The sequence below is a fragment of the Arthrobacter sp. 01T428 genome, from assembly GCF_056398685.1.
The window spans coordinates 1-457,833 of record NZ_JBFTPW010000001.1 but is presented as its reverse complement, the minus strand read 5'-3'; the positions used below and the strand labels follow the sequence as shown (position 1 = coordinate 457,833).

General features: G+C 63.9%; 428 protein-coding genes, 7 tRNA genes, 1 pseudogene and 1 riboswitch (1 of these 437 only partly in view). Of the genes and pseudogenes, 143 read left to right on the top strand and 293 right to left on the bottom strand.

The window, feature by feature from the left end:
* Positions 1-1,017 carry the 3' portion of an NAD(P)/FAD-dependent oxidoreductase gene (locus AC1DJB_RS02180; protein WP_441437156.1) on the top strand. Its footprint begins 222 nt before the window's first position, so 1,017 of the gene's 1,239 nt are visible here — the last part of the coding sequence; its start codon lies off the left edge, out of view; the stop codon is at positions 1,015-1,017.
* Here the strand turns inward: AC1DJB_RS02180 and AC1DJB_RS02175 are convergent.
* Positions 996-2,261: a cysteine desulfurase family protein gene (locus AC1DJB_RS02175; RefSeq protein ID WP_306961073.1), complete on the bottom strand. Its 1,266-nt coding sequence runs from the start codon at positions 2,259-2,261 to the stop codon at positions 996-998. The two genes, AC1DJB_RS02180 and AC1DJB_RS02175, sit on opposite strands and share 22 nt — an antisense overlap.
* 95 nt (positions 2,262-2,356) lie before the next feature.
* Complete coding sequence (locus AC1DJB_RS02170) at positions 2,357-3,022, bottom strand: helix-turn-helix transcriptional regulator (RefSeq protein ID WP_441437157.1); 666 nt, start codon at positions 3,020-3,022, stop codon at positions 2,357-2,359.
* Positions 3,023-3,112: 90 nt separating this feature from the next.
* On the opposite strand from AC1DJB_RS02170, the gene AC1DJB_RS02165 reads away from it, so the two are divergent.
* A complete protein-coding gene (locus AC1DJB_RS02165) occupies positions 3,113-3,544 on the top strand; it encodes a hypothetical protein (RefSeq protein WP_059387530.1) in 432 nt (143 codons plus the stop codon).
* Here AC1DJB_RS02165 and AC1DJB_RS02160 read toward each other — a convergent pair.
* Positions 3,541-4,419: a diacylglycerol/lipid kinase family protein gene (locus AC1DJB_RS02160; protein WP_307053552.1), complete on the bottom strand. Its 879-nt coding sequence runs from the start codon at positions 4,417-4,419 to the stop codon at positions 3,541-3,543. The genes AC1DJB_RS02165 and AC1DJB_RS02160 overlap by 4 nt on opposite strands.
* A gap of 234 nt (positions 4,420-4,653) precedes the next feature.
* On the opposite strand from AC1DJB_RS02160, the gene AC1DJB_RS02155 reads away from it, so the two are divergent.
* The 5 genes from AC1DJB_RS02155 to AC1DJB_RS02135 all read left to right on the top strand — a co-directional run bounded on the left by AC1DJB_RS02155 (position 4,654) and on the right by AC1DJB_RS02135 (position 8,662).
* Positions 4,654-5,607: a J domain-containing protein gene (locus AC1DJB_RS02155; RefSeq protein WP_284991540.1), complete on the top strand. Its 954-nt coding sequence runs from the start codon at positions 4,654-4,656 to the stop codon at positions 5,605-5,607.
* 44 nt (positions 5,608-5,651) lie between these two features.
* Positions 5,652-6,119: a tRNA (cytidine(34)-2'-O)-methyltransferase gene (locus tag AC1DJB_RS02150; RefSeq protein ID WP_059387528.1), complete on the top strand. Its 468-nt coding sequence runs from the start codon at positions 5,652-5,654 to the stop codon at positions 6,117-6,119.
* Between the two features lie 227 nt (positions 6,120-6,346).
* Complete coding sequence (gene sigK, locus AC1DJB_RS02145) at positions 6,347-6,943, top strand: ECF RNA polymerase sigma factor SigK (RefSeq protein WP_059387527.1); 597 nt, start codon at positions 6,347-6,349, stop codon at positions 6,941-6,943.
* Position 6,944: 1 nt separating this feature from the next.
* Positions 6,945-7,823, top strand: a complete 879-nt coding sequence (locus tag AC1DJB_RS02140) for an anti-sigma factor (protein ID WP_441437158.1) — start codon at positions 6,945-6,947, stop codon at positions 7,821-7,823.
* A 77-nt stretch (positions 7,824-7,900) separates the two neighbouring features.
* Positions 7,901-8,662, top strand: a complete 762-nt coding sequence (locus tag AC1DJB_RS02135) for a MerR family transcriptional regulator (RefSeq protein ID WP_284991537.1) — start codon at positions 7,901-7,903, stop codon at positions 8,660-8,662.
* 90 nt (positions 8,663-8,752) lie between these two features.
* Here the strand turns inward: AC1DJB_RS02135 and AC1DJB_RS02130 are convergent, their stop codons facing one another.
* The 6 genes from AC1DJB_RS02130 to AC1DJB_RS02105 all read right to left on the bottom strand — a co-directional run bounded on the left by AC1DJB_RS02130 (position 8,753) and on the right by AC1DJB_RS02105 (position 15,226).
* Positions 8,753-10,126 (bottom strand): GntT/GntP/DsdX family permease, encoded by a 1,374-nt coding sequence (locus tag AC1DJB_RS02130; RefSeq protein ID WP_059387525.1) that lies wholly within the window; start codon positions 10,124-10,126, stop codon positions 8,753-8,755.
* Positions 10,123-10,668, bottom strand: a complete 546-nt coding sequence (locus AC1DJB_RS02125) for a gluconokinase (protein WP_059387524.1) — start codon at positions 10,666-10,668, stop codon at positions 10,123-10,125. Before AC1DJB_RS02125 ends, AC1DJB_RS02130 begins: the two co-directional genes overlap by 4 nt.
* A gap of 74 nt (positions 10,669-10,742) precedes the next feature.
* The gene (locus AC1DJB_RS02120) at positions 10,743-11,522 is read right to left on the bottom strand and encodes a PIG-L deacetylase family protein (protein WP_284991534.1); all 780 of its coding nucleotides are present in this window, start codon (positions 11,520-11,522) and stop codon (positions 10,743-10,745) included.
* Between the two features lie 5 nt (positions 11,523-11,527).
* Complete coding sequence (locus AC1DJB_RS02115) at positions 11,528-12,481, bottom strand: electron transfer flavoprotein subunit alpha/FixB family protein (RefSeq protein ID WP_284991532.1); 954 nt, start codon at positions 12,479-12,481, stop codon at positions 11,528-11,530.
* A gap of 14 nt (positions 12,482-12,495) precedes the next feature.
* A complete protein-coding gene (locus AC1DJB_RS02110; RefSeq protein ID WP_284991530.1) occupies positions 12,496-13,296 on the bottom strand; it encodes an electron transfer flavoprotein subunit beta/FixA family protein in 801 nt (266 codons plus the stop codon).
* A 274-nt stretch (positions 13,297-13,570) separates the two neighbouring features.
* Positions 13,571-15,226 carry a S1C family serine protease gene (locus AC1DJB_RS02105; RefSeq protein ID WP_441432496.1) on the bottom strand — a complete coding sequence of 552 codons (1,656 nt, stop codon included), beginning with the start codon at positions 15,224-15,226 and terminating at the stop codon, positions 13,571-13,573.
* 331 nt (positions 15,227-15,557) lie between these two features.
* Here AC1DJB_RS02105 and AC1DJB_RS02100 point away from each other — a divergent pair, with 331 nt between their 5' ends.
* Together AC1DJB_RS02100 and AC1DJB_RS02095 are read left to right on the top strand one after the other, a co-directional pair.
* Positions 15,558-17,621, top strand: a complete 2,064-nt coding sequence (locus AC1DJB_RS02100; RefSeq protein WP_476909853.1) for a TPM domain-containing protein — start codon at positions 15,558-15,560, stop codon at positions 17,619-17,621.
* A 101-nt stretch (positions 17,622-17,722) separates the two neighbouring features.
* Positions 17,723-18,511 carry a PspA/IM30 family protein gene (locus tag AC1DJB_RS02095; protein ID WP_306961095.1) on the top strand — a complete coding sequence of 263 codons (789 nt, stop codon included), beginning with the start codon at positions 17,723-17,725 and terminating at the stop codon, positions 18,509-18,511.
* Between the two features lie 59 nt (positions 18,512-18,570).
* Here the strand turns inward: AC1DJB_RS02095 and AC1DJB_RS02090 are convergent, their stop codons facing one another.
* From AC1DJB_RS02090 to AC1DJB_RS02045, 10 genes are all read right to left on the bottom strand, one after another.
* Complete coding sequence (locus tag AC1DJB_RS02090; protein ID WP_284983762.1) at positions 18,571-19,707, bottom strand: acyl-CoA dehydrogenase family protein; 1,137 nt, start codon at positions 19,705-19,707, stop codon at positions 18,571-18,573.
* A 77-nt stretch (positions 19,708-19,784) separates the two neighbouring features.
* The gene (locus tag AC1DJB_RS02085) at positions 19,785-20,717 is read right to left on the bottom strand and encodes a cytochrome b/b6 domain-containing protein (protein ID WP_476909952.1); all 933 of its coding nucleotides are present in this window, start codon (positions 20,715-20,717) and stop codon (positions 19,785-19,787) included.
* Positions 20,718-20,807: 90 nt separating this feature from the next.
* The gene (locus AC1DJB_RS02080) at positions 20,808-21,779 is read right to left on the bottom strand and encodes an electron transfer flavoprotein subunit alpha/FixB family protein (protein WP_441432499.1); all 972 of its coding nucleotides are present in this window, start codon (positions 21,777-21,779) and stop codon (positions 20,808-20,810) included.
* Between the two features lie 13 nt (positions 21,780-21,792).
* Positions 21,793-22,560 carry an electron transfer flavoprotein subunit beta/FixA family protein gene (locus tag AC1DJB_RS02075; protein ID WP_441432500.1) on the bottom strand — a complete coding sequence of 256 codons (768 nt, stop codon included), beginning with the start codon at positions 22,558-22,560 and terminating at the stop codon, positions 21,793-21,795.
* 184 nt (positions 22,561-22,744) lie between these two features.
* A complete protein-coding gene (locus AC1DJB_RS02070; protein WP_476909852.1) occupies positions 22,745-23,116 on the bottom strand; it encodes a VOC family protein in 372 nt (123 codons plus the stop codon).
* Between the two features lie 81 nt (positions 23,117-23,197).
* Positions 23,198-23,485 (bottom strand): hypothetical protein, encoded by a 288-nt coding sequence (locus AC1DJB_RS02065; protein ID WP_441432501.1) that lies wholly within the window; start codon positions 23,483-23,485, stop codon positions 23,198-23,200.
* A gap of 364 nt (positions 23,486-23,849) precedes the next feature.
* Positions 23,850-23,926: transfer RNA gene (locus AC1DJB_RS02060), tRNA-Met, on the bottom strand.
* Positions 23,927-24,272: 346 nt separating this feature from the next.
* Positions 24,273-24,346 (bottom strand) — tRNA-Met (locus tag AC1DJB_RS02055).
* Positions 24,347-24,539: 193 nt separating this feature from the next.
* Complete coding sequence (locus AC1DJB_RS02050) at positions 24,540-27,542, bottom strand: UPF0182 family membrane protein (RefSeq protein WP_441432502.1); 3,003 nt, start codon at positions 27,540-27,542, stop codon at positions 24,540-24,542.
* A 133-nt stretch (positions 27,543-27,675) separates the two neighbouring features.
* Positions 27,676-28,884 (bottom strand): YlbL family protein, encoded by a 1,209-nt coding sequence (locus AC1DJB_RS02045; protein ID WP_370872753.1) that lies wholly within the window; start codon positions 28,882-28,884, stop codon positions 27,676-27,678.
* Positions 28,885-29,109: 225 nt separating this feature from the next.
* Between AC1DJB_RS02045 and AC1DJB_RS02040 the strand changes: the two genes are divergently transcribed.
* Positions 29,110-30,555 carry a zinc-dependent metalloprotease gene (locus AC1DJB_RS02040; RefSeq protein WP_441432503.1) on the top strand — a complete coding sequence of 482 codons (1,446 nt, stop codon included), beginning with the start codon at positions 29,110-29,112 and terminating at the stop codon, positions 30,553-30,555.
* 15 nt (positions 30,556-30,570) lie between these two features.
* Here the strand turns inward: AC1DJB_RS02040 and AC1DJB_RS02035 are convergent, their stop codons facing one another.
* From AC1DJB_RS02035 to nudC, 3 genes are read right to left on the bottom strand one after another with little or no spacing between them, the layout of a single operon-like run.
* The gene (locus AC1DJB_RS02035) at positions 30,571-31,200 is read right to left on the bottom strand and encodes a M48 metallopeptidase family protein (RefSeq protein ID WP_441437165.1); all 630 of its coding nucleotides are present in this window, start codon (positions 31,198-31,200) and stop codon (positions 30,571-30,573) included.
* Positions 31,200-33,332: an ATP-dependent DNA helicase UvrD2 gene (locus AC1DJB_RS02030; protein WP_441432505.1), complete on the bottom strand. Its 2,133-nt coding sequence runs from the start codon at positions 33,330-33,332 to the stop codon at positions 31,200-31,202. Before AC1DJB_RS02030 ends, AC1DJB_RS02035 begins: the two co-directional genes overlap by 1 nt.
* Complete coding sequence (gene nudC / locus AC1DJB_RS02025) at positions 33,329-34,315, bottom strand: NAD(+) diphosphatase (protein WP_441432506.1); 987 nt, start codon at positions 34,313-34,315, stop codon at positions 33,329-33,331. Before nudC ends, AC1DJB_RS02030 begins: the two co-directional genes overlap by 4 nt.
* A gap of 143 nt (positions 34,316-34,458) precedes the next feature.
* Here nudC and AC1DJB_RS02020 point away from each other — a divergent pair, with 143 nt between their 5' ends.
* Positions 34,459-35,754 (top strand): macrolide 2'-phosphotransferase, encoded by a 1,296-nt coding sequence (locus AC1DJB_RS02020; RefSeq protein WP_441432507.1) that lies wholly within the window; start codon positions 34,459-34,461, stop codon positions 35,752-35,754.
* Positions 35,755-35,788: 34 nt separating this feature from the next.
* On the opposite strand, the gene AC1DJB_RS02015 is transcribed toward AC1DJB_RS02020, so the two are convergent.
* The 3 genes from AC1DJB_RS02015 to AC1DJB_RS02005 all read right to left on the bottom strand — a co-directional run bounded on the left by AC1DJB_RS02015 (position 35,789) and on the right by AC1DJB_RS02005 (position 43,094).
* Entirely contained in the window at positions 35,789-39,319 is a 3,531-nt protein-coding gene (locus tag AC1DJB_RS02015) for an ATP-dependent helicase (RefSeq protein WP_441432508.1), read from the bottom strand.
* Positions 39,316-42,579, bottom strand: a complete 3,264-nt coding sequence (locus AC1DJB_RS02010) for an ATP-dependent helicase (protein WP_441432662.1) — start codon at positions 42,577-42,579, stop codon at positions 39,316-39,318. The genes AC1DJB_RS02015 and AC1DJB_RS02010 overlap by 4 nt, the downstream gene beginning before the upstream one ends.
* 98 nt (positions 42,580-42,677) lie before the next feature.
* Positions 42,678-43,094, bottom strand: coding sequence for an MGMT family protein (locus AC1DJB_RS02005; RefSeq protein WP_306964314.1), 417 nt, complete (start codon positions 43,092-43,094; stop codon positions 42,678-42,680).
* Positions 43,095-43,182: 88 nt separating this feature from the next.
* Here AC1DJB_RS02005 and AC1DJB_RS02000 point away from each other — a divergent pair, with 88 nt between their 5' ends.
* The 4 genes from AC1DJB_RS02000 to AC1DJB_RS01985 all read left to right on the top strand — a co-directional run bounded on the left by AC1DJB_RS02000 (position 43,183) and on the right by AC1DJB_RS01985 (position 46,723).
* On the top strand, positions 43,183-43,893 hold the full coding sequence (locus tag AC1DJB_RS02000; protein WP_059387510.1) for a 3'-5' exonuclease: 711 nt from the start codon (positions 43,183-43,185) through the stop codon (positions 43,891-43,893).
* A 356-nt stretch (positions 43,894-44,249) separates the two neighbouring features.
* On the top strand, positions 44,250-45,203 hold the full coding sequence (locus AC1DJB_RS01995; RefSeq protein WP_284751584.1) for an ABC transporter substrate-binding protein: 954 nt from the start codon (positions 44,250-44,252) through the stop codon (positions 45,201-45,203).
* Between the two features lie 12 nt (positions 45,204-45,215).
* A complete protein-coding gene (locus tag AC1DJB_RS01990) occupies positions 45,216-45,989 on the top strand; it encodes an amino acid ABC transporter permease (protein WP_059387509.1) in 774 nt (257 codons plus the stop codon).
* Positions 45,986-46,723 carry an amino acid ABC transporter ATP-binding protein gene (locus tag AC1DJB_RS01985; protein WP_306964309.1) on the top strand — a complete coding sequence of 246 codons (738 nt, stop codon included), beginning with the start codon at positions 45,986-45,988 and terminating at the stop codon, positions 46,721-46,723. Before AC1DJB_RS01990 ends, AC1DJB_RS01985 begins: the two co-directional genes overlap by 4 nt.
* Positions 46,724-46,810: 87 nt before the next feature.
* Here the strand turns inward: AC1DJB_RS01985 and AC1DJB_RS01980 are convergent, their stop codons facing one another.
* The 10 genes from AC1DJB_RS01980 to hemE all read right to left on the bottom strand — a co-directional run bounded on the left by AC1DJB_RS01980 (position 46,811) and on the right by hemE (position 58,168).
* Positions 46,811-48,121: a glycoside hydrolase family 3 N-terminal domain-containing protein gene (locus tag AC1DJB_RS01980; protein ID WP_441432510.1), complete on the bottom strand. Its 1,311-nt coding sequence runs from the start codon at positions 48,119-48,121 to the stop codon at positions 46,811-46,813.
* 66 nt (positions 48,122-48,187) lie between these two features.
* Positions 48,188-49,507, bottom strand: coding sequence for a glutamate-1-semialdehyde 2,1-aminomutase (hemL, locus tag AC1DJB_RS01975; protein WP_307055315.1), 1,320 nt, complete (start codon positions 49,505-49,507; stop codon positions 48,188-48,190).
* 52 nt (positions 49,508-49,559) lie between these two features.
* Entirely contained in the window at positions 49,560-50,636 is a 1,077-nt protein-coding gene (locus AC1DJB_RS01970) for an LLM class flavin-dependent oxidoreductase (protein ID WP_441432511.1), read from the bottom strand.
* Entirely contained in the window at positions 50,636-51,616 is a 981-nt protein-coding gene (hemB, locus tag AC1DJB_RS01965) for a porphobilinogen synthase (RefSeq protein ID WP_306964303.1), read from the bottom strand. Before hemB ends, AC1DJB_RS01970 begins: the two co-directional genes overlap by 1 nt.
* Entirely contained in the window at positions 51,613-52,503 is an 891-nt protein-coding gene (locus AC1DJB_RS01960; protein WP_284991491.1) for a uroporphyrinogen-III synthase, read from the bottom strand. The genes hemB and AC1DJB_RS01960 overlap by 4 nt, the downstream gene beginning before the upstream one ends.
* Positions 52,504-52,522: 19 nt before the next feature.
* A complete protein-coding gene (gene hemC / locus AC1DJB_RS01955) occupies positions 52,523-53,509 on the bottom strand; it encodes a hydroxymethylbilane synthase (RefSeq protein WP_441432512.1) in 987 nt (328 codons plus the stop codon).
* Positions 53,506-54,681 (bottom strand): ferrochelatase, encoded by a 1,176-nt coding sequence (locus tag AC1DJB_RS01950; protein WP_284991564.1) that lies wholly within the window; start codon positions 54,679-54,681, stop codon positions 53,506-53,508. Before AC1DJB_RS01950 ends, hemC begins: the two co-directional genes overlap by 4 nt.
* 65 nt (positions 54,682-54,746) lie before the next feature.
* Positions 54,747-55,448, bottom strand: coding sequence for a hydrogen peroxide-dependent heme synthase (gene hemQ / locus AC1DJB_RS01945; protein ID WP_059387506.1), 702 nt, complete (start codon positions 55,446-55,448; stop codon positions 54,747-54,749).
* Positions 55,449-55,520: 72 nt separating this feature from the next.
* On the bottom strand, positions 55,521-57,035 hold the full coding sequence (hemG, locus tag AC1DJB_RS01940) for a protoporphyrinogen oxidase (RefSeq protein WP_441432513.1): 1,515 nt from the start codon (positions 57,033-57,035) through the stop codon (positions 55,521-55,523).
* Positions 57,036-57,040: 5 nt separating this feature from the next.
* Positions 57,041-58,168, bottom strand: coding sequence for a uroporphyrinogen decarboxylase (gene hemE / locus AC1DJB_RS01935; protein WP_476909851.1), 1,128 nt, complete (start codon positions 58,166-58,168; stop codon positions 57,041-57,043).
* A gap of 148 nt (positions 58,169-58,316) precedes the next feature.
* Between hemE and AC1DJB_RS01930 the strand changes: the two genes are divergently transcribed.
* Entirely contained in the window at positions 58,317-59,642 is a 1,326-nt protein-coding gene (locus AC1DJB_RS01930) for a glutamyl-tRNA reductase (protein ID WP_441432515.1), read from the top strand.
* 16 nt (positions 59,643-59,658) lie between these two features.
* Here the strand turns inward: AC1DJB_RS01930 and AC1DJB_RS01925 are convergent, their stop codons facing one another.
* Both AC1DJB_RS01925 and moeB read right to left on the bottom strand, forming a co-directional pair.
* Positions 59,659-60,645, bottom strand: a complete 987-nt coding sequence (locus AC1DJB_RS01925) for an SDR family NAD(P)-dependent oxidoreductase (protein ID WP_441432516.1) — start codon at positions 60,643-60,645, stop codon at positions 59,659-59,661.
* Between the two features lie 34 nt (positions 60,646-60,679).
* Complete coding sequence (moeB, locus tag AC1DJB_RS01920) at positions 60,680-61,879, bottom strand: molybdopterin-synthase adenylyltransferase MoeB (RefSeq protein WP_059387504.1); 1,200 nt, start codon at positions 61,877-61,879, stop codon at positions 60,680-60,682.
* Positions 61,880-62,082: 203 nt separating this feature from the next.
* On the opposite strand from moeB, the gene AC1DJB_RS01915 reads away from it, so the two are divergent.
* From AC1DJB_RS01915 to AC1DJB_RS01905, 3 genes are read left to right on the top strand one after another with little or no spacing between them, the layout of a single operon-like run.
* Positions 62,083-62,622, top strand: coding sequence for a TetR/AcrR family transcriptional regulator (locus AC1DJB_RS01915; RefSeq protein ID WP_441432517.1), 540 nt, complete (start codon positions 62,083-62,085; stop codon positions 62,620-62,622).
* A 50-nt stretch (positions 62,623-62,672) separates the two neighbouring features.
* Entirely contained in the window at positions 62,673-62,897 is a 225-nt protein-coding gene (locus tag AC1DJB_RS01910; protein ID WP_059387503.1) for a DUF3107 domain-containing protein, read from the top strand.
* A 36-nt stretch (positions 62,898-62,933) separates the two neighbouring features.
* Positions 62,934-63,236, top strand: a complete 303-nt coding sequence (locus AC1DJB_RS01905) for a hypothetical protein (RefSeq protein WP_284991475.1) — start codon at positions 62,934-62,936, stop codon at positions 63,234-63,236.
* Between the two features lie 31 nt (positions 63,237-63,267).
* Here the strand turns inward: AC1DJB_RS01905 and AC1DJB_RS01900 are convergent, their stop codons facing one another.
* The 4 genes from AC1DJB_RS01900 to thiO form a co-directional block, all read right to left on the bottom strand.
* A complete protein-coding gene (locus AC1DJB_RS01900) occupies positions 63,268-63,600 on the bottom strand; it encodes a 4a-hydroxytetrahydrobiopterin dehydratase (protein ID WP_441432518.1) in 333 nt (110 codons plus the stop codon).
* Positions 63,601-63,662: 62 nt separating this feature from the next.
* Positions 63,663-64,469 (bottom strand): thiazole synthase, encoded by an 807-nt coding sequence (locus AC1DJB_RS01895; RefSeq protein WP_284991470.1) that lies wholly within the window; start codon positions 64,467-64,469, stop codon positions 63,663-63,665.
* A 3-nt stretch (positions 64,470-64,472) separates the two neighbouring features.
* Positions 64,473-64,709, bottom strand: coding sequence for a sulfur carrier protein ThiS (gene thiS, locus AC1DJB_RS01890; RefSeq protein ID WP_441432519.1), 237 nt, complete (start codon positions 64,707-64,709; stop codon positions 64,473-64,475).
* Complete coding sequence (gene thiO, locus AC1DJB_RS01885; RefSeq protein ID WP_476909850.1) at positions 64,706-66,010, bottom strand: glycine oxidase ThiO; 1,305 nt, start codon at positions 66,008-66,010, stop codon at positions 64,706-64,708. The genes thiS and thiO overlap by 4 nt, the downstream gene beginning before the upstream one ends.
* Positions 66,002-66,121, bottom strand: a riboswitch (TPP riboswitch). (Overlaps the previous gene by 9 nt.)
* A gap of 26 nt (positions 66,122-66,147) precedes the next feature.
* Here thiO and thiE point away from each other — a divergent pair.
* The 4 genes from thiE (at position 66,148) to AC1DJB_RS01865 (ending at position 71,250) form a co-directional block, all read left to right on the top strand.
* Positions 66,148-66,837, top strand: coding sequence for a thiamine phosphate synthase (gene thiE / locus AC1DJB_RS01880; RefSeq protein WP_441432521.1), 690 nt, complete (start codon positions 66,148-66,150; stop codon positions 66,835-66,837).
* Positions 66,838-66,874: 37 nt separating this feature from the next.
* On the top strand, positions 66,875-68,395 hold the full coding sequence (locus AC1DJB_RS01875; RefSeq protein WP_441437177.1) for an RNB domain-containing ribonuclease: 1,521 nt from the start codon (positions 66,875-66,877) through the stop codon (positions 68,393-68,395).
* Between the two features lie 288 nt (positions 68,396-68,683).
* The gene (locus tag AC1DJB_RS01870; protein ID WP_441432523.1) at positions 68,684-70,378 is read left to right on the top strand and encodes a DEAD/DEAH box helicase; all 1,695 of its coding nucleotides are present in this window, start codon (positions 68,684-68,686) and stop codon (positions 70,376-70,378) included.
* A gap of 8 nt (positions 70,379-70,386) precedes the next feature.
* Entirely contained in the window at positions 70,387-71,250 is an 864-nt protein-coding gene (locus AC1DJB_RS01865) for a DNA-methyltransferase (RefSeq protein WP_441432524.1), read from the top strand.
* On the opposite strand, the gene AC1DJB_RS01860 is transcribed toward AC1DJB_RS01865, so the two are convergent.
* Positions 71,247-72,092: a PHP domain-containing protein gene (locus AC1DJB_RS01860; protein WP_476909849.1), complete on the bottom strand. Its 846-nt coding sequence runs from the start codon at positions 72,090-72,092 to the stop codon at positions 71,247-71,249. The genes AC1DJB_RS01865 and AC1DJB_RS01860 overlap by 4 nt on opposite strands.
* A gap of 80 nt (positions 72,093-72,172) precedes the next feature.
* Between AC1DJB_RS01860 and AC1DJB_RS01855 the strand changes: the two genes are divergently transcribed.
* The 5 genes from AC1DJB_RS01855 to AC1DJB_RS01835 all read left to right on the top strand — a co-directional run bounded on the left by AC1DJB_RS01855 (position 72,173) and on the right by AC1DJB_RS01835 (position 79,486).
* Positions 72,173-73,756 carry an aminopeptidase P family protein gene (locus AC1DJB_RS01855; RefSeq protein WP_441432525.1) on the top strand — a complete coding sequence of 528 codons (1,584 nt, stop codon included), beginning with the start codon at positions 72,173-72,175 and terminating at the stop codon, positions 73,754-73,756.
* A gap of 466 nt (positions 73,757-74,222) precedes the next feature.
* Positions 74,223-75,161, top strand: a complete 939-nt coding sequence (locus tag AC1DJB_RS01850; RefSeq protein ID WP_441432526.1) for a lysophospholipid acyltransferase family protein — start codon at positions 74,223-74,225, stop codon at positions 75,159-75,161.
* Entirely contained in the window at positions 75,158-75,940 is a 783-nt protein-coding gene (locus tag AC1DJB_RS01845) for an ABC transporter ATP-binding protein (protein ID WP_306964273.1), read from the top strand. Before AC1DJB_RS01850 ends, AC1DJB_RS01845 begins: the two co-directional genes overlap by 4 nt.
* A gap of 31 nt (positions 75,941-75,971) precedes the next feature.
* Positions 75,972-78,380, top strand: coding sequence for an FtsX-like permease family protein (locus AC1DJB_RS01840; RefSeq protein ID WP_476909848.1), 2,409 nt, complete (start codon positions 75,972-75,974; stop codon positions 78,378-78,380).
* Positions 78,381-78,481: 101 nt separating this feature from the next.
* Entirely contained in the window at positions 78,482-79,486 is a 1,005-nt protein-coding gene (locus AC1DJB_RS01835) for a HesA/MoeB/ThiF family protein (protein WP_172465471.1), read from the top strand.
* Here AC1DJB_RS01835 and AC1DJB_RS01830 read toward each other — a convergent pair whose 3' ends face one another.
* Positions 79,487-80,314 (bottom strand): YflT domain-containing protein, encoded by an 828-nt coding sequence (locus tag AC1DJB_RS01830; protein ID WP_441432528.1) that lies wholly within the window; start codon positions 80,312-80,314, stop codon positions 79,487-79,489.
* Between the two features lie 76 nt (positions 80,315-80,390).
* On the opposite strand from AC1DJB_RS01830, the gene AC1DJB_RS01825 reads away from it, so the two are divergent.
* From AC1DJB_RS01825 to AC1DJB_RS01815, 3 genes are read left to right on the top strand one after another with little or no spacing between them, the layout of a single operon-like run.
* Positions 80,391-81,674, top strand: a complete 1,284-nt coding sequence (locus tag AC1DJB_RS01825; protein ID WP_236812034.1) for a magnesium transporter MgtE N-terminal domain-containing protein — start codon at positions 80,391-80,393, stop codon at positions 81,672-81,674.
* Positions 81,675-81,723: 49 nt separating this feature from the next.
* Positions 81,724-82,368, top strand: a complete 645-nt coding sequence (locus AC1DJB_RS01820; RefSeq protein ID WP_307055270.1) for a DUF1003 domain-containing protein — start codon at positions 81,724-81,726, stop codon at positions 82,366-82,368.
* A gap of 11 nt (positions 82,369-82,379) precedes the next feature.
* Positions 82,380-83,507, top strand: a complete 1,128-nt coding sequence (locus AC1DJB_RS01815) for an Mrp/NBP35 family ATP-binding protein (protein ID WP_284991441.1) — start codon at positions 82,380-82,382, stop codon at positions 83,505-83,507.
* 5 nt (positions 83,508-83,512) lie between these two features.
* On the opposite strand, the gene AC1DJB_RS01810 is transcribed toward AC1DJB_RS01815, so the two are convergent.
* From AC1DJB_RS01810 to sigE, 3 genes are read right to left on the bottom strand one after another with little or no spacing between them, the layout of a single operon-like run.
* Positions 83,513-83,896, bottom strand: coding sequence for a twin-arginine translocase TatA/TatE family subunit (locus AC1DJB_RS01810; protein ID WP_059387493.1), 384 nt, complete (start codon positions 83,894-83,896; stop codon positions 83,513-83,515).
* Positions 83,897-83,927: 31 nt separating this feature from the next.
* A complete protein-coding gene (locus AC1DJB_RS01805) occupies positions 83,928-84,809 on the bottom strand; it encodes a hypothetical protein (protein ID WP_441432529.1) in 882 nt (293 codons plus the stop codon).
* 36 nt (positions 84,810-84,845) lie between these two features.
* The gene (gene sigE, locus AC1DJB_RS01800; RefSeq protein WP_059387491.1) at positions 84,846-85,490 is read right to left on the bottom strand and encodes an RNA polymerase sigma factor SigE; all 645 of its coding nucleotides are present in this window, start codon (positions 85,488-85,490) and stop codon (positions 84,846-84,848) included.
* Positions 85,491-85,748: 258 nt separating this feature from the next.
* On the opposite strand from sigE, the gene AC1DJB_RS01795 reads away from it, so the two are divergent.
* Positions 85,749-86,381 carry an O-methyltransferase gene (locus AC1DJB_RS01795; RefSeq protein WP_059387489.1) on the top strand — a complete coding sequence of 211 codons (633 nt, stop codon included), beginning with the start codon at positions 85,749-85,751 and terminating at the stop codon, positions 86,379-86,381.
* A 76-nt stretch (positions 86,382-86,457) separates the two neighbouring features.
* Here AC1DJB_RS01795 and AC1DJB_RS01790 read toward each other — a convergent pair whose 3' ends face one another.
* From AC1DJB_RS01790 to AC1DJB_RS01775, 4 genes are all read right to left on the bottom strand, one after another.
* Entirely contained in the window at positions 86,458-86,625 is a 168-nt protein-coding gene (locus tag AC1DJB_RS01790; protein ID WP_009357720.1) for a DUF3117 domain-containing protein, read from the bottom strand.
* Positions 86,626-86,856: 231 nt separating this feature from the next.
* Positions 86,857-88,140 carry a hypothetical protein gene (locus AC1DJB_RS01785; RefSeq protein WP_370872279.1) on the bottom strand — a complete coding sequence of 428 codons (1,284 nt, stop codon included), beginning with the start codon at positions 88,138-88,140 and terminating at the stop codon, positions 86,857-86,859.
* Positions 88,137-88,472 (bottom strand): DivIVA domain-containing protein, encoded by a 336-nt coding sequence (locus AC1DJB_RS01780; RefSeq protein WP_059387488.1) that lies wholly within the window; start codon positions 88,470-88,472, stop codon positions 88,137-88,139. Before AC1DJB_RS01780 ends, AC1DJB_RS01785 begins: the two co-directional genes overlap by 4 nt.
* 37 nt (positions 88,473-88,509) lie before the next feature.
* Complete coding sequence (locus AC1DJB_RS01775) at positions 88,510-89,310, bottom strand: LOG family protein (RefSeq protein ID WP_059387487.1); 801 nt, start codon at positions 89,308-89,310, stop codon at positions 88,510-88,512.
* Between the two features lie 234 nt (positions 89,311-89,544).
* Between AC1DJB_RS01775 and AC1DJB_RS01770 the strand changes: the two genes are divergently transcribed.
* From AC1DJB_RS01770 to AC1DJB_RS01755, 4 genes are all read left to right on the top strand, one after another.
* Positions 89,545-90,300, top strand: a complete 756-nt coding sequence (locus AC1DJB_RS01770) for an amino acid ABC transporter ATP-binding protein (protein ID WP_059387486.1) — start codon at positions 89,545-89,547, stop codon at positions 90,298-90,300.
* A gap of 50 nt (positions 90,301-90,350) precedes the next feature.
* Positions 90,351-91,250: a glutamate ABC transporter substrate-binding protein gene (locus AC1DJB_RS01765; protein WP_059387485.1), complete on the top strand. Its 900-nt coding sequence runs from the start codon at positions 90,351-90,353 to the stop codon at positions 91,248-91,250.
* A gap of 62 nt (positions 91,251-91,312) precedes the next feature.
* The gene (locus AC1DJB_RS01760; RefSeq protein WP_059387484.1) at positions 91,313-91,960 is read left to right on the top strand and encodes an amino acid ABC transporter permease; all 648 of its coding nucleotides are present in this window, start codon (positions 91,313-91,315) and stop codon (positions 91,958-91,960) included.
* Positions 91,957-92,856 (top strand): amino acid ABC transporter permease, encoded by a 900-nt coding sequence (locus AC1DJB_RS01755; RefSeq protein WP_476909847.1) that lies wholly within the window; start codon positions 91,957-91,959, stop codon positions 92,854-92,856. Before AC1DJB_RS01760 ends, AC1DJB_RS01755 begins: the two co-directional genes overlap by 4 nt.
* A gap of 11 nt (positions 92,857-92,867) precedes the next feature.
* On the opposite strand, the gene dapE is transcribed toward AC1DJB_RS01755, so the two are convergent.
* Positions 92,868-93,992 carry a succinyl-diaminopimelate desuccinylase gene (gene dapE / locus AC1DJB_RS01750; RefSeq protein WP_476909846.1) on the bottom strand — a complete coding sequence of 375 codons (1,125 nt, stop codon included), beginning with the start codon at positions 93,990-93,992 and terminating at the stop codon, positions 92,868-92,870.
* Between the two features lie 85 nt (positions 93,993-94,077).
* On the opposite strand from dapE, the gene dapD reads away from it, so the two are divergent.
* Both dapD and AC1DJB_RS01740 read left to right on the top strand, forming a co-directional pair.
* Positions 94,078-95,103: a 2,3,4,5-tetrahydropyridine-2,6-dicarboxylate N-succinyltransferase gene (gene dapD, locus AC1DJB_RS01745; RefSeq protein WP_306958658.1), complete on the top strand. Its 1,026-nt coding sequence runs from the start codon at positions 94,078-94,080 to the stop codon at positions 95,101-95,103.
* Positions 95,104-95,114: 11 nt separating this feature from the next.
* Positions 95,115-95,957, top strand: a complete 843-nt coding sequence (locus tag AC1DJB_RS01740; RefSeq protein WP_441432530.1) for a transglycosylase SLT domain-containing protein — start codon at positions 95,115-95,117, stop codon at positions 95,955-95,957.
* Positions 95,958-95,987: 30 nt separating this feature from the next.
* Here the strand turns inward: AC1DJB_RS01740 and AC1DJB_RS01735 are convergent, their stop codons facing one another.
* Positions 95,988-96,599 carry a hypothetical protein gene (locus AC1DJB_RS01735; protein WP_332601976.1) on the bottom strand — a complete coding sequence of 204 codons (612 nt, stop codon included), beginning with the start codon at positions 96,597-96,599 and terminating at the stop codon, positions 95,988-95,990.
* A 63-nt stretch (positions 96,600-96,662) separates the two neighbouring features.
* Positions 96,663-97,289, bottom strand: a complete 627-nt coding sequence (locus AC1DJB_RS01730; RefSeq protein WP_441432531.1) for a TetR/AcrR family transcriptional regulator — start codon at positions 97,287-97,289, stop codon at positions 96,663-96,665.
* Between the two features lie 114 nt (positions 97,290-97,403).
* Between AC1DJB_RS01730 and galE the strand changes: the two genes are divergently transcribed.
* Positions 97,404-98,417 (top strand): UDP-glucose 4-epimerase GalE, encoded by a 1,014-nt coding sequence (gene galE, locus AC1DJB_RS01725; protein WP_284991428.1) that lies wholly within the window; start codon positions 97,404-97,406, stop codon positions 98,415-98,417.
* A gap of 87 nt (positions 98,418-98,504) precedes the next feature.
* Here the strand turns inward: galE and AC1DJB_RS01720 are convergent, their stop codons facing one another.
* The 3 genes from AC1DJB_RS01720 to fdxA all read right to left on the bottom strand — a co-directional run bounded on the left by AC1DJB_RS01720 (position 98,505) and on the right by fdxA (position 101,509).
* The gene (locus tag AC1DJB_RS01720) at positions 98,505-99,788 is read right to left on the bottom strand and encodes a citrate synthase (RefSeq protein ID WP_059387479.1); all 1,284 of its coding nucleotides are present in this window, start codon (positions 99,786-99,788) and stop codon (positions 98,505-98,507) included.
* Between the two features lie 230 nt (positions 99,789-100,018).
* Complete coding sequence (dapC, locus tag AC1DJB_RS01715) at positions 100,019-101,167, bottom strand: succinyldiaminopimelate transaminase (RefSeq protein WP_284991427.1); 1,149 nt, start codon at positions 101,165-101,167, stop codon at positions 100,019-100,021.
* Between the two features lie 15 nt (positions 101,168-101,182).
* The gene (gene fdxA, locus AC1DJB_RS01710) at positions 101,183-101,509 is read right to left on the bottom strand and encodes a ferredoxin (RefSeq protein ID WP_018776555.1); all 327 of its coding nucleotides are present in this window, start codon (positions 101,507-101,509) and stop codon (positions 101,183-101,185) included.
* A gap of 134 nt (positions 101,510-101,643) precedes the next feature.
* Between fdxA and AC1DJB_RS01705 the strand changes: the two genes are divergently transcribed.
* The gene (locus AC1DJB_RS01705; RefSeq protein WP_059387478.1) at positions 101,644-101,886 is read left to right on the top strand and encodes a putative acetyltransferase; all 243 of its coding nucleotides are present in this window, start codon (positions 101,644-101,646) and stop codon (positions 101,884-101,886) included.
* Between the two features lie 22 nt (positions 101,887-101,908).
* Here AC1DJB_RS01705 and AC1DJB_RS01700 read toward each other — a convergent pair whose 3' ends face one another.
* Positions 101,909-103,207 carry an MFS transporter gene (locus AC1DJB_RS01700; RefSeq protein WP_441432532.1) on the bottom strand — a complete coding sequence of 433 codons (1,299 nt, stop codon included), beginning with the start codon at positions 103,205-103,207 and terminating at the stop codon, positions 101,909-101,911.
* A 63-nt stretch (positions 103,208-103,270) separates the two neighbouring features.
* Here AC1DJB_RS01700 and AC1DJB_RS01695 point away from each other — a divergent pair, with 63 nt between their 5' ends.
* Positions 103,271-103,777: a helix-turn-helix domain-containing protein gene (locus tag AC1DJB_RS01695; RefSeq protein WP_284991423.1), complete on the top strand. Its 507-nt coding sequence runs from the start codon at positions 103,271-103,273 to the stop codon at positions 103,775-103,777.
* Here the strand turns inward: AC1DJB_RS01695 and AC1DJB_RS01690 are convergent, their stop codons facing one another.
* The 7 genes from AC1DJB_RS01690 to AC1DJB_RS01660 form a co-directional block, all read right to left on the bottom strand.
* Complete coding sequence (locus tag AC1DJB_RS01690; RefSeq protein ID WP_306958661.1) at positions 103,778-104,158, bottom strand: hypothetical protein; 381 nt, start codon at positions 104,156-104,158, stop codon at positions 103,778-103,780.
* A 46-nt stretch (positions 104,159-104,204) separates the two neighbouring features.
* Complete coding sequence (gene typA, locus AC1DJB_RS01685; RefSeq protein WP_284991419.1) at positions 104,205-106,133, bottom strand: translational GTPase TypA; 1,929 nt, start codon at positions 106,131-106,133, stop codon at positions 104,205-104,207.
* 295 nt (positions 106,134-106,428) lie between these two features.
* Positions 106,429-108,141, bottom strand: a complete 1,713-nt coding sequence (locus AC1DJB_RS01680) for a dipeptide ABC transporter ATP-binding protein (protein ID WP_306958662.1) — start codon at positions 108,139-108,141, stop codon at positions 106,429-106,431.
* Between the two features lie 11 nt (positions 108,142-108,152).
* Positions 108,153-109,103 carry an ABC transporter permease gene (locus AC1DJB_RS01675; protein WP_059387473.1) on the bottom strand — a complete coding sequence of 317 codons (951 nt, stop codon included), beginning with the start codon at positions 109,101-109,103 and terminating at the stop codon, positions 108,153-108,155.
* Between the two features lie 7 nt (positions 109,104-109,110).
* Positions 109,111-110,040: an ABC transporter permease gene (locus AC1DJB_RS01670; RefSeq protein ID WP_284980705.1), complete on the bottom strand. Its 930-nt coding sequence runs from the start codon at positions 110,038-110,040 to the stop codon at positions 109,111-109,113.
* 133 nt (positions 110,041-110,173) lie between these two features.
* Positions 110,174-111,856, bottom strand: a complete 1,683-nt coding sequence (locus AC1DJB_RS01665; protein WP_284991415.1) for a peptide ABC transporter substrate-binding protein — start codon at positions 111,854-111,856, stop codon at positions 110,174-110,176.
* A 423-nt stretch (positions 111,857-112,279) separates the two neighbouring features.
* Positions 112,280-114,052 carry a dipeptide ABC transporter ATP-binding protein gene (locus AC1DJB_RS01660; RefSeq protein ID WP_441432663.1) on the bottom strand — a complete coding sequence of 591 codons (1,773 nt, stop codon included), beginning with the start codon at positions 114,050-114,052 and terminating at the stop codon, positions 112,280-112,282.
* Positions 114,053-114,206: 154 nt separating this feature from the next.
* On the opposite strand from AC1DJB_RS01660, the gene AC1DJB_RS01655 reads away from it, so the two are divergent.
* Positions 114,207-114,833 (top strand): PH domain-containing protein, encoded by a 627-nt coding sequence (locus tag AC1DJB_RS01655; protein ID WP_284991411.1) that lies wholly within the window; start codon positions 114,207-114,209, stop codon positions 114,831-114,833.
* Between the two features lie 24 nt (positions 114,834-114,857).
* Here AC1DJB_RS01655 and AC1DJB_RS01650 read toward each other — a convergent pair whose 3' ends face one another.
* From AC1DJB_RS01650 to AC1DJB_RS01635, 4 genes are all read right to left on the bottom strand, one after another.
* Positions 114,858-115,952, bottom strand: coding sequence for an ABC transporter permease (locus AC1DJB_RS01650; protein WP_306958666.1), 1,095 nt, complete (start codon positions 115,950-115,952; stop codon positions 114,858-114,860).
* On the bottom strand, positions 115,949-117,490 hold the full coding sequence (locus AC1DJB_RS01645; RefSeq protein ID WP_284991408.1) for an ABC transporter permease: 1,542 nt from the start codon (positions 117,488-117,490) through the stop codon (positions 115,949-115,951). Before AC1DJB_RS01645 ends, AC1DJB_RS01650 begins: the two co-directional genes overlap by 4 nt.
* 180 nt (positions 117,491-117,670) lie before the next feature.
* Positions 117,671-119,446 carry an ABC transporter family substrate-binding protein gene (locus AC1DJB_RS01640; protein WP_059387469.1) on the bottom strand — a complete coding sequence of 592 codons (1,776 nt, stop codon included), beginning with the start codon at positions 119,444-119,446 and terminating at the stop codon, positions 117,671-117,673.
* Between the two features lie 439 nt (positions 119,447-119,885).
* Positions 119,886-121,652, bottom strand: coding sequence for a GNAT family N-acetyltransferase (locus AC1DJB_RS01635; RefSeq protein WP_441432533.1), 1,767 nt, complete (start codon positions 121,650-121,652; stop codon positions 119,886-119,888).
* A gap of 84 nt (positions 121,653-121,736) precedes the next feature.
* On the opposite strand from AC1DJB_RS01635, the gene AC1DJB_RS01630 reads away from it, so the two are divergent.
* Positions 121,737-122,516 carry an alpha/beta fold hydrolase gene (locus AC1DJB_RS01630; protein WP_441432534.1) on the top strand — a complete coding sequence of 260 codons (780 nt, stop codon included), beginning with the start codon at positions 121,737-121,739 and terminating at the stop codon, positions 122,514-122,516.
* A 13-nt stretch (positions 122,517-122,529) separates the two neighbouring features.
* Here AC1DJB_RS01630 and AC1DJB_RS01625 read toward each other — a convergent pair whose 3' ends face one another.
* Positions 122,530-123,042 (bottom strand): DUF1877 family protein, encoded by a 513-nt coding sequence (locus AC1DJB_RS01625; protein WP_284991403.1) that lies wholly within the window; start codon positions 123,040-123,042, stop codon positions 122,530-122,532.
* A gap of 342 nt (positions 123,043-123,384) precedes the next feature.
* On the opposite strand from AC1DJB_RS01625, the gene AC1DJB_RS01620 reads away from it, so the two are divergent.
* From AC1DJB_RS01620 to AC1DJB_RS01610, 3 genes are read left to right on the top strand one after another with little or no spacing between them, the layout of a single operon-like run.
* Positions 123,385-124,077, top strand: a complete 693-nt coding sequence (locus tag AC1DJB_RS01620; protein ID WP_441432535.1) for a histidine phosphatase family protein — start codon at positions 123,385-123,387, stop codon at positions 124,075-124,077.
* A gap of 24 nt (positions 124,078-124,101) precedes the next feature.
* Positions 124,102-124,656 carry a DUF3090 domain-containing protein gene (locus AC1DJB_RS01615; protein ID WP_307052557.1) on the top strand — a complete coding sequence of 185 codons (555 nt, stop codon included), beginning with the start codon at positions 124,102-124,104 and terminating at the stop codon, positions 124,654-124,656.
* Positions 124,656-125,423, top strand: a complete 768-nt coding sequence (locus tag AC1DJB_RS01610) for an SCO1664 family protein (RefSeq protein WP_441432536.1) — start codon at positions 124,656-124,658, stop codon at positions 125,421-125,423. The genes AC1DJB_RS01615 and AC1DJB_RS01610 overlap by 1 nt, the downstream gene beginning before the upstream one ends.
* 21 nt (positions 125,424-125,444) lie before the next feature.
* On the opposite strand, the gene ychF is transcribed toward AC1DJB_RS01610, so the two are convergent.
* Complete coding sequence (ychF, locus tag AC1DJB_RS01605) at positions 125,445-126,530, bottom strand: redox-regulated ATPase YchF (protein WP_441432537.1); 1,086 nt, start codon at positions 126,528-126,530, stop codon at positions 125,445-125,447.
* A 123-nt stretch (positions 126,531-126,653) separates the two neighbouring features.
* On the opposite strand from ychF, the gene AC1DJB_RS01600 reads away from it, so the two are divergent.
* Positions 126,654-127,868: a DNA recombination protein RmuC gene (locus tag AC1DJB_RS01600; protein WP_059387464.1), complete on the top strand. Its 1,215-nt coding sequence runs from the start codon at positions 126,654-126,656 to the stop codon at positions 127,866-127,868.
* A gap of 80 nt (positions 127,869-127,948) precedes the next feature.
* Here AC1DJB_RS01600 and AC1DJB_RS01595 read toward each other — a convergent pair whose 3' ends face one another.
* Positions 127,949-129,034 (bottom strand): 4-hydroxy-3-methylbut-2-enyl diphosphate reductase, encoded by a 1,086-nt coding sequence (locus AC1DJB_RS01595; RefSeq protein WP_284991398.1) that lies wholly within the window; start codon positions 129,032-129,034, stop codon positions 127,949-127,951.
* Entirely contained in the window at positions 129,031-129,921 is an 891-nt protein-coding gene (locus AC1DJB_RS01590) for a hypothetical protein (protein WP_476909845.1), read from the bottom strand. Before AC1DJB_RS01590 ends, AC1DJB_RS01595 begins: the two co-directional genes overlap by 4 nt.
* Before the next feature lie 246 nt (positions 129,922-130,167).
* On the opposite strand from AC1DJB_RS01590, the gene xseA reads away from it, so the two are divergent.
* Together xseA and AC1DJB_RS01580 are read left to right on the top strand one after the other, a co-directional pair.
* Complete coding sequence (gene xseA, locus AC1DJB_RS01585; RefSeq protein WP_441432664.1) at positions 130,168-131,523, top strand: exodeoxyribonuclease VII large subunit; 1,356 nt, start codon at positions 130,168-130,170, stop codon at positions 131,521-131,523.
* Positions 131,524-131,526: 3 nt separating this feature from the next.
* Positions 131,527-131,784 (top strand): exodeoxyribonuclease VII small subunit, encoded by a 258-nt coding sequence (locus AC1DJB_RS01580; RefSeq protein ID WP_059387462.1) that lies wholly within the window; start codon positions 131,527-131,529, stop codon positions 131,782-131,784.
* On the opposite strand, the gene AC1DJB_RS01575 is transcribed toward AC1DJB_RS01580, so the two are convergent.
* The 7 genes from AC1DJB_RS01575 to AC1DJB_RS01545 all read right to left on the bottom strand — a co-directional run bounded on the left by AC1DJB_RS01575 (position 131,781) and on the right by AC1DJB_RS01545 (position 138,136).
* Entirely contained in the window at positions 131,781-132,635 is an 855-nt protein-coding gene (locus AC1DJB_RS01575) for a polyphosphate kinase 2 family protein (RefSeq protein WP_059387461.1), read from the bottom strand. The genes AC1DJB_RS01580 and AC1DJB_RS01575 overlap by 4 nt on opposite strands.
* A 50-nt stretch (positions 132,636-132,685) precedes the next feature.
* Positions 132,686-133,906, bottom strand: coding sequence for a pyridoxal phosphate-dependent aminotransferase (locus AC1DJB_RS01570; RefSeq protein ID WP_059387460.1), 1,221 nt, complete (start codon positions 133,904-133,906; stop codon positions 132,686-132,688).
* A gap of 142 nt (positions 133,907-134,048) precedes the next feature.
* Positions 134,049-134,993: an ABC transporter substrate-binding protein gene (locus AC1DJB_RS01565; RefSeq protein WP_284991392.1), complete on the bottom strand. Its 945-nt coding sequence runs from the start codon at positions 134,991-134,993 to the stop codon at positions 134,049-134,051.
* Positions 134,990-135,736, bottom strand: a complete 747-nt coding sequence (locus AC1DJB_RS01560; RefSeq protein WP_284991390.1) for an ABC transporter permease — start codon at positions 135,734-135,736, stop codon at positions 134,990-134,992. Before AC1DJB_RS01560 ends, AC1DJB_RS01565 begins: the two co-directional genes overlap by 4 nt.
* On the bottom strand, positions 135,733-136,455 hold the full coding sequence (locus AC1DJB_RS01555; RefSeq protein ID WP_284991389.1) for an ABC transporter permease: 723 nt from the start codon (positions 136,453-136,455) through the stop codon (positions 135,733-135,735). Before AC1DJB_RS01555 ends, AC1DJB_RS01560 begins: the two co-directional genes overlap by 4 nt.
* The gene (locus tag AC1DJB_RS01550; RefSeq protein ID WP_332601989.1) at positions 136,455-137,540 is read right to left on the bottom strand and encodes an ABC transporter ATP-binding protein; all 1,086 of its coding nucleotides are present in this window, start codon (positions 137,538-137,540) and stop codon (positions 136,455-136,457) included. The genes AC1DJB_RS01555 and AC1DJB_RS01550 overlap by 1 nt, the downstream gene beginning before the upstream one ends.
* 137 nt (positions 137,541-137,677) lie before the next feature.
* Positions 137,678-138,136: an NUDIX hydrolase gene (locus AC1DJB_RS01545; protein WP_059387458.1), complete on the bottom strand. Its 459-nt coding sequence runs from the start codon at positions 138,134-138,136 to the stop codon at positions 137,678-137,680.
* A gap of 56 nt (positions 138,137-138,192) precedes the next feature.
* Here AC1DJB_RS01545 and AC1DJB_RS01540 point away from each other — a divergent pair, with 56 nt between their 5' ends.
* The gene (locus AC1DJB_RS01540) at positions 138,193-139,236 is read left to right on the top strand and encodes a pirin family protein (RefSeq protein ID WP_441432539.1); all 1,044 of its coding nucleotides are present in this window, start codon (positions 138,193-138,195) and stop codon (positions 139,234-139,236) included.
* A 9-nt stretch (positions 139,237-139,245) separates the two neighbouring features.
* On the opposite strand, the gene AC1DJB_RS01535 is transcribed toward AC1DJB_RS01540, so the two are convergent.
* Complete coding sequence (locus tag AC1DJB_RS01535) at positions 139,246-140,160, bottom strand: N-acetylglucosamine kinase (protein WP_441432540.1); 915 nt, start codon at positions 140,158-140,160, stop codon at positions 139,246-139,248.
* A gap of 34 nt (positions 140,161-140,194) precedes the next feature.
* On the bottom strand, positions 140,195-141,169 hold the full coding sequence (locus tag AC1DJB_RS01530) for a LysR substrate-binding domain-containing protein (RefSeq protein ID WP_332601992.1): 975 nt from the start codon (positions 141,167-141,169) through the stop codon (positions 140,195-140,197).
* Between the two features lie 107 nt (positions 141,170-141,276).
* On the opposite strand from AC1DJB_RS01530, the gene AC1DJB_RS01525 reads away from it, so the two are divergent.
* A complete protein-coding gene (locus AC1DJB_RS01525; RefSeq protein WP_284991380.1) occupies positions 141,277-142,551 on the top strand; it encodes an MFS transporter in 1,275 nt (424 codons plus the stop codon).
* Positions 142,552-142,557: 6 nt separating this feature from the next.
* Here the strand turns inward: AC1DJB_RS01525 and AC1DJB_RS01520 are convergent, their stop codons facing one another.
* Entirely contained in the window at positions 142,558-143,721 is a 1,164-nt protein-coding gene (locus AC1DJB_RS01520) for a trans-sulfuration enzyme family protein (protein WP_284991379.1), read from the bottom strand.
* Positions 143,722-143,852: 131 nt separating this feature from the next.
* Between AC1DJB_RS01520 and AC1DJB_RS01515 the strand changes: the two genes are divergently transcribed.
* A complete protein-coding gene (locus AC1DJB_RS01515) occupies positions 143,853-144,356 on the top strand; it encodes an Lrp/AsnC family transcriptional regulator (protein ID WP_059387454.1) in 504 nt (167 codons plus the stop codon).
* A 34-nt stretch (positions 144,357-144,390) separates the two neighbouring features.
* On the opposite strand, the gene AC1DJB_RS01510 is transcribed toward AC1DJB_RS01515, so the two are convergent.
* The 3 genes from AC1DJB_RS01510 to AC1DJB_RS01500 all read right to left on the bottom strand — a co-directional run bounded on the left by AC1DJB_RS01510 (position 144,391) and on the right by AC1DJB_RS01500 (position 146,609).
* Positions 144,391-144,618 (bottom strand): 2-nitropropane dioxygenase, encoded by a 228-nt coding sequence (locus AC1DJB_RS01510; protein WP_306958920.1) that lies wholly within the window; start codon positions 144,616-144,618, stop codon positions 144,391-144,393.
* Entirely contained in the window at positions 144,615-145,280 is a 666-nt protein-coding gene (locus tag AC1DJB_RS01505) for an ArsR/SmtB family transcription factor (RefSeq protein WP_059387452.1), read from the bottom strand. The genes AC1DJB_RS01510 and AC1DJB_RS01505 overlap by 4 nt, the downstream gene beginning before the upstream one ends.
* Positions 145,281-145,370: 90 nt before the next feature.
* Positions 145,371-146,609, bottom strand: coding sequence for an MFS transporter (locus AC1DJB_RS01500; RefSeq protein WP_332601995.1), 1,239 nt, complete (start codon positions 146,607-146,609; stop codon positions 145,371-145,373).
* A gap of 169 nt (positions 146,610-146,778) precedes the next feature.
* Between AC1DJB_RS01500 and AC1DJB_RS01495 the strand changes: the two genes are divergently transcribed.
* The 4 genes from AC1DJB_RS01495 to zapE are packed head-to-tail and all read left to right on the top strand — an operon-like array spanning position 146,779 to position 149,305.
* Positions 146,779-147,339 carry an Lrp/AsnC family transcriptional regulator gene (locus AC1DJB_RS01495; protein WP_059387451.1) on the top strand — a complete coding sequence of 187 codons (561 nt, stop codon included), beginning with the start codon at positions 146,779-146,781 and terminating at the stop codon, positions 147,337-147,339.
* Between the two features lie 9 nt (positions 147,340-147,348).
* On the top strand, positions 147,349-147,774 hold the full coding sequence (locus tag AC1DJB_RS01490) for a DUF1761 domain-containing protein (RefSeq protein ID WP_059387450.1): 426 nt from the start codon (positions 147,349-147,351) through the stop codon (positions 147,772-147,774).
* Positions 147,775-147,791: 17 nt separating this feature from the next.
* A complete protein-coding gene (gene corA, locus AC1DJB_RS01485; protein ID WP_059387449.1) occupies positions 147,792-148,787 on the top strand; it encodes a magnesium/cobalt transporter CorA in 996 nt (331 codons plus the stop codon).
* Entirely contained in the window at positions 148,787-149,305 is a 519-nt protein-coding gene (gene zapE, locus AC1DJB_RS01480) for an AFG1/ZapE family ATPase (protein WP_284991373.1), read from the top strand. Before corA ends, zapE begins: the two co-directional genes overlap by 1 nt.
* A gap of 78 nt (positions 149,306-149,383) precedes the next feature.
* On the opposite strand, the gene AC1DJB_RS01475 is transcribed toward zapE, so the two are convergent.
* From AC1DJB_RS01475 to AC1DJB_RS01450, 6 genes are all read right to left on the bottom strand, one after another.
* On the bottom strand, positions 149,384-149,530 hold the full coding sequence (locus AC1DJB_RS01475; RefSeq protein ID WP_113990531.1) for a lmo0937 family membrane protein: 147 nt from the start codon (positions 149,528-149,530) through the stop codon (positions 149,384-149,386).
* A 187-nt stretch (positions 149,531-149,717) separates the two neighbouring features.
* Complete coding sequence (locus AC1DJB_RS01470) at positions 149,718-150,224, bottom strand: hypothetical protein (protein ID WP_476909844.1); 507 nt, start codon at positions 150,222-150,224, stop codon at positions 149,718-149,720.
* A 33-nt stretch (positions 150,225-150,257) separates the two neighbouring features.
* On the bottom strand, positions 150,258-150,821 hold the full coding sequence (locus AC1DJB_RS01465) for a GNAT family N-acetyltransferase (protein ID WP_307052542.1): 564 nt from the start codon (positions 150,819-150,821) through the stop codon (positions 150,258-150,260).
* Positions 150,822-150,885: 64 nt separating this feature from the next.
* Positions 150,886-151,254, bottom strand: a complete 369-nt coding sequence (gene crcB / locus AC1DJB_RS01460; RefSeq protein WP_441432543.1) for a fluoride efflux transporter CrcB — start codon at positions 151,252-151,254, stop codon at positions 150,886-150,888.
* The gene (locus AC1DJB_RS01455; protein ID WP_084784312.1) at positions 151,251-151,751 is read right to left on the bottom strand and encodes a fluoride efflux transporter FluC; all 501 of its coding nucleotides are present in this window, start codon (positions 151,749-151,751) and stop codon (positions 151,251-151,253) included. Before AC1DJB_RS01455 ends, crcB begins: the two co-directional genes overlap by 4 nt.
* Entirely contained in the window at positions 151,748-152,284 is a 537-nt protein-coding gene (locus AC1DJB_RS01450; protein ID WP_307052540.1) for a universal stress protein, read from the bottom strand. Before AC1DJB_RS01450 ends, AC1DJB_RS01455 begins: the two co-directional genes overlap by 4 nt.
* 104 nt (positions 152,285-152,388) lie before the next feature.
* Here AC1DJB_RS01450 and AC1DJB_RS01445 point away from each other — a divergent pair, with 104 nt between their 5' ends.
* On the top strand, positions 152,389-153,123 hold the full coding sequence (locus AC1DJB_RS01445) for an SOS response-associated peptidase (RefSeq protein ID WP_441432544.1): 735 nt from the start codon (positions 152,389-152,391) through the stop codon (positions 153,121-153,123).
* A gap of 17 nt (positions 153,124-153,140) precedes the next feature.
* Here AC1DJB_RS01445 and AC1DJB_RS01440 read toward each other — a convergent pair whose 3' ends face one another.
* From AC1DJB_RS01440 to AC1DJB_RS01390, 11 genes are all read right to left on the bottom strand, one after another.
* Complete coding sequence (locus AC1DJB_RS01440) at positions 153,141-153,410, bottom strand: hypothetical protein (protein ID WP_148667388.1); 270 nt, start codon at positions 153,408-153,410, stop codon at positions 153,141-153,143.
* A 105-nt stretch (positions 153,411-153,515) separates the two neighbouring features.
* A complete protein-coding gene (locus AC1DJB_RS01435) occupies positions 153,516-155,861 on the bottom strand; it encodes a gluconokinase, GntK/IdnK-type (RefSeq protein WP_306958926.1) in 2,346 nt (781 codons plus the stop codon).
* Positions 155,851-157,080: a D-mannonate dehydratase ManD gene (gene manD / locus AC1DJB_RS01430; RefSeq protein WP_307052539.1), complete on the bottom strand. Its 1,230-nt coding sequence runs from the start codon at positions 157,078-157,080 to the stop codon at positions 155,851-155,853. The genes AC1DJB_RS01435 and manD overlap by 11 nt, the downstream gene beginning before the upstream one ends.
* Before the next feature lie 118 nt (positions 157,081-157,198).
* On the bottom strand, positions 157,199-158,668 hold the full coding sequence (gene uidB, locus AC1DJB_RS01425; protein WP_059387442.1) for a glucuronide transporter: 1,470 nt from the start codon (positions 158,666-158,668) through the stop codon (positions 157,199-157,201).
* Positions 158,669-159,057: 389 nt separating this feature from the next.
* Positions 159,058-160,380 (bottom strand): mannitol dehydrogenase family protein, encoded by a 1,323-nt coding sequence (locus tag AC1DJB_RS01420; protein ID WP_441432665.1) that lies wholly within the window; start codon positions 160,378-160,380, stop codon positions 159,058-159,060.
* Positions 160,381-160,466: 86 nt separating this feature from the next.
* Positions 160,467-161,873 (bottom strand): glucuronate isomerase, encoded by a 1,407-nt coding sequence (gene uxaC, locus AC1DJB_RS01415; protein ID WP_441432545.1) that lies wholly within the window; start codon positions 161,871-161,873, stop codon positions 160,467-160,469.
* Positions 161,874-161,962: 89 nt separating this feature from the next.
* Positions 161,963-163,009: a LacI family DNA-binding transcriptional regulator gene (locus AC1DJB_RS01410; RefSeq protein ID WP_059387438.1), complete on the bottom strand. Its 1,047-nt coding sequence runs from the start codon at positions 163,007-163,009 to the stop codon at positions 161,963-161,965.
* Between the two features lie 101 nt (positions 163,010-163,110).
* Positions 163,111-164,277, bottom strand: a complete 1,167-nt coding sequence (locus AC1DJB_RS01405) for a Gfo/Idh/MocA family protein (protein ID WP_059387437.1) — start codon at positions 164,275-164,277, stop codon at positions 163,111-163,113.
* Between the two features lie 24 nt (positions 164,278-164,301).
* Complete coding sequence (locus AC1DJB_RS01400) at positions 164,302-165,162, bottom strand: sugar phosphate isomerase/epimerase family protein (RefSeq protein WP_307052535.1); 861 nt, start codon at positions 165,160-165,162, stop codon at positions 164,302-164,304.
* Positions 165,163-165,203: 41 nt separating this feature from the next.
* Positions 165,204-166,211, bottom strand: coding sequence for a Gfo/Idh/MocA family protein (locus tag AC1DJB_RS01395; protein ID WP_307052534.1), 1,008 nt, complete (start codon positions 166,209-166,211; stop codon positions 165,204-165,206).
* A gap of 42 nt (positions 166,212-166,253) precedes the next feature.
* Complete coding sequence (locus AC1DJB_RS01390; protein WP_476909843.1) at positions 166,254-167,099, bottom strand: sugar phosphate isomerase/epimerase family protein; 846 nt, start codon at positions 167,097-167,099, stop codon at positions 166,254-166,256.
* A gap of 385 nt (positions 167,100-167,484) precedes the next feature.
* Between AC1DJB_RS01390 and AC1DJB_RS01385 the strand changes: the two genes are divergently transcribed.
* Together AC1DJB_RS01385 and AC1DJB_RS01380 are read left to right on the top strand one after the other, a co-directional pair.
* The gene (locus tag AC1DJB_RS01385) at positions 167,485-168,033 is read left to right on the top strand and encodes a gluconokinase (protein WP_332602006.1); all 549 of its coding nucleotides are present in this window, start codon (positions 167,485-167,487) and stop codon (positions 168,031-168,033) included.
* Positions 168,030-169,541: a GntT/GntP/DsdX family permease gene (locus AC1DJB_RS01380; RefSeq protein WP_441432546.1), complete on the top strand. Its 1,512-nt coding sequence runs from the start codon at positions 168,030-168,032 to the stop codon at positions 169,539-169,541. Before AC1DJB_RS01385 ends, AC1DJB_RS01380 begins: the two co-directional genes overlap by 4 nt.
* Before the next feature lie 85 nt (positions 169,542-169,626).
* Here AC1DJB_RS01380 and AC1DJB_RS01375 read toward each other — a convergent pair whose 3' ends face one another.
* On the bottom strand, positions 169,627-170,373 hold the full coding sequence (locus AC1DJB_RS01375) for an NADPH-dependent F420 reductase (RefSeq protein ID WP_476909842.1): 747 nt from the start codon (positions 170,371-170,373) through the stop codon (positions 169,627-169,629).
* Positions 170,374-170,422: 49 nt separating this feature from the next.
* Positions 170,423-171,559 (bottom strand): App1 family protein, encoded by a 1,137-nt coding sequence (locus AC1DJB_RS01370; RefSeq protein ID WP_441437639.1) that lies wholly within the window; start codon positions 171,557-171,559, stop codon positions 170,423-170,425.
* Positions 171,560-171,774: 215 nt separating this feature from the next.
* Here AC1DJB_RS01370 and AC1DJB_RS01365 point away from each other — a divergent pair, with 215 nt between their 5' ends.
* Positions 171,775-172,215: a VOC family protein gene (locus AC1DJB_RS01365; protein WP_059387432.1), complete on the top strand. Its 441-nt coding sequence runs from the start codon at positions 171,775-171,777 to the stop codon at positions 172,213-172,215.
* A gap of 328 nt (positions 172,216-172,543) precedes the next feature.
* Positions 172,544-173,644, top strand: coding sequence for an ATP-binding protein (locus AC1DJB_RS01360; RefSeq protein ID WP_307052570.1), 1,101 nt, complete (start codon positions 172,544-172,546; stop codon positions 173,642-173,644).
* Positions 173,645-173,881: 237 nt separating this feature from the next.
* On the opposite strand, the gene AC1DJB_RS01355 is transcribed toward AC1DJB_RS01360, so the two are convergent.
* The 5 genes from AC1DJB_RS01355 to galU form a co-directional block, all read right to left on the bottom strand.
* Positions 173,882-173,954, bottom strand: a tRNA-Ala gene (locus AC1DJB_RS01355).
* Between the two features lie 31 nt (positions 173,955-173,985).
* Positions 173,986-174,786, bottom strand: a complete 801-nt coding sequence (locus AC1DJB_RS01350; RefSeq protein WP_441437640.1) for an SDR family oxidoreductase — start codon at positions 174,784-174,786, stop codon at positions 173,986-173,988.
* A gap of 6 nt (positions 174,787-174,792) precedes the next feature.
* The gene (locus AC1DJB_RS01345; protein ID WP_476909841.1) at positions 174,793-175,614 is read right to left on the bottom strand and encodes a hypothetical protein; all 822 of its coding nucleotides are present in this window, start codon (positions 175,612-175,614) and stop codon (positions 174,793-174,795) included.
* 213 nt (positions 175,615-175,827) lie between these two features.
* Positions 175,828-176,448 carry a GNAT family N-acetyltransferase gene (locus AC1DJB_RS01340; RefSeq protein WP_284991345.1) on the bottom strand — a complete coding sequence of 207 codons (621 nt, stop codon included), beginning with the start codon at positions 176,446-176,448 and terminating at the stop codon, positions 175,828-175,830.
* A 6-nt stretch (positions 176,449-176,454) separates the two neighbouring features.
* A complete protein-coding gene (gene galU / locus AC1DJB_RS01335; RefSeq protein WP_441437642.1) occupies positions 176,455-177,360 on the bottom strand; it encodes a UTP--glucose-1-phosphate uridylyltransferase GalU in 906 nt (301 codons plus the stop codon).
* Between the two features lie 117 nt (positions 177,361-177,477).
* Between galU and AC1DJB_RS01330 the strand changes: the two genes are divergently transcribed.
* From AC1DJB_RS01330 to cpaB (AC1DJB_RS01320), 3 genes are all read left to right on the top strand, one after another.
* Positions 177,478-178,083, top strand: a complete 606-nt coding sequence (locus tag AC1DJB_RS01330) for a 5-formyltetrahydrofolate cyclo-ligase (RefSeq protein ID WP_441437643.1) — start codon at positions 177,478-177,480, stop codon at positions 178,081-178,083.
* A 154-nt stretch (positions 178,084-178,237) separates the two neighbouring features.
* Positions 178,238-178,501 carry an FmdB family zinc ribbon protein gene (locus AC1DJB_RS01325; protein ID WP_059387425.1) on the top strand — a complete coding sequence of 88 codons (264 nt, stop codon included), beginning with the start codon at positions 178,238-178,240 and terminating at the stop codon, positions 178,499-178,501.
* A 201-nt stretch (positions 178,502-178,702) separates the two neighbouring features.
* A complete protein-coding gene (gene cpaB, locus AC1DJB_RS01320; protein WP_172465467.1) occupies positions 178,703-179,458 on the top strand; it encodes a Flp pilus assembly protein CpaB in 756 nt (251 codons plus the stop codon).
* Positions 179,459-179,477: 19 nt separating this feature from the next.
* On the opposite strand, the gene AC1DJB_RS01315 is transcribed toward cpaB (AC1DJB_RS01320), so the two are convergent.
* From AC1DJB_RS01315 to AC1DJB_RS01255, 13 genes are all read right to left on the bottom strand, one after another.
* A complete protein-coding gene (locus AC1DJB_RS01315) occupies positions 179,478-179,723 on the bottom strand; it encodes a hypothetical protein (protein WP_445286177.1) in 246 nt (81 codons plus the stop codon).
* A 9-nt stretch (positions 179,724-179,732) separates the two neighbouring features.
* The gene (locus AC1DJB_RS01310) at positions 179,733-183,665 is read right to left on the bottom strand and encodes an AAA family ATPase (protein ID WP_476909840.1); all 3,933 of its coding nucleotides are present in this window, start codon (positions 183,663-183,665) and stop codon (positions 179,733-179,735) included.
* A gap of 128 nt (positions 183,666-183,793) precedes the next feature.
* A complete protein-coding gene (gene guaA, locus AC1DJB_RS01305; protein ID WP_284991339.1) occupies positions 183,794-185,398 on the bottom strand; it encodes a glutamine-hydrolyzing GMP synthase in 1,605 nt (534 codons plus the stop codon).
* Between the two features lie 121 nt (positions 185,399-185,519).
* On the bottom strand, positions 185,520-186,038 hold the full coding sequence (locus AC1DJB_RS01300) for a DUF3817 domain-containing protein (protein ID WP_059387423.1): 519 nt from the start codon (positions 186,036-186,038) through the stop codon (positions 185,520-185,522).
* Complete coding sequence (locus AC1DJB_RS01295; protein ID WP_306958936.1) at positions 186,035-186,877, bottom strand: SURF1 family protein; 843 nt, start codon at positions 186,875-186,877, stop codon at positions 186,035-186,037. The genes AC1DJB_RS01300 and AC1DJB_RS01295 overlap by 4 nt, the downstream gene beginning before the upstream one ends.
* A gap of 71 nt (positions 186,878-186,948) precedes the next feature.
* Positions 186,949-187,437, bottom strand: coding sequence for a PTS sugar transporter subunit IIA (locus tag AC1DJB_RS01290; RefSeq protein ID WP_059387422.1), 489 nt, complete (start codon positions 187,435-187,437; stop codon positions 186,949-186,951).
* Between the two features lie 39 nt (positions 187,438-187,476).
* Positions 187,477-189,237, bottom strand: a complete 1,761-nt coding sequence (locus tag AC1DJB_RS01285) for a glycerol-3-phosphate dehydrogenase/oxidase (RefSeq protein WP_059387421.1) — start codon at positions 189,235-189,237, stop codon at positions 187,477-187,479.
* A 100-nt stretch (positions 189,238-189,337) separates the two neighbouring features.
* The gene (locus tag AC1DJB_RS01280) at positions 189,338-190,474 is read right to left on the bottom strand and encodes a GuaB3 family IMP dehydrogenase-related protein (RefSeq protein WP_306958937.1); all 1,137 of its coding nucleotides are present in this window, start codon (positions 190,472-190,474) and stop codon (positions 189,338-189,340) included.
* A 148-nt stretch (positions 190,475-190,622) separates the two neighbouring features.
* Positions 190,623-192,134 (bottom strand): IMP dehydrogenase, encoded by a 1,512-nt coding sequence (gene guaB / locus AC1DJB_RS01275; RefSeq protein ID WP_284991334.1) that lies wholly within the window; start codon positions 192,132-192,134, stop codon positions 190,623-190,625.
* A 207-nt stretch (positions 192,135-192,341) separates the two neighbouring features.
* Entirely contained in the window at positions 192,342-194,396 is a 2,055-nt protein-coding gene (locus tag AC1DJB_RS01270) for an acyltransferase family protein (protein ID WP_476909839.1), read from the bottom strand.
* A 343-nt stretch (positions 194,397-194,739) separates the two neighbouring features.
* A complete protein-coding gene (gene groL / locus AC1DJB_RS01265; RefSeq protein ID WP_284991332.1) occupies positions 194,740-196,350 on the bottom strand; it encodes a chaperonin GroEL in 1,611 nt (536 codons plus the stop codon).
* Between the two features lie 86 nt (positions 196,351-196,436).
* Positions 196,437-196,733 carry a co-chaperone GroES gene (groES, locus tag AC1DJB_RS01260; protein WP_028265041.1) on the bottom strand — a complete coding sequence of 99 codons (297 nt, stop codon included), beginning with the start codon at positions 196,731-196,733 and terminating at the stop codon, positions 196,437-196,439.
* A gap of 224 nt (positions 196,734-196,957) precedes the next feature.
* Positions 196,958-197,368, bottom strand: a complete 411-nt coding sequence (locus AC1DJB_RS01255) for a hypothetical protein (protein ID WP_284991330.1) — start codon at positions 197,366-197,368, stop codon at positions 196,958-196,960.
* Between the two features lie 77 nt (positions 197,369-197,445).
* Between AC1DJB_RS01255 and AC1DJB_RS01250 the strand changes: the two genes are divergently transcribed.
* Positions 197,446-198,684 carry a THUMP-like domain-containing protein gene (locus AC1DJB_RS01250; protein WP_284991328.1) on the top strand — a complete coding sequence of 413 codons (1,239 nt, stop codon included), beginning with the start codon at positions 197,446-197,448 and terminating at the stop codon, positions 198,682-198,684.
* 23 nt (positions 198,685-198,707) lie between these two features.
* Here the strand turns inward: AC1DJB_RS01250 and AC1DJB_RS01245 are convergent, their stop codons facing one another.
* The 3 genes from AC1DJB_RS01245 to AC1DJB_RS01235 form a co-directional block, all read right to left on the bottom strand.
* Positions 198,708-199,526, bottom strand: a complete 819-nt coding sequence (locus tag AC1DJB_RS01245; RefSeq protein ID WP_441432552.1) for a shikimate 5-dehydrogenase — start codon at positions 199,524-199,526, stop codon at positions 198,708-198,710.
* A 50-nt stretch (positions 199,527-199,576) separates the two neighbouring features.
* Positions 199,577-199,699, bottom strand: a complete 123-nt coding sequence (gene ykgO, locus AC1DJB_RS01240; protein ID WP_059387417.1) for a type B 50S ribosomal protein L36 — start codon at positions 199,697-199,699, stop codon at positions 199,577-199,579.
* 66 nt (positions 199,700-199,765) lie between these two features.
* On the bottom strand, positions 199,766-200,926 hold the full coding sequence (locus AC1DJB_RS01235; protein ID WP_476909838.1) for a GTP-binding protein: 1,161 nt from the start codon (positions 200,924-200,926) through the stop codon (positions 199,766-199,768).
* Between the two features lie 177 nt (positions 200,927-201,103).
* Between AC1DJB_RS01235 and AC1DJB_RS01230 the strand changes: the two genes are divergently transcribed.
* Positions 201,104-202,255: a glutamate--cysteine ligase gene (locus AC1DJB_RS01230; RefSeq protein WP_284991323.1), complete on the top strand. Its 1,152-nt coding sequence runs from the start codon at positions 201,104-201,106 to the stop codon at positions 202,253-202,255.
* Between the two features lie 34 nt (positions 202,256-202,289).
* Here AC1DJB_RS01230 and tsaD read toward each other — a convergent pair whose 3' ends face one another.
* From tsaD to AC1DJB_RS01195, 7 genes are read right to left on the bottom strand one after another with little or no spacing between them, the layout of a single operon-like run.
* Positions 202,290-203,399 (bottom strand): tRNA (adenosine(37)-N6)-threonylcarbamoyltransferase complex transferase subunit TsaD, encoded by a 1,110-nt coding sequence (gene tsaD / locus AC1DJB_RS01225; RefSeq protein ID WP_284991322.1) that lies wholly within the window; start codon positions 203,397-203,399, stop codon positions 202,290-202,292.
* Complete coding sequence (gene rimI, locus AC1DJB_RS01220; protein ID WP_059387414.1) at positions 203,396-203,836, bottom strand: ribosomal protein S18-alanine N-acetyltransferase; 441 nt, start codon at positions 203,834-203,836, stop codon at positions 203,396-203,398. The genes tsaD and rimI overlap by 4 nt, the downstream gene beginning before the upstream one ends.
* Positions 203,837-203,880: 44 nt before the next feature.
* The gene (gene tsaB, locus AC1DJB_RS01215; RefSeq protein ID WP_059387412.1) at positions 203,881-204,552 is read right to left on the bottom strand and encodes a tRNA (adenosine(37)-N6)-threonylcarbamoyltransferase complex dimerization subunit type 1 TsaB; all 672 of its coding nucleotides are present in this window, start codon (positions 204,550-204,552) and stop codon (positions 203,881-203,883) included.
* On the bottom strand, positions 204,552-205,127 hold the full coding sequence (gene tsaE / locus AC1DJB_RS01210) for a tRNA (adenosine(37)-N6)-threonylcarbamoyltransferase complex ATPase subunit type 1 TsaE (RefSeq protein WP_306959319.1): 576 nt from the start codon (positions 205,125-205,127) through the stop codon (positions 204,552-204,554). Before tsaE ends, tsaB begins: the two co-directional genes overlap by 1 nt.
* Positions 205,128-205,153: 26 nt before the next feature.
* Positions 205,154-206,359 (bottom strand): alanine racemase, encoded by a 1,206-nt coding sequence (gene alr / locus AC1DJB_RS01205; RefSeq protein WP_284991319.1) that lies wholly within the window; start codon positions 206,357-206,359, stop codon positions 205,154-205,156.
* 57 nt (positions 206,360-206,416) lie between these two features.
* Complete coding sequence (locus AC1DJB_RS01200; RefSeq protein WP_284991317.1) at positions 206,417-207,523, bottom strand: carbohydrate kinase family protein; 1,107 nt, start codon at positions 207,521-207,523, stop codon at positions 206,417-206,419.
* A 40-nt stretch (positions 207,524-207,563) separates the two neighbouring features.
* Entirely contained in the window at positions 207,564-208,094 is a 531-nt protein-coding gene (locus tag AC1DJB_RS01195) for a GNAT family N-acetyltransferase (protein WP_284991314.1), read from the bottom strand.
* 147 nt (positions 208,095-208,241) lie between these two features.
* Between AC1DJB_RS01195 and mshA the strand changes: the two genes are divergently transcribed.
* The 3 genes from mshA to AC1DJB_RS01180 all read left to right on the top strand — a co-directional run bounded on the left by mshA (position 208,242) and on the right by AC1DJB_RS01180 (position 212,542).
* Entirely contained in the window at positions 208,242-209,486 is a 1,245-nt protein-coding gene (gene mshA, locus AC1DJB_RS01190; protein ID WP_284991313.1) for a D-inositol-3-phosphate glycosyltransferase, read from the top strand.
* A 233-nt stretch (positions 209,487-209,719) separates the two neighbouring features.
* Positions 209,720-211,414 (top strand): formate--tetrahydrofolate ligase, encoded by a 1,695-nt coding sequence (locus tag AC1DJB_RS01185; RefSeq protein WP_307052520.1) that lies wholly within the window; start codon positions 209,720-209,722, stop codon positions 211,412-211,414.
* 168 nt (positions 211,415-211,582) lie between these two features.
* Entirely contained in the window at positions 211,583-212,542 is a 960-nt protein-coding gene (locus AC1DJB_RS01180; RefSeq protein ID WP_332602021.1) for a DUF559 domain-containing protein, read from the top strand.
* A gap of 115 nt (positions 212,543-212,657) precedes the next feature.
* On the opposite strand, the gene AC1DJB_RS01175 is transcribed toward AC1DJB_RS01180, so the two are convergent.
* From AC1DJB_RS01175 to glmS, 8 genes are all read right to left on the bottom strand, one after another.
* Positions 212,658-213,743, bottom strand: coding sequence for an inositol-3-phosphate synthase (locus tag AC1DJB_RS01175; RefSeq protein ID WP_059387408.1), 1,086 nt, complete (start codon positions 213,741-213,743; stop codon positions 212,658-212,660).
* A 166-nt stretch (positions 213,744-213,909) separates the two neighbouring features.
* Positions 213,910-214,947 carry an L-glyceraldehyde 3-phosphate reductase gene (gene mgrA, locus AC1DJB_RS01170; protein WP_059387407.1) on the bottom strand — a complete coding sequence of 346 codons (1,038 nt, stop codon included), beginning with the start codon at positions 214,945-214,947 and terminating at the stop codon, positions 213,910-213,912.
* A 76-nt stretch (positions 214,948-215,023) separates the two neighbouring features.
* Positions 215,024-216,781, bottom strand: coding sequence for a malto-oligosyltrehalose trehalohydrolase (gene treZ / locus AC1DJB_RS01165; protein WP_441432554.1), 1,758 nt, complete (start codon positions 216,779-216,781; stop codon positions 215,024-215,026).
* Positions 216,782-216,839: 58 nt separating this feature from the next.
* Entirely contained in the window at positions 216,840-219,173 is a 2,334-nt protein-coding gene (treY, locus tag AC1DJB_RS01160) for a malto-oligosyltrehalose synthase (protein ID WP_441432555.1), read from the bottom strand.
* Complete coding sequence (gene glgX / locus AC1DJB_RS01155; RefSeq protein WP_306958953.1) at positions 219,170-221,530, bottom strand: glycogen debranching protein GlgX; 2,361 nt, start codon at positions 221,528-221,530, stop codon at positions 219,170-219,172. Before glgX ends, treY begins: the two co-directional genes overlap by 4 nt.
* 74 nt (positions 221,531-221,604) lie before the next feature.
* Positions 221,605-223,149, bottom strand: coding sequence for an NAD(P)H-hydrate epimerase (locus AC1DJB_RS01150; protein ID WP_476909837.1), 1,545 nt, complete (start codon positions 223,147-223,149; stop codon positions 221,605-221,607).
* A 14-nt stretch (positions 223,150-223,163) separates the two neighbouring features.
* Entirely contained in the window at positions 223,164-223,511 is a 348-nt protein-coding gene (locus AC1DJB_RS01145; RefSeq protein WP_059387406.1) for a holo-ACP synthase, read from the bottom strand.
* 4 nt (positions 223,512-223,515) lie between these two features.
* Complete coding sequence (gene glmS / locus AC1DJB_RS01140; protein WP_306958955.1) at positions 223,516-225,408, bottom strand: glutamine--fructose-6-phosphate transaminase (isomerizing); 1,893 nt, start codon at positions 225,406-225,408, stop codon at positions 223,516-223,518.
* Between the two features lie 176 nt (positions 225,409-225,584).
* On the opposite strand from glmS, the gene coaA reads away from it, so the two are divergent.
* A complete protein-coding gene (gene coaA / locus AC1DJB_RS01135) occupies positions 225,585-226,553 on the top strand; it encodes a type I pantothenate kinase (RefSeq protein ID WP_059387404.1) in 969 nt (322 codons plus the stop codon).
* Positions 226,554-226,563: 10 nt separating this feature from the next.
* Here the strand turns inward: coaA and AC1DJB_RS01130 are convergent, their stop codons facing one another.
* The gene (locus AC1DJB_RS01130) at positions 226,564-226,848 is read right to left on the bottom strand and encodes a hypothetical protein (protein ID WP_441432557.1); all 285 of its coding nucleotides are present in this window, start codon (positions 226,846-226,848) and stop codon (positions 226,564-226,566) included.
* 64 nt (positions 226,849-226,912) lie between these two features.
* On the opposite strand from AC1DJB_RS01130, the gene AC1DJB_RS01125 reads away from it, so the two are divergent.
* Positions 226,913-227,413 carry a M15 family metallopeptidase gene (locus tag AC1DJB_RS01125; RefSeq protein ID WP_441432558.1) on the top strand — a complete coding sequence of 167 codons (501 nt, stop codon included), beginning with the start codon at positions 226,913-226,915 and terminating at the stop codon, positions 227,411-227,413.
* Positions 227,414-227,501: 88 nt separating this feature from the next.
* Entirely contained in the window at positions 227,502-227,891 is a 390-nt protein-coding gene (gene mscL, locus AC1DJB_RS01120; RefSeq protein WP_059387399.1) for a large conductance mechanosensitive channel protein MscL, read from the top strand.
* An 82-nt stretch (positions 227,892-227,973) separates the two neighbouring features.
* Here the strand turns inward: mscL and glmM are convergent, their stop codons facing one another.
* Positions 227,974-229,338 (bottom strand): phosphoglucosamine mutase, encoded by a 1,365-nt coding sequence (glmM, locus tag AC1DJB_RS01115; RefSeq protein WP_306958957.1) that lies wholly within the window; start codon positions 229,336-229,338, stop codon positions 227,974-227,976.
* A gap of 160 nt (positions 229,339-229,498) precedes the next feature.
* Here glmM and AC1DJB_RS01110 point away from each other — a divergent pair, with 160 nt between their 5' ends.
* Together AC1DJB_RS01110 and AC1DJB_RS01105 are read left to right on the top strand one after the other, a co-directional pair.
* Positions 229,499-230,728: a bifunctional glycosyltransferase family 2/GtrA family protein gene (locus AC1DJB_RS01110; RefSeq protein ID WP_441432559.1), complete on the top strand. Its 1,230-nt coding sequence runs from the start codon at positions 229,499-229,501 to the stop codon at positions 230,726-230,728.
* Between the two features lie 212 nt (positions 230,729-230,940).
* Positions 230,941-232,644 (top strand): ArnT family glycosyltransferase, encoded by a 1,704-nt coding sequence (locus AC1DJB_RS01105; protein WP_441432560.1) that lies wholly within the window; start codon positions 230,941-230,943, stop codon positions 232,642-232,644.
* Positions 232,645-232,760: 116 nt separating this feature from the next.
* Here AC1DJB_RS01105 and rpsI read toward each other — a convergent pair whose 3' ends face one another.
* Together rpsI and rplM are read right to left on the bottom strand one after the other, a co-directional pair.
* Positions 232,761-233,270 (bottom strand): 30S ribosomal protein S9, encoded by a 510-nt coding sequence (gene rpsI, locus AC1DJB_RS01100; RefSeq protein WP_059387396.1) that lies wholly within the window; start codon positions 233,268-233,270, stop codon positions 232,761-232,763.
* A gap of 36 nt (positions 233,271-233,306) precedes the next feature.
* Complete coding sequence (gene rplM / locus AC1DJB_RS01095) at positions 233,307-233,750, bottom strand: 50S ribosomal protein L13 (protein WP_024817563.1); 444 nt, start codon at positions 233,748-233,750, stop codon at positions 233,307-233,309.
* Between the two features lie 295 nt (positions 233,751-234,045).
* Here rplM and AC1DJB_RS01090 point away from each other — a divergent pair, with 295 nt between their 5' ends.
* From AC1DJB_RS01090 to AC1DJB_RS01040, 11 genes are all read left to right on the top strand, one after another.
* Positions 234,046-234,699, top strand: coding sequence for a prepilin peptidase (locus AC1DJB_RS01090; RefSeq protein ID WP_441432561.1), 654 nt, complete (start codon positions 234,046-234,048; stop codon positions 234,697-234,699).
* Between the two features lie 268 nt (positions 234,700-234,967).
* Positions 234,968-235,159, top strand: coding sequence for a Flp family type IVb pilin (locus tag AC1DJB_RS01085; protein WP_441432562.1), 192 nt, complete (start codon positions 234,968-234,970; stop codon positions 235,157-235,159).
* 23 nt (positions 235,160-235,182) lie between these two features.
* On the top strand, positions 235,183-235,359 hold the full coding sequence (locus AC1DJB_RS01080; protein WP_441432563.1) for a Flp family type IVb pilin: 177 nt from the start codon (positions 235,183-235,185) through the stop codon (positions 235,357-235,359).
* A gap of 119 nt (positions 235,360-235,478) precedes the next feature.
* The gene (locus AC1DJB_RS01075; RefSeq protein WP_441432564.1) at positions 235,479-235,682 is read left to right on the top strand and encodes a Flp family type IVb pilin; all 204 of its coding nucleotides are present in this window, start codon (positions 235,479-235,481) and stop codon (positions 235,680-235,682) included.
* A gap of 56 nt (positions 235,683-235,738) precedes the next feature.
* Positions 235,739-236,125, top strand: coding sequence for a TadE/TadG family type IV pilus assembly protein (locus tag AC1DJB_RS01070; protein ID WP_441432565.1), 387 nt, complete (start codon positions 235,739-235,741; stop codon positions 236,123-236,125).
* Complete coding sequence (locus AC1DJB_RS01065; RefSeq protein ID WP_441432566.1) at positions 236,113-237,123, top strand: pilus assembly protein TadG-related protein; 1,011 nt, start codon at positions 236,113-236,115, stop codon at positions 237,121-237,123. Before AC1DJB_RS01070 ends, AC1DJB_RS01065 begins: the two co-directional genes overlap by 13 nt.
* Before the next feature lie 21 nt (positions 237,124-237,144).
* Positions 237,145-237,897, top strand: coding sequence for a Flp pilus assembly protein CpaB (gene cpaB / locus AC1DJB_RS01060; RefSeq protein ID WP_441432567.1), 753 nt, complete (start codon positions 237,145-237,147; stop codon positions 237,895-237,897).
* A complete protein-coding gene (locus AC1DJB_RS01055) occupies positions 237,894-239,090 on the top strand; it encodes an AAA family ATPase (RefSeq protein WP_476909836.1) in 1,197 nt (398 codons plus the stop codon). Before cpaB (AC1DJB_RS01060) ends, AC1DJB_RS01055 begins: the two co-directional genes overlap by 4 nt.
* Positions 239,091-239,209: 119 nt before the next feature.
* A complete protein-coding gene (locus tag AC1DJB_RS01050; RefSeq protein ID WP_441432667.1) occupies positions 239,210-240,550 on the top strand; it encodes a TadA family conjugal transfer-associated ATPase in 1,341 nt (446 codons plus the stop codon).
* The gene (locus tag AC1DJB_RS01045) at positions 240,547-241,494 is read left to right on the top strand and encodes a type II secretion system F family protein (protein ID WP_441432569.1); all 948 of its coding nucleotides are present in this window, start codon (positions 240,547-240,549) and stop codon (positions 241,492-241,494) included. Before AC1DJB_RS01050 ends, AC1DJB_RS01045 begins: the two co-directional genes overlap by 4 nt.
* Before the next feature lie 9 nt (positions 241,495-241,503).
* Entirely contained in the window at positions 241,504-242,412 is a 909-nt protein-coding gene (locus AC1DJB_RS01040; protein WP_441432570.1) for a type II secretion system F family protein, read from the top strand.
* A 105-nt stretch (positions 242,413-242,517) separates the two neighbouring features.
* On the opposite strand, the gene AC1DJB_RS01035 is transcribed toward AC1DJB_RS01040, so the two are convergent.
* The 15 genes from AC1DJB_RS01035 to AC1DJB_RS00965 form a co-directional block, all read right to left on the bottom strand.
* Positions 242,518-243,408, bottom strand: a complete 891-nt coding sequence (locus tag AC1DJB_RS01035) for a tRNA pseudouridine synthase A (protein ID WP_306958961.1) — start codon at positions 243,406-243,408, stop codon at positions 242,518-242,520.
* Between the two features lie 32 nt (positions 243,409-243,440).
* Positions 243,441-244,001, bottom strand: a complete 561-nt coding sequence (gene rplQ / locus AC1DJB_RS01030) for a 50S ribosomal protein L17 (RefSeq protein WP_284991839.1) — start codon at positions 243,999-244,001, stop codon at positions 243,441-243,443.
* Between the two features lie 66 nt (positions 244,002-244,067).
* Positions 244,068-245,078: a DNA-directed RNA polymerase subunit alpha gene (locus AC1DJB_RS01025; RefSeq protein WP_011692778.1), complete on the bottom strand. Its 1,011-nt coding sequence runs from the start codon at positions 245,076-245,078 to the stop codon at positions 244,068-244,070.
* Between the two features lie 142 nt (positions 245,079-245,220).
* Positions 245,221-245,622, bottom strand: a complete 402-nt coding sequence (gene rpsK / locus AC1DJB_RS01020) for a 30S ribosomal protein S11 (protein ID WP_028265083.1) — start codon at positions 245,620-245,622, stop codon at positions 245,221-245,223.
* 44 nt (positions 245,623-245,666) lie between these two features.
* Positions 245,667-246,044: a 30S ribosomal protein S13 gene (gene rpsM, locus AC1DJB_RS01015; RefSeq protein WP_011775569.1), complete on the bottom strand. Its 378-nt coding sequence runs from the start codon at positions 246,042-246,044 to the stop codon at positions 245,667-245,669.
* A gap of 192 nt (positions 246,045-246,236) precedes the next feature.
* Complete coding sequence (gene rpmJ, locus AC1DJB_RS01010; protein WP_011775570.1) at positions 246,237-246,350, bottom strand: 50S ribosomal protein L36; 114 nt, start codon at positions 246,348-246,350, stop codon at positions 246,237-246,239.
* A gap of 75 nt (positions 246,351-246,425) precedes the next feature.
* Positions 246,426-246,647, bottom strand: a complete 222-nt coding sequence (infA, locus tag AC1DJB_RS01005; RefSeq protein ID WP_009358723.1) for a translation initiation factor IF-1 — start codon at positions 246,645-246,647, stop codon at positions 246,426-246,428.
* Between the two features lie 257 nt (positions 246,648-246,904).
* The gene (locus AC1DJB_RS01000) at positions 246,905-247,852 is read right to left on the bottom strand and encodes a P1 family peptidase (protein WP_441432571.1); all 948 of its coding nucleotides are present in this window, start codon (positions 247,850-247,852) and stop codon (positions 246,905-246,907) included.
* A 107-nt stretch (positions 247,853-247,959) separates the two neighbouring features.
* Positions 247,960-249,000: a sugar phosphate isomerase/epimerase family protein gene (locus AC1DJB_RS00995; RefSeq protein ID WP_441432572.1), complete on the bottom strand. Its 1,041-nt coding sequence runs from the start codon at positions 248,998-249,000 to the stop codon at positions 247,960-247,962.
* Between the two features lie 85 nt (positions 249,001-249,085).
* Positions 249,086-250,705: an ABC transporter substrate-binding protein gene (locus AC1DJB_RS00990; RefSeq protein ID WP_441432573.1), complete on the bottom strand. Its 1,620-nt coding sequence runs from the start codon at positions 250,703-250,705 to the stop codon at positions 249,086-249,088.
* A 1-nt stretch (position 250,706) separates the two neighbouring features.
* Complete coding sequence (locus AC1DJB_RS00985; protein WP_306958966.1) at positions 250,707-251,552, bottom strand: ATP-binding cassette domain-containing protein; 846 nt, start codon at positions 251,550-251,552, stop codon at positions 250,707-250,709.
* The gene (locus AC1DJB_RS00980; RefSeq protein WP_441432574.1) at positions 251,549-252,604 is read right to left on the bottom strand and encodes an ABC transporter ATP-binding protein; all 1,056 of its coding nucleotides are present in this window, start codon (positions 252,602-252,604) and stop codon (positions 251,549-251,551) included. Before AC1DJB_RS00980 ends, AC1DJB_RS00985 begins: the two co-directional genes overlap by 4 nt.
* The gene (locus tag AC1DJB_RS00975) at positions 252,604-253,620 is read right to left on the bottom strand and encodes an ABC transporter permease (RefSeq protein ID WP_441432575.1); all 1,017 of its coding nucleotides are present in this window, start codon (positions 253,618-253,620) and stop codon (positions 252,604-252,606) included. Before AC1DJB_RS00975 ends, AC1DJB_RS00980 begins: the two co-directional genes overlap by 1 nt.
* A gap of 10 nt (positions 253,621-253,630) precedes the next feature.
* Positions 253,631-254,518: an ABC transporter permease gene (locus AC1DJB_RS00970; protein WP_084784298.1), complete on the bottom strand. Its 888-nt coding sequence runs from the start codon at positions 254,516-254,518 to the stop codon at positions 253,631-253,633.
* Positions 254,515-255,624, bottom strand: coding sequence for a sugar phosphate isomerase/epimerase family protein (locus AC1DJB_RS00965; RefSeq protein WP_441432576.1), 1,110 nt, complete (start codon positions 255,622-255,624; stop codon positions 254,515-254,517). The genes AC1DJB_RS00970 and AC1DJB_RS00965 overlap by 4 nt, the downstream gene beginning before the upstream one ends.
* A gap of 114 nt (positions 255,625-255,738) precedes the next feature.
* On the opposite strand from AC1DJB_RS00965, the gene AC1DJB_RS00960 reads away from it, so the two are divergent.
* From AC1DJB_RS00960 to AC1DJB_RS00940, 5 genes are all read left to right on the top strand, one after another.
* Positions 255,739-256,437 (top strand): FadR/GntR family transcriptional regulator, encoded by a 699-nt coding sequence (locus AC1DJB_RS00960; protein ID WP_306958969.1) that lies wholly within the window; start codon positions 255,739-255,741, stop codon positions 256,435-256,437.
* A gap of 36 nt (positions 256,438-256,473) precedes the next feature.
* Positions 256,474-257,934, top strand: a complete 1,461-nt coding sequence (locus AC1DJB_RS00955) for a chlorohydrolase family protein (protein WP_332602046.1) — start codon at positions 256,474-256,476, stop codon at positions 257,932-257,934.
* A gap of 250 nt (positions 257,935-258,184) precedes the next feature.
* A complete protein-coding gene (locus AC1DJB_RS00950) occupies positions 258,185-259,135 on the top strand; it encodes a carbohydrate ABC transporter permease (RefSeq protein ID WP_306958971.1) in 951 nt (316 codons plus the stop codon).
* Positions 259,132-260,070, top strand: coding sequence for a carbohydrate ABC transporter permease (locus AC1DJB_RS00945; protein WP_307052495.1), 939 nt, complete (start codon positions 259,132-259,134; stop codon positions 260,068-260,070). Before AC1DJB_RS00950 ends, AC1DJB_RS00945 begins: the two co-directional genes overlap by 4 nt.
* A gap of 58 nt (positions 260,071-260,128) precedes the next feature.
* On the top strand, positions 260,129-261,475 hold the full coding sequence (locus AC1DJB_RS00940; RefSeq protein WP_306958973.1) for an ABC transporter substrate-binding protein: 1,347 nt from the start codon (positions 260,129-260,131) through the stop codon (positions 261,473-261,475).
* Positions 261,476-261,582: 107 nt separating this feature from the next.
* On the opposite strand, the gene map is transcribed toward AC1DJB_RS00940, so the two are convergent.
* From map to rpsJ, 23 genes are all read right to left on the bottom strand, one after another.
* Positions 261,583-262,410 (bottom strand): type I methionyl aminopeptidase, encoded by an 828-nt coding sequence (map, locus tag AC1DJB_RS00935; protein WP_307052493.1) that lies wholly within the window; start codon positions 262,408-262,410, stop codon positions 261,583-261,585.
* Positions 262,411-262,632: 222 nt separating this feature from the next.
* The gene (locus AC1DJB_RS00930; RefSeq protein WP_306959321.1) at positions 262,633-263,202 is read right to left on the bottom strand and encodes an adenylate kinase; all 570 of its coding nucleotides are present in this window, start codon (positions 263,200-263,202) and stop codon (positions 262,633-262,635) included.
* 5 nt (positions 263,203-263,207) lie between these two features.
* On the bottom strand, positions 263,208-264,518 hold the full coding sequence (secY, locus tag AC1DJB_RS00925) for a preprotein translocase subunit SecY (RefSeq protein WP_059387373.1): 1,311 nt from the start codon (positions 264,516-264,518) through the stop codon (positions 263,208-263,210).
* Positions 264,519-264,705: 187 nt separating this feature from the next.
* A complete protein-coding gene (gene rplO, locus AC1DJB_RS00920) occupies positions 264,706-265,200 on the bottom strand; it encodes a 50S ribosomal protein L15 (protein WP_284991834.1) in 495 nt (164 codons plus the stop codon).
* The gene (rpmD, locus tag AC1DJB_RS00915; RefSeq protein WP_059387371.1) at positions 265,200-265,406 is read right to left on the bottom strand and encodes a 50S ribosomal protein L30; all 207 of its coding nucleotides are present in this window, start codon (positions 265,404-265,406) and stop codon (positions 265,200-265,202) included. Before rpmD ends, rplO begins: the two co-directional genes overlap by 1 nt.
* A 2-nt stretch (positions 265,407-265,408) precedes the next feature.
* On the bottom strand, positions 265,409-266,080 hold the full coding sequence (gene rpsE / locus AC1DJB_RS00910) for a 30S ribosomal protein S5 (RefSeq protein ID WP_171983517.1): 672 nt from the start codon (positions 266,078-266,080) through the stop codon (positions 265,409-265,411).
* Between the two features lie 29 nt (positions 266,081-266,109).
* Positions 266,110-266,493: a 50S ribosomal protein L18 gene (gene rplR, locus AC1DJB_RS00905; RefSeq protein WP_059387369.1), complete on the bottom strand. Its 384-nt coding sequence runs from the start codon at positions 266,491-266,493 to the stop codon at positions 266,110-266,112.
* Between the two features lie 3 nt (positions 266,494-266,496).
* Positions 266,497-267,033, bottom strand: a complete 537-nt coding sequence (gene rplF, locus AC1DJB_RS00900; protein ID WP_059387368.1) for a 50S ribosomal protein L6 — start codon at positions 267,031-267,033, stop codon at positions 266,497-266,499.
* An 18-nt stretch (positions 267,034-267,051) separates the two neighbouring features.
* Positions 267,052-267,450: a 30S ribosomal protein S8 gene (gene rpsH, locus AC1DJB_RS00895; protein ID WP_028265096.1), complete on the bottom strand. Its 399-nt coding sequence runs from the start codon at positions 267,448-267,450 to the stop codon at positions 267,052-267,054.
* Between the two features lie 77 nt (positions 267,451-267,527).
* On the bottom strand, positions 267,528-268,106 hold the full coding sequence (gene rplE / locus AC1DJB_RS00890) for a 50S ribosomal protein L5 (RefSeq protein ID WP_059387367.1): 579 nt from the start codon (positions 268,104-268,106) through the stop codon (positions 267,528-267,530).
* Positions 268,106-268,468, bottom strand: coding sequence for a 50S ribosomal protein L24 (gene rplX / locus AC1DJB_RS00885; RefSeq protein WP_059387366.1), 363 nt, complete (start codon positions 268,466-268,468; stop codon positions 268,106-268,108). Before rplX ends, rplE begins: the two co-directional genes overlap by 1 nt.
* A gap of 3 nt (positions 268,469-268,471) precedes the next feature.
* Complete coding sequence (rplN, locus tag AC1DJB_RS00880) at positions 268,472-268,840, bottom strand: 50S ribosomal protein L14 (protein WP_003803789.1); 369 nt, start codon at positions 268,838-268,840, stop codon at positions 268,472-268,474.
* Between the two features lie 347 nt (positions 268,841-269,187).
* On the bottom strand, positions 269,188-269,487 hold the full coding sequence (rpsQ, locus tag AC1DJB_RS00875) for a 30S ribosomal protein S17 (protein ID WP_059387365.1): 300 nt from the start codon (positions 269,485-269,487) through the stop codon (positions 269,188-269,190).
* Positions 269,484-269,807, bottom strand: a complete 324-nt coding sequence (gene rpmC / locus AC1DJB_RS00870) for a 50S ribosomal protein L29 (protein WP_059387364.1) — start codon at positions 269,805-269,807, stop codon at positions 269,484-269,486. The genes rpsQ and rpmC overlap by 4 nt, the downstream gene beginning before the upstream one ends.
* A 2-nt stretch (positions 269,808-269,809) precedes the next feature.
* Complete coding sequence (rplP, locus tag AC1DJB_RS00865; RefSeq protein WP_028265101.1) at positions 269,810-270,226, bottom strand: 50S ribosomal protein L16; 417 nt, start codon at positions 270,224-270,226, stop codon at positions 269,810-269,812.
* On the bottom strand, positions 270,227-271,063 hold the full coding sequence (rpsC, locus tag AC1DJB_RS00860) for a 30S ribosomal protein S3 (protein ID WP_028265102.1): 837 nt from the start codon (positions 271,061-271,063) through the stop codon (positions 270,227-270,229).
* Positions 271,064-271,429: a 50S ribosomal protein L22 gene (gene rplV / locus AC1DJB_RS00855; protein WP_028265103.1), complete on the bottom strand. Its 366-nt coding sequence runs from the start codon at positions 271,427-271,429 to the stop codon at positions 271,064-271,066.
* Between the two features lie 38 nt (positions 271,430-271,467).
* Positions 271,468-271,749, bottom strand: coding sequence for a 30S ribosomal protein S19 (gene rpsS / locus AC1DJB_RS00850; protein WP_018773666.1), 282 nt, complete (start codon positions 271,747-271,749; stop codon positions 271,468-271,470).
* 12 nt (positions 271,750-271,761) lie between these two features.
* Positions 271,762-272,601 (bottom strand): 50S ribosomal protein L2, encoded by an 840-nt coding sequence (gene rplB / locus AC1DJB_RS00845; protein ID WP_028265104.1) that lies wholly within the window; start codon positions 272,599-272,601, stop codon positions 271,762-271,764.
* Positions 272,602-272,630: 29 nt separating this feature from the next.
* On the bottom strand, positions 272,631-272,936 hold the full coding sequence (gene rplW / locus AC1DJB_RS00840) for a 50S ribosomal protein L23 (RefSeq protein WP_059387362.1): 306 nt from the start codon (positions 272,934-272,936) through the stop codon (positions 272,631-272,633).
* Entirely contained in the window at positions 272,933-273,550 is a 618-nt protein-coding gene (gene rplD, locus AC1DJB_RS00835) for a 50S ribosomal protein L4 (RefSeq protein ID WP_059387361.1), read from the bottom strand. Before rplD ends, rplW begins: the two co-directional genes overlap by 4 nt.
* Before the next feature lie 4 nt (positions 273,551-273,554).
* On the bottom strand, positions 273,555-274,205 hold the full coding sequence (gene rplC / locus AC1DJB_RS00830) for a 50S ribosomal protein L3 (protein ID WP_059387360.1): 651 nt from the start codon (positions 274,203-274,205) through the stop codon (positions 273,555-273,557).
* Between the two features lie 18 nt (positions 274,206-274,223).
* Positions 274,224-274,532, bottom strand: coding sequence for a 30S ribosomal protein S10 (gene rpsJ / locus AC1DJB_RS00825; RefSeq protein WP_003803825.1), 309 nt, complete (start codon positions 274,530-274,532; stop codon positions 274,224-274,226).
* Positions 274,533-274,920: 388 nt separating this feature from the next.
* Between rpsJ and AC1DJB_RS00820 the strand changes: the two genes are divergently transcribed.
* A complete protein-coding gene (locus AC1DJB_RS00820) occupies positions 274,921-276,348 on the top strand; it encodes a GH1 family beta-glucosidase (protein WP_307052492.1) in 1,428 nt (475 codons plus the stop codon).
* A 33-nt stretch (positions 276,349-276,381) separates the two neighbouring features.
* Here the strand turns inward: AC1DJB_RS00820 and AC1DJB_RS00815 are convergent, their stop codons facing one another.
* From AC1DJB_RS00815 to rpoB, 8 genes are all read right to left on the bottom strand, one after another.
* Positions 276,382-276,507 (bottom strand): hypothetical protein, encoded by a 126-nt coding sequence (locus AC1DJB_RS00815; RefSeq protein WP_284991831.1) that lies wholly within the window; start codon positions 276,505-276,507, stop codon positions 276,382-276,384.
* A gap of 28 nt (positions 276,508-276,535) precedes the next feature.
* The gene (locus AC1DJB_RS00810) at positions 276,536-280,696 is read right to left on the bottom strand and encodes a hypothetical protein (protein ID WP_441432577.1); all 4,161 of its coding nucleotides are present in this window, start codon (positions 280,694-280,696) and stop codon (positions 276,536-276,538) included.
* A 196-nt stretch (positions 280,697-280,892) separates the two neighbouring features.
* A complete protein-coding gene (gene tuf / locus AC1DJB_RS00805; RefSeq protein ID WP_059387357.1) occupies positions 280,893-282,083 on the bottom strand; it encodes an elongation factor Tu in 1,191 nt (396 codons plus the stop codon).
* 235 nt (positions 282,084-282,318) lie between these two features.
* Positions 282,319-284,433, bottom strand: coding sequence for an elongation factor G (gene fusA / locus AC1DJB_RS00800; RefSeq protein ID WP_476909835.1), 2,115 nt, complete (start codon positions 284,431-284,433; stop codon positions 282,319-282,321).
* Between the two features lie 68 nt (positions 284,434-284,501).
* Positions 284,502-284,972, bottom strand: a complete 471-nt coding sequence (gene rpsG, locus AC1DJB_RS00795) for a 30S ribosomal protein S7 (protein ID WP_059387355.1) — start codon at positions 284,970-284,972, stop codon at positions 284,502-284,504.
* 1 nt (position 284,973) lies between these two features.
* Positions 284,974-285,348, bottom strand: a complete 375-nt coding sequence (gene rpsL / locus AC1DJB_RS00790; RefSeq protein ID WP_009358312.1) for a 30S ribosomal protein S12 — start codon at positions 285,346-285,348, stop codon at positions 284,974-284,976.
* A 379-nt stretch (positions 285,349-285,727) separates the two neighbouring features.
* A complete protein-coding gene (locus AC1DJB_RS00785; protein ID WP_284755100.1) occupies positions 285,728-289,627 on the bottom strand; it encodes a DNA-directed RNA polymerase subunit beta' in 3,900 nt (1,299 codons plus the stop codon).
* A 103-nt stretch (positions 289,628-289,730) separates the two neighbouring features.
* Positions 289,731-293,237 (bottom strand): DNA-directed RNA polymerase subunit beta, encoded by a 3,507-nt coding sequence (gene rpoB / locus AC1DJB_RS00780; RefSeq protein ID WP_441432578.1) that lies wholly within the window; start codon positions 293,235-293,237, stop codon positions 289,731-289,733.
* Positions 293,238-293,647: 410 nt separating this feature from the next.
* On the opposite strand from rpoB, the gene AC1DJB_RS00775 reads away from it, so the two are divergent.
* Both AC1DJB_RS00775 and AC1DJB_RS00770 read left to right on the top strand, forming a co-directional pair.
* The gene (locus tag AC1DJB_RS00775; RefSeq protein ID WP_306958978.1) at positions 293,648-294,859 is read left to right on the top strand and encodes an acetyl-CoA C-acetyltransferase; all 1,212 of its coding nucleotides are present in this window, start codon (positions 293,648-293,650) and stop codon (positions 294,857-294,859) included.
* Positions 294,860-294,910: 51 nt separating this feature from the next.
* Positions 294,911-295,378, top strand: coding sequence for an aminoacyl-tRNA deacylase (locus AC1DJB_RS00770; protein WP_441432579.1), 468 nt, complete (start codon positions 294,911-294,913; stop codon positions 295,376-295,378).
* 131 nt (positions 295,379-295,509) lie between these two features.
* Here the strand turns inward: AC1DJB_RS00770 and rplL are convergent, their stop codons facing one another.
* From rplL to AC1DJB_RS00725, 9 genes are all read right to left on the bottom strand, one after another.
* On the bottom strand, positions 295,510-295,887 hold the full coding sequence (gene rplL / locus AC1DJB_RS00765; protein WP_059387353.1) for a 50S ribosomal protein L7/L12: 378 nt from the start codon (positions 295,885-295,887) through the stop codon (positions 295,510-295,512).
* A gap of 75 nt (positions 295,888-295,962) precedes the next feature.
* Positions 295,963-296,556, bottom strand: coding sequence for a 50S ribosomal protein L10 (gene rplJ / locus AC1DJB_RS00760; RefSeq protein WP_441432580.1), 594 nt, complete (start codon positions 296,554-296,556; stop codon positions 295,963-295,965).
* 301 nt (positions 296,557-296,857) lie between these two features.
* On the bottom strand, positions 296,858-298,009 hold the full coding sequence (locus tag AC1DJB_RS00755) for a GNAT family N-acetyltransferase (RefSeq protein WP_370872614.1): 1,152 nt from the start codon (positions 298,007-298,009) through the stop codon (positions 296,858-296,860).
* Entirely contained in the window at positions 297,988-299,064 is a 1,077-nt protein-coding gene (locus AC1DJB_RS00750; protein ID WP_476909834.1) for a GNAT family N-acetyltransferase, read from the bottom strand. The genes AC1DJB_RS00755 and AC1DJB_RS00750 overlap by 22 nt, the downstream gene beginning before the upstream one ends.
* A 112-nt stretch (positions 299,065-299,176) precedes the next feature.
* Complete coding sequence (gene rplA, locus AC1DJB_RS00745) at positions 299,177-299,884, bottom strand: 50S ribosomal protein L1 (protein WP_028265118.1); 708 nt, start codon at positions 299,882-299,884, stop codon at positions 299,177-299,179.
* Positions 299,885-300,058: 174 nt separating this feature from the next.
* Positions 300,059-300,490, bottom strand: a complete 432-nt coding sequence (gene rplK, locus AC1DJB_RS00740) for a 50S ribosomal protein L11 (protein ID WP_018773647.1) — start codon at positions 300,488-300,490, stop codon at positions 300,059-300,061.
* 129 nt (positions 300,491-300,619) lie between these two features.
* Positions 300,620-301,462: a transcription termination/antitermination protein NusG gene (gene nusG / locus AC1DJB_RS00735; protein ID WP_441432582.1), complete on the bottom strand. Its 843-nt coding sequence runs from the start codon at positions 301,460-301,462 to the stop codon at positions 300,620-300,622.
* Between the two features lie 114 nt (positions 301,463-301,576).
* Entirely contained in the window at positions 301,577-301,858 is a 282-nt protein-coding gene (gene secE, locus AC1DJB_RS00730) for a preprotein translocase subunit SecE (RefSeq protein ID WP_059387348.1), read from the bottom strand.
* 81 nt (positions 301,859-301,939) lie between these two features.
* Positions 301,940-302,012 (bottom strand) — tRNA-Trp (locus AC1DJB_RS00725).
* A 336-nt stretch (positions 302,013-302,348) separates the two neighbouring features.
* On the opposite strand from AC1DJB_RS00725, the gene AC1DJB_RS00720 reads away from it, so the two are divergent.
* The gene (locus tag AC1DJB_RS00720) at positions 302,349-303,578 is read left to right on the top strand and encodes a pyridoxal phosphate-dependent aminotransferase (RefSeq protein ID WP_307052486.1); all 1,230 of its coding nucleotides are present in this window, start codon (positions 302,349-302,351) and stop codon (positions 303,576-303,578) included.
* A gap of 147 nt (positions 303,579-303,725) precedes the next feature.
* Here AC1DJB_RS00720 and AC1DJB_RS00715 read toward each other — a convergent pair whose 3' ends face one another.
* Positions 303,726-304,397 (bottom strand): LuxR C-terminal-related transcriptional regulator, encoded by a 672-nt coding sequence (locus tag AC1DJB_RS00715; RefSeq protein ID WP_059387347.1) that lies wholly within the window; start codon positions 304,395-304,397, stop codon positions 303,726-303,728.
* Complete coding sequence (locus AC1DJB_RS00710; protein ID WP_306958984.1) at positions 304,394-305,749, bottom strand: ATP-binding protein; 1,356 nt, start codon at positions 305,747-305,749, stop codon at positions 304,394-304,396. The genes AC1DJB_RS00715 and AC1DJB_RS00710 overlap by 4 nt, the downstream gene beginning before the upstream one ends.
* A gap of 124 nt (positions 305,750-305,873) precedes the next feature.
* On the opposite strand from AC1DJB_RS00710, the gene AC1DJB_RS00705 reads away from it, so the two are divergent.
* The 5 genes from AC1DJB_RS00705 to AC1DJB_RS00685 all read left to right on the top strand — a co-directional run bounded on the left by AC1DJB_RS00705 (position 305,874) and on the right by AC1DJB_RS00685 (position 309,963).
* Positions 305,874-307,355 (top strand): PspC domain-containing protein, encoded by a 1,482-nt coding sequence (locus AC1DJB_RS00705; protein ID WP_441432583.1) that lies wholly within the window; start codon positions 305,874-305,876, stop codon positions 307,353-307,355.
* A 1-nt stretch (position 307,356) separates the two neighbouring features.
* Positions 307,357-307,647, top strand: coding sequence for a hypothetical protein (locus AC1DJB_RS00700; protein ID WP_306958986.1), 291 nt, complete (start codon positions 307,357-307,359; stop codon positions 307,645-307,647).
* A 45-nt stretch (positions 307,648-307,692) separates the two neighbouring features.
* Positions 307,693-307,950: a PspC domain-containing protein gene (locus AC1DJB_RS00695; protein WP_059387344.1), complete on the top strand. Its 258-nt coding sequence runs from the start codon at positions 307,693-307,695 to the stop codon at positions 307,948-307,950.
* A gap of 156 nt (positions 307,951-308,106) precedes the next feature.
* On the top strand, positions 308,107-309,132 hold the full coding sequence (locus tag AC1DJB_RS00690; RefSeq protein ID WP_078108065.1) for an ATP-dependent 6-phosphofructokinase: 1,026 nt from the start codon (positions 308,107-308,109) through the stop codon (positions 309,130-309,132).
* Positions 309,133-309,231: 99 nt separating this feature from the next.
* Positions 309,232-309,963 (top strand): GNAT family N-acetyltransferase, encoded by a 732-nt coding sequence (locus AC1DJB_RS00685; protein ID WP_284991820.1) that lies wholly within the window; start codon positions 309,232-309,234, stop codon positions 309,961-309,963.
* Between the two features lie 66 nt (positions 309,964-310,029).
* Here AC1DJB_RS00685 and AC1DJB_RS00680 read toward each other — a convergent pair whose 3' ends face one another.
* The 7 genes from AC1DJB_RS00680 to AC1DJB_RS00650 form a co-directional block, all read right to left on the bottom strand.
* On the bottom strand, positions 310,030-311,559 hold the full coding sequence (locus AC1DJB_RS00680) for a DHA2 family efflux MFS transporter permease subunit (protein WP_441432585.1): 1,530 nt from the start codon (positions 311,557-311,559) through the stop codon (positions 310,030-310,032).
* A 54-nt stretch (positions 311,560-311,613) separates the two neighbouring features.
* The gene (locus AC1DJB_RS00675; protein WP_059387343.1) at positions 311,614-312,174 is read right to left on the bottom strand and encodes a PadR family transcriptional regulator; all 561 of its coding nucleotides are present in this window, start codon (positions 312,172-312,174) and stop codon (positions 311,614-311,616) included.
* 119 nt (positions 312,175-312,293) lie between these two features.
* On the bottom strand, positions 312,294-312,707 hold the full coding sequence (locus tag AC1DJB_RS00670; RefSeq protein WP_441432586.1) for an ankyrin repeat domain-containing protein: 414 nt from the start codon (positions 312,705-312,707) through the stop codon (positions 312,294-312,296).
* Positions 312,704-313,789 carry a CAF17-like 4Fe-4S cluster assembly/insertion protein YgfZ gene (ygfZ, locus tag AC1DJB_RS00665; RefSeq protein ID WP_441432587.1) on the bottom strand — a complete coding sequence of 362 codons (1,086 nt, stop codon included), beginning with the start codon at positions 313,787-313,789 and terminating at the stop codon, positions 312,704-312,706. Before ygfZ ends, AC1DJB_RS00670 begins: the two co-directional genes overlap by 4 nt.
* A 22-nt stretch (positions 313,790-313,811) precedes the next feature.
* Positions 313,812-314,534 carry a flavodoxin family protein gene (locus AC1DJB_RS00660; RefSeq protein ID WP_441432588.1) on the bottom strand — a complete coding sequence of 241 codons (723 nt, stop codon included), beginning with the start codon at positions 314,532-314,534 and terminating at the stop codon, positions 313,812-313,814.
* A gap of 86 nt (positions 314,535-314,620) precedes the next feature.
* Entirely contained in the window at positions 314,621-315,220 is a 600-nt protein-coding gene (locus AC1DJB_RS00655) for a nitrobindin family protein (RefSeq protein WP_059387340.1), read from the bottom strand.
* A gap of 184 nt (positions 315,221-315,404) precedes the next feature.
* Complete coding sequence (locus AC1DJB_RS00650; RefSeq protein ID WP_059387342.1) at positions 315,405-316,139, bottom strand: hypothetical protein; 735 nt, start codon at positions 316,137-316,139, stop codon at positions 315,405-315,407.
* A gap of 311 nt (positions 316,140-316,450) precedes the next feature.
* Between AC1DJB_RS00650 and AC1DJB_RS00645 the strand changes: the two genes are divergently transcribed.
* The 8 genes from AC1DJB_RS00645 to asd all read left to right on the top strand — a co-directional run bounded on the left by AC1DJB_RS00645 (position 316,451) and on the right by asd (position 324,569).
* A complete protein-coding gene (locus AC1DJB_RS00645) occupies positions 316,451-317,149 on the top strand; it encodes a winged helix-turn-helix transcriptional regulator (protein WP_059387339.1) in 699 nt (232 codons plus the stop codon).
* 231 nt (positions 317,150-317,380) lie between these two features.
* Positions 317,381-318,352, top strand: a complete 972-nt coding sequence (gene mshD, locus AC1DJB_RS00640) for a mycothiol synthase (protein ID WP_441432589.1) — start codon at positions 317,381-317,383, stop codon at positions 318,350-318,352.
* Positions 318,353-318,455: 103 nt separating this feature from the next.
* The gene (locus AC1DJB_RS00635; RefSeq protein ID WP_441432590.1) at positions 318,456-320,705 is read left to right on the top strand and encodes an RNA degradosome polyphosphate kinase; all 2,250 of its coding nucleotides are present in this window, start codon (positions 318,456-318,458) and stop codon (positions 320,703-320,705) included.
* Between the two features lie 11 nt (positions 320,706-320,716).
* Complete coding sequence (locus AC1DJB_RS00630) at positions 320,717-321,685, top strand: NUDIX hydrolase (RefSeq protein WP_059387338.1); 969 nt, start codon at positions 320,717-320,719, stop codon at positions 321,683-321,685.
* Between the two features lie 18 nt (positions 321,686-321,703).
* Positions 321,704-322,507: a thymidylate synthase gene (locus tag AC1DJB_RS00625; protein WP_059387337.1), complete on the top strand. Its 804-nt coding sequence runs from the start codon at positions 321,704-321,706 to the stop codon at positions 322,505-322,507.
* On the top strand, positions 322,504-323,091 hold the full coding sequence (locus AC1DJB_RS00620; protein ID WP_441432591.1) for a dihydrofolate reductase: 588 nt from the start codon (positions 322,504-322,506) through the stop codon (positions 323,089-323,091). The genes AC1DJB_RS00625 and AC1DJB_RS00620 overlap by 4 nt, the downstream gene beginning before the upstream one ends.
* A gap of 2 nt (positions 323,092-323,093) precedes the next feature.
* On the top strand, positions 323,094-323,318 hold the full coding sequence (locus AC1DJB_RS00615; protein ID WP_236812320.1) for an NF038396 family protein: 225 nt from the start codon (positions 323,094-323,096) through the stop codon (positions 323,316-323,318).
* 108 nt (positions 323,319-323,426) lie between these two features.
* Positions 323,427-324,569 carry an aspartate-semialdehyde dehydrogenase gene (asd, locus tag AC1DJB_RS00610; RefSeq protein WP_441432592.1) on the top strand — a complete coding sequence of 381 codons (1,143 nt, stop codon included), beginning with the start codon at positions 323,427-323,429 and terminating at the stop codon, positions 324,567-324,569.
* An 83-nt stretch (positions 324,570-324,652) separates the two neighbouring features.
* On the opposite strand, the gene AC1DJB_RS00605 is transcribed toward asd, so the two are convergent.
* The gene (locus AC1DJB_RS00605; protein ID WP_441432593.1) at positions 324,653-325,771 is read right to left on the bottom strand and encodes a winged helix DNA-binding domain-containing protein; all 1,119 of its coding nucleotides are present in this window, start codon (positions 325,769-325,771) and stop codon (positions 324,653-324,655) included.
* A 109-nt stretch (positions 325,772-325,880) separates the two neighbouring features.
* Between AC1DJB_RS00605 and AC1DJB_RS00600 the strand changes: the two genes are divergently transcribed.
* Positions 325,881-326,351 carry a hypothetical protein gene (locus AC1DJB_RS00600; protein WP_306958995.1) on the top strand — a complete coding sequence of 157 codons (471 nt, stop codon included), beginning with the start codon at positions 325,881-325,883 and terminating at the stop codon, positions 326,349-326,351.
* 20 nt (positions 326,352-326,371) lie between these two features.
* Here AC1DJB_RS00600 and AC1DJB_RS00595 read toward each other — a convergent pair whose 3' ends face one another.
* From AC1DJB_RS00595 to AC1DJB_RS00565, 7 genes are all read right to left on the bottom strand, one after another.
* Positions 326,372-327,439 carry a UDP-N-acetylmuramate dehydrogenase gene (locus AC1DJB_RS00595; RefSeq protein WP_441432594.1) on the bottom strand — a complete coding sequence of 356 codons (1,068 nt, stop codon included), beginning with the start codon at positions 327,437-327,439 and terminating at the stop codon, positions 326,372-326,374.
* Between the two features lie 115 nt (positions 327,440-327,554).
* Positions 327,555-328,877 (bottom strand): MFS transporter, encoded by a 1,323-nt coding sequence (locus tag AC1DJB_RS00590; protein ID WP_441432595.1) that lies wholly within the window; start codon positions 328,875-328,877, stop codon positions 327,555-327,557.
* Positions 328,874-329,311 (bottom strand): MaoC family dehydratase, encoded by a 438-nt coding sequence (locus AC1DJB_RS00585; RefSeq protein ID WP_306958998.1) that lies wholly within the window; start codon positions 329,309-329,311, stop codon positions 328,874-328,876. Before AC1DJB_RS00585 ends, AC1DJB_RS00590 begins: the two co-directional genes overlap by 4 nt.
* 2 nt (positions 329,312-329,313) lie before the next feature.
* The gene (locus tag AC1DJB_RS00580) at positions 329,314-329,763 is read right to left on the bottom strand and encodes an FAS1-like dehydratase domain-containing protein (RefSeq protein ID WP_306958999.1); all 450 of its coding nucleotides are present in this window, start codon (positions 329,761-329,763) and stop codon (positions 329,314-329,316) included.
* A gap of 45 nt (positions 329,764-329,808) precedes the next feature.
* Positions 329,809-331,314 carry an FAD-dependent monooxygenase gene (locus AC1DJB_RS00575; RefSeq protein ID WP_476909833.1) on the bottom strand — a complete coding sequence of 502 codons (1,506 nt, stop codon included), beginning with the start codon at positions 331,312-331,314 and terminating at the stop codon, positions 329,809-329,811.
* Between the two features lie 11 nt (positions 331,315-331,325).
* Positions 331,326-331,550, bottom strand: a complete 225-nt coding sequence (locus tag AC1DJB_RS00570) for a DUF3188 domain-containing protein (protein ID WP_059387331.1) — start codon at positions 331,548-331,550, stop codon at positions 331,326-331,328.
* 306 nt (positions 331,551-331,856) lie between these two features.
* Positions 331,857-332,720: an HpcH/HpaI aldolase/citrate lyase family protein gene (locus tag AC1DJB_RS00565; protein ID WP_078108043.1), complete on the bottom strand. Its 864-nt coding sequence runs from the start codon at positions 332,718-332,720 to the stop codon at positions 331,857-331,859.
* 434 nt (positions 332,721-333,154) lie between these two features.
* Here AC1DJB_RS00565 and AC1DJB_RS00560 point away from each other — a divergent pair, with 434 nt between their 5' ends.
* From AC1DJB_RS00560 to AC1DJB_RS00545, 4 genes are read left to right on the top strand one after another with little or no spacing between them, the layout of a single operon-like run.
* The gene (locus tag AC1DJB_RS00560) at positions 333,155-334,201 is read left to right on the top strand and encodes an ABC transporter substrate-binding protein (RefSeq protein WP_284991056.1); all 1,047 of its coding nucleotides are present in this window, start codon (positions 333,155-333,157) and stop codon (positions 334,199-334,201) included.
* A 2-nt stretch (positions 334,202-334,203) separates the two neighbouring features.
* Positions 334,204-335,127, top strand: a complete 924-nt coding sequence (locus tag AC1DJB_RS00555; protein WP_441432597.1) for an ABC transporter ATP-binding protein — start codon at positions 334,204-334,206, stop codon at positions 335,125-335,127.
* Positions 335,127-336,035: an ABC transporter permease gene (locus AC1DJB_RS00550; protein ID WP_441432598.1), complete on the top strand. Its 909-nt coding sequence runs from the start codon at positions 335,127-335,129 to the stop codon at positions 336,033-336,035. Before AC1DJB_RS00555 ends, AC1DJB_RS00550 begins: the two co-directional genes overlap by 1 nt.
* A gap of 53 nt (positions 336,036-336,088) precedes the next feature.
* Entirely contained in the window at positions 336,089-337,009 is a 921-nt protein-coding gene (locus AC1DJB_RS00545) for a TauD/TfdA dioxygenase family protein (RefSeq protein WP_441432599.1), read from the top strand.
* 108 nt (positions 337,010-337,117) lie between these two features.
* Here AC1DJB_RS00545 and AC1DJB_RS00540 read toward each other — a convergent pair whose 3' ends face one another.
* Together AC1DJB_RS00540 and AC1DJB_RS00535 are read right to left on the bottom strand one after the other, a co-directional pair.
* Positions 337,118-338,083 (bottom strand): aldo/keto reductase, encoded by a 966-nt coding sequence (locus AC1DJB_RS00540; protein ID WP_441432600.1) that lies wholly within the window; start codon positions 338,081-338,083, stop codon positions 337,118-337,120.
* A gap of 105 nt (positions 338,084-338,188) precedes the next feature.
* Positions 338,189-339,883, bottom strand: a complete 1,695-nt coding sequence (locus AC1DJB_RS00535) for a glycoside hydrolase family 13 protein (protein WP_306959003.1) — start codon at positions 339,881-339,883, stop codon at positions 338,189-338,191.
* 108 nt (positions 339,884-339,991) lie between these two features.
* Between AC1DJB_RS00535 and AC1DJB_RS00530 the strand changes: the two genes are divergently transcribed.
* The gene (locus AC1DJB_RS00530; protein WP_306959004.1) at positions 339,992-341,197 is read left to right on the top strand and encodes an ROK family transcriptional regulator; all 1,206 of its coding nucleotides are present in this window, start codon (positions 339,992-339,994) and stop codon (positions 341,195-341,197) included.
* Positions 341,198-341,260: 63 nt separating this feature from the next.
* Here AC1DJB_RS00530 and AC1DJB_RS00525 read toward each other — a convergent pair whose 3' ends face one another.
* Together AC1DJB_RS00525 and AC1DJB_RS00520 are read right to left on the bottom strand one after the other, a co-directional pair.
* A complete protein-coding gene (locus AC1DJB_RS00525; RefSeq protein WP_441432601.1) occupies positions 341,261-342,832 on the bottom strand; it encodes a Na+/H+ antiporter in 1,572 nt (523 codons plus the stop codon).
* Positions 342,833-342,920: 88 nt separating this feature from the next.
* A complete protein-coding gene (locus tag AC1DJB_RS00520) occupies positions 342,921-343,577 on the bottom strand; it encodes an NAD(P)H-binding protein (protein WP_441432602.1) in 657 nt (218 codons plus the stop codon).
* Positions 343,578-344,131: 554 nt separating this feature from the next.
* Between AC1DJB_RS00520 and AC1DJB_RS00515 the strand changes: the two genes are divergently transcribed.
* Positions 344,132-345,073 carry a LysM peptidoglycan-binding domain-containing protein gene (locus AC1DJB_RS00515; protein WP_476909832.1) on the top strand — a complete coding sequence of 314 codons (942 nt, stop codon included), beginning with the start codon at positions 344,132-344,134 and terminating at the stop codon, positions 345,071-345,073.
* Positions 345,074-346,257: 1,184 nt separating this feature from the next.
* Here the strand turns inward: AC1DJB_RS00515 and AC1DJB_RS00510 are convergent.
* The 8 genes from AC1DJB_RS00510 to AC1DJB_RS00475 all read right to left on the bottom strand — a co-directional run bounded on the left by AC1DJB_RS00510 (position 346,258) and on the right by AC1DJB_RS00475 (position 353,492).
* Positions 346,258-346,731 (bottom strand): DUF805 domain-containing protein, encoded by a 474-nt coding sequence (locus AC1DJB_RS00510; protein ID WP_441432604.1) that lies wholly within the window; start codon positions 346,729-346,731, stop codon positions 346,258-346,260.
* A 473-nt stretch (positions 346,732-347,204) separates the two neighbouring features.
* Positions 347,205-347,281 (bottom strand) — tRNA-Met (locus AC1DJB_RS00505).
* 62 nt (positions 347,282-347,343) lie between these two features.
* A tRNA-Thr gene (locus AC1DJB_RS00500) sits at positions 347,344-347,415 on the bottom strand.
* A gap of 118 nt (positions 347,416-347,533) precedes the next feature.
* Positions 347,534-347,896 (bottom strand): LysM peptidoglycan-binding domain-containing protein, encoded by a 363-nt coding sequence (locus AC1DJB_RS00495; RefSeq protein ID WP_441437829.1) that lies wholly within the window; start codon positions 347,894-347,896, stop codon positions 347,534-347,536.
* Between the two features lie 126 nt (positions 347,897-348,022).
* Positions 348,023-350,212, bottom strand: coding sequence for a DEAD/DEAH box helicase (locus tag AC1DJB_RS00490; RefSeq protein ID WP_441437830.1), 2,190 nt, complete (start codon positions 350,210-350,212; stop codon positions 348,023-348,025).
* Between the two features lie 440 nt (positions 350,213-350,652).
* A complete protein-coding gene (locus tag AC1DJB_RS00485; RefSeq protein WP_441432607.1) occupies positions 350,653-351,315 on the bottom strand; it encodes an MOSC domain-containing protein in 663 nt (220 codons plus the stop codon).
* Between the two features lie 21 nt (positions 351,316-351,336).
* On the bottom strand, positions 351,337-352,011 hold the full coding sequence (locus tag AC1DJB_RS00480; RefSeq protein ID WP_059387283.1) for a response regulator: 675 nt from the start codon (positions 352,009-352,011) through the stop codon (positions 351,337-351,339).
* Positions 352,008-353,492: a sensor histidine kinase gene (locus AC1DJB_RS00475; protein WP_441432608.1), complete on the bottom strand. Its 1,485-nt coding sequence runs from the start codon at positions 353,490-353,492 to the stop codon at positions 352,008-352,010. The genes AC1DJB_RS00480 and AC1DJB_RS00475 overlap by 4 nt, the downstream gene beginning before the upstream one ends.
* Before the next feature lie 91 nt (positions 353,493-353,583).
* Here AC1DJB_RS00475 and AC1DJB_RS00470 point away from each other — a divergent pair, with 91 nt between their 5' ends.
* Entirely contained in the window at positions 353,584-354,768 is a 1,185-nt protein-coding gene (locus AC1DJB_RS00470; protein ID WP_441432609.1) for an acyl-CoA dehydrogenase family protein, read from the top strand.
* Between the two features lie 30 nt (positions 354,769-354,798).
* On the opposite strand, the gene AC1DJB_RS00465 is transcribed toward AC1DJB_RS00470, so the two are convergent.
* The 4 genes from AC1DJB_RS00465 to AC1DJB_RS00450 are packed head-to-tail and all read right to left on the bottom strand — an operon-like array spanning position 354,799 to position 359,301.
* Positions 354,799-356,160 carry an MFS transporter gene (locus AC1DJB_RS00465; RefSeq protein ID WP_441432610.1) on the bottom strand — a complete coding sequence of 454 codons (1,362 nt, stop codon included), beginning with the start codon at positions 356,158-356,160 and terminating at the stop codon, positions 354,799-354,801.
* Positions 356,157-356,684, bottom strand: coding sequence for a winged helix-turn-helix transcriptional regulator (locus tag AC1DJB_RS00460; RefSeq protein ID WP_441432611.1), 528 nt, complete (start codon positions 356,682-356,684; stop codon positions 356,157-356,159). The genes AC1DJB_RS00465 and AC1DJB_RS00460 overlap by 4 nt, the downstream gene beginning before the upstream one ends.
* Before the next feature lie 53 nt (positions 356,685-356,737).
* Positions 356,738-357,901, bottom strand: coding sequence for a cystathionine gamma-synthase (locus tag AC1DJB_RS00455; protein WP_284990999.1), 1,164 nt, complete (start codon positions 357,899-357,901; stop codon positions 356,738-356,740).
* A 14-nt stretch (positions 357,902-357,915) separates the two neighbouring features.
* Positions 357,916-359,301: a cystathionine beta-synthase gene (locus AC1DJB_RS00450; RefSeq protein WP_476909831.1), complete on the bottom strand. Its 1,386-nt coding sequence runs from the start codon at positions 359,299-359,301 to the stop codon at positions 357,916-357,918.
* Between the two features lie 56 nt (positions 359,302-359,357).
* Between AC1DJB_RS00450 and AC1DJB_RS00445 the strand changes: the two genes are divergently transcribed.
* Positions 359,358-359,666, top strand: a complete 309-nt coding sequence (locus AC1DJB_RS00445) for a VOC family protein (RefSeq protein ID WP_441432612.1) — start codon at positions 359,358-359,360, stop codon at positions 359,664-359,666.
* A 52-nt stretch (positions 359,667-359,718) separates the two neighbouring features.
* Here the strand turns inward: AC1DJB_RS00445 and AC1DJB_RS00440 are convergent, their stop codons facing one another.
* Positions 359,719-360,126, bottom strand: a complete 408-nt coding sequence (locus AC1DJB_RS00440; RefSeq protein ID WP_059387279.1) for a VOC family protein — start codon at positions 360,124-360,126, stop codon at positions 359,719-359,721.
* A 138-nt stretch (positions 360,127-360,264) separates the two neighbouring features.
* On the opposite strand from AC1DJB_RS00440, the gene AC1DJB_RS00435 reads away from it, so the two are divergent.
* Positions 360,265-361,254 (top strand): DNA-3-methyladenine glycosylase family protein, encoded by a 990-nt coding sequence (locus AC1DJB_RS00435; RefSeq protein WP_306959018.1) that lies wholly within the window; start codon positions 360,265-360,267, stop codon positions 361,252-361,254.
* Positions 361,255-361,280: 26 nt separating this feature from the next.
* On the opposite strand, the gene AC1DJB_RS00430 is transcribed toward AC1DJB_RS00435, so the two are convergent.
* Positions 361,281-362,243, bottom strand: coding sequence for a hypothetical protein (locus tag AC1DJB_RS00430; protein ID WP_441432613.1), 963 nt, complete (start codon positions 362,241-362,243; stop codon positions 361,281-361,283).
* A 132-nt stretch (positions 362,244-362,375) separates the two neighbouring features.
* Positions 362,376-364,049, bottom strand: a complete 1,674-nt coding sequence (locus tag AC1DJB_RS00425) for an AMP-binding protein (RefSeq protein WP_441432614.1) — start codon at positions 364,047-364,049, stop codon at positions 362,376-362,378.
* Positions 364,050-364,151: 102 nt separating this feature from the next.
* Here AC1DJB_RS00425 and AC1DJB_RS00420 point away from each other — a divergent pair, with 102 nt between their 5' ends.
* Complete coding sequence (locus tag AC1DJB_RS00420; protein ID WP_059387275.1) at positions 364,152-364,430, top strand: putative quinol monooxygenase; 279 nt, start codon at positions 364,152-364,154, stop codon at positions 364,428-364,430.
* 51 nt (positions 364,431-364,481) lie between these two features.
* Here AC1DJB_RS00420 and AC1DJB_RS00415 read toward each other — a convergent pair whose 3' ends face one another.
* Together AC1DJB_RS00415 and AC1DJB_RS00410 are read right to left on the bottom strand one after the other, a co-directional pair.
* Positions 364,482-364,853, bottom strand: a complete 372-nt coding sequence (locus AC1DJB_RS00415) for a thioredoxin family protein (RefSeq protein WP_441432615.1) — start codon at positions 364,851-364,853, stop codon at positions 364,482-364,484.
* 111 nt (positions 364,854-364,964) lie between these two features.
* Positions 364,965-365,510, bottom strand: a complete 546-nt coding sequence (locus AC1DJB_RS00410) for an acyl-CoA thioesterase (RefSeq protein WP_476909830.1) — start codon at positions 365,508-365,510, stop codon at positions 364,965-364,967.
* A 139-nt stretch (positions 365,511-365,649) separates the two neighbouring features.
* Between AC1DJB_RS00410 and AC1DJB_RS00405 the strand changes: the two genes are divergently transcribed.
* Positions 365,650-365,874 carry a hypothetical protein gene (locus tag AC1DJB_RS00405; protein ID WP_059387272.1) on the top strand — a complete coding sequence of 75 codons (225 nt, stop codon included), beginning with the start codon at positions 365,650-365,652 and terminating at the stop codon, positions 365,872-365,874.
* Positions 365,875-366,057: 183 nt separating this feature from the next.
* Here AC1DJB_RS00405 and AC1DJB_RS00400 read toward each other — a convergent pair.
* Together AC1DJB_RS00400 and AC1DJB_RS00395 are read right to left on the bottom strand one after the other, a co-directional pair.
* Positions 366,058-366,139: transfer RNA gene (locus tag AC1DJB_RS00400), tRNA-Tyr, on the bottom strand.
* Between the two features lie 133 nt (positions 366,140-366,272).
* Entirely contained in the window at positions 366,273-366,533 is a 261-nt protein-coding gene (locus AC1DJB_RS00395) for a hypothetical protein (RefSeq protein WP_306959021.1), read from the bottom strand.
* Between the two features lie 186 nt (positions 366,534-366,719).
* On the opposite strand from AC1DJB_RS00395, the gene AC1DJB_RS00390 reads away from it, so the two are divergent.
* The 4 genes from AC1DJB_RS00390 to efeB all read left to right on the top strand — a co-directional run bounded on the left by AC1DJB_RS00390 (position 366,720) and on the right by efeB (position 371,004).
* Complete coding sequence (locus tag AC1DJB_RS00390) at positions 366,720-367,211, top strand: YajQ family cyclic di-GMP-binding protein (RefSeq protein ID WP_059387254.1); 492 nt, start codon at positions 366,720-366,722, stop codon at positions 367,209-367,211.
* Positions 367,212-367,514: 303 nt separating this feature from the next.
* Positions 367,515-368,369 carry an iron uptake transporter permease EfeU gene (efeU, locus tag AC1DJB_RS00385; RefSeq protein ID WP_332602774.1) on the top strand — a complete coding sequence of 285 codons (855 nt, stop codon included), beginning with the start codon at positions 367,515-367,517 and terminating at the stop codon, positions 368,367-368,369.
* Positions 368,370-368,404: 35 nt separating this feature from the next.
* Positions 368,405-369,616, top strand: coding sequence for an iron uptake system protein EfeO (efeO, locus tag AC1DJB_RS00380; protein ID WP_441432617.1), 1,212 nt, complete (start codon positions 368,405-368,407; stop codon positions 369,614-369,616).
* Positions 369,613-371,004 (top strand): iron uptake transporter deferrochelatase/peroxidase subunit, encoded by a 1,392-nt coding sequence (efeB, locus tag AC1DJB_RS00375; RefSeq protein WP_441432618.1) that lies wholly within the window; start codon positions 369,613-369,615, stop codon positions 371,002-371,004. The genes efeO and efeB overlap by 4 nt, the downstream gene beginning before the upstream one ends.
* 50 nt (positions 371,005-371,054) lie before the next feature.
* Here the strand turns inward: efeB and htpX are convergent, their stop codons facing one another.
* Positions 371,055-371,924 (bottom strand): zinc metalloprotease HtpX, encoded by an 870-nt coding sequence (gene htpX / locus AC1DJB_RS00370; RefSeq protein WP_284990988.1) that lies wholly within the window; start codon positions 371,922-371,924, stop codon positions 371,055-371,057.
* A gap of 154 nt (positions 371,925-372,078) precedes the next feature.
* Positions 372,079-373,350 carry an MFS transporter gene (locus tag AC1DJB_RS00365; RefSeq protein WP_441432619.1) on the bottom strand — a complete coding sequence of 424 codons (1,272 nt, stop codon included), beginning with the start codon at positions 373,348-373,350 and terminating at the stop codon, positions 372,079-372,081.
* A gap of 206 nt (positions 373,351-373,556) precedes the next feature.
* Here AC1DJB_RS00365 and AC1DJB_RS00360 point away from each other — a divergent pair, with 206 nt between their 5' ends.
* The 3 genes from AC1DJB_RS00360 (at position 373,557) to AC1DJB_RS00350 (ending at position 376,323) form a co-directional block, all read left to right on the top strand.
* Positions 373,557-374,036 (top strand): Fur family transcriptional regulator, encoded by a 480-nt coding sequence (locus AC1DJB_RS00360; RefSeq protein ID WP_059387252.1) that lies wholly within the window; start codon positions 373,557-373,559, stop codon positions 374,034-374,036.
* Positions 374,037-374,043: 7 nt separating this feature from the next.
* On the top strand, positions 374,044-375,528 hold the full coding sequence (locus AC1DJB_RS00355) for a catalase (protein WP_441432620.1): 1,485 nt from the start codon (positions 374,044-374,046) through the stop codon (positions 375,526-375,528).
* Positions 375,529-375,687: 159 nt separating this feature from the next.
* Positions 375,688-376,323, top strand: a complete 636-nt coding sequence (locus AC1DJB_RS00350; protein WP_441432621.1) for a DUF2461 domain-containing protein — start codon at positions 375,688-375,690, stop codon at positions 376,321-376,323.
* Between the two features lie 45 nt (positions 376,324-376,368).
* Here AC1DJB_RS00350 and AC1DJB_RS00345 read toward each other — a convergent pair whose 3' ends face one another.
* The 9 genes from AC1DJB_RS00345 to AC1DJB_RS00305 all read right to left on the bottom strand — a co-directional run bounded on the left by AC1DJB_RS00345 (position 376,369) and on the right by AC1DJB_RS00305 (position 386,710).
* Entirely contained in the window at positions 376,369-377,940 is a 1,572-nt protein-coding gene (locus tag AC1DJB_RS00345; protein WP_306959028.1) for an amino acid permease, read from the bottom strand.
* A 112-nt stretch (positions 377,941-378,052) separates the two neighbouring features.
* Complete coding sequence (locus AC1DJB_RS00340; RefSeq protein ID WP_059387249.1) at positions 378,053-378,469, bottom strand: DUF779 domain-containing protein; 417 nt, start codon at positions 378,467-378,469, stop codon at positions 378,053-378,055.
* On the bottom strand, positions 378,469-379,491 hold the full coding sequence (adhP, locus tag AC1DJB_RS00335; protein WP_284990979.1) for an alcohol dehydrogenase AdhP: 1,023 nt from the start codon (positions 379,489-379,491) through the stop codon (positions 378,469-378,471). Before adhP ends, AC1DJB_RS00340 begins: the two co-directional genes overlap by 1 nt.
* A gap of 124 nt (positions 379,492-379,615) precedes the next feature.
* Positions 379,616-381,139, bottom strand: a complete 1,524-nt coding sequence (gene exaC, locus AC1DJB_RS00330) for an acetaldehyde dehydrogenase ExaC (protein WP_441432622.1) — start codon at positions 381,137-381,139, stop codon at positions 379,616-379,618.
* Between the two features lie 131 nt (positions 381,140-381,270).
* Positions 381,271-381,897, bottom strand: a complete 627-nt coding sequence (locus AC1DJB_RS00325) for a hypothetical protein (protein WP_306959030.1) — start codon at positions 381,895-381,897, stop codon at positions 381,271-381,273.
* A gap of 82 nt (positions 381,898-381,979) precedes the next feature.
* On the bottom strand, positions 381,980-383,344 hold the full coding sequence (locus AC1DJB_RS00320; protein WP_476909829.1) for a GAF domain-containing protein: 1,365 nt from the start codon (positions 383,342-383,344) through the stop codon (positions 381,980-381,982).
* Between the two features lie 70 nt (positions 383,345-383,414).
* Complete coding sequence (locus tag AC1DJB_RS00315; RefSeq protein ID WP_332602763.1) at positions 383,415-383,687, bottom strand: hypothetical protein; 273 nt, start codon at positions 383,685-383,687, stop codon at positions 383,415-383,417.
* 26 nt (positions 383,688-383,713) lie between these two features.
* Positions 383,714-385,159, bottom strand: coding sequence for an amidase (locus AC1DJB_RS00310; protein ID WP_332602762.1), 1,446 nt, complete (start codon positions 385,157-385,159; stop codon positions 383,714-383,716).
* 117 nt (positions 385,160-385,276) lie between these two features.
* Positions 385,277-386,710: an FAD-dependent oxidoreductase gene (locus AC1DJB_RS00305; RefSeq protein WP_441432625.1), complete on the bottom strand. Its 1,434-nt coding sequence runs from the start codon at positions 386,708-386,710 to the stop codon at positions 385,277-385,279.
* Between the two features lie 186 nt (positions 386,711-386,896).
* On the opposite strand from AC1DJB_RS00305, the gene rarD reads away from it, so the two are divergent.
* Positions 386,897-387,904 carry an EamA family transporter RarD gene (rarD, locus tag AC1DJB_RS00300; RefSeq protein WP_441438161.1) on the top strand — a complete coding sequence of 336 codons (1,008 nt, stop codon included), beginning with the start codon at positions 386,897-386,899 and terminating at the stop codon, positions 387,902-387,904.
* A gap of 122 nt (positions 387,905-388,026) precedes the next feature.
* Here rarD and gabT read toward each other — a convergent pair whose 3' ends face one another.
* Together gabT and AC1DJB_RS00290 are read right to left on the bottom strand one after the other, a co-directional pair.
* Positions 388,027-389,391: a 4-aminobutyrate--2-oxoglutarate transaminase gene (gene gabT / locus AC1DJB_RS00295; protein ID WP_441432627.1), complete on the bottom strand. Its 1,365-nt coding sequence runs from the start codon at positions 389,389-389,391 to the stop codon at positions 388,027-388,029.
* A gap of 69 nt (positions 389,392-389,460) precedes the next feature.
* The gene (locus AC1DJB_RS00290; protein WP_059387244.1) at positions 389,461-390,891 is read right to left on the bottom strand and encodes a gamma-aminobutyraldehyde dehydrogenase; all 1,431 of its coding nucleotides are present in this window, start codon (positions 390,889-390,891) and stop codon (positions 389,461-389,463) included.
* Between the two features lie 144 nt (positions 390,892-391,035).
* Between AC1DJB_RS00290 and AC1DJB_RS00285 the strand changes: the two genes are divergently transcribed.
* The 3 genes from AC1DJB_RS00285 to AC1DJB_RS00275 all read left to right on the top strand — a co-directional run bounded on the left by AC1DJB_RS00285 (position 391,036) and on the right by AC1DJB_RS00275 (position 394,595).
* Positions 391,036-392,478, top strand: a complete 1,443-nt coding sequence (locus tag AC1DJB_RS00285) for a PucR family transcriptional regulator (RefSeq protein WP_441432628.1) — start codon at positions 391,036-391,038, stop codon at positions 392,476-392,478.
* Between the two features lie 174 nt (positions 392,479-392,652).
* Positions 392,653-393,918 carry an MFS transporter gene (locus tag AC1DJB_RS00280; protein WP_306959038.1) on the top strand — a complete coding sequence of 422 codons (1,266 nt, stop codon included), beginning with the start codon at positions 392,653-392,655 and terminating at the stop codon, positions 393,916-393,918.
* Positions 393,915-394,595, top strand: coding sequence for a FadR/GntR family transcriptional regulator (locus tag AC1DJB_RS00275; protein WP_307052450.1), 681 nt, complete (start codon positions 393,915-393,917; stop codon positions 394,593-394,595). The genes AC1DJB_RS00280 and AC1DJB_RS00275 overlap by 4 nt, the downstream gene beginning before the upstream one ends.
* Before the next feature lie 174 nt (positions 394,596-394,769).
* Here the strand turns inward: AC1DJB_RS00275 and AC1DJB_RS00270 are convergent, their stop codons facing one another.
* From AC1DJB_RS00270 to AC1DJB_RS00215, 12 genes are all read right to left on the bottom strand, one after another.
* A complete protein-coding gene (locus tag AC1DJB_RS00270; protein WP_441432629.1) occupies positions 394,770-396,149 on the bottom strand; it encodes an MBL fold metallo-hydrolase in 1,380 nt (459 codons plus the stop codon).
* Positions 396,150-396,258: 109 nt separating this feature from the next.
* Complete coding sequence (locus tag AC1DJB_RS00265; RefSeq protein WP_332602756.1) at positions 396,259-397,725, bottom strand: FAD-dependent oxidoreductase; 1,467 nt, start codon at positions 397,723-397,725, stop codon at positions 396,259-396,261.
* Between the two features lie 30 nt (positions 397,726-397,755).
* The gene (gene cobA / locus AC1DJB_RS00260; protein WP_441432630.1) at positions 397,756-399,012 is read right to left on the bottom strand and encodes a uroporphyrinogen-III C-methyltransferase; all 1,257 of its coding nucleotides are present in this window, start codon (positions 399,010-399,012) and stop codon (positions 397,756-397,758) included.
* Positions 399,013-399,091: 79 nt separating this feature from the next.
* Positions 399,092-400,132: an LLM class flavin-dependent oxidoreductase gene (locus tag AC1DJB_RS00255; RefSeq protein WP_476909828.1), complete on the bottom strand. Its 1,041-nt coding sequence runs from the start codon at positions 400,130-400,132 to the stop codon at positions 399,092-399,094.
* A 66-nt stretch (positions 400,133-400,198) separates the two neighbouring features.
* The gene (locus tag AC1DJB_RS00250) at positions 400,199-401,149 is read right to left on the bottom strand and encodes an ABC transporter permease (protein WP_084784265.1); all 951 of its coding nucleotides are present in this window, start codon (positions 401,147-401,149) and stop codon (positions 400,199-400,201) included.
* Positions 401,139-401,876 (bottom strand): ABC transporter ATP-binding protein, encoded by a 738-nt coding sequence (locus tag AC1DJB_RS00245; RefSeq protein WP_307053605.1) that lies wholly within the window; start codon positions 401,874-401,876, stop codon positions 401,139-401,141. Before AC1DJB_RS00245 ends, AC1DJB_RS00250 begins: the two co-directional genes overlap by 11 nt.
* A gap of 106 nt (positions 401,877-401,982) precedes the next feature.
* A complete protein-coding gene (locus AC1DJB_RS00240; RefSeq protein WP_307053606.1) occupies positions 401,983-403,137 on the bottom strand; it encodes an ABC transporter substrate-binding protein in 1,155 nt (384 codons plus the stop codon).
* A 279-nt stretch (positions 403,138-403,416) separates the two neighbouring features.
* Positions 403,417-404,829, bottom strand: coding sequence for a sulfate adenylyltransferase subunit 1 (locus AC1DJB_RS00235; RefSeq protein WP_284990959.1), 1,413 nt, complete (start codon positions 404,827-404,829; stop codon positions 403,417-403,419).
* The gene (cysD, locus tag AC1DJB_RS00230; RefSeq protein WP_441432632.1) at positions 404,829-405,899 is read right to left on the bottom strand and encodes a sulfate adenylyltransferase subunit CysD; all 1,071 of its coding nucleotides are present in this window, start codon (positions 405,897-405,899) and stop codon (positions 404,829-404,831) included. The genes AC1DJB_RS00235 and cysD overlap by 1 nt, the downstream gene beginning before the upstream one ends.
* The gene (locus tag AC1DJB_RS00225) at positions 405,896-406,663 is read right to left on the bottom strand and encodes a phosphoadenylyl-sulfate reductase (protein ID WP_307053607.1); all 768 of its coding nucleotides are present in this window, start codon (positions 406,661-406,663) and stop codon (positions 405,896-405,898) included. Before AC1DJB_RS00225 ends, cysD begins: the two co-directional genes overlap by 4 nt.
* Complete coding sequence (locus AC1DJB_RS00220; protein ID WP_284990956.1) at positions 406,660-408,405, bottom strand: nitrite/sulfite reductase; 1,746 nt, start codon at positions 408,403-408,405, stop codon at positions 406,660-406,662. Before AC1DJB_RS00220 ends, AC1DJB_RS00225 begins: the two co-directional genes overlap by 4 nt.
* Before the next feature lie 133 nt (positions 408,406-408,538).
* Positions 408,539-409,267: a sirohydrochlorin chelatase gene (locus AC1DJB_RS00215; RefSeq protein ID WP_441432633.1), complete on the bottom strand. Its 729-nt coding sequence runs from the start codon at positions 409,265-409,267 to the stop codon at positions 408,539-408,541.
* A gap of 63 nt (positions 409,268-409,330) precedes the next feature.
* On the opposite strand from AC1DJB_RS00215, the gene AC1DJB_RS00210 reads away from it, so the two are divergent.
* Positions 409,331-410,002: a trimeric intracellular cation channel family protein gene (locus AC1DJB_RS00210; protein ID WP_441432634.1), complete on the top strand. Its 672-nt coding sequence runs from the start codon at positions 409,331-409,333 to the stop codon at positions 410,000-410,002.
* A 13-nt stretch (positions 410,003-410,015) separates the two neighbouring features.
* Positions 410,016-410,438, top strand: a complete 423-nt coding sequence (locus tag AC1DJB_RS00205; protein WP_059387238.1) for a hypothetical protein — start codon at positions 410,016-410,018, stop codon at positions 410,436-410,438.
* A 112-nt stretch (positions 410,439-410,550) separates the two neighbouring features.
* Here the strand turns inward: AC1DJB_RS00205 and AC1DJB_RS00200 are convergent, their stop codons facing one another.
* The 4 genes from AC1DJB_RS00200 to AC1DJB_RS00185 form a co-directional block, all read right to left on the bottom strand.
* Positions 410,551-411,531, bottom strand: coding sequence for a hypothetical protein (locus AC1DJB_RS00200; RefSeq protein WP_441432635.1), 981 nt, complete (start codon positions 411,529-411,531; stop codon positions 410,551-410,553).
* Positions 411,532-412,037: 506 nt separating this feature from the next.
* Entirely contained in the window at positions 412,038-413,141 is a 1,104-nt protein-coding gene (locus tag AC1DJB_RS00195) for a polyprenyl synthetase family protein (RefSeq protein WP_059387239.1), read from the bottom strand.
* Between the two features lie 9 nt (positions 413,142-413,150).
* The gene (locus AC1DJB_RS00190) at positions 413,151-414,548 is read right to left on the bottom strand and encodes a geranylgeranyl reductase family protein (protein WP_476909827.1); all 1,398 of its coding nucleotides are present in this window, start codon (positions 414,546-414,548) and stop codon (positions 413,151-413,153) included.
* Between the two features lie 22 nt (positions 414,549-414,570).
* A complete protein-coding gene (locus AC1DJB_RS00185) occupies positions 414,571-415,347 on the bottom strand; it encodes a demethylmenaquinone methyltransferase (protein ID WP_084784263.1) in 777 nt (258 codons plus the stop codon).
* Between the two features lie 128 nt (positions 415,348-415,475).
* Here AC1DJB_RS00185 and AC1DJB_RS00180 point away from each other — a divergent pair, with 128 nt between their 5' ends.
* The 4 genes from AC1DJB_RS00180 (at position 415,476) to AC1DJB_RS00165 (ending at position 419,825) form a co-directional block, all read left to right on the top strand.
* Positions 415,476-416,888, top strand: coding sequence for an isochorismate synthase (locus AC1DJB_RS00180; protein ID WP_441432637.1), 1,413 nt, complete (start codon positions 415,476-415,478; stop codon positions 416,886-416,888).
* 200 nt (positions 416,889-417,088) lie between these two features.
* Entirely contained in the window at positions 417,089-418,042 is a 954-nt protein-coding gene (locus AC1DJB_RS00175) for an ABC transporter substrate-binding protein (RefSeq protein ID WP_059387235.1), read from the top strand.
* 35 nt (positions 418,043-418,077) lie between these two features.
* The gene (locus AC1DJB_RS00170; RefSeq protein WP_059387234.1) at positions 418,078-419,052 is read left to right on the top strand and encodes an amino acid ABC transporter permease; all 975 of its coding nucleotides are present in this window, start codon (positions 418,078-418,080) and stop codon (positions 419,050-419,052) included.
* Positions 419,049-419,825 carry an amino acid ABC transporter ATP-binding protein gene (locus AC1DJB_RS00165; protein ID WP_059387233.1) on the top strand — a complete coding sequence of 259 codons (777 nt, stop codon included), beginning with the start codon at positions 419,049-419,051 and terminating at the stop codon, positions 419,823-419,825. Before AC1DJB_RS00170 ends, AC1DJB_RS00165 begins: the two co-directional genes overlap by 4 nt.
* Before the next feature lie 109 nt (positions 419,826-419,934).
* Here the strand turns inward: AC1DJB_RS00165 and menD are convergent, their stop codons facing one another.
* The 3 genes from menD to AC1DJB_RS00150 all read right to left on the bottom strand — a co-directional run bounded on the left by menD (position 419,935) and on the right by AC1DJB_RS00150 (position 425,035).
* Positions 419,935-421,644: a 2-succinyl-5-enolpyruvyl-6-hydroxy-3-cyclohexene-1-carboxylic-acid synthase gene (gene menD / locus AC1DJB_RS00160; protein ID WP_441432638.1), complete on the bottom strand. Its 1,710-nt coding sequence runs from the start codon at positions 421,642-421,644 to the stop codon at positions 419,935-419,937.
* 207 nt (positions 421,645-421,851) lie between these two features.
* A complete protein-coding gene (locus tag AC1DJB_RS00155; RefSeq protein ID WP_476909826.1) occupies positions 421,852-423,936 on the bottom strand; it encodes a PhoX family protein in 2,085 nt (694 codons plus the stop codon).
* A 109-nt stretch (positions 423,937-424,045) separates the two neighbouring features.
* Positions 424,046-425,035 (bottom strand): o-succinylbenzoate synthase, encoded by a 990-nt coding sequence (locus tag AC1DJB_RS00150; protein ID WP_476909825.1) that lies wholly within the window; start codon positions 425,033-425,035, stop codon positions 424,046-424,048.
* A 336-nt stretch (positions 425,036-425,371) separates the two neighbouring features.
* On the opposite strand from AC1DJB_RS00150, the gene AC1DJB_RS00145 reads away from it, so the two are divergent.
* A complete protein-coding gene (locus AC1DJB_RS00145) occupies positions 425,372-426,442 on the top strand; it encodes a LacI family DNA-binding transcriptional regulator (RefSeq protein ID WP_441438176.1) in 1,071 nt (356 codons plus the stop codon).
* 115 nt (positions 426,443-426,557) lie between these two features.
* On the opposite strand, the gene AC1DJB_RS00140 is transcribed toward AC1DJB_RS00145, so the two are convergent.
* From AC1DJB_RS00140 to AC1DJB_RS00125, 4 genes are all read right to left on the bottom strand, one after another.
* Complete coding sequence (locus tag AC1DJB_RS00140) at positions 426,558-427,979, bottom strand: glycoside hydrolase family 32 protein (protein WP_441432642.1); 1,422 nt, start codon at positions 427,977-427,979, stop codon at positions 426,558-426,560.
* A 25-nt stretch (positions 427,980-428,004) separates the two neighbouring features.
* On the bottom strand, positions 428,005-428,808 hold the full coding sequence (locus AC1DJB_RS00135) for a carbohydrate ABC transporter permease (protein WP_253257148.1): 804 nt from the start codon (positions 428,806-428,808) through the stop codon (positions 428,005-428,007).
* A gap of 92 nt (positions 428,809-428,900) precedes the next feature.
* Complete coding sequence (locus AC1DJB_RS00130; protein WP_441432643.1) at positions 428,901-429,869, bottom strand: carbohydrate ABC transporter permease; 969 nt, start codon at positions 429,867-429,869, stop codon at positions 428,901-428,903.
* The gene (locus AC1DJB_RS00125) at positions 429,866-431,284 is read right to left on the bottom strand and encodes an extracellular solute-binding protein (RefSeq protein WP_332602741.1); all 1,419 of its coding nucleotides are present in this window, start codon (positions 431,282-431,284) and stop codon (positions 429,866-429,868) included. The genes AC1DJB_RS00130 and AC1DJB_RS00125 overlap by 4 nt, the downstream gene beginning before the upstream one ends.
* Positions 431,285-431,676: 392 nt before the next feature.
* On the opposite strand from AC1DJB_RS00125, the gene AC1DJB_RS00120 reads away from it, so the two are divergent.
* The 4 genes from AC1DJB_RS00120 to AC1DJB_RS00105 all read left to right on the top strand — a co-directional run bounded on the left by AC1DJB_RS00120 (position 431,677) and on the right by AC1DJB_RS00105 (position 436,640).
* Entirely contained in the window at positions 431,677-433,848 is a 2,172-nt protein-coding gene (locus AC1DJB_RS00120; protein ID WP_476909824.1) for an amylo-alpha-1,6-glucosidase, read from the top strand.
* 12 nt (positions 433,849-433,860) lie between these two features.
* Positions 433,861-434,871: a glycosyltransferase gene (locus AC1DJB_RS00115; protein WP_441432645.1), complete on the top strand. Its 1,011-nt coding sequence runs from the start codon at positions 433,861-433,863 to the stop codon at positions 434,869-434,871.
* 104 nt (positions 434,872-434,975) lie between these two features.
* Positions 434,976-435,821: a phosphatase PAP2 family protein gene (locus AC1DJB_RS00110; protein ID WP_307053692.1), complete on the top strand. Its 846-nt coding sequence runs from the start codon at positions 434,976-434,978 to the stop codon at positions 435,819-435,821.
* A 24-nt stretch (positions 435,822-435,845) separates the two neighbouring features.
* On the top strand, positions 435,846-436,640 hold the full coding sequence (locus AC1DJB_RS00105) for an alpha/beta fold hydrolase (RefSeq protein WP_441432646.1): 795 nt from the start codon (positions 435,846-435,848) through the stop codon (positions 436,638-436,640).
* A gap of 15 nt (positions 436,641-436,655) precedes the next feature.
* Here the strand turns inward: AC1DJB_RS00105 and AC1DJB_RS00100 are convergent, their stop codons facing one another.
* The 15 genes from AC1DJB_RS00100 to AC1DJB_RS00030 all read right to left on the bottom strand — a co-directional run bounded on the left by AC1DJB_RS00100 (position 436,656) and on the right by AC1DJB_RS00030 (position 450,696).
* Positions 436,656-437,933: an acyltransferase family protein gene (locus tag AC1DJB_RS00100; protein WP_441432647.1), complete on the bottom strand. Its 1,278-nt coding sequence runs from the start codon at positions 437,931-437,933 to the stop codon at positions 436,656-436,658.
* 243 nt (positions 437,934-438,176) lie between these two features.
* Positions 438,177-439,397, bottom strand: a complete 1,221-nt coding sequence (locus AC1DJB_RS00095; RefSeq protein WP_284990940.1) for an MFS transporter — start codon at positions 439,395-439,397, stop codon at positions 438,177-438,179.
* Between the two features lie 147 nt (positions 439,398-439,544).
* Positions 439,545-440,498, bottom strand: coding sequence for a hypothetical protein (locus AC1DJB_RS00090; protein WP_441432648.1), 954 nt, complete (start codon positions 440,496-440,498; stop codon positions 439,545-439,547).
* Between the two features lie 155 nt (positions 440,499-440,653).
* Positions 440,654-441,550 carry a glycoside hydrolase family 25 domain-containing protein gene (locus tag AC1DJB_RS00085; RefSeq protein WP_441432649.1) on the bottom strand — a complete coding sequence of 299 codons (897 nt, stop codon included), beginning with the start codon at positions 441,548-441,550 and terminating at the stop codon, positions 440,654-440,656.
* A 369-nt stretch (positions 441,551-441,919) separates the two neighbouring features.
* Positions 441,920-443,269 (bottom strand): MinD/ParA family ATP-binding protein, encoded by a 1,350-nt coding sequence (locus AC1DJB_RS00080; protein ID WP_370872700.1) that lies wholly within the window; start codon positions 443,267-443,269, stop codon positions 441,920-441,922.
* Positions 443,270-443,352: 83 nt separating this feature from the next.
* Positions 443,353-443,949: a P-loop nucleotide/nucleoside kinase family protein gene (locus AC1DJB_RS00075; RefSeq protein ID WP_476909823.1), complete on the bottom strand. Its 597-nt coding sequence runs from the start codon at positions 443,947-443,949 to the stop codon at positions 443,353-443,355.
* Positions 443,950-444,053: 104 nt separating this feature from the next.
* Positions 444,054-445,349 carry an MFS transporter gene (locus tag AC1DJB_RS00070; protein WP_441432651.1) on the bottom strand — a complete coding sequence of 432 codons (1,296 nt, stop codon included), beginning with the start codon at positions 445,347-445,349 and terminating at the stop codon, positions 444,054-444,056.
* Between the two features lie 97 nt (positions 445,350-445,446).
* A complete protein-coding gene (locus tag AC1DJB_RS00065; RefSeq protein ID WP_059387220.1) occupies positions 445,447-446,094 on the bottom strand; it encodes a bifunctional 4-hydroxy-2-oxoglutarate aldolase/2-dehydro-3-deoxy-phosphogluconate aldolase in 648 nt (215 codons plus the stop codon).
* A gap of 54 nt (positions 446,095-446,148) precedes the next feature.
* Positions 446,149-446,679: a DinB family protein gene (locus tag AC1DJB_RS00060; protein WP_441432652.1), complete on the bottom strand. Its 531-nt coding sequence runs from the start codon at positions 446,677-446,679 to the stop codon at positions 446,149-446,151.
* A gap of 146 nt (positions 446,680-446,825) precedes the next feature.
* Complete coding sequence (locus AC1DJB_RS00055) at positions 446,826-447,167, bottom strand: DUF5655 domain-containing protein (protein WP_307053625.1); 342 nt, start codon at positions 447,165-447,167, stop codon at positions 446,826-446,828.
* 177 nt (positions 447,168-447,344) lie between these two features.
* Positions 447,345-447,767, bottom strand: a complete 423-nt coding sequence (locus tag AC1DJB_RS00050) for an arsenate-mycothiol transferase ArsC (RefSeq protein WP_441432653.1) — start codon at positions 447,765-447,767, stop codon at positions 447,345-447,347.
* 38 nt (positions 447,768-447,805) lie between these two features.
* A complete protein-coding gene (locus AC1DJB_RS00045) occupies positions 447,806-449,182 on the bottom strand; it encodes an NAD(P)-binding domain-containing protein (RefSeq protein ID WP_441432654.1) in 1,377 nt (458 codons plus the stop codon).
* Positions 449,183-449,219: 37 nt separating this feature from the next.
* On the bottom strand, positions 449,220-449,639 hold the full coding sequence (locus AC1DJB_RS00040; protein ID WP_306959068.1) for an arsenate reductase ArsC: 420 nt from the start codon (positions 449,637-449,639) through the stop codon (positions 449,220-449,222).
* A complete protein-coding gene (locus AC1DJB_RS00035) occupies positions 449,636-450,349 on the bottom strand; it encodes an aquaporin (RefSeq protein WP_441432655.1) in 714 nt (237 codons plus the stop codon). The genes AC1DJB_RS00040 and AC1DJB_RS00035 overlap by 4 nt, the downstream gene beginning before the upstream one ends.
* Positions 450,346-450,696, bottom strand: coding sequence for a metalloregulator ArsR/SmtB family transcription factor (locus AC1DJB_RS00030; RefSeq protein WP_441432668.1), 351 nt, complete (start codon positions 450,694-450,696; stop codon positions 450,346-450,348). The genes AC1DJB_RS00035 and AC1DJB_RS00030 overlap by 4 nt, the downstream gene beginning before the upstream one ends.
* A gap of 158 nt (positions 450,697-450,854) precedes the next feature.
* Between AC1DJB_RS00030 and AC1DJB_RS00025 the strand changes: the two genes are divergently transcribed.
* Positions 450,855-451,667 (top strand): DeoR/GlpR family DNA-binding transcription regulator, encoded by an 813-nt coding sequence (locus AC1DJB_RS00025; RefSeq protein WP_059387214.1) that lies wholly within the window; start codon positions 450,855-450,857, stop codon positions 451,665-451,667.
* Here the strand turns inward: AC1DJB_RS00025 and AC1DJB_RS00020 are convergent.
* Complete coding sequence (locus AC1DJB_RS00020; RefSeq protein ID WP_441432656.1) at positions 451,664-453,154, bottom strand: SDR family oxidoreductase; 1,491 nt, start codon at positions 453,152-453,154, stop codon at positions 451,664-451,666. The genes AC1DJB_RS00025 and AC1DJB_RS00020 overlap by 4 nt on opposite strands.
* Positions 453,155-453,232: 78 nt before the next feature.
* Positions 453,233-455,569 carry a glycosyltransferase family 2 protein gene (locus AC1DJB_RS00015; protein ID WP_476909822.1) on the bottom strand — a complete coding sequence of 779 codons (2,337 nt, stop codon included), beginning with the start codon at positions 455,567-455,569 and terminating at the stop codon, positions 453,233-453,235.
* Positions 455,570-455,787: 218 nt separating this feature from the next.
* On the opposite strand from AC1DJB_RS00015, the gene AC1DJB_RS00010 reads away from it, so the two are divergent.
* The gene (locus AC1DJB_RS00010; RefSeq protein WP_441432658.1) at positions 455,788-457,353 is read left to right on the top strand and encodes a chitinase; all 1,566 of its coding nucleotides are present in this window, start codon (positions 455,788-455,790) and stop codon (positions 457,351-457,353) included.
* 141 nt (positions 457,354-457,494) lie between these two features.
* Here the strand turns inward: AC1DJB_RS00010 and AC1DJB_RS00005 are convergent.
* A pseudogene (locus AC1DJB_RS00005) lies at positions 457,495-457,833 on the bottom strand (TasA family protein); the annotation flags it as partial.

The following is a 457,833-nucleotide window of genomic DNA, read 5'->3' as shown; positions in this document are numbered from 1 at the left end:
GAACTCCTCCTTGGCGAGGCGGTCGCGGCTGCCGATCCTGCCGCCCACACGGTGCATCTGCGATCAGGATCCGAGCTTCCGTTCAGCAAGCTCCTGATCGCCACGGGGGCGCAGCCGCGCCGGATTCCGCTCCCCGGTTCGGATCTTGCCGGTGTCATGACGTTCCGCACCTTCAATGATTCCCGCAGGCTCAAGGAAGAACTGTCCGGAGGAGGCCGGAATGTGGTGATGATCGGCTCGGGTTGGATCGGCATGGAGCTTGCCGCGGCCGCGAGCAGCTACGGAAACGCCGTGACCTTGCTGGGACTGGAAGACGTCCCGCTCGGCGTCGCCATCGGACCCGAACTGGGAGGCTTCTTCCGCAGCCTGCACGAAAAGCACGGCGTGCAGTTCCGGCTCCCCGCGAGCGCCGCGGAAATCACCGCCGTCGGGGGCAAGGCGAGCGCCGTTGTCACGAACTCCGGCGAGGTCCTCCCTGCCGACCTCGTGGTGATGGCCGTCGGGGTCGTTCCGGATACGGCCCTGGCCGAAGCAGCCGGCTTGGAGATCCGCAACGGAATCGTGGTGGATGCTTCGCTCCGGACCAGCAGTCCGGACGTGTTCGCAGCCGGAGACGTTGCCAATGCATTGCATCCCTTCACGGGCGAGCACCACCGCAGCGAGCACTGGTCCAACGCCCTCAACGGCGGCAAGGTCGCCGCCAAAGCGATGCTGGGACAGGACGCGATGCTGGACGTGGTCCCGTATTTCTATACGGACCAGTTCGACGTCTCGATGGAGTACTGGGGATATCCCACGCTCGCGGCAGGTTCCGTGCCCGTCATCCGCGGCGTGTTGGAGGAAAACACCTTCCTCGCGTTCTGGCTACGGGATGGCGCCGTCGTGGCGGGCATGAGCGTCAACCAGCAACGGGTACAAAAGCCCGTCAAGGCACTCATTTCGGGGCGCATCCCGGTGGATGTGGACCGCCTGGCTGATCCTGCCGTTCCGCTGGATCAGTTGTTGCCGGCGAGCTGATTGCCGGCCTGACCGGCGGAGCCGCTACCGTGGCCGCGGGCCGCTGTGCCTGCGGTCTGGATGCTGGACTCGTGGCCGGCCATTCCGGCGAGCTTTGCCCGGGCATACGCGTCAGGCAGGGCCTTGAGCAGGGCGTCGACGTCGGCGTCGTTCGAAGAGTGCCCTAGGCTGAACCGCTGTGCCCCGCGGGCGGTGTCCTCGTCCAACCCCATGGCAAGCAGGACGTGCGAGGGCCTGGGGACTCCTGCCGTGCAGGCGGATCCGGTGGATGATTCGATGCCCGCGAGGTCCAGGAGGAACAGCAGGGAATCGCCTTCACAGCCGGGGAACGTGAAGTGGGCGTTGCCGGGCAGCCGGGCGTCGCCGGGCGCGCCGCGCAGCACTGCTTCGGGAATCGCGGCCCGGACCCCGTCGATGATCCGGTCCCGCAAGGCGCTGATCCGCTCGCGCTCTGCCACGAGGTTTTGGGCCGCCCACTCCGCTGCGGCGGCGAATGCCGCGATCGACGCCGTGTCCAACGTTCCCGAGCGGACGTCGCGCTCCTGCCCTCCCCCGTGCTGGACAGGGGTGACCTTGGTGGACCGCCCCAGGAACAGGGCACCCACGCCCACGGGGCCGCCGATTTTGTGGCTTGAGACCGACATCGCGGCGAGCCCGGATTCGCGGAAGCCCAGCGGAATCGAGCCGAAAGCCTGGACTGCGTCCGAGTGCACGGGGATGCCGTGGGCGGCAGCGATTTCCGCGATCTCCTTGACAGGCTGGATGCTGCCCACCTCGTTATTCGCCCACATGACGGTGACCAGGGCTACCGATCCCGGATCACGCTCGATCTCCGCCCGTACAGCGTCCAGCCGCACGACGCCCTGGGAATCGACAGGAAGCCACACTGCTTCGGCCCCTTCGTGCCGTTCCAGCCATTCGACGGTGTCCTGCACCGCGTGATGCTCGACGGCGGAGCAAAGGATCCGCTTGCGGCGGCCGTCTTCGTCGTGGCGGGACCAATACATCCCCTTGACGGCGAGATTGTCTGCCTCGGTGCCGCCGGACGTGAAGATGAGCTCGGAAGGATGCGCCCCGGCCGCAGCCGCAATAGCTTCCCGCGCCTCTTCGACGGATCGCCGGGCACGCCGTCCGGAAGCGTGCAACGATGAGGGGTTGCCGGTCCGTGCCAGCTCGCGGGTCATGGCGGTGAGGGCGACGGCGGCAAGGGGCGTGGTGGCGGCATGGTCCAGGTAAACAGGCACTACCCAAGTCTATCGAGACAGGCGGATCCGGGCTTCGGCGGCGGAAGACGCCTTTACGGGCCGCTTCTCCGATCGGGACTAGTCCGCCGGACTGATCAGGATGCCGGACGGATTTTGGCGCAGCAATGGCCTTCGCGGTTGTCGTCGGCGATCCGCTCCTCGGCAATTCCGCAGACGGCCGCCGCTCCGCTGAGGAAGGCGCCGTTCATGGCGCAGACGACGCCCGTGTGGCTTTCGGCCAGCCGGTGGAACGGGCAATTGACCAGGGAGTACCCGCCGTCGTCGTCAGGTTCCGGCCTGTAACCGTAGCTTGCCAGGACATCTTCGAAATGCGGCTCCGCACTGCCGGCCTCGCGGCCGCGGGCGTAGGCGGTTTCGAGGAGCACTTCGCGGGGGGAACCACCCTTCGCCATCAGGTTCTGGATGGCAGAAGCCATCACTTCACCGGCGAGGTCATAGTGGCGCTCCGGAACCGAGGCGCCGATCTCTTCAAGGACAGGTGAATACAGCTTCGCCGGGCGCCCGGAACCCGGACCGACCTTGCCGCCGAGCTTGCGGAACTCAACACTCAGGAGTCCGTCGCGGACCAGCCGGTCCAGATGGAAGGAGGCCGTGCTGCGGGGAAGCCCGAGGGCCATCGCGGCGTCGTCCCGGCTGACGGCGTCGCGTGCCCCGCAGACGTGCTCGTACAGGCGGCGGCGGTTGCCGTCGTCGAGGGATGCCAAAGCGGAGAGTCGACGCAGCCAGGGAAGTCCGGTCATGCATCAAGCTTAACTCTAAAATCAACACTCATTGCTTAATTCCTTTGGACTTTCTAAAATCAAAGTATCCAGTTTTAGAAAGAAGGCATCATGAACACTGCATCATCCCCGGCCCAGGCGAAAACCGGATCGCTCATGTCCATGGATCCCCAGCGGCAGGCATTCCTGCTCCTCCGGACCGTGTTCACCGTGGCGCCGATCATTTTCGGCCTGGACAAGTTCACCAACCTGCTCACCCACTGGACGATCTACCTGGCGCCCGTGGCCACCTCCGTCATTCCGGTCCCGGCCCAGACCTTCATGTACATCGTGGGAGTCGTGGAGATTGTGGCCGGCATTGCGGTGGCGGTCCGGCCACGCTTTGGCTCGCTCCTGGTGGCGGTCTGGCTTCTGGGCATCATCGTGAACCTGCTGGTGCTGGGCAACTTCTTCGACGTCGCCCTCCGCGACTTCGGCCTGCTTGTGGGCGCACTCGCGCTCAACCGCCTGGCCGTCGCCTCGCAAGCTGACGGCCAGGCTTAGGCCAATACCCGCAGGGCGCCCGGAACCACGTCGATGTCCAAGGGAAGATGGCCGATCCGCTCACCATCGGCGTAGGCCACCACATTCTCGGCGGCAAGCCGCACTGAACGCACCCGGCGGATTTCCACCGCCGGGTGCGAGGTATGCCGGCCGGAGAAGACCTTGGGGAAGACAGCGAGGAGGGCCAGCCGGGATAACGGCTTGACGATAAACAGATCCAGCAACCCGTCGTCGGGCGCGGCATCCGGAACGATCCGCATGCCGCCGCCGATCGATGGGGCGTTGGCCACCGAAATCAGCATGGCGCCTTCCTTCGTTTCCGCGCCGTCGGCAGTCACGGTGTAGTTGATGGCCCGGAACGATCCAAGCTCCCGGAGCATCGCCAGGGTGTAGCGGAGTGCACCGCGGGGCCACCTCCAGGAGTTTGCCCGTTCATTGACGGCAGCGTCGAATCCCGCCGATACAGCTCCCGCAAACCACATGGTTCGTCCGCCGATGGTGATGCGGCCAGCGTCGAGCACCCGGCCGCCGTCGGCGAGCGCCGAAATCACGCGGGCACAGGAGCCCTCGACATCCTGCAGAGGCAGCCCAAGCATCCGGGCTACGTCGTTTCCCGTACCCACGGGAACAATCCCGAGCGGCAACCCGGTCCCGCTCAGTGAGTTGACGCCCAGATGGACCATGCCGTCGCCGCCCACCACCACCAAGGCTTCGGCGCCTGTGCGAAGCGCTCCGTCCACCGCTTCCCGCAGGGCGTCCATGCTGTCGCGCCGAAGTACGACGACGTCGAGACCCGCCTCGCGGAGGCAGCGGGCGGCTTCGTCCCCGGCAAGGGCGTGCCGTCCAAACGCTGCGGTTGGATTGACCGCCAGCACGATCCTTCGGAGAGATCCGTTCAGCCCGTGGGGGCCGGTACTTGGCAGGTGAATGGGATGATCGGGGCCGGCCGGGGAGTTCACAGCATGAATCATGCCACCGGCACGGGCCTGATCCGGGGAACTAAAGCCCGGGCCGCCGTCGTTCTCATGGTGGGCTGGCTAGACTTGCCAAGATCGCCGCTCCGCACCGGGACGGCGGGAAACTTCAGAATCCCAGAGAAAGGCCCGTGGTTGGCTCAGGGCAGCAGTTCCCACTATCAGATCCTCCGGGTTCCCGTCACCGCGACGGACAAGGAGATCAAAGTGGCCTACAGGAAGGCCGCGAGGAACGCCCATCCGGACCATGGCGGGGATCCTGAGGTCTTTCGGCAGGTCACGCTCGCGTACGAGACCCTGATCGACCCCAAACGACGCGCAGAGTACGACCGGCGGTACGCCAGCGGCACTTCCGGCAGGGCGAACCCTTTCCCGGCGCAAAGGCCGGATTACGCCGGGACCGGCGCTCCAGGGCCGGAAACCCGCACCGGCGTCCACAGGCCGAACACCCCGCGCAACACGGCCGGCGACGCCCCCGTCTATGTCCCGCCCTTCGATGATCCCCACGAGGTGCCCCTGCTCTCCAAGGGCGAGGCCGCCTTGCAGATCCACGGGATTCCCCGGAAGCGTGGAATCTTCGGGGCCGAAGCCCGCATTCAGCGCGAAATGCGGACAGTCCAGCTCATCAGCCGCCAGATCCTGCCTGCCATCCCGTCGGCCCGGCTCGTCAACGGGCTCCGCTCCCCCTCGGACGACAGCCACATCGACCACGCCCTCCTCGCCGGCTACCGCCTGGCGCTCATCGGTTCCATGCTGCTGCCCAAGGGCGCCTATGCCTGGGACGGGGTGGCGCTCAAGCACGGCGGACGTTCGGTGCCACCGCCCCAGCTCGAGCTGATCGTTCGCCACATGCAGGAGATCTTCCCCGAACTGAATGTAACGGGTTGGGTAGTCGTCCACAGCCCGGACGGCAACCCCCACGAGCCGGTCATCGACCACTACCGGCGCCAGGACGGGGACTTCGGTTCGGTGCAAATCGTCAACGCCTCCGGTTTGGCCCGCGGCCTCAAGCAGTTCCTGAGTTCGGGCCCCGTGCCCAACACCGTGGTTGTCCCGGTTCTTGCCCGGTTGCTCCGGGGCATGCACTGAGCCCGCAGGAGCCACCCCGTATTTTCGCTGGCTAGGATTGATACGTGTTCCGCATCCTCTTCCACACCCCTGAAATCCCGGGCAACACGGGAAACGCCATCCGGCTCGCCGCCATCACCGGCGCAGAGCTCCACCTCGTGGAGCCGTTGGGCTTCGACTTCTCCGACGCGAAGCTGCGCCGAGCAGGACTCGACTACCACGACCTGGCGGTGGTCACGGTGCACAAGGACATCGAGGCCGCATGGGCGGCTTTGCAGCCCGAGCGCGTCTTCGCGTTCACGTCCGACGGCGAATCCTCCTATACGGACATCGCCTACGAAGAGGGCGATGTCCTGATGTTCGGACCCGAGTCCGTCGGGCTTCCGGACTGGCTGAAGCAGGACCCGCACGTCACGGCCCGCGTCCGGCTCCCCATGCTGCCGTCCCTGCGCTCGCTGAACCTTGCCAACGCTGCCTCTATCGCGGTGTATGAAGCCTGGCGCCAACACGGTTTTGCGGGCGCGAAGCTCTAGCGGGCCTGCTCGTCCGCCCGGACATCCACTAGGTCACCTCCGCGGGTCACCCATCCAAAGCTCCCCCTGCGCCGAATACCCTATGCAGGCCAACAGCCTGGGCAGGCAGCTGGCCTGCGAAGCAGGGCCGGTGGGCGACGGCCGCGGAAGGGGCACAGGTGACTACTCTCAAGACCCGCAGTGCTTCTGGTACTGCCAGGGTCACGAGCAACCTATGCTGGACGGTGATGGATACACCGAATGTGGGAGGCCCCGAGGCCCCCGGCCTGATTGCCGGCTCGAATGCGCAGCTTGCGGAGTTGCTGGGGTTGATGGCCGACGGCGACCGGGTCGCCTTCAGCGAGTTCTACCGCCTCACTGCGCGGCGGGTCTTCGGCATGGCCAAGCGAGTGCTGGTGGATGCCGGCCTGAGCGAAGATACCACCCAGGAAGTGTTCATCCAGGTCTGGCAGAACGCGGCCAAGTTCGATCCCGAGGCCGGCAGCCCGCTCGCGTGGCTCATGACCATCACCCACCGGCGCGCTATCGACCGCGTCCGCTCGGCCCAGTCCGCCACGGACCGGGAAGCGAAATACGGCGCCGCGAGCCAACTCCTTGACCACGATTCAGTGGAAGAAGAAGCCAGCAGCCGGCTTGAAGCCGAGGCCGTCACCCGTTGCCTCGGCACCCTGACGGAAACGCAATTGGAATCCGTACGGCTCGCCTACTATGGCGGGCTCACCTACCGGGAGGTCGCCGAACAACTCGGTGCGGCGATTCCGACCATCAAGTCCCGCATCCGCGATGGACTTCTCCGACTCAAGACTTGCCTGGGGGTGAGCTGACATGACCGAACACGATGACAACAAACGGAACTTCGGGAAGGAAGGCCTCCGCAGGATGTTTGCCACCGATATAGCCACTGACCTCGCCGAAGGCCGCGCCTTGGAGCTTGCCGAGATCTATGCCCTCGACGCCTTGAGCGACGCCGAGCGTGCTGAAATCGACAACTACATTGCCACGGCGCCTGAACGCTCGGCATTCCTCGAACGGGTCCGGCAGTCACGCGAAGCCCTCACCGCTTCCTTCGCCGACGAGGCCGAACCGCGGCCCGGGCTCTTGCAGGACATCCTGCGGCAGCTCCCGGAACAACCACGAACTGCACAAACCGGCACAGCGTCCGCGCCGTCGTCGGTTCCCGAAGTGTCGACTGGAACCGCAACGCACTTTGCCCCCGACGTCGTGGACCTCGCCGCCGAACGGAACCGACGGGATCGCCGACGCTTCGGAGGCGTCCGTGGTTGGGTGGCAGCCGCTGCGGCTGCCGCGGTGATTGCGCTTGGCGGCGTGGGCGTCGGCGTCTACGTAGCCGGTCAGAACGATCCTGTGAACCAAGTGCTGCAGGCCGGCGATGTCCGTCAAGCCACCGTCGACGTCAACGGTGGCGGTACCGCCACCGTGTCCATCTCCAGCTCGAAGAACGCCGTGGTAGTCCGCATGAACGGCGTTCCCGCTCCCCCGGCCGGCAAGGTCTATCAGATGTGGCTCATTCCCAAGGACGGCTCCGACCCTGTATCCCAGGGCCTTATGGATGCCCAGGCATTGAGCCATCCGGCGGTTGTCTCCGGCATTTCCAGCGCGGCGTCCATCGGCATCACGGTTGAACCCGTGGGTGGCTCCAAGAAACCGACCCTCCCCACGGTCGCTGCAGCACCTCTCACCTAGAGCGAGAGGCCCTGCCCGCCGTTGGCTCTTGCGGCAGGGCTTGACCTTGACGTTACGTCAACTTCTACGCTGGATACATGAAGCAGGACAAGGCAGGTACCTGGACCATTTCCGAGCTGGCCAAGGCCAGCAAGGTCTCCTCGCGGACTTTGCGCCACTATGGCCACCTCGGGCTGTTGGAGCCTGCCCACACAGGATCCAACGGCTACCGGTATTACGGTCAGCCTGAGCTGCTGCGACTGCAGCGGATCCTTCTGCTTCGTGAACTTGGCCTTGGGCTCGAGACCATCGGCGAAGTTCTGGATGGCCAGGCCGACCCTGTGGAGGCACTTGCCGTGCACAGGGATTGGCTGCTGGCCGAGCGCGACCGACTGGACCGGATGTCCCGGACGGTCGACGCCACTATCGCAGCACTACGTCAAGGAGAAACCATGACCGCGGAGAACATCTTCAAGGATTTCGACAACAACCCCTACGAGGCCGAGGCTCGCGAGCGCTGGGGCGATCCTGCCGTCGACGAGAGCAACGCCCGGCACTCGGCGATGACCACAGCCCAAAAGCAGGCGTTCATGGAAGAGTACGCGGCGCTGAACCAGGATCTTGCCCACTGCTTCGACGCCGCCCTTCCGGCGGACCACCCGGACGTCCAGGCCGCCGTCGGCCGGCATTACAAGTGGATCTGCGCGAGTTGGACGCCAAACGCCGAATCCTACGTAGGCCTGGGACAGATGTACGTGGACGACCCCCGGTTCACTGCAAATTACGACAAGGTCCGGGTAGGCCTGGCGCCCTACCTGCTCGAAGGCATCAAGGTCTACGCAGCGCAAAAGCTCAGTTAAGGCACTCTTGCCGAAAAGCGCGACGGCGGCCCGTCCCCATTGGAAACACAGGGGACGGGCCGCCGTCGTACCGGCTGCTAAGCAGCCCCGCTAAATGATCAGCGAGAGCACCATGATGAAGCCGAAGCCGACCACCGAGATGAGTGTCTCCATCACCGACCAGGTCTTGAACGTCTGCCCGACCGTCAGGCCGAAGAGTTCCTTCACGAGCCAGAACCCGGCGTCGTTGACGTGGGACAGGAAGAGCGAACCGGCACCGATGGCCAAGGCAAGGAGTGCCGCGTGGGTCGGGCTCAGGCTGCTTGCCAACGGAGCCACGATGCCCGCAGCCGTGACAGTGGCAACTGTCGCCGAGCCCGTGGCCAGGCGAAGCGCCACGGCCACCAGGAACCCCAGGACCAGCACGGACATGTTGGCGCCTTCGGCCCATTTCTTGACTGCGTCACCGACTCCGGCACCGATGAGGGTCTGCTTGAAACCGCCGCCCGCGCCCACGATCAGAAGGATCGCGGCGATCGGTCCGAGGCTGCTGCTGAGCTTGGAGGTGATCTTGCTACCGGTGAAACCGACCGCGTAGCCGAAGGTCACCATGGCGGCGAGCACGGCCAGGGTCATCGCAACGAGGGGCTGGCCAATGAAGTCCAGGACGGTGCGGATCATGGGTGCCGTCTTGGGATCGGCCCAGACGATGTCCGCGACGGCCTTCAACAGCATGAGCACCACCGGGAAAATGATGGTCAGCAGGGTGACCAGGAAGCTGGGCTGACGCTTCACTTCGCTGAGGTCGACGGCGTGCTTGGTGTCGACGCCGCCGGCCACCGCAGGAGCATCAACTGGAACCCAGCGCGCGGCCAAGCGGGAAAACAGCGGTCCACAAATGATCACGGTGGGAACGGCCACCAGGAGCCCAAGAGCCAGGGTGGTGCCCAGTTCAGCCTTCACCGCGCTGATGGCGATGAGTGGGCCCGGGTGCGGCGGGACCAGTCCGTGCAACACGGACAAACCCGCGAGGGCCGGAATGGCAATGCGCATGAGCTTCATCTGCGAGCGCTGGGTGACCAGGACGATCACCGGAAGCAGCAGGACGAGGCCGATCTCAAAGAACATCGGGAGGCCGATGATGACCGCAACCAAAGTGATCATCCAGACCACCTTGTTGCCGCTGGCTTTCTCCAACAAGGTGTCCACCACGCGGTTTGCGCCGCCGGAGTCCGCCAGGAGCTTGCCGAGCATGGCGCCGAGGGCAATCAGGAGGCCGACCTCTTTAAGGACGCCGCCCACGCCGTCTTCGAAGTTGCTGACCACTTTGTCGAGGCCGACTCCCGATGCCAGGCCGACGAAGGCCGAACCTAGCACGAGGGACAAGAACGGATGGACCTTGAATTTCGCGATCAGCAGGACGATCAGCGCGATGCCGATAGCCGCGACCACCAGGAGTTGGGTATCGTGCCCGGTCCAGTTCACGCTGCATCTCCGGTTGTGTGTGCCGGCTGTGCCTCAAGGCCGAGCCGTTCGATGATTTCGTCTGCCTCTTCGGCAGGAGAAGCGGAGACGCACAGCGAGATGTGGTTCTCGTCCTCGGTGGGCGCTTCCAGCGCATCGAATTGGGATTCCAGCAGCGAAGCAGGCATGAAGTGCCCGTGGCGCGAAGCCAGCCTGTCGGAAATCTTGTCCTTGCTCCCCTGGAGGAAGACGAACACAACGCCCTCGCCGCGCAAGACGTCCCGGTAGCGCTTCTTCAAGGCCGAGCACGTGATGATGCCCGGCTTTCCAGCTGCCGTACGCTCCTTGATCCAATCGGCAATGATGTCCAGCCACGGCCAACGGTCCTCATCACTGAGTGCGTGCCCCGCCTGCATCTTTGCCACGTTCGCTTCCGGGTGCAGGTCGTCGCCTTCGGCGAGGTCCCAGCCCAGGCGTCCGGCCAATACGCCGGCCACTGTCGATTTACCGGAACCGGAGACGCCCATGATCACCAATACCGGTTGTTGTGCAGTCTTCGCCATCAAAGTCTGCCTCTCTCAATTAAATATGATTTAAACGAGACTAAGCATATGACACAGGTTACACATCAGCAATTTCAGAAACCGGCGATGGTTTGGGACCCGTTGACTTCCACCACATGGAACGCTTCGGCGCTGCGCCCGCCGGGCATTCCGGCGCGCGAGGCATTGTGCCGGAGCATGCCCCGCACGGCCCGTTCCATGCCTTCCAGATCGGGGTGCTGGCTCGCGTGGATCCGGATGGCAGCCAGTTTCGCGTCCACGTGGTCGGTGACGTCCACGAAATAGTTCTCACGGGTTTCGGGACCGGCGAAGAGCCACAGCCATGGCAATTTGAAGGCCTCGAGGCCCGCTTCGGCCAGTTCCGGGTACGCGAAGGGATTCTCAAGCGCGGGGTACACGGCCCGCGTCACGATCTCCCCCACTGCGAGGTGGTCGGGGTGGCTCTTCTGGATCCGGTCCCAATTGCGTTCCGGGTGCATGGCAAGAACGATGTCCGGGCGGATCTCGCGGATGAGTTTCACCACTTGCTTGATGACCCCATGCGTCGGTTCCAGGTAACCATCGCGCTCATGGAGGTAGTGCACGTCCGTCACGCCGACGAGGGCAGCGGCCTGTCGCTGCTCCTCTGCGCGCATGGAGATGATCTCTTCGCGGTGTGCAGGATCAAAACCTCCGGCATCGCCGTCTGTCATGACGCAATAGCTGACCTCGACGCCGGCAGCGGTCCAGGCAGCGATGGTTCCGGCCGCGCCAAAGTCGACGTCGTCCGGGTGGGCGGTAAAACAAAGCACCCGCTCAACGCGCTCTGTGGAGGCGTTGAACGGGCTCTTTGCTGACGTAGCGTCAGAAGACAAAGGGATCAGCCTTTCCGCTTTTTGATCTCTTCGGTGGCCTGTGGAACAACCTTGAAGAGGTCACCGATGATGCCGAAGTCCGCGATCTCGAAGATCGGCGACTCAGCATCCTTATTGATCGCGACGATGACCTTGGAGGTCTGCATCCCGGCCTTTTGCTGGATCGCCCCGGAGATGCCCGCCGAGATGTAGAGCTGCGGAGACACCGTCTTGCCCGTCTGGCCAACCTGGTAGTCATGGCCGATCCAGCCCGCATCCGTGGCGGCACGGGAAGCCCCGAGCGCGCCGCCCAGTGCGTCGGCCAGTTCTTCCAACGGACCGAAGTCGCCGTCGACGCCGCGTCCACCGGCAACCACGATCCGGGCTTCGGTGAGCTCGGGACGGCCGCTGGCAGGCTTTTCCGCACGCCCGGTGACCCGTGCGGCATTCGCGGTGGCATCAGCCGGGACGTCGATGGTGACAGCCTCGGGCGTGCCTGACGCGGCCGGGGCCTCGACGTCGACGCTGTTCGGCTTGACGGTGAGCACGGCGACGGCGGTGCGCGCCTTGGCCGTGGTGGTGTACGAGCCGGCGAGGACCGATTTGTGGGCCGTGCCGTCGGCGTCGACCCCCACAACATCGGTGATGACGCCGGCGTTGAGCTTCACGCCAAGACGGGCTGCGATTTCCTTGCCGTCGGCGGTGTTCTCCAGCAGGACGGTCCCGGCTCCGGAGGCCTCTACGGCCGCGGCCAGATAGGCGGCTTTCGGCCCAACCAGGTAGTCGTCCAGGTCCGTTGCGGATGGGCGGTAAAGAACCGAGGCTCCGTGCGCACCCAAGGCGGCTGCGACGTCGTCGTGCAGTTCGCCGTTGACGGCGACCACAGCTTCCCCGAGCGAACGCGCGATCGTCAGGAGTTCCAGGCTGCTCTTCTTGAGCGCTGTGCCCGGGTTGTCAATGAATACAAGTGCTTTTGCCATGTGTCGGAATCCTCTTAGAGCAGCTTCTGGGCGGCCAGGAACTCAACCAGCTTGATGCCGGCGTCGCCTTCGTCGGTGATGATGGTGCCGGCAGTGCGCGGCGGCCGCGCCTCCGCGGTCTCGACGGCGGTCAGGGAACCCGCGGCGCCCACCTGCGCGGCATCGACGCCGATATCGGCCAGGGTGAGTGCCGTGATCTTCTTCTTCTTGGCTGCAAGGATGCCTTTGAAGTTGGGGTATCGCGGTTCGTTGATCTGGTCCGTCACGGAGACCAGCGCGGGCAAGGTTGCCTCCACGGTGTCCGCGTGGGCGTCACCGTCACGGCGCGCTACGATGCGTTCGCCGTTGACCTCCAGGGACGAAGCAAAAGTGACTTGCGGGAGTCCGAGCCGCTCGGCGAGCTGTGCCGGAACCAAGGACGTTTCGCCGTCGGTCGACGCCATGCCCGTCAGGACGAGGTCAACGGGCGAGTCTGCACCGAGATACCGGATCGCCGCGGCAAGGGCCAGCGAAGTGGCTGCGGCATCGGAGCCGGCCAAGGCGTCGTCGCTCAAATGCGCTCCCGAGGAGGCACCGATCTGCAGGGACTTCTTGACCGCGTTCACGGCACCGGCGGGACCCATGCTCAAGGCGATGACCTCGTTGCCGGCCTTGGCACCGCCGCGGGCTTCGCTGAGCTGCAGCGCGGCTTCGAGTGCATACTCGTCCAGTTCGGACAGGATGCTCTCGTCGCGGTCCGTGGTGTTGCCTGGGCCGGTGAGGTGTCGGTCGAACTGCGCGTCCGGGACGTGCTTGACCAGAACAACAATCTTCAATGTATCTCCCACTGTGTTCGAGGCAGCCTTCCATACTCGGGGATGGCCAGCAACTAGGCGCATGGCCAATAGTGCCCGGCATACGGGCTCGTCCTAGCTAAGCATATTGCGGGACAAGTCGGACAACGGCGCCGCGTTAACTCCTGTTTCGTGGATCGCCACCGCCACGGCGGCAAGAGCACACGACGACGGCGGGCCGCACCGGTGGTGCCGCCCGCCGTCGTCGACGTGCTAGTCAGTTCGCGTGCTGGAATCCGCTGCTACGGCGTAGCTGTTACGGAGCAGCGTCCAAGGTCACGTCGAGCTCCTGCGACTGGCCGCTACGCTGGACGGTCACCTTGACCGTTGCGCCTGCCGGCTGCTCCCGGACAGCCGCAGTGAGCTGCTCCGGGTCGGTGATGTCTATACCGGCGAACTTGGTCACGACGTCGCCCACCTTGAGCCCGGCCTTCTCAGCTGCGGAGCCCTTGGTCACGGCCGCGACCTGCGCGCCGATCGAGAACCCGGAGCTGCTGCCTGTTGCCGACTTAGGCTGAACGCTGACGCCGAACTGCCCGTGGGTTGCCTTGCCGTTCTTGATGAGTTCCTGCGCAATACGCTTCGCGTTGTTGATCGGGATGCTGAAGCCAACACCAATGTTGCCGCTGGACGAAGACGAAGAACTGCTGCTGCCGGCAGAAGCGATTGCCACGTTGACGCCGATGATCTCGCCCTTGGTGTTGACGAGCGCTCCACCGGAGTTACCCGGGTTGATCGGCGCGTCGGTCTGGATCACGTTGAGCGAAACGGTGCCCTGGCCCGCACTGCTCTGGCTCTGGCCACCGCCTGGAGGGGCGAATTGGAATCCGCCCTGGCCGCCGTTTTGCGAATTGTCCGAGCCGCCGTTGGGAACAGCCGAGGACGCCACGCTGATGGTGCGGTTGAGCGTGGACACGATGCCGTCGGTGACCGTGCCGGGCAGGCCAAGCGGAGCGCCGATGGCGATGGCGTTGTCTCCGACGTTGATCTTGCTGGAATCACCCAGGGTGGCCGGCACGAGGCCGGAAGCGTTGTCCACCTTGATGATGGCGAGATCCGACAGCGGGTCCGTACCCACTACCGTCGCCTTCAGCACGCGTCCGTCGCTCAACCGCACTTCAATGGCGGCGTTCGCGCTGGCACCGTCAAGGGTCACCACGTGGGTGTTCGTCAGGATGTGGCCTTGGTCGTCGAGGATGATGCCCGAACCGGTGCCGCCCTGGCTCCCGCTTGAAGCCATGATGGTCACGACGCTCGGAGTAGCCTTGGCCGCGGCTGCTGTGATGGCGTTGACGTTGTCCGTGTTGTTGACAATCACGGTTCCCGCCTGGCCGCTGCCGGCCGCCACCGGGGTCCGGCTGTTCAACAACTGATCGCTGGCGGCCACCACGCCTCCACCCACGAGACCGGCTGCCAGGATGCAGGCCACCAAGGTCCCGACGCCGAAGACCGGCTTGCGCTTCGGACTAGCCGCCGGACCTCCCGGGTGGGCGGGGAACTGCTGAGTGGGATAGTGCTGCGCAGGGTTCGGTCCGCCATAGAAAGGCTGGTGCTGCGGGTAGGCGTGCTGCTGTCCCGCGCTGTGCTGGGAAGCTCCGTGTTGGGGCGCTCCGTTCTGGGGAGCGCTGTGCTGAGCGTGGATCTGCTCGGTGGCGTTTTCGGCCGGGCCTTGGGCCCATGGTGCCGGGGCTACCGGGGTCTGTGCTGTATGCTCCGGCTGCGCTGTGTAATCGGGCTGCGCCGGGTAATCGGGCTTCGCAGTGAAATCCTGACCCGGCTGGTATGCCGGCAGCGGGGCCGTAGGCTGGGAATTGGCTTGCTTGTCCGCTTCCGCCTTGCCGGTGCTCTCAGGACCATGGTTCTCGGGGCCATTGTTCTCAGGCTCGGCGCCCTGTGCTGGGTTCTCCGTCATGGGACTTCCTTTCTTCCTCGTCCCCTTAACTATCGTCGCTCTTGCTGGATCAAGAGTCGACGTTCGCTGGGAGCTTGCTGAACGCCGTCATCGGATTGGCCCTATGCCGCCGAATGCCGCCGACTAGCCCCTCAACGTTGGAGAAGGAAGGATTTCTCCCCGTTTCGCTGGCGGCATATTTACCGCTGTGGACGCTCCAAAAGGTGCACCATAGTATCAAGTGGAATTGCCACAGCGACCTGCCGCTTGACAACCATGCGTGGGGGCGCTGATGCATTCTGTTTCGATTGCTCCGGCCCGGACCAGTCGCAGACGTGCTGAAGGGTTGCACATGCGGTCAATGTTGAAACGTGTACTCGCCGTCATCGGCCTGGCCGGATTGCTGGTCCTCCCGGCCACCGCAGCCTGGGCCGAGGGTCCGGTGACCATCCCCTCCGGCCAGAACATCGTGGACAACGCGAATGTCCTGGGCAACCGCAAGGGCGAGGTCCAGGATGCCATCCAGAAGCTCCTGAAGGACCACAAATACAACTTGTACGTGGTCACGGTGAATTCCTTCGACAACCCCTCATCGCCCGCAGACTGGGCCACGGCAGTGGCCACCAAGAAGAGTATGGGCAAGGCTGACGTCATTCTGGCCATCTCCACGGCCGGTCAGTATTATTTCGCACCCAACTCTGCAAGCGCGATCTATTCCAAGAGGTCAACCATTTCGTCCAATGCCATCGCGGCCAACCTGGGCGCAGGCAAGCGCGACTTTGCCCAGGCAGCCATCGACACTGCGGCCGCCGTCGGCGACGCCGCCAGCGGGGGCAGCGGCACGGTTCCTAGCGGCAACTCGGGTGCAGTCGTTTTGATCGGTGCCGGCGTTGTCGCGGCCGGCGGTGTGGGCACGTACTTGTACTTCCGTAACCGCCGCAAGAAGGGCCAGGCATCCGCAACGAGCTACGGCCCGCAGGGCGAACAGCTCGATCCCCTCGCCTCCTTGAGCATCCCGGACTTGCGGCGCAAAGCCGGGTCCCTGCTTATCGAAGCGGACGACACCATCAAATCCAGCGAGCAGGAACTCGGCTTCGCCCAAGCGCAATACGGCGATGCCGCCGTCGGGAACTTCACCAAGGCCTTGCTGGAAGCAAAGAACCATATGACCGAGTCCTTCAAGCTCCAGCAACAGCTCGATGACCACATCCCGGACACCGAAGAGCAGCAGCGCAGTTGGCTTGGCGAAATCATCCGGCGCTCGGACGCGGCCCTCGAGTCGCTGCGGGAGCAGAAGGCCGATTTCGACTCCCTGCGCGAGCTTGAGAAGAACGCGCCGCAGGCTTTGGCCACTGTTGCCGCCGGGGCGAACGAAGCCGAGGCAAAGATCAGCAGCGCGGAGCAATCGCTCAACGGACTGCGCGAGAAGTACGCAGACAGCGCACTTGGCCACGTGAGCGACAACATCACCCAGGCCAAGGACCGGCTTGCCTTCGTTCACAACGCAACAACGACGGCGCAGGAAAAGCTCGCCGCAGGTGAGAGCAGCCTCGCCGCTGTGGCCGTCCGCGCCGCGGAAGAGGGCCTGCACCAGACCAACGTCCTGATCGACGCGATCTCCAAGGTGGCGGGCAACCTCGACGAAGCCCGGAATTCGCTGGAGGGCGCCGTGGTGGAGACCAGCCAGGACCTGGCCCAGGCCAAAGCGATGATCCAGTCCGGCGAACACCCGGAGCTGGCCGGTCCGGTGGCGGGCGTCGAAGCCGCACTGGCGCAGGTCAAGGCCGAAATCCAGGGCGGAAAGATCGATCCCATTGCCACCCTGGACCGGGTGGAGAAGGCACACCAAGCCTTGGACCAGTCCCTCTCGGGAATCCGTGACCAGCAGGAACAGGCAAGGCGCGCGCAAGCCGCGCTCCAGCAGACCATCATGGCTGCCCAGTCCCAGATCAGCGCTACCTCGGACTACATCGCGGCGCGACGCGGCGGCGTTGGCCCCGAGGCCCGTACTCGTTTGGCCGAAGCCCAACGGAATCTCGACTACGCCCTGTCCATTTCCCGCAATGACCCCGTCACCGCACTGACGTACGCCCAGCAGGCCCAGTCGCTCGCTGCACAAGCCGCGCAACTGGCCCAGTCCGACGTCGATCAGTTCGGCGGCTTCGCCAACCAAGGCTACGGCCGCGGCGGCATGTTCGGTGGTGGAGGCAGTGGTGGCGGCCTCGGCGGAGCGATCCTCGGCGGCATCCTCATCAACTCCATCCTCCACGGCGGAGGGGGCGGCTGGGGCGGTGGAAACAACGACGGCGGAGGCGGAGGCTTCTTCGGTGGCGACGGCGGTGGGGGCGGAGGCTTCTTCGGCGGCGACGGTGGAGGTGGAGGCGACTTCGGCGGCGGCGACTCCGGTAGTTTCTAACTCCCAAAGACTAGGTGGGGGCCTGTTCCCCACGTAGAGCGGTACAAAAAACTGATCACTGGATTCAGTGGGCACCACTGAGCAGGACGAAAGGCAACACCATGGTTAAGCAGTCCATTTTCGGGCGGATCGCGCAGCTCGCCAAGGCGAACATCAATGCCTTGCTCGACCAGGCTGAGGACCCGCAGAAGATGCTGGACCAGATGGTCCGCGACTACTCGAACAACATCGCCGAAGCCGAGTCCGCCGTCGCGCAGACCATCGGGAACCTCCGCATGCTGCAGGCCGACTACAACGAGGACGTCAAAAACGCCCAGGACTGGGGCAACAAGGCCCTCGCAGCCTCCCGCAAGGCGGACGAGTACCGTGCGTCCGGCAACGCGGCCGACGCCGTCAAGTTCGACAACCTTGCCAAGGTGGCCATCCAGCGCCAGATGTCGGCCGAAAACGAGGCCAAGGCCGCCGAGCCGAACATCGCGTCCCAGTCGGAGGTCGTGGACAAGCTCAAGAGCGGCCTCGACCAGATGAAGGGCAAGCTCAACGAACTCACCAGCAAGCGCAATGAGCTGGTTGCCCGCTCCAAGACGGTTGCTGCCCAAACCCAGGTGCACGACGCCCTCAAGAGCATCGACATCATGGACCCCACCAGCGAGGTAGGCCGCTTCGAAGAGAAGATCCGCCGCGAAGAGGCGAAGGTCCTCGGCCAGCAGGAACTGGCAGCCTCCAGCCTGGACGCCCAGTTCAACCAGCTTGAGGACCTCGGAGAGCAGACTGAGATCGAGGCCCGCCTGGCGGCCCTGAAGTCGGGCGGTTCGAAGGCCGCTATCGGCGCCGGCGCCACCGCTCCGGCAGACGATACCGTGGACGAAGCCGACTTCGACAAGCTCTAGTTCAGCCAAGCGAATGGCCGGGCCTCCAATGAGGCCCGGCCATTCGCTTTCTGAGTGCTTTATGCCCCTACGGCGAGCCGTCCAACGATGAGCCTCATGATTTCGTTGCTGCCTTCCAGGATCTGGTGGACGCGCAGGTCCCTGGCAATCTTCTCGAGGCCGTATTCCGACAAGTAGCCGTAGCCGCCGTGCAGCTGGATGGCTTTGTTCGCCACGTTGAAACCGGCGTCCGTGGCGACGCGCTTCGCCATGGCGCACAACCTCACGGTGTCCGGGGCGCCACGGTCCAAAGCGTCCGCGGCCCGGAGGATCAGGGTCCTGGCAGTTTCCAGTTCCGTATCCATGTCGGCAATATCAAACAGCAGGGACTGCTGGTTGATGAGCGGGCCGCCAAAAGCCGAGCGTGACTTGAGATAGGCGATGGACTTCTCCAGTGCCGCCTGGCCACCTCCCAGCGAACAAGCGCCCATGTTGACCCGGCCCCCGTTGAGGCCCTTCATCGCGATGCCGAATCCGCTGCCTTCTTCGCCAAGCCGGTTCGCCACGGGGACGCGTACGTCCTCGAAGATGACCTGCCGGGTGGGTTGGGCATTCCATCCCATCTTCTTTTCATTCGGGCCGAAGGACAGCCCAGGCGCGTCCGCGGGCACAACGATTGCGGTGATGCCCTGACTGCCCGTGTCCGCGGTCCGCGCCATGACCACATAGACGCTGGAAACTCCGGCACCCGAAATGAACTGCTTGGTGCCGTTAAGAACGTAACTATCGCCGTCGAGCACTGCTTTGGTGCTCAGCGCGGCGGCATCCGAGCCGGCTCCCGGCTCCGTAAGGCAATAGCTGCCCAGCGCTTCCATGGACGCGAGCTGCGGCACCCACTGGGCCCGCTGCTCATCGTTGCCGAAAGCGTCGATCATCCACACCACCATGTTGTGGATCGAGATGTAGGCCGCGATGGTGGGGTCTGCCTTGGACAGCTCCTCGAAGATCAGCGCCGCATCCGTGCGGGAAAGGCCCGAGCCGCCGAATTCTTCCCGGACGTAGATGCCTCCCATGCCGAGGGTGCCCGCTTCACGCAGGACATCCACAGGGAAATGCTTGGTCTCGTCCCATTCTGCGGCGTGCGGCGCAATGGCCGTCGTGGCGAAATCGCGCACCATCTCCACCACCGCTTGCTGGTCCTCCGTGAGCTCAAACATTGGCACTCCTTTGCAGTTCTTCCCAGTTCTCCGGGTTGTCCGGTTTTACTGGCCTTTTTCTAGCTATCCGCTGGGGTTTACTTGCTGACTTTGCCCATCAGGGAAGCGACAGGGCGAAGGAACAGCGGCCTCGCGAGGAACCACGCGCCCACAATCACCAGGAGGGACACGGCGAAAATGCCGAAACCAACCCAGTTGATATCGTCGCTGCCGCCATACATGTGGTTCAGGTTGCGCAGCGCCCCGGTAGCGAGGACCAGGGTGACGTGCACGATCGTGAAGAGCACGAAGTACACCATCACAGGGAAATGCACCGCCCGGGCGAGTTCGATGGGATAGACCTTGTTCACCGTGCCGGCCTTCTTGGGCCAGGCAGAGGAGGTGCGCAAACCGGTGATGATGGCGAGCGGGGCGGCGATGAAGACCGTGACGAAGTACGTCAGCAACTGCAGGGCGTTGTAGTTCACCCAACCGTCCTCAGTGGGCCAGTTCAACGATGCGTACTGGAGGGCGGCGGAAATGGCGTTCGGGAAGACATCCCAGCTGGTGGGAATGATCCGCATCCATTGCCCGGTGGAAAAGATCACGATGATGAAGACAATGCCGTTCAACACCCACAGGGCGTCGAGGGTCAGGTGGAACCACAGGTCCAGGCTGATCTTGGTTGGCGCATTCTTGGTCCGGATGAATCCCTTGTTGTTGCGGGTCCATTGGGCCGGCGGCCGCTTAGCCGTGCGGACCTGCCAACCGGAACGAACGATGAGCACCATGAAGAAGACGTTCAGGAAGTGCTGCCAACCGAGCCACGCCGGGAAACCTACGGGAGCGTTCGCCGGGAGGCTGGATGCGCCTGGAAAGTCGTGCAAGAACGACTGCACACCCGACAGGCCCGTCAACCATTTGGCAAACAAGACGATGAGCAAAAGTACGAGCAGCACGCCTGGAACCACCCAGAGCGGTTGGGACCATTTACTCTTGGCTGCTGTCGACTTTTTGGCGGGGGTGGACATCTTCTCAGACACCTCTCGGAAGAACTTTGCAATCAGGGACGCATCAAGCTAACAGGCTTTGGACCGAAGCGGCCAAAGCCTGTTACGCCGTCAGTTGGAACGGGCCTTCACGGCCTCGATGAGTTTCGGAACCACTGTGAAGATATCGCCCACGATTCCGAAGTCGGCCACCTCGAAAATGGGCGCGTCCTCGTCTTTGTTGATCGCCACAATGGTCTTGGCAGTCTGCATGCCTGCGCGGTGCTGGATGGCTCCGGATATTCCCAATGCGATGTACAGCTGCGGGGACACGCTCACACCGGTCTGGCCCACCTGGGCCGTCTGGGCAATGTAGCCGGCGTCGACGGCGGCGCGTGACGCACCGATCGCCGCGCCCAGGGTGTCGGCGAGCTGTTCAACCAGCACAAAGTTCTCGGACGAGCCCAAACCCCGTCCGCCGGAAACCACCGTCGCTGCGGTCCGAAGCTCGGGCCGGGCCGAGACGGCAGCATCGTCATTGAACTGGTCTATGATGGCGGCGCCTTCTGCTCGAGCATCGAGGGACACCGTCTGCAGGTCTGCCGTGGCTGCGGGAGCCTGGCCTTCGATCGCCCCCTGCCGGATGGTGAGGATGGGCAGCCCGCCTTCCACCACGGACTCGACGGTATAGGCCCCGCCAAACACCGAATGCTGGGCAACAACGGTTCCGTTGTCGCTGCGCACCTGCACGACGTCGGCGAGCACGCTCCCGCTTGCCCGCACGGCAAGCCGGGCGGCAGCTTCGCGGCCGTCCACCGAATTCGCGGTGAGGACGGCAGTCGGCCCGTAGGCGTGGACGGCACCACTCAGGGCATCCACGGCGGGTGACACCAAAACGGTGCCGGCGGCAGCTGTCAGAGCCGAGTAGATCCGAACCGCGCCCAGCTCACCGAGGCGCGCGACGTCGTCGTCCGCCAGCGGTGCCGAGGACACGACGACGGCGACCGGTGAGCCCAGTGTGGCTGCGGCAGCCAGCAGCCCGCGGGCGGAAGCGGCAATCCCGCCGCGGTGGGAAATTTCAATGAGTGCCAAGACGTTCGACATTTCTTTTCCTCCGTCAGACCAGGCGGTTCGCAACGAGGAACTCGGCCAGCTCGTCGGCCGCGGTCCCGTCATCTATGAGTTTTCGTCCGGCCGCGCGCGGCGGCCGCTCAACGGTGGAGACCACTACGGTGTGGCTGGCGCCCGTCGGGACGCCAAGCTCGGCGGCGGACAACGTGGTGACGGGTTTGCGCTTGGCCGTCAGGATGCCCTTGAAGTTGGGAAACCGGGCCTCTGGGAAACGCTCGGTCACAGTGATGATGGCGGGCAGTCCGGCACGGACATTGAGGGTTCCACCCTCACTCTGGCGAACGCCGCTCACGCCGTCGTCGGCGATTTCCGCGGAGATCAATGAACCCAACAGTGGCAGTTGGAGATGTTCGGCAATCATGGCGGGCACGACGCCGGCGCGGCCATCCGTCGATTCGTTGCCGGCCATCACCACGTCGAACCCGGTAGACCTCAGTGCAGTCGCCAGCGTTGCGGCCGTTCGACCGGTGTCGGCGCCGGCCAGGGAATCATCCACAATGTGAACCCCTGAATCGGCTCCCATGGAGAGGGCCTTGCGCAAGGTCTGCGTGGCGTCGTCAGGACCCATGGTCATTGCCACAACCTCGGTGCCTTTGTTGGCATCCTTGATGCGCAGCGCGGCTTCGAGGGCGCGCTCGTTGATTTCATCGACCACGGAGTCGGCAGCCTCACGGTCGAGCCGGCCCGTTGCCAGGTCGAGCTTCCGTTCCTCGGCCGTATCCGGCACTTGTTTGACGAGCACGACGATCTTCATTCAACAGCTCCCTCGATGCAAATGGCTGACGCTTGGAATCGAGAATACTAGGAACTCCTAGTATTTACCATGGAGCGAAGGACGGAATGCTAGGAACTCCTATTGATTCTGCCGGGATTCTCCGCGCCGGGCATGGGGATTCGGGCCGGCGGCAGGTTGCAGGCCTTCTTTCGAAGCGATCGATCTAGCGCTGGCGAATGCCGAGGGTGTTCCCGTCGGGATCACGGAACCATGCGCCACGGGCGGGGCCGAGCTGAGCGATGTGCCCTGTTGTGGCAAGGGGACCCTCTGTGTAGTCGAGGAACTCCACGCCCTTGGCGGCCAAGTCGCCGACCACGGCCTCAATGTCGTCCACTTCGAAGTGGGCAAGGGTGTGCTCTGTAGCGGTAGGCGGACGCTTGAAGACTGAGATCTCGCTGACGGATCCGCAACGGTACCGCACGCCGACCGGAGTCTCCCAGAGGAAGGTCAACCCCAGGATGCCGCCATAGAATTCTTTCGCCCGCTCCAGATCGGTGACCGGAATCGTCGCCACTACCATCGTCGCACTGATCATCTCGGGCCTCCTCAGGGCGGCCCATTCCGTCAGGATGAACGGGCCATTCGGCCCAAGTGTCTTCCTCCAGGAGCTGGACTGTCAACGAGGACCGGGAGTTTGAGGGTTGGTGCGTTGCACGGCCATCACCACGCTGACAAGTACCGACAACGCTATGACCACGACCATTCCGGCGAAGTTCGGCTGGAATTCCAAGGCCAGCGCCCCGTTTTCGGCTCCCCGAGTCGCGGTGAAAAGTCCCGGCAGGGTCGCCCGGGAACCCGTCGAAATGGCGATCACGCTCACTGCCACGCACAGAATGAACGCCAGGGCCAATCCGCCGGCCACGCCGTCCAGCGCTGCGCCAACTATTTTCGACACCGTTTTCATTGGGGTCCCTCCTCGAGCCGGCCAACGCGGAGCGCCGCCTGTATTCCAGTGATGAAGCTTTGTCCCCGCCCAAGAAACTACTCCGACATTCTGCCTCTCGGGGGTCGAAGTGGTTAAGATCCGTACAGATTTGCCAAAAATCAGTGTGTTTTCCGGCAATCTCAGTGTGGATCTCGGCGCTTCTGCGTGTGAAAAAACGTTTCACCCGGATCAGCCCGCATGGCCGTCTAAGACCGCGTCCAAGACCTGCTTGGGGAAATTAGGAGCGGATGTCTCCACTGCGCGCCCACATCAGGGTCGGGAGGGCGGCGAAATGGGGTTAAACGAAAGAGTCCGCCCAGACGGGCGGACTCTTTCGTTTATTTGGTTGCGGGGACAGGATTTGAACCTGTGACCTCTGGGTTATGAGCCCAGCGAGCTACCGAACTGCTCCACCCCGCGTCGCAGAATCAACTCTACCGCACATTCGAGGGCGCCCCTGACCATTCAGATGTGCGCTGCAGCACGATGGGATCTGGAGGACCTTCGGGCAGGAGCAACAGCCCTTGAGGGTGGTTATCCTCCCGTGGACTTGGCGCCGTCCTGACCTTCTTTGATTTCGGAAAGCGCTTACGACACTGCGAGTCGCGTCATTCTGGCGCCCAGAAGGCTCAAAGAAGGTCAGGACGGAGCTGGCACAGCCGTACCCGGCACATGCCCCACCGATCCCGCACTCCCCCATCCACACATCAGTGGAAAACAAAAAGATCCGGCACAGTGTTTCCACTGTGCCGGATCTTTTCTCCAGTTGCGGGGACAGGATTTGAACCTGTGACCTCTGGGTTATGAGCCCAGCGAGCTACCGAACTGCTCCACCCCGCGTCGCAAGAACTACTTTACCTGCAGGTGAATGTCAGGCCAAATCGAAACGACGTGACCTCCGTCTCCCCCGCCGGGCGGCCACCATGCACGGGCCTCCATATCAAAAGGAAGACCGGGCCAGCCCTGGTGTGAGGGCTGGCCCGGTCTTGCAAAAACCTCCAGCTAAGCCGACATCAGCCAGCTGGAGAGTTGCCTACTTACTCGGCGAAGGCGAAGGCGACGGCGAGGCCGACGGGCTCGCCGAAGGGCTGGCAGTTGCCGACGGAGCCGGGGTGGCACCAAGCCTGGACTCGGCGTCGAGCGCTTTCTGTATCGCCGCCGACAGGAGGCTCTGCTGGGCGCCGTATCCGGCGAAGTCGCCCTTGGCCAGCGCGGCCTGGCCATCCTGGATGGCCTTGTTGGCCTGATCCAGCGCAGCCTTCAGCTGGGCCTGTGCATCCGCCGTCGCAGGTGGCGTAGTAGTCCCCGGCGGAGTTGTGGTCTGGCCGTTGTTGGCCGAGTCTCCCGCCGAGGCCCCTGAGTCGCCCCCGAAGAGGATCTTCAGCGCACCGTCAAGCGTGGGGGCAAAGCCGACCTTGTCGCCGAAGGCCACGAGCACGCGTTGAAGCGTCGGATAGGAGGTCTCACCAGTGGACTTCAGATAGACCGGTTGGACATAGAGCAGGCCACCGCCGACCGGCAATGTCAAAAGGTTGCCGTTGAGCACATCGGATGCTCCCTGCCTGAGCAGGTTGAGTTCCCGCGACACTTCAGGATCGGAGTTGAACTTGTTCTGGGCCTGTCCCGGGCCTGGAACCTGGGTATCCGTTGGCAATTGGAGTAATCGCAACTGGCCGTAGGTGTCTGCCTTCACCCCCTTCTGGCTACCGGCGTCGGAATCGGCTGCGAGGAAGCCATACAGGATGTTCCGGGCGGCGCCGTTGACCACCTGTGGAATGAAGGAAGACGTCAGCTGGAAGGCCGGCTTGGTCTGGTCGGGCATCTGCAGGGACATGTAGAACGGGGGCTGCCGGACGGGATCCGTGACCGTGGGGTCATTCGGAACGCTCCACGCGTCGTTGTTCTGGTAGAAGCTGTCCGCGTTGGTCACGTGGTAGCGCCCAAGCAGCTCACGCTGGACCTTGAACAGGTCCTCCGGGTAGCGGACGTGGCTCATCAGCTGTCCCGACATCTCCGAGTACGGCTTGACGGTGGTCGGGAAAATCTTCTCCCACGCTTTGAGGATGGGGTCCTGGTCATCCCAGGCGTACAGCGTGACCGAGCCGTCATAGGCGTCAACAGTGGCCTTGACCGAGTTCCTGATGTAGTTGACCGCGCTGTTCGGCAGGGCCGCCGTGCGCCCGGAGGTCGTCTGCGAATCGGCCGTAGCGTTTCCCAGTTGCTGCTGCTGGGAGTAGGGGAAGTACTGGCTGGTGGTGTAACCGTCCACGATCCACTTCACCCGGCCGTCGACAACTGCCGGATAGGCGCTTCCGTCAACCGTCAGGTAGGGCGCAACCTTTTGCACGCGCTCACGCGGAGTGCGGTCGTAAAGGATCTGGGACTTCTCGTTGACGCCGTCAGACAGCAACAGGTCCGAGGACTGGAACTTGATCGAGTAGAGGAGGCGGTTGAACCAGTTGCCCACGTTGGGGCCACCGTTGCCGGTAAAGGTGTACTGAGTTTCAGTAGAAGTGTCCTTGCCAGCCGGTCGGTCCTGTTCGCGGTGCGGAGCGCCATCGGGGGCGCCGACCACCGAGTAGTCCGGCGAATCTTCACCGAAGTAGATGCGGGGTTGGTAGCTCGCATCGCTGCCAAGGGTACCCATGGATGGAATTCCGGACAGCAGGAAGTCCGGCTTTCCATCAACCGTGAAGGTGTTGCCCTTGGCGGCCACGACGCCGTAACCGTGGGTGTAGACGATATGCCGGTTGACCCAGGTCTGCTGGCTGGCGTTCAGCCCGTCCTGATTCAACTCCCGGACGGCGATCACGGTGTCCTGGGTCTTGCCGTTCACGGTGTACCGGTCGACGTTCAGAGCCTTGGGGAACTGATAATACGGACGGTACTGCTCCAGTTGGGAGAACGCCGAGGAAACCAGGTTCGGGTCCAACAGCCGGATGTTGGCGGCTGTCTGGGCATCCTTGGCAAGCGCCCCGGTCTTGGCATCCGTGGTGGCGTTGTAGGGAGAAACCTTGATCTTGTCCAAACCGTAGGCGGACCGGGTCATGGCTATGTTGCGGTCAATGTACTTGTTTTCCAGCGTCTGCTCAGAAGGGCGGACCTGGAACTGCTGGATGACCCAGGGGTAGACACCACCGGCGAGGATGGATGTGATGATCAGCATGGCCGTGCCGATCACGGGCAAGCGCCAACGGCCGATCACGGCGGCCACAATGAAGAGGACGGCGACAAGACCCGCGGCAACGGCCAGGATGGTCTTGGTCGGGATCACGGCGTTGACGTCGGTGTAGAGGGCACCTGCCCAGTGGCCACCGTTGTTCTGGACGGTGCTGTAGACGTCAAGCCAGAAGTTGGCCCCGAGCAGCAGCAGGAAAACGGCCCCGGTCACGGCCAAGTGGATCTGGGCGGCACGGCTGGTGAAGATGCCGCGTTCCATGAGCCGGATGCTGCCATAGAGATAGTGGGTGAGGATTCCCGCGATTCCGGCAATCACCACAACGCTCATGAGGAAACCGGTGACAAAGCCAAGGAACGGCAAAGTCATGAGGTAGAAGCTGATGTCCAGGCCAAACTGGGGATCGGCCTGGCCGAAGGGTACCTGGTTGAAGAACAAGAGCACCGATTGCCACTGGCTCGCGGCCGCGCTGCCAGCGAAGAGGCCGAACAGCACGGGGATGCCGATCATTACCACGCGTCGCACGGGCTCCAGTTGGGCCTGGTACCGATTCAGGTTGTCCCTGACCTCGGAATCCGGAGCGTAGACCGGCCGTGCATGGTAGGCAGCGCGGATGGCATAGAAGACCGGCACGAACATCAGGACGAATCCCGCCAGGAAGATCAGGATCCGGGCAAGGTTCTCCTTGAAATAGACTTCGAAGAAGCCCAACTGCTGATACCAGAGGACGTCTGTCCACACATTGGCGAAGAAAATGAATCCCACCACGGCGACGGCGACGATGATCAAAGTTGGAGTGAGTGCACCCCGTCTCCGCTGCGGTCTTCCGGGCGGGCTGGTGCTGGCTGGACGGGACAAACTCGATACCTCATCGCTGGTCGTCAGTTAACGGTCATCAGTGCGTGTGTTCGTCGGCCCCGGTGCCGGGTAGTAATGGCGGAGGCCGTCATTAGTGCCACGAGTGGCGGTGGAGCTAAGTTCCATCATCAGTCTAGTTGTTGGAGCATGTCGGGAGGCGGGACACATCCTGGCCCGAGGCGAGTCGCTCCACAGCGGATTTCGCGTCCGCGAGGGTGTCCACTTTGACTACCTGCAGCCCGTCCGGAACGTGGCCCACGACCTCGTCGCAATTGGCGGCAGGCGCGAGGAAAAGCGTGGCGCCGCCGCTGCGGGCTCCGCGCATTTTCTGGGCGATTCCGCCGATGGGTCCCACGGTGCCGTCCGGCGAAATGGTGCCGGTGCCCGCCACATGCTTGCCCCCTGTGAGGTCCCCGGGGGTGATGCTGTCGATGATCCCCAGCGCGAACATCATGCCGGCGCTCGGTCCGCCCACCTGGTCCAGGGAGATCTTGACGTCGAACGGGAACGTGAACTTGTACTGAAGCAGTACGCCCAGGATGTACTTGCCGTTTGAGCCCTTGCCCGGAGTAATGCTCACCGTCACCGGTTTGCCGTTACGATCGACGACGACGGCGGCAGGCGCGCCCGCGCCGTCGGCCAATGCGGTTTGGACGACGTTCAGGGACGTGACGGCCTTGCCGTTGATCGACGTGAAGACGTCCCCGGCCTGGAGTTTGCCCGCCGAGGCCGAGCCATCGGACAATCCTGCGACCGCAAGCTTCTGCCCGTACGGGATGTTCTCTTCCTGAAGGGCCGAAGCTATTGCGTTCTCCTGGGACGTGGTCATGGCAAGCGCGCTTTCCTGTTCGGATTGCTGCTTGGTGGTGCCCTTGGGATAGAGAAGTTCTTCGGGGTACACGGCCTTGGAACCGTCCAACCAGGCTTGGAAGGCCTCGAAGATGTTGACTGGTCCGTTGGGGCCGCCGTTGATATAGACGGTAGTCAGGTCCAGATTTCCCTTGGCGGGATACGACGCGTGTCCGGTGATGCTAATGACAGGCTTGTTGTGGTCCATGCCCAAGGTGTTGAACGTCGGTCCGGGAGATTCCACGACGTAGGGAACAGGAAGGACAGCCGCGGCGATTCCCAACACAATGGTCAGGGCCCCGGCGACCAACATCGCGACGTACCGGCCGTCGCGGCGCCGTGCCGGTGGGGGCGCGTCGGGCGCTTCCTGTACCGGCTCCTGCGATGGTGCGGTGTCCCGCTCCGGGGAATGGCCGTCCGATGTCGGGACGTCCTGGGAGTTGGAGGGGCCGAGAGGCTTTCCGGGTTCCCCGGCAGCTCCGGGGCTCGGCAAACTAGTCAATGAAGGACCTCTCCGCGCCGGGAACCGTGTGTCCGACGCTACCGTTTCGACCCCCTCAGCGCGGAGGCCGGTAAACATACCAACGATCCACCCTACTTGCTGTGCCTGCCAGTCGTGCTTTGCCTAGAGCGAACGACGCGTTCTTGAGGCAGACAGCCCCCGGGCATCGCGGTACCTTGAAAGTGATCACCAGTCACACCGACGATCGGCGGCACCATGACCTCCAACCCCAATACCCCCTCCAATGGAGACGATTCACCCGTGGATCCCTTGGCGGAAATGCTGAAGAACCTGATGGGCGGGCAAGGCATGGGCAACATCGACCCCGCCGAATTGGCAAAAGCCGCAGGGCTGCCGAACGACCCGAATATGCTGCAGCAAATGTTCGCCCAAGTGCAGGCCATGATGAGCTCCACTTCCGAGGGCCCCGTCAATTGGCAGCTTGCCCACGAGAACGCCCGCCGTGTTGCCGCCGCCGGCACGGATCCGTCGGTGAATGCCCTGCAGGCCCGCGAAGTCGACGAAGCGCTCCGCCTCGCGGAACTTTGGTTGGATCCCGTCACCGATCTTCAGGCAACGGGCCTCATCGGCCGCGCCTGGTCCCGGGCTGAATGGGTGGAAGCCACCCTCGCCACGTGGAAACGGCTCACTGAGCCGGTGGCCAACAGCATCGCCAATGCCCTGTCGGACGCCCTCACCCAGCAGATGCCGGAAGAAATGAAGGCCATGATGGGCGGCACCTCGTCCATGTTGCAGAACATGGGCGGAGCCATCTTCGGCATGCAACTGGGCCAGGCCATCGGGGCCCTGTCCGCCGAAGTGGTCAGCTCTACCGACATCGGCGTTCCGCTCGCTGATCTCGAGATGGCATTGCTGCCGGCCAATGTGGCGAAGTTCGGCGAAGGCCTGAGCGTCCCGGTGAATGACGTGCGGTTGTTCCTTGCGGTCCGCGAAGCCGCGCATGCCCGGCTCTTCGTGCAGGTTCCATGGCTGCGCGGACATCTCCTCGGGGCCATCGAAGCCTACGCCCGAGGCATCCACATCGACTTGTCCCGCGTCGAGGACCTCGCCCGGGACCTCGATCCCGGCAACCCCGAGGGGATTCAAGAAGCCCTGTCCCAAGGTGTGTTCACGCCCGAGCGCACTCCCGAACAATCGGCTGCCCTGGAGAAACTCGAAACTGCCCTGGCGCTGGTTGAGGGCTGGGTGGACGAGCTCACGGCTGCTGCCACCGAGAATATGCTGCCATCCGCGGTCGCACTCCGCGAGACTGTGCGGAGGCGCCGCGCCACGGGAGGACCCGCCGAACACGCGTTCTCCTCGCTGGTGGGACTCGAGCTGCGACCGCGGCGCCTGCGCGAAGCCGCCGCGTTGTGGGCCGCGCTGAAGGACGAACGTGGAATCGCCGGCCGCGATGCCATCTGGCAGCACCCCGATTTGCTCCCCACGGCACACGACCTCGACGACCCGGCGGGCTTCACCGAACGGCGCCGCCTGGCTGAAGCCAGCGAGACCGAAGTGGACGACGCGCTGCAGAAGCTCCTCGAAGGTGGTTACGACGCTCCGAAGGATGAGGAGGACACAGCGGACAGTCCGGAGGCTCCGAAGCCTGAAGACGGAGATTCCCCTGACGACGCGGAGCCCGGAGAGCCCAAAGCCTAGCCGCTCCTGAATCGCCTAATCGGCGTCGGCGTCCCAGCCCGCGGCTGGGGCACCGGCGCCTTCTTCATCCGGGCCAAGCCCCCGCGACGTCGCAAAGGCGACGCCTTCCAGGAAGGCCTTTGCCCGCTGTGTTTCGGGGTACGCCTCCAGCAAACGCCAAAACGCGGCGTTGTGCCCGGCCACCAGCAGATGCGCGAGTTCGTGGAGCAGCACATAGTCGATGACCCACTGCGGCATGGGCTGGAGCTTGTCCGAAAGCCGGATGGTCCCGTCCGCCGGAGTTGCCGACCCCCACCGTGACTTCTGGTTGCTCACCCAGCGGACCGACGTCGGGATGGACCGTCCGCCCAGATACTTTGACGATAGTTCCGCGGCATGGGCGGCAAGCGCTGTGTCGCTTGCGGGTCTCCTCCTGCCGGCACCGTGGGCGCCCCGCTCCCCCTGGCGCTTGAGCTTGTCCAGCATCCGCCGGACCCATTCGCTCTCTTGTGCCTTCGTGAAATGGGCGGGAATCGCGACGACGGCGTTCCCGTCCTCCCAGAATGCTGCCACGGTACGGCGGCGGCGGGCTGAGCGACGAACGACGACGGGCGCCCCGTCGTCGGTGGTCAGCGGCAAAGCGGGCTGGCCCGCGGCCCGCGGCACTAGGCGGACCCGTTCTGGACGAGAACTGCCAGCACGGCTTCGCCGTATTTTTCCAGTTTGGAGGGCCCGACACCGGCGAGTTTCGCCAGGTCCTCAAGGGACTCCGGCCGGGCCTCGGCGATGGCAGTCAACGTCGCGTCCGTGAAGACCACATAGGCCGGAACCTCGTTGCTCAGGGCCTCTTCCTTCCGCCATTGACGCAAAGCCTCAAAGGTCTGGTCTTCGTACGTGGGCGGGCACTGGCTGCAGCGACCCACTTTGCGTTCGGCGCCGGTGGCGAGCATCGTGCCGCAGACCCTGCACGACGCCGGTGCCGCCGCCTTGCGCCGTGGCGTGGCGCGGCTGCGCGCGCTGGCTCCGAGCACCGAATCCGGGCGAAGCCCGTCGAGGAAGCGCGAGGGCTTGCGATTGGCACGGCCACCGGGCGTGCGGGCCGTGGACCAGGACAGGTTCAGGTGCTCGCGTGCCCGCGTGATCCCGACGTAGAGCAGGCGGCGTTCCTCGTCCACGCTCTCGGGAGTGTCCGCGAAGGAAATGGGCATAAGGCCCTCGCTCAAGCCCACCAGGAACACGGCATCCCATTCCAGGCCCTTCGCGGCGTGTAGCGATGCGAGCGTCACGCCCTGGACCGTTGGTGCGTGCTGCGCAACCGAACGTTCCTGGAGTTCGTTGACGAATTCCATCAACGTGAATTCCGGCCCGCGGCTGGCGGCGAGTTCGTCCGCAAGCGCCACGAGCGCTGCGAGCGATTCCCAGCGTTCGCGGAGGGCACCGCCGCTGTGCGGGGCGGCATCCGTGTAGCCGAGCGAAGCCACGATGTCGCGGACCAGTTGGCCGAGCGGCTCCTTCGCGGAATCCTCGGCTACGGCACGCGTGGCGGCGCGCAACTGCAGGATGGCGTCCCGGACCTCCTTGCGCGCGAAGAATCGCTCGCCGCCCCGTAGCTGGTAGCCGATGCCCGCCGAGGCAAGAGCTTGCTCGTACGCTTCCGATTGTCCGTTGGTGCGGAACAGCACGGCAATCTCGCTTGCCTTGGTGCCGGCGTCGATCAATTCCCGGATCCGGCCCGCGACCACCGCCGCCTCGGCCTCGTCATCGGGGCACTCCATGAACCGTGGCTCCGGTCCGGCCGGACGCTGGGCAAGCAACTGAAGAGGTTTGGCCCAAGCGGCGTCGGCAACCGTTCCACCACTGCGGCGGGACCCCAGGAGATCGTTGGCCAGCTTCACCACTTGGGGCGTGGAACGGTAGTCACGAACGAGTTTGACGACCGTCGCCGAGGGGTACTGGCCCTTGAATCCCAGGAGATGCTTGGGAGAGGCTCCCGTGAAGGAGTAGATGGTCTGGCTGGCGTCGCCCACGACGCAGAGTTCGTCGCGGCCGCCAAGCCACAGTTCCAGCAGCCGCTGTTGCAGCGGGGAAACGTCCTGGTACTCGTCCACCACGAAGTGCCGGTACTGCTCGCGGACCGTAGCTGCCACTTTCGGGTCTTCCTGGAGGATGCCCACCGTGATCAACAGGACGTCCTCGAAATCGATCACGTTGCGGTCCGTCTTCACGTCCTCGTAGGACTGGAAAACCCGGGCGACGGCTGTGAGGTCGAAACCCCCGGGAGTGCCGCGGCCATGTGCGTTCTCGAGGTAGTTGGCCGGCGTCAGCATGGAAACCTTCGCCCACTCGATCTCCGCCGCGAGGTCACGGATGGAAGCACGATCGGTACTCAGCCGAAGCCGTCGCGCGGCTTCGGCGATCATGTTCGCCTTGTGGTCCAGCAGGTTCGGCAGGACACCGCCGACCGCCTGCGGCCAGAAGAATTGCAGTTGCCTGAGCGCTGCGGCGTGAAAGGTGCGTGCTTGGACGTTTCCGACGCCTAGATCCCGCAGGCGGCTGCGCATCTCGGCGGCGGCCCGGGAGGTGAACGTGACGGCCAGGAGGCGCTGCGGGCTGTAGACACCGGAGTGCACACCATAGGCAATGCGGTGCGTAATCGCCCGGGTTTTTCCCGTCCCCGCTCCGGCGAGGACGCACATGGGCCCGTTGAGGTTGCTGGCGACTTCCCGTTGCTCGGCATCAAGGCCGCCGAGAATCCGGTCCTCGAGTGAAACGGTGTCGCTGAAAATGCCGTCTGTCACTGCTGGAGGTCCTCGATGACGCCGCCGTACCAGTGCTCGATCAAGGAACGCGCAATCGAAAGCCTCGTGGAGATCGTGATCTCGCCGCTGAGCACGGCTGCCTGGAGTTCCGCGCGGCTGAACCAGCGCGCCCGGGTGACCTCGACGCCGTCGGGCCGGGCCTCGACGTCGTCAGTTGTTGCGGTGAACCCGAGCATAAGCGAAGCCGGGAACGGCCACGACTGCGAGCCAAGGTACTGGCAAGCGGTGACCCGTACACCCACTTCTTCCCCGATTTCGCGAACCACGGCCTGTTCGAGCGATTCCCCTGGCTCAACGAAGCCGGCCAGTGTGGAGTAGTTCTTGGCGTCAAGCGGCCCACCTCCACCGAGGAGAAGCCTGCCGTCGGAACCGACCACTGTGACGATGATGGCCGGATCGGTCCTCGGATAGTGCTCCGATTTGTCCCGCGGGCACCGCCGGACCCAGCCGCCGGCTTCGATTTCCGTGGGAGTTCCACACTGCGGGCAGTGGGTATGGGTGGCATGCCAGTTGGAAATCGCGCTGGCCTCGACAAACAAGGCTGTGTCCAGCGCACCAAGGCGGGCGGCTACCTCCCGGAATCCCGCCCAGGAGCCGTCGGCCGGAAGGCCCGCGGCTCCAGGCGAAACCGGCTCAGCAGGCACAAAGAGGACAATTGGGGTTTGCTCCGGGACGGAGGAAGCAGCAAGGGTCCGGCCGAGATAAATGGCAGTGAGCGGTCCGCCGGCGGCCTGGAGGGATTCGAAGAGCGGCGCGGCGTCGCCCAGCCACAGCTTGTCGCCCAGTACGAGCGCTTGGCGCTGCGACACCACCATGGCCTTGGCCGAACCCGAGGAGATCACTTCGTCAAGCATGCCCGGTTTCAGGCGTTCGGCAGATCCGCGGTCAACCATGGCAGGGCGCACCGGAAGAACAGTGTCAATAAGGTGGTTTGCCGGCGCCTGGAACTCGGTGAAACTCATGTACCTACCGTACTGACTCGCACCGACAATTGACATTTGGATCTTTCAGCGACGCATGCCCCTGGATCCGGTTTTCCAGCGGATCTGAAGACTCGCCGCACTGCATCGCTGCCAGAGGCGCTTGTCAATCTACCGTGGAAGACGTGAGAAGAACACCGTTCGAACTGGCCGCTGTAGCTACTGCGGCGGTGCCCGGCCTGACGCCGATGGCTGCCGCCTCTGCCCCGGATGATGCTGCCGATTTCGATTCGGCGCTCCTGCTGGACTCCGAGGGCAAACGGTGGCGTGTCCGTTCGCCGCGCCATCCGGAAGCCAGCGCCCGGCTGGAAACCGAATTCATGATCCTGCGGGCTTTCGCGCCGGCGATCCGGGCCGAGCTGCCCTTTTTGATGCCCACAGTGGCCGGAACGGTGCGCCAGGGCGCGCTGAGCACCTTTGTTTACGCCCACTTGGCTGGGGCCACGCGCAGCATCGAAGAGTTGTCCACCTGCAGCGATGCCTTGGCCAAGGAGATCGGTGCGGCGTTGGCCGCCGTGCACGACCTCCCCCAATCCCTCGTCAATAACGCCGATCTTCCCAGCTACACGGCCAACGAATTCCGCCAGCGCAAGTTGAACGAGCTGGACCAGGCCGCCACAACGGGCAAGATTCCGTCCTCGCTGCTCCGTCGCTGGGAGCATGCGCTGGAGGACGTGGCGCTCTGGCGCTTCAACCCGTGCGTGGTCCACGGGGACCTCCATGAAGACAACCTGCTGGTCGACGGCGATAGCGTGACGGCCGTGACGGGGTGGACCGATCTGCGCATCGGCGATCCTGCCGATGACTTCGCCTGGCTCGTGGCGTCAAACGAACAGAAGTTTGTTGAGTCCGTCCTCCGGCACTACACGGAAGCCAGACGGGATACACCTGACAGCCACCTGCTGCGACGCTCGGCACTTCTTGCCGAATTCGCCTTGGCCCAGTATCTCGTCAAGGCCTTGGCGGCCGGTCACAGTGAGATGACGGCTGAAGCCGAGGCGATGCTTAAATCCCTCGCCGACGACATCGAGGAGCAAAACGCGTTGGCGGCCGAGGATTCCGAAGCCGCTGCGGAGCGTGCCGCTGCGGACGGGCTGGCGGCACCGGCAGTTGTCATTGCTTCCGAAGCCAAGGCCCCGGCGGGCGGCCCGGCGAAGCCCACGGTAAGTATCACAGCCATCCCGGAGCCTGCTCACGACGACGTTCCCGAGGTTCGCCCGGAGACGGCCGCGGCAACGCCGTCGGTCACGGTTGAACCGTTGGAGGCCGCCGCCTCAGACGAAGCCGCCGCTGAGCCTGCGGGAGAATCAGCGAACGGGACCGCCTCGACGACGGAGACGGCGTCCGAATCCGACGACACGTCGACGACGGCCCTCCAGGTAGTGGAGCCCGCGCCACTCCAGGACGCCAAGGACCGTTAGTCCATCGTGGTCTAGCTGCCGTGGTTTCGGTTGCCTATTTGTTTCGCTTGCCCAGCGCGGAAGCGATGATCTCCTCCAGTTCCTCCGCGGTGCCCAGGTCGTGGGGCCTCACGACAGAGTCGTCGGCAACGTAGTAAAACGCTGCACTGACCTGCTCCAACGGCACACCCTTGAGGCGCGCCCATGCCAGGCGGTAGACGGCCAGTTGCACGGCGCGGGTCTTGAGTTGCCTGCCGGCCGGGCGCTTGCCCGTCTTCCAGTCCACCAGTTCCCATGTGCCGTCCGCCCCGCGGAACACTGCGTCAATCCGCCCGCGCACCACGACGTCACCGATCCTTGTTTCCACGGGAACCTCGACGAAGGCCGGGGACCGGTGTGCCCATTCTGAATTGCTGAACGTCGCCACCATGTCATCGAGTCCATACGCTTCGTCGATGTGGGAATCGGAGCCGGGTGCTTCGTCGAGATCCAGCATGCCGGTGGTTCCGTAGTATTCCTCCACCCAGGAATGGAAGGCGGTGCCTTTGCGCGCCGAGATCCCGGGTTGCCGGGGCACCGGGCGCCGGAGCTGGGCCAGGACCGCAGCAGGATCGTCTCCGAGATCGACGAACATGGACGCCGAGATGTGTCCGGGCAAATGGACGTCTTGGACGGGTTTCCGCCGCAACTGCCTTTCCAGCAACAGTTCCGCTTCGGCAGCCCAGCCGGCGGCCGTCCCGCGGAGGGACGTCAGCGATGCATCCATGACAAGCGGCGAATCCGCCCGTAATCCTTCGACTGCGTCCCTGACCCGGATTGCCGCCGCCTCCATGGCAGCCCGCCGGCCCGGGACCAAGCGGAGCCGTTCCCCCGTGCGGGGGTCACTCGGGCCCTCAAGCGGATCGTAGGGGAAGACCGCCACCTCCGTTCCGACTGTCAAAGGGCTCTCCGTGGGCAGCGCGTCTTCGCTCAGGGACTGGGGATGAATGGCAGCGGCCGATGCCCGGCCGGTCTCGCCTCCTGCCCCACCGGCAAGGCCGGCCAGCTCGGCAAGGAAAGGTGACGTCTCCGCAATGCCTGCCCGGGAACCATTCCACGCGGCGCTCGATGCCCACAGGACGAACTTTGCACGGGTATAGGCAACGTAGGCGAGTCGCCGCTCTTCGGCCTCACCGTGGTGCTGGACTTCCGATTTGAAGTCCTTTTCGGCGTCCAGCCAGCCCTTTTGGTCCGGCTGGTCCAGATCCCATTGAGGGAGGTCCGCCCGGTCGCCACGCAGGGGCCATGGCAAGGCAGCGGTACCGCTGCTCCACCGGGAGTCCCTGTTGCTCGGGAAGGCCCCGGCGTTGAGGCCGGGGACAAAAACAACGTCCCATTCCAAGCCTTTGGACGCGTGGACTGTCAGCAACTGCACTGCCTCGTGGTTCACCTCTGCGTCGGCCATGTCCAGTCCGCCTTCTTCCGATGCGGCCGCTTCAAGCCACCCCAGGAAGGCCAGGAGATCAACCCGCTGCGAAGTCTGCAGGAAACCCGCCGCGGCATCATGGAATGCGTCCAGGTTCCGGCGGGCCTGGTGGATGCTCGTCCCGGGCTTGGCAGCGACCTCAATGTCCAGCAGCATGGCACGTTCCACCTCGCCGATCAGCGTGCTCAGATCGTCTCCGATGAACCCCCGCAGGTTCCGAAGCTCCGCAGACAGCCGGCCAAGACGGTCCAAGGCCGCCGGGCTGAGGGAGCGTCCGTGACCGGAAGTCCACCCTGGGCGGGGCAGGAAGTCCAGCGCCTCCACAAGGCTGGCCGCATCAGTAATGTCGCTCTCCACGACTGTCTCCATCGGGCTTTCGTCCGCGTTGGAGGCATCGTCTGCAGTGCCGCCGTCTCCCGAGCCGCCGTGTGATCGCCGCCTGGCAAGGAACTGGGACCAGTCGCGGAAGGCCATCAGATCAGCAGTTCCGATCCGCCACCGGGCGCCTGCCAGCAAACGCATCAGGGCATCGGAACGGCCGGGATCTGCGAGGACCCGGAGCGCAGCCACGAGATCGACTACTTCAGGGGTGTCGAGGAGCCCTCCGAGGCCGACTATTTCGTACGGGATACCCTGGACCTCGAATTCACGCCGCAAGCACTCCATCTGTGCCCGACGGCGGCAAAGCACTGCCATGGTGGGGGAAACCGGCGTACCGTCTGCCGCGGTTTCAAAGACTGTTCGGCGGTAGCGGCGGACGTCCCGGGCAATCGCTGCGGCTTCGTCTTCGTCGGTGGCAAATCGTCCGAGAACAACGCTGCCGTCCGCCGCTGCCGGGCTCGGCTGCAGTGGAGGTACCGCCACAGTACTCTCTTCGGCCCTCGAGCCGGGGGCTCCCTCACTCGCGGCCGCCTTGTTAAGAGGCGCGGCAATGACGTTGGCGGCGGCCAGGATGTTGCGCCCGTTCCGCCAGGCAGTGGTCAGATACGAGGTGGGTGCCGTGGCAAGGGATGCCGGTCCCAAGCCGTCTTCCACCCGGACGGGAAATTCCTGGACAAAGTGGAACAGCTGGCCGGCCGAAGCACCCCTGAAGCCATAGATGGATTGGTTGGGATCCCCTACCGCCGTCACGGCATGCCCTCCCCCGAACAGGCGGGAGAACAAGACAAGTTGCGCGTGTGAGGTGTCCTGGAATTCATCCAACAACACAACCTTGTAGCGGGCCCGCTCGGTGGCGGCCGCCAGGGGTATGTCCTGGGCAATCTTCGCAGCGAGCGCAACGAGGTCTCCGAAATCGAGGACGCCGCGGTTCCTCTTGGCCTCTTGGTAACGCCCCACCATGTCCGCGACGCTGGCCCTGGTCCGCAACATGGCGCCTAGATCGCCGGCAGCTTGGGTTGGGTTCTTTTTCGCGGAGGACATATAGGGCAATTGGGCGAATTCGGACACCCGGTCCATTAACCAGCCCTGAACTTCGGCGGGTTCGCGCAAGTGTTCGGCGCACTCGCCGGCCAACTGCATCACGGCATTGACCAACGTGGACTTGGCAGCGGTGAAGTGCTCATAGTCGCCGTCGTACGCTTCGACCACTTCGCTCGCAAGCTGCCACGCCTGGGCGCCGCCAAGCAGGACCACATCGCGCTCGATACCCAAGCGCAGGCCGTAGTCGGACACGATACCGCTGGCGTAGGAGTGGTAGGTAGACACTTTGGGTTCAAGCTCGTCGGAGCCTGCAACCCCCTCCGGGAAGCCGTACTCCCCGTTGTCCGAGGATGCGATGCGCTGCAGGGTGGCCAATTTCGCGCGGATGCGGCTGGCCAGCTCCCCTGCGGCTTTACGGGTGAAGGTGACGCCAAGGACCTCTTCGGGGCGAACCCATCCGTTCGCGACGAGCCACACGACACGGTCCGCCATGGTGGCGGTCTTGCCGGATCCAGCGCCGGCGATGACCAGCCGGGGGGTCAACGGTGACGCAATAATGGCGGATTGCTCTTCCGTGGGACGGTTCCGCTCGCCGAGGATATCGGCCAATTCGCCGGGCGAGAATCGAGGTTCCGGCAGTACGGCGGCTTCTTCGGAAGCCTCTCCGGCTTCGATTCCGGCGAGTGTCTGGACGGTCATTCGGTGACCTGCTTTCCCCTGGCGCACAATGGGCAAATATCGGGCAGTCGGCAGCCGTGGCCTCCGTGGCTGCCTTTTGAGGGATCGTGGCGTGCTTCGAAGCTTGCTCCGGCCATGAGCACGGCGGCCTCACTGACGAGGTCCTGCGCCCAGTTATCTCCCGGATCCAGGGGCTCTTGCGCTTGGACCACGGGCGTCTTCGTCTTGGTTCCCAACTGTGCCAGGACTGCACCGCCCGGAAGCCCCGGAACAGGGAGGTCCTGGAACGCCCCGTGCAACACGGCCGCCTGATACGCACCGAGCTGGGGGTGCGTGGCGAGTTCGGCTTTGCCAGGCTGGCGTTTGCCGGTCTTGAGGTCGACAATCACCAGCCTGCCCTCCGTATCTATTTCCAAACGATCCACTTGTCCCCGAAGCACGGCGTTCCGGCCAGCATCGGGATCCTCGGCACCGTGGCCCAGGCGCACTTCCGGCAGCGGAACCTCGAAGTCCGCTTCGACCGCCGCCAGGCTGCGGCCCTCGCTCCGCATGACAAGGACGTATTGGGCGAGTTTCCGGACCATCTGCTCTGCCCGTTGGAAGTCCAGCCTGCCTTCCCAGTTGTCCTTCATGCCCAGGGTGGGCCAGCGACGCACGAGCTCCGCGACATACTCGGCGCCGGAAGCTTCGGGCAGTTCCTGGGCAATCGCATGGACCAAGGTGCCCAGGCTACGGGCAAAGTCGGTAGCGGCTTCGCCACCTGCCGCTTGGACAAACCAGTCCAAAGGCGATTTGTGCACAGTTTCGACCTTCGAAGGAGAAACGTACACGGTGCCTTCCGCCGGCACTACCGGCGCGTCGCTGCTGAGCGGTGCCAATCCCCACCAGGAATCCGGATGCGCCCCCGGCACTGCAGGCGACGCGGTGGCGAGGTGTGCCAGCACGCGCGCGGCTTCGGCGGCGTCCTCGGCCACGCCCGGTCGGGCAAGCGCGGCGTCGTCCGGCTGAACCCGCTGCCTCAACTCGGCCACCAAGGCACGCAGGGTCATGGGCCGGCCAACCGGCGTGTACTCACGTTGGTACTGCCCCGGTTCCATAGGCGCCACATAGTCGAGAAAGGCAGACTGCTGCTCGTCTTCCGAAGAAACCGCGGTGCAGATGAGGACTTCCCTGGCACGCGAAACGGCTGTGGAGAAGCTCCGCAGTTCGTCGTAGCGGATATCCCTCAGCCTGCTGAGGGGCCCGCGCTGCAAGGCGTGTTCAACTCCATGCTCCACGGCATCGGCAAACAAAGTACTGCCGAGGAGCTCACCCCGGAGCCTCGTATTGGGCCAGACTCCCTCCTGCAGCCCCGCCACGATGACCACGGCCCACTCCCGCCCGGCCGCGCTGGCCGGCGTCATGAGCTCCACCGCTTCCTCCAACTGGGCCCTGGCGGCAAGGGTGTCCATGGGGAGTTCCTGGCTGAGGAGATATTCCAGGAACTGTTCGGGACCGGAGCCGGGAAGCTGGTCGACATAGCGCTCGGCGGTGTGGAACAAGGCCATCATGGCGTCGAGGTCCCGGTCCGCGCGGGCGCCGGCAGCGCCGCCGTCGAGCGCCATTTCCGTCCAGCGTGAAGCCAGCCCCGTGGCTTGCCACAACGCCCACAAAACCGTCTCCGCGTTGGCTCCGGGTTCGGCGGCTGCCGAACGTCCTGCCGCGATCATGCGGGCCAAACGCCGGGCCGAACTACCCTCGATGCCCAAAGACCCCAGCGCCCCCGGCTCCAGCAACGCTTCGACCAGCAACGCATCGCTGGACCGTCCACCACCGCCCAAGAGCTCCTCCCGGCGCAAGGATTGGCGCAGGCGGCGCAACTCGATAGCGGTAGCTCCGCCGATCCTCGACGTGAGAAGCGAGACGGCAGACTCAGGCGTCAGATTGGCGGCGTCCAAAACCACCCCGTACACCTCGAGCAGGGGACGGACAGCCACTTCGTCGCGGACAGCGGAATCCGCAACGGGGACACGGACGGGGATTCCCTGACCGCTCAGGTACCGCTGCAGTTGCGCCAATTGCCCGCCGTTGCGCACGATCACTGCGATGTCGCCGAACTCGTAGTTCCCGCGCAGCTGGGCTTCGAGGATGCGTTGTGCCACGTAGCGCAATTCATGGACTGTGGAGGGCAGGACATGTGCTTCGACCCGGCCCGCGGCTTGATTGGCTCCGGAACGTGCCACCTCCGCCGATGCGGGAAGTGGGTCCAGGCGCCGGGCCAGCTGCCCTCCCGCGCGCTGCGAAATACGCGCAGCCACGCCCGTCCACGCTTTTGCGACACCGGGCAGGTGCCGGTGGGTGTGCCATAGAGGAAGCTCCCGAACGACACCTTCAAGGCCGCCGAGAAGCCGCGGGAGTTCGGCGACGAGGTCCGGACGGGCACCGCGGAATCCCTGGACCACGGTGTCCGGGGAGGACGCCACCAAAACGTCCTTTCCTTCGGCGATGTCCGCGAGCAGTTCAAACACTGCGGGATTTGCCTCTTGGACGTCGTCCACGAGTATCAACTGCAGCCGCTCGCGCTCAGCCGCCAGGAATCCGGGCGAGTCCTGGAAGATCTGGCGCGCGGCGGTGATGATTCCGGCCGGGTCGAAGGCTTCCGGCATGCGCAGGTCCAGGACGTCGCGGTACTCCGAATAGAGGTCTGCGGCGGCTATCCAGTCCGGCCTGCCGCATTCGTAGGCGAGCGACGTAAGATCGTCCGCCGTGCGGCCGGATTCGATGATCCGGTCGAAGAGCTGCCGGATCTCCTGCCGGAAGCCACGCGTGGGCAGCGCGGCGGACAAGTCCTGCGGCCAAGGAAGTTCAAAACCCGGCCGGGCGTGCCCCTCCAGCAGTTCCTTGATGATGAGGTCCTGTTCCGGCCCCGAGAGCAACTTGGGCGGCCGCTGCAGCGGCAGCACGCCCTCGGCTTTGGCTCGCCGGATCAGGTCGAAAGCGTATGACGCCCAAGTGCGCGCCGGCGTCGTACTCAAGCTGCGGTCCAAGCGCCCCGTAAAGGTGTCCCGCAACGCCGACGCCGCATGCCGGCCGGGTGCGAGAATCAGGATCCGTTCCGGATCCACGCCGTCACGCTGAACCCGCCGGACGGCGGTTTCCACCAGCACAGTGGACTTCCCGGTGCCGGGCGCCCCTGGTATCAGGACCGGCCCGGATCCGTGCGGGAGCCCGACGACGGCGGCCTGGTCGGCGGACAACTCCGGCGCTGCGTAGTGGACCTCGCGCGGCGGAAGCAGGCGCAAGCGGGCAGGCGCTTGCCGCGATGGTGCTTGTCGCGATTGTGCCTGCCGTGGCGCCGTCGTTGCTTCCTGCGTTGTTGCTTGAGGTGTCGGTGTTGGACTCACACGGTCATTTCATCATCGGGTACCGACAATTTATGGAGCTGACGCTCGAGTTGCTCAGAGATCGCATCGATACTGTCGAAGTCACGGTCCGTCGGGGCCCACCGGGCGAGGGTCAGGTCAACGCGCCAGCGGCCTTCGCCGATCCGCAGATACTCCGCGTAGGCGCCGTGCAGCGGCGTTCCCTCGTCCAAGTAGTGGTGCAGCGCTTCCGACTCAAGGCCTGGGGGCGCCTCGCCACTGGCACGCAGTACGCGCCACCAAGCCACGGTGCTTCCGTGGTGGCTCATGACCGATCCGATCTGCCGGGGACCGCCCGAGCCCAGAAGCTCGGCAACATCCCCATAGGACACGGCAACGCCGGGCGGCATGAGATCCACGACGGCCAGCACCGCCGTCACAAACTCCATCCGCATGCCCCCAGCCTATCGGCATGGGCCGCCGGATCGGCGCAGAAGGAGTGTCGCTCCGGTTCTTGTCGGAGGGCGCCGGTAGCGTTGAAGCATGAGCTCCTGGAATACCCTCCCCCGCGCCGCGTTCGACCTTGAGACCACGGGACGGAACTCCCGTTCCGCGAGGATCGTCACCGCTTCGATCACCGTAGTGGACGACGACGGCGGCGTCATCAAGGAACTCGAATGGTTGGCGGATCCTGGTATCGAGATTCCCTTGGAGGCGAGCGAGATCCACGGCATCACCACGGAAAAGGCGAGGGCCGAGGGCCGACCGGCAGCAGAAGTGACGCGCGAAGTTGCCGCCGCACTCCAGGAACTGTTCGACGACGGCGTGCCGGTCATTGCGTTCAACGCGAGCTATGACTTCACGGTCTTGGCCGCCGAATCCGCCCGCTACGGCGTGCCGCAACTGAGCCGTTTCCCCGTGCTTGACCCCTACGTCATGAACAAGCAGGTCGACCGGTACCGCAAGGGCAAGCGGACCCTGACCGCTTTGTGCGAGGAATACGGGGTGAACCTCGATAACGCCCATACCTCCGCTGCGGACGCCCTCGCCACCTTGCGCGTCCTTGATGCCATGGCCGGCAAGTTCCCGAAGCTGCAAATGCCCGCCTCCAAGCTGCATCACCTCCAGGTTGATTGGGCAGCCGCACAGGCCGCCGATTTCCAGAGCTACCTGCGCAAGACCAAACCAACGGCAGTCATCGAAGGCAATTGGCCGGTTCTTCCCCCGGAAGATGCCAGCCGCGGAGACTTCTAAGGCTTCCGGATTTTCAAAACGCCCGTCCACGTACCGGACGCTTTTCCGGCGTCCGCATGATGGGACGCACGTCACATCGCTGTTGCTGCCTGAAAGCCAGCTGGACGTCAGTCACGAATTCCCCACGATACCCGAGTGACGCGGCACCTCAAGGGCACTTTCAACACTTCGCTGAATTTAATTCGGAGTTTCCGGGAATCGCACGCCTTATCGTCGTCAATTTATGGCTGAATGAGTGGATGACATAATTAAGTTTGGCGGGTCGAGTTCTGATATTGCGGCCCAAGCCTGCTTTGGCTGCGTTCCCCGCCCGTCTCGATACGAACGCGTGTTCCCCGATGAAAGTGATTTGCTTGATGAAAATCAAAGCCCTGAAGTGGTTCTCTGCTGTCCCTGTGGCTGCAGTTCTCGCCGTCTCCCTGGCCGCCTGCGGTGGCGGAGCGGGCAGCACCAGCAGCGCCTCGCCGACCGACGCCCTCCAAGGCAGCGACCAGAAGACGCTGGACAAGTACACCACCAAGGACGTCACTCCGGTGGACAAGATCGACAAGTCCAAGCTGGGCCTGATCACCGACGGCACCCTGCGCGTCGGCACGCTCTCGGACGCCCCGCCGAACATCTTCATCGATCCCTCAGGCAAGTTCACCGGCTATGACAACGAACTCCTGCGCGCCGTCGGCGCCAAGCTGGGCCTCAAGGTCGAGTTCGCCTCCACTGACTTCTCGGCGCTGCTCTCCCAGGTCAAGAACAAGCAGTTCGACGTCGGATCCTCCTCGATCTCCACCACGGACAAGCGCCGCGAGACCGTCGGCTTCACCAATGGTTACGACTTCGGCTACATGGCCGTCGTGACCAAGACCGACTCCAAGGTCAAGGGCTTCGCGGACCTCAAGTCCGACGTGCGCATCGGCGTCGTCCAGGGCACCGTCCAGGACGACTACGTCACCAACACGCTCAAGCTTGAGCCCGTCCGTTTCCCGGACTACAACACGGTTTACGCCAACGTAAAGAGCGGCCAGGTTGACGCTTGGGTCGCCCCGTCGCAGCAGGCAACCGGCCAGGTCAAGGACGGCGACAACACGAAGATCGCCGAAAAGGTCGTCAACACCCAGAACTTCACTGCCTGGGCCGTGAACAAGGACAACCAGCCCCTGATCGACGCCCTCAACTCCGGCCTTGACGCCGTGATCGCAGACGGTACCTGGACCAAGCTGACGGCCGAGTGGTACAAGGACCGCCCGACCCAGGCGGAGCAGACCCCTCAGGGCTGGAAGCCGGGCAGCAAGGCCGTCCAGATCCCGGCCAAGTAACCCAGGCGTTCCATGGATCTCCAGGAAATCCTCAAGCAACTCGGTGAGACCTTCCTCGATTGGAAGGCGATAGGCGAAGTCATCCCCAAGATGTTCGCCGTCGGCTTGCCGAATACCATTGTCTTGGCCGTCACCTCGGGCGTGATCGGAACTGTGCTCGGCATGGCGCTCGCCTTGATGGGGATCTCCCGGAACCCCGTGGCCCGGTGGATAGCCCGCATATACACCGACGTCCTTCGTGGGCTGCCGCCCGTCCTCACCATCCTCGTGATCGGCCTCGGCTTCGGCCCCATCATCCGTCAGCTGAGCGGCTCCACGAGCCCGTATCCGTTGGCCGTCGCGGCGCTGTCCCTGATGTCGGCGGCGTACATCGGCGAGATCTTCCGTTCCGGTATCCAGAGTGTTGACAAGGGTCAGCTAGAGGCAACACGCGCCCTGGGGTTCGGCTACGGCCCTGCCATGCGGCTTGTGGTGGTTCCCCAGGGCGTCCGGCGGGTCCTGCCGGCGCTGGTCAACCAATTCATTGCGTTGATCAAGGAGTCGTCGTTGGTCTTCCTCCTTGGCTTGCTCGCCTCAGAGCGCGAGATCTTCCAGATTGGCAAGGATGCGGCCTCCACGAGCGGAAATCTGTCGCCCTATGTAGCGGCAGCAATCTTCTACCTGGCGCTGACCATTCCATTGACGCACTTCGTGAACTGGATTGACCGCCGTCTCAGGACAGGACGGCCGGAAAAGAAGGAACCGGACGAGGCAGCCGCCGTCGTCGGGAAGGGAGCCCAGGCATGAGCGAATTCGCTTCAGGAACACTGACGGCCAAGAACATCCACTTGTCCTTCGGGTCGAACCATGTCCTGCGCGGCATCGACCTGCACGTCGAGAAGGGCACCACGGCTTCCGTGATCGGCCCTTCCGGCTCAGGGAAATCCACGCTCCTGCGCGTTATGAACCGGCTCATCGAACCCGAGCAGGGCGACATTTTGCTCGATGGCCGTTCGGTACTCAAGGACAACCCGGATGAACTGCGCCGGCGGATCGGCATGGTCTTCCAGCAGTTCAACCTGTTCCCGCACAAAACGGTGGCGGAGAACGTCTCCTTGGCCTTGCGGAAGCTCCGTGGCATGTCCAAGGAGCAGGCACGGGAAGACGCCTTGGCCCAACTGGACCTCGTAGGGCTCAAGCACAAAGCCGACGTCCGGCCAGCCAACCTCTCCGGCGGACAACAGCAGCGAGTGGCCATTGCCCGCGCGCTTGCCATGAAGCCCGAGGTGATGTTCTTCGACGAGGCAACATCGGCCCTGGACCCTGAACTGGTCAAAGGCGTGCTCGCGCTCATGACCGATCTGGCCAAGGGCGGCATGACCATGGTGGTGGTAACCCATGAGATGGGCTTCTCAAGGAACGTCTCCGACACCGTGACGTTCATGGACGCAGGCGTCGTCGTAGAGACGGGTTCGCCGGAACAACTCTTCACCGAGCCGCGGACCGAGCGCCTGAAGGGCTTCCTTTCGGACGTGCTCTAGGCCTTAGCAACGGGGAATCCCCGGCTTTCGGACGAAACACCCCTCGTGGTGAGCCGTCCGAAAGCCGGGGATTTTTCGTGGCCGGAGCTACTTCCCGGCCTTCACCTGAAGGACAGTCAAGGCCGCGGCATCCACTGAGTCGCGGAATCCAGGATCGGTCTGCGCCCGTTGCAGCACCTGGGCATACATCGCCGGAACTGAAGCAGTGTCCGCGCACAGAACCATGGTGCCGCCCGCCCCGATGAAATTCGTTGCCCTGTCCCCCATGCTCCAGGGCGACAGCTGCACGGCATTGCACAGATCATCGGACACGATGACGCCGGTGAATGCTGCGTCCGTCCGCAACATGGTGCGCATGATCACCGATGAAAACGGCGCCACATGGTCGGGATCGATCTTGTCGTAGTAGGCGTTCGAAATCATGACCCACCGGAGTCCCCGGTCGATCGCTGCCTTGAACGGCATCAGGTAGGGATCCGTCCGGGTGGTTTCGGTGTCGTGGACGTTCGCGCTGACGTCGGTGTTCAGGCTGACGCGCCCCATTCCCGGAAAATGCTTGACCACCGGCGCCACCCCTGCGTCCCGCAATCCGTCCGCCATCGCGTTCCCATGCTCGGACACCGCCGCCGGATTGAAGCCGTATTCGCGCTTGAACGCCCCAATGGGCTTATTCGAGGGTGCAAATTCGGGGCTTGGCACCGTATCCAGTACGGGTGCCAAATCAACATTCACTCCGGCCTGCAAAAGTTGGGACCCCCAGTTCCGGGCGTCGGCGCGAAGTTGTTCCGGGCTCGAATTCCCTTGGTCCAAGGCCGCGGGAATAGGCAGGAACCCGGGTCCCCGGAGCACTTGAACGGAGCCGCCCTCCTGGTCCGTCGCGACGGACAGCGGCAACCCACGGCTTGCAGCCGGCGAAATGGCCGCCCTCAGCTTTGCCACAACTGATGCCGTCGCCGCGACGCCAGCCTGGCTTCGTCCGGCCAGATAGATATTGCCCACGTGGTTGTTCAGGAGGTCAGCCACCGCGCTCGAATCGCTTCCGTCGGCCTTGGCCGCCACCATGAACAACTGCCCTACCCTTTGTTCCAGGGTCAGGCCCGCGAGCCGCTGTTCCGGCGTCGGGTGTGGAGGCGGCGGCAAGTCAGTGGGCCCGGCAGGAGTAGCAGAAGCAGGCGGCGATCCCGCGGGCGGCGAGCTGGAAAAACCAGGCGTCGGGACGGCCTGTGGGGCGGTTGGCGTGGCGGGCGGGTCCCCGGCCGCCACCAAACCGCCGTCAGCGGTATCGGCATGCGCAATTCCGGCGAATGCCCCGGCCATCAGGGCGAAAAAGATGAACAGTGGAATTCTGGACGGCTTGAGCAGATGAATCATCGCCTTGTCGATTCGATCGTTGCCCACAGCCTGCTCCCCGGCCGGCAGTGGGCGCAAGGAACAGGCTGCAAAGCATCGGAAAAGCGCCGTAGGTCAGGCAGCGGCCTCCGCGGCCGCCTTGGCCGCAGCGGGAAGGGCGTCGAAAATCCGGTTCATCGCGGCATCGTCGTGGGCAGCGGAAAGGAACCACGCCTCGAAGACCGACGGCGGCAGGTAGACACCGGAGTCCAGCATGGAGTGGAAGAACGGTGCGTAGCGGAAGACGTCCTGGGCCTGGGCGTCGGCATAGTTGTGGACTCCGTTGGCCGACGTACCGAAGGCCACCGAGAAAAGGTTCCCTGCGCGCTGGATCGAGTGGTCCACGCCTGCGGTGTCCAGCGCCGATGAGAGTGCCGCCGAGAGTTCCAGCGAGCGGGCATCCACGAAGCTGTAGACCTCCGGCGTCGCGAGCGTCAGGGTGGCGACGCCGGCGGCCATTGCCACAGGGTTCCCGGACAAGGTTCCTGCCTGGTACACCGGGCCAAGGGGCGCAAGGTAATCCATGACGTCGGCACGTCCGCCGAGCGCCGCCGTCGGCATCCCGCCGCCGATGACTTTGCCGAAGGTCAGCAGGTCCGGCGTCCAGCCTTCCTGGCGGCCTGTGAGGCCCCAGTAGCCCGCGTAGCCGGTGCGGAAGCCGGTGAGCACTTCGTCCAGGATCAACAGCGCGCCGTGTTCGCGGGTGATGCGGGACAGGCCTGCGTTGAAGCCGTCGTTCGGCGTGACCACGCCCATGTTGGCGGGAGCGGCTTCGGTGATGACGGCAGCGATGTTGTTGCCGTGCGCAGCAAAAGCGGCTTCCACCGCACCGAGGTCGTTGTACGGCAGGACGAGGGTTTCAGCGGCGGCAGCTTCGGTGACACCGGCTGAACCGGGCAGAGCCATGGTCGCAAGGCCCGAGCCAGCCGCGGCGAGCAGCCCATCGAGGTGACCGTGGTAGCAGCCGGCGAACTTGACGATCAGGTTGCGGCCAGTGAACCCACGGGCCAAGCGAACGGCGGTCATGGTGGCCTCGGTGCCCGTGGACACCATGCGGATGCGTTCGACGGCGGAGACGCGTTCCTTGACGATCGCGGCGAGGTTTGCCTCATCGGGCGTCGAGGCACCAAAGGACAAACCGCGGTCGACGGCGGCATGGACGGCGTCGAGGACTGCCGGATGTGCGTGACCCAGGAGCGCCGGACCCCATGAGCAGACGAGATCGACGTATTCGCGGCCATCTGCGTCGGTGAGGTAGGGACCCTTCGCCGAAACCATGAACTTCGGGGTGCCGCCGACGGAGCCGAAGGCGCGCACCGGAGAGTTGACGCCGCCGGGCATCAGGGATCGGGCGCGGTCGAACAGCTGGTCGGAGACAGGGGTGTTTGAAGTCATGGTGTCCATTCTTTCAGGGATTCGAGACGGTTCAGGCACCGAAAAAGTGGGCTCAGGCGTCGGCAAGCTGCTCGGCCACCAGTGGGGCCACCACAGTGCCGAAGAGTTCGATGCAACGCATCATGGATTCGTGGGGCAGGGTTCCGTTGCTGTATTTGAGGTCGAAACGGTCAACGCCGAGGTTCCGCTTCAGCAGGACGATCTTCCGGGCGACCGTTTCCGGGGAACCGACATACAGGGCTCCTTCGGGTCCGCACATGGCGTCGAACTCGCCCCGGCTTGCCGGTCCCCAGCCGCGTTCCGCGCCGATGCGGTTTCGCTGGGCCAGCCAATGCGGGAAGAGTTCCTCCCGGGCTTGCTCGTCGGTTGGGGCAACATAGCCAGGCGAGTGCGTGGCAATTTGCTGCATGGGGTGCCCGTATTTTTCCATTGCCTCGCGGTAGAGCTCCACGAGCGGGGCAAAGCGGCGCGGTTCCCCGCCGATGATGGCGAAAATGATGGGGTAGCCGTATTGCGCGCAGCGCAACACTGATTCTGGAGTACCGCCCACACCGATCCACGTTGGCAGCAAGTGGTGTTCCAGCGGCGGAAAGACGCTCATTCCGTTCACGTTCGGCCGGGTGCGGCCTTCCCAATGCACCGGCTTCTGCGCCCGGACCTTGTCGAAGAGTTCCAGCTTCTCCTCGAACAGGACTTCGTAGTCGGCCAGATCCAGGCCGAACAGCGGGAACGATTCCACGAACGAGCCGCGGCCCAGCATCACCTCCGCACGACCATTGGAGAGCGCGTCAACGGTGGAGAAGCGCTGGAAGACCCTGATGGGGTCGTCGGAGCTGAGCACGGTGACGGCCGAACCGAGCTTGATCTGCGATGTCCGGGCTGCCGCGGCCGCGAGGAAAACTTCGGGCGCCGAGACGGCGAAGTCGCGCCGGTGGTGCTCCCCCACCCCAAAGGCGTGAAGCCCGACGGCGTCTGCCAGCTCCGCTTCCGCCAGCAGCTCCCGCAAGACCTGGGCATGCTGTTTCGGGTTGCCGTCGGCGTCCACCCCGGCGTCACCGAAAGTATTCAGCCCGAGGAGGATCTCCGCGGCTCCGACAGGGGCCGTGGAAGTGGAAGCGGTATCGGTCATCAGGACTCCTTAAGCCAGCCGGCAAGTTCGGAGGCCCAGTACGTCAGCACCATGTCGGCGCCGGCCCGCTTGATGCCGAGCACGGATTCTGTGATGGCGCCGCGGCGATCGATCCAGCCGTTCGCGGCGGCCGCTTCGATCATGGCGTATTCACCGGAGATTTGGTAGGCCGCCACGGGTACCGGGCTCATGGCTGCGACGTCGGCGAGGATGTCCAGGTAGCTCATGGCCGGCTTGACCATCACCATGTCAGCGCCTTCTTCGAGGTCGAGTTCCACCTCGATGATGGCTTCCCGGCGGTTGGCGGCATCCATCTGGTAGGTCCGGCGGTCACCCTTGAGCTGTGAGTCCACGGCTTCGCGGAAGGGGCCATAGAAAGCGGAGGCGTACTTCGCCGCGTAGGCCAGGAGCGCGGTGTTCTGATGTCCGGCCTCTTCAAGGGCCTGGCGAATCACGGCGATCTGGCCATCCATCATCCCGGACGGCCCTAGGACGTGGGCACCGGCGTCGGCCTGCGCTACTGCCATTTGGGCGTAGATTTCGAGGGTGGCGTCGTTGTCCACGTAGCCGTTGGCGTCCAGGACACCGCAGTGGCCGTGATCGGTGAATTCGTCGAGGCATACATCGCCCATGACCACCAGGTCATCGCCGACTTCTGCGCGGACGTCGCGGATGGCCTTGTTCAGCACGCCGTCGGGATCCAGGGAAGCTGTGCCGCGGGCATCGCGGACTGCCGGAACACCGAACAGCATGATTCCGCTGACACCCAATTCCACGGCTTCGGCAGCGGCGCGTTTGAGCGAGCCCGTGGTGTGCTGCACGACGCCGGGCATGGAACTGATCGGAGCCGGTTCGCTGAGTCCTTCGCGAATGAAGGCGGGCAGGATGAGGTCGGCGGGAGCCAGCCGGTGTTCGGCGGTCATCCGGCGCATGGCGGGGGTGGTGCGGAGCCGGCGGGGCCGGTGGTTTGGAAAGCTCAACTTTCGTTCCCTTCGGTGTCGAATACGGTGCGTAGGGCGGCCACGATGCCGGCGGGTGTGGGTTCCTTGGCGGTTGCCGCGACCGGGATGCCGAGGGCGGCCGCCTCTGCCGCCGTCGAGCGCCCGATCGCAATGAAGCGGCAATCCCGCAGCGGCGCCAATGAGGCGTGGATGCGGCGGGCAGCGCTGGGTGAAGCGGCGACGACGGCGTGGAGCCGTCCGCCGGAAAGCTCGGCCTTCGCGGCTTCCGGGGTGAGCTCCGGCGCCCCGGCCCCGCCCGCGTGCCAGCCGTTCGCTGCTGCCAAGGCGGCAGTCAGCCGGCGTTCGGGGGCCGCAGGGTAGTCCACGGTGTGGTAGGCCGTCACTGCCTGGACCGAGGCCCCCTTGGCTTCGATACCGTCCAACAACATCGCGTCGGCAATGTCCGCTTGGGGCAACAGAACGTTGGCCGGGCCTGTCGGCCAGGCGGAGACGAGTCCTGCGGCCGACTGGACGTCCTCCGGCGCGAGGTCCACCGGAATGCCTTCCGCCTCGAGGACCCGCCTGCTCGACGGACCGATCGTCGCGATCCGGACGGACTCCGGAATCAGCTCCTTCAGCTCCAAGCGCCGCTCTGCTGCCTTTTCCTTCAGGGCGCGCACAGTGGTGATGCTGCTGACCACCAGCCAGCTGTACGCTCCCGCACGGAGGGCGTCCAAGGCGACCTCAAGGGAATGCTGGTCGCGGGCACGCTCGAAGTCGATCAACGGCAACAGGAGCGGCTCCGCGCCGGCTTCGCGCAGGGCGCTGACCAGCGGGGCGGCACGATCCGGGCTGCGCGTCACAAGAATCCGGGCGCCTTCAAGGACCCGGGCCTCTCCCGACTTCACCGCGCTGTGCCGTCCCATGGTCTCCTGTTGGCTCCGGTTATCGGGAAGCTGCAAGATCTGTGATGTCCGCGGCACCCGCGGCAAGCAGGAGCTCGGCGACTTCGATTCCCAGCAACGTGGCGCCCACCTCAGTGAGCCCGTCCGTGGCTTTTTTCTCACGCACCGACTTACTCCCGTCCACAGCGCAGACGACCGCTTCCAGGTAGAGCATGCTGCCCTTGCGGTAAGCGTAGGCGCCCACGGGCGCAGCACAGCCGGCTTCGAGGCGGGCCAGGACGGCCCGCTCCGCAGTGACGGCAAGCCGGGTGTCTTCGTCGTTGAGCGCGGCCAGGGCCTGGGCGAGTGCCCCCTGGGAACCTTCACCGGAGCCGGACTGCCCGGGTGCGTCGGCCGTGCGGCACTCGATCGCGAGTGAACCCTGTCCGGGGGCAGGAAGCATGATGTCGGTCTCAAAGAACTCCGTCACGACGTCGAGCCTGCTGATCCGTTCCAGTCCCGCGGAGGCGAGGACGACGGCGTCGAGGTCGCCGGGTGCGTCTTCTGCATTCCCGGCGAGCCCCGGAACACGGCCCAGCCGGGTGTCCACGTTGCCGCGGATGTCCACGACGTCGAGATCCGGGCGGGCGGCGCGCAACTGGGCAGCGCGGCGCGGCGATCCGGTGCCGACCCTTGCGCCTGCTGGAAGATCCACCAGTTTGAGCCCGTCACGGGCGCACAAGGCGTCCCTGACGTCGACGCGCTTGGGCGTTGCGGCGATGGTGAGTCCGAGTGCCGCACCCGTGGGGAGATCCTTCAAGGAGTGAACAGCAACGTCGCACGCGTTCTCCAACAGCGCGTCGCGAAGCGCGGCGACGAACACCCCGGTGCCGCCCATCTGGGACAGGGAACCCGTCCGGACATCGCCTTCGGTCTTGATGCGCACCAGTTCAACGGGAAAGCCACCGACGGCGGCCAGCTGGTCCGCGGCCTGCTGGCTCTGGGTGAGCGCGAGTTTGCTCGCGCGGGTACCGATCCGAACGGTCATTTCGCGCTTTCTCCTGCGGGGTAGGCATCGTGTCCGGTGCCGACTGTGGTGTCCGCACCCGCAATCGTGGGCTTCTCTCCGCGGAAGTTGGCGCAGCAGCCCGGACGGCAGATGTCGTACCACGGGCCCAGCCCGGTCATGGCGGGGCGATCGGCGATGTTGTTGGCCACCGTCCGCTCGCAAATGAGGTCCACCAGGCCGGAAACGAACTTGCGGTGGGTTCCAGGCGTGGGAACCCGTGTTGCGGCGAGCCCGAGGTTCTTGCACGTTTCCAGGGCCTCGGTGTCGAGGTCCCAGGCCACTTCCATGTGGTCGGAGACGAAGCCAAGGGGTACGATCACGACGCCCTTGATCCCTTGGCCAGCCAGTTCCTCGATGGCATCGTTGATGTCCGGCTCAAGCCACGGAACGTGCGGGGCGCCCGAGCGGGACTGGTACACCAAGGACCACGGCGCGGTGAGCCCGGATTCGGATTCAACCCGCCGGACAACTTCGGCGCCGGCAGCCAGGTGCTGTGCCACGTAGGCCGAGTCCTGCTCGAAGTCGCGGGGCTCGCCGTCCGAACGTCCGGCGGCCTCGGCGTCACGGGTCGGAATGGAGTGCGTCGCGAACAGGATGTGCACCGGCGCGCCCTGGAGGCCGTCCGCTGCCAGTTTCTCCTGGACCTCAGCAAGTCCTGCAGCCGTTCCTTCCACGAAGGGCTCGACGAAACCTGGGTGGTCGAAGTACTGGCGTACCTTGTCCACTTCGAGTTTGCCGTCGAGGCCGGTCTCGGTCAGCGCGATGCCGATGTCCTCGCGGTACTGGCGGCAGCTGGAGTAACAGGAGTAGGCGCTCGTGGTGACCATCAGCAGCTTGCGGTGGCCGGCGTCGTAGGCTTCCTGGAGCGTTTGCGGGATGTAGGGGTCCCAGTTGCGGTTGCCCCACAGCACGGGCAGGCTGATGCCGCGCGATGCCAACTCCGCTTCGAGGGCGGCCTTGAGGTTCCTGTTTTGCTGGTTGATGGGGCTGATGCCACCAAAAGCGCGGTAGTGGTGGGACACCTCTTCGAGGCGCTCATCCGGGATGCCGCGGCCACGGGTCACATTGCGAAGGAAGGGAATGACGTCGTCCTGGCCTTCCGGCCCGCCGAAGGAGGCGAGGAGGACGGCGTCGTACTCTTTGGGAGCCATGCGTCCGGCCTCGGTGACGTCATTGACCTCGGTGAGGCTGGCCGGGCCCGCGGAGTGGCGGCCGCTCACGCGAGGACCTCGGCGATCTCCGCGGCGGTGATGCGGCGGCCGGTGTAGAACGGGATTTCCTCGCGGACGTGGTTGCGGGCGTCGGTGGCCCTCAGGTGGCGCATGAGGTCCACCAGGTCAACGAGTTCGGGTGCTTCCAGGCCGAGGATCCACTCCCAGTCGCCCAAGGCGAAGGAGGACACGGTGTTGGAGATGACCTGGGGGAAGTCGCGGCCCAGCATGCCGTGATCGCGCAGCATCTTTCCACGCTCTTCGGCCGGCAGGATGTACCACTCGTAGGAGCGGACGAAGGGGTAGACGCACAGCCAGGTGCTGGGCTCGACGCCGCGGGCGTAGGCCGGAACGTGGTTCTTGGCGAATTCGGCTTCGCGGTGGACGCCCATGGCGGACCAGACGATCTCGGTGCCTGCGAAGAGCGCGCTGCGGCGGATGTCGCGGACGGCCTGCTGCAGGGCCTCAGGCTTGGCGCCGTGGAGCCACACCATGATGTCGGCGTCAGAGCGCATGGCGGAGACGTCGTAGCTTCCGCGGAGGACCACGCCGTCCTCGGCGAGCTTGGCAGCCAGCTGCTCGAAATCCTGCACAGCGTCGGCGCTGCGCAGGACATCGCCCGACCGCTTGAACACGGTCCACAGCGTAAAGAACTGCTCTTCGGATTCGGCAGTTTTAGTGACAGATTCGGCAGAAGTGTGGCTCATGGTACAAGTCTGCCCCGTCGATGCCGCTAAGTCGAAATGCATCACTTCTACAAGACGTAGAAGTGATGCATTTCACAAAACTGCGTCGATTTGCGCAGAGGTGTCCGCAACCACGGCGGCCAGGCCGTTTCCGGCGAGCCAGCCTCCCACCACGGTCAAGCCGTCGGCTTCGGAGCAGATGCGGCGCACTTCGGCAACGCGCTGTTTGTGACCGACGGCGGCAAACGGCAAGGCACCCGCCCAGCGGACGACGTCCCAATCGAGCACGTCTTCGCGGACAATCGGCACGGTCAGCAAGGTCGAGGCGTCGCGGAGCGCAGCGTCGAGCAGAGCATCGTCATTGAGTGAGGCGACGGATTGCGCGGCCGCCGATCTAGGGGCGTCCGCCCCTTCGGCGCGCCCATAGGACAGGCGCAGCACGTGCGTACCGGGTCCGGCTTCTTCCGCCAGCCAGTCCCATTTTGCCGTGGCATGCGTGAGCGCCTTCGCCTCGATCCCGGCGGTCTGCGGGGCGACGAGAATGCCGGTGCCGCGGGGACGACGGTCCAGTTCAGGCACGTCCACCACCAAGGTCACCAGGCTCACCAAGGGACCCGCGGCGTGGCGCAGCGCGGACAGCTCCGGAAGCGCCCCCTCCAGCAACCCGACGGCGGCCGGACCGTCGAGCGCCACCACCAGCCGCGCGGCGTCGTACGTTGTGCCCACAGCGCTGGCCTGCCAACCGCTTTCAGTGCGGCTGATCGCATCCACGCGGGCGCCGGAAACGAGGGCGACGCCCTGCGAACGCAGCTCCGCCACGAGGGCGGAGACCAAGGTGTTCATTCCGCCTTTCAAGCCGCCGACGGCGGATCCGGCCTTCGCCGGTCCGGTCCCGTTTTGCTTTGAAGCAGTTTGTCCTGAACCGGCTGCGCGCTGGCTGGCCACGGCCGCGGCCAACGATCCGTGCTTCCGCAATGCCGCGCGCAGGCCGGGGGCCACCATGTCGACATCGAGCAGTCCCGGATCGGCGGAGTGCACACCCCCGACGACGGGTGCGACGAGCCGTTCGAGCACCCGCTTGCCCATCCGCGCCCGCACCAAGGTTGCGACGCTGGTGACGTCGGCAGAGCTGCCCACCGATGTGGGCAAGTAGCGGTCAAGCGAGGCCCGCAAGGAGCCTGCGAAGCCCAAGGAGCGGCGGACCTCGGGGTCCCAGGGATTCGCGGGAATTCCGAGCACCCCGGTCTTGGGCAGTTCCTGCGGGCCATCCGGCAACTGCACCCAGGCACCCCCAGGATGCGGCGCCACGATGTTGCCACCGAGCCCAAGATCGCGGGCTAGATCGGCCACGGCCGTGGAGCGCATGGCGAATGACTCGGCTCCGCTGTCCAGCCCAAGGCCGCCAACAGTGTGGCTTCCCACGCAACCGCCCCACGCGTCGCTCGCTTCGAGCACGGTGACACCGAATCCGGCCTTGGCCAGTCCCCGGGCAGCGAGCAGGCCGGAAATGCCGCCGCCCACCACGACGGCGGCAAGGCCGGCTGCTGAATGCCCGGGAAGTGCGTGTTCGGACCGTGTTTGCTCGGACTGCGCGTGCCCGCGGCTCATGTTCGCTATCCTGCCGGGATCGAGTGGATGAGTTCCACTACCCGGGTCAGGACCGCGGGGTCCGTCTCCGGGGGCACGCCGTGGCCGAGGTTCAGGACGTGGCCCGGGGCCGCGGAACCTGCTGCGATCACCTCGCGGACATGGGCTTCCAGGACCTCCCACGGCGCGGAGAGCAGCGCGGGGTCGATGTTGCCCTGCAAGGGCACGGTGCCGCCCAGCCGTCGGTTTGCCTCGTCAAGGGGCAGCCGGTAGTCCACGCCGACGACGTCCACGCCGACATCGCGCATAGCGACAAGCAACTCGGACGTTCCCGTACCGAAATGGACCAGCGGCGCGTCGAGGTGGCGGACGTGGTCAAGGGCGCGGGTCGAGGCGGGAGCAACGTACTTGGCGTAGTCGGCCAGGCCAAGAGAGCCTGCCCAGGAGTCGAACAGTTGCCCTGCGGAGGCGCCGGCTTCCAGTTGCGCCCGCAAGAACATGCCGGAGGCGTCGGCTGCCCAATTGGCCAGGGCGGTCCAGGTTTCCGGATCGGCGTGCATCATGGTGCGCGGACCGAGGTGGTCGCGGGAAGGCTTGCCTTCCACCATGTACGCGGCGAGCGTGAACGGCGCGCCGGCAAAGCCGATCAGGGGCGTGGTGCCGAGCTCAGCGACCGTCAGGCGCACGGCCTCGCGGATCGGTTCGAGGGCTTCCCAGGTCAGCTGCGGCAGGGCTGCTACGTCAGCGGCGGTGCGGACCGGCTTGTCCAGGACGGGCCCGACCCCGGGGACGATGTCCACGCCCACGCCCGCCAGCTTGAGGGGGATGACGATGTCGGAGAAGAAGATTGCCGCGTCGACGTCGTGGCGGCGAACCGGCTGCAAAGTGATCTCGGAGGCGAGTTCGGGACGCAGGCAGGAGTCCAGCATCGCCACGCGTTCACGGACTTTGAGGTATTCCGGCAACGAGCGGCCTGCCTGTCGCATGAACCACACCGGACGGCGGGACGGCTTGCCTCCGCGGTACGCCTGGATCAGCGGGGAGTCTGCGGTGCGGCCATCCATCAGCGGGTGGCTTGCATCAAGGCTTGAGGCGGCGGTGCCGGAAGTGCCGTTGGCCGGCACAGAATGAGGCAGTGCGGAGCTGGAAGTCATGCCTTCGATTGTGCCGAAGATCGGGGCCAAAAGATAACGACAGCCTGTCCCCCACCATCCGTGGTGACGGGCATCACTCCCGGCAGTGCGGAGAACCACTGACCCGCGTTGTTCTACATGGCGCCGAAAAAGCTATGATTGCTTTGCTGTGGTTCTTTTCTCATTGGTGGCTACACACGCCGACATCGATCTTGAGACCGTCGCTCAGTTGAGCAACGGTTCATCCGAGGTTGCCTCGTCCGCCTTGGCCGATTCCCAACTTGTCTCCGGCGCCGTGGTCCTGGCCACCTGCAACCGCTACGAAATCTACGGCGAAACGCCGCACGCAGAGAACCTCGAAGCGGCCCGCTCGGCACTCGTCACGCAGATCAGTGGCCTGAGCGGACTCAACGAGCAACTCGTCTCACGGGCCTTCAGCACCCGCACCGGCCCTGAGGTCAGCAGGCACCTCTTCGCCGTCAGCGCCGGACTGGACTCCGCCGTCGTCGGCGAACGCGAAATCGCCGGCCAGGTGCGTCGCGCCCTCATCACTGCCCAGCACGAAGGAACCGCGAGTTCCGGGCTGGTCCGCTTGTTCCAGGCCGCTTCCAAGACGGCCAAGGACGTCGGAGCCCAGACCGCACTCGGTTCGCGGGGCCTGTCCATCGTTTCAGTTGCGCTGGACCTCGCCACCGACCTCTCCGAGAATGCCGACTGGAGCACCAAGAAGGTAGTTGTCTTCGGGACCGGGGCCTACGCCGGAGCCACGATGTCGCTGCTTCGCGATCGCGGCTGCACCGACGTCTCCGTCTACTCGTCTTCCGGCCGCGCCGAGGCTTTCGTAGCAACCCGCGGCGGAACCGCGCTCGACGCCGAAACCCTCCCTGCCGCCGTCGCTGCCGCCGATGTCATGATCGGTTGCAGCGGATCGGACACCCGCGTTGAGGCCGAAGAGCTCGCCAAGGTCCGCGCTGTGTCCACCCAGACCCTCATCGCGATCGACCTCGCCCTCACCCACGACTTCGACCCCGCAGTGGGCGAGCTCGACGGCGTCGAGCTCCTGACGCTCGAATCCGTGCGGCTCGCGGCGCCCCAGGAACAAGCGGAGTCGCTGGCACAAGCGAGCACCATTGTTTCCGGCGCGGCAGAAGCCTTCGAGCAGGAGCGCGAAGCCCGGTCCGTCGATTCGGCCATTGTGGCGCTGCGCCGACACACCATGAACGTGCTCGACGCCGAGATGGAGAAAGTCCGGGCCCGGCACGGCTGCACCGCCGCGGCCGAAGAGGTCGAGTTCGCGCTCCGCCGCATGGTCAAGCAATTGCTCCACATCCCCACGGTCCGCGCACGCGAACTCGCCGCAAACGGCCAGCAAGACGAGTACGTGGCCGCGCTCGAGGCCTTGTATGGCATCCAGGTGGAGCAGCCGGCTGCGTCACCCGCAGCAGAGTGCCCCGTGGACCACCGCCAAGCACCTCAGCAGGCTGAAAGCGCCTAGCTTCCGCGACCCCGCCCTAGGCGAACGCGTTGACGCCCGTCATTTCGGCAGACACGGCCCACAGCTTCGTTGCGGCTTCCGGGTCCACTGCGTGCGCATCCACTCCCTGGTACCGGGCGAGCGGCGAAGCCGGGTCCGTGGGCTTGGCAATGTCGCAGTCTTCGCAATACACCCCGCCCATGCCTGCCAGGGCCGGGGACGTGGCTGCCCAGGTGGACGTGGCGGCTCCCTGCTCCGGAGTCTTGAAACCCTCCCTGACGTTGCCCGCGTCGTCCATCCAGCCCGCCGCGACCATCTCTTCGCGGGGCAGGTAGCGCTGGAGCTCGGTCATGATGCCGCCGGGGTGGACCGCGAAGGCCCGCACCCCGGAGGAGCGCCCCAGACGGTCAAGCTCGACGGCGAACAGTGCGTTGGCCGTCTTCGCCTGGCCGTAAGCCTTCCATTTGTCGTAGCCGTTCTCGAAGTTGAGGTCCTCGAAACGGATGGGCGAGAGTTTGTGCCCCGTGGAGGACAAGGACACGACGCGGGCCGAGCCGGCAGCTGCCAACGCGGGCCACAACGTGTTGAGAAGCGTGAAATGGCCCAAGTGGTTGGTGGCGAATTGCGATTCCCAGCCCGGACCCACACGTTGTTCCGGGCTGGCCATGATCGCCGCGTTGTTGATCAGGATGTCCAGCGTTGGGTTCGATTCCAGGAAGCGTGCCGCAAAATCCTTCACTGCTTGCTGATCGGATAGATCCAGGCCCTCCACGGTCACTTTCGCCAGGCCGGCCGCGTCGAGGACCTCCTTGGCCTGTTCGGGACGCCGGGCGGGAACCGTGACCCGGGCGCCAGCGGAGGACAACGCCCTCACCGTCTCCAGGCCGAGCCCGGAATAGCCGCCCGTGACAATTGCCGTCTTACCGTGAAGGTCCAACCCCGCCACAACGTCAGATGCCGTGGAGCCATGGCCGAAGCCCGATCCGATGGGATATTGCGGTGTGGTCATGGATTCCTCGCTCATATCGGGACCTTTCGTGTTCACGGGCGTTGTGGGGTCAGTAAACCGGCTTGTTTGGCTCGACGTCGTGCACCCACGCCAGGATCCCGCCGTCGAGGTGGCTCACGCGTGTGTAGCCGGCACGCTGTGCAGCCGCGAGCACAGCCGCGGAACGGGTACCTCCCTTGCAGTGGAAGACGATCTCTTTGTCCTGCGGGAGTTCCGTCCAGGCCTCTCCCGCCAGGATGCGTCCCTGCGGGATGAGCACCGAACCGTCGATGCTCACAATCTCGTGTTCACCGATCTCGCGGACATCCACCAATTCGAAGTCGCGTTCCCCTGCTGCGCGGGCTTCGAGCATTCCGGAAAGTTCGGTGGGCGTGACGGTCGGAACCGAGTCGCTTGCGGGCGCAGGGGTGATGCCACAGAAAGCCTCATAATCGGTCAATTCTGTGATCGGCTCGGCCTCCGGGTCTTTCGAAACCTTGATTTCGCGCCAGCTGCCGCCGAGCGCGTCGAAGAGCGCCACGCGCCCTAGCATGGAGCGCCCGACGCCGGTGATCAGCTTGACTGCCTCGGTCACCATGAGCGAGCCGACAGCGGCGCACAGCATGCCGAACACGCCGCCTTCGCCGCAGGACGGGACCGAGCCGGCGGGAGGGGCCTCCGGGTAGAGATCGCGGTAGCTGGGTCCGTGCTTCTCCCAGAACACACTGACCTGGCCGTCGAAGCGGAAAATGGATCCCCAGACGTACGGTTTGCCGAGAATCGCGGCAGCATCGTTGACCAGGTACCGGGTGGCGAAGTTGTCCGCGCCGTCCAGGATGAGGTCGTAGCCCGAGAAAATCTCCAAAGCGTTGGAGGAGTCCAAGCGTACGTTGTGCAGCTGCACGCTGACGAGCGGGTTGAGTTCCTTGATGGCGTCACGCGCCGATTCGATTTTCGGCCGTCCCACATCGCCCACGCGGTGGATGATCTGACGTTGCAGGTTGCTGAGGTCGACGTCGTCGTCGTCCACGATTCCGAGCGTCCCCACCCCGGCGGCGGCGAGGTAGAGCAACGCCGGAGAGCCCAGTCCGCCGGCTCCGATCACGAGGACTTTGGCATTCTTGAGCCGACGCTGACCGGCCGCTCCGATTTCGGGAATAATGAGGTGGCGCGAGTAGCGTTCCACCTCTTCGGTGGTCAGTCCCGCGGCCGGTTCCACGAGTGGCGGCAGCGAAGACGGCAACGTTTGGGCAGCAAAAGTAGTGGCCATACTTCAAAGTATCCCCGCAGGTGCCGCCCGGTCATATTACTGCGCAGTATTGTGGTCATAACTGCAAGGGGAAAGGCGGCAGACAAGTGGCCGAGAGTGCACGTATCAAACAAGAGGCGCAGGTCAGGCAAGATCGGACCGGTTCGCCCCGTTCGGCCAGGTTGCCACGCGATGAGCGCCGGGCCCAGCTCTTGAATGCCGCCTTGGAAGTTTTCGTTGCCAACGGCTTCCATGGTGCGGCGATGGACGAAATCGCCGAGACCGCCCATGTCAGCAAGCCGGTGCTGTACCAACACTTCCCGTCGAAACGGGAGCTCTACATGGCCCTCCTCGACAGCCACCTGGCCACGCTCACGGACCAGATGCTCACGGCGCTGAATTCGACGTCGGACAACAAGGAGCGCGTCCAGGCCGTCATGCGCGCCTACTACCGTTTCATCGCGGGCGATGACCAAGCCCACCGGCTCGTCTTCGAATCCGATCTCATCAATGACCCGGACGTCAGCTCCCGGCTGGAGACTTTCAACCGCACCTTCGCCGACGCCGTCGCCAAGGTCATCGCCGAAGACACCAAGCTGCCCCCGCTGGAGGCCCAGCTGCTGGGCCGGGGCCTGGCGGGAATGGCGCAGGTCAGCGCGCGGTATTGGCTCGAAACCGACGGCGATTTGGACCTCGATGTCGCCAGCGACCTGATCTACCGTTTAGCTTGGCGCGGAATCAGTCGCTTCCCGAAAGAGTCCTAGACTACAAATAGAGGACTGAGTATTTTTTTGATTGGCTGGGAGGCCCCGCTGTGGAAGTAAAGATCGGCATTCAGAATGTTGGCCGTGAGATCGCGCTTGAGTCCGCTCTCGACGCCGAGGCTGTTGCCAAGATCGTGAGCGAGGCCATTGCCAACGGCACGGACCTGCGCCTGACCGACGAAAAGGGCCGCCAGGTCATCGTTCCCGGCAATGTCCTCGGATACGTGGAGATCGGCGCCGAGGAAGTACGCCGGGTCGGCTTCGGCGCCCTCTAAGCAACAGGCAAGAACACCAGCGAGCCAGGAGTCCGCATGCTCTCACTTGTCATCGTGGCGCTAGCCACCATCGCTTCAGGCTTCATTGTCTGGGGAACTGACAAACACCGTGGAACGTACGGAATCACCCTGCCCGCCGGCGTTTCGGTCGCCGTCGCCATGCTGAGTTGGGTGATCTTCATCCAACTTGGCTTTGGCTACCAGCCTGGCGTGACGTGGATCCCGTGGGTCCTGCCCATCATTCTGGGGACCGTGGCGGCCGCCGTGGCGTCCTACTTCCTGGGCCGCCATCGGAAGCGGCACGACACCGCCCAGCTGACCGCGGCGCTGAGGCTCTAACCAGCGCTGCGGCTCTATCTGCAGATCCGGCTCATGGCGTGGCTTCCGGTTTGGCAACTGCCCCGGCTTCCGCGGCCGCTTCGCTGACGCTCTTAGCCGCCCGGACGTCGCGCTGCGTTACCTCGCTCCCGGCATCGTGGGACGTGTAGAGGATGAACACCCGGTTGTAGCGCCAGTCCAGGTCCGGGTGGTGGTTCTGCTGTTCGGCAATGCGCCCGACGGCGGCAATCAACTCGAGTGCGGCAGCCGACGTCGGGCACTTGTAGGCGGTGACGAGGGCGCCCTGGCGATACCGCCAGTCCGGCAGCTCCGCCAGGGCGTCGTCAATAGTGGACCTGGAAAGAATGTCGTCCTTGCCGGCCATTCGGGGCTCCTTCACAGACGCGGAATCTTCGCAGGAATCCCCGGAGCGGCCAGCGTCGGCCGCTAGAGGAACTCGGCCCGGCCTTCCATGGCCGAGGAGGCCAGGGCGTGTTCCCTGCGCGGGATGCGGCCCGCCTGCTTCGCCAGCCTACCGGCGATGACCGCGTGTTTGAAGGCCTCGCCCATCTGCACCGGATTCTGCGCGCGGGTCACCGCGGTGGCCAGCAGCACGGCGTCGCAGCCGAGCTCCATGGCCAGTGCGGCGTCGGACGCGGTGCCGATGCCGGCGTCGAGCACTACCGGCACCGAAGCGCGGGACACAATCAGCTCGATGTTGTGGGGATTCAGGATGCCCAGGCCGGTGCCGATAGGCGCGCCCAACGGCATCACCGCAGTTGCCCCGAGGTTCTCCAGGCGAAGCGCAAGTACGGGGTCGTCGTTGGTGTAGGCGAAGACCTTGAAGCCGCGGTCCACCAGCTTCTCCGTCGCATCCACCAACTCCACGGCGTCAGGCAGCAGCGTCTGTTCGTCGGCGATGACCTCGAGCTTCACCCAATCCGTTTCCAATGCCTCCCGGGCTAGCTCGGCTGTCATGACGGCATCCTTGGCGGTAAAACAGCCGGCGGTGTTGGGCAGGACACGGATGCCGTGGTCTACGAGCAATTGGAACAGCGAACCGGTTTCCGTCGGTGAGTACCGCCGCATGGCGACGGTAGTGAGTTCGGTGCCGGAAGCCAGCAAGGCTGCCCCGAGGCCGTCTAGGCTCGGAGCTCCGCCGGTTCCCATGATAAGGCGCGAGCCGAACTCAACACCGTCGATCACCAGGGCATCGGTTCGGGTGCCTGCTTCGTGAGTGCTTGCTGTGGTCATGGTTCAGCCTCCCTGTACTGCGGTAACGATTTCGAGTTCGTCGCCGTCTGCGAGCGCGGTGGCAGCCCACTGGCTGCGCGGCACCACTTCGGAATTGCGTGCGACGGCGACGCCGATCTTGCGTCCGTCGGCCGCTTGGCCGCTGGAATCCACAACGCGTCCGGTGATGTGGCTGACGAGGGTGGTGACGGAAGCGTCGTCGCTCAGCGTGTGGTCTGCGCCGTTCAATTTGATGTTCATGCGTGGTCCTTCAGAAGGGGATTTAAGGTATCGGCCGATGGGCCGTCTGCGGAAGCCCTTGCTGTTGAGAGCGGGCGGGAGAAGCGGTCCGGGCGGAATTTGTTCCACCGGGGATCGGCGGTGCCATCCATGAGTCCAACGCAGATTTTTGCCGCTGCCGGAGTGAGGAGCACGCCATGGCGGAAGAAGCCGCTGGCCACGATGAGGCCGGGCACGGTTCCTTCCCGACCTTCGACGCGGCCCAGCAGCGGTGCGTTGTCCGGGGTGCCCGGACGGGCCCGGGCAGTTGCTTCAAGGAGTTCCAGCTCGGCAACGGCCGGAACCAATACCTGGGCGTCGCGGAGCAATTGGTAGACGCCGCCGGCTGACACCGGGTTGGCCGATCCCCCGGACGACGACAATCCGTCCTCACGTTGCGTCGCGCCGATCACCACGGTCCCGTCATCGCGGGGAACGATGTAGACGGGCACTCCGCGCACCATTCCCCGGACCGTGGCGGTGACCAGCGGTTGCAGGTGGTCCGGGACGCGCAGCCGCAGTATGTCGCCGTAGACGGGACGCAACGGGAGCGACAATCCATCCGGCAGTCCTTTCACGCGGGCGGCATCGAGTCCGTTGGCTACCACCGTTTCCGTGGCAAGCACTTCGATGCCTGAGCCGAGCACGGCCCCGACGGCGCGCCCGTCCTCCCACAGGAGGCCCGCCGCAGTGTCCCGGACCGCGAAACCGCCTTCGGCCCCCGGAATCCAGCTCGAATCGCCGGGCTGGTGCTCCGCCAGCGCGCCTAGAATCGCGGCCGAAAGCCGGCGAGGATCCACTTGGTGGTCGCCCGGGATGTCGAAGGCACAGGAAATCTGCGGGCTCAAGAGCGGCTCACGCTCCCGTGCTTCGCGCAACGGCACGGATTCCACCACCAGGCCATGGGCCAGCTGGACGTCCCGAAGATCGGCGAGCGCCCGGCGGTCCGCTGCGTCCGCACCGACGGCGAGGGTCGGCGTCGTCCGGTAACCCGTGCTGCGTCGGGTTCGTGAGCCGGTCACATTGTGTTCGAAGTCCGGCCACAACGCCGACGATTCGAGCATGAGCTCCAGGAGGTCCTCTTCCTGGTAGTGCAGTTCACTGACGGGTGCCAACATCCCCGCCGCCGCGAAAGTAGCGCCGATGGCCGGCGCGGGATCGATCAGGGCAACCGAGCGGCCCGACCTTCGGGCTTCCCACGCAATGCCCAGGCCAATGACGCCGCCCCCGATCACCGCCACGTCTGTGTGCAGGGGCCCGTGCTGGGTGTTTACTTCGTCCATGGAGTCCTTCCCTACGCCGGTACTAGCCGGATCAGGTCAAGCGGTCGGCGCTGAAGCCCTCTCAGCCGCGCGGCGATTGTGACTGCCGCCGCGGCTCCCGCGGTACCAGCCCAGTTTAGAGGAACTACTCTGTTTCCATGACCCAGCACGATGTCCACACCACCGCCCGCCTCTACCTCTGCACCGACGCCCGCAAGCAACAGGGTGATTTTGAGCAGTTTGTCGATGCCGCATTCGAGGGCGGCGTGGACATCATCCAGCTGCGCGACAAGACCATCGAAGCGGCAGAGGAACTGGAACTCCTGGAGATCCTGCAATCCGTGGCGCACCGTCACGGGCGCCTCTGGGCAGTCAACGACCGCGCCGACGTCGCTTCCCTGTCGGGCGCGCCGGTATTCCACATCGGCCAAAAGGACATTCCGCTGCGCTCGGCCCGGAAGCTGCTCCACGACCCCACCATCATCGGCCTCTCCACGCACACGCCGGAGCAGATTGACGCAGCCATCGCCGCGTCGCCTGGCCGCAGCGGCTTGGACTACTTCTGCGTCGGGCCTGTGTGGGCCACGCCCACCAAGCCTGGACGCTCCGCCGTCGGGCTCGATCTGGTGAAGTACGCTGCCAATGCGGTGAAGCAGGCAGACGAAGAGACGGTCGGCGGCGTAGTGCTTCCTTGGTTTGCGATCGGCGGCATCGATCTCAGCAACGTGGAAGACGTAGTGAGGGCCGGCGCCAGCCGCATTGTTGTGGTCCGCGCCATCACCGAGGCCGAGGATCCGACGGCGGCAGCCCAGGCACTCCTGGCCGCACTGGACGCAGCGGCGGCCTAGCGAGACGCCGGGAGATTTTGGAGTTACCCTGACTTTCGTGTCACATCAGCGCATAGCCCCGAACGTCTCTGAAACGTCGAACCAGCTCGCGGAAGCACTGGCGGCGCTTCGGACCGAACTCGAGCTGCCCGCTGGTTATCCCGCTGAAGCACTGCGCGACGCGGAGGCCGCGGTTTCAGGACACAGGTTGCCGGCACAGGACCTCACGGGCGTTCCGTTCATCACGATCGACCCGGCCTCTTCCACGGATCTCGACCAGGCCCTCTTCATTGAGCGGTCCGGGAATGGTTACAGGGTTCTCTACGCCATCTCCGATGTGCCCTCCTTTGTGCCACCGGGAGGAGCGCTCGACGCCGAGACCCGCCACCGGGGACAGACGTACTATGCGCCGGACGGCCGCATACCGCTGCACCCCGAGATCATCAGCGAGCACGCCGGAAGCCTGCTGGCGGGCCAGGACTGCGGAGCGTTCGTGTGGGACTTCGAACTCGATGCCGAAGCAGAGTTCCGCACCGTCTCAGTTCGCCGGGCAAGCGTACGCAGCCGCGCCAAGCTCAACTACAAGGGCGTCCAGTCCGCGATCGATTCCGGGACAGCTGATCCCGTCCTGCAGTTGCTCAAGGAGGTCGGGCTCAAACGGGTGGAACTCGAACGCCGCCGCGGCGGAGCGAGCCTGAACATGCCTGAACAAGAAATCGTCCAACTGCCCGACGGCGGGGGGTACAGGATCGTCGCAGCTCCCTCGCTGCCCGTCGAGGACTGGAACGCCCAGATTTCGCTCATGACCGGGATGGCGGCGGCCCAGCTGATGCTCGACGGCAAGGTTGGAATCCTGCGCACCATGCCCGCTCCCGATGAGCGCTCGCTGCTCCATTTCAAACGGCAGGCCGGGGCGCTCGGCAAGCCTTGGACCGAGGGGACCAGCTACGGCGAGTACCTACGGACCCTCGACGGCAAAGACCCCCGGCAATTGGCCATTCTCCATTCCGCGGGGCTGCTTTTCCGGGGCGCCGGCTACACGCCTTTCGACGGCGAAGTACCGGGCAGCGTCATGCAGTCAGCCATCGGCGCACCATATGCCCACACCACTGCGCCGTTGCGCCGGCTGGTCGATCGTTTTGTCCTGGTCATCTGCGAAGCACTGAGCAACGGAACGGAGATCCCTGCATGGGCCCGGGATGCTTTGCCGAGCCTGCCGGAGATCATGGCGTCATCCGACCAGCTTGCCGCCAAAATGGAGCGCCTCGCCTTGGACACGGTGGAGGCCGCACTCCTGGTGAACCACGTCGGACAGGAATTCGACGCCGTGGTGATTTCCGGATCGAAGCCTGCCAAGAACAACGGAAACGGGAACGGGAACAGCACCAACGGCCACAACGGGAATGGGAATGGGAATGGGAACGGCAACTCCCACGGCCCCTCCGGCATCGTCCAGATCGCCGAGCCGGCGGTCACCGCTCGTTGCGATGGCGAAATGGAGTCCGGTACGAAGGTCCGCGTGAAACTGCTTGACGCGGACATTGCCACCCGCCAAATCACCTTCGAACTGCTCCAGTAGCGCAATCAGTTCACAGGACCGCGGCCGCGATCCGGGGTTTATTGCGCCCAGACGCTAGACTGTGTGAGTAGTAATGGATGCCCGGTCGTTGATTCAGTTAATTTTTTGACATCAACAAGCCCGCCCCTACGCGATCTTGAGATACACCAGCTGGTCCCCAGTGCCAGTATTTAGATAGCCCGCGATCGGCTTCCACTGGATTTGCTTGCGCCCGTCCGTGCTCCGGAACGGCCCTGCCACAACCGTTGAGCACGCAGCGCAGCCCAAATGAATAAGGAAAACTCCACTGTGAGTGAATTGCACACCCATGAAGTTCTGACAGACGGAACCGAAACGATCGAACCCGAGGAAACCATTTCCTCGGACGAAACACCCCACGAGATCGCAGAAAAGTCCTTCGCCGACTACAACGTCCGCGCCGACATCGTCGAGTCCCTCGCCGACGCCGGAATCACCCATCCCTTCCCCATCCAGGCCATGACCCTCCCGGTGGCCTTGGGCGGTCACGACATCATCGGCCAGGCCAAGACCGGTACCGGAAAGACCCTCGGCTTCGGCATTCCTGCGCTGCAGCGCGTCGTCGGACCGGGCGACGCCGGTCACGACAAGCTCGCTGTCCCGGGTGCACCCCAGGCTCTCGTGATTGTTCCGACCCGCGAACTCGCGGTCCAGGTGGCCAATGACCTCCAGACGGCATCCCGGAAGCGCAACGCCCGTATCGCCACCATCTATGGCGGCCGTGCTTACGAGCCCCAGATCGAAGCCCTGCAGAAGGGCGTCGAGGTTGTCGTCGGCACGCCCGGCCGTTTGATCGACCTCTACAAGCAGAAGCACCTGAACCTCAAGAACGTTCGCATGGTCATCCTCGACGAAGCGGACGAGATGCTTGACCTCGGCTTCCTTCCGGACGTCGAGACTTTGATTGCCGGCACTCCCGCCGTCCGCCAGACGCTTCTCTTCTCGGCCACCATGCCCGGACCGGTCATTGCCATGGCCCGCCGCTACATGACGCAGCCCACGCACATCCGTGCCGCAGACCCGAATGACGAAGGCCTGACCAAGCGCGACATCCGCCAGCTCATCTACCGTGCCCACAGCATGGACAAGATCGAGGTTGTCGCCCGCATCCTGCAGTCCCGCGGCCGCGGCCGGACCATCATCTTCACCAAGACCAAGCGCACCGCCGCCAAGGTAGCCGAGGAACTCGTCGATCGCGGCTTCGCTGCCGCGGCCATCCACGGCGACCTCGGCCAGGGTGCCCGCGAGCAGGCCCTGCGCGCCTTCCGCAACAACAAGGTAGACGTCCTGGTGGCCACGGACGTCGCCGCCCGTGGCATCGACGTGGACGACGTCACACACGTCATCAACTACCAGTGTGTCGAAGACGAAAAGATCTACTTGCACCGCGTTGGCCGCACCGGCCGTGCCGGCAACAAGGGCACCGCGGTCACGTTCGTCGATTGGGACGACGTCCCCCGCTGGGCCCTCATCAACAAAGCCCTGGGCCTGAGCTCTCCCGAGCCCGTGGAGACATATTCTTCGTCCCCGCACCTGTTCGCCGACCTGGATATTCCGGAAGGCACCAAGGGCCGCCTGCCCCGCAACCAGCGCACACTTGCGGGCGTCGACGCCGAGGTCCTGGAGGACCTGGGCGAGACCGGCAAGAAGAACTCCCGTTCCGGCGGCGATTCCGGTCGTGGACGCTCCGGCCGTGACGGTGGCCGGGAGGGTGCACGCCGCGGTCCCAAGTCCGCTGAGACTCCGGCCCGCGACGGCGACGGTGAGGGCGGCCGCAACCGAACGCGCCGCCGTCGTACGTCTGAAGGCGAAGCAGCCCCCGCTCAGGCAACGGCCCAGTCTGCCGAGCCGCAGTCCGGCGAGGGCTCGGACAAGCCCGCCCGCGCACGCCGTTCCCGCACCCGCCGCCGCAACGGCGAAGTGGTCTCGGCTTCCGGTGCCTCCGGCGAGAGCACCGAGGCTTAACGGCCTCAATGACTGACACTGTTTGGGCGCCGGACGGCAGCAACTTGGTGGTTCACGCGGACAACGCGGATTTCCTCCCGACGCTGCCGGACGGCGCCTTCACACTGATTTACGTGGACCCGCCCTTCAATACGGGCCGGGTCCAGAGCCGCCAGGAAACGCGCATGGTCCGCAACGCCGACGGCGACGGCGACCGCGTCGGCTTCAAGGGACGCTCGTATGACACCATCAAGGGCGCCCTGCACCGCTACGACGACGCGTTCAGCGACTACTGGTCCTTCCTGGAACCCCGGCTTGTGGAGGCCTGGCGCCTACTCGCCGACGACGGCACTTTGTACCTGCATCTGGACTACCGCGAAGTCCACTATGCCAAGGTCATGCTGGACTCGATCTTCGGCCGGGAGTGCTTCCTGAACGAGATCATCTGGGCCTACGACTACGGCGCACGCGCCAAGAACCGCTGGCCCACCAAGCACGACAACATCCTCGTGTACGTCAAGAACCCCGCCAAGTACCACTTCGACAACGCCGAGGTCGACCGCGAGCCGTACATGGCGCCGGGCCTCGTGACTCCGGCCAAACGCGAACTGGGGAAGCTTCCCACGGACGTTTGGTGGCACACCATCGTTTCCCCGACCGGCAAGGAAAAAACCGGCTACCCGACGCAAAAGCCGGAAGGCCTGGTCCGGCGGATCGTCACGGCATCGAGCCGGCCAGGAGACTGGTGCCTCGACTTCTTCGCGGGTTCCGGCACGCTTGGTTCAGTCGCGGCGAAACTCGACCGCAGGTTCGTGTGCGTGGACCAGAACGGCCCGGCCATCGATGTGATGCGCAAGCGCCTGGACGGCAAGGCCACTTTCTACCCCGTCTAGCGGACTACCGAACTACCCGTGCCCAGCTCCTCGATGCGGGCCAGGACGTCGGGTGACGTCAGGTTCTCCCCGAGCAGGTTGGGTTTGCCGGTTCCGTGGTAGTCGGACGATCCGGTCATGAACAAACCGTGTTCGGCAGCCAGTCGCCGCAGGAACACGCGGCCTTCCTCGGGATTGTCGCGGTGCTCCACTTCCAGCCCCAAGAGGCCGGCGTCGATCATTTCCCGGTAGGTCCGTTCCCCGACCACCCGGCCGCGGGCCGAGGCCACCGGATGCGCGAAGACGGGGACACCGCCCGCCGCGCGGACGAGCTCGACGGCGAGCGCCGGGTCCGGTGCGTAGTGCTGCACGACATAGCGCGAGTGCGAGGTCAGGATGGCAGTGAACGCTTCGGAGCGGCTCGCCACCGCACCGGCGGCGACGAGGGCGTCGGCAATGTGGGGCCGGCCCACGGTGGCGCCCGGAGCCACATGATGGATGACATCGTCCCAGCTCAAGGGGTAGTCCTCTGCCAGGAGCGTGACCATGCGTTTGGCACGGGTGAGCCTCGCGTCCTTCGCCTTGGTGATCTCCTCAAGCAAGCCGGGGTGCGCGGGATCGTGGAGGTAGCTGAGCAGATGGACGCTGATCCCCTCCCGGGTGCGGCACGAGATCTCTATCCCCGGCACAAAGGCCACCCCGAATTCCAGTGCCGCGACGGAGGCCTGCTCCCATCCGTCGGTGGAGTCGTGGTCGGTCAGGGCCACCACGTCCAGACCCGCCGCGGACGCTGAAGCGATCACTCCCGCGGGAGCCTCGGTCCCGTCGGAAACATTGGAGTGCGCGTGCAGGTCGATCTTCACTTTCCAAGCGTATTTGATTGGGGACGGCTTGGACCGTTTCGGCGTTGGCCTAGTGTCGGCCTTGATGGGACGATGGGACGGTGAACGATGCAGAAAACACCCAAAACGGTGAACCCACAGCCTCCCAGCCACTGGAGGAGCGCGTCAACAACCGCTCCCAGCGGCCCACATCCGATGCCTTCAAGGCGTTCATGGCCAGCAATTGGGCGCCCGCGCCGCAGGTGACCCCTGCACGTGACGCTGTCGCAGACCACGCCGCCAGACGTCGTCGGGCCATCTCCGACAAGTTCGCGGGCTTGCGCCTCGTCCTACCGGCCGGCCCGCTCAAGGTCCGCTCGAACGATTGCGACTACCGCTTCCGCCCCCACTCCGGCTTCGCCCACCTCACGGGCTTGGGCCTGGACCACGAGCCCGATGCCGTGCTGGTCCTGGAACCTGTCGAGGAAGGAACCGGCGACGACGGCGGCAACCACCTCGCGACGCTCTACTTCCGTCCGCTGGCCGGCCGGGACACGGAACAGTTCTACGCCGACTCGCGCTCCGGTGAGTTCTGGATCGGCGCGCGTCCGACGCTCGAAGAATTCGAAGCGCGCCTCGGGCTCAGGACGGCGCACCTCGACGAACTCGAGATGGCCATCACCAAGAACGTCGGCGCCCCGGAAATCGGCGGCATCTCCATCCGCCTGGTCCGCAAAGTCGACGAGAACATTGATGCCCTCGTGGACACGGCCCGCTACAACACCGCCAAGGATCCGGAGAACCTGGACCTCGGCGAACTCGATGCACTGGACGAACTACTCAGCGAGGCGCTCTCGGAGCTGCGCTTGCTCAAGGACGACTGGGAAATCGCGCAGATGAAGATCGCCGTGGCCGCGACCGTGGAGGGTTTCGCCGATGTCGTCCGCGCCCTCCCCCGCGCCATGACCCACCACCGCGGCGAACGCGTCATCGAAGGCGCTTTCTTCGCGCGTGCCCGTGAGGAAGGGAACGAGCTCGGCTACGACACCATCGCGGCCGCCGGAAACAACGCCACGGTGCTGCACTGGACCCGGAACACGGGCAAGGTCAACGCCGGAGAACTCGTGCTGCTCGACGCCGGTGTGGAGGCAGATTCGCTCTACACCGCCGACGTCACGCGTACCATTCCGGCCAACGGAAAGTTCTCGGACGTCCAGCGCAAGGTCTATGAAGCCGTCCTCGACGCAGCCGACGCCGGATTCGCCGCGGCCCAGCCGGGCGTGAAGTTCCGCGACATCCACACGGCCGCCACGACGGTCCTCGCCGAGCGCCTTGCCGAGTGGGGCCTGCTGCCGGTCTCCGTGGAGGAAGCCATCAGCACCGATGGCCAGCAGCACCGCCGCTGGATGCCGCACGGTACCAGCCACCACCTTGGCCTGGACGTCCACGACTGTGCCCAGGCCAAGCGTGATCTCTACCTGGACGGTGTACTCACCGAGGGCATGGTGTTCACGATCGAACCCGGGCTCTACTTCAAGGCAGAGGACCTCGCGATTCCGGAGGAATACCGCGGAATCGGCGTCCGGATCGAGGACGACATCCTGATGACGGCAGACGGTCCCCTCAACCTCAGCGCCGCGCTCCCCCGCAAGGCCGACGACGTCGAGTCCTGGATGGCGGGCATCTACCAGGACGCCGAAGCTTAACCACCGAGGCAAAACGCACGAGGAGGGCTACCGGATATTGATCCGGTAGCCCTCCTCTTTCGTTAAAACACGTAGACGCCGGCTTCCGTCCACTTAATTTCGGGTTTTTTACACTGAGATTTGCCGTTTTGACCACTGAGATTGACGAAATCCACACGGAGACGCCCCGAGGCACTTGTACCCTCCTCCTAGGCGCAGCACCGATAGACGATCCCCCCGTTTGGTGCCGTTGCCATACCACAAAGTGGTATTTCTCTATCTTCGAATCGGGTCAATGCGAGGAGGTGAACACAATGGAGATGGTCTCAGAAGATGTGCTGGAGGCGGGAGCCACCCTGGCCTGTAGCAGCGGGTGCATGTGCACCTGATTTAGCGCTCGGTTCGTTGGTGGCGACGCTTGTGCTTCGCCACCAACGAGCCAAGTGAGATAGCAAGGATACGAACAACACTGAATTTGGGGGGCAGCGTGCGCTTGCCACTGTTCAATATTTTCGACTTTCCAAAGCACAAGAATTTCTATGAGGCTATTCATGCTGCGGGGCCAGTTGGCGCGTGGAACCTTATGAAGGTGCTCGACGCCCTCGATCAACCCATCTACCGGGCAAACCAACCAGACGTAGATAATTTCGACGTCTTGAAGGCCCGGGCCCTGGATTTCATGAATGCAGTCCCTGGGCTTGATGGCTTCGACAAGGAATTGCACGCCAGGAGCTTTGCTGGGTACGGACCGAAGCTGCAGTTTGAATCGACCTTCATCAATCTGTGGATGAAGGACACTGAGACGCTGTTTCGGGACGTTGTGGCTGTCGATGGGCGCCGCCACCTTCACGAGGCGGCGTCCAGTGGCCGAGGGGTAATCGCTCTCCCGCTCCATCTCGGACCCTCATATGCTGCCATTCCCATGCTCGCTTATGAAATGCCGACGACGACGCTCTACAACCGGATGAATTTTGACGAGATCCGCGCAGCGTCCTTTCCTGACTTAGACTTCCGCGGGATCCGGCTCGGGAGCACATCGGCGATGCGCTCTGGCCTGACCGCCCTGCGTGAGGGCAGGATCTTCTCCATGTTCCCTGAACTGGACCCTCGTGGAGTGGATGAGCACCATGCCCGAATTCCCTTCTTAGGGACAACCATCATGGTTCCCACCGGTCCGGTTGTCCTGAGCCATGTTTCCGGCGCCCCTATGGTCCCACTCACGCTCAGGGCCGTGGGCGACGGCCGCTTTCGACTCAAATACCACCCTGCGATACCACCGCCGGTATCTCCCGGTGAACGCCGCCGCTCCCTGCTGGCCGTTTGGGATGTCATTGAGTCAGAGCTTCTCGCCGGCGACGTCGGAGAATGGGAAATGTGGTTCGAATTTGACCGGATGCTCCCCCAGGTCTGGGCTATCGAGTCATGACCGTCGCCCCTCTTCCCGCCATTTCCCTTAAAGGCGTTCGTCGCCACTATGACGACGGTGCCGGAAACGAGAAAGCTGCACTAGACATTGATGAACTCGAGATCCAGCCGGGTGAACTTGTTGCCGTCATTGGCCCATCTGGATCCGGTAAGTCAACCCTGCTCCAATTGGTCGGTGGAATCGATTCGCCGACTGCAGGGTGTATAGACGTAGCAGGACTCCGGGTCTCCGAGATGGATGAAAAACAGAAGACAATCTTCCGGCGGGAGAATATTGGATTCATTTTCCAGGCATTTCATCTTGTTCCAAGCATGACGGTGGTGGAGAACGTCGGGTTGTCATCGATTGTTTCCGGTCAAAGAGGCTTTCGTTGGCGATCAGATGCTCTGGTGCTGCTCGATCAGCTCGGGTTGTTTGAATATGCCGAGAGGTTTCCCGATCAATTGTCAGGCGGGCAACGTCAGCGGGTCGCCGTAGCTCGAGCGCTATTCGGGGCTCCTAGCGTCGTCCTAGCCGATGAGCCGACAGGAAGCCTCGACTCCGGGAATAGGGATATTGTTCTCCGTCTGATTCGCGACGCGATCGGAGACGGTCGTCGCACGACCGGGCTGATGGTCACCCATGATCCATATGCTGCGAGTTACGCCGACCGGATCATCGCCCTGCGGGACGGGAAGATCGTTGATCAGCTTGACCTGACCCTTAATGAACCAGATCGGGAGGGGGATTCTCACCATGATGAGCGCGTTCGCTCGTGGTTTGCGGCAACTTCGCTTTGATTTTCCCCGATATGGAGTCGCAGCGGTTGCATTGGTCTTTGGCGTTGCGCTCATTTTCGGCACCCTGCTCACATCGAAGAGCATCAACGACCAGCTGTCGCAAGGAGCCAGCTCGCTGTCAGGCATAGGCGACGTCGCGGTCGTGCCTGCTATTCCCGGAACCACAGTCCCGGAGAGCGCAGTCAAGGCCGTGGCGGATCTCCCTGGCGTTGCGACGCCGATCCCGACTCTGGCACGGAATTCGAGCGTCCGGCCTGCGGGAACCGTTGGAACAGGCCGCCCGCTGACGGTTACGGGTTACCCCACGACGTTCAACACTGAGCTTCAACTCATGAGGCTTGACCTTCGGGGCGGGCTCCCTACCGTAAACAACCCTGAGGCACTGGTTCCGTCTGATGTGGCTTCGCGCTTAGGGGTGGACATAGGCGATTCCCTGGTGGTCGCGTCGAGCGACGCTACCACGCAGCTGCGCGTCGTAGGGGTGTTCAATGGCAAAGTTCTTGGTCCGTTGGCGTACGACAACATTTTTGTCGATTTGTCCTACGCCCAGACGATATTCAACCAGCAGGGCCAAGTATCAAGGGTTGACATCCAGCTGTCGGCCGGGAACTCCGCTGAACGCTGGCAGAGCGAGTATTCGTCCAGCCTGCCTCCTCAGTTCAAAGTACAAGACACTTCTGCCTTCAATTCGACCCTCGGTCCCCTCATCGCGGTTGTTTCACTCATCTTGATGATCGCCTCCGGCACCGTACTGGGCATCTCGATCCTCCTATCGGCGACGGCCTTCCAGTCAGTCGTGAATGCCCGCCGGCTGACTTATGGTGTCATGCGCGCTGTCGGCGCGCGCGGTTCCTGGCTGGCGGCCGCCGTCCTTTATGAGGCACTGATGCTCGCGTTCGCGTGCTCGATGGTCGGGCTTGGGCTCGGGTTTGGTGTCAGCTGGATCCTCAACCAAGGGCTATCGTCGATGGGGAACATACCTCCAGCCACCGTGGCGGTCGAACTTTGGCAAGTTCTGCTTGCCATCCTGAGCGGGGTCGCCGCGGGCTGCGCCGGGGCGGCCCGGGCCATCATGAACGTGCTGCGCCAGGCCCCTCTTACGGCTATCTCGCCTGAAGGCGCAGAGCGCAGGTCTTCAAACAGATTCCGCGTCGCCCTCAGCATCATGCTCCTCATATTCGGAGCAGGCAGCTACTGGTACGACTCGCTCGTCGTCAAGCTCGTTGGCTTCGTCCTATCGCTGGCCGCCGCGGGCTTCCTCGCTCCGTCAATTCTCATCGCATGCACCAGGCTACAGATCTTCGCAGGATGGACAGGGAAGGCTGCGGCTCAGCGCCTGCGCAGACACGCATCGCTCGACTCCACGACGGCCATCATGGGGATTGTCGTCTGCCTGGGTGCGGCCCTTGTCATCGGGGTCGGCTCCGTACGGAGCGCCATGATGGACCAGATTGGCCGTCAATTCGGGGCCGACATTCAAATATCGTCCACGACGCCCATCGTTGAGAAATTAGACGAACGTCTGGCATCAATTCAAATGATCAACCGGGTTTCGGACACAGTTTGGGATCACGCGGCATTGCAGTTCCAAGGCACCACGAGCCAGGTTGCAATCCTTGCTGTCGATCCAAAGAGCTACTTCGCCACTGCTCAGCTTCCATGGCGCCACGGAAGTGACGGATCTGCACCAGCCGCCCTGGAAAAGGGAGGCGCGGTCATCATTCCTGAAGCTCTCGCCGCCAGCCGCGATATTTCCTTGGGCGACTACGTCAGATTAAATCGGGCAGGCAAGACCCTCTCGCTTCGCATCGTCGGGACGTATGCGTCCTTGGCAACAGGGAATCAGGTGGTGATGAGTCGCGACGCGGCAGCCGAGCTCGGAATTACCGGATCCAACGGCTGGAATGTAGAAGCGAGGCCGGGTGTCGACGTCACAGCGCTCCGGGACACGATCGCTGATTCAGTTGCCGACATCCCTGGCGTCTCGGTGATCACGGCCGCAAAAATGAAAGAGCGCGCAGAATCAGAGCTCGGCTCCTACGCCGGAGCCGCCTTCGGCATCGTTGTGCTTGCGCTCAGTCTCGGCGCAGTCGGCGCGGCCGGCCTGTTCTCAGTCGGCGTCGCTCGTCGGGAGAAAGAGTTCGGGATGTTGCGCGCGATTGGTGCCACCCGGGGCGACATAACGAGGCTCGTTGCGGTTGACGCGATCTTGATCGGAATTGCGGCGCTTGCTTCGGGACTTCTCGTTGGTCAGTTGGCTGGGTGGGTACTAACCCGGCTTGTCGCCGGGGCACTCGGAGTGACGCTGAGCACGACTGTTTCCGTCCTGGCATTCAGTGGAATCGCAATTGTCACCTTGACTGCATTGTGCTTGGCGGCGATAGGACCGAGCCGCAGGGCGGCTCGAATAGAGCCCGCAGCGGCCCTGAGGGCCGAGTGATGGCCGATAGAGGAGGAGCGAAGATGGGCTGCCGCCCGTTGAGACTGCGGGACAGCGTGCTCGTATTCAACCGCGATTGTCGAATGCAGTTCATTTGCACCATGGAACTCAGGGTCCTTGAATTCGACGTATCCCCGTTTGTGATCGAGTTGATCCCCTTGCTTGACGGGTCGAATTCCATCGAAAGGATCGAATCGATCCTCGAGGGAAGTGCCGGGTTCAGTTGCAAATCGCTTGAAAACGTCCTGGCCATCATGGAAACTGAGCGCCTCTTTGATACGTACCCGCAGCCGGAGCACCCGAGCGCAAACAAGTTCGAACGTCAAGAGAGGCTGTTCCAGGAGTTCGCATCCACGTTTTCCCTTACTAACTCGCCAACTCAACTGCAGGAGAAACTCCGCACTTCAAAAGTGGTGGTCGTTGGAGTCGGCGGAACCGGGACCTGGCTACTGCAATCCCTCGTCGCGGCAGGCATCGGCAGAATTGAGATTTTCGATCCGGACATTGTAGAACTCACAAATTTGAACCGGCAGATCCTATTTCAGCCTGGCGACCTGGGCTTGGCTAAGGTGGACGTCGCCGCCGAACGGTTCACGTCGATCGACGAGAACCTTCAGGTCACGGCGAACCGTCGCCGAGTGGTTGCCGCAGCAGATCTCGAATCGGCGTTAAGGGATGCCAGCCTGGTGGTCGGATGCGCCGATGAGCCGGACGTCGTCGTCCTCTCAGATATCATCGCTGAAGCCGCGACGGAAGCGCGCGTTCCCCACATCGTTGGTGGGGCGTATGGCGGGAACCTGGGCGTGCCCGGCACCAGCATCATCCCCGGTCAGACAGTGTGCTGGCAGTGCATCCGTTCACAGACCATGAATGATCACAACCGCGCCGACTTCCTCCCGCTCAAAGGACGAACGAGGAGCGGGGGGAGCATCGCAGCTATTTCGGGCTTGGTGGCGAATCTGGCGGCGTGGGAGGCTATGAAGATCCTGCTCGGGTTGCCGCTTGCCTTGTCTGGGCAGGTACGGGAACTCGACCTATTCACCTTGGACTGGCGCGTCCGGAAGCTCGCACGCCTTCCAGATTGCAGCTGTGAGGCCCCGCAATAACTACTGCTTCGCCTGATCCTCACCGTTTCCGGTCTGCTCGCCGGTTCCGGGTTCGTTCACTCGCACACCGTACTGTGGCCGTCCGTCCGGAAGATCCGGGTAGCGGACACCGGCCGTCGGCCGCGCGGCCGCAGCCGGGGCCGCGGCGTCCGCAACAGGCTGGGCGGGCTCGCCGGCCGTTCCCTGTCCGGCTTCCGGTCCACGCTGGCCATAGGGGTCTTGCCAGGACGCTGGACGTTCCGGGGCCGGGCCCTGTGGTGCACCTGGATGGACCGGCGGGTTCCTGTAGTCCTGCGGCGTGTATGCCTGCGGCGGCCGGCCGAAAGCCGCTTCGGAGGGATTCATCGGCAACTGGTGAAGGAGACGGCGGGCTTCGTGGGATGCCTCCAAGGCGACAATGACGTCATAGTTCGTCGCCACTACCTGGCTGGTGGAGGTGAAGTCCCGCTTCCCGCGCTGTGCTGCGTAGGTGACGATCCCAAAGAGCATGAAGAATGCAGCACCCATGAGGACCGACGTCACAATCGAGAAGGGGCCACCGGCCGGGGTGAAGAACGAAAGCATGACGCCCACGAACAGGCCGAACCACATACCGCTCAGGGCTCCGGACAAGGCAACCCTGGGGTAACTGAGCCGTCCCGTAACCCGCTCCACCATTTTGAGGTCGTTTCCGACAATGGAGACATGCTGGACGGGGAACTGCTGGTCGGCAAGATAATCCACCGCCTTCTGGGCATCGAGATAGGAAGTGTAAGAGCCCACGGTGTCGCCTTTAGGGACGCTGCGGGATTCCTCCGTGGCCTTAGGGGCACCGAAAATGTTCGCCATACCCCCATTCTGTCCCATACACATGTGAACCGGCTGAAATTCAGCTAAAAGAGAGCAGACTCGGTAGCCTGTAAGGGTGAGCACAAATCCTTCACGCATCTTTGTTGCGCGCTTGCTCGGCCTCGACGTTTTCGACCCCCTCGGCGATCGCCTGGGCCGGCTACGCGACGTCGTGGTGCTCTCGCGCGGCTTGCGCGGGGCCCCGCACGCAGTGGGTATCGTCGTCGAAGTTCCGGGCAAGAAGCGCGTCTTCGTTCCCATGACCAGGCTGACGTCCATGGACCAGAGCCAGATCATCTGTACCGGACTGGTCAATCTGCGGCGCTTCCAGCAACGCGGTGCCGAGCAACTGGTGGTCGGCGAGCTCTTTGACCGCAAGGTGACCCTCAAGGACGGCAGCGGCGACGCCATCATCGAAGACATCGCCATGGACCAGCAGCGCAACGGTGACTGGCTCGTCTCCAAGCTTTTCATTCGACGCGGCACGTCTACGTCCAGGCTCCGGGGGTTGCGCCGCGGTCATACCCTTCTGGTGGACTGGGCGGACACGCTGCAGGGCTCCGAGAACGATCCCCAAGGTGCAAGCCACTTCGTCGCCACGCACGAGGACCTCAAGCCGGCCGACTTCGCCGACGCACTCCAGGAGATGTCGGACAAACGACGGATCGAAGTGGCCAGCGAGCTGCAGGACGAACGCCTCGCCGATGTGCTCCAGGAATTGCCGGAAGAAGACCAGGTCACGCTGTTGTCCGCTTTGGACAACGAGCGCGCAGCCGATGTCCTGGAAGAAATGGACCCGGACGACGCCGCAGACCTGTTGGCTGACCTGCCTTCCGCCAAGGCCGAGGAACTACTGCTCCTGATGGAGCCCGACGAGGCTGACGATGTCCGCAGGCTCCTGCAGTACGACGAGGACACCGCCGGCGGCCTCATGACCCCGGTTCCCGTCATCCTTCCACCGGAAGCCACGGTGGCCGAGGCACTTGCCCATGTGCGCAGCGAGGAGCTCTCCCCCGCCCTGGCCTCGGCCATCTTCATTTGCCGCCCTCCGTTGGAGACACCCACCGGACGATTCCTCGGCGTCGTGCATATCCAGCAATTGCTCCGCAGCGCCCCGCCCGAACAGCTCGGCAGCATCGTTGACAAGAACCTGGAGCCGGTTTCCGATCACGCCAGCGTCAGCGAGGTCAGCCACACCATGGCCTCCTACAACCTCAACTCCCTCCCGGTCGTGAATAGCGCCGGCCGCCTCGTAGGGGCGGTGACTGTTGATGACCTCCTAGACCATTTGCTCCCGGACGACTGGCGAACCCACGAAGACGGAGCCCCGATCAGGAAACTAGGAGGCCGAATTGGCTGAGAAGCCCACCAGCGGAGGATTGGACACCCCGCTCGAGCTGCGCTCCCGCATGCTGCCGAATTTCGGCAGCGATCCCGATGCCTTCGGCCGGTTTGCCGAACGCTTCGCCCGTTACATGGGTACGGCGAATTTCCTGTTCTACATGACGATCTTCGTGATCGTCTGGATCGCGTTCAACGTTATTGGCTTGTTCGGCTTCCAGTGGGATCCCTACCCGTTCATCCTCCTCAATCTCTTCTTCTCCACACAGGCCTCCTACGCCGCGCCCCTGATCCTGTTGGCCCAGAACCGCCAGGACGACAGAGACCGCGTGACAATCGAGCAGGACCGGGCCCGTGACGAGCGCAATCTGGCTGACACCGAATACTTGACCCGTGAGGTCGCAGCTCTCCGCATCGCCCTGCGCGAGGTCGCTACCAGGGATTACGTGCGCGCCGAACTCCGCTCGCTGCTGTCGGATCTGCTCGAAGCGCAGGAAGAGTTGGGGCCGAACAATTCCGGCGGCTCCAACAACGGCGAGAAAGCCAAGGACAAAATCAAGGACAAGCGCAACAAACAGCGCAATCCTCCCACCCAGCAGATCCCCAAGATTCATCCGGCGCATTCCAGCGCCAGCCAATCCGAACCCGACCTCTCGGCCGTCGGCACGTCGCCAACGCGGAACCCGGGTCCCCCCGCCCAGCCCGAAAGCTGAACACCCACCCCATGAGCACACCATCCGTCGAGGCCCTCAACGCTGCCTTGGCAACCGTCATCGATCCCGAACTCCGCCGGCCCATCACGGAATTGGGGATGCTGGATTCGGTAGAGGCCAGTCCGGACGGAACCGTCCGGGTTGCGGTGCTGCTGACCATCGCCGGCTGCCCGCTGCGGGAAACCATAACGGCCGACGCCACCGCCGCCCTGACGCGGGTTCCCGGCGTGACCGCCGTCGATGTCGAACTCAAGGTCATGACACAAGCGCAACGCGATGCCCTCAAGGAACAGTTGCGAGGCGCAGGCGGGCAACGCGGAATACCTTTCAACGAGCCGGGCTCCCTGACGAAGGTCTTCGCCGTGGCCAGCGGCAAGGGCGGTGTAGGCAAGTCCTCCGTGACGGTCAACCTTGCGTGCGCCCTTGCAGCGCAGGGGCTGCGCGTGGGAATCGTCGACGCCGATGTCCACGGCTTCTCCGTTCCGGCGCTCATGGGAATCACGCAGCAGCCCACCCGGGTGGACGACATGATCCTCCCGCCCGTGGCCTTCGGCGTGAAGGTGATCTCCATTGGCATGTTCGTTTCCGGGAACAAAGCGGTGGCCTGGCGGGGGCCCATGCTGCACCGCGCCCTGGAGCAATTCCTCACGGATGTCTATTTCGGCGATCTGGATGCCTTGTTCCTGGACCTTCCACCGGGCACGGGCGACATCGCGATCTCGGTGGCACAGTTGCTTCCCAACGCCGAAATCCTCGTGGTGACCACCCCGCAGGCCGCGGCAGCCGACGTTGCCGAGCGGGCCGGAACCATCGCAACGCAGACGGGCCAGAAGCTTGCCGGCGTCGTGGAGAACATGTCCTTCCTGGAGATGCCCGACGGCGGCAGGATGGAATTGTTCGGAAGCGGCGGCGGGCGGGTGCTGGCTGAGCGGCTGAGCGCCGCCGTCGGGACCGACGTTCCGCTTTTGGGACAGATCCCCTTGGACATCCGTCTGCGCGAAGGCGGCGACGCTGGCCGCCCCGTGGTGTTGACCGCTCCGGAGACGGCTGCTGCACAGGCACTTCAGGCCATCGCGGGAAAGCTCAATGCCAAGCCCCGCGGCCTGGCCGGAATGTCCCTCGGGATCCAGCCGAAATAGCCTTCTTAGGTGGCTTCAGCGTCGAAGGGCGCTTTTTCACCGACGGAAAGCCGTTCGACAACCCGTTCGGGAGCTTTCGTCGGAGTGTCCACGGCTGCCACAGCGACAGGCGCACCGTCGCTGACGGGCTTCGTGTCGTCGTCGAGCAGCGCTTCCTTGATGATCCGGCGCGGATCGTACTGGCGCGGGTCATACTTCTTCCAGTCGACTTCATCTATGTCGATGCCGACTTCTTCCTTGATCTGCTCACGCGCGCCGGACGCCATGCGCCGCAGCTCCTTGACCAGATTCGTCAGCTTCCGCGTGTATTCAGGCAAACGGCTGGGGCCGATCACGATGACGCCGATGATCAGCAGGATGAGAAACTCCGAGCCATTGATTCCAAACACGTATCGAAGATTACCCTGTCCGTTGGTCCGCTCAGAAACCTGCGAGGCTCGCCAGGGTATGGAGTCCCCGTTGCAGCCGATCGTTCCAGGTCCCTGTGCTGTTTTCGGCGGGCCGGGCAACCACCAGCGAGTCGCCCGCTTTCACGAGCTCCGGAACGGCTCCGGCGGCCTGGCTGGCAGGCATGTCGGAGGAATAACGCAGCACTGCCACCGGCGAGGAGTAGACGGCCTGCCACGGGGCCCCCTGGGTAATGGACAATTGGGTCCCCGAAGCGCCGCTGCCCTCCAAGTGCTGCTCCACCAGCGTGGCGTGGTGGTCACCGTCACTGAGGTGCAGCTCAACGGCGGGGTGCCCGTCCTGCATCAGGGCCCGGGCGGAAACCACGTGGTAACCCATGCTTGCCATTTCGGGACATGCCCAGCCGTCCCTCCGCAGCTCGGACAATTGCTGCTCGCTCAGGTTCACCGTCCCGGCAACGCCGACGGGCAGGCTCAACTGCGAACCCGTCACGGGGAGTTGCTCTACGGCGTTTCCGGGCACGGTGGAACTGACCAGGGTCCGGACTTCCTGTTCGCCACGGTCGGACGCCTGGGGCGCAACTTCGCCGCCAAGCGCGTAGGCCGCAACCGCCAGGATTCCGGCGCTGACGGCGAGCCCGCCGGCCGCGGCGCTGGCGAGCCGGATCCCGTGCCATACGCTTCGCTGGGGCGCCGGGCGCTCGTCGACATCGGATTGCGCCAACCGCTGGGTGTGCTCGATCAGCCTGTTGGTGAAGTCCTGGCTCGCCTCGGGAACGGCGGCACGGCGAAGCCGTTCGAGGTACTGGCGTTCCCGCAGGACAGCGGCGTGGCATTCAGAGCATTGCTGCAGGTGGCCGGGGGCTCGGCTGTGCCGGATATTTCCCCGAGTCAAACCACCGAGTCGTCCTTTCAGCAGACCCATCGGCGACTAAAGGAGGCCGGCGATGCGCGGCATCTTAAGGCGCGGCTTGCGGGCCTGGACCGGACGCGGATCCCGGTGCGCCAGTTTTTCGCGGAGCATTGTCCGGCCGCGGTGGATGCGGGACCTGACGGTTCCCAGCTTCACGCCGAGCGCCTCGGCAACTTCGTCGTAGGAGAGGCCTTCAAGATCGCAAAGCACGACGGCGGCGCGAAAGTCCGGGGGCAGTTCTTCCAGGGCGCGCTGGACGTCGAGATCGAGGTTGTTCAACTCGAAGCTCTGCTCGGGACCGGGTTCATGTCCAGGCAGCCGGGATTCGGCGTCTTCGGCCAGGGCATCGAATCGAATACGGCTTTTCCGACGGGCCTGGTCGAGGAAGAGATTGGTGGTGATCCGGTGCAGCCAGCCGTCGAGTGTGCCTGGCTTGAAGTTTTCGAGCGAACGGAAGACCCTGACGAAGACTTCCTGGGTGAGGTCCTCGGCGTCGAACTTGTTTCCGGTGAGCCGGTAGGCAAGGCGGAAGACCTTGGCGGAGTGGTTCTCCACCACTTCTTCCCAGCTTGGCCTGACCCATTCTTCGGCTGGCGGGGCCGTGTCGGTGGAACCCAGGACTGCTGCCGTTGCCTGGACTGGCGCAGCACTTGATGCCCGCATCGTCCGCTCCCCTCAAACTGTTTGTCATCCTGCCGGTCACTCAGGAGTTCGTTGCCGGCCCTCACTTGGATGGCTGGATATACATCATCCCAGTGTTGCCTGAGATTTTGCTGATCGCAGGCAGGCTTTTCCCGCAGAGCGAACATCATCCGGAGGAAGCCGGAGAGACACAGAATTGCGGGCCGCAGGCATCCGGGCTGGGCGGCCCGTAGCCAGTAGTCTGGAAGAAATACCCCTCTGCCTGGAAAGCGAACCCCCATGAGTGCCGACAAGTCAACCAGCTGGTCCTATGCAGAAGATCTGCCTGCCGAGGACGACGTGTTGCTTCGCGCCCGTGAACGCTCCTTCGAGCTGGGCGTTACTCCCGTCAGCCCCGGCGTTGGCGCCGTCCTGACAGTCCTGGCCGCGGCGTCGAAGGCACAGACGGTTGTGGAGGTCGGCTCCGGGGCAGGGGTCTCCGGCGTGTGCCTGCTGCGCGGCCTCAGCCCGCAGGCCGTCCTGACCACTATCGACGTCGACGTCGAGCACCTCAAGGCCGCCCGCGAGGCCTTCCTGGAATCCGGCAGTCCGGCGAACCGCACCCGGACGATCTCCGGCCGTGCGGCCGACGTTTTGCCGCGCCTCACCGACTCCGCATACGACCTCGTGTTCATCGACGCCGACAAACCGAACTTTCCCGGTTACGTTCAGCAAGCCATCCGATTGCTCAAGTCGGGCGGAACATTGGTCATCAATGACGCGCTGGACAAGGACAAAGTTTCCAACCCGGCTGCCAGGGACAGCACCACCGTGGTGTTGCGCCAGATCGGCAAGGCCATCCGCGACGACGAACGGCTCTCGTCAGCGATGCTTCCCACGGGAGACGGATTGCTGGTAGCGGTCAAGAAGTAGCTGGCCCTCGTTCGCCTCCAGGCATAAACATGAAAGCAGGGCGCCGGCTCTTCTGCCGGGGCCCTGCCCAGTGAATCTATTCGGTAACGCCTACGAGGCATTCCTTGAGGTTCGCCGCCTCTGCTGCGTTGAGCTCGACCACCAGCCGTCCTCCGCCTTCGAGCGGCACACGCATGATCAGGCTGCGGCCCTCTTTGGTTACTTCCATAGGGCCGTCGCCAGTACGTGGTTTCATAGCCGCCATTAGGAAAATCCCCTCCAGTTGTCCCAAATCCCGCCAACCCGGCCGGGTTGGCTCCGCGTGGAATATACGGCGTCGACAGTCATGGCAGTTCAGTCGTCGTCGCCGGGCACCCGAGGGTGCCTTTGTCCTTGCTTGTGTCCATTATCTCGTAATTACCCGCCCGTAGCTAATTGATGGACTTTTCCCGCCGGGCCGTGATCGCGCTTGAACTGGCGAAACGACGCGGAGGCATCACGGAGGATAGTCGCCRCCGCCCGGCAACTGCGCCCACGCCCACAGCCAGACGATCCATACGATCTGGAGGAGGAAGAACATGACCACCACGGTGCCGCGGTAAGCCTTCGAGCGGGACAACCAGGCCGTGCTGAGCGCCAAGGGGAACAAGGGCAAGAGCATCCGGAACGTGCTCGTCTGGGGGTGCAGGAAGACCAGAAGATACCCCACGTAGCACGTGCACCAAAGCCTCAGTTCGGTGCCGAGGGCCCGGACAGGTTTGCTCAACATCAGCAGGGCAAAGAGCGCGACGAAGACGAACGGCGCGAGAATGCCGAGTACCGGCCCGAAGAGCATTTGGCCGGTCTCGAACCATGGCTTGAACGGAACAAGGTCGTCCCCTCGCCAAACAGTTTCGGTCTTGGTGTAGGCCAGCGGATCCCCCGTGACCGCCCAGGCGATGGCCGGCCACGCGAGGGCCCCCGCCGCGCTGACCCCCACTAGCGCGGCCAGCGATCCAAGCTCCCGGAGCGTCGGGATCGACCCGGCGGCGGGCACGTCGGCGGGCACGTCGCCTGGCACTGACGGGCGGCGCCCGAACCTCTTCCACAAGTGGTGGACCAGGAGTAGGCCCACCATGGCCGCGAAGGGCACTCCAGTGGGCCGCGACAGGCACATGAGCAGGACCACGGGCATCGCCGCGAGGTACTTGCGACGCACCAGCAGCAGGAGCGAACCCGCCAGGAGCAGGGTATTGAGGGATTCCGCGTAGGGGACCTGCAGGATGGCCGAGACGGGGAACATCGAGAAGAAGGTCAGTGCCCACAGCGCCGTGGTCCGCCCGGCGAATTCCCGGAACAGTTTGTAGGCCACCAGGGCCGCCCCAAGCCCGGCCACCATCGCGACGACCGTCAGGGCGGGCAGCGTCGCCAGTCCGGTGAGTGCACCGAGCGCCTTGGCAAGGTACGGAAAGAGTGGATAGAACGCCCAGGAATTTTCCGCGACGCCGCCGTTCGCATTGACCGGCAAAACAGAGGGGTACCCGTTGTTCGCCGCTTCGGCGTACCAGCGCCCATCCCAGATGGTGATGAAGTTCCAGTAGTCAGGTGCCGGCGGAAACCACGGATTGACGCCTTGCTGCAACGCTGCGGCCATGAAGATGCAAGCGCTGACAAGCCTCGAGGCGATGTAGACGAGGGAGACCTGGACCCACCACGGCCAGCCCGCGGCGTGGGCTCCGGCGCGGCGCAATCTTCGGACCAGGAATCCCGTCGGGGACCGCGATTCGAGTGACGGGGTCACTCTTTTGGGTCTTCCTGGTTCCCGGCTGCCTCCAGGGCCAGTTTCAGCCGTTCGATTTCCCTCTCCTGCGAGGTCAGCTGATCCCGGAGCTCATCGAGGACCTCATCCACCTGGTCCATCCGGTAGCCCCGCAGCCCAAGGGCGAAGCGCACGCGGTCGACGTCGGATGCCTTGGCTCCTGCCGGCAACAGGACCGGCGGCAGGTTCGGGACGGGTTCATCCAAACCGGCGCCGGAGTCGCGGGAGGATCTCGCCATTCCGGCGCCGAGGAACAACACGGCACCGATAATGACAATCGCGAGAAAGACCAGAAAAAAGCTCACAGCAACCATCGTGCCAGACTCAGCTGAGAGTGCAGTGACGGCAAGGCTACTCCGGGCGCTGGTCCCCGTTGGTCGAGGGTGGCCGCGGGATTCCGTGCAGGACGCGGTGAACGGCGTCCGCAGGATCGTCCACAAGCTGGATGAGGTCCAGGTCCTTCGCGGAGACCATGCCTTCGGCCACAAGGGTCCCCTTGATCCATTCGATCATCGGGCTCCAGAAGTCGACCCCCAGAAGGACGATGGGGAACGATGTCACCTTGCGGGTCTGCACCAGGACCATGGCTTCGAACAGTTCGTCCAGGGTTCCCAGGCCGCCCGGCAGGACAATGAACCCTTGCGCGTACTTGACGAACATGGTCTTGCGGGCAAAGAAGTACCTGAAGTTGATGCCAAGGTCCACCCAGCGGTTGAGGCCTTGTTCGAACGGCAGCTCGATTCCCAGTCCCACGGAAACGCCGTTGCCTTCAACGGCGCCCCTGTTGGCGGCTTCCATGGATCCCGGGCCACCACCGGTGATGACGGCGACGCCGGCTTCCGCGAGGTGGCGGCCCACCTGCACGCCCATATCGTAATAGCCGGTGCCCGGCTTGGTGCGGGCGGAACCAAAGACACTGACGGCGGGGCCGAGCTCGGCGAGCGCACCGAATCCTTCAACGAATTCACTCTGGATCCGCAGGACCCGCCACGGGTCGGTGTGAATGAAGTGGTCGGCTCCCCTGGTGTCCAGGAGTCGCTGGTCCGACATCGGCATAGCGGCCTGTTTGCGCCGAAGCTCCAAGGGTCCTTTGTGCTTGGCTGGCGGCTCTGCGGCTACGGCCGGAGCTGACGCTGCCGATCCGTTGCTCATCGCCTTGCCATTGGCGTCTGGACTAGGAACTTGGGGCTGGCTGGTACTCATTGACCTAGGCTAGCGCGGATGGCGGCTGCAGCCGTTCCGGCGTGGCCTGTTGTTTGCGGTATTGGGTTTCCTACCCATCATTTGCTGTCAGATAGCTGCAAAGCAGGTATCTGTTGAATCACGATCCACGTAAGTTAGTGTGAGCTGGCTCAACTTGAATCATTTCTTCGCTAGATTCGTCACATGACTATTCAAGCCGCCAGCGATGCCCTCGTCTCCCTGAATGGCGTCAATAAGCACTTTGGTCAACTACATGTCCTGAAGGACATCAACCTCCAAGTGAAAAAGGGTGAGGTTGTGGTTGTCATCGGGCCTTCGGGCTCGGGCAAGTCCACGCTGTGCCGGGCCATCAACCGCTTGGAGACCATCGATACGGGCGAGATTTCGATCGATGGCAAGAAGCTGCCTGAGGAAGGCAAGGAACTTGCCCTTCTCAGGGCCGATGTCGGCATGGTCTTCCAATCGTTCAACCTGTTCGCCCACAAGACGATTCTCGAAAACGTCACGCTGGGACCGATCAAGGTGAAGAAACAGGACAAAGCAACCGCGGACAAGGACGCCATGGCGTTGTTGGAGCGGGTCGGCGTCGGGCAACAGGCACCCAAGATGCCTGCACAGCTCTCCGGTGGCCAACAGCAGCGTGTGGCAATTGCCCGGGCTCTCGCGATGAAGCCGAAGGTCATGCTTTTCGACGAGCCGACTTCGGCACTTGATCCGGAAATGATCAACGAGGTCCTGGATGTCATGGTCCAGTTGGCCAAGGAAGGCATGACCATGATCGTGGTCACCCACGAGATGGGCTTTGCGCGCAAAGCCGCCGACCGCGTTGTCTTCATGGCCGACGGCCAGATTGTTGAAGACGCCAAGCCGGAGGAATTCTTCACCAACCCCCAAAGCAACCGTGCCAAGGATTTCCTCTCCAAACTCCTGACTCACTGACACTCACCGCACCCAGGCCGCGGGGGTGGCCGCACAATGAAAGGAATATCATGAAGTCTTTTATCACCCGGAGGAAATCCCTCCTGGTCGCTGCAAGCGCGGCGCTCGCCCTTTCGCTGAGCGCATGCGGTGGCGGCGGCGGTTCCACCACCGCGCCAAGCAGCGAGTCCGCGCCGTTCACGGTGGCCCAGAACGTATCCATCACGGGCAGCCCCACGTTCGACAAGATCAAGTCGAACGGAAAGATCACGATCGGCGTCAAGCAGGATCAGCCTGGCCTGGGCTTCAAGGATGCCGCGACCGGCGAGTACAGCGGTTTTGACATCCAGGTTGCCCAGTGGATCGCCGCATCCCTCGGTTTCTCGAAGGACAAGATCGAGTACAAGCCCATTCCTTCGGCCAACCGCGAGTCCGCCATTACCAACGGCGACATTGACTACTACGTCGGGACCTACTCCATCACGGACAAGCGCAAGCAGTTGGTCGACTTCGCCGGACCCTACTTCGTGACGGGTCAAGGCTTGCTGGTCAAGAAGAGCAACACGACCATCAACAGCGAGAAGGACCTGAGCGGGAAGAACGTCTGTTCGGCCACGGGTTCAACCCCCATCCAGAACATCAAGGCAAACTTCCCCGGCACCAAGACCACTGAGTTCGACACGTATTCACAGTGTGTCGAGGCGCTCAAGAGCGGCCAGGTCGATGCTGTGACTACCGACCAGGCAATCCTGATCGGTTATGCCTCCCAGGACACCGACAACCTCAAGGTGGTCGGCCAGCCGTTCACCACTGAGAAGTACGGTGTTGGCTTGAAGAAGGGCGATACCGCCTTCCGCAAGTTCGTGAACAAGATGTTCACTGACGGCGGCTCTGTGTGGCAGAAGATCTACGACTCCACACTGGGCCAGTCCGGCACCAAGGTCACCCAACCCGCAGTGGACAACTACTAAACCCATGTTGAGGGGGCGGCCCTTGGCCGCCCCCTCGAATATCGGCTGAAAGCGACCATTCTGTGAATACGCTGCTGAATAATTCGGACCTGTTCATCACAGGGTTCCGGAACACCCTTGTACTTTTCGTCGTTGCCGGGATCTTCGCCCTGATCCTGGGCACCATCGTGGCGACCTTGAGGGTATCCCCCATCCCTGCGATGCGCGCCGCAGCCACTTTGTACATCAACGTTGTGCGCAACACCCCATTGACGTTGGTCCTGTTCTTTTTTGCCTTGGGCTATCCGAAGCTCGGTCTCGTGGAAATTGATTTCATGACCGCCGCAACCGTCGGCCTCAGCCTGTACACCGCTACTTATGTGGCGGAAGCCGTACGCTCCGGCATCAACACCGTGCCTGTCGGCCAGGCCGAAGCTGCCCGTGCCATCGGCCTTCCGTTCACCCAAACCCTGACCCTGGTGATCCTCCCCCAGGCATTCCGCGCCGTCATCCCGCCCATGTTCAGCGTGTTCATCGCATTGCTCAAGAACACAACGGTGGCAGCCGGCTTCTCGGTCGCCGAAGCGGGAGCCATCAGATCGAATCTTTCCGAGCGCGGCGAGCCTGCCATGGCCGGGCTGCTCTGGGTCGCACTGATCTTCGTTCTGCTCGTTTTCATCCTTTCCTTCGTCCAGCGGAAGCTTGAAAAGAAATGGAAGGTGGCCCGATGAGCTCGGTCCTTTTTGACGCTCCGGGCCCGAAGGCCCGCGCACGCTACCGGATTCTCGGCGTCGTGACCGCCCTGGTCATTCTCGCCATCGTCGGATTCATCGTCCTTCGTTTCGCCCAAAGCGGCCAGTTCGACGAGAAGAAGTGGCATTTGTTCACCTTCCCGCTGGTCCAGCAGACCATCATCCAATCAGTGGGCGCCACGCTTTCAGCGTTTGCCACGGCGGCCGTGCTCAGCTTGGTGCTGGGTGTCTTCCTGGCCTTCGGGAGGCTCTCCGACCGCAAGTGGATCAGCTTGCCTTGCTATGGGTTCACGGAGCTCTTCCGTGCCATTCCGTTGCTGATCCTCATGATGATCTTCTACTACGGGCTCCCTCCCCTCGGCGTCCAGGGGATCACGCCTTTCACGGCAGTCGTTGCGGGCCTGGTGCTCTACAACGGATCGGTGCTCGCGGAAGTCTTCCGGGCCGGCATCGAATCGCTCCCCCGTGGCCAGAGCGAGGCCGGCTACGCCATCGGCTTGCCGAAGAGCGCGGTCATGACAAACATCCTGCTGCCGCAGGCGGTCCGCTCGATGCTCCCGGTGATCATTTCCCAACTCGTGGTCATCCTCAAGGACACCGCATTGGGCTTCATTGTGACCTACAACGAGATCCTCTTCCAGGCCAAGTACTTCGGAAGCCAGGCCCAGTACGGTTCGCCCATCATTCCTTCCGCGATCATTGCCGGTGTGCTGTACGTCGGGATGTGCCTGATCCTGGCCGGAATCGCCAAGTGGCTTGAAGGCCGGATGCGCCGCAACGTCAAAGTGGTGAAGGTGGCCAAGTCGGAGATTGTGGCAGGGCTGGGTCCCGCACCCAACCCCACGGGCCACACCCGCATTCTCAAGCAAAAATAAGGTCACTCCACCTAGTCGGCCAGCCACGACCGCAACGCCCGGAGGCACTCACGGATGGCGTCGGCGTCGACGTGTTCGTTGTCTTTGTGCGCAAGAAGCGGATCGCCCGGTCCGAAGTTGACCGCGGGAACGCCGAGCTCGCTGAAGCGCGCGACGTCGGTCCAACCGTACTTGGGTTTGGGCTCGGCACCGACGGCGGCAACGAAGGACGCCGCAGCCGGGTGGTTGAGGCCCGGCCGCGCCCCGGCGGCAGCGTCGGTGCGGACGACGTCGAAGCCGTCCAAGAGTTCCCGGACGTGGGCTTCGGCCTGGTCCGGGGTCTTGTCCGGCGCGAAGCGATAGTTGATCTCCACGACACAGCGGTCCGGGATGACGTTGCCCGCAGTGCCGCCGTTAATCTTCACGGCATTGAGGCTTTCCCGGTAGTCCAGCCCGTCCACGTTGACGGTGCGAGGTTCGTACGAGGCCAAGCGGCTCAGGATGGGAGCGGCTGCGTGGATGGCGTTGCTGCCCATCCACGCACGGGCGGAGTGCGCCGCTTCCCCGACCGTGGTGGCTTCGAAGCGGCTGGTGCCGTTGCAACCGCCTTCCACCGTGCCGTCGGTGGGTTCGAGCAGGATCGCGAAGTCCCCCTCCAGGAGATGGCCATGGTTCCGTACCAAGCGGCCGAGGCCGCTCTTGACCGCTTCAACTTCCTCATGGTCATAGAAGACGAAGGTGACGTCTTTGCCCGGCTCGGCGCCGCCGTCGAACATTGTCGCGGCGAGCGCAAGCTGCACCGCGACCCCGCCCTTCATGTCGGTGGCTCCGCGTCCATACAAGGTTCCCGTCCCGGGGACGCCGGACTCCCACGTGGCGGGCACGGTGCCGAGCGAACCCTCCACGGTGGGCAACGGCACGGTATCGAGGTGGCCGGCCAAGATCACGCGCTCCGGGCGTCCCAGCTCGGTCCGGGCAATGATGGCGTCGCCGTCCCGCACAAGCTGCAGGCCGGGGATCGTACGAAGCGCGGATTCAACGGCGTCTGCAAGCGCGGCTTCGTTGCCGGACACGCTGTTGACGTCCATCAGCGCCGCGGTCAGCAGCGCAACGTCTTGCCTGATGTCAAGAAGGATCGGGGTAGTTTCAACGGTCACCTGTCCACTGTATCCCGAGCGAATTGCGACCCCTCGGTCCACACACGGTTTCAAGGGAAGCAGTGGCTCTCGATAGACTTGCGCCATGACTGAAACCGCTGCCTCTGCCGCTCTCGATAGCGCTTCTGACAACGATCGCTCCGCCTATGGCTTTGGCCTGGCCACCATCGCCACCTCCGACGCCGGAGAAGCGACAGTGCTGGACGTCTGGTTTCCGGCACCGGCATTGGGCGAAGCTGCCGCATCCCTGCGCGCCGTGGAGCACGCCGACGAGTCGCTGACTGCTCTCGCAGCTGAAAGCCACGACGCCGACCGCCGGACCGAACAGAAGGTGGTCTTTGCCCAGATCAACCTGGACGAGGCACCTGCCGACACCGTTGACGCCTACCTGCGCCTGCACTTGCTTTCGCACCGGCTCGTCAAGCCCAACAGCATCAACCTGGACGGGATCTTCGGCAAGCTCCCGAACGTTGTGTGGACGAACTTCGGCCCCGCAGCAGTGGACGGCTTCGAATTGACCCGCGCCCGCCTGCGTAAGCGCGGCGCCGTCACGGTCTACGGAGTGGACAAGTTCCCGCGCATGGTGGACTACGTCGTTCCCACCGGGGTCAGGATCGCCGACGCCGACCGGGTCCGCCTGGGCGCCTACCTCTCCGAAGGCACCACGGTCATGCACGAGGGCTTCGTGAACTTCAACGCCGGCACGCTCGGCACGTCCATGGTGGAAGGGCGCATCTCGGCAGGTGTTGTTGCCGGTGACGGCACCGACGTCGGTGGCGGCGCCTCCATCATGGGGACCCTCTCCGGTGGCGGCAAGGAAAAGATCGCCCTGGGTGAGCGCGTGCTCCTGGGTGCCAACTCCGGCGTGGGCATCAGCATCGGCGACGACTCCGTGGTCGAAGCAGGCCTCTACGTCACGGCTGGAACCCGCGTGCGCATCCCCGGCCCGAAGGACGCCAACGGGGAAGACACCAGCAGCATCATCAAGGCTGTTGAGCTCTCCGGCGTGCCGAACCTGCTGTTCCGCCGCAATTCCACAACTGGCGAAGTCGAGGTCCTTCCCCGCAAGGGCCAGACGGTGGAACTCAACGAAGCCCTCCACGCCAACTAGCTGATACCTGGATGCGCCGTCTCCGACGCACCATCATCTTGTTGCTGGCGCTTGCCTTGGTGGCCGGTGCCATCTACGCCGTGGTGACTGTACTGCAGCGTTCCGAAACCTTGGTCACGGAACGCTGCGTCGCCGTCGTGGGCTCGGACTCCTACGAGCTGGCGACGGACCAGGCCGCGAATGCCGCCCTCATCACCGCCATTGCCGTGCAGCGGGGGCTGCCTCCGCGCGCGGCCACAATCGCCGTGGCCACAGCCATGCAGGAATCCAAGCTTCGCAACATCGGACACGGTGACGAGGTTGGCCCCGATTCGCGGGGCCTGTTCCAGCAGCGCCCCTCCCAGGGCTGGGGCACCGAAGCCGAGGTCATGGATCCTGCCTACGCGACGAACGCTTTCTATGACCACCTTGTGAAAATACCCGGCTACGAAACGATGGCGATCACTGATGCGGCGCAAGCGGTCCAGCATTCCGCCTACCCCCAGGCCTACGCGCAGCAGGAACCCATGGGCCGGGCGTATGCGTCGGCGCTCACCGGACATTCCGAACGGGCCCTCGACTGCACGCTCGGGGCGGCGGACACCGCCGGCGACCCGAACGCCGTCGTGGCCGCCATGACCACGGAGTTCGGCGCCCTGCCGGCCGTGGCCCAGGGCCGCACGGTCCAGTTGAACATCAGCGGTGCGCAGGCGTGGGCTGTGGCCCAGTGGGCCGTGGCGAATGCCAAGGACCTTTCCGTGACGCAGGTTGACGTGGCTGGCGCCACCTGGAACCGGCAGGACCACAAGGGCTGGCAGGATTCAGCGGCAGCATCGGGGTCCGTGACCATCACGGTTTCGGCTCCGAAGACCTAGTTTTGGGCGGGGCCTCGGCGGTGCCTGGCTTCAGACCAGTAGTTCAACCACCGGCTGGACGTAGCTGCGGAAGATATCCGGCTCGGACAAGAGCCGGTGGCTCATGATCATCTTGTCCGGCTCAAGATACCAGGCCCTTGGCTCGTTGAGGGGCAGCTCGATGATCGTCAGCTGGAAGTCCCGGGAACTCCGTCCGACTTCCAGCAGCCGGTCCTCCACCATGTCCCCCAGAAGCAACGTGGCGCCGCTCGCTTCGCGTTCAGCCTCTAGTTTTTCGTACTCTTCAAGGCGCTCACGGGCCCAGGTCAGGGCGGCTCCGAAGTGTGCCTGCAATACTCTGCGCAGGGCAGGCGAATTGCCGAAGGCGTTGAATCCCGGGGGTGAAAGCTCCGGCGCGGCATCCGGATACGCCCTCAACAGCTGCTCCCACCAGGCCTCCCACTCTGTCTTGAGGGCCGGCACCCCGCCTACCTCGGCAGTGAGGTGCGTGTGGTCCGCGTGCCTGACTTTGGGTGTGGCGTGGGACAACGTTGGCGTACCGGCTCCGTCCAATCCAGCAACGTCTCTCAGATACAAGGCAATGAGCATCGGTCCGGAGGTGTCCATAGTGATTCGCCACCCCTGACCGCCTGTGTCATGCATCCGATTGCCTCCCTTGGCAGGTGCCCGCTCAGGGTTCCAGTCTATTCCCGATGAGCCTTGACGTTAACGGTTGGACGGGACCGCAACGAGAGTCTGCAAATGCGCGGTCAGCACGTCGCGGCAGACCTCGGCCGTCATCCACTCAGGCTGCAGCAGGGCATGCATGCACAGTCCGTCGAGGGTGGCCAGAAGGCGCTCGGCCTCGGTCACCAGGCGCTCCTGGCCGGATCCGCCGTCGGGCATCAGTCGCATCACCAAGCGGCCGACGACGGCGGCCACGGCCCGGTGGCTGCGTGCCGCTTCCTGTTCGAGTACTGGCCGGATTCGGGCCGCGTGCCGGAATGCCATCCAGACACAGGCGTCGACGGCCAGTTCCTCGTCGAGCGGAAGGAATTGGCCCGCCAGGGTTAACACGGCGGCGCCGTGTTCCGCCGAATCCGGATCCAACGATTCGACGACGGCGAACGCGTCCTCAAGCCGCGCGGCGATCCTGTCGATGACCACGGCAAAGGAGTGGACCAGCAGTTCATCGCTGCTGGCAAAGTAATGCCGGACCGAGCCGACGGCGAGCCCGGCTTCGTCGGCCACCTCCCGCAAGGAGGCACGTTCCAGGCCATCCGAGGCGATGATCCTGAAGACAGCTTCGACTACTTCCTGGCGCCGGGCTTCGGCATCAACAATCTTGGGCACAGATCTTTTTAGCACGAACGTGCTTGAACGGTACCGCCCGGCGCACCGGAACTGCGGGACTGTGGCGCACGCAACACTGAGCGAGCCTTGGCAAGTTCGGCTAGCGTTGCTTGCATGAGAATTCTTGTCACGGGTGGCACCGGCTACATCGGATCGCACACCGTCCTGTCCCTGCTGGAAACCGGACACGAAGTGGTCGTGCTGGACAACCTCGTGAACTCAAGCGAAGAGTCCCTGCGCCGCGTCGGTGAGCTGGCGGGAAAGACGGCGGCGTTCCATAAAGTGGATCTGGTGGACGAGGCCGCGGTTGAAGCCGTGTTCGATCAGCACAGCATCGACGCCGTCATCCACTTCGCCGGGCTCAAGGCAGTTGGCGAATCCGTGCAGGAACCCCTGAACTACTACTACAACAACATCGTCGGCACGCTGAACCTGCTCCGCGCCATGGACAAGCACGGGGTCCGGTCGATCGTTTTCAGTTCCTCCGCCACGGTATACGGCGAGCACAACCCCATCCCCTACATCGAGAAGATGGAGATCGGGGCGAACAACCCCTACGGCCGTACCAAGGAACAGATCGAGGACATCCTCACGGACCTCGGCGCCGCGGACGAACGCTGGCACATCGCCTTGTTGCGCTATTTCAACCCGGTGGGCGCACACCCCTCGGGCCGGATCGGCGAGGACCCCCAGGGTATCCCCAACAACCTGGTCCCCTACATCGCCCAGGTCGCCGTCGGCCGCCGCGAAAAGCTCATGGTCTTCGGCGGAGACTACGACACCCCGGACGGCACCTGCCTGCGGGACTACATCCACGTCGTCGACCTCGCCGGTGGCCACGTCGCCGCATTGGACTACGTTGCGGAGCGCCCCGGCGTTCACCGCTGGAACCTTGGCTCCGGGAAAGGCACGTCCGTACTGGAGATGCTCCACGCCTTCGAACAGGCCGTGGGCCACCCGCTGCCGTACGAGATCACGGGCCGCCGGGCGGGAGACCTGCCCGCGTTCTGGGCCGACGCCTCCTCCGCCCTGGCCGACCTGAGCTGGTCCACCACGAAGACCGTGGACCAGATGTGCGAAGACCACTGGCGCTGGCAGAAGAACAACCCTCTCGGCTACAGCTCTTAAAGTGCAACGCGGGGTCACTTACGGCCCATGATGTCCCTTGGGACGGGCTGTAAGTGACCCCGCGTGCTGGGCCCACACCGGCGGGGATTAGACCGCCGGGTAGTCGCGCTCCGGCTCTCCTGTGTAGAGCTGCCGCGGACGGCCGATCTTCGTCTGGGGATCGTTGATCATTTCGCGCCACTGGGCGATCCAGCCGGGGAGTCGGCCGATCGCGAACAGCACGGTGAACATCTTCTCGGGGAAGCCCATGGCCTTGTAGATCAGGCCGGTGTAGAAGTCGACGTTCGGGTAGAGCTTGCGCTGGATGAAGTAGTCGTCCGCAAGGGCCTTCTCTTCGAGGCGCATCGCGATGTCCAGGAGCTCATCGTTGCCGCCCAGCTTGCCCAGGATCTCGTGTGCCGTCGCCTTGATGATCTTGGCGCGGGGGTCGTAGTTCTTGTAGACCCGGTGTCCGAAGCCCATGAGGCGGACGCCGTCCTCCTTGTTCTTGACCTTCTCCATGTATTCCTCGGGCTTGATGCCGTCGGCCTGGATCTGGCGCAGCATCTTCAGCACGGCCTCGTTGGCGCCGCCGTGGGCGGGACCGAAGAGGGCGTTGATGCCTGCGGAAACAGAAGCAAACAGGTTCGCGTTCGAGGAGCCCACAAGGCGGACGGTCGACGTCGAGCAGTTCTGCTCGTGGTCGGCGTGCAGGATGAGCAGGAGGTCCAGCGCCTTGACGACGACGGGATCCAGCTCGTATTGCTCTGCCGGCAGGCCGAAGCTCAGGCGCAGGAAGTTCTCCACGAGGTTCATGGAGTTGTCCGGGTACAGCATGGGCTGGCCGATGGACTTCTTGTGGGCGTAGGCCGCGATGACCGGGAGCTTCGCCATGAGGCGGATAGTGGAAACTTCCACGTGCTCCGGGTTGAACGGGTCCAAGGAGTCCTGGTAGAACGTGGACAGCGCGGAGACAGCCGAGGAAAGCACCGGCATCGGGTGCGCGTCACGCGGGAAACCGCCGAAGAAGCCCTTGAGCTCCTCGTGGAGCAGCGTGTGGTGGCGGATCCGCTGGTCGAACGCGTCCAGCTCGGTGGGCGTGGGAAGGTTGCCGTAGATCAGCAGGTAGGAAACTTCCAGGAAGCTTGAGTGCTGGGCAAGCTGCTCGATCGGGTAGCCGCGGTACCGCAGGATACCGGCGTCGCCATCGATGTAGGTGATTGCCGACGTGGTGGCGGCGGTGTTCATGAAGCCGGGGTCATAGGCGACGGCGCCCGTCTGCTTCAGCAGCTTGGAAACGTCGTATCCTTCGTTCCCTTCTACAACCTTGATCCGCGGGAGCTCGAGCTCTCCGCCGGCATGGCGCAGGGTAGCGCTGGTGGTCTCAGTCATGGAGTCCCCTTCATGAGGCTCTTGGCCTCGGTCGAAAGCTTGATCCAACCAACATCTGGTGACTCCAGCCAGGAGTCTGCAGGTGCAGACACCATCGGCCGAACTGCCTTCGTGGAGAAAGCCACCATTGATAGTCAGTTAAAAGCTACCGCCAGTAAGCGGGACAAACTAATTCACAAGCTACGGTTACTGGCGGAATGACGCGCCCTGTGCGGGAAGTCACAGCATTGTTACCGGGCAGTGTCCAAGCGTTCGACTGCCGCGTCGATGCGTTCGTCCGTGCCGGTGAGCGCCACACGGATGAAACCATTGCCCGCGTCTCCATAGAACACCCCGGGCCCGACGACGATCCCCAGGTCAGCGAAACGGCGGACTGTGTCCCACGTCGCCTCCCCTGCGGTGGACCACAGGTACAGGCCAGCTTTGGACTCGTGGATCTCCAGGCCGAAGTTCTTCAGTGCCGGCAGGAGGCGTTCACGGCGCCCGCGGTAGAGATCCTTTTGGGCGAGCACGTGGCCGGCATCGCCGAGCGCGGTACGCATGGCTTCCTGGACCGGATACGGCACGATCATGCCGGCGTGCTTGCGGCTGTTGACCAGATTCGCCACGATCGACGAGTCACCAGCCACGAAGGCGGCACGGTAGCCGGCAAGGTTCGATTGTTTGCTGAGGGAGTAGACGCACAAGAGTCCGTCCGTGGATCCTCCCGTGACGCGTGGGTCAAGGACGCTAGGCACTGCCTCGCCGCCACGCTGGGCATCCCATTCGCCCCAGCCGAGTTCGGCATAGCATTCATCCGACGCCACGACTGCGCCGATCTCGCGCGCCTGGGCGACGATCTGCCTGAGGGATTCGACGTCACGGACGCTGCCCGTGGGATTGCCGGGGGAATTGATCCAGATCAGCCGGACCCTCGCGCGGGTGGCTGAGTCCAGTTCGTCCAGGCTGTCTGCCGCGACGGCAGTGGCGCCTGCGAGCATGGCGCCGATGTCGTAGGTCGGGTACGCCACAGTGGGACGGACCACGACGTCGCCTGCGCTCAGTCCCAGCAGGAACGGCAACCAGGCCACCAATTCCTTGGAGCCGACGGTCGGCAGGACGTCCCTCGGATCGATTCCCGGGACCCCGCGGCGGCTGGCGAACCAGTTGGATACGGCCTCGCGAAGAGCTTCCGTGCCGTGGACCGTCGGGTAACCATGGGCGTCAGCTGCCCGGGCAAGCGCCTCGCGGACCAGTTGCGGCGTCGGATCCACGGGGGTTCCGATGGAGAGATTGACTGCCCCGCCCGGGTGTTCTGAAGCCTTGGCCACGTACGGCGCCATCGCTTCCCAAGGATAGTCAGGCAGGTTGAGGCCGAAAGCGGGGGCCGCAGAAATCAAAGGAAGCAACCGTTCTTAGTGGTCTTGGTTCTGTGGGGGCAGCGCGGCGATGAAGGGGTGGTCCTTACCGGTGTTGCCGATCTTGGCGGCTCCGCCCGGGGAACCAAGGTCATCGAAGAACTCGACGTTGGCCTTGTAGTAGTCGGCCCATTCCTCCGGGGTGTCGTCCTCGTAGTAGATCGCTTCCACCGGGCACACGGGTTCGCAAGCTCCGCAGTCCACGCACTCATCCGGGTGGATATAGAGGGAACGTTCGCCTTCGTAGATGCAGTCAACAGGGCATTCTTCAATACATGCCTTGTCCTTGACGTCCACACACGGCTGCGCGATTACGTAGGTCACGTCCCTTGCCTCTCCACAGTTGTCCCGGAAATTCCGGGTAGTACCACCGGCCCTGTGGCCGGTACATCGAATTCTGAGCCTATTATCCCCCAGCGGGAACTCAGCAACCTAGCCGGGCGTCTTACTATGAACTGGTGAATCTGCCCCGGCCCCAGGATTTCCTGCTCAATACCGTATCCGGAACACGGGTAGTTGTCCGATACCGCCTGGACAACGGCTTCACCGATGCCCTCGGCTACCTGCTCTCGGTCGCCGACGGTGCGTGCACCATCCGTACCCGACAGTCCGACGTCGAGATCCCGCTGGCCCTTGTTGTGGCGGCAAAAGCAGTCCCTCCTCCGCCCCAGCGCCGGGATCCGCGCACAACCCGCGAGTAGTTCCGCCTCATGTCCCGGAGGGTCAGGCGCCATGCACCTCGTCGGGGAGCCTGCGCATTCCCCACAGCGGGGAGAACAGCACAGGCGCAACAAAAACAAGACTTCCGCCCAAGCCGATCCAGAGTGTCGGTACGAGGCCGATATTCTCGGCCAGGAGGCCCGAGGCTAGGGCAGCGATCGGCATGACCCCCCACACCACGAAGCGAATGGACGCATTCATGCGCCCCAGGAGCCGGGGCGGACACACGCGCTGCCTCATGCTCAACTGCATGATGTTGTACACCAGCACTCCGAAAGCGAACCCGAACTCGGAGACGATGAGCATCACGAGGGACATCCATCGCTCGGGGGCAAGCACGCACAACGGAACCAGGAGGAGGAAAAGCGAGCTGATCATCGACGCCACGGGAATAACCGTCCCCTCGCCGATCCAGGCCGCCAACCTGGGCGCGGCAACCGCCCCGATCAGTCCGCCCACGGCGCCGACCGCCATGATGAGGCCCATGCCCTCCGGACCGAGTTCCAGTTCACGAAGTACCAACACCGGCATCAAGGTGAAGGCAAGCGTGGTGAAGAAGTTGACCCCGCCCGTGCACGCCGCAATCCTGCTGATCAGGGGATGCCTGACCACGAAGACCAGGCCCTCCTTGATTTCGCTTGCCAGCGGCTGCCGATCCTTCGCGGCCACGGGCCGTTCCGCATCGCGCGTCCTGAGCAGGAAGATGGCCGACAGCAGATACCCGATCGCCTCCCCGACGAACAGCACCGGGGCGGACACGACCGTCAGCAAGCCACCGCCCGCGGCAGGACCCCCGATCCGTGCGATCTGGGAGGTGGCCTCGAGCTTGGAGTTCGCCTGCGGCACTTTCGCGGCATCCACGAGCACGGGCACATAGCTCTGGTAGGAAACGTCGAAGAAGACCGTCGCGGCCCCGACGACGGCGGCTACGGCGTAAAGATGCCAGATCTGCAGGATGCCGGCCCACCAGAGGATTGGTACGGTCGCCATTGCCCCGGTCCGGACCAGGTCCGCCACGATCATGGTGCGACGCTTGAGCCAGCGGTCAACCCACGCTCCTGCCGGCAAACCGATCAGCAGGAAGGCCGCAAGGCCGGCGGCATTGAGCGCGCCGACTTCGAACTCACTGGCGCCGAGCAAAGTCACCGCGAGGACGGGAAACGCCAATTGCCCCAGTTGCGCCCCAAGCTGGCTGACGGCCTGGCCCGACCAGAAGATGATGAAGTTCCGGTCCCGCCACAGCGAGGCAGTGTGCTGAGCTGTGTCAGTTTGCTGAGCATTGTCCGTGGTCCCGGCGTTCACCCGCCCAGTTTCCTGTAGTGATTGGTATATGTCAATCACTCAAGGCTGGCTACACTGGCCACCATGACGGAACACGAGCGGGAGGACAGCGACCTGGTGGCCAAGGGCCGCGCCTTGAGCTCCCCCCTGCGCTTGAGGATTCTCCGGCTCTGCCTGCACCACGCTCGCACCAACAAAGAGATTGCGGGGCTGTTGGACATCAATCCGGCGTCAAGCCTGCATCATGTCCGGACCTTGGTGCGCACCGGTTTTCTTGAACCTCAGGAAGGCCGGAAGGGAAAGAGGGGCGCCAAGGAGGTGCCGTACATCGCCACCCGCACCTCGTGGAGCACTCCCGTCGACGATATTGCCCCTGTCCTGATCGAAACATTCGTCCAGGAAACCCGCGGGCTCATGCCAGGGGACATCGATGTCTGGCGGCTTGGCGTGAAGTTCAATGCTGCACGGCAGCAGGAGATGATGGGCAAGCTGCGGGCGGTCGTCGAGGAATATATGCGTCTTCCGGCAGACGACGACGGCGAGGCCACCTCGCTCCTGATTGCCCACCACCGGGACCCAAGCGCCGACTAGCTAAGCGCGCGGAGGACGCCCGTAGCGCCGGCACCACAAGAGCATCACGAAAGTGATGCCCGCACTCCCGTAAACCCACACATTTCCGGGCACATCCGCGACGATCAGCTGCTTGCCCGTTCCGCCCGTGGAGAGCACGCCTACGGCGGCGTAACAAACAATGCCCACCACCGCCGTCGGGATCAAGGATCGCGACCACGCACCCAGCAGGAGCTGGAGCGATGCGAGCAGGAGCAGTGCCGCTGCGGTACCCCAAGAGACGTCGACGCCGGCAATAAGGAGCGCCTGCCGGTGCAGTGCGGTGCCTGCAAAGGCAGCAAAAAGAGCCACCGGAACAGCCACGGCAATGCCGCGTGCTGTTCCGGTGGCTCCCTTATTCAATGCGTCAGTCCGTTGGGCGCGTCAGTACTTGATCAGCCCAGCAGGATCAGACTTTGGCGCGTGCGCGGGTAGCCTTGGCGCGCTCGTTGGCGTCCAGGATGACCTTGCGGATGCGGATGGAGTCCGGGGTTACCTCAACGCACTCGTCTTCGCGGGCGAATTCGAGGGACTCTTCGAGGGTCAGGTCGCGCGGCGGCGTCAGGTTCTCAAAGGTGTCAGAGGAAGCGGCACGCATGTTGGTGAGCTTCTTTTCCTTCGTGATGTTGACGTCCATGTCGTCGGCGCGGGAGTTCTCGCCGACGATCATGCCTTCGTAGACCTCGGACGTGGGCTTCACGAAGAAGGAGCCGCGTTCCTGCAGGTTGATCATGGCGAAGGGGGTGACCACACCGGCGCGGTCGGCAACCATCGAACCGTTGGTGCGGTATTCGATAGGGCCGGCCCACGGCTCGTAGCCTTCGGAGATCGAGGAAGCGATGCCGGCGCCACGGGTGTCCGTAAGGAACTTGGTGCGGAAGCCGATGAGGCCACGTGCCGGAACGATGAATTCCATGCGGCACCAGCCGGTACCGTGGTTGGCCATGTTGGTCATGCGGCCCTTGCGGGCAGCCATCAGCTGCGTGACTGCACCGAGGTACTCTTCAGGCACGTCGATGGTCATGTGTTCCATCGGCTCGTGGATCTTGCCGTCGACGGTCCGGGTGACAACCTGCGGCTTGCCGACAGTGAGCTCGAAGCCTTCGCGTCGCATCTGCTCCACGAGGATGGCCAGCGCAAGCTCGCCACGTCCCTGGACTTCCCAAGCATCCGGACGCTCGGTGGGCAGGACCTTGATGGAGACGTTACCGATCAGTTCCTTGTCCAGGCGATCCTTCACCTGGCGCGCCGTGACCTTGGCGCCCTTGACCTTGCCGGCCAGCGGGGAGGTGTTGATACCGATGGTCATGGAGATCGCGGGGTCATCCACCGTGATGAGCGGCAGCGGCTGCGGGTTCTCTGCGTCAGTGAGGGTCTCACCAATGGTGATTTCCTCGATACCGGCAACAGCCACGATCTCGCCCGGGCCGGCGGACTCTGCCGGTACGCGGTCAAGGGCCTTGGTGGCCAGGAGCTCGGTGATCTTGACGTTCTTCAGCTCACCGTTGGCACGCGCCCAGGCGACGGTCTGGCCCTTGCGGAGGGTGCCGTTGTAGATGCGCAGGAGTGCAAGGCGGCCAAGGAACGGGGAAGCGTCCAGGTTGGTGACGTGCGCCTGAAGGACACCGTTCGGGTTGTAGGTCGGCGCCGGGATGTGCTCGATGATCGCCTTGAAGAGGGGTTCGAGATCTTCGTTTTCCGGGGCCGAGCCGTCAGCCGGCTGCTCGAGGGAGGCGCGGCCGACCTTGGCTGCGGCGTAGACCACGGGTACTTCCAGGATCTTGTCCAGGTCCAGGTCCGGAACTTCGTCCGCGAGGTCGGAGGCCAGGCCAAGGAGCAGGTCCATGGACTCGTGGACAACCTCTTCGATGCGGGCGTCGGGGCGGTCGGTCTTGTTGACCAGCAGGATGACGGGCAAGTGCGCGGCAAGGGCCTTGCGGAGGACGAAGCGGGTCTGCGGCAGCGGACCTTCGGAAGCGTCGACCAGGAGGACCACGCCGTCAACCATGGACAGGCCGCGCTCCACCTCGCCACCGAAGTCGGCGTGGCCGGGGGTGTCGATCACGTTGATGGTGATGGTCTCGCCATTGGACGACGGGCCGTTGTAGGCAACCGTGGTGTTCTTGGCGAGGATGGTGATGCCCTTTTCGCGCTCCAGGTCACCGGAGTCCATGACGCGGTCTTCCAGGTGGTTGTGCTCGGCGAAGGAGTTGGTCTGCTTGAGCATGGCGTCGACCAGCGTGGTCTTGCCGTGGTCAACGTGGGCCACAATCGCGACGTTGCGCAGATCACTGCGCGATGCAGTGGTCGCGGCGGTGTTGGTGGTGGTTTCAGACATGCGTAATGGCTCGATTCAGTGGTGAAGTCAGCTGTTGTATCGCGACATTTCCAACCGGAACGCACGACGGATTAGACCCTTTGACACAGGGCACCTTCATAGAGTCTAAACGCTGTGGTATTTATTGGCCTAAAAATCACCCTCCAGGTCATCGAATTGTGCCCTTCATCACAATCGGCAGCGAACTCGGGATGAGCCGGAAACAGCAAAAGAGCCGGTACCACTTCCCCCCACGGAAGTGGTACCGGCTCTTCTGCTCCCCCGGCTGGCACTCAGCGCACGGGCGCCAGCACCGTCAGGCCACCACGGGCGGAAGCATCAGGCTGGCACCCGGGATCGCGTTGAGCAGGGCCTTGGTGTAGTCCTGCTGCGGCGAATCGAAGACGTCGTCCGTGCTGCCCGTTTCCACGAGCTTGCCCTTCTGCATCACGCAGACATGGTCGGCGATCTGCCGCACGACGGCGAGGTCGTGCGTGATGAACAGGTACGTCAGGCCAAGATTGGACTGCAGCTCGGCCAGGAGGTTCAAGACCTGGGCCTGCACCAAGACGTCCAAAGCGGAGACCGCTTCGTCACAGATGATCACTTCGGGGTCGAGGGCGAGCGCGCGCGCGATCGCGACGCGCTGCCTTTGGCCGCCGGAGAGCTCGTTCGGGTACCGCTGCATGGTGGACTGAGGCAGCGCCACCTGGTCCAGGAGTTCCCGGACCTTCTTCTCGCGGCTGACCTTGTCACCGATCTTGTGGGTCCGGAGCGGTTCCTCGATGGTCCTGAAGATGTTGTACATCGGGTCGAGTGAACCGTACGGGTCCTGGAAAATCGGCTGGACGCGGCGCCGGAACTTGAAGATTTCCCGGCTGTTCAAGGTGGAGGTGTCCACACCGTCGAAAACGATCCGGCCCGACGTCGGCGCGAGCAGGTTGAGGACCATCTGGGCCACGGTGGACTTGCCGGAACCCGACTCACCCACGATCGCCGTCGTCGTCCCCCGTTTGACGTTGAACGAGACGTTGTCCACCGCAGTGAAGTCCGTTGCCTTGCCGACGCCGGAGCGCAGCTTGAAGACCTTGCTGAGGCTTTCGACCTTCAGGACGTCGTCGGCCAATGCCTTTTCGGCCACAGCTTCGGTGGGCGCCAGGAGTTCTTCCGTCTGGATTCCTTCGGCCTTGGCGGCCTGGATCCTACGCGAAGCGAGTGACGGCGCCGAGGCCACCAACCGCTGGGTGTAGGGGTGTTGCGGGTTGCGAAGCAATTCGAGGGAAGGACCGGCCTCCACCACGTTGCCGCGGTACATGACCACTACTTTGTCCGCGCGCTCGGCAGCGAGGCCGAGATCGTGGGTGATGAGCAGGACTGCCGTGCCGAGCTCCGCCGTCATGGTTTCGAGGTGGTCAAGGATCTGCCGCTGCACCGTGACGTCCAGGGCCGACGTCGGCTCATCGGCGATCAGGAGCCGCGGCTGGCAAGACAGGCCGATGGCGATCAGGGCCCGCTGGCGCATGCCGCCGGAGAATTCGTGCGGATACTGCTTGGCGCGGCGTGCGGAGTCCGGCAAGCCGGCCTCCCCCAGGACGCGGGCGACGTCGGCAGGACCGCTGGGCTTGCCGTTGGCGCGCAGCGTCTCGCGGACCTGGTATCCGATCTTCCAGACCGGGTTGAGGTTGGACATCGGATCCTGCGGAACCATGCCGATCGTGTTGCCGCGCAACTCGATCATGCGCCGTTCCGGGGCGTGGGAGATGTCCTCGCCGTCGAGCAGGATCTGCCCGCTGGAAACCCTGCCGTTCTCCGGCAGGAGGCCAATGGCGGCGAGCGCCGTCGTCGACTTCCCCGAACCGGACTCACCCACAATGGCGACAGTCTCGCCGGGCATGATGGTCAGGTGCGCATTCTTGACGGCCTGGAATTCGCCGCTCGCCGTCTGGAAGGAGATGGCGAGGTCCCGGATTTCAAGGAGCGGACGCTCTTCGGTTCCGGCTTCGTCGATGGTGACGTTGGATGTTGTCATGATTGCCTCCTTCATCGCTTGCGGCTCTTGGGGTCAAGGGCGTCACGCAGCGCGTCGCCAAGCATGATGAAGCTCAGGACCGTGATGGACAGTGCGGTTGCGGGGAACATCAGCACCTCGGGGTTGGTGCGCAACGTGTCCTTCGCCGCGGAAATGTCGTTACCCCAGGACATGATGCTGCCGGGCAGGCCAATGCCAAGGAAGGACAGCGTTGCTTCCGTCACGATGAAGACGCCAAGCTCCATGGTGGCCAGGACGATGATTGGCGCGAGCGCGTTCGGAACGACGTGCCGGACCAGCGTGCCGATCTTGGAGACACCGAGCGAGCGTGCGGCCGTGACGAAATCCGCGTTGCGGACCTCGATCACGGCACCGCGGGTGATGCGGGCCATTTGGGGCCAGCCGAGCATCACGATGACCATGACCACCGTGAACACGCTCTTGTTCTCGCGGAAGAAGGGGAGCTGGGTAACTACCAGCGCGCCAAGGACCAAAGGCAACGCGAAGAAGATGTCGCCGATGCGGGCAATGATGGTGTCAACCCAGCCGCCGAAGAAGCCAGCCAGTGCACCGAGGGTGACCCCGATGATCAGGACGAAAATGACGGAGACGACGCCGACAGTCAAGGATGCCTGGGTGCCGTGGATGACGCGGGAGTAGATGTCGCAGCCCTGGAAGGTGAATCCCAGGGGGTGGCCGGCCGAGGGGCCCGCGAGGGAGTCGCCCAGCTGGCAGTTGTCGTTCGGGGCAGTCTGCGTGAAGAGGCCCGGGAAGAACGCGACCACGAGGAGCAGCAGGATCATGAGCGCCGAGATGATGAAGAGCGGCCGACGGCGGAGCTTCCGCCAGGCATCCGCCCACAGGCTCAGGGGTGCTGCGTCGACCTTGAGGGTATCGGTCGCCAGCAGCGGTGTCTCGTCGATTGGGGCAACATAGTGCTCGATCTGACGGTTACTTTTCATAACGGATCTACTTTTCATAGCGAATCCTGGGGTCAAGCCAGGCGTAAAGGAGGTCCACCAACAGGTTGGCGGCAACGAAGACCAGTACCAGCACGCTCACAATGGCGACGACTGTGGGGCCTTCGCTGCGGATCACGGCTTGGTAGAGCTTCTGGCCGACGCCGGGCACGTTGAAAATGCCTTCGGTGACGATCGCGCCGCCCATCAAGCCACCCAGGTTCGCGCCCAGGTAGGTGACCACGGGAATCATGGAGTTTCGCAGGATGTGGGCCAGGACCACGCGGGGGCGGGACAGGCCTTTTGCGGTTGCCGTGCGGACGTAGTCGGCGTTCATGTTTTCAATGACCGAGGCGCGGGTCAGGCGCAGCACGTAGGCAAAGGACACGAGGCCAAGGACGGCGGCCGGAAGAATCAGGGTGCCCCAATCCGCGTTGGATCCAACGGTCGGCTTGGCCCAGCCAAGCTGTACCCCAACGACGAGCTGAAGCACGAAGCCCAGGACGAACGTCGGGACGGCAATGACCACGAGGGACGCGACAAGCACGGTGGAGTCGAAGATCTTTCCCTTGCGCAAGCCTGCAATCAAGCCGAAGGCCACACCGAAGACAGCCTGGATGGCAAGGGCCTCGACGGCGAGCATGGCGGTGACCGGGAAAACGCGGCCGAGGGTGGCGGCGATTGGCTGGCCGGTGAAGTCCACCCCGAGGTTGAACGTGAAGAGGTTCTTGAGGAACAGTCCGTACTGGACCCAGAACGGCTGGTCGAGGTTGTATTGCTGGCGCAGCGCGGCAATGACGGACTCGCTGGGCGGTCGGTCGCCGAACAGGGCGCGGATGGGGTCGCCCGGGAGGGCAAAGACCATGAAGTACACGAGCAGGGTGGTTCCCAGGAACACGGGAATGACCTGCAGCAAACGCCGGAGGATGTACTGGGTCACAGCAACGGTTCCTGGGCGCTCTTGAAAATGTGGGGATTCATTTGGGACAGCTTTCGTGCCGAATCAAGGCATGGGGGCCCGGTTTGTGGCCGGACCCCCATACGCTAACGAGCTTGGAACAAGTCCAGTAGGACTACTTTGCGGTGATGTTGTAGTACAGCAGGACGCCGTTCCAGCCGGAGTCAACGTTGCTGACGTTCTGGCTCCATACAGCCTGGCGTGCCTGGTACCACAGGGGCAGGTTCGGGAGGTCCTTGAAGAGGATTTCCTGAGCCTGGGTGAACTTCTTGTTGGCGTCGTCCGTGGACTTGGAAGCCAGGCCCTCGGTGAGCAGCTTGTCGAACTCAGGGTTGCTGTAACCCTCGTAGTTGGCGCTGGCTCCGGTCTTCAGCAGCGGGCCGAGGAAGTTGAACAGCGACGGGTAGTCTGCCTGCCATCCGGCGCGGGTGAAGCCCGGGAGGGTCTTAGCCGTGCGGAGGTTCAGGATCTCGGCGAACTTGGCGAACGGCTGGCCTTCCGCCTTGATGCCGAGGTTGTTCTTCAGGTTGTTGGCAACGGCGTCAATCCATTCCTTGTTGCCACCATCGGTGTTGTACGCGAGCTGCAGAACCTTGTCGGCGGGCCACGGGCTCATGGCGTTTGCCTTTGCCCAGAGGTCCTTGGCCTTCGCGGCGTCGAACTTCAGAACGTCGGAGCCTGTCACGTTCGCGTTGTAGCCATCGATAGACGGCGACGTGAAGTCCTTCGCAGGGATGCGGGTGCCGTTGAAGACGACCTTGGTGATCTCATCGCGGTTGATCGCCATGGAGATGGCCTGGCGGCGCAGCTGGCCGGCGGGTCCCTGGAACTCAGGCAGGTAGTTCGGGATGTTCAGGGTTGCGTTGCCCGCGTAAGCCTTGTTGAGGCTGTGGTCCGGGAAGTCCGTTGTGTAGGTCTTCAGGGCGTTCGTGGGCAGGACGTCGGTTACGTCAAGGTTGTTGGCCTGGACGTCGGTGTAAGCCGGAGCCGGGTCGGTGTAGAACTTGAAGGTCACGCCGCCGTTCTTGGCCATGCGCGTGCCCTGGTAGTCCGGGTTCTTGACGAGGGCGATCTGGCTGTCGTGCTGCCAGGCACCCTTGGCGGCCATCTTGTACGGGCCGTTGCCGATCGGGTTTTCGCCGAAGGCCTTCGGGTCCTTGAGGGCGTCGGCCGGAAGCGGCATGAAGGCGGAGTAGCCGAGGCGCTGCGGCCAGTCGGCCTCCGGTTGGGCCAGCTTGACAGTGATGGTCGAGTCGTCCTTCAGCACCAGGCCGGACATCGTCTGGGCGGTCGGTGCGGGAGTCGACGTTGACTTTCCGTCCGCGCCCTTGGTCTTCGTGACGGCGCTGACTGCGTCGTAGCCTTCGATGGATTCGAAGAAGCTGCTGCTGGACTGGGCGTTGGTGCTCAGTGCGGCGAAGTTCCAAGCATCAACGAAGCTCTTGGCGGTGACTGCCTCGCCGTTGGTGAACTTGGCGCCCTTCTTGACCTTGATGGTGTAGTTCTGGCCGTCGCTCGTGTCAATGGATTCCGCGAGTGCGTTCACGGACTTGCCATTGGCGTCGTAGCTGGTCAGGCCTTCGAACAGGAGGTCGACAACGCGGCCGCCGTACACCTCGTTGGTGTTGGAAGGGATGAGGGGGTGCTGGGGTTCATTGCTGTATGCGGTGATGATTTTGTTCGGATCGCCGGCAGCGGTCGGGCCACTGCTTCCGGAGCCAGCGCTGCCGCATCCGGTGAGGGCAAGCGCGGCGACTGCGAGCAAGCCAAGAGCTTTGGAAGTGCGCGAAAAACGCATTCCGCCTCCTATGGATTCAGGGGGATGGGTCGGGGCAACTCATAGCTGCCCCCGGGGCCAGGCACAGAATTATCCTGTGACGCGGCCTACATGGATGTGTAATCCTAACCACAGCTTGTCCGAAATATGGAATCCCATTGGCATGAACAACGAAGTGTGCACTTGACAGTTTTAGTAATGAAGCAGTCATTTCAAGTAAATGAAGCAGTCATTTCACGAAATGGGATTTTCCTTGCTACACTCGACATGCCTGACCCTTGGTTTCCCCCGGAAAACCAGGGTTTTTCGGGCATCCCGTACGGTGTGCAACCGGCCTGGCCAGCGCGTCAACAAGCACCAAAAAAGAGCCCCCGCCGCCCATGGCGACGGAGACTCTTTCGGTTGCGACCATCAGTTCGTGCCGCCGCGAGTGCCTTCGGGTTGCTACTCGATGCCGGCCGCCATGAGTTGGGCGCGCAGTTCGCGACGCTCACGCTGCTTCTCGGGGTCCGGCAGCGGCACCGCGGCCAGCAGCCTCTGCGTGTACGGCTCCTGCGGATTGCGAAGGATCTGCTCGCGGGTGCCCTGCTCCACGATCCTGCCCCGCTGCATCACGCAGATCCGGTCCGCGAGCACGTCAACCACGGCAAGGTCGTGCGTCACGAACAGGCACGCGAATCCCAGCTCCCTCTGCAGGTTCTGGAAAAGTTCCAGGACCTTCGCCTGCACCGAGACGTCCAGCGCCGATGTCGGCTCATCCGCGACCATCAGCTTGGGCTGCAGGGAGAGCGCCCGGGCAATGCCGACGCGCTGCTTCTGGCCGCCTGACAATTCATGTGGATAGCGGTTGCGGTACCCGCGCGGCAATTCCACCTGGTCCAGGAGGGTCTCAATCCGTTTCTGCAGATCGACGCCCTTCGCGACCCCGGCGAGGTACATCGGTTCGCCGATGCTTTCGCCGATGGGCAGCCGCGGATTCAACGACGACGACGGATCCTGGAACACCATGCCGATGTCGCGGCGCACTTCGTGCAGTTGCTTTCCATTCCGCTTTGCGGCGGAAATGTCCTGCCCCACCACGCGCATGCTGCCCGCGGCTACGGGCAACAGCCCGACGGCGGCGCGTCCAATGGTCGTCTTGCCCGATCCGGACTCCCCCACAAGGCCTACAACCTGGCCGGGGTAGATCACGAGGTTGGCTCCCTCGACAGCTCGGAACGCGGGGACCCGGCCCTGCTTGGGGTACTCGATGGCGACGTCGACCAGCTCAAGTACGGGCTCACCCTTGGGCTTGGCTGCTTCTTCGGCCGCCGCCTTCAAAGCGGCCTGGTTCTCAAGTTCCCGGCGGACCAGCTCATCGTGATCGACCGATTCCAGCTCGGAGTGGGTTGCGGCAGCCAACGCCGCGGTGACGTCAACGTCGGCGCTGTCAGCACCCTGTCCCAGGTGGGGAACAGCGGCTAGAAGAGCTTGTGTGTATCCGTGCTGCGGGTTGCTGAAGATCTGTTGGGCAGTGCCGCTCTCCACGATGACGCCCTGGCGCATCACGGCAATTCGATCGGCGAGGTCGGCCACAACACCCATGTCGTGCGTGATCAGGACGATGGCGCTGTCCAGCTTGTTGCGCAGGTTGCGCATCAGGTCCAGGATTTCAGCCTGGACCGTCACATCCAAGGCAGTGGTGGGTTCGTCTGCGATCAGGAGCTTGGGATCACAGGACAATGATTGCGCGATCATGGCTCGCTGCCGCTGGCCGCCGGAGAGCTGGTGCGGATACGACTTGAAGGCCTTCTCCGGGTCCGGCAGCTCCACCAGCTCGAGCATGCGCAAGGCCCGCTGCTTGGCTTCATCGGGCGAGATCGAGTTGTGCAGCCGGATCGTCTCCACTATTTGCGTACCCACGGTGTACACAGGGTTGAGCGCGGTCATGGGCTCCTGGAAGATGACCGCGACATCCTTGCCGCGGACTTCACGGATGTTGCCTGATTTCTCACCCAGCAGCTCCTTGCCCGAGAGCTTGACGCTCCCCCGGACACGGCTGTTGCTGGGCAGCAAGCCAAGCAGTGCCATGGAACTTGCACTCTTGCCGGACCCGGACTCACCGACGATCGCGAGGACCTCGCCGGCCCTGACCTCGTAGTTCAGTCCGATGGCGGCAGGGACCCATTTCTTATCCACGCCAAAGTCGACGCTGAGATCGCGTACTTCCAGGACCATGGCCCCGCGCGCGCTCTTATCCGACTCGGTCTCGAGGTGGGTGGCCTCCGGTTCGGGGCTGGCGTTGTCAGTCATGTTGGGTCTTCCCTTCCGACCGGGCCACCCTCCAAGGGGTGATTAGTGAAGTAGCCCGGAATCCTGAATTATTAGGGGCATGAGCAGAGCGCCGTATGCCGGAAATGTCGAAATCTTCAAGGCCCGCACCAGCAAGATTTTTGCTTGGATCTGCTGGGCAGTTGCCGTTTTCGGAGTGGTTGTTGCGCTCGTGGCAGCCGGACCGCGCTCCCTTCCCGGAACCACTCCCCTGCTCTTCGTAGCGTTTCTTGGCTGGTTGCTCTTCTGGCGCCCGGTTGTGGTGGTCCGGGATTCCGGCGTCGCGCTGGAGAATCCCTTCCGGACCATCGATGTTCCGTGGGATGCCCTGGTGCAGGTTGATACCCGCTACGCCCTCACGCTGGTGACGCCCCGCAAGAAGTATCCGGCGTGGGCTGCTCCCGCGCCGGGAATCTGGGGCGGGCGCAATGCCCGCCCTGAGCATCTCAAAGGACTCCCGGGCACCACCTACGGCCCCAGCAGCTCGGTTCGCCCCGGAGATCTCAAGAACACCGATTCCGGCGCCGCAGCGATCCTGGTGCGCACCCGCTGGCAGGACCTCGTCGAGGCCGGACGCGTGGAGCCCGGCCGGGCTGAAGACGCTTCGGTGACCGTTGCCATCGGATGGTTCCGGATAGCAGCCACGGTAGCCCTGGCCGCGGCCAGTTACTGGGCGGTCTTCCTGTAGGAGGTTTCCCTGGACGGGTAGCACTCAGCTGCCTTTCGAGGCGTCGGCAACGGGCGCCGTCGTGCTCGAGTGGCGCGTGGTTTCGATGGCGGTCTTGGCTTTGAACTTCTTCTGCCGGGGATCGAAGGCGTCCCGCAGGCCGTCTCCGATGAAGTTGATGCTGAGGCAGATGAGGATGATGAACAGGCCGGGGAACCAGAACAGCCACGGCCTCGTTGCGAAAGCTTCTTGGTTCTGGGCAACCAGCAGGCCGAGCGAGGTGTCGGGAGCCTTCACGCCGAGGCCCAGGTAGCTGAGTGCCGTCTCGAGCAGGATCGCCGCGGACATGGTCAGCGTCACGTTGACGATCAGCACACCCACGGCGTTGGGGAGGATGTGCTTGAAGATGATCCTTGCGTTGGACGCTCCGGAGATCCTGGCTGCGTCAACGAACTCCCGCTCGCGCAGGGTCAGGAACTCACCGCGGACCAGGCGGGCGAGGCCCACCCAGCTCACAAAGCCGAGGAAAATGCCAAGGATGACGACGCCGTTGTTGGCGGCAAATCCGGTCAGCCAGCTTCCCTCATCCCTGCGGTTGGCTATCTGGCCAACAACAGCCGCAAGGAGCAGCAACGGAATGATGATGATGACATCGGTCAGGCGCATGAGGATGGCTTCGACCCAGCCGCGGAAATAGCCGGCGAGTCCCCCGACGATTGCGCCGACCGCGCCCGCGATGGCGCCGATCAGGACCATGACCGTGATGGATTGTTGGGCACCGCGCATGGTCATGGCAAACAGATCGCGTCCAATACGGTCCTGGCCGAAGGGGTGCTCTCCCCAGGCGAGCGGCCAAAACGACGACGTGGGGGCACCGTCATTGACCAAGGGCGAAACGTCCACATGGTTGTACTTCCACCATCCGGGAATCCCGAATGCGCCCACCGAGGTGAAAGCAAGCAGGAAGATCACTGCAAAAACCGCGAGCCCGATCAGGGCGCCGGTGTGGCCGAAAAACCTCTTGCGGACAATCTGGCCCTGGCTCAGGCCGCTGGTGACTTCGCTGCTTGCATGGGTGGCTGCAGCTTCGGCAAGCGCCTGTTGCGCGAGGAGTTCTTCCTCTTGGGTTGGCTGGCTCATGCTTTGATCCTTACGCGTGGGTCGAGCGCGGAGTACGCGAGGTCCGCTATCAGGTTGAAGACCATGGCGGTGATTGCAACACAAAGGAACACGCCCATCACGGGGTTCGGGTCAGTGTGCAGCAGTCCGTCGATGAACAGGAAACCCATGCCCCGAACGGAGAAGACCGTTTCCGTGATGACGGCGCCACCGATCAACGCACCGATGTCGAAAGCAACGATCGTTGCAATAGGGATCAGGGCGTTCCGGAAGGCGTGGCCCATGATCACGGAACGTTCGCTCAGACCCTTTGCCCGCGCAGTCCGGATGTAGTCCATGTTCATGATTTCGAGCATCGACGAGCGTGTGAACCGGGTGTAGCTGGCCAACGACACAAGGATGAGGGCAATCGTCGGCAAGACGAGGTGGGTCAAGGTGTCTGTCGACATGATCCAGAAATCGCCTTGGATGTTCGGGGTTCCTGCCCCGATCGTGGCGATGGGGCGCCCGCGCACCCGGCTGTTGTTGAAATAGGACGGCCAAGCCTGCATGAATTTGTCCACAACCACAAGGAACCCGACCAGGAAGGCGGTCAGCCCAGCGGCGCGCATGGACTGGCCGCGGTCGTAGCCGCCCATGAAGTACCCCACTGCCACGCCAACCAAGATAGTGGCGATGGCCAGGAGGAAGATCATCAGCCCGGTCGCGTCATTGAGCAGCGGCTGCACAGCAAAGTAGGCAACCACGCCAATGCCCACCACGATCAGGCTTGATTGCAGGGCCTTGCGGTTCTTGAGTCCGGAAACCAAAATCGTGATTCCGAAGGCGATTCCCACCCCCATGATGGCGATGATGACCGGCCCCAGGCCCGGATTGCGGAACCATTGAGTCAGCGAGAAGTAGAAGAGAATAAGCGAAACAGCCGCAAAAACCGAGCCTCCGACGATCAGTCGGCGCCTCACCGCACCGCCGACGACGACGGCCCCGACGATGCCCAGGACGGCCCCGATTCCAAGGGCCACGACCGGCGGTATTTCGGGATTTCGGAGGAAGTCATTAAAGCCGATGGCACCGAATTCCTTGAGGAGAACGGCTACCCAGAAGATCGGCAGGGAGAAGAACAGGAACGCCATGAAGGTTACGCCGTAGTCCAACGCGCTGTACTGGCGCAGTGCCGTAACGATGCCGAGCGAAATGCCGATGAGAATCGCAAGGATTGTCGCACCGGTAACCAGCGTCAGGGTTTGGACCAGCGCGAAACCGAGCGCCTCCGTGATTGGCTGCCCCGCAATGTTCTTACCGAGATTGCAGGCATTGCCGAAGGGAACCAGACACTGGGCAGCGCCTCCCAACCACTTGAAATAGCGCAGCGGCGCCGGTGTGTCGAGGTCGAGCAGATTGATCCGCGCATCCATCAGTGCTTGCCGGTTCGGCGCGCTGCTGGTGCGGAGCTCTTCCAAAGGGTCCCCGGACAACGCCGTCAGGAGATACACCAGGAAAGAAGCTCCAAGGAGAATGAATGCGGCGGTTACGAGCCGCCGGACGATATAGGTCACCATGGTGAAGAACCTCGAAATCCAGGCCCGGGGTCTCCGGCGCCTATCGCAGAATCGTGCCCCTTCCCTGCTTGAGGTCGTTGGGGAAGCAGACAATGTGCCGGTTCGCCAACCCGAAGGCGCCGGGACCATGATACGTCGGTCCCGGCGCCTCGGCTGGCGATATTGCGCGCTAGTTGGGCCTTACTTCTGAGCCCACTCCCAGAAGTTCCACCAAACGCCAGTCTGGTTCGGCATGAGCTTCACACCGGTGATGCGGTCGCTGTAGGCGTCCACGTTCACGGACTGGAAGAGCGGCACGCCGTATGCGGAGTCCCAGATCTTCTTGTCGATCTGCTTCTGCAGATCATCCTGCTTGCTGCGGTCGGTGGTGACCACGAGCTCTTCCATCAACTTGTCAGCGTCAGTGTTGCTGAACTGGTTGAAGTTGTTGCCACCAGCGGTCTTGAAGATCTGCGGAACGCCGGAGACACCGACGCCCGGGTTGATCCAGCCGAAGATGGTGGCATCGTAGCCGCCCTTGCCCAAGGCCTTGCCCCAGTCGGACTTGCCCAGGCCGCCGTCGACGATCTTGAAGCCAGCCTTGGTGGCGGATTCGCGGATCAGCGAGAAGGCGTCAACGCGGTTGGGGTTGTCCTTGTTGTACATGATGCGGATTTCCGGAGTAGCGCCGTTCAGGAGCTTCTTGGCACCATCAATGTCCACGTCCTGGTAGGCCGAGGAGCCGTTGTTCTTGGCGGAGTCAGCGTAGGCAGCCTGCTGGGGAACGAAGATCTGCGAGTCCAGCGGCTTCGCGTTCGGGTCAAGCTTGCCAATGATCTTGCTGACGATGTCCTTGCGGGGCACCGTCTTCATGAAGGCGGTACGCACGTTTTGGTCGGCCAGCGGACCCGAGAAGTTCAGGTCCAAGTGGTCGAAGGCCAGTTGGTTGCCCTGGTCGACAGTGACGCCCTGGCTGGAGAGAGCCTTCAACTGGTCGAGGGTGTCCGCGGAAGCCTGCGGGGCAATGATGTCCGCCTCGCCGTTCTTGAGGGCCTGGACCTGTGCCGGCGCCGAACCGATGTACCGGACGGTAATTTCGTCAAGGTTTGGAGTCGGTCCCCAGTTGTAGTCCTTGTTGCGAACCATGGTGAGGGACTGGTCCTGGTTCATGCTCTTGACGATGTAAGGACCGTTTGAGAGGAACAGGGTCGGGTCAGCGGGAAGCGTCTTCGTGTCGAAGCCGGTGTTCCACATGTCCGACATTGCCTTCAGCTTCGGGTCGGCGGGCAGCGGTGCCTTGGAGTCTCCGCGCGGCTTGCTCTTGAAGAAGTCAATCAAAGCCTGGGTGTCCTTCAGGCCGGCCTTCTGCGCAAGGACGTGGGCAGGAACGTCAATGCCAGGACCACCAAGCACGATCTCCCAGTCAGCGAACGGCTTGGAGTACTTGAGGGTGAGGGTCTTGTTGTTGTTGCTGATCTCCGGGAAGTCCGTCAGACTCAGGCCCGTGTTGTCACCAGCGTACGAGAAATAGGACGTGCCCGTCTTTGCCTTGGCATCGGCGTCGTCGTAGTAGCCGGAGAACGCCGCCCACTGCAGGAGGAGGTCAGCTGCGGAGACCGGGGTGCCATCAGACCACTTCACACCATCGTTGATGGTGTACTTGACGGTCAGCGGGTTGTCCGAGACCTTCTCCATCTTGCCGAACTTGTCGTTGTGTACGACGTTCAGCTTGTTGTCGATGTAGTAGAAGCCCGAGTGCGTTGCGTAGCTGACCTTGGAGTTGATGTCAGTATTGCCATCGGCTGTGTTGGGGTTGAACGTGTTGAAAGCGTTGACCTCGACCACAGTGGCCGTGCCACCCGTCTTGGCTGCTCCAGTGGATGGGGTATTGCCACCGGAATTGCCGGCACAGGCGCTCAGTGCGATCGCGGCGATTGCCGCAATACCCACTGCTTTGGAAGTACGTCCGAAACGCATTCCGCCTCCTATTTTTTTGAGTGGAAAAAGCCGGCGCTGTTGACTCCGGCAGACTGCCACAACCCCCTCAGCAGGCTTGTGGCTCGTCTCACATGAGCAGTAGCCTAGCGCCCGGAACGGATCTTTGGGTCTAAAGTTTCCCGCCGGTAAAGTTTGTTATCGAGATGCAATCATTGAAGGACGTCCTAGGGGTTCCGTGATCCGCGCCAACATGACATAAGCCCCGATTCACGGCGAACCGGGGGCTTATGTCAGTTAATTCCCCATCACTGAACCCTCCTGGCGGGGAGTGCCTGGAACAGATCTCACGATCCGATGGCAGCGTGCAGCGGTATCCAGACCTCGTGTTGGGGTTTACGTTGAGGTGCATGGGCGAGAAATTCACTTATGTGGGCGGTCCCCGTGATAAAGAACGCAGCGAGGGCGAGGTATCGGACTTCTATATCCGGCGCTTCAGTCCTACGTGGGCCGTCCGGTATCCGAGTCGGGTGTAGAAGGCTCGAGCCTGCTCCCGTGCTTCGTCTGTGGTCACTTGCGCCAGTTGCGCCCCGCGCACACGCCCAAAATTGTGTGCCCACTCAAGCATCGCGGTGCCCAGGCCTTGTGAACGTTCCGCGGCAGCAACCCGCAGTCCCTCGATCTGCAAGCGGGAAGAACCACCCCGGGAAAGTCCTGGGATAACAGTCAATTGCATCGTGGCAACGATGCGATCGGCATCATTTCGGACAACCCCCAGATAGTTGGAGCGGTCCCGAACAACCAGGTTGTAGGCCGCCTCGTATCGTTCGAGCTCGACGCACTCACGATCGGGGCCGAACTGATCATCGGACAGCAGCGCGGCGATGGCCTCGACATCATCGCGGCTCGCCCGTTCCAGCCTGAAGGTCCGGCCCGCCACCCGCAGCAGTCCTCGAACCGAGGATCGCGCATCTGCCTGCAAACGAGCGACCAGCAGATCGAGCCATCCGCCGACGTTGGCTCGAGCCTCAACGGTGTCGGGATAACGGCACCTCAAATGCAGGCCGGACTCGTCCAGGATGAACCAAAGCATGACGCCGTCCGTGTCGATTGTCGCGCTCACGTACTGGGCGTCGAGTCCGACCGAGTCGATTCGTACCGGCAGCCTGCGTAGGTCCAGCCAGGAGATCGCGAACATCCCAGGAGCGACGGGCATGCCGCCCCATGGAGCCAGAACGTCCGCGAGCGGCCACGAGCCAAGCTGCACAGCCTCTTTTACCGCGGCCGCCGCGGCGAGCGGCTCGGGGACCGCAGATTCAAGCACCGAATTGGTAATGAACCAGCCGACTGAGTCATGCCATTTGTCGTCGAAGCGGCTGTGCACGGGAAACACAGCCCGCAGCGGGGTTCCCGCCAACTCGCGGGTCACCGCGGTCATCGCAACAACAGCGAGTGCGAGCGTCGAGACGCCGTCGTTGCGGGCTTGCGCCGCGAACGCCGCACCGTCGTCGAGATCGAACACATCCCGGACTTCCACACGCTCGCGCTGAGGATCGGGCGCACCCAGGGGCAACGGGAATTGCGGCATGACTCCGCCGCTGTCCCCGATGATTTGTTCCCACCGTTGACGCACGTGGTCCGGCGCCGCTTTCCGGTCTAGAAGTGCTTGCGTGTGCTCAACAAATGCCGGGGCTGGCTCGGGCAACAATTCGCGGCCGGCGCTCCCGGCGTCGAGGGCCGACAGCAGGTCGCGCGCGATCACCAGCATCGACCACATGTCGACGTGGGAGTGGTCGGCTGCAATCACAACCGTGAGTCCGGCAGCAGTCTCCAATACGCACAGGCGGTGTGAGGGTTGTTGGTATGGCGAGCACGCGGCGTCGAGAATGTCCCGCACTGCGTCATTGACGGCTTGGCCTGGAGACACCTGATGCTCCACCCAGGTTCCCGGACCAATATCAATTTCGTAAAGCTCCGGCTCACCGTCCTCACCGGGAACGAAAGCCGTTCGCAGCGTGCCGTGGCGGCCGACGACGGCCAGCCAGGCATCGGCAATCGACTCACGACGAGTTGGTGCAGGCAGCCGAAAAGACATTGCCATCCAGGAGCCGGGCCGGTCGCCGGCTCCTACATGGAGCCGCTGATCAAAGGACACCGGAAGACGCCGGCGGAGCGCAGACACGCTGACGTCATAGCCCCAAAGTCGTCCGAACGGTAGCCGCAGGTGCGTGACGTTGGTCAGGCGCATGGCAGTATCCTATCGCCCCAGATAGCCTGAACGTTCAACGCGGCCGCTCAAGGTGGCGCTGCCAGTCACGGAACGAGGAGCCTGATGCCCACTTTCGAGGTTCCCGGAGCCGAGCTTGCGGTTGCTTTGAGCGACGAAGGTGGACACCCGGTTGTCCAACTGCATGGCCTGACATCAAGCCGCGCGCGTGATCGGGTGCTCAACCTCGACCTCGGCCGAGGGCTGAGTGGAACTCGACTGCTGCGGTACGACGCACGCGGCCATGGCCGGTCGACAGGGCGCAAGGTCCCCGAGGACTATCAATGGCAAAACCTCGCCGATGACCTCCTGCGGCTGCTCGATCGCTGGTTCCCAGGCGAACGTGTCCACGGAGTCGGTCCCTCGATGGGTACCGGCACGCTCTTGCACGCCGCTTCCCGCGAGCCTGGCCGCTTTAGCGGGCTCACGCTGATGGTGCCACCCACCGCGTGGGAAACCCGAGCCGCCCAGGCTGCAAACTACCGGGCTGCCGCGGCGCTTATCGAGGCTGTTGGCGTCGAGGAATTCCTGGACACCACGCGCGGGGCAACACCGCCGCCGGCCACAATTGGGGCGCCAGAGACCGTGCCCGACGTCGCCGACGCCCTCTTGCCGTCGTTGTTTCGAGGCGCGGCACTCAGCGATCTGCCTGATCTTGAGGCCCTCGCGCGAATCGACGTACCGGCGACGATCCTGGCCTGGGTCGATGATCCGGGCCACCCGCTGTCAACCGCGGAAACCCTTACCGCGCTGCTCCCCCAAGCAACGCTGACAGTAGCCCGCACCCCGGAGGACGTCGAAACCTGGCCTAATATCCTGAGCCAGGATGTCGCCGGTTGGGGCTAAGCCAGGATGATCGTTACCCGATCAGGTAGACCATGCCGCGCCCCTCGTCGGCGAGATTGGTGGCGAAGACCCGGGCCCGTCGAAGATAGCCAACGGCATACTCGACGTCAAGGTCCCGATCGACATATGGCGAATCCGGCAACCGCTGCCTTACCTCCGCATCAGAGATATCGTCCAAGTCCTGAGCAATCGACAAAACCTCGGACGGAGTCAGGGCCCTTACCCACGGATCCCAACCTTCGCCATGCATGGTCACGTTGCCTTCAAACATACGAAAAGCGGGTCGCGCCGCCATGGCCGCCCCCAATGGGGCCGTGAGAACCTGCAGATGCCGCCATGCCTTGTCCAGATAGAGCATGTCGCGCTCAGATATCAATTGTTCGAAGGTGGTACCGCTGGTCCCGACACCAGGGTCAAGGCCCCAAGCATCAGCAAGTGGATCGACGGACACGAAGGTCATCGGGTCGGAAAGCACCTGTTCAGTGAGTTCGCCGTCGAATGCATATGCGTAATATCTGATTCCCATTCACCAAGTATTGCCAAAGCGCAAGCTGCGCAGGAGGGCTGAGTTGCGTTATGTGGATAACTCGCGAGATGAACTGTACCGGCATGTCGATGACCAGCCGCACCGATTTGTTCACGCACCCCTGAGAGGCGTGATGGCCGCGATCTGCCCGGCCGCACGATCTTCGGCAACGGCGGGGATCGGTCATCGGCGAAAGACCGGGCACCTGACCAGGATGTAAACGCCGTGATCGCCGTGGGCAGCAGGCATCCGGCCGGCGAAGTCGCCCTGGTCTACCCCGTGCCGGATAGGACGGCGTAAATATCCGAGCCACCGCAGCGAGCGGGTGGTTAGGCTGGGTGGATGGCGACAGTTATCCTCGTGCGGCACGGCCGCACCACAGCCAATGCCACCGGGCTGCTGGCCGGGCGGTCGGTCGGCATCAGCCTGGACCAGGTCGGGCGCGACCAGGCGGCTCTGGCTGGAGACCGGCTCGCCGCGGTGCCCTTGGTCGCGGTGGTGTCGAGCCCGCTTGAGCGTTGTCAGCAGACCGCCCAGCTCATCCTCGATCGCCAGGCTGGCACGCCGTACGCGCCGGTCGATCCCGATCTCACCGAGTGCGATTACGGTCAGTGGCAGGGCCGCATGCTCAGTGATCTCGCGACCGAGGATCTGTGGCCGGTTGTGCAGTCCCAACCGTCCGCCGTCGTCTTTCCCGGAGGTGAATCCATGGCCGCGATGCAGGCCCGGTCGGTGGCCGCGATTCGGCGCCACGATGCAGCCTTCGAAGCCGAGTACGGGCCAGGAGCTGTGTGGGTTGCGGTAAGTCACGGTGACATCATCAAGTCAATCCTCGCCGACGCGCTCGGCATGCACCTTGACCTGTTCCAGCGTATTACCGTGAACCCCGCTTCCGTATCGATCGTGCGCTACGGCGGTAACCAGCCGAGCGTCTACGCGACCAACACCGATGCGGGTGATCTGTCCTGGCTGTCGAACGGCATCCAGTCCGGCGATGCGCCGGTGGGCGGCGGTCCAGGGCGGAAGGCGCCATGAACCTCATGTGCCTAGAATACTGACATGCCTACACGTGTTCACGAGTTTGCCTGGCCTGATCGGGTCGTCGTCGGCACCATTGGCCTTCCGGGGGCGCGCACGTTCTACCTGCAGGTGCGCGCCGGGACGCAGATCGTGACTGTGGCCCTGGAGAAAGAGCAGTCGGCTCTGCTCGCGGAGAAGATCGACGAAATTCTCGACCAGCTCATCACCGTGGAGGGCAACCCCTTCAGCGTCCCCACGGGTACTCCCGTTGAACTTGTCGACAATGACCAGCTCGAGTCCGTTGAGGAGCAGTTCCGCACCGGCGCCATGAGCTTAGGGTGGGACCCAACCACGGCCCAGATCGTACTAGAGGCCTTCCCCATCACCGATGCCGACGCCGACGCCGACGACAACGACAACGATGAGGACAGCGCTAACGAGACCGAAATGCTGCTGGTCCGCATGCCGGTCGGCACGGCCCGCGCCTTCGCCAAGCGCACCCGTGAGATCGTGGGCGCCGGGCGTCCGACGTGCCCGCTCTGCGGGTACCCCATCGACGCCGACGGGCACATCTGCACCCTTCCCGAGGTCTGATGCCGACGCCGGAGCTCGGGACCGCCGAGTTGACGCTCACCGGCCGCATCACGACGGCTTCAAACGCTACATTTCTGGGCAGCATCGGCGACGTGGTGGTCGTCTATAAGCCGAAAGCCGGCGAAACTCCGCTGTGGGACTTTCCCCACGGCACCCTGGCCCACCGGGAGGTGGCCGCGTACCTGGTCTCGCAGGCATTCGGCTGGGACATCGTGCCGCACACCTGGCTGCGCGATGGTCCGATGGGCGAAGGAATGGTGCAGCTCTGGCAGGAGCAAGACCCCGCCCAAAACGCCGTGGACCTCGTGGCGACAGACCACGTGCCGGAGACGGGCTGGAAGCACGTTCTCGAGGGACGGGATGGGAACGGACGCATGGTCACCCTCGTTCACGAAGACTCGCCAGCGCTCAGGCGCATTGCGGTGTTCGACGCAGTCGTCAACAACGCCGACCGCAAGGGCGACCACATTCTTGCCATGCCGGACGGACACCGGCACGGCGTGGACCATGGGCTCACCTTTCACCGCGACCACAAGCTGCGCACGGTGCTGTGGGGATGGCTGGGAGACCCTCTGACCGCCGAGGAACGCGAGGGCATCGATCGTGTCAGCGAAGGACTGCACGGTGGGCTGGGCCGAAACCTGGCGGAATTGCTCAGCGCCGAAGAAATCGCATCGCTCGCCGCGCGCTGCGCCCGGTTGCGTTTGGCAGGGCGGTTTCCGGCTCCGAGCGGCGAGATGTCGGCGGTGCCTTGGCCGCTGTTCTAGGGAATTGCCCTCCCGCAGGGGCTAGACGTTGAAGCGGAACTCCACCACGTCGCCGTCGGCCATGACGTATTCCTTGCCTTCAATTCGGACCTTGCCGCGGGACTTTGCCTCGGCCATGGACCCGGCGGCGATGAGGTCATCGAAGGAGACAACTTCGGCCTTGATGAATCCGCGCTGGAAATCCGTGTGGATGACTCCAGCGGCCTGGGGCGCGGTGTCGCCACGGTGGATGGTCCAGGCGCGGGCTTCTTTGGGACCAGCAGTCAGGTAGGTCTGCAGTCCAAGCGTGTGGAAGCCGACGCGTGCCAGCTGGTCGAGGCCGGATTCGTCCTGGCCGTTCATCTCGAGCATCTCGCGGGCTTCTTCCTCGTCGAGTTCGACGAGATCCGATTCGAGCTTGGCGTCAAGGAAAATGCAGTCCGCCGGCGCCACCATGGCGCGCAGTTCCTCTTGCCTTTCCGGGTTGCCGAGGATTCCTTCGTCCGAGTTGAAGACGTAGATGAAGGGCTTGGCCGTGAGGAGGCTGAGCTCTTTGAGGTGCTCCATCTCGAGCTTGTCGCTCTTGACCGAGGAGAAGATCGTGTCGCCACGTTCCAAGACGGCCTGGGCAGCCAGGATCGCTGCGAGTTCCGCGGCTTCCCGCTTCTTGATCTTGACTTCCTTTTCGATCCTGGGAATGGCCTTTTCGATCGTCTGGAGATCGGCCAGGATCAGTTCGGTGTTGATCGTCTCAATGTCCGAGCGCGGATCGACTTTGCCGTCGACGTGAACAACGTCGGGGTCATCGAAGACGCGGATGACCTGGGCGATGGCTTCTGCTTCGCGGATGTTCGCGAGGAACTTGTTGCCCAGGCCTTCGCCCTCGGAGGCGCCCTTGACGATACCTGCGATGTCAACGAACGAGACGACCGCGGGCAGGAGGCGCTGCGATCCGAAGACCTCCGCCAACTTCTGCAGGCGCGGGTCCGGGAGGTTGACGACGCCGACGTTTGGCTCGATGGTGGCGAACGGGTAGTTCGCGGCCAGCACCTGGTTGCGGGTCAGTGCGTTGAAAAGAGTTGATTTGCCGACGTTGGGCAGTCCGACGATGCCAATAGTAAGAGCCACGAGCATTGATTCTACCCGTTGAGTGCCCCTCTCCGCTTTCGCGGGTGGAACCGTGGACCCCACGCCCGGGTGCCTTGATCCGGCTTCGCTATATTGTCCGACCCCTATGCCAAGGTTGGAGACATGGATGGTTTTGCAGTAATACTCGCTTTGTTCATGCTTCTTCTGGGAGCGGCCGCCGGGGTGGTGGCTGGTTTCCTGCTGTTCAGGCGCCGCACTGCCGCGCTTGAGGAAGATTTCGACGGCGTCTCCGCCCGGCTTGCCGCGGTGAACGCCCAGTTTGCCGCCGCCGACGCCGAACGGCGGCTTCTGCTGTCGCAGAACCGTGAACTGAACGAGTCCAGGAACCAGGATGGCAGTGTGTTGCGCGCGCTCGCCCCCGTTGCCGAGAAGCTGACGGCCGTCCAGCAACAGGTCTCGCTTCTGGAGCGTGATCGCTTGGAGCAGTACGGCCAGCTTGCCCAACAGCTCCAGGAAGCCCGGCTGTCCGATGAACAACTCCTGCGCTCCACGCACGCACTGGCCTCCGCCCTTCGGTCGAACAGTGCCAGGGGGCAGTGGGGTGAAGTCCAGCTGCGCCGGGTGGTGGAGGCCGCCGGCATGCTGCGTCACGTCGATTTCCATGAGCAAGTGCATTCCGCGTCCGCCGACAACGCCGTCCGGCCGGATCTTGTGGTCCAGTTGCCGGGTGGAAAGCAGTTGGTGGTGGACGCCAAGGTTCCGTTGGCGTCCTACCTCGCTGCCCAGGAACAGGGCAATTCCACCCAGCGGGTCAACGGCCTCCAATCTGTGGGCAACGGCGCGGATGCCCTGCTGCTCGCACATGCGAAGGCCCTCAAGTCCCACGTGGATGCCCTGGGGTCCAAGAAGTACTGGGACATCCCCGGCAACTCGCCAGAGCTGGTGATCTGCTTCCTGCCCGCGGAGTCCATCCTGGCCGCCGCCCTCGAAGCGGACCCTGCACTCTTGGATCACGCCCTATCCCGGAACGTGGTGCTCGCGTCCCCCGGCACCTTGTTGGCAGTTCTAAAGTCCGTCGCCTTCACCTGGCGCCAGGACGTCCTGACGGACAATGCCCGGGAGCTCTTCGAGCTCGCCCGGCAGCTCTACGAACGCATGGGGACGCTCGGTGACAACGTAGGCAAGCTGGGTTCGTCGCTGAAGACCTCGGTGGATCGCTACAACGCGCTGGTCGGAACGCTGGAAGCACGCGTCTTGCCCACCGCACGGAAGCTCAACTCCATGGACACCGACGGGCTGGTGTCGCCGTCGGCCGTGGAAGCCGTGCCGCGGACCCTTGCCGCACCCGAACTGATCGAAGACGAATCCGCGGCCTAGGACTGTCTGGTAGTCGTCCGGGCCCGCACCCTGTGCTGGGCCCGGACCCAGGACCCAGGACCCAGGACCCAGAACCCAGACTACGAAGTCGGTCGGTTCCCGCGCCCACCCAAGGCGCGAGTGACGTCCCCGGCCTCTTTGAGGGTGGCGCGCAGTTCCTTCGGCAGGGAGAACAGCAGGTCTTCCTCCGCCGTCACCACCTCTTCAACCGCACCGTAACCGTAGTCGGCCAGCAATCGGAGAACGTCCTGGACCAGGACCTCCGGAACGGAAGCGCCAGACGTCACGCCCACGGTGGCAACGCCTTCGAACCAGCTCTCGTCGACTTCGTTCGCGAAATCGACCCGGTAAGAGGCCTTGGCGCCATATTCAAGCGCCACTTCGACGAGCCGCACGGAGTTGGAAGAATTCGCAGATCCCACCACAATCACGAGGTCGGCCTGCGGGGCAATCTTCTTGATGGCCACTTGGCGGTTGGTAGTGGCATAGCAAATGTCGTCGCTGGGCGGATCCTGCAACGTGGGGAACCGCTCCTTGAGCATCCGGACGGTCTCCATGGTCTCGTCGACGCTCAGCGTGGTCTGCGAAAGCCAGATGGTCTTCTCCGGATTGCGCACAGTGACCTTGTCCACCTCATGCGGACCATTGATGATCTGGATGTGGTCCGGGGCTTCGCCCGCCGTTCCTTCCACTTCCTCGTGGCCGTCGTGGCCGATCAGGAGAATGTCGTAGTCTTCCTTGGCGAAGCGGACGGCTTCGCGGTGCACCTTCGTGACAAGCGGGCAGGTGGCATCGATGGTCCGAAGACCACGGTCTTCGGCCGATTGCACGACCGCCGGGGACACGCCATGGGCCGAGAAGATCACGAGGGCGCCTTCGGGTACCTCGTCCGTCTCTTCAACGAAGATGGCACCCTTCTCCTCCAGCGAGGTGACCACGTGGACGTTATGCACGATCTGCTTGCGCACGTAAACCGGCGGCCCATAGTGTTCCAGTGCCTTCTCCACCGCGATGACCGCACGGTCGACGCCTGCGCAATATCCGCGGGGGGCCGCGAGCAAGACGCGCTTGGGGCCGGCGACCGGAGCGGCGGCCAGCACCTCTTCCGGCGTCCGACGCCTACGCGGGACAGAGGGCATCGGAATGGAAACTGCTGAGCTGGTCATCCCTCCATGCTACCGGCAGCGTTCACCCGCACGCTCGGCCTGGCTTTGCGTGAGAAGATCACGCCGAGCAGGCCAAGAAGCGCGAGCACTCCAGCGGCAATCCAGGCGATGGTGATCCAGCCGGCGAAATTGTCGACCGCCGCTGCCAGCAGCTCACGCGCGAAGAGGCCACCCGTAGCGGTTCCGCCCAGGCCCGCATCGCCTGCGCCCTTCAGCACCGTCGTGGCCACTTGCCACAGCGCCGCGACTGCGGCCAAGCCCAGTCCGGCAAAGAGGAGAACCACACCCCGGCGCCTCGCGGCAAGCAGGCCCAGGGCAAACAGCAGGACGGCGCCGAGGCCGGGAATCCACCACATCGGCGCATATGCGGCGATGTCATCTACCTGCTGGCGCTGGGCGGGGCCGCCGATGTTGATCAGCGTGGAGTCCGGCGTCGCAATGGGGAGGCCCGTTGCCGCGTGCAGCCGGTCAGCGGCAAGCTTGACCAAGGGGCCGACGTCGAGCACCAAGGACGTTCCCGCGGTCGAGTTCCCGGGGCGGGCACTGCCTGCGAAAGTCAGTTGGTGGCTCCGGCGTACGGTTTCATTCCACGCTTGCGGGTATTCGGGCCACGTGGTCATCGCGGTGGCCGCGTCCTTGAGGAAGGAAGCGCCAAGTTGTTCCACCGGCGCCGGCAGGTTGACCTTGGATTCCAGGCTTGCGACGGCAGTAGCCGCCAGGCGCGCTTGGAACGCTTGATCCTTCCCGATCGAAGAGGTAAGCGCCACAAACCCGTCTTCCCGGACGATGTTGGTGTCCGTCCATGCCATCGGGACGGCGATTGCTGTGAGCAGAAGGGCAAAGATCACTGCGATTGCAGAGACGAACGAGCGCAATGGATTCCTCAAGTTTGGAGTGCAGCAGTTCCAGGCGGGGCGACGACGGGTAAATGTCGGCCATGCATGCTACAAGGTATGGATAGAGTTGGAAGCCTGCCGCCTGCTTTTCGGTAGCAAATTTTCAGTAGCTCTTATAGCAGGAATGCTTCCGGCACCCCTAGCAAAGTACCAGCGAGGACAGAACCATGCACCAGCCACCAACAGGAGGCTACCCGCGTGTCCTATGACGCCGTACCCGGCGGGGCGCCACGCGGGTTGCCGATTTCGGGATTCCCGAACCCTGGATCAGAGGACGAAGAGTCCCGCCAAGGAGAACCCACGAAGGCAGAGTCAACCCTTCCGGCGACGGCGTCGGAGACCAGTCCCGACAATCCTTGGCCGCTGCAGTTGCTGTCCCGCAAGCTCAAGACCCACATAGAACGGGCTCCGGCCGCTTGGATCGAAGGCCAGGTCATCGAGCTCAACCGTCGCGGCGGCAGCGCCTTCGTGACGCTGCGTGATACCGACGCAGAGATCTCCTTGCCCGCATCGTTGTGGTCCAATGTCCTGGACCGCCAGAAGATGCCGCTGGAGCGTGGCTCACGCGTCGTGGCCTTGGTGAAACCTGAATTCTGGCTCAAGACCGGCCGGCTCAACATGTCGATCAAGGACATCCGTCCCGTCGGCCTCGGCGATCTCCTCGCCAGAATCGAGCGCTTGCGCCAGGCCCTTGGCGCTGAAGGGCTTCTTTCAGACTCGAGGAAGAAACGGCTGCCCTTGCTCCCCCACCGGATCGGGCTCATCACCGGCCGCGATTCCGACGCCAAGAAAGACGTCCTGCGCAACGCAGCGCTTCGCTGGCCCGCCGTCGAATTCGCCGTCCGGGAAGTCGCAGTCCAGGGTGTCACGGCGGTCGGCCAGATCCTGGCTGCGCTCAAGGAGCTCGACGCCGATCCGCACGTGGACGTGATCGTGATCGCCCGTGGTGGCGGAGCCCTGGAAGATCTGCTTCCGTTCAGCAACGAAGAGCTCGTCCGGGCAGTATCCGCGGCGGCCACTCCGGTGGTCAGCGCAATTGGCCATGAAGCCGACCATCCCATCCTGGACGACGTCGCCGACCTTCGCGCATCCACGCCCACCGACGCCGCAAAGAGGATCGTCCCTGACGTCGCCGAGGAATTGGCGAGGGTACGCCAGGCCCGCGAGCAGCTACGCCGCGGCGTGGGACGCCTCGTGGACCGCGAAACGGATCGACTCCACGCGCTGAGATCACGCCCTGTGCTGGCGTCCCCCGAAGGAATGGTCACGGCGCGGGAGGACGACGTCGAACGGCTCCGGAAGCACGCCCACACTGCGGTGAGCTCCGCGGTTATCCGCGCACTTGACCAGGTGCACCACCTTCGCGCCCAGGTAAGGGCATTGTCCCCCCAAAAAACCTTGGACCGCGGGTACGCCGTCGTCCAGCTTGCGGGAGCGGACGGAGTGGGACACGACGTCGTCCGGAACCCGGACCAGGCCCCTGACGGCACGGAGCTGACGCTCCGTTTGGCGGAAGGCCGCCTTGGCGCTGTATCTTCCGGAACCATGGCACCTGCCGGACAACCCAGCCAGCACAAGCAAAATGAGGACTAAGAAATGACAGCAGAAAACACATCCCCTGCGGCCAAGGCTTCCGCTGAGGACCTGGACGCCCTCAGCTACGAGGAAGCCCGCGAGCAGCTCATGGCCATCGTTGGCCGCCTCGAAGCCGGCGGAGCAAGCCTTGAGGAATCACTCGCTCTCTGGGAACGCGGCGAGGCTTTGGCGAAGCGCTGCGAAGAGTGGCTGGAGGGTGCCCGCAGAAGGTTGGCCGCGGCCCGGAACAACGGCGAGGATGAAGCGACGGCCTCTTAGGATTGGACGGCCATCGCCCGTTCCGCCGACACGTCAAAGTCGGCTTTCGGCCAGCTCAGGTCCAGCTTCCCGAGGGCCTCAAGCAGAAGCTCCTGGACGGCGATCCTCGCGAACCATTTCTTGTTCGCCGGAACCACATACCAGGGCGCTACCTCCGTTGAGGTCTTCTCAAAGACCAGCTGATAGGCCTCCATATAGGAATCCCAAAACGCGCGTTCCTTGAGATCGCCTGTGCTGTACTTCCAGTGCTTGGACGGATCATCCAATCGCGCCAGCAGTCGCGTTTTTTGTTCATCGCGGCTGATGTTGAGCATGACTTTGACGATCGCCGTGCCCTGTTCGGCCAAGCCTGCCTCGAACTCGTTGATGGCCGCATAGCGTCGTTCCAGTTCATCTTCATTGGCCCAACCGTGCACCCGGTGGATCAGCACGTCCTCGTAGTGGGATCGGTCAAAAACCCCGACGAATCCCGCGGCCGGCAGTGCCCTCTCGATCCGCCACAGGAAATCGTGGGCCTTCTCCTCATCAGTCGGAGCCTTGAACGGAGCAACCTTGACACCCTGGGGATCCATCGATCCGACGACGTGCTCAACAATCCCGCCTTTGCCCGCCGTGTCCATGGCTTGGAGGATCAACAGCACTCGTTTGGAACTGCCGAATTTTCCCTCGGCAAAGAGCATCTCCTGCAGGACGTCCAAACGACCGTCCTGCGCTGCCAGCAAGGCGACGCCGTCAGACTTCTTTCCCTTGTAGCCGGGCGTCGATTCGGGGTCTGCTGCATCCAGCGAGAATCCAGGCCCGGCCTTCAAGATCGTGGATACCTGCTTGGTGAACTCCTTGGTCCCGGCCATATCGATGTCCCCTCTGGTCCGGCCGCATTCGTCGCGGCTTGCACAACAGGCTAGTTGCCTTGGTACCGCCCGAGGAAGTCCGCCATGCGTCCAATCGCTTCTTCAATGTCCTTGACGTTCGGCAAGGTCACCATGCGGAAGTGGTCAGGCCGCACCCAGTTGAAGGCGCGTCCGTGTGAGACGAGAATTTTTTGTTCTTTGAGCAGGTCGAGGACGAATTTCTCGTCGTCGCGGATGTGATAGACCTCGGGGTCCAACTTCGGGAACAGATAGAGGGCACCCCTGGCCTGTTGTGTGCTGACACCGGGGATGGCGTTGAGCAGATCGTAGGCCTTGTTCCGCTGTTCGAGGAGCCTGCCGCCGGGCAAGATGAGATCGTTGATGCTTTGGTGGCCACCGAGGGCGGTCTGGATGGCATGCTGGGCCGGCACGTTGGCGCAAAGGCGCATGTTGGCCAGCAGGTTGATGCCCTCGAGGTAGTCTGCGGCGTCTTTCTTGGGGCCGGAGATAGCCATCCAGCCGGCGCGGTAGCCACATACCCGGTAGGCCTTGGACAATCCGCTGAACGTCAGGCAGAGGACATCGTCGCCGGTGAGTCCGGCAAGATTCACGTGGACAGCGTCTTCGTAGAGGATCTTCTCGTAGATCTCGTCGGCGAACACAACGAGTCCATGCTTTTCAGCGAGGGCTACGATCTTCTTGAGGGTTTCCTCCGGGTACACGGCACCCGTGGGGTTGTTGGGGTTGATGACCACGATGCCCTTGGTTTGAGGCGTGATCTTCGATTCCATGTCCTCGAGGTCCGGCTGCCAGCCCGATTCCTCGTCGCACAGATAGTGGACCGGACGGCCGCCGGCAAGTGCCACCGAGGCGGTCCAGAGCGGGTAGTCGGGAGTGGGAATGAGGATCTCATCCCCCACCTCCAGCAAGGCCATGAGGGACATGGTGATGAGCTCGCTGACGCCGTTGCCAAGGTAGATGTCGTCAACGTGGATGTTTTGAATGCCGCGGGTCTGGTAGTACTGCGAGACGGCGGTACGGGCCGAGAAAATTCCGCGCGAATCGCTGTATCCCTGGGCATGCGGCAGGTGGCGGATCATGTCCACCAAGATCGCGTCCGGCGCTTCAAATCCGAACGGTGCCGGGTTTCCGATATTCAGTTTGAGGATGCGGTGACCCTCTGCCTCCATCTGCTGGGCGGCCTGAAGAATCGGTCCACGGATGTCGTAAAGGACATTATGAAGCTTGGTGGACTGCTTGAATTCTGCCATTCATCAAATATGCCACACCGGGGATGTACTTCCGTTGAGACATCACTCACATTGGGGACGACGGCGGCGAGGCCCACACCAGGGTTCCTCGCCGCCGTCGTCCTTAGCCGGGGCCTCCGCCGCCGGGCACTGCTTGGGAAAGCTACTTCACGATCCCTTTGTCCTTGAGCCAAGCGGCTGCAGCGTCCTTTGGATTCTGCTTTTGGTTGCCACTGACCGCGCGGTTCAGGTTGATGAGGTCGTCCGTGGTGAGGATCTTCGAAACGTTGTTGAGGGCTGCCTTCGCCTTGTCCGTCATCTTGGCCATGTTGTACAGCGGGAGGACCTGCTGGGCCTTGAAGTTGTTCTTGGGATCATCCAGGACCACCAGCGCGTTGTCCTGGATGGACGGCGTGGTGGTGTAGATGTCGGCAACCTGGACATCATTGGTCAGCAGGGCCTGCAGCGTGAGGTTCCCGCCGCCGTCGCTGAACGGCTTCAGGCCCTTGAGCACGCAGTTGTAGTTGGCTTTGAGGCCAGGGAACCCGTAGGCGCGGGTCTCAAAGGTTGCCGGTGCTGCCATCGTGAGGTCCCCACAGACCTTGGCGAGGTCCTCGATGGACTTGAGCTGGTACTTCTCCGCCGTGGCCTTCGTGACAACCATGGCGTCCTTGTCCTCAGCCTTGGCGGGATCGAGCACTCCCAAGCCCTGCGGAAGCTTCCCGGGCAGCGCCTTGTAGACATCATCGGCCGATACCTGCGTGGCGTTCGTGTCCAGGTAGGACAACAGGTTTCCGGAGTAGTCAGGGGCGAGATCGATCGAACCGTCCTGTACGGCCTTGAAGTAGATCTCGCGGGATCCGATATTGGGCTTTGTCGTAGCGGTAACGCCGGCGGCGTTCAGTGCTCCGGCGTAGATTTCGGCGATGACCTGGCTCTCGGGGAAATCTGCCGAGCCCACCGTGAGCGAGCCGCCGGCCCCGGAGGGGGCGTTGGTGGACGGGCTGGACAGCGGGCTGCCGCCACATGCGCTGAGTGCAAGGGCAATGCCGACTCCGGCCGCCAGGCCGCCGAGCCCGCGGCGGGTCAGGGTGACGGGTTGCTTCATGCGGTACCTCCTTGAACGGCAGCCCCCGCCGGTGCGGCGGCTGCGAGATCTCCGGCGGCCTTGTGGCCGCCGCTGGAATCGATGGAAAGTCCGGGCGGGAGGAGGATCCTCTGCGCCACGGCCAGAACGAGGTCGACGGCGATTGCCAACGCCGCGATGAGCAGTGACCCGCCGAGCATGCGGGGGAAGTCCTGAAGGACCAATCCGTCAAAAAGATAACGCCCCAGGCCGCCCAGCGGAAGGTATGCCACCACGGAAACCGTCGCGATGACCTGAAGGACCGCCGTGCGGATGCCGCCGAACATGACCTGGAGTCCGTTGGGCAGCTCTACCCGGAACAAGATCTGCAGTTCCGTCATGCCCATGGCCCGGGCCCCGTCAACCACCGTTGGATCCACGCTGGAAATCCCGGCGTAGGTCCCGGCCAAGAGCGGTGGCACTGTCAAGATGACGAGGGCCCAAACCGGGGGCATGAGTCCGCTTCCAGCCAACAGGGCAAAGAGGACAAGCAGGCCGAGGGTCGGAAGTGCCCGCAAGGCCCCGGCGAACGCGACGGCGACCACGCGTCCGTGTCCCGTGTGGCCGATGAAGAGGCCCACCGGCACGGCGATCGCCGCGGCAATTACGAGGACCAGCCCGGAGTACTGCAGGTGTTCCAAGAGCCTTGTGGCGATTCCGCCGCTTCCTGACCAGTGGACCGGATCCGTGAGCCAAGCGAGGGTGTCAACGAAGATGTTGCTCATCGGGCGGCCTCCCCGTGGATCTCGGCATCCGCGATGAACTGCGCCGCTTTACTGTCGGCTTTGCCATCCTGTCTGGTGGTTGCGGCGCTCGCCCGCGTCCAGGGGGTCAGCAGTTTCTCGAGCAGGACCAGGAACGTGTCCATGACGAGGGCAAGCAGGAGAATCGCGATGATGCCGATCACCACCTCAGTGACGAACGCCCGCTGCAGCCCGTCGGTGAACAGCATTCCCAGGTTCCCGACGCCTAGAAGCGCGGCGACGCTGACGAGGGAGATATTGCTGACGGACACCACGCGCAGGCCAGCAAAAAGCACAGGCAAGGAAAGCGGAAGGTCGATCTGGAGGAACCGTGCGGTCGGCTTGAATCCCATGGACACTGCCGCCATGCGGAGGTCGTCGTCCACGGAGTCGAAGGCGTCCATGGCAGCCCGCACGAGCAGGGCAACGGCGTACATGGTGAGGGCAACCACCACGTTGAGTGGATCCAGGATCCGGGTTCCGAGGATCGGCGGCAGGATGATGAAAAGCGCCAATGAGGGAATGGTGTACAGCAGGGAACTTGCTGTAGTGACCACGGTCCTGAGGGTACGGTTCCGGCGGGCCAGTTGCCCCAAGGGCACCGCAATGAGCAGACCCAGAACCATGGGAATCAAAGCCAGGACAAGGTGCTCGCCAGCCCGTTCGAAGACCATGCCGCTGTTCGCCAGGAACCATTCCATCAGGGGGCGTCCTCCCGGTTGTGCCGGGTCTGTTCGATGAGCGCCAGCACTTCATCGGCTTTGAGGACGCCCTCGAGCCGCCCGTCGTCGTCCACCACCACGCCAAGGCCGGAAGGCGAGGACAACGCGGCATCCAGCGCCCTGCGGAGCGTGTCTCCGCGCCGGAACAAGGACCCACCGGGAATCAGCCCGGCGCGGTCGCGTGGTGAAGCCCATCCCATAGGCCGGGAGTCGCCGTCGAGCACCAGCGCCCATTCGGTGCTGCCCGCGGCAACGTGCGGGGCTTCCACGGTCTTGACCGGATGCACCGGAACAGCATCGGCGCCGTTGAAGGAAAGGTGCCGGAATCCCCTGTCACGGCCAACGAACGAGGCCACGAAGTCATTGGCGGGTGCCCGGAGGATCTCTTCGGGTGCCGCGTATTGCGCCAGTTTGCCCCCGACGGCGAAAACGGCCACTTTGTCGCCGAGCACGGTGGCCTCATCGATGTCATGGGTGACGAAAACAATCGTCTTGGCCAGTTCGCGCTGGAGCCGGAGGAGTTCCTGCTGAAGTTCGTCGCGGACCACCGGGTCCACCGCGCTGAAGGGCTCGTCCATGAGCAGCACGGGCGGGTCGGCTGCGAGCGCTCGCGCCACGCCGACGCGCTGCTGCTGGCCGCCGGACAATTGGGACGGGTACCGCTTGCCGAGCACGGAAGCCAGCCCGACGACGTCGAGCAGTTCTTCCGCGCGTTTGCGGGCTGCCGCCCTGGAAACGCCGTTGAGCCGCGGAACGGTGGCAATGTTGTCCAGCACCGAGCGGTGCGGCATGAGTCCTGAGGACTGCATGACGTAACCCATGGAGCGGCGCAACTGGGCGGCAGGTTCGTTCGAGACATCCTTGCCGGCCACGGTGATGGTGCCCGAGGTGGGCTCTACCATGCGGTTGATCATCCGCAGGGACGTGGTCTTTCCGCAGCCCGAGGGTCCGACGAACACGGTGATGGCACCCTTGTCGATGGACATGCTCAATCCATCAACAGCGGGTTGTCCGCCCTGATACTGCTTGGTGACGCTCTGGAACTCAATCATGGCTTCAGCCATTCCGGGGCTTACCTAACTTTTTGGGCCGCAAATATCAACGATGGAACTCAATCAACAGCGAACTGATGTTCTACAGCCTAACCAGCACCACCGACGATGTCAGTGCAGGCGCGAAGACCGTAATGAATCGGCAATGCTCAGGGCGTCTGCAGTTTTCCGTTGAGGGGACGCTCACTGAGCAGGCGGAGGCCGATGTCCACCAGTGACACCCGGTTCAGTCCGGGAACCTTGCCCAGTGGCACCCAGGCGGCGTGGGTAGTGCTGCCGTCAATCTCGTGGGTCAATTCGCCGCCCGTGATGCTTGCCTCGTAGACCAGCCGGATTGCCTGGAAATCACGGCCTGATCCGTCCAGCCGCTCCTCACCCGGCCAGTGGCCGACGTCGATGCCGAGCATCGCTCCGATGTCGGCGTCGTATCCGGTTTCCTCCTGGATCTCGCGGCGGCAACCGTCGACTGGATGCTCCCCCAAATCCAGGCCTCCCCCGGGGAGGGTCCAGCCTTCCTTGCCGTCTTGCTTCCAATAGGCGAGAAGGATCGCTCCGTCGCGGATGACCACTCCGTACGCGGCCGGGCGGGTGTCGAACTGCATGCTCATGGAGCCAGCCTAGGCCTAAGCTGGAGGGAACACTGTTCAGCACATGGAGTTGTATTGTGACCAACTTGGAAACGGCCCCGTCCCAGGAAGTCTGCCCGGCCGGACATCCCGGGCAAGGACCTTTTGTACAGCTCTGGCCGGCCCGCGAGGTTCCCCTCGGCGGCGTCCGGGCCATGAACGTCTCGCGCACCCTCCCCCAACGCGGAATGCCGACGGTTGGAGCCTGGTGCTTCCTGGACAGCTTCGGCCCGGACCGCATCGCGATGAGCGTCCTTCCCCACCCGCACATGGGACTTCAGACGGTCACGTGGCCCCTCCAGGGCGAGGTGCGGCATCGCGACAGCGTCGGAAGCGACGTGCTGGTCCGTCCCGGGCAGTTGAACATCATGACGGCCGGTCGCGGCATTTCGCATTCCGAGTTCGGTGTCCCGCCGGCAGGACTCGACCCGGACGCGCCCGACGGCGGCGACCTCCTGCCGCTGTCCCGGGGCCTTCAGTTGTGGGTTGCTTTGCCCGACGCCGTGAGGCACCGTGCGCCGTCGTTCCAGCAGATCGTCGACCTGCCGGTGGTCGTGGCGGACGGTTTCAGGGCCACTGTTCTCGTGGGAGAGTTCGCCGGACAGCGCTCCCCCGCGGTCATGTTCAGCCCGATTGTCGGCGTGGAAGTCTCAGCCTCGGGCGCCGTCGAGTTGCCTCTGAATCCCGATTTCGAGCATGCGGTGCTGGTCCTGGACGGTTCCGCGATGATCGACGGCCAGGAAGTCGACCCCGGCCCCTTGGCATTCCTCGGCATGGGCCGGGAATCGCTCCGCCTCGACGCAGCCCCGGGAACCCGCTTCATGCTCCTGGGCGGTGAACCCTTCGAAGAGGACATCCTGATGTGGTGGAACTTCGTGGGCCGGACGCACGAGGAAGTGGCGCAGGCCCGCGAAGATTGGGAAGCCCAGGCGCTCCTGAGCGACGAGGACGCCCGTAATGCGCGCTTCGGTTGGATCCATGGCCACGGGCCCGACGCCGGAGCGGAAGCCGGGCGCATCCCCGCACCGCCTATGCCAGGGGTCCAGCTCAAGCCGAGGTCCCGGAACAGGGCTACTGACTAACGGTCCCGGCTAGGGCAGCTCTGCGACAATCCGCAGCACACCGAAAACCGGTTCCTGGTCTAGGACCCGGACATCGGTGATCCCGTGTGCGGCCAGTCCCGCCCGGAAAGCGGACTGTAAAGGCTCCACGTTCATGCCGAGCCCGCCGCCAAGAATCACCGGTCCGGGAAGGCCGAGTTGCCGGACGGCTTGCGCCGCGAGTTCCGCGAGATCCCGTCCTGCCTGGTCCAGGAGTTGGCGGCTGATCTCGAGGCCTTCCCGCGCGGTCTCGACTACGGCGCTTGCGCGCTGGGCCCAGTACCGCCGGTCGGTGTCCTCCGAGTGGAACAGCGCGATGAGTTTGTTGGGATCGTCCACCCCGCAGGATTCCAGGAGGGCCGCTGTGAGGCCATCCGGTTCCAGCCCTTTGTTCATGCGCCGGAGGCTGTGGCGCACCGCCTCCCTACCCAGCCAGTATCCGCTGCCTTCATCGCCCAGGAGAAAGCCCCAGCCCCCGGCACGGGCTTCTTCCCCCTCGGCATTCTTGCCCCAGGCCGCGGATCCGGTTCCGGCAATGACAGCCACTCCCGTGCTGGCCCGGCCTGCCGCCAGTAGCAGCCGGGAATCGTGGACCACCGTGACCTGCGCCCCTGGAACATGGGGTTCGATCAGCTCGGCGAGGGCGCGGGCATCGGCGTCGGTGTCGATTCCGCCTGCCCCGGCAAGGACCCGGTCCACGTCGCCGCCGCCGATCATGGCGAAGAGCTCTGCGAGATTCCTGGCCGCCGTCTCGCGGCTCACGTTCTGGACGTTCGAGCTGCCGGTGCTTTCGTCGCGGACCGGTTTGCCGTCTTCGAACCGGACACCGCGGGTCTTGGTGCCGCCGATGTCGAGCCCGATGACCGTTGCGTCGGGCCGGGGGGTTTTGTTCTCTGCAGTCTCCACGTCCAAAAGCCTAGCGCGGGGGCAACGGGTGGTCCTATTGGGTTCCGGATCGCGCTTTGACGAGGCCTGCGAGCAGCCCAGGCCCTTCGGAAAGCACGAGTTCGCGGAAGAGCCTGACGGGGTCCGGTTCCTTGCGCCGTTCGCGCCAGGCAATGCCTATCTCCCGGTATGCGAGCTCCGAGTCGAGCGATACCTCCACCCACCCCAGGTCCGTGGAATCAAGGACACCTTGTGGTCCAGGCCCGAGTCCTCCCGGCGGCAGGATGCTGTAGCCCAGCCCGGCCGACACGAGTCCTCGGATGGTATGCGAGTCCTGGCTCTCGAAAGCGATCCTCGGGCGGAAGCCCGCGTCCCGGAAGATCGCGTCGGTTAGCGAGCGCAGGCCGAAACCGGGTCCCATGGAAACGAACGGCTCATGCTTGAGCTCGGCGAGCCGCACGCTGGGCCGCCGGGCCAACTGATGGCGGTGATGGACCACTAGCCGCAACGGCTCGCGGTACAGAGAAGCCGAGCCGAGGTTCCTGCCCGGAGCCGCCACGGGTGCCGTCAAGGCGAAGTCGGCGTCACCGGCGATGAGCGATTCAAGGCAGGCGGCACGGGCTCCTTGGCTGAGCTCGAAAGCCGTGAAAGGGTGCCGGCTCCGGAATGCGCTCATGAGCAGCGGCAACGTGGCCTCGCCGAATGTGTGTTGGAAGCTCACCGCGATTCTGCCGCGGACAACATCGGATTCGTGCCGGACCACATCCAGCCCCGCCTGGAATTCCGCGAGCGCCGCTTCGATATAGGGAAGCAGCGTCTTAGCGGCCTGGGTCAGCCGGACTCCGCGGCCTTCACGGACAAGGAGCTCGGTCCCGACGACGGCGCTTGCCCGGGCCAGCGCCCGGCTCACCGTCGATTGGGGTACTCCGAGCAACTCGGCCGTCTCCGTGACATGTTCCGTCCGGCCAAGCTCAGCCAGCAGGGGGAGCAACGGCAGCAGTTGGACCAGTTGCTTGTGTTCGATGTCCATGCTTGTCCACCCTCAGATCGACCTCTTCAAAACCATCCATGTCCGCTATCAATATTAAGCGAATCATGCATTGGAGTCATCACTGATGCTCGCCCTACTGTGGAGGGGTGAGTACAAACGCAGCCGCCAAGAGCCCCGCAGAGACCGATTGGGAAGGCCATCTGAAGGGCTCCACCGCTTACCGGCGTATCCTCGCCGGCCTGGCCCTCGCCGGCGTGGCCACCTTCGCGCAGCTGTACTCCACCCAGGCCGTCTTGCCGCTCATGGCAAATGAGCTGCACATCACGGCGGCCGAGGCTGCGCTCACGATTTCCTTGGCCACGGTGGGCCTAGCGGCAACGGTATTGCCGTGGTCCTTCGTCGCCGACAAGATCGGCCGCGTGCGTGCCATGGCCATCGGAATCGCGGCGGCCACCGTCTTGGGCCTGCTCGTCCCCCTGGCCCCCACCTTTCCGCTTGTCCTCGCTTTGCGGGCGCTGGAGGGCATGGCCCTCGGCGGTATCCCGGCGATCGCCATCGCGTACTTGAATGAAGAAGTCAACAAAGTGCACGCTGCGCTCGCTGCCGGCAGCTACGTCGCCGGAACCACCCTCGGCGGTCTTGCCGGCCGCTTGCTCGCGGGACCCATCGGTGAATTGTGGGGTTGGCGGGCCGCCGCCTTCGCGGTCTCCATCCTGGCGACGGCGTCGGCCGCCCTCTTTCTGCTGCTGGTCCCGAAGCCACGCCGCTTCACCCCACGCTCGGCCGGAGGTTTCCGCGGCGCCATGAAGACGTTGGCGGACCATTCCGCTAATCCGCGGCTGCTGGCCCTATACATTCAAGCGTTCCTCTTGATGGGCGGCTTCGTGGCCGTCTACAACTACCTCGGCTTCCGCCTCCATGCCGCGCCCTTCGGACTGCCCGCCACCGTGGTCAGCCTGATTTTCCTGGCCTACTTGTCCGGAACCGTGAGCTCCCGCTGGGGAGCCGGACTGTCCATGAGATTCGGCCGCCGCACGGTCATGCTCGCCGGGATCGCGACAATGACGGCCGGACTGGGACTCACCCTGTGGGACAACCTCGCCGCGGTTCTGGCTGGCTTGGTGGTCTTTACCGGCGGCTTTTTCGCCGCGCACAGCATCGGAGCAGGCTGGACCGGGACCATCGCGACGAGCGGCCGCGCGCAAGCAGCGTCGTTGTATAACCTCTCCTACTACCTGGGGTCCAGCATTATTGGCTGGGCCGGCGGACTCGCCTTCCAGGCTTTCGGGTGGACCGCACTCGCCTGGACGGTCATCGCCTTGGGATGCACGACGGCGGTGATCACCGCCGTCGTGCACCGATCCCCGGCGCCGCAGCTCGCCGTCGTCGGCTCCTTGAACCCGGCCGGACGGGGAAAGTAGCGGGCCCTACCGGGTGGACTCGAGGGCCTGGACCAGGTCGTCGATGATGTCGGCGGGATCTTCCAAGCCGATGGAAAGCCTGAGCATGCGCGCCTGGGGCTTGGCCTCCGGGGCAACCGGGCGGTGGGTCAATCCGGCGGGGTGTTGGATCAGCGTGTCGATGCCGCCCAGCGATACCGCGTGGGTGATGAGGCGGACAGCGCCCGGAATGCGCTCCGCATGCTCGGCCGACTCGAGATCGAAGGAGATCAACGAGCCCGGACCACTCATCTGCGTGCCGACCAGGTGCAGTGGATCGCACTCGGGAAGCCCCGGGTAGTACACCTTGGCCACGAGTTCGTGACTCGCGAGCGCCGCCGCGATCTTGTGGGCGTGGTCCTGTTGGGCACGCACCCGGATGGGAAGTGTCGCCAGGCCGCGGTGCAACAGGTAGGCGGGCCAAGGAGTCAGGATGCCGCCCGTCACGGCACGGACCCGGCGCAGCCGCGTGGCCCACTCCGCACTGGTTGCCACCACGCCGCCCATGGCATCGCCGTGGCCGCCCAGGAATTTCGTGGCACTGTGGAGCACCATCGCGACGCCGTGCTTGAGCGGTTGCTGGAGGATCGGCGTCGCGAACGTGTTGTCCACGAGCACCGGAACGTCTGCGGCGTCGGCCACCAGGCGGTTCAGGTCCACAAGATCCAGGCTCGGGTTGGCCGGGGTTTCCACCACCACCAGGCCGGTGTCCGGACGAAGGGCATCCCGCACGCCGTCGGCCTTGACGAAGGTGACCTGGTTACCCAGCAGGCCGCTGGCCAGGACGTGGTCCGTGCCGCCATAGAGTGGCCGCACCGCAACCACGTGCGTCTTGCCTTCTGATTGGGCGGCGAGCAGCACGGCGCTGAACGCAGCCATCCCCGAGGCAAAACCGACAGCTTGCGCAGCGCCCTCGAGCGCCGCTACGCCGTCTTCGAACCTGGCTACCGTAGGATTCCAGAGACGTTGGTACACCGTGCTCTGACCGTCGAGGGGCACGCCGCCCGTGGCCATCTGCTCGTAGGCGAGGCCGCCGTCGTGGACAGAAGGCAAAGGCGCAGTGGTTGAAAGGTCGATGGGAACGGCATGCACGCCCTGCTCCGTGAGTCCCGTCCGGCCGGCGTGGACTGCGAGTGTATCGATGGCTGTCACTGCTCTCCTTGAATTATTCACCGTTGAATTCGGTCAGTATCTGGCAATAATTCGGAGATTGACAGTGCAAATGAATGGATTGAGTGGAAACTGGCACCTATGATGAATAGACAGCAATTTCAGGAGGATCCGTGACCATCACCCCGAAGAACGTTCGGCCCGTCGGCACCAGCGAGCCATTGGATGCGATCGATGAGCGCATCCTGGCGGCTTTGGTCGACGATGCCCGGATCTCCAACAAGCAGCTGGCCGAACTCGTCGGAATTGCTCCGTCGACGGCGCTCATGCGTACGAGGTCACTCTCCGAACGCGGCATTATCGAGGGTTTCGAAGCAGTCCTCAGCCTCCCGGCGATCGGCCGATCGGTGCAGGCCTTGATCGCCGTGCGCCTTCGCGCGCATGACCGCGACCAGATCGACCGCTTCACGGCCCGGGTCCCCGCCCTCCCTGCAGTGATCTCCACGTTCCACACCTCCGGCTCCGTGGACTACCTGCTGCATATCGCGGTCGCCAACACCGACGACCTCCGCGACTGGGTCCTGGACAACCTCGCCACCGACCCCGTGGTGGGCCACACCGAGACCACTTTGGTCTTCGCCCACATCCAGGGCAACCACGGGCCGCTGCCGGAATAACGGCTGACTTGGACGCGGCTTGGATTAGACCCGCTTAGCGGCGTGGCTCGAGTCCCGAGTGGGCCGCCGCGATAGCGTCCTGGCGCAAGTCGCCGAGTTCCTGCCGGCGCCTCAACGCCGCTTGCTGCACCGCCAGCTCGAGCGGAGGAATGTAGCGCCTGCGCTCGGCCCACGAGACAAGCCCGGATCCGATTCCGGCGGCTGCCGATTCCAACATGGAGGGCCGGCGGTAGGTGCCGCATGATGCGGTGGCTGTGCTCATGACTCTTTCCCTTCGGTGCCTGCTGCGTGCGACTTCGCATCGCGGGACTTCTTGTCTCCGGCCCACGCCGGGACTCCCAGGATCGGGAATGCGTTGAAATGGATCTGCACGGGGCGGGCGTCGTCCGCCTCGGGTTCGCTCCGGATTTCCTCCAGGAGATTGCGGGCGAAGGCTTCCATGGAGCGGGCGTAGCGGCCAAGCTGCTCCGCTGACATCCGGGCGTTGGCTGTGTTGACGATGGCCGCGTCGAGCCATTCTTCGTCCAACGAGTCCATGCCGTGTGCCATGAAGTCGGCGAGGACAGCCTGCCTGCTGCGTTCGAACTCGCGGGTTACCAGCCGCGATGCCTCCTGTGTTGCCGGCGAATGTGCCAACTCGGGCGAAGTGATCTGAATGGCTCCCCTGGGCCGCTCCCACCACCGCTCCCGCGCTGTCCCCTTGCCCTGGACTTCATGGACGAAGTCGAACTTGGCGAGTTGCCGCAAGTGGTAGCTCGTAGCGCCGCTGGATTCATCGAGGAGTTCGGCCAGGCTGCAGGCGGTCTGTGGCCCATACCGGGACAGCATCTCAAGGATCTGAACCCGCAACGGGTGCGCGAGCGCTTTGAGGGATGCCGTGTCGACCTTGCGAACGGGGAATTCCGGCTCTTGAACCTTGTCCATGCCGGAAACGCTACTCTTGCAAAGAAACCTTTGCAAGAGTTTCTTTGCAAATCAATCTTTGCGAACTTAGTTCGCAGTCAGAACCGCCGGTCAGCCCCTGCGGAGCACCCTGCGGAGGGATGCAGCAGCGAGCACCGTAGCTGCCAACCCGCACACCACAGTGAAATAGCTGGCGGCCGCGCCTAGTCCGATCACCGAGGCAGCCAAGCCCAAGCCGATGACCGGCACCGCGCTGCCAAGGTAGGTGATGACGTACACGGTGCTGATGATCTGGGCATGCCGGGACGCCTCGACTTTGCTGGCAACGTCGTTGAACACCAAGCGGAAGGCGATCCCCTGCCCCACCCCGGCGGACAGGCTCGCTGCCACCAGCAGAATCGGACTGGACAGCGATGCCGCCGCGCCGACCAGCACAATGGAAATTCCCAGGACCATCAGGCCAGCGGGCACGGCGAACCTGCCGCGGACCGTCAGCAGCTGGCTGAGCGCGGACGCTGCGAGCGTCAAGCCGGCGAGCAGCCCGGTCATGGGGCGGGAATCGGCGTGCACCACGACGGCGAAATAGCCGGGCGCGAGCGAAAGGCAGAATCCGAACACGGCAAAGCTGAGGAATCCCACGCTCGAGGCCAGCCAAAACGCTCCCCTAGCTTCCCGGGAAACCGAGGGCCGTCGCGGGGCGAGCGCCATGTACGGACGCGGGCCCTCCGCAGGCCGAATCGCCGGACGCGCCTTGAGAAGCCACAACGGGACGAGCAAGAGGAGCAGGACGGCCGCGTGAATGAAGAACGGCGTTGAGGTTGCACCCGGGAGAAGCGAAAGCAGTCCGCCGATGGCAGGACCGGCAGCCACCCCTCCGGAGGATGACAGCAAGGTGAAGCGGGAAGCCCACTCGGGCCGGGACGGAAGCAATTCACGCAAAGCGGCCGAGCTCGCTCCGGTGGCGAGGCCCACGGCAATACCCTGGAGCATGCGGCCCGCTGAGAGCATCAAGAGGTTGTCTGCGTTGGCGAAAACCAAGCCGCCCACCAAGCCCACGAGGACGGCAAGCACCAGCGCTGCACGCCTGCCGATATGGTCGGACCAGTGGCCGGCAAGCATCAGCACAGCCACGAGCGCCAGGACGTAGCTTGCAAAGGCAATCGTCACACCCAGCGACGTGATTCCCAGTTCCGACTGAAGCAGCGGATACAGGGGGCTCGCCAAGTTGGCACCGACCAGCAGTGTGAACATGACGGCGCCGGCCAGGACAAGCCGCGCCGTGGTGGAAGCATCCCAGCCCCAGCGCCCGGCGGTGGCCTGGCGCATGCGCAGTTCGCTAAAGACAGTCATTTCCGTGCCTTCGCCTCAGCGGCCATCGCGGTACCCGGCCTTGCGCGCCTGGACTGGACGGCCCAAAATATTTGATGGCAACAGGATGTCGCAAGCCTGCCAGATAGATCAGATGTCCATGAAAGAATTGATCAAAATCTTCAAAATTGATGTCCATAGATGACCACAAATGAGCCGGAGTGATGATTTGAACACCCTCGATCCGACGGACCTGAAAATCCTGCTGGAGCTGATCCGTGATCCCAGGGTTCAGATCGGTGAACTCAGCGAGTCCCTGGGGATTGCGCGCAACACCGCCCAATCGAGGATGCGCCGCCTTGTCCGCTCGGGCGTATTGAACGACGGCGGCCGCGAGGTCGACCTCGAAAAGGTGGGGTACGACGTCGTCGGCTTCGTGACGCTGGAGGTGACCCACAGGGAACTCGACGGCGTGATCGGAGCCCTGCGCCGCATCCCCCAGGTCCTCGAGGTGCACGAAATTTCCGGGCGGGGCGATCTCTTATGCCGGGTGGTGGCCACCGACACGCACAACCTGCAAACCGCGCTCCGCTCCATCCTCAGAACCAAGGGCGTCATCCGCACGGAAACGGTGCTTGCCCTGCACACCCATATCCCCTACCGGACAGAGCCGCTCATCGGCAGGCTCGTGGATGCCGCTGAGACGGCCGACGCCGCGAAACGGGTCAAAGCACAGGTTTCCACTGATTCGCCGGTCAGGGAAGCCGACTAGGATTCCAGAATGGATTGGCTCTCTTCTCTTCAGCACCTCAACTGGCTGGCGATACTCCTGGCCTTCGTTTCCAGCATGGTCATCGGATTTGTCTGGTACATGCCGGCGGTCTTCGGCAGACGGTGGATGCAGGCCATTGGCAAGACCGAGGAAGACCTCAAGAAGATCGACGGCGGCGCAGGAATCTGGATCCCCCTGATGGTGGCCGCAGCCCTCACGAGCATCGTGTTGGCCGTCCTGATCGGCAAGCTGGGCGTGCAAGGAAGCTTGCACGCTGGTTTCTTTGCGCTGGTGATTGCGGTGGTATTCCGAGTCGGCGGCCACGTCATCCACAACGGTTTCGCGGGCAGGCCGTCCGCCGTGACCCTCATCGACTCCGGCCATGACATCGTGGCCATGACTGCCGCCGGGGCAATCATCGGGGCGTTGCAGTAGAGGAGGAGAATAACCTCGTGACCATCATTGACAATGCCGTCTATGTGAACGGCATCCGGACCGCGACTCCGGGAAGCCTCGAGCAAAGCGTCGAAACACTGGCCGCGCACGGCGGAATGGTGTGGATTGGACTGTACCGGCCGGACGAGACGGAAATGGCGGCCGTGGCTGCCGAATTCGGCCTCCACCTGCTCGCCGTCGAGGACGCCGTCAACGCCCACCAGCGGCCCAAGCTGGAACGCTACGACAACAACCTCTTCACCGTCCTGCGGCCTGCGAGATACGTGGACGCTACCGAGACCGTGGAGTTCGGTGAACTTCACATCTTCACGGGGAGGAACTTCGTGGTCACGGTCCGGCATGCGGAAACACCCGGGGTGGCCAAAGTCCGTAGGGATCTGGAACAACAACCGGAGCTTCTGCGGCATGGCCCCGAAGCCGTCCTGTACGCACTGCTGGACCGAGTGGTGGACGACTACGGCCCCGTGATCTCGGGCCTGGAAAACGACATTGACGAGATCGAGGACCAGCTCTTCGGTGGCGATCCCCTGGTTTCGCGGCGCATCTATGAACTCGCCCGCGAAGTCATTCAGTTCCAGCGCGCAATCAACCCGCTCCCCGAAATGATGGCCTCCCTGAAGCGCGGGTTCGAGAAATACGGAGTAGACATCGAGCTACAGCGCAAACTCCGCGATGTGGAAGACCACGTCGAGCAGGTAATTTCGCGGGCAAACGGGTTCCGCGACCTGCTCCAAAACGCCCTGACCCTCGACGGGACCCTCACCGCGAACCGGCAAAACGAAGCGAGTGCGGCACAAAACGAACAAACCAAGAAGATCTCCTCCTGGGCCGCGATCTTCTTTGCACCGGCGTTCGTCACCGGGCTCTACGGAATGAACTTCGACGTTATGCCTGAACTCCATTGGCCGCTCGGCTATCCCATGGCACTCGGCATGATGGTTCTCGCGGGCTTTGTCATGTATGTCATCTTCAAGCGGAAGAACTGGCTCTAGTGGTTCCCGGACAGGAGGGCTTCAGCAGGGGCAAGATCATTACTCCCGGAACGCCCGCGCAACTGGGAGCCTTCGGTTTGTTCCATCCGGCGAAGTCACAGGAGCGGATCCTCACCCCCACGGCGCAACGGCTCACCGTCAAGGCGGCCGACGATGTGCTCTGGGCCAGTTTCGCGGAGTTGTGCGGCGGCCCCATGTCGACAGCGGACTACATGGCTTTGGCTAAGGACTACGGAACGTGGGTGATCGACGGCGTACCCTCGCCGACGGCCGGATCGGTAGCCGGGTCCGCCTCGGCCTGGCAACGCCTCAGCGATCTGGTTGATGTCCTGTACGAGCAGGACATCACTCTGTTCCTGGTGGGCCACGGCCCCTTGGACTGGGATGTGGCCGGCGGCTTGGCGCACCGGACGAGTGCCGGGCCCGTTGACGGGGCCAAGATCGCGAGCCGCCTGTCGCTCCTGGGCCGAGTGGAGGCCACGGAGCCTTTTGAAGAAGTAGAGGCCGGGGGCAGCTGAAGGCTGGCTCGCTGGGGGCGGCATCCGCCCCCCTCCCGAGCCTAAGCCCAGGAGGGGTGGCGGGGCCGGAGCTGGACCCTAGACGCGTGACCTGCCGCGGATGAAGTGGAAAATCAGGACGATCACAGCAACAACCAGAAGCAGGTGAATGAGCCCGCCGCCGATGTTGCCAATAAAGCCGAGAAGCCAGAGAACGGCGATAACGATGGCTATCCAAAGCAACATGAGAGTCTCCCTTGTTTGGTTGCGTGCCCTGGCCGGCGGCCGAGGCATTCATTGGTAAGTATACTTATCAATGGGGGTGAGTGGGTGGTTCAGTGCGGTTTTTCCATCTGGAAGCCACACCGGCACGCGGAAATATTGGAGCAAACTTGTCCGGTTGAGCGTTAGTGGATTGGGATCTCGGCAGAGGCTAGCTTGCACGGAGGCCGAGCGCATCGAGGGTGGCAACAGCCGTCGTCGGGCCTCCGCAGTCACGGCCGTCCGGATACGTAGGCGTGGGCTTGAGCCTCACATGGCTCATGCCGATCGACCAGCCGGAGGTGTTGGTGCCCGACGTCGTGAGATCGAGCGGGTGGTCGTTGATGCCGGCCTCGATACGAACGTCGATGCTTCCATCCGCCATGCGCAAGGACACCGATTGAGGCGCCCCGGGCGAGTTCGGCAGGGGAATGGGACCGGGTGTAAGCGGCGTCAAGGCATTGACGGAAAAGCTGTGGCACGCGCCGTCCTGGCACAGCTCTATGACGAGCGCGGCGAGATTCGCCGCGCGCTCCGCGGTGACGTGCAAGCTTACCAACGAGATGTAGCCGACGGCCGGGCACACGCTGGCCGATCCACATGACAGGAGCAGGGGCGCCCAGATGGCGAGTGCGCCAAGAACCGCACAGACGCGACCTGCTGGACCGAAGCGACGCATCGGGACCCCCTTACCGGAATCATGGTACGTCTGTCAGTGAGCGACACCAGGTCGCATGCTCATCCATTCGGCCCGAAGGATCGAAAATACCTCCTTGTCGTACCGCCTGCCGTCGTAGACCCAGCTACTGCGAAGGACACCGTCGGAACGCATCCCCAGCCGCTGCGCGACGGCTACGCTGCGGTCGTTGTCGGTGCGGCAGCGCCATTCGACGCGGGACATCCCCCGCTCTAGGAAGGCCCATTCCATGAGCAGTTCGACCGAGCGGGTGATGAGGCCCCCTCCGACAGCACCGGGTTCGAGCCAGCAGCCAATTTCGCAAATGCCCCAGGCGGAGTCGAACGTCACAAACATCACGCCTCCGACGATCCTGCCGTCGTTCCAGAGCCCATAGATGCGCGCCCCATCGTTCGCTGTGGCTGTGGCGTAACGCTGAAGCGTAGCGCGGGCACCCTCGACGGTCTCGGTGACAAAGGTCGGCCCGACCCACGGCCGGATATGGTCCCGTGCCCTGCTCATGTGCTCGGCAAAATCACGGGCGTGCCATGTCTCGAGAGGCTTCAAGACGACGCCGTCTCGCACTACTGTTTCGAACATAGTTTCTCCAGAGGGTTTTCCCAGGCTTTGCTTGCCACTGGGGGATTTCTCGGACGTGTGCGCCTCAGAACAATAAGACCAGCCCGACGCCGGCCGCCGCGGCTCCGACGCATGCCGCCATGGTGCCCACTCCGTTGAGGAGGGCCAATCCAGTCCGGCCGCTCTGGACAAGCCTGACGGTCTCCAAGCTTGCCGTGCTGAAGGTCGTGTATCCGCCGAGGAATCCGGTGCCGAGAATCAACTGAAGGGATTCAGGAGCCGGATGTGACATGACCAGCCCAGCCAGGATCCCCATGAGCAGCGATCCGGAGAAGTTGATGAAGATCGTGCCCAACGGCAGCGCAGTCCGGGCCCAGGAACGGACCACCCCATCCACCACGAAACGCGCGGCCGCCCCTGCGCCGCCCGCGAGCGCCATCAAAAGGAGGGTCATTTCAAGGCCTTCTGACCCTGTTGGGTGGACCGGTGCCGGAGCGCCCCAAGCCAAATACCCAGGGTTGTGGCCGCGACACCGCCCAACAGGCTGGCTGCCAGGTACCACATGGCGTCCATCCCGCGTCCTGCTCCGAAGAGATGCACCGAGTCCAGCGCCAAGGTGCTGTAGGTGGTGTAGGCCCCTAGGAAACCACTACCGATGCCCAAGCGGGCAATCCGGCGGAGGCCGGCGTCGGGCCCGCTCCGGGCGAGTGCTTCGAGGAGCCAGCCAAGCGCGAGCGCACCGGACAGATTGATAAGCAGGGTGGGAAGCGGCCACGCCCCTGGCGCCGGAAGGGCCATGCCGAAACCGTAGCGGCTCAAAGCCCCGAGGATTCCGCCGGCCGCGACGAGCAGAACGAACCGCCCGTGAAGATGGAGCGGGCGGTGCGGTTGCCGGTCCGGTTGCGCCGCCTGGGTTTTGGCTCCGTGCGGCGCGGTGCTGCTTTCCTTCATTGATCCCTGCTTGGGTCGTGACGGCCCAAGGGAACCATGAGCACTGGGCAGTTTTGGCGATGTGCCAGATGCAAGGCTACCGATCCGGTGACTAGTCCTTCAAACCTCGGACCGAGGCCATGTTCCTTGGTTCCCACGACGATCATGGAAGCGTTGATACTCGCTGCATAACGGCCTAGCGACCGGGCAGGCTCGCCGGCGAGCGTCACGAAGGTCCACTGCACACCCGTTCCGTCGAGTTGATCCGCGATGCGGGACCGGAGGGACTCGGTGATGGCCGCGGCGTCGTCGTCGATGCCGTCGGGGTCGATCGCTTGGGCTGTGAGATGCCCGTCCCGGTCCCCTGCCGCCGGAAAGCTCGTGACATCGGCGAAGGCCAGGACCAAGTGCAATCCGGCACTGAGCGCTACTTCGGCGGCTTTCTCAACTACCGCGACCGGCTGGTGCGGGAGCACGCCTGCCAGCACCGGCCCTGTCAAGCGGGCCGGGCTGCCCTTGTCCAGCGGCATATCCTCGCCACGCGGGTTGCTCATGGGCCCTCCAAATGTCCGGATGGTCAGGATGCGGGTTCCTCATCTTGCTCCAGTATGGACTTCTACGACTGGCGTTGTCCCAAGCGCTACGCGAGAATGTCGATATGTGCGGTCGGTTCAGTGTCGGTTTCGAAGCAGACTATCTCTCGAGGAAGCTCGGTGCCGTGCTGCGCGGTGATACCGACTATCCCTCGCCAACGCTCCAGATCAACCCGACTGACCCCGTGGTCTTTCTGCGGGGACGCGCCGGGGACGATTCGCTCGGACGCGAGCTCGCGGCCGGGCGCTGGGGCTTGGTTCCGACCTTCTCCAAGTCCTTCGATTCGAAGGTACCCACGTGGAATGCACGCTCGGAAACAGCTGGGTCAATCCCCGCGTTCAGGGCTTCCCTGCCGAAGTGGCGGGCGGTCGTCCCTGCCTCTGCCTACTACGAGTGGAAGAAGTCGGGCCCCGGCCGCAAGGATCCCAAGCAGCGCTACATCGTCGAGCCACAGGACGAGCTGATTACCTTCGCCGGATTGTTTGCGCCATGGCGCGACGAGAGCATCGAGGACAAGTCCGCACCCGGCGCGTGGCGTTTGTCCTGCTCGATCCTGACCATGGATTCCCCTCCCGAAGGCGTTCACGAAAGACTGCACAATCTGCATGACCGGATCCCGGTGCCGATCTCCGCGGACATGATCGACGATTGGATCGACCCCAAGGAAACCAGGGGCCAGGCCCTGTTGGACGCCGTGCTGGGCGAGGCGTATGGCTTGGCGTCGGCATGGACGATGAGGCCCGTGGAACTCATGGACGACAACACCAAGCTGGTGGACGTCGCAAACCCGGCTGCCTGACTCAACGCTCTCTGCGCTCAACGCTCGTAGCGCAGCTCGGCCCTCACGTCCGTGTCCTTTAGCCACGTCATTCTGGTGGCCGATCCGAAGGGATTCGGCCACCACTGCACCAGGACCTTGCCCTCCGACGTCCGGGTGACCATGGCCGGAACATATTGGAGGTACTTCGGCCAAACGAGCTTGGCGATCACGGGCACCCTTGAGACGGTTGACAGCGGTTCCGTTTGGCGCGGAGGCGGGGCGCCGACTGAATTCAACGGCGCGGGATATTCGGGCTGGTCAGGCATGCCCGAATACTACTGCGAGGCCTCGACAATATGGAGGTTGTTCCCGGCCGTGCGGCGGCCACTCCCCCTGCTTCGGGGAAGTGGCCGCCACTCGCTGGAACCGCGCTAAAGCCGGGTGTCGAACGAATCGCAGAACACGTTCTCATTGAACGTTCCCTGGAATTCGGACTTCCCCTGGATTTTCTGGATCGTAGCCCGGATGGCCTCGCGGGTCCCTGCATGGGCGTTGATGGCCGTCTTGACCATTGGCACATCGATCAAGTGGTTCGGCTGGTTCAGGGAGACGAACACCGTGGGAACTTCCGTGACGTACCAAGGGATTTCCGCCGCCATGGGACTGGACCACTTGATACGGATCGCAGCCTCTTGGGCAAAACCCTTGACATTGGCAAAGACGAACGCGGCATCGTACTTTTCCGCGTAGTCACCCGTGGCCTCGTCCGAGATGACGGTCATGAAGTTCACGCCCGACTCCCCCGCAGCTTCGCGTTGCTCCGCCGTCTTGAAGAGGTGGACCTCGAAACCGGCGATTTCAAGTTCTTCCTTGACCGTATCCAGGTAGGCCAACGGATCTGCCCGGGTGAAATCGGAACCGCCGGAGATCCCGTATAGGCGGATGCGCTTATGCGTTTCCGGTGTGATCGGCAGGTTGCCGGCAGTGTCCTTGATCAACGTGACGGTCTTGTCGGCGATTTCGGCGGCGACGGCGAGGTGCGCCTCGCTGCCGATCAGCCGCAGGGCCTCAGGCGACGGCGTCAGTTCTTCCGGCAGTTTCTTGTGCAGCCCCAGGCTGGCCTTCAACCCCAAAATCCGGCGCAGCGCGTCATGCAGGCGCTGATCGCTGACCACGCCTGATTTGTAGCCGTCCAACATGTACTGGAAGTCCTCCGCCGGGTTGCGGAAGAACAGGAACATGTCGCACCCGGCGGCGATGGTGGCCGGGACCAGGTCCTTGCGCTTCTTGGCCTGGGTGAGGCCGACCATTTGGGATGCATCGGTGAGGATCAGTCCGTTGAAGCCGAGTTCGCCACGGAGCAAGTCCTGGAGAAGCTCCGGAGCGAGGGTGGCGGGCAGGATGTCCCTGTCTTCCGTCCCCGGACGGAAATGCCGCGTGAGCTCTGGCGCCCCGATGTGTCCGACCATGATCGACTGGATCCCGTGGCCGATCATTTCCCGGTAAACGTGCCCGTAGCTGGAATTCCACTCCGCGTACCCGAGCGTGTTGTACGAAGTGACCACGTGCTGGTCGCGTTCGTCCACGCCGTCGCCCGGGAAATGCTTGATGGCACAGACAGTGGCCGATTCGCTGATGCCGTCGAAGTACTCCTTGGCGCGCTCCACGACGATGTCCGGAGTGTTGCCGAACGCCCGGGTTGAGATGACCGTATTGCGCCAGTTGTAGTGGATGTCCACGATCGGCGCGAAGGCCCAGTTGCAGCCCAAAGCCGCGGTTTCCACACCGGCCACCTGGCCCATTTTCCGCGCGATGGACTTGTCCGGGTGTGAACCGGCCTGAAGGTGGGTCGACACGAAAGTTCCGTCGTCGCAGCTTCCTGCTCCGCCCATTTCCGGGTTGGAGGCCACCAAAAGCGGGATGCGCGTTTTGGATTGGGCATAACGGATGTGCTGCTGGACAGCGGCGGACGGACCCGGCCTGTACCGCATTCCGCCAACGTGATAGTTCTCCAGCACACCGTCGAGGTACTCCGGGGAGTAATCGTTGTTGTGGTTGATGAAGAGCTGCCCGATTTTTTCCTCAAGGCTCATGCCACGGATGGTGGCATCCACCCACGCAACAGCCTCGTCGTCGAGGTTGAACGGCGCCGACTGGAGGTCGACGTCAAACTGCCGCGCCGGAGTGCCCGCGATACCGGCGCTGCCGGCCGCCGGAGCTTTGGAACCCGCGACGGCGGCAATCCCCGCCAACGCCTCCGAGACCACCTCGCTGACCGGTGCGGCGATGTCGACGACGAACCCGGCCTCGTCGGCGTCGAGCGGTTCCAGGGTGGCGAGCTGCGAATCAAGGAGGGCGGGCGGCATGAAGTGGCCGGAACGCCCTTCTGTCCGTTCCCTGAGAACCTCTTTGCTGCCGTGCAGGTGCAGGAAAACGGTGTCCGGGGCTTTCTCGCGGATGGCGTCCCGATAGCTGCGCCGGAGGGCGGAGCACGCGAGAACCAGCCCGCCGTTGCCGGCGTTGGCGAGTTCGGTGCCCACGGTCGCGAGCCAGGGCCAGCGGTCCTCATCAGTCAGGGGCGTGCCCGCAGCCATCTTGGCAACGTTTTCCACCGGGTGGAGCGAATCGCCGTCGAGAAACGGAACTCCCAGCGCCCGGGCGACGAGGTCTCCGATGGTGGTCTTGCCGCAACCGGAGACGCCCATCACCACGATGCGCCGCGGCTGTTCCGCGGCTGCGCCGGGGTCGCCAGCCACGGCGATGTTCCTACCAGTCATGGACGGTGCCGTCCACGAGGCGGTTGTAGGGCAGGTAGGCCTGCTGGTACGGGAAGGAGTTGGCGGCTTCTTCGTTGAATTCGACGCCGAGGCCCGGCTCGTCGCCGGGGTGCAGGTAGCCGTCGGTGAAGGTCATGGACTGCTCGAAGACCGTGTTGGTCTTGTCCGAGTGCTGCATGTATTCCTGGATGCCGTAGTTGTGGATGGCCAGGCCCACGTGAAGCTGTGCGGCGAAACCGACCGGCGAAATGTCAGTGGGGCCGTGGAAACCGGACTTGATCTGGTACTGCGCGGCGAAGTCCATGACCTTCTTCAGCGGCGAGATCCCGCCGAAGTGCGTTGACGCGGCCCGGACGTAGTCGATCAGCTGTTCCTTGATGAGGGTCTGGAAGTCAAAGACAGTGTTGAAGATTTCACCGATGGCCAGCGGCGTGGTGGTGTGCTGGCGGACCAGGCGCAGCCCTTCCTGGTTTTCGGCCGGGGTGCAGTCTTCGAGCCAGAACAGGTCGTACGGTTCCAGGGCCTTGCCGAGCTTGGCGGCCTGGATGGGGGTCATGCGGTGGTGGCCATCGTGCAGGAGCGGGATTTCCGGGCCGAATTCGTTGCGCACCGCTTCGAAGACGGTGGGCAGGTGGCGCAGGTAGGCGCGGGTGTCCCAGTCTTCTTCCTGCGGAAACGCACCGCGGCCGGCTGGCTCGTAGTCGTAGCGCTCGCCCGAGGCCTGAGCCTGCGCGGCCACACCGTAGACGGCTTTGATGCCCGGGATCGCGGTTTGGATACGGATCGACTTGTAACCGAGTTCCAGGTGCTCGCGGACCGAGTCGAACAAGGAAGGGATGTCCGCGCCCGAGGCGTGCCCGTACGCGCGAAGCCCATTGCGAGAGGCGCCGCCCAGGAGCTGGTACACCGGCAGTCCGGCCACCTTGCCCTTGATGTCCCACAGGGCCATGTCGACGGCGGCGATAGCGGCCATGGTAACCGGGCCGCGGCGCCAGTACGAAGAGCGGTACAGGAACTGCCAGGTGTCCTCGATACGGTGCGGGTCTTTGCCGATCAGCAGCTGCGCGACGTGTTCCTTCAAGTACGCGGCCACTGCGAGTTCACGGCCGTTCAGGGTCGCGTCGCCGATGCCGGTCACGCCGTCCTCGGTAGTGATCCGCAAGGTCACGAAGTTCCGGGTGGGGCTGGTCACGAAGACTTCAGCGGCAATGATTTTCACAGCTGGTCCTTTCAGGGTTGCTGATCGAGGGCTGGCCTGGCCCGGATGCGACGAGCACCACAGGGCGGGTAAAGACGATCTTAGGATGGATGACAATAATTGGCAACCGGTTGCAGTATTATTTCGTGGAGATTTTTTCTGGCCCGGCGGTTTCCCGAGCGGTTTCCCCGGCCGTCGACGAGGCAAGTTCCGAGGCTGCCCGCTCGACGGGAGTCGCGGACTCGGCCTCCGCGCCAAATGGCTCTGAGCCGGATGCTTCCAGGGCGCGACGGGCCTTGATTTCGCCCAGGATCTGGGCATGGAACGCGTCGGTCAACTTGTACTTGGCCATAACGACGATCGCGAGGACGGTCATGATGGCGGGCAGCGCACCTGCGGCAAACTGGATGGCTTGCAGGGACTCGGCGCTGTGCGTGGTCCCGGACTTATAACCGCCGGCAGCGAGAGCATATGCGGCAAGGGCGCCGCCGACGGCTTGGCCCGTCTTACGGGTGAAGGAGAACAGTGCGTAGGTGATGCCTTCAGTCCGGACACCGGTTTTCCATTCGCCGTACTCCACAGTGTCTGCTTCCAAGGCCCACACCACGATGTTGACGGCCATCACGCCAAGCATGCTCAGGAGCAGACCCGCGAATCCAACCCAGACGAGGGTGGCCGGAGCGAAGAAGACGATTGCGCCGCCGATGATAGCGAGGAAACCGGCAGCCACGTAGATGGTCTTCTTGCCGAAGTTTCGGACCAACCTCGGCATGAGCGGAGCGAGGGCAAAGGTCACCACAAGCTGGACGATGGAGAGGACAGCGTAAAGATCCAGCCTGCCGAGGACGTCGCGCAAGTAGTACAGCTGCACCGAAGACAGTGCCATGTAGCCGGTCAGGAAGAGGAAGGAGCTGAGGCACAGCATGAGCAGGGGACGGTTTGTCTTGAGCGTCGCCATGCTTTGCTTGAAGGAAACTTTGGGTACCGCACGGTGCACCCGCTCCTTGGCGGTCAGGAACGTGAAGAAGTACAGAGCCGCGCCGATCGCGACGAAGGCCAGAGTAATGATGGTGAACGTGGACTGCAGGTTGGCGCCGGGCTTGATCAGCGGAGCTACGAAGATGCCCAACGCGGAACTGACCAAAAGGGCGCCGACCATGCGGGCGGATCCGAGCTTGGCTCGCTCCCCCGGCTCCTGGGTCATCGCGCCCGCTAGCGAACCGTACGGGATGTTGACCAGCGAGTAGGCCAGGCCCAGCGCCGCATATGTCACGTAGGCATAGAGCAACATCCCTGTTTCGCCGACCTGTGGAATGGAGAAGGCCGCGACACTCAAAAGCAGCAATGGGATGGAGCCGAACATGATGAACGGGCGGAATTTTCCGAAGCGCTTGCTATAGGCGCGGTCAACCAATCGTCCGGCGAAGACATCGGCGAAAGCGTCGAAGATCCTGACCGTAAGCAACAGGGTGCCGGCGGCCGCCGCGGATATGCCAGCGACGTCGGTGTAGTAGACAAGCAGGAACATGGTGGCGGTAGTGAAGGCAAGGTTGTTGGCGGCGTCGCCAGCCCCATAGCCTAGGATGCTGAGTTTGCTGAGCTTATTCATTGCGGGCTCCTTTACCCTTGCCGGTACCCCATGCCCCGGCTTGCGATGATGGAAAAGCTTCGGCCGACTAGGCCAGAAATTGTTGAAGCTTGATGTAATTCTAATCACCCTGGCAATCATTCGGCAAGCGGTTGCCAAATGTTTCCATAGAAACTTCCAACTTCTGGGCACATTCAAGATGTGAGCGAGCGATGCCGAAAAGGCCGTCAAAGATGAGCGAGCGTCAGGGGAAAGTGCCACATATCCGAGCGAGCGTCAGTTCCGGCGAACGCCCGCTCACATATGACCCGTCTCCGGCGAACGCCCGCTCACATATACCGGGCCAACGACGACGGCGCCCGTCGCCTTCACGGGGAAGGCAACGGGCGCCGTCGAAAGTACCTGGCGGATTAGCTGAGGTTGCCGGCAGCCGCGAAGGACTCGGCCAAACCCTCAACGAGGTCCACGATCGCCCTGTCTTCAACCAAGTCCGGATCCACGAGGCCGAGCAAAGCCTCGAGCCGGGCACGGCCAGTGAGGAGGTTCGCGGCGGCGATCCCTGCCGCCTGCGGGTCCTGGAGACCTGTTGCCGTGGCAGTGTAGGCGGTCCAGGCCGCGATCATCCGCGCAGCGGCCTGGCCGCTGCGGCCGGCTGCGCGCTCGGCGCGGAGCACAGGCACTGCCCGCATGCGCAGCTTGGTGCTGCCGTCCATGGCGATCTGGGCCAGGTGGTGGGCGATCCGGGAGTTCCCGAAGCGTTCCAGCAGGGCGGCCCGGTACTCGGGGATTCGCAAGTCCTCACCAGGCAGGTTGGAGGCGGCCTCGTCCCAAAAGTCCTCCACGGCCCGTCGGCAGGAATCATCAGCGAGGGCTTCGGCCACTGTCTTGTGTCCACGCAGCTGCCCGGCATAGGCGAGCAGCGAGTGGGCGCCATTGAGGAGCCACAGCTTGCGGTTCTCGTACGGCTCGATCTCGTCCACGAAAACGGCACCCGCGTCCTCCCAGTGCGGTCGCCCAGCGGGAAAGTCCCCGCTCAGGACCCAGTTGAGGAACGGCTCGGCGACCACGGGCGATTCGTCGCGGTATCCGCAGGCGGAAGCGACGGCGTCGATGTCGGCGTCCGTGGTCCGCGGCGTGATGCGGTCAACGGAAGTACTGACGAAACTGACATTGGCGTCGATCCAGGCGGCGAGCCCGGCGTCGAAGGCCTTGGCCATCCCCATCACGGCGCTTCTGGCGACGGTCCCGTTGTTGGAGAGATTGTCGCAGCAGACGACGGCGAGTGGGCCGGCGTCGGCATCACGGCGCGCGGCGAGGCCCAGCACGAGCCGCCCCAGCGGCGTCGTCGGCTTGCCGGAAGCAGAAGCATCAGCGAGCACGGCGAGGTCCGCGACGACGTCGGGCGCCTGGTTGTCCAGCTTGCCGTCGGCCCCGAGCCGGTAGGCGGCTTCGGTGATGGTGAGCGTGATGAGCGAGGTCAGCGGCGCCGAGACAAGCTCGACAAAACGCTCGACGTCGGCACCGTCAACAGCTTCGACGATGCTGCCGATGACTTCGAAGGAATCACCGGCGTCTGAGCGTTCCACCACGGTGTACAAGCCGTCCTGTGCGGACAGGAGCTCCGCGGCATCCGGGCGGCGGCCCGTGAAGGAGGCAATGCCCCACTCGGCCGCGTCGCCTGCATGCTGGGTGTACCACGCCTGGTGGGAGCGGTGGAAGGCCCCCAGTCCCATGTGCACAATGCGTACCGGGGCCTTGGCGATGGGCCTGACGGAGCGGCTCAAGCGGGGAAGCTCCGCAGTTCGCTCGGGTTCGTTGCTCACAGCTTGAAGACCCTTCGGGGTGAGGAGTCGACGACGTCGACGATGATTTCGTGGGCTCGGTCCTCGCTGACACGATGTTCGGCGACGAGGCGCGCAAGGAAGGATGCTTCGATCCGGCGGGAAGCGTCGTGCCGGGCCGGGATCGAGCAGAACGCGCGGGTGTCGTCGATGAACCCCGATGACCGGGAGAAGCCGGTGGTCTCGGTGACGGCGGAGCGGAACCGCAGCATGGCGTCCGGTGCATCGAGGAACCACCAGGGAGCGCCGAGGTACACGGAGGGGTAGAACCCTGCCAGGGGCGCCAGCTCGCGGGAAAACACGGTCTCGTCGAGGGTGAACAGCACCAAGTGGAAGTCCTTGGCCGTGCCGAAGTCCTGGAGCAGGGGGCGGATGGCTTCGGTGTAGTTGGTGGCGAATGGTATGTCGTGTCCGGTGTCCGCGCCGTAGGCGTCGAAGGTGGGCTGGTGGTGGTTGCGGAAGGAACCCGGGTGGATGGTCATGACCAGGCCGTCTTCGACGGACATCCTTGCCATCTGGTACATCATGTGGGCTTCGAAGGTATTGCGGTCCTCGGCCGTGGCCTTGCCGGCACGCGCCAGTTCGAAGATCCGCTCGGCTTCGCTCCGGTCAAGCTTGAGCGTTGCCGGGGTGAGGACGCCGTGGTCCGCGGACACCGCGCCGTGGTCCACGAAATAACGACGGCGGTTTTCCAGGGCTTTGATGTAGCCGGTGTAGCCGCTAGCGCCGTCGGCGGCGGAATCGACAAGCCGCTCGACGTTGGCACCCCATGCCGGGTGCGCGATGTTCAGGTAGGCATCCGGACGGAAGGTCGGCAGCACGCCCCCGTTGAAGGAGGGGTCCTCGGCGATCGCCTTGTGGCTGGCGAGACTGTCCAGGGGATCGTCCGTGGTGGCCAGGACCTCGATGTTGAAGTCCTTGAAGAGCTGGCGGGGACGGAAATCGGGCTCCACGAGCTTGGCGGCAATGGCGTCATAGCTGGCATCTGCGGACATCTCGCCAAGGTCCGCGCCGAGCTTGAACACGCTGTCGAACTGCGTGCGCAGCCAGTACCCAGACGCCGTGCCTTCGAAGAGGGGCCACGCCTGGACGAACGTCCGCCAGATCTCCCGCGATTCGGACGCGTTGGCGCCTCCCGAGAGCAACTTGTCCATGGGGACTCCGCTGGCGTGGATCAGCCTGGTGACGTAATGGTCCGGGCTGACCAGGAGCGCAGCCGGATCGGGGAACGGCGTGTTGTGCTCGATGACGGCGGCGTCAACGTGGCCGTGCGGAGAGATGATGGGCAGGTCCTGGACGCGCTCCAGTAGGGAGCGCGCAATGCTGCGCGTCCCGGGATCCGCGGGCAGGAGCCGGTCAGGATTGGCTGCGATCGACTGTGACATAGGTCAATTTTCGGCCGGAAGAATCAATCTGTCAACCGGTTGCCAACTATTGCCACCGCGTTGCATCTTCCACCGAAGATCACTTGAAACTACGCGATCAGCCGCCCGCTGGAACCGCGCACCACGAGCTCCGTGTCCACCCGGACGGCTTCCGCGGGCCCTTCCTGGCCTAGCAACATGTCCAGCAGGAGGGCGGCAGCGCGGGAACCGCACTCCCCCAGCGGCGACCTCACGGTGGTAAGCGCCGGCGTCGTGAAGTCTGCCCCGAAGATGTCGTCGAAGCCTACGATGCTGATCTGGTCCGGAACGTGCATGCCGGCGGCCTGGAGCTCCTGCATGAGGCCTATGGCAAGGAGATCGTTGTAGGTGATTACCGCCGTCGCGCCGCTCGCCAGGACGTCGCGCGCTACTTGGCGGCCGCCGTCGACCGTTGGCTTGGACGATTCCAAGCGGACGGCTCCCAACTTGTACCAATCGCAGGCAGCTTGGACGCCTTCCCAGCGGCGGCGCGACATCCAGGACTGCGGCGGCCCCGCAACATAGGCGAGCTGCTGGTGGCCGTTGGCGGCTAGGCTCCGCACGGCCTGGCCAATCCCCTTGTTGACGTCCGGGACTACGCACGGCACGCCCTCTATTTCGCGATTGATCACGACTACCGGCTTGTCCGCAGCCAAAGCCCGGATCTTTTCGTCGTCCATGCGGGGGCTCGCCAGTATGAGGCCGTCCACCGTGCCCAACATCCTGCGGGCCGCAATCAGTTCGGTTTCAGGCGACTCCGCAGACTCGGCCAACACCAGGGTGTAGTCCCGGGCCGACCCGGTGGTTTCCGCACCGCGGATAATGTCGAAGAACGTCGGGTTGGTGATATCCGCGACGATCAGTCCGATCGTCTGGGTACGGCCGGTGGGAAGCGCCCGGGCGAAGGGGTTCACCTGGTAATTCAGCTGCTCGGCGGCATCCTCGATGATTTTCTGGGTCTTGGCACTGACCCTGCCCGGTTTGCTCAGCGCGCGCGAAACCGTGGAAGGGTTGACTCCCGCGAGCCTCGCGATGTCGTAGATGGTGGGCGAGGATTTCTCCCCGCGTCCGCGCTTGGCGGGGGAAGTTACTGCTCCGGAGTTCGTCGCTTCAGTCACGGCTCAATCGTAATCTGGCTTGGCAACAAAAGCAGGACGGTTGCCAAACCACTCGGCCGGCGACCGCCCTGCTTAAGTGCCCTACTCACGCGCCCTGCGAGCTAGGAGCGCTCGGCGAACTTGCCTTCTTCGCTGATGCGCTTGTTGAGCTCGCGCATGTACTCCTCCTCGTCGAAGTCCAGGGAGACTTCCTTGCCGGTCCAGCTCGACAGGTGGATGGCGTTGGCCAGGCGGACGCCTTTGATGCCGTCCGAGCCGGGTGCCAACAACGGAGTGCCGTCGAGGATGTTGGCCGCGAAGTTCTCCAGGACGCCGGCGTGTTGGCCGCCCCAGGCCGACTCGAACTCGATCACCTCGGTGGTGTAGTAGTCCTCGGCTTTCAATTCGCCCATGAAGAGCTTGCGGACATCGTCCATGTCCATGCCGTCGCTGAGTTCGCGCTCGGGTTTGACCAGGCGGGTGACCGTGGCTGTCTTGCTGTTTTCCACCACGATCTTGCCCTGGTCACCCAGGATCTCGAAGCGGTCCGTGCCCACAAGGTCGTGCGTGGCCGTGACGAAAACTCCGGTGGCACCGTTGCCGTAATCCACGACGGCGGTGACCTCGTCTTCCACGGCGATGTCCCGGCGGAACCCGTACGCCACCTTAGAGTAGACGGACTTCGGCACGCCGCAGATCCACTGCCACAGGTCGAGCTGGTGGGGTGCCTGGTTGACCAGGACGCCGCCGCCTTCGCCGCCCCACGTGGCGCGCCATTCGCTGGAGTTGTAGTAGCCCTGCGGGCGCCACCAGTTGGTGATGATCCAGTTGGTGCGCCGGATGGCCCCGATCTCGCCGTTGTCTACGATCTCCTTGAGCTTCTTGTACAGGGGGTTGTTGCGCTGGTTGAACATGATCCCGAATGAAAGCTCGGGCTTGGAAGCCGCGAACTCATTGAGCCGCTTGACTTGCTTGGTGTAGACACCAGCGGGCTTCTCGACGAGGGCGTGGATGTTGCGCTTGAGCGATTCGATGCCCATTTCCGGGTGCAGGTAGTGGGGCACGCACGTGACGATCGCATCGACGTCGCCGCTTTCCAGCATCGCGATGTAGTCGTCGTAGAACGGCGCACCTGGGTACAGGGAGGCCGCCAGCTCCTTCTTTGCAGGATCGGTGTCGCAGATAGCGCCGATCACCATGTTCGGAACCAATCCGTCAGTGATGAACTTGGCGTACGTGCCGCCCTGCTGGCCTAGGCCGATGATGCCAAGGCGTACTTTCTTGCTCATGAGTAGATCTCCGTTGTAGTGGGATTAGAAGAGGTCGGCGTGACCCATGGCCACCAGGTTGTCGTATGAAGTCTGCAGGGCTTCCCACACCGTTCGGCCATAGAGCTCGTCCTGCTCCACGAGCAAGTACTCCGCGCCGGCAGCCTGGGCCGCGTGAATGATGGACGGGAAGTCAAGGTTGCCTTCGCCCACTTCGGCAAACTGGACCACGTTCTTGAACTCGGCCATGAAGCCCGCGAGGTCCCCCGTTTCCAGGAGCCCGAAGGCCGATTCCGGCAACTCCCCTATCCGGTAGTCCTTCAGGTGCACCATGGCCGTGCGTCCGGCGTATTTGGCCAGGGTCCGGACGGGATCCAGGCCGCCGCGCTGCACCCAGTGCACGTCGATCTCCATGCCCATGGCCGGGGAGTTTTCGGCGATGATGTCCAGCATGTATGTGCCGTCGAACTTCGCGAACTCGATGTGATGGTTGTGGTAGTACAAGCCGATGCCGTGTTCACGGAGGCTTTCGGCGTATTCGTCGGCTTGCTTCGCGAAGTCCACCACGGCGTCGATCGACTTCATCGCCGGGAAGGGCATCATGCCAATCCGCAGGAGGTGGGTGTTGAGCCGCTTTGCGTCGTCAACGATCTTGTCGAAGTGGTCCTTGAGCGAGTCGCCGGGCATGCCCTTGGGCGTCTCCATGGCGACCGAAAGCGCCGCGATGTCCATGCCGAGTTCGCTCCGGGAGCGGTCCAGTTCGGCAACGTTTTCCGGCGTCATCGGGATCTGCGAAATCTCGACGGCGTTGTACCCTATCGCACTGACCTTGCGGAGCGTTTCAAACGCCCCGTCTTCGGCAAAACTGCCCTTCAGCATCATTGCCTGTACGCCGATTTTTGCCACTTTTGTCCTCCGTTGGTTCCGGGCCTTTATGGGCCGCGTGGTTAGCCCACTTGCCCGGAAATGTCCGGGTAGCTTTGGGCGTAGATGTCTTTGACGATCCTGAGTGATTTTTCGGCTTCCGCGGGGCTGATCCAGAAGGGAGCAGGATCCCCGAGCTTGGCATAGAAATCCTTGATCAGGAGTTCGTGGGATACGCCCCAATACGCGCGCCCACCCGATTCCAAGGCACGTTCCGCGATGGTTTCCACGGTGCCGTCGGCATAGCTGACAACAAGGTCGCCCCGGAGGCTGAGCGTGGCCTTTTCGGTCACGATGTCCAGCGTCACCGGTGCGTTGGTGGCATTGGCCAAGGTGGCGTAGAAGACGCTGGTGGCACCGTTTGCGTGCCCGGCGATGAATTCCGCCGTATCCTCCACCTCGATCACGCCGCCAAGCGAGCGCGTGGAGGCGTGGCCCTCCACCTTGGTCACGTCGCCTACCAGCCACTGGAGCAGGTCCACCGTGTGGATGGCCTGGTTCATCATGAGGCCGCCGCCTCCTTCGGCCCAGGTACCGCGCCACGGCCTGTCACGGTAGTACTCGGCCGTCCGGTGCCACATCACGGTTGCCGAGGCGCCGAGAACCTGGCCCAGCCCGCCGTCGTCGAGCAGTCTCCGCATGGCCTGGGACGTCGCGTTGTAGCGGTTCTGGAAACATACGGCGATCTTTGCGGTGCTCCGTTCAGCCGCCTCGACCAGCCGTCGCCCCTCTTCAAGGGTGTGGGCGAGCGGCTTCTCGACGATCACGCTGACTCCGCGCTCAAGGCACTCCGCGGCCAGCGAAGCATGCAGGTGGTGCGGAGTGCAGATATGCACGACGTCGGGCCTCACCGATTCGAGCATCTCCAGGTAGTCCTCGTAACCCGGCACACCGTAGGCGGCCGTTGCCGCCTGGAGGCGACCGGCGTCGGTGTCGCAGACCGCCACGAGTTCAACGTCGTCCATTTTGGCGATTGCTCCGAGGTGCACACTCGATACATCGCCGCAACCGATGACTGCTGCTGTAGGCATTCTTCTCCCTCGAAAGATGTTTTCCTTTGAACCTACAGGCCCTCAGGCGAGGGCAACACCGTTCTTGGCTGCGAGTGCCGCAAAGGCGCGCGCTGCGGCGCCGAAGGCGATGGGTCCGGAGAATCCGCCCAATTCGTGTGTGCTTGCAAGGTGGGGTTCGAGCGAAACGAAGCCGGCAAAGCCATCGGCCTTGAGCGCGGCAATAGTGGCGTCCAGTTCGCCGTCGCCTTCGCCTGCAGGCACCACTTCACCTGTCCCGCTGATTGCATCCTTGATCTGGAAGTACTCCAAGTAGGGGCGCAGCACCGCATAAGCCTCGGTGTACGGCTTGACGCCCACCTGGACAAAGTTGGCGCTGTCCCAGGCAACGCGCAGCGCGGGTGAATCGACAGTCTCCATGATGTCCAGGACGCGCTCGGGCGTGTCGCCGTAGATGCCCTTTTCGTTTTCGTGCAGGAGGACGACGCCGGACGCTGCCGCCTCGTTGCTAAGTGCGGTCAGGCGCTCCATGACTGAGTCGCGGATGTCCTCCGGGCTCTGCCCTTCGGCCCGGTAGAAGGAGAAGATGCGGATGTATTTGGTGTCGAGCACCTTGGCCACCGAAATGATCTGGCGCAGCCGGGCGAGCTCATGTTCCACCGGAACACCGACGTCAACCTTGCCGATGGGGCTCGCGACCGCGGAAACCTTCAGGCCCTTCGCGTCCAGGATCGCCTTGAGCCGCCCGACCTCTTCCGGTTCGAGCTCCGAAACGTTGGTGCCCCACGCGCTGCGCACTTCGATATGGCCGGCACCGAGCGCCAGCAGGACTGCGGCCTGGACGGCGGGATCGGGATCCACTTCGTCGCCGAAACCGGACAGGCTCCACACGGCATTGGTTTCAGTCACGGAATTCTCCTTTGGATCCGTTCGCCCGCATGGCGACAAATGGCACCAAATCGTAGTTCACGGGCATGCGTTCGCCTCGAGTCTAGCCACCTTGGTGTCGGATTGACAACCGATTGCCAAATATTGGCAACTTGTGGATGCGCATCGGCCGGACTAAAAACGGGACGCCTGGTTTTTTCCCGGAAGCGGTGTCCGTATCCCCTCGAGCTTTCCTGGTGTCGGGCTTGACCGGGCCTTGCCGCTTCTGTCCGAGATCGTACAACGCCCCGAATGAGGCGTCGTCAGGCCTGCGCCCCCGGGGCCCGGCCGCCAGGAGATCCACTGCGATTCCCTATGGCACTGAGGCCCACGTGCTGCCAAGATGGGCTCCATGGACCCTCTGGACATGGCGACGACCCCTCTGTCCGAACCCGTTGTGCTGGTTGTCATGGGTGTTTCCGGCTCAGGGAAATCCACGGTTGCCGCACTCCTGGCGGGGCGGCTTGGCTGGGCCTTCGAGGAAGGGGATGCCTTGCATCCCCAAACAAACATCGACAAGATGGCAGCGGGGCATCCGCTGACGGATGAGGACAGATATCCCTGGCTGGAGAAGGTCGCCGAGTGGGTCGACCAGAGGCTGGATCACGGGGAAAACGGCGTCATCACGTGTTCGGCGCTCAAACGGTCCTATCGAAGCATTATTAATCGCCGAGGTTCAGGCGTCGTCTTCGTTTTTCTGTCCGGGACGCCCGAGACTATCAGCGCACGGCTGGCCGAACGCCACGGCCATTTCATGCCCGCCAGTATGTTGGGGAGTCAGTTCGCGGATCTTGAAGAGCTGTCTCCGGGTGAGCCCGGAATCCGGATCGACGTTGGCCCGGCTCCAGGAGTGATTGCCCAACAAATCATGGACAAGTTCGGCCTGCGGCCGAGCGGAACAGGACGAGAACCATGAACGGAATCTCCATCCTCAGCAGGCCCCTCGCCGGGGTAGCCACGGACGCCACTACGGATGCGATGCATCAACCTTGGACCGGCCACGACACCCAAGTACTTGTTGTGGCGGCAATCGGCATCGCGATAGTCGTCTTGCTGATCGTCTGGGCAAAGATGCATGCTTTCCTGGCATTGAGCATCGGCGCCCTCTTCGTCGGCATTGCTTCGGGCATTTCCTTGGACAAGGTGACAACCTCCTACGAAAATGGCGTCGGCGGCGTGCTGGGCTACGTGGGTGTGCTCATCGCCTTGGGAGCCATGCTGGGCAAGCTGCTGGCTGATTCCGGCGGCGCGGACAAGATCGTGGACACGCTCCTCCATGGCCGGCCTGCAACGCTGCCCTGGAAGATGGCGCTCATCGCCGGCATCATCGGCATACCCATGTTCTTCGAGATCGGGCTCGTGCTGCTCATTCCCGTGGTGATGCTCGCTGTGCACCGCTCCAAGGGCCCGGCAATGCGTCTTGGCATTCCGGCCTTGGCCGGTTTGTCGGTCCTCCACGGTTTCATCCCGCCGCACCCGGGCCCGTTGGCCGCGATCGGCATCCTGCACGCCAATGTCGGTGTGACCCTCGCGTTTGGACTACTCATAGCCATTCCGACCGTGATCATCGCTGGTCCCCTCTTTGGTCGTCTCGCCGCACGGATCGTGCCGATCGGAGCCGCAGGCGCTGGCCTCGCCGTTACCGTTGGAGCCGGCGAGAACGCCGAGACGGCCAGATCGCAAGGCCCCGGCGCGAAGGCCGCCAGTTCGCGCGGCGACGCGCCCGTCGGCAAGGCGCAGGATCCACAAGCAACGCGCAGCCCGTCCTTTGGCTGGACCTTGGTGACCCTGCTGTCACCGTTGGTGCTCATGCTGATCAAAGCCGGGGCAGACATTTGGATGGACAAGAACGCGCCGCTCCGGCCTCTGCTGGACTTCATCGGCGACCCGGTCTTTGCCCTGCTCGTGGCGGTGCTTTTGGCAATGGTGACTTTCGGTACGAGGGTCGGCTTCTCAGCCTCCATTCTGACGAAGAAGATCGGCGAGAGCCTGTTGCCGATCGTCGGGGTCATGCTTATCGTCGGCGCGGGCGGCGGCTTCAAACAAGTACTCGTCGACGGCGGCACCGGAACCGCGATCGCCAAGATCGCGGTCGCTGCCAGCCTGTCGGCACTGGTGCTGGGTTGGATCATCGCAGTTCTGATTCGTCTTGCCACCGGCTCGGCGACTGTTGCCACAGTGACGGCCGCAGGAATCATCGCACCGCTGGCAACCGGCTTGTCCCCGGCTCAGCTGGCGCTGGTTGTGCTCGCCATCGGTGCCGGATCGCTGTTCTTCTCCCATGTCAATGACGCCGGCTTCTGGCTGGTCAAGGAATACTTCGGACTGACGGTAGGCCAGACGATCAAGACCTGGTCAGTCATGGAAACGATAATTTCCGTCGTCGGATTCGGATTCACGCTGCTGCTATCCGTTTTCGTCTAGTCAGGACCGGCACAACGAAGGCTCTCCGAACCTGCGATTCCGCAGTTCGGAGGGCCTTCGCTTCGTCCCGCCGCCGCGATCTGCTCTAGAGGGAGGCACGCGCCTCATCGGCGTTCAAAAGCCTTCCACCAAGCCCGCCATTCTGGTGAAGATCGCCTCGCATCAACTCGAGCCTGCCGGCCGCCTCGATTCCGCCGGCTTTGACCGGGTCAAAGCCAGCGACACGAATGAGCCGCTCCACCGTTTCGGCCGCAGCGTCGTCGTCGGTTGCGTAAAACAGAACTGCCCGCCCGGATGGCCGGTTGGCTGCCGAACCCAGCGCGTCGGCACCCAATGTGCCGAAGGCCTTCACGAAATGCGCGCCATCAGGGAGAAGGTCTGCCACGATCGATGCTGCTGATTGGCCCTCCGGCAGCGTCGTGGTGTAGCCGCCGTGGCCATCAGGCCCGATCGGGTTGGTCGGGTCGATGACGACCTTGCCGACCAGGGCGTCTGACAGTTGGGAGATGAGTTCCTTCTCGGTGTCCAGCCACACGGCCATCACGACAGCTTCAGCCTGTGACACGGCATCGCCGACGCTCGCCGAACTCGCCAATGCACCGAGCTCAGCGGCCAACGATTCAGCATGGGATTGATCGCGGGCCGCCAAGACCACCGGCTCGCCGCCTTGAACAAGATGGCGGGCGACACTGGACCCGATGTTGCCGGTTCCAATAATTGCAGTTGTCACGTCAACCTCCAGATCATGGTTATCGAGAATTGCCCTGTTCTGATCGTACGCGCGGCGCAAATTGCCAACCATAGGCTGCTTGTCTGCGAGATGAGTCGGCACCGCCTGCTGTTCTCACCGGGCGGGGATCCGACGTCGGTCAGCTGCGGGCCTACGGCGTCTCCGGCACGTCTGCGGGCCGGACGCTGCGCCGGATGATGCCCAGCTGCTCGAGCTGGGCCGACATCCCTGCACCGTCCGGAGAGTAAATCCAGGGAATCCCCGGCGTGGGCTGAGCCGCGGACTTTGACCGCCCGCCCGCGAGCACCGCTTCCCCGACGGAAAGCTGGCGGATCGCGATTGCCCTGACGTTCTGCGGATGGCGTTGGGCGAACTCGGCATAGATCGCTTCGTCATGCTGTCCATCGTCGCCAACCAGCAGCCACTTGACGCCGGGGAACTCCGCCGCGAGACGTTCCAACGAACTCCTCTTGTGCTCCTGTCCGCTGCGGAACCAGTGGTCCGGGGTGGGACCCCAGTCGGTCAGGAGCTTGGGACCGGCGGGATATAAATTGCGGGACAGGAAGCGTGACAGTGTCGGAGCGACGTTCCACGCTCCGGTCGACAGGTACACCACGGGGGCCGACGGCGCCGTCCTCACGATCCGCTCGTACAGCACAGCCATGCCCGGCGTCGGGGTCCTCGCGTGTTCGTCGAGTACGAAGGTGTTCCAGGCGGCTAGGAATGGACGGGGCAGCGCCGTGACCATCACGGTATCGTCAATGTCGGAGACGACACCGAAGTCTGCGTCGTCCGCGACGATTTGCACGGGGGCTTCCACGATCCTGGATCCGCCGGATTGCACGGTGATCATATGCCAGCCGACGTCGAGGGCTGCCGGGATTTGGGCGTCGACGACACCTCCGCGGTCGGCTTCGACGTCGTGGTCGATGCCCGCAATCGTCACCCGCACGGTGGCATGTGCCACGGGCGCGCTCGTGAAATTGCGCCAACCGCGCATGCCATCTTTCAGCGGTTTGAGCTTACCTGCCTGGGTGCCGCTCCCGCCGTCCCGTGGTTCACTGCGGACAATGCGCGCCAAAACCCGGACCCATGAGGTGGTGCCGTAACCGGTGTAAGGGATGACGGTCTCCACCCGACCGCGCCGGATCGCGAGACGCGTCTGGAACCTGAGCCAGGCATCGTCGATCCTCAGGGCCAGGTGGCGGCCTGCGCCGCTCGACGACGTCGGGCCCACGCTCTCAACGCTGTTGGACAGAGCGCGCGGCTTCACAGGGAGGGGACACATGCGTCCAGTCTGACATGGCGCTCCCCAAGCCTACGCACGGGCCGTGCCGGCCAATCCGCTGGTTTGCGCACACGGAGCCGGGCCGCCGACCTGGATCCCTGCCCGTACACCGTGCCAGCCGCGCGCCGGACTCTTTCTCCCAACGTGAATCCGCCGTAAAGTCCCCGGTAGGCTCCGTCCTGGACCGTGCAAACGAACACTTGGAGGTTTTTCTCATGTCGCGCATCATGCGGTTCGACCACGTCGGCGTCACTGTTCAGGACCTCGACCACGTGGCGGCGTTCTTCGTGGGACTCGGGCTCGAGATCGAGGGCCGGACCTTTGTGGAGGGCGAGTTCATTGATACGGTCACAGCGATCCCGGACTCCCGCACCGAGATCGTCATGTTGCGGACACCAGGCGGAGGAACCGGGGTGGAGCTATCCAGCTTCGTCAGGCCAGATCCGCAGCCGGGATCGCCCGCCGCCATGGCCAACGAACTTGGGCTGCGCAGCTTGTCTTTCGAAGTCGACGATCTTCAAGCGAGGGTCGACCGGTTGGCTTCGGAGGGGTACGGGTTGGTCGGTGGCATCGGCCAGTACGAGGGAGCCTGGCGCATGGCGTACGTTCGAGGTCCAGAGGGGATCATTGTGTCCCTGGCTGAGCGGATGAGCTAAGGATCGGCACGAGCAAGGCCCTCCCACCCAACGTTTCCGCAGGTCAAAGGGCCTTCACTGTGGAGCTAAGGAGATTCGAACTCCTGACCTCTTCTTAGGGGAGGGCATATTTTATTGTCTTCCAAAGGTTGCCCTCTCCAAACGCGCGAATGCTGCATCTTCATCTTCGGCGCCGTCCTTCCGACGCAGATCGTCTACCCCCGATGGTCCCCTCAGTGGCTCGGATCCGAGGAACACGAGTATCATGGCAAAAAGTTCACCAAATTCACCCGGATACCCAAATTCACCAAATTCACCAAATTCACCTGAGGAACGTGGCGTGCTCAACATGGACAACCCGTTCCGGCCTACGGCCGGAGCCACCCCACCGGAAGTCATCGGCCGCTCCGGACTCCTGGATGAATTCGAATATGGCCTTCAGCTCGGTTCCGGAGCCCCTGGACTCCTGTCCATCTTCACCGGTGCCCGCGGCATCGGCAAGACGGTCATGCTGGGAGCTGCCCATGACCTTGCCCAGGAGCACGGATGGGCAGTGGTGGCCGAGACCGCGACCGGAACCTTCATGGGTCGGATCGGCGAAAAGATGCGCCGACTCATCCAGGAGCTTGACGACCAACCCGAATCCCGCCGTCGTATCACAGGGATTTCGATTGCCGGGTTCAGTGTCACGTCCCAACTTTCGCCCGAACGCCAGGTGGACTGGTGGGAACTGGGGGAAACACTCCTGAAGCTTCTCGACGAACGCGGGACCGGGCTCCTCATCACCGTCGACGAGATCCATGCCGCCGACCGAGCCGAACTGGCCCAGCTGGCGGCCAACGTCCAGCACTTCATCCAAGACCGGCTGCCCATCGCACTGATCTTTGCAGGCCTTCCCTCTGCCGTATCGGATCTCCTGAACGAGGGCGTGGCAACATTCCTTCGCAGAGCCGACAAGATCGATCTCCATGCCGCCGCGGTACGCGATGTCGAGACATCCTTCACGGAAACCTTCGCCGCCGCCGGGATCACCATCGACCCGGACCTGGTGCACAAGGCAGCGACAACCACCGGAGGCTACCCCTTCCTCATCCAACTGGTCGGCTACTTCCTCTGGCGCGAGGCCGAGAATAACAACGGCGGCCTCTCCTCCGCCGCCGTCGACCGGGCAATTGCCGCCGCCATCCGACGCAACGAACGCGTCGTCATTGAAGCCGCCCTCGCCGCGGCATCCGCCAAAGACCAGGAGATCCTGCACGCAATGGCCATCGACGATGGACCCTCCACGGCCGGGGACATCGTCCGGCGGACCGGTTCACGGCCCACTCTCGTGGCCAAATACCGGACCAGACTCCTCGCCGCAGGCCTCATCGAATCAACCGGCCACGGAAAAACCGACTTCGCCATCCCCGGACTGCGGGAATACCTCCGCAAAAATCAGCCACACTGACCGCTGCCGGTCGGCGACGGACCTCCTCCACCCACCCGGCAGAGACTTCCAGCAAGCGGGGCTCAGACCCGCTCGAGTTTGCGGAGGCGCTCTCCCGCAAACGGCATGACCGAGAGCGTTAAACAGGTTCTCGCTGTGGTGCCGGGGCCGGGAGGATATGGCCGTCGGGTTGGCCCCATTTTCGACGCAAAAAAGGCCCTCACCCCCACGTTTCCGCAGGTCAAAGGGCCTTCACTGTGGAGCTAAGGGGATTCGAACCCCTGACCTCTTCGATGCGAACGAAGCGCTCTACCAACTGAGCTATAGCCCCTGGTCAACTATGCATTGCCAGTGTCCCTAGGCTACAAACTATCTTCGCGCTTTGCCAACCACGACTCGAACGTGTCTGTCCCGGTCCGCTGGCTTGGCACCAAATTCAGTCCGTTCCGAAGATATTTGCCCATCGCTCCGGGCAACGGCACCTCTACGATCCGTCCAGAACGCCCGGTCGCCTTGAGCCAGATCTCAGCGAGTTCACGCATGGTCCGGATGTCCGGTCCGCCGATGGTTCGTGTCCGGTGTCGCTCAGCGGAAGGTTCCCCCATGGCCTCGGCAAGCAACTCCGACGCCACGTCCAAAGGCGAAATCGTTTGAAAGCGGGCACCCTTGAAGACCGGGATGAGGCGAATTTTCGCCGCGGCCTGAAAAACCGCCGTCAGGAGGCTGTGGAACTGGGTGGCCCGCACAACAACCGTCTCAAGCGCAGAATTCGCGTAGACCCGTTCTTTGTCTGCCTTGGAGACATAAAACGCCGCGTTGCTCTGGTCGCAGTTGATGATCGAGAGGACAACAGCCTTGCGGACACCGGCACCGGAGGCCGCGGCGAGCAGGCGCGCGCCGCCGTCGGCGAAATTCTTGAGGGCTTTCCCGAACTGCCCTTCCAAGCAATCGATCACGACGTCGGCCCCGTGCAGGGCTTCTGCCAGCCCGGCCCCTGTGGTGACGTCAGCCTGAAAGTAGCGGGCGCCGTCGTGATGGGCTGGCGACGTGCCCGACGGCGGCCGGCGGCTCAGCACCGTCACGTCGAGTCCGGCGTCGAGCGCCAAGCGGACGACTTCACGGCCCACCTGTCCCGTGCCACCTGCGACGCAGACAGTAGTCAAGGGAGGCTATGCCCGGCGGCGCTGCAAAACGTCGTCGAGGTTGCTGAGGGCACTCTGGGGCTTGCCGTGCTGTACCTGGACCGACGGACCCGCGGACGGCGCGCTGGCCGGCTTCAACGTCGGCTTGCCGAGCGGCTTGGGGGCCTCAGGCAAGTCGAGGGGTTCGGGCGCCGGTCGAGGCGCCTTGGCGGCGTCGACGTATGTTGGTTTGGGTACGTCCACCGGCCGCCATTCAGACTCTTTGGATTCCGCCGTAAACCGGACTGTGTTGTCGCCCGCGGCGACGGCAACGTTAAGGGCGGCCTGACGGAGCTCGACGGCGGTCAGTCGGGTGGCCTCACGGGCGTGGGCTTCGGCGTCGAAGATCTTGGTCGCAGGCCGGTCCGACGCCGGCGCACTTTCTCGGGGGCTCTCGACCGCGGGACCCATTGCATTACGGAAGGCCCTGTTCATCTTCGCCCGGCGGTCCCTGATGGCTAGCCGGCGAAGCAGGAAAACGGTCCCGACCACACCGACGATGGATGCCAGCGGCAGCCAACCCGAAACGAGGCCAAGAATGCGAAGAACGCCTGAAACGGCCGCCGTGAGCATCAGGAGGAGACCGCCGAGTGCAAGGGCGCAGCGCCCGTATCTGACTTTGAAGACCGCCGCATCCGATGCAGCATCACGCCGTTCGCCGGCGCCGGCCGATACCTCGGGCAATGCGGTTGCGGTGCTCTGCATGGTTTCCATTGCTTTCTCCTGCCGAGGGGTGATTGACAGAACCACCCCGGCTTGCAGTTCATGAGCGTCTTCGTCGATGACATCTGCCGGGATGTCACCGGCCATTTGGACGTGATTGTGACGATTCCGCAGTATGTATGGCGCAACCCAAACAATCCACAGCGCGACAGCAATGACCAATATCACCGAGCTGCTGAGAGGGAAGTCCACAATCAAAACCGTAGAAGGAAATACGCAGAGGCCGCCGCATTGCCCACGGTGTGTCGTCGGAGAGTCGGCAAATCAATGGATTTACCGGCTCTCATCCACCTGGGCCGACTAGTTGGCTCCGCGTCTCAGCCAAGCGGCCAGCAAACCGCCGGGGACCTCTTCCGAGGTCAACGCAAAGCTTCGGTGGTCAGCCCATTCCCCGTTGATGTGGAGGAAACGCTCACGGCGGCCTTCGTCGCGGAATCCCAGCTTCTCAACGACGCGTAGGCTCGGCCCGTTCTCGGGCCTGATGTTGATCTCCATCCGGTGCAGGCCCAGAGCCTCAAAGCAATGGTCGGTGGCCATGGCAACCGCGGTGGGAGCTATTCCGCGGCCGGCCCGCGCCTGGTCGACCCAATAACCAAGCGTGGCCGTCATCGCCGACCCCCACATTATCGAGGAGACCGTGAGCTGCCCGACGATCCTGGGCTCCGGGAACCCGGGAATGCGCTCCGTGATCACGAACGGAAGGGCACTCGCTTGCCGAGCCTGCGAGTTGAGGGAAGCCACCATCTGCCGATAATTCGGCAGGCGACCGCCAGGGGCCGGGTTGGAGGCCTCCCAAGGCGCCAGCCAATCACTGTTGCGTGAGCGGACCTCGGTCCATTCCTTCTTGTCCCGGTAGTGAATGGGACGCAAGATGAGGTCGCCGCTCTCCAACGTCACCGGCCAAATGGCCGACCCCCACACGACGAGCTACTTGCTGAGGCCGGCGGCGAAGCCGGGCAACCACTCACGCAGACCGGGACCGAGATCTTCGCTGTCGCACGCCAGCTGGACGCAGGCTTTGAGGTAGCTCAGCTTGTCCCCGGTGTCGTATCGACGGCCACGGAAGACCACTCCATACACGCCGCGGCCTTCGCCCTCCTCGGCGGCCAGGACCTGGAGGGCATCCGTCAGTTGGATTTCCCCGCCGCGTCCCGGCTCGGTGTGCTCAAGGACGTCAAATACGGCGGGGTGAAGCACGTAGCGGCCAATCACGGCCAGGTTTGATGGAGCTTCATCTGCGGCTGGCTTTTCCACAAGCTGCTTGATCCGGACGTAGCCGTCTTCGCCGATATCCTCGATGTCAGCGCAGCCATAGGAACTGATCTGGGAGGGCTCCACCTCAATGAGGGCTACGACGGATCCGCCGGTCTTCTGCTGGACCTCAATCATGTCGCTGAGGAGAGTGTCCCGGGCGTCGATCAGATCGTCACCGAGAAGAACCGCGAACGGTTCATAGCCGACGTGCTGCTTGGCACGCAGCACCGCATGGCCCAAGCCCTTCGGGTCGCCTTGGCGAACATAGTGGATGTCGCCCAGGCCGCTCGTGGCCTGTACAGCGTCCAACTTTGTGAGGTCTCCCTTGGCCTCAAGGGTCGCTTCAAGAGCCGGGACACGGTCAAAGTGGTCTTCCAATGCGCGTTTGTTGCGTCCCGTGATCATCAGGATGTCGTTGAGGCCGACGCCCACGGCTTCCTCAACCACGTATTGGATGGCCGGCTTATCGACCACCGGGAGCATTTCCTTGGGCATGGCCTTTGTAGCCGGCAGGAATCTGGTACCGAGCCCCGCAACGGGGATCACGGCCTTGCGGACGGCGCAGCTATTGGAAGTCACCGGACTAATCTAACGGAAGGAGCTGGACATTGGGCAAAAGAGTCCCGGGGCGCACAGCGGTGAAGCTCCCTTTCCTGCCCATCCCCGGGCCGCACAGCAGCAAGAACTGGAGCAAAGATGACTTTGAAGGACGATATCCGCCGGGACAACCGCAAGCGCAGGCTCACCTTGACCGCGCAACAGCGTGCTGACGCTGGAACGGGGATTGCCCGCCATGGCCTCCTGTGGGCGGATGCGGTTACCCAAGGGAATCCGTCGACTTTCGCGGCTTATGTCGGCGTGGCTGCCGAGCCGCCGACAATGCCCTTGCTCGCTGCGCTCCACGCCGCCGGGCACCGGGTCCTCCTTCCCGTCTGTGAACCGGAACGGCATCTGAGCTGGGTCTATTGGACACCGGAAACGTCTTTTGTCCGCTCGAACTACGCCCCGATTGACGAGCCCATTGGCGAACGATTCGACAGTGGCGTCATCAAGGATGCGGCTGGAATCTTCCTTCCGGCCACCGCGGTCGATGAAAGCGGAAACCGTATCGGGCAAGGGGGCGGTTACTACGACCGGCTCCTCGACAAGCTCGACGCCGACGGGCAGCGTCCGCCGACTGTCGCCGTCGTATATGACCACGAAGTGCTGCCCGCGGGGACGATCCCCGCACAATCATTCGACAAGCCGGTGGCCGAGGCACTTACCCCTTACCGGGTTGTACGCCTGGTTGCGGCGGCTTGACCGAGTTTGAGGTCTGTCTACTCCGCCACATTCCGTAGTAGCGGCCTCGACTCCGGATGATAGAATTGGCACTCAGGCCCTGCGACTGCTAATGGACGGAACAATCCGCCTTGGCAGCACAGGACCTGCAGTTCGTCCCGGAGGAGGATCACCAGTGCCCACATATGCCTATGCCTGCAAAGACTGCGGACATGCCTTTGACATCGTTCAGGCTTTCACGGACAGCTCGCTGTCCGACTGCCCTGAATGCCAAGGGTCGTTGCGTAAGAAGTTCAACAGCGTGGGCGTCGTCTTCAAGGGATCGGGCTTCTACCGCACCGACTCCCGGGATTCCAAGGGAAGCACCGTTTCGGCCGCTCCCGCCGCACCAGCTGCGTCTCCGGCTCCGGCGTCGGTTCCGGCGGCTGCCGCGAGCTGATAGCCGTTTCCGGCTGCCCCCGGTTTTCCACATAGCACGACGTTTCCACATAACTCAACGTTTCCACATAGCTCAATAGGGCCCTGCCACGGGACCTGCGTGCCCCGTTAGCGTGGCACCATGCCAAAAATCCCGAACGTATCCCCGGGCCCTGTGCCTGCCGGATCTTCGTCGCTTCCGCGCGATAGGATCCCGTCGCCGATGAGCATGGCCCGTACGCGTCGCCTTCAGGTTCTTCCTTTCAGGGCGGGCGGGCGCCTCGGCGCTCCCACGCGACAATCCGGGCATCGACGCTTCGCTGGCTGGCTAAACCACAACCGCCGCCTCGTGGTGGCCCTTCTGTTATGCGTGGCCGCCGGGATCGCGGTCCACCAGCTGACTCCCCCTTCGGAGCAGCGAGTCACGGTCCTGGCCGCCGCGCGGGATCTTCCCGCCGGGTCCACTTTGATGGATTCCGACCTCAAACCCCTCGAAGTCCTTCCAGATGGAGTTCCCGCGGGGGCGCTCTCCCCCAAAACCGGATACGGCGGGAAGCAGCTTGCCTCGCCCCTGCGAAAGGGGCAGATCCCCACGGACGCCCAACTCCTGGGACCGGGCCTGCTCACCGGCACCGCACCCGCGACGGCGGCCGTTCCACTTCGCATGGCCGATCCCGCTTCAATCCAGCTCATCTCGCCGGGCCAGGTGGTCGACGTTGTGCTCACCGCAGCAGATGGGCCTGAAGGGCCCGGCAAGAAATCCGAACTCCTGGCATCTGCGGTCCCGGTCTTGTGGACATCCGGGCAGGGAGGCAAGGCCACCCAATGGTTGGGCACGAATGAGGCGGACGGCCTTGTGGTTGTCGCCGCCAATCCGCAACAGGCCGAAATCCTCGCCGGAGCTTCCACGCGAGGGAAACTGTTCTTTGTCCTCGTCAATCCCTCTGACAACCGGCAATCCCGAGCCCCGGCCGGATAACCACGAGCAAATGGAGGGTTCAGCCCCAGTGCGGGGGCCTTTGCTCCTTCAGCCAGGCGTCGTGGTCATAGCCAGGCTCATCGCCCCAACGGCGTGGATCATCCTCGGAGGCTTTCTTGGGCAGAATACTCTCTCCTGCCGGCTTCCGCTCCGGTGCGGGCTTCACTTTTGTTTTCTCCTGCCCGTCCAACTCCGCGTCAGGGCCCAGCGCATCGGCACTGGTGTCCGCAGCGCGCTTGGATTGAGTGCTTTTGCTTTCCGCCATTGCGCTTCCTTAGGGGATCGCCGGTCCCGAGCCAGTGCCTTGCGTACCGCGGGGGCCTTGCATACCGCGGGGGCCTTGCCTACCATCAGGCCCGGCCGTGGCCGGGTCCGCCTGACTGTTCAGTTCCAATTGTTCAACATCAACATCCAGGAATCCATCCTGGACGGCACCATACGAGGGTGCCGTCGGCTTCTCCAGCCCCAGATAGGAACCGATGCGGTCGGCGCAGGACGAAGGATCCGTGAATACTTCAATGGTCCACAAGGACATGTAACGCCAACCCAGGCGTTCCAGAAGTTGGGGCCGGAGCCTGCTGCGCTCCCTGACGCTCATGCGGCGGTACCGTTCCGTGCCATCCGATTCAATGGCCACCGGGGTGGGCATTTCGGTGTCATCGCGACCTATGGTGTGCACGGGATCGGCTGCCGCGGCAATGTCCAAGGCTCCATCGTAGTGGTGCCACACCCGGGCTCCGCGTGCACGGAGCCGCTCGCCCAGATCCGCCACCAACGGATCCTCACCGAGCGCCTGCTCGCTGGCAGCAGCCCTGGTGGCGGGCGTCCCCAGGTCCGAATTCCCGGACAATTCACGGTCCAGGAGTTCATGGAAATCAACGGCGCCGTGAGCCAACCTGTCCAGGTCGAGGTCCTCCGGACGGAAGCAGCTCAGGACGTGCAACGACCTCCGGGATCGGGTCATTGCCAAGGCAAACTTGTTTCGCCCGCCTTCGACGGAGAGCGGCCCGAAACTGTGCAGAGCCCGGCCGTGCGGGGTGCGCCCAAAGCCCAGGGAGAAGATGATGTGGTCGCGGACCAGTCCTTGTGCGCGCTCCAAATCCACCACGCGGAAGGACTCCGCACCGGCGTTGAAGAAACCCGACAGCAGCGGATAGTTGGGGAGCTGGAGCCTGATGGCCTCGCCGATCCTTGCGGCATGCCGCAGGCTTGCGGTGACCACGGCGAGCGAGGTCCTTGGCCGCAGACTGGCGTGTTGAAACACCAGGTCAACCACACGGTTCACTTCCGCGGCGACCGATTCGACACCTTCGTGATCCGCCCCGGGAAGGCCAGTACCATCCGGGATGTACTCAACTACCACCGAGCGGTCCAACCCGGTTACGGACTGCCCGTCCGGCAGCCGGCGAAGGCCACCGTTGTAGTAGTTCTTGCTCAACTGCAGCACGAGATCTTCGTCGACCGCGCGATACACCCAGTTCAACTGCCAGGTGGGCAGGACCCGGGCCAGGGCATTGAATGCACTGTCCACGGTGTCTTGGCTTGCGGCTCCGGCCATGGGTGGCTCCACGGCGACGCTGAAAGTGCGGGCATTGGCGATCTTCGCGTCGCCAAAGGCAACCACTTGCTGGGCCCGGGCAATGGCCGGCAGGACGGCCTGCAACGATGTGCTCTCGGCATCGAGAATCACCACCGCGTCGAATTTTTGTTCTGCGGGCAAGAGGCTCGTCAGCAGGTACGGACTGATGGACCACACCGGAACCAAGCGGGACACAAGGGCGGGCGCCTGGGCACTGAGCGCGGACAGGGTAACGCGGCCGTCTTTGATCAGGTTCCGCAGGAGCTCCGATTGGCGGGGGTGTTCGGCGATTCCAGCCCGCCACATTTCGGCAAGTTTCCACCGCAGGCGCGCGGCCCCGCTGGCAATGTGCGCGTGGTCCGCCAGGCGGTACTCCGCTTCGAGACGGCGAAGGGAATCGCCGTCGGACATCGCGAGGTAGTCGTCACCGCTGATCATCGCTTCCAGGGCGGACTGCCACCAGGCGAGGTCCAGTTCCGCGGCAACAGATTCGGCAGGCACTTCGCGTTCAGCCAGGTCAGCAAGAAGCTCGGCGAGTCCGTGCTCGCGCATGTTCTCGACCAGAAGCGTGCGCTCCGGGAGTGTCTCCAAAGTGCCGGTGTCCGCCACAAGGCGCTCAAGCCGCTCCATGAGATCCTCGTAGCGCGTCGCGTGGAGGTCGCCGCCGGCCGCGGTGTGTTGGAGGCAATCGCCCAAGCGGCGGAGATCCCGGTCCAGTTCGCGGTAGCTCGCGCCGAGGTCGGCAAGTCCGGAGGGCACTGCCGGATGGCGCTGGGTGGTCGCGTACTGGGCCCACAGTGCCCGCTGTTCCTGAACGAGCGCCAAGGAGCTGTGCAGATCCGCAATGTGGACACCGGGGCGGACATATTCCTTTGCCACACGACGCAAGCGGGAGCGCTGCATCGAGGGCATCTCGACTCCCCGCTCACGGCGCCAAGCGGAGGTAGCGGTGGCCGAAATCAGGTCGTGGACCGGCCGGTCAAAAATATCCGGGGTGAACTTGTCCAGGCTCTCCCGGACCGCCATCAAGAGTTCAAGCTGCGCGCCCCATTCGGCGAAGTTCGCCCCAAGCCGGATTTCGGAGTGCTCCGCAACCTGGTTCATCCGTTCACGCAACCGGGGAAGTTGTTCGGCGGCACTCCTGGCCAGTTGCTGGGCTTCCTCGGTCTCCTTGCGCGTGACCAGGCGGGCCCCGTACCAAGGGCTCGACGTCGATTCACGGCTGAAGCTGCCAAGCTCCGCAGCGCGGCGCAGTCTCTCGGCCAGCTCGGCCCGGTCTTTGATATTGTCCAGCACGCTGCGCTTCAAGCGCACCGTCGTAGCGGGGGCAGGGTGGATCGAGGTGAGCTCCGCGAGCGACTGCATTGCCTGGTAGGGCGAGCACCCCCAGCGCTGGCGTACGTTGTGCAAAGACGCGACGTGGTCCATGAGTGCATGGCGGTGCTCGGTCAAGGTCTTGTGGAGATTCGCGAGTTGCGGCTCCAGCGACTTCTCGTTGCGGATAATCGCGCTGATCAGTTGACCCTTGAGCTGCTGGGGCGTGGCACCGTTGCCTGGCCTGAACAGCATCGATTCAAGGCCAAGGGCTTCAAAATGGCCGGCCAGGCCGTTGAGGCTCGCCCGCCGGTCGCCCACCACAAGCACCGACTTCCCCTCGTTGACGAGGGCACCGATGGCGTTGATCGCGGTTTGGGTCTGGCCGCTGCCTGGTGGGGTGCTCACCACGAGCGAGTCCCCTGCCCGGACGGCATCCACGACGTACTGCTGATCCGAGTCCGCGTCCAGGAGCAGCGATTCTTCGGCGGGGTCGCGCTCGTCGAGGTTCGGGAACCGTCCGGACTTGATGGGTTCGGGTTCCACATCGCCGCCGTTGGCGGCTTCAAACAGGGAGGCAACGACGCTGCTGTTCTCGTTGATCCAGGGGTCGTCCAAGTTCCCGGACAGATCCGCCAACGTCGTGATGAGGAGATTGGGGGTTACTTCGGCACCGTGGATCGGTTGTACCAGTGTGGCAAGACGGTCGAGGACCGGCAGCGGGTCAAGGCGCGCGGTGTTGTAGGCCATGCGGCTCACGGCGTTGACGTCAAAGACGATTCCATGGACGGTCTTCAAATGCCGGACCAACGCGGGGTTGATGCCCGCTTGCTCGGTCAGTTGCAGCTCGTAGTCGTCTTCGCCCGGCCGCGCCGTGAGTGAGATGGCTGCCAACATGACGGGGGCGGAGACTCGTTGGGGTTTCCCTCCCACCGCCGACGTCCACACGACCGTGCCGCAGGAGAGATAGCCGGCGTCGATTCCCCGGTCATTTCCCAGTTCGAAAATCTTTGAGCGAAGGTTCCTGGCTGCACGCGCGGCAACAAGATACTGCTGGCGATCCCGGATCAAGGTGGAAAGACGGGTCCGACGTCCGGCGAGGAGCTGTGCCAGGCCTGAGGGGTGGCCGTTGCTTAGGTCTATCGACCCTTCCGGCGTCTTGACGAAGCGCAGCATGGTGTCCGCGCCAGTCACGGGCTTGAGCCCCGACAGCCATTTCCGAAGCTCTATGGAGCTCTCTTCGTGGCTTTGACCTACTGACACCGCTGCCTTCTTTTCTGTTATAGCTCGAGACGACTCGGACCAAATCGGCATACTTTCGAGGGTAGCGGGAATCGACCGGCAGTCCGCACCGCAACACTGGTGGAAAGGCAAATTGGCGCTGATTTCAGGGGAAAAACAAAGTGACCGGCCCCTGGAACAGAGGCCGGTCACTCAGAATGCTATTCCCACTCGATGGTTCCCGGCGGCTTGCTGGTGACATCAAGTACCACGCGGTTGACGCCATCAACCTCGTTGGTGATCCTGTTGGAGATCCTGGCGAGGAGGTCATACGGAAGCCTCGACCAGTCGGCGGTCATGGCGTCCTCGGACGAAACCGGACGCAGCACGATCGGGTGTCCGTAGGTGCGGCCGTCGCCCTGCACGCCAACGCTGCGGACGTCGGCCAGCAGCACGACAGGCATCTGCCAGACGTCATTGTCGAGTCCGGCCGCCGTGAGTTCAGCCCGCGCAATCGCGTCCGCCTTGCGAAGGAGGTCGAGCCGTTCCTTGGTCACGTCGCCGACGATGCGGATACCGAGGCCAGGTCCGGGGAACGGCTGGCGTCCGACGATCTCCTGCGGCAAGCCGAGCTGCGCGCCCACGGCACGAACCTCGTCCTTGAACAGCGCGCGGAGCGGTTCAACGAGTTCGAACTGCAGGTCCTCGGGAAGGCCGCCCACGTTGTGGTGGCTCTTGATATTCGCGGCACCTTCGCCGCCGCCGGATTCGACGACGTCCGGGTACAGGGTGCCCTGGACGAGGAACTTGATGCTCTCGCCTTCGGACGCAGCCTCGGCAATGATGGCCCGCTCTGCTTCCTCAAACGCACGAATGAACTCGCGGCCGATGATCTTGCGCTTGGTTTCGGGATCGCTGACCCCGGCCAGGGCGGACAGGAAACGCTCCTGCTCGTTGGCGACGTAGAGTTTGACGCCGGTAGCGGCAACGAAGTCACGCTCGACCTGTTCGGCTTCGCCTTCGCGCAGCAAGCCATGGTCCACGAAGACGCAGGTCAGCTGATCGCCAACGGCGCGCTGCACGAGGGCTGCGGCAACGGCCGAGTCGACGCCGCCGGAGAGGCCGCAGATGACCTTGGAATCGCCGATCTGCCGGCGGATCCGGTCCACCTGCTCGTCCAGGATGTTGCCTGTGGTCCAGTTCGGCTTCAGGCCTGCCCCGTTGAACAGGAAGTTTTCCAGAACCTGCTGGCCGTGGACGGAGTGCTTTACTTCCGGGTGCCATTGCACGCCGTAGAGATGCTTCTCTTCGTTCGCGAAAGCAGCCACAGGTGCTCCGGCGGTGGTCGCCAGGACCTCGAAGCCTTCAGGAGCCTCGTGAACGGAGTCTCCGTGGCTCATCCAGGTGTTCTGGGAGTCCGGGACACCTGCAAGGATGGAGCGCGCCTCACCGACGGTGGTGGCCTCGGTGGCGCCGTACTCCCGCAGACCGGTCTGAGCGACCTTGCCGCCGAGCGCGTTCGCCATGGCCTGGAAGCCGTAGCAAATACCGAAGACCGGGACGCCGGCCTCGAAAAGGTCCGCGCCAACCCTCGGGGCACCCTCGGCATAAACGCTTGAAGGTCCGCCTGAGAGGATGATCGCTGCCGGGTTCTTGGCCAGAAGCTGCTCGGTGGTGAACGTGTGCGGAACAATTTCCGAGTACACATTCGCTTCACGGACGCGGCGGGCAATCAGCTGCGCGTACTGGGCACCGTAGTCAACAACCAGCACCGGCTTCTGGGAAGTCTGAGCTTCAGAACTGAAGGGTGCGGTGGGAGTAGTCACCGTAACAGCCTACTTTGCCGGGATGCCCCGGTGCACCTTGAAGCCGGTCGTGAAGCCCGGAAATCAGCCCCGGAACCAGTCCGACGTTAGCGATCTCACAGTGACCGCCGGACCACGCCCGTCAGTAGCGCTTGGAGGCCTGCGGATTCGCGGCGAGTTCCATCTCTACCTCAGAGTGGAACTTCTTCTCCACGATGAAGGACATGAGAGGGACGACGCCGCCCAAGGCGAGCAGGACGAGCTTGGTGAACGGCCAGCGCATGAGCGACCACAAGCGGAAATCCGAGATGAGGTACAGCACGTACATCCAACCGTGGACGATCAGGACCCCCACGGAAACGTTGACCCCGCCCAGGACCGCCTTGGACTCGGCGTCGGCGAATCCGAAACCGAAAGGCTGACCGGTGATCGCATTGGTACCGCCGGCGAAGAGATACACGCCGAACACATAGCGCGCGACGAGTTCGGCGCACAGAAGCAACAGCATGGTGCCGGTGAGGTAAGCCATGACTTTGTAGAACTTCAGGGCCGAGCGGATCTGCGCCGTCGTTCCGCCGAAGCGGCGCTTCTTGGCCGCCCTTGGCTTCGCGGCGGATTCTCCGGACTGTTCGGGCTGGATGGCCGGTTTGGGCTCAATCATGGCTTTACCTGTTCTGGCTTGGTAATTGCTGGCAAATCGTCTGACGGGTGTTCGTCGTCGGGCTCTTCCTCGTCGTCTTCAAGGGTGCGCCGGTAGTCATCGGCCACCATGCGCCACCAGATGTAGAGGGCGAATCCTGCAAAGACAACCCATTCCACGGAGTAGAAAAGGTTGAGCCAGTTGATCTGTTGGTTGGGTGGTTGGGCCGGGATATTCAAGGGCTTCAGCTGCGCTGGAAGTTCGAGGGTCTTGCCCGCGGATACTTCCGACGTCGCGGCGACGAAGCCGGGATAGCTCGAGACGTCCCACGTGTTGATGAGTTCCGCGACGGAGACCGCAGAGGCGCGTCCCGCTCCGGCGTCGACGTTTGGCACCGGCGCCTCGGACGGCAGGAGCCGTCCGGTCAGTTCAATGGTGCCCGACGGCGGCGGACCGGCTTGGGCGGGATCGGCGACCCAGCCGCGGGCCACGGGGATCCACGTCTTTCCGGTTGCGCCGACGCCGTGGAGGACAGGTGCTCCGTCGACCGCAAACGCGGTCACTACCCAGTACCCTTTTTGCCCTGCGAGCAGCCGGCCCTCCACGAGGACCTGCTTGGTGGGATCGTAACTACCCTTGGCACTGACCATTTGGTCCGACGCCGAACCCGGGAAGAACGTTCCAGGCTGCAATTCCCCGGTAAGCGGCTTGACCTGCTCCACAGCGGGGTCGTCAACCGGGGCGTCGCTCTGGGTGGATCTGCCGAACTGCCACTGGCTGAGCAGCACAAACACCCCGGAGAGCAGGAGCGCAAAGACAAGTCCTGCGATCCAGCGGGGCTTCAGAGCGGTTTTCAACACCCCTTAACCGTACTTCGTCAAGCTGTAGAACAGCTAAACGGGAGGGCCTTCTCTCCTAGAGTGGGGCAAGTTCAGTGGTCGAAGAAAACCAAGCTGGAGTTGATCAGTTCGGCGATGACTTCGGGATCGTGGGCGCGCCGGAGGGATTCCCTGAACGATTCCTTGGACAGCGAGCGGGCCAAGGTCGCGAGGACTTCCAGGTGGTCCGAGAATGAGCTGGCGGGCGTAGCGATGAGCAGGACCAACGTGGCCGGTCCGTCGCTGGCGCCGAAGTCCAACGAATGACCGAATTTCGTGACACCAACAGCGATGGAGACCCTGGAGACATACTCGCTGCGGGCATGCGGAAGGCCAATGCCGCCCGGCAGCCCGGTAGCAAGTTGGTGCTCGCGCGAGTTGACGACTTCGAGGAAGCCCTCAAGGTCCGTGATGCGCCCGGCTGCGTACAGCCGTTCCGCGAGCTGGCCCGCGGCATCTGTTTTGTCTACCGCTTCCATCTCAAGGATGACGGTCTCCGGCGTGGTTAGTTCGGCATCATACGGGTCCAGTGGTTCCGCCAAGTCGTTTTCCCTCCAGTGTGGCCAGCCAACCCGGGCCGCTCAGCGGAGGGGAACGATGTCATCGACGCCCATGCGCGCAGCATCGGCCGATTCATCGTCGGGCTGCTGTTGGCTGAGCCGTTCAGCTTCCACCCGGGCCAGGTAGTGCTTGATTTCGCTTTCCCGCTGCGCATCGCTCCAGCCAAGAATTTCTCCCATCAGCTTAGCGACAACAGGGACCGCGGAAACACCTCTGTCCCACGACTCGATCGAGATGCGGGTGCGCCGGGTCAGGACGTCATGGACATGCCGGGCACCCTCATGGGTCGCGGCATAGACGACCTCTGCCGCCAAATAGTCGTCTGCCCCCGGCAGCGGCTCCGCCATCGCCGGGTTGTCCTTGATGATGGCGAGGACTTCCGGGGTCATGGAGCCGTAGCGGTTGAGCAAATGTTCCACCCTGGCAACGTGGACCCCGGCCTCGTCGGCGGTTCTTCCCCGCCTGTTCCACGCGGCTTTGAATCCCTCGGCGCCCAGGAGGGGGATGGTATCGGTGCAGCTCGCCGGCACGCGCTCGTCCATGGCCCGGGTCGCTTCGTCCACCGCGTCCTTCGCCATGACCCGGTACGTGGTGAACTTTCCACCCGCAACCACCACCAAGCCTGGAACCGGGTGCGCCACCACGTGTTCGCGTGAAAGTTTGGCCGTGGAGTCGCTCTCCCCCGCCAGCAGCGGACGCAGTCCGGCGTAGACACCTTCGACATCCTCACGGGTCAAGGGCCGCTTCAAGACACGATTGACGTGTTCAAGAACATAGTCGATGTCCTTGGTAGACGCTGCAGGATGCGCCTTGTCAAGCTTCCAGTCGGTGTCCGTTGTGCCGATGATCCAGTGCCGCCCCCAAGGAATGACGAACAGCACGGACTTTTCAGTCCTCAGGATCAATCCGACCGTGGACTGGAAGCGGTCGCGCGGGACCACAAGGTGGATGCCTTTGGATGCACGGACCTTGAGCTGGCCGCGATCCGTCACCATGGCCTGGGTCTCGTCCGTCCAGACTCCGGTGGCATTGACCACTTGCTTGGCGCGGACTTCGATGATGCTGCCGTCTTCCTGGTTTTCCACCTTGGCGCCGACCACGCGTTCGCCCTCCCGCACGAACGACACCACGCGCATCCTGTTCACGGCGTGCGCTCCGTAATGTGCGGCCGTGCGGACGACATTGACCACCAGCCTGGCGTCGTCGACCTGTGCATCGTAGTAGCGGATGGAGCCGACGAAGGCATCGCTCTTGAGGCTGGGTGCTGCCCGCAGTGTTCCGCGCCGGAAGAGGTGTTTGTGCATGGGTACGCCGCGGCTGTGGCCGGAGGTGAGGCCAAGCGTGTCGTAGAGGAAGATGCCGGCACCAACGTAGGGCCGCTCCCAGAAACGCCGGGTCAGCGGATACAGGAACGGAACCGGGCGCACGAGGTGTGGGGCGATTTGCTGGATCAGCAAACCACGTTCCTGGAGGGCCTCCTGGACCAACGCAAAGTCGAGCATTTCCAGGTAACGCAAGCCGCCGTGAATCAGCTTCGAAGACCGTGACGACGTGCCGGAAGCCCAGTCCCGGGCCTCGACAATGCCCACCGACAAACCGCGGGTCACCGCGTCCAGCGCCGCACCGGCCCCCACTACGCCTCCCCCGACGATGAGGATGTCGAGTTCCTTGCCAGGCTCCGTGGTTCCCCTGAGGACTTCGATGGATCTTTCCCGCGCCTCCGGACTCAACGCACCGGTTGATGCATCAATCCTTTGCGAACCATCTGCAACACTGCTCATTGGACGCCTCCCATCGCACAAGCCCGTAGTTCCCCACACTACTTCTTGTCTAGCGGCTTGGGCAGGGTTTTCGCCTGCGCTAAAGCGGCCCGAGCGGGAGCTACTGGCCCGAGTATGGCGAGACGACGACGTCGACCCGCTGGAACTCCTTCAGGTCCGAATAGCCCGTGGTCGCCATGGAGCGGCGGAGCGCGCCGATCAGGTTTGACGTGCCGTTGGTGTGGTGGCCCGGCCCGAAGAGTACTTCTTCGAGGGGACCGACGGTGCCGACGTTGACCCTGTCGCCGCGGGGCAGCTCAAGGTGGTGGGCTTCCTGGCCCCAGTGCCAGCCCTTGCCCGGGGCCTCTTCGGCACGGGCCAAGGCGCTGCCGAGCATGACGGCGTCGGCGCCCATGGCGATGGCTTTGACGATGTCACCCGAAGTACCCATGCCGCCGTCGGCTATCACGTGCACGTAGCGTCCGCCGGATTCATCCATGTAGTCGCGGCGGGCGGCGGCGACGTCGGAAATGGCGGAAGCCATGGGCGAATGGATGCCGAGGGCGCGCCGCGTGGTAGTCGTTGCGCCGCCGCCGAAGCCCACCAGGACGCCGGCCGCTCCGGTACGCATGAGGTGCAAAGCCGGGGTGTAGCCGGCAGCCCCGCCGACGATCACGGGGACGTCGAGCTCATAGATGAACTGCTTGAGGTTCAGGGGCTCATGGTTCTTTGAGACGTGCTCGGCCGAGACCGTGGTGCCCCGGATGACAAAAATGTCGACGCCGGCGGCCACCACTGTCTTGTAGTGTTCCTGGGTGCGCTGCGGTGTCAGCGAGCCGGCCACTGTCACGCCCGATGCGCGGATTTCCGCGAGCCTGGTGGTGATCAGTTCGGGCTGGATGGGGGCCTTGTAGAGCTCCTGCATGCGCCGGGTGACCGTCGGGCTGGCCGTTTCATCCGCAAGGGCAGAGATCTCGTCCAGCACGGACTGGGGATCTTCGTACCGCGTCCACAGGCCCTCGAGGTCCAGAACGCCCAAGCCGCCCAGCCGCCCAAGCGCGATGGCCGTTTCAGGCGACATCGCGGAGTCCATGGGTGCGGCGATCACGGGCATCTCAAACTTGTAGGCATCAATCTGCCATGAGACCGAAACGTCCTTGGGGTCGCGCGTCCGGCGGTTGGGGACGATCGCGATGTCATCCAGGGAGTAGGCACGACGCCCACGCTTGCCACGGCCAATCTCAATCTCGTAAGTCACTGCTCTAGGTTATCCCAGTGCGGCGCGATGTTCCGGCAGGGTGACGCAGACCATGACGACAGGCAATGCCTGATAAATAAGTGAGCCCGCCGCCCCCATAGTGGAGGTGGCGGGCTCGCTTGGAACTGCCTGGGATAGGAATTTACGCCTAGCGGGAACCGTAGTTCGGAGCCTCGACGGTCATCTGGATGTCATGCGGGTGGGACTCCTTGAGTCCGGCCGCAGTGATGCGCACAAACTTACCGCGTGCCTTGAGTTCGGCGATGGTCGGGGCACCCGTGTAGAACATGGTCTGGCGCAGGCCGCCGACCAGCTGGTACGCCACCGAGGAGAGCGGGCCGCGATAGGCGACGCGACCTTCGATGCCTTCCGGGATGAGCTTGTCATCACCGGAAACGTCCGCCTGGAAATAGCGGTCCTTCGAGTAGGACGTGTTCTTGCCACGGGACTGCATGGCCCCCAGGGAACCCATGCCGCGGTAGCTCTTGAACTGCTTGCCGTTCACGAAGATCAGCTCACCCGGCGACTCGTCGCAACCAGCCAGCAATGAGCCGAGCATGACGGTGTCGGCACCGGCCACGAGGGCCTTGCCGATATCGCCCGAGTACTGCAGGCCGCCGTCGGCGATCAGCGGAACACCGGCGGGGATGGCCGCCTTCGAGGACTCGTAGATAGCCGTGATCTGGGGAACGCCCACACCGGCAACAACGCGCGTGGTGCAAATGGAGCCCGGGCCCACGCCCACCTTGATGCCGTCGGCACCGGCGTCGATCAGTGCCTGGGCGCCTTCGCGGGTGGCGGCCTGGCCGCCGATGATGTCAACGTGGGCAGCGACGGGATCCGACTTCAGGCGCGTGATCATGTCCAGGACACCTTGCGAGTGGCCGTTGGCGGTGTCCACGAAAAGTGCGTCGACACCGGCGTCGATCAGGGCCATGGCCCGTTCCCAACCGTCGCCGAAGAAACCGATGGCTGCGCCGACCCGGAGGCGGCCTTCCTCGTCCTTCGTCGCGAGCGGGTACTGCTCGGCCTTGGTGAAGTCCTTGGTGGTGATCAGGCCCTTGAGGCGACCCTGCTCGTCAACGAGGGGCAGCTTCTCGATCTTGTTGGTGGCCAGTTTGTGCGAAGCCTCTTCGCGGCTGATGCCCACGTGGCCCGTGATGAGCGGCATCTTGGTCATGACGTCGCTGACCAGCCTCAGCGGGAAGTCGGACTCCGGCACGAAGCGGGTGTCGCGGTTGGTGACGATACCGAGTAGACGGCCGTCCGTGTCGATCACGGGCAGGCCGGAAACCCGGTAACGCGAACACAGTTCGTCCAGTTCCTGAAGGGTGGCCTCCGGGTGGATGGTCAGGGGGTTGGTGATCATCCCGGACTCGGAGCGCTTGACGCGGTCGACGTGGTCGGCCTGGTCTTCGATGGACAAGTTGCGGTGGATGACGCCAAGGCCACCCTGGCGGGCCATGGCAATGGCCATCCGGGACTCGGTGACAGTGTCCATGGCGGCGGACAGCAGCGGGGTCTGGACCGAAATCCGCTTGGAGATCCGGGAGGAGGTGTCAGCTTCGGACGGAATGACGTTGGTGTGGCCCGGCAGCAGCAGGACGTCGTCATAGGTCAGGCCAACAAAGCCAAAGGGATCGTGTTCGGGCTGGGTCATGAGTGCGCCTCTTACCTTGGTTCTTGGGGGTTGCTCTGGTAGGGGTTGCAGCTGATGACCAGCCCGTCATTACGGGACTGGCCTGTGCAGAAAGGTTCTGAATAAATAGTAGAACCTCGCCGCCGATCCCCATATTCCGCGAGGGCAATGTGAGCAACAGCACCCGGCATCCGCCGCCGAGCCGCTGGACAACCCAACTCTGGCCGCCTAGCTCCACCCGGTCGCGGCCATGAACGCCTTCTCGAAGTATGGGGTCAGGGTCTTCATGTAGGTGGCGGTCACGTGGTTGTCGTCCTTGTAGACAATCACGTTGCCGATCACTGCAGGACAATTCGCATCAGGGCAGAAGTACTTCGAGAGGTCCAGGAATTTCGTGTCGGGCATTGCCGCGGCGACGGCCCCCGTCGGGGAGTCTTCCGAATAGATTTCGGCGCGTTGGGAACCACAGGCAACATACGCGCCGGGGTTCTTCTCAAGGCAAGCGGGAACTGGCTGCGCTGCCCGTGGTGTGTCTCGGAAGGCGACCACTTGGATTCCGGCGTCGTTGAGGGTCTTTACTTCCGTGACCCAGGAAGGATCGAGCCGCTCCGGGACGTTGCTCTGAGCATTGGTGCGCGTACTGGTCGTCACCACAACATCCGGCTTCATCTTCAGGACCTCTGCGAGCGTGGCCTTGTTGAAGTCAACGCATGCCTGCGTAATGTCTGCCGCGGTGTCCTCGCCAAGCGGGCAATATCCCTTCGTGATGGACGTCAGGCTCCAATTGTTCTTTGCAGCCATCGTAAGCAGCGGCGTGTTCAGCACGTGGGCGTGCGAACTGCCTATGACCACCACGGACTTCGTCCCGTTCTTGATCCCGTTGGTGCATCGGTTGACGAACTCCTGCGGGTCCGCGGTCCCTGTGCAGGCGGTCGGGAAAACCGGCCAGTCCCCATCAACGGCGGTCATGCTTGGAACCAAGGGCACTCCTGGATCGGGGGTGTACACGAAGTCCCCGCCCACGGCCGCCGCTCCGGGGTTGCGGGCATCCATGTTTGCAACCAAGGCACGGTTTGTCTGCTCGATCTGCAGGGGCCAACCCGCCAAGGGCAAAATAGCCACGGCCCCTACCGCAACCAGCGAAATCGCGCTTCTGCGCCGGTTGGCCTCGGGCCACTTCCACTCCCGCAACGGCTTCTCGATGAACCTGGTGGTCAGAACAGCCAGGAGGAAGGCACCAACAATGATCACTGTGCCGGACAACCAGCCGGCGTGGGTCTTGCCGGACCAAGCCAGATAGATGACCAACATGGGCCAGTGCCAGAGGTAGAGGGCGTACGAATTGTTTCCCATCCGCACGAGCGGCTTGGAACTGAGGATCCGGTCGATTCCGAACCGGCTCTGGGTCTGGCCTGCCGCGAGGATACAGGCTGCGGCCAGCGTTGGCCACAAGGCCAACCACCCGGGGAAGACCCCCTCGACGTCGAGGATGAGCCCGCAGCTGAGCATCGCCAGGATACCGAGCCAGCCTAGGACGATCCTGGCCGACCTGGGTATTTTGACCGAAGGCAGGAAAAGTGCCAGAAGAGTTCCCAGGGCAAACTCCCACAGCCTGGCCGCCGTCGAGAAGTAGGCCGCCGATTGGTCCGAAGCGGTGTAGAGGACCGAATACACCAGGGAAACCAGGAAGACTAATCCAAAGATGTAACGCAGAAGGGGAACGTACGCGAGCCTGAACCTCCTCGCCACCCAGCCAGCGCCCACGAAGATGATCGGCCAGACAATGAAGACCTGTCCTTGGATGGACAGCGACCAGAAATGCTGTAGCGGGCTGGCCAGGCTGTGGTCCGCGGCGTAGTAGTTGACTGCCTGCGACTGCAGCAGGAAGTTCTCAACGTAGAAGAGTGAAGCCCAGCCCTGCTTGATGGTATCGACCCAGCGGGTGGCCGGCATGAAGAGGAAAGTGGCGGCCAGCGTTCCAACGATCACCGTCACGGCTGCCGGCAAGAGCCTCCGGAAGTGATGAAGGTAGTGCTTGATCAGTTCCGTCTGCCTCCCACCGGCATACCGCCGTGTGAACTGCGCCGTCATGAGGAATGCAGAGACCAGAAGGAAAATATCCACCCCGCCGGAGACCCGGCCGAACCAGATGTGGTACGTGACAACCATGAGGACGGCAACAGATCGAAGCCCTTGGATCTCAGGACGGAACGTTGATTTGGGGGCCGATTTCTGCGTCTCGCCGCTAGTTCGCCGTAGCGCAATCGGGCGCGTGGTTGTCAAAGTCTTGCCTCCAGGGTGCTACTCAAACCGTCTACCCTACTGATTCGAAATGTTCGTCGTCAATTGAGACCGCGTTCAACCAACTTCCTATGATCCATTAGGACACAAGGGGCTGGGAGCTTCCGGAGCGTTGTCTGGGTCAATCCTCCATGCCGTTTTCCGGGCAACGCGGGGTCACTTACGGCCCATCCGGCAGCACCCAACGGGCCGTAAGTGACCCCGCGTTGCTTTAAAAAGAAAGGCCCGGCCCCCGCAAGGGGACCGGGCCTTCTTTCACACAGATGGGCCCACACCGCCCGGGTTCCCTGGCCGAAGCAAGGCGAGGCTAGGGAGGCGGTGGGGACTAGTGGCTGTGGCCTGCGTGCTCGTCTTCCTCGGCCGGCTTCTCGACAACCAAGGTCTCGGTGGTGAGAACCAGGGCTGCGATGGACGCAGCATTCTGGAGTGCGGAGCGGGTGACCTTGACGGGGTCGATCACGCCGGCGGCGATCAGGTCCTCGTACACGCCGGACTTCGCGTTGAAGCCGTGGTTGGCTTCCAGCTCGGCAACCTTGGCCACGACGACGTAACCGTCGAAGCCGGCGTTCTGGGCGATCCAGCGAAGGGGCTGGGTCAGGGCACGGCGAACGATGCCGACGGCGGCAGCCGCGTCGCCTTCCAGTGCCTTGACGGCAGAGTCCTCGTCCAGTGCCTTGAGGGCGTGGATGAGGGCGGATCCACCGCCGGAGACGATGCCTTCTTCAAGGGCAGCACGCGTGGAGGACACTGCGTCCTCGATGCGGTGCTTCTTTTCCTTGAGCTCGACCTCGGTGGCTGCGCCGACCTTGATGACGCCGATGCCTCCTGCCAGCTTCGCAAGCCTTTCCTGCAGCTTTTCGCGGTCCCAATCGGAGTCGGTGCGGGTCAGCTCTGCACGGATCTGGGCGACGCGCGCTGCGACGTCCTCAGGCGTACCGGCGCCGTCAACGATGGTGGTGTTGTCCTTGGTGACGGTGATCCGGCGGGCGCTGCCGAGGACCTCGAGGCCAACCTGGTCCAAGGACAGGCCGAGCTCCGGGGAAACAACCTGGGCGCCGGTCAGGGTGGCAATGTCCTGCAGCATGGCCTTGCGGCGGTCGCCGAAGCCCGGAGCCTTGACGGCAACGACGTTCAGGGTGCCACGGATACGGTTCACGATCAGCGTGGACAGTGCCTCGCCGTCGATGTCCTCAGCAATGATAAAGAGGGGCTTGGCAGCCTGCAGGGCCTTCTCGAGGAGCGGCAGGAATTCCTGCAGCGAGGAGATCTTGCCCTGGTTGATGAGGATGAGCGCGTCTTCCAGAACAGCTTCCTGGCGTTCCGCGTCAGTGACGAAGTACGGGGACAGGTAGCCCTTGTCGAACTGCATGCCCTCGGTCAGGACCAGTTCGGTCTGCGTGGTGGAGGACTCTTCGATGGTGATGACGCCATCCTTGCCGACCTTGCCGAAAGCCTCGGCGAGGAGCTCGCCGACCTCATCGCTCTGGGCAGAGATCGCGGCAACGCTGGCAACCTGGGTGCCTTCAACTTCGCGGGCGTTCTCCAGGAGGCGGGCAGCCACGGCCTGGACGGAAACCTCGATGCCGCGCTTGATTTCGCCAGGTGCGGCTCCGGCGGCAACGTTGCGCAGGCCTTCCTTGACGAGTGCCTGTGCCAGCACGGTGGCGGTGGTGGTGCCGTCACCTGCGACGTCGTTGGTCTTGGTGGCGACTTCCTTGGCCAGTTGCGCACCAAGGTTCTCATACGGGTCGTCGAGTTCGACTTCGCGGGCGATCGTCACGCCGTCGTTGGTGATGGTGGGAGCTCCCCACTTCTTGTCCAGAACGACGTTGCGGCCACGCGGGCCAAGGGTGACCTTGACCGTATTGGCGAGCTTGTCAATGCCTGCTTCGAGCGAGCGACGGGCAGCGTCGTTAAACGCAAGCTGCTTTGCCATGGTTGTGTCCTTTCAAGACGGAAAACCCGCACCGCTGATTCGACCGGAAGAAGTCCGACTCGATCTGCGATGCGGGATCCAGGGAATTACTTAACGACGATCGCCAGAACGTCGCGGGCGGACAGAACGAGGTATTCGTTGCCGCCGGTCTTGACTTCAGTTCCGCCGTACTTGGAGTAGATGACGACGTCGCCGACGGTTACGTCGACGGGGACGCGGTTGCCGTTGTCGTCGAAGCGGCCGGGGCCAACTGCGACAACTTCGCCTTCCTGCGGCTTTTCCTGTGCAGTGTCCGGGATGACCAGGCCGGAAGCCGTGGTCTGCTCTGCTTCGAGCGGGCGGACAACAATGCGATCCTCGAGAGGCTTAATGGAGACCGACACTCGGATCTCTCCTTTACGTGAGGTAGTACATGGACTATCAAACCAGGGGTGCCGTGGCGGGCTTACCGTCGTCGCGGTGCCGGTAAGTGCCTGGCGGCATGATTAGCACCCGCCTAGGGAGAGTGCTAATCAAGACTCTATGTAAGCATTAGCACTCGGTCAAGGCGAGTGCCAGAATTCCGTCATGGGTGAACGCCCGAAGCGCCACTTGCGGCTCGAGTAGCTCATTGACCGGCGAGGTCGTCGAAGTCGACGTCCTCGCCGTCGTCATAGTCTTCCTTCGGCGCGTTTCCGCGGTTCAGGTAGAGCACTACGCCGCTGGCGAGCGCGACGACGCCGAACACCACCAGCCCGACGATCGCTGCGATGCGGGCACCGGTGTAGGTGTCACGGATGTCCCGGGCCTCGTCGGTGGCGTCCTGGACGCTCTTTCCGGTCATGGAGTAGGTGGCCGCGTTGAAGGAGTCGAGGAAGAAAATAATGATCAAGAGCGCAATGCAGACAACGGCAATCAAAACACCGACGATGAGTGCGGGGCGGGCGTACTTGGAGAGATTTCCGGCGAAGGGACGTTTATCGGGGGCAAAGGGAGAACCATTGGCGTCGTCAGGCTGGCGTACTGGGTTGTCTTCCATGGCATCAACCCTATCCGCCCGGGTGGTCGCGGTTCCCCCTCGGCACTCTATGACGGGCGAGCATTAGGCTGGTTCCCATGGCTGACACACCCCAGGACCAGATTGCCCCCTTGCTGACAACGGAAGGTTGGGAACTCCTGGCATCCTTGGGACCATACCGCGACGGCGAAGCCTTCGCCCTCAACGCGCGCCTGCGCAAAGACGGCCACTCCCCCGCGCTCGTGGCCGCCGTCCTCACCCAATCCAGGCTCCGCACCCGGGCCGAGGCCAAGTTCGGAGAATTCGCCCGGCAGATGCTCTTCACCCAGGCCGGCCTGGAACAGGCCACCCGCCTCAATGTTGCAGCCAGGCACGCCGAGCGATTCGCCAAGGCAGGCACGCGGCACGTGGCGGACCTGGGCTGCGGGCTCGGAGCGGACTCCATGGCCATGGCCTCCATGGACATCGAGGTCACCGCCGTGGAGCTCGACGAGACCACCGCTGCCTGCGCCACCATCAACCTCATTCCGTTCCCGCACGCGACGGTAGTGCACTCCGACGCAACCTCGGTGCCCCTCGACGGGGTCGACGGCGTGTGGCTCGATCCGGCGCGACGCACGACGTCGTCGTCGGGAACCAAACGGATCTGGGATCCGGAGGCGTTCTCGCCGCCGTTGTCCTTCGTTGAATCATTGGCGGCGACCGGCAAGTCCGTCGGGGTCAAGATGGGCCCGGGCATGCCGCACGAATCGGTACCGGCCGGCTGCGAGGCACAGTGGGTTTCGGTGGGCGGGGACGTCACGGAAGTGACGCTGTGGTTCAACGACGTCGCCCGTCCCGGCATCCGCCGCGCTGCCCTGGTGCTCGGGCCGCAAGGCGCAGCCGAGATCACCAGCGCCGAAGATTTCGACGGCGGTCCGGTGCCCGACGTCGGGCCCGTGGAGGGATACCTGTACGAACCGGACGGGGCGGTGATCCGTGCGGGCCTGGTGGCCGACGTCGCACTCCGATTGGGCGGCCACCTGGTGGACCAGCACATCGCCTATATTTGCGCTCCGGAACTTGTGGAGACCCCGTTCGCCCGCGCCTACAAAGTCCTGGAAGTCATGCCGTTGAACGTCAAGGCCCTCAAAGCCTGGGTGAAGGCGAACGGCGTCGGCGTCCTCGACATCAAGAAACGCGGCACCTCCGTCACCCCGGAGGAGCTGCGGAAGCAGCTGCTCCCGGCAGGAAAAGGCTCGGCAAAAGGCCGCGGCAACAAAACAGCCACCTTGGTCCTCACCAGGATCGGCGAGGAAAAGGTGGCTGTTGTCGTGGAGCCCGTCGCGGCTGCCTGAGCTGGTCTCTGAGCTGTGGCGCCCTATTGGGCGCGCGTGAACTCCTCGGCCGCAGCGACTTGCTCCGGTGTGGGTGTGACGCCGGTGTAGAGCACGAACTGTTCAAGCGCTTGGATGGTGGCCACCTCGGCGCCGGTGATCACGATCTTTCCTGCCGCGCGGCCGGCTTTGATGAGCGGCGTCTCTGCGGGGAGGGCGACGACGTCGAACACTACCTTCGCGGCCGCCACCGCCGCTTCGGGGAAGGACAGGGAGCTGGACTCGGGTCCGCCGGCCATGCCGATCGGTGTCACGTTCACGAGGACGTCCGCCGTGGACTCCCCTACTTCGGCTTGCCAGCCGAAGCCATAGAGCCCCGCGAGGGCTTGCCCGGGTTTTTCATTCCGGGCAACCACGGTAACGCGGGAGAACCCCGCGTCCCGGAAGGCAGCGGCGGTGGCCTTTGCCATGCCGCCGGAACCGCGGAGCAGCACGGACGACGCCGGGTCGATCGCGTTGCGCTCGATCAGCTGCGCGATCGCGGTGTAGTCCGTGTTGTAGGCCGTCAGTACGCCGGCGTCGTTCACGATCGTGTTGACCGAATCGATTGCGGCCGCCGAAGCGTCCATCCGGTCGACGAGGGCGATGACGTCTTCCTTGTACGGCATCGAGACGGCACAGCCGCGGATGCCCAGGCCGCGCACGCCCGCGATCGCGTTCGGGAGGTCGGTGGGAGCGAAGGCCTTGTAGATCCAGTTCAGGCCAAGCTCCTGGTAAAGGAAGTTATGGAAACGCGTTCCGTTGTTGCTGGGCCGGGCAGAGAGAGAAATACAGAGCGTCATGTCTTTATTGAGGATCGGCATAACGGGGCTTCCTTCGCGTAGCGGGTTCTCTGCCCAGCCTAGACGGGGAGCTAGCCTTGGCGCGCCTTGAAGCGCGGATTCAGCTTGTTGATGACAAAGGTGCGGCCGCGCCGGCGGACCACTTGCGCCCCGGGGACCTTCTTGAGGGCACGCAACGAATTCCTGACTTTCATGGGGTTCTCCTTCTCGTGTTTTCGCTTGGTTGATGGGGGCTTTGTTCCGCCTGGGCTGGAGCTCGGCTACAGGGTGGATTCGAGTTCAAAAGGGTCCTCGAGCCCGGCGAAGCCGAGCCTCATCTCGGCTTCGCTCAGCGCGCATGCATCCAGCAGGGACCGGATTTCTGCTGCGTCAACGTCGTCTCCCCTTCCGGTCACGGCAAGCACCGTCCCCCGGTCGCCGAAGCGCGGATGCCAGTCGAGGGCGGCGTCGACGTCGTGGAGTCCGTTTCCGTGCTTCAGGTCTTTGCCGCTGGGGACGCGGCCGATGCCGGCGTCCGCCAGCCACTCGCCCGTACTCTCGAGCCAGACGCGCGGCCCGATTCCCTGCACCGCGATCCGGACTTTGGCGGCCGAGGCAATCCACAAGCGGCCCCGCATCCAGTGGCATCCCCCGGCCAAATTGGGCAGCGCCTCCTGGAAGCGCCTCGGATGAAGGGGTCGCTCCACTTTGTGGAGCACGGTCCGGAAATTCCCCGACTCCTCCTTGAGCGGTACCCTCACGGAACCACGACGGACCCTCGCGAGAGCCTCGGCGCCGTCGTAGCAGCCGGGCCGGAAGTCGTCGCCGCCCGCGGAAATGGCTGCGTGCGGCGCGAGCTGCCCAAGAAGTTCCACGCCGAGGGTCCACGCCTCGCTTGAATCCGGGCGCAATCCGGTGAGCCCTGCCCCAAGACCGGCGTGCACCATGACAGTATCCGCGTGGCCCAATTCCCCGATGAGGAATTCTCCGCTGGTGCGCTCATCCTCGGGCATGGCCGTAAACCCGGATTCATACAGCGTGTGTTTGTCCCAGATATGGTCTTCCAGCCCGGAGGGGTCAATCGCCAACACCGCGTTGTCGATGACGGCGGGCCGCTCCAGGCCGCGCTTGAGTTCGGCTACCGCCATCTCCACGGAGACACCCGGTGGCAGGCCCAGGACGATATGGTCGTGTCCCGACGCGGCGAGGCGTTCCGCCGTCGGGACAACATCGAGACGGACCGTGCAGCTAAGGCAGCCGTGTTCCAATGCGGTTTGAGCCTGCTCCACCAGTTGGCCGTTGCGGAAGATCCTTCGCAAGACAATGGACCCGTCCAGGAGGTCGTGCAGGACAACCACCGAATCTCGATGGGTCCGCCCAAGCCTGGCGGCGGCTGCTTCGCGGCATTGGCTGTCCAGTGAGCTGACAACAGAAAGATGCATGCCAATAATCTTAGATGCAAATCATTCTCATTAGCAAACGGCTTCGATTTCCTGTTTTACCTCGCGGTTCCCATCATGCGGTACCGTACCGCCCCTGCATTAGACTTGAGCCAACCGCTGACGGCCCCACGGCGGGCATTGCTCAGGGCGTTTTTGGCAAATACCGAGGGGACCCACGTGCAGATTGATTTCGCTTCATCCAGGCAGTCGACCCTGGGGGTGGAATGGGAGCTAGCGCTCGTCAACGCACGCACCGGCGAATTGGTCTCGGTGGCGAATGAGGTCCTGCGGGGCGTGGCTTCGCGGCATCCGGATTTGAACGAAGACGACGAGCACCCGCACATCAAGCGGGAACTGCTCCTGAATACCGTGGAACTCGTCACCGGCGTGTGCAACACCGTCAAGGAAGCCAAGGAAGACCTGGCCCGCTCGCTGCGGGCCGTCAGGGAAGTCACCGACCCCATGGGCGTGGAGCTCTTCTGCGCCGGAAGCCATCCATTCAGCCCGCCGCAACTCCAGCCGGTCTCGGACAAAGAACGCTATGCCAAACTGATCGACCGGACCCAATGGTGGGGACGGCAAATGGTCATTTATGGAGTCCACGTCCACGTCGGCCTGGACCGGAGGGACAAGGCGCTCCCCATCCTGGATGGCTTAGTCAACTACTTCCCCCATTTCCAGGCATTGTCTGCTTCGAGCCCGTTCTGGGGCGGCGAAGACACGGGCTATGCGTCACAGCGCGCCCTCATGTTCCAGCAGCTTCCCACGGCCGGATTGCCTTTCCAGTTCCCCAGCTGGGCCGAATACGAGTCCTACGTCCAGGACATGTTCACCACTGGAGTGATCGACACCCTGTCTGAAATCCGCTGGGACATCCGGCCCGTGCCGAACTTGGGCACCATCGAGATGCGCATTTGCGACGGCCTGGCAACCCTCGAGGAGGTCGGCGCCGTTGCAGCCCTGACCCAATGCCTGGTGGACGAGTTCTCCACGATCCTGGACAACGGCGGCAGCATTCCCACCATGCCGCCATGGCATATCCAGGAAAACAAGTGGCGCGCCGCCCGCTACGGCATGGAAGCGATCATCATCCTCGACGCCGAAGGCAACGAGCAGCTCGTCACCGAGCACCTCAAGGAAACGCTGCTGCGCCTGGCGCCTGTCGCGGAAAAGCTGGGTTGCTCGGCGGAACTGGCCGACGTCGAAAAGATCATCGCCCGCGGAGCCGGCTACCAGCGCCAGCGCCGCGTCGCGGCCCAGCACGACGGCGATCTTCACGCGGTTGTCCAGGATCTCGTAGAGCAAATGCGGTCCGTTCCGACCTCCTAGCGTTGCCGGCTAACCTCGAGACGGATTCCCGCGCCTACACCGAAACGGTAGTCACCGGCAGGGAGGAATCCGGAGCGAATGCGACGCCGCTGGGAGCGATTCCCGCCATGATGAGCTGCGAGCCCAAGGCCGCCACCATGGCGCCGTTGTCGGTGCACAGTGGCAGCGGCGGCACATGCAGCGTGATCCCGGCGGAGCTGCAGCGTTGCCCTGTCAGCTCACGGAGCCGGGAGTTGGCGGCGACGCCGCCGCCGAGCAGGAGATCCGTGATGCCGTTCTCCTTGCAGGCCAGCACAGCCTTGGACGTGATGACGTCCACCACCGCTTCCTGGAATGCAGCGGCGATGTCGGCGGTGGGAACCTCCTCACCGCGCGCTTCGAATTGTTCAACGCAGCGCGCGACGGCGGTCTTGAGCCCGCTGAAGGACCAATCGTAGCGATGCGGTCCAGGTTCCTCCGCGGTTCCCATGTACTTGGGTTGCGTCAGGCCGCGCGGGAAGCGGATGGCCTTGGCGTTGCCTTGCTTGGCGAGTTTGTCGATGGCCGGTCCGCCTGGGTAGCCAAGGCCCAGGAGCCTGGCCACTTTGTCATAGGCCTCGCCTGCGGCGTCGTCGATGGTGGAGCCGAGCATCTCGACGTCGTCGGTGATGCTGCGGATGCGCAGGATTTCCGTGTGCCCGCCGGAAACCAGCAACGCACCGAGGTTTTCGGGCAGCCGGCCGCCCGAGAGTCCCCCGGTGCCACCGCCGGCGGCCCCGTCAAGGAGCCCGACGCCGACATGCGCCACCAAGTGGTTGATCGCGTAGAGCGGCTTGCCCGTGGCAACAGAGAGGGCCTTGGCCGCGCAGACACCCACCATGAGCGCGCCGGCCAATCCGGGTCCGGACGTTACGGCGATGGCATCGATATCGTCCAGCGCTACCCCTGCCTCGTGCAAAGCTTCCTGCAGCGTGGGAACAAAAGCGTCCAGGTGGGCACGGGAAGCGATCTCCGGAATGACACCGCCAAAACGGACGTGCTCATCCATCGAAGAGGACACGGTGTTGGTCAGCAGCGTGGTTCCGCGGACAATCCCGACGCCGGTTTCGTCGCAGGAAGACTCGATCCCCAGCACGAGCGGCTGGATAGTGTGGGAGCGGTTCATTCCGGTGTTCCTTCAGTCAGTGTGAGCCTCATGATGAGGGCGTCCGTGCCGTCGCGGTAGTACCGCCGTCGGACGTGGATCTGCTCGAAGCCGAACCGCACGTACAGTGCCTGCGCTCGTGGATTGTCGGCACGGACCTCCAGGAGCACTTCCACAGCGCCACGCCGTCGGGCCTCTTCGATCAGTTCCGTGAGGATGGCCGAGCCGATTCCCCTGCCTTCGAATTCAGGAACGACGGCGATCGTCTGGACGTCCGCGATCGGCTCAATGCACATGAGCCCGGCGTAGGCCACAATCTGGCCGCCGGCTTCGGCCACTACGTAGCGGCGGGTATCAATCTGGGCGAGTTCGTCGAAGAACATCTGCATCGGCCACGCGTCCACCGGGAAGAGCCGGCGCTCCAGGACCTCGACCGCCGTGACGTCGTTGGCGGTCATGTCGCGCAAGGTCACGCCCTCGAGCTTGAACTGATATGAGTGGTTCACAGGGCACGCTTCCTAGGGCCCGGCACTTGGGCGTCGGATTCCCGCAAATACAAGGGCGTGGAATCGGGCAGTTCCGCGCCGGCCAACAGGAGTGCCATGGCGAACTGGCCAAGCGACGCGGCGTCGGGCTGGGTGGCGCTGAATTCCTCGTTCGCGTTGACGACGTCCGCGTAGATGCCGCCGCCGGCACCGAAGACCGGGAGATCGGGCAACTCCGAGGCGAAACCGACGTGCGGACCGTCCACGAGTTGCGGGAGCTGGCCATCGTTGAGCGTGTAGCGCGCCCAGTAGACCTCCTTGCGACGGGCGTCCGTGGCCACGAGGAACTCAGCCTGTGCTTCCGTTGATTCGGCCACTTCCAAAGCGATCGCGTCCAGGCTCATGAGTCCGAATAGCGGCTTGTTCCACGCAAATGCCAACGTGCGGGCGGTTGCAATCCCTGAACGAAGCCCGGTGAATGGTCCGGGGCCAACGCCGGTGACGATGAGGTCGATGTCCGCGCCACCTACTCCGGCGTCGGCCAGGAGTTTCTCAATGCCGGGCGCCAGGACCTCGGCATGGCTGCGGGTGTCCTCGGTGGCAAAGGACTCCACCACGCCTTCCATGGCATCGTCCGAGATGAGTGCCGCACTCGCCACGGCCGAAGTATCAATGGCCAAAATCAGCATCAGGCGTTCTCCTCCAGTATTTCCGGCACTGTGCTCCACCGAGGGCCAAAGCCGCGGAAAACGATGGTGCGCGGTTCGTCGTCGTCCTCCGGGTCGAAGTCCAGCACGACGTCCTGGCCGGCCTCCGGGCGGGTTGCAGCCCCTTCCGCGCCGCCCACCGTCCGGTGCATCTCGACGTCCAGGCGACTATCCGAAAGGTGTTCGACGCGCTCGCGCCCCCACTCGACCACTGTCACGGAGTTGTCCATGGTGTTTTCAAGGTCGATGTCGTCGATTTCCGCGGCGGAGGCAAGCCGGTAAGCATCAACGTGGACCAGATCGGGACCACCCGGCCGCGGCCCGTCCGGCAAGTTCGGGTGGATACGTACCAGGACAAACGTGGGCGAGATGACGCCGGCACGGACGCCCAGTCCTTCGCCGAGTCCCTGGGTGAAGGTAGTCTTGCCGGCACCAAGTTCGCCTGTCAGGACCAGCAGGTCACCGGGCTCAAGGACCCCGGCGAGCGCCGAGCCCAAAGCGTGTGTCTGCTCCGCCGTCGCGACCTTGACCGTGCGTTCCCACAAGGCCTCGCTCAACGGGGTCTTGTCAATCGAGGCCCCGCTCACCGGGCATCCGCCCCCGGGGTCTCATTGATATAGATGCGCGGCACGCGTGGGCTGACACGGGTGACAATCTCATAGTTGTTGGTTCCGGCGGCGGCGGCCCAGTCGTCCGCCGTCGGGCCGCCGTCGGCGCCGTCACCGAACATGACGGCTTCGGCACCCAACCAGCCGGCTTCGTCCGTCACCGCATTCCCAAGGTCGATGACCATCTGGTCCATGGCGATCCGGCCCACCACCGGGTAGTTGACGCCGTTGACCCGTACCGGTCCGCCGGTGGCGACGCGCGGCACGCCGTCGGCGTATCCGAGCGGGATCAGGCCCAAGGCGCTCTCGCTGGACGTCCGGTAGTTGAGTCCGTAGGACACCCCTTGGCCTTCGGGCACGCGCTTGCAGTTGGAAACGAGGGTGCGCACTGTCATGGCGGGGCGCAGGCCAAGTTCCGCGGAGTTTTGTCCTTCGAACGGGGACAGCCCGTAAAGCCCGAGCCCCACGCGGACGAGGTCGAAGTGGGCATCCGGGCGTGAAAGCGTGGCGGGAGTGTTGGCCAGGTGCCGGACTTCGGTGTCCACTCCGGCGTCCTCGGCCACGGCAATCGCCTCCCGGAATGCTGCCAACTGCTCATCGGTCTCGGGACGGTGGGGTTCGTCGGCCACGGCCAAGTGCGAGAAGATGCCCACCACGCGCAGGAGCCCCTCGTCCTGGTACTCCATGGCCTGGCCCACCACTTTGTCCCATTGGGCGATGGTGGAGCCGTTGCGGCCCAAGCCGGTATCAACCTTGAGGTGGATGCGTGCCGGCCGTTCCTGTTCGCGTGCCGCCGCGACCACCGCGTCCAGCTCCCAGCCCGAAATCCCGACGTCGACGCCGGCGGCAACTGCCGCCTGGAAGTTGCTTTGGGTGGTGTGCAACCAGGCCAGCATGGGGGCATCGATTCCAGCAGCGCGAAGCGCCAAAGCCTCCGAAATATGGGCAACGCCAAGCCATCGGGCGCCGGCTTCCAGGGCCGCCCGCGCCACCTGCACCGCGCCGTGCCCATAGGCGTCGGCCTTGACCACGGCCATAACGTTTGCGGGCGAGGCGATAGCCACGAATTGGCGTACGTTGTGCCGGATGGCATCCAAGTCAATGACGGCTGATCGTTCGAGGACCGTTGCCGAACCCGATGTCGTCGAGGGCTCGAAACTGGCAGCTGCTTCGTAAGTCACCCTCACGATTCTAGTGCCGCCATGGCCCGCGGGTTGTCCGGCTTGGTGGGGCCCCGCTCAGGCGTCGGAGTTGTGGGCGATCGTGGCCGTTGCACGACGTTGGGCCCCTGGCGGGACATCCGCCACAATGTCCTCGAGGAAAGCGAACCGTTTGAGCCATTGGCTGGACTGCCGCTCCCTCCGGGCGTTGGCTCGCTGCCACCAATCGGCGATGTCTCCCCAACCGGGCGCAGCCAGCGAGCCGCCCACTTCCTGAACCGCGAGCGACGCGCAAAGATTGGCAAAACGGAGCCGGTCCCCCAAAGGCCACCCGGCCAGGCAGCCCACGACAAACGCCGCACCGAAGCAGTCGCCCGCTCCTGTGGGGTCGTACGCCGTCACGGGAAGGGACGGCACCCATTCCTCCTCACCGGTTTCGGAATCCACGGCCATGGCTCCCTGCGCTCCCAAAGTCACCACAGCCACCGGAACGCGGTCGGCAAGTGTGTAGAGCGCAGACCATGGGTTGTCCTTGCCGGTGAAGGCCATTGCTTCGCGTTGGTTCGGCATGAAGGCGTGGAAATTGCTGAGCTGGTCCAGCCGCTTCGACGACCACGCTCCGGTCGGATCCCATCCGGCGTCGCCGAAGAGTTTGACGCCGGCTTTCCTCGCCGCCAGCATCCATGGCTCCGGCTCCTCGCCCAGATCCGCGACGGCGGCGAGCGCCTTGGGCGGATCGCCGATCAGTTCAGAGGCGCTCATGGGCGGGGGATGTCCGTGGGTGACCATGGAACGATCCTGATCCACGCACAAGGAGACCGTGACCGGGGAATGCCAGCCCTCGAACCGCCTGGACAGGGAAAGGTCCACATGCTCTTGGCTTTCCAGGATCCGCCAGTTGAAGTCCCCGTATCCGTCATCCCCGAAGGCCGCCGCGAGGCTGGTCCGCAGCCCAAGCCGGGCGGCCGCGATGGCTTGGTTGGCCACGCCGCCAGGGCAGGTCCCCATGCCTTGGCTCCACACTTCGGTCCCCGGTTCAGGGCTGCGGTCCAGTCCGGTAAAGATAATGTCCTGGAACACAGTCCCTGTCAGCAGGAGATCGCAGGCTGAATCGGCCGCGTCATCACGCGCTTCCCCCCGGATAGCGGCGAGGGGGTCGAATCCAATCCTGGGCGTTGCGTCCATGCACGGCAGACTACGCCGCGGCCACGATTGTGCAAAGCTCTTAGAGCTCCTGGTACATGACATGCAGCCCGACGTAGCCGAGGTTCGGGTGCTGGAAGGCATCGGGGATGGTCGCCAGGATACGGAAGCCCATGGACTGCCAGAGCCCTACCGCGCGCACGTTGCTCTCGACGACAGCGTTGAACTGCATCGCCTTGAACCCGGAGTCCCGGGCGGCAACCAAGGAATAGGCACAGAGCGCCCGGGCGATTCCCTGCCCGCCGTGATCGGCATGGACCATATAGCCGGCGTTGGCCACGTGGCTTCCGCCACCACCCTGGTTGGCGTGCAGTTCACCGGTACCCAGCACGTCGCCGTCGCGCACTGCCACGAAGGTCAGCCCGGGCGCTTCCTTGAACCACTTGCTCCGTGCGGCTTCTTCGGTGGTGTCGCGGTCCCAGGTGAAGGTCTCCCCCGCCCGGATCACGGGCTCCAGGACGGCCCAGATCCCGGGCCAGTCGCTTGCCCGGGCGGCCCGGATCTCGTAGCCGGCGGCCGCCGGCGTTCCTGCTTTGCTGTTTGAGTGGCTCACGTCCGTTACGGTACCAGCCGTCGCTACCGTGCCGGCCCGTTGGGCCGACTGCAATGCCAGGGAGCTCAGGAGTAGTGTTTTCGCTGGGACGCAGAGATTTTCACTTTGCGGGACTTGTTGAATTTGCATTGGATACAGGAGGTAGCGGTGTCGTTGATCCGTCGCGTGGCCTTCCTGTCACTCCACACGTCCCCCATGGAACAACCGGGTTCGGGCGACGCCGGCGGCATGAACGTGTACGTCCGTGCGCTGGCCATGGCGTTGGCAGATCTTGGTGTGGAGGTAGAGATCTTCACCCGTTCGACGTCCGCCAGCCAGCCCGCCGTCGAACATCCCGGTCCCGGCGTCTGCGTCCATAACGTCCTGGCGGGCCCGCCACGGAAACTGCCCAAGGAGGAACTTCCCGAACTCCTCCACGCCATGGTTGCCGAGGTCGAGCGGATCCGGCAACGGCAACCGCACGGCCGTTACGACGCCATCCATTCCCACTACTGGGTGTCCGGTGTGGCGGGCCTCGAACTCTCCGCATTGTGGAACGTGCCGCTGATCCACACGATGCACACGATGGCGAAGGTCAAGAACCTGGTGCTCGAATCCGGCGAGCGGCCCGAACCGCGCCTGCGTGAAGACGGCGAACAGCGGATTGTGGATGGAGCCACGCGCCTCGTGGCCAACACTCCCGCCGAAGCCCAGGAGCTCGTTTCGCACTACAGCGCCGATTTCGACCACATCGACATCGCTCCCCCCGGTGTTGACCTGACCGTGTTCACTCCCGCGTTCCGGGCCCGGTCCCGCGCCGAGCTTGGCGTGCGACCCGGCAGTTTCCACCTGCTCTTCGCCGGACGCATCCAGCGGCTCAAGGGCCCGCAAGTATTCGTCGAGGCTGCGGGCATCCTCCGCAAGAGGCGGCCGGACATCGACCTCGAACTGACCATCCTGGGCGCCTTGAGCGGCGCCAAGGACTTCAACCTGCAATCCTTCATCACCGCCTCGGGGCTCGACGACGTCGTCACGCACCGCGCGCCGGTCAAGGCGCCCAAGCTGGCGGGCTGGTTCCGATCTGCCGACGTCGTGCTGATGCCCTCCTTCAGCGAGTCGTTCGGGCTGGTAGCCCTTGAAGCACAGGCCTGCGGCACTCCGGTGGTGGCCACCAACGTGGGTGGGCTGACCCGCGCCGTTGCCGACGGCCGGACGGGTATTTTGGTTGACGGCCACGATCCCGCTCGCTGGGCCGACGTCATCGAGGCCCTGTACGACGATCCACGCACCCGCGAAGACATGGGCCGTGCCGCAGCCGTGCACGCGGAGGCCTTCGGCTGGCACCGGACGGCAGCCATCACGCTCGAGAGCTACCACGCAGCCATCGGCGCTGTCCTCGTCCGCCCAAGCTAGACCCCCGCTCACAAACAAGCCCCTCCCCGGCGACCCTCGCTCACCAATGAAGGCAATCCCGACGACGCTCGCTCACCAATGAAGGCAATCCCGACGACGCCCGCTCACCAATGAAGGCAATCCCGACGACGCCCGCTCACCAATGAAGGCAATCCCGACGACGCCCGCTCACGTATGCGGACACGACTGATAGATTGTCGCGCACAGTGTTCCGCACGGATTTGAGGACAAGGATGTCTGAAAACAAGATCTTGAGCGACCTTGAAATTGCCCAGAATGCGGCGATGCGTCCCATCGAGGAGATCGCGGAGCATGCCGGGATCAACGTCGACGCGTTGGAACTCTACGGCCGGTTCAAGGCGAAAATCGATCCGGCCAAGCTCCGTCTCCCGGATGCCAAACGAGCGGGCAAGGTAGTCCTCGTCTCCGCCATGTCCCCGACGCCGGCGGGTGAGGGAAAGTCCACAACCACGGTAGGCCTCGCCGATTCTTTGGCGCGGGCCGGTCATCGCGTGATGATCGCGCTACGCGAACCGTCCCTTGGACCGATCCTGGGCATGAAGGGAGGCGCGACCGGGGGCGGCTATTCCCAGGTTCTCCCCATGGACCAGATCAACCTGCATTTCACCGGCGACTTCCACGCGATCACCTCGGCAAATAATGCCCTGATGGCCCTCGTGGACAACCACATCTTCCAGGGCAACGAGCTCAACATTGATCCACGCCGCATGACCTTCAAACGGGTTCTCGATATGAACGACCGCTCGCTTCGCGAGATCATCATCGGCTTGGGCGGGCCCGCACAAGGAGTGCCGCGACAAGACGGATTCGACATAACCGTCGCCTCCGAAATCATGGCCGTCTTCTGCCTCGCGACGGACTTGGATGACCTCCGCCAGCGCCTCGGCCGGATCACTTTCGGATACAGCTATGACCGCCAGCCGGTCACGGTGGCCGATCTCGGCGTCCAGGGTGCCCTGACCATGCTGTTGAAGGACGCCATCAAACCGAATCTCGTGCAGACCATTGCGGGAACGCCGGCCCTGGTGCACGGTGGCCCGTTCGCCAACATCGCGCACGGCTGCAACTCGCTCATCGCCACACGAACGGCCCAACAACTCGCCGACATTGTCGTCACGGAAGCGGGATTCGGCGCCGACCTCGGTGCCGAAAAGTACATGGACATCAAGTCGCGCATCGCGGACGTGGCGCCGTCCGCCGTCGTCGTGGTCGCGACTATCAGGGCTCTCAAGATGCAGGGCGGCGTCCCGAAGGAGCTGCTCAAGGAGCCCAACGTCGAGGCGCTCGCTGCCGGCGTCGAGAACTTGAAACGGCACGTGCACAATGTCGAGAAGTTTGGCGTCACACCGGTTGTTGCAATCAACAAGTTCGCGACGGACACACGCGAAGAGCTCGAATGGCTGCTGGCTTGGTGCGCCCAGGAAGGAGTCCAGGCCGCGGTGGCGGATGTGTGGGGTCGCGGCGGAGGGGGCGACGGCGGTGACGAGCTCGCGGCGAAGGTCGCCGCGGCGGTGGCGGCAGCAACGCCGTCGGGCTTCCGGCACTTGTACCCCCTTGGCCTGTCCGTTGAGGACAAGATCCGCACGATCGTGCAGGAAATCTATGGTGCCGACGGTGTGGAGTTTTCCGTCCCTGCGCTCAGGCGCCTCGCGGACATCCGGAGAAACGGCTGGAGCGGAATGCCCGTTTGCATGGCAAAGACGCAGTATTCATTCACTGACGACGCGTCCCAGTTGGGCGCCCCCAAGGGTTTCACGGTGCACGTCCGCGAGCTGATTCCCAAGACCGGGGCGGGCTTCATTGTCGCGCTGACGGGTGCTGTCATGACGATGCCGGGTTTACCTAAGGAGCCCGCCGCGATGCGAATGGACGTCGACGAGCACGGCAATCCGGTGGGTCTCTTCTGACCCTCGCTCAGCTATGGCCCCCTTTCGGGAAACGCTCGCTCACCTATAGGGCACTTTCGCGGGACGCTCGCTCACCCGTGGCGCCGGAAGGCGGCCGTACCGTCGTCCGAATCCCAGGCCTGTGGATAACTTCTGCGGGCATCCGCCCCTTTACGGCACAATGCGGGTATGCAAAACGAGCTCGCCCTTCCCGCCGAACTGCTTTCAGGACCGTTCACGCTCACCCAGGCCCAAGCCCAAGGTGTCCCGCGCGGCCGTCTGCTTCGCGCCGACGTCGAACGCGTCAGCCGTAGCCTCTACCGTCCGATCGGCTGGGACTTCGAACTTGAGTCCGCCGCACGTGCGTTGTCGGCTGCTACCCCGGGGGCCTGGATCTCGCACGTGACGGCAGCGCGCCTTCGCTCTTCCTGCCTTCCGCCGTGGCTTGCCGATTCTACGGAGCTGCACCTCAGCAAGCCCCGATCGTTGCCTGGAACCCGCCGCAAAGGCGTAATCGGGCACAGGGTGATCGCGGCCGAGAACGAGGTCGAATCGGTTGATGGAATACGGATCAGCACGCGCCCACGCACTTGGCTGGACATGGCCCGGCTGCTGCCTTTGAACGACCTCGTCTGTATGGGCGACGAGCTGATTCGAGTGCCCCGCCAGGCCCTGGAAGGACGGGACACGCCGTTCGCGACCCTTGAAGGACTGCGTGTTCTGGTGGAGCGCCATCCGAATTTGCAAGGCGTCGTCCGTGCCCGGCAGGCGCTCGAACTGATGCGCGTGGGCGCGGACTCGGCGCCGGAGTCCCTGCTTCGTTTGGCCATGCTGGACGCTGGAATCCCCGAACCCGAACTCCAGCTCAGCTTGCGAAGTGACGATCCGTTCTCGCCGTCGGCGGATTTGGGGTTCCGCCGACGGCGGGTCGCCATTCAGTACGACGGCGGCCATCACCTCGCGGAGGCCCAGACCCTCAGTGATCGACGCCGGAACAAAGCCTTCGAGGCAGCCGGATGGACCGTCCTCGTGTTCCGCAAGGACGATTTGGCAGATGGATTCGAGTCTGCCACCAAGAAGATCAAGAAGGCGCTCCGATCAGCGTGGGTCGATCCCGCCGTCGCATCCGGCTTTGCAAGCGCCGTGTAGCGAACGGGCGTTAAACGACGAACGCTCGCTCACCCGAAGGTGAGCGAGCGTCCGTCAAAAACCCGGCATAAGTGAGCGAGCGTCCCGCCAAAACCCGATATAGGTGAGCGAGCGTTTAGCGCTCGACGTCGCCGCGGATGAAGGCCTCGACCTTTTCGCGGGCGATGTCATCGTTGAACTGCTCCGGCGGGGACTTCATGAAGTAGCTGGAAGCGGAGAGCAGCGGGCCGCCGATGCCGCGGTCCAGGCCGATCTTGGCGGCGCGGATGGCGTCAATGATCACGCCGGCGGAGTTCGGGGAGTCCCAGACCTCGAGCTTGTATTCCAGCGACACCGGGGCGTCGCCGAAGTTGCGGCCTTCGAGTCGGACGAACGCCCACTTGCGGTCATCGAGCCAGGCGACGTAGTCGGACGGACCGATGTGGACGTCGTCGGCGTGCAGGACGGCTTCGACGTTGGAAGTCACGGCCTGGGTCTTGGAGATCTTCTTGGATTCCAGGCGGTCGCGCTCCAGCATGTTCTTGAAGTCCATGTTGCCGCCGACGTTGAGCTGGTACGTGCGGTCCAGCGTGACGCCGCGGTCTTCGAAGAGCTTGGCCATGACGCGGTGCGTGATGGTGGCACCGATCTGGCTCTTGATGTCATCGCCGACGATCGGCACACCAGCGGCGGTGAACTTGTCGGCCCATTCCTTGGTGCCCGCGATGAAGACCGGCAAGGCGTTGACGAAGGCAACACCGGCGTCGATGGCGCACTGGGCGTAGAAGTGCGCAGCATCCTCGGAACCCACCGGCAGGTAGCAGACCATGACGTCGGCCTTGGCTTCGCGCAGTGCGGCGACGATGTCCACTGCCTCTTCCGGAGCCTCGACGATGGTCTCGCGGTAGTACTTGCCCAGGCCATCCAGGGTGTGGCCGCGCTGCACGGTCACGCCAGTGGAAGGGACATCGGCGATCTTGATGGTGTTGTTCTCGCTGGCGCCGATGGCGTCCGCGAGGTCGAGGCCGACCTTCTTGCTGTCGACGTCGAAGGCAGCGACGAACTGGACGTCGTTGACGTGGTACTTGCCGAACTCAACATGCATCAGACCCGGAATCGTGGCCTGGGGGTCGGCATCGCGATAGTAGTGGACACCTTGGACCAGCGAAGCGGCGCAGTTACCTACGCCGACAATGGCGACACGAATCGGATGTGAAGACACGGAACTCCTTTGAGAACTAACCTCAGGTGCCTAGCGCGTCAGTACCTGTATGTACGACGGCGTCTTAAAGGCACAGCGCCATTCGGCGCTCTTAGCATTGTAGCCAACCTGAACGGGGCCGGCTTTGTTCCCAGCCGGCCCCGCAAGTGTATTAAGTTTTTCGAATCTACTTCTGCGCCCACAGATTGATGTCGGACTCGACGGCGAACTCGTCAATCGCTGTCAGTTCCTCCGACGTGAAGTCGAGGTTGTTGATCGCAGACACGGTGTCCTCCAGCTGCGCCACACTTGACGCGCCCACCAGGGCAGAGGTCACCGGCGAACCCTTCGGCTGATCGCGCAGGATCCAAGCGATCGCCATTTGGGCGAGGGTCTGGCCGCGTCCTTCCGCGATGGCGTTCAAACCACGCACCCGGCTCAGCTTTTCCTCGGTCAGCGCCGATTCGGACAAGAACCGTTCCTTGGCGGCGCGGGAGTCCGCGGGGATTCCGTTCAGGTACCGGTTGGTGAGCATCCCCTGTGCCAGCGGGGAGAAGGCGATGGATCCCGCGCCAACCTGGTCAAGCGTTTCGTAAAGGTTGGGCGAACCGTTCTCGGTCCAGCGGTTCAGCATGGAATAGCTGGGCTGGTGGATGAGGAGCGGCGTGCCCATTTCCTTGAGAATCCGGGCTGCCTCCAGGGTCTGCTCCGGGGTGTAGGAGGAGATTCCGGCATAGAGCGCCTTGCCGGAGCGGACAGCGTGGTCCAGGGCGCCCATGGTTTCTTCCAGCGGGGTTTCCGGATCGGGACGGTGGCTGTAGAAGATGTCCACGTAGTCCAGTCCCATGCGCTGCAGCGACCGGTCAAGGCTGGAGAGCAGGTACTTGCGGGAGCCCCATTCTCCGTAGGGGCCGGGCCACATGTAGTAACCGGCTTTGGTCGAAATGACGAGTTCGTCGCGGTACGGCTTGAAGTCGTCCTTCAGGTGGCGGCCGAAGTTCGTTTCAGCCGATCCGTCCGGCGGACCGTAGTTGTTGGCAAGGTCGAAGTGGTTGACACCCAGATCGAAGGCCCGGCGCAGGATGGCGCGCTGCTCTTCGAAACGCTTGTCGTCGCCGAAGTTGTGCCACAGTCCCAGCGAGATCGCGGGAAGTTTGAGGCCGCTGCGTCCGACGCGGCGGTAGGGCATGGTTTCATAGCGGTTTTCCGCAGCCGAATAAGTCATACCTACCATCCTGCCACCGCCTTCGAGGCTCGAAGCGCGATGTCCGTCATGTGGGCACGCTCACTTAAGGGCACAGTCACTCAAGGCGCACGACGGCGGCGCTCTCCCCCGGGAGGGTCAGCTCTCCGTTCCCGACGGCGGCCGCGGAGTCCGTGGCGAGCAAGACTTCACCGCCCATCGCCTTCGTCAGGGTCCGGTTCCCGAAGTTGCAAGCAACCCTCACGGCTCCCCTGCTGAGAACGAGCCATTTGTCCTCTTCGCTGAAGTCGACGTGGGTGTCGGTGAATCCACCGCCCGCAAGCTCCGGCGTCGAGCGCCTGAGGTTCGCAAGCGCCCGGTAGAGTTCCAGCAATCGGGCGTGATCGCCGTCGTGCGCTTCCTCCCACTTGAGCTTGGAGCGTTCGAAGGTCTCGGGGTCTTGGGGGTTCGGCACCAACGCGGGGTCCCAGCCCATCCGTTCGAATTCCTTGAGCCGGCCCTTTGCCGTGGCCTCTGCGAGCCATTCCTCGGGATGCGACGTGAAAAACTGCCAGGGCGTGGTCGCGCCGAATTCTTCGCCCATGAAGAGCATCGGGGTGAATGGCGACGTCATGGTCAGCACGGCGGCCAACGCGAGCCTCCCGTACGACAGGCTGGAACTCAGGCGGTCACCGGCGGCGCGGTTGCCGATTTGATCGTGGTTCTGGTTGCAGACCACCAACGCGGCAGGATGAACCAGCCCCGGGCGGATGGGGCGGCCATGGTGCCTGCCGCGGAAACTTGAGTAGCTCCCGTCGTGGAAGAAACCGTGTTCAAGCACCTTTGCCAGTGCGCCCAAGGAATCGAAATCCGCGTAGTAGCCGGCAGTCTCGCCTGTGAGGTTGACGTGCACGGCGTGGTGGAAGTCGTCGCTCCACTGACCTTCCAGGCCGTAGCCATTGGTGTCCCGGCGGTAGATGAGGCGAGGGTTGTTCAGGTCCGATTCCGCGATCAAGGTCTTGGGGACGCCAGTTTCGGCTTCGATCCCGTCCGCGAGGCTGGCGAGGTCTTCCAGGATATGGACGGCCCGCTCATCGCGGAGGGCGTGTACGGCGTCGAGGCGTAGCCCGTCCACGTGGAAGTCCGTCAACCACATAGCGGCATTGTCCAGGATGTATTGACGGACTTCGTCGGAACCGGGGCCGTCCAGATTCACTGAGTCGCCCCATGTGTTGCCTTCGCCGGACTTCAGGTAGGGGCCGAACTTCGGCAGGTAGTTCCCGCTGGGTCCCAGATGGTTGTAGACCACATCCTGGATCACACCGAGTCCGGCAGCATGCGCGGCATCCACGAATCGCTGATAGGCCTCCGGTCCGCCGTAAGCCTCGTGGACGGCGAACCACAGCACGCCGTCGTAGCCCCAGTTGTGGGCGCCGTTGAACGCATTGACAGGCAGGAGCTCCACAAAGTCGATTCCAAGTTCAACGAGGTAATCCAGCTTTCCCACGGCCGCGTCCAGGGTGCCTTCCGGCGTGAAGGTTCCGAGGTGGAGCTCATAGATGACCGCGCCGCCGAGCCCGCGCCCCGCCCAATCCGTATCGTTCCAGGCATACGACGAGGCGTCGAAGGTGCGGGAAAGAGCGTGCACCCCGTCCGGCTGGCGCTGCGATCTGGGGTCGGGAAAGGGACCCTCGCCGTTCACCAAATAGCCGTAGTCGGTCCCGGGCTCTCTTGGTACGTCCGCCGTCCACCAGCCCGCGGCGCCGTCGTCGTGCAACCGCATATCGTGGCGCTGCTCCTTCGCGAGCAGAGTGACAGATTCCGCAAACGGGGCCCATACATCGAACCGTTTCCCGGCGCTGGACTTCTCGGCCATCGCTCCCCCTCAATCGTCTTGTCCGGGCTTCGTTTGCCCGCCGTTGTTGGTGCTCCGACTAGCCAATGGGTACGAGCAAGGCCACCGGGTATCTCTGCAGAAGCCTTGCGACGTGAACCTCGCCCGGAGGGTAGCTGTTGCCTGTCAGTTCATCCCGGACCGCGCTCCCAAGACGAATGAAGGTGTCCTGCCACCCTCCGTTCCGCTCAAGCTTCCGCGGGAGCCTCGTGGCCAAAGTGATGGCACCGCCCCCGGTGGCAAGGGCGCCACGGTCGAACGCGATCAGATGTTCGGCCGCATGACCCTGGGCATCGACAGCGCTGTAACCGCCGAAAAGCTCCGGCCGGTCCCGGCGCAAGCGCAGTGCCCTGGATGTCACCAACAACTTGGCCAGCTCGTCCCGCGCTTCAGTCTGGACACCGGCGTCGAGGGCTGCGAGGGCGGCCTTCCGCCGTTCGAAGTCGACCGCGCGCCGGTTGTCCGGGTCGGTGAGTGAACGATCCCAGAACTCGGTCCCTTGGTAGACGTCCGGTACGCCCGGCATGGTCAGCTGGACCATCTTCGCCGACAGTGAGTTGGACGTCCCGTACGGGTCCACCAGGGCAACGAACTCTTCCAGGGCTGCCGTCAGCTCGGGCATATCGAAGGCGGCGTCGACGGCGGAGGCGAGCGTCGCTTCGAACGCTTCGTTCGGCTCGGTCCAGCTGGTGGAGTTGCCGGCTTCGCGGGCAGCCTTGAGGACGTAACCCTGGAGGCGTTCACGGCTGGCCGGCCACGCACCTGCGATGGCTTGCCATACGAGGGCTGCGAGTGGTCCGTCGGGAATCTGGGCCAGTTCCTGCATGCGGTCCACGAACGCTTCCCATTCGGGGACTGCCTCGGAGATCGCGGAGATCCTGGCGCGGGTGTCTTCGCTGCGCTTGGTGTCGTGCGTGGTGAGGGTGGTCATGGACAGCGGCAGCAGCGCCTGGCGACGTACCATCCGTTCGTGGAATCCGGGCGCGGACAAGGCGAATTCCGTCGGATCCGCTCCCACCTCAGTCAGCGTGCCAAGGCGTGTGTAGCGGAAAAACGCGGTGTCTTCCACGCCCTTGGCCATGACCATGCCGGAGGTCTGCTGGAAGCGGCGGCCCAGTTCATGGCTGGCCTCGAGCAGCAGCGGAAGCAGTGCCTTGATGACGGGTTCCAACTCCGGCCTGGTGCGGGCAGCCCGTTCGACGGCCTCCACCAAGGTGTCTTTGCCATACGGGAGGTAGCTCCGGTAGACGTGAAACGAAGCGATGATTTCAGCCAGCGCGTCAACCACCTCCGGGCTGGCTACCCCTGAATTGGGCAGCTCCGGAGAGTCCGGGACGAGCCGTGCGAGCCGCAGGATTTCCGAATGCAGGATGCCGTCCGTGATGCGCCGCTTGGTCCCGAGGATCATGGCTTGGTAATCGGCGGGCGAGCCGGTGCCCCGGAGCCTGGCATCCAAGGCGTCAAGGTGCGCTTCGGCGTCGGGATCCACGAAAAGGCGGTCGACGTCAGCGAGGGCGTCGTACCCGGTGGTCCCCTCACAGTCGAAGTTCTCCGGAAGTTCCTCCCCTGGCTCCAGGATCTTCTCGACGATCAGATAGGAGCCGGCCGTGGTTTCCTTCAGGCGCTCCAAGTACCCGGCCGGGTCCGCGAGCCCGTCCGGATGATCGATCCTCAGCCCGTCAACAAGCCCGCCCTGGAACCATCGGGCGATCTCCGCGTGGGCTTCATCGAAGACCCAAGGGATTTCGACGCGGATCCCGGCGAGAGTGTTTACCGCGAAGAAGCGGCGGTAATTCAGTTCGTCGTCGGCCTTTCGCCAGCCGACCAGCTCGTAGTGCTGGCGCGCATGGACGTCGCTGGCGTTGTCACCTTCGGCGTAGCTTCCTTCGGCCAGCGGGAAGCGGTGATCGAAGTAGCGCAATTCGCCGTCGACCACTTCCAGCTTGTCGACGTCGTGATCGCTCCCTAGGACCGGAAGACGGAGCTTTCCGCCGCCGAAGTCCCAGTCGACGTCGAACGCTTCCGCGTAGCGGGAGTCCCTGCCCTCTTTGAGCAGGGACCACCACCAGGCATTTTGCGGGGGCGACGCAACTCCCATGTGATTGGGGACAATGTCTACCAACACCCCGAGGCCGGCTTCCCGAGCCGCCTTGGAGAGCGCCGCGAGCCCTTCGACGCCGCCGCGCGAAGCATCAACGGTGGAGGGGTCGGTGACGTCGTAACCGTGATCCGAGCCCTCCTCCGCCGTCAGGATGGGCGACAGGTAAACCCAATCCACCCCGAGCTCGCGCAGATAACCCGTGAGGGCAGCAGCGTCCTGGAGCGTGAACGACGGCCTGATCTGGAGCCTGTACGTGGAGACGGGTGTCCTCATGATCCCCCGTTCTTGTGGGCGCGTGGCTTCCTGGGCTTCTTCGGTGCAGCGCCGGGCTTGTTTTCGGGGTCAGCCTTCGGCTCCGAAGCATGGTGCTTTTTCGGTTCAGGGGTTGCTTCCGGTACAACCTGGAGCTTCCGGGTGGACGGCGACGGTGTAGCCGGCGAAGTCAAGGAAGCCGTTTCGGTGGTGGCCGTCTGCGACAGCGCGGCGAGGGACGCGGCCACGGAATGGTCCGGGTCCGTGTCCGGGACGCTGTGTGCCCTCAGCACCACGAGTGATTTGGCCCCAACACCCAGGACTGCTTCTGCCTGCACGGGTTCGGTGTCGGCTCCGCCGCCGGCGGTGTCGATGATGATGTCCCACGCGGGTGCGTATTCGTCCGAGGGCACCTTGAAACCGACTTCGTCGTCGTGGGCGTTGAAGTACAGCAGGAAGTTGACGTCCGTGATGCGCCGGCCTTGGTTGTCCCGGCCGCGGATCCCGTCACCGTTGAGGAACACGCCCACGGAGCGGCCGAAGCCGCTGTCCCAGTCCGACGGCGTCATGGTGGTTCCGTCGACGTCAAGCCATACGATGTCCGGAAGCCGTTCGCCTTCTCCTCGCAGTACCGGGCGTCCGTCGAAGAAGCGGCTGCGCCTGAAGGTGGGGTGCTTGGCGCGCAAGGCACTGACCGCTGCCGTGAACTCCACTAGCGGCTGGTCCACGCTGTCCCAGTTGATCCACGTCAGTTCGGAATCCTGGCAGTAGCCGTTGTTGTTGCCCCGCTGCGTCCGGCCAAGCTCGTCACCGTGCAGCAGCATCGGGACACCCTGGGACAAGAGCATGGAGGCGATGAAGTTCCGCTGCTGGCGGGCACGAAGGCCAAGGACCTTCGGGTCCTCCGTGGGTCCTTCGACGCCGCAGTTCCAGGAACGGTTGTGGGATTCTCCGTCGTTGTTCCCTTCGCCGTTCGCCTCGTTGTGCTTCTCGTTGTAGGACACCAAGTCAGCCAGAGTGAATCCGTCGTGGGCCGTGACGAAGTTGATGGACGCCACCGGGCGCCGGCCGGAGTGCTCGTAAAGGTCCGCCGATCCGGTCAACCGCGAGGCGAACTCGCCCAAAGTGGAGGGCTCGCCGCGCCAGAAGTCGCGGACCGTGTCCCGGTACTTGCCGTTCCATTCCGTCCACTGCGGCGGGAAATTGCCCACCTGGTAACCGCCGGGACCGACGTCCCACGGCTCGGCGATCAGCTTGACCTGCGAAACCACGGGATCCTGCTGGATGAGTTCGAAGAAGGTGGACAGCTTGTCCACATCGTAGAACTCGCGGGCCAGCGTGGATGCGAGGTCGAAGCGGAAACCGTCCACGTGCATTTCGGTGACCCAATAGCGCAGCGAATCCATGAGCAGCTGCAGCGAATGCGGACTGCGCACGTTCAGCGAATTGCCGGTGCCCGTGTAGTCCATGTAGTGCTTCTCGTCGCCCTCCATCAGACGGTAGTACGCGGAGTTGTCGATGCCCTTGAAAGACAGCGTCGGGCCGAGGTGGTTGCCTTCGGCTGTGTGGTTGTACACGACGTCGAGAATGACCTCGATGCCGGCCCGGTGGAGGGAACGGACCATGGCCTTGAAGTCCTGGACCTGCTGGCCGGTATCGCCCTTGGAACTGTAGCTGTTGTGCGGGGCAAAGAACCCGATCGTGTTGTAACCCCAGTAGTTGTTCAGTCCTTTGTCCTGCAGGATGCCATCGTTCGTGAACTGGTGCACCGGCATGAGCTCGATCGCCGTCACCCCGAGCTTTTGCAAGTGGGAAATCACCGCCGGATGGGCCACGCCGGCGTACGTGCCGCGCTGCTCCTCAGGAACCTCGGGGTGGAGCTGGGTCAGGCCCTTGACGTGCGCCTCGTAAATCACGGACCGGTGGTACGGGATTCGCGGGAGGTGGTCCCCGTCCCAGTCGAAGAACGGGTTGATGACTACGCCCATCATCATGTGGGGCGCGGAATCCTTGTCATTGCGGGAGTCCGGATCCCCCATGTTGTACGAGAAAAGCGCCGGGTCCCAGTCGATCTGCCGGTGGATGGCCTTGGCGTACGGGTCCAGGAGGAGCTTGTTGGGATTGAAGCGCTGGCCGCTAGCAGGGTCGTACGGACCGTGCACGCGGTAGCCATACTTCTGTCCGGGCTGGACGTGCGGAAGGTAGCAATGCCATACATAGCCGTCCACCTCGCTGACGGTGTAGGAAATCTCTTCCCCATCGTCGTCGAAGAGACACAACTCCACCTTTTCCGCCTTCTCGCTGAACAGCGCGAAGTTGGTTCCCGTGCCATCGAAGGTGGCCCCCAACGGGTATGCGGATCCTGGCCAAACGTCCATGTGTTCTCCTTCATGTGCCGGATAACTTTCTGCCAGCCTAGCGAGACTATGCGACTTTCACGGAACATCCGGGATCATCCGGCGCGATGTTCCCCGAGAAATCGGAAGACGTCGGGGACCGCCCGGGCGATGCCGGAAGCGGTCAACGGGCCGCCCCTGGAGGCCGCGCTACCAGCCATTCCGTGGATGCTCGCGCCGACGGCGGCTACCGCAGCCCAGCGCTCGTCAGGGGCGATTCCCAGTGCGGCGAAGGGTCCGTCGTCGTCGAGCCCGGATTCCGCGTACGCTGCAGCCAACGCGCCGACGATCCCGCCAAGGACGTCCCCGCTGCCTGCCGTTGACATCCACGGATTTCCGTCCGACTGGCTGAAGACCCTCCCGGAAGGCGAAGCAACCAATGTTGTGGCACCTTTGAGCAGCACGACGGCGCCCGTGTGTTCGGCCGCTAGCCGGGCGAAGTGCACGGTCCGCGATTCCACGTCTTCACGCGTGACACGCACTTCACCTCGGCCAAGAAGGGCCGCGAGCTCACCGGCGTGCGGGGTGAGAATCCAGTTCGGTGGGCAGCGTTCCGGCAGGAGCTCGAGGGCTCCGGCGTCGACGACGGCGGGTTGGCCGGCACCGGACGCCGACGCCAGTACGTCACGGGCCCGCTGGAGTTGTTCGACACCGTCCAGGCCAGGACCGAGCAGCCACGCCTGGACCCGCCCGGGCTCGGCGGGCTCCCAGATGGCTTCGGGGGTCCGCGCCAGGACCTGTCGCGCGACCACTTCCGGGCCGAGGTACCGCACCATGCCCGTCCCGGCCGCCGACGCGGCCTGGACACAGAGCGCCGCAGCCCCGGTGTAGCGCCCGGAACCTGCCACGACGCCCAGGACTCCCCTGGTGTACTTCTGGGCCCGGCGCCCCGGGTCCGGAAGCACGGCGGCCAGGTCAGGGGCGGAGAAACGGCTCAGGGCAGGTGCCGGAAGATTTTCCTCGATGCCTATGGGTACCAGGATCACGCGGCCGGCACAGCCCTCACCGGGATCGGCCATCAGCCCGGCTTTGATTCCCCCTAATGCCACTGTCAGCCGCGCCGTCAATACAGGCCAGTGGACCTCGCCTGTGTCGGCGTCCACGCCGCTGGGAGTATCGCAGGCCACCACCAGGCCGGGCCTGAGTTCTTCCAAGGCGGCAACCAATTCCGCGGCCGAACCGCGGAGGCCGCCGCGGGCACCAGTGCCCAGGATCGCGTCGATGACTACGTCGTCGCCGGCAATCAGCACGGCTAGTTCTTCGGCGTTGTCCTCATCCAAAACGTGAACGCGTCCACCGGCGGCGCGGAAGGCCGCGAGGGCGTCCGGATGGGCCGAACCGGCGGTGAGTACCGCCGTCGTGCGCATGCCGCGCCTCGCGAGCGTTGCCGCGGCGAAGAGGCCGTCCCCGCCGTTGTTCCCTTTGCCGGCCAGCACCGTGACGCTCGAGCCGTACAGGCGACGGCCTTCCGAACGTAGTTCCCGGACGACGGCGTTTGCCAGACCGTAGGCTGCGCGCTGCATGAGAACAGCGCCTTCGCCGGCATCAAGAAGCGGTTGTTCCGCTGCCCTGATCTGTGTTCCGGTGAAGGCGCTGATCATGGTTGCTTGCGCTGCTACGCTTCGGCGATGACCATGGCAGTGGCGATTCCGCCATCGTGGCTCATGGACACGTGCCAGCGCTTCACGCCTATGGAATCGGCGACTGCCAGGACGGTGCCCTTCACCTTGATGGTGGGACCGTTCTGGTCCAGGCCGATCCAGCAGTCCTGCCAGTTCATGCCCGCGGGAGCTCCCAAGACCTTGGCCACGGCTTCCTTGGCCGCGAAGCGCGCGGCCAAGGACCGCGTGTTGAGCTCGCGTTCCGCGGGAACAAACAAACGGTCACGGAGGCCCGGGGTCCGCTCGAGTTGGCGCCCGAAGCGCTCTATGTCTACGACGTCTACGCCTATGCCAACAATCATGCCGTTATTCTACGGTCACGCTCTTGGCGAGGTTGCGCGGCTGGTCCACGTCGTACCCCTTGGCCTTGGCGAGCTCTGCGGCAAAAATCTGCAGCGGAACAGTGGTGAGAAGCGGCATCAGCAGGGTAGGCGTCTGGGGGACGTAGAAAACGTGCTCGGCGTAAGCCCGCACGGCTTCGTCGCCTTCCTCGGCGATCACCAGCGTGCGCGCACCGCGGGCGCGGATTTCCTGGATGTTGCTAACAACCTTCGCGTGGAGGGAATCGCGGCCCCGCGGCGAGGGAACCACCACAAAGACGGGCTGCCCTTCGTCGATCAGGGCGATCGGACCGTGCTTGAGCTCACCGGCAGCGAACCCTTCAGCGTGGATATACGCGATTTCCTTGAGCTTCAGCGCGCCCTCGAGTGCTACCGGGAAGCCCACATGGCGGCCCAGGAAGAGGACCGACTTCTCGTCCTTCATGCTGCGGGCGAGCTCGCGGAGGGGACCCGCGTTGTCGAGGATCTTCTGGATGTGGGCGGGAATCTTGCCAAGGTCCGCCAGGACGTCCTTGATCTGGCCGGAGAAGATGTTTCCGCGCAACTGGGCGAGGTAGAGGCCCAGGAGGTAGGCGGCGGTGATCTGGGCCAGGAACGCCTTGGTGGAAGCGACGGCGATCTCCGGACCGGCGTGGGTGTAGAGAACGGCGTCTGATTCACGCGGGATGGTGGATCCGTTGGTGTTGCAGATGGAGATCGTCTTGGCGCCCTGTTCGCGGGCGTAACGGACCGCCATCAGGGTGTCCATGGTCTCGCCGGACTGGCTGATGGACACCACCAGCGTGTTGGCGTCAACGATCGGGTCGCGGTAGCGGAATTCGTGCGCAAGCTCCACCTCGGTGGGGATGCGGCACCAGTTCTCGATGGCGTACTTGGCGACCATCCCGGCGTATGCGGCCGTGCCACAGGCCAGGACGATGATCTTGTTGACCTGCTTGAGCAACTCGGGGTCGATCCGGAGCTCGCTCAAAGTCAGCTGGCCGTTGATGTCCGAGCGGCCGAGGAGGGTTTGGGTGACCGCGTCGGGCTGGTCGTGGATTTCCTTCTCCATGAAGGAGCTGAAGCCGCCCTTTTCCGCAGAAGCCGGGTCCCAGTCAACGTGGTATTCCTTGCCCTGGGCGGGGGCGCCGAAGAAGTCCGTGATCTCCACGGTGTCGGCGGTGATCGTGACGATCTGGTCCTGGCCAAGCTCGACGGCGCGGCGCGTGTGGTCGATGAAACCGGAAACGTCGGAGCCAAGGAAGTTCTCGCCTTCCCCCAGTCCTACGACAAGGGGGGAATTGCGACGCGCGGCGACGACGACGTCGGGCCGTTCCGCGTGCACGGCGAGGAGCGTGAACGCGCCTTCGAGCCGCTGGCACGCGAGCTGCATCGCCTTGGTGAGCCTGCCGTTGGAGGAGTCGCCATTGAGTTGGTTGCGGAAAATATCGCCCAGCAGTGCTGCCGCCACCTCGGTGTCCGTCTCCGATTCGAAAGTGACACCCTTGGCGATGAGCTCCTGCTTGAGCTCGGCGAAGTTTTCGATAATTCCGTTGTGGATCATCGCCAGGCGCCCGCCATCGGCCAGATGCGGGTGGGCGTTCTGGTCGGTGGGTCCGCCGTGGGTGGCCCAACGGGTGTGGCCGATGCCGGTCAGCGAGTCCGGGAGCGGATTTCCCTCGAGCTCGTTCAGTAGATTGCTCAGTTTCCCGGACTTCTTCCGGGCTGTGATGGTTCCATCAGCCACCACTGCTACTCCGGCTGAATCATAGCCCCGGTATTCAAGCCTCCGGAGTCCTTCAAGTACGACGTCGAGGGCCGAGTGCCCGGCATCTGCCCGGCGGGATGAATTGCCAACGTAACCTACGATTCCACACATGCCTACAAGAGTAGCGGTTGCCCCGCGAAATGGACGTAGGATATCCGCGCCCGCAATCAGCCCAGTCCGCGGAATATGCAGGTTCATGCACCTTTTCCGGGAGAGCATGCTCACACAAAATCTGCCCGCCGTTCATGCTGTATTTCCGGATCAGCCAACGGAGGGGCAGAATCTCTATGGTGACTTTGCAACGCAACGAAGCGAACGGCGACAGCTCCTCTCCGTTCGTGGAACTGGACAGGCAGACGTGGTCCCGGCTCGGTGCGCAGATGGAGCAGCCGCTTAACGAAGAGGACATCATCCGGCTTCGCGGCCTTGGCGATCCCCTGGACATGAAGGAAATCCGCGAGGTCTACCTCCCGCTCTCCCGCTTGTTGCACCTCTATGTCCAGGCGTCACAACAGCTTCATGCAGCCACAACCACCTTTCTTGGAGAGCAGACCCAGCGCACGCCCTTCGTGATCGGCGTCGCGGGTTCGGTGGCAGTCGGCAAGTCCACTATCGCCCGCGTGCTGCGCGAGATGCTCCGCCGCTGGCCCGGCACCCCGAACGTCGAACTCATCACCACCGACGGGTTCCTGTATCCCCTCGCCGAGTTGAAGCGCCGGCACTTGCTTGAACGCAAGGGCTTTCCGGAGTCCTACGACCGCCGGGCTTTGCTTCGATTCGTGAGTGCGATCAAGGGGGGCGCCGAAGAAGTCCGGGCTCCTTGGTATTCGCACGTCACCTACGACATCGTCCCGGACAAGGAAGTAGTGGTCCGGCGGCCCGACGTCCTGATCGTCGAGGGCCTCAACGTGTTGGCCCCTGCGCGTCCCCGGCAGGACGGCCGGCAAGGCTTGGCCCTGAGCGACTTCTTTGATTTCTCCATTTACGTTGACGCCAAGACCTCCTACATCGAAGACTGGTACGTGGACCGTTTCCGCAAGCTTCGAAGCACCGCGTTCGCCCAGCCGGAATCCTACTTCCACCGTTACGCGACGCTCTCCGATGCCGAGGCCGAAGCCACTGCACGCGGCATTTGGAAGCGGATCAACGAGCCCAACCTTGAGGAAAACGTGCTCCCCACCCGCGGCCGGGCGCAACTTGTCCTCACCAAGGATGCCGACCATTCCATCCGCCGCATGCTACTCCGAAAGGTCTAGCACGGATGTGCTACAACTGCGGCCCCAGCCGAAGGTCCTTCGCGACGCTTCTTGCCGCAGGGGCGGGAATGGCGGCCTTGGCGGCCTGCAGCCCGGATACCCGGGTCGCCTCGCCCACGTCGGCACCGTCCCCCTCGGGTCTCCAAACCGCGACGCCGACCGTTGCGACCACGACGGCGGTTCCCACCGCAGCGGCGAGCGAGCCGCCGTCGAGCGCACCGCCGTCGAAGGCTCCGCCGTCGGGGGTCCTGTCCCAGCAGTTTTCCTTGAGCGACCCGGCGAGCCAGTGGGTCATCGTCAACAAGCACCGGCCGCTGACCCCCTTGCAGTTCGTCCCTCCCGACCTGATACAGCCCCGCGTGCAACTCGCAGTCAGCGGAGAGGCGTCCCTCCTCAACAGCACCACCGCCGCAGCGGCCGAAAAGCTCTTCGCAGCAGCCGCCTCGGAAGGCGCCACCATGACCTTGGCGTCCGGTTACCGCTCCTTCCAGACCCAAACCGCCACATACAACGGCTACGTGAGCACGCGCGGCCAGGCCTCGGCGGACACGGCTTCCGCCCGTCCCGGCTTCTCGGAACACCAGACCGGTTGGGCCTTCGACATCGGCGACGGCGGCGGGGCGTGCAGCTTCGAACCCTGCTTCGCTGATCAGCCGGCGGCCGTCTGGGCCAAAGCGAATGCGTACAAGCACGGATTTGTTGTCAGGTACCCGTGGATGCTCAATGAGATCACGGGCTACTACTACGAGCCCTGGCATTTGCGATTCGTCGGGGTTGAGGCTGCGACGGATATGGCCAAGCGAGGCATCGGCACTCTCGAGGAGTACTTTGGACTCGAAGCGGCGCCGGGCTACCCCTAACGGTTGATTAACCAGGAAAGTTTCCGACACTCCCGGAAATTGAACGGCTGCTCACTTTGAATTTACAAGCATGCACTAGCTTGGTGCCATGTTGAGTGGATTTAAGAATTTCATTCTGAAGGGCAACGTCGTAGACCTTGCCGTAGCCGTCGTCATGGGTGCCGCCTTCGGTGCAGTTGTTGATGCACTCGTCAAGAACGTCCTCATGCCGCTGATCGCTGCCTTGGTTGGATCCCCCAACTTTGACAGTTTCGCGAAGGTGACCATCAACGGAAATGACCTTCAGTTCGGCGTTTTGCTGACCGCGATCGTCAACTTCGTCCTGGTAGCAGCCGCAATCTATTTCGTCGTGGTGGCTCCGATGAACCACCTCATCGAGCGCCGCAACGCCAAGTTGGGCATCACGGAAGACGAGCCGGCGGCGGACCCCGCGGTCACGCTCCTCACGGAGATCCGCGACAGCCTGGCTCAAAGGTAAGCACCGCCAAAGGTAAGCACTTGAACTAACTGTGGCCCGCCTCCTCATGGAGACGGGCCACAGTTGCTTGCTGGCTTCGGGGCTAAACTGCCAGTTCGCGTGGAATGGCGAGGCGGTCTTCGACGACGCCGGCGAGTTCGGTGCATATGCGGGTGGCCGTTTCCATGTCCGCGGCTTCCACCATCACGCGCACCAGTGCTTCGGTGCCTGACGGCCGGAGGAGCACGCGGCCGGTGTCACCAAGTTCGAGCTCAGCGGCGGCGACTGCGGCAGCGACGCCTTCGTCCGTGGCGGCGCGTGATTTGTCCACGCCCTTCACGTTGATCATGAGCTGCGGCAGCTTGGTCATGGCGCGGGCAAGGTCTTGGAGGGTCCGTCCGGTGCCGGCCACTTGGGCGGCGATCTGAAGTCCGGTCAGGACGCCGTCGCCGGTGGTGGCGTAATCGGAGAAGATCACGTGGCCCGACTGCTCTCCGCCAAGGCTGAAGCCGCCGTCGCGCATTGCCTCCAGGACGTACCGGTCCCCCACCGCGGTCTCGCGGATGGTGATTCCAGCTTCACGCAAGGCGATCTTGAGTCCGAGGTTGCTCATCACGGTGGCTACCAGGACGTCGTCCTTCAGTTTTCCGGACTTCTTCAGCGCGAGGGCCAGGATCGCCATGATCTGGTCACCGTCAACCTCGTTGCCTTCATGGTCCACGGCCAGGCAGCGGTCGGCGTCGCCGTCGTGGGCAATGCCGAAGTCCGCGCCGTGCTTGACGACTGCTTCCTTGAGCTGGCCCAGGTGGGTGGAACCGACGCCGTCGTTGATGTTCAGGCCGTCGGGTTCAGCGCCGATCACTACAACTTCGGCGCCGGCACTGGAGAAGACCTGCGGGGAACAGCCGCTGGCTGCACCGTGGGCGCAGTCCAGGACAACCTTGAGGCCCTCAAGACGGTGCGGCAGGGTGCCGAGCAGGTGGACGATGTAGCGGTCCTCGGCGTCCGAGAAGCGCTGGATCCGGCCGACGTCGCCGCCCACGGGGCGTGAGGGTTCCTTGCCGAGCTGGGCCTCGATCGCGTCCTCAACCTCGTCCGGGAGCTTCTGGCCGCCGCGGGCAAAGAACTTGATGCCGTTGTCCGGCGCGGGGTTGTGCGAGGCCGAGATCATGACGCCGAAATCGGCATCGAGATCGGCGATGAGGTAGGCCGCTGCGGGCGTGGGCAGCACACCGGCGTCGTACACGTCGATGCCGGAACTCGAAAGTCCGGCTTCCACCGCTGCGGCGATAAACTCCCCGCTGGCGCGCGGATCCCGGGCGACCACGGCGCGGGGCCGCGTTCCGTTGGCCGCACGCTCGTGGCCAAGGACCACTGCTGCAGCTTGGGCCAACTGAAGAGCAAGCTCCGCGGTGAGCAATCCATTGGCGAGACCACGCACGCCATCTGTTCCAAATAATCTAGCCATCGCGTCCCAGTCTAGACGACGGTTGCAGGGGCCGAGCGAAGGAGTGCCGGAAGGGCCGTGCATACTCCTTCAACCGCGCGATCGATAGAGTGGAACTACTTGACTTGCGCTTTTTGCTCCACTCTAGTAATGCCCCTTAACAAGTATCTACGATTACCGCATGACACCTAGCTCTGGGGGCTTGGCGCTCGAAATAATTGTCCCCGTATTCAACGAGTCCGCCATACTCGAACGAAGCATTTACCGGCTTGCCGACTATCTTTCCCGGGAATTGTTGTACAGCTGGAAAATCACGATTGCCGATAACGCGAGCACGGACGCGACCGGTTTAATTGCGCGGAAGCTCGCTGATGAGGTTCCCAATGTCAGTTATCGGCGCCTTGAGACAAAGGGGCGGGGTTTCGCGCTCCGCGACGCCTGGACCTCGTCTGAAGCGAAAGTTCTGGCATATGTCGATGTGGACCTCTCGACCGATTTGGCGGCGTTGCCGCCGCTTATCGCTCCCCTGCTTTCCGGACACTCGGATGTCAGCATCGGCACCCGCCTCGGCCGGACTTCGAGAGTAGTCCGAGGTCCCAAACGGGAATTCATCTCCCGGAGCTACAACCTGATTCTTAAACGGACCATGCAGGTCCAGTTTTCCGACGCCCAGTGCGGCTTTAAGGCCGTCAGGGCAGAAGTCGCGCATCGGCTGCTTCCTTATGTGAAGGACAACTGCTGGTTCTTCGACACCGAACTGCTGATCTTGGCAGAGCGGGCAGGGCTTCGAATCCACGAGATTCCCGTCGACTGGATCGACGATCCAGACAGCAGGGTGGATATCCGCCAAACGGCCATCGACGATATCAGGGGCCTCGTGCGCGTCGCGGGTTCCATGATGAAGGGAAATATCCCTTTGCAAGCGATATACGCGGAGCTGGGGCGAGGACCTATCGCCGCGCCAACGCGTCCAAGTTTCTTCGGCCAAGTGATACGTTTCGGAATCGTCGGCGCGTTCTCCACTCTTGCTTTTGCTTTGCTATATCTGCTGTTCCAGGGCCCGTTTGGTCCCCAGCAGGGAAACTTCCTGGCCCTGTTGCTCACGGCCATCGCGAACACGGCTGCCAACCGCCGCTTCACGTTCAGGATCCATGGACCCGAGCGGCAGTTCACCCAACAGTTTCAAGGCCTCGTGGTGTTCCTGGTCGCCTGGGGAATCACTTCCTCTTCCCTGCTACTACTACATGCCATCCATCCGGACGCATCGCCCAGCACCGAGCTTTTCGTCCTGACCTGCGCAAACATATTTGCAACCCTTGTCCGATTCGTCCTGCTCCGGATCTGGGTCTTCCGGGTTCGTCGGTCGGAGGAACGGCGTGGCGTGGCTCCCATTAAGCAGTTGGCAGTTTGAGCAACAAAACCAGCCGACTTCCCGGACAAGCAGTCCCGGGCACCGTCATCGGGGGCCCTTCGCAGGTCATCCGAAAGTGGTTTCGCGGGAATCCCGCGAATCCGGCGTGGGCGCGCCCGGCGCTTCTTGGCCTCCTCGTTCTCACGTCAGTCCTTTATGCGTGGGGACTCGACCAAAACGGTTGGGCAAACTCTTACTACTCGGCCGCCGCCATGGCCGGTTCGGAAGATTGGACGGCATTCTTCTACGGCTCCTCGGACCCGGGCAATGCGATAACAGTTGACAAGCCTCCCCTGTCATTGTGGATCATGTCCCTCTCCGTGCGGATTTTCGGGCTTAACTCATGGAGCATCCTCCTGCCGCAAGCCCTGATGGGTGTACTCAGCGTCTATTTGCTGTATCGGATGGTAACGAAGCGAACCGACCCCGCAACTGGCCTGCTTGCAGGGCTTTTCTTCGCGATTACCCCAGTGGCAACCGTCATGTTTCGGTACAACAACCCTGATGCGCTGCTGGCGCTCCTCATGATCGGGGCCGCCTACGGGACCCTTGAAGCGATCGACGCGGGTAAGCTGCGCTGGCTGCTCGTCGCGGGAGCCTGTGTTGGCGCCGGGTTCCTAGCCAAACAACTCCAGGTCCTGCTCCTTCTCCCGGCGCTCGCCGTGAGTTACCTCGCCTTTTCCCGTGCCGCGGTCGTCAGGCGGTTTATGCATCTAGGTGCGGCATTCTTCGTGGCGGCGCTCGTGGGTGGCTGGTGGTTTGTTCTTGTTCAGTTGGTAAACCCGTCCTTGCGGCCATTTATTGGAGGCACAAGGAACAACAGCGTCGTAGAACTCACTGTGGGGTACAACGGCCTCGATCGTCTGACCGGTGAGGCCGCCGTTCGAACTATGACTCCTGGAAATTCGGACGACCTCGAAGCCGGATTCCAGCGATTTCTGGAGCCGCAATTTACCGGTCAGTTCGGCTGGTTCCTGCCACTGGCCCTGGCCGGAATCTGCATCACGGCATGGTTTTTGTGGAAGCGTACCGACAGAACGTCCAAGCGCGCCGTGCTGCTTCTGTGCGGGATCTGGTTTGCTACTTCGGCCACTGTCCTTGCTTTCATGTCGGGGATTGTCCATCCCTACTACTCACTCGCGGCGGTGCCACCTTTGAGTTGCTTGGCCGCCTTTGGGTTCGTTCACCTCGTGCGGCATACGAGACGCTGGAAACCGCGCCTCGGCCTCGGAATAGCCTTGCTGGCTTGCATGATAATTGCTTATGTCTCAGCGGCACGTTCAACGAGCGATTTCCCTTGGTTTCCGCAGGCGCTCCTCATCCTGGGATCAGTATCCATCGCAGTTGTACTTATCCCCGCGTCGGGCCTTCGGATCCGATGGGTCTCCGTTGCGGTGCCCCTAGTGACCCTTTTGGCGGGGCCCGTGCTTTGGTCGGTCAATACCACCTTGAGCGCACACGTCGGCGCTGGAGTGATAGCTGGTCCGAGCATCCTGCACATCCGAACAGACAGCCCGGACAGGCTGCAGTTGCCGCCGAACATCCCGCCGACGCTCTTGATTCTTTCCTATGGGGACATCCCGGTGCCCGCCGTCATCGATCGGCTGCGCCAAGACCCCCAAAGTGTCACTTGGCCCGCTGCGATGGTTGGTTCTGAATCCGCGGCAAATTACCAGCTCACAAGCGGGCGGGCGGTGATGCCCGTGGGGGGCTTTGATGGAACCGACCCCTTTCCGACGCTTGAGCAATTCCAGGACCTTGTTCATGCTGGCCGCGTCGGATCCATGGTTATCCAGAAACTGCCACCAACCACCTTGGAAGGCCATGGCGAGGCCGCGCGGATAGTCGATTGGGTGAGTACCCATTACAAGGCAGAGACCATCGATGGAGCGCAGTACTACGCCCTTCGGCCCTAACTGTTCGATTGACGTTGCTTACCAACGACAGAGGCCCGCCCCACCAAAATGGCGGAACGGGCCTCTGACTGCCCCTGGTGATGTCGCGCCAGCGACAACACCAGGGGAAAGCGGTTTTAGCGCTTGGAGTACTGCTGTGCCTTGCGTGCCTTCTTGAGACCAGCCTTCTTACGCTCGATGACGCGGGCGTCACGACGCAGGAAGCCGGCCTTCTTCAGGGTGGCGCGGTTGTTCTCGGCGTCGATCTCGTTCAGCGAACGGGCGATGCCGAGACGCAGTGCACCGGCCTGGCCGGAAATGCCGCCACCGTGGATGCGTGCGAAGACGTCGTAGGCGCCGTCAAGATCAAGGATCTTGAAGGGCTCGTTGACGTCCTGCTGGTGCAGCTTGTTCGGGAAGTAGTTGGCCAGCTCGCGGCCGTTGATGATCCACTTGCCGGTGCCGGGCACGATGCGAACACGTGCAACAGCTTCTTTACGACGGCCAACTGCGGCGCCGGCAACGGTAAGTGCCGGGCGCTCCTTCTTCGGCGCTTCTGCTTCTGCAGGACCGCTCTCCGAGGTGTAGCTGGTCAGGTTTTCCTCAGCCACAACGGCCTCGGTGGTCAGTTCTTCGTTCTGAGCCACGATTCTCCTTGATTAAAAGTTGTTTGGTGGCCAGGACTACTGGGCGACCTGGGTGATTTCGAAAGTCTTGGGCTGCTGGGCGGCGTGCGGGTGCTCTGCACCGCGGTATACCTTCAGCTTGCCCAGCTGCTGTGCAGCGAGGGAGTTCTTCGGGAGCATGCCCTTGATGGCCTTCTCCACGGCGCGGACCGGGTTGGATTCCAGCAGTTCCGCGTAGTTGACGGAGGTCAAGCCGCCCGGGTAGCCGGAGTGGCGGTATGCGCGCTTCTGCTCCAGCTTGGCGCCGGTCAGGGCGACCTTTTCAGCGTTGATGATGATGACGAAGTCGCCCATGTCCATGTGGGACGCAAAGGTCGGCTTGTGCTTTCCGCGCAGCAGTGTTGCGGTCTGGCTGGCAAGACGACCAAGGACAACGTCGGTGGCATCGATGACGTGCCACTGGCGGTTGATATCGCCGGGCTTCGGGGTGTACGTACGCACGGTTTTGCCTCGTTCTTGTTCTGGCGTTCATGTTTTAGGCGGCACGCTTGAAGCGTGTGCCTACTAGGTATGCGTTACCGGAGCAGAGGTGAGGGCTCTATGTACCAGTCATCCCGAAGTCCCGATATGCCTGTCGAGTTAACGATCCTGCAACTGGATCCCCAAGCGGGCATGTGTCATCGAGAAAGGACACGCACAACGACTATCAACAATAGCGGCAAGGAGCTTCAGGGTCAAAATAGGCTGGCAACCAGCGTGAACAACTGAGACCCTTCCTGAGCTCCTAGGAGATGCGATGACAGCAACTGCCGCCCAGCCCTTGCTTGTGGCCGCCTTCGGGCTCCTGGGGCTGCTCACGAGCCCTCTGGCAGAGCTTCTGATCAGTTGGTCCATGCCGCGGCTTGGCGGGCTCCCTTCCCCCGCCATAAGGCTCACGACGGCGGTTGCCACCGCGGTGTTGTTTGCCCTCATGACGCTGCGGTTCGGCTTGTCTCCGGCACTCCCCGCCTATCTCCTCCTGTCAGTGCTCGCCGTGCAGCTGTCACGCGTTGATATCGCGCACCATTTGCTTCCAAACCCGCTGGTCCTGGTGCTGCTTGCGTCCGGGCTTGGTCTGTTAACTATGTCGGCTGTGCTTGTTCCGGACTGGCCGGGGCTGCTGCGAGCGGCTGCCGGCGGCGTCATCTTGTTCCTGGGGTACTTAATTCTCGGATTAATTTCTCCGGGAGGCCTCGGAATGGGCGACGTGAAGCTCTCGGCACCACTCGGAATGTACTTGGGCTACTTGGGCTGGACCCACGTGTTCTACGGGGGACTGCTGGGCTTCGTGGTGGGCGGGGTGGTGACGGTGCTGATGTTGCGCCTGAAGCGCGGAACCAAGCCATCTGAGGTGGCACACGGACCTGCCATGTTCGCCGCGGCAATTGGAGTGGCCCTTCTCGTTGCGTGAGGTCCTGACGTTCTTCCCAGTTCCCTCGGTTCACAAGAGCCCCATCTGCGCGGGCGCCTAAGTAGTACTTAGGCAGGTAAACCGAGTACCCGTGAATCGTACTTCGAGTAGTCAGCGCCATCCACTGCCGGAAAGACGAGTACCACTACGCATTGTTTGTTAACCCTCCCAGGGGCAATTCTTGTCCTATCGAAATCCGAACCGCCAAAGGGATATGTAAGCGGCAGGGATTCGTAGACAAATTCACTTATCTGGGAAGGGTTTTCCAATGTCATCTCTCATGGTTTCCGTCATTGCTTTCGTCGCCGGCGTCAAAGAGCGCTTTAATTCCGAAAAGGGTGCGACAGCCGTTGAATACGGCCTGCTCGTAGCCCTCATCGCCGCCGTCATCGTTGTTATCGTCGGCACTCTTGGCGGGCAGATCAACACCGCCTTCACAACCATCTCAAACAAGCTCTAGCAAGTCCGATGAAGACTCTGGGAATGCAAGCACTGATTCTTAGGTGGCGTGCGCAGCAGCTATTCAAATCGGAAAAGGGCGCAACAGCAGTCGAATACGGCTTGCTCGTAGCCCTGATCGCTGCGGTCATTGTCGTGATCGTCGGCACGCTCGGCGGGCAGATCAACACCGCCTTCACTTCCATCTCAAGCCAGCTCTAGCAAACAACAACAAAGTAATCAGCCCAGGGGCGGGCGGAACAGTACGGGCTTCTGCTCCACTGGTAACCACTTCGCCCCTGGGCTTTTTATTTGGTAATCACTCTCGTCAAGGAGGGGTTGTGCAAGGTCTCAAGTCTCAGGTAATCACTCTCTCACTACGTCTGAGGAAAGCACTCAGGGTCACGAGTGCCTCCGAGGCCGGCGCCAGCGCCGTAGAGTACAGCCTCCTCGTTGCCTTCATCGCCACGATCATTTTCACGATCGTAGGCACTTTGGGGGCCCAACTCGTTCCAGGGTTCGAACATGTTGTGGCAGGTCTGTGATGAGAATCCGGAACCGTTCAACCGCGAAGACGACCACAACCCGGGAATCGGGCGCAGTGGCCGTCGAATTCGCCCTCGTCTTTCCCTTGTTGATTGTTCTTGTTCTGGGAATCGCCGAATTCGGCAGGGCTTTCAACATTCAAGTTTCGCTTTCCGAAGCCGGTCGGGAGGCCTCGCGCTACGCGGCCATCCACTGTTCAGAGACCACTTACAGCGCTTCAAATGCGCAGAGCGCCGGAATTGCGGCGGCGCCGTCCGTCGCTCTGAATGCGTCAAACATCACCATCACGTATTCGGGCACCGGCACATGTTCTTCGGGGAATAACGCGGTCGCCAACGTAAGCTACACGACCGCCTGGATGACCGGCTTCCCCGCACTTATTCCAGGCATGCCTTCAAGTCTGACCGTCAAAGGGACAGGTGTTATGCGATGCGGCGGATAAGGATCGATCAACCGGAGCGCGGCGTCGTAGCTCCGATGACTGCCTTTCTCATGGTGGTCCTACTTGGTATGGCGGCGTTCGCGGTGGATGTCGGCTCAATGTATTCCGAGCACGCACAGCTCCAGAACGGGGCGGATGCCGCGGCCATTGCGATTGCCCAAAAGTGTTCCAAACTGCCGGCCGGCACTTGTCCCGCAGATCAGACGGCATACGCAGCACAGTTTGCCAATGGCAATACCCTGGACAGCCATGGTCAAGCAATCGTCGCAACCGTCAGCGGCAACATTGTGAACGTGACCATTCAGGCCCAGGATCCGTCCGCGAGCAATCACTTCTCCCTCGTCTTCGCACGCGCCCTCGGGATTCAGACAGCGGATATCCGCGCCTCCGCCCAAGCAAAATGGGGGCCGCTAGGCTCGGCCGGCGCATTCCCGCTGGCAATTTCGGACAGCTGCTTCAACTTGTCGTCCGCCAGTCAAACCGCTGAGGTTCAAAGGATCTCGTACAAGCCAGGCGGAACATGCACTGGCCCATCCGGAACGCAAATACCTGGCGGTTGGGGTTGGCTGACCCAGAGTGCTCCGTGTTATGCAAGCACGCAGGTCGGAAGCAACACCATCGGCTCGGACCCGGGAAACAACCCTCCGAGCCTTTGCCAGAGCACTCTCCAAGGCTGGGAAGACACCATTCTTGGCGGCGGTGACGCCGACGTGACCTTCCCGGTCTTCGACAACGCCAGCAACCAGGGCAATAACGGCACGTTCAACATCATCGGCTATGCAACCTTCAAGATCTGGGGTTGGAAATTCGGAAACAACGGCGTCTATGAGTTCCGGAACAAGACATCGGACCCCAACATGACGAGTTCGCTGGCATGTTCGGGCGGAAATGATCGCTGCATCATCGGACAGTTCATCAAATATCAGACCATCGACGCGGCTGGCAGTGGTGGCGGTGGATCGGACCTCGGAACCGAAAACATCGGTCTCAGCAACTAGGTACTAATTAAGGGGAAGAAAGTGAAAACTCGCCTACTGGGAGGCATCGTTGCTCTAGTGCTCGCAATCGCCGGCACACTGCTACTGGTCTCATACGTACAAGGATCTGAAGCCCGGGCTCAGAAGGACCTTCAACCTGTTGATGTGTTGGTGGTCCAGGCTCAGATTCCCTCGGGCGCCAGCCTTGACACGATTAGGTCGTCGGTAAAGCTGACGTCTCTGCCGACAGCGTCCGTCCCCAACGGTGCGCTCAAGAGCCTGGACGGCGTCCAAGGGAAAGTGGCTGGAACGGACCTTTTGCCGGGCGAGGCCCTGCTGGGCGCACGGCTAGTCGACCCCAGCAGCTTGGCGGCACCTGGCTCTGTTCCCGTCCCGGCTGGAATGCAGGAAATCTCCGTGCAACTGGAGGCCCAGCGAGTGGTGGGTGGACGAATCGCCGCGGGCGACACGGTAGGTATCGTCGTCCTCTTCCCTGCCGGATCCGGCGGTGACTCCTCGAGCGCAGCAACGTCCCAGGAGGTATTCCACAAGGTTCTGGTCACAAGCGTGCAGCGTTCCCAAGCCAAGGCTTCGAACTCAACCTCAAACTCGCAGGAACAGGCGAACACTGAACTGCCAACCGGCCAGTTGCTCGTGACTTTCGCTCGCAGTGACGTGGATTCAGCCAAATTGGCATTCGCAGCTGAGTTCGGCAAGTTATGGCTCACCAAAGAACCCGCCTCCGCAGCAGAAAGCGCACCTGTTGTCATCAAGAAGACGGAGCTGTACCGATGAGCCGGTTCGTAGTGATCACGTGTGATGCGGACTTCGAGCGCAGGGCGCGGCATGCGGCCACCGGCCTGCGCGGCACCCTCCACGTGATCACAGCTGATTACCTGCCACCGAGCCCGGAGGACATACTCCGTGTACTGACGGGAGAGATTGCCGAGGTCATCCTCCTCGGTCCAGGCCTCCCGCTCGAGGATTCGATCCGGCTAGCAAGCCTTTTCGACCTTCAGTTCCCGGAAATCAGCGTCGTCCTTGTCACGGAAAGCAGGTCGGAAATAGCCCTGCCGGCAATGCGCGCCGGGGTCCGCGATCTACTGTCGCCCAATGCGGACGCGGATGAAATCCGCGCCATGCTCGAACGTGCAAGCCTGGCCGCCGCCGGGAGGCGTCGTGGCCTTGGAAGCTCAGTAGAGAGTCACCCCAGCGGCGCCCGCGTCATCGCGGTCATGTCTCCGAAGGGAGGTGTTGGCAAGACGACCGTCACAACGAACCTCGCTGTGGGTTTGGCCAAAGTTGCGCCGATGAGCGTCGTCGTACTGGATTTGGACCTGCAATTTGGAGATGTTGCTTCGGGGCTCAACCTTGACCCTGAGCGAACTCTTACGGACGCCGTGGACGGAGCCGCGGTTCAGGACAGCATGGTCCTCAAGTCTTATCTGACGATGCATCCTGCCGGCCTCTACGCGCTCTGTGCTCCGCTCAATCCAGTGGACGCTGACAAGATCTCGGGTGATCAAGTAGGGCACCTGATCAAGCAACTCTCAGATGAATTTCAGTTTGTTGTTGTCGACACCGCGCCTGGCCTGGGTGAGAATGTACTCGCCACCCTGGAGGTAGCCACGGACGTCGTGTGGGTCTGCGGGATGGACATTCCCAGTATTCGCGGACTCCGGACGGGACTGAACATTCTCAATGAGGTGGGTCTTCTCCCGGAGAGGCGCCATATCGTCCTGAACTTCGCGGACCGTCGAAGCGGCCTCACGCTTCAGGACGTGGAGTCCACGATTGGTTCGCCGGTTGACGTGGTCCTTCGCCGCTCCACCGCCGTTCCGTTTTCAACCAACAAAGGTGTGCCCTTGCTGCAAGACGGATCCAAGGATGCCGCCGCCAGAGGACTTTCCGAGTTGGTTGATCGGTTCAAACCGTCTTGGGAAGAAAGGCCACATAAGAAACTTCACAGAAGGGTAGTAGTCCAATGAGTCTCGCCAAAAGGCTGGAAGAAGCCCGCAATTTCGATAAAGCGACTGCGTCAGCTTCGGGGTCGGCTTCGGAGTCAACCTCCCAGGCGGCCCCGTGGGGCCCGGGGGGGCTCGATCCAATGAGTCACACTGCGTCTACATCAGTTGAACAACGGCATTCCTCCGACACCAATGAAGCACTCAATGCAATCAAGGACCGTGCCGGGACCGCTCTCTACGAGCGAATGGGAAGCCGAATCACCGACGCTTCCATGGAGGAAGCGGAGTTGCACCAGTACGTCAAGGACGAACTCCGCGCCATCATCGAAGAAGACGAAATCCCGCTTTCCATGCTTGAGCGGCAGCGACTCGTTAAAGAGATCACCGACGACGTCCTGGGTCTTGGTCCACTGCAAAGGTTCCTCGATGAGACGGCTGTTACCGAGATCATGGTCAATGGGCCCGACAAGGTCTACGTGGAGCGGGCCGGCAAGCTCTACCTGACCGGCGCAAAATTCAGCGATGAAGAACATCTCCGGCGGATCATCGAGCGCATCGTCACCAAAGTCGGGCGACGGATCGACGAATCCTCGCCGCTCGTCGATGCTCGGCTTTCGGATGGATCTCGCGTTAACGCGATCATTCCCCCGCTGGCCGTCGGTGGCTCGACACTCACCATTCGAAAGTTTGGCCATGTTCCCCTCACGGTGGCGAATTTGATTTCGTTCGGCACCATGACTCCGGAGATCGCCGAGCTCCTGCACGCTTGTGTGCAGGGCCGGCTCAACATCATCGTTTCTGGCGGTACAGGCACCGGGAAGACCACGCTTCTCAATGTGCTGTCCTCTTTCCTCCCACCTGAAGAACGCATCATCACCATCGAGGATGCAATTGAACTTCAGCTTCAGCAGGAGCATGTGGTTCGGCTGGAAAGCCGGCCACGAAACATCGAAGGAAAGGGCGAGGTCAGCATCAGGGAACTGGTACGGAACTCGCTGCGCATGCGCCCGGACAGAATCGTGATCGGCGAAGTGCGCGGGGGTGAATCCCTCGACATGCTGCAGGCAATGAACACGGGCCACGACGGCTCCATTTCAACCGTTCACGCCAACTCTCCCCGCGACGCAATTGCCCGCCTTGAGACCCTGGTTCTGATGGCAGGAATGGACCTGCCACTCCGGGCCATTCGCGAGCAGATTGCATCCGCTGTGAACCTGATCGTGCATATTTCCCGTCTCCGCGACGGCACGCGTCGGGTTACACATGTTACGGAGGTTCAGGGAATGGAGGGCGACATCATCACTCTCCAGGACGCCTTCGTCTTTGACTATGGTGCCGGGGTGGACGCTAACGGCAGGTTCCTCGGACGCCCTGTTCCGACCGGAGTGCGGCCGAGGTTCGTCGATCATTTCGCTGATCTTGGAATCGGGCTTTCACCGGCCGTCTTTGGAACCGTGCCGATTGGGGGCGCATTCCGATGACCGTCACTGAACCCGCCTTTTTCGCGATCGGCGTCGGGTTCTGGCTCGTTGCCCTGGCCACGCTGTTCTTCACGACAATTGGATCGGGACGGAACCAGATCTCACTGGCCCGACGCCGGCCCGGAGTGACGGAGCAACCATCGATCCTCACCCGCGTTACCGGGAAGGCAACAACTTTCGTTGAGCAAAACGTGAGTCGAAACTCTAGATTCGGCAGCCGCGATTTGCTTGAACAAGCCGGGCTGAAACTGCGCCAATCCGATTTCATCCTCTTGGTTGCCTGCATTGCTGTGACAGCCGGGGTCGTTGGCTTCGTATTGGCCGGTTTCTTCCTCGGAATCCTGGCGCTGTTGATTACCCCTTTCCTCGCGATGCTCTTCTTGAAATTCAAGACCAACCGCCGTCGGCAGAAATTCGAGGAACAGCTCGGCGACACTCTGCTGATGCTCTCAGGTGGTCTCAGGGCAGGCCACAGCCTCCTGCGAGCGGTTGACGCAGTCGCAAAAGAAGCCGAAGCACCTACCTCGGAAGAATTCGCCCGGCTCGTCAACGAGTCCCTCCTGGGACGCGACTTGAAGGACTCCATGTTGGATGCCGCGCGCAGATTGCGCAGCGAGGACTTCGATTGGACCGCCCAGGCAATTGAAATCCATCGAGAAGTCGGCGGTGACCTTGCCGAAGTGTTGGACCATGTCGGGGAAACCGTGCGGGAAAGGGCTCAGATCAAGGGCCAGGTGCAGTCGCTCAGCGCCGAAGGGAAACTCTCGGCGTACATCCTGGTGGCTCTCCCCCTCGGCATGTTCCTTTACCTGACCGTAGCCAGTCCCAATTATGTCGGGACGCTCTACACCAGCCCATTGGGGTGGTTGATGGTGATCGCGGCCGTCATTCTTCTGGTTGCAGGCAGTTTCTGGCTCAGCCGTGTTGTCAAGATCAAGTTCTAGGAGGGCATCGTGACTACCATGGCCTGGTTGATGGTGGGACTCGTTGTCCTGCCTTGCACCTACATAGTGTGGTCGTTTGTTTCAGTTGACCGAAGTGGGATCGCGGCAGTTCGCACCAACCTCAGGCGCAGCGGAATCGCTGTCCCCGTCGCCTCGAATGCAGGCGTTGTGGTCGGCTCCACTTCCGACGCAAAACGGGTCGCTTTAGGGCTTCGCCTGACGCCCGCCGGTTATGCGGGCTGGCTTGACAAGCTCCTTGCGCGGGCAGGGCGACCAGCCGGAATGCCTTTGGAACGCCTGTTGATAGCCAAGCCGGCGACGGCCTTGGTGGTGAGCATCCTGGGGTTCCTCTTGGTTTTTAGAACACCGAGCAGCAACGCCGTTCTCTTCATCATCTTTCTGGTGGTGCTGAGCTACTTCGTTCCCGACATTCTCATCCACGGCCGCGGGGCGAAGAGGCAGGAAGCAATCGAGTTGGAACTACCCAATACGCTTGACCAGATGCTCATTTCAGTCGAAGCGGGTCTCGGCTTTGAATCCGCGATGGCCAGGGCAGCCCAAAACGGAAAAGGGCCGCTGGCTGCGGAACTAGCCCGAACGCTCCAGGACATGCAGGTGGGCCGCAGCCGTAAGGAAGCCTATCTGGCCATGGCCGAGAGGGTGTCGGTCCCGGATGTTCGGAGCTTCGTCCGGGCGGTCGTCCAAGCGGACACCTATGGGATCGCGATCGCAAACGTACTCCGGACGCAGGCGAAGCAGATGCGTGTCAAGCGGCGCCAAAGGGCCGAAGAAAAGGCGATGAAGTTGCCTATCAAGGTTCTGTTTCCGCTCATGTTTTGCATCTTGCCCGTGCTCTTCATCGTGATCATCGGTCCAGCGGTCATCAATGTCATGAAGAACTTCGTCGGAGCGTTCTAGACAGCTTAACGTCGAGGGCGCCAAACGAATCCCCCAAAGACCGGTCCTCCTCGACACCCAGAGTCGAGGAGGACCTCCTCGCGGGTACCGTGGACGCCCCCAAACCTACTCCCGCCGTGCCCGCGTCAGCTCGGCCCGTGCAAACAGTTCGTCGTCAGAGGGATAGGCCACTTCCTCAAGCACCAAGGGGTGAGGCGCGGCAAGCACGGACTTGGCGTCCCTGACCCCCGCGAGCAAACGCTCGTGCAGCCACTCCGGACTTTCCAGGCCCTCCCCCACACGCAATGCGGATCCCACCAGCGCACGCACCATGTTGTGGCAAAACGCGTCGGCCTGGACATTGGCGAGCAGTACGCCGTCGCTGCCGCGGACGAACTCTAGCCGCTGCAGTTCGCGGATAGTGGTGGCTCCCTCACGGGGCTTGCAGTAGGCGCGGAAATCCTGGAGCCCGAGCAGCGTCGCGGCCCCCGCGTTCATCGCGGCCTCGTCCAACTCCGCCTTGTGCCAGAGGGTGAGCCTGCGCAAGACAGGATCCCAGCGTTCCGGCCCATCGGCGATCCGGTAGCTGTAGCGACGCCACAACGCTGAGAAGCGGGCGTCAAAACCGTCCGGCGCCAATCCGACGTCGTGCACTTCAATGGCGCCGGTTTCATCCTGAAGGACCCGGCTCAAGGCGCCGCGAAGCCTCCGCAACAACGCGGCAGCGGGGTCGATCTCGTGTCCCCTCGGCAGCCCGTCCCACTCGGCCTCGGACAGGTCAATGTGCGCCACTTGTCCCCGGGCGTGGACACCGGCGTCGGTCCGCCCCGCCACGGTGACCCGCACAGGGCGCCGCACGATCAGCGCCAACCCCTCCTCCAGCGATCCCTGCACGGTCCGGAGACCGGGCTGGAGCGCCCACCCGTTGAAAGGGCCGCCGTCGTACGAAAGATCCATCCGGACACGCAAAAACCCGCCGCCCCCCAAAACGGGGGCAGCGGGTTTTCGTTCGTTCATAGACTTAAGTCTACTGTGAGGAATTCAGTGAATTACTTCTTTTCCTCAGCGGCCGGAGCCTCTTCGGTTTCAGCAGCTTCAGCTTCAGGAGCCTCGGCTTCGGTCTCTGCGGCTTCGGTCTCAACGACCTCTTCCTCAGCAACCGGAGCGGTCTCTTCGGCGGCCGGAGCAGCCTTCTCAGCGTCCTTCTTGGCAGCGGCAGTTGCCTCGGCAACTACAGCCTGCTTCGGGGAAACCGGCTCAAGAACCAGCTCGATGACAGCCATGGGAGCGTTGTCGCCCTTGCGGTTGCCGATCTTGGTGATACGGGTGTAGCCACCATCGCGGTTGGCAACGGCGCCGGCGATGTCGGTGAACAGCTCGTGGACGATGCCCTTGTCGCTGATCAGGCCGAGTACGCGACGGCGGGAGGACAGGTCGCCGCGCTTGGCGAAGGTCACGAGGCGCTCTGCGTACGGCTTCAGGCGCTTGGCCTTGGTGACCGTAGTGGTGATGCGCTTGTGCTCGAACAGCGATGCTGCCAGGTTCGCGAGCATCAGGCGCTCGTGAGCCGGACCGCCTCCGAGGCGCGGACCCTTAGTGGGGGTAGGCATAGTAATTTCTCCTGTAATGAAGGCCGTCCGGGTCCGAACGTGGACTCGGTGGCCAAGATCTGCTTGTTAGAGCTCGTCGTCGCTGAAAGCGGCGTCGTCCTCTTCGATGGCTGCGGCGCGGGCTGCAAGATCGAAACCGGGAGGGGAATCCTTGAGGGACAGACCCAGTTCAACCAGCTTTGCCTTGACCTCATCGATGGACTTCGCACCGAAGTTACGAATGTCCATCAGGTCAGCCTCGGAGCGGGCAACGAGTTCACCCACGGTGTGGATGCCCTCACGCTTGAGGCAGTTGTAGGAACGGACGGTGAGGTCCAGATCCTCGATCGGCAGTGCCATGTCGGCTGCCAGGGCAGCGTCCGTCGGCGACGGGCCAATCTCGATACCTTCAGCTGCGGTGTTCAGCTCACGTGCAAGACCGAACAGTTCCACCAGGGTGGTGCCTGCCGAAGCAACGGCGTCGCGCGGGGCGATAGCCTGCTTGGTCTCGACGTCGACAATCAGCTTGTCGAAGTCAGTGCGCTGCTCAACACGGGTAGCTTCCACGCGGAAGGTAACCTTCAAGACCGGCGAGTAGATCGAGTCGACCGGAATACGGCCGATCTCGGAGTCGCCGGACTTGTTCTGAGCTGCCGAAACGTAGCCGCGGCCGCGTTCGATGGTCAGTTCGAGTTCGAACTTGCCCTTCGAGTTCAGCGTGGCAATGTGCAGATCCGGGTTGTGGAATTCGACGCCGGCCGGCGGAGCGATGTCCGCGGCCGTGACGACTCCGGGGCCCTGCTTGCGCAGGTATGCAACAACCGGCTCATCGTGCTCGGAGGACACGGAGAGGTTCTTGATGTTCAGGATGATCTCAGTGACATCTTCCTTGACACCCGGAACCGTGGTGAACTCGTGCAGCACGCCATCGATCCGGATGCTGGTTACAGCAGCACCGGGGATGGAGGAGAGCAGGGTACGGCGGAGGGAGTTTCCGAGGGTGTAACCGAAGCCCGGTTCCAGCGGTTCAATGATGAAACGCGAGCGGTTCTCGGAGACTACTTCTTCAGACAGAGTGGGGCGCTGTGCAATAAGCACTTAGGTTTCCTTTCGGCGAGCATCCGCTATATGACGCAACACAGGTGGTGGAAATCGGCTTGGTTCCGGCTTTGCCGGCCGGGCGCCACGGAACAGTCAGGCTGTTCCGTGGCGGACCCGGCCGGCAAGGCCAAGAATCCAATTAGACGCGGCGGCGCTTCGGCGGGCGGCAACCGTTGTGGGCGCTGGGGGTGACGTCCTGGATGGAGCCAACCTCGAGGCCAGCGGCCTGCAGCGAACGGATTGCGGTCTCGCGTCCGGATCCCGGTCCCTTGACGAACACGTCAACCTTGCGCAGACCGTGCTCCTGGGCGCGCTTTGCAGCAGCCTCGGCAGCCATCTGGGCGGCGAACGGGGTGGACTTGCGGGAGCCCTTGAATCCAACCTCACCGGCGGAAGCCCAGGAGATTACAGCACCGTTCGGGTCCGTGATGGACACGATGGTGTTGTTAAAGGTGCTCTTGATGTGCGCCTGGCCAAGCGCGATATTCTTCTTGTCCTTCTTACGCGGCTTGCGAACCGCGCCACGAGTCTTCGGGGGCATTATTTCTCCTACAGAAAGTTATCGGGGGAAAGTCGGCGCTATTTCTAGCGGCCGGCTTTCTTCTTGCCGGCGACGGTGCGCTTCGGGCCCTTGCGGGTACGAGCGTTGGTCTTCGTACGCTGACCGCGTACGGGCAGGCCCTTGCGGTGACGCAGGCCTTCGTAGCTGCCGATTTCAACCTTGCGGCGGATATCTGCTGCTACTTCGCGGCGAAGGTCACCCTCAACCTTGTAGTTGCCTTCAATGTAGTCACGCAGCTGAACCAGTTCGGCGTCAGTCAGGTCCTTGACGCGAACGTCAGCGCTGATGCCGGTGGCAGCCAGGGTTTCGTGTGCACGGGTCTTGCCCACGCCGTAGATGTAAGTAAGCGCAATTTCCAACCGCTTTTCGCGGGGAATGTCTACGCCAGCGAGACGAGCCATAGTGGCAGTACTCCTTGAATAAACCGGAGGTCGTAGGCAGTACACCCGCACTTTCAGTGCGGCCCCAGCCTCCGACCGGGGGTTAGCTGTCCGGGCTCCATACGTCCCAATTCAGCTTGTGCTGCCTTTATTTACTTGCGTGGGTTAGCAACCCAGGTTTGCCCTCGCGGGCGCTAGTTCCCTTGCGGGGAATTAGCCCTGGCGCTGCTTGTGGCGCGGGTTCTCGCAGATCACCATGACCCGGCCATTACGGCGGATCACTTTGCACTTGTCGCAGATCTGCTTAACGCTCGGCTTGACCTTCATGGCGTTCCTTTGCGTGTTGCAGTTGGTCGGCTGGAGCGGCAACTACCCGGGTTTCCCAAGGCTGCCGCCCAGCAATTACTTGTAGCGGTAGACGATGCGACCACGTGTGAGGTCGTAAGGGCTTAGCTCCACCACTACGCGGTCCTCAGGGAGAATCCTGATGTAGTGCTGTCGCATCTTCCCCGAGATATGTGCAAGAACGATGTGCTTGTTGGTGAGCTCAACGCGAAACATCGCATTGGGCAGCGCCTCAGTCACAACGCCCTCGATCTCAATGACCCCGTCCTTCTTGGCCATATCCTCCGCTAACTGTTGTTTGCCGCAGCCCTCCGGTTAGGCACCGGAAAATCTGCGGACGTTTTTTGTTTGTTTGACCGTCCGGCCCCTGCCACTCCACGAAGCAGGACTCGCGACCTGTTAAATGGGCGTGGCTGTGCAGACAACCAACAGACAACTCTACGCCAAGACGGCGCGAAAGTTAAATCCGCCCATGCTAGCGCAGACACCGGCACGGTGTCACGCTTCCCCTGGCCGCGGGACCCCCTTGGATCCCGCTAAACCGCGCCGTAGGCAGGGTAGGTGCCTGCCGCCGTCGTGATTGATTCCGCGGCCGCGACACCGTCGAGGACAGCCAGGCGGACGGCGTCGGCCGCCGCGCTTTGCAGGGTGATGAGCGAGACTTGCCGCGCTTGTTCCGAACTGCGGTCAAGCCCGACGGCGCCGGTCGCCAGCGCGAACACGGTGTCGCCGTCGGCGAGGGTATGGGAAGGACTCAACGCCCGGGCGAGGCCGGCGTGTGCGGCACTTGCGGTGCGCTTGCATTCTGCCGGGTCGAGGACGGCGTTGGTGGCGACGACGACGAGCGTGGTGTTCAGTGCCGGGGGCCTCGGTTCGGAGGTGCCGGCTTCCGCCTGCGGGGACGATATGCCGAAAGGCATCCCGAGCGCGTTGACCACTGCGAGCGCACCCACCACCACGCCGCTGTCCAGGGTGATGGACGAGGTGCCCACTCCCCCCTTGAACGCGCCGCGGCCGATCACGGCACCAGTGCCGGCACCGACGTTTCCGCGCCCGACGTCGGCGTGCTCGCTTGAAGCCGCAGCCGCGCCTGCCGCTTCGTATCCCATGGCTTCGTCGGGGCGGGCGGCGAAGTCACCGCCGCGACCCAGGTCGAAGATCGCGGCGGCCGGAACGATCGGTACCACTCCCCCCGGCACTGCGAAGCCGCGTCTTTGTTCTTCGCACCATCGCTGGGCACCGTGGGCCGTGACCAAACCGAAGGCGCTCCCGCCGGTGAGCACGACCGCGTCGACCGTGGGCACCAGGGTGGTGGGATCGAGGGCGTCCGTCTCGTGCGTGCCCGGCCCGCCGCCGCGCACATCCACGGAACCCACAGTCCCGGGCGGCGGAAGGACAACGGTCACCCCGCTGAGCCAGCCGTCGCCGATCCGCTGGACATGTCCCACCCGGATTCCCGGCACATCAGTGATCTTGGAAGTCATGGGCCTATTCTGCTCCTCCCCACCCAACTGACTGGCAGTTAATGTCATTCTGAAGCGTCTAAACGACAACAACTGCGAGGCAGTTGGGTGCGACAGCGCAGTCGTGCCTACACCGCGGCTCCGATCCGGGACAGTGCGTCCCTCAGGGATTTCGCCGAGACGTCGATGAAGTGCGCACCGTCGTACGTTGCCGCGCGCAAGTCGCTGATCCGCGGCGCCTCGCCCCTTTCCGTCCGTTCCGCGTACTCGGCAGCCATGCCCCGGATGCTGGCCACTTCGTCCTGATCAAGGTCAGGGTGCATGGCAATCCATTCAGGATCGTCGAGGCCGATCGGCAAATGCAGGGTGGGACCTGCGTTCTCGATCGAGAGCGGCAGGTCCGGGTTCTCGGCGTGCAGGATGCCGAGCACCGCGTCCCAATCGATCGAGCCCTGGCCGATCGGCGCGAAGACCCTGCCAAAGACGCCGTCCTGTTCACCGAGGACAAAATCCCGCAAGTGCGTGGCCCGGGTGTACGGTGCAACGCGACGCGCAGCAGCCACAGGGTCTTCCCCTCGCACCACCACGTTGGCGGTGTCGAAAGTGACCCCGAGGACATCCGGCCCCACGGCTTCCACCAGGCGGACGATTTCATAGCTCGTGATCTCTTCGTGTGTCTCGATGTTCATGTGCACGCCGTGGTCCCGGGCCACCGGGGCAAGGAGCCGCAGGAACTTCTCGATCGCCACGATCTGGTCGGCCCACGGCGCGTCTGTCCGGAAGCGGTCGAAAACGTAGTAGCCCGGCATGCCGCGCTGGTAGTTGGCACACGCCACCCACAAGTCCGTCACGCCTGCGGCTTCATGCGCGGCCTCGATCATCTTGATCATGCCGCGCGTGTAGTCGCCATCGCCGAGCCTGCGGACGTGCGGAGCTTCAGCCGTCGCGTACGGGTTGACCTTCGCGAGGCCCATTTGGAGGTAGAGGTTGAGTGAATCCGCGCAGTCCCGGACCTCTGCGAGCAAGCCGCGGTCCAGGGTTGGGGAGACGTCCATGACGCTGCGGAAGTACACTCCTTCCATCCCCATGCCGTGCGCCCGTTCGAGGATACGGATCGCCGAGTCGTCCGCGTCGTGGGGGATTTTGCTTCCATCGACACCAATTCGCATTTCGCGTCCTTAGCTAGTTCTTCGTGTTGTCTTGTCCGCCGCGGGTGCTCTCCGGAGCCCAGGGCGGTATCCAGGGAGCTAGCCCCTACCGTCCCCAGTTGTAGAAGGTGGTTGACGAGGCGTAGTCGAAGGCCTTCACCGAGTGGGCCAGCACCGCCGTGAATTGCGCACGGTAGAGGATGATGGTGGGCGAACTGGCCCGCCACGCGTCCACCAGCGCGTTGATGTAGGGCTGCTGCGACTGGAGATCCGGGGCGTTGTCCAGCTTCTTCATGAGGTCCGGCGTCCCTGGGATACAGATGTGCTGGTTGTTGAAGCTGCTGCCACAGGTCATCTTCTTGCGGAGTTCGTAGGCAGCCACCGCGCCGGCGCTCTCGAACAGCAGCGCAGACTGGTACTTGCCCGTGTTGAACTTCGTGGCGAAGGCCGTGGGCGTCTGCGAATCGATGTTGACCGTGACGCCTATGTCCTCCCACGAGGCTTTCAGGATCGTCGCAAGCGTGGAGACCCCCGGCGATGTCGGGTTGATCATGAGGTCGATCTGGGGGTTCACCAGCCCGGACTCCTTGACCAAGGCCCGTGCCCGGTCCTTGTCGAGGGGGCGGGCGGCCGAGCGTTGCGGGTCGAATCCCGGTGTTCCTGGAACGAAGGGGCCGTAGTAGCTGTCCGCGTAGCCGTAAGCCACGCTGGCCTTGATCTGCTCATAGGGCACCGCGTACGTCAGCGCTTCGCGCAATTTCGGATTCGAGGTCACGCCGGAGGAATTGTCGAAGGACACCGTGACCGGGGCAAAAGCGGGGGCCGCGGTGACCGTGCAGCAGTCGTTCTGGCTTAGTTCGTGAACAACGTATGGTGGCAGCCCCAGGGTCACATCCGCCTCGCCCCGGCGTGCCTGCAGCATCAGGGTGGGGATCGAGGTGATGAAGTTGACGCGGACCACCGGTTCCTTGGCGGCTTGGCCGTAATAGTTGGGATTGCGTTTGAGCACCGCGTAGTTGTTGGTCACGTACTCGTCCAAGACATAGGGGCCGCTGCTGCTGGCGGTATGCGCGGCCAACCACTGATTGGGCACGCCCTTCTTGTCCTCGCCGTGGTCCTTGATGACTTTCGGGTCATAGATCGATCCGCGGCTCTGCGCCAACGTCACCAGGATTGCGGGGTAGGCACGTGACAGTTCGAGCCGGACATTCTGGGCGTCCACTACGACGACGCTGCTGATCAGGGGCGGGTCCGTCAGGCCGATTTGCAGGCCGAGGGATCCGCAGCCACCGATGGTGAGGTTCCGCATGATCGAGTACCGGACGGCCTCGGCATCCAAAGGGTTGCCGTTGGCGAACTTGGCTCCCGGTTGCAAGGAGAAGGTGTAAGCCTTCCCGTCGGGGGAAACCGTCCAGGTGGTGGCCAAGTCCCCCTTGACCCGGGCAGGGTCCGTGTTGGCCACGAGCGTTCCGTCGGGCTGTTGATCCTCGTCGAGCTTGACGAGCCGGGCGTAAAAGTTGCTGGCGAAGCTGTTCTCATTGCCGGCGCACACGAATGCAGGATCAATGTTGGTCAGCGTCGTGGCCCAGTTCACGGTGAAGGGCCGGCTGCTCGGGGCGGACGAAGCGGCCGGACTGGCACAGCCCGCCAGGGCGAGCAGACCCGCGGCGGCGAGGAACGCCGTCGTCCTCTTCGTCAGGCTACGCAGGGAGGGCAAGGTCCTCATTTCACTTTCCTTCCACGGCTACGGCCGTACCGGCCGCCGCAAGGGCCTTGGCCCGACGGCGAGCGCCCGGGACCGCGTCCAGCAGCGCACGGGTATAGGGGTGGGTGGTGTTGTCGAAAACGTCCTCTGAGGTTCCGGCTTCCACGATCTGTCCCGAGTTCATGACGGCGATGTGATGGCTCATGAGCCGCGCCACGGCCAAGTCATGGACGATGAACAAGTAGGTCAACCCCAACTCGTCCTGGAGATCGCTCAGGAGATTGAGGACCTGGGCCTGGATCGAGACGTCCAGCGCGCTCACCGGTTCGTCGAGGACTACGAGGTCCGGATTGAGGACCAGTGCCCGTGCAATCGCAATCCGCTGGCGTTGACCGCCGGAAAACGCGAACGGATAGCGCTGTGCCTGCTTAAGGGTGATCCCGACGCGGTCAAGCACTTCCTCGACCCGGCGCGAGCGCTCCGCCGAGTCCGAGACTCCGTGGATGACCAGCGGCTCTTCCACGAGGTCGGCAACCGTGAAGCGCGGGTCGAGTGATCCGTTGGGATCCTGGAACACCATCTGGATGCGTTTGCGCATCCGCCGCATCTCCGGCTTCGACAAGGAGGTGAGGTCCACGCCGTCGAACTCGATCAGTCCGCTGTCCACCGCGGTCAGGCCCATGACGCACGCAGCCGTGGTGGACTTGCCGCTGCCCGATTCCCCCACGAGCCCCAGTGTTTCTCCGCGTCGTAGTTCGAAGGAGACATCCCGCAGGATCTGGGTCCTGTTCCTGGAACCGACACCCCTGCCGTAGGACTTGTTGAGGTTCGCCACCCGCAAGAGCGGGGCTGTGGCTGCGTTGCTCATGCTGGATCTCCTGGGGTATCGCTCGCGAAGTGGCAGCGGACGACGGCGCCGCCCGCCAAGGTGCGCGCCTCGGGCCGTTCCGTTGCGCACCGTAGTTCGTCCCGGCCGATCGGGCATCGGGACACAAACGGGCATCCGGGCTCATCGGCCGAAAGGTCCGGGGGCGAGCCGGGGATGGCCGGCAACGCGCCGCGCTTGGCCGTAGCGGGGTCGATGACGCAGTCCAGCAACGCTTTCGAGTACGGGTGGGCCGGCGTGCCGAAAAGTGACCGGGTGCTGCTCGATTCGACGAACCGTCCCGCGTACATGACGTTGACGCTGTCGCAGAGTTCTTCCACGATCCCCAGGTTGTGGGTGATCATCACCAACGCGTTGCCGCGTTCGTCGCAGATTTTGGCCAGGAGGTCCAGGACTTGTGCCTGCGTGGTGACGTCCAGGGCCGTGGTCGGTTCGTCGGCGATGACCACGGCGGGATCGTTGGCGATGGCCATGGCAATGAGCACGCGCTGCCTCATGCCCCCGGAGTACTGGTGGGGGTAGTCGGCGATCCTCCGTTCCGGATCGTTGACGCCCACCTCGGCGAGGAGTTCGCAGGCCATCCGCCGGGCCACCTTGACTGAGACGTCCTGGTGCACCCGGATGGTTTCCACGAACTGGGTTCCGATGGTCTTGAGGGGATCCAGGGCAGCCATCGGGTCCTGGAATACCAGGCCGATGTCCCGCCCCCGGATCTTGGATATCCCGGCGTCGTCAAGGCCCACGAGCTCTGTCCCGTGGAGCTTGACGCTGCCGCCCACAATGCGGCCCGGTGGCGGAACGAGCCCCACGAGGGACATGGCGAGGGCGGATTTCCCGGAACCCGATTCGCCGACGATCGCCAATCGCTGCCGTTTGTAGAGGTCGAAGGACACGTCCCGCACCGCGTGGACGGTTCCCGAGGAAGTGTCGAAATTGGTTGTTAGTCCTTTGACGCTCAGGACGGGCGCCTGGCCCGGGATCCCGTCGCTGGCAATGCTTCGGGAAGGAAAGGGAAGTGCGTTGATGTGCGACATTAGCGGGCTCCTACTCGGGTGCGGGGATCTGCCGCGGTCATGACGAGGTCCGAGACGAGGCTGACTACCACGTAGAGGATGGCGGCCAAAAGGAGTACCGCCTGGACCACGGCAAAGTCCTTCTGGATGATGGCGTCGGCGGTCATGGAACCTATGCCCGGCCATCCGAAAACTTTCTCGACCAGCAGGCTTCCAGCCAGGAGATCGGCGAACAACAGCGAAGCAGCCGGTAACAGTGCCAACAGCCCGTGCGGGGCCACGTGGCGCGAGTAGACCGGGAACCTGCGGAGGCCATGGCTCTGGGCGACTGTGACGAAGGTTTCCCGCAGCGTGCCACGAAGCTGGTTCCGGTACAGCCGGCTGAGGAAGGCGAACGGACCCAAGGCGATAATCGTTGCGGGCAGGATCAGGTGCCAGCTCGCATTGGCGAAAGTCCCCCACTGTCCCGCAAGCAGGGCGTCCACCGTAAACATGCCGGTGACGTTCGTCGGACGGAGCATCCCGGGTGACAGCCGGCCTTCAGGACCCGGGAATATCCCGAGCTGGATCGAGAGAACCAGCAAGGCAAGCAGGGCGATCCAGAAGGGTGGCGATCCCATGGCCAGGGAGGAAGCGATGCGAAGAAACCGGTCCGGCCAGCGGCGTCGTGAGTAGACAGCGATGCTCGCGGCGAGGACCGCCGCCACAATGGCAATGACTACTGACAGCAGCCCCAGTTCGATCGTCGCCGGCAGCCGTTGGGCAAGGAGGCTACCGACGCTGTTGCCGGTGCTGTAAGAGAAGCCGAAGTCACCGCGGAGGAGCGAGCCCATGTAGTTCCCGTACTGGACGAAGAGGTTGTCATCCAGTCCCATGGACTTCCGCAGCGCCGCGATGGCGTCGTCGGTGGCCGCATCGCCGGCAATGGCCCGGGCCGGGTCACCGGGAACCTTGCGGAGGAGGATGAAGGCGAAGATCGAAGCCCCGAAGACCGTGGCCAGTGCTATGCCGAGCCGTTTGAAAATGGTGCTAATCATCGAAAAAGCCTCATTTCGCCTGGATGAATTCGCCGCGTGGATCCAGGACTTCCCGGGCCCTGTCCGCGATCATGGTGGTCAGGCTGACGGCAAGGAGCAGGCCCAGGCCGGGGAAGCCCGCGATCCACCATTGACCCGTCAGGAAGAATTGCTGGCCATCGGTGATCATTTCTCCCCATTCGGCCGTCGGAGGTTGAGCGCCGAGGCCCAGGTAACCGAGGGCAGCCAGGGAGAGCACCGACGCACCGAAGACGGCGGCCATCTGCAGGATCATGATCGGGACCAGGTGCGGGAAAACGTGGCGGAACAGCACGCGGGCGGGGTGTGCTCCGAGTGCGACCGTGGAGCGAACGAAGTCCTGGCCGTACAAGCGCATCACCTCCCCGCGAAGCGTCCGCATGTACCAGGGGAACGAGTGCAGCGAAAGCCCGATGACCACCGCCGTGACTCCCGGCTGCAGTGCCATCGCGATCGCCATCGCCAGAAGGATGGCAGGGAAGCAGAGGATGGAGTTGGTCAGCCAGGTAAAGAGCGTGTCTACCCAGCCGCGCATCGATCCCGCCAAAAGGGCAGCGATACACCCGGCGACCGCGCCGATCAGTGCAATGGTCAGACCGGCCAGGATCGACGTCCGCCCACCCGCCAGGACCCGGGCCAACACGTCCCGCCCGGTGTCGTCCGTGCCCATAGGGTGTCCCAGGCTTGGAGACTGCAGGACGGCGCCGAGGTTGATGGCATCGGGTTGCACGCGCCAGACCAAGGGGCCAATCAAGGTGGCCACAATGAGGGCGGCCAGGAACGACAAGGTCATGGTCAATGCCCTGTCCCGACGAAGGAAGCTCCTGAAGGGTCTCCTTCTGACCGGGACAACGATCTGTGGGGCGGCAATGGCTGTCATGAGAGTCCTTCCTCTCCGGAAAGGATCGTGGCCGGCTTCTTCACGCCGGCACCCATTGATGTGAGGATCGTCCGCACAGTGGCGGCACTGTGGAGCAGTTGACGACGGCGCTCGGCGGGGGCGGGCTCGTCGTCCCAGTCGGCGAGCGCCGGGATACGCCCGCGCGCCACGCCGTCGTGCGTTGCAACACCGAGCCGGGCCAACTGGCCCAGCCCCGCGGCGTCGAGGTGTGGTTCGTGGGTGAACCACGAACGGTCGAAAACCGGAGCGTCGAACTTTCCCCGGTGCTGTTCCAGGGTGAAGTCGCGCACCCCGGCGCGGAGAAGGTGGCCGAGTATCGCTTCCCAGTCGAAAACTCCTTCGCCCACCGCCCGCAGGCGACGTCGGTACCCGTGCGGCAGCGGGAACAGGACCGCGTCCTCCAAATGCGTCATCCGGACCTGCGGCCCGAGCGCCCGGGCCGCATCGACAGGATCCTCTCCACGAACCACCAGGTTGGCCACATCGAATCCGATTCCGAAGACTGCGGGGTCCAAGGACTGGACCAATGCGTGCACTTCAGGTGAAGCCAGGTCTTCATGGGTCTTGACGTTGATGTGGACCCTGGCGTCACGTGCTGTGGACGCAAGCGTCTCGAGGTTCGCCCGGATGAGCCGGAGCTGGGCAGGGTGGTCGAGGAACCTGCCTTGTTCCGAGGCACCTTCGCGAACTGACCGGGTGTAAACAAAGAACTCAGTGACGCCTAGTTCCAGGCCGCGAACCAGGGTCCTGTTCAGTCCGGCCCGAACCATGGCGGGATCATCGAACGGCCCTGCGCAGCCCAAGCCCAGCTGGAGTTCGACGCCGGCATGCCGGGCTTCCTCTGCAACCTCGTTCAGTTCTCCGGCCTTGTTCGGTTGGCCGGGCGCTTCGCTCGAAAGTTCCGCAGAGATGCTGTTGAGCACCACCAGGGTGAAGCCGTCGTCCAAGGCGGCCCGAAGCGATTCCACCAGTGGCCGGTCTTCGTGGCCAGGGTAGCGGGTGAACTGGACTCCCAGCCGCGTCTCCGGCAGCTCGCCGGCGCCGAGGGCCCGTGAATCAGGTAGCACGTGTGTGATCTGGGTCATGTTTGCCAAGATACACTCGTAAGACGTCTTACGAAAGGGTGGATTTTTCGAGCCCCATATGAGACGCTTCGTTGACGGAAGTGGATCGGCGAATTGCCTAGCAAGGAGGGCACCATGACGGTGAATGGCCGGCGCAGCGTCGTCGACGATGCGATCGATGACATCCGCCTGCGGATCCGGGAGGGCGAATGGGGCCTCGGAGACCGTATTCCGCCAGAGCCGGAGCTCGGAAAGGCCTTGGGCCTCAGCCGGGCACCCCTCCGGGAAGCCCTCCGCGCGTTGGTACACGCGGGACTCCTCGTGACACGGCAAGGTGACGGAACCTTTGTCGCCGCCGTGGACGAGCAAGAAGTCGCCCTCCGCAAAGGCCTCCAGGGAGCGGACCGGCTCGAAGCCATCGAAGTCCGCCGCAGCCTTGACATTCCTGCCGCCGCCCTCGCTGCACAGCGTCGTGACCAAGAGGACTTGGACAAGCTCCAGGACGCGCTCGATCGACGCCGCGCCGCCGCGGAAGCCCACGACGAGGACGGATTCCGGCTGGCAGACATCGACTTCCACCGGGCCGTGGTGGGCGCCGCGCACAACCAGCTCCTGGCTGGCATCTATGGTTCCCTCGCGGAGAGCATCGACGGTTCGTGGACATCGCCCGAGGGCCTGAACCGTGCTGCCCACGCCGAGCACGATAGCCATGACGAGCTTTTTGACGCCATCCGCGACCGCTCCACACAGGACGCCATGCTGGTGGCTGGAGCGATCCTGGACAACCAGGCTTCGGATTTGGAAGGCAAGCCCGTCGGCTCCACCGGGTCCTAGGATCTCCGAACCTCGACAACACCATCAAGGAGAGCCGTGATCACGCGCATCAAGGCCGCCTTCATCATTGGCTATGCCGACGGCGACCACTGCATCCTGCCCGACGCGGAGCTGGTCCACGAGGACGGAACCATTGTCTTCGTGGGCCGGGACTACCCTGGGAAAGTGGACATTGACATCGACGCCGGGGAGGCAATCGTGTCCCCCGGATTCATTGACTTGAACGCCCTCGCAGATATCGACCACGCCCTTTTCGATTCCTGGCCGGATCCCGGCCGGCGGCTCGGCCTCGTCTGGTCCGAGTCCTACCTGGGGGACCACGGAGCCGTGTTCACCCGCGAGCAGGCACGGTTCCGACGCGAGTTCGCCCTGTCCCAATTGGTCCGCAACGGCATCACCACGCTCATGCCCATTGCGTCCGAGAGCTACCACGAATGGTGCGAGGACTATGAGGACCTTGCCGACACGGCCGCCGCCGTGGAGGACCTCGGCGTCCGGGCCTACCTGGGGCCGAGCTACCGTACGGCAGTCCCCTATACGGACGGCAAGCGGGTGATGCTCCATGAGGACGAACGGCGCGGCCTCGACGGCCTCGACCAAGCCGTTCGCTTCGCCCAGGACTACGAAGGGCGGGCCCATGGTTTGATCCGGGCGGCATTGCTACCGGCCCGGATCGAAACGCAGACCGAACAGACCCTCCGCCTCACCCGGCAAGCCGCCGATGAGCTCAAGGTCCCCGTGCGCCTGCACGCCGCCCAGGGGCTCTTCGAGGTCGAGACGATGATCGCCCGCACGGGACGGCGTCCACTCCCTTACCTGGCCGATCTCGGTTTCCTCGCGGAACGCACCTACATCCCCCACGCCTGGGCCATCCCCGGGCACCCGCACATGCCTGCCTCCGCAGGCACCGGGGACGATCTGGCGCTGCTCGCCGGGTCCGGAACGTCGGTCCTGCTCTGCCCCATCCCCATGGCACATTACGGCGGGATGCTCGACAACTATGACTCCTACCGCGACCGCGGGGTGCGGATCGTACTGGGCACCGACTCAGCCCCGCCCAACATGATCCGGGCCATGGACCTGGCGATGGGGATGACCAAGACCCTCACCGGGGACCGCTCAAGCGCCCAGGCCGCAGACCTGTTCCGCTCGGCCACCCTGGACCCCGCCGAGTCCCTCGGCCGTTCCGATCTGGGCCGGCTGGCACCTGGAGCGCAGGCCGACTACTTCGTCCTGGACCTGAGCAGCAGCCATATTGGTCCGTACGCCGACCCCATCCGCACACTCATCATGAACTCGGACGGACGGGACATCACGCGGGTAGTGGTGGCCGGCCGCACCATTGTGGACCGGGGCGAAATCGTCACCGTGGACACCAGCGACTACCGGGAACGTGCCCAGGCATTCCTGAACCAGTACATTGCCTCGCTGAGCGACTCGGATTACGCCCGCCGCCCCATCCACGAGCTCCTTCCGCCGAGCTTTCCCCTGCGCTGAACCCGCGCAGCGCGCAGGACCTTCGGCGGCCTGGGAACAAACGGTAGTCGTGCCTCGAATGTAAACACGGCCCCATCCGCCACGAAACATCGAGTGAACGAGCGCAGAAGGCTTGTCCAACAATCCCGCGAACGCCCCCTTTTGTGACTTGACAGGTGTTTGCGTGTGGTGAGGTAAAAACTAGCCGCCCCCTTGACCCACCAGTCCGAGTCCGGCGCGCCCCGATATCTGCGAACCGTTAGAGACCCCCATGACAACACAACTGACTGGCAGCCCCGCGGCCACCGCGCAGGCTGTCCCGGCCCCTCAGCGCCGGGGACGCTGGTCCGGCCGAACCCGACGCGACTTCTTCGTATTCCTGGCATTGGCATTGCCGAACTTGGCGCTGATCGCGGTGTTCACGTATCTGCCCCTCATCAACAACATGTATTACTCGACCCTTGACTGGACCCTGGGCTCCACCTCGGCCACCGTCGTTGGCCTCGACAACTACGTCACCTTCTTCACCAGCTCCGACGCCCCGCAAGTACTCGGCACCACGCTCATCTTCACCGTGGTCACCGTCGGTGGCTCCATGGTGCTGGGCCTCTTGGTGGCCCTGGCCTTGAACGCGAAGGTCCGCGGCACCACATTTGCGCGCTCTGCCGTCTTCGCCCCCTACGTCCTCAGTGGAGTGGGCGTCGGCCTCGTATGGCTGTTCATCTTCGATCCCGGATACGGCGTGCTGTCCTGGCTGCTCCGCGGCATCGGCCAGCAAAGTCCCCAGTGGATCAACGATCCGCAACTCTCCCTCGCGATGGTCATCATCGTCTACGTCTGGAAGAACCTGGGCTACTGCGCGGTCGTGTACCTCGCCGGGCTCCAATCGCTCCCGAAGGACGTCATGGAGGCCGCTTCCCTGGACGGAGCCAACGGGTTCCGCCGCTTCATGAGCATTTCCGTTCCCCTGCTCTCGCCCACCACGTTCTTCCTGCTCATCACCACGATGATCAGCTCACTTCAGGCCTTCGACCTGATCCGCATCATGACGCCGCTGGGCAACGGCACCAGCACCCTGATCTACGAGGCCTATCTGCAGGCCTTTGGCGCCTACAACCGAGCCGGCTACTCCGCCGCCATTTCAGTGGTGCTGTTCGCCATCCTGCTCATCATCACCGTGCTCCAGTTGCGGTTCGTCGAACGGAAGGTGCACTACTCATGAGCACGCTCTCCCCCGTCAGCCCCAACCCCGCGAGCGGCGTCGGGACCCTTAAAGCTCCCGACGGCGGTCCGGACCTGCCGGCGCAGCGCGACAAGCCGTTCTCCCGCGCGAACCTCATCCAGACGCTGGCAGGCGGCTACATCCCGCTGATCGTGGCCACCCTCGTGGTAGTCCTGCCGCTGTTGTGGATGCTGCTGAGTTCCTTCAAGCAGCCCGGCGAGATCGTCACCACGGATCTCAAGATACTCCCGCAGGGCCTGAACCTGGAGAACTACCACACGGCCATGACCACTGTGCCGTTCGCACAGTTCTTCCTGAACAGCCTGATCGTCACCACGGTCGGCTCCACAGTCAAGGTGATCCTGGCGATCCTGACGGCCTACGCCCTGGTTTTTGTCCGTTTCCCGTTCAAGAACGTCATCTTCGTCGTGATCCTCGTGGCCCTGATGGTGCCGCCGCAGGTGTCGATCCTCCCCAACTACATCCTGATCGCAGGGATCGGCGGGAAGAACACCCTGTGGGGAATCATTCTCCCGGGACTCGGCACGGCCTTCGGAACCTTCCTCCTTCGCCAGCATTTCAAGACCCTTCCGGGGTCCATCCTCGAAGCGGCGGAAATCGACGGTGCGGGCCATTGGCGCAGGCTCTGGCAAGTGGTTGTCCCCGTTTCGCTCCCCTCGATCGCCACCGTTGCCCTCGTCACAGTCGTCAGCGAATGGAACGACTACATCTGGCCCCTGATCATCACGGACCGCCCGGAAACCATGACCCTCCCGGTCGGCCTGACTCTCCTTCAAAACTCCGAGGGAAACGGCGCAGGCTGGGGGATCTTGATGGCAGGAGCTGTCCTGGTGATCATTCCCATCCTCCTGGTCTTCGCAGCGTTGCAACGCTACATCGTTGCCGGGCTCACCCAGGGCAGCGTCACCGGCTAACAGCACAGCACGTCCACACAACCCCATCACCACCTTTGCATCCTTGAGAGGACCAACCATGGCAATGAATCTTGATCGTAGAAACTTCCTGGGGCTCGCCGGACTCGGAGTCGGCGCCGCCGCCCTTGCAGCATGCGGCGGTCCGTCGACGGGCGGCAGCGCAACGAGCAGCAGCCCCTCGGACATCGACTTCACGGGGGTCAAGCCGGCCGGCTCCTTCGACTTTTGGACCAGCCACCCCGGGCAGTCCCAGGCCGTCGAGCAATCCATCATCGACAAGTTCCAGGCGAAGTTCCCGGACATCAAGGTGAACCTCGTGACGGCGGGCGCCAACTACGAGGAAATCGCGCAGAAGTTCCAGACCTCGCAGGCAGCGAAGTCGGCCCTCCCCGGCCTCGTGGTGCTCTCCGACGTCTGGTGGTTCCGCTACTACACCAACGGCAATATCATCCCGTTGGACGGACTCATCAAGCAGATGGACGTCAAGATTGACGACTTCCAGAAGTCCCTCGTCGCGGACTACCAGTACGCCAACAAGCAGTGGGCGCTCCCCTACGGCCGCTCCACCCCGCTCTTCTACTACAACAAGGACCACTTCAAGGCCGCCGGCCTTCCGGACCGGGCTCCCAAGACCTGGCAGGAGTTCGCCGAGTGGGCCCCCAAGCTCCAGGCAAGCTCGGGCGCGAAGTACGCCTACATCTACCCGGCCCTTGCCGGATACGCCGGCTGGACCCTGCAGAACAACCTGTGGGGCTGGGGCGGCAGCTGGTCCAACGGCTGGACCTTCAACTGCGACTCCACCGAGTCCGTCACGGCCCTGCAGTGGGCCCAGGACTCCATCTACAAGGACAAGTGGGCCGGCGTCTCCTCCAAGAACGCCGCGGACGACTTTTCCGCAGGCATCACGTCCACCACGATCTCCTCTACCGGAGACCTGCTGGGCGTGCTGAAGTCCGCTAAGTTCAACGTCGGCGTCGGCTTCCTGCCGGGCGGCCCCAAGGCCGAGACCAACGTCTGCCCCACCGGCGGCGCGGGGCTCGGGATTCCCAGCGGCGTCAGCAAGGAAGTCCAGCTCGCGGCTGCCACTTTCCTGAAATTCATGACCGAACCGGAGAACACGGCGGCATTCTCCGCTGCCACCGGCTACATGCCCACGCGCGTTTCCGCGGACATGACTGCAGTCCTCGCCAAGACTCCGCAAATCAAGACGGCCATGGACCAGCTCGCCGTGACCAAGGTGCAGGACAACGCCCGCGTATTCCTGCCCGGCGCCGATCAGGAAATGGCCAAGGCCGCTGCGAAGATCCTCACCCAGCAGGGCGACGTGAAGGCCACCATGACGGACCTCAAGACAACCCTCGATGGCATCTACACCAAGGACGTGAAGCCCAAGCTCAAGAGCTGAGGCTCAACGCGCCGAGTGCTGCCCGCTGCCCAACTAGCTTGCAATTAATGTCGTTTTGACGCGTCAGAACGACATCTAATGCGAGCTAGTTGGGCAGCCGCGCCTGATCAGGGAATCGGAACGGGCACGACGCCGAGCGGCGCCAGCTGCTCCGCGCCGCCGTCGGGCGCGGAAAGCACCCAGATGCCCTTTTCGTGGACGGCGACCGAGTGCTCCCACTGGCACGAACGCTTCCCGTCGGTGGTCACCACAGTCCAGTCGTCGTCGAGGGTTGCTGTTTCGATGCTGCCGCGGACGAGCATGGGCTCAATCGCAAGGCACAGTCCCGGCCTGATTTTCGGGCCTCGGTGGGTGGTGCGGTAGTTCAACACGTCAGGGGCCATGTGCATCTCGGAGCCGATGCCGTGGCCTACGTAGTCTTCCAGGATGCCCAGCGGCTTTCCCGGGACGGAGGAGACGTAGTCGTCCACGGCGTTGCCGATATCGCCGACGAACTTGCCTTTGGCCAAAGCAGCGATTCCGCGCCACATGGCGGCTTGGGTGACATCCGAGAGCCGCTGATCTTCAGGATCCGCCGCGCCGACTATCACAGTGCGTGCGGAGTCGGAGTGCCAACCGTCAACGATCGCCCCGCCATCAATCGAAATGATGTCCCCATCCTGCAGGACCCGGTCGCCTGGGATGCCGTGAACCACTTCCTCGTTGACGGATGTGCAGATGGTGGCGGGGAAGCCGTGGTATCCGAGGAAGTTCGACTTCGCTCCAGCGTCGATGAGGACCGCGGCGAAAACGGCGTCGATCTCGCGCGTGGTCACGCCCGGTTTCGCAGCTTCAACGGCTGCGTCGAGCGCTCTGCTGAGGACCAATCCGGCCTCGTGCATTTTGCGCATTTGCTCATTGGTCTTGTATTCGATGCGGGGCTGGCCGAACGCCATGGTCTCCTCTTGTCGTGTGCTGCTTGTGGTGGGCTGCAGATCCAGACCCCCTCTGGCTTCCTATTTTCCCGCATCAGCGGCCCAGCCCGAAACCGGAGCCACAAACGCCCGTGAATTGGTTCTGATTTCAGGCGCTCAAACGGGGAAGCAAAAAGGGCGTGTCCCGCACGGGAGCAGTCAGCTCCGGCGCGGGACACACCCTCTTCAACAGTCGTGCGGCGGCTAGACCGCCTTGGCTGCCTCGATGGCCAGCAGCACGCGATCCGTGACCTCGTCGATGCCGCCAATGCCATCGACCTGGGTCAGGATGCCCCGTTCGGCATACTTGGCCACGACGGCCTCGGTCTGCTCGTGGTAGAGGTCCAGGCGGTGGCGGATGACGCCTTCGTTGTCATCCGAGCGCCCGGTCTCCTTGGCACGGCCCAGCAAACGAGTAACAAGTTCCTCGTCGTCGGCCGTCAGCTGAAGCACGACGTCGAGCTTCTCTTCCGTGTCGGCGAGGATCCGGTCCAGGTATTCCACCTGGGCGGTGGTGCGCGGGTAGCCGTCGAGCAGGAAGCCGTTCTCGACGTCGCTCTCACTCAGGCGGTCGCGGACCATCTTGTTGGTGACGCTGTCCGGAACGAAATCGCCGGCGTCCATGTACTTCTTTGCCTCGATACCCAGCGGGGTTTCGCCCTTGACGTTCGCACGGAAGATGTCGCCGGTGGAGATGGCGACTACGCCCAAGCGCTCGGAAATCCGCTCAGCCTGGGTTCCCTTGCCCGAACCCGGGGGTCCAATGATCAGCATTCTCGTCATCGCAAAAGCCCTTCGTAGTGACGTTGTTGTAGCTGCGCATCAATCTGCTTGACGGTTTCCAGGCCCACACCCACCATGATCAGAATCGACGTGCCACCGAACGGGAAGTTCTGGTTGGCGCTGATCAGGACGAGTGCGACCAGCGGAATCAACGCCACGAAGCCCAAGTAGAAGGCGCCGGGGAGGGTGATCCTGGAAAGCACGTACTGCAGGTAGTCCGCGGTCGGTTTACCCGCCCGGATGCCCGGAATGAACCCGCCGTACTTCTTCATGTTGTCCGAGACCTCTTCAGGGTTGAAGGTGATCGCGACGTAGAAGTAGGTGAAGAACACAATCATGACGAAATACAGCGCCATGTAGATGGGGTGGTCGCCCTTGGTGAGGTTGTTGTTGATCCACTCAACCCACGGAGCGATGGACTCTCCGGCCTTCGGCTGGTTGAACTGTGCAATCAGCCCCGGCAGGTAGAGCATCGAGGAGGCAAAGATGACAGGCACGACGCCGGCCATGTTCACCTTGATGGGGATGTAGGTGCTGGTGCCGCCCACGGTGCGCCGGCCGATCATACGCTTGGCGTACTGGACCGGAATGCGCCGCTGGGACTGCTCCACGAAGACCACGAGCGCGACGGTTACGAGGCCGATCGCCAACACCGTGAAGAAGGTGCCCGGTCCCTTGGAGTTCCAGATGGCACCGAGCGAGGTCGGGAAGCCGGCAGCGATGGAGGTGAAGATGAGCAGGGACATGCCGTTGCCCACGCCCTTCTCGGTAACCAGTTCGCCCATCCACATGATGAGGCCTGTACCGGCCGTCAAGGTGATGACCACGAGGATCGTGGCGATGATGCTCGTGTCCGGGATGATCGGCAGCTGGCAGTTCGGCAGCAGCTGTCCGGAGCGTGCCAGGGACACCAGCGTGGTGGCGTTCAGCAGGCCCAGCGCAATGGTCAGATAACGCGTGTACTGCGTCAGCTTCGACTGGCCCGAGGCACCTTCGTCATACAGCTGCTGGAACCGCGGAATGACCACGCGGAGCAGCTGCACGATGATGCTCGCCGTGATGTACGGCATGATCCCCAGGGCAAAGATCGAAACCTGCAGCAGTGCACCACCGCTGAACAGGTTGACGAGCTGGTAGAGGCCGCCCTGGTCCTGATTGCTTGACAAACATTGCTGAACATTTTGGTAGCTCACACCAGGCGAGGGGATAAAAGCTCCCAAGCGGAAGATTGTGATGATTCCCAGCGTGAACAACAACTTGCGTCGCAGATCAGGCGTCCGAAATGCCCGGCCGAATGCGCTTAGCAAGCGTCCTCCTGAGTTAAAAGTCCAAGGGTGTCGAAAGGGGTCATTGAAACCCAACACCCGAGTCTAACGGTTTGATGCGCCATGCGAACAATCGAGGGGTGCGCGCCATATCAAAAAACTCCCGGAGCAGGGGGCCGAAGCCCTCCGCACCGGGAGTCTTTTTACAGCGAGCGATAGCCCAGAGCCCTTAGAGGGCAGTGGTGGTTCCGCCTGCTGCTGCGATCTTCTCAGCTGCGCTGGAGGAGAAAGCGTGGGCGGTGACGTCAACCTTGACGGTGATGTCGCCGGTGCCCAGCACCTTGACGGGCTGGTTCTTGCGAACGGCACCCTTCTCAACCAGGGACTCGACGGTGACAGCGCCACCTTCCGGGAACAGCTCGTTGAGCTTGTCCAGGTTTACAACCTGGAACTCAACCCGGAACGGGTTCTTAAAGCCGCGAAGCTTCGGCAGGCGCATGTGCAGCGGCAGCTGGCCGCCGGCAAAGCCAGCCTTGACCTGGTAGCGGGCCTTCGTACCCTTGGTACCGCGACCTGCGGTCTTACCCTTGGAGCCTTCACCACGACCAACACGGGTCTTGGCAGTCTTGGCACCGGGGGCGGGACGCAGGTGGTGGACCTTCAGAGTGTTCTGCTTGTCGGCAGCCACGTTCTCTGCCTTATCGGCGGTTTTGTTCTCGGCCATTACTTCGCCTCCTCTACATTCACGAGGTGCGGAACCGTGTTGAGCATTCCAACGGTTACGGCATCAGCGGTACGGACAACAGTGTGTCCGATGCGCTTGAGGCCGAGGGACCGCAGGGTCTCACGCTGGTTCTGCTTGGCGCCGATGACGCCCTTGATCTGGGTGATCTCCAACTGAGCGTCGGAGGGAGTCAGGTTCTTAGCCATGACTAGACACCTGCCTTCTGGTTCTGGAGTGCGCGCACCAGAGCAGCAGGAGCAACCTCGTCCAGCGGCAGGCCACGGCGGGCTGCCACGGAAGCGGGCTCTTCCAGTCGCTTCAGGGCGTCAACAGTCGCGTGAACGATGTTGATGGCGTTCGAGGAACCGAGCGACTTGGAGAGAACGTCGTGGATACCGACGCATTCCAGTACCGCGCGGACCGGACCACCGGCGATAACACCGGTACCCGGGGAAGCCGGACGCAGCATGACAACGCCTGCTGCGGCCTCACCCTGCACGCGGTGCGGGATGGTGTTGCCAACGCGGGGAACGCGGAAGAAGGACTTCTTAGCCTCTTCAACGCCCTTCGCGATAGCTGCCGGAACTTCCTTCGCCTTGCCGTAGCCGACGCCAACCAGGCCGTTGCCGTCACCGACGACGACCAGGGCGGTGAAGCTGAAGCGACGACCACCCTTGACGACCTTGGCAACACGGTTGATGGTTACAACGCGCTCTACGAACTGGCTCTTCTCGGCCTCGCGACCGCCGTCGCGGCCACCACGGCCACCACGGTCGCCGCGGCCCTGGCCACGGTCACCACGCTCGCCACGACGGCCGCCGCGGCGGTCGTCGGTGGCAGCAGCAGTCTCAGTTGCCTCAGCAGCTGCAGCTTCAGTCACCTGAATGTCCTTTTCGTTATTCTCAACGGTCACAGTGCCAGCCCACCTTCACGTGCGCCGTCAGCGACGGCGGCGATCCGGCCGTGGTACTTGTTACCACCGCGGTCGAAGACAACAGCTTCGATGCCTGCAGCCTTGGCACGCCCGGCAACGAGCTCGCCGACGCGCTTGGCCTTGGCAGTCTTGTCGCCGTCGAATGCACGAAGGTCAGCTTCCAAAGTGGAGGCGTAAGCCACGGTTACACCCTTGCTGTCATCGACAACCTGGACGAAGATGTGGCGTGCGGAGCGGTTGACGACCAGACGAGGACGAACAGCCGTGCCGGTGATGCGCTTGCGGATACGAAGCTGGCGACGGCTGCGTGCAGCAGACTTGCTCTTGTTCGTACGCTTCTTGTTAATTGCGATGGCCATGGTTTACTTACCAGCCTTTCCGACCTTGCGGCGGATAACTTCGCCGGCGTAACGGACACCCTTGCCCTTGTAGGGGTCGGGCTTGCGCAGCTTGCGAATGTTGGCAGCAACCTCGCCGACCTGCTGCTTGGAGATACCAGCGACGGAGAGCTTGGTCGGCCCCTCCACCGTGAAGGTGATGCCTTCCGGAGCGGAGACATTGACCGGGTGGCTGAAGCCGAGAGCGAACTCAAGGTCAGAACCCTTGGCCTGAACGCGGTAACCGGTACCAACGATTTCAAGCTTCTTTTCGTAGCCCTTGGTGACGCCCTCGATCATGTTCGCGATCAGGGTGCGGGTCAGGCCGTGCAGGGAACGCGAAGCGCGCTCGTCGTTCGGGCGGGTGACAGTCAAGGTGCTTTCGTCCAGGGTGACCTCGATCGGGCTGGCTACAGTGTGGCTCAGCTCGCCTTTGGTGCCCTTGACGTTGATGACAGAGCCATCAACCTTAACTTCAACGCCGGCAGGAACGGTGATGGGGAGACGTCCAATACGTGACATTATTCTCTTCCTTTCCCGTTACCAGACGTACGCGAGGACTTCGCCGCCCACGCCCTTCTTGCCGGCCTGCTTGTCAGTCAGGAGGCCGGAAGAGGTGGACAGGATTGCGATACCCAGGCCACCCAGCACGTGAGGCAGGTTGGTGGACTTCGCGTAAACGCGGAGACCAGGCTTGGAAATGCGGCGGACACCAGCAATCGAACGCTCGCGGTTCGGACCGAACTTGAGGTCGATGGTCAGCTTCTTGCCGACTTCGGCTTCCTCTTCCTTCCAAGCAGCGATGTAGCCTTCTGCCTTCAGGATGTCGGCAACGCGTGCCTTGAGCTTGCTGTACGGCATGCTCACGGTGTCGTGGTATGCCGAGTTGGCGTTGCGCAGACGCGTAAGCATGTCTGCGACAGGATCTGTCATAGTCATTGTGGGCTCTTGCCCTTCCTCGTAATGGTTTCCGCGTTGGCTGCAAAGCAGCCGCGGCCGGACCTACTACGTAGTTATTAGTCTTCGGATTTGAACGGGAAGCCAAGTGCCTTGAGCAGCGCACGGCCTTCGTCATCGGTCTTTGCAGTGGTGACGACCGTGATGTCCATACCGCGAACGCGGTCGATGGAGTCCTGGTCGATTTCGTGGAACATAACCTGCTCGGTCAGACCGAAGGTGTAGTTGCCGTTGCCGTCGAACTGCTTGCCGTTGAGGCCGCGGAAGTCGCGGATACGGGGCAGGGCGAGGGTCACGAGGCGGTCCACGAATTCCCACATACGGTCCCCACGCAGAGTTGCGTGTGCACCGATGGGCATGCCTTCGCGCAGCTTGAACTGTGCGATCGACTTGCGGGCCTTGGTAACCTGCGGCTTCTGGCCGGTGATCAGGGTGAGGTCGCGGACAGCGCCGTCGATCAACTTGGAGTCCTTGGCGGCATCTCCAACACCCATGTTCACAACAACCTTCACCAGGCGGGGAACCTGGTTCACGTTCTCGTACTTGAATTCCTCAACCAGGGTCTGCTTGATGGAATCGGCGTACTTCGTCTTCAGACGCGGAACGATCTTCGCTGGAGTCTCGAGAGTCTCAGTCATTAGATGTCCTTCCCGGATGCCTTGGACACGCGGACACGGACGGACTTGGAGACGCCGTCCTTCTCAACGGTCTCGAGACGGAAACCAACGCGGGTCGGCTTCTTGGTCGAGGGGTCAACAAGAGCAACGTTGGAGACGTGGATCGGGGCCTCAACGACCTCGATGCCACCGGTCTTGGTGCCGCGCTGCGACTGACCGACCTTGGTGTGCTTGGTGACTCGGTTGATGCCTTCTACCAGGACGCGGTTGGTCTCGGTGAACACGCGAAGAACCTTGCCCTGCTTGCCACGGTCGCCGCCACGTTCCTGCTTGGCGCCGGTGATGACCTGAACCAGGTCACCCTTCTTGATCTTTGCACCCATGGGTTACAGCACCTCCGGAGCCAGCGAAACGATCTTCATGAACTTCTTGTCACGCAGTTCACGACCAACCGGGCCGAAGATACGGGTACCGCGGGGGTCGCCGTCGTTCTTCAGAATCACAGCTGCGTTCTCGTCAAACTTGATGTAGGAACCATCCGCACGGCGGCGTTCCTTCTTGGTACGAACGATGACAGCCTTGACGACGTCACCCTTCTTTACGTTGCCGCCCGGGATAGCGTCCTTGACGGTTGCGACAATGACGTCGCCAATGCCTGCGTAGCGACGGCCGGATCCACCGAGAACGCGAATGGTAAGGATTTCCTTAGCACCCGTGTTGTCGGCGACCTTCAGTCGCGACTCCTGCTGAATCAATTTTTACTCCTTGCGTCGCGCCGGTTCTCAGACCGAAATGGAGCATACGGAATGAGCCTTGCGGAACGGTTGATCGGGGTGTCTCTTGACCTGCCTGGATTTTGCCAGTGCAGGCCTAAACTCCCGTGCCGCCAGCATCAGCTTCCCTTGCGGAAATAACTGCGCGGGGCAGTATGCCGCGGCACGATTGTTTACGAGGTGGTTGTTGACGCACAACTGGCGCCATACAAACTCAATATCCTAGCACGTTTTATGCTAAGGACCGAAACGCGGAAAGGCCCGCATTCCTTCCGGAATACGGGCCTTCCACCAATCCATATCGCTGCCGGACAAAGCCCGGCGCGGGATTACTTAGCCTTTTCGAGGATCTCGACCAGGCGCCACCGCTTTGTAGCGGACAGCGGGCGGGTCTCAGAGATCAGAACGAGGTCGCCGATGCCGGCGGTGTTCTGCTCGTCGTGAGCCTTGATCTTCGAGGTGCGGCGAATGACCTTGCCGTACAGAGCGTGCTTCACGCGGTCTTCAACCTGAACAACGATGGTCTTTTCCATCTTGTCAGAGACAACGTAGCCGCGACGCGTCTTACGGTAACCGCGCTGTTCAGCGCTGGCTGCTGCTTCCGTCACAGTTTCCTTCTGTTCGCTCACTTGGCGTCCTCTCCAGCCTCGGCTTCGGCCTTCTCAGCCTTGGCTTCTGCCTTCTTGGACTTCTTTTCTTCCTTGGCTTCCACAACCGGTGCGGCAACCTCGGCACGAATGCCCAGCTCGCGCTCACGGAGAACGGTGTAGATGCGTGCGATGTCCTTCTTTACCGCGCGCAGACGACCGTGGTTCTCCAACTGTCCGGTGGCGGACTGGAAACGCAGGTTGAACAGCTCTTCCTTGGACTTGCGGAGTTCTTCAACGAGACGCTCGTTGTCGAAACCGTCCAGCTGTGCGGGTGCGAGATCCTTCGACCCTACTGCCATTTCTATTCACCACCTTCGCGACGCACAATGCGTGCCTTCAACGGCAGCTTGTGGATTGCCAGGCGCAGTGCCTCGCGAGCTACCTCTTCATTGACACCGGCGAGCTCGAAGAGAACGCGGCCCGGCTTGACGTTTGCGACCCACCATTCCGGAGAACCCTTACCGGAACCCATGCGGGTTTCGGCCGGCTTCTTCGTCAGCGGACGGTCCGGATAAATGTTGATCCAGACCTTACCGCCACGCTTGATGTGGCGGGTCATCGCGATACGGGCAGACTCGATCTGACGGTTCGTGACGTAGGCCGGGCTCAGCGCCTGGATGCCGTACTCACCGAAGGTGACCTTGGTGCCGCCCGTTGCAGCGCCGGAACGACCCGGGTGGTGCTGCTTACGGTGCTTGACTCGACGTGGGATAAGCATTTAAGCCTGTCCTCCTTCTGCTGCGGGAGCAGCAGCTTCAGCTGCCGGAGCCTCTGCAGCAACAGGTGCTGCGTCAGCTGCCGGACGGTCGGTACGACGACGGCGGTCACCACGGTCGGCGCCACCCGGGCGGCCCGGGCGGTCGCTCGGACCACGGCCGCGGGACGGAGCAGCAGCTGCCTGCTGAGCCAGTTCCTTGGCAGTGACGTCGCCCTTGTAGATCCAGACCTTCACGCCGATGCGGCCGAAGGTGGTCTTGGCTTCGTAGAAGCCGTAGTCGATGTTCGCACGCAGGGTGTGCAGGGGCACACGGCCTTCGCGGTAGAACTCCGAGCGGGACATTTCTGCGCCACCCAGTCGACCGGAGCAAGCAATACGGATACCCTTGGCACCCGCACGCTGTGCGGACTGCATGGCCTTCTTCATCGCACGGCGGAAAGCCACGCGGGAAGTCAGCTGCTCAGCAACGCCCTGGGCAACAAGCTGGGCTTCCATCTCGGGGTTCTTGACCTCGAGGATGTTCAGCTGGACCTGCTTGCCGGTGAGCTTCTCGAGCTCGCCGCGAATGCGGTCTGCTTCTGCGCCGCGGCGGCCGATGACGATACCCGGGCGGGCCGTGTGGATGTCCACGCGGACACGGTCACGGGTGCGCTCGATTTCGACCTTGGCGATGCCAGCGCGCTCCATACCCGTGGACATGAGCTGGCGGATGCGGATGTCTTCGCGAACGAAGTCCTTGTACCGCTGGCCAGCCTTGGTGCTGTCAGCAAACCAGTGCGATACGTGATCGGTGGTGATGCCGAGTCGGAACCCGTGCGGGTTTACTTTCTGTCCCACTTAGCGAGCCTCCTCTTTCTCCGGGGTAGCGACTACCACGGTGATGTGGCTCGTGCGCTTCTTGATCTGAAATGCGCGACCCTGAGCACGCGGCTGGAACCGCTTCATGGTCGGGCCTTCATCAACAAACGCTTCGCTGATGTAGAGGTCTCCTTCGTCAAAGGCAACGCCGTCGCGGTCCGCGAGGACCCGTGCGTTTGCCATTGCCGACTGAACTACCTTGAATACCGGCTCCGAAGCTGCCTGTTCGGCGAACTTCAGAATTGCCAGAGCCTCATTCGCTTGCTTACCACGAACAAGGTTGACGACGCGCCGGGCCTTCATAGGCGTTACGCGGATGTGACGCGCAATAGCCTTGGCTTCCATTGCTTTCCTTCTCTCGTCTTAGCCGTAGAGCGAGCGCCTTAGCGGCGCTTGCCCTTACGGTCGTCCTTGACATGGCCGCGGAATGTCCGCGTGGGAGCGAATTCGCCGAGCTTGTGCCCGACCATCGACTCAGTGACAAACACCGGAATGTGCTTGCGTCCGTCGTGAACGGCAATCGTGTGACCCAGCATGTCCGGGACGATCATCGAACGGCGGGACCAGGTCTTGATGACGTTCTTGGTGCCCTTTTCGTTTTCCCTGGCGACCTTCACAAAGAGGTGCTGGTCTACGAAAGGACCTTTTTTCAGGCTGCGTGGCATGTGTCCAGGCTCCTATCGCTTGTTCTTGCCAGTACGGCGGCGACGAACAATAAGCTTGTCGCTCTCTTTGTTGGGGCGGCGGGTGCGGCCTTCACGCTTACCGTTCGGGTTGACCGGGTGGCGTCCACCGGAAGTCTTACCTTCACCACCACCGTGCGGGTGATCGACCGGGTTCATGGCGACACCACGGACGGTCGGGCGAACGCCCTTCCAGCGCATACGGCCGGCCTTACCCCAGTTGATGTTCGACTGCTCGGCGTTGCCGACCTCGCCGACGGTTGCGCGGCAGCGCACGTCAACGTTGCGGATTTCACCGGAGGGCAGACGCAGCTGGGCGAAACGGCCTTCCTTGGCGACGAGCTGAACCGAAGCACCTGCGGAACGGGCCATCTTGGCGCCGCCACCCGGACGCAGTTCAACTGCGTGGATGGTGGTACCAACCGGGATGTTGCGCAGCGGCAAGTTGTTGCCCGGCTTGATGTCAGCGTCGGGGCCAGCCTCGACGAAGTCACCCTGGGACAGCTTGTTCGGGGCGATGATGTAACGCTTGGTGCCATCAACGTAGTGCAGGAGGGCGATGCGAGCCGTGCGGTTCGGATCGTACTCGATTTCGGCAACGCGGGCGTTGACGCCGTCCTTGTCGTGGCGACGGAAGTCGATCAGACGGTACTGGCGCTTGTGGCCACCACCCTTGTGACGGGTAGTGATCTTACCGGTGTTGTTACGGCCGCCAGTCTTGTGCAGCGGACGCAGCAACGACTTTTCCGGAGTCGATCGCGTGATTTCGGAGAAGTCGGCTACGCTCGAGCCGCGACGGCCCGGGGTAGTCGGCTTGTATTTACGGATTCCCATAATTCATTTCCTCGTTAAAGTGGTCTCCGCTACGCGAGCGGACCGCCGAAGATGTCGATTGTGCCTTCTTTGAGGGTGACAATTGCACGCTTGGTGCTCTTGCGCTGTCCCCAGCCGAATTTGGTCCGCTTGCGCTTACCGGCACGGTTGATGGTGTTGATCGATTCGACCTTGACGGAGAAAATCTTCTCCACGGCCAGCTTGATCTCGGTCTTGTTCGAGCGGGGGTCCACCAGGAAGGTGTACTTGCCCTCGTCGATCAGGCCGTAGCTCTTTTCCGAAACGACGGGTGCAATGACGACGTCGCGCGGGTCTTTGATGGTGGCTGCACTCACTTGGCATCCTCCTCGTTCTTTGCCTTGTCAGCGATGAAAGCCTCGAACGCAGCCTTGGTGAAGACAACGTCGTCGGAAACCAGCACGTCGTAGGTGTTCAGCTGGTCTGCGTACAGAACGTGAACATCTGCGAGGTTGCGCACGGACAGTGCGGCAACATCGTTGGCGCGCTCGATAACAACGAGCAGGTTCCGACGCTCGGAGACTGCACGCAACGCGGCCAGTGCTGCCTTGGAGGACGGCTTGGTGCCGGCAACCAGTTCAGAAACGACGTGGATGCGGCCGTTACGGGCGCGGTCGGACAGGGCGCCACGCAGTGCGGCAGCCTTCATCTTCTTGGGGGTCCGCTGGCTGTAGTCACGCGGCGTCGGGCCGTGGACGATGCCACCACCGGTCATGTGAGGAGCACGGATGGAACCCTGACGGGCGCGGCCGGTGCCCTTCTGCTTGAACGGCTTGCGGCCTGCACCGGAAACTTCGGCGCGGGTCTTGGTCTTGTGGGTACCCTGGCGAGCAGCAGCGAGCTGTGCGACGACGACCTGGTGCAGCAGCGGCACGTTGGTCTGGACGTCGAAGATCTCTGCAGGCAGGTCTACCTTGACAGTGCTAGTCATTTAACTAGGCTCCCTTCACGGCGGTGCGTACGAGGACGACCTGGCCGCGGGCACCGGGGACGGCACCCTTGATAAGGAGCAGCGACTTCTCGGCGTCAACAGCGTGAACCGTAAGGTTCAGCGTGGTGTGACGTTCTGCGCCCATGCGACCGGCCATTTTCAGACCCTTGAAGACGCGGCTCGGGGTGGATGCGCCACCGATTGAACCGGGCTTGCGGTGGTTCTTGTGCGCACCGTGGGAGGCTCCAACACCGTGGAAGCCGTGACGCTTCATAACACCGGCGAAGCCCTTACCCTTGCTGGTGCCGACGACGTCGATCTTCTGACCGGCTTCGAAGAGCTCAACAGAAAGCTCCTGGCCCAGTTCGTAAGACGCGGCGTCTGCAGTGCGCAGTTCGACGACGTGGCGGCGAGGAGTTACGCCAGCCTTTTCAAAGTGACCAGCCAGCGGCTTGGTGACCTTGCGGGGATCGATCTGGCCGTAGCCGATCTGAACGGCGACATAGCCATCAGTCTCTGCGTTGCGCAGCTGGGTGATGACGTTGGAGTCAGCCTGGACGACAGTTACCGGGATGAGCTTGTTGTTCTCGTCCCAGACCTGGGTCATGCCGAGCTTCGTGCCCAGCAGGCCCTTTACGTTACGGGTTGCGGTCATAGTTTTCTCAGCACCTCCCTACAGCTTGATTTCGATGTTCACGTCAGCCGGCAGGTCGAGACGCATAAGCGAGTCAACAGCCTTCGGCGTGGGGTCGATGATGTCGATCAGACGCTTGTGAGTACGCATTTCAAAGTGCTCACGGCTGTCCTTGTACTTGTGGGGAGAGCGGATAACGCAGTACACGTTCTTCTCCGTCGGCAGCGGCACGGGGCCCACTACCGTTGCGCCTGCGCGCGTGACCGTCTCAACGATCTTCCGCGCTGAAACATCAATGACCTCGTGGTCATATGACTTCAGCCGGATGCGGATTTTTTGTCCCGCCATGTCGCCTGACTCTCTTTCAGTCTGTGCTGCCCTCGAATAAAGGCTGCCCTGTTCACTTACGTGTTGTATGTGGCTGCCGAAGCATTTGAAGTAGTACTACCACCCGCCGCACAAGCTGAATCCGGAGGGATCCGGGTTCCTCAACTTGCCGGTGTAACCGACCCCCGCGGTCGGGCGTGTCGCGATTTCCACGCAAACGCGTCCGTATTCCTTTGGGGATCTGGGTTATGTTTGGGCTTCAGCTTGGACCCTGACACCCGGCATTATCCGGATCGGGACGCGAAGAAGCGCTTGAACAACTCACCTAGTATGCCGGAATTCCCCGGCATAAGCCAATCGGGCCTCCCTGACCATTGCCATCGGCACCTGCGCTCGGGATGATGGGGGCATGACCGTCCAAGATGCTGCCACTGTGGGGGATCTTGCAGGCCGCATCCGGCCGGACTTCACTTTGGGTGTCGCTGCCGCGGCCTTCCAGATCGAGGGCTCGCTCACGGCGGACGGACGCGGACCGTCGAGCTGGGACGCGTTTGCCGAGAAACCGGGCGCGATCGTCGACGGGCACTCCCCTGCAGTCGCCTGCGACCACTACAACCGGACGGACGAGGACATTGCCCTCATGCAGGACCTGGGCGTGGATTCCTACCGGTTCTCCCTCTCCTGGCCGCGAATCCAACCCGGCGGCAAGGGGCCCATCAACCAACAGGGCCTGGATTTCTACGACCGCCTGATCGACAAGCTCCTGAAGGCCGGGATCTCCCCCATGGTGACCCTGTTCCATTGGGATACTCCCCTGCCGTTGGAGCACGACGGCGGCTGGCTGAATCGGGCGACTGCGGAACGGTTCGCCGAATACTCCGCCGCGGCCGCACACCGCTTCGGTGACCGCGTGGCGCAATGGGTCACCCTCAACGAACCGGTTTCGGTCGCGTTGCAAGGTTATGCGCTCGGTGTCCACGCTCCCGGCAGGCGGCTGCTCTTCGATGCCCTGCCGGCTGCCCACCACCAGTTGCTGGGGCACGGCCTCGCCGTCCAGGCGCTGCGCGCCGCAGGCGTGGCGGGAACTGTCGGCGTCGCCAATGTCCACTCTCCGGTCCGGCCCGCAAGCAAGCGGCTTGCAGACGGTCTCATGGCCAAGGCCTTCGACCTCATCTTCAACCGGGTGTACGCCGATCCCATCCTCCTGGGGAAGTACCCAAAGCCGCCGCTCCAGGTAAGGCCTTGGTTCCGGGCCTTGGGCAAGGTCCGCGACGAGGACCTCAAAACCATCCACCAGCCGTTGGATTTCTACGGCCTGAACTACTACTACCCCGTCAAGGTGGCCTCGGGCCGCGGCGACGGAACCGCCCACTGGAACACCCCGGACATGATGGCCAAGCTGCCGTTCCATCTGGCGGCGTTTCCCGAATACGAGACGACAGGATTCGGTTGGCCTGTGGCTCCCGAACACCTCGGAATCCTGCTGCGGGAACTGAAGGACCGCTACGGAGCAGCGCTGCCTCCGCTGTTCATCACGGAGAGCGGCGCGAGCTTTCCGGAACCGGACCACACCCAGGGTCCGGTGCACGACGCCGACCGCATCAGCTATCTTGCCTCGCACCTTGGCCAGGCCTTGAGGGCCACTGCCCCCGGCGGGATCGCCCACGACGTCAAACTTCTGGGCTACTACGTCTGGACGCTACTGGACAACTTCGAATGGGCCGCAGGCTATTCGCAGCGGTTCGGCCTGGTGCACGTTGATTTCGATACCCTTGAGAGAACCCCCAAGGACTCGTACTACTGGTACCAGTCCTTGAGCAAGGCGCGACGGGGCTGATTCGAAGTCACTTTGTGGACCGATTGTGCTAAATCAGTCTTTCCTGTTCGCCCGATTGATGCGCTTGGCGCGCTCGATCTCGCGGCGGAAGTATTTCCTTCCCCACAACACCCCGGCTACCACAACAACCACCAAGACCAGAAAAATCAGCGTTCCCATTTCGCATTCCTCCCTTGAGGCAACGGTATCAGGGCGCAGTCCTGTTGAGGCGCCAGACCGCAAGGACAATCAATGCCAAGGCGATCACGGCGAGCATCGCGAAGGCATAGGAACGAAGGGCCCACATCACGCTGAGCGCAACACCCACGGCACCCCACCACACGAACGTGCGCTCGGCGAGGACAAGTCCGGCAAGCACTAGCACCGCAAATCCGACGAGGACCCATAGCTGCTGTGGCACAGTGCCCGGGAAGAGGCTTCCTGGCACTATCGAGAGGAGGCCTCCGAAGGACAACAAGCCTGAAGCGATCCCCCCTCTGATACGCCCCTCCAGCGCGTCCCCAACGTAATAGCGCACCCCTGCCAAAACCGCACCTTGGACCGCGAACCACTGCACCACCCAAAAGAACTCGGGCCTGGCTCCATGGACGAAGAGGACCGCCCGCTGTGCGGCTGAGAGCACCAGCACCGCACCGAGCTCCGCGACAGCGAATCTGATGGCGCGTGGTACCTCGAGGAAAGCCACGGCCACGGCAGCGCCGAGCAAGCACGTTCCTGCCACAGCGGTGTCATCGTGCAGTAGGCCTGCAGCTGCGGCCAGGGCAAATCCCCCTCCTGCTGTTACAGCGAGCGACAACTTGCGCACTGGGTGCGATCCCACGCCCGGGATCCGGGACCAACGGACAGCGTAAAGCACAGCGGCCGATCCTGCGCAGCCCAGGAGCCACGGCAGGAAATCCTCCCATTGAGCCCCAGACAGCCACAGGAGCCGAGCGTCATCCAGGACCGAAGCAGCCAAGACAGTAGCACCAACGAGGCTCGCGGCGGAGGCTAGCGGGTAGAAGCCCGGCATTCCCTCGACGTGGGAGGCTACGAAGCACACCATTGCCAGCACCAGTCCAGCCATTCCCACGGCGGTGTCCGATACGTCAACGGACGCCACCCCTCCGGCACCGCCGAAGCCCAGCGCCGCCGCCAGCCAGAACCAATGTTCAGGGACGCCGCTTCCTGGTTGGACGAGTAGCCTCACGCAAGTCACCACGAGTGACATAGCGAGCAGCACCAGGGGCACAGCCGTGTGGCCCAGCAAGGGTTCGGCCAGCCAGGTCCCGGGAGGGAAGGACACTTCGGGTCCGGCTGCCACCACCACTGCGATCGACGCCGGAATGGTGAAATACACAGCGCCTCGGGCGGTGAAGATCCGATGCGCGACCACGGCGGAAACCAACAGCACGGCCAGCTCAAGCAGCAGCACCCAGCGGCCGCCGTCGTGGGCTTCCGGCTGAGACACAGACGAAAGGTACGTCGCCGGCAGCACTGCTTGCGCGCTGAGCGTCACCCACACTGCCGCCTGTTGGAAGGGAATCTGCTGCAATCGGTTCCGCATGAGCCCGCGGATGATGTGCTGCAGCACCAGGACTCCCGCGAAAGTCAGCGACACCGCCGTGGCGGAGGCTGATACGTCGTGGGCAAATACCGCGGCAACGGCGGCCGTGAGAATCCTGGCGGCGATGAAGTAGACGCCCTTCGCCATGCGCGCGGGCACCGCAGCGACCATGACGGCGCTGAATACGGCGAAGATGGCAAGCAAAGCCTCGACCTCGTGAATGTGCCCACCGCGAAGCAATAGCAAGAGCGCCAACGTCGCCGGCGCGAAGACCGCGGAGGCGGCCTCGGTGCGAAGCAGGAACCCCGCCGCCACAGCCGACCCCGCCATGGTGATCGAGATCGCCACCGCCTGCCAGCTTCCGGCCACGGAGCCGTCGGAGTACCTCCCGGAGACGCTGACGACGGCGACTGCGCCGGCCATGAAGGGGAGCACCACGGCGGAATCGACTGTCGCAAGGCCCCGGTCAATACTGCGGACCGCCTCCACGAGGGGCGGAATCAGTTGGACTGTCAAGGCGACGAACACCACGGTGGCAAGCTGAAGCCTCTCCCCCGCCACCACCAAATCGCCTCCGTCCCGGAGCAGCTGCAGATAGCCTGTGCCGGCGAGCAGGGTGACGAGCGCACGGGCTGCCCACCAATAGCTGCGGCGATGCAGGGTGCGGGGAAGGCGGAGCGCCTGAACGGCGAAGTACAGCGCGCCGACGAGCAACACCGTGTTTCCCAACGACACGGACACTGCCCCGAAGGACAACGCCCCCGACCAGGCAAATGCCGCCGGGGCGAGGAACTCGACCACCCTTCCGGTCCTCACGGCGTCGCCCACAGCTTTCGGGAACAGCGTCAAGCCGAGCAAAGCGACTGCAAGGACATGAATCACCACGGCCGATACAGTGAGGGGCTGGCCCGATGCTTGGTCCAGCAAAAAAAGCAAAGGCAGCGCTGCCATGCCGGTACCGGCAAAGGCTGCGAGGCAGGCGGTCGGCGCGAAGGTGCTGACACCCGAGCGGATCAGCGCGGCCTCCAATAGCAACTGGAACGTCACTGCGGCGAGGAACGCCAGGACGACGGCGGCAAGGCGCTCGGGAGTCTCCGGCACTACCGCCGCCGTCGCTGCCGGGACACTGAGAGTGAGCGCAATGCGCCCCGCGAGGACAAAGGCCTTGCGTTTGCCCTCCCTAGGCCTGCTTGCGCGCAGCAGCCAGAACGCGCCGGCGATAGCCAACAATGCCGCTGTCGGCCAACCGCCCAGCTCATCGGCAAACGGGGCAGCAATCACAAGAGCGGCAACAGGGAGCCACTCGGCCTCGCCGCCCAGCTTCCACGCCAGGACCAGACCGCACAGGAGGGCCGCGAACAACGGGATCCCCACGGGCGTCCCGGAATGCCGGACCAGGATGGCAAAGCCCGCCATGAAGGCAGCCGCCGATTGAAGGCCAAAACACGCCACGGCATCAATGCGGCAGCGCCGGATCGCCTGGGATGTGCCCGGCCCAGGGAACCAACGGACCAGCCTGCTGCTGTCGAATGCCGACCATAGCGACTGCGCCGCAAGGAGAACGATGCCGGCCAGCAGCACTTCCGGGAGTCCAAGCCCCGCGTCGGACAGGAGTACAAGGAACGCCACCGTGAATGAGAGCCGCGCGGCATAGAACTGTGGGAGCCGGAAGATGCCCTGCGGAAGGGCCGCCATCACGGCAAAATACAGTCCACACGCCATCATGACGATGGCGTACTCGCCCTTCCCCAAATGTTGGGGAACGAAGCTCGCGGCAAGCGTAACGAGCGGCACCACATAGGGGTGGAGGGACATCAAGGGCCGGACATAGACCGGCGGAAGCCAGCGCGGTCTGCGCATGGCTATCAGGGTCAGGACTACGGCGAATCCGATCAGGCATGCGAAATACCAGACGAGGGCACCGCCCAGCATGGACACGCCCGACCACGCCGCGGAGACCACGAAGCTCAACGACAGGAAAGCGAGAACCCTGTTGTCGAGTCGCACCGCGGCGACAACATAGGCCACTGTCCCGACGACGGACGTAACCAGCCAGGCCGCCGGGCCATTGTGCAACGCGAAGTTGTACATCGCCAGGCCCGTCACGGGGATCAACGCAAGGCCTGTTCCCGCGAAGGCGATCGCGGCGGGCCGAAGCCTGGAAGCCCTCGCATGGAGGATGAAACCCGCAGCATAGAAGGCAGCCGTGATGGCCCAGACTCCGACGAAGCGGAGAACGGACGGAAGGCCGGAGCCGATGAACAGCGCCGAAGCGGCGACCAGCAGAAGGCTTGCCACGTAGAGGGTGATGTTGATGTTCTGCCGATCCCGCTTCCGCTTCCGGGCCGCTTCCTCTTCCCGCAGGGCCTCCGGCGGGATCCGGGCCTCTGGCGACTGGATTGCTTGCATCCGGGCTGGTTGCGGCTGGATGGGGAATGGCCAAGGTTCAAGTGGAACGGGCAGGGCCGGAACGGTCTTGGCTGGGGCGGCCTGGCCTGGAGTTGCTAGGGCCGGGACGTCCTGGACGGGAGCTGTCGCGCGCGTTTGCCAACCCTCCGGGCGCGACGGGCCGGACTCCCGGTACTCCGCGGGAGCAGCGCCGCGGTGGGCCTCGGCGTCGCGCCACCCTGCAAGGTGGCCGGCCAGATAGCCTGAGCGATACTGCCTGACGGAATCGTCTGCAAGCCGTGAGGCAGCACGTTCGGCAAGCCAACGCCCTTTCGATTTCCCTGAGGAATACGACACCAAAGCAGTGACCAGGACAAAAACCATTACGAGGATGGTGCCAAAGAAGCCAGACATTCCTGCTCTCCTGTCCACGGGCGACGAAGCCGCACGGCCTGCGGATCCGCGAAGTCACGGATCCACACTTCGTCATTAATCCATTCGATAGATAAACCATAGCAAAGAAGAACCCCGCCACAATAGTGACGGGGTTCTTCTTTGCTTTGCTACCGGACGCCAGGCGTCCGATCCTCCACCGATCTACAAGTAGAAACTACTTGATGATCTTGGTAACACGTCCCGAACCAACGGTGCGGCCACCTTCACGGATTGCGAAGCCGAGGCCCTCTTCCATAGCGATCGGCTGGATGAGCTCAACGGTCATCTCAGTGTTGTCGCCAGGCATAACCATTTCCGTGCCTTCCGGCAGGGTGATAACGCCGGTTACGTCCGTGGTACGGAAGTAGAACTGCGGGCGGTAGTTCGAGTAGAACGGGTTGTGACGTCCGCCTTCGTCCTTGGACAGGATGTAGACGTTGGCCTCGAAGTCGGTGTGCGGGGTGATGGAACCCGGCTTGACGACAACCTGGCCACGCTCGACGTCGTCGCGCTTCAGACCGCGGAGCAGGAGGCCACAGTTCTCGCCGGCCCATGCTTCGTCGAGCTGCTTGTGGAACATCTCGATACCGGTAACGGTGGTCTTCTGGACCGGACGGATACCAACGATTTCAACTTCCGAGTTGATCGCGAGGGTACCGCGCTCGGCGCGACCCGTAACAACGGTGCCACGACCGGTGATCGTGAAGACGTCTTCGATCGGCATCAGGAACGGCTTGTCGCGGTCACGAACGGGGTCCGGAACCGAGTTGTCGACAGCTTCCATGAGGTCCTCGACGGACTTGACCCAAACCGGGTCGCCTTCGAGTGCCTTGAGGCCGGAAACGCGGACAACGGGAGCGTCGTCGCCATCGAAGCCCTGAGCGCTGAGCAGCTCGCGAACTTCCATTTCAACGAGGTCGAGAAGCTCTTCGTCGTCGACCATGTCGGACTTGTTCAGCGCGACCAGCAGGTAGGGAACACCAACCTGGCGGGCGAGCAGAACGTGCTCGCGGGTCTGAGCCATCGGGCCGTCAGTGGCGGCAACCACGAGGATCGCACCGTCCATCTGGGCAGCACCGGTGATCATGTTCTTGATGTAGTCAGCGTGACCCGGAGCGTCTACGTGTGCGTAGTGGCGCTTCTCGGTCTGGTACTCAACGTGGGAGATGTTGATGGTAATACCACGCTGGCGCTCTTCCGGAGCAGAGTCAATCGACGCGAAGTCGCGCTGCTCGTTGAGAGTGGGGTACTTGTCGTACAGCACCTTGGAAATGGCGGCAGTCAGCGTCGTCTTACCGTGGTCAACGTGACCAATGGTGCCGATGTTGACGTGCGGCTTAGTCCGCTCGAACTTTGCCTTTGCCACAGGTTCCTCCTAGAACGATTTCAAGTGAGTTGCTCCTCGGCCGCGCTTTTCGCGGCAGAAACTCCAGCAAGTCTACTTGGGGGCTTTGGATTTGGTGAAATTGCAGATTCAGGGACCAATGTTGGTACCTGGAGTCTGTTCGCGCAAGGACCGGACTGCGGCCTGGGCTACAGCCCGGCGCCTGCGCTGAATGCTTTCCCGGAACGGGCCAACATCCTGGTTTATCCGTCGGTGATTACTCGCCGCGGTTCTTCTGGATGATCTCGTCGGYAACTGCCTTCGGGACCTCGGCGTAGCTGTTGAACGTCATGGAGTACACAGCACGGCCCTGGGTCTTCGAACGCAGGTCACCGATGTAGCCGAACATGCCGGACAGCGGAACGTGCGCACGGATCACCTTGACGCCAGCGGCGTCTTCCATGGACTGCATCTGGCCACGGCGGGAGTTCAGGTCACCGATTACTTCACCCATGTATTCCTCAGGGGTGCGGACCTCAACATCCATCAGCGGTTCGAGCAGAACCGGGTTCGCCTTGCGTGCGGCTTCCTTGAAAGCCATACGGCCGGCGATCTTGAACGCCATTTCCGAGGAGTCAACATCGTGGTACGCGCCGTCAATCAGCGTGGCCTTGATGCCGACAACCGGGTAGCCTGCCAGAACGCCGTCGTTGAGCGCATCCTGGATGCCCGCGTCAACGGACGGGATGTACTCGCGGGGCACGCGGCCACCGGTGACCTTGTTCTCGAACGCGTAGAGCTCGCCGTCGGCGGTGTCCATCGGCTCGATAGCGATCTGGATCTTTGCGAACTGACCCGAACCACCGGTCTGCTTCTTGTGCGTGTAGTCGTGACGCTCTACAGCGCGCTTGATGGTTTCGCGGTAAGCAACCTGCGGCTTGCCGACGTTTGCCTCGACCTTGAATTCGCGGCGCATGCGGTCCACCAGGATGTCCAGGTGGAGCTCGCCCATGCCGGCGATGATGGTCTGACCGGTGTCTTCGTTGAGGGAGACCTGGAAGGTCGGGTCCTCAGCGGAGAGCTTCTGGATGGCCGTGGAGAGCTTCTCCTGGTCACCCTTGGTGTTCGGCTCGATGGCAACCGAGATCACGGGCTCCGGGAAGCTCATGGACTCGAGGACGATCTGGTTGTTGGCGTCGCACAGGGTGTCGCCCGTGGTGGTGTCCTTCAGACCGATTGCTGCGTAGATGTGGCCCGCGGTAGCGCCTTCAACAGGCATTTCCTTGTTGGCGTGCATCTGGAACAGCTTGCCGATGCGCTCCTTCTTGCCCTTGGTGGAGTTGACCACCTGGGCGCCTGCTTCCACGTGACCGGAGTACACGCGGATGAAGGTGAGCTGACCGAAGAACGGGTGCGCCGCAATCTTGAACGCGAGGGCCGAGAACGGCTCCTCGGCGGAAGGCTTGCGGGTGAGCTCCTTCTCTTCGTCGCGCGGGTCGTGACCGACCATGGGCGGGACGTCGAGCGGGTTCGGCAGGAAGTCAACAACAGCATCCAGCATCGGCTGTACGCCGCGGTTCTTGAAGGCAGAACCACAGAGAACCGGGTAGAGCTCGGAGTTGATGGTCATCTTGCGGATGCCGGCCTTGAGCTCCTCGACAGTGAGTTCTTCACCGTCGAGGTACTTCTCCATGAGTTCCTCGGAAGCCTCGGCAACAGTCTCAACGAGCTGTGCACGGTATTCCTCAGCCTTGGCCTGGAGATCGGCGGGGATCTCCTGGACCTCGTACTTGGCACCCATGGTGACGTCACCCTTGGCATCGCCCGGCCACACCAGTGCGCGCATCTCAAGGAGATCCACGACGCCGATGAAGTCGTTCTCTGCACCGATGGGCAGCTGGAGAACCAGCGGCTTGGCGCCGAGGCGGCTGATGATGGTGTCTACGGTGAAGTAGAAGTCAGCGCCGAGCTTGTCCATCTTGTTGACGAAGCAGATACGCGGCACGTTGTACTTGTCGGCCTGGCGCCAAACAGTCTCGGACTGCGGCTCAACGCCTTCCTTGCCATCGAAGACAGCAACGGCGCCGTCGAGGACGCGCAGCGAGCGCTCGACCTCAACCGTGAAGTCCACGTGGCCCGGGGTGTCAATGATGTTGATCTGGTTCTTGTCCCAGAAGCAGGTCACGGCGGCAGACGTGATGGTGATGCCGCGTTCCTTTTCCTGTTCCATCCAGTCAGTCGTCGAAGCACCGTCGTGCGTTTCGCCGATCTTGTGGTTCACACCCGTGTAGAACAGGATGCGCTCGGTGGTGGTGGTCTTGCCGGCATCGATGTGGGCCATGATGCCGATGTTGCGGACCTTGCTAAGGTCGGTAAGCACGTCCTGTGCCACGGTGTCTCCCTTTCGGATGGACTACACGTTCGCCGCCAGCTCAGGGAGCCGGCGGCGTACGGGAAGTTTTACCAGCGGTAGTGTGCGAAGGCCTTGTTCGACTCGGCCATCTTGTGGGTGTCTTCGCGACGCTTCACAGCGGCACCGAGACCGTTGGACGCATCCAGGATTTCGTTCTGGAGGCGCTCGGTCATCGTCTTCTCGCGGCGGGCCTTGGAGTAGCCAACCAGCCAGCGGAGAGCGAGGGCGGTGGAGCGGCCCGGCTTGACCTCAACGGGAACCTGGTAGGTTGCGCCACCGACACGGCGGGAGCGGACCTCGAGGGAAGGCTTGACGTTGTCCATGGCCTTCTTGAGGGCGGCGACGGGGTCGCCACCGGACTTGGCGCGTGCACCTTCGAGTGCGCCGTAAACGATGCGCTCTGCGGTGGACTTCTTGCCGTCGATCAGAACCTTGTTGATCAGCTGGGTGACCAACGGGGAACCGTAAACGGGATCGGAAACTAGCGGCCGCTTCGGGGCCGGACCCTTGCGAGGCATATTACTTCTTCTCCATCTTTGCGCCGTAGCGGCTGCGGGCCTGCTTGCGGTTCTTGACACCCTGGGTATCGAGGGCACCACGGACGATCTTGTAACGGACACCCGGAAGGTCCTTCACACGACCACCACGGACCAGCACGATGGAGTGCTCCTGGAGGTTGTGGCCAACACCGGGGATGTAGGCGGTAACTTCAACGCCACCGTTGAGGCGGACACGAGCAACCTTACGGAGAGCCGAGTTCGGCTTCTTCGGGGTGGTCGTGTAAACGCGGGTGCAAACACCGCGGCGCATCGGGCTGCCCTTAAGCGCGGGAGCCTTGGTCTTGGAGACCTTCGGCGTGCGGCCCTTGCGGACCAGCTGGTTAATCGTAGGCACTTTCGTGTTCTCCGTTGGTTGATCTCTGCTCCGCGCCCAGGCGTTGGCCTGTGTTTGCGTGAGAGCTTTGGCGTTGTCCATGCGACCCTGGCCCGAAGACCGGTGGGCGTGCAAAAGTGCGGCATTCGTTGCGCACGTAGCCCGCAACCCGGAAACAGGCTCCACCCAACATCATGAGAACAAAACCGAAATGATGCTGCGGCGGCCTTCATCCACTGCCACACAGAACAATTACCAGAATTCTAGCATGGCTTGATCTGAGGCCTTAATCGGGTGTAGAGGGGTGAACCACGACGGCGGGTGCCGGCCGCCGTCGTCGGGCGCTTAACGGGAAGGACCCCGCACTCAGTGAGTACGGGGTCCTTGCGTTTCAGACTTCTCAGCGGAAGTCGTTGCCGAGATCGTAGTCATCCAGCGGGATGGCGTGGAACTCGGGAGCTCCGTCGCCGCCCAGGGCGTCATACGAGAAGTCGGTGAAGGCGCTGGGGCCCGTGAACAGGCTTGCCTTTGCTTCTTCAGTCGGCTCCACGGTGACCTCGGTGTAACGGGGCAAACCCGTACCGGCCGGGATGAGCTTACCGATGATGACGTTCTCCTTGAGGCCGAGCAACGGGTCGCTCTTGCCTTCCATGGCCGCCTGCGTCAGAACGCGGGTGGTCTCCTGGAAGGAAGCGGCCGACAGCCAGGACTCAGTTGCCAGAGATGCCTTGGTGATACCCATCAGTTCCGGACGGCCGGAAGCCGGGGTACGGCCTTCGGACACCACGCGACGGTTCTCGTCTTCGAAGCGGCTGCGCTCAGCGAGCTCGCCCGGAAGCAGATCGGAGTCGCCGGATTCGATGACGGTCACGCGGCGCAGCATCTGACGGACGATGACTTCCACGTGCTTGTCGTGGATGCCGATGCCCTGGCTGCGGTAAACGCCCTGGACCTCGTCCACCAGGAACTTCTGGGCGGCACGCGGACCCATGATGCGCAGAACCTGCTTCGGGTCCACAGGACCGTTGATCAGCTTCTGGCCGACGCTGACGTGCTCGCCATCCTCGATGAGGAGGCGGGAACGGCGCAGCACCGGGTAGGCGATCTCCTCGGAACCATCGTCCGGGGTGATGATGAGGCGCATCTGGCGCTCGGACTCTTCGATGGCGATGCGGCCGGCTGCTTCAGCAATCGGTGCAACACCCTTCGGAGTACGGGCTTCGAAGAGCTCCTGGATACGGGGCAGACCCTGGGTGATGTCGTCGCCACCGCTGGCGGAAACAGCACCACCGGTGTGGAACGTACGCATGGTCAGCTGGGTACCGGGTTCACCGATGGACTGTGCGGCGATGATGCCGACGGCCTCTCCGATGTCCACGGTCTTGCCAGTGGCCAGCGAACGGCCGTAGCAGAGCGCACAGGTACCGACCTTGGACTCACACGTGAGCACGGAACGGACCTTGACCTCGGTGATGCCGGCTGCGAGCAGCTCGGCAATGACGACGTCGCCGCAGTCGGTGCCGGCAGCTGCCAGCACAGCACCCTTGGAGTCGACGACGTCGACGGCGAGGGTACGTGCGTAGGCGCTGTTCTCGACGTTCTCGTCAAGGACCAGCTCACCGTTGGAGTCCGGCACGGCGATTGCGGTCATGAGACCACGCTCGGTGCCACAGTCCTCTTCACGGACGATGACGTCCTGCGAAACGTCCACCAGACGACGGGTCAGGTAACCCGAGTTGGCGGTACGCAGCGCGGTGTCGGCCAGACCCTTACGGGCACCGTGCGTGGCGATGAAGTATTCCAGCACCGACAGGCCCTCGCGGTACGAGGACTTGATCGGACGCGGGATGATCTCACCCTTCGGGTTGGCCACAAGACCACGGATACCCGCGATCTGGCGGACCTGCATCCAGTTACCACGTGCACCGGAGGACACCATGCGGTTGATGGTGTTCATCGGGGACAGGCTGTCACGCATCGCCTGGGCGATTTCGTTGGTGGCCTTGTTCCAGATCTCGATCAGTTCCTGGCGACGCTCGTCGTCGTCGATCAGGCCCTTGTCGTACTGGCCCTGGATCTTGGCAGCCATGGTCTCGTAACCGGCAAGGATGGCCGGCTTGGAGGTGGGCACCTCGATGTCGGAGATTGCCACGGTGACGCCCGAGCGGGTTGCCCAGTAGAAACCGGCGTCCTTCAGGTTGTCCAGCGTTGCAGCCGTGACAACCTTCGGGTAGCGCTCTGCGAGGTCGTTGACGATACGGGAAAGCTCGCCCTTGTCGGCAACAGCCTCAACCCACGGGTAGTCCTCCGGCAGGGTCTCGTTGAAGAGAACCTGGCCGAGGGAGGTCTGGACCAGTGCGGTCTGACCCGGCTCCCAACCTTCCGGAGCTTCCCAGCCGGCGTAAGGCACAAAGCCCTCAAGGCGGATCTTGACCTGGGAGTTCAGGTGCAGCTCGCGGGCATCGTAGGCCATGATGGCTTCCGAAACCGAGGAGAAGATACGGCCTTCGCCTGCGGAACCAACGCGCTTGGTGGTCAGGTGGTACAGACCGATGATCATGTCCTGCGAAGGCAAGGTCACCGGACGGCCATCTGACGGCTTCAAGATGTTGTTGGAGGACAGCATCAGGATCCGGGCTTCAGCCTGCGCTTCGGGGCTCAGCGGCAGGTGGACTGCCATCTGGTCACCGTCGAAGTCGGCGTTGAAGGCGCCACACACCAGCGGGTGAAGCTGGATGGCCTTGCCTTCAACAAGCTGCGGCTCGAATGCCTGGATGCCGAGGCGGTGCAGGGTAGGTGCACGGTTGAGCAGCACCGGGTGTTCGGTGATGATCTCTTCCAGCACGTCCCAGACCTGCGGGCGGTAACGCTCGACCATGCGCTTTGCCGACTTGATGTTCTGCGCGTGGTTGAGGTCAACCAGGCGCTTCATCACGAACGGCTTGAAGAGCTCCAGGGCCATCTGCTTGGGCAGACCACACTGGTGCAGCTTCAGCTGCGGGCCGACGACGATGACCGAACGGCCGGAGTAGTCGACGCGCTTGCCGAGGAGGTTCTGGCGGAAACGGCCCTGCTTGCCCTTGAGCATGTCGCTCAGGGACTTCAGCGGACGGTTGCCCGGACCCGTGACGGGACGGCCGCGACGGCCGTTGTCGAAGAGGCTGTCAACAGCTTCCTGAAGCATGCGCTTCTCGTTGTTGACGATGATCTCCGGAGCGCCGAGGTCAAGCAGTCGCTTGAGTCGGTTGTTGCGGTTGATCACACGGCGGTACAGGTCGTTGAGGTCGGAGGTCGCGAAGCGGCCACCGTCCAGCTGGACCATCGGGCGCAGTTCCGGCGGGATCACCGGGACGGCGTCCAGCACCATGCCAAGCGGGCTGTTGTTGGTGGTCAGGAAAGCGTTGACAACCTTCAGTCGCTTGAGGGCACGCGTCTTGCGCTGGCCCTTGCCGTTCTGGATGGTGTCGCGGAGGGACTCCGACTCTGCCTGCATGTCGAAGTTCTCAAGACGCTTCTTGATGGCTTCGGCACCCATGGAGCCTTCGAAGTACATGCCGTAACGGTCGCGCAGTTCGCGGTACAGGCCTTCGTCACCCTCGAGGTCGGCGACCTTCAGGTTCTTGAAGCGGTCCCAGACCTGCTCGAGGCGCTCGATCTCAGCATCCGCGCGCTTGCGGACGTTGGCCATCTGGCGGTCCGCGGAGTCGCGGGCCTTCTTCTTGTCCGCAGCCTTGGCGCCTTCACCTTCGAGGCGGGCAAGCTCGTCCTCAAGGTCGCGGGCAATCGTGGCGATGTCACTGTCGCGGTTGTCGACGAGCTGCTTCTTCTCGAGGTCGTGCTCCACCTGAAGGTTCGGCAGTTCCGCGTGACGGCTCTCGGTGTCGACGCTCGTAATCATGTAGGCAGCGAAGTAGATGACCTTTTCAAGGTCCTTCGGTGCCAGGTCAAGGAGGTAGCCCAAACGGGAGGGAACACCCTTGAAGTACCAGATGTGCGTGACGGGAGCGGCCAGCTCGATGTGGCCCATGCGCTCGCGGCGCACCTTGGCGCGGGTGACTTCAACGCCACAACGCTCGCAGATGATGCCCTTGAAGCGCACGCGCTTGTACTTGCCGCAGTAGCATTCCCAGTCCCGGGACGGGCCGAAGATCTTCTCGCAGAAGAGGCCGTCCTTCTCGGGCTTGAGCGTGCGGTAGTTGATGGTTTCCGGCTTCTTGACCTCACCGTAAGACCAGCCGCGGATGTCTTCCGCGGTGGCGAGGCCGATCTGCATGAGGCCGAAGGAGGATTCGCTGGACATATGGTCCCTGTTCTCTCTTGTTCTCTAAATTCTGAAGTCTTGGGTTTACGGAAAGAGGCAGCAGCCTTGGCTGGCGGTCTGCACCGCCAGCCAGAGCGGCTGTTTAGACCTCTTCTACGGAGCTGGGCTCTGCGCGAGACAGATCGATGCCCAGTTCTTCCGCAGCCGTAAAGACTGCGTCATCAGAGTCACGCATTTCGATCGTCGTACCATCCGTGGAAAGGACTTCCACGTTCAGGCACAGCGACTGCATTTCCTTGATCAAGACCTTGAAGGATTCCGGAACGCCAGGCTCGGGGATGTTCTCGCCCTTGACGATGGCTTCGTAGACCTTCACGCGGCCGTGGATATCGTCCGACTTGATCGTCAGCAGTTCCTGGAGGGTGTAGGCAGCGCCGTATGCTTCGAGCGCCCACACTTCCATTTCACCGAAGCGCTGGCCACCGAACTGAGCCTTACCACCCAGCGGCTGCTGCGTGATCATGGAGTACGGGCCGGTGGAGCGTGCGTGGATCTTGTCGTCCACCAGGTGGTGGAGCTTCAGGATGTACATGTAGCCCACGGAGATCGGGTCCGGGAACGGCTCGCCGGAGCGGCCGTCGAACAGACGGGTCTTGCCGGAGGAGTCGATCAGGCGGTCGCCGTCGCGGGTCACGTTGGTGGAATCCAGCAGACCTGTGATTTCCTCTTCGCGTGCACCGTCGAACACCGGGGTGGCAACGGTCGTCTGGCCGGTTTCACGAGGCAGGTTCGGGAGGTTCTTGACCCACTCCGGCTCGCCTTCGATCTTCCAACCGGTCTTGGCAACCCATCCAAGGTGCGTTTCGAGCACCTGGCCGACGTTCATACGACCCGGAACACCCAGGGGGTTCAGGACGATGTCCACAGGGGTACCGTCGGCAAGGAACGGCATGTCTTCGATCGGCAGGATCTTGGAGATGACGCCCTTGTTACCGTGGCGGCCGGCGAGCTTGTCGCCGTCGGTGATCTTGCGCTTGGCGGCAACGTAGACGCGGACCAGCTGGTTGACGCCCGGGGGCAGCTCGTCGTCGTTGTCGCGGTCGAAGACGCGCACGCCGATAACCGTGCCGGACTCACCGTGGGGAACCTTCAGGGAGGTGTCACGCACTTCGCGGGACTTCTCGCCGAAGATCGCGCGGAGGAGGCGCTCTTCCGGAGTCAGTTCGGTTTCACCCTTCGGGGTGACCTTTCCGACCAGGATGTCGCCGGCTTCAACCTCGGCACCAATGTGGATGATGCCGCGCTCGTCCAGTCCTGCGAGGACTTCCTCGGACACGTTGGGGATGTCACGGGTGATTTCCTCGGCACCAAGCTTGGTGTCGCGGGCATCGATCTCGTGCTCCTCGATGTGGATGGAGGAAAGGACGTCCTCAGCGACGATGCGCTGCGACAGGATGATGGCGTCCTCGAAGTTGTGGCCTTCCCAGGACATGAATGCCACGAGAAGGTTCTTGCCGAGGGCGAGCTCACCCTGGTCCGTTGCCGGGCCGTCAGCGATGATGCCGCCGACTTCGAGGCGCTGGCCTTCGTTGACCAGGACACGGTGGTTGTAGCAGTTGCCCTGGTTGGAACGGGCGAACTTGTTGATGCGGTAGCTGGTTTCCGTGCCGTCGTTGTTAAGCATGGTGACGAGGTCAGCGGAAACTTCGTTGACGACACCGGCCTTCTTCGCGATGACGACGTCACCGGCGTCGACGGCGGCAGCGCGCTCCATGCCGGTACCCACGAACGGGGCCTCGGAACGGACCAGCGGCACAGCCTGGCGCTGCATGTTGGCACCCATGAGTGCGCGGTTTGCATCGTCATGCTCGAGGAACGGAATCAGGGCGGTAGCTACGGACACCATCTGGCGCGGGGAAACGTCCATGAACTGAACTTCGCCGGCCGGAACCAGAACGGGCTCGCCTCCACCACCACGGGCACGGACAAGCACGGTCTCTTCCGCGAACTTCTTGTCGGCATCCAGCGGTGCGTTGGCCTGTGCAATCAGGACTTCGGCTTCGTCGTCGGCGGTGAGGTACTGGACCTCATCGGAAACGACGCCCTCGGACACCAGGCGGTACGGAGTCTCGATGAAACCGAACGGGTTGATGCGGCCGTAGGAAGCCAGCGAACCGATCAGGCCGATGTTCGGGCCTTCAGGAGTTTCAATGGGGCACATACGTCCGTAGTGGGACGGGTGAACGTCTCGGACTTCCATGCCTGCGCGGTCACGGGACAGACCACCCGGACCAAGGGCCGACAGGCGGCGCTTGTGGGTCAGACCCGACAACGGGTTGTTCTGGTCCATGAACTGCGACAGCTGGGACGTTCCGAAGAACTCCTTGATGGCTGCCACAACGGGGCGGATGTTGATCAGGGTCTGCGGCGTGATCGCTTCGACGTCCTGCGTGGTCATGCGTTCGCGGACGACGCGTTCCATGCGGGAGAGGCCGGTGCGGACCTGGTTTTCGATCAGTTCGCCGACGGCGCGGATGCGACGGTTGCCGAAGTGGTCGATGTCATCGATCTCGACGCGGAGCTCGTGGTCTTCGCCATCGCGCTTGCCCATGAGGGTCTTCTCGCCGGCGTGGAGCGCGACGAGGAACTTGATCATGGCCACGATGTCTTCAACGTGCAGGACCGAAGCTTCCTTGTCGCCAAGGGAGCGGTCGATGCCGAGCTTGCGGTTGATCTTGTAACGGCCAACCTTGGCCAGATCGTAGCGCTTGGCGTTGAAGTACAGGTTGTCCAGCAGGGACTGGGCAGCCTCGACGGTGGGCGGCTCGCCCGGACGCAGCTTGCGGTAGATGTCCAGCAGGGCGTCTTCGCGGGTTTCGGTGGCGTCCTTCTCCAGCGTTGCGCGCATGGAGTCGTACTGGCCGAACTCTTCGAGGATCTGGCCTTCGGTCCAGCCGAGGGCCTTCAGCAGAACGGTGACCGACTGCTTGCGCTTGCGGTCGAGGCGTACGCCGACCTGGTCGCGCTTGTCGATTTCGAGTTCGAACCATGCACCGCGGGACGGGATGATCTTTGCAGTGAAGATGTCCTTGTCACTGGTCTTGTCGGCGGTGCGCTCAAAGTAGGCGCCCGGCGAACGGACCAGCTGGGAGACGACGACACGCTCGGTGCCGTTGACGACGAACGTTCCCTTCTCGGTCATGAGAGGGAAATCGCCCATGAACACGGTCTGCTGCTTGATTTCACCCGTGTTGTTGTTCATGAACTCGGCCTTGACATACAGCGGTGCCGAGTAAGTGGCGTCACGGTCTTTGCATTCGGCCATGGTGTACTTCGGATCAGCGAACTCCGGCTCGGAGAAGCTCAGGGACATGGTGCCCTGGAAGTCCTCGATGGGGGAGATCTCTTCGAAGATGTCGGCAAGTCCGGAGGTGGTGGCGACGCTCAGGTCGCCTTCCTCGACAGCCTTCGCTACCCGCGACTGCCAGCGTTCGTTTCCGACCAGCCAGTCAAAGCTGTCTGTCTGCAGTGCGAGCAGATTCGGAACGTCCAGCGGTTCGTGAATCTTTGCGAATGAGAGCCGGCGAGTTGCACCATCGGTGCTTGCCGTATTAGCGGTTTCGTTATTAGAGGTGCTCGAGGCGACCAAGAGGGATCCTTCCACAGACCTTCAGGCGTTTTCAGATCTCCCCCGCTTGCACCCTGCAGATTGAATCCGCAGTGTACCTTTCCGGTTCCGCTATATGACCCGGGACCCCGGCTGACCAAGACCATGCTCGTTCTTAACGGCACGTCGATGGCGCAGCTGAGAGGTAAAGCCCACCGCTATATGAAGGCTGAAGGTTAACAGGGAAGACGCAAATATCCACAATACGGCAAATCAACCCACCTGTCTACCCCACATCCCGCCTGAATGCAAGCACCGTTGCCGCAGGCACCTATGCGGCAACGGCCTCTTGCTGGCGCGGGCGGAATGTTGATCCAGGCTCCATTGTTGAATGGAGAGGTGATCTACGCCACGGTAACCTAGGCTCACCACCCTTGATCGGAAGAGAGAAAATGGGCACCCCCTCAGACACAACGGACAACAACAACGACGTTGTCATCCTTTCCGCCAGCCGTACCCCACAGGGACGGTTGAACGGGCAACTGGCCGGGCTCACCGCCGTCGAGCTCGGCGCTCACGCCATTTCAGGCGCCATTGCGGCGAGCGGGCTCACCGCGGACAAAGTGGACGCAGTGATCATGGGGCAGGTCCTGCAGGCGGGCGCCGGCCAGAATCCGGCCCGGCAAAGCGCCATCGCCGCTGGCATCGGCTGGAACATCCCCGCCGTCACCATCAACAAGGTCTGCCTCTCCGGACTGACCGCCGTGATCGATGCAGCGCGAATGATCCGCAGTGGCGATGCCGCCGTCGTGGTTGCCGGCGGCCAGGAATCGATGAGCCGCGCTCCGCACTTGCTGCCCGGTTCCCGGCAAGGCTGGAGCTACGGCGCCATCCAGGCCCTCGACGTCGCTGCCCACGACGGGCTCACCGACGCCTTTGATGGCCAGTCAATGGGCCTGTCCACCGAGATCAAGAACCTCTCGCTGGGCATCGACCGCCGGTCCCAAGATGAAGTGGCCGCCGCTTCGCACCAGCGTGCGGCCGCGGCCGCCGAGCAAGGAGTGTTCGACGGCGAGATCACCCCCATCAGCGTCAAGCAGCGCAAGGGAGAACCCTTGGTGCTGACAAGGGACGAAGGCGTCCGCCCGCAGACCACGCTCGAGACCCTGGCCCCCTTGAAGGGCGCCTTTGCCACCGACGGAACCATCACCGCAGGCAACTCCTCTCCCCTGTCCGACGGCGCCTCCGCACTCGTGCTCACGAGCCGCCGCTTCGCCGAGGAGAACGGCCTTGACTACCTTGCCGTCGTCGGCAAGCCCGGCCAGGTGGCGGGACCCGACAACAGCCTGCATTCGCAGCCTTCCAACGCCATACGGCACGCGCTGGACCGTGCTGGGTGGACAACGGCCGACCTGGACTTCATCGAGATCAATGAAGCCTTCGGTTCGGTGGCGGTACAGTCCTTGAAGGACCTGGACTATCCCTTGGAGAAGTGCAATGTGCACGGCGGAGCAATCGCGATTGGACACCCGATCGGTGCCTCAGGAGCGCGGCTGGCCCTCCACGCGGCCCACGAGCTGAAGCGCCGCGGTAAGGGTAAGGCGGCAGTTGCGCTCTGTGGTGGCGGCGGCCAAGGTGAAGCACTGCTTCTCTACCGCGACTAGATATTCGGCGAGTTCGGCGGCGGAGTGGCCGTGAGCGGAAATGGAGCATGAATGCGGGGCACTGAGCGATTCCTGGCTGACGCGGCCGCACGCGGACTCGACGTCCAACTCGTAGAGCGGGCGGCGGCTAGCAGTCTTGAGGAAGCTGCCCGCATCATGGGGATCACACCGGCGGACATCGTGAAGTCCCTTGTGGTCAAACACCGGGACGGCTCGTTCCTGTTCGCGCTGGTTCCGGGTGACCGGCAGATCTCCTGGCCCAAGTTGCGCGCCCTCCTGGGCGTCAACAAGCTGTCGATGCCCTCGGCCGATATCGCTTTCGAGGCAACCGGCTATGAGCGCGGCACCATCACGCCGCTGGGAAGTTCGACGCCCTGGCCGGTCTATGCGGATGCCAGCATCGCCGGACGCAGGATCTCAATGGGCGCAGGCGAACACGGATTCAGCGCCTTCGTGAAGGCCGATTCCCTCACTGAGGCCTTGGGCGCGATCGTAGCCGACATCAGCGACCCCATCTGAGCAACGCGGGGTCACTTACGGCCCATCCGGCAGCACCTAATGGGCCGTAAGTGACCCCGCGTTGCTGTTAAATGCAGGAAAGCCCCGCCCGGACGAATCCGGACGGGGCTTCCTGAAAACGCGAACGCGAGTTACTTGACAGTAACCGTGGCGCCGGCAGCTTCGAGCTGCTCCTTGGCCTTCTCAGCGGCTTCCTTGGTGGCGCCTTCGAGAACAGCCTTCGGTGCACCGTCAACCAGGTCCTTGGCTTCCTTGAGGCCGAGGGAGGTGATGGCGCGAACTTCCTTGATCACTGCGATCTTCTTGTCACCGGCAGCTTCGAGGACGACATCGAATTCAGTCTTCTCTTCGGCCTCTTCAGCAGCAGCGCCACCGGCAGGGCCGGCGACTGCAACAGCAGCAGCGGTAACTTCGAAGGTCTCTTCGAAGAGCTTGACGAACTCGGAGAGCTCGATGATGGTCAGTTCCTTGAAAGCTTCAATGAGCTCTTCGTTGCTGAGCTTCGCCATGTTTGGCGTCCTTCCTATAGGTGGTGCTGCCACGGACGTTGTCCGTTACTGCACCGCAGTTTGAGTGGGGAGAACTTAGTTCTCTTCGGTTGCTGCTTCAGCGGCTTCAGCCGGAGCGGCAGCCTCTTCTGCAGCAGCCTCGGCGGCAGCCGGTGCTTCGTCAGCGGCCGGTGCTACAGCGCCGCCCTCTTCTTCAAGCTTGAGGCGCAGAGCGTCAATGATGCGTGCAGCCGCGGCAGCAGGTGCCTTGAGGATGCCTGCAACCTTGGCGAGCTGCAGCTCACGGGACTCGAGGGCTGCCAGTGCGGCAACCTCTGCTGCGTTCAGTGCCTTGCCTTCGAAGTAGCCGGTCTTGATGACAAGCTGCTTGTTGGCCTTGGCAAAGTCCGTCAGGCTCTTGGCGGCAGCAACCGCGTCACCCTTGATGAATGCGATCGCAGTGGGGCCGGCAAGCTGACCGTCGAATGCTTCGACACCAGCTTCCTTGGCTGCAATGGCGGTCAGGGTGTTCTTGACGACCGAGAACTTGGTGTCCAGGCCGAGAGAAACACGCAGCTGCTTGAGCTGTGCAACAGAGAGCCCGCGGTATTCGGTCAGGACAGCGGCGTTCGATTCCTTGAAATCGTTGGTGATCTCAGCTACTGCGGAGATCTTGCTAGGCGTTGCCATAACCCTCCTTCCGGGGAATAAAGCCGGTTTTCCGGGTCCCCGCTCAAAAGAGCTGCAACTAAAAAACGCCCCGCGCAGATGCACGGGGCTTGGCTCAACACGATCCAATGATCATGGAGATTTGCTTCGTTCACCTGCGCCGGCCGCCCTTTGTCAGGGTCCTTCGTCTAGGAAACCACTTGGTTCTTCCGCACGCAGCTACAGAGTTGAGCTGTGCCCGGAGGAGTGGATTCCCATCAACCGACGGTCTTTGGTAGTTCAAGCTTACGGGACGGGCAAGTGCATCGCCAAATCGCGCCGCCTACTCGGAGGAGGTGACCCTCGGCCCCATGTTCGGCAGTTCCTTCTGCCACAACCCCGTGACCCCGGCCGTGGTGAATCCCAGTTGCTTGTTCACCGTCAGCAAGTACCGGTTTTCCGGCGCATTCCAGGTGTAGATCACGCGGGCGTCGGGAAACTGTTCGCTCAGGCGCTGCATGTTGGCGACCTTGATGAGGAGCCCGAGCTTGTTCCCGCGGTGCTCCTGCAGGACGATCGTGTCGTCCTGGAAGACGACATCCTGGCGTTGCGCCAGGACCCCGATCGTGGTGAGTCCGACGATCCGCCCGCTGGCGACGTGTTCGACGGCGGTGACCACCGTTCGGCGTCCCTGCGCGACGGCGGCGTCCTCCGCCTGCCGCAACACACCGGCGTCGAACACTAATTGCTGCTGTTCGGCTTCCGGGGCCTCGTTGCCTTCCGACACCACCTCGCCGGCTGCGTTCTCCAGGGCGGCCACAGCTTCGAGCCACTGTTGGGGGCACCGATCGGTCCAGTGGTGGACCTGGTAACGGCCGGCGTTCGCGTCTTCGGCTTCGGCCTCAAGCTCGGCTACGAGCTTTGAATCCAGCGGGAGCGCGCAGGAACTGAACTGTTCGATGTGCTGCAGGGTGTAACCGGTACGCCGGGCAAAATCGACCTCGCGGCTGGCCAAGGGAACGAAGCCCAGGCCGCTGCCAGGCACGAGTTGACCTTCGGCACCACCCCGGAGGGACTCGGCAGGATGGTTCGTGTCCACCATGATCATGGTCCGGCCCTCGCTTCTGGCGAAGTGCTCGGCAGCTTCCAGGAGCTGCCTTCCGACGCCCCTGCGCTGGAATTCGGGAAGGATGTCGAGGGTGAACTCGGCCAGGTCCATGTTGTCGGCAAGGGGAAGCGCGATGTCTACCGTACCGACAATGCGGCCGTCGACGCGGGCCACGAGAATGACCTGGCGTTCGTAAGGGTCGCCGAGTTCGAGCAGTTTTTCCAACGGCGTGTACGCGAGATCGTCCGTGCCCCAGATCTGCATGCGGACCCTGCGGCTGACTTCGACGGCGGCCAGGAAATCCTTTGCGTCATCGGCGTCAAGGGAATCCGGGATCCAGAGTTGGCCGATCTCCACCGTGCTCGTCATTTGATCCTCTTTTGCCATTCGCCGTCGTATCCGGCCGGTTTGAAGCCGAGCTGTACGTTGATGGACAGCATATGTTCGTTTTCCTCGGCGTTAAAAGTCATGACGCGCCCTACGGCCGGATATTCCGTCTGCAGCCTGCGCAGATTGGCCAGTTTGACGAGCATTCCCAGCCCATGGCCCCGATGCGGCGGTGCCACCAAAGTATCGTCCTGCTCGGCCACCCCGGGCTTCGCGGGATCAAGATAGATCACGGTGTACGCAACGAGCTCCCCCGTCCTCCGGTCTTGTGCGGCGGCCACGAGGGCAGTCTGGCCCTCGGCAAGCATGGTGTCTTCGAGTTGCCTGACGCGGGCAGCGTCCCAGTCCTCTGCCTCGATCTCAAGGCCTCCCGCCGGAGTATCCGTGCTCATCCGGCCCATCAGCCCGGCCATGCGGTCCACGTATTCGGCGGGGCAACGGTTCGTCCAGGCAAGGACCCCGTAACCGGCGTCTGCTTTGGAGTGCGCCGCAAACTCCAGCCTTGCCCATTCCGCGTTGTGGTCCATGTCCAACGTGCTGAATCTGCTGGTCTGTTCCAAGGTGTAACCGTTCTTGAGGCAGAAGGCTGCTCCCGGAGCAACGTCGGGTACTCCCCCGGGTACTCCCTCTGCTCCTGCGAGGCCGATGGGGTGTTCGGTGTGCGCCTGCAGGACGTGCCTCCCCTGGGCCTTCGCGATGCCTTCTACGGTGCGAAGCAACGCGGTTCCGATTCCGTACCGGCGGTACCCCTCCAGCACATCTACCTCGAGCCACGCGGTTTGGATGTTGTCCTTGAGCGGAACTTCGCAGGACGCGTGGCCAACGATCCTTCCGTCCACTCGGGCGAAGACGTGCCTCGATACCGCGTATGGGGTATCGCGCCATCCGGCGAGCCGGGCCTGGGCCGAGGACGCCCGTTCCAGGTTTCCCCAGGTTTCCAGCACCATGGCGTCCATCACGGATGAGAGCTCCCGGAAAACCTTGCCGTCCGGACCATCCAGGGACTCCGGCAGATGGAGCTCGTGGATGCTGAAATCCGGAACCTGGCCTGTCATGCCCTCAGCCTAATCAGCGGTCGCCGGCCGCGATAGGTGACGGTTCGCCTACAACGAAAGGACCGCCCGGCTAATGCCGGACGGTCCTTTCAGAGTCGATGCTCCCGGCGGCTTACGCCTCGGTGAGAACCTTGGTGACGTTCGGGTCAACGGAGATGCCCGGACCGAACGTGGTGGCGACCGTAGCCTTCTGGATGTAGCGGCCCTTGGAAGCGGACGGCTTCAGGCGAAGCACCTCTTCCAGAGCGGCTGCGTAGTTCTCGGCCAGCTTCAGTTCGTCGAAGGAAACCTTGCCGATGATGAAGTGCAGGTTCGAGTGCTTGTCGACGCGGAAGTCGATCTTGCCGCCCTTGATGTCGTTGACAGCCTTGGTGACGTCAGCGGTCACGGTACCGGTCTTCGGGTTCGGCATGAGGTTACGCGGGCCGAGGACCTTACCGAGACGGCCAACCTTGCCCATGAGGTCAGGGGTTGCCACTGCGGCGTCGAAGTCGGTCCAGCCGGCTGCGATCTTTTCGATCAGGTCATCGGAACCAACGAAGTCGGCGCCTGCAGCGATTGCTGCTTCAGCCTTGTCGCCCGTTGCGAACACCAAGACGCGGGCAGTCTTACCCGTGCCGTGCGGCAGGTTGACGGTACCGCGGACCATCTGGTCGGCCTTACGCGGGTCAACGCCCAAACGGAAAGCGACCTCAACGGTGGCGTCGAACTTGGACGGGTTGGTGTCCTTGGCGAGCTTGATGGCCTCGAACGGGGCGTAGAACTTGTCTGCCTCGATCTTGGCTGCGGCTGCCTCATATGCTTTGCTGCGCTTTGCCATGCTGCTTATTCTCCTTGTGCAGTTGTGGTCTGCGGACCGCGCTGGGCCCTGCCACAGTTGGACATCCGGCGTGGATCTCCAACATTCTCAATATTTCAATGGTGCCGGTTTCCCGGCGGTGCTACCCGGCGTCGTCAGTTTCCCAAAACAGACGCCATGAAGCTGTGAGGGGAATTAACCCTCGACGGTGATGCCCATGGAGCGTGCGGTGCCGGCGATGATCTTGGCAGCGCCCTCAAGGCTGGTGGCGTTGAGGTCTTCCATCTTGGTGGTGGCGATCTCGTTAACCTGTGCCTGGGTCAGCTTGGCAACCTTGACGGTGTGCGGCGTGGCCGAACCCTTCGCGACGCCTGCAGCCTTCTTGATGAGCTCTGCAGCCGGCGGGGTCTTGGTGATGAAGGTGAACGAGCGGTCTTCGTAGACCGTGATTTCAACCGGGATAACGTTTCCGCGCTGGGCTTCTGTTGCAGCGTTGTACGCCTTGCAGAATTCCATGATGTTGACACCGTGCTGGCCAAGCGCAGGACCGATCGGCGGGGCCGGGTTGGCGGCACCTGCCTGGATCTGCAGCTTGATGAGGCCGGTGACCTTCTTCTTGGGAGCCAATGTAGGTCCTTCTCTCAATAACTTCCTAGGACACAGGAGCGTGCCTCAGGTTTGTGGCCGCCATGGCAAGGCGACCGACCGCTCCGTGGCTGCTAAGCGGGCAACCGCGGGGCGAAATTCTTGGATCAACTAGATCTTGGTGACCTGGTTGAATGCGAGCGTAACCGGGGTTTCGCGCTCGAAGATCGACACCAGCACCACAAGCGTCTGGGAATCCATCTTGATCTCGGAGATCGTGGCGGGAAGGGTCTCGAACGGACCTTCCTTGACGATGACGGACTCTCCGACCTCGAAGTCGATGTCGACGGGCGTCTGGTGCTGTTTGTTGACCGGCTTGCCCTTTTCGGCCTGCTGCTCTTCGAAGACCGGGGCCAGCATGGAGAAGACCTCATCGAGGCGAAGCGGGACCGGGTTGTGTGCGTTGCCCACGAAGCCCGTGACACCCGGGGTATGGCGGACGGCGCCCCAGGATGCGTCGGTCAGGTCCATACGGACGAGGACGTAGCCCGGAATGCGAACGCGGTTGATGATCTTGCGCTGGGCGTTCTTGATCTCAACGACTTCCTCCATGGGCACCTGGATCTCGAAGATGTAATCTTCCATGTCCAAGGTCTGGATGCGGGTCTCAAGGTTGGCCTTGACGCGGTTTTCGTAGCCTGCGTAGGAGTGGATGACGTACCAGTCACCCTCCTGGCGGCGAAGCTTGGCCTTGAACTCCTCGGCGGGGTCGGCGGGCGCTACGGCTGCAGCGGCGGCCAGGGCGTCGGCGCCGGACTCGTCGTCGGACACATCGGCGTCGTCGGACGCATCGGCGTCATCGGACTCATCCTGGTCGGCGTCGTCGACGTCGGCAGTTTCGGGCGCAGCAGAATCGACCTCGGATCCTTCCACGGCGTCAGCCGTGGCGTGGGCCGTGCTTTCAGCGGGCCCATCCAGCTCAGTCTCAGTTACCTCGAGCTCCTGCTCAGACACTTGGTCTCCTGCTTCCTCATTGCCTAACATGCCTATTTAAATGGCTCAATTCCGCAAACCCTGTGAAATCCCTTGATTTTCCGGGGATTTCACGCGGTTTGCGGAGCGATCCGCTTAGTGGTTCGTGGTGCCGGTAGCGCCGAAAACCCATTTGATTCCCGTACCGAAAGCCAGGTCCAGGATGGTGACGACCAACATCATGATGGCCACGAACACCAGCACCACGACTGTGTAATTGACCAGTTCCTTGCGGGTGGGGGCAACTACCTTTTTGAGCTCGCCAATTACCTGGCGGACAAAAAGAGCAATTCGAGCGAAGAGTCCGGAATCGGACTTCTTGGCAGGGCGGCCCTTCGAGCTGCTCGCAGCTGTTTCGGTCACCTGATCCTCACTCATCTATGCAAACGTCGTTGACCCGACTCTGATCAGAGTCATGGTTGCTGCGCTTGTTCCGAGCGAAACCCGGAACAGCTTGCGCAGGGCAGACAGGACTCGAACCTGCAACCTGCGGTTTTGGAGACCGCTGCGCTACCAATTGCGCCACTACCCTATGGAACGAATCCATATTTGGCCGCACTCCATCATTGCCAAGGAATCTCCAAGAACACGGGATTCCGGGCCAATCTGGGGCGCGAACCATTGTGATGTTTTTCAACACCGGTGAACCAGTCTACGCAACAACGTCGCGATAGTCGAACCGGGCCATTTCCGGAGCGTTCAGGCCTTCCCGCTCACGCGATCAGCCTCGTGTGATCAGCGCTCGTTTGATCAGCATGCACTGTCACTTTCGAGAGGTTAGCCCGATAGCTCCGCAGAACAGCATAAAGTAGATTCCGTCGAATCCCACCATCCAGCTCATGAGCTGCCCGCGAAGAACGGTGCTTTAATGTCTGCCGGAATACCTGCCGCCCGCATTTCACAGCGAATTTCCGCCATCGCCGAGTCCGCCACACTTGCCGTTGACGCCAAGGCCAAGGCGCTCAAGGCAGCGGGTCGCCCCGTGATCGGCTTTGGCGCCGGGGAGCCCGACTTCCCGACCCCCGACTACATCGTCAAGGCCGCCGTCGAGGCCGCCTCGCAGCCGAAGTACCACCGCTACTCCCCCGCTGCCGGCTTGCCGGAGCTGAAGCAGGCCATCGCGGACAAGACCTTCCGCGACTCGGGCTACAAAGTCGATGCTTCCCAGGTGATGGTTACCAATGGCGGTAAGCAGGCTGTCTACAACACCTTCGCCACCCTGGTTGATCCGGGCGACGAAGTCATCATCCCCACGCCTTTCTGGACCACTTACCCGGAGGCAATCCGCTTGGCCGGTGGCGTTCCCGTCGAGGTCTTCGCCGGACCCGAGCAGGGTTACCTGGTCACCGTGGAGCAGCTCGAAGCCGCGGTCACCGACAGGACGAAGATCCTGCTTTTCGTTTCCCCGTCCAACCCGACCGGCGCCGTCTACAGCGCCGAACAAGTGGCCGAAATCGGAAAATGGGCCGCGGCCAAGGGCCTCTGGGTTGTCACCGACGAGATCTACGAACACCTGACTTACGACGGCGTCCCCTTCACCTCGATCGCCACTGCCGCTCCCGAACTCGGCGACAAGGTGGTCATCCTCAACGGTGTCGCCAAGACCTATGCCATGACCGGATGGCGTGTCGGATGGATGATCGGCCCGGCCGACGTCATCAAGGCCGCCACCAACCTTCAGTCGCACGCGACGTCGAACGTTTCGAACATCATGCAGATCGCTGCCCTCGCTGCGGTGTCCGGCCCGCTGACCGCCGTCGACGAAATGAAGGTCGCCTTCGACCGCCGCCGCAAGGCGATCGTTGCCGGACTGAACGCGATCGACGGTGTGGAATGCCCGACGCCGACCGGCGCCTTCTACGTGTACGCCGACGTCCGCGGGCTGCTGGGCAAGGAATTCCCGACCTCGAACGGTCCCGTCCGTCCGTCAACGTCCGCGGAGCTTGCCTCACTGATCCTCGACGAGGTTGAGGTCGCGATTGTTCCGGGCGAGGCCTTTGGCCCCTCCGGTTTCGTGCGCCTCTCGTACGCCTTGGGCGACGACGACCTCGCCGAAGGCGTTCGACGCCTCCAGGAATTCCTCGGCCAGGCCAAGTAGCCTTTCCCCCGCGCAAACGCCCGCTCACCTTGGGATAGAGGTGAGCGGGCGTTTGGGTTTAACCCGCCATAGGTGAGCGGGCGTTTGGGTTTAACCCACCACAGGTGAGCGGGCGTTGGGGTTTAACCCGCCATAGGTGAGCGGGCGTCAGAGGAGGCGGCGTTCGGCGGCCCACTTGGTCAGTTCGTGGCGGCTGGAGAGCTGGAGTTTGCGGAGTACCGCAGAGACATGGGTTTCCACGGTCTTGATGGAAATGAACAGCTCCTTGGCCACCTCCTTGTAGCTGTAACCCCGGGCGATGAGACGCATGACTTCCAGTTCCCTCGCGGAAAGACGGTCCAGCTCGTCGTCGGCGATCTCGGCCGGGGAAGTTCCAAACGCGTCCAGGACAAAACCCGCCAGCCTCGGCGAGAAGACCGCGTCACCGTCGGCCACGCGGACCACGGCGTCGGAGATCTCCGGGCCGGAAATGGTCTTGGTGACGTAGCCGCGTGCCCCGGCCCGAATGACGGCCACGACGTCCTCGGCGGCATCCGAGACGCTCAAGGCCAGGAAGCTCGTGCTCCCGCGCAACGCCGAGGATGCACTGATGACCTCCCGGCCGCCACCGCCAAGGCCGCCGGGCAAGTGGACGTCAAGAAGCACCACCTCCGGCTGAACCTCGGCAATCACGGCGATGGCTTGTTCCACTGTTCCGGCCTCGCCCACGACGTCGATCCGCGAATCGAGGTCGGCCTTCAGCCCGGACCGGAAAATGGCGTGATCGTCCACGATCACCACGCGAACCTTCCGCGTTACTTGCTCTGATAGGGCGTTCATACTTTGGCTTCTCCGTTTCGGTTCTCTGCTTTGTCGGCGTTCTCGACGGGCAGTTTCAGGCGTACTTCGGTGCCCTCGGAACTACTGCTGATGACCGCAGTGCCGCCGTGGCGTTTCATCCGTCCGACGATTGACTCCTTGACACCGAGCCGGTCTTCCGGGACGGCATCCGGGTCAAAGCCGGGTCCGCGGTCCCTGACGAAAACCTCGCTGCCGGTGTCGGAAGTCTCGAGATAGACGGACACGGCTCCGCCGCCATGCCGGGCAGCATTGTGCATGGCCTCCCGGGCCGCCAGGACGAGGGCTTCGTGCCTGTCCGTCATGGCGGTGTCTCCGACGCTGACGACGTCGACCGGATGTCCGTGGGCGTCCTCCACTTCGGCTGCGGCTGCGGCAATCCGCTCCGCGAGGAGCCCCGAATCCTTGGCGGCGTCCCGGTATAGCCAGGTGCGCAGTTCACGCTCCTGGGCACGGGCGAGGCGGACCACGTCCTGTTCCGAACCGGCACGGCGTTGGATCAAGGCGAGCGTCTGCAGTACCGAGTCGTGCAAGTGGGCGGCAATCTCGGCCCGCTCGGTCTCGCGAACCCGCGCTGCCCGCTCAGTTTCAAGGTCCTTCCAGAACTTCAAGCCCCACGGCAGCAGCACCAAGGCCACGCCGCCCAGCACCGCGATGGAAGCCAGCAGCGCAAGCCAGGTCTGCTCCCACGAGCCGGAACCGGACACCATGACCAACACCCCGGCAACCACCAGGGCCAGGCCTGCAGCAAGGCGGACCCAGCCACCGGCTTGGTCCGCCTTCGTCTTGTCCACCAGCCCGGCCCGGCGCGTCTCGTCCAACTGCATCCACGCGATCGCCGCCCCACCGAGTATGGCCGCCGCCGGGATCAGCGTGCCGAGGGGGACCTCGACGCCGAACTGCCGGGCGATCAGGATGGCGGCGACCAGGAGCAGGCCGGCCCCGAGGAGGATCTCTTTCCCATACTGGATCCGCCGAATCCTGAACCAGGAGGCGACGACGGGAGCCGGGGTGGACAGCGGCACCGGCTGCGCGCCGTCGGGCGCTGCAACGTCGGGAGGAATGCTCACCGAAGGAGGCAGGCTCACCGCGGGAGCAATGGGCGACGCCGGCCGGCGGCTGTTTCGGCGGGCGCTTTCGTCAGCGGTGGGCACCATGACCCAGAGCCAGGCGTAGAAAGCCAGGCCCGCGCCGCCGGCGAAGGAGGCAAGGACCATGGCGAGCCGGATGTACTTCACGGGCCAGCCAAGATGGTCCGCCAGGCCGCTGCACACGCCGGCAATGATCCGGTCGCTGCTCCGGACCAGCGGCGGGCGTTGCGTGGCGGTTGTCATGAATCCATCCAAACACGTATCAGGGTCTTCGGCGCTCGAAGCAGGGCATCTCAGGGGGCCACTCAGGGAACGTTCAGGGTATCCCCCAATAGAGGGAGACGTCGCCGGACGGCAAGATCGAAGTATGAACGCGAACAGCATGAATCCAGAGGACCCCGGACAAGCTGCGGAGCCCGGACAACCTGCAGAATCCAGCCAGCCGGCCGCGACGGGCGTGCCCGAAGAACCGGCCCAGCCGAACGCCGGCAACACCAGCGGCGCGGCACCGAATTACGCCGTGCCAGCTCCCCCGCAGAACTTCTTCAACTGGATCAGAAGCCAAGGCATCAGCCGTGGCCGGGACCGGTGGATGGGCGGCGTGGCCAGCGGCATCGCCCACCGCTTCGGCATCGATCCTTTGATCGTCCGCGGCATCTTTATCATCCTCACCCTCTTCGCCGGCATAGGCATCCTGCTCTATGGCATCGCCTGGGCGCTCCTGCCCGAACCCGATGGCCGCATCCATGCACAGGAGGCCGGGGCGGGCCGCTGGTCCGCAGGCATGACCGGAGCCCTCATCACAACCATCATCGGATTGCCAAGCCTCGGCCGCGGTTTCTGGGGATGGGGCTGGAATGGGGTTCCCGGACTCCTGTGGACGCTGTTCTGGGTAGGCGGCATCATCTACCTGGTCTATTTCCTGGTCCAGCGCAGCAAAGCCCGCAACGGAAGGCAGACAATGGGCACACACAACTACGCGTCCGCTCCAGGTTCCTTTGGCGGCGCGGACACACACGCCTCGGCAGGCTACCCGGCCGCCCCTTACAGCGCGGGTCCTTACAGCGCCGGGACTTACAGCGCCGGGACATACGGAACCGGCGGAACCGGTAATTACGGAACCGGGGGGCCGGGAACCCCCCCGGGCCCCGTCAATCCCGCAGGGCCCTACCCACCGGCCGGCGTTCCCAACCGCCCTGAACGCCCCGAGCGTCCAAGGCGGCAGGGGCCGGGCGCGGCCATCGTAGCGGTCTCAGCGGGGGCTGCCCTGCTGGCCGGCGGAACACTCAAGCTGCTCGACGCCGGCAACGTCATCCACCTGGGCGAAGCCGCCAACGCGGTGGTCTGGGCCACGGGCGCCGGAGTCCTCGGCCTCGGGATCCTTGTTGCGGGGCTTCGTGGCCGCACGTCGGGACTACTCGGCTTCCTGGCCATAGCCACGCTGGTGATCGGCGGCATCTTCAATATCGCGCCCAACGCGGACCACTTCCGTCTCCAGAATGCCCAATGGAATCCCGTGAGCATCGACGATGCCCGCAAAGGCTTCGACATCACCGGGGCCAACGGGACCGTCGACCTGACCAAGCTGAACCTGAGCGCGCCGCTGAGCTCCGACGTCGTTGTTCCGATGGACGTCACCGCCAGCAATATCAAACTCGTCATCCCGGCGACCGTGCCGGTGGAGGTCCAGGCGGACATGACCTTCGCGAACCTCAAGCAAGACGGTAGCGCAGTCACCCAAAGCAATGGCGGTACCCGGGACAGCTTCAACACGGACAAGCCCGGCGCCAAGCTTGTCGTCAGGCTCAACGGCACTTTCAGCAACGTCACCGTCCAGGAAGGAAACTGACATGAGCACGCACGAACCCACGCAGGCATTTGAAACAGCACCTGAAACCCCGGTTCAAACCGCCCGGGCAAGGGTAGGCACCGTGGTCTGGGGGCTGATTGTCCTGGCACTCGCAGCTTTGATCATCATTTCCAAACTCGGCCTCGTGGTCCTCAACGGCACCTATGTGCTGATCGGGCTCATGATCGGAGCCGGCGCGGCACTCGTGATCGGAGGCCTGGTCTCCGCCCGCTCACGAAAAGACCGCGGGTCCAGCCCGGACTCCGGTGCCGTCAATTCCGAGCACCGCTAGCAAGCAGCACGTGACAAAGCAGCCACAACAGGGAAGGCTCTAGCCATGAACAAGTTCTTCAGCATCGTACGGGGCATCGGCCTGAAGCGCGGTCCGCAGCGTTTGATCGGAGGGGTTTGCGGTGGCATCGCCGCCAAGCTGAATGTGGACGTAGCCTACGTCCGCATTGGCTACCTGATCTTCTGCCTGCTACCCGGGCCCGCCGTGGTGATCTACGTGGTGGCATGGTTGCTGCTTCCCAACCAAAGCGGCACCATTGCGCTGGAATCCTTCCTCACCCAGCGCTCGCAAGGCAGGAACTAGCACAGCCCGGGTTCGCCCGGGCTGTTTCCTGGTTGTTTCAAAAGTCTCATCCGCGGCGGTCACGGTTTGTGTCCTACCCCACATTGCCCCCTACAATCATTGTGAGCTCAGCGTGGCGCTCTGCACGTATACCTCCTAGCCAGGATTTGAGCCCTCATGAAAATTGGAATCCTTACCAGCGGTGGCGACTGCCCCGGACTTAATGCCGTCATCCGCGGCGCCGTCCTCAAGGGAATCGCCATCCACGGCCAGGAATTCGTCGGTTTCCGGGACGGTTGGCGGGGCGTCGTGGAGGGCGACGTCATCGACATTCCCCGGACTATGGTCCGCGGTATCGCCAAACAGGGTGGAACCATCCTTGGCACCTCCCGCACCAACCCGTTCGAAAACGGCGGCGGGCCGGATGTCATCAAGGCCCACATGGACCGCCTCGGCATCGACGCCATCATCGCCATCGGCGGCGAAGGCACCTTGGCCGCCGCGAAGCGCCTCACCGACGCCGGCTTGAGGATCGTGGGCGTCCCCAAGACCGTGGACAACGACCTCGACGCCACCGACTACACCTTCGGCTTCGACACCGCCGTCCAGATCGCCACCGAGGCCATCGACCGGCTGCGCACCACGGGAGAATCCCACCACCGCTGCATGATCGCCGAGGTCATGGGCCGGCACGTGGGCTGGATCGCCCTGCACGCGGGCATGGCCGCCGGCGCGCACGCCATCCTGATCCCCGAGCAGAAGGTCAGCATCGAGCAGATCACCGAGTGGGTCCAGGAGGCCCACGATCGTGGCCGTGCGCCGCTGATTGTTGTCGCTGAGGGTTTTGTTCCGGACCACATGGAGGCCCCGCACTCCGAACGCGGCCTGGATACCTTCGGCCGGCCCCGCCTGGGTGGCATCGCCGACCAGCTCGCGCCGGAGATCGAAGCCCGCACCGGCATCGAAACCCGTGCCACGATCCTCGGCCACATCCAGCGCGGCGGCGTCCCGTCGGCTTTTGACCGCGTCCTGGCCACCCGCCTGGGCATGGCGGCCATCGATTCCGTCGTGGAAGGCCGCTGGGGAACCATGGTGGCCCTCAAGGGCACGGACATCGAGCATGTGGGCTTCGAAGCCGCTTTGGGCAAGCTCAAGACCGTCCCGCAGAACCGCTATGACGAAGCTGCGGTGCTGTTCGGCTGAGCCGGTTCTTCACAAGGGCAGATTCTTCAAGGAGCAGGCAGGTACCACCGGGTGCCTGCCTGCTCCTTTCCTTTTCCGGGACTGCATAGACTCGATGTCATGGAACTTGATGCGGGATCGGCGGAAATTGTGCTGCTGGCCTGGGCCCGGCACTTAGGGTTCGACGACGAGGCCTTCAGTTTCGTCTCCGGCTCACCTGCTGCCCGCACCGGGGAGCGGCTGGTCAGGGAAGACGAAGACGCCGAATCCATCACCTTCGTGAGGCTCTTTGGCCGCTCCGCATTGGTGGCTCCCGCGTGGGCGGTGGCTGCCGCCGTCGAACTCTCGGACGATCAACTGAGCGAGCATTCCGCACTGTTGCGGATCAGCCGCGAACACGGCGGCCACGGGCTCGGGACGTCGGCGCTGCTGTTCGCCGACGACCTTCCCCTCTTCCGGCCGGGCGGCGAAGTCACCGTCTCGCACGGCCACCCGGAGGCGATCGAGCTGGAGGGCAGGTGCCCTCCGGACGACGTCAATGAAGTCCATCTCTCAAGGATGGACCACCATTTCACCGTGATGGACGGCAACGAACCGGACCGCAAACCGGTGGCCTGCGGCGCCTATGCGGAGTGGCAGGGTATCCTCGCGGACATGGGCGTCCTGGTGCCGCCGGATTTGCGCCGGCAAGGACTTGGAACCCTGGCTGCCTCGATCGCCGCCCACGAGGCACTCGCCTCCGGCCTGACGCTGCAATGGCGAACAGCGCTGGACAACCGGGGCTCCATGGCCTTGGCCCGAAAGCTGGGATTCGTCGACGGCGGCATCCAGACCTCCGTCCTGCTCCGCTAACCGCGAGTTGGCAGACGATGCCCCCAAAACCGCATTTTGAGGGCATCGTCTGCGTGTTCGCGCGGGCTAGCCGTCTTGCGAAACAGTTTGAGGCTTAGCCTCGGACGGGGCCGCCGCCGGAGAACCCCAACCCCGGACGGCCTTGGGCTTGCCAAACAACAACGCCGCTACTGCGCCCAGCAGAATCGCAAAAGCGGGCAGCAGGACCGACTGGCTCATCGCGGTCGAGAAGCCGTCGTGCAGGAATTCGGGCAACTTGCCGGTGAATCCCCCTTCGCCTGCCGGGGCAGCGCCTGGCGGGGCCGCGGGCAGCTCAGCCGCGAGCCGGGACTGGATGAGGGCAGCAATCGCGGCCGATCCCAGGACCGCACCGATCTGGCGCGTCGTATTGAAGACGCCGGAACCGGCGCCGGCCGAGCGCGGCGGCAGGTTGCGGGTTGTGGCGTTGGAGACCGGGCCCCAAATGAAACCATTGGCCACGCCCTGGAGGGCGCTGGGCAGCAGGAACATCCAGATGGGAGTGTCCGGCTTCAGCAGCGTCCCGGTCCAGAACAGCGCACCGGACAGGCAGAGGAGCCCGAAGGCCGCGAACCAGCGCGGGTTGATCCGGTCGATCAACTTGCCGACGAAAGGTGCCAAGGCGCCGGAGATCACGGCCATGGGGATCATGAGCAACGCGGACTGCGTGGGGGTCAACCCACGGACTACCTGGTAGTAGAAAATGGTGGGGAGCGGGAACGCTGTGATGGTGAAGCCCACCGCCATGATGGTGGTGTTACCCAAGGAGAAGTTGCGGTCCTTGAACAGGCCCAACGGCAGCAAAGGCTCGCCGCCGCGGCGCTCCAGCAGCCACTGCCAGAGGACGAACACGGCAAGGACAACGAGCCCCGTGATGATCAGTCCCCACACGGTAATGGGCCCGGTGACGGTGCCCCACTTGTAGCTTTGGCCTTCCTGGATGCCGAACACCAGCAGGAACATGCCGGCCGCGGACAGCAAAACACCCACGACGTCGAACTTGTGGCTGTGCGTGGTCAGCTTCGGTACCAGCCGGGTCACGAGGACGAAGGCAACGACGCCGATGGGAACGTTGACGAAGAAGATCCACTGCCAGCCGAGGCCGTCAACCAACACGCCACCGAGGATCGGACCGACGAGGATGGCCATGCCAGCCGTCGCTCCCCAGAGGCCCATGGCCGCGCCGCGGCGGTCCGGCGGGAAGATCCTGGTGATGACGGCCATGGTCTGGGGCGTCATCATGGCTGCGCCGATGCCCTGGACCACCCGGGCCGCGATCAGCATGCCGATGTCGCCCGAGAGGCCGCACCACAGCGAAGCGAGCGTGAAGACCACGAGGCCGATCAGGTAGAGGTTCTTGGGCCCGAAGCGGTCACCGAGCCTTCCGGTGATCAGCAACGGCACGGCGTAGGCGAGGAGGTAGGCGCTCGTCACCCAGATGACGGCGTTGATGTCGGTATGCAGGCCCTCCATGATCCGTGGGTTCGCCACGGAGACAATGGTGGTGTCGATCAGGATCATGAAGAACCCGACCACGAGGGACCACAGTGCGGGCCACGGTTTAGCTACGTTTTCCATGGGTTTCCTTTGACTGTGCTGAATATCTTGCACGTTGGTGCGTTGGCTGGGCGGTTACCACGGCAACTGCCCGCTGCGGAGATCGTTTTGGAAGCTGCGTATCCAGTCGATTTCCGTCCGCAGCATGGTTTGTTGGTACTTGACGTCGATCCAGAACTTGGTCTCGACGCCTTTTGCGGCGACAGCTTCTTCACCGCGGACCAGGAAGTCGAGTTGGTCTTCCAGGTTCGCCACGCGGCGGTCCAGGAGTTCGAGGACGACGCCGGACGGCAGGTTGTGTGCCTCGGCGATCGCGTGGGGGAAGCTCGGGTATTCGTTCACGGGTTCCGCCAGCATGTTCTGGAGGCGCTCGGTCAGCGCCTCCCTGCCGGTTCCCGTGATTCGGTAGGTGGTCCGTTCGGGCCGGTTGCCGGCGCGGTCAATGCCCGTGGACTCGACGAAACCCGCCTCTTCCAGGCGGCCGACGGCGTGGTAGAGCGTGCCCGGCCGGACCTTGACCAAGCGGTCCTCGTGACGGGCCATCAGGAGCTGGTACATCTCGTATGGATGCATCGGCGCCTCCACGAGGAGGGCCAATGCGGCGACACCAAGTGGAGTCAGTGCGGCTCGTGCCATTTCCCCATCCTCCGTACGAACTATTCCACAACAACTATTCCACATGGAATATTTGGTCGCAAGGCGGCCACCGCGGCCACGCCGCCAGGCACGGGCTCAGCCCGACGGCCCCCCTTGGTCTATCCGAGCAGTTCGAGAATCTCCGCGCGGGCAAACATCCGGGCGGCCTCGCGCGCTGTGGGGGCACCGGCGTCGGGATCTGCGCCGGCGTCAATCAGAACCCGGGCCACCTCCGTGTAGCCCTTGAAAACCGCGCCGGCCAGCGGAGTCTGGCCACGGTCGTTTGCCCCGTTCGCATCGGCACCGTGGTACAGCAGAAGCTGAACGGTTTCCGCGTGGCCGTGGTAGGCGGCCAGCATCAGGAGAGAGTCGCCTGCGGCAGTGCGCATTCCAGCCGGAGCACCGGCGTTGAGGTATCTCCGCAGGAGCTCCGAGTTGCCTTCCCTGGCGGCATCGAACAAGGTGTGCGCCAAGGCAATGGCCTCGTCATCGGCACCCGTCGCTTGGGCTTCAGCGCCCGTCGTTTCGCTCATCGATGGGGTCCCTTCAGGAATCCGGTCTGACGCCCCACCACCTGTCCGGCATCGGGCGCAACGATTACTTCCTGGGCGGCCGGATAAGGCTCCTCACCGTCCAGCACGGTCAACACTTCGTGCGGGTCCACAGACCGCTTGATCAGGGCCAGTCCTACTGCCCCCATTTCGAAGTGCTGGGCCACAGATGTCAGCGTACCCACCTTGCGCTCTCCGGCAAATACAACGCTGCCCGGCGCTGGAAGGGTGTGCTGCGAGCCGTCCAATTGCAGGAAAACGAGCCGCCGGGGCGGGTGTCCGAGGTTGTGGACACGGGCAATCGTTTCCTGGCCCTTGTAGCAGCCCTTGGACAAGTGGACCGAGGTCCGGAGGAGATCGAGCTCGTGCGGGATGGTCTTCTCGTCCGTCTCCGCGCCGAGCCGGGGACGCCAGGCAGCAATGCGGAGCGCCTCCGCGGCCAACGAGCCAGCGAGGGCCATGCCCTCAACGGCCGTTTCAAGCTCATCCGCGGGAATGAGGTACTCGAACCAAGGACGCTCAAGGCCGGGATGGGAGCTTTCCTCCACCACGCTGTAGGAATAGCCGCCGACGCCGATGTGCGGCCACGGGTCTTCCCAGACGAGCCGCCCGGACCAGGCGTCAACGGGCTTCGTTGAGCCGACGACGGCCCACTCGGCCGACACGTCAGCCACCTCGACGCGCAACATGAACCGCATTTTGTTGAGCCACTCGGCCAGCGGGGCAGCCTCGGCGGCTTCGACCAACAGCCAGGTGGTCTCGCCGTCGTCCACCACGCGGGCGTCGAACTCAATGCGTCCCTGAATGGTGAGGAGCAGCAGTTCGCTTGAGACGCGCGGCTGGAGGTTGGTCAGTTGCTGCGAGGAAAGAGTATTGAGCCAGCTCAGGCGATCCGGTCCGGTGACCGTGACAACGCCCCGGTAGGAAAGATCGACGACGGCGGTGCCTGCGGCGAGTGCGCGCTGCTCCCGCAGGGGCTCGCCGTAGTGGGCCGCGACGCCGGAGTCCTCGCCGCCGCCTTCTACAGCTCCGGGGCGCGACAATAGGGGGCTCGTGTAAGTCATATGTAGTAGAAGTCCTTGGGGCTCAGCGGTATTCCGGGTTTTCAAAATCGAAGCGCGTACCGGCTTTCCATTCGTCCGGGAGGTTCCCGTAGGCAGGAATGCCGCCTACGTCCTTGAGCATCCGGGCGTAGTGGAGCAGGTTCCAGGTCATGAAGGTGGTGTTCCGGTTGGTGAAGTCGCTCTCAGGACCACCGGACCCTTCGTCGAGGTAGCTGGGCCCGGGGCCGACGGCGCCGATCCAGCCGGCATCGGCCTGGGGCGGAATGGTGAAGCCGACGTGCTGGAGGCTGTACAGGACGTTCATGGCGCAGTGCTTGACGCCGTCCTCGTTGCCGGTGATCAGGCAGCCGCCGACCTTTGGATAGTAGGCCCACTGGCCTTTGCTGTTGAGTTGGCCCGAATGGGCGTAGAGCCGCTCGATGAGCTTCTTGGTCTGGGAGGAGTTATCGCCAAGCCAGATAGGACCGGCCACCACCACGATGTCGGCCTCCAGCACCGCCGGATACAACTCCGGCCATTCATCCGTCGCCCAGCCGTGCTCGCGCATGTCCGGATACACTCCGGCGGCAATGTCGTGATCCACGGTCCGGATCACCTGGGTACTGACGCCCTGCTTTTCCATGATGCGCCGGCTGATGGTTATCAGTCCGTCGGTATTGCTCACTTGCGGCGATGGCTTGAGCGTCCCGTTGAAAAAGACGGCCTTGAGATCGTCATAGCTGGCAGGTTTTGGCGCTTCGTTCACTTGCTGCTCCCCTTTGGTTCGAACTGCGAAACGGGACGTTCAGTGAGACCTCTTCGGTGAGACCTTGAAGCTATGTAACAAGCACCCTAGGAGAGCTTGTTCAGGAAAGCCGAAGCGTGGGCCTCGAGCGACTTGCCCGGAGTGGACACATCCCAGCGCCACAACAGATTGCCATCCACGAGGCCGAAGATGCGTGTGGCCGCAGTGTATTCCTTGGAGTGGCCGCCGCGCATCACCATATCGGTGCTCATCTGGATCTGCGGCCCCTTGATTTGACCGTAGTACAGCTCGCTGATGCCACCGGGATGGACAATCGTCACAGTGATGTCGAACCCGCCGTCGGCGTTCCGGTGGGCTTCGACGTCATCGGCAGTTTTCAATACCGGGACGATTTCCGCGGGAATCAAGCCGGGGCCGCCGTCGGCGTCGAGCATTTTCCGCTCCAGCGCCCAAAAGCCTGTCTCCACGGTGAGGGGCCGCAATTTGGTGCCGTCCTCGTCGCTGAGCCAGCTTTCCGCCCGATACTCCAGGTAGGGCAGGCCGTGGTGCGTGAAGGAGACGTGCTGGATGAAGTGATCCGAGTCTTCTTCACCGCTTCCAAGCCGTCCCCGGCCTTCCCACTCACCAATGAGCCAGGAAAGGGGTACCAGTTCGGGTGTCAGGTCGGAAGGAATTTCAATGGGCACAGCAATTACCTCAGTGGACCGGAAGGTACGGGTTGATCAAAAGCGCTGGGAGCTCTACTTCTGGCCTTTGAAGAGACGGTAAACGACAAAACCAGCGAACCACGCCATCGAGAGGCTGGCCAGGCCGAGGAGGACAAGGAAGAAGATTTCAAATGCAAGTACGGACATGATGCCATCCTAACTGTTAGTAGATGAGTAGTTTGTCGATGAAGTAGCACAAGGCGCCAACCGCCCAAACGGGGGCGACGCCCATTCCAAGGACAGCCGGGAAGTTCAGGCGGCCGAGCCGAAGCGTCACCATCCGACGGAAACTGACCAGGACTGAGCCGATGACGACGCCCACCACGATGGCAGCCACGATCGCGATGTTGGAGAACACCAGGCCTGCCAGCGGAGCCACCAACCCTGCGGCCACGATGCCCAAGGGCGCCACGACCCGGTCCGGCCATCGCAACAAGCCGGCGAGGAGGGCGACCGCGGCGCTGAGGGCAGCGACCAACACCATTTCCTTGATCCCATTGAACCTCGCCCCCGCAATCCAGCCAGCGCCAAGGCAGCTCAGCAGCACACCGGCGCAGCTGCCCAGAGTGGACTCGAGCCGTTGGGCCTGACCGGTTCCGCGGATCAGCTGCACGACGAACACCGCAATCACGCCTGCGGCGATGAAGGCCGGAGTTGCATCCAGAAATCCGGGGGCTGGCACGAAGCCGGCAGCCAAGGCTGAACCCGCGCCGCTCAGGCCGATCACCGTGGCGAGCGTTTTCTTCGCCGGGACGGCTAGAAAGTGGGGCCAGCCGATGCCAACCGCGGCCGACGCCAGGATTCCGACGGCGACCAACCCTTCCGTGGGGCCGTAAGAGCTGGCGACGAAAACCGCGAGCGCCACGAGGCCGACCACCCCGATGCTCCAAGACTTCACTGCGCCCCTGACCTCATTGTGTCCCTAACCTCGCCGCGCCTTCATGGGATCCTCGATGGGCCCATTTCGTTCCAAGCCGCGAGCAACCTCCTGCCAATCCTGCCTTATACGGCACAAATATGTCGCAAACATAGGCTGAAGGTGACACGAATCCCTGACGTTGCAGGGGCCTTTGGGTATACTCGGTTGTCAACAGCGCTTCTTGTTGCAACGCTTCCGTTACAACGGAACCACGCCCCATAAGCAGCTACCGGCCGGTGGAAACCCGGTTCAGACGCCCGATGATGCGCGGACCGCCCATTGGAGGAACTATGTCGCACATCCTGCTCCTGACGAACAGCACCGGGTCGTCGGTAGACATCCTGCCCGCCTTGGAGCTCTTGAACCACCGGGTCCACATCCTTCCGGCAGAGCCAACGGCCTTGCTCGAAACCGACCCCACCGACGTCGTCTTCCTTGATGCCCGCAAGGACCTCGTGGGGGCCCGCTCCCTGACCCAGTTGCTCAAAGCCACGGGCTTGAGCGCCCCCCTCATCCTGATCCTCACGGAAGGCGGCATGGCTGCCGTCTCTTCCGCATGGTCCGTTGATGACATCGTCCTCGACTCGGCCGGCCCGGCCGAAGTCGAAGCCCGGATCCGCCTGGCCGTGGCCCGCGCAATCCCCGGCGAAGAGGAAACCAACACCGAAATCCGGGCGGCCGGCGTCGTGATCGACGAGGCAAGCTACACGGCCCGCGTGAACGGGCAGCCGCTCAACCTGACCTTCAAGGAGTTCGAACTCCTGAAGTATCTCGCCCAGCACCCGGGCAGGGTATTCACCCGTCAGCAGCTTCTCACCGAAGTATGGGGCTACGACTACTACGGAGGCACCCGCACCGTGGACGTCCACGTCCGGCGCCTGCGCGCCAAGCTCGGCGTGGACCACGAGAACCTCATCAGCACGGTCCGCAACGTTGGCTACAGGCTGACGTTGGTCCGCCTGCCGGAAGATGAGCTCACGGAGGCCTAGGCTTCCGAACCCCAAGCTTCGAAACACAAAGAAGGCCCGGACTCACTGAGTCCGGGCCTTCTTTTGCTTGAGTGGAGGACATACGGGTCGAACGTATCGAGGCCACCCCACTGGTGGATCCCCCTCGTATCCTGCTTCGCGAAGCCGGACGAGATATAGACCTTACACGGCCAACACAGTGCCCGCAAAATCCATCCCGCCAAACCGGCCCGAGACGTATAGCCTTGCAGCATGAGCCCTGCGCACCCGGAGAACTGGCCCGTCCTTGTCGTCAAAGGCGCCTCGGACAACGAGTTGTTGAAAGACATCAAGGCGCTCGCCGCAGCCGCCGAGGAGTCGGACGGCAATCCCCCGCTGTCAGAACAGACCCTGGTCATGCTGCGCGGGGCCGATGCCGGCGACCACTCTGTGCTCGCCCTGGCCCTGTACGCCCCGGACGAGCAGTCCGATCCCGCAAGCGGCCAGGACCTGGCGGGAATCGCCGTCGTGGTTGAAGCGGACGGCGGGACGGGAGTCCTGGAAATGGCAGTGCACCCGAGCTACCGCAACCAGGGTGCCGCGGGCCGGTTGCTCGACTCGCTCCGGGACAGCCGCGGGCTCGAGGGGCTGAACGCGTGGTCCCACGGGAATCACGAGGCCGCCGCGGAGCTTGCGGCCCGCTACGGCTACGGTCCGGCGCGCGAACTGTGGAAGATGCGCCTTATGTCCTCCACCGCGGAACTGCCCGACGCCGGCCTGCCTGAGGGAGTCTCCCTGCGCGCCTTCGTGCCGGGTCAGGATGAGTCCGCCTGGCTGGCCGCCAACAGGGCGGCATTTGCCCACCATCCCGAGCAGGGCTCCCTGACCAGGGCCGACCTGGACGCCCGAATGGCTGAGGATTGGTTCGATCCCGCAGGTTTCCTGCTCGCCGTGAACCCGGCCGGGGAACTGCTCGGATTCCATTGGACCAAGGTGCACCCCCGGCAAGGACCCCATCCGGCCATCGGGGAGGTCTACGTCGTGGGTGTGACACCCGCGGCCCAAGGCCTGGGGCTTGGCAAAGCGCTCACTGTCGCTGGCATCAGGTATCTCCAGAGCCACGAACTGCACTCGGTCATGTTGTACGTGGACGCCGACAATACGGCGGCCGTCGCCCTTTACCAGAAACTGGGCTTCGTTCGTTGGGACGTCGATGTCATGTATGCGCCGTTAACCGGGAAGTAACCCGGAACCAAGGCGTATCTGAAAGGCTAGGACATCTAGGATTCCGGTACGTGGAATCCTTGTAGGGTTGAATCAAACCCCGCGCTGAACGAAGGAGAGCCCGATGAACCCGGACCCGGTCGGAACCACCAAAACCGAGGTCAAGGGCGCAACCTTGCCTCCCCGCTTCGGGTCTTCCGAAGTCCCGGCTGCGCGGGCAACCCAGGACCGGATCGACATTCCTGAATTTGCGCCCTCCCTGGAGCCCGAAGGCGACATCAGCCCGGACCGCTTCCTGGACCGCGAGCTAAGCTGGCTCGCCTTCAACTCCCGCGTTCTTGAGCTCGCGGAGGATCCCGACCTCTTCCTCCTGGAGCGGGTCAATTTCCTCTCCATCTTCGCCTCGAACCTGGATGAATTCTTCATGGTGCGGGTTGCCGGCTTGAAGCGCCGCATCGCCACTGGACTCGCGGTGCCCTCCCCCGCCGGACTGAGCCCCATCGAAGTCCTGGAGCAGATCGGCGATGCCGCCCGGAAGCTGCAGGAACGCCACGCGCGCGTATTCGCCGAGCAGATCCGCCCCGCTCTGGCCTATGAGCACATCCACCTCATGCGCTGGGACGAACTCGACGACGAGGCCCAGCACCGCTTGAGCATCATGTTCGGCGAGAAGGTCTTCCCGATCCTCACCCCCCTCGCCGTCGATCCCGCCCACCCCTTCCCCTATATCTCCGGGCTATCCCTCAACCTGGCCGTGATTGTCCGCAATCCTGTCAGCGACAAGGAACTGTTTGCCCGCGTCAAGGTCCCGGACCAGCTCCCGCGCCTCGTCTCGATCGACGGACCGCGTGCCGGCGCGGTCCCGGGCCGGGTGGCACGCTTCATCGCGCTCGAAGAGGTCATCGCGGTGCATCTGGACAAGCTGTTCCCCGGAATGGAAGTCATGGAGCACCACACCTTCCGCGTCACCCGCAACGAGGACGTGGAAGTCGAAGAGGACGACGCCGAGAACCTCTTGCAGGCGCTTGAAAAAGAACTGCTGCGCCGCCGCTTCGGCCCGCCCGTCCGGCTTGAGGTCACCACGGACATCAACCCGAACATCCGCGCGCTCCTGGTGCGGGAACTCGGCGTCGAGGAATCCGAGGTCTACTCCGTTCCGGCTCCCCTGGACCTCCGGGGCCTGTCGGTCATCGGCGGAATTGACCGCGCCGACCTCCACTACCCGAAGCACGTGCCCCACACCTCGCGGTACTTGAACGAATCCGAGACATCCAAGGCCGCCAACGTCTTCGCGGCGATGCGCCGCCGCGACATCCTGCTGCACCACCCGTACGACTCGTTCTCGACGTCGGTCCAGGCCTTCCTGGAGCAGGCGGCCGCCGACCCCAAGGTCCAGGCCATCAAGCAGACCCTGTACCGCACTTCCGGCGATTCCCCCATCGTGGACGCACTGATCGACGCTGCCGAGGCCGGCAAGCAGGTCCTGGCCCTCGTGGAGATCAAGGCCCGCTTCGACGAGCAGGCCAACATCTCCTGGGCCCGCAAACTGGAGCAGGCCGGCGTGCACGTGGTGTACGGCATCGTGGGACTCAAGACGCACTGCAAGTTGTCCCTTGTTGTCCGCCAGGAAGTGGATGGCCTCCGCAGGTATTGCCACATCGGCACGGGCAACTACCACCCGCGGACGGCCCGCTACTACGAGGACCTTGGCCTGTTGACCTCCAATGAGCAGGTGGGCGAGGACTTGTCCAAGCTCTTCAACCAGCTCTCCGGGTATGCTCCGAAGTCGACCTTCAAGCGGCTCCTCGTGGCGCCGCGCTCAGTGCGGTCCGGATTGATCGACAGGATCGAGACCGAGATCCGCAACGCCCGGGCGGGAATTGCCGCCAAGGTCCAGATCAAGGTCAACTCCATGGTTGACGAGGCCACCATCGATGCCCTCTACCGCGCATCGCAGGCCGGCGTAAAGGTTGACGTCATTGTCCGCGGCATCTGCTCGCTGCGTCCGGGAGTTCCTGGACTCAGCGAGAACATCACGGTCCGCTCCATCCTGGGCCGCTTCCTGGAGCACTCGCGCGTGTTTGCTTTCGCCAATGCCAACGATCCCGTGGTCTACATCGGCTCCGCGGACATGATGCACCGCAACCTCGACCGCCGGGTCGAGGCGCTGGTGCAACTCTCCAGCCGCGAAGATACAGCCGAGGTCATGGATCTGCTGCGCCGTTACATGGACCCCGGCACTGCCAGCTGGCACCTCGACAACGAAGGCCACTGGACCAGGTTCCACCAGGCCGAGGACGGCTCGCCGCTTCTGGACATCCAGTCCTGGCTGCTTGCCTCCCGGTCCCGCCAACGTGCAGTTGCCCGGCGGTAGGCAGCGAAAAGTTGAAGAGCGATACACCTATTGCGGACCAGACGGACCATCCGGGGGAGCCGATCGCCGTCACGGCGGCCGGCGCCATTCCTTGGCGCGTCACCAAGGGCACCCTTGAGGTCCTGCTGATCCATCGGCCCAAGTACGACGACTGGTCCTGGCCCAAGGGCAAGCTCGACGCCGGGGAAACCATCCCGGAGTGCGCCGTCCGCGAGATCAGGGAAGAGATCGGCCTCAAGGCTGCCCTCGGTATTCCGCTTCCTCCGACGCACTACCATGTGGCGGCCGGGCTGAAGGTGGTGCACTACTGGGCGACGCAAGTCAACGGGTCCATCATCAAGCCGGACGGCCAAGAAGTGGATGCCTACATGTGGGCCGCGCCGGACAAGGCGGCACGTTTCCTGAGCAACCCGACGGATGTGGGCCCCCTCCAGGCGTTGGCGAAGGCCCACCTCAATGGTGAGCTGGAAACATGGCCCCTGATTCTGGTGCGCCATGCCAAGGCCAAGCCGCGATCCTCCTGGACCAAGGCAGAGGGCAGCCGGCCGCTGGCCGTGACGGGCCTGCGCCAGGCACTGGCAGTCGAACGGCTTCTGGGCGTGTGGAAGCCGCTGCGGATCGTGAGCAGTCCCTGGGCCAGGTGTGTGTCCACCATCGCGCCTTACGCCAAGTCAGCCGGAGCCAAGGTGAAACTTGTGGAGGCCCTGACGGAACACCATCACCAGCGGAGCCCGAAGAAGACAGCCGCGATCGTCGAGGGCTTATTCGACAAGCAACGCGGGGTTGCGCTCTGCACCCACAGGCCGGCACTCCCCACCGTCCTGAAGACGCTCGGCGAGCGGATGGGCCCCGAGCTTCACGAGATGCTGCCGGCCCAGGATCCGTACCTGGCGCCTGGCGAGATGATCGTGTGCCATGTGGCCCGCGGAAACGGCCAGCGCGTAGTTGCCGTGGAACAGATCAAGCCCTTCGATGACTGACTCCAGTAAGCTGGGTGCGTGAGCATCCCAACCCCATATGAAGACCTCCTGCGCGACGTCATGGCCAACGGAACGCACAAGTCGGACCGCACGGGCACCGGCACTCGGAGCGTTTTCGGCCGCCAGCTGCGTTTCGATTTAAGCCAGGGTTTCCCGCTCATCACCACCAAGCGGGTCCACTTCAAATCCCTCGCGCTGGAACTCTTGTGGTTCCTCCGCGGCGAGTCGAACGTGAAGTGGCTCCAAGAGCAGGGCGTCACCATCTGGGATGAGTGGGCAGACGCTGATGGCGAACTCGGCCCGGTGTACGGCGTGCAGTGGCGCAGCTGGCCGACTCCCGACGGCGGGCACATTGACCAGATCGCAGAGCTCATGAAGGGCCTGGCCGCCAACCCGGATTCGCGCCGGCACATCGTTTCGGCCTGGAACGTGTCCGAGATCAAGGACATGGCGTTGCCGCCGTGCCACGCGTTCTTCCAGTTCTACGTTGCCGACGGCAAGCTGTCCTGCCAGTTGTACCAGCGTTCCGCCGACATGTTCCTGGGCGTTCCTTTCAACATCGCCTCCTACGCGTTGCTGACCTGCATGGTGGCCCAGCAGCTGGGCCTCGAGCCCGGCGATTTCGTCTGGACCGGCGGGGACGTCCACGTTTACGACAACCATGTGGAGCAAGTCACCGAACAGCTCTCCCGGGAGCCTTACGAGTACCCGCAATTGCGCTTCGCCCGCAAGCCGGACTCGATCTTCGACTACACCTTCGAGGATTTCGAAGTAGTCGGCTACCGGCACCACCCCGCGATCAAGGCGCCCGTGGCGGTATGAACGCCCAGGAAACTCCCGCCGCGGAGTCGCCTTCCCCCGGGGAGGCCGCGGAAACGCTCAACGGAATCGGCCTCGTGTGGGCACAGACCGGCAGTGGAGTGATCGGCAAAGGCGGGACCATGCCTTGGCACGTTCCCGAAGATTTGCAGCACTTCAGCCGGCTGACAACCGGGCATCCCGTCATCATGGGCCGGAAGACCTGGGAGTCTTTCCCCGCAAAGTACCGTCCCCTGCCCGGCCGCACCAACATCGTGGTGACCCGGCAGCACGGCTGGGCGGACACGCCCGACGCACGTGGCGCCGTCGTCGTCTCCTCGCTTGACGCAGCGCTCCTCGAGTCCCAGTTCGCACCTGGCGGCCAGAACGTCTGGATCATTGGCGGGGGCGAGATTTACCGGCAGTCCATGGACATCGCGAATGTCGCCGTCGTCACGGTCATCGATTCCGACACCGACGGCGACACGTTCGCGCCGGAGTTCGGCGAGGCCTGGAACCTTGAGTCGACAGAGCCGGCTGATGGTTGGCTGACCTCCAAGAACGGCACCAACTACCGGATCGTCACGTGGCGCCGGACGGAAGACTGAGAATGCTGAAGAAACCTGAGACCCTGTTCGTGCTCGGCTACATGTTGTTGCCGCTCTTCGCGCTCCTGTCCGCGATCGTCGGGCTCACCATGATCCTGGGCGGCAACAAGATCCTGGGGATCATCGTCCTGGTGGTGGTGACCCAGGTCTTCGCTTTTGGCGCGTTCTACGCCCTGCGCGCCCGCAAGGCGGCCCTGCTGGAAGAGCCCGACTCCTCACCCAAGTAACTCGCATTTGTTGTCGTTTTGAGCGCCCAAAACGACAACAACTGCGAGTCAGTTGGGTCGTGACGTAACCGACAGCGGCCGGGAGCCGCGAAAGTCTAGACTGGTTCAATGACTACAGCAGCTAATCCGTCCGTTGGACTGGTCGGTTGGCGTGGCATGGTCGGCTCCGTCCTGATGCAGCGCATGCAGGAAGAGGGCGACTTCGCCAACATCAACCCGGTATTTTTCTCCACCTCGAACGCGGGAGGTGCCGCGCCGTCATTCGCCGACGGCGCAGGCAAGCTCGAGAACGCGTTCGACATTGAGACTCTTGCCAAGCTGCCGATTATTGTCACTGCCCAGGGCGGCGACTACACGAAGCAGGTCCACGGCGAGCTTCGCAGCCGCGGCTGGGACGGGCTTTGGATCGATGCCGCGTCCACGCTGCGCATGAACGATGACTCCATCATCGTGCTGGACCCCATCAACCGGGACGTCATCGCCGCCGGACTGTCCGGCGGCGTGAAGGACTACATCGGCGGGAACTGCACCGTCTCGTGCATGCTCATGGGGCTCGGCGGCCTCTTCAAGAACAACCTGGTCGAGTGGGGTACCTCCATGACCTACCAGGCGGCGTCGGGCGGCGGTGCCCGCCACATGCGCGAACTGCTGAACCAGTTCGGCACCCTCAACAACGAAGTCAGCAGCGAACTGGACGATCCTGCTTCCGCGATCCTGGAAATCGACCGCAAGGTCCTGGCGACGCAGCGCTCCGGCGTCGACGCCACCCAGTTCGGCGTGCCGCTGGCCGGCTCCCTGATCCCGTGGATCGACGCCGACCTCGGCAACGGCCAGTCAAAGGAAGAATGGAAGGCCGGGGTGGAAACCAACAAGATCCTCGGCACCGGCAACGGAAAACCGGGCAAGGACCACGTTGTCATGGACGGGCTCTGCGTCCGTATCGGTGCCATGCGCTCCCACTCCCAGGCCCTGACGCTCAAGCTGCGCGAGGACTTGTCCGTCGCCGAAATCGAGAAGCTCCTGGACGCTGACAACGAGTGGGCCAAGGTTGTGCCCAACACCAAGGAAGCCTCCATGGCGGACCTCACCCCGGTTGCTGCCTCCGGCACTTTGGAGATCCCGGTCGGCCGCATCCGCAAGCTCGAGATGGGCCCCGAATACATCAGCGCCTTCACCGTGGGCGACCAGCTCCTCTGGGGCGCTGCCGAGCCGCTGCGCCGCATGCTGAAGATCGCCACCGGCACCCTCTAGCAGTCCTGCTTTCACCAACTAACTCGCAGTTGATGTCGTTTTGAACGCTCATAACGACATCAACTGCGAGTAAGTTGGGTGCCTCAACGCTCCATGAACCGCAGGTACTTGGCGGCCTGGAGCTCGAAGGACCGTTTGGCCGCTGGTGTCAGGCCTTCCGGGGCGAACGGTTCGGGAACGACGACGGCGGTCCGGCCAGTGCCGCTGCGGGACCAGGTGCCCACCACTTCGCCGCCGGACACAATCATGCGTTTGAAGACCCCGTTGCCGCCCGGAACGACCTTCTGGAAATGCTCCGGCGGTAGGACAAGGCTGCGGTCCGTATACCCAAGCAGGAATTCATCGAACCCCGGCAACGCGAGGATGGTCCGCGAGCCGGGAACGCCGTCGTCGAGCAATGCGGCCGTCTCTGGCGACAGCCAATAGGACGTTGCACCAAAGACGAGCTCAACGAGTTGGCTGCGAATAGCCTCGTGGGCTGCCCGGACCTCGGATTTGGGGATCTGGGTCCACCACGCGAAGTCTTGGAGCGTGGCCGGTCCGTGACTGCGCAGATACCTGAGCAGAAATTCGGCAATCCCTTCTTCCCGCCCCAAGATCTTGGATTCCGGAATCCACTCGTCGAAAGCCACGAACAGTTGCTGTCCAAGGGCTTTGCCCGCCGTCCCCGCCGGAGGTCCTTGGACCAGCCACGCGTTCTGGCACAGGATCCAGAGCAAATGGATCCCCCGTTGGGCCGCGGTCACTTGGCCCGCGGATTCGAAGATCTTGAAAAGTTCCTCGCGCGTGGCGCCCGGGCTGCCAGCGACGCGTTCAAGGGCAAGGTCCCGGCAGGCGGCGATGTCTGCCTTTTCGATGCCGAGTTCCCGGTGCCGTGCGGCAACCGAACGCATGGACCGCTCCGTGGTGATGCCCAGGATCCAACGCAAGTCCTGCGGCGGAACCAGGTGCAGCGTGCCCCTCATGGGCCAGGACCGGACCACGGTGCCGTTCTCCAATGCTTCCAGCACTTTCGAGAGGCCGGAACCGGGGACGCGCTGGCCCACTGCCCAAAACGCCGAGGCAAGGTCCTGGGCCTGCATGGCACCCATCGTGGAGACGCATTCCTCCGGGCTGCTGAATCCCCCAAGCAATCCCTGGCTAGCGAGGCGCAGCCTGCCCATGACTTTGGGAGTGACCCGGATCTTCGCCGAAGCTGACATGGCCCCATCATAGGACGCTTAGCGGACAGCTTCGGTCCTCATTAGGACGCCCGAGGAACTCCCATGCCGCTCACAGGGGCCTACCAGCGGGCCCTCCTACGCTAGGGGAATGCTGTTCGGTGAGTTAGGTCCGCTGCTGCGGCCGCTCAGCCGGCGGTTGGCAGCCGCTGGTTGGTGCGCCGCCGCCGTCGGGCTTGTCTGCGGCCTGGCAATAGCGGTTGGTGCGGGGGTTCGACTGTCCCCGTCGATGCAGGCTGTCCAGGAAGTGGGACTTGCCGCCACCGGCGCGGCAGCCCTCCTCCTAGGCCTTGCTGCCGCGTGCCAGCCATCGTCCGATCGGCACGTTGACGACCCCGAATCAGGGTTCCAGGCAAGCGCCAACGATCAAGTGCGCAGCTTCCTGCTCGCCGCCGTCGTCATGCTCCTGGGCGTGGCAGGCTTCGCGGCAGCCGGCTGGATTTCGCCCGGCGGTCCGTCGCCGCAGAGCATAGCGTTCAGCCAGATCTTCCTCTTGGGGGCCGCCAGCTGCGGACTGACGTTCCTGTTGCTCAACAAGGTCCTCCCGAGCGGAAAGCGCTAAAGAGCGTTCCTCGCGGGTTCCTACAGGGCGAGGCCGATCAGTAGCGGTTCCGGGTGCAGTTCAATGCCGAAGCGCTCGACGACGCCGCGGCGCACCTCGCGCGCGATCGCCACCATGTCCTCCGCGCTGGCTCCTCCCCTGTTGGTGATGGCCAGGGTGTGTTTGGTGGACAGCGAGGCGCGGCCTCCGGACACGCTGGATGGATCGAGTCCGAAGCCCTTTCCGAAGCCGGCCTGGTCGATCAGCCAGGCCGCCGACAGCTTGACGAGGCCATCGTTTCCAGCCGGGTACTGCGGCGCTCCCTCGGGCAGCGATGCGGCCGCTGCGGCCGGGACAATCGGATTGGTGAAGAAGGAACCCGTGGAATACGTGTCCCTGTCCGAAGCGTCCAGGACCATCCCCTTGGAGGCACGCAGCCGCAGGACTTCACGCCGGACGTCGTTGGAATACGCGCGCTTCCCGGCCTCGACTCCGAGGGACCGGGCCAGCTCCGCGTAGCGGATAGGCGCGCTCATGCGTCCGAGCGGCAGCTGGAATTCAACCGTCAGCACCACGTAACGGGGTGAGCCCTCGGTGGTGGTCTGTTTGAGGATGGAGTCCCGGTAGCCGAACTTGAGCTCGGAGTTGGTGAAGGTTTGCACGGCGTTGCGTTCCCGGTCCCAGGTACGGACCGCTGCGATGGTCTGGGACACGTCAGCACCGTAGGCGCCCACATTCTGCACAGGAGTGGCGCCGGTGGCTCCGGGGATGCCAGAGAGGGCTTCCAGTCCGGACCACGCATGCAGCACCGAGTGCTCCACGAGGGTGTCCCAGTTGTGCCCCGCTTGGACCACCACGGAAACGCCCCCGCAACTATCCTCCGAGTTCACGGTGAAGCCTTGCGACGCGATCTTGAGCACAGTGCCGGGGTATCCGGTGTCCGAGATCAGAAGGTTGGATCCCCCGCCGATGATGAGCAATTTCTCGCCCGCGGCGTCCGCCGAACGGACGGCATCGATGATTTCCCCTTCGGTGCGGGCCTCCACAAAGGTGCCGGCAGGGCCGCCAACGGCGGCCGTGGTCAGTTCGGAAAGCATCGTCTGGGTCACCGAACAAGCCTAGCGGGGATTGCCTGCGCTGGCCGACTCAGGGACGGGCTTCCGCAAGGCTGGCCGACTCAGGGACGGGCTTCCGTAAGGCGGGCCGGCCCGTGGGCGTGCCGGCTCAGGGAGGTGCCGGCTCAGGCGCGCGTTTCCGCGAGATGGGCGCCAGGAAGAAGCTCGCGACAAGCAGCACCAGGACGGCGAGCAAGGAATGCAGGATGCCGAAGTGCTCCGCCAGCAAGCCCAAGAGCGGCGGACCGCAAAGGAAGGCCCCGTAGCCGATCGTCGAGACGACCGATACCCGGGCAGCTGCGTGCGCCGGATCGTCCGCGGCGGCGGACATGCCCACCGGGAACCCCAAAGAGGCACCGAGTCCCCAGATGGCCAGGGCCGCGAAGGCGAGCCACGGCACTGGGGCGAAGACGAAGAGCGCCAACCCCACCACGGCAGTGGCCGAGCACCAACGCATCACGGGCACCCTGCCGAAGCGGTCCAGGACTACGGTTCCGGCAAAGCGGCCTACGGTCATAAACGTCACGAAGATTCCATAGCCGATGGCGCCGGCAGCGTCGGATTGCCCGTGGCCATCGGCCAACGCCAAGGCCACCCAGTCCCCCGCGGCGCCCTCAGCCAGGGCGAGCCCCAGGACGAGCAATCCAAGCAGCAGGGTCCGGCGTTCGCGCCATGCCCGGGCCACCATGCGCTTGCTGTCCAAAGGTTCGGCCGGTCCCTGCTGGCCTGGTTGGATGACGGGCAAGGGGCCGGTTGAGGGATCTTCGAAGGTGTCCGGCTTGTCGGGCTTGAAGGCTTTTGGGGTCCCTCGTGCAGTGGAATGGCGGGTGATGTCCGCGCGGAACCAGGAAGCAGCTGTCACCACGGAGACGGCCACCACCAGGCCGGCCGCAGCCAGATGCCAGAAGACCGGCAGTCCCGCGGCAGCGGCCCACGCGCCGAGCCCGGCGCCCGCAACGGTGCCGAGGCTGAAGGATCCGTGGAGGCGGGGCATGATGTGCCGTTCAAGGGCGCGTTCCAGTGACGCCCCTTCAACATTCGATGCCGTGTTCCAGCTTGCCGTTCCGAGGCCGATCACCATGAGTCCAAGCGCCACGGCCACCGGGTTGGCCAGCACAGACGTGCCAAAACCGGCGACCGCCAGGCCGAGGCCCACCATGGCGCCGCCGATCCGCGTGGTCAACCGTGATCCGAGCCGGATCACGATCACCCCAGATGCGGACACGGAGAGGAACGATGCCACCGTCATGCACATCAGCAGGAGGCCTACCGTGCCGGGCGTCAGGTTCAGGCCATCGCGGATCGCCGGCAAACGGGACACCCACGACGAGAAGGCCAGGCCACTGGCGCCGTACGCGGTCACCACAGCAGTGCGCCACCGCGACAATTCCGCCGCGGTGGCGCGAGGTGCAGATTGTTGCAGCCGGCTCAAGCGAGCTTCACAACGGCCTGGGACTTCATGAGGACCTTCTGGCCGGCGAAGGTGACGGTCAGGTCGATGCGCGCGGTGCCGGCTTCGGCGTCGAGCGCTCCCACCACTCCGGCGACCTCGATCACGGCACCGGGCTCACTGGTACCGGTGGTGTCGGCGACCAGCACCGGTTTGGTGAAGCGCGTCTGGTAGTCGACGACGGCGGCGGGGTCGCCGGCCCAGTCGCTCACCAATTGCACGGCGGAGCCCATGGTGAACATGCCGTGCGCGATGACTCCGGGAAGCTCAACGCCGGTGGCGAAGGATTCGTTCCAGTGGATCGGGTTGAAGTCGCCGGATGCGCCGGCGTACTTGACCAGGTCCTGGCGCGTGACCTCGATGCTGCGGGTGCCGATTTCCTGCCCGACAGTAAGTTCTTCAAGTTTCATGCTCATGGTTACTGTCCCTCTCCGCGGACCAGGATGGACGAGGTGGTGGTGGCGACCCTTTCGCCGTCCACCGTCGTGATTTCCGAACGAGTCGTGATCATGGCCCCGCCGCCCATGGCGCGGACGCCGTCGACGTGCAGTTCGGCCCGCAACTGATCTCCGGCAACGATCGGGCGGTGGTGGGTGAAGCGCTGGTCGGCGTGAACCACGCGGCTGAAGTCAATCCCGGAATCGGGGTCCTCGATCAGCTGGGCATCGGCCCGCTGGGCGACGATGATTGCGAAGGTCGGCGGGGCCACGAGGTCGCTGTGGCCCAGGGCCTTGGCGGCTTCGACGTCGAAGTGGGCGGGATGGGTGGCCTTCACGGCCCGGGCGAACTCCCGGATCTTTTCGCGGCCGACGTCGTACACCTCTGCGGCAGGGTAGCTGCGGCCCTGCAAGTCCGGGTTAATAGTCATAGTCCAACCCTATCGGCCCGGGAGCCGGTACGTAGAGCCGGACCGCTACCCCGAGGCAGGCGGTCCGAACCATCTGGTGAGCGCGTCGGCAAGGCCCGCTTGGGTGCCGTCTCCCACCCAGGCCACGTATCCATCGGGCCGGATCAACACGGCGGCAGGAGGACTGACCTCGCCGAGTGCCGGAAGGTCCCACGCACCAAGGTATGTGGCATCTATCAGCTGAACACGGTCTGCCCAGGGTGTGATGTCGATGGTGCCGGGTTCGCCGAGGTTGAGGAGCGCCGGCCGGGCATCGTGCAGCAGGCTGAAGACGCGAATCGGCCCGTCCGCGGTGACGAGGTCGAGATCGGGCATGCGTCGTCCGAGCAGCGGGTGCCCATTGCCGACGTCGTAATGTACGTCGAGGCCGGATTGCATCGCGGCGAAGCGCTTGCGCGGTTCCTCCATGCCGAGCAGCTCGGCCATGACCTCGCCCACAGCCTTCGTGCGGTCGTCCGGGCGGCGAAGCGCGACACTCGCCATCGTATTGCGCAGCACGCGGGCGGCCACCGGATGGCGCTCGGCATGGTAGCTATCGAGGAGGCTTTCCGGCGATGTCCCCTTGACCACTTGGGCCAGCTTCCATCCCAGGTTCACGGCATCCTGCACGCCGGTGTTGAGGCCCTGTCCGCCGTCGGGCGCATGAACGTGCGACGCGTCGCCGGCGAGCAGGACCCGTCCGTCGCGGTAGCTTGCGGCCTGCCGGGTCATATCGGTGAACCTGGAGATCCAGATAGGACTGTGGACCCCGTAATCCGTCCCGCATACGGCGATGAGCGCGTTGCTCAGGTCTTGGAGGGTCGGTTCGGTGGTGGGTCCGATGTGCTCTTCGGTCACCATGACCCCCACGGGCCCGCCATCCGCGTAGACCACCTTGCCGTCGAGAATCTTGTAATCCAGCTTGCCGAAGGAGTGGATACCGAAAGGATTGGTGTGGACGCCCAAGGGCGGCTGCTCGGCCATCTCGACCTGGGCGATCAGGGCACTGGTGGTCGGATCCCATCCGGGGAACTCGATGCCGGCTGCTTTGCGGACCAGGCTGCGGCCGCCGTCGCACCCGACGAGGTACTCCGCGCGCAACGGCCCGCCGTCGGACAACTCGACGTCGACGCCGGTAGCGTCCTGCGCGAAACCGGTCACCTCGCGTCCGTAATAGATCGGCACGGTCAGCTCGGCGACCCAGCGCGCCAGAATGCGCTCGATGTGGTTCTGCCACAGCCCGAGCCCGTAGTTGTGCCGGGTGGGAAAGTCGCTGATGTCGAAACGGACGCCGCCGAACCCCGCGACCTGGGCTATTTGCCCCTCGGACAGGAAGCGATCAGCGATTCCGCGCTGATCGAGGACCTCGATGGTGCGTGAGTGCAAACCGCCTGCACGGGATCCGGCGAGATCCTGGTTGGGACGTCGCTCGACGATCGCGACGTCGACGCCGGCCAACGCCAGTTCGCCCGCCAGCATCAACCCTGTGGGGCCTCCTCCGGCGATTACCACCGCATGCTTGGTCATCGCCATGTTCCGCCAGGCTACTTCTTCAAGCCCTTGCGGACCTGCTGTCCGCGGACCACCATGCCCACGACATGCAGGACCAGGCCGAGCCCGATCACGAACAATGACGTCAGCGCAAGGCCTTGGTTATGGGAGGTGTTGCCGATAATCGTCAGGATGATCCCGACGGCGATAAGCCCCATCGCGCTGAAAACCAGCGTCTTGTAGGCGGTAGAGGCCGTGGCCCAGAATTCGTTCAGCACCCCCCAAGTTTAGGGCACTTGTCAGAAGCGTCGAGTCAGGACCCAACACCAACGAACGCCCGCTCACAAATAAGCGGTTGGGGGCGGACGCCCGCTCATAAATAAGCGGTTGCGGGCGGACGCCCGCTCACCTATGGCAAGTCGCGGGCGGACGCCCGCTCACCTATGGCCGCCAATCCACCAACGCTCGCGCAGATCATCTGCAGGAGGGTTTCGGGAATTGCCGTCAAAAGTGAGCGAGCGTCCTGAAAAAACCGGATGTAAGTGAGCTAGCGTCGGCGGGAGCTCTAGCGTCGGAGGGAGCCCTTAGAGGGAGGGCTGGACCCCGAAGGCAACGGCAAGCTTCATGATCTTTTCGGCGCGGCCCAGGCGCGGGAGGTCGGAGCCGTCGCGGATGACCCTGCCGTTGGCTTCGAAGTCGTTCATGAAGTCGGTGGCCCAAGCGACGTCCGACGGCGTCGGGCTGATGACCTCGTTGATGACCGTGGTCTGGTCAATGGCCAGGCAGAGCTTGCCGGTCATGCCCATGGTCACCGTAATGCCGGTCTGCTCGCGCAGAATCGGGTGGTTGGTGCCGACGGTGGGGCCGTCGATGGGGCCCGGCAGGTTGCCCACGCGGCTGGCGACGACGAGCTTGGCACGCGGGTAGGCCATCGCTTCCGGCGTGGCGGCCATGCCGGTGTCCCGGCGGAAGTCGCCCGAACCGAAGGCGAGGCGGAAGGCACCCTGTGCGCGAGCGATGTGGTTGGCTTCCTCGATGCCGAGGGCCGACTCCACGAGCGGGATGACCGGGGTCTTGCCGTCCATGCGGTGGAAGGACTCGGTGACCTGGTCCGCGGACTCGGTCTTGGCCAGCATGACGCCCAGCAGGCCGGGCGTGCCACGCAGTCCGGCGAGGTCATCGGCCCAGAACGGGCTCGTGGCGTCGTTGATGCGGACCCATGCCTGGCCGCCGGCGGTCAGCCAGTTGATGACGTTCTCGCGGGCAATGTCCTTCTGGGACGGGTCCACGGCGTCTTCGATGTCAAGGATGATGGCGTCCGCACGCGATGAGGCCGACTGGTCGAAAAGCTCCGTCTTCATGGCGTTCACGAGGAGCCAGGAGCGTGCAATCTCGGCGGGAATGTTGCGGGTGGACCGAATGGACTCGGCGGCGGTGCTAGACGTCATGTATCTACCGTATCCGGCCAGCCGCCGGGAACGCTAAGAATCGGGCACCGGTGTGAGCATCAATACGAACAAAACGATTGTGACAGGAGGCCCCGCCCCCAACTGACTCGCAGTTGTTGTCCTTATGAGCCGTCAAAACGACATCTAATGCGAGTTAGTTGGGTTTGGCGCGCTTTGGGGAGCCCGCAGCTCAAACCAGCTCAAACCAGCTCAAACCAGCTCAACCCAGCGACGCAGGGCGAAATGTGTCCCCCTGTTGCCCGGAGTTGCGCGGGGATTTCGCCGGATTGCCCCCGGTTTCCCGGCGTTTCCGAGGGTTACTGCCGGGCTTCCCCTGACCAGTGGACATGCGCTTACATCGTTCCCACCGGCAGTTCGGTCTATTCCAGAACAGGTCCGGACCCACGAATTCCACTCCCCAGAAAGTAGCTCCCATGAAACTGCACCAGCCCCTGCTAAGCGTCGCGGCCGCCGTCGTACTTGCGCTGACGGTGACCGGCTGCGGCGGCAATGCCCAAGCGGGAGACCAAACAGCCGGTCAAGCCGAAGTCAAAGAACTCCGCTACCAAGGCTCGGCCAACAACGTCGGCCTCCCTGAACTGGCGGCGGACCTTGGCTACCTGGGCGACATCAAACTCAACTGGGTAGGCAACACCACCAGCGGCCCCCAGGACATCCAGTCGGCTGCCACCAACCAGACCGACTTCGGCGGCGCGTTCGCCGGGGCCGTCGTGAAGCTGATCGAGGCAGGGGCTCCCGTGACCGCCGTCGTGAACTATTACGGCGAAGATGCCAAGACCTTCAACGGCTTCTACGTCAAGGCGGACAGCCCCATCAAGACCGCCAGGGACCTCATCGGCAAGAAGATCGCGGTCAACACCCTGGGCGCACATTCGGAAGCCGTCATCAACACCTACCTCAGCAAGAACGGCCTCAGCCAGGACGAAATCAAGCAGGTACAGCTGGTAGTGCTCGCGCCCAACGACACCGAAGAAGCCGTACGCCGCGGCCAGGTGGATGTTGGAAGCCTGGGCGGGGTCCTGCAGGACCATGCCGTTGCCGCCGGTGGACTGCGCTCGCTCTTCAACGACTATGAACTCTTCGGCACCTTTGCCGGCGGGCAGTACGTGCTCCGCAACGACTTCATCGACAAGAACCCCAACACAGCCCGGATCTTCGCTACGGGCGTGGCCAAGGCCATCAAGTGGGAGACCGAGACGCCGCGCGACCAAGTGATCGCGCGCTTCAAGAAGATCATCGACGCCCGCGGACGCAATGAGAGCACCGCGAACCTGCAGTACTGGAAGAGCCCTGGCGTCCCCGACAACGGCGTGATCAAGGACGAGGACTTCACCCGCTGGTCCGCGTGGCTGAAGAGCTCGGGGATCGTCAAGAACGACCTCACACCGTCGAAGTACTACACCAACAAATTCAACGATCTCGCAGCAAGCGCCCCAACCCCAAGTACCGCGAAGGGATAGTGATGACCGCCAAAATCAGCCTCCGAAATGTCACCAAGCAATTCACCGTCCGCCCCGGAAAAGGCGGCAGGGCCGGCGCGACAGGCAAGCCAGGCGCGAAAGAGCCCACCACACTGACCGCCATTAGTTCCCTCAGCTTGGACGTGCGCGACGGCGAATTCCTCACCTTGGTGGGGCCCAGCGGTTCCGGCAAGACCACCTTGCTGGACCTCCTGGCTGGCCTGTCCACGCCCACCTCCGGCGAGGTATTGGTGGACGGCCAGCCAGTGACGGGACCCGGAAAGGACCGTGCCGTGGTTTTCCAGCAGTACGCACTCTTCCCCTGGCGCACGGCGTCGGCCAACGTGTCGATCGGACTCGAAGGCAAGGGAACCGACGGGCGCAAGCTCAACCGCCGCGAACGTGCCGCCAAGGCAAGCGAATACCTCAAACTGGTTGGCTTGGCGGGCTTCGAGGACCGTTTCCCGCATGAGCTTTCGGGCGGCATGAAACAGCGAGTGGCCATTGCCCGGAGCCTCGCCTACGAGCCCGATGTGCTCCTCATGGATGAACCCTTCGCCGCGTTGGACGCCCAGACGCGTGAACAACTCCAGGACGAACTCCTGCGGATCTGGCGGGCCACGGGCAAGACAATCGTCTTCATCACCCACGGCATCGACGAGGCCGTGTACCTGGGGCAGCGCGTCGCCGTCCTCAGCGCCCGGCCCGGACAGCTCAAGGAAATCGTGGACGTGGACATCCCGGACCGCGACGGCGAGGACGACATCCGCTCGCACCCCGCCTTCGTCGAACAGCGGCACAAGGTCTGGACCCTGTTGCACGACGAAGTCCGCCTTGCCCAGGATGCCGGCCATCGCAAGATCCTGCCCGACGGCACGGCCCCGGATGAAGTCCCGGGAACAACACTCGAAAGGAGCGCGGCCTGATGACCACGACTCTCACGCAACAGCCCGCGGCGAGCGCCGCACCCAAGCAAGCTCCCGCCGTCGGGCACTCCGGTCCGGCGGAGACGGTGCGTTGGAACACGACGGCGACTCTCGCCTTTGTGCGGACCGCAGCCGCCCGCGCCGGTTCCGGCCTGTGGAAGGCCGCGGGGATCATCGCCTTCCTGGCTCTCTGGGAACTCGGGCCGACATATCTGGCCAGCCCCTCGACCCGGGTATTCCTGCCGCCATTGCACGTGGTCCTGGAAGCATGGGGGAAGCTGTTCGAATCCGGCACCATCCAGGCGCATTTGGCCGCGAGCCTCACCCGTTCGGTGACGGGATTCGGCGCAGCCCTCGTGGCTGGCGTAACCCTCGGTTTGCTGATCGCCTGGTACGGGCGGCTCAATGCGGTGCTGAACCCGCTCCTGGAACTGTTCCGGAACACAGCCGCGCTTGCCCTGCTGCCTGTGTTCACGCTGCTGCTGGGGATCGGCGAGGAGTCCAAGATCAGCATCGTGGCCTACGCGGCGTTCTTTCCGGTCCTGCTGAACACGATCGCCGGGGTGAAGACGGTGGACCCGCTGCTCATCCGGGCCGCGAAGTCGCTCGGCCTCTCAAGCCTTTCGCTCTTCCGCAAAGTGATCCTGCCTTCCGCGGTGCCCACCATTTTCACGGGAATCCGCATGGCCGGCACAGCCTCCATCCTGGTGTTGATCGCCGCGGAAATGGTGGGGGCGAAGGCCGGGCTCGGTTACCTGATCGTGAATGCCCAGAGCAGTTTCCTCATCCCGGACATGTACGCCGGCATCCTCACGGTGTCCCTTCTGGGCTTGGCCGTGAATTTCCTCCTTGTAGCCCTGGAACGGCATTTCTCCCGCTGGCGGACCGCCGTCGGGAGCGGGTCCTGACCGTCAATCCATCCATCTAGTCACAACCAAGTCACAACAGAAAAGGAACAAAAATGTCCATCATTACCGAAACCAAACTCGAATTCGCCAAGCTCGGATCCCGGATCGGCGCCGAAATCCGCGGCTTCGACCTTAGCGGCAATCTCTCCCCGGAAACCGTGGGGCAGATCCGGGCCGCGCTCAACGAACACAAGGCCCTCGTTTTCCGGGAGGCCAACATCCTCAGCGACGAGGCCCAGGTGAAATTCGCCAGCCATTTCGGCCCGCTCACCACTGCCCATCCGACCGTGGCCTCCGTGGAGGGCGAAGAGAACGTCCTGCCCGTGGACAGCGAGAACGGTTCCGCCAACAATTGGCACACCGACGTCACATTCGTGGTCAACCCGCCGCAGGCTTCCACTCTGCGCAGCATCGATCTTCCGTCCTATGGAGGCGAAACCCTGATTGCTTCTTCGGCGGGAGCGTACGCCGACTTGCCGGACGAGCTCCGGAACTTCGCGGACACGCTCTGGGCGGTCCACACCAACGACTACGACTACTCGGTGCCGAAGAACCTGGAACATGAGAACGCCGATGAGCGCCGCAAGGAATTCACCCGAATCAAGTTCGAAACCGCCCACCCCGTGGTGCGTGTCCATCCCCTGACCGGGGAGCGCGGATTGTTCATTGGGGGCTTCGCGCAGCGCCTTCGGATCGTGGGGCTGTCCAACACCGAGTCGAAGGACATCATCCGCTTGCTCCAGGCTTACGTCACCCGTCCGGAGAACGTGGTGCGCGTGAACTGGGAGCCGAACCAGCTGGTGCTCTTCGACAACCGCATCACCCAGCACTACGCGCCGGACAACTACGACGGCCAGCCGCGCAAGCTCAACCGAGTGACTATCGCCGGCGACATCCCGGTGGGCGTGGACGGCAAGCCGAGCCAGTCGATCCAAGGTGACTCGAGCACCTACTCAGTTGTCGCGCCGCTGTAGTAGCACGCATGTGCTGTTGTAGCTGCCTTAGCCCAACTAGCTCGCATTTAATGTCGTTTTCAGGGCTCATAACGACATCTAATGCGAGCTAGTTGGGTTTAACGCGCTTTAGGGGAGCTTGCTGCCCCGCGCAGCCACCCACAGGCCATACCACTCGGCGCGCGTCATGGCTGCGGCAACGGCGGCAGCGTCCGCGCAGGCAGCGATCCGCGCCGGGTTGGAACTGCCGAGCACCGGGGAAATGCGTGCCGGATGCTTCATGAGCCACCCCAACAACACGGCCTCGGGAGTGACACCCTTTGCTTCCGCAAGCTCGGCGACAAGAGCGGAAGTCGCAGCGTCCGCGGCAGTCGGGGCATCCGGCGTCGAGCCCGTGTACCGGCCCTGGGCGAGGGAACCGTAAGCCTGCAGCTCAATCCCCTGCGCGACGCAGTGTTCCAAAGTGCCGTGCGGGAAACTGTAGCCGAGGGCATCATCATGGTTGACCAGGACCGTGCTCTCGAGCCATGCCCGCCGGTGCAGGCTCATTTCCAGCTGGTTGGCCACGATCGGCACCTCCAGCCGGTCCTGCAGGAAAGCGATCTGCGCGCCCGACATGTTGGACACGCCCAATTGCCGCACCTTGCCTTCCGCCATGAGTTGCCCGACGGCGGACGCCACCTCCGCGGGTTCCATCAGGGGGTCGGGGCGGTGGAGAAGCAGCACGTCGACGTAGTCGGTCCTCAGCCGTTCCAGGCTTCCATTGACCCGCTCCAGGATGGCGTCCTTGCTGAGGTCGTAGTGTCCGTCGACCCCAGGCTGGCTTAGCCGGATTCCGCACTTGGTCTGGAGCTGGATTTTATCCCGCAGCCCCGGCGTCTGAGCCAGGACTTCACCGAAGACGGCCTCGGACTTGCCGGTGCGGTAGATGTCGGCGTGGTCGAACAGGGTGATCCCGATGCCGATGGCGGCCTCGATCGCGGCCGCGGCCTGCTCGATCTCGGCAGCTGCGTATTCGCTGCCTTCCCAGGGACCTCCAAGGCCCATGCAGCCGTAGATGAGCCGGCCCGCGGCTGTTTCACTTTGTGCAGTCATTTTCCAACTCTTTCACGTGCAACTGGCCCGCAGTTGTTGTCGTTTACAGCCTTCAAAACGACGTTAACTGCGGGCCAGTTGGGTAGGGGGGTGCGGATTAGCGGGTTAGACGATCCAGGCGGTCGTGTTTGCCGGGAGCTTGCCGCCGTCGAGCGGTGCGCTGCTCACGACGACGGTGCCTTCCGGAAGTGCCACCGGCTCGGTGCCGAAGTTCGTCACCGACTGCCAGCCGTTGGGCCGCGCGAAGTGCAACACCGACTCGTTGCCGGAGGGGATCCATTCAAGGTCCTCGGCCGCCCGCAGTTCCGAACGCAGTTCCAGGGCCTTGCGGTACAGCTCAAGCGTGGAGCCGGGAACGTTGTCCTGCGCCTCCACTGCGTAGCCCGCGAACCATTCAGGCTGCGGCAAGTGGGCATGTCCCTCGCCGAAACCGAACGAGGAACCTTCACTGGTCCACGGCAGCGGGACACGGCAGCCGTCCCGGCCGACGTCCACTCCCGGGTTGCGGAAGAACGCGGGGTCCTGGCGCTGGCCGGCCGCGATGTCGCCGACTTCCTGCAGGCCAAGTTCTTCGCCCTGGTACAGGTACGCGGAACCCGGCAGTGCGAACATGAGCAACGACGCTGCGCGGGCGCGGCGCAAGCCGAGTTCGGCGTCGACCTCGGCGGCCGAACCGCCGTCGAGCAGCCATTGCTTGCCGTCCTGGCCCAGGCCGTCCCGGCCGCCGCCTGCGGGCAGGCCGTAGCGGGTGGCGTGCCGAACGACGTCGTGGTTGGAGAAAACCCAGGTGGACGAAGCACCGGATGCCGCGGCCTCGCCGAGGTTCTTGGTGATAATCGTGCGGAACTGTTCGGCGTCGAAATCGGCCTGGAGGAGGTCGAAGTTGAACGCCTGGCCCAGTCCTTCGGGGCTGGCGTAGCGGGCGCGGCGGTCCGCGTGGACCCACGCTTCGGCGACGGCCGTCCGGGGCGGGTTGTACTCGTTGAAGACCTTGCGCCACTCGGCGTAGATCTCGTGCACCTCATCGCGGTCCCAGAACGGGTGCTCACCCAAGGCGTTTTCGCCTTCCTTGGGCAGCTCGGTCTTGGAGGGCAGGACCTCCGGCAGGTCCTTCGTGAGGGCATGGGCGACGTCGATGCGGAAGCCGTCCACGCCACGGTCGGACCAGAAGCGGAGGGTCTTCAGGAAGTCTTCACGAACCTCGGGGTTGTCCCAGTTGAAGTCCGGCTGCTCCTTGGTGAAGATGTGCATGTACCACTGTCCCGGGGTGCCGTCCGGTTCGGTGATGCGCTCCCAGGCCGGGCCGCCGAAAATCGAGTCCCAGTCCGCCGGGGGCAGCTCGCCGTTCTCGCCCAGGCCGTCGCGGAAGATGTAGCGTTCACGGGCAGCCGAGCCCTTCGGTGACGCCAACGCTTCCTTGAACCATTCGTGCCTGTCCGAGGAGTGGTTCGGGACGATGTCCGCGATCAGCTTGATGCCCGCAGCGTGCAGTGCGGCCGCCATCTCATCGAAGTCTGCAAGGGTGCCCAGCTTGGGGTCCACGTTGCGGTAGTCATCGACGTCGTAACCACCGTCAGCCAGGGCCGAGGGGTAGAACGGGCTCAACCAGACGGCGTCAATGCCGAGGGATTTCAGGTAAGGAACCTTGGCGGTAATGCCCTTGATGTCGCCCAGTCCGTCGCCGTTCGCATCCGAAAAACTGCGCGGGTAGATCTGGTAGACAGCCGCTTGGCGCCACCAGTTGGGATCGGCCATGCGCTCGGAGTCGTTGTGAGTTGCCATGGTGGCGGTGGAGGACAAAGGGAATCCTGTTCTGTGTCGACGCTTCGATGGATGGGACTTTTATTTAGAATCTAAATTTAGTACCTCAAGTATTATGTGACGCATACCTACAGAAGGTCAACAGCCATGCCTGATATCGCGACTGCCACTCCGCAGATGCTCCGGCGCTTCAACGCGGCCACCGTGCTCGGGGTCATCCGTTCCTCCAACGCAGTGACCGTTTCGGAGCTGATGGACGCTACCGGACTGACCCGCGCCACCACCCTTTCCGTATGCGAAGACCTCATGGCCCGGGGCTGGATCCGCGAGTTGGAGAACCAGCGCGATTTCGGCGCGTACCAGAAGGGCCGCCCCGCACGGCGCTTCGAACTCGACGAAAGTGCCGGTTGCGTCTTGGGGATCGACGTCGGCGTCCTCAAGACCACTGTGGTGGTGGCCGATCTGCGCGGAAAAACGGTCGGGCGGGCGAGCAAGCCATTCCGCGGAAGGGAGATCGAAGCGGAGGAACGGATCGGGGTGATCAGCCAAACCGCGCTGCTCGCCCTCGAGGCTGCCGGAGTGGCGCCGGACCAAGTCCTGGCGGTGACGGTGGGGCTCGCCGCCCCGGTGGGCCGCGACGGAAACATCCTCGTCAGCCAGCCGTTCTGGCGCCTGTTCGACGTCGGGCTGAAGAAGGCCCTGCACGATCTCCACGGATGGGAGGTAGTACTGGAGAACGATGCCAACTTGGCGGCACTGGGCGAATGTTGGCGCGGTGCGGGCGGCGGCGTCCAGGACCTGGCCGTACTCCTGGCCGGGGAGCGTTTCGGTGCGGGCCTGGTGGAATCCGGCCGTTTGCTGCACGGTACTGCCGGGGGCGCGGGTGAAATGGCCTATCTGGACATGGTCGAGGGCGTGGGCTCCGCCGACGGCCTCGCCGCGCTTGCCAGGCTATGGGCGGCAGAAGCCCTGGCGCGAGAGTCGAAAACGACGCTGCGGACCGCGGCCGCGCCGGGCGGCGAGGTGACGGCCCAACACGTGTTCGCCGCTGCGGCCCAGGGTGACAAGGTTGCGCTGGACATCCTGGACCGGCTCTCGGACCGACTGGCCCGGGTGGTCTCGACGGTGGCCATTTTGCTCAACCCGGAACTCGTGGTGATCGGCGGCGCGGTGGCGGATTCGGCGTCGGTCCTTCTTGAGCCTGCCGCCCGGAAGCTGGCCAGTTACACAGCCACTCCCCCGCGGTTGGCCGCGTCCCCTTTGGGCGATGCGATTGTGGGTGTCGGCGCGGTGCGCCATGCCCTGGACCGCGTGGAGAAGAACTCCTTGGATCTGGTGTTGAGGCGGGCCTAGGCTCTTCGACGGCTTGACCGGGTTTCCCGTCGGCGCACTCGTCGGCGTCCTAGGCGCCCGGGGCTATTCCGGCATCGCCATCGTGCGGAGGTCCAGCTGGCGCAGGACCCTGTCCGCGACCTCGGGATCCATGCCGGGCTCGCTCCGCGCGGCGACCACTTCCTGGCGCGCGGCGTCGAGGGCGATGGTCTGGACCGCGATCGCCAGTTCCCTGCCGCGCTGTCCCTTTTCGGCGTCCGACTCGTTCTTCAATGTCCCGTCAAGCAACTCGGCATGCAGGCGGGTCATCTTTTCCTTGACGAGGGCCACCTTGTCCGCCGGCAACTCCTTCATCAGATCGTGTTCCTTCAGTGCGGAGATGGCGGCGGTCTGGGCGCGCTTGGCCAGGAGCCGCGCGGCATCCTTTTCGTGCGAACCGTCTTCGGACGCCTTGAGCACGCGCATGAGCCACGGAAGGGTCAGCCCCGGCAGCACCAGGGTGGCCAGCAGTACCGCGCAGGCGATGACCAGGATCTCGTGGCGGGCAGGGAAGTCGCTGCCCTCTGCGATAGTCAGAGGAAGGGCCAAGGCGAGGGCCAGCGTCGCGAGGCCGCGCATGCCGCACCACGTCAGGATCAGGACCTCCTTGGGCGAGGCCGGCTGCAGCAGGTTTTTCCGCTTGCGGGCCGAGATTGCCAAAAGCCCGAGCCAAGCGAACCGGACAACGAACACGAGCACGCACACCGCCACGGCGGGGCCGATCATGCCATATATGGCCGCCCCTTCGTCCCGGATCACATGCCGGATCTCCAGCCCCACAAGGCCGAACGCCAGGCCCGTGGCGAGAAGTTCCACCACGTCCCAGAAGGCGGTGCGGGTGACGCGCTCGGCGGCGTCCTGGGACCGCGCGTGCCGCTGCGTTTCGAGGGCGGTGACGACGACGGCGATCACTCCCGAGGCGTGCAGCTCTTCCGCAAGGATGTAGGCAGCGAAGGGAATCACCAGGGTCACGGCGCTGCGGGCCACCATGGAGGTGACCAGCTGGGTGATGAGCCTCGTCAACCAGCCCATCGCAATGCCGACAATGACGGCAAGGGCAGCACCGATGACGAATTGGAGCACGACGCCGGCACCCAGCTTGGTGCCGGAAACCGTCGCCGCCACCGCGGCCTGGAAGATCACGATCGCGGCGGCGTCGTTGAACAAGCCCTCGCTCTGCAGCACGGTGATGAGCCTGCGCGGCATGTGGACGCGTCCGGCAACGGATTCAACCGCGACGGGGTCCGGCGGGGCCACCATGGCACCGAGTGCGATCGCCGCAGGAATGCCGATCCCCGGAATCATGAGCCACGCGGCACCGGCAACAACCGCCGTCGATACCACGACGAGCGCCACAGCCATGAGCAGAAGCGTCCGCCACCGGACCCGGAAGACGGCCCAGGAACTCTTCTGGGCGGTTGCGAACAGCAGCGGCGGAAGGAAGATCGGGAGGATCAGTTCAGGCGCAAGATCAAAGTCCGGGAAGCCCGGAATGAAGGTCATAGCCGCAGCCAGCAAGAGCATCAGCACCGGGTACGGGAGCCGCAAGCGGTCCCCCAGGCCCACGGCCACGACCGTTGCAAGAAGCAGTCCAACAATGAGAGCCAACTGGTCCATGTTCCCGATTTCCCCAGACGTCGTAGCGGCGGCGTCCCGGGCGCCTGCCGAGGGACTAGCCCTACCAACATATCCCGGCGGGGCGCGGTTAGGACGCGGTGAGAGCCTCCACCACCGGCATTGAGCCGTCCCTGAACTCGATGGTGCGGCGGACAGTCTCGGGCAGTTCCAAGACGGCGGCAGCCACCAAGGCAACATTGGCCCGTGAAGTTTCCGTCCCGGTACTCGGGTCCGCGGGGCTTACCTCAATGAGCGCAGACCCCGGATTGCTGGTCAGCGCACCCGGGCCAAGGATCGTCCAGTCGAGATCAGTAGCGCGCAGGTACTCGTCCGCCGCGGCTTTGGCCTCCGCGTAGGCGTAGAAGCTGTTGTCCTCGGGAACGCCGTGGCTGGGTCCTGCGCCGAAGTAGGACACCATCACATAGCGGGCCACGCCGGATTGTGCCGCGGCATCCATCGACCGGATGGCGGCATCCCTGTCTACGGCATAGGTGCGTTCCGGATTGCCTCCGCCTGCCCCCGCGGACCACACCACGGCGTCGTGGCCGTCAAGCGCCGACGCGATCTCCGACGTCGTCGAATTCTCGACGTCGAGCACCACCGGGGCCGCACCCGTCACTTCGACCTCGGGCGCGTGTTCCGGATTGCGGATGAAGGAAGTGACCGCGTGACCTTCGTTGCTCAGGATGCGGGACAGGTGCAAGGCCACCTTGCCGTGGCCGCCGATGATTGCGATTCGACTCATGGACCCATTCTGTCGCAGTGGTCAAGCGAAGCGGCCAAGCCCGCCCGCAGACGGTGGATGAATTCCCGGAAAATCGCCGCTCCGCATTTGCGGAGCCCATTGCTGAATTCGTCAGTTCTCCGGACAAATCTGACTACTGATTACTAAGTAGACTTAGTTTAAACAAGATCGCCACCCTGCCAAAAGGCCGGAAGTCCGGGCCTTGGGGGCACCCGTCCCGACGCCGAAGAAGACTTGCGAGTGTTTGGTGGCCAGCCGGAAATAAAAGCAAGTGGCACCCACTCGTGTGGAGCGAATTACCCATTCCTACACTCAAATCACCTGCAGCAGGAAAAGGAATACCTCATTTCATAAATCTCATTGATGGACTTATCCAAATAACCGGGTTACATCCCGTTGATGGATCTATTCGAAATGGGCGGAAATGAGGGCTTCCTCAGTGCTGCGCATTTAAGCAAAAGGGTCTCAACGAGCGCCATCCCCTGCGCCTGCGTATCACTTCCCGGGGCCGCCAACCGGCCGGCCCCAGAAACGATGAGCTACGGGGATTCGACATGTATCAGCAGGAGTACAGACACGGCGGGATCAGTGGAGGCAGCGTCCTCGCCCTGATATCCGCGGGGGTAAGAACTGTCACCAGGTACAAGGCATCAATAGCCACTTGGGCAATTGTGGCGGTGGTCGCCATTGCGGCCGTGACGATGCAGAACTACACACAGGTCCTTGCCCCAGGCGCGAGCGCTGCAAACGCCACGCACGTCGGTTCGGCAGCCGGGATTGCCGCACCTTCCCCGGCGGTTGCCAGTCCGACGCCGGTTGACAGTCCCACGCCGGCACCGGCACCAGCCGCTGTCGCGCCGTCAGCTCCTGCAGCGGCGCCGGTCGCAGCCGCTGCTCCACCCGCTCCTGCTCCTGCGCCTGCTCCGGCGCCCGACACGAACGCCTACACGGTGGTCAGCGGCGACACCGTTGGCTCGATAGCCGCCCGATTCGGCGTCGACGTCGATGCGATGCTGGCAGCCAATGGGCTCAGTGCGTATTCCGTGATCGTGCCCGGCCAGGTGCTGAAGCTGACCGGGCCGCCGGTTGACGCGGCTCCGGCACCCGCTCCGGCACCGGCCCCCGCTCCGGCGCCTGCGCCCGCGCCTGCTCCGGCTCCGGCTCCGGCGGTGCGGACCATCTATGTTGCGGGCTCCGGCGGCCAGGCGGCTGTGGACAGTTGCATTGGCCCGATCCATTTCACTCCCACGGACGCCTATTCGCTTTTCATTACAGAACATGATTTCTGCGGCGGGTGGGCACGATTCTCGGGTATCGGCGTCGGCGAGACGGTGAGCATTCCCGGTTACGGCACATACACCGTGACAGCTCGCGGCCAGGTGCCCCAAGGCGGGACGACAAACAACGTCGCAGCAGTATTCGGCGGCTTCCCCCGGGCGATACTGCAGACGTGCATCCCGGGCACCAACCAGATGCTGGTCATCGCGCTGAACTAAGGGCGCTCCCGTCGGCGCGGGCTGGGCGAGCGCCCTTCCTGACCCTCTTTGAATTTTAGAAGGCCCCGTAGAGGGCGTGTCGTCGGGGTGTTGCGCGGGATCGCTTCTCAAAGAAGGTCAGGAAGGGAGGCACCCGGACTCCCTTCCTGGCTGAAAAAGCAGGCCGGAAGCTGAACGCTTCCGGCCTGCTTCTGCAAGGGTGGGCTTTCGATCTTCCCCACAAGACCTCGCTCAACAACCTCCGGTTTGGGAGACTGGATCAAGACCTGAGATTGGGGCGAACTTGGACGGACAGCAATGGATCTGGGTTGCGACGGTGCTGGTCGTCGCGGCGATAGTAGCCATTGTCATGGCCTTTGGCCGCCACTGACAGTCGCCGGTTGGTCGCGAATGCGTGCCGGACCTCGCCTTTCCGGACGGGCTCCGGCATCGTGGCCCGGAAGTGCCCGTGGCTCCGGGCGCGAGAGCTTCCTGTACTTCCGCTTCGAGCGCCACAGCACGAGCAGGTGGAGCGAGCACATCAGCACAACTGTGATGCCAACGAAGACCACAAGGTCAATGAGAAAGCGGCCAAAATCCACGAGCAGGGATGCCTTTCGGTCCGGACAACCTCCTGATCGTAGCTTGAGATGGCCGACAGACGAAACCGGCCCACTACAGGGTGAACCTCAAGGAAACACTAAGAAAAGATCAAGATTTCACTAAGACTGTCAGCTCGCGCGCCAACCAGGCGCCACATGCTTATGGAAGAATCTGTTTTGCTCAGGTAACTGAGGCCCTGGCCGTGATCTTCAAGAAGCGCCGCCACCTGAGGATTGGGGGACACCCAAGTGGCGGCGCTTCTAAAAACTATCGGCAGGCTGCGCGCGCTCTCAGCTTTTCAGCAGGATCTTTACGAAATCTTTACGGCAAGTGCCCAGCAAACTTGCGGGCTTCGCGAAGGCACAGGGCAGGCTTCACTGGCCGGCGGATGGGCTCCGGAGCGGACGGCTTCATCACCAAGCCCTTCCGTGCGCGGGAGATGCGGGCCAGTATCGCGCGATGACGCGCCGGCCGCTGCGCCCTCCACGCCCACCCAATGGGTTTCGTTCGTCGCTGCCTGGCAGAAAACTCAATCGAGGAAGACACTGAAGGGCCACCGGCATCACGGCCGATGACCCTTCAGGTTGTCCTGTGATTTGGAGCTAGGCGGGGACGTCGAACCGCTGGCCTTCCGGCTTGGACGGCAGGATCGTGAAGACGAGCAGCGCCAGTCCACCGAGGAACGGGACCAGGCCGATCAAGATCATCCAGCCACTGAAGTTCACATCGTGGAGGCGGCGGACAGTGAGGGCCAGAGACGGGACGATGACTGCCAGACCCCAGATGACCAGGAGGATGACGCCGACCATCGCCCCGGGACCCGGGACCATAGCTCCGGAGTCATTGACGGTGGCACCCGCGGAGCCAGCTACGGACATGACGATGTTCAGCACGGTGGTGACGACAACCGAGATGAGGGTCCACCACCAGTACTCGCTACGGCTGGCCCGGCCGGTGAACGTGGCGTACTTCTTGACGAACCGGCGTGCTGCCTCGCCGATCGGTGCACCATAGTACGGGGCCCAAAGCGGAATGGCGCTGCCAAACTGGGTGGTTTGTTGCTGCTGGTACGACAATGGATCTCCTAAATAGACGAGTAAGTTCGAGGGTGATCGCGAGTTACGACGCGCCGTACCCACGTTGAGTTCCGTGCATAGGACTTGGACATCTTCGAAGGGCGCCGCCGCCTGAGAATTGGGGGAACCACAGGCGGCGGGCCATCTTTCTAGATGCGCACCACCCGAGAATTGGGGGAAACCTCAGATGGCGGCGCGTCCGAAACTATCGGCAAGTAGCGCCATTTCGTCACGATCTTTACGAAATCTTTACGGCAAGCACCCAGTGGCCTTGTGGCTACCGCCCAGATTTCTCCTCTAATTCACTTGGACCAACACCGGGCCCGGCCGGCCTAAGATGCAGGGGCGGGGGCTCCAAACGCGCGGAGGCCGTTGTGCGGTGTGCGCCGCGGGAGTGGTTACACCTTGGCGTCCATCAGCTAGCGCCGAAAACGAAAAACCCCCGGAATCTCGCGGATTCCGGGGGTTTTACTTGGTAGCGGTGGGGAGGCTCGATCTCCCGACCTCACGATTATGAGTCGTGCGCTCTAACCAACTGAGCTACACCGCCACGAATGAGAAAAACCTGCGTCAAGCCGGTCAAAAACCGCCTTGACACAGGCCCTCATTCAGAGCCCCCCACCGGAATCGATCCGGTGACCTCGTTCTTACCAAGAACGCGCTCTACCACTGAGCTAGGGGGGCAACGAGTAAATACTCTACCGGACGATTTCGCAGGCCACAAATCGGCTGCGGGACAGGGAAAAACGGCGCCGACACAATTTGCATCCGCCCCGGTTTCTTGAGCCGAAGAGCGTCCGCATCAGGGCAGTCGGAGCACTTGGCCAGGGTAGATGTGGTCCGGGTTGGGCACGGTGTCCGCGTTCACGGCGATCAGGGCATCCAAGTCGACGCCGAACTGCATGGCGATGCCGCTGAGGGTATCGTCGGTCTCCACTACGACTTCCGTGACCGGCCCTGCGTTGGCGGCGGAAGCACCGGCGTCGGGCAGTGCGGGGCCGGGCGCCACGGGAGCCTCCACTGACGGCTCCGGACCCGGGCTTTGGACCGTCTCCCCCGTTGAGGCTTCAGCGGCCTCCTGTGGGGCCTCAGACGGCCGTCCAGCCGGCTTGTGTTCGGCCTTCTCGAAGCCGAGGTTCTTCTTCAACCCATCGAGGAATCCCATGAACCTAGCTTTCCACAGCCGGGCAAGCGCGGAACCTGGGCGGGCGTTAAAGTGGGGCCACCGTTAAACGGCCAGAGGCCGGCTCGAAAGCCGGCCTCTGGCGAGAAACCCAGGAACTAGTCCTGTTTACCACTTACTCTTGCGGTTGAAATCGCGGTTGCCCGCGTCGCCGCCAGTGCGCGGCTTGCGTGCGCCGCGGTCGGCGTAGCTGCCCGTCCCGGTACCGGCGCTGCTGCGCTCGCTGTAGGAACGGCCGCCGCGATCAGCGGAAGTGCGCTCGCCACCGGAGTAGCCGCCACGGTCGCCTTCAGTCTTACGGAACTCCTTCTTGAAGCCACCGTTGCCCTTGAAGTTTCCGCCACGGTCACCACCGGAGTAGCCACCACGGTCGCCGCCGCGGCTGCCTCCGGAGTAACCGCCACGCTCGCCGCCACGGTCAGAGGCCGGCTTGCGGCCGTTGTCCAGCTCGAGGTGAATCAACTCGCCGCCGATCCGGGTGCGGGACAGGGCACGCAACTGCTCGGGGCTCAGGTCTGCCGGGAGCTCCACCAGGGAGTGGTCCGAGCGGATGTCGATGCCGCCGATCTGTGCCGAGGAGATGCCGCCTTCATTGGCAATGGCGCCAACGATCGAACCCGGCATGACGCGCTGGCGGCGTCCGACGGCGATCCGGTAGGTGGCGTTGCCCTCGGTCAGGGCGCGGGTCGGGCCACGGGAACCGAAGCCGTCCTTGGAGCGCTCGCGCTTCTGGAATTCCGGTGCAGCCGGCAGTTCCTTGACCAGGAGCGGCTGGCCGCCCTGTGCCATGACGGCCAGTGCAGCTGCGATCTCCGAAGCCGGAACGTTGTGCTCCTCTTCGTAGGAAGAGATCAGGTCGCGGAACGCGGCAACGTCCTCGGACTCGAGGGTCTCCGTGATCTTGTCCGCGAACTTGCCAAGGCGCAAGGTGTTGACCGTCTCGGCAGTGGGCAGGTGCATCTGCTCAACCGGCTGGCGGGTGGCCTTCTCGATCGAACGCAGCAGGTACTTCTCCCGCGGCGTCATGAAGAGGATGGCGTCGCCGCTACGGCCTGCACGGCCGGTACGGCCGATGCGGTGGACGTAGGACTCGGTGTCGTGCGGGATGTCGTAGTTGACCACGTGGCTGATGCGCTCAACGTCAAGGCCACGGGCCGCGACGTCGGTGGCGACCAGGATGTCGATGCGGCCTTCCTTCAGCGCGTCGACAGTCCGTTCGCGCTGCTGCTGCGGAATGTCGCCGTTGATGGCGGCGGCCTGGAAGCCGCGGGACTTCAGCTTGTCAGCCAGGTCCTCGGTAGCCATCTTGGTGCGCACGAAGGCGATAACGCCGTCGAACTCTTCCACCTCGAGGATGCGGGTCAGGGCATCGAGCTTGTGCGGGCCCATGACCTGCAGGTACCGCTGGCGGGTGTTGGCGCCGGTGGTGGTCTTGGACTTGACCGAGATCTCGGCAGGGTTGTTCAGGTACTGCTTGGACATACGGCGGATCTGGCCCGGCATCGTGGCAGAGAACAGCGCAACCTGGCGGTCTTCCGGGGTCTGCTGGAAGATCTGCTCAACGTCCTCGGCGAAGCCCATGCGGAGCATTTCGTCGGCTTCGTCCAAGACGAGGTACTGCAGCTCGGACAGGTCCAGGGAACCCTTGGAGATGTGGTCGATAACGCGGCCCGGGGTACCCACAACAACCTGTGCACCGCGGCGAAGGCCAGCAAGCTGCGGGCCATAAGCGGAGCCACCGTAGACGGGGAGAACCGTGAAGTCATCGATGTGCTTGGCGTACGAGGTGAAGGCCTCGGCAACCTGGAGCGCAAGCTCGCGGGTCGGAGCGAGGACCAGTGCCTGCGTCTTGCGGGACGGGCCGTTCAGGTCGTGGAGTTCGGCCAGGCGGGACAGTGCCGGTACTGCGAATGCTGCAGTCTTACCGGTGCCGGTCTGGGCGAGGCCGACGACGTCGCGGCCTTCGAGCAGCAGCGGAATGGTTGCTGCCTGGATCGGAGACGGCTTCTCGTAGCCGACGTCCTGCAGGGCCGCAAGGACGCGGGGGTCGATTCCGAGGTCGACGAAGCGGATGCCCTCTTCCTCTTCTTCGACAGGCGATTCGGCCGGAACTGCAGCCGGGGCCTTGGCGGAAGCCTCGGCGGGTGCCTCGGCCGGGGCCTCAACGGGCGCTGCAGCCTCGATGAACTCAGCGGCGGGTGCGGCGGTTTCGGCGGGTGCGGTTTCGGCGATCTCGACGGCGGTCTCTGCTTCTTCAGCAGACTCGGCGACGAACGGGTCGTTCAGGTTTTCGGGCATAGGGGAAAGTTTCCTCATCCATAGGGGGCCAGTCGGCGCGGCCCGGTTGGGCTTGGCCGCAGTACACGTTGCGGGCAAAAGAACCCGAAGGCTCTGGTGCTCGCAAGAAGTCCGGCGCTGTCGCAATCCCATGGCAGGACTTCCCGCTGCATCTCTTGGCTGCTATCTCAGCAGTCTGTACAGCGTTTTCTTCGCCCGGCTCTCCCTATGAAACTGCCCACACACATTTTGCGGGCCCCAACACTGACCAGTCCTGCCTCAAGAATTGGGCAGGAAAAAGGGATTTCCGGAGTGGGGGATAGTTCAAGTGTAGGGCACAGATGAGTCCCTTGGCGACATAACGGTCGACGGCGGCGGTGAGCTTGCGCACAAACCCGCCACCGGCGCCGTCAAGGCCGCCCCTCAGGACGTCCTTCCCGGCTGTCCGCTCAACGGCCGCTTCAGGCATCCACCCCGTTGCGGCGCATCAGCTTTTCGAAGGTGTCGTGGTAGTCGGACTGCAGCAGGACTTCTCCGTCGGCTTCGGCGTCGAGGAGCAATTGCATGTCATCGAGGTTGGGGTTGCTGAACCACTGCCCCACCGTGATGCCATGTTTGGGCACAAACAGCTTGTGGATGTAGTCACCGGCCGAAATGGAGCCGGTCTTCACCACGCGCAGATAGGTGCCGACGCGTCCGGCTTCCGTGAAGCGCTTGACCCACTGTGGTTCGTTCATGCGGCGCTGGAAAGTCGCGCACGGCACACGCGGGGAGGTGACCTCGACTTCGACGTCCAGGCCGATCTTCCACCGTTCGCCGATCACGGCACCGCTGGTCTCGATTCCGGCAACGCGGAGGTTCTCCCCGAAGATCCCGGGAGGCATGTCCCTCTGGAGTTCACCCGCCCAGAAATCGGCATCGGCCTGGGAGTACGCATAGAGTGCTTGGTCCTCGCCGCCGTGGTGGATCCGGCTCGCCTGGATGTCTCCGTGGATTCCCAGCTTGTGGACCTTCACCGGCCCCTCGACGGGGCGCTTGTCAATGGCCGTCACTCCGACCGACCCTTCGGGATCGGGCAGGAGCTCGTATACCCGGCAAACAGCAAGCAACGATGCGGTATCCATGACTACAGTCTACGTACGCAGCTACGGATCGAAGCGATATCCCATGCCGGCCTCGGTATGGAGGTGTCGGGGCTGCGCAGGGTCGCGTTCGAGCTTGCGCCGGAGCTGGGCAATATAGACACGCAGGTACTGGGTCTCCTTGGCGTAGGCCTGTCCCCAGACCTGTGTGAGGATCTGCTGCTGGCTGACCAGCCGTCCGGCGTTGCGCACCAGCAATTCCAGGATGTTCCATTCCGTGGGCGTCAACCGGACTTCCGCGCCGTCTTTGGTGATCTTCTTTCCGGCCAGGTCAACCAGGAAGTCGGCGGTCTGGAGCGTCGGCGCTTCATGCCGGGGCGCTGCCCGCCTCGAGGCTGCACGGAGCCTGGCCAGGAGTTCGTCAAGGCCGAAGGGCTTGGTCACGTAGTCGTCGGCCCCGGCATCGAGGGCCTCAACTTTGTCTTCCGAACCGTGGCGGGCAGACAACACGATGATGGGCATGGTGCTCCAGCCGCGGATTCCCTTGATCACGTCCACGCCATCCATGTCCGGCAGGCCGAGATCGAGCACCACGATGTCCACTGGCTGCTGGGCAGCCGCCTTGAGTGCGTCTGCGCCGTTGCCGACGCTGATGGCACGGTAGCCGTGGGCATGGAGATTGATCTGCATTGCCCGGGCGATCTGGGCTTCATCTTCCACGATCAGCACGAGGCTCATGGCCGTCCTCCCGTCCACAGAGGGATTGTGACCACCATGGTCAGCCCGCCTCCCGGCGTCGCCTCGGCCATGAGCGTACCGCCCATGGCCTCGGTGAAGCCCTTGGCGACAGCGAGTCCCAGGCCGATTCCGCTGCGGCCGTCACGGCTGGATGGAGAATCATCGAGGCGTTGGAAAGGCTGGAAAAGCTCCAGCACGGCCGCGGGCGCTATCCCCGAGCCGTGGTCCATCACCCGCAGTTCGCTGGCCGGCCGACCATCCACCATGATGCCCGCACCGGTCCGCGCCACCAGCACAACATCGGAATCAGGCGCGTATTTCACCGCGTTCTCCACGAGGTTCGCCACAACGCGTTCCAGCATCCCGGCGTCGGCCTCTATATACGGAAGGTTGGCCAGTAGCTCGTTGCGTATGCGCTCCCCCGGCACCCCGCGTAAAGCCTCCGGCAGGATCTGGTGCCAGCCCAGTCCGCGCAGCAGCGGGTTCACGGCATCCGCGGTGATACGGGACATGTCCAGTAGGTTATCCACCAAGTGATCCAAACGGTCCGCGTAGTCCTCGATAGTGGCCAATAGTTCGCGCTCGTCTTCGGGAGCAAAGGTCACGTCTTCCTGGCGCAGGCTGCTGACGGCAAGCTTGATGCCCGCCAAAGGAGTGCGGAGGTCATGGGAGACGGCGCGCAGGATGGAGGTCCGCATCTTGTTGCCTTCCGCCAGGCGCGCGTTGTCCTGCCTGCTCTTGACCAGCTGCTGGCGCTCCCGCACGGCCACCACGAAGGCGCCGAACGCGGCGAGCATGCGGCGGTGCTGTTCGGAGAGCGGTCCGCCCCTGAGCAGGAGCGTGTAGTTGCGATCGACGACGGCGGCATGGTCGGCGGCCGCATGGGTCACCGGCGGTTGAATCCCGGAGCTTGCAAGGACCTTCCAACCCGGTCCGGTGGCGTCCGGCGAGTCAAACGTGGAGAGCAGCGTCATCGCTTCCATGCCGAGGTTGACGCGGATTTTGTCCAGGAACGACTCGAGGCTGCCGTCCGAGCTCAGGATACGAAGGGCCAATTCGCTCAGTGCCCTCGCCTCGGCTCCGGAATGCGCGGCTTCCTGGGCCCGTCGGGTCGCCAAACCGACGGCGAGCGCCACGCCGCACGCCACGGCAAGGAAGATGACCAGGGTGAAAAGCGTGGCAGGATCCGCGATCGAGAGGGAGCCCACCGGATCGGCTGAGAAGTAGTTCAAGAGCATGCTGCCGAGGACGGCGGACACCACCGCCGGCCACAACCCGCCGATCGCGGCAACGGCGGCGGAGACGGCCAATTGGAAGAGCATGATCATGGCGAAGTTCCGGTATTGCAGCGCGGATACCACGACTTCGATCGCAGAAGGTAGCAGCAGGGCCAGGACTAGGCCCGCCAGAATTCGGGGTCGCCCGATTCCCTTGACTGCCGGTAGCTGCAGCCCTATTGCGTTCACATCCGCGGCGGCCATGGCTCAATTCTGGCACGGCGCAGGTGCCGCGCCGGCGCCGACGGTCCTTACAGGACGCTGCGGGGAACATGTCCGGCCTTAGGATGCTGGCATGAGCCATTCAACGACGGATACCTCCGATGTCCTTGCCCTCGATTCCCTCTTGGGCTCCGAGGAACTGGAGCTTCGCGAGAAGGTACGCGATTTCACGGACCAGCGGATCCGGCCGAACATCGCCCGCTGGTACGAGGACGCGGTGTTCCCGCGGGAACTGCCGGCGGAACTCGGCGAACTCGGCGTCCTTGGCATGCATCTGGAGGGCTACGGCTGCTCCGGCCGCACCGCCGTCGAATACGGCGTTGCCGCCATGGAACTCGAGGCCGGCGATTCCGGCATCCGGACCTTCGTGTCCGTCCAAGGCTCCCTGGCCATGACGGCGATCCACAAGTGGGGCAGCGAAGAGCAGAAGGAACAATGGCTCCCGCGCATGGCTGCCGGCGAACTGATCGGCTGTTTTGCCTTGACGGAGCCGACGGCGGGTTCGGACCCGTCGTCCATGGCCAGCTTTGCCCGCCGCGACGGGACGGGCGACGACGCCTGCTGGGTGCTGAGCGGTTCGAAGCGCTGGATCGGGATGGCATCGATCGCGGACGTCATGGTGGTGTGGGCAAACACCGACGACGGCATCCGGGGCTTCCTGGTTCCGGCCGGCACCCCGGGAGTCGCCGTGACTCCCATCGACGCGAAGCTCTCCATGCGTGCCTCGATCCAGTGCGATGTGGTGTTCGACGCCGTCCGGCTGGGTCCGGAGGCACTCCTCCCGGGTGCCATGGGACTCCGCGGCCCGTTCTCCTGCCTCAACGAGGCGCGGTACGGCATTGCTTGGGGTGCCATGGGCGCTGCCCGCGACTCCTACGAGGCCGCGCTCGAATATGCCGGAAGCCGCATGCAATTCGGCAAGCCCTTGGCCGGCTACCAGTTGACCCAGGAAAAGCTCGTTAACATGGTCCTGGAGATCCAGAAAGGTACCTTGCTCGCCCTGCACCTTGGGCGGCTCAAGGATGCGGGCAAACTGCACCCGGAGCAGATCTCGGCGGGCAAGCTCAACAATGTGCGGGAGGCAATCAAGATCGCCCGCGAAGCGCGCACCATCCTCGGTGGCAACGGCATCACGCTGGACTACCCGCCCATGCGCCATGCCAACAACCTGGAATCCGTGCGCACTTACGAAGGGACGGACGAGGTGCACACGCTGATCCTTGGCCAGCACATCACGGGCGTCCCGGCTTTCCGCTAGCTCCGCGCGCGGGGGGACCAGCCCAGCGAGCTAGGCTCCGACCGAAACCGGTTCCTTCTTTCCCGCCTCCTTGCGGATGGTGGCGCTGATGACGGCGGCCACCGTGCACATCGCTGCGGCGCCGATCCATGCGTAGGTGTAGTGGCCAGTGGCATCGCGGATGTAACCCGCGAGCAACGCGGCCGCAGCGGCCCCGAGCTGGTGCGCGGCAAAGACCCACCCGAACACCACCGAGCCGTCCGCGCCGAACACCTTCCGGCAGATGGCCGCCGTCGGGGGCACGGTGGCCACCCAGTCCAGGCCGTACACCACTACGAACAGGATCATGCTCGGTTGCACGGTGGAGCCCAGAAGCACGGGCAGCACCAACAGCCCAACCCCGCGGAACTGGTAATACACAGCCAGGAGCACCTTGGGATTGAAGCGGTCCGTCAACCAACCGGAGGCGATGGTGCCCACGATGTCGAAGATCCCGACGACGGCCAACAGGCCCGCCGCGGTGGTTTCCGGCATGCCGTGGTCGTGCGCCGAGGGGATGAAGTGGGTGCCGATCAGGCCGTTGGTGGTAGCACCGCAGATGGCGAAACCGGCAACCAGGGCCCAGAAGGTGCGCACTTTGCTGGCGCGTTTGAGGACCTGCAGTGCGCGCACGGCTGCGTTGGGCGTCTTGGCGCCTTCCGCGTTGGCGACTTCCGGGACCGGGGCGGGCTCCGCCGTCGTCGCTTGGTCTTCTTCGGCTCCGTAGGGCTGGACCCCGACGTCGGCAGGTGAGTTCTTCAGCCAGCGCAGCACGAGCGGCACTACGGCAAGCGCACCCGCTGCGATGAGGAGCGACGCGCCGCGCCAGCCCGGGCTCTGGGCAAGCACCGCGATGAAGGGCAGGAACACTAGCTGCCCGGCCGCGCTGCCCGCCGTCAGGATGCCGATCACGAGTCCGCGGTTCTTGGAGAACCACGTATTGGCGATGGTGGCCGCGAAAACCAAGGCCATGGAGCCGGTGCCCAGCCCGATCAGGACGCCCCAGGTCAGCAGGATCTGCCACGACTGGTTGACGAACACCGTCAGGGCGGAGCCGAGACCGATCAGGCAAAGGGCAATCGCGGTGACGGTGCGGATGCCGAAGCGTTCCATGAGCGCCGCAGCGAACGGTGCCGTGAGCCCGAACAACACCAGGTTGATGCTGACTGCGAGCGACAAGACGGTTGTTGACCAGCCGAATTCCTGTTGCAGCGGCACCATGAGCACACCGGGGGCTGCACGGAATCCGGCTGCGCCCACAAGGGCCAGGAACGCGACGGCGGCCACCATCCAGGCGGGGTGGAGGCGCCGCTTCCGCGGAGTCTTGCCAGCTGGTTTGCCGGCGGAAAGTTCGGTGGGATTGGGTGCGGTCATGCGGAGGGCTCCGATTCGTCCAGGAGGTCGCGTCGGGCGGGGGCGGTGGCCAGGGCCATGGGGTGTTCCGATCGCGTGAGGCTATGCCAACTGGTGTTGGCGGCGGTCAGGCGGGACCCGCAATGGGAGCACGTATCGGCCGACGCCGTCGGCAGTCCACAGCCGTTGTGGATCACGCGCATGTGGGCGTTGTCCGCCGGCGCATCGAGATGCTTTTCGGACCAGATGATGATGGCGTTCAAGACCGGCAAAGCATCTTCGCCCTTGGGGGTGAGGACGTACTCCTGGCGCGTGCGGGCGCCGTCCAGGTAGGGCCGTTGGACAAGGAGGCCTGCCTCGACCAGCCAGCCCAGTCTTTTACTGAGGACGTTGTCTGCGATGTGGAGGCGGGTTTTGATGGCGTCGAAGCGGCCGTTGCCGAAGAAGACCTCCCGCAGCACCAGGCTTCCCCAAGGGTCGCCGAGGATATCGAGGCCGCGCGCCAGGCTGCACGTCCGCTCGGACCAATCGGATCGTAAGGGCATGGTTCGAGATTAGCTGGCTTTCCTAAAGAAAGCTAGGTGATTTGGAGGGGTTTTCAGTCGGTGATGTTGCCGATCGCCTGCTCGAGGTCCGCAATCAGGTCTTCGACGTCCTCGATGCCGCAGGAAAGCCGGATCAGGTTGACAGGCACGGCCAGCTCAGTGCCCTTGACCGAAGCGTGCGTCATCTCCGAGGGATAGTTCATGAGGGACTCGATGCCGCCCAGGGACTCGGCCAGAGTGAAGACCTGGGTGGATTCGGCAACTTTGCGGGCCGCGGCTTCGCCGCCCTTGAACTGCACGGAAATCATGCCGCCGAACTTCTTCATCTGCTTGGCCGCGAGCTCGTGGCCCGGGTGGGAAGGCAGCCCCGGATACAGCACGGCTTCAACCTCGGGGCGCTCCAGCAACCACTCGGCCACGGCCTGGGCGTTCTCGCTGTGGCGGTCCATGCGCACGCCGAGCGTCTTGAGGCCACGCGTGGTCAGGAACGCATCCATGGGTCCGGACACGGCGCCGACAGCGAACTGCACGAAGCCGATCTTCTCTGCCAGTTCGGCGTCCTTGACCACGATCGCCCCGCCCACCACATCCGAGTGGCCGCCGATGTACTTGGTGGTCGAGTGGACCACGACGTCGGCCCCCAGGGCGAGCGGGGTCTGCAAGTAGGGGGACGCAAAGGTGTTGTCGACCACCAGGAGGGCACCGGCGTCGTGCGCAACTTTGGCGAGCGCTTCGATATCGGTGATCTTCATCATGGGGTTGGAAGGCGTTTCCACCCAGACGATGCGGGTCTTGTTCGCCGCGACGGCCGCGGCAACGGCGTTCAGGTTGGACATGTCCACTGGTGTGTTGCCGATGCCCCACTCACCGAGCACGCGGTTGATGAGCCGGTAGGTTCCGCCATACGCGTCGTTGCCGAGGACGATGTGGTCGCCGGGCCGGGCAACAGCACGGATCAGTGAGTCCTCCGCTGCGAGGCCCGAGCTGAAGCTGAAGGCGTGGGTGCCGCCTTCGAGCGCGGCGAGCTGTTCTTGCAGCGCATCTCGGGTGGGGTTGCCGCCGCGGCCATACTCGTAGCCGTCGCGCAAACCGCCTATGCCGTCCTGGGCATACGTCGAGCTGAAGTGCAGCGGCGGAACCACGGCGCCGGTGCGCGGTTCGAACGCCTGGCCGGCGTGGACGGCACGCGTGTTGAATCCTGCTTCGTTTGCAGACATATGAACTCCTAGTGTCAGTTGCTCAGGTAGGCGAGAAGGTCGTGGCGGGTCAGGATCCCCACGGGAGCTCCAACGAACGTCACCATGACGGTGTCGACGTCGGACAGCAGCTCGCGTGCGGCGGAAATGGTCTCCAGGGAGCCGATCACGGGCAGGCGCTCCCCCATGTGCTCGGAGATCTTGTCGGTCAATTTCGCCTCGCCACGGAACAGCTTGGAGGTCAGCGTGCGCTCATCGACAGCGCCGAGCACCTCGCCCATGACCACGGGCGGCTCCTGCGAGAGGACCGGGATGTGCGAAACCCCGAATTCGTTCATGATGTTGATGACATCGCGGACGGTCTCGTTGGGATGGATGTGGACGAGGTCCGGCATTTCGCCGGTCTTGGACTTCAGGACCTCGCCCACCGAGGCTTCCTCGCCGCCGGAGAGGAAGCCGTAGGAACGCATCCACTTGTCGTTGAAGATCTTCGCCAGGTAGCCCCGGCCGGAGTCCGGCAGGATCACGACGACGACGGCTTCCTCGCCAAGGTCTTTGGCCACCTGCAACGCGGCAACCACTGCCATGCCCGAGGAACCCCCTACCAGGAGTCCTTCCTCGCGGGCCAGGCGCCTGGTCATCTCGAAGGAGTCGGCGTCGCTGACGGCGATGACATCGTCCGGCACAGTCTTGTCGTAGTTGGCCGGCCACATGTCCTCGCCGACGCCCTCCACGAAGTAGGGCCGCCCCGTGCCGCCCGAGTAGACCGAGCCTGCCGGGTCCGCGCCGATGACCTTGACGCGGCCGCCGTCGGACTCCGGCCGCTGGGCGGACACATCCTTGAGGTAGCGCCCGGTGCCGGTGATGGTGCCGCCCGTCCCGGCGCCGATCACGACGTGGGTGATCTTCCCGTCGGTATCACGCCAGATCTCGGGCCCGGTGGTTTCGTAGTGGCTGCCGGGGGCTGCGGGGTTGGAGAACTGGTCCGGCTTGTAGGCTCCGGGGATCTCCGACACGAGCCGGTCGGAGACGCTGTAGTAGCTTTGCGGGCTGTCCGGGGCCACGGAAGTAGGCGCCACGACAACTTCGGCGCCGTACGCCTGAAGTACGGCACGCTTGTCCTCGCCCACTTTGTCCGGGACAACAAAGATGCATTTGTAGCCCTTTTGCTGGGCCACCAGGGCGAGTCCGACGCCGGTATTGCCCGAGGTCGGTTCCACGATGGTTCCGCCCGGCTTGAGCTTTCCGTCCCGCTCCGCTTCCTCGATCATCTTCACCGCGATGCGGTCCTTGATGGAGCCACCGGGATTCACATATTCAAGCTTCACCAGAATGGTGGCTTTGATGTCCCCGGTCACGTGGTTGAGCTTGATGAGCGGTGTATTGCCAATGAGGTCCAGGACGGACTGGGCGTACTTCATAGGTACCAAGTTACCGCTTGGTCGGGACTGCTCCGGTGCAGCGGAGGACTCAGCACGTGGCACAGCTGACTCCGCCGGGCTCCGGATGCTCGATCGTCGTCGGAGACTTGCCGGCGCAGAGCGAGATGGCGCCGGGTTCCATGCGGGGCCTTCAGCTTGTGGTCGCGGATGCCCGCGCCGCACGCGAGGAATTGCTCGGCCGCGGGGTCGAGGCCAGCGAAATCACCGTCTTCGACGAGCGCGACGGCGGCACGTTCTTCGGCTTCAGCGATCCGGACGGCAACACGTGGACGGTGCAGGAACTCAAGGTCCGGGCCGAGAACCCGCTGATTCCGGCGGAGTCCCGCGGGCGCTTCGGAGAGTAGTTTCGGGAGCGTAGGGCCAGCTCCGCGTAAAGGGCCGTCCCGAGCAACCCATTCACTCTGCCGGTGCAGTGCCTCCTGCCGAAGAGTCCGTCTGCCAGAGGCCGAGGATGTTGCCTTCGGTGTCCTTGAAATAGGCGTAGTAACCCATGCCCGGAACAGCATCCTTGCCTTTGACCACAGAACCGCCCGCACTCTCGATTTGGCCGAGCGAAGCCTCGATGTCTTCGACGTCAACGGTGATGATGGGCGTCTTCAATTCCTCTGTACGCGGGAACAGTGCACCATTGATGGCCCCTGGCGCGCTCGGCATGCCCGTCTGTGGGTCCGAAGGCGTGGTGATGGCGATCGTGTAGTCCATTTCCTGCATGGGGTTGAGCATCCAGCCGAAGGCACCCTGGTAGAATGTGTTGGCCCGCTCCTTGTCGTCCGCGGGGATCTCGAAATGCACTACACCGGCCATTGCGTTCTCCTGAGATTGTCATGGAAGGCGCAGACGCCCCGCGCCACACGTGGAGTCTAGTCGTGTGGGTTTCGCGGCGTAAGGGCTTGAGCGCGGCTCTTTTCGAGTGTTGTCACACGAGCATGCGACCATGAATGAATGACCATCGTCGATGCCCCACCCGCCGCAGCGGCTGCGGCCGACGCATCAGTGCGATGGCACCCCGGCGGCCCCTTCGACCTCCTGCAGACCGTGGGAATCCTCATGCGCGGCAACGGCGATCCGTCCTTCGCTGCACGGCAGGACGGGGTGTGGATGGCCTTCACGACGCCGGATGGCCCGGTCACATTGCGACTCACCGCCGCGGGAACCGGCCAAGACACCCGTGTCGATGCCCAGGCGTGGGGCCCCGGCGCGGGCTCCGCCATTGCCTCCGTGCCTGCGTTGTTGGGGAGCGGGGACGACTGGTCCGGCTTTGATGACGCTGCGTTCCATGCCACCCTTCCGCGCATGGTCCGGGAAGCCCGACGCCGGAACCTCACCGTCCGTTTGCCTACCACCGGCCGTGTGGTGGACTCCCTCGTGCCCACGATTCTTGAGCAAAAGGTCACCACTATCGAAGCCCGCCGGGGCTACCGCTACCTGATGTACAGGTTCGGCACCGCAGCGCCAAGCGCAGGCCGCCTCCCGACGTCGGGCCCCTCGGGGCTGCTCGTGGCGCCGACCGCCGCCCAATGGTTAGCCATCCCTTCGTGGGAATGGCACAAGGCAGGCGTGGGTCCCCAGCGTTCGGCGACGGTCATGCGGGCGCTGCGATCCGCCGTCGCGCTTGAACGGCTCGCCTCACTCAGCGCGGTTGAAGCCGGGGCAAAGATGCAGACCATCCCGGGCATCGGCATCTGGACGGCCGCCGAGGTGGTCCAGCGGACCCATGGCTGCCCTGATTCGATCGCGGTGGGCGACTACCATTTGGCCTCGTACGTCGGTTATGCGCTCACAGGCAGGAAGACGGACGACGCCGGAATGATCGCCCTCCTGGAACCGTGGCGTGGGCACCGCCAGCGGGTAGTCCGGATGCTGGGGCTCAGCGGCTTCCGCAAGCCGACCTTCGGACCACGGATGACCATCCAGGACCACCGAGGACACTAACGCCACCAACGCCCTCCAACGCGGGGTCACTTACGGCCCATGTTGCCGCCCAACATGGGCCGTATGTGACCCCGCGTTCGGAGTTTCGCGCGTTTGATCCGGACAATCAGGCCAGAGAACCCTTCGGCCAGATCATCGGCGTTGGCCTTGAAGTAGGACCAGCCGGCATTGGTGAACGCTTCGTCCCTCCGGTTGTCCCGTGTCTGCTGTTCCCGCGTGAGATGTGGTGCGCCGTCGTACTGCACGGCGATCCGAAACCGCCGGTACCCCAGGTCCGCGGACGGCGACCACGGATCGTCCGGGTCGAGGCGGAGCTGCAGTTCCGGTTCAGGCAATCGCGCCTCCGACATTGCGAGCCGCAGGAATGTCTCCGGAAACGAATCTGCTCCAACCCGCATGTCTTCAAGGGCAAGCCGGGCCTTCTCCACGCCTTTCATGTTCGGATGCTGCCGGATCAGGAGCCGCAATCCTTCCTTGGTGGCGTAGGCCTCCGTCCTTCCTTCAAGGCCAGGCCGAGGCCTACGGATCAGCTGATCGCCCATGGCAATCACGTACCGCAGCGGCAACTGATGCGCCAGGTCAAGCCACGTCCGGGACGGGGAGGACACCGGGATACCGCCTATCTCCGTGACTTCGCCCTGGAGGACACGGACTCGGTGCCCCGTCACCCCGGTCCGGCGGACCCGGGGAAGCTCATGGGGCTTGCTCAGGTGGACCGTCTCGCAGTCGCCCAGCCACGGAGGAAGGCCGAGCCGGGTCAGTACCGCGGCGCTCTCATGGGACACCCAGGCGCCCGGTGTTGCCGCGGCAAGGACCCGCGCCTGTTCGGCAAACTCAAAGTCACGACCCGCAGGCAAGTAGATCAGCCGCCCGCCGTCGGACATATCCCTGGCCCGGAGCCGCTTCGGAGCGACGCCAAGCACGCGGGATTCATAGACCGTGAAAGGACGGTTACTAAGTTCCTCCGGCAGCGGCATGATGCGGACCATGGGATCCAGTTTGTCCGCAGTTTGACCCCGGCAAGGAGTTATCCACAGGCTGACTTCCAAGCAAGCCAACGCGGGGTCACTTACGGCCCATGTTGCCGCCCAACATGGGCCGTAAGTGACCCCGCGTTGGAATTAGAGTCCGAGGCGGGCGATCGCTTCTTCGCGCATGTCGATCTTGCGCACCTTGCCGGACACCGTCATGGGGAAGCTCTCCCTGATGTCGACGTAGCGGGGGATCTTGTAATGGGCCAGTTTGCCTCGGCAGAACTCCTGCACCCCTTCCAGGTCCAAAGCCGCTCCCGGTTTGAGGATGATGCACGCCATCAACTCCTCGCCGTACTTGGGGTCAGGCACCCCGATGACTTGGACGTCCTGGATGGCGGGATGGCGATACAGGAACTCCTCGATTTCGCGGGGATAGATGTTCTCCCCTCCGCGGATGACCATGTCCTTCATGCGGCCTTCGATGATGATGAAACCGTCCGAGTCCATCCGGGCGAGGTCGCCGGTGTGCATCCAGCCGTCGTCGTCGATGGCCTCGGCTGTCTTCTCCGGCTGGCCCCAATACCCGGCCATCACGGCGTAGCCCCGCGTGCACAGCTCGCCGATCCCTCCGCGTTCCAGGGTTTCGCCGGTGCCCGGATCCACGATCTTGGACTCGAGCCTGGGCATCGTGCGCCCTACAGTCGTGGTCCTTTGCTCAAGGGTGTCGGCCGCGAGGGTCATGGTGGATACGGGAGAAGTCTCGGTCATGCCGTAGCAAATGGCCACGTCCCGCATGTTCATCTCGGCGATGACACGCTCCATGACCTCGATAGGGCATAGTGAGCCGGCCATGACGCCGGTACGCAGCGTCGAGAGGTCGTAGGACGCGAAATCCGGCAAAGCCAGCTCGGCGATGAACATGGTGGGCACGCCATACAGCGAGGTCCCGCCAAAATCCTGCACGGCTTCCAGCGCTGCGGCCGGGGTGAATCCGCGGCCGGGAATGATGGTGGCCGCGCCGAAGCTCAGGGCGTTCAGGTTCCCGATGACCATGCCGAAACAGTGGTAGAAAGGCACCGGAAGGACCACGCGGTCGCGTTCCGTGTACCCCAACAGCCTGCCGATTTGGTTGCCGTTGTTGAGGATGTTGTGGTGCGTCAGGGTGGCGCCCTTGGGGAAGCCCGTGGTCCCCGAGGTGTATTGCAGATTGATGGGATCGTGCGGGTCCAGCTCCGCCATCCGAGCCTTGAGCGCTGAGGGGACGACGTCGTCCGCCCGCTTGAGCAGTTCGGCGTACGTCAGCTCGGCGTCAGTTTGCGGTTCGCCTGCGTTAAGCATGTCCAGTCCCAGATCGGGAAGAAACACGAGCTCCCGAAGCTCAGGGCAACTGGTCAAGGCGTCCCGGGCCATGGCCACATAGTCACTGTTCTTGTCCGATGGCGCGGCCACCAGCATCCGCATGCCGTTCTGGCGGACCACGAATTCGAGTTCATGGCTGCGGTAGGCCGGATTGACGTTGACCAGGATCGCCCCGACCTTCGCCGTGGCGTATTGCAGGATGGTCCATTCGGCGCAGTTCGGGCTCCAGATGCCTACCCTGTCACCCTTCGCGACGCCCATGGCGAGCAGCGCACGCGCGAGGCGATCGACGTCGTCGTTCAGTTTTTCGTAGCTCCAGCGCCTGGCCTCATCGCCCGGCACCACGGCGGCTTCGATGAGCGCGTCCCGCAACGGAAACCGCGCCGCGACGCGTTCGAAGTTGGCGCCGATGGTCTCTTCAAGCAGCGGGACGTCAGTGTCCCCGGCTGTGTAGGAAAGCATGAACGCACGCTACCAACTCCGGGGGGCCAAGAGAAGACTTTTGCTTGGAAGTCCTACAAAATATTTCAGGGCCTTGGCGGGCCAGCCGGTAATGTGAATCCCATGAGTGCACCCATTGACCTGCAGGCCACGTTCATCCCCAACGACGGCGAATTCTTCCGCGTCAAGCTCGCGCTGGAAATCGCGATCGACGAAGTGGTCAACGAACCCGGCTGCATCCGCTACGAGCTCACCGAAGCCAACGAGGACAAGCTGGTCCTGACCGAACAGTGGGCATCCGAGGAGCACCTCGACACCCATTCCAAGGGCATCGCCGTCCAGGACCTCAACGAATCCCTCAGCGCCCTGCTCGCGGAGCCGGTGAAGCTCGAGCGCCTCTAACTAGCATCGGCTGTTGCCCACTGGAAAGTGGGCAACAGCCGATGGCGTTTGCTAGGGGTTTTCGGCGCGCTGCTTTGCGATGTGCGCGTGGACCTCATCCATGTCGAGACCCTTGACGGCCTCGATGACCTGCTCCAGCTGTGGTCCGTTCAGTGCGCCCGGCTGGGAGAACACGAGGACCTTTTCGCGGAAGGCCATGAGCGTGGGGATCGAGGAGATACCGGCTTCGGCGGCCAGCTGCTGCTCGGCCTCGGTGTCCACCTTGGCGAAGAAGACATCGTCATGCTTCTCGGAAGCGGCCTGGTATGTGGGGGCAAACTGCCTGCAAGGGCCGCACCACGCAGCCCAGAAATCCACCAGGACAATGTCATTGCCCTCGATGGTCGATGCGAACTGCTCGCCGGTGATGTCAACTGTAGCCATGCTTCCACGGTACGCGACCGCACCGCCTAAGTCGCGCTTGTTCGCTACCCGGCAAACCGGGAATAAAGCACGACGCCGGGCAGCTCGTTTGGGGCCGCCCGGTACCGTCGGCTAGTGCCAGAGGTGCGGGGCGGCCTTCCTGGCACCGGGGAGCGCGTTGCTCTCGCGCCACTCGTGGATCCATTCCGGAAGCTCGAGGTCCGCGGGGGGCTCGCCGAACTCGGCCAGGATTTCCTCCTGGCTCACGGGCCGGCCCTTGGCGACAAGCCTTGTGGCGATGTGCGCGCGGGCGTAGATCTCGCCGTCGGCCACCATTCGTTGTTCAAAGTAGATCGCCTTCGAATCGAGCCCGATGATCTTGGACTCGATGGTGTATTGCTGCCAGAGCTGCAACGACTTCCGGAACGCGACCGTCTCCCCAGCTGCCACGGGGCTCCAGCGGCGTCTGCGCATCTTTTGCCAGATCCCCGCGCGCACCATGAGGTCGAAGCGTCCAAGATCCATCAGCGAGAAATACATGCCGTTGTTGACATGCATCGCAATGTCGATGTCCGTGGGCAGCACTCGCATGGGCAAGGAAGACGTGCCCCAAACGCTGAGCCGGCTCCGCCTGGACGAGGTGAACAAGAGCAAGAGGGTTCGGAGAAGCAAATGCATAACCGCAATGTTACTCCCCAGTAACATTTCGGGACAGCCCCGTTTTGTGTGTCGCTACGTGGCATGTCGTTTACCGCCGGTTCACATGCCGCGGGAAGAATGTCTGAAAACAAATTGCAGAAGGCACCAAGGAGATCCCGTGAGCACCACCCAAACCATCAGGCCACACGCAGAGGTGTGGCCGGAACTTCCGCTCCACCAGGAGCTCGTGTTGCAGGACACCCGCGGCAACAGGATCGTAGGCACCTTGGACGGCATGACCGAGGATCGCAGCACGCTCTGGATCCAGTTGTCCGGAGGCCTGGGCCGGCAACTCGTCCATCACCAGGACGGTTACTGGCTGGAGCCGGGCAGCGCGAGCTAACTGGGCTTTCGTTTTCGACACGCAAAATCCCTGTCGACACCGGAATTCGTGCGTCGAGAATCCACCAGCGCCGCGCAAAGGATTTTCCGCGTCGAACGGCCCCGCGCGCGTCGAACGGGGCCTCCCCAGAAAACACGGACAAAAAAATCCCCGGAACCATGTGGTTCCGGGGATTTAATTTTGTGGCAGATGAGGGATTCGAACCCCCGTAGGCGTTGCCAGCTGATTTACAGTCAGCCCCCTTTGGCCGCTCGGGTAATCTGCCGAACTTCAAAGAAGTCACTCCCGATCATCGGTTCGTTTCCGATCCGGTAAGCGCGAGCAAGACAACCTTACAGAACTTCTGCCGAAGAATCGAATCGAGCCCTCGAGGCCACAAAATCGGCGGAAATCTCAGGCTAACCAAGTATCCGTCCTGCAAGTTTGGCCTCGAAACTGGCCGCCTGCTCAAGGGTGATCTGGTTGAGCTGCACGGCCCGCAACAAGTCCGCGTGGACGCCATCCATCCGCGACGCCGCGTCCGGGACCGGGCTCAGGACCACGGAGGCGGCGAGCGCTGCGGCTGCAACCGCGCCTGCGGCCGTGGCGGCAGCGACTCCGATTGAACCGGCGGCGGCAGCGGCTGACTTGGTGACGTAGCGGACGGCCTGGTTGCTCATGGTGCTCCTTTTCAGGACGGGCTCTTCAAACTGATACAACTCTGTCGGGGCAGTCTCAGTTCCGGCCATGCGTGTGCTGTGAGCGAACTGTGAACGTTCAGCACACGCCGGGCGCTTCCGTACTAGGCTGGATGGCAGACAAAACCGCCCGTTTCCGGGCCACCCCCAACGATCACAAGGAGAGTCATGGCAGGCGAATCCACATTCGACGTCGTCAGCAAGGTAGACAAGCAGGAAGTCGCCAACGCGCTCCACCAGTCCCAGAAGGAAATCGCCCAGCGGTACGATTTCAAGGGCGTCGGCGCTGAGATCGACTTCAGCGGCGAGAAGATCCTCATGAAGGCCAACTCGGAGGACCGCATCCTCGCTGTCCTGGACGTGTTCCAGTCCAAGCTCATCAAGCGCGGCATCTCCCTGAAGTCCCTCGACCAGGGCGAGCCTTACCCCTCCGGCAAGGAATTCCGCCTGGAGTGCTCCATCAAGGAGGGCATTGCCCAGGACATCGCGAAGAAGATCAACAAGATCATCCGTGACGAAGCCCCTAAGTCCGTCAAGTCCCAGATCCAGGGCGACGAGCTCCGCGTCACCTCGAAGTCCCGCGATGACCTGCAGGAGACCATGAACATCCTCAAGAAGTTCGAAGAGGCCGATCTCCAGTTCGTGAACTTCCGCAGCTAGGACTTCGCGGCGGCCCAAGCCGCCATCCGGAAGTACGACGACGGCGCGTTGCCCGCTCAGGGGGCAACGCGCCGTCGTCGTTAACGGAGACAGGCGCGTCACTCCACGCAGCCTTTTGGGGCCGAGGCCTGGCGAAGGCCCCGGGATTCCGCGACTGCACCGATCCTCGGAGGTCAAAAGATTGCAGCGCGTGACATCCACCCCAAAATAATTACGACACGTTTCTTTTGCGCAATCACTTCCAGCGGGTACTGTACTTCCTTAGGTGAGCCTAAGTGTGGCTCCCCTAACGAAGGATTCCACATGACCGCGAACTTCCTGATCGGCCTGCGCGAGGGCCTTGAAGCCACCCTCGTTGTGGTCCTGCTCATGGCCTACTTGGTCAAGACCGGACGCCGCTCGCTGCTCCCCCGGCTGTGGGCCGGCGTCGGCATCGCCGTGGCCGTATCCATCGCCTTCGGCGCCTTGCTCACCTTCGGTCCGCAGGGACTGACTTTCGCCGCGCAAGAGGCGATCGGGGGCGGATTGTCGATTGCCGCCGTCGGGCTCGTCACCTGGATGGTCTTCTGGATGGCGCGCACCGCCCGCAGCCTCGGCGGCGAGCTGAAGTCGCAAGTGGACAAGATGGCCGACGGCGCCGCGTGGGGCCTCGTGGTGGTGGCGGCATTGGCGGTGGGCCGCGAAGGACTTGAGACTGCGCTGTTCCTTTGGGCTGCTGCCCAGGCCGCCGGCGAGTCGTCGCAGCCGCTGCTAGGCGCGCTACTCGGCCTGGCCGTCGCTGCCGGGCTCGGATACCTGCTGCATCGCGGCGTCCTCAAGGTCAACCTCTCGCGGTTCTTCACCTGGACCGGAGTCGGCCTCATCGTGATCGCGGGCGGTGTGCTCGCCTATGGCATCCATGACCTCCAGGAAGCCGGAATCCTGCCGGGGCTCCACACCCTCGCTTTCGACGTCTCCGCGGCCATCCCGCCGTCATCCTGGTACGGCACCCTGCTGAAGGGCACCCTCAACCTGTCCCCGGCCACCACGTGGCTCGAAGCCGGGGCCTGGCTGCTGTACGTGATCCCTGTGCTCTATTTCTACATCCGCACCAACGGTTCCTCGCCGCAACAGTCCACCGGCAACGCCCCCACGGCCCAAGCCGCCAACGCTGCCTAAAAGCTTCCCGCACCCCACAACAGAAGGAAACCCCCATGCCTGGCACTCCCCTGCCCAAAATGTCCCTGCCCACAACGGCTTCACGCCGCCGGACGTCCCTCGCCCTCGTCGCCGCTGCTGCCGCGGTGCCGCTCGTCCTCACCGGCTGCACGGACAACGCAAAGACGCCAGGCGCCAGCGCCTCCGCCGGACCGATCCAAGTCACCAGCACCAAAACCGAATGCAAAGTCTCCACGGGCAGCGTCCCCAGCGGCAACCTGAGCTTCGCGGTCAAGAACGACGGCACTGAAATTACCGAGTTCTACCTCCTCGCAGAGGACGGCCTGCGGATCGTCGGCGAAGTGGAGAACATCGGTCCCGGCCTGACCCGCAACCTGGTGGTCACTGCTCCCGCGGGCAAGTACACCACCGCCTGCAAGCCCGGCATGCAGGGCGACGGTATCCGTGCCGCCTTTGAGGTCACGGACTCCGGAAACAAGACCGGCGTCGATGCCGATTTCCAGAAGCTTGTGGACACTGGGGTCCAGCAGTACACGGCGTACGTCAAAGACCAGACTGAGCAGCTTGTGACCGGCACCAAGGCCTTCGCCGATGCCTACGCGGCGGGCGACGTAACGAAGGCCCGCGAACTGTACGCCGCAACCCGCATGCACTGGGAACGGATCGAACCCGTAGCGGAATCCTTCGGGGACCTCGACCCCAAACTCGACGCCCGCGAAGCCGACCTTGAACCGGGCCAGGAATGGACCGGCTGGCACCGCGCGGAGAAGGACTTGTTCCCGCCGTCGGGCTACACAGCGCTGACGGCCACCGAGCGGGCCAAAATCGCCACGCAGCTCGTTTCCGACACCGAGGAGCTCGGCAAGCGCACCCGCACAGTGGTGCTCTCCGCGGACAAGCTCGGCAACGGAGCCAAGGAACTCCTGGACGAAGTCGCGCGCGGCAAGGTCACAGGCGAGGAAGAAATCTGGTCCCACACCGACCTCTGGGACTTCCAGGCCAACATCGACGGCGCGCGGATAGCGTTCGAAAACCTCAAGCCTGCGCTCGCGCAGAAAGACCCGGCCCTGGCCACGAGCCTCGACGGGAAGTTCGCTGCCCTTGAGGCCGAACTCAAGAAGCACGCCAAGGGTGACGGCTTCGCGTACTACAACGAACTCAGCCCCGCCGAGGTCCAGCAGCTCGCCGCGCTGGTCGACGCCTTGGGAGAGCCGTTGTCCAAGCTCACCTCAGCCGCGGTCCTGTGAGCGGCTGCCCTTTCAACCACGAGACCGCTGAGGCGCCCGACGGCGGGACCCAGGCTGCCGCCGTCGGGCCGGCCAATGCGGCCGTTGCGTCCGCTGCCAAGGACGACGACGGCAAGCGCGGCATGTCCCGACGCGGACTGTTCTCCCTCGCCGGCGTGGGCGGTGTCGGTGCAGTGGCAGGCCTTGCCGCCGGGTACCTCAGCCATGACGCAGTGGCAGCTGAGGCGGCCCCGGCCAGTGCTGCGAGCGACGTGGTTCCCTTTTACGGCGAGCGCCAGGCCGGGATCATCACTCCCGCCCAGGATCGCCTCCACATCGCTGCCTTCGACGTGACGGTTGAGGACCGCGCCGCACTGATCCAGCTCCTGAAGGACTGGACCGCCGCGGCCGAAGCCATGACCACCGGTCGCACGACCGGCGCGACTGGCGCCGTCGACGGCCCCTACGACGCGCCGCCTGAAGACACCGGGGAAGCCCTCGATCTGGCGGCCGGCAAGCTGACGTTGACGTTCGGCTTTGGCCCGGGCCTCTTCGAAAAGGACGGCAAGCCGCGCTTCGGGCTGGAGGGCCGCAGGCCCGATGCCCTGATCGACTTGCCGCATTTCCCCGGCGATGCCCTCGAGGCCGCGCGTACCGGCGGCGACATTGTGGTCCAGGCCTGCGCCGACGATCCGCAGGTCGCCGTGCACGCGATCCGGAACCTCGCACGCATCGGCTTCGGCAAGGTGCGCGTCCGCTGGTCCCAGCTGGGGTTCGGCCGCACCTCGTCCACCTCACGGGCCCAAACGACTGCGCGCAACCTCTTCGGCTTCAAGGACGGCACGGCCAACCTGAAGTCGGAAGACACGGCACTCCTCAACGAGCACGTCTGGGCCACCGCCGGAACCCGCCCGGGTGAAGCGTGGATGGCGGGAGGCAGCTACCTTGTCTCCCGCCGGATTCGGATGCATATCGAGATCTGGGACCGGACCTCGCTCCGCGAACAGGAAGGGCTGATCGGCCGCACGAAAGGTGCCGGAGCGCCGTTGTCCGGAGGGGAAGAATTCACGGTGCCGGACTTCGCAATCAAGGGCCGCGATGGCGAGCCGCTGATTCCCATCGATTCCCACGTCCGCCTCGCCCACGCGGACCAGAACAACGGCGTGAAGATGCTTCGCCGCGGATACAACTACGCCGACGGTTCGGACGGGCTCGGCCACCTCGATGCAGGCCTGTTCTTCATCGCCTTCGTCAAGGACCCGCGGACGCACTACGTGCCCATGCAGATGATGATGGCGAAGAGCGACAAGCTGGCCCTGGAGTACCTCAAGCACACGGGCTCCGGCCTGTTCGCGGTGCCTCCGGGCATCAAGGCGGGCGGCTTCATTGGTGAGGGCTTGTTCGCATGAAGCCGCCCGTCGTCGGACGCGGCCGGTAGGGCGATCTACCGGACCGCTGGCTAGGAAAGCGGCCGTCCGGCCATCCGTTCGAGCCGCTCGATGCGCTCACGCATGGGCGGGTGGGTGGCGAACAGCTTGGTCATGGCACCGCCGCGGAACGGGTTGGCAATCATCAGGTGCGAAGTATTCACGAGGCGCTGATCCTGCGGCAGCGGCACCTGCTTCACGCCTGCTTCGATCCTGCGGAGGGCTGAGGCGAGCGCCAGCGGATCGCCGGTGAGCTCCGCGCCGTCGTGGTCGGCGTCGTACTCCCTGGTGCGGGAAATGGCGAGCTGGATCAGCGAGGCGGCAAACGGCGCCAGGAGGGCCATGGCGATCATGGCAAACGGGTTGGCGTTCCGCCGGTCCCCGCCGCCGAAGAACAGCAGCATTTGGCCCACCGAAGTAATGACGCCGGCGACGGCGGCCGCGATGGACGAAGTGAGGATGTCGCGGTTGTAGACGTGCATGAGTTCATGCCCGAGGACGCCGCGGAGTTCGCGCGCGTCGAGCAAGTTCAAGATCCCCGCGGTGCAGCACACGGCGGCGTTCTTGGGATTGCGTCCCGTGGCGAAGGCATTGGGGGTCATGGTCGGAGAAACGTAGATCCGCGGCATGGGTTGGTTGGCCCGCACGGAGAGCTCCCGGACGATTTGGTACAGCTGCGGAGCCTGTGCTTCCGAAACCGGGTACGCGGCCATGGAGCGGATGGCGATCTTGTCGCTGTTCCAATATCCATAAGCCGTTGTCGCGACGCCGATCACTGCCATGATCCAGATGGGCGACGCACTGCGGGTGCCCACACCGATCACGGCACCAAGACCCAGCAGCACCGCCCAGAGCACACCGAAGAGCGCTGCGGTCTTCAGGCCATTGTGATGATTATGCACTTCACTACTTTCTTGCAGTACGGCTTTTGGTTCTGTTCCGATTAACGCCGACGGCGGCCCGGACGTTCCGCCCAACTAGCTCGCATTTGTTGTCGTTCCGAGCCGCCATAACGACAACAACTGCGGGCTAGTTGGGCGCGGGGCTGGGTCCGGGCTAAGGCACCGGGTGGAGCGAATCGTACTGGAGGAATCCACGCTGACCGCGCGCCACCAGCCAGGCAAGCACTGCGCACAGCACGCCGCCGAGGAGCAGCACCCAGCCCTCGCTGAGAACTTTCGTGACTCCACCGGCGAGCATGTCCCCCACGCGCGGACCACCGGAAACCACCACAATGAACACGCCTTGCAACCGTCCCCGCATGTGGTCCGGAGTGGCCGATTGCAGGATGGTGGTGCGGAAGACCGCGCTGACGGAGTCCGAGATCCCGGCAAGGGCACAACACAAGGCCGCCGGGATGATCCACAGCGTGACGCCATCGCGCCCTGCGTCCCCGGCCAGGACCACCACCAGCCCGAAGGCCGCTATGGAGAAGCCCCATCCGGCGACGGACCACACCACCGCGCTCCCCTGGCGCCGCACCCTCCCCAGGGGCCCGGAGAACAGTCCCGCCAGGAAGGCGCCGACGGCCACGGACGCGAGCAGCACACCCACAGTGGTGTCACCGCCCCCGATCATCGTGGCTCCGATCGCGGGCATGAGGGCACGGGGCTGGGCGCAGATCATCGCAATGAGGTCGATGATGAACGTCATGCGAAGGTTGGGCCGGGTGCCCAGGAAACGGAAGCCCTCGACGACGGAGCGCAGCCCGGGTGCCGACGCGTTCTCCGCCGCGGGAAGGGCCGGGAGCTTGAACAGGCTCCACAGCGCGAAGGCGAAGCTGAGCGCATCGATCGTGTAGGTCCAGCCAAAACCGCTCGACGCGACCAGCACACCGGCCAGCAGGGGGCCTGCCGTCATGGAAATGCCCATGTTGAGCATGCTCAACGCGTTGGCGGCGGGCAGCAGTTCCTTGCGGACCAGCAAGGGAATAATGGCGCTGCGTGCCGGTCCGTTGATGCCCTGCGCGCCGCTCTGGATAGCGACGAGGAGGAACAGGATCCAGACATTGTTGAGCTGGAACCAGGCCTGGAGTGCCAGGGCCACGCTGCAGGCCCACAGGACGAGGGACGCAACAATGGCGACCGTCCGCCGGTCATAGGCATCCGAAAGGGCGCCGCCGAACAAGCCCGCAACCACCAGCGGAACCAGGGCAAAGATGCTGAGCAGTCCCACGTAGAGGCTCTGTTGGGTGATGCTGTAGACCTCGAGGCTCACGGCAACCAGGGTCAGCTGGGATCCGACCATCGACACCGAAGACCCCAGCCACAGGCGGCGGAATGCGGGGCTTTCGCGAAGCGGGGTCATGTCAGCCAGGAGTTTTGCCACCGTCCAACCCTACCCACCAAGCCATCCGCCCTCCCGGAGCGCCGCGGGGGCAGGGTTCGCAGCTGCGGTGCGGTCCGCCGTCGGGCCCGAGTCCGGGCCGCGAGCGGGGTGCCGTCGTGCCCGAGTGCCGCCCGCCGTCGGCGGGTTCATCCGAAGTTAGCCTCACCTTATTGTGAAGTACTCATAATAAGTGCTTCAATGGGCGTATGGCAGATCACACGGCAGACCAGGAAGCGTGGGCTTCCGCCCTGCATTCCCACGGACGCCGCGTGACCAAGCAGCGTCTTGCGGTTCTTGCTGCCGTTCAGCACAATCCACATTCCCCGGCCGAAGGCATCCTGGCTGCCGCGCGCAAGGAACTTCCCGAACTGACAGCGCAGTCTGTTTATGTGGTGCTGAGCGACCTCACGGACCTACAGATGCTGCGACGATTCGAACCGCCCCACTCTCCCGCGCTGTATGAGACCCGGGTGGGCGACAACCACCACCACGCCGTCTGCATCAGTTGCGGCCGGGTGGAGGATGTCGACTGTGCCGTCGGCCATGCCCCCTGCCTCACCCCGCACTGGGATGAGCACTCCAAACCCATGACCATCCAGATCGCAGACGTCCTGTACCAAGGCATCTGCCAGGACTGCCAGGCCAAACAACAGCTTCCTACTCACACGCAAGTAACCACGAAATAGGAGAACGATGACCGCGAACATCTCGACCACCCAGTCGGGCGCCCCCGTCACCTCGGACGCGCATTCCAAGTCCGTTGGTGCCGATGGTGCCATCATCCTGACCGACCACTACCTGGTGGAAAAGCTCGCCCAGTTCAACCGCGAGCGCGTCCCGGAGCGTGTTGTCCACGCCAAGGGCGGCGGCGCTTTCGGTACCTTCAAGACTTCCTCGGATGTTTCCAAGTACACCAAGGCTGCTTTCCTGCAGCCCGGTGTCGAGACGGACATGCTCATCCGCTTCTCCTCCGTCGCAGGCGAGAACGGCTCCCCTGACACGTGGCGCGACCCCCGCGGCTTCGCCGTCAAGTTCTACACTTCCGAGGGCAACTACGACCTCGTGGGCAACAACACCCCGGTGTTCTTCATCCGCGACGGCATCAAGTTCCCGGATTTCATCCACTCCCAGAAGCGCCTCCCGGGCACCCACCTGCGCGACGCCGACATGCAGTGGGACTTCTGGACCCTCTCCCCGGAGTCCGCACACCAGGTCACCTGGCTCATGGGCGACCGCGGCCTGCCGGCTTCCTGGCGTGAAATGCAGGGCTACGGCTCGCACACCTACCAGTGGATCAACGCCGAGGGCGAGCGCTTCTGGGTCAAGTACCATTTCAAGTCCAACCAAGGCGTCAAGACCATCACGGGCGACCAGGCTGAAGAGCTGGCCGGTTCGGACGCGGACTTCTACATCCGCGACCTCCAGGAGAACATTGCCGCCGGCAACTTCCCGTCGTGGGAACTGCACGTCCAGGTCATGCCTTACGAGGACGCGAAGACCTACCGCTTCAACCCGTTCGACCTCACCAAGGTGTGGCCGCACGCGGACTACCCGCTGATCCACGTTGGCACCATGGAGCTCAACAAGAACCCGGAAAACTACTTCGCGCAGATCGAGCAGGCCACCTTCGCGCCGTCGAACTTCGTTCCGGGCATCGCCGCCTCCCCGGACAAGATGCTGCAAGCCCGCATCTTCTCCTACGCTGACGCACACCGCTACCGCGTGGGCACCAACCACGCCCAGATCCCGGTAAACCAGCCGAAGAACCAGGTCAACAACTACAGCCAGGACGGCGCGGGACGCTACCTGTTCAACGCTCCTTCGGTTCCGGTCTACGCACCGAACTCCGTGGGTGGCCCGGCTGCTGTTGAGCCGCAGAACCCGGCCGGCGGCTGGGAGAACGACGGCGAGCTGACGCTCTCCGCACACTCCCTGCACGCCGAGGACGGCGACTTCGTCCAGGCCGGCGCGCTCTATCGCGAGGTGTACGACGACGGCGCCAAGGCCCGTCTGCTGGACACCATCACCGGCGCCGTCGGTGGCGTCAAGAGCGCCCACATCAAGGAACGCGCCATCCAGTACTGGACCAACGTGGACGCCGAACTCGGTGCCAAGCTGCGCGCCAACCTCGGCGCGGGCGAAGGCGAGTCGGCCGCGGAAGCAGCCAACAAGCTGTAACAACGGCCTCCAACGAAGCAACCCCGCTACGGAATTTACGTGGCGGGGTTGCTTTTTATGGCATGAATAGCGGGTCTTGTTTAGCGTTCCTCGGCGGGTTTTCCACATAGCAAGCGGTGGCTCTGGCTAGTTCGGCATGGTGATCCATAGGATCCTTACATGAGCACATTTACCGGGATCCCCGCAGAGGCGATCGCCTTCTATGCCGAACTTGAAGAGAACAACAACCGCGAATGGTGGCTGGAGCACAAAGACATCTACGACTCCGCCGTGAAGGAGCCATTGACGCTGTTATTGGACGAGCTTGAGCCACGATTCGGGCCGGGCAAGGTGTTCCGTCCGAACCGGGATATCCGTTTTTCCCAGGACAAGTCCCCCTACAAGACGGCACAGGGAGCGTTTGCGGCAGACAAGGAGGGCGTCGGCTTCTACCTCCAGCTCAGTGCAGACGGCCTGTTGGTCGGGGGTGGATGCCACTCGCGCACCCCGGAGCAGATTGCCCGTTTCCGCGCAGCCACGGATTCGCCGGCCAGCGGGGAGCAACTGCAGAAGATCGTCGATTCCATCGCCGGGGCAGGTTTCGCGGTGGAAGGCGAGAAGCTCAAGACCGTGCCTCGTGGTTTCGACAAAGACCATCCCCGGGCCGAGCTTCTGAAGCACAAGTCGTTGTCCGCAGGCATGACCTTGGGCGAACCGGAATGGATGTCCAAGCCCTCGGCCAAAGAAGAAATCGCCAAGCGTTGGGAGGTACTGCGCCCGCTTGTGGAATGGGTCAACGAACACGCGGCGCCGTAAGCGTAGGGCCGTGAATCTAGCCAAGCAGTGAGCCCGGTCCCGGGATCAAACCTTGCTGAGGCTGTCTTCGTCGTCGCCGCTCTTGTCGGAAGCCGCGGCCTTGTCGGACATAGCGGCGTTCCCGGCCACAGCGGCTTTCGCCGATGCGAACTTCTCGTTCAAGCGGGAGTGGCGCTGTCCATAGGCAAAGTAGATGGCAAGTCCGATTGCCAGCCAGATGGCGAAGAAGATCCAGGTCTCCACTGCCAGGTTTGTCATCAGGTAGACGCACAGGACGGCAGAGACCACGGGAAGCACCTTGCCGAACGGAACCCGGAAAGCCGGCTTCAGATCTGGACGCTTCTTACGCAGGACCAGGATGCCCAGGCTCACCATGACGAAGGCCGAAAGGGTACCTATGTTGATCATTTCCTCGAGAAGATCCACGTTGGTCAGGCCAGCGACGATTGCCACGGCAGCGCCGCAGATGATCTGGAGGCGGACCGGCGTCGAACGCTTGGCACTGGTCTTGGACAGCGCGCGCGGGAGCAGGCCGTCACGGCTCATGGCAAGGACCACCCTGGCCAGGCCCATGAGCAGCACCATGATGACGGTGGTCAAACCGATGAGCGAGCCAAACGCAATGACCTTGGCCGCGTCGGTGTTTCCAACCGCCTCGAAGGCCGTGGTCAGGGTGGGGTTCTTGGCTTCGGCCAGTTGGGTGTAAGACACCATGCCGGTCAGGGCCAGGGAGACCAGGATGTACAGCAGCGTCACCAGCGCCAGGCCGCCGAAGATGCCCCGTGGCAAGGTCTTCTGCGGGTTCTTGACCTCTTCCGCTGAGGTGGCGACAACGTCGAAGCCAATGAAGGCAAAGAACACCAACGCTGCGCCGGCAAAGATGCCCAGCGTTCCGTACTGCGCCGGAACCGCACCAGTGAGGAAGCCGAAGAAGGACTGCTTCATGACATCCGCGCCGTCGTTGCCCCCGGTAGGCTGCGATGCCGGGACGAAGGGCGCGTAGTTGGAGAACTTCACGTAGGTGAACCCGACAACAATCACGAACAGCACCACGGCGATCTTGATCAGCGTGAACACGTTGCCCACCCGTGCGGAGAGCTTCGTGCCAAGCACCAGGAGCACCGTGAAGATCGCGACAATCAGGAAAGCGCCCCAATAGAGATCCACGCCGGCGATGTTCACGGCCGGAGGCATATCCACACCCATGAGCGCAAAGACTTTGCTCAAGTAGATTCCCCAGTACTTGGCGATCACCGCAGCAGCGGTAAAGAGTTCAAGGATGAGGTTCCAACCAATGATCCAAGCGAGGACTTCTCCCATCGTGGCGTAGGTGAAGACGTAGGCGGACCCAGCAACAGGGATCGCGGTAGCGAATTCGGCGTAGCACATGATGGCCAAGGCACACGTGACGGCCGCGACGGCGAAGGAAATCGTGACGGCCGGGCCGGCGAAGTTCGCAGCCGCCTTGGCACCGACGGAGAAGATCCCGGCGCCGACGGCAACGGCGACGCCCATGATCATCAGATCCCACGTGCTGAGGGAACGCTTGAGCTTGCGTCCGGGCTCATCGGCGTCCGCAATGGACTGCTCGATCGATTTGGTCCGGAAGAGGTTCATAGAAGAGTCCACAATCTTGATGAGGTGGTAGAAACAGACTCATCAAGAGTAGTGTCCAGCCAATGGACCCCCACATTTGTCCCGAATCGTGAGACACAAGCACGGTCCATCTTCAGAGATTGGAGACGTTCCAATCCATCAACGTGGAACGAATAAGGAAGCGCTTCCCCTCAGGCGATTCCACTGAGAACCCACTCCCGCGGCCGTCCACTACGTCCACCGTCAGATGGGTGTGGGACCAGTAATTGAACTGCTCCCGGGACATCCAGAACTCCAGGAGCTGCGGCCGCTCGGGCTCGCCAATATCGAAAAGTCCGAGCAGAACGTCCGAATCACCGGTGATGAATTCGCCGGCGGGATAGCACATGGGTGAGGAACCGTCGCAGCAGCCACCCGATTGGTGGAACATGAGGGGACCGTGTTGCTCCCACAGCTTCCGGAGCAGTTCGATGGAAACGGCGGTGAGCGCCACCCGGGAAAAGTCTTCCCCGGGCAGTGTCACTGCGGCGTCAAGCCTGTTGCGGGGCATTAGAACCTCAGCACCACGCGGCCGTCGATCTTGGCATGCTTCATTTCGTCAAAGACCGCGTTCACCTCGGAGAGCTCCCGCGTGGACACGGTCGGGTGGATCTTGCCCTGCGCGTAAAAGTCCAGGGCTTCCTCCAGGTCCTGGCGTGTTCCCACGATCGAACCACGGACGGTCAGGCCCTTGAGCACGATCTCGAAGATCGGCGCGGGGAAGTCTCCCGGCGGGAGTCCGTTGAAGACGATGGTCCCGCCACGGCGGGCCATGCCGATCGCCTGCCCGAACGCCGAGGGGTGCACCGCCGTGACCAAGACGCCGTGGCAGCCTCCGGTTTCCCGTTGAATGACTTCCGCAGGATCTTCGTGCAGCGCGTTGACCGTGAGCTCGGCGCCGTGTTTCCTGGCGAGGGCGAGCTTGTCGTCGGCGATGTCCACAGCGGCAACCCGCAGGCCCATGGCCACGGCGTACTGGACTGCGATGTGTCCCAGGCCGCCGATGCCGGAAATAGTGACCCATTGGCCCGGCTTGGCCTCGGTCATCTTCAATCCCTTGTAGACCGTGACTCCGGCGCACAGCACCGGGGCGACCTCTACGGGGTCCGAACCTGCCGGGATCCTCGCAGCGAACCGGCTGTCCACCAGCATGTACTCACCGAAGGAACCGTCCACGCTATAGCCGGCGTTCTTCTGGGCTTCGCACAGCGTCTCCCAACCGGTCCGGCAGAACTGGCAATCGCCACAGGCGGACCATAGCCAGGCGTTGCCCACCAGGTCCCCGACGGCAAGGTCGGTGACGCCCTCGCCGAGGGCAACCACTTCACCCACGCCTTCGTGGCCGGGCACGAACGGCGGTGAAGGCTTGACCGGCCAGTCCCCCTCGGCGGCGTGCAGGTCTGTGTGGCACACGCCGCTGGTGATGACCTTGACCAGCGCTTCTCCTCGACCGGGCGTGGGAAGGGGAAGTGACTGGATCTGAAGGTCTTGTCCGAATTCTGTTACTACGGCTGCTTGCATTGTCGTCGTCATTGGCGAAATCCTTGCGTCGTTAAAACTAGATGTGCGGTGTAGGTGCTGCTTTCCTGAGGGGTGGCCAGGGTGGGCCGGCGGGGAGGGATCTGTGCTGGTCCCGCCCCGCCAGGTCAAATGAGGCTTAGAAGAAGCCGAGTTTGTTTTCGTTGTAGCTGACCAGGAGGTTTTTGGTCTGCTGGTAGTGGTCCAGCATCATAGCGTGGTTCTCGCGTCCGATGCCGGAGGACTTGTAGCCGCCGAACGCGGCACCGGCCGGGTAGGCGTGGTAGTTGTTGACCCAGACGCGGCCAGCCTGGATCTCCCGGCCTGCCCGGTAGGCAACGTTGCCGTTGCGGGACCAGACGCCGGCGCCGAGTCCGTAGAGGGTGTCGTTGGCGATCCCAATGGCGTCGTTGTAGTCGCTGAACTTCGTGACGGACACGACGGGGCCGAAGATCTCTTCCTGGAAGATCCGCATCCGGTTGTGGCCTTCGAAGATGGTGGGCTGGACGTAGTAGCCGCCGGCGAGGTCACCGGAAAGCTCGGTCCGGGCGCCGCCGGTGAGGACCTTCGCGCCCTCCTGCTTCCCGATGTCGATGTAGGAGAGGATCTTCTCCAGCTGGTCGTTGGAGGCCTGGGCACCGATCTGGGTGTCGGTGTCCAGCGGGTTGCCTTGGATGATCTTGTTGGTCCGGGCCACGGCGTCGGCGATGAAGGAGTCGTAGATGCCTTCCTGGACCAGGGCGCGGGAGGGGCAGGTGCAGACTTCGCCTTGGTTGAAGGCGAAGAGCGTGAAGCCTTCCTGGGCCTTGTCGTAGAACGCGTCGTTCTGCGCGGCGACGTCGTCGAAGAAGATGTTAGGGCTCTTGCCGCCCAGTTCCAGGGTCACGGGGATCAGGTTCTGTGACGCGTACTGGCTGATGAGCCGGCCCGTGGTGGTCTCGCCGGTGAAGGCGATCTTGCGGATTCGCGGGCTGGAGGCGAGCGGCTTGCCGGCCTCGACGCCGAAGCCGTTGACAACGTTCACGACGCCGGCGGGCAGCAGGTCGGAGATGAGTTCCATGAGGACCAGGATGGAGGAGGGGGTCTGTTCGGCGGGTTTGAGGACGACGGCGTTGCCCGCGGCCAGGGCCGGGGCGAGCTTCCACACAGCCATGAGGATCGGGAAGTTCCACGGGATGATCTGGCCCACGACGCCCAAGGGCTCGTGGAAGTGGTACGCGGTGGTGTCCTCGTCCAGCTGGGACAGGTGGCCTTCCTGGGCACGTATCGCGGAGGCGAAGTAGCGGAAATGGTCCGCCGCGAGGGGGATATCCGCGTTCAGGGTTTCGCGGATCGGCTTGCCGTTGTCCCAGGTCTCGGCGACCGCCAGCAGCTCGACGTTCTCATCGATGCGGTCGCCGATCTTGTTCAGGATTGCGGCGCGTTCGGTCGCGGAGGTCTTGCCCCAGGACGGTGCCACCTTGTGCGCGGCGTCCAGTGCCAGCTCGATGTCCTCGGCCGTGCCGCGGGCCACCTCGCAGAAGGCCTTGCCGGTCACCGGGGTGATGTTCTCGAAGTACTGCCCCTTGACCGGGGCAACCCACTCGCCGCCGATCCAGTTCTCGTAACGGTCCTTGAACGTGACCTTCGAACCCTCGGCACCCGGCTGTGCATAAACAGTCATCTGTAGCTCCTTTGCTGCGCATGATGGTGGCTTTGCTGTGCCATCAGCGTAGGAGCGGGGAGGTTGCAAGCAGGTTGCAACCTTGTGGTTCAGATCACGTCGGGGCAGTACTCCCCTGCCGGGCCGGAAAGCTAGAGACCTGCAGGGAAATTGTAGGAGCTCGGAACCGGCGAAGGTGCGGAACCGAAGGAGAGCACCACTTCGTCGTGGGCCTTGAGAACCACGTCAGACACCGGCGCACTCTGTTTTACGCCGTTCAGGTATACGGTCCAACCTCCGGTTCCGCCGTGCGGTGCTCCGGTGGCATCCTTGCCGTCCAACACTCCCCATTCGCTGAGGACCTGGCCGAGCGTGTACTTCAGGCCGGCGGTGGGCGCTTCGATGTGGATGACGCCAGTCGTGTCGTGGGTGTGAAGTGCCGAGATTCCGTTGGGTTGCCCGTCGGCCCCGAAACTGAAACCAATCTCGGCCGGGACCGTGACGGCTTTGCCATCCACCAGGACGTCCAGATGGGCGTGGTAGTGCTCGGCTGTGCCTTCGGCGGTCAGGATATCCAGACCTGCGGCCTTGATTCTCTGGGCGCCCGCCGCGGGATCAAGTCCCCAGTCGGCGGCAGCCGTGGTGGCCGAAGCCGAGTGCGTGGCCGAAGTCGAAGGCGTTGCCGACGCGGGCGCTGTCTGGGCGGGTGCCCCGCAGGCTGTGACTCCGGCAAGGAGTCCGGACATGGTCAGGGCAACGGCGAGGCGTTTGTTCAACACGGAGGAAGCTTCTTTCGTTTGGCTCGCTTCTACGATACGGTCCAAAACTCCGTATTGCCCGAGTGCCACACGAGGGCCCGCCTCAGGCCGACAGTTCGCTTTCCAGTCGTTCTAGCTCGGCGACGACGGCGGCCCGCTTCGGCGAGCGCGGCGGCAGGAGCCTGAGGGCGGCAAGCCGGACGTCGACGTCGTTCTTCGCCTCGGGCAGTCCGGCATACTTGAGCAGCGCCTCGGCACTGCCGTCGTTCAGGACCGCCTCGCGCAGGAGCGCCGAAACCTTCTCGCGGAGCTCCACGATGCCGGGCGCTTCCGAATGCGGAAGGACGGCGCCTTTGTAGATCTCCAGCGCGATGCGGTGGGCGCCCCGCTGCAGGCAGGACAGAACCTGGGCCGCATCCTGGCCAAGGTCGATCGGGAGCCGGTAGGGGCGTGATTCCGGGACCGCGGCGGGGTCGAGCTCGTGGAGCACCTTGCGCAGGCGCACCATTTCGGCCCGCAACGTCACGCTCGAGCCATCCCCCGGATAGAGGGCCAGGGCGAGCTCCTCGGCACTGAGCCCTTCGGGACGGGTTCCCAGCAACGCCAGGATCTCGCTGTGCCGTGCGGACAGCGGAATGCTGCGCCCTCCGATGCTCAACAAGGCCTGGTCCCGGCCGAGCAGCTGGAGGCTGTTCCGGTACAGTCCTGTCCCCTGGCGTGAGCCGACGGCGGAAGGCGAGTTCCGGCGTCGGGCAGGCGCAGAGTGCTTAGTGGCCGCGAGTTGGAGCCTTTCCACCCGTAATTGCGCCTGCGCGGCCGCCACGGTTGCTTCAACGAGGGAAAGTGTGTGGGGTGCGACGGCCGCTTCCGTGCCGGTGATGTCGACGACGCCGAGCAGGGCTCCGGAATCAGGGTCATGGAAGGGCACCGCGGTGCAGCTCCACGGGTGGACGGAGCGCTTGTAGTGCTCGGCACCGGAGATCTGGATTCCACGGCCCAAGGCGAGCGCCGTGCCGGGCGCACTCGTGCCGACCGCGGCTTCGGACCAGTCCGCGCCGGCGACGAACATCATGCCTTCGGCGCGGCGCCGCATCGCGGGATTTCCGTCTACCCACAGCAGGCGGCCCAGCTCGTCCCCCACGGCGACCAGCAGCCCGCTCTCATAGCTGGGCTGGATGAGGAGCTTCTGGATGACGGGCATGATGGTGGCCAGCGGGTGTTGGCGGCGGTATTCCTCGAGCTCGTCGAGGTCGATGACCAGCGGCGCCTCGGGCTGGTCCGGGTTTGCTTTGAGCTGGGCGGATCGCTGCCAGGATTCCTTGATCAGGCTGCGTAGACCGGGAAGCTCCGTGGCGTCGGGAAGCCCGTAACGCCACGATTCCAAGCGTTCGTGCCCGGCGCGGGCATGACGCTGCAGCAGCTCGGCGGCGTCATTGACCGATTCTGCCGGATGGATCGGATTCTTCATCGAACTCCCAAAACCGGACGCAGCACAGTACGGGCCAGTCTAGTTGCGACGCAGGGGTTTGTGTACCCGCTCACTCCGGGTGGATTTCGTACGACTCGACGTCACCCAACGCTTCGATCCGGGGTACGGGCAAGCCGACTTCCGCGACGAGTTCCGCGAAACTGTGGCCGCTGCTGAAGCGGTCAAATGTTGCCCTGTCCGGGCAGGTGTCGTAGACCGAGATGCCACCCTCAGTGGATAGGCACACGTGGATCTTCAACGCACCGGGTGGCAGGAGGCCCACCATGCGCTGGTGGCCTTCCAGCAGTTGAGCGGGATCTCCGTCGAAATGGTAGACGCCCATGAACATTGCTTCTCTCCTGTCGTGCTTCAGCTTGAGTGCGGTGCCGCCAACGCCCGCTCGAGGGCTTCAGGTTTGCGGTCCGCCCAGGGTGCGGCCTTCTCGAGCTGGCCCGCCAAGCGAAAGAGCGTGGCCTCGTCTCCGAACCGGCCAAGGAAGGACATGCCCACCGGCAGGCCGGCCGAGTCGACTCCGAGTGGCACCGACATGGCCGGGTTGCCCGAGATGTTGGCATATTCGCCGTCGAACATGAGGAAGCGGCCCGCTTCGCGCTCGCCGCGCAGCGGTTCTTCCTCGGTTCCATTCAGCGTTCCGAGGGGCAACGGTGGCCAGCCGACGGTGGGTGTCATCCAGACGTCGAATTCCTCGAAGAATCCAGCCAGGCGGCGGCTGAAGCGCTGCAATTCCCCCATGCCGAGGAGATACTGGCCACCTGTCAGAGCCCGCGAGCGCTCGAAGTCGGCTGCGGTGAACGGCTCGATCTCACCGGCTTCCGGAGGCCTACCCATCCGCTGCGTCCAGTACGCCTCGATCCACGCGATCGCGCCACCATAGACGGCCCTGACCGCCCGGTGCCCGGCCCGTCCCAGGCCCTCGGGGTGCGCTTCCGTGACACTGTGGCCCAGCCCGGCCAGCAATTCCACGGTTTCCTCGAACACCCCTAGGTAGTCCGGATGCACTTGTTGCCCGGAGTTGGGCGTCGCGGTTGCGGCGATGCGAAGCTTTCCAGGAGCAGTTCCGGCCTCAAGCAGGAATGGCCGGGCCCGGGGCGGCGCCCAATATGGATCGCCGGGCGACTGACCGGCCGTCGCGTCAAGGAGCGCCGCCGAATCACGAACGCTCCGCGTCAGCGCATGTTCGACGGCGAATCCCCCGGCCACGTCGCCATACTCCGGGCCCATGGGAACCCGTCCGCGGGTCGGCTTGAACCCGAAAACCCCACACCAGGCGGCCGGGTAGCGCAGGGATCCGCCAAGATCGTTCCCGTGCGCCATGGGGACCATTCCGGAGGCGACGGCGGCGGCGGACCCGCCGCTGGAGCCGCTGGTGGACAGCCCCAGGTCCCAAGGGTTTCGGGTGGCACCATGCAAGGCCGGCTCGCAATGCGGGCTGAGCCCGAATTCCGGTGTGTTGGTCTTCCCGAGGATCGCAAGTCCGGCTTGGCGGTACCGGCGGGCAAGTTCCTGGTCCTGGCTTGAGACGTTGTCCTTCAACCAGCGGGAGCCTTCGTTGAAGGGAGCTCCGGCGATCTCGAGCGAGAGGTCCTTCACCAGGAAGGGAACCCGGGGAAACGGAGCGCCAGGAGCCGGGCCTTCTGCTCCGGGCTCCAGGTGCGCGACGATGCAATGCAGGACCGGATCGATCTCGCGGATACGGTCACGGCCGGCGTCGAGCAGTTCGCCCGGCGAGATCGCGCCGCTCTGCACCAGTTCTGCCTGCCCGACGGCGTCCGTCCAGCGGAGCTCCTCGTCCATGGCTCATTTTAGGACCGGTCGGCCGGGGCCGCTAGGCGCGGTCCGCGAGCCGATGGGCGCGGTGCGCGGCTAGCCGCTAGGCGCGGTCCGCGAGCCGTCAGGCGCGAGCCGCGTCCCCTAGCCGCGCGAGATCTCGATCATGTGCTCGCGCGGGACCACCTTGATGCGTTCGCGTACGACGCCGGCGTCCGGGTTTTCGGCGGTCCATGCGGCACCGAGGGCTAGTTCGTGCGCATCGAGCTTGTTCCAGCCTTCCCAGGTGGTGTACTCGATACCCCGCTCTTCCAGGAGGTTGATGATGGCCTGCGGGTCCGGGTTTTCGGCCGGGGGCAGGGTGAGGCGGTCCTCCAGGAGGCAGCCGATGGTTTCCAGTGCATCGCCCTTGGTGTGCCCGATCAAGCCGACGGGTCCGCGCTTGATCCAGCCAGTTGCGTAGATACCGGGCACCGGCTTGCCGTCGGCGTCCAGCACCCGTCCGCCGTCGTTGGGAATGACGCCGCGGCGGGCATCGTACTCAAGCTCGTCCAGCGGCGATCCGTGGTAGCCGATGGCGCGGTAGACCGCTTGGATCGGATAGTCCACGAACTCGCCGGTGCCCTTGACGTTGCCCGTGCCGTCCAGTTTCATGCGCTCGAACTTGATACTGGAGACTTTCCCGGAGCCGTCTTCGGAAACGATCTCCACCGGGCTGTGCAGGAAGTGCAGGTGCAGGCGGCGGGACGAGGGCTGCTCGGCTTCGGCATGTTCTTCGACGAGCCAATTGGTCAGCGTGTTGACCATGGTCTTGATCTGGTTGTTGCTGCGGATCGCCTCGTCCGAGGCTTCGTCAAACTCGAAATCTTCCGGGTACAGCACAATGTCCACGTCGTTGGAGTGCGAGAGTTCGCGCAGCTCCAGCGGAGTGAACTTGATCTGGGCGGGGCCACGGCGGCCGAAGACGTGCACATCCGTGACCGGGGAGGCCTTGAGGGCGGCATAGACGTTGTCCGGGATTTCGGTCACCAGGAGGTCGTCGGCGTGCTTGGAGAGCATGCGGGCCACGTCCAGCGCCACGTTGCCGTTGCCGATGACCGCCACTTCCTTGGCATCCAGCGGCCATTCGCGGGGCACGTCGGGGTGTCCGTCGTACCAGGAGACGAAGTCGGCGCCGCCGAAGGAGCCTTCCAGTTCGATTCCCGGGATGTTCAGGTCCGCGTCCTTGATGGCCCCCGTGGAGAAGATCACCGCGTCGTAGAACGAGCGGAAGTCGTGCAGCGTAAGGTCGCGGCCGTACGTCACGTTGCCGAGGAAGCGGATGTCTCCGCGGTCCAGGACCTTGTGAAGCGCGTTGACGATGCCCTTGATGCGGGGGTGGTCAGGGGCTACGCCATAGCGGATCAGGCCGTACGGCGCAGGGTATGCCTCGAAGAGGTCGATGCTGACCTCAACGTCGCCGTCCTTGACCTCGTTCGATTTGGTCAGGATATCCGCGGCGTACACGCCGGCCGGTCCTGCGCCGACGATGGCGACGCGCAACGGACGTTTTGAGGTGGTTTCGGCCGAGTTGGACACCGTGAACCCTTCTGAGACGGGAATCCGCCCCGCGTGGTGGGGCGCGCAGTTTCCAATTCTAGTTCTCAGTTGCGGCCGGAGTGTCAGTACGTGGCGCGAGGTGACACAACGGGGCGAGGAAACTCACAATAACTTTCCGGCCGTACGGTCAGGAATACCTCCGCAATATGTGATGTTCTTGACTTTGTGTCTACGCCCGAGCAAACCGCGCCCGCCCCGTCCGCCACCCCCGCTTCGAATGCTGCAACTGCAGCTTCCGCCGCTGCCACGGCGAAGAAGGAGACGACGGCGGGCGTCGTCTTCGGTATCGGGGCCTACGGTCTGTGGGGGCTGCTTCCGCTCTACTTCCTGGTGCTGCACCCCGCCGGAGCGGTGGAAATCGTCGCCAACCGGGTGGTGTGGTCGCTCATTTTCTGCGCCCTGCTCATCACCATCACCCGGACATGGCGCCTCCTCGGCAACGCCTTCAGGGACCGGGCGGTCCTTGGCCCGCTCGCCATCGCTGCCGGGCTCATCGCCATCAACTGGTTGACCTACACTTTCGGCGTTACCACCGGCCACGCGGTCGAAGCCTCGCTCGGCTATTTCATCAACCCGCTCGTGTCGGTCCTTCTTGGGGTGTTCGTCCTGAAGGAAAAGCTCCGCCCGCTCCAGTGGGCCGCCGTCGGGATCGGCTTCATCGCCGTCGGGGTCCTGACGGTCTCCTATGGCAAGCTGCCGTGGATCGCCCTGGTCCTGGCGTTCAGCTTTGGACTCTACGGATTCGTGAAGAAGCGCGTGGGGCCGAAGGTCAATGCCATCACGAGCCTCACGGTGGAGACTGTTGTCCTCGCTCCGATCGCCGGCGCCACCATGATTGTCCTCGGCCTCACGGGAGCCGGAACATTGGGAAGCAACGGCCCGGGCCATTTCTGGCTTTTGGCGGCTTCGGGCATCATCACGGCCGTGCCGCTCCTGTTCTTCGGTGCCTCCGCACGCCGACTGCCCATGACCACCATCGGCCTGCTGCAGTACTTCGCGCCGGTCCTCCAGTTCATCGTGGCCCTGGCCGTCTTCCACGAGGCCATGACGCCGGACCGCTGGGTGGGCTTCGGGATCGTGTGGCTGGCCCTGCTGCTCCTGACCCTCGACATGCTGCGCACGGCACGCAAGAACTCGGTCATCAGGAAAAGCGCACGCCTCAGCGCGGCCTAGTCCGCTTCCCTGCCTGGCGCCCATACCGGACATGCCCCTCGTTAAACGCCAAGGATGGACATAGTCAGGCTATGTCCATCCTTGGTGCGTAGAGGTGGGCATGTCCACCTGAAGGTTTGCGGCTAAGCGTTGGCCTTGATGGCCGCTGCCAGGACCTCAAGGCCGTCCAGGAGCAGTTCGTCGCTGATGACCAGCGGCGGCAGCAGACGGATCACGTTGCCGTAGGTACCGCAGGTCAGGATGATGACGCCTTCCTGGAGGCACGCCGCGGCAACGGCCTTGGTCAGTTCAGCGTTCGGCTCCTTGGAGCCGGCCTGGACCAATTCGATCGCCAGCATGGCACCGCGTCCACGGACGTCGCCGATGACCCCACCTGCAGAAGGATCAGCCGCGAGTTCGCGCAAGCGGCCGAGTGCGACTTCCTCGATGTGGCGGGCGCGGGCGTTGAGATCGTGCTGCTCCATGGTGCCGATGGCAGCAAGGGCTGCAGCACAAGCAACCGGGTTGCCGCCGTAGGTGCCGCCGAGGCCGCCCGGGTGGACGGCGTCGAGCAGGTCCGCGCGGCCGGTGATCGCGGACAGCGGGAGACCGCCGGCGATGCCCTTGGCCATGGTGATGATGTCCGGGACAACACCCTCATGGTTGACGGCGAACCATTCACCCGTGCGGCAGAAACCGGACTGGACCTCGTCGGCAATGAAGACGATGCCCTTTTCCTTGGCCCAGGCGGACAGTGCTGGCAGGAAGCCTTCAGCGGGAACGATGAAGCCGCCCTCGCCCTGGATCGGCTCGATGATGATCGCGGCAACCTGGTCGCCGCCGATCTGCTTCTCGATCATGGTGATGGCGCGCTTGGCGGCCTCCGCACCGGTGATCTCCGGGTTTTCCTCGCGGAACGGGTAGCTCATCGGCACGCGGTAGACCTCGGGCGCGAACGGTCCGAAGTTGGTCTTGTACGGCATGGCCTTGGCGGTGAGTGCCATGGTGAGGTTGGTGCGGCCGTGGTAGGCGTGGTCGAAGGCGACGACGGCGTCACGGCCGGTTGCCAGGCGTGCCACCTTGACGGCGTTCTCCACTGCCTCGGCGCCGGAGTTGAAGAGCACGGTGCGCTTCTCGTGGTCGCCCGGGGTAAGGCGGTTCAGCTGCTCGGCGACGGCGACATAGCCCTCGTACGGGGTAACCATGAAGCACGTGTGGGTGAAGTGCGCAGCAGCGTCCTGGACGGCGGCGACGACGGCGGGGTCCGAGGCGCCGACGCTCGTCACCGCGATGCCGGAGCCGAGGTCGATGAAGGAGTTGCCGTCGACGTCGCGGATGATGCCGCCGTCGGCGTCCTCAACGTAAACCGGCACGCCCGAGGACACGCCGGCGGCGACGACGGCCGCGCGGCGTTCGTTCAGGGCCTGGGACTTGGGGCCGGGGAAGGCGCCGTTGATGCTGCGCTTCTGGTTCAGGCGGTAGGTGATTTCATGTGCTGTTGCGGTCATGATGGTTCTTTCTTTCTTATGCTTGCCGTGTTTGGGCGTCGGGCGTTGCGCCTGAGTCAGGCATCTGAGTCATGCGTCCAGCGCACTCATCACGTGCTTGATGCGCGTGTAGTCCTCGACGCCGTACATGGACAGGTCCTTGCCATAGCCGGACTGCTTGAAGCCGCCGTGCGGCATCTCAGCGGTCAGCAGGATGTGCGTGTTGATCCAGACCGCGCCGAAGTCCAGGTCGCGGCTCATCCGCATGGCGGTGCCGTGGTCCGTGGTCCAGACGCTGGATGCCAGGGCGTATTCGACGTCGTTGGCCAGCTCGAGTGCCTCGGCCTCCGTGGTGAACTTCTGGACGGTGATGACGGGGCCGAAGGTTTCCTTCTGGACGACGTCGTCAGTCTGCTTGGCGCCGGTGATGATGGTCGGCTCGAAGAAGAAGCCCTTGTCACCCGCACGGTGGCCGCCGGTTTCGATCTTGCAGTTGGCCGGAAGGTGCTCCACCACCGAGTTCACGGCGTTGAAGTGGTTCACGTTGTTGAGCGGGCCGAAGTAGTTCTCGTCGTCGTTCTGCGAACCGGTGTGCAGCGTCTTGGTGTGCTCCACCATGGCGGCAACCATGTCGTCGTGGATGGAGTCCTCGATCAGCACACGGGTGATGGCCGTGCAGTCCTGGCCGGCGTTGAAGAAGGCGAATTCGGCGATGGCGGCTGCGCTCTTCTTGATATCGGCATCCTTGAAGACGATGGCCGGGGCCTTGCCGCCGAGCTCCAAGTGGGCACGCTTGAGGCCCTTGGCCGCTCCACTGGCTACGGCAATGCCGGCGCGGACGGAACCGGTGATCGAGACGAGGCCCGGGACCTTGTGCTCAACCATCATGGAGCCCGTGGCCCCGTTGCCGAGGACCACGTTGAGGACGCCGGCCGGGAAGATCTCCCCCGCAAGACGTGCCAGGACCAAGGTGGATTCCGGAGTGGTGTCGGAGGGCTTGAGGACAACGGTGTTGCCTGCTGCGAGGGCGGGGCCGATCTTCCAGATGCCCATGAGGAACGGGTAGTTCCACGGTGCAACCTGGGCCACGACGCCGATCGGTTCGCGGCGGACGTACGAGGTGTGGCCCTCGAAGTACTCGCCGGCGGACTTGCCTTCCATGATGCGCGCGGCGCCCGCGAAGAAGCGGAGCTGGTCTGCGCCCGCGGCAACTTCCTCGGACGCGATGAGGGCGCGGACCTGGCCGGTGTTGCGGTGCTGCGCCTCGACGAGCTCGTCGCTGTTGGCTTCGATGGCATCAGCGAGCTTGAGCAGCATGAGCTGGCGCTGGCCAGGCGTAACATGCTTCCAGGACTTGAAAGCTTCCTTCGCCGCGTTCATGGCAGCATCGACGTCGGCCGCGGTGGAGATAGGCGCGTGGGCGACAATCTCCCCGTTGGTGGGGTTCACGATGTCGAGCAGTTCGGTGCCTGCCGGCGTGACGAACTCGCCGTTGATGAAGTTCTGCAAGGTTTGGACCACGGTGTACAACCTCTTTCGGTGTCTAGGCATTGGTTGCAGCTGCTCCGAGCCTATGCCAGCACCCCCCGGCGCGGAATAGTCAGGTGCACACCCCGACTCCCCCGACTTAGTGCGAATGACCAGTGCGGGGATATCCTTTTTGGCATGGCAATGTCAATCGCCGCGCTCGTCGCCGTCCCCTCCCTTCGGCTCCGCAAAGCCGGCCTCGCGGAAACCACCTGGAACGAAGATATCCGCTGGGTGGCCGTGACCGAGCAGGAGGATCCCCAGCGCTTCCTCAACGGCGGCGAGTTGATCCTGACGACCGGGCTCCGGCTCAACGGGGCCGCTGAACAACGCCGCTTTGTGCGCCAGGTCCAGCGCGCGGGAGCAGTCGGCATCGGTTTCGGCACCGGGCTGACCCACGAAGCCGTGCCCCCCGCCCTCGTTGCGGAAGCGAACCGCTGGGGGCTGCCCCTCGTGGAAGTCCCGTACGAGACCCCGTTCATTGCCATCGGCAAACTCGTGGCCGATTCCCAATCCGCCGACCACTACTCCAAGCTGGAGCGCCTTATCGCCGGCCACCAGATCCTGGCCCGGGCCCTGCTGACCGGTGGCGGGCTCGGGGAATTGCTCAAGCAATTGGGCAGCATGCTCCGGTCCGACATCGCACTCACCCAGTTCAGCGCGCAGCTCTACAACAGCGTGGCCGGCAACCACGCGCCGACGGCCGACGACTGGGCATCCTTCCCCATCCCGACAGGCCGCCGCGACGCCTGCACCCTCTGGATCAAGCAACCCTTCGGCGACACCGGGATTGTCAGTTATGCGCAGAACCTGATCAGCGTGGAACTCAACAACATGGTCAAGCAGCGCCAGAGCCAGCGGGCCTTGGCGGGCCAGGTGCTGGACGATGTCATCCACGGAACCCTGGACACCGTCGAGGGCGCCCGCCGCCTGGCCGGCGTCGGAATCAACAGCACCCGCAAGAACGTGGTGCTCCTGGTGGTCTCCGCCGCCCACCACAAACAGCTCAGCAGCACATCGCTGCCGCAGTCGCTCGACGGCGGGGTGACCGCCGTCGTCGGGAAGGACCTGGTGACGGTAGTGCCCGACGACGGCAGTTCCGCGAGCGCGCTCGCCAAGGACCTCAGCGATCACCTGTTGGAAGCGGGAATCCACGCAGTGATCGGGATCGGCGGCGCGTACACCAAGCCGAACGGCGTGCGCTGGAGCTATTTCGAAGCGCGCGACGCCGTGGCGCACGGTTTACCGGTCAACGAACCTGAGCGGCTCAGCCTGACCTCTCTGTTGCTGGCGAGCGAGGACGTGCCGTTGGCGGACATGGCCAGCGAAGCGCTCACTCCCCTTCGCAAGTTCGACGCCACGCACGGCTCCGAGCTCGTCTCGACCCTTGAGAGCTACCTCAACCACAACGGCTCGGTGGCCGCCGTCGCCGAAGCCCTGACTTTGCACCGCAATACGGTGCGCTACCGCTTGGCGCAAATCACCGACCTCACCGGCTACGACCCCGCCCAGACGCCGGACCGCGTGCAGCTGTGGCTTGCCCTCGCGGTGCAGCGGCTGGGTGCCCGCAACCCGCGCTAAGGTCCCCTGCCGCCGTCGGCCAGCCCCGCCGCCGTCGGCCCAACTAGCTCGCATTTGTTGTCGTTTTCGGGGCTGAAAACGCCATTAAGTGCGAGTCAGTTGGGCTCCTGCGCAGCGTGGAGAGATTCACCACAAAACTTCCCAGATCAAACGTCAAACGTCTAACCTTTAAGCATGACCTCGACTCACCCGACTCCCCACGCAACGGAAGCAACAACTGTGCCCACCAGCGGCGGTACGGTGGCGCCGAAATCCCGGGTGGTCGCCGTCGTCGGGATCGTCGCCGTCATCCTGATCGGCCTGAACCTGCGCGCCGGCATCACCAGCGCGGCGGCGCTGTTCCACGATTTGCAGGCGTTCCTCGGCTACGGGGCGCTCGTCGCGTCGATTCTTCCGTCGATCCCCTTGCTGTGCTTCGCCGTGGCAGGGCTGGGAACCTCGTGGCTGTCGCGCCGGATCGGCGTCGAGAAGTCCATCCTCGTTGCGCTGGCCATGCTGGCCGCCGGACTCCTCGTCCGCAGCATCCCCGCGACCGGCGCCCTCCTCGCCGGGACCGTGCTGGCGATGTCCGGCCTGGCGGTGTGCAACGTGGCCATGCCGTCGTACATCCGCGAGCACTATGCAAGCAAGACGTCCATGATGACCGGCCTCTACACCTTCACGATGTCCGCAGGTGCCACCTTCGCGGCAGCGGTCAGCGTCCCCTTGGCCCAACAGCTGGGCTCGCCCTCGATGGGCCTGGCCGCATGGGGACTCCTTGGCGTCGCCGCACTTCTTGGCTTCCTCCCGATGGTCCTCCACACCCATCGCACTTCACGGAAGGCCAGCCAGGAGCACGTGTCGATGTGGCCCCTCCTGCGCACCCGGCTGGGATTCCTCATCACTTCCATCTTCACGTTGCAGGCCCTCCTGGCGTATGCCGTGATGAGCTGGTTTGCCTACATCCTGACGAGCCAAGGACTGAGCGCTTCCGAGAGCGGCCTCCAGTTCGGGCTCATGCAGCTGGTTTCGGTGGCAGCGGGCATGATCCTGCTGGCCATCGGCTCGCGGCCCGGCATGATGCGCCCCGCCCTGTACCTGGGTAGCGGGACCACCCTCCTGGCAATCCCCGCAATGCTGTTGCTCCCGACGTCGTTCGCCGCGGTTCCCGCCGTGATGTTCGGTTTCGGGCTGGGCATCTTCCCCCTGGTCCTGGTGATCATCAGCCGCAGCGGGCGTACGACGGCGGAGACCACCGCCATGTCCACCGTCGCCCAGTCCGTGGGGTACTTGATTGCGGCTTTGGGTCCGTTCGGCATGGGCCTGCTCCATAGCGCCACCGGTGCTTGGACGCTCCCCTTGGCGCTCCTTGCCGCGGTTGCCCTGGCCCTCATGGTCACCTGCCACCAGTTGACCAGCAAGCGGACGCCGATCAAGGCCGGGCCAAGGCCTGTCGCATGAGCCTCACACCTTCGCACCGGCCCGTCCTGGCCGATGAGGTCACCCGCCAGCTGCGCGGCATGATCCAGTCCGGGGAGTGGCCCCTGCAGGAGAAGATTCCGGCCGAGCCGGAACTCATGGCCTCGCTCGGAGTCTCGCGCGGGACGCTCCGCGAAGCCATCAAAGCTTTGGCGCACAGCGGCATGTTGGAGGTTCGCCGCGGCGACGGAACCTATGTCCGGGCCACCAGCGAGATCTCCGGCGCGGCCCAACGAATGTACAAGGAACACACGCAGGAGCACGTGGTCGAGGTCCGGGTGGGGCTGGACACCCAGGCCGCCCGACTGGCCACGAAGCACGCCACGGCCGAGGACATCGCCGCAATGCGCGCCCTCCTCCAAGTACGCCACGACGCATGGCTCGCGGCCGACTACCCCGCGTGGGCCCGGGCGGACTGGGATTTCCACGAACGGGTGGCCCTGGCTTCGGGCAACCCGCTGCTGCACCAGTTGTATGTGTCTTTCGGCGGGGTCTTCCACGACGACCTCCTGCGCCAACAGCGCAAGGCCGGCTTCAACGGCATCCCCCACGAGGGCCATGACGAGCTCGCCGACGCCATCGAGGCACGCGACGAGGCCGCCGCCGTCGCGAGCGTTTACCGCAACCTGGACTTCGCCGCGGAATGGCTCACGCACTGACCCTCGCTCACACATGGCTGGTTTTTCCCCGACGCTCGCTCACATCTATCGCGGTTTTGACGGACGCCCGCTCACATCATGTGAGCGGGCGTCTCTAGGAAACACCCCAAAGGTGAGCGGGGGTTTCACGAAAAGCCGTCATAGCTGAGCGAGCGTCCGCAGTGGCCCGGGCATCTAGGCCGGAGCGGCGCTCACCAGCTCGACGCCGGCATGAGCCGCCTCGCGGAAGAGTGCGTCGATGAGCACTACGCTGCGGCCGGCACGATGCAGCAGGCTTGCGGCGACGCTGGCCCGGTAGCCGGAAGTGCAATGCACCCAGATCCTTGAGTCCGGCAGTTCGTCCAGCCGAAGCAAAAGCTCGTGCAGCGGAACATTCACGGCCCCGAGCACATGGGAGGCGGAAAATTCCTCGGTTCGGCGCACGTCCAGAACTGTTTCACCGGAAGCCCGGTCCCGCTCCAGCCCCGCCCAGTCGGTGATCGGATATTGCACCAAAGCAGTGGCTGGTGCAAGAGCCCCAGGATCGTCGCCGACAGCTGCATCCGGGGAGTCGATTCCGATCCTCGCGAGGTCGCGGATTGCCTTTTCGACGTCGTCATGGGCACCTAGCAGGGTCAGCGGCTGGTTCCACGGCAGGACCCAACCGAGGTAGCTCGTGAAGCTCGAGCCTGTCCCGTATTCAAAGGCCACACTGCCGCGCAGGTGGCTCGCGGCGAATGCGACCCGGTTGCGCAGGTCCACCACCCATTCCCCTGCCTCGAGCCTGCGCTCCAGTTCCGCGGACTCCACCGATTCCGGGACTTCCAGCAACGCGGGCCCCGGGCCTAAGGCGTTGAGCGGGCTCATGTGCGCGTAGTAGCTCGGGTAGGCCGTGATATTCGCCAGGAGGTGCCGGACAAAATGGTCTTCGTCCGGGTCGGTGAGCGCATGGTTGGTGGCGGCCTGCTCTCCGATTGTCGATGCGGCGATCCTGCTCGCGGGACCGATGGAGCAGAACGAACCGAAGCCATGGGTGGGATACAGGATCGCGTCGGTTGCTGCCTCAGCCACGAGCCGCCGGACCGAGGCGTATTGGTCATGCGCCAGCCCGGCGGTGTCATCCGGGCCAATCAAATCGGTCCGGCCCACCGAACCGTACAGCAGGCTGCCACCGGAGAACACCGCTTGCCGGACGCCCGCCCCTGGATCGGGGTCCGAAACAATATAGGCCAGATGCGTGTGCGTATGGCCTGGCGTGGCCACCGGTTTGACGGAAAGCCTACCTACAGCGAACGCCTGCCCCGGAACAATCGGTTCATGTTGGAAAGCCACCTTGTCCGCGGCATTCACCAAGTAGCGGGCGTCGTGATCACGGGCAAGGATGAGGCCACCCGTGAGGTAGTCGTTGTGGAGGTGGGTCTCAGCGACATGCGTGATGGCCACTCCCGCAGCACGAGCTGCTGTTTCGACGCGGTCGGTATCGCGCTGGGGGTCGATCACGAGCGCCACAGTGCCGTCATGAACGAGGTAGCTGCGGTCCCCCAGTGGGGTCGTTTCGACGACGACGACGTCCATGCGGAGAGTCTAACCCCGATAAAGAACAACGCGGGGTCACTTAACGCCCATTCCGATGCCCCGGATGGGCGCTAAGTGACCCCGCGTTGCTTGGGCCCCAGTTGTAGAACTAGACCTGTGCAGCCACGCCGTCGCGGGAAATGTCCACCATGTCCTCACGCGGCACAACCTTGATGCGTTCGCGCTTGACCTCGACGCCGTGCGACGTGCCGGCCTCGGAAGCGGCGGCACCCAACGCGAGCTCGTGGGCGTCGAGGGCCAGCCAACCTTCCCAGCTGGTGAACTTTACGCCGCGCGCGTCCAGGAGCTCGACGACGGCGTCCGCCTCGGGAACGGCGGCCAGCGGCAGGTTTTCGCGGTCTTCCAAGAGGTACGTGACCGTCTCCAGTGCGTCACCCTTGGTGTGGCCAATGAGCCCGATGGGTCCACGCTTGATCCATCCCGTTGCGTACAAGCCCGGAACGTGCTCGCCGGAAGCGTCCAGGACACGGCCGCCGTCGTTCGCAACGACCCCGCGGCGGTGGTCGAACTCGACGTCCGGCAGCGCGGAACCGAAGTAGCCGATGGCGCGGTATACGGCCTGGACCGGGTAGTCGACGATCTCGCCGGTACCGCGCGCGTTGCCGGTTCCGTCCAGTTCGGTGCGCTCGAACTTGATCGCGGCTACCTTGCCGGGAGTCTCCGCGGAGTCCACGATCTCCACCGGGCTGTGCAGGAAGTGCAGGTGCAGCCGGCGGGAGGCCTTGAGCTCGGAAAGGTCCTCGGGCTGCTCGGCGATCCAGTTGGTGAGGGTGCCTACCATGGTCTTGGTCTGGTTGTTCGTCTGGATCTGGCGGTCAGACTCGTCGTCGAACTCGAAGTCCTCGGCGTAGAGGATGATGTCCACGTCCTTGGAGTGGGACAATTCGCGGAGCTCCAGCGGGGTGAACTTCACCTGTGCCGGACCGCGACGGCCGAAGACGTGGACATCGGTGACCGGGGAAGCCTTGAGGCCGGCATAGACGTTGTCCGGAATTTCGGTGACCAGGAGGTCGTCGGCGTGCTTGGAGAGGACACGGGCCACGTCCAGTGCGACGTTGCCGTTGCCGAGCACGGCCACGGATGTGGCCTCAAGCGGCCATTCGCGGGAAACGTCGGGGTGGCCGTCATACCAGGAGACGAAGTCGGCGCCGCCGAAGGAACCTTCCAGCTCGATGCCCGGGATGTTCAGGTCCGCGTCCTTGATGGCGCCGGTGGCGAAGATGACGGCGTCGTAGTGCGTGCGCAGGTCTTCGATGGAGATGTCAGTGCCGTAGTCGACGTTGCCGAAGAAGCGGATGTCGCCGCGGTCCAGGACCTTGTGCAGGGCGTTCACGATGCCCTTGATGCGGGGGTGGTCCGGGGCAACGCCATAGCGGATCAGGCCGTAGGGGGCCGGGTAGCGGTCGAAGAGGTCGATGCTGACCGTCAGCTCGCCGCTCTTGACGGCCTCGCTCTTGGTCAGGATGTCAGCTGCGTAGACGCCGGCCGGGCCGGAGCCGACGACGGCGACGCGCAGCGGACGTGCGGCGGTTCCTACGGTGGTGCTAGATGACACGGCTGTGTTCCTTTTCAGTGTGCAACGGGGCTAAGGGGTAACGACGCGGGGCTTGTTGGGGGTCAGGGTGCTGTAGTCAGCGGTCTTGAAATGTTCGGGGGCAAACGGGCTGACACGCACCACATCGCCGATCACAATCACTGCGGGATTTGCGACGCCGGCGGCCTCGGCTTGATCGGCAATCGTCGCCAAAGTGCCGATCGTGACGCGCTGTTCGGGCATGTAGCCGTTCTCTACGATACCTACCGGCGTGTCCAAGGGCATTCCGGAGTCCGCGAGGGCAGCGGCGGATTCGCGGAGTTTGGCTACACCCATGAGCAGGATCACGGTGTGGTCGGGGCGGGCCGGGACCTCGGACAGTTCCTCGTGGCCGGTCACCACGCTGAAACCCTTTGCGAGTCCACGGTGCGTCACGGGAATGCCCGCTGCGGCCGGCACTGAGATCGCCGAGGTCACACCGGGAACCACTTCTACCTCGACGCCGTTCTGCCGGCAGAATTCGGCTTCCTCGCCGCCGCGGCCCAGGACGTAGGGGTCGCCGCCTTTGAGCCGCACCACACAGTGGCCGGCCAGGGCTTCCTTCACCAGGATCCGGTTGATCTCCAGTTGCGGCACGGGGTGGTGGCCGGGGGTCTTGCCGACCTCGATCACGCGGACGTCCGGAGCAAGTTCCTGCAGCAAGTCGCGCGGTCCGAGGCGGTCCGCGACGACGACGTCGGCCTGGCCCAGGAGGCGACGACCGCGGACAGTGATAAGTCCCGAGTCACCGGGACCGCCACCCACGAGCGCGACGCTTCCGGTGGACGCACGACGACGGCGGAGCGGGAGGTCTCCCGTTTCCAGCGCGGTGGCAACTGCGTCGCGCAGGGCCATGGCGCGGCGAGGGTCTCCCCCGGCGTTGATGGCGATCTTCACGTCGTCGACGACGGCGACGGCGGGCGTCCAGGCTGCCGAGGATTCGTGGTCCGAGGCGTTGACGCACCAGATGCGCTGCGCCTCGGCGTCGGCTGCTACCTGGGCGTCCACAGCGGGAACGCCGGTGGCCGTCTGGACGAACCAGACGCCGTCGACGTCGGAGGAAAGGTAAGTGCGCGGCTCCCAGGTGAGCAGGCCGGAGGCTGCGAGTTCGCGGAGCGCGTCAGAGGCAACGGGAGCCACCACGGTCACCCGGGCGCCGGCGTCGAGCAGTCCCTTGGCGCGTCGGGCAGCCACGGGTCCGCCGCCCACCACCAGCACCGGGCGGCCAAGCAGCCGCAGGGCTGTGGGGTAGATGTCCTGTATTGCCATGAAAAAACTGTAGGGCCGGGCCGTAACATGCTTCAAAGGTCCGGAAACACCAGTTCACGCTAGGTAACCCGGCGTCACATTACGCCTGCGGGGTGGGTGCCTCCCAGCCGATCGCGGGAGCGACGTATTTGGCGATGTTGCCCAGCAGCTTGGCGTTGTATTCCACCCCGAGCTGGTTGGGTACCGTGACGAGCACCGTGTCAGCAGCCTGGACTGCGGCGTCCTGCGCCAGATCCTCGGCCAAGGCATCGGGCGCGCCGACGTAGCTCTTGCCGAACCGCGACAACGCACCGTCGAGCATGCCCACTTGGTCCCGGTTTTCCACCTGGGCGCGGAGCCCGAAATAGTGTTCGTCCTCGGCGTCGACCACGGGAATGATGCTGCGGCTGACCGAGACCCGCGGCTCAAAACCGTGTCCGGCTGCGGCCCAGGCCTCCCGGAACATGCTGATCTGTTCGGCCTGGAGCTGGTCGAAGGGAACCCCGGTGTCCTCGGTGAGCAACGTGGAACTCATGAGGTTCATGCCTTGTTCCGCGGCCCACACGGCGGTTTTGCGGGTGCCGGCGCCCCACCAGATGCGTCGCGGCAGCCCGGACGACGTCGGCTGGATCGGCAGGAGCCCGCGTCCGCCGCCCATGAAGGAGGGATCGGCTTCGGCCACTCCGTGGCCCGCGATCGCGTGCCGGAATACGGCGGTGTGGCGGCGGGCCATCGCGGAGTCGTCCTCACCCTCGGCAGGCGCATAGCCAAAGTACCGGGCGCCGTGCAGGGCCGGCTCGGGCGAACCACGGCTGATGCCCAATTGGAGCCTGCCTTGGCTGATGAGGTCCGTGGCCGCGGCTTCTTCTGCCATGTACAGCGGGCTTTCGTAGCGCATGTCGATCACGCCCGTGCCCATCTCGATCCGGCTGGTTCGGGCCGCGATGGCCGCCAACAAGGGGAACGGCGAGGCCTGCTGGCGCGCGAAGTGGTGCACCCGGAAGAAGGCGCCGTTGATGCCGAGTTCCTCCGCCGCAACCGCTAGGTCGATTCCTTGGAGCAAGGCGTCGCCGGCCGATGGAGTGCGCGAGCCTTGGACTGGACCCCAATGGCCGAAGGAAAGAAAACCGATTCGTTTCATGCCCGCGTCAACCACGGGACAAGCCGGGGAATTCCTTAGCGCGTGTTAGCGCGTGCTCCCCGTGAGTTAGCGCGTGCTGCCCGCGAGCAGGCCGCGGCGCAGCAGGAGGCGGCGCTCAATCGGCGCGAACACGACAAGCTCGATCAGGATGCCCACAAACAGGATCGCCAGGATCGCGGACATGACCGTGGCCATATCGGACAAGGTGCGGCCCTGGTCCAGGAGCGAACCGAGTCCGAAGCCGATGGTGCCGCCCACCGCGATGATTTCGGCGGCCATGAGTGAACGCCAGGAGAAAGCCCAGCCCTGCTTGAGGCCGCCGAGGTAGCCCGGAAGGGCCGCCGGCAGGACGATCTGCAGGGCCATCTGTAGTCGCGAGGCCCCGAGGACCTTGCCGACGCTCCGGTATTGCGGCGGGATCTGGTCCACGCCGGAAATCAGCCCGTTGATGATGGACGGGATGGCACCCATCAGGACGACGAAGTACACGGTGCCGTCCGAGAGCCCGAACCAAATGATTGCCGCTGGAACCCACGCCACCGACGGGAGGACCTGGAGCCCTGAAATGAGGGGCCCAAAGGCGCGGCGCAGCGGCTGCACCTGTGCGAGGAGCAGGCCCACCGGGGTGGCGACGGCGACGCTGATGAGGAAGCCGATCACGCCGCGCTGAAGGGAGGTCCAGACGGCTTCCTGGGCTTTGCCTTCGGCCCAGAGGGAACCGAACTGGCTCAGGACGTCGAGCGGTCCGGGAACCTGGTCGCGGCGCTTGAAACCGAGGGAGACATAGAACTGCCACGCCAGGATGAGGACCAGAAGTGCCGCAATCGGGAGGATGATCCGGGTCCAGTCGATGCGCGCCTTGCGGTGGGCATCCGACTGCAGCTTGTCCAGTCCGGCCTCGAGGTCACGGAGTTCGTCCGGGTTTCCCTTCAGGGACGGCGAGGTGATGTGGCGGGACTGTGGAGCTTGCTCGGCGGTGTCTCCTTCGGCAAGCCGGGTCTCTTGTTCAATTGGCATGGCGGCGGATCTCCTCGCGCAGGCGGCGGGTAATGGTTCCAGTCAGTTCCCCGGCACGGCCGGCGTCGGTCCGGTGTTCCTCAGTGACGTTCCACTCGGCCACGACCCGCCCCGGACGGGAGGACAGCAGCAGGACCCGCTGGCCGAGCCTGACGGCTTCGCGCACGTTGTGCGTCACGAACACGATGGTGCGGCCCGTTTCCTTCCAGATCCGCTCAAGCTCATCGTGCAGAAGGTCGCGCGTGATGGCGTCGAGGGCAGCGAACGGTTCGTCCATGAGCAACAACTGCCGGTCCTGGGCCAAGGCGCGGGCGAGTGCGACGCGTTGCCGCATGCCGCCGGAGAGTTCGTGCGGGCGTTTGTCCCCCGCGCCACCCAAATGGACGAGGTCCAACAGCTCGCCTGCGCGGGCAGCACGCGACGCCTTGCTCTGGCTGCCGGACTTGTCGGCGAGCTTCAGCGCGAGTTCGATGTTGCCGCGAGCAGTGAGCCACGGGAACAGCGCCGAATCCTGGAACATGAAGGCGGCGCCGTCGCTGGGCACCTCCAAAGCGCCCGACGTCGGCTGGTCCAGCCCCGCGAGGATGTTCAGCAGGGTGGATTTGCCGCAGCCGGACGCACCGAGCAGGGCGACGAACTCGCCTTGCTGGATGGTGGCGTTGACGTCGTCCAGCACCGGGGCGCCGTCGCCGAAGCGTTTACCCAGGTGTTCCAGTACGACTGGCATGGTCCCGTCCTTCGTTCGTTGCTTGTTGTTTCCCAACTAGCTCGCAGTTGTTGTCGTTATGAGCCGTCAAAACGACAACTAATGCGAGTCAGTTGGGCCGGTCGGTTCAGTCTTGGCCCAGTCCTGCGGCCGAGGTCTTCTGCCCGGTCACGCTGTTGAGGGCGCGGAGGTCGAAGATGCCGTTGATGTCGGCCGGCTTGGTGATGCCGGCGTCGACGCCGTCCTGGAGGAGTTTCTTGTAGGTCCCGGCGAGCGGGTCCACGGTGAAGGTGATGTTCTTCAGGGAGCGGTCGATGACGTCGGCCGGCAGCGTGCTGCCCGCGGTCGCCTTCAGCGCGGCGTTGATCGCGGTGGCCTTGTCGGCCGCCGAAGCGCTGTTGAGCCAGTTGACGGAGGCTTCGTGGCCCTGGAGCAATGCGGTCACGGTCTGCGGGTGTTCGGCGGCGAACTTCTTGCTGACGATCAGGATCGTGGTGGGGAACTGGCCCTTATCCCAGAGGTCCTTCTCATCCACCAGGACCTTGCCGCCGGCCTGGAGCACCAGACGCGAGGCCCACGGCTCAGGCAACCACGCGCCGTCGAGCTTTCCGTCTTGGAAGAGCTTGAGGGTCTGGGCGTTGTCCGTCGGGTTGATGGCGACGTCGCCGCCGCCGTTCGGGTTGGTCTTCAGGCCCTGCTTGCCCAGCCAGGCGCGCAGTGCCACGTCCTGGGTGCCGCCGAGCTGCGGGGAGGCCAGGGTCTTGCCCTTGAGGTCCGCGGCAGCGTTGATGCCTGGCTTGACTACCAGCTGCGCGCCGCCGGAGGCTGCGCCCGCGATGATGCTGATGGACGCGCCCTTGCTCTGGACGAAGGAGTTGATGGCCGGGTTCGGGCCAAGGTAGGCGGCGTCGATCGCGCCGGCGTTCAGGGCCTCAACCGCGGCGGGCCCTGCGTTGAAGATCTGGGTGGTGAGCTTGGTGCTGCCCAGCTTGCCGGCGATGATGCCCTTGCTCACGCCGACGAGTGCGGGGGCGTGGGTGACGTTGCCGAAGTAGCCCAGCTTGAGTTCCGCGGCGGGCGTCGTTGCAGCCGCGGCCTGGGTTTCGTTGTTCTTCGCGACAACCGATGCGACGGCGGCGCCGGCACCGATCAGCAGGACGAGCCCGACGGCGATGCCGATCTCGAGCGTGCGGCGGCGCTTGGGTTTGCTGGTTTCGCCGGCGACGATGCGCGTGGTTCCCGGGTTCGAGCCGGGCGGCGTGGGTTCTGGGGTGTTTGACATGGGGAAATCCTTGGGATGCGTTGCGGAAGGGGCAGAGCGTGTATCAGGCCCTGCGACATCGCCCCGAACGGGCGGGCAAGGACCAATCCGATGAGGTCATGGATTCACCATAGGGACTGTCATATTTGCCGTTCAACGACCCGGAAACCCGGGGTCACGCACGTTCATGCGGCGTCACAATTCGGCTCGCCCCAATGCAAAAAACCGCAGCTTGTTTCCCACCCCAAGCCTTGAAGGCCGGGTTTGGGAAACAAGCTGCGGTTCCGGTCATCGAGAACGTCAGATGACGTAACGTTCGTCCTCATGGTCGCCCGGGTGGTCCTTCACCAAGCCGGCCGCGAGCGTGTTGCCGTCCACGGGATCGATCACCAGAAACGCGCCCGTGCGGCGGTGGTGCAGGTAGTTCTCCAACGGCAACGGCGCGGCCAGGCGAAGCTGGGCGTTGCCGATGTCGTTCAGCTCAAGGCTGGAGGCAGCCTCGACGTTGAACGTGGCCAGGTCCAGCTTGCCCGTCACATTGCGGACCAACGCCTGGACGGTGCGGGTCCCGTGCTTCACGAGCACCTTGGCACCTTCGCGCAACGGCTTCGGCGAAAGCCAGCACAGCGCGGCGTACAGGTCGGCCGAGCTCTCGCGCACCGTCCCTGCTGCGGCAATGGTGTCACCGCGGGCGATGTCGATTTCATCGGCCAGGCGGATCGCCACGGATTGCGGAGCAGTAGCCTCGGCCAATTCGCTGCCGGCGAAGTCGATCCCGGTCACGGTGGTGATCCTGGGCTCGTGGCCCGGGCTCAGGACAGTGACCTTGTCGCCAAGCTTCACGGTCCCCTCCGTGATCTGGCCGGCGTAGGCGCGGTAGTCGCGGTACGCCTCGACGTCGAGCCCTGCGGCGACGGCGTCGGGAGCCAGCGCGCCCTGCGGGCGGATGACCAGCTGGACCGGGAAGCGGAAGCTCTCCAAGTGGCTTTCGAGCTCATCGGCGGCCGGAAGGGTTTCCAGGACTTCGAGCAGGGCCGGGCCGCTGTACCAGGGGGTGCGGTCCGAGCGGTCCACGACGTTGTCGCCGTCGAGCGCCGATACCGGGATGACCGCGACGTCGGCAATCCCATCGCTGCCCAAGCCAAGCTCGCGGGCAACCTTCTGCACGTCCGTCTCGATCTCGCGGAAGACCGACTCGCTGAAGTCCACGAGGTCGATCTTGTTCACGGCGACGATTACGTGCGCCACGCGCAGCAACTGCAGCACCGACAAGTGGCGGCGGGTCTGCTCCAGGACTCCCTTGCGGGCGTCAATGAGTACGACGACGGCATCCGCAGTGGATGCGCCCGTCACCGTGTTCTTGGTGTACTGAACGTGGCCGGGGCAGTCCGCGAGGATGAAGCTGCGGCGGTCCGTGGCGAAGTAGCGGTAGGCGACATCGATGGTGATGCCCTGTTCCCGTTCGGCGCGAAGGCCGTCGGTCAGGAGGGCAAGGTCGATGGCCTGGCTGCCGGTGGCGCCGGCTCCGCCGAAGCCACGGTCGGCAGAGGTGCGGGCGACGGCGTCGAGCTGGTCCGCGAGGATCGCCTTGGAATCGTGCAGCAGGCGGCCCACCAGGGTGGACTTGCCGTCGTCGACGGATCCAGCGGTGGCGAAACGGAACAGCGTTGATTCGCGCAGGCCGGTCTCCAGGAGTGCGGTTTCGGTGCTCATTAGAAGTAGCCGTCCTTCTTGCGGTCTTCCATGGCTGCCTCGGAGATGCGGTCATCTGCACGGGTGGCGCCACGTTCGGTGAGTGTGGATGCGGCAACTTCAACGACGACGTCGGCAACCGTGCGGGCGTCGGAAACGACCGCGCCGGTGCAGGACATGTCGCCCACAGTGCGGTAGCGGACGAGCTTGGTGACGACTTCCTCGTGCGGAAGCGGCATGGAAACCTCGCCGACTGCGCGCCACATACCGTCGCGTTCGTAGACCTCGCGCTCGTGGGCGTAATAAAGGCCGGGCAGCTCAATGCCTTCGCGCTCGATGTAGCGCCACACGTCCAGCTCGGTCCAGTTGCTGATGGGGAACGCCCGGACGTGCTGGCCCACGGTGTGGCGGCCGTTGTACAGGTTCCACAGTTCGGGGCGCTGGTTGCGGGGATCCCACTGGCCGAACTCGTCGCGCAGGCTCAGGATGCGCTCCTTGGCACGGGCCTTGTCCTCGTCGCGACGTCCGCCGCCGAAAACGGCGTCGAACTTGTTGCGCTGGATGGCGTCCAGGAGCGGCACGGTCTGCAACGGGTTGCGGGTACCATCGGCACGCTCGGCGAGCTCGCCACGGTCGATGAACTCCTGGACGGAACCCACCACGAGCTTGAGGCCCAGACGCTCCACCGTGCGGTCGCGGAAGTCGATGACCTCGGGGAAGTTATGGCCGGTGTCCACGTGCAGCACGGGGAACGGAACCTTGCCAGGCCAGAACGCCTTGGTGGCCAGGTGCAGCATGACCACGGAATCCTTGCCACCGGAGAACAGCAGCGCAGGCTTCTCGAACTCGGCAACAACCTCGCGGATGATATGGATGGCCTCGGACTCGAGGGTGTCCAGGCTGGACAGGCGTGCTCGGGGTTCGACGCCGACTGCCGCCCCCGCCCCTTCGCCGCGCGGCTGATCTTCGATCAGCCCAGCGCGCGGCTCCGACAGGCCCGATGCCACTCCCTGGGCGGCAGTCGGCGTCTCAGCAGCGTCGGTTTCCAGCACAGACAGCTCCAGGTCCTCGTTGGTGATTTGGGTACTCATACGTGTAGTCCGCATTCTGTCTTGTCGGTTCCTGCCCAGCGGCCGGAGCGGGGGTCCGCTCCCGGGGCCACTTTGCGGGTGCAGGGCTGGCATCCGATGGACGGGTAGCCCTGGCTCAAGAGGGGGTTGACGGGAAGGATGTTGTCTTCGGAGTACTGGACCAACTGGTCAAAGCTCCAGTCGGCCATCGGGTTGACCTTGACCAATCCGTTGGCCTCGTCCCAGGTGATCAGCGGGGTGTTGGTCCGGGTGGGTGCCTCGTCGCGGCGGACTCCGGTGAACCAGACTTCGTAGCCGGCGAGGGTCCGGCGCAGCGGCTGGACCTTGCGGAGCGCGCAGCACTGGGCGGCGTCACGGGCAAACAGGTCCTTGCCGAGGAGGCGGTCCTGCTGCTCCACGGTGTTCTCGGGGAGCACGTCCACGATGTTCACGCGCAGGTTAGCGGCGACTTCGTCCCGCGTGGCGTGGGTTTCCGGGAAGTGGTAACCGGTCTCCAGGAACAGGACGTCGACGCCGGGAAACTGGTCCGCGACCAGGGCCGGCAGCACGGCGTCGGCCATGGAGCAGGCCACGGCGACGGCGGGCAGTTCGAAGTTGCGGGCAACCCAGGCGATGACGTCGCGGGCGGGCGCGTTCCAGCCGAGCTCGGCGGCACCGGATTCGGCGAGGGCCTTGAGTTCGTCGTGGGAGCGCTGGCAGGGCCCACGGCCACCGGGGTCCCCGGCCGAGCTTGCGAGGTTGGGGAGTGGCTGGGGATTGGTCACTGGAGATCTCCTTCATCTGCGGAGTGCGCCCATTCGGCGAAGGTCTGGCCTTCGGCGCGGTCGGCCACGAACTTCCGGACTACCCGCTCTACGTAATCGGGCAGGTCCTCGACGTAAACCTTAAGACCGCGCACGGTGCGTCCGAGGCCTGCTTCTTCGCGGTTGGAGGAAGCCAGCCCGCCGCCCAGGTGAACCTGGAAGCCCGGGGTGGGGTCGCCGTCGGGCGTTGGCAGCATCATGCCCTTGAGCCCGATGTCCGCGGTCTGGATGCGGGCGCAGGAATTGGGGCAGCCGTTGATGTGCAGGGACAGGGCCTGCGGCAGCTGACCGCTGTCCGCGAGGTCGGCCAGGCGGCGTTCCAGTTCGGCGACCGCGGTGGCTGCCGTGACCTTGGTTTCCACGATGGCGAGCTTGCAGAATTCGATGCCGGTGCAGGCGATGGTGCCGCGGCGGAACACGGACGGGCGGGCGGAGAGGCCGAGGGTGTCCAGTTCGGCGACGAGCGGTTCCACCTGCTCCTTGGCGACGTCCAGCACAACGATCTTCTGGTGCGGCGTGGTGCGCAGTCGGAAGGAGCCGCGGGCTTCGAGGGTGTCCGCGAGCTTCACGAGCTGGCTGCCCGAGAGACGACCGGCCAAGGGTGTGGCTCCGATGAAGAACTTGCCGTCCTTCTGCTCGTGGATGCCGACGTGGTCGCCCGGGGTCGAGGGCTTGGGCGCCGCGGGGCCGTCGGAAAGCTTGAAGCCGAGGTATTCGTCCTCAAGGATCTGGCGGAACTTTTCGGGACCCCAGTCGGCCATGAGGAACTTCAGGCGTGCCTTGGTGCGCATGCGGCGGTAACCGTAGTCGCGGAAGATGCTGGTGACGCCGAGCCACACTTCGGCGGCTTGCTCAGGCTTCACGAACGCGCCGAGGCGCTTGGCGAGCATCGGGTTGGTGGACAGCGCGCCGCCTACCCAGAGGTCATAGCCGACGCCGAGTTCGGGGTGGACCATGCCGACCAGGCCGAAGTCGTTGATCTCGTGGACCACGTCCTGCGAGGGGTGGCCGGTAATGGCGGTCTTGTATTTGCGCGGCAGGTTGGCGAGCTCGGGGTCGCCGATGAAGCGCTCCGCGAGTTCGTGGATCAGCGGCGTAGGATCGATGATCTCGTCCTTGGCGATGCCGGCAACCGGGGAGCCCAGGATGACACGCGGCACGTCGCCGCAAGCCTCGGTGGTGGACAGGCCGACGGATTCGAGGCGGCGCCAGATTTCCGGAACGTCCTCCACCCGGATCCAGTGCAGCTGGATGTTCTGGCGGTCCGTCAGGTCGGCGCTGCCGCGGGCGAAGTCCACGGAGATCTGGCCGATGACGCGCAGTTGCTCGGTGGTGAGTGCGCCGCCGTCGATCCTCACGCGGAGCATGAAGTACTTGTCCTCGAGCTCGTGCGGCTCGAGCGTGGCGGTCTTGCCGCCGTCGATCCCGGGCTTGCGCTGGGTGTAGAGGCCCCACCAGCGGAAACGGCCGTGGAGGTCCGTGCCGTCGATCGAGTCGAAGCCGTGCTTGGAGTAGACAGACTCGATACGCTCGCGGACGTTGAGCCCGTTGTCTTCCTGCTTCCAGGTTTCGTTGGCGTTGAGCGGCGCGGTGCCGTCAACCTTCCACTGGCCATGGGGTTTAGCGGCAGGACGGGCGGTGCGGGCCGGGCGCTTGGGTGCAGCCTCGTCCGCAGACGCTCCGGCTAGAGCTGTATCAGTCATGCATCGACTGTAGGGCTGGCCAGAGAGGCGTAACAAAGGTCCGGGAAACGGAAAGTCACCTAGGGAAACATTTCGTCACGAACCGCCGTCGGGCCTTGTTCAGCTGGCCGCGCTGTGCATTCGACATGCCCGCTCAGGAGCGAGCGGCAACCGCCGCGTCGTAGCGTTCCAAGGCGATCTCCGCGAGCACCGGAGAGGGCAGCAGTGGCGCCGTCACGACGTCGGCGCCGGCCTTGGACAGCTGGTCGTGGAAGTAGCCCGTGGCCAGCAGATACGAGGACACGACCACCCGGCCGCCGTCGTCGGTGACTTCCGCGCCGGTGACTTCCGCGCCGGTGAGTTCGGCGCGCAGGGCCGCGACGCCGTCGGGCACGTTCGGCTCGGCACTCGCGCCATAGGCGACGCGCACCTTGTTCGGCAGCAACTCGGCGAGCTGGCGCGCCTGCTCTTCCGAATCGACGGAACCGTCCGGCAGCGACGAGCCCGCGGCGGCGAGCAGGACGCCGTCGCCCTCGCCGAGGCCGGCGTCCCGCAACCGTGCCGCGAGCAGTTCCGCGAGGCGCGGATCCGGCCCCAGCGGCGGCGCGGCGGTCACCTCGGGGCGAGACTTGATCGCCTTGGGGATGTCCACCTTGACGTGGTAGCCGGTGCTGAGCAGCAAAGGAACGACGACGGCGGGCGTGCCTTCCGGGAGCCCGGCCACCACGCCGCCCAACTCGGGCTCCTGGACGTCTACGTAGGCCTCGACGACGGTCAGGCCGGGGCGCAAGGCCTCAATCTCGGCCATGACCTGGCGGATAGCGGCCTGCCCTTCGACGTTCCGGGTTCCGTGGGCGCACGCGATCAAGACGGGGCTGTTCATGCGTGCAAGCGTAACGTTGGGCGAGCATGATCGCCCGTCTGTGAACGAAGAATGGAGCTGCATTTGTTCACTTTTGACCTTGCGCTGGTATGGCTGGATCTGGCCGGCGTCTTCTTTTTCGCCGTGTCCGGATCCTTGCTCGCGGCCAAGAAGCAGTTCGACATCATCGGCTCGCTCCTCTTGGCTTCGCTGGTCGGCCTGGGCGGCGGCGTCATCCGAGACATCGTCATCAATGCCGGCCCGCCCGCGGCGTTCACCAACCCGGTGTACCTGCTGCCACCCTTGTTGGCCGCGGGGCTGGTGTACTTCCTGTTTTCGAGCATCCAGCGCTTCACGTCCCTCTTGACACTGTTCGACGCCGGCGGGCTGGCCTTGTTCTGCATCACGGGGACGCTCAAGGCACTGGCCGCTGGGATGAATCCGGTGGCTGCAATCTTGTTGGGAGTCACCACGGCTGTGGGTGGCGGCTTGCTCCGCGACATCACAGCCAACGAAATTCCCAACCTCTTCAACGCACGGGATCTCTACGCCCTGCCGGCCCTCACGGGGGCCGCCCTGACCGCACTGCTCTGGAACATCGGCGCCTTCACCGGACTGACGGCGGCCTTGGTTGCCGGCTGGGTTTTCGCCTTCCGGGTGCTGGCTTGGCGGCGTGGTTGGCGGGTGCCCCTCGCGGTCCGGGGATGGCACCGCGCCGGGGTGTCCCCGGGCGCCGATTCACGTGGCCGCGATTAGCTAGGATGGGAGCATGACTGACATGTTCCTCGAGAAGTTCCGCGCGCTTGTACCGAAGTATCTCGAGGACGAATGGCAGGAAGAAGACGGGCTGTCCGCCGCTGAGCTGGACGAGGCCCTGTCCGCCCACTCGTTCACCATTCCCATGGTGCTGCGCGAGTTCTACCTCGCCCTCGGTGGTTGCGAGGACCTCATGGAGGCCTACCACTACTTCTGGGACCCCGAAGAACTCGAAGTGGACGACGAAGGTTTCCTCATGTTCTTGGAGGACGAGGAAGAGCAGTTCACTTGGGGCTTCCGCGTAGGCGACCTCGGCGTCCCGGATCCCATCGTGTGGCGCCGCAACAACGCCCGCGGCCAATGGAAATCCGAAGAAGGCACGTTCTCCGAGTTCGTGTTCGACATGTTCGACTGGGCCTTCAGCGACGAAGACTAGGGTTTTTGGGGGTACCGGGGGGCTGCCGAGGGCTGCGTTGGGGCCGCCGGGGGCGCCGGCGCCGCGCCTTCCTGACCCTCTTTGAATTTCGAGGAGCCGTGACACACCTGGATCAGGGTGTGTCGCGGCTTTTTTCGTGCCAAAGAAGGTCAGGACGGTCCGCGCTTTGGTGGAGTCTGCTGCTGGAGTACGACGGCGGCACCCACCCGGGCGCGTATCTTGCGGGGGCGAAGCGGCCGACTTCCCGGTGCCGAAACACGGTCAAGACCTCGTTGACCATCTCTTCAGGACGGTGGACCACGTCCTGGTAGAAGTAGTGCAACGACAAGAGCCCACCCTTCACACTGGCGTTGTCCCGGTACCGGTCCTTCTTGACCTGCCGCGGCTCCAGATGCGTATGGCCGTCGAGTTCCACTACAAGGCACTCGTTGATCAGGCAGTCCACCTCCCCCACCCCCGCCAGTTCCACATGCATCCGGACCCGGAGACCCGCCCGGACAAAGTGCGTGTGTGCGAGCACTTCCAGCAAGGAATCAGCCCTGGGCAGCACAAGATCCAGCGCAGCCCTCGCTGCTCCGTTGCGGTTGCCTTGCAGTTTCGTCTTAAGGAAGTCTGCGGTGATCAACCCGCGGCTAATTGCGGACTGGACAATTACCAAGGATTCCAGTTCGGGTCGGCATCTCAGGGCGTGGATAAGCACATCAGCTAGGCCGGCCACAGGAAGGTACGGATGCCCCGGGTGGCTACATCGGGCGTGGTCCACCACACCGTCCCGGACTAGGCCGCTACCGCAGCTGAGATGGATGGCCTCGTGTTTCCGGGAACTCCCCAGTCCTTGGACGCCTCCTGGCTCCTGCAGCTGCCACAAATTGTAGAAACGAACAGCCGAAACGCAGGTCAAGACGCCATTCGCCGCTAGCGCAGCAACGATGCCTGGATCGGCGCCCTCAATCGTGTAGATCCCACGGCGCAACAGGTTGAGCGTTCCGTTGCGGAGCCCTTGGGCCAACGCCGACTTGGGAAAGCCCGCTCTAAGCAGTTGCGCAGTCCGGGCCGCACCGCCCCGCCTCTGGAGGAATTGCACTATATCCATGTGGCCACTCCAGCAGCATCGCTCAGGCGACAGTAGCTCCGGGTTCCCCTATGTGGACAACTTTGCTGGCCCTTCCTGACCTTCTTTGGGTCCATAAACTGCCGGACACACCCCTTCTCAGGCGTGTCGGGGCCATGTTGAATTCAAAGAAGGTCAGGACGGCGCGCAGAATTCCCCGAAAACTCCGAAAATCCCTTTGACCGGGAAAGTTGCACCCGTGACAAAGTTGTCATATGCTGTAACCGGATTCACTAAATGCCTCCGGTGGATCTGATGCGAACGGAGATTATGGTCCCGGTTCGTTGCAGCGCGTGACTCGTAGCGTTGCAAGGAACCGGGGCCATTGCATTTAAGCCCAGCCCCCGCGCGCCCCACCCAACTAGCTCGCAGTTGTTGTCGTTATAACGGCTCAAAACGACAACAACTGCGAGTCAGTTGGGTCTGCGACGAAGGAAAAGGGGCGAGAACGACGGCACCCTCTGCAGGGCTGCCCACGCCGCCAAGACTCAGCTGGCGCGCTCCACCACAGCGTGTGCGAAGTTGGTCAGCGACTCCTTGACCACGCCTTCGGGCAACGGCTTCAAGGCTTCGATGGCTTCAGCGGACCACTGGCGCGCAATCACCCAGGATTCAGCAGTGACGGGATGCTCGCGGAGCCCCGCGACGGCCAGGGCCAGGGCTTCATCGGAGGACAGGTCGCCGTCAACCAGCTTCAAGAGTTCGACGGCGGAGTGGTCACCGTTGTCGGCGGCCTTGCGGAGCAGGAGGACGGGCAGCGTGGGAACGCCTTCCCGGAGGTCTGTGCCCGGAGACTTGCCGGACTTAACCTTGACGCCGGTCACGTCGATGACGTCATCGGCTAGTTGGAAGGCCACGCCGACCTTCTCGCCGTACTCCACGAGCACGTCTTCGAAGGCTTCGTCGGCGCCGGCAAAGATGGCACCCAGCTGGCCCGAGGCGGCAACCAGGGAACCGGTCTTGTCGGCGATGACGGAGAGGTAGTGCTCCACCGCGTCCTCGCCTTCGCGTGGGCCCACGGTTTCGTGCAGTTGCCCGAGGCACAAGCGTTCGAAGGTGCGGGCCTGGATCCCCAGGGCACGCGAACCGAGCTCTGACACCAGGATCGAGGCGCGGGCAAAGATCAGGTCACCCGTGAGGATGGCTACCGAGTTGCCCCAGACTTCGTGCGCCGTGGGGGCACCGCGGCGGTAGGGCGCGGAGTCCATCACGTCGTCGTGATAGAGGGTGGCGAGGTGGGTCAGTTCAACCACGACGGCGGCCTGGACCACTTCCGGACGGGAGGCGTCACCGAGGTGGGCACACAGGAGAGTCAAAAGCGGGCGGATGCGCTTGCCGCCGGCTTCCACCAGGTGACGCGACGTTGCGTCAGCCAGGGGATCCGAGTTGGCGATTGCTTCGCGGAGCTTCTTTTCCACGCGGGCAAGGTTGGTGGTGATGGCAGGACCCAGCTCCACGTCCTTGGCGATAGCCGCAAAACCGGCAGGAAGCTGCAGGCCAGTGGCGATCGCGGTGGTGGTGGGAGCGGGTTCGACAGCGTCCGGCAGGCCGTGCCCGGCGTGCGTCCAGCTGTGTTCGGCAGAGTGAGTCACGGGTTAACCCTAACTTTTCGCGGAGGAAAGCGTTGATTCGGTGCCGGTACGGGTGGGAGCGGCGGTGGACGTGGTGTTGGAGGTGGCCGGGACCAGCATCTCGAGGACGCGGATGGCGCGGTCCTCGAAGCCCTTGGCGGACGGATCCGTGAGGTTGGCGAGCATCCTGACCACAAAGCGCATCAGCACCGGAATGGGCATGCCGGTCCGTAGTGCGAGTTTCATGACGGCGGGCTTGCCAATGAGGGCGGCAAAGACACGGCCCAGGGTGAAGTGTGAACCCCATTGGTCCCGCACGTAGTCCGCGTACCGCGAAAGGTGCGCGTCGGCGTCGTCGACCGTCCATCCGGCCGAACGCGAGCGGACGGACGCATCAACAAGAAACTCGGCCGCAAAGCGGGCGGACTCCATGGCGTAGGAAATGCCCTCGCCGTTGAATGGTGAAACCATGCCGCCGGCGTCGCCCAGGAGCATGAGCCCCGGCGAGTAGTGCGGCGTGCGGTTGAAGCCCATCGGCAGCGCGGCGCCGCGGATCTCCCCCACTTGGTTTTCGGGCGTGAAACCCCACTCGGACGGCATGCCGGCGGTCCATTCGCGCAGGACCTGCTTGTAGTCGAGCTTGCCGAATTCTTTGGAGGAGTTCAGGATGCCAAGGCCGACGTTGGACGTGCCGTCACCGACGCCGAAAACCCAGCCGTAACCGGGCAGCGGCTTTCCGGACTTGCCAAGAGAGCCGGCGCGGGTACCGCGCCGAGCTTGCGAGGCGTGGGAAGCCGGCGAATGGAGCTCCAGCCAGCCTTCCATCCAGTCGTCGTCGTGTCGGGGCGAGGTGAAGTAGGTGCGGACGGCGACGCCGAGCGGACGGTCGTCGCGTTTGTGCATGCCGAGCGAAACCGCGGTGCGGGTCGAGTTGCCGTCGGCGGCGAGCACGACGTCGGCATGGAAGTCGCGCGTTTCGCCCGTCTTGCGTCCGGACTCGTCGAGCAGCGCGGCGCGCGCGCCGATCACCCGCCCGGCGTCGTCGCGCAGTGCTTCGGTGACGCTGTGGCGTTCAAGGACGACGGCGCCGGCCGACTGGGCGTGCCGGGCCAGTTCCTCGTCGAATCCGAGGCGCGTGCGGATGAGTCCGTAGGTGGGAAAGTCGGCGACCTCGGGCCACGGCAATTCAATGGTGCGGCCGCCGGCGATGAGCCTGAGCCCCTTGTTGCGGCGCCACCCCTCGTCCTCGGCATGCGGGAGGCCGAGCTTCTGGATTTCGCGTACGGCGCGCGGAGTGAGGCCGTCGCCGCAGACTTTCTCACGCGGGAAGCTGGTCTTTTCCAGCACGGTCACGGAAATGCCCGCCCGGGCAAGGTAGTACGCGGCGGTGGACCCGGCTGGCCCTGCGCCGACTATCAGTACGTTCACAGCGTCCTTGTTAATAGGCCGGTTAGCGGGACTGATCGCCGGCTTGGCGGCGCGGCTTGATCTGGCGGCGCAGCTTGGCCACGGGAACGCTTTCCCGGTGTTCGGCTCCGGGCTTCTGGGCGCGGTGCACCGCTACGATGCCGCCGCTCAGGTTGCGGTAGTTGACGTCGGTCCAGCCGGCTTCCTGCAGCCACGCGGCCAGGTGGTCCTGGTCCGGCCAGGCGCGGATGGACTCGGCGAGGTACACGTAGGCGTCCGGGTTGGAGGAGACCTTGGTGGCGATGGCAGGCAGTGCGCGCATGAGGTATTCGGTGTACATGGTCCGCCAAAGGGGCACGACCGGGGCGGAGAATTCGGCGATAACCAGGCGGCCGCCCGGCTTGGTGACACGGAACATCTCCGCGAGGGCCTTGTGTGGTTCGTTGACGTTGCGCAGGCCGAAGGAAATGGTGCACGCGTCGAAGGAGTTGTCCGCGAAGGGCAGCTTGGTGGCGTCCCCGGCAACGAAGTTGATGTCCGGACGGCGGCGCTTGCCGACCTTCAGCATCCCCAGGGAGAAGTCGCAGGCCACGACGTCCACTCCGGCGTCCGCGTACGGTTCGCTGGACGTACCGGTACCGGCAGCCAGATCCAGGACCTTTTGGCCTACCCGAACATCCATCGCATCCACGACGACGCGGCGCCAACGCCGGGTCTGCCCCATGGACAGGACATCGTTGACGACATCGTATTTGGGGGCGACATCGTCAAACATCGTCGCAACTTCGTCCGGACGCTTTTCCAAGGATGCTCGGTTCACCCTGCAATTGTCTCAGACAAATATGGGAAGAACTTTCGGGGCACTCCGGTCCGGGCCCGGTTCGCGCGCCGGGTTCCCGTTCCGGCAAGCGCGGCTACCGTTGCGCGCGGGAGTAATGTTGTTCCATCATGACGAGTACGCTCCGCACCTTGACAGTCCCCCTCGATGTTGATTCATCCTCCGGGGGACTGCCGTCATTTCTGGTCCGGGACGATGTCCTGTGCTGGTCCCGCCGAGAGAACGGACTGGTGGGCTTTGGCGAACTCGCGCGCTTCACCGCTTCCGGGCCCGATCGCTTCCTCGAGGCCGACATCTGGTGGCGCCACCTCGTCATCGAGGCCGACGTCACGGATCCCCTTGAGCTCCCCGGCACCGGCCCAGTGGCCTTTGGCTCCTTTGCCTTCTCCAAGACGTCCGACTTTGAGTCCCGCTTGATCCTTCCTGAAATCGTTGTCGGTATCCGGGATGGGCAGTCCTGGCTCACGCAGCTGACGCTCGACGACGTCGAACTCACCGAGGCGGGAGCGCTCGCGACCCTCGCGGGTTGGCTCAGCGGCGAGTCAGGGACCCGCGAGTCAGCGGCCGGTGAGCTTACGGCGGCAGGAGGCTCCGGCGTCGGGCACCCAACTAGCTCGCAGTTGTTGTCGTTTAGCGGGCCCAAAACGACAACAACTGCGAGTCAGTTGGGCGACGGGAAGGTGACGCTGGAGAGCGGTTCACTGAGCGAGGCCGCCTGGAAGCAGGCCGTGGCCGAGGGCGTGGCGAAAATCCGCACCGGAAAGCTGGAGAAGCTGGTTCTCGCGCGGGACGTCGTGGCGACGCTGCCCGACGGCGTCAACGCCGCCAAAGTGCTCCAGCAGCTGGCCAGCCGTTACCGCGAATGCTGGACCTACGGCGTCGACGGCTTGGTGGGCGCGACGCCGGAAATGCTCATCCAGGTGGAGGGCCGCACAGCACAGGCGCGGGTCTTGGCCGGGACGCTGGACCGTCGCGACGCCGAGGGCGTGGACGGCTCCCCCATGGAATACGCCGAACGCGTGCTGGCCGGTTCGGAGAAACAACGGCACGAGCACGAGATCGCCATCCAGTCACTGACCACCCAGCTCGCGCCCTTCTCCGAGGCAATGAACGCCCACAGCGAACCGTTCATCCTGGAACTGCCCAATGTGTGGCACTTGGCATCGGACGTGAAGGCCGAGCTCGCCGATATCGAGGGACATGTCCCTACGTGCCTTGCGCTGATCAACGCCCTCCACCCCACGGCTGCCGTGTGTGGCACACCTACTCTGGTTGCCGGGGAACTGATCCGGGAGCTTGAGCACATGGATCGCGGGCCGTACGCCGGTCCGGTCGGATGGCTCGACGCCGCGGGGAACGGCGAGTGGGGCATCGCACTGCGCGGCGCGATCATCGAGAGTCCTACCACCGTGCGCCTCTATGCGGGCTGCGGGATCGTGGAAGGCTCCGTTCCCGACGCCGAGCTGGCCGAGACCTGGGCCAAATTCCGGCCGATGCTCGAGTCGCTGGGGATTAGCAACTAAGCCTCAAACCCGAGGATTCCGTTCGAAACCTACCCTCCCAACTGTCTGGGGTGCGAGACAATAGCCACGTTGGGGGTCTTGATTTTTTACTTGGTAGGTTATCCAATAGTAAAACTTAGTTTTCTGTGACGCACATCTCATGTTCGGCGCTACACTATGAACCGATTAGTTTCGCATCCACTGCAAAAAAAGGTAAGAAAATGCAGAAATTCCGTTCGCTCCCGGTCAGTTCGACGCTCAAGGCTGCAACCATCATCGCAATCGGCGCCTTGGCACTGACTGCCTGCACCAACGCCTCAGAGGCCGGCCCGTCGAGCGCCGCCTCGCCTTCCGGCAGTGCCAATGCAAGCTTTGACCCCAGCACCATCACCAAGGACGACACCCTCGCTGCGCTGGTCCCCGCGGCCATCAAGTCCAAGGGCACGCTGACCGTCGGCTCGGACACGACCTACGCTCCTGCGGAATTCCTCGGAACCGACGGCCAGACCCCGGTTGGTTACGACGTCGACATCGCCAAGGCGATCGGCGCCACCCTTGGTTTGAAGGTCCAGGTGCAGACCGCCGAATTCACGGGCATCCTCCCCGCCCTCGGCCCCAAGTACGATCTGGGCATCTCGTCCTTCACCATCAACCCTGAGCGTCTCGGCGCCGTTAATATGGTCAGCTACTTCAACGCCGGCACCGCGTGGGCCGTGCAGAAGGGCAACCCGAAGAAGTTCTCCCTGGATGACGTCTGCGGCAAGTCCATCGGCGTGCAGACCGGCACGGTCCAGGAAGACCCGGACCTCTCCGGCCGCAACAAGAAGTGCGCAGCTGACGGCAAGCAGCCCATCAACATCGTGACACTCAAGAACCAGACCGACGTCACCACCCGTCTCGTCAACGGCAGCATCGACGCGATGGCAGCCGACTCCCCCATCATCGGTTACGCCCTGACGCAGACCAACGGACAGCTTGAGAAGCTCGGCGATGTGTACGACGCCGCTCCCCAGGGCATCGCTGTTGCCAAGTCGGACACCGCCCTCGCCGATGTCATCCAGAAGACCCTGACCAAGCTCATGTCTGACGGTTCCTACAAGAAGATCCTCACCGGCTGGGGCAACGCCGAAGGCGCCATCACCAAGTCCGAGGTCAACCCGGCGGTCAAGTCTTGAGTATTCCCGCCACCGATAACAAATCAGGTGCACAGATGGATCATCATCAACCAGGCCACGCAGCACCAGTGCTGAACGACGCGGTGCCTGTCAGGCACCCTGGCCGTTGGATCAGCGCCATCGTCATCGTTGGCGTACTAGCACTTATGGTGCAGAGCGTGATCACGAACCACAACTTCCGTTGGGACGTTGTGGGCACCTACATCCTGGACGTGAAGGTCGTCCAGGGTGTTGGCTGGACGCTTCTCCTGACCGTAGCTTCGATGGTCATTGCCATTGTCCTGGCCATCCTGCTGGCCGTGATGCGCCAGTCCGACAACCCCGTCCTGCGCTACACGAGCTGGGTCTGGGTCTGGTTCTTCCGCGGCACCCCGGTCTACACCCAGTTGGTCTTCTGGGGCCTGATCGCCGTCCTCTACCCCAAGATCAGCGCAGGGGTGCCGTTTGGCCCCGAACTGTTCAGCGTGGACACGAGCACCGTCATTACGGCTCTTGTTGCGGCGATCCTGGGGCTAGGCCTGAACGAATCCGCCTATCTGGCGGAGATCTTCCGGGCCGGCCTGAAGTCAGTGGACAAGGGACAGACCGAAGCCGCCGAAGCCCTGGGCATGGGCAACGGCAAGATCATGTGGCGGATCATCCTGCCCCAGGCAATGCGCATCATCGTCCCGCCCACCGGCAACGAAACCATCGGCATGCTCAAGACCACCTCCCTGGTCCTGGCAGTCCCGTTCACCCTGGACCTGACCTTCGCGACCAACGCCCTGGCCAACCGGATCTACCTTCCGGTGCCGCTGCTGATCGTGGCAGCCATCTGGTACTTGGTCATCACCAGCCTCCTCATGGTCGGCCAGCACTACATCGAGGCCTACTACGGCAAGGGCGTGGACACCAACCTGGCCCCGGCCGTCATCAACCCGGCAGCCGCCAAGGCCGCTGCCGCAGTGGCACCGAGCGCCGAAGCTGAGCCGTCCTTAAAGATGGACTTCCCCGAGGAGGACGCAAAATGACGATCACCACCCAGAAACCGCTGGTGCGGATCGAAGGCCTCCACAAGTACTACGGCCAACACCATGTGCTCCGCGGCATCGACCTGACGGTCAACCAGGGCGAAGTGTCCGTTGTCATCGGCCCGTCCGGTTCGGGCAAGTCCACGATGCTCCGCTGCGTGAACCTCCTCGAAACCATCAGCGCCGGCCGCATTTCCGTTGGCGACCAGCTGATCGGCTACCGCGAAGTCAACGGCCGCCTCCACGACCTGAAGGTCAAGGAAATCGCCGCGCAACGCCGGGAAATCGGCATGGTCTTCCAGCGCTTCAACCTGTTCCCCCACAAGACCGCGTTGTACAACGTGATGGAAGCGCCCGTGCAGGTCAAGGGCAAATCCAAGAGTGATGCCAAGAAGGCCGCCCTCGAATTGTTGGACCGGGTGGGCCTGGCTGATCGAGCCAACCACTACCCTGCTCAGCTTTCCGGCGGCCAGCAGCAACGCGTCGCGATCGCCCGGGCCCTGGCCATGGAACCGGAACTGATGCTCTTCGACGAGCCGACGTCCGCCCTTGACCCCGAGCTCGTGGGCGACGTGCTCAACGTGATGAAGGACCTGGCCAAGTCCGGCATGACCATGATCGTGGTGACCCACGAGATCGGCTTTGCCCGCGAAGTCGGCGACCGCCTGACCTTCATGGACGGAGGTGTGGTGGTGGAATCCGGTGACCCGCGCGAAATCATCGCCAACCCCCAACACGCCCGCACCAAGGAATTCCTCAGCCGCGTGCTGTAGTTCCTGCTGCGACGTGCGACGCGCAAATGCCCTGACGCGGCTGGAAATCCAGCCGCGTCAGGGCATTTCCGTGTCGTCAGCCAGATTGCGCGTCGCCAGGGCCGAACATCTACGCCCCGAGCAGCACCTGGGACACTGCCGCGGCGACCGCGGCCTTGATGCGCGCGTGCAAGGGACGCAACCCAGACCGGTCCGTGCGTACTTCCACGATGCTGCGCCCCTTCAAAGGCGAGGCAAGCACTGCGGCGAGCTCCGCCGTCGTACGCACCAAAGTGTGCCCGACGCCGTACGCCGAGGCGAGCGCTGAAATGTCCACGCTGTGCGGGGTGCCGAAGAGGCGCTCGACGGCGGTGCCGTAACCGCCGTCGTCCTCCACCTTGCCGTGCTCAAGGAGACCGAAGATGCCCCCGCCGGCGTCGTTGAGGACCACGATGCGCAGGTCCGGCCCGGGTTCGCCGGCTCCGAGGAGGAGGCCGCCGGCGTCGTGCAGGAAGGTGACGTCTCCCAGGAGGAGGGTGGTTTCGCGGCCCGCTCCGAGGGCGATTCCCGTAGCCGTGGAGATAGTTCCGTCAATGCCGGCGAGGCCGCGGTTCGCGAACACCGTGGCGAGGGGCTCGGGGTCGGGCTGTCCGGCGAGGTCGACGTCGCGGATGCCGTTGGAGGAGCCCAGGACCAGCTGCCCGCGCGCGTGTTTCCAGACGACGGCTCCCACGGCGGGTCCACTGGCCGCCAGCTCGGCCTCGAGGACGCCGTCGAGCGTGTGTTGGGCCGCAGCCCCGGCCAGGAGCCAGGCGTCGAGCCAATCATCAGAGCCGCGGCCGGCGAACCCTGCCAGTTCAGCCAGGGAATCGAAGCGTTCCTCGCGACGCCGGCCGTGTTCATACCAGGCCACCGGAACGGGCTCGTACATGGCGGCGGGGAGGTCGTTGCGGGCCAGGAGGGCGGCGACGGGCCGGGACAGCGTAGGCCGCCCGAAGACTACCACCCGCTCGATCGGCAGAGCAGATCCGGGCCCGAAGTTGTCCAGCATGAGGCGATACGGGCCGACCGCGTTGGGACCGAAGCGCGCGTTGGAGGAGGGCTCGGCGAGCAAGGGAAGGCCGTGGGCACGGGCGAACGCCTCGGCGACCGGACCGGCGTCGTGCCCTGCCAAAACCACCGTCCGCCGCTCGGTCAGTTCAGCGGGAGCGGGGGGCATGCTCAATGGTTGGGGACCGGAATCGTAGTGGAAAACTCCGTGGCCCTTGGTGGCGGGCAGCGCCTCGCCCGGTTCGGGAACCAGCGGCTCGCGGAAAGCCAGGTTGAGCTGCACTGGGCCGGGCGGCGTGTCCGCGAGGGCGCCGGTGGCCGCGTAGATGGCGGTCTCGACGGCCCGCTTCGGGTTGCTGCCCGCGGCGATGTCGACGGCGAAGCGAACGTGGTCGCCGAAGAGGTCGAGTTGGATGGTGGTCTGGTTGGCGCCGGTGCCGTGGAGCTCGGCCGGGCGGTCGGCCGAAAGGACTACGAGGGGCACGGCGGCGTGGTTGGCTTCCATGACCGCAGGCAAAAGATTCCCGACGGCGGTGCCCGAGGTGGTCAGGACGGCCGCCGGGGCTCCCGTCGACAGGGCCAAACCCAGTGCCGTGAAACCGGCCGAACGTTCGTCGATCCTCACCAGGAGGCGGACATTCCCGGCCGCTTCGGCCTCGGCGAGTGCGTAAGCCATGGGTGCCGAGCGCGAACCGGGAGAGATAACCACGTGCCGCACACCGCCGTCGAGCAACGCCTTGACGGCGATACGGGCAGCGGCGAGGGAGCTCAGGGAGCCTTGCGAAGTCACCGCACCAGTCTATTAGCGGCGCCTCCCTCCCGACGCTCGCTCACCTATAGGGCCAAAACCCCAAACGCTCGCTCACTCCCTTGAAGAGAGTGAGCGAGCGTCGGCCGAAAGACCCACATAGGTGAGCGAGCGTCGGCCGAAAGACCCACATACGTGAGCGGGCGTCAGCCGGTGCGTTGGTCGGGAAGGCGTCGGGCAAGGGAAGGGCTAGCCGTCCTTGCGGAACACCTGCACGACCGACGGTCGCGGGGCGCGGACCTGGCCGGCGGCCGGGGCGGCTCCGGCGCCCACGTAATCCGGGAAGAAGGAGTGGGGGGCGTCGAACGTCCCTTCCTCACCCGGGTGCTGCACGGCGACGAAGACGGTCCGCTCGTCGTCGTGCACGATCGGTCCGCACGTCTCGGCGTCGCGCGGCACGGCGAGGAACTGCTCAACCTTGCCGCGTTCGCTGCCATCCAGCGTGACCTTGAAGAGGCCGTCCGCGTACCCGATCGACGACGGCGCGCCGTCAGTGGCGATCCACATGTAGCCTGCCGAATCGAAAGCGACGTTGTCCGGGCAGGAAATGGGCGAGACCTTGTCGACCGGGAAGCCGGAGAAGTAGGTCGAGGAGTTCTTGGCGGGGTCTCCACAAACCATCAGGAGCGTCCAATTGAAGCGCGTAGACGTCTGGTCGCCGGTTTCGGTGATCTCCACGATGTGGCCGTCCCGGTTGAGCCTGCGCGGGTTGACCTCGGTGGCGCCTTCCTTGCCAGGCTTGCCGCGGTCCGAGTTGTTCGTGCAGACCACGTAGACCTTGCCGGTGGCCAGGTTGGGTTCGACGTCTTCGCAGCGGTCCATCTTGGTGGGGCCGACCTTGTCCGCGGCCAGGCGTGTGTAGACGAGTACCTCGGGGACGGACATGCCCGGAACTGCGGAGACGCCGTCGACCACCAAGGGAAGCCACTCGCCGGAACCGTCGAAGGCGCCGTCGGAGGGAAGCGCGCCGTTGCCGGTAATCTCCGACGCCGGAGAGTCGCCGGTGAACTTGGCAACGTAGAGGTCGCCCTCGGAAAGAAGGTCCATGTTGCTCCGGCGTGCCGCGGCCGAGTCGCCGGGCATGTACTTGCCCTTGGAGACGAACTTGTAGAGGTAGTCGAAGCGCTCGTCGTCGCCCATGTACGCCACCACGTGGCCCGAGTCGGCAACTATCACGTTGGCGCCCTCGTGCTTGAAGCGGCCCATGGCGGAGTGCTTCTTGGGTGTGGAGGAGGGGTCGAACGGGTCGACTTCAACAATCCAGCCAAAGCGGTTGGACTCGTTGGCGTAGCCGGCGTTGTTGGTGTTGAAACGCGGCTCATCCAGCTCCCACTTACGGGCCGTTGCCTTGTTGGAGAGGCCGTAGCGCTTGTCGCCCGCCGAGGTGCCGGGAGCCACGAAGTAGCCGTTGAAGTTTTCCTCGCCGGAGAGGATGGTGCCCCAGGGAGTGGTGCCTCCGGAGCAGTTGCCGAGGGTGCCTTTGATCTTCCGGCCTGAGGGATCGTCGATGGTCTTCACCAAGTCCGTGCCAGCGGCGGGGCCGGTGAGTTCGTAGGTGGTGTCGGTCAGGAAGCGGCGGTTGAGCGGCGCACCCTTGACGTAATTCCACGGCTTGTTCTTGTTCTTGCGCTCAAGTTCCACAACCGTGAGCCCGTGTGCGGCACGCCCGATCGCGCGCGCCTCCGCGGCCGCCAAAGTTGCCGGGAACATGATGTTCTCGTTGGTGTACTCGTGGTTGGTGAAGAGCACGGCACGGCGGTCCTTGGAATCCGGGATGGGCAGGATGTCCGTGTAGTCGTTGTTGTAGCCGAACTGTCGGGCCTGCGCTGCCGCGGTCTGGCCGTTCAGCTCGAAGGCCGGCGAGTCTGCGAAGAGCGGATCGCCCCAACGGATGATCGGCTGCCACGCGAATCCATCCGGGACGGTGAACGCGTCCACGGTGTAGTCGACCGGCTTGATCGGCGCGAACTTGAGCTTGGCCTTGTCGAAACCCGTCTTTGCAGCCCCAGACAGGCCAACGCCGCCGGGAACGTTTCCGGAAAGGCTGCCGCCCAGCACGACGGCGAGCGCACCGACGGCGCCGAAGCCCAGGGCGGCGCGGCGGGACACGGCTGCGGAAGCGATGTCGCGGAAGTAGGCGTTGGAACTCGTATTGCACACCTCGCCCGAGCAGGCGTTGTCGCACTTCAGGGCGCACGTCACGGGGCTGCGCTTGCCCTTCGTATGGCCGAGCATGGGGAGCAAGTCGAACTTGCGCTTGGTTGATTCAGACATGGGAAATACCTCCGGGGATTGAGTGATTTCCCAACCCTTACAGCGCTATCGGAATCCGAGAGGACGCTCCGGTTAAGTTCCGGTGAATTCCCAGACTTTTCCCAGCAATCTATGCCTCAAGGAGTGCGTGCACGCGACGGAGCCGGTCCAGCCACCACTCGCGACGTTCAGCGGGAGCCGCATACCGCTCCAGCAGCCCCTCGTCGGCGACGGCTTCGCGGACCCGGATCGCGCCGTCGTCGGGCACCAACGGATCCTGCGTGATGTCCGAGGCGAACAGCCGCACGGTCCCCAGCCCGCACGCGTACGGCAGTTCCGGCAGCGCGGCCGCGAGCGCGAGCCCCGCGCGGATCCCCACCGAGGTGTCCAGCGCCGAGCTCACGACGGCGGGAAGCCCGGCTTGCCCCACGATGTCCAGCGCGCGCCGCACTCCCCCGAGCGGCGCCACCTTGACCACGATCAGGTCCGCCGCGCCCGCGCGGGCCACCTTGAGGGGATCGTCTTCCTTGCGCACGGATTCGTCGGCGGCGATGAGCACGGGGGTGCCCTGCTGCACGAGCCGCCGGCGGACTTCGGCAAGGCCCTCGATCTGCGGCACGGGCTGCTCGGCGTACTCGAGCCCGACGGCGGATAGCCGCCCAAGTGCCTCCACCGCCTGCGGCACGTCCCAGCCTGCGTTTGCGTCCACCCGGATCGCGGCGTCCGGCAGGGCGTCGCGGACTGCGGTGACGCGCGCGACGTCGTCGGCCAGTTCCTGTCCGCGCTCGGCGACCTTGACCTTGACGGCGTCCACGCGGCCGAAGCGCTCCAGGACCTCTGGCACCCGGGCGGCCGGCACGGCGGGGACGGTCGCGTTGACGGGAATGGTGTCCCTCAGCGGCGGCGGAAAACCCTGCCATGCGGCTTCGACGGCGGCGGCGAGCCAGCGCGCGGCCTCGGCGTCGCCGTACTCAGGGAACGGACAAAATTCGCCCCATCCGGCCGGTCCGCGGAACAGGAGGGTCTCGCGCTCGGTGATGCCCCGGAACGTGACCCGCATCGGCAGGCTGACCACTTTTGCGGTGGCAAGGAGCTCGTCGAGGGTGGGGAACGGAGGCATGGTTTCACTGTAGCGTGGGGCGGCGCCGGGTCGGTTCCTAGGGCGGGGCGAGCCGGCTACGCCGGGTTGCCGCCCGGCGTCGTGGGGCCCCCGGGCGTCGTGGGGCCGCCCGGCGTCGTGGGGCCGGCGTGGCACGCGCGCCCCTCCGGACGCTCGCTCACCTTTGGGGTGTTTTCGGCCGACGCTCGCTCATGATGTGAGCGAGCGTTCGGCTGGAAGGCCATATATGTGAGCGAGCGTCGGGCTGGGGAACGCGGGGAACGTGGACCGGAACCACTCCTCACACGCGTTAGGTAGAATGCAGCAAGAATCGGAACCACAGCCGGAGGAGCCCGCATGCAGCGCAAGGCCACAGCACTCGACGTCGCCAAACGGGCGGGCGTCTCGCGGAGTGCGGTGTCGCTGGTGCTCAACGGCCGGGGAGACGGCAACGTGGCCAAGGAAAGCCAGGACCGCATCCGGCAGGCCGCAGCGGACCTGAACTACTCCCCCAACCCCATCGCCCTGAGCCTTCGGAACCAGCGAACGCGCGTGATCGGCATCGTGTCGGACGAGGTGGTGGTGAGCCCGTTCGATGGCAACATCATCGGCGGCGCCGACGACGTCGCCCGCGCCCACGGCTTCGTCACCGTCGTGATGGACACCGAGCGCGACGCCTCCCGTGACGAGAGCGCCGTCGAGACCCTGTTGGACCGGCAAGTGGACGGGCTGATGTACGTCACGGTCGGTTTGAAGCCGCTCGACGTCCCCCAGGGCATGCTGCGGGTCCCCTCTGTCCTCGCCAATTGCTACGACAGCAGCCCCGCCCCACGGCTGCACCACGTGATCCCGGACGAAGTTTCCGGCGGTCGGGAAGCCACAGAGCACCTCCTGCAGCTGGGCCATCGCGATATCGCATTCCTCGCCGGGGCCGCCACCTCACCGGCTGTGCCCCTGCGCATCGTGGGGCATCGGGAGGCCATGGCCAAGGCCGCCATCCCGGTCCGCGAAGACCGCGTGTTCATGGCCGGTTGGGACATCAACGACGGCTTCCACGGCGCCATGGGCCTGCTCTCCGCCACCGAGCGGCCGACGGCGATTGTCTGCGCGAACGATCGACTCGCCATCGGCGTCGCCCTGGCTGCGGCGCGGCTGGGCCTTTCCGTACCGCGCGACCTCTCGATTATGGGTTACGACGACGAGTTCCGCATCGCGGCCACCATGGTTCCTGCGCTCACCACCATGGCGCTTCCCTTGCGCGAAATGGGCGCGGCCGCGATGGGCATGTTGCTTGGGCAGATTGGGGACCCGGCACGGCGACCGACGACGGGCGGCGGCGGCGGTTTCGAGGCCAACGGCGGCTTGGAAACCATGGTCCCCTGCCGTTTGGTGGTCCGTGAGTCCACCGGGCCCGTACCCGCTCTCTAGATCCGACCACTTTTGGCCGGGCCGCCGCCCGGGAATCCGCGGAAATACGGGGATCCCGGACTGCAGCACCGGCCAAAAGTGGTCAAAAGTTGAGTGCCCGACGGCGGCCTGCCGCCTATTCCGGCAGCTTCAGTTCCCAGACCTCCGCGGCCGCACCTTCGGGAAGCTCAAGGATCCATGCTTCCCCGGCCGCAGGGTAGGCGCGGAGTGTCGTGGCGACGGAACCTGTCCGATACACCTCCACCAAGGAAGCATCCACGAAGATGCGGAGTTCCTCGCCCTCGGACAACGGCCCTGCAAACACAACTTGCCGTTCCGCGCCGGAGGCCAGGACCAGCCGAACCTCACCGGCTCCAGCAACAGTCCCAGCCGTCACAACTGCCTCGGCAAACGGCGGCAAGTCAACGGCCCCGGAAGCCCCGGCCGCGAGGACAGGACCCCGGTAAGCGTCCACCTCCGGCGCCGGAGCAACCACCAATGCGCCGTCCTCAACCGAGAGGAAGCGCGGGTGGGTTAAGACGCCCGCCCAGCCTGCGGCGTCGATCTCGTCCTGCGAACGGCCACGCCGGCCATCACGACCCGGGCCTTCGTTGGCCCATCCCCACAGCAGGGCACGCGGCTCCGACTCCGAGCCGGACGAAGACGCAGTATCCAGCTGAACGATCTGCGGAGCATAGAAGTCCCTGCCAAGGTCGGACCTGCCGCCGGAACGCGGGACGAACACCGGCAGCCCGGTAGACGGGTCCTCGGCGAGCGAGCCGATCAGGTGGCCGACTCCGTTTGCGTGCTCGTGGTCATCCCCGGAGAGCCACAGGGAGAACATCATGACCCAGGTGTCGTCCCCGTCGGACGCCGCCTCGTCGGACGGCACACGGACCAGTTGCGGGCACTCCCAGATCTCAGCCGGCGTCTGCGCAGCCGCCACCGGGTTTTCCGTGGTCAGCCAAATGCCTTGGTACTTCCAGTCGGACATGTCCTCCACCGTGTACAGCAGCAAAGCAGCATGTCCATTGGCCAGCCCGGCGCCCTGCATGGCGTAGCGCTTGCCGTTGAAGTGGAAGATGAAGGGGTCGCGCACGGCCGTGACAAGGCCGTCGTCCGGCATGGAAGCGGCAATGTGGCCATCCTGTTCCCAGGACACCAGGTCCGCCGAGCCCCGGGAAATCACCACCTGCGAGTGACCCCCGTCGCCCCGCACGCCGGAGTACGCAGCGGTGGGGACACCGCCGTCGTCGGTCACTACGCCGGTCCAGCAGCCGAACTCGTCCGGCCCGCCATCCTGCGGGCGCAGCGCGACGGGGTGTTCATCCCAGTGGACCAGGTCCGGGGAGCTCACGTGGCCCCACTGGATCCGGTGGTGCCGTGCCGATTCCGGGTTGAACTGGAAGAACACGTGGTAGCGGCCGTTGATGTAGCTGACGCCGTTGGGGTCGTTGATCCAGCCGTGCGCCGGCCGCGGGTGGAAGCGCGGGAAAGCCGGGTCCGGGTGGGTGGCCGCCGCGGCGAGTGCAGGGGCGGACGAAATGAGGTCCGTCATCGAAGTCCTTTCAGGGAAGTAGAGGCTATTTGCCGGTGCCGGCGGTGAGTCCGTCACGCAAGGCGCGTTGGCCGAACATGAACACCACCAGGGCGGGAATCATGGAGAGGATCACGCCTGCCAGCACCACGGAGATGCTGCCCGTGCCCAGGTTGCCCTGCAGCGACACCAGGCCCAGCGGGAGCGTGAAGTTCTGCTCGGAGATGGTCAGGATGAGCGGGCGGAAGAACTCGTTCCAGTGGTAATTGAAAGCCAGGATGCCCACGATCGCCATGCCCGGCATCGCCAGCGGCGCATACACGGAACGGAACGTGCGCCACGGCGAGGCTCCGTCGATCGCGGCGGCCTCGCCCAAATCGGCCGGGAGCCCCAGGAAGTACTGCCGCATCAGGAAGGTGCCGAACGCCGTCGGGATCGCCGGAAGGATGAGCGCGAGGAGCGTGTCGGACAGACCGATGCCGCGGATCAGCATGAAGACCGGAACGATCGTCACCTGCGCCGGGACCATCATGGTGGCCAGCACAATCGAGAACAGTGCCCCGCGGCCGCGGAACTTGAGGTTCGCGAACGCGTAACCGGCGAGCGCCGCCGTGAACATCTGCCCGACGGCGATCAGTCCCGTCACGAGGGCGCTGTTGAGAACCAGAAGCATGATGTTGAGCTGCTTGAAGACCTGGTCATACGACGAGAAATCGGGGTTGAGGGGAAGGAACGACGGCGGCAGTTGGAACGATTCCGCCGGTGGCCGCAGCGAGGTGGACAGGGTCCACAGCACCGGACCGAGGATGAAAACGGACGCGATCAGGAGCAGCACGATTCGTCCCGCCATGCTCCAGTTCCGCTTCTTTCGCGGCGCGAGCCGCTGGGGAGCCAAGCGATCGACGGCGGCGCGCTGGGTTGAGGTTGTAGTCATGGCGGGCCTTACTGGTAGAAGACGAATCGTTTGCTGAGCCGGAACTGGGCGGCGGTAATGGCCATGATGATCAGCGTGAGGATGACGCCGATCGCCGAGGCCTGGCCGAACTCGAGGCGCTGGAACGCGGACTCGAAGATCACCATCACTGCGGTGCGCGTGGCGTCGCCGGGGCCGCCGCGGGTGAGGACGTAGGGCTGGTCGAACACTTGCAGGGCGTTGATGATCGCCATGACGGACGCCACCAAGGTGGTGGGGCTCAGGAGGGGCAGCGTCACGTGGAGGTGCTTGCGCCAGCCCGTGGCGCCGTCGATCGACGCAGCCTCGTACGTTTCGGTGGGGATGGACGCCAGTCCGCCGATGAACAACAGGAACGAGAACCCGAAGTTCTGCCACACGTACACGAGGATCACGACGGCGGCAGAACCGGCCGGCGTCGTCAGCCACGGGACGGCGGGGATGCCGACGAAGGACAAGAGCCAGTTGACCACGCCGAACTGTTCGTTGAACAGGTAGCGCATGAAGATGGACACCGACGCCGCGGACAGGATCAGAGGGAAGAAGAAGGCGCTGCGGAAGAAGACACGAAGCCAGGCCGGGAGCTTCTCCTGCACCATGATCGCCAGTGCTAGCGCGAGGCCGAGCTGAAGCGCGACGGCGACCACCACGAACAGGATCGTGTTCAGGAACGAAACACGCACTGTGGGGTCCTGGACCACTTCGGCGAAGTTGTCGAACCCGACGAAACTTGGCGCCGAAATAATGTCCCAGCGGAAGAAGGCGAGAACCACGGAAGCAACGATCGGCACGAGCGTGAAAAGCCCCATGCCAAGGATGGTGGGAGCGAGGAACGCCCAGGGCAGCCAGCGCTGACGCTGTCTCCCGGTAGTCTCGCCCCCGGTTCCGGCGCCGTTTCGGCGCTTGGGCCCCGCGCCGTTGCGGCGTTTGGTGGACATGCCCGTTGTTGCCGTGCTCATGCCTGCCTCCTCAAGGCGATCTCAAGGTCGCGTTGCATGGAGGCGAGGGCCTGCTTGAGCTGGTTCTCATCACCGCTGACGGCCAGGGATACGTTTTTCATCAGGGCGGTCTCGACGGCGGCCTGCTGGGGCGGCGCCGGAATGGGACCTGTGGTGGGGAATTTGTCGAGGGTGTCGTAGAAGACTTTCCAATGCTTGGGTCCGCGTCCGGCGTACAACTGCTCGTTGACCATGGAACGGCGCGCCGGGGTGGTGTTCGGCGTCGGGAAGACCAGGCGCATGGCTTCCAGGCTGGAAGCGAACTTGAGCCACTCCCACGCCGCGTCCTTGTCCTTGGCGGTCTTCATGATGGCGTAGCCGGCGGTGCCGAACTGGTGCCGCTGGGTGCGCCAGCGCGGGAAGAACTGGACGTCGAAGCCGTCTTCCTTCATTCCGGCTTCGTGGAGGCCTTCCACCCAGTAGCCGCCGGCCGGGGTCATGCCGATCCTGTTGGAGGCGAACAGCCCGACGAGTGAATTTCCGCCACCCTCCTCGGGACGAACGCCGAGGCCATCCTTGACGAGGCCGCGGAGGTAGTCGAACGATTCGTACACCCGCGGGTCATCCGCGTTGGGCTCAAGCCACTGGTAGCCGCCGGAGCGCAGCCCGCGTGACGGATCCTGGGCGTAGAAGCTGTCCCAGAGCCATTCGCCGCCGGTGGACTTGGATTCCTTGAGGAAGCTGGTGTCGTTGGCATAGAGCCAGGGCACCACGCCACCGAAGAGCCTGTTGGTCCAGTAGTACGGAGTGAAGTCCTGCGGCCTCGCTTTGCGCATCGAAGCCAAGGTGTCGCGGAAATCGACCTGGGTCCAGTTGTCTGCCGGACGTTCGAGTCCGGCTTGCTGAAGGGCCGAGGTGTTGTAGTACATGTTGGCGGCGTTCCAGTCGATGGGAAGCTGGAACAGGCTGCCCTTGTACATGAACGCCTCCACGAGGCTCGGGTGGACGTCCGCGAAGTACTCCTTCATGTCCGCGGCGTCGCGGCGAAGGTACTCGTCCAAGGGGTGCGCCAGTTTCTCGGCGAAGAGCTGGGCACCTTCCGTGGCCACGTAGACCACATCCGGTGGCGTTCCTGCTGCCACCATGGTGAGGATCTTGGTGAAGAAGTCCTTCCAGTCCGCGGCCTGGATGGCCTGGACCTTCACCTTGATCTCCGGGTGCACTTTAGCGAATGCATCGATGACCCGCTGGCGGGCGGCTGCGTCCGCTGCGGTTCCCAAGATGGCGATGCTAAGGCTGTTGTCCCCGCGGCCCGGGATGTCCATGCCGGTCAACCGCGGCCACGACGCCACTGTTGCTCCGACAATTCCCGCACCCAAGGCACCAAGGGCCGTCCTGCGTGAGATCTCACGCAGCTTCCCATTGCTTCCTGCCATGTCCAATTCCTTCCTAACACGTGTTAGGTAGCGTAAATCCATCGCCTAACACGTGTCAAGCGTCACATTCGTGTTACGGCTCCCTCACTCGTCCCCGACGCCCGCTCACCTATGTGCCCTTTTTCCCGGACGCTCGCTCGGATACAAGGCCAAACCGGCAAACCCTCGCTCACCTATGTGGCCTATTGGCCAAACCCTCGCTCACCAACCGCGCTCAACCCCAGGCCCACAACCCGCCATATCCGAGCGAGCGTCCACCCACAACCCGCCATATCCGAGCGAGCGTCCACCCAAGAGCCCCCATATCTGCAGGAGGGTTCACTTCCGAAGACGCGGCGAATACGCTGAAGCAAGCTGCCCCATTCCCCCGTCCCTAGCTTTGGAGCCCATTAATGACAGGTTGGAATGCCGAGAACCTCGCAGGTTCGGCCGGCGCAGGTGCCGTGACACTTTTGGCAGGAACATCGTTTTGCGTGTCGGCGGCCAACGGCGATATGGACCAACTGCGCCCGCACGGGATGTTCTTCCGCGACACACGGTTCGTTTCGAACTGGGCGTTGGAGGTGAACGGCCACCCCATCGAGGCCTTGGGTTCCCCTGTCCCGGAGCCCTATCGTGCCGATTTCGTCGGCCGAGCGTCTCGCACCGATGGCTTGGCAGACAGCCATCTCCTGATCGAGCGCCGGCGGAGCCTGTTCGGCGGGGTGCACGAAGAGATTACGATCAGGAATTTTTCCAGCAGGCCCACACACGCCACGGTTTCACTCACGGTCAATGCGGACTTTGCGGACATCTTCGAAGTGAAGGAAGGCCGGGCACGCCACGAGAGTGTGCATTTGACGCGGGCCAGTGACGGTTCGTTAGTCCTCGAGTCCCAGCGGGAGGGGCGGCACGTACTTGTCACCATTGACGCACCGAATTCCGAGGTTGACGGAGACGTCGTCAGCTACGACATCTCTCTTGAGCCCCAAGGCCATTGGTCCACGGGTGTGACGGCCACGCCCCGCATCGACGGAGTTGGACCCGAGGCGGACGCCCAGGTTTGGGGCAACCAGCGCGCCTACGATCTTCCTGAAGAAAGGCTTCAGGAGTGGCACGGCAGGGTTCCCATAACGGAGCTTGCCAACCAGGCCTTCGACAAAGCATTGGCCCGGAGCAGGGAAGACCTCGGTTCCCTCAGGATCTTCGACCCCGACCATCCCGGACGGACGGTGGTGGCCGCAGGATCGCCTTGGTTCATGGCGCTTTTCGGCCGGGACTCCCTCCTGACGTCCTTCATGACCCTTCCACTGGACCCGTCCCTGGCGTTGGGAACGCTCAAAACCTTGGCCGACCATCAGGGCCGGACCGTCAATCCGCTCAGCGAAGAGGAGCCGGGCCGGATCCTGCATGAGGTGCGCCTGGGCGCCACGACAGGCCTCGCGCTTGGCGGCGGCAGTGCGTACTACGGTTCAGTGGATGCCACCCCGTTGTTCGTCACGCTCGCGGGGGAGCTCACCCGCTGGGGGTTCCATTCCGAGGTCTCGGAGTCCCTTCTGCCGGCGGTGGACCGGGCCCTTGACTGGATCCGCGACTACGGAGACGCCGACGGCGACGGGTTCGTTGAGTACTCGCGGGCCACGGACCATGGCCTCCTCAATCAAGGCTGGAAGGACTCCGGGGACGGGATCAATTTCGCCGACGGCACATTGGCGGAGCCGCCGATCGCCTTGTGCGAAGTCCAAGGCTACGTCTACACCGCCTATCTCAGCCGGGCCTTGATGGCCCAGGAGGAGGGCGACCTGAAGCTGGCTGCGGTGTGGGGCGCGCGGGCGGCCGAACTCAAGCGAAAGTTCAACGAGCAATTCTGGCTCCCAGAACGCGGCTATTTCGCCATCGCCCTCGATCGCGACAAGCGGCCGGTAGACGCCTGCGCATCCAATATGGGTCACTGCCTGTGGAGCGGAATCGTCGACGACGACAGGGCTCGGTTAGTCGCGGAGCGGCTCATGTCGGACACAATGTACACGGGCTGGGGCGTCCGGACGTTGGCCTCGGACATGGCGGCCTACAACCCGGCGAGCTACCACAACGGCTCGGTGTGGCCGCATGACAATGCCCTCATTGCGGGCGGATTGATGCGCTACGGCTTCGTCGAGGAGTCCCAGCGCCTCGTCACGGGCCTACTCGATGCGGCAGAGGCGTTCGACGGACGGCTACCGGAGTTGTTCTGCGGCCTGGACAGGAAAACCTACGGGACGCCCGTCCCCTACCCTTCGTCCTGTTCGCCGCAAGCGTGGGCCGCTGCCACACCTGTTCACTTGCTGCGCGTATTGCTCCGTTTCGATCCTTGCCTCACTCACGGCGGCCTCTGGCTGGCACCGGTGGTTCCCGAAGGCTTCGGCCGGATCAAAATGCGGAACATCCCGCTTGCCGGCTCCCGGATCTCCGTGGAGGTGGTCAACGGAGAAACACGGGTCACGGACCTGCCCGAGGATGTCGCGCTGCACCGCGAAGCCCGCAAGCCGTTGTCCGATCTCTTGGATGTCCACCACGTCACCTCTGGTCTGCGGCGGGGGCACTAGGTGCGCATCGGCTTGGTTGCGCCGCCTTGGATTCCAGTCCCGCCGCCTGCATACGGGGGGACGGAGTCGATCATCGATATCCTCGCTCGCGGCCTGGTGGCCGCGGGCCACGATGTGCTCCTCGCCGCGGCGTCCGGAAGCACGTGTCCAGTGGACAAGGTCCCCGGCCCGCCGCTTGCCGACGGCTCCCGGATAGGGAACGGGACGGACGAGCTCCGCCACAGCGTGTACGCCTTCGCGGCCATGCACGACGTCGACCTCATCCACGACAACACCTTGGCGGGGCCGCTGTACCGGCATCGGCCGGAGGGAACGCCCATCGTCGCAACGGCGCACCTTCCGTTTTCAGAAGAAAACCATGACATTTACCAGGCCATGGCCACAGACACCGCGATCATTGCCATCTCGCACCATCAAGCGGAGACTGCCCCCGGAATCAAGATAAGGAGGGTCATCCACCACGGCATCGACACGCAATCCGTCCCGCTCGGAGCCGGCGACGGCGGCTACGCCAGCTTCCTCGGCCGGATGCATCCCGGAAAGGGCCTGCCGGAAGCAATAGAGACCGCCCGCCTGGCCCAGGTGCCGCTGCGAATTGCGGCCAAGATGTACAGCGCGGAAGAACATGAGTACTACGCCGCGGTTATCGCGCCGCTGCTGGGGCCCGACGTCGAATACCTCGGCGAGCTGAACGCTGCGGACAAGTTCGTCCTCCTGGGCGGGTCCGTGGCCTTGCTGAATCCGCTTCAGTGGGATGAACCTTTCGGCATGGCCATGATCGAGTCCCTCGCCGCCGGGACTCCGGTGGTGGCAACATTCCGCGGATCCGCCCCGGAAATCGTCTCCGAGGGCGTCACGGGCTACCTTCGTCCCAGCCCCCCGGAGCTGGCCGAGGCAGTCATCGCCGCCGCCGCGCTGGATCGCGCCGAGTGCCGCCACGCCGCGGAAAACTACTTCAGTGCCGAGCGCATGGTCGCCGAACACTTGACGCTCTACGAGGAGCTCCTCGCCGAGCAAAAGTGATCCTCCCAGCCAAATATGACACCCTGAAAGCAATGAGTTTTCCTAAGACGAGCCGGCTGCCGGCCACACGTGGAACCGCTACCAGGCGCTGGCCGGGCGCTGGGATGGGCTTGCTTTTTGTGCTCGCAACCCTGGCATGCATGGCCGCATTCGTTGCCACCTACTACTTTTTTGTTCGCACCACCACCGGACAGTACATCGACGAATCCGCCCTGGTGGAGGCCGCGACCATCAACGGTCCCACCGAGCGGGCGACCACCCAGTTCCTCGATTGGCTGCCGGTCACCTCGGTGGCGATTGCCGCCGTCGTGGTTCTTTTCGTCACCTTAATGCGCCGTCGCTGGAAGTCCGCGGGGATCGCGGTGGCCGCATGTGTCGCGGCAAACCTGGCCACCCAGCTCCTCAAGGACTGGTTCCCGAACAGGCCGTTCCGCGGCGTCCAGACCATTGAACTGAACTCGCTGCCCTCCGGTCACACCACGCTCGCGGCGTCTGCGGCTGCTGCGGTGTTCCTGGTGGTGTCGCCCCGCTGGCGGCCCCTGGCGGGGTTCCTCGGTGGCACTTTCGCGGTGGCGGCCGGAGTTTCCACCTTGATCAACCAGTGGCACCGGCCTGCCGACGTCGTCGCCGCGTTCCTCGTGGTCGGAGCGGTCATGCTGCCGGCCGGCTGGCTGGTGCTGCGCACGGGAAAGCGCTGGAACGTCCAGGACGGCCGCGGCGACCATTGGGCGTCGTCGCGTTTGTGGCTTTCGCTGTCGACCCTCGCGGGCGTGGTGGCCGCGGCCGTTGCGGTGTACTCGCTGATCGGAATCGCGAGCGGTTTCGGGCAGGAGAGCACCACCCACTACTTCTGGGCCGGGGTCTCCTTGATTGTCATCACCGGTTATCTGGCGACGGTCGCGGCCACTTGGCTATTTGGTCTGAATGCCCGACGGCGGCAGTCACCTTAGTGCCGCTCGGCGTACCCTGATGCTATGGGCGCCGAAGTCCTGGGTCTCAGGCTCACCACGGGTATTCGGGTTCCGTGTTTGGTCCATGGCGACGCCGATGCGAAGCCGGTGTTGCTTCTGCACGCCTGGGGCGAATCCCGCCGTAGTTTCGACCGCCTTGTACCCCTGCTGACGGACTTCAGGATCTACGCGCCCGACCTCCGCGGGCAGGGCGACGCCGAGAAACCGGAGCTCGGCTATTCGTTGGCGGAGCAGGCCGAGGACGCCGCAGCCATCCTGGATGCGCTCGGTGTGCACAGGGCGTCCGTTCTTGGTTCCTCGAGCGGCGGCTACGTGGCCCAGCAGTTAGCCATCGCGTACCCTGGTCGCGTCGCGGCGCTCGTGCTGGTTGGCTCTCCGCTGAGCCTTCGGGGCCGGACTGCTTTCGCCGATGAAGTCGCCACTCTGCAGGACCCCGTCGACGAGAACTGGGTCCGGAATTCCTTGGCTTGGTTCCCACTGCTGCATGCGGTTCCCACTTGGTTTATCGAGGACCGGGTGCGCGACGGACTCAGGATGCCCGCCGATGCGTGGAAGCTCATCCTCAATGGCTTGCGTACGGCAACTCCGCCCACCGAGTTCGGAACCATTCTCGCGCCCACCCTGATCCTGTGGGGCGCGCATGACGGTGTGTTGCCTCGAAGGCACCAAGAGGCCTTGGCGGCGCGAATATCAGGCGCGGTGTTGAAGGTCTATCCCGGGGTAGGGCATCTGGTCTTGTGGGAGTGTCCGGACCAGGTGGCAGCGGACACCATCGCGTTCCTCAGTTCGCGCGGCTGAGGTTCACGCACGGCATCACGCCCCCGGCTTCGCGGCCCCGACCTTCGGCACCAATGCGCGCAACCGGAGTCGGGCCGGTTCCTCGACATACCTGTACAGCAGGTGGGTGGCCAAGGCAATCCCGAGCAAGCATGCCACCCCGAGCTCGTTCTCCGCCACAGGTCCGGCGCCGTTCGGCCAGTCCCTGATGAGCCAGTAGAAGAGGTAGATGAAGAACATGTGGACCAAGTAAAGGCTGTAGGAGCTGTGCCCGCCATACTGCAGCCACCGGGCGGACAATGCCGAGCGGAGCCAGCCGCGGGTCAGGCTAAGCAGGGCAATGAGCAACGGGAAGGCAAGCACGGCCAGCCGTCCCGGACCCGGTTTACCTGCCGTGGCCAGAAAGACGACGACGGCGGTTCCGGTCAGCAGGGCGCCCGGACCGGCCAGGGCAGCGTTGAATTTCATACGGTTCGCATTCCGTGCGGCGATGCAAGCGAACGCTCCGGCAATGAAGCAGCATGCGATCCGCAGCAGCCATTCGTAAGGCTGATGCTCATCCGTGGCGATGGGCAAGTCCGGACCCCAGACGGCCGTCGGCAGGAGAACGAGCACAGAGGCGGCCAGCGCCGCGAGCGGATGGAGACGGCGTAGCCGGAACAGGACCAGCGCCAGCAGCGGAAATGCCAAGTAGGCCAGCCACTCGGCACTTACCGTCCATCCGGGCCCGAACCAACTGGCGCCGTCGGTACCCGGCTGGAACCAGAGATGCATCATCAGCAGCTGCTTGGCGAGACCCCACGGCGACAGGTCGGGAGACTCGGTCTGGAGGGACCATTCCCGCACGGATTCCTGCGCGCTCCCGTACACCAACCAAAGGCCCAACACGCCCACCACCAGAGCGAACGCGGGCCACATCCGGGCGAACCGGGCCCAGACAAAGTCCGCTGAAGCTCGCCAGCTGAACCGTGGGCCGAGTCGGTCCAGGTACGTGTAGGTGATGATGAAACCGCTGAGAACAAAGAACACGTCCACGCCCAGGTCGCCGTTGGCAATGATGGGTCGGAACAGCTCGTAGACGGGGGCAAGGAAGGTGTGCTGCATGGCTTGAAGGTGGAAGAACACCACCCACAGAGCGGCAACAAAACGCAGTGCGGTGAGCGTCGCCAGATCAGGCCGGGACTGCTTTGCGTCGCTCTTCGGCAGGCGATTCTGTGCCCCTGAACCAAGCGACGGGGCGCCGTCTTTGGCGGGATTCCCAGGGGTCGGATTCGCAGTGGGGGCACGATGCGGAGGCGCGATGACTGAGAACATCCAATTCACCATACCGGAGCCACCTGACCGGAATCTGGGAGCCGCATACCCAACTGACTCGCAGGTAATGTCGTTCTGAGCCCTCAAAACGACATTAATTGCGAGCCAGTTGGGCCCACACCGCCGGTGGTGGCTTGCAAAGCGAGGGGGTCTAGGCCCCGCCACCGGCGAGGGAGCCGGTGGGTGGGCCCACAGCCGCGGGGTTCCCTGGCTGAGCTTGCGAAGCTAGGGGGCGGCTGGGGACTAGTAGTTCCTGCGGTGCTTGAGTTTCGGGAGCGCGACGGCGAATACCGCCGCCGCGGCCACGCCCAGGAAGCCGGTGGCCCAGACGCCCGCCGCGAGCGATACTGCGGCAGTGAGCGCCGAGAGCAGCACTGGCCCGCCCGTGGCACCGGCGTCGGAAATGAACCTCCACAGGCCGAGGAATTGCCCGCGGCCCTTCTCCGGGGAAAAGTCGGCGCCGAGAGTCATGATGAGTCCCGAGCTGATGCCGTTGCCGAAGCCGATCAGGAGCGAGGCCAGCAGGAGCCCCACGAACTCGGCGGAGGACGGCATCAGGAACAACGCCGCGCCCATGATGAGGGTGGACGGCACCGCGACCCACATGCGCCCCTTGCGGTCCATGAGCTTGCCGGCCGGATAGAACACCAGCATGTCGATCGCGCCGGACAAGCCGTAGATCAGAGACGCGTGTGTCGCGTCCAATCCCAGGTGGTCCGCCCACAACGGGATGACAACTTGGCGTGAGGCCCGCAGGGCGCTGAGCAGCAGGATCCCGGTCCCGATCGTGAGGAACACGCCCGCATGGGAAACCGCAACACCACGGAGGGTAGGCTCCGGACCCTTGCGGCCGCCGTCGACGTCGTCCGGCAAGACGAGATCCGGGATGGTGAGGGACAACACCGCGGCGGCCGCCATGCCCACCACGCCAACCCAATACGCCCCGCTGATGCCGGCGAACTGCATCACGGCCGCACCGACGAACGGGCCGATGAACACGCCGATCCGGGTCACTCCGCCCAACGTCGAGAGCGCGCGGGCCCGGTAAATCACGGGGACGGCTTCCGTGAGGTACTTCTGGCGCGCGAGGTTGAAGACGCTCGTGGACATCCCGACGACGGTCATCGCCGCGGCGAGCAGCCAGATTCCGTTGTGCGCAAGGAGCGGCGCGAATCCTGCGGCCAACAAGGCCAACGCTCCGGCGGCGCCTGCAGCCACGATGGCCCATCGTTCGCCGAATTTAATGGTGATGAGCGACGCGGGCAGGTTGAAGAACCAGGATCCCAGCCCGATCAGGGTGACCACCAACGCGGACACAGCCACGGACGCACCCAGGTCGCGGGCGGACAAGGCCACCACCGGAAGCACCGCGCCTTCGCCGATACAGAACAGCAGGGCGGGCCCAAAGGCGGGCAACGCGATGCTGCGGAGATTGAAGGGTTGAACGGTGCTGGTTGTCGTCATCCCTTTCATCCTAGGCCGCCACTCCATTTGCGACGCGCGAAATACCTGTCGCGCACGGAATTCCGGCAGCGTCAGGCATTCCGCGCAGCGTCAGGCATTCCGCGCAGCGTCAGGCATTCCGCGCAGCGCCAGGCATTCCGCGCAGCGTCAAAAGCCTCCGCGCGGACGACGCCGGGGCACGCCTGCCGCTGCCAGCTTCCGTTCTAACACGCCGGGCGCCATGAGTTCCGCCCACACCCAACGGACGACGCCGCACCCCGTGGCACGGATCCGGTCTTCGCGCAGCTTCTCCTCGACGACGGCTTGAGCGGGGGTCCGTCCCTTGAGGAATTCCGGTTTCAGGTACTTGTCGATGCCGTCAAACTCCCCGGCCACCCGCACACCCTTCCAATAGAAGTCCGAAAAGCCCACCAGGCCCGCTTCGTCGCGGAATTCGCGTTGAAGAACCGGGGCCTCAAAGCCGTCGACATGCATCAAGGCGCGGCTGTAGGATTCCCCCGCGGATCCGGACAGGGGATCTGCGAATTCGACCGCCGTTTGGATTCTCCGGATGGCCGCCGCCGTATAAATTCCGTCCGCTCCTGCCAGAAGCGCCTCTTTCGTGATGGCAGGCAATCCCCGTTTCCGGTCGGCTTTGAGCACGTGATCCAAGGGAGCGATCGCTTCGACGAACGGGGTGAAAGCTGCCAGATCCAGTACGGTGCGAACCCTGTCAGTCACCAGCAGTCCCTCGCGGCGACATACCTTGAGGCCGGAGGGGTCCGCGTAGTGGCGGGTTATCCCGGCCCGCGAGCGGCCGCCGTCGTTCCTCAGGGTCACGGCCTGCACCGGATGATGCAGGCCGATGGTGGGGATCCCCCATACTGACGCCGCCGAGTGCCTGGCGAAAATGGTCCGCGCTCTGGAGGTTTCGGCCGCCGCGCTGATCTGGACACGGTATTGTTCCCACGGTTTCAGCGCTGCCCACGCAGCGCCGTCGACGTACACGCCTTGGCGGACGCGATGCAAGGCACCCGTTTTGGCGCTGCGGGCGAGTTCCTTGAGGGTCGTTCCGTGAAAAAGGTGATCTCGGCTGAGTATCAGGCGTGGCAAGCGGGTCATGCCTAAGAACCTGCCACGGCGATTGAGGCCCGCGACAGCACCGAATTCCCCCATGTGGACAACTCCAGTGCTCTCCGACACGGTGTGTTCCCTGCGCCCCCGGAATTCCGTCTGCGTCAGGAATTTAGCGCAGCGCAGGGCACGAAGCGCAGCGACTACTTCAGGAAGCTGGCGTTGAACGAGTTCAGGTCCACGTTGATGCCGTTCAGGGTATGTTCGAACTTCTGCTGGATGCCCACGCGCATGGTGCCCGCGGTATTCCAGCCGCCGTACTGCACGGGGTTCGGTGCCAGGTAGTTGGGGACCCAGCTGGCGTAGTTGAGATTGCTCGTGTCGGTATCCCACAGGGGCACGTCCGCAAATGCGGTGCTGTTGCCCATCAACCCGGGCCACATGCCGCTGCCGCTGTAGATCACGGGCCGCACGCCAAGGCTCCGCACGCCATCCACCATGGCCCGCGTCACCAGGGATCCGCCGGGTTCGATGTCCAGGGCGAAGAACTGCAATTGGGACATGTACGGACCGGCCGCTTTGATCCCGTTCGACCAGCACGACGCGTCACGCGTGTAGACCGCGATCTTGAGGCCGGCGTCGAGCGCCATCTTCAATTGGGCCTGGGTCTGCTGCCACGGAGTGCACGTGCCCCAGACGGTGGAGTGCATCACGTAGAGACGGAAGCCCTCGGCGTAGGCCTGGCGGAACCAGTTGGGGTCGGTGATGGCCGCCGTGGTGTCGAGCACCTTGACGGAGCCGCCCTGGTCGGTTTGGGGTACAGCGTCCGCTTGGGGTACGGCGGCAGCCTGGGGCACGACGACGACGGGCGCGGGAGCGGCGGCAGGCTGCGGAACGGCGGGCGGTGCTGGAGTGGGGGCAGCGGGCGGTGCTGGAGCTGGCGTCGCGAGCGGGGCCACCTCAGCGGCGGGTGCGGCATTGGCGATTGGTGCGGCGCCGGCGTCGGGCGCTGTGTTGGCGGAAGGCCGAGCGCCCGTGGCACCCGTCACTCCGAGGAGAAGCACGGCAGCGAACATCAAGGCAAGTTTTTTGGGAATCAAAAGAGGCTCCTGGGTGCTGGCCTCGGGTTCAGAAACGGGCGCAGCAGGGTGTCATGAAGGCACGGAATTGGGTGCACCATGCCCGGGCCCAGTTCCCGGTCATGGCGAGGTCGCCCCGCAAAGCGAATGACGTCCAAGGGCAACTTTAGGGAAATCCCGGCGGAAGCGACAATTTGCAATCCGCGTAGTAGTCGAGTAAGAACCCGCTCTTACCCGGGCAAAAACAAGTAGTAATAGAGTGTCGCGGGCGTCACGCTAGGCAATAACTAAGTAGCCCCACCCAACTGACTCGCATTAGATGTCGTTTTGAGCCCTCAAAACGACATCTAATGCGAGCTAGTTGGGCGGGGCCCCCGAAAAGGGGAGGCGCTACACGTACCCGTCCACGATCGCGGCCGCGATCTCTTTGTACGCACGCCGGGTGTCGGGGCGCAGGACGTCAAGGGTGACCAGGTCGCCGTCGGCCACTCCCCTGTCGTGCGGGACGGCAATCAACTGGCGGCAAATCCCGGCGAGGTGTTCCTCGATGGCATCCTTGTCCACGCGGGACGACACCTCGTCCTTGTCCGTGATCACCACGATCGCGTTGCGCGCGAGGTCCTCGTAGCCGTGGCTCGCAAGCCACTGAAGGGTGCTGCGGGCACGCTTGGCACCGCTCACAGCGTAGCCGGCGGCGATGATGAGGTTGTCGGCCGATTGCAGGATGCCGCTCATGGCATTGTGCGTTACGCCGGTACCGCAATCGGTCAGCGCGATGGAGTAGTAGCCCGAGATCAGCTGGCGGATCCGCAAGTATTCCTCGGCGGTCAGCGAATCCGAAACTTCCGGGTCCTGTTCACCGGCGATCAGGTGCAGTCGGCCGGCATGGTGCATGTACCGGGCCAGCGCCGTGAGCGAATCGACGTTTTCCACGTTCTTGAGCAGGTCCGTGATGGTGCGCGGCGTGGCCTTTTGGTAGATGCCCTCGCCCAGCGCACGCTCCACGAGGTCGCCGGAATCGGGGTTCGCGTCGATGGCGCAGGGCGGGTCGCCGCGGAATTCCGCCAGGGTGAGGCCCACGCCGACCGTCGTCGAGGTCTTGCCGATCCCGCCCTTGAGGCTCAGCACGGCGGTGTTGTAGCTGCCTTGAAGCTGGCGGGAAATGCGCCGCGCGAGCTCGTCCTCTTCACGCTGCTTGGCGCTGGGACCGAGGTTCCACGCGCCGCCGGTCAGCCTGTAGAGCATGCCGCGGAAGCCACCGATGGGACGCGGTTTCTGTTCCCTCACGAAGGAACCCGGGGACGAGATGAAGTCTGAAATCGGAGCATTGGCGGCTGCGGCCCGTCCGGCTCGAGCGGATGCCGGCGAGTCAGCGCCCGACGCCGGTGCTGCCGCTGTCGGGATCTCGCGGCGCGGTTCCTCACGGCTTGCGTCACCGCTGGCCGGGTCGGTGACCGCTCCGGTGGATGCGTCGGCTGCGGCTGCCGCTTCGGCCCACGATCTGCTTTGCAGCGGGGCAGGCGTGGATGCGGGTGCGTCGGAATCGTTCGGCGTGATGATCGGCATGGTTCCTGTCCAGGGGTCACCCTCTTCGCGACGGCGATCGCGGCGTCGACGAAGCTCGGGCTGCCCTTCGATAGATGCAGCGGCGCTGGCTTCGTTCTCCACGGAATCCGGCATGGTCTTGTCCCCTAGGATTCGCAGCGTTGTGCGCCGCGGCTCTCGTTTGAATTGCTTCAACCAGCAATTCTAGGTGGAGACGGTCACAAACCCGTCATAGCGGGCGTGCCGCGCAGTTCGGACATTCGTTTTTTGGCGGTCGCTCAAGCCGGCGGGTCGGACGTCGGAACACCGCCGATGCCGAACACAACGTCAAGAAGCCCGACGTCGATCGCGTCGCCGCTGTTGTCGAGTTCGACGTGGCGGGCACCTTTCCACTCACAGGCGTTGACCTGGGATGCGGACCAGAATTGTTCCCAGTTATTGAGCTTCCATTCGTCGCGCTCATATCCCCGGGCTACAAGGCGCGCCCTGACGGCCTCCCCATCGGTTCGAACATGCACCACGATCAGTTCGGCCTCGGGCCAATGATGCTCCCGCCCGGCGTTGATGAGGTAGTCCGGATCGGCGAAGAACTTGCCAAAGGGTGCGTCCAGGACCACGGAGCGGCCGACGCTCAGGTTGTCACGGGTGAGGTCCAAAATGGACGCGTACTCCAGCGGCAGGATGGCCCGCTGGTAGAACTCATTATTATCGCGCTCGTTCGGATCGGAGCCGTCGAGTGTCAACAGCAGCTCCGTGAATCGCTTGGTGGCGGTGTCCTTGTCGATGTAAGCGGCACCGTGGTGTTCGGCGAGGAGCTTGCTGACGCTCGACTTGCCGGAGCCCGCCGGCCCGATCACAAAAAATACCTGCGGCATGGTTGTCTTCAACTGTCTGTTCTGCATTGAACCCTGGATCAAATTCTTTCAGTCAAGGGCTGTGGCGGGTAGGCGTTGTTGCCGTCCCCGCCACAGCGCCGAGGCTAGGCCGAAACTGTGGTCCGGCGGTCCTTAACGAAGAAGCCGTAGGAGAGTGCGCCCACCACCAGCAGGACTCCGCCAATCAGGAAGACCATGGTGTAGTTGCCGCCGGTTTCGGTAAGGATGAAGCCAGTGACGATCGGAGCGAGTGCCGCACCGAGGAAGCCGCCGAAGTTCTGGATGGCGCCCAAGGAAGCCACCTGGGAGGGTTCTGCGATGTCCGCTGCCAGCGTCCAGAGGACACCGATCGGCACTTGGGCGGCGAAGTAACCGACAGAGAGCAGGACGATAGCCAGTGCGGAGTTATCAACATAGGCAACGGGCAGGACGGCTGCGGCGGCGAGGAGCGCGCCTCCGACGATCGGGAGCTTGCGGGCGGTGACGGTAGGAATGCCGCGGCGGATGGCCCTGCTGGAGATCACGCCGCCGGTCAGCACACCAATGATGCCGCAGAGGAACGGCAGGGCCGCGAGCCAGCCACTCTGGCTGAGGCTGAAGCCACGGGCGGTCTGCAGGTAGCTCGGCAACCAGGTGAGGTAGACCCACACTGTGTAGAAGATGCCGAACGCGCCCAGGACCATGAACCAGGTGTTCTTCTGCTTGAGCAGCTCGCCCCAGCCGGCTTGCTTTTCCTTGGGCTTCGACTGCTCTTCGAACTCAGCACCCTTGATGAGGAACTGTTCCTTGAGCGTGGGGTCACGGTAGACGCGGAGCCACACGAGGGCGACGATCACGCCGAGTGCGCCGATGACGATGAACATGCCGCGCCAGCTCATGGTCAGCAACAGGAAGGTCAGCAGCGGAGGGGCGATGGCGTTGGCAATCTGCGAGCCGGTGTTGACGATCGAGACCGGCAGGGCGCGCTCGGTCTTGTTGAACCAACGGTCGGCGACCTTCAGCCCGGAAGTGAAGAATGGGGATTCCGAAATACCCAAGGCCACACGGGCGGCGTACAGGAAGCCGAAGGAATTGGCGAGGGCGGAGAGCATCGAGATGATGGACCAGAGTCCGGCGGCCCAGGCGAACATGCGCTTGGGACCATACTTGTCCACAAGGTAGCCGGCAGGCAGGTTGGCAATAGCGTACGGCCACGAGAACGCCGAAAGCAGCAACCCCATCTGAAGGGCGTTAAGGCCGAATTCCTTGGCAATCGTGGTGTTCGCGATGCTCAGGTTGTTTCGGTCCAGGTAATTCACGATCCCGCCGATGACCAGCAGAGCTACCAGGTACCACCTGATTCTCACGCGCCTCAGGGGCTTGGTATCCGTGGCGTCTATATCTGCTGATGCTTGGCTCATGCAGCTCACTCCTTTGTGTTCTGACCGACAGTCCTTGTCGGGTTGTGCTTTCGCCGGCTCCTGCCGGATTTGCTTGCCGGCTAGCGCCGGGCTTCGGTTAGCGCCGGGCTTCGTCGATCGCTGTGAGGAAGGTCTGCGCAGCGCGGGCGACTAGTCCGTAGTCGCCGTCGTTCCGGGCCGCCTTTGTCACAAAACTTCCCACGCCGACGGCGGTCACACCCGCGCCGAACCAGGCGCCGACATTCGCGGGCGTAACTCCGCCGGAAGGCATGATGGGTGCCTGCGGCAGGGGCGCCAGGATGGTCTTGACATATGAGGGCCCGCCCAGTTCAGCGGGGAACAGCTTGATGATGTCCGCCCCGGCTTCGAGGGTGTTGACGACCTCCGTGGGGGTGAATGCTCCGCTGGCAGTGACGGCTTGGTAGCGGTTTCCTGCAGCGATCATCTTCGGATTGAACTGCGGGCTGACCAACAGCCGAGCGCCCGCAGAGATGCTCGCAAAAGCAGCTTCTGCGTCGAGCACGGTACCGGCGCCAATCACGATGCCTTGGTCCCCGTATTTATCGGCAAGCCGCTCGATGACTCCCAGGGCACCGGGAACAGTCAACGGGACCTCCACTGCACGGATGCCGCCCTCGATGGCCGCTTCAGATACGCGGTAGGCCTCGTCGGCACTGTCCAGGCGGGCAATCAGCAAGGCGCCGGTGCGGACGATGGTCTCTAGTACTTCAAATTTGGTTAACATTGATTAAGAGATTACCCCAAATATTCACAAATTGGAACAGTCTGTGAAAACTTGTTAAAACTTCGGCGGCCGGAGGCTCAGCTGCTTCGCATGGAAGTCGAAATGCTTGGTGGCATAGGCATAGGTATCTGCGAGCGTCATGTCAGCTGTGAAGAAGGGGTCCCACCGGGTCGGGAAAGGCATCGATCTGGCCAGTGAGTCCGGGGATTCGCGTTCGAGGCGGTGCGCCAGTACCGTGATCGTCTTTTCGAGTTTCCGGCCCATCCGGTGCCGGTCATAGACCGTGGCGGCCGCCCGGGAACCCCAATAGTTCACCCAGTCGAACGGGCCGGTTCCCGCGTTCAAAGCGGCGGCGAACCCCCTGCCCCAGGATCGGGGCAGGCGACTCATAACGCGGACCAAGGGCAAGAGGGACCGGACGATCATGTATCCGAAGACCATGTGGAAAAGCAGTTCCTCGTTGGTCCAGCGGGTCCCGTTGCTCTTGCGCTTCAAATCCGATGGCGTCGCGTTCGCCAGCCAACTTTTCAGCTGAAGGCAGGCACGCCCGTATTCGGCGACGGTTGCTTCCCGGCCCGGATCCATGGCTCAAGTGTCCCGCAATCGACCGCCGAAGGAACGCCGATCGTGTCAAGTTTTTTCGGCCCGGGCGGGCCGGTCAAATCTGGTCCGGTGGGGCAGGGCCCGCGAAAGCTTCATGCCCTCGGAAACGAACCTGCGTTCATCCTGTTTCAGGCAGTGAGGGCATATCCTTCGCGGATCCAGGCCAGCATCTCAGCATCAAGCTCTGAAGGGTCCTTCAGGATGACTTCGTTATGCCACCGGTTAGCAGATACACGCTCGGCGCGGTGCACACGATCAGATTCGATTTGCCTGTCCAAAACAATGTTGACCAGAATCCCGCCTCGGCGGGGATGGATCCCCAGAAACGCGCGCCCGTGAGCGACATGGAACGACGAGGCGTTCTCCTGCAGCTCACACCCGTCAAGCGCAGAAATCTGATCGAGAAGGGCACCGTAAACGCCCGAGGAAACGGGATCGCCATCAATGCGTTCTCTTGCGGTACGTGCCATTCAGCCAGCATAAGGCGAAGGCTTGTCTCCGAGCCTTCGCTTGGACCCGGTTTAGTCGGGATTTCACGCAAAGCGCCTCGGGCCCCGCTTGTGACTATCAAGGAGTTGACCGGTTGAGGCCGTGTGCGAGGCGGAGGAGCCTGTCCCGTAATCGGCGGCCGAAGAAACGCCGGGGGCCTAGTTTTCCACGAGTTCGGCGTAGAGCCTTTGGACGCGGTCCTTGATGTCGTCACGGACCAGGCGCATGCGGTCCATGCCTTCGATGCCACGAGCGGAGGGCTCGTCGGTTTCCCAGGTCAGGACGCGGGCCGTGCCGTGGCGTTCGAGTTTGGCTTCGGTGCCCAGGACAACCACGACGTCGGCGGCGTCGAGCACGTCGTCTGTGATGGGTTTGGGGTGCTCGCCGGTGACGTCGATGCCGAGTTCGCTCAGGGACTCCACGGATTCGGGATTCAGTGCCTCGCATGGGTTGGTGCCTGCTGAATGAACCGCGACAGCGTCTCCGGCAAGGTCACGCATGAGCCCGGCGGCTAACTGGGACTTTCCGCCGTTCCTGCTGCAGACGAACAGGACGCTCGGGGTCTTGATTGACTCGATCATGCTTGTGATTCTTGCATCTGAGATCGCCGATTCTTGCATCAGGCTGCGCCCGAGCGTCCGTGGGTCAGCCCGGTGGGGAACCCGACGAGGACCGGCTCGGGAGCCGCGCAGCAGCCGGCGTCCTCCGATGATGCAATCTCCTGGGCGGGAACGTCACAGCTGGTGCCGGCGTCCGTGGAGCAGACGCCTGTTTCGGGCAGTTCAAGCTGGACGGTGTCAGCGGCTGTCTGGTCTCCGGCGAGGGCGGCAGCGACGGAGCGGACCTGTTCGTAACCGGTTGCCAGCAGGAAGGTCGGGGCCCGGCCGTAGGACTTCATGCCCACGATGTAAAAGTCCTTCTCGGGGTGCGCCAGAAGCCTCGCGCCGTGCGGAGGCACCGTGCCGCAAGAATGGAATTCAGGATCGATCAGCGGGCCGAGCCTTGTAGGTGCTTCAATGGCGGGGTCAAGGTTGAGTCGGAGTTCGCGGAGCATGTCCAAGTCGGGGCGGAAGCCGGTGCAAGGCACGACGACGTCCGCGTCGAGCGTGCGGCCATCGGCGGCTTCGACACTCACATGGGTATCCAGGGATTTCAAGGTGCTGATGCCGAAGCCGGTGTGCAGTTCGATGGTGCCGGCCTCGACCAAGCGGCGGAGCCGGGATCCGAGCTGGCCGCGGGCGGGAAGACCGTCAGCGTCGCCGCCACCATAGACCTTCTCCGCGGAGGCGCCCCGGACCGCCCAGAGGATCGTGGTTCCTGGTTCTTCCTTGGCGAGGTCCGCGAGGTTGATTAGGGTGTTCGCGGCCGAGTGCCCTGCCCCGACCACGAGGACACGGCGGCGGGCGAAGGCGGCGCGGTCCCGGCCCACTACGTCGGGAAGGGGCGAGGAGATCCGCTCAGCGGCCGCGTTCTCGCCGATGGCGGGCAGGCCGGAGGTGCCGAGCGGATTGCGGGTGGACCAGGTTCCTGAAGCGTCAATGACGGCTGCCGCGGTGTGGTCGCGGATTTCGCCGTCCTCGTGCTCGACCCGCACAACGAACGGCGTGGTGTCACGGTCCCTGACGTGGGTCTTGTCCAGGCCTGCACGGGTGACCGCCACAACTCGGGCACCCGTCTGGAGGCGGGAGCCGATGGCAGGAAGGGCAGCCAAAGGTGCAAGGTAATTGTCGATGAGCTCCCCGCCATACGGGAGTGCCGTGGGGCGCGGTGCCTCCCACCCGGATGCATCGAGCAGGCGGAGGGAAGCGGCGTCGAGGTTGAACCGCCAGGGTGAGAACAAGCGGATGTGGCGCCATTGTTCGATCGCGGCCCCCGCCGTCGGGCCTGCTTCGAAGATCACTGGTTCCAAGCCGCGTTCAAGGAGGTGGGCGGCCGCGGCAAGGCCGATAGGTCCGGCGCCGATCACGGCAATGGGAAGGTTCTTCACTGAATCCATGCTGTCCTCGGTTTGTCCAGTCTCCCTGCGTCCCGCGCTACGCAGCAGGGCTAAGGGATGCGATCAGGTCCTCGATGCGGGTCTTGATCTCGTCGCGGATGGGGCGGACGGCTTCAATCCCCTGGCCGGCCGGATCTTCGAGAACCCAATCCTCGTAGCGCTTGCCCGGGAAGTACGGGCATTCGTCGCCGCAGCCCATGGTGATGACGACGTCGGATTCCTTGACGGCCTCTGTGGTGAGGATCTTGGGGATTTCGGCGGACATGTCGATGCCAAGTTCGGCCATGGCTTCGACGGCGGCAGGGTTGACCTTGTCTGCGGGCTGGGAACCCGCCGAGCGGACCTCGATCCGGCCCTCACCGAGGGTCGTGAGGAAGGCGGCAGCCATCTGGGAACGGCCTGCATTGTGGACACAGACAAAGAGGACGGAGGGTTTCTTGACGGTTTCAGCGCTCATGAGAGGACCTTTCGATCGGGTGCGGGAGCTGACAGAGACGAAGGCAACGCGGGAACGCGTGGGTACAGGGCACGGATCAGGAAGAACCCTACGGCTCCGCCCAACAACTGCGCGAGGATGAACGCCGGAGCGGAGGCCGGGGCTATGCCGGCGAAGGTGTCGGTAATGGTCCGGGCCGCGGTCACGGCGGGATTCGCGAAGCTGGTGGAGCTGGTGAACCAGTAGGCGGCCGTGATGTAGCCGCCGACTGCAAACGCCACGCGCTCAGGGCGTCCGGAACGGATGGTGCCGAAGATGACCAAGAGCAGCCCGATGGTCGCGATGACTTCGCCAAGCCACAGCCCTCCCCCGGCGCGTTCATGCGTGGAGAGCGTCACGGCGTCGAGGCCGAACATCAGGTTGGCCAGCACTGTCCCGGCGAGGCCTCCTACGAACTGTGCGGCGATCAGTGCAAGCGCAGTGGGCGTATCCAGGATCCCCAGGGCGCGCTCCACCAAAGTGACCGCCGGGTTGAAGGATGCCGAGACCGGCTGCAGCGCCAGGATCAACGCCACGAGCGCGGCGCCAGTGGCGACGCTGTTCTGCAGGAGCTCCAGTCCGATGTCGTTCGGGGACAGTCGCGAGGCCATGACGCCGGACCCCACCACGGCCATAACCAGGAAGGCAGTTCCTACGAACTCCGCTACGGCCCGCCGTGTCAGAACGCTCACTGGCTTTGTCCCCCGATCAAGGCCGCCAGGCCGGACAGCGCGTCGGTGCGGGCGCGGTAGTAGACCCAGACTCCCCGCTTTTCGCGTTCCAGGAGACCCGCTTCGTGCAGGACTTTCAGGTGGTGGCTGATGGTCGGCTGTGACAGCTCAAACGCGTCGTTCAGATCGCACACGCAGGCTTCGCTGCCCTCATGGGACGCCACCAAGGACATCAACCGCAGCCGTACCGGATCGGCCAGCGCTTTCAGCAGCGGCACGATTCCTTCGGCTTTGGATTCAGACAAGGGCTCCCGGGACAGCGGCGAGCAACACGCCACGGTCTGGACGGGCGTCAACTGCAAGGACATAGACACACGTAAATATTCACATCTGTCGATGTTTAAGGCAAGGCCGTTTAAGGCAAGGCTGCGGCGATCAAGAAGGTTCCCGACTCCGGCGGCAAACACAAATCGGAACACTGTGTGAAAACTTGTTAAGATGGGTTTGTCACCGCGAAGGAGCAACCTTGAGTTCGTCAACATCACCTCCCCTGATCCCGGAGCAGCGCCATCAGGAGATTCTTCGCTTGCTTCGCCGCGAGGGAGTGCTGAGCATCCGCAGCCTGACGGAATCCATGAACGTCTCCCACATGACCATCCGGCGCGACATTACGGCCCTCGAAGATGCCGGTCATGTGTTGTCGGTCCAGGGAGGCGTGCGTTTGGCGGAGAGGACCAGCCAGGAACCTCCACGGGAGCGGGAATCACGGGCTCAGCTAGAGCTGCCTCGGAAAAAAGCAATCGCCGAGCTTGCGTCCCAGTTCGTTGAGGATGACATGGTCTTGTTCCTCGACGCCGGTACAACTTGCCAGTCCGTGGTCCCCTATCTCGGTGCCCGGAAGAACATCACGGTGGTCACCAACGATTTTTACGTGGTCACGTCTTTATTCGCATACCCCAACGTTGAGACCATCCATACCGGCGGTGTGGTGGATGCTTCCAGCGCTTCAAGTTCAGGCCGCATGGCAGCCGACGCCATCAAGCACATCAACATCGATCTGTTCTTCATGAGCACCGGCGCATGGAGCCTCTCTCGCGGCGTCACTACGCCGTCCATGGACAAGGTGGAAATGAAACTGGCCGCTCTTGAGGCAGCGTCGCGCTGCTTCCTGCTGGCGGACAGCACCAAGTTCGGAACCTTTGCGAAGTTCCGGGTCGCGCCGATCGAGCAACTGGACGCCGTCGTCACCGACGATGAACTGGAGCGGGACACCCGGGATAACATCCAAGAATTGGGCGTCACGGTGTACGTCGCGGCAGCGAACGGTTCCGGCCGCTAAGGCAAGGCCGGATCGTCGTCCGCCATCGACGCCGCCGCTGCCGTAATTCGGTTGGCCATTCCCTTGAAGATGACGCCGTGGAAGGGCAATACCGCAAGCCAGTACAAGCGTCCGCCCAGGCCTTTGGGGAAGAAGATCGCCCTTTGTTGGTAGAGCGCCCCGCCTTCGGCTTCTTCGGCGCGCATTTCCAGCCAGGCCCGCCCGGGGACCTTCATTTCCGCGCGGAGGCGCAACAGCGAGCCGCGGTCGATCTGCTCCACACGCCAGAAGTCCAGCGCGTCCCCCGTATTCAGGCGGGTCGGACTGAGCCGGCCGCGGCGGAGCCCCACTCCACCCACGATCTTGTCCATCCAGCCGCGCACGGACCAGGCCAGGGGAAACGAGTACCAGCCGTTGTCCCCGCCGATGCCTTCGATGACTTGCCACAATTGTTGCGGCGTCGCCGTCGTGAGCTGCTGCTGGTTGTCCTGGTACACCAGATGGCCGGCCCACTGCGGGTCGCTGGGAAGCGGATCACTTGGAGCACCGCGAACGGAGGAGTTCTGCCAGCTGGTTTCCACTTCCCCGCCGGTCTCCCGCGCCAATGCCAGGCGAAGCGATTCACGGTATCCAAGCAGCCCGGCTTCGGGTGGATCGATGTATTGGTGGATGTCCCGCTCCGCGACCACGCAGTTCTGCTGCAGGGATCCGATCAGCGGCACGGCCAAGGACCGGGGAATGGGGGTGACGAGGTTGACCCACTGGGATGCCAACCATGGAGTCAGGACGGGCAGTGCAATCACCGGACGACGCCGCAGCCCCGCTTCCGCGGCATAACCGTTCATCATCTCGTCGTACCGGAGGACGTCCGGGCCGCCCAGGTCGAAGGTGCGGTTGAGCGAAGCCGGGAGCCCGGCCGCCGCGACCAGGTAATAGAGCACGTCGCGGATCGCGATCGGCTGGACTTTGTTCCGCACCCATCGCGGAGCCACCATGAGGGGCAGCACCTCGGTCAGTTGCCGGATCATTTCGAACGACGCCGAACCGGAGCCGATCACGACGCCGGCCTGAAGGACGATCGCGGGCACGCGCGGTTCCGCTAGGAAAATGTCGCCCACTTCCTTGCGGGATTGGAGGTGCCGGCTGAGCGTTCCTTCCGGGTGCAGTCCGCCCAGGTAGATGATCCGTCCGGCGCCGGCGTCGGCTGCCGCGCGTGCTACGTTGCCGGCGCAGAGCCTTTCGGTCTGTTCAAAAGACCGCTGGCCGGATGGACCCATCGAGTGCACCAGGTAGTAAATGACGTCGGCCCCGGTAAAAGCCTCCCGCAAGGACTCGACATCCTCGAGGTCGCCGATCATTACGTTCACACGGTCCGCCCAGGGGACGTCCCTGAGCTTGTTCGCATGGCGCACCAGGACGCGGACGTCGTAACCGGCGTCGAGCAATCGGGGAACGAGCCGTCCACCGATATAGCCGGTGGATCCCAATACCACTGCAAGTGGATTCATTGTGCCCCTTCCGAATGACCTTGCGGAGCCGGATGCCCTTACTGAGCCGGAACGCCGACGCCCTATGCCAGCGTAGCCCTACACCGATCCGGCCCGTTTCCGGCGGTCGTTCTTGCCGCGGAGGTCGCGGTTCAGGCGGCGGTCACCGTGGTAGAGCAGAGACTCCCAGTCGACCTGTTCCGGGGTTTTGGGAATGATGGCCGGCGGCAGCGCCTTCGGCTTCTTGGGCTCGACGTACAGCCAGTTCAGCACGCCAAGGTACATGTCCACTCCGGAGTTGGCCAGTCCGATATAGGCCCGGATCGCGCCCGCGGCCATGATGGCGTTGAAGGCGGCGAAAGCGGCGTTGCCCCAGTTTCCAAGTTGCCAGTTGCGCCAGACGGTCAACAAGGAGAACGCAACGATCAAGTACGGAGCCAGGACATAGAGGGCCGGGGCCGCGGTGCGGTCCTTGACCTTCGGGGTGCGGACGAACGGGATCTTGTCTCCCGTGAGGGCCTGCTGGAGGGACTTCAGGACGCCGGCAAGATTGACCGGCAGCAGCACCAGGTTGAAGCCGTAGATCCGGAAGATGTCGCTGAACCGGTGGCCGCAGTCCCGCAGGTCGCTGCCCATCGCCAGGAAGTAGGGCAGGGCGGCGAGGAAGACCAAGGGGCTGAGGAGGCGGCTGTCGTAGGGGTACGCGAGGAGGAACAGCAGCCCGAAGCTCGCCCAGGTGATGGAGGCCATGTAGTTGACCCGCAACAGGATCTCGCGGAAGAGAACCGGCCGGGCCTGCCCACGGCGCTTGCGGATCTGTTCCCAAAGTTTCGGCAGGATCAGCAGGCCGCCGTTGGCCCAGCGCCGTCGCTGCACCACGAGCGATCCGAAGTCCGGCGGCGTGGCGCTGTAGCTGAGCCTCTCCGGGTAGTTGGCCAGGGTCCAGCCGTGCTTGCCAAGGTCCACGCTGGACTCGGTGTCTTCGATGACCGTGCGGTCCTGGATGTAGGTCCTGACTTCAAAGCCACCCACCGTCGAGATCTCGACGATGTCTTCCAGTGCGCGTTTGCGGATCACGGCGTTCGCTCCCACCCAGAACGTGGCGCCGTATTGGGTCATGCCTTGGTGCTGGATGTGCTGGATGTCCGTGGTGGCGCCGGCGATGCGCTCGATCCGGGTCGGTGCCCCGCGGAAGGAGGAATACGGGGTCTGGGTGACGGCTACCTTTTCATTGCCCGGGGATTCGAGAAGATGAACCAGGCGGAGGCAGTAGTCGCGCAGCAGCATCGAGTCGGCGTCCAGGGTCAGGACGTAGGTGGTGTCCGGGACGGACAGCACATCGCCGTCGTCGACTCCTGCGGGCCGCAAGACGGTGCCGTCCGCCGTCTGTTCCGGGTGCCACGTCCCGCCCATGAGCGAAAGGTAGGCATTCAGGTTCATGGCCTTGTTGGCCTCGTGGGAGAGGCTCGCGAACCGCTTCCGCTCGAACGTGGACACCCGGGCGTTGAAGATCCAGGTAAGCCGCGCGTACAGTTCAGCGATGCGTTCCGGGCCAGGCGAGGTCCGCTGCGCGTTCGCGGCCGTCAGGGCCAGGATGACCAGGCGCAGTTCCCGGGCCAGGCCCATGAGGACCAGATCGACGAAGAACTCATCCACGTGGTCCTCGACAGACTCGGTCTCGGCCATAGCTTCGAGCCATTCGGCGGCGTATTGGTATTCGGCGATGAGCCGCTCAACTTCGGTGCCCGCGTCCGGTTCAGCTTCTTGATCACGACGACGACGGCGGTACCTCGCGTAGGCGCCGTTGACCCTCGCCGCTGGTTCCTTGAGGGTTTCCGTGATCTGGCCGGCGAGCGCGCGGGTGGCTTCGAGGCGGCGGAGCACGTCAGGGTCTGCAGGGAAGGGTGGGTCATCGAGGAGCAGCACGACGCTGAGGTCCGGGAATTCCTGCAGGACCGCGGACCACATGGTGCCGCGGACTACTTCCGGTTCCTCCGCATAGGAGGGAATCAGTACGGTGATGCCCTCGGAGTAGTCGAAGAAGTGCCGGTCGAGCTCCCCTCGGGGAACCCGACGGTGGGCCCGAAAGCGGGTCAGGGCGCCCTGGCGGGCGGTGAGGTACATCAGTGCCGAGAACGTCAGGAAGGACACCACCACCAAGTAGGAGAGGGTTTCGGCGCCGAAGCGGAATCCGGCGCCGGGGTTGTCCACGAGCTGCTTGAGCACGGTCGTGATCACATAGCCGAGCCAGGCGAGGACAGTGGTGAGGACGCCGACGCGGCCGAGGACTATCTTGCGCCGCGACGGTGCTGGGTGGACGATCGAGAGCGGTTCAGAGCGTTTCTCCGCGCCCCACTGACGCTTCCGGGCTTTTGAAGACTGCCCGTCCGCGGTTCCCTGGTCATCGGGGCGTAGCAGCACGATCTGGTCCGACATGAATCCCCATTCGCCGTCCGTGCGCCCCCAGCGGACGCGCGGCACAATGCAGGCGTAATGTGACGGCCCGCACTACAGTGCGCCCCTATGATAGGCGAACGACGCGTAGTTGGGATAAGACTCGTGGAAATGCTACGCCAAGCTGCGCAGCCACCACCGGAGTGAGTTCTTTCCCGGACATCCGCGAAGTCCTATTCCAATGCTCTGGGGGTATCTCTGTGTCGAAACGCTTTCCCGGCCGCCGGCTGTCCGTCCTGCGTTTGGGCATCCTTTGCGTCATCGTGGTGGCGGCGGTCACGGCGGGCTACCTCGGACTCCGCAACGTCCAGGACGTCAGCGCCGCGGCCTCCATGCCTTCGGTGTTTTCCGGCTATGTGGACGTGACGGCGACGCCGCGGTTCGCGTTCGAAGATCCAGCAGTGCCCAGCGCGAAGGCCGTGGTGCTGTCCTTCGTCGTCGCCGATCCGAAGCAGGGCTGCGCCCCGTCCTGGGGTGCGGCGTACAGCCCCGACCAGGCAGCCTCCGACCTCGATCTGGACCGGAGAATCGCCCGGCTCCGCCAGCTTGGAGGGGCCCCGGCGGTTTCCTTCGGCGGGATGAACAACAATGAACTCGCAGTTTCCTGCAAGGACACGAAGTCCCTGACCGGCGCCTACCGGCAGATCGTGGATCGCTACGACGTCGCAACGGTGGATCTCGACGTCGAAGGCGCCGCCTTGGGCGACATAGCCGCAGCCGACCGACGTGCGCAAGCCGTCGCCGCCATTCAGAAGGAACGCAAAGCCAGCGGCAAGCCCCTTGCCGTCTGGCTCACCCTTGCGGCCGACCCGGACGGACTCACGAGCCAGGGCCAGGTCATCGTGGCGCATACCCTCGCGGGCGGCGTCGAGCTGGAGGGCGTAAACATCATGACGATGGATTTCGGCGCCAGTAAGCCTGCGGCTTGGAGCATGTCCCGGGCCGCGGAATCAGCCGCGGATGCCGCCCACGGACAGCTCGCCGCCCTCTACCGCAACGCCGGAACCGACTTTGGCAGCGAAACCCTTTGGCGCAAGCTGGGCCTGACCGTCATGGTGGGCCAGAACGACATTGCCGGCGAAATATTCACGCTCGACGATGCCGCCACCATGAACAGCTTCGTCAAGGACAAGGGCCTCGGTAGGTTGTCGATGTGGTCCATGAACAGGGACCGGACGTGTAGCCCCAACTACCCGGATGTGAGCAAGGTTTCGGACGGATGCAGCGGGGTGGTCCAGGGCTCCCAACTGTTTTCGGCCACGCTTGCCAATGATGTAGGGCTGCCTACGCCGGCTGTGGCTCCATCGCCTACTGCAACTGCCTCAATCAGTGCCACGCCCACCACCGACGATCCCGCAACCAGCCCTTATCCGGTGTGGAGCAGCTACGCCGCCTACACCGCGGCGGACAGGGTGGTGTGGCACGGCAGCGTCTACGAGGCAAAATGGTGGACCCGCGCGGACGTCCCGGACAACCCCGTTCTGCAGGGCGGCGCCACCCCGTGGAAACTCGTGGGTCCCGTGCTTCCTGGCGACAGGCCAAGCCCCAAAGCAACCGTGCCTGCGGGAACTTTCCCGGCATGGGCGCCGGAGACGATCTATCACAAGGGCGACCGCATTGTCTTCGAAGGGTCCGCGTTCGAGGCCAAGTGGTGGACCCAGGGAGACAGCCCGGAGGCAGCAATCCAGGGTGCGCCGGACTCCCCCTGGGCGAAATTGACCCCGGCCCAGCTCATGTCGCCCTCGCCCACCGCGCCAGCTTCCTGAACTTAAGCGCGAACTGGCAGCAGATGCCCTCTGCTTTTTGAGGGCATCTGCTGCCAGTTCGCGATGGGGTTTCGACGGGAAGGCCCTCCGCCGTCGTTTGCATGGGGGGCTCGACGGCGGAGGGCTGGCTGGGTGGGGGTGTTACTGGTTGGTGGCGGTGCGCTGGGTGCCGGTGAAGTTGAAGGCGATGGTGCTGCTCTGGTTCTGCAGGGTGTTGTCTGCGGTGGAGGGCAGGGTCAGGGTGACGCGGAGGTTGTCGGTGTGTCCGGCGGTGACCGAGGTGAGGTTGGCCAGGGTGAGGTTGGCGCCGATGACGGGGCGGGAGGCGAGGACGCTGGTGGTGGTGCCGGAGCAGGTGTAGGTGTAGGCGGGGGCGGTGCCGGCTTCGGTCCAGGCGGTGGAGCAGTTATCGACGGTGACCTGCAGGCCCATGGTGGTGTTGGTGTCCAGCAGGGAGGTCGGGGAGGCCGCGGTGGTGAG

Coding starts and splice junctions, on each gene's coding strand:
- AC1DJB_RS02170 (WP_441437157.1), bottom strand. CDS start 3,022: ATGACCGGACTTCCCTGGCTGCGTCGACTCTCCGCTTTGGCATCCCTC.
- AC1DJB_RS02165 (WP_059387530.1), top strand. CDS start 3,113: ATGAACACTGCATCATCCCCGGCCCAGGCGAAAACCGGATCGCTCATG.
- sigK (WP_059387527.1), top strand. CDS start 6,347: ATGGATACACCGAATGTGGGAGGCCCCGAGGCCCCCGGCCTGATTGCC.
- AC1DJB_RS02140 (WP_441437158.1), top strand. CDS start 6,945: ATGACCGAACACGATGACAACAAACGGAACTTCGGGAAGGAAGGCCTC.
- AC1DJB_RS02135 (WP_284991537.1), top strand. CDS start 7,901: ATGAAGCAGGACAAGGCAGGTACCTGGACCATTTCCGAGCTGGCCAAG.
- AC1DJB_RS02125 (WP_059387524.1), bottom strand. CDS start 10,668: ATGGCGAAGACTGCACAACAACCGGTATTGGTGATCATGGGCGTCTCC.
- AC1DJB_RS02115 (WP_284991532.1), bottom strand. CDS start 12,481: ATGGCAAAAGCACTTGTATTCATTGACAACCCGGGCACAGCGCTCAAG.
- AC1DJB_RS02105 (WP_441432496.1), bottom strand. CDS start 15,226: ATGACGGAGAACCCAGCACAGGGCGCCGAGCCTGAGAACAATGGCCCC.
- AC1DJB_RS02100 (WP_476909853.1), top strand. CDS start 15,558: ATGCGGTCAATGTTGAAACGTGTACTCGCCGTCATCGGCCTGGCCGGA.
- AC1DJB_RS02095 (WP_306961095.1), top strand. CDS start 17,723: ATGGTTAAGCAGTCCATTTTCGGGCGGATCGCGCAGCTCGCCAAGGCG.
- AC1DJB_RS02090 (WP_284983762.1), bottom strand. CDS start 19,707: ATGTTTGAGCTCACGGAGGACCAGCAAGCGGTGGTGGAGATGGTGCGC.
- AC1DJB_RS02085 (WP_476909952.1), bottom strand. CDS start 20,717: ATGTCCACCCCCGCCAAAAAGTCGACAGCAGCCAAGAGTAAATGGTCC.
- AC1DJB_RS02080 (WP_441432499.1), bottom strand. CDS start 21,779: ATGTCGAACGTCTTGGCACTCATTGAAATTTCCCACCGCGGCGGGATT.
- AC1DJB_RS02075 (WP_441432500.1), bottom strand. CDS start 22,560: ATGAAGATCGTCGTGCTCGTCAAACAAGTGCCGGATACGGCCGAGGAA.
- AC1DJB_RS02070 (WP_476909852.1), bottom strand. CDS start 23,116: ATGATCAGTGCGACGATGGTAGTGGCGACGATTCCGGTCACCGATCTG.
- AC1DJB_RS02065 (WP_441432501.1), bottom strand. CDS start 23,485: ATGAAAACGGTGTCGAAAATAGTTGGCGCAGCGCTGGACGGCGTGGCC.
- AC1DJB_RS02040 (WP_441432503.1), top strand. CDS start 29,110: ATGACCTCCAACCCCAATACCCCCTCCAATGGAGACGATTCACCCGTG.
- nudC (WP_441432506.1), bottom strand. CDS start 34,315: ATGAGTTTCACCGAGTTCCAGGCGCCGGCAAACCACCTTATTGACACT.
- AC1DJB_RS02015 (WP_441432508.1), bottom strand. CDS start 39,319: ATGACCGTCCAGACACTCGCCGGAATCGAAGCCGGAGAGGCTTCCGAA.
- AC1DJB_RS02005 (WP_306964314.1), bottom strand. CDS start 43,094: ATGCGGATGGAGTTTGTGACGGCGGTGCTGGCCGTCGTGGATCTCATG.
- AC1DJB_RS02000 (WP_059387510.1), top strand. CDS start 43,183: ATGAGCTCCTGGAATACCCTCCCCCGCGCCGCGTTCGACCTTGAGACC.
- AC1DJB_RS01995 (WP_284751584.1), top strand. CDS start 44,250: ATGAAAATCAAAGCCCTGAAGTGGTTCTCTGCTGTCCCTGTGGCTGCA.
- AC1DJB_RS01990 (WP_059387509.1), top strand. CDS start 45,216: ATGGATCTCCAGGAAATCCTCAAGCAACTCGGTGAGACCTTCCTCGAT.
- AC1DJB_RS01985 (WP_306964309.1), top strand. CDS start 45,986: ATGAGCGAATTCGCTTCAGGAACACTGACGGCCAAGAACATCCACTTG.
- hemL (WP_307055315.1), bottom strand. CDS start 49,507: ATGACTTCAAACACCCCTGTCTCCGACCAGCTGTTCGACCGCGCCCGA.
- AC1DJB_RS01970 (WP_441432511.1), bottom strand. CDS start 50,636: ATGACCGATACCGCTTCCACTTCCACGGCCCCTGTCGGAGCCGCGGAG.
- AC1DJB_RS01960 (WP_284991491.1), bottom strand. CDS start 52,503: ATGGGACGGCACAGCGCGGTGAAGTCGGGAGAGGCCCGGGTCCTTGAA.
- hemC (WP_441432512.1), bottom strand. CDS start 53,509: ATGACCGTTCGGATCGGTACCCGCGCGAGCAAACTCGCGCTCACCCAG.
- AC1DJB_RS01950 (WP_284991564.1), bottom strand. CDS start 54,681: ATGGCTCCCAAAGAGTACGACGCCGTCCTCCTCGCCTCCTTCGGCGGG.
- hemQ (WP_059387506.1), bottom strand. CDS start 55,448: ATGAGCCACACTTCTGCCGAATCTGTCACTAAAACTGCCGAATCCGAA.
- hemG (WP_441432513.1), bottom strand. CDS start 57,035: ATGAGCCGCGGGCACGCGCAGTCCGAGCAAACACGGTCCGAACACGCA.
- hemE (WP_476909851.1), bottom strand. CDS start 58,168: ATGACTTCCAGCTCCGCACTGCCTCATTCTGTGCCGGCCAACGGCACT.
- AC1DJB_RS01925 (WP_441432516.1), bottom strand. CDS start 60,645: ATGAGCGAGGAATCCATGACCACACCGCAATATCCCATCGGATCGGGC.
- moeB (WP_059387504.1), bottom strand. CDS start 61,879: ATGGCCACTACTTTTGCTGCCCAAACGTTGCCGTCTTCGCTGCCGCCA.
- AC1DJB_RS01905 (WP_284991475.1), top strand. CDS start 62,934: ATGCTCTCACTTGTCATCGTGGCGCTAGCCACCATCGCTTCAGGCTTC.
- AC1DJB_RS01900 (WP_441432518.1), bottom strand. CDS start 63,600: ATGGCCGGCAAGGACGACATTCTTTCCAGGTCCACTATTGACGACGCC.
- AC1DJB_RS01895 (WP_284991470.1), bottom strand. CDS start 64,469: ATGACCACAGCAAGCACTCACGAAGCAGGCACCCGAACCGATGCCCTG.
- thiS (WP_441432519.1), bottom strand. CDS start 64,709: ATGAACATCAAATTGAACGGCGCAGACCACACGCTGAGCGACGACGCT.
- thiO (WP_476909850.1), bottom strand. CDS start 66,010: ATGGACGAAGTAAACACCCAGCACGGGCCCCTGCACACAGACGTGGCG.
- thiE (WP_441432521.1), top strand. CDS start 66,148: ATGACCCAGCACGATGTCCACACCACCGCCCGCCTCTACCTCTGCACC.
- AC1DJB_RS01865 (WP_441432524.1), top strand. CDS start 70,387: ATGACTGACACTGTTTGGGCGCCGGACGGCAGCAACTTGGTGGTTCAC.
- AC1DJB_RS01845 (WP_306964273.1), top strand. CDS start 75,158: ATGACCGTCGCCCCTCTTCCCGCCATTTCCCTTAAAGGCGTTCGTCGC.
- AC1DJB_RS01835 (WP_172465471.1), top strand. CDS start 78,482: ATGGAACTCAGGGTCCTTGAATTCGACGTATCCCCGTTTGTGATCGAG.
- AC1DJB_RS01830 (WP_441432528.1), bottom strand. CDS start 80,314: ATGGCGAACATTTTCGGTGCCCCTAAGGCCACGGAGGAATCCCGCAGC.
- AC1DJB_RS01820 (WP_307055270.1), top strand. CDS start 81,724: ATGCTGCCGAATTTCGGCAGCGATCCCGATGCCTTCGGCCGGTTTGCC.
- AC1DJB_RS01815 (WP_284991441.1), top strand. CDS start 82,380: ATGAGCACACCATCCGTCGAGGCCCTCAACGCTGCCTTGGCAACCGTC.
- sigE (WP_059387491.1), bottom strand. CDS start 85,490: ATGCGGGCATCAAGTGCTGCGCCAGTCCAGGCAACGGCAGCAGTCCTG.
- AC1DJB_RS01795 (WP_059387489.1), top strand. CDS start 85,749: ATGAGTGCCGACAAGTCAACCAGCTGGTCCTATGCAGAAGATCTGCCT.
- AC1DJB_RS01790 (WP_009357720.1), bottom strand. CDS start 86,625: ATGGCGGCTATGAAACCACGTACTGGCGACGGCCCTATGGAAGTAACC.
- AC1DJB_RS01780 (WP_059387488.1), bottom strand. CDS start 88,472: ATGGTTGCTGTGAGCTTTTTTCTGGTCTTTCTCGCGATTGTCATTATC.
- AC1DJB_RS01775 (WP_059387487.1), bottom strand. CDS start 89,310: ATGAGCAACGGATCGGCAGCGTCAGCTCCGGCCGTAGCCGCAGAGCCG.
- AC1DJB_RS01770 (WP_059387486.1), top strand. CDS start 89,545: ATGACTATTCAAGCCGCCAGCGATGCCCTCGTCTCCCTGAATGGCGTC.
- AC1DJB_RS01765 (WP_059387485.1), top strand. CDS start 90,351: ATGAAGTCTTTTATCACCCGGAGGAAATCCCTCCTGGTCGCTGCAAGC.
- AC1DJB_RS01755 (WP_476909847.1), top strand. CDS start 91,957: ATGAGCTCGGTCCTTTTTGACGCTCCGGGCCCGAAGGCCCGCGCACGC.
- dapD (WP_306958658.1), top strand. CDS start 94,078: ATGACTGAAACCGCTGCCTCTGCCGCTCTCGATAGCGCTTCTGACAAC.
- AC1DJB_RS01740 (WP_441432530.1), top strand. CDS start 95,115: ATGCGCCGTCTCCGACGCACCATCATCTTGTTGCTGGCGCTTGCCTTG.
- AC1DJB_RS01735 (WP_332601976.1), bottom strand. CDS start 96,599: ATGCATGACACAGGCGGTCAGGGGTGGCGAATCACTATGGACACCTCC.
- galE (WP_284991428.1), top strand. CDS start 97,404: ATGAGAATTCTTGTCACGGGTGGCACCGGCTACATCGGATCGCACACC.
- AC1DJB_RS01720 (WP_059387479.1), bottom strand. CDS start 99,788: ATGACTGAGACCACCAGCGCTACCCTGCGCCATGCCGGCGGAGAGCTC.
- AC1DJB_RS01695 (WP_284991423.1), top strand. CDS start 103,271: ATGACGGAACACGAGCGGGAGGACAGCGACCTGGTGGCCAAGGGCCGC.
- typA (WP_284991419.1), bottom strand. CDS start 106,133: ATGTCTGAAACCACCACCAACACCGCCGCGACCACTGCATCGCGCAGT.
- AC1DJB_RS01680 (WP_306958662.1), bottom strand. CDS start 108,141: ATGACAACATCCAACGTCACCATCGACGAAGCCGGAACCGAAGAGCGT.
- AC1DJB_RS01675 (WP_059387473.1), bottom strand. CDS start 109,103: ATGAAAAGTAACCGTCAGATCGAGCACTATGTTGCCCCAATCGACGAG.
- AC1DJB_RS01665 (WP_284991415.1), bottom strand. CDS start 111,856: ATGCGTTTTTCGCGCACTTCCAAAGCTCTTGGCTTGCTCGCAGTCGCC.
- AC1DJB_RS01660 (WP_441432663.1), bottom strand. CDS start 114,052: ATGGTCCTGGAAGTACGCGATCTCAGCGTCGACTTTGGCGTGGATAAG.
- AC1DJB_RS01655 (WP_284991411.1), top strand. CDS start 114,207: ATGAGCAGAGCGCCGTATGCCGGAAATGTCGAAATCTTCAAGGCCCGC.
- AC1DJB_RS01650 (WP_306958666.1), bottom strand. CDS start 115,952: ATGAGCCAGCCAACCCAAGAGGAAGAACTCCTCGCGCAACAGGCGCTT.
- AC1DJB_RS01645 (WP_284991408.1), bottom strand. CDS start 117,490: ATGGTGACCTATATCGTCCGGCGGCTCGTAACCGCCGCATTCATTCTC.
- AC1DJB_RS01640 (WP_059387469.1), bottom strand. CDS start 119,446: ATGCGTTTCGGACGTACTTCCAAAGCAGTGGGTATTGCGGCAATCGCC.
- AC1DJB_RS01635 (WP_441432533.1), bottom strand. CDS start 121,652: ATGCGCCTGACCAACGTCACGCACCTGCGGCTACCGTTCGGACGACTT.
- AC1DJB_RS01630 (WP_441432534.1), top strand. CDS start 121,737: ATGCCCACTTTCGAGGTTCCCGGAGCCGAGCTTGCGGTTGCTTTGAGC.
- AC1DJB_RS01625 (WP_284991403.1), bottom strand. CDS start 123,042: ATGGGAATCAGATATTACGCATATGCATTCGACGGCGAACTCACTGAA.
- AC1DJB_RS01620 (WP_441432535.1), top strand. CDS start 123,385: ATGGCGACAGTTATCCTCGTGCGGCACGGCCGCACCACAGCCAATGCC.
- AC1DJB_RS01615 (WP_307052557.1), top strand. CDS start 124,102: ATGCCTACACGTGTTCACGAGTTTGCCTGGCCTGATCGGGTCGTCGTC.
- AC1DJB_RS01610 (WP_441432536.1), top strand. CDS start 124,656: ATGCCGACGCCGGAGCTCGGGACCGCCGAGTTGACGCTCACCGGCCGC.
- AC1DJB_RS01600 (WP_059387464.1), top strand. CDS start 126,654: ATGGATGGTTTTGCAGTAATACTCGCTTTGTTCATGCTTCTTCTGGGA.
- AC1DJB_RS01595 (WP_284991398.1), bottom strand. CDS start 129,034: ATGACCAGCTCAGCAGTTTCCATTCCGATGCCCTCTGTCCCGCGTAGG.
- AC1DJB_RS01580 (WP_059387462.1), top strand. CDS start 131,527: ATGACAGCAGAAAACACATCCCCTGCGGCCAAGGCTTCCGCTGAGGAC.
- AC1DJB_RS01575 (WP_059387461.1), bottom strand. CDS start 132,635: ATGGCCGGGACCAAGGAGTTCACCAAGCAGGTATCCACGATCTTGAAG.
- AC1DJB_RS01570 (WP_059387460.1), bottom strand. CDS start 133,906: ATGGCAGAATTCAAGCAGTCCACCAAGCTTCATAATGTCCTTTACGAC.
- AC1DJB_RS01565 (WP_284991392.1), bottom strand. CDS start 134,993: ATGAAGCAACCCGTCACCCTGACCCGCCGCGGGCTCGGCGGCCTGGCG.
- AC1DJB_RS01560 (WP_284991390.1), bottom strand. CDS start 135,736: ATGAGCAACATCTTCGTTGACACCCTCGCTTGGCTCACGGATCCGGTC.
- AC1DJB_RS01555 (WP_284991389.1), bottom strand. CDS start 136,455: ATGGAATGGTTCCTGGCGAACAGCGGCATGGTCTTCGAACGGGCTGGC.
- AC1DJB_RS01550 (WP_332601989.1), bottom strand. CDS start 137,540: ATGGCTGAAGCCATGATTGAGTTCCAGAGCGTCACCAAGCAGTATCAG.
- AC1DJB_RS01545 (WP_059387458.1), bottom strand. CDS start 138,136: ATGAGCATGCAGTTCGACACCCGCCCGGCCGCGTACGGAGTGGTCATC.
- AC1DJB_RS01530 (WP_332601992.1), bottom strand. CDS start 141,169: ATGGACATCGAACACAAGCAACTGGTCCAACTGCTGCCGTTGCTCCCC.
- AC1DJB_RS01510 (WP_306958920.1), bottom strand. CDS start 144,618: ATGAGCACAGCCACCGCATCATGCGGCACCTACCGCCGGCCCTCCATG.
- AC1DJB_RS01505 (WP_059387452.1), bottom strand. CDS start 145,280: ATGGACAAGGTTCAAGAGCCGGAATTCCCCGTTCGCAAGGTCGACACG.
- AC1DJB_RS01500 (WP_332601995.1), bottom strand. CDS start 146,609: ATGACTGTCTTTAGCGAACTGCGCATGCGCCAGGCCACCGCCGGGCGC.
- AC1DJB_RS01495 (WP_059387451.1), top strand. CDS start 146,779: ATGAGCCGGAGTGATGATTTGAACACCCTCGATCCGACGGACCTGAAA.
- AC1DJB_RS01490 (WP_059387450.1), top strand. CDS start 147,349: ATGGATTGGCTCTCTTCTCTTCAGCACCTCAACTGGCTGGCGATACTC.
- AC1DJB_RS01475 (WP_113990531.1), bottom strand. CDS start 149,530: ATGTTGCTTTGGATAGCCATCGTTATCGCCGTTCTCTGGCTTCTCGGC.
- AC1DJB_RS01470 (WP_476909844.1), bottom strand. CDS start 150,224: ATGCGTCGCTTCGGTCCAGCAGGTCGCGTCTGTGCGGTTCTTGGCGCA.
- AC1DJB_RS01465 (WP_307052542.1), bottom strand. CDS start 150,821: ATGTTCGAAACAGTAGTGCGAGACGGCGTCGTCTTGAAGCCTCTCGAG.
- crcB (WP_441432543.1), bottom strand. CDS start 151,254: ATGACCCTCCTTTTGATGGCGCTCGCGGGCGGCGCAGGGGCGGCCGCG.
- AC1DJB_RS01455 (WP_084784312.1), bottom strand. CDS start 151,751: ATGAAGGAAAGCAGCACCGCGCCGCACGGAGCCAAAACCCAGGCGGCG.
- AC1DJB_RS01450 (WP_307052540.1), bottom strand. CDS start 152,284: ATGAGCAACCCGCGTGGCGAGGATATGCCGCTGGACAAGGGCAGCCCG.
- AC1DJB_RS01445 (WP_441432544.1), top strand. CDS start 152,389: ATGTGCGGTCGGTTCAGTGTCGGTTTCGAAGCAGACTATCTCTCGAGG.
- AC1DJB_RS01440 (WP_148667388.1), bottom strand. CDS start 153,410: ATGCCTGACCAGCCCGAATATCCCGCGCCGTTGAATTCAGTCGGCGCC.
- AC1DJB_RS01435 (WP_306958926.1), bottom strand. CDS start 155,861: ATGACTGGTAGGAACATCGCCGTGGCTGGCGACCCCGGCGCAGCCGCG.
- uidB (WP_059387442.1), bottom strand. CDS start 158,668: ATGAATAAGCTCAGCAAACTCAGCATCCTAGGCTATGGGGCTGGCGAC.
- AC1DJB_RS01420 (WP_441432665.1), bottom strand. CDS start 160,380: ATGGGACTGGGGGCCTTCCACCGCTCCCACCAGGCGTGGTACACCCAG.
- uxaC (WP_441432545.1), bottom strand. CDS start 161,873: ATGTCACAGTCGATCGCAGCCAATCCTGACCGGCTCCTGCCCGCGGAT.
- AC1DJB_RS01405 (WP_059387437.1), bottom strand. CDS start 164,277: ATGAGCAAGAAAGTACGCCTTGGCATCATCGGCCTAGGCCAGCAGGGC.
- AC1DJB_RS01395 (WP_307052534.1), bottom strand. CDS start 166,211: ATGCCTACAGCAGCAGTCATCGGTTGCGGCGATGTATCGAGTGTGCAC.
- AC1DJB_RS01385 (WP_332602006.1), top strand. CDS start 167,485: ATGGCGACGACCCCTCTGTCCGAACCCGTTGTGCTGGTTGTCATGGGT.
- AC1DJB_RS01380 (WP_441432546.1), top strand. CDS start 168,030: ATGAACGGAATCTCCATCCTCAGCAGGCCCCTCGCCGGGGTAGCCACG.
- AC1DJB_RS01370 (WP_441437639.1), bottom strand. CDS start 171,559: ATGTGTCCCCTCCCTGTGAAGCCGCGCGCTCTGTCCAACAGCGTTGAG.
- AC1DJB_RS01365 (WP_059387432.1), top strand. CDS start 171,775: ATGTCGCGCATCATGCGGTTCGACCACGTCGGCGTCACTGTTCAGGAC.
- AC1DJB_RS01360 (WP_307052570.1), top strand. CDS start 172,544: ATGGACAACCCGTTCCGGCCTACGGCCGGAGCCACCCCACCGGAAGTC.
- AC1DJB_RS01345 (WP_476909841.1), bottom strand. CDS start 175,614: ATGGCCGGTGACATCCCGGCAGATGTCATCGACGAAGACGCTCATGAA.
- AC1DJB_RS01330 (WP_441437643.1), top strand. CDS start 177,478: ATGACTTTGAAGGACGATATCCGCCGGGACAACCGCAAGCGCAGGCTC.
- cpaB (WP_172465467.1), top strand. CDS start 178,703: ATGAGCATGGCCCGTACGCGTCGCCTTCAGGTTCTTCCTTTCAGGGCG.
- AC1DJB_RS01315 (WP_445286177.1), bottom strand. CDS start 179,723: ATGGCGGAAAGCAAAAGCACTCAATCCAAGCGCGCTGCGGACACCAGT.
- AC1DJB_RS01310 (WP_476909840.1), bottom strand. CDS start 183,665: ATGCCGATTTGGTCCGAGTCGTCTCGAGCTATAACAGAAAAGAAGGCA.
- AC1DJB_RS01300 (WP_059387423.1), bottom strand. CDS start 186,038: ATGATTGAGCCCAAACCGGCCATCCAGCCCGAACAGTCCGGAGAATCC.
- AC1DJB_RS01285 (WP_059387421.1), bottom strand. CDS start 189,237: ATGAGCAGTGTTGCAGATGGTTCGCAAAGGATTGATGCATCAACCGGT.
- guaB (WP_284991334.1), bottom strand. CDS start 192,134: ATGACCCAGCCCGAACACGATCCCTTTGGCTTTGTTGGCCTGACCTAT.
- groL (WP_284991332.1), bottom strand. CDS start 196,350: ATGGCAAAGCAGCTTGCGTTTAACGACGCTGCCCGTCGCTCGCTCGAA.
- AC1DJB_RS01255 (WP_284991330.1), bottom strand. CDS start 197,368: ATGGAAGACAACCCAGTACGCCAGCCTGACGACGCCAATGGTTCTCCC.
- AC1DJB_RS01250 (WP_284991328.1), top strand. CDS start 197,446: ATGGCTGACACACCCCAGGACCAGATTGCCCCCTTGCTGACAACGGAA.
- AC1DJB_RS01245 (WP_441432552.1), bottom strand. CDS start 199,526: ATGCCGATCCTCAATAAAGACATGACGCTCTGTATTTCTCTCTCTGCC.
- ykgO (WP_059387417.1), bottom strand. CDS start 199,699: ATGAAAGTCAGGAATTCGTTGCGTGCCCTCAAGAAGGTCCCCGGGGCG.
- AC1DJB_RS01235 (WP_476909838.1), bottom strand. CDS start 200,926: ATGCATCTTTCTGTTGTCAGCTCACTGGACAGCCAATGCCGCGAAGCA.
- tsaD (WP_284991322.1), bottom strand. CDS start 203,399: ATGAACCGCTCCCACACTATCCAGCCGCTCGTGCTGGGGATCGAGTCT.
- rimI (WP_059387414.1), bottom strand. CDS start 203,836: ATGACCGCCAACGACGTCACGGCGGTCGAGGTCCTGGAGCGCCGGCTC.
- tsaB (WP_059387412.1), bottom strand. CDS start 204,552: ATGCTGATTTTGGCCATTGATACTTCGGCCGTGGCGAGTGCGGCACTC.
- AC1DJB_RS01200 (WP_284991317.1), bottom strand. CDS start 207,523: ATGGACGCAACGCCCAGGATTGGATTCGACCCCCTCGCCGCTATCCGG.
- AC1DJB_RS01185 (WP_307052520.1), top strand. CDS start 209,720: ATGTCTGAAAACAAGATCTTGAGCGACCTTGAAATTGCCCAGAATGCG.
- AC1DJB_RS01180 (WP_332602021.1), top strand. CDS start 211,583: ATGCAAAACGAGCTCGCCCTTCCCGCCGAACTGCTTTCAGGACCGTTC.
- mgrA (WP_059387407.1), bottom strand. CDS start 214,947: ATGACTTATTCGGCTGCGGAAAACCGCTATGAAACCATGCCCTACCGC.
- treZ (WP_441432554.1), bottom strand. CDS start 216,781: ATGGCCGAGAAGTCCAGCGCCGGGAAACGGTTCGATGTATGGGCCCCG.
- treY (WP_441432555.1), bottom strand. CDS start 219,173: ATGAGGACACCCGTCTCCACGTACAGGCTCCAGATCAGGCCGTCGTTC.
- glgX (WP_306958953.1), bottom strand. CDS start 221,530: ATGGACGTTTGGCCAGGATCCGCATACCCGTTGGGGGCCACCTTCGAT.
- AC1DJB_RS01150 (WP_476909837.1), bottom strand. CDS start 223,149: ATGATCAGCGCCTTCACCGGAACACAGATCAGGGCAGCGGAACAACCG.
- AC1DJB_RS01145 (WP_059387406.1), bottom strand. CDS start 223,511: ATGATTGTTGGCATAGGCGTAGACGTCGTAGACATAGAGCGCTTCGGG.
- glmS (WP_306958955.1), bottom strand. CDS start 225,408: ATGTGTGGAATCGTAGGTTACGTTGGCAATTCATCCCGCCGGGCAGAT.
- coaA (WP_059387404.1), top strand. CDS start 225,585: ATGGTGACTTTGCAACGCAACGAAGCGAACGGCGACAGCTCCTCTCCG.
- AC1DJB_RS01130 (WP_441432557.1), bottom strand. CDS start 226,848: ATGACCCACTGGCTCGCCGGGTCGCTCAAGGAAAACTGCTGGGACAGG.
- mscL (WP_059387399.1), top strand. CDS start 227,502: ATGTTGAGTGGATTTAAGAATTTCATTCTGAAGGGCAACGTCGTAGAC.
- glmM (WP_306958957.1), bottom strand. CDS start 229,338: ATGGCTAGATTATTTGGAACAGATGGCGTGCGTGGTCTCGCCAATGGA.
- AC1DJB_RS01110 (WP_441432559.1), top strand. CDS start 229,499: ATGACACCTAGCTCTGGGGGCTTGGCGCTCGAAATAATTGTCCCCGTA.
- AC1DJB_RS01105 (WP_441432560.1), top strand. CDS start 230,941: ATGGCCGGTTCGGAAGATTGGACGGCATTCTTCTACGGCTCCTCGGAC.
- AC1DJB_RS01090 (WP_441432561.1), top strand. CDS start 234,046: ATGACAGCAACTGCCGCCCAGCCCTTGCTTGTGGCCGCCTTCGGGCTC.
- AC1DJB_RS01085 (WP_441432562.1), top strand. CDS start 234,968: ATGTCATCTCTCATGGTTTCCGTCATTGCTTTCGTCGCCGGCGTCAAA.
- AC1DJB_RS01080 (WP_441432563.1), top strand. CDS start 235,183: ATGCAAGCACTGATTCTTAGGTGGCGTGCGCAGCAGCTATTCAAATCG.
- AC1DJB_RS01065 (WP_441432566.1), top strand. CDS start 236,113: ATGCGGCGGATAAGGATCGATCAACCGGAGCGCGGCGTCGTAGCTCCG.
- AC1DJB_RS01055 (WP_476909836.1), top strand. CDS start 237,894: ATGAGCCGGTTCGTAGTGATCACGTGTGATGCGGACTTCGAGCGCAGG.
- AC1DJB_RS01050 (WP_441432667.1), top strand. CDS start 239,210: ATGAGTCACACTGCGTCTACATCAGTTGAACAACGGCATTCCTCCGAC.
- AC1DJB_RS01045 (WP_441432569.1), top strand. CDS start 240,547: ATGACCGTCACTGAACCCGCCTTTTTCGCGATCGGCGTCGGGTTCTGG.
- AC1DJB_RS01035 (WP_306958961.1), bottom strand. CDS start 243,408: ATGAACGAACGAAAACCCGCTGCCCCCGTTTTGGGGGGCGGCGGGTTT.
- rplQ (WP_284991839.1), bottom strand. CDS start 244,001: ATGCCTACCCCCACTAAGGGTCCGCGCCTCGGAGGCGGTCCGGCTCAC.
- rpsK (WP_028265083.1), bottom strand. CDS start 245,622: ATGCCCCCGAAGACTCGTGGCGCGGTTCGCAAGCCGCGTAAGAAGGAC.
- rpsM (WP_011775569.1), bottom strand. CDS start 246,044: ATGGCTCGTCTCGCTGGCGTAGACATTCCCCGCGAAAAGCGGTTGGAA.
- rpmJ (WP_011775570.1), bottom strand. CDS start 246,350: ATGAAGGTCAAGCCGAGCGTTAAGCAGATCTGCGACAAGTGCAAAGTG.
- infA (WP_009358723.1), bottom strand. CDS start 246,647: ATGGCCAAGAAGGACGGGGTCATTGAGATCGAGGGCGTTGTGACTGAG.
- AC1DJB_RS01000 (WP_441432571.1), bottom strand. CDS start 247,852: ATGACTTCCAAGATCACTGATGTGCCGGGAATCCGGGTGGGACATGTC.
- AC1DJB_RS00995 (WP_441432572.1), bottom strand. CDS start 249,000: ATGCGAATTGGTGTCGATGGAAGCAAAATCCCCCACGACGCGGACGAC.
- AC1DJB_RS00990 (WP_441432573.1), bottom strand. CDS start 250,705: ATGAGGACCTTGCCCTCCCTGCGTAGCCTGACGAAGAGGACGACGGCG.
- AC1DJB_RS00985 (WP_306958966.1), bottom strand. CDS start 251,552: ATGAGCAACGCAGCCACAGCCCCGCTCTTGCGGGTGGCGAACCTCAAC.
- AC1DJB_RS00980 (WP_441432574.1), bottom strand. CDS start 252,604: ATGTCGCACATCAACGCACTTCCCTTTCCTTCCCGAAGCATTGCCAGC.
- AC1DJB_RS00975 (WP_441432575.1), bottom strand. CDS start 253,620: ATGATTAGCACCATTTTCAAACGGCTCGGCATAGCACTGGCCACGGTC.
- AC1DJB_RS00970 (WP_084784298.1), bottom strand. CDS start 254,518: ATGACAGCCATTGCCGCCCCACAGATCGTTGTCCCGGTCAGAAGGAGA.
- AC1DJB_RS00965 (WP_441432576.1), bottom strand. CDS start 255,624: ATGACCCAGATCACACACGTGCTACCTGATTCACGGGCCCTCGGCGCC.
- AC1DJB_RS00960 (WP_306958969.1), top strand. CDS start 255,739: ATGACGGTGAATGGCCGGCGCAGCGTCGTCGACGATGCGATCGATGAC.
- AC1DJB_RS00950 (WP_306958971.1), top strand. CDS start 258,185: ATGACAACACAACTGACTGGCAGCCCCGCGGCCACCGCGCAGGCTGTC.
- AC1DJB_RS00945 (WP_307052495.1), top strand. CDS start 259,132: ATGAGCACGCTCTCCCCCGTCAGCCCCAACCCCGCGAGCGGCGTCGGG.
- AC1DJB_RS00940 (WP_306958973.1), top strand. CDS start 260,129: ATGGCAATGAATCTTGATCGTAGAAACTTCCTGGGGCTCGCCGGACTC.
- map (WP_307052493.1), bottom strand. CDS start 262,410: ATGGCGTTCGGCCAGCCCCGCATCGAATACAAGACCAATGAGCAAATG.
- AC1DJB_RS00930 (WP_306959321.1), bottom strand. CDS start 263,202: ATGCTGATCATTGGACCCCCGGGTTCGGGCAAGGGAACCCAGGCTGAG.
- rplO (WP_284991834.1), bottom strand. CDS start 265,200: ATGGCCGAGAACAAAACCGCCGATAAGGCAGAGAACGTGGCTGCCGAC.
- rpmD (WP_059387371.1), bottom strand. CDS start 265,406: ATGGCTAAGAACCTGACTCCCTCCGACGCTCAGTTGGAGATCACCCAG.
- rplR (WP_059387369.1), bottom strand. CDS start 266,493: ATGGCCATCGCAATTAACAAGAAGCGTACGAACAAGAGCAAGTCTGCT.
- rplF (WP_059387368.1), bottom strand. CDS start 267,033: ATGTCACGTATTGGACGTCTCCCCATCACCGTTCCTGCCGGCGTTGAA.
- rpsH (WP_028265096.1), bottom strand. CDS start 267,450: ATGACTATGACAGATCCTGTCGCAGACATGCTTACGCGTCTGCGCAAC.
- rplE (WP_059387367.1), bottom strand. CDS start 268,106: ATGACTGAGACTCTCGAGACTCCAGCGAAGATCGTTCCGCGTCTGAAG.
- rplX (WP_059387366.1), bottom strand. CDS start 268,468: ATGGGTGCAAAGATCAAGAAGGGTGACCTGGTTCAGGTCATCACCGGC.
- rpmC (WP_059387364.1), bottom strand. CDS start 269,807: ATGGCAGTAGGGTCGAAGGATCTCGCACCCGCACAGCTGGACGGTTTC.
- rplP (WP_028265101.1), bottom strand. CDS start 270,226: ATGCTTATCCCACGTCGAGTCAAGCACCGTAAGCAGCACCACCCGGGT.
- rplV (WP_028265103.1), bottom strand. CDS start 271,429: ATGGAAGCCAAGGCTATTGCGCGTCACATCCGCGTAACGCCTATGAAG.
- rpsS (WP_018773666.1), bottom strand. CDS start 271,749: ATGCCACGCAGCCTGAAAAAAGGTCCTTTCGTAGACCAGCACCTCTTT.
- rplB (WP_028265104.1), bottom strand. CDS start 272,601: ATGGGAATCCGTAAATACAAGCCGACTACCCCGGGCCGTCGCGGCTCG.
- rplD (WP_059387361.1), bottom strand. CDS start 273,550: ATGACTAGCACTGTCAAGGTAGACCTGCCTGCAGAGATCTTCGACGTC.
- rplC (WP_059387360.1), bottom strand. CDS start 274,205: ATGACCGCAACCCGTAACGTAAAGGGCCTGCTGGGCACGAAGCTCGGC.
- rpsJ (WP_003803825.1), bottom strand. CDS start 274,532: ATGGCGGGACAAAAAATCCGCATCCGGCTGAAGTCATATGACCACGAG.
- AC1DJB_RS00820 (WP_307052492.1), top strand. CDS start 274,921: ATGACCGTCCAAGATGCTGCCACTGTGGGGGATCTTGCAGGCCGCATC.
- AC1DJB_RS00815 (WP_284991831.1), bottom strand. CDS start 276,507: ATGGGAACGCTGATTTTTCTGGTCTTGGTGGTTGTTGTGGTAGCCGGG.
- AC1DJB_RS00810 (WP_441432577.1), bottom strand. CDS start 280,696: ATGTCTGGCTTCTTTGGCACCATCCTCGTAATGGTTTTTGTCCTGGTC.
- rpsG (WP_059387355.1), bottom strand. CDS start 284,972: ATGCCTCGCAAGGGTCCGGCCCCGAAGCGGCCGCTAGTTTCCGATCCC.
- AC1DJB_RS00785 (WP_284755100.1), bottom strand. CDS start 289,627: ATGTCCAGCGAATCCTCCTTCGGCCTCATGCAGATCGGCCTCGCCACC.
- AC1DJB_RS00775 (WP_306958978.1), top strand. CDS start 293,648: ATGGGCACCCCCTCAGACACAACGGACAACAACAACGACGTTGTCATC.
- AC1DJB_RS00770 (WP_441432579.1), top strand. CDS start 294,911: ATGCGGGGCACTGAGCGATTCCTGGCTGACGCGGCCGCACGCGGACTC.
- rplL (WP_059387353.1), bottom strand. CDS start 295,887: ATGGCGAAGCTCAGCAACGAAGAGCTCATTGAAGCTTTCAAGGAACTG.
- rplJ (WP_441432580.1), bottom strand. CDS start 296,556: ATGGCAACGCCTAGCAAGATCTCCGCAGTAGCTGAGATCACCAACGAT.
- AC1DJB_RS00755 (WP_370872614.1), bottom strand. CDS start 298,009: ATGGCAAAAGAGGATCAAATGACGAGCACGGTGGAGATCGGCCAACTC.
- AC1DJB_RS00750 (WP_476909834.1), bottom strand. CDS start 299,064: ATGACAGGCCAGGTTCCGGATTTCAGCATCCACGAGCTCCATCTGCCG.
- rplA (WP_028265118.1), bottom strand. CDS start 299,884: ATGGCAAAGCGCAGCAAAGCATATGAGGCAGCCGCAGCCAAGATCGAG.
- secE (WP_059387348.1), bottom strand. CDS start 301,858: ATGAGTGAGGATCAGGTGACCGAAACAGCTGCGAGCAGCTCGAAGGGC.
- AC1DJB_RS00720 (WP_307052486.1), top strand. CDS start 302,349: ATGTCTGCCGGAATACCTGCCGCCCGCATTTCACAGCGAATTTCCGCC.
- AC1DJB_RS00715 (WP_059387347.1), bottom strand. CDS start 304,397: ATGAACGCCCTATCAGAGCAAGTAACGCGGAAGGTTCGCGTGGTGATC.
- AC1DJB_RS00710 (WP_306958984.1), bottom strand. CDS start 305,749: ATGACAACCGCCACGCAACGCCCGCCGCTGGTCCGGAGCAGCGACCGG.
- AC1DJB_RS00705 (WP_441432583.1), top strand. CDS start 305,874: ATGAACGCGAACAGCATGAATCCAGAGGACCCCGGACAAGCTGCGGAG.
- AC1DJB_RS00700 (WP_306958986.1), top strand. CDS start 307,357: ATGAGCACGCACGAACCCACGCAGGCATTTGAAACAGCACCTGAAACC.
- AC1DJB_RS00695 (WP_059387344.1), top strand. CDS start 307,693: ATGAACAAGTTCTTCAGCATCGTACGGGGCATCGGCCTGAAGCGCGGT.
- AC1DJB_RS00690 (WP_078108065.1), top strand. CDS start 308,107: ATGAAAATTGGAATCCTTACCAGCGGTGGCGACTGCCCCGGACTTAAT.
- AC1DJB_RS00685 (WP_284991820.1), top strand. CDS start 309,232: ATGGAACTTGATGCGGGATCGGCGGAAATTGTGCTGCTGGCCTGGGCC.
- AC1DJB_RS00680 (WP_441432585.1), bottom strand. CDS start 311,559: ATGGAAAACGTAGCTAAACCGTGGCCCGCACTGTGGTCCCTCGTGGTC.
- AC1DJB_RS00675 (WP_059387343.1), bottom strand. CDS start 312,174: ATGGCACGAGCCGCACTGACTCCACTTGGTGTCGCCGCATTGGCCCTC.
- AC1DJB_RS00670 (WP_441432586.1), bottom strand. CDS start 312,707: ATGAGCGAAACGACGGGCGCTGAAGCCCAAGCGACGGGTGCCGATGAC.
- ygfZ (WP_441432587.1), bottom strand. CDS start 313,789: ATGACTTACACGAGCCCCCTATTGTCGCGCCCCGGAGCTGTAGAAGGC.
- AC1DJB_RS00645 (WP_059387339.1), top strand. CDS start 316,451: ATGTCGCACATCCTGCTCCTGACGAACAGCACCGGGTCGTCGGTAGAC.
- mshD (WP_441432589.1), top strand. CDS start 317,381: ATGAGCCCTGCGCACCCGGAGAACTGGCCCGTCCTTGTCGTCAAAGGC.
- AC1DJB_RS00635 (WP_441432590.1), top strand. CDS start 318,456: ATGAACCCGGACCCGGTCGGAACCACCAAAACCGAGGTCAAGGGCGCA.
- AC1DJB_RS00620 (WP_441432591.1), top strand. CDS start 322,504: ATGAACGCCCAGGAAACTCCCGCCGCGGAGTCGCCTTCCCCCGGGGAG.
- AC1DJB_RS00615 (WP_236812320.1), top strand. CDS start 323,094: ATGCTGAAGAAACCTGAGACCCTGTTCGTGCTCGGCTACATGTTGTTG.
- asd (WP_441432592.1), top strand. CDS start 323,427: ATGACTACAGCAGCTAATCCGTCCGTTGGACTGGTCGGTTGGCGTGGC.
- AC1DJB_RS00605 (WP_441432593.1), bottom strand. CDS start 325,771: ATGTCAGCTTCGGCGAAGATCCGGGTCACTCCCAAAGTCATGGGCAGG.
- AC1DJB_RS00600 (WP_306958995.1), top strand. CDS start 325,881: ATGCTGTTCGGTGAGTTAGGTCCGCTGCTGCGGCCGCTCAGCCGGCGG.
- AC1DJB_RS00585 (WP_306958998.1), bottom strand. CDS start 329,311: ATGAGCATGAAACTTGAAGAACTTACTGTCGGGCAGGAAATCGGCACC.
- AC1DJB_RS00580 (WP_306958999.1), bottom strand. CDS start 329,763: ATGACTATTAACCCGGACTTGCAGGGCCGCAGCTACCCTGCCGCAGAG.
- AC1DJB_RS00575 (WP_476909833.1), bottom strand. CDS start 331,314: ATGGCGATGACCAAGCATGCGGTGGTAATCGCCGGAGGAGGCCCCACA.
- AC1DJB_RS00565 (WP_078108043.1), bottom strand. CDS start 332,720: ATGACGTCTAGCACCGCCGCCGAGTCCATTCGGTCCACCCGCAACATT.
- AC1DJB_RS00560 (WP_284991056.1), top strand. CDS start 333,155: ATGAAACTGCACCAGCCCCTGCTAAGCGTCGCGGCCGCCGTCGTACTT.
- AC1DJB_RS00555 (WP_441432597.1), top strand. CDS start 334,204: ATGACCGCCAAAATCAGCCTCCGAAATGTCACCAAGCAATTCACCGTC.
- AC1DJB_RS00550 (WP_441432598.1), top strand. CDS start 335,127: ATGACCACGACTCTCACGCAACAGCCCGCGGCGAGCGCCGCACCCAAG.
- AC1DJB_RS00545 (WP_441432599.1), top strand. CDS start 336,089: ATGTCCATCATTACCGAAACCAAACTCGAATTCGCCAAGCTCGGATCC.
- AC1DJB_RS00540 (WP_441432600.1), bottom strand. CDS start 338,083: ATGACTGCACAAAGTGAAACAGCCGCGGGCCGGCTCATCTACGGCTGC.
- AC1DJB_RS00530 (WP_306959004.1), top strand. CDS start 339,992: ATGCCTGATATCGCGACTGCCACTCCGCAGATGCTCCGGCGCTTCAAC.
- AC1DJB_RS00525 (WP_441432601.1), bottom strand. CDS start 342,832: ATGGACCAGTTGGCTCTCATTGTTGGACTGCTTCTTGCAACGGTCGTG.
- AC1DJB_RS00520 (WP_441432602.1), bottom strand. CDS start 343,577: ATGAGTCGAATCGCAATCATCGGCGGCCACGGCAAGGTGGCCTTGCAC.
- AC1DJB_RS00515 (WP_476909832.1), top strand. CDS start 344,132: ATGTATCAGCAGGAGTACAGACACGGCGGGATCAGTGGAGGCAGCGTC.
- AC1DJB_RS00495 (WP_441437829.1), bottom strand. CDS start 347,896: ATGGGATTCCTCGATGGGTTGAAGAAGAACCTCGGCTTCGAGAAGGCC.
- AC1DJB_RS00490 (WP_441437830.1), bottom strand. CDS start 350,212: ATGCCCGAAAACCTGAACGACCCGTTCGTCGCCGAGTCTGCTGAAGAA.
- AC1DJB_RS00485 (WP_441432607.1), bottom strand. CDS start 351,315: ATGGATACCGCATCGTTGCTTGCTGTTTGCCGGGTATACGAGCTCCTG.
- AC1DJB_RS00480 (WP_059387283.1), bottom strand. CDS start 352,011: ATGAGCCTCGTGCTGATCGTGGAAGATGAAGCCCAGATCGCCCGGGCA.
- AC1DJB_RS00475 (WP_441432608.1), bottom strand. CDS start 353,492: ATGGCCGCCGCGGATGTGAACGCAATAGGGCTGCAGCTACCGGCAGTC.
- AC1DJB_RS00470 (WP_441432609.1), top strand. CDS start 353,584: ATGAGCCATTCAACGACGGATACCTCCGATGTCCTTGCCCTCGATTCC.
- AC1DJB_RS00465 (WP_441432610.1), bottom strand. CDS start 356,160: ATGACCGCACCCAATCCCACCGAACTTTCCGCCGGCAAACCAGCTGGC.
- AC1DJB_RS00460 (WP_441432611.1), bottom strand. CDS start 356,684: ATGCCCTTACGATCCGATTGGTCCGAGCGGACGTGCAGCCTGGCGCGC.
- AC1DJB_RS00455 (WP_284990999.1), bottom strand. CDS start 357,901: ATGTCTGCAAACGAAGCAGGATTCAACACGCGTGCCGTCCACGCCGGC.
- AC1DJB_RS00450 (WP_476909831.1), bottom strand. CDS start 359,301: ATGAAGTACGCCCAGTCCGTCCTGGACCTCATTGGCAATACACCGCTC.
- AC1DJB_RS00440 (WP_059387279.1), bottom strand. CDS start 360,126: ATGGCCGGTGTAGTGCATTTCGAGATCCCCGCGGACGACAAGGAGCGG.
- AC1DJB_RS00435 (WP_306959018.1), top strand. CDS start 360,265: ATGACCATCGTCGATGCCCCACCCGCCGCAGCGGCTGCGGCCGACGCA.
- AC1DJB_RS00430 (WP_441432613.1), bottom strand. CDS start 362,243: ATGGTCCGCATCATGCCGCTGCCGGAGGAACTTAGTAACCGTCCTTTC.
- AC1DJB_RS00425 (WP_441432614.1), bottom strand. CDS start 364,049: ATGCTTTCCTACACAGCCGGGGACACTGACGTCCCGCTGCTTGAAGAG.
- AC1DJB_RS00420 (WP_059387275.1), top strand. CDS start 364,152: ATGAGTGCACCCATTGACCTGCAGGCCACGTTCATCCCCAACGACGGC.
- AC1DJB_RS00415 (WP_441432615.1), bottom strand. CDS start 364,853: ATGGCTACAGTTGACATCACCGGCGAGCAGTTCGCATCGACCATCGAG.
- AC1DJB_RS00410 (WP_476909830.1), bottom strand. CDS start 365,510: ATGCATTTGCTTCTCCGAACCCTCTTGCTCTTGTTCACCTCGTCCAGG.
- AC1DJB_RS00395 (WP_306959021.1), bottom strand. CDS start 366,533: ATGAGCAACCAGGCCGTCCGCTACGTCACCAAGTCAGCCGCTGCCGCC.
- AC1DJB_RS00390 (WP_059387254.1), top strand. CDS start 366,720: ATGGCAGGCGAATCCACATTCGACGTCGTCAGCAAGGTAGACAAGCAG.
- efeU (WP_332602774.1), top strand. CDS start 367,515: ATGACCGCGAACTTCCTGATCGGCCTGCGCGAGGGCCTTGAAGCCACC.
- efeO (WP_441432617.1), top strand. CDS start 368,405: ATGCCTGGCACTCCCCTGCCCAAAATGTCCCTGCCCACAACGGCTTCA.
- AC1DJB_RS00360 (WP_059387252.1), top strand. CDS start 373,557: ATGGCAGATCACACGGCAGACCAGGAAGCGTGGGCTTCCGCCCTGCAT.
- AC1DJB_RS00355 (WP_441432620.1), top strand. CDS start 374,044: ATGACCGCGAACATCTCGACCACCCAGTCGGGCGCCCCCGTCACCTCG.
- AC1DJB_RS00350 (WP_441432621.1), top strand. CDS start 375,688: ATGAGCACATTTACCGGGATCCCCGCAGAGGCGATCGCCTTCTATGCC.
- AC1DJB_RS00345 (WP_306959028.1), bottom strand. CDS start 377,940: ATGAACCTCTTCCGGACCAAATCGATCGAGCAGTCCATTGCGGACGCC.
- AC1DJB_RS00340 (WP_059387249.1), bottom strand. CDS start 378,469: ATGCCCCGCAACAGGCTTGACGCCGCAGTGACACTGCCCGGGGAAGAC.
- adhP (WP_284990979.1), bottom strand. CDS start 379,491: ATGACGACGACAATGCAAGCAGCCGTAGTAACAGAATTCGGACAAGAC.
- exaC (WP_441432622.1), bottom strand. CDS start 381,139: ATGACTGTTTATGCACAGCCGGGTGCCGAGGGTTCGAAGGTCACGTTC.
- AC1DJB_RS00320 (WP_476909829.1), bottom strand. CDS start 383,344: ATGAAGAATCCGATCCATCCGGCAGAATCGGTCAATGACGCCGCCGAG.
- AC1DJB_RS00315 (WP_332602763.1), bottom strand. CDS start 383,687: ATGGGCGTCTACCATTTCGACGGAGATCCCGCTCAACTGCTGGAAGGC.
- AC1DJB_RS00310 (WP_332602762.1), bottom strand. CDS start 385,159: ATGGACGAGGAGCTCCGCTGGACGGACGCCGTCGGGCAGGCAGAACTG.
- gabT (WP_441432627.1), bottom strand. CDS start 389,391: ATGACCGCAACAGCACATGAAATCACCTACCGCCTGAACCAGAAGCGC.
- AC1DJB_RS00285 (WP_441432628.1), top strand. CDS start 391,036: ATGGCAATGTCAATCGCCGCGCTCGTCGCCGTCCCCTCCCTTCGGCTC.
- AC1DJB_RS00280 (WP_306959038.1), top strand. CDS start 392,653: ATGACCTCGACTCACCCGACTCCCCACGCAACGGAAGCAACAACTGTG.
- AC1DJB_RS00275 (WP_307052450.1), top strand. CDS start 393,915: ATGAGCCTCACACCTTCGCACCGGCCCGTCCTGGCCGATGAGGTCACC.
- AC1DJB_RS00270 (WP_441432629.1), bottom strand. CDS start 396,149: ATGGACGTCGTCGTCGTCGAAACGACCCCACTGGGGGACCGCAGCTAC.
- cobA (WP_441432630.1), bottom strand. CDS start 399,012: ATGGCAATACAGGACATCTACCCCACAGCCCTGCGGCTGCTTGGCCGC.
- AC1DJB_RS00255 (WP_476909828.1), bottom strand. CDS start 400,132: ATGAAACGAATCGGTTTTCTTTCCTTCGGCCATTGGGGTCCAGTCCAA.
- AC1DJB_RS00250 (WP_084784265.1), bottom strand. CDS start 401,149: ATGCCAATTGAACAAGAGACCCGGCTTGCCGAAGGAGACACCGCCGAG.
- AC1DJB_RS00245 (WP_307053605.1), bottom strand. CDS start 401,876: ATGCCAGTCGTACTGGAACACCTGGGTAAACGCTTCGGCGACGGCGCC.
- AC1DJB_RS00240 (WP_307053606.1), bottom strand. CDS start 403,137: ATGTCAAACACCCCAGAACCCACGCCGCCCGGCTCGAACCCGGGAACC.
- AC1DJB_RS00235 (WP_284990959.1), bottom strand. CDS start 404,829: ATGAGCACCGAAACCGCACTCCTGGAGACCGGCCTGCGCGAATCAACG.
- cysD (WP_441432632.1), bottom strand. CDS start 405,899: ATGAGTACCCAAATCACCAACGAGGACCTGGAGCTGTCTGTGCTGGAA.
- AC1DJB_RS00220 (WP_284990956.1), bottom strand. CDS start 408,405: ATGACTGATACAGCTCTAGCCGGAGCGTCTGCGGACGAGGCTGCACCC.
- AC1DJB_RS00215 (WP_441432633.1), bottom strand. CDS start 409,267: ATGAACAGCCCCGTCTTGATCGCGTGCGCCCACGGAACCCGGAACGTC.
- AC1DJB_RS00205 (WP_059387238.1), top strand. CDS start 410,016: ATGACTGACATGTTCCTCGAGAAGTTCCGCGCGCTTGTACCGAAGTAT.
- AC1DJB_RS00200 (WP_441432635.1), bottom strand. CDS start 411,531: ATGGATATAGTGCAATTCCTCCAGAGGCGGGGCGGTGCGGCCCGGACT.
- AC1DJB_RS00180 (WP_441432637.1), top strand. CDS start 415,476: ATGACGAGTACGCTCCGCACCTTGACAGTCCCCCTCGATGTTGATTCA.
- AC1DJB_RS00175 (WP_059387235.1), top strand. CDS start 417,089: ATGCAGAAATTCCGTTCGCTCCCGGTCAGTTCGACGCTCAAGGCTGCA.
- AC1DJB_RS00170 (WP_059387234.1), top strand. CDS start 418,078: ATGGATCATCATCAACCAGGCCACGCAGCACCAGTGCTGAACGACGCG.
- AC1DJB_RS00165 (WP_059387233.1), top strand. CDS start 419,049: ATGACGATCACCACCCAGAAACCGCTGGTGCGGATCGAAGGCCTCCAC.
- AC1DJB_RS00155 (WP_476909826.1), bottom strand. CDS start 423,936: ATGTCTGAATCAACCAAGCGCAAGTTCGACTTGCTCCCCATGCTCGGC.
- AC1DJB_RS00150 (WP_476909825.1), bottom strand. CDS start 425,035: ATGCCTCCGTTCCCCACCCTCGACGAGCTCCTTGCCACCGCAAAAGTG.
- AC1DJB_RS00145 (WP_441438176.1), top strand. CDS start 425,372: ATGCAGCGCAAGGCCACAGCACTCGACGTCGCCAAACGGGCGGGCGTC.
- AC1DJB_RS00140 (WP_441432642.1), bottom strand. CDS start 427,979: ATGACGGACCTCATTTCGTCCGCCCCTGCACTCGCCGCGGCGGCCACC.
- AC1DJB_RS00135 (WP_253257148.1), bottom strand. CDS start 428,808: ATGGCGGGACGAATCGTGCTGCTCCTGATCGCGTCCGTTTTCATCCTC.
- AC1DJB_RS00130 (WP_441432643.1), bottom strand. CDS start 429,869: ATGAGCACGGCAACAACGGGCATGTCCACCAAACGCCGCAACGGCGCG.
- AC1DJB_RS00125 (WP_332602741.1), bottom strand. CDS start 431,284: ATGGCAGGAAGCAATGGGAAGCTGCGTGAGATCTCACGCAGGACGGCC.
- AC1DJB_RS00120 (WP_476909824.1), top strand. CDS start 431,677: ATGACAGGTTGGAATGCCGAGAACCTCGCAGGTTCGGCCGGCGCAGGT.
- AC1DJB_RS00110 (WP_307053692.1), top strand. CDS start 434,976: ATGGGCTTGCTTTTTGTGCTCGCAACCCTGGCATGCATGGCCGCATTC.
- AC1DJB_RS00105 (WP_441432646.1), top strand. CDS start 435,846: ATGGGCGCCGAAGTCCTGGGTCTCAGGCTCACCACGGGTATTCGGGTT.
- AC1DJB_RS00100 (WP_441432647.1), bottom strand. CDS start 437,933: ATGTTCTCAGTCATCGCGCCTCCGCATCGTGCCCCCACTGCGAATCCG.
- AC1DJB_RS00095 (WP_284990940.1), bottom strand. CDS start 439,397: ATGACGACAACCAGCACCGTTCAACCCTTCAATCTCCGCAGCATCGCG.
- AC1DJB_RS00090 (WP_441432648.1), bottom strand. CDS start 440,498: ATGACCCGCTTGCCACGCCTGATACTCAGCCGAGATCACCTTTTTCAC.
- AC1DJB_RS00075 (WP_476909823.1), bottom strand. CDS start 443,949: ATGCCGCAGGTATTTTTTGTGATCGGGCCGGCGGGCTCCGGCAAGTCG.
- AC1DJB_RS00070 (WP_441432651.1), bottom strand. CDS start 445,349: ATGAGCCAAGCATCAGCAGATATAGACGCCACGGATACCAAGCCCCTG.
- AC1DJB_RS00065 (WP_059387220.1), bottom strand. CDS start 446,094: ATGTTAACCAAATTTGAAGTACTAGAGACCATCGTCCGCACCGGCGCC.
- AC1DJB_RS00060 (WP_441432652.1), bottom strand. CDS start 446,679: ATGGATCCGGGCCGGGAAGCAACCGTCGCCGAATACGGGCGTGCCTGC.
- AC1DJB_RS00055 (WP_307053625.1), bottom strand. CDS start 447,167: ATGGCACGTACCGCAAGAGAACGCATTGATGGCGATCCCGTTTCCTCG.
- AC1DJB_RS00050 (WP_441432653.1), bottom strand. CDS start 447,767: ATGATCGAGTCAATCAAGACCCCGAGCGTCCTGTTCGTCTGCAGCAGG.
- AC1DJB_RS00045 (WP_441432654.1), bottom strand. CDS start 449,182: ATGGATTCAGTGAAGAACCTTCCCATTGCCGTGATCGGCGCCGGACCT.
- AC1DJB_RS00040 (WP_306959068.1), bottom strand. CDS start 449,639: ATGAGCGCTGAAACCGTCAAGAAACCCTCCGTCCTCTTTGTCTGTGTC.
- AC1DJB_RS00030 (WP_441432668.1), bottom strand. CDS start 450,696: ATGTCCTTGCAGTTGACGCCCGTCCAGACCGTGGCGTGTTGCTCGCCG.
- AC1DJB_RS00020 (WP_441432656.1), bottom strand. CDS start 453,154: ATGAATCCACTTGCAGTGGTATTGGGATCCACCGGCTATATCGGTGGA.
- AC1DJB_RS00015 (WP_476909822.1), bottom strand. CDS start 455,569: ATGTCGGACCAGATCGTGCTGCTACGCCCCGATGACCAGGGAACCGCG.